This window comes from Acinetobacter sp. PC34, assembly GCF_051789135.1.
Lineage (GTDB): Bacteria > Pseudomonadota > Gammaproteobacteria > Pseudomonadales > Moraxellaceae > Acinetobacter > Acinetobacter johnsonii.
Genome location: NZ_CP196664.1, coordinates 864,763 through 1,326,135 on the forward strand (window position 1 = coordinate 864,763; position 461,373 = coordinate 1,326,135).

A 461,373-nucleotide genomic window follows, 5' to 3' on the forward strand; every position below is an offset into this window, starting at 1 on the left:
GTAGAGATGAAATCAATAATTCGAAGAGATTCTTTTTATTTATATTGAGTTGATACTTCTGTGATTTTAATCCTTGGAAGCTATTTTGGATCTGCATATAGGCAGTACATTATTCTGCAAAAATTTATTTTTTTAGCCTGTAATTTTATTCTTTGTTCAGTTTAGTTGCGCATAGCATTTAGCATTTAGCATTTAGCATTTAGCATTTAGCATTTAGCATTTAGCATTTAGCATTTAGCATTTAGCATTTAGCATTTAGCATTTAGCATTTAGCATTTAGCATTTAGCATTTAGCATTTAGCATTGCAATTTCAAGTTGCTTATATGGTGATCTTTTTGAACATGATATAAGCGTTGTTGGGCTTTGCTGAGCTATGCCATGCATCGTTTTTTGTTACATGTTCTATAAGTGTTGATTGATGATTCATTTGGCAACATTCATGTAAGCGTGATTATAATTGACCAAGGCTGGACTCACGAGCTGGCATGCACTTAGTGCTGTTAAGAGTGTAGTAATAAGCAAGGATTTGATCTGCTTAAGGATAGTTTCCTTTATATATTTAGCTATTGTGCCCGATGTTTTTTACTAAATATGTATTAATTTTAAACATTTAATTATCAGTTGTTTAAATGCTGATCATTGGGATGGGGTAGGGCTTGACGGGTGTTTAATATGTATAGATAATGCCCCCACAGTTTACGGCTATGTAGCTCAGTTGGTTAGAGCACCGCACTCATAATGCGGGGGTCACAAGTTCAAGTCTCGTCATAGCCACCATTTTTAAAGACCAAGCTCTCAGCTTGGTCTCTTTTTTTGTGCGTAAAAAATAGATTTGAATATGTCGATATAAAAAAGCCCAAACATCTGTTTGGGCTTTTTTATTGGAACAGCAGCTTATATGCCAGCTTTCCAGCCATTCATGATTGGGTAACGACGTTCACGGCTAAATGCGCGTGAGCTGATACGCGGACCAATTGCACCTTGGCGACGTTTGTATTCATTGAAATCGACCAAACGAATCACTTTTGCAACCACTTCAGCATCAAAGCCTTTGGCAATGATGTCATCTTGGCTCATATCTTCTTCAATATAAGCATACAAAATGGCATCCAGTACATCATATGGTGGTAAAGAGTCTTGGTCCTTTTGATCTGGACGTAACTCTGCTGAAGGTGGGCGAGTAATCACACGCTCAGGAATCACAGGCTTGTCTGAAATGCTGTTTCGGTATTTCGCAAGTTCAAACACAATGGTTTTATACACATCTTTTAGTACGGAAAAACCACCCACCATGTCACCATAGAGCGTGCAGTAGCCCACAGCCAATTCTGATTTGTTGCCTGTAGACAGGACTAAATTACCAAATTTGTTTGATAAACCCATCAGCAGTGTACCGCGGGCACGCGCTTGTAAGTTTTCTTCAGTTGCATCCGCAGGGCTGTTGCCAAAGAACGGATAAAGCGTTTGCATAAAGCTGTTCACAATCGGGTTGATTTCAGCAATCCCAAAAGTCACCCCCATACTCTTCGCTTGTTCAGCAGCATCTTCTACACTGATTTGGGCGGTATAGGTATATGGCATCATTACGGCTTGGACTTTGTCGGCGCCAATCGCGTCGGCTGCAATGGCAAGGGTTAAAGCAGAGTCGATCCCGCCTGATAAACCCAAAATCACCCCAGGGAAACCTGAGCGCTGTACATAGTCGCGAGTCGCCATCACTAAGCTTTGATAAATCTCTGCCATAGTGTCTAAAGCAGGCGGCAGCGCATTGGCCTTAAAGGCTTGTTGTTCTGCTTCGTATTCAGCGAAATACAGGGATTCTTTAAAGCTTTCAGCTTGAAGTACAACTGAACCATTTTTGGCAATCACGAAGCTTGTACCATCAAAGATCAGGTCGTCTTGACCGCCGACTTGGTTGGCATAAACCAAGTTGAGGTTCATTTGTTTTGCCAGTGCAGACATGGTTTCAACGCGGTGCTGTGGCTTACCGACTTCATATGGTGAAGCATTTAAGACTAAAGCTGTTTCTACATTGAGCTGTGCTAGTTGTTGTACCGTTGAAAGTGACCAAACATCTTCACAAATCAACACACCAAACTTATGCCCCAGATATTCAAAAACAAGGTGTTGATGCCCTTCGGTGAAGTAGCGCTTTTCATCAAACACGCTATAGTTTGGCAAGTTTTGTTTGTTATACACACCCAAAACTTGCCCATCTTTCATGACCGCAGCGGCGTTGTAGCGTTGACCGTCTTCAGTTTGATTGACAAAACCAAAGACCATCACAATGTCTTTTACTGTTTTAAGTTGTTCAAAAACTTGTTGCGTGCGTTTGGTTAGGCTAGGACGTAGAAGTAAATCTTCTGCTGGGTAACCAATGCTCGAAAGTTCTGGAAAAATAATTAAATCAGCATTTTGTTTTTTTGCTTCATTGGCCTGCTCCAACATTTTTTGGGCATTTGCTTCAAGGTTGCCAATGTGCGGAGAGAACTGTGCAAGTGCAATTTTAAAACTTTTCATTTCCAACTAAATCCTATACCTATAGGGATATACACGACGATTGAGTTTGTTATAGCTATAAGTTCTACGTGGTGTAAGTGACGATAAACAAATAGAAGTATTAATCAATAATAAGTGCGAATACTATATACGAAATGCGATTTTTTTTAAGGGATATTCTAAAAAAAATCCGTAAATGTCCTTAAAAAGAACAAATTATTCTAATGTCTTTATGGAGTGTGATTGTGTGGTTTCAAGCGCTTTTACAAAAAATACAGCAAAAGTTTGAACTTAAAAATCGGCCCTTGACTGAAGCGGAGAAAAAGCTCGCCAGCAGCATTTTTGGGAACAGTCTGAACACGGATTCAGTTCGAATTATCGCGCATCGGGCAGTGCTGCCTCATTATGCGATTAGCCCCAATGGACATGTCTATTTTAATATCAAAGACTGGTGCGAAAATTTTGCCGACCAACCGATTCATCAACAAGCTTGGTTGATTCATGAGCTAACACATGTTTGGCAAATTCAGCAGGGACTCGCTGTAGTCCGTAAGGCACTTTTTAACCGTCAATATCGTTATGCATTAAAACAAGGAAAACAGTTTTTAAGCTATGGCATTGAACAGCAGGCGCAAATGGTGCAAGACTACTTTCTCAAAAAACACTATGGCGAAGATTGCTCAGCCTATGAGCAGTGTATTCCCTTTGTGGCACACAAAGCCTCGTTCTGACCCCGATAGATAAATCTGTGGAGTGATTGTTAGACAACAGATTTTAAAGTCATAAATTGCAAATCATTTGAAGAAAAATGCCAGTGGCATAGGGGAAACGGCCTCTTATTTTGAATGCAAAGAGATGGTGAAAATCGTGAGATTGAGCCTGAAAAACGAGCTAAAAATAAGAAGGAATGTCCTATGCGTATCGCTCTTCCATTGAAAGGCAAAGCCAGCCAAATTTTTAAGGGACCCGTATTCGATGCTGAAAAACAGTCTGCGATTATTCCGATTCGGCATATGAAATTTGACTTTGAAGCTGAGAAAATTGATCCCAAATTCTACCTAAATGCGGAGTTGGCCAGTGCTTACTTTGCATCACTCTCGATCTTTCTGACCTATGGTGAAGACTTGGTGATTGATACCGCCCGTTATCACCGCGATTTCCTTAGAGACCCTGTATTAAAACAACGCGTGACGTCTTTGATTGGACAGGAGGCACTGCATTCAAAGCTACATGAAGAATTGAACGATACTTTTAAACAGGTTGATTTACCCGTTGGTATTTTTCGTTATTTAGCTGAAATCGTTTTTGACTACGGTTTTAACCGCTTACCGCAGCCGATGAAATTGTCTTTGATGGCAGGCATTGAACATTTTACCGCAGTGCTGTCTGAATACATGATGAACCATGAAGAGATTTTTTTCGATTCTCAAGACGAAAAGCAACGGGCGATTTGGATGTGGCACATGCTAGAGGAATCTGAGCACAAAGACATTGCATATGATGTGTTTCAATCACTTTCCAATAACTATGCCTTACGTATTACAGGCTTTTTTCCAGCCCTTATCACCATTTTGCTATTGATTTCAGTGGCGTCAGTTTTTGTCCCGTTTTATCGCAAACCGTCTAATTTGGTGAGTCTCAGTTATTGGAAGGATGTACCGCGCAGTTTCAGCCTCTTGTTTGGGCTGAAACGAGGTGTTTATGGCAGTAGTTGGAAGCATATTTTTGATTATTTACGCCCGAGTTTTCACCCGAATGATTATGACACTTCTGCATTTTTAGATTATTACAAAGAGCGTTTACTACATCCTGAAACAGGAGTGTTAACCCCCTATTTCACCAAAGAATTTACTCCAATACTTAAATCATAAGAAGGAGGTTATGACATGGGACTGTTGAGTAAAAAAAATAAACCAAGTCAAAAGGCCTACGCAGTTGTAACGGGCGCAGGTAGCGGAATTGGTCGTAGCTTTGCACTGGAACTGGCAAAGCGCGGTGGTGATGTCATCTGTGCAGATATTGATTTAAGCTCGGCACAGGAGACTGTAGATTTGATTCAGTCGATGACATCTACGTCAGCCTACGCCGTGCATTGTGATGTTGGATTAAAAGAATCTGTACACGCTTTGGCCGAGCAAGCGGAACAGCTTTTGGGACATCCTGTTACTTTGCTCATCAATAATGCGGGAGTGGGGCTAGGTAGTAAGTTTGATGAGGTGTCGCTGGAGGATTGGCGGTGGTGTATGCATGTCAACCTGTGGGGGGTGATTCATGGTTGCCACTACTTTGTACCCAAATTTAAACAGCAAGGCTTTGGTGCCATTATCAATGTGGCATCGGCTGCGGGCTATACCGCAGCCCCTGAGATGACAGCGTACAACGTGACCAAGTCTAGTGTTTTGGCTCTATCAGAAACCTTGGCTTCAGAGCTTCATGCTTATAACATTGCAGTCAATGTGCTGTGTCCGACCTTGGTGCCCACTAATATTATGAAGAATGGTCGCTTGCCAAGTCGCTATTCTGGACTGGCTGACAAACTGCTAATGAACCATGCGTTTACCACCAGTGATGCTGTTGTAAAAAAAACATTAAATCGCTTAGATGCAGGCAAGCTTTATACCATTCCGCAACCCGATGCCAAATTGTTTTGGTGGATGAAGCGGGCATCACCAAGCTTATACGTCAAGCTTTTAGGTTTGGGTTATCCACTGTTTAATCAAATCACAAAATAAGAATAGAGAAAAATGAATATGGAAACGCAATTAGAGACAGAGCAAGCAGATGTGCAAGCACCGTCTGATCAAATGCGAGATCAAACTACGACGCCAAAAAGTACGGAAGCTCAACCTAAGCAAACCCGTAAAAAGGCTGTGCTTCGTCCTAAAGCCGCACATACTTACGATACCATTGTTGTAGGTGCTGGGATTTCGGGCATTGCTGCGGCTTATAAAATGAAACAAGTCGGCTATCAGGACTATCTGGTTTTAGAAAAGGCAGAGAGAGTTGGTGGTACGTGGCGTGATAATAATTACCCCGGCTGTGGCTGTGATGTACCTTCGGCATTGTATTCATTTTCCTTTGCACCTAGTCATCAATGGAGCCATTTATTTGCGAAACAACCTGAAATTTTAAGTTACTTGGAACAGGTGGTTGAGCAGTTTGAATTACAAGACAAAATCCGCTTTCAGCATGAGTTGCTCAGTGCAAAGTGGAATGAAGAGGCGAATATTTGGCAACTTGAAACTTCTCAAGGGGCATATCAAGCACGAACCGTGATCTTTGGCACAGGGCCGATTACAGAACCATCTGTACCTAAGATTAAAGGGATAGAAGGATTTAAAGGAGAAATGTTCCATTCAGCCCGTTGGAAACATGATTATGACTTAACGGGAAAGCGGGTTGCAGTGATTGGAACAGGTGCGTCTGCCATTCAGTTTATTCCACAAATTCAGCCATTGGCGAAAGAGTTGATCGTATTTCAGCGGACTGCGCCGTGGGTTTTGCCCAAAGCGGATATGCAGCTCAATGCTACAGTAAAGTCGCTGGTGGCCAAATTTCCGATGATTCAGCAAGGCTGGAGGAACAGTGTTTCCAGTATTTTAAATGGGATCAACTTTGGGCTGCGTCACCCGTCACTGCTTGAACCAGTCAATATTTTAAGCCGTCAATTATTAAAATTACAAATACAGGATGACTCCTTACGTAAAGCCGTAACGCCTAACTTTTCGATCGGCTGTAAGCGACTTTTATTTGCCAACAATTATTATCCAGCACTGCAACAAGACAATGTCACGCTGTTACCCCAAGGTTTGGTCGAGATTGATGGGCAGAGTGTCATTGCGGCAAATGGGGAACGATTTGAGGTTGATGTCATTATCTGGGGAACTAGTTTTGAAGTGGCACATCCTCCAATTGGCCAACGCGTATGGAATGCCCAAGGTGAGCGACTGGCCGACCTTTGGAAGAGCGGTTCTCCAGAAGCGTACTTGGGTACAAGTTTGGAAAATGTGCCGAATGCATTTTTGGTACTGGGGCCAAATATCTTGGTCTATGACTCGTTTATTGGCATTGCTGAAGCGCAGATTCAGTACATTGTAGATGGTCTACTAAAAATGAAGCAGCAAGGCTTTAAACGTATGATGGTGAAACGAGATGTTCTACGTTATCACAATGCCAAGGTACAAACTCATTTAAAAACCACCGTATTTAACCGAGGCGGCTGCTCAAGCTATTATTTAGATCAAAATGGGCGTAACTTCGCGGCTTGGCCGTGGTCCTTGGCCGAGTTAAAGCAACGTTTATCTACGCTTGAGCTAAAACACTACGATGTTGTTGAAGCTTAAAGTAGTCACATTAAGTATTAAAAAAGCCTGAGTCTGTTCAGGCCTTTTAATACTTTAAGTGTGTCATTCATAAATGGTAGATTTAAAGTTCAACATATAAAAAACCACCCATGCGGGTGGTTTTTTTTGTCTATCAACGCAGACCGAATTAACGGTTGATGTCGCGTTGAACTTCGCCAGTGTAAAGCTGACGAGGACGACCGATCTTGTACGGACCGCTGTGCATTTCTAACCAGTGGCTGATCCAACCAACAGTACGTGCAAGCGCGAAGATCACTGTAAACATTTCTGTCGGGATACCAATCGCTTTAAGGATGATACCTGAGTAGAAGTCTACGTTCGGGTATAAGTTACGTTTGATGAAGTATTCATCAGAAAGCGCGATACGTTCAAGTTCCATAGCAAGAGCAAGCTGTGGATCGTTGATGCCAAGCGCACCAAGAACTTCGTCGCAAGTTTCTTTCATTACTTTCGCACGTGGATCGAAGTTTTTGTACACACGGTGACCGAAGCCCATGAGTTTAACTTCTTTAGTTTTCACTTTTTCCATGAAGTCAGCAACGTTCTCTACAGTGCCGATTTCATCAAGCATCTTAAGAACAGCTTCATTCGCGCCGCCGTGAGCAGGGCCCCAAAGTGCAGAGATACCCGCAGCGATACATGCATATGGGTTCGCGCCAGTAGAACCAGCTAAACGTACTGTAGACGTAGAAGCATTTTGTTCGTGGTCTGCGTGAAGCGTGAAGATACGGTCCATTGCTTTAGCAAGGATAGGATCTACTTTGTAATCACGGTCTGCTGGAGTAGCAAACATCATGTATAAGAAGTTTTCAGCGTAGCTTAAGTCATTACGTGGGTAAACGAATGGTTGACCTACAGTGTACTTGTAGCTCCACGCAGCCAAAGTAGGTACTTTAGCAATTAAGCGGATAGCTGTAATTTCACGGTGATCAACATTTTCGATGTCTAAGTTGTTGTGATAGAACGCAGAAAGCGCACCAACTACACCAACCATGATCGCCATAGGGTGAGCATCGCGACGGAAACCATTGAAGAAGCGGCTAACTTGATCGTGAACCATAGTGTGGTTACGAACTTTAGCATCAAATACTTCTTTTTGTTCAGCTGTTGGAAGCTCGCCATTGAGAAGTAAGTAGCAAGTTTCTAAGTAGTCAGCTTTAGTTGCTAACTGGTCGATTGGGTAGCCACGGTGTAAAAGCACACCTTTGTTACCGTCGATGAAAGTGATTTTAGACTCGCATGCAGCAGTAGCCATAAAACCAGGATCAAAAGTGAAGTGACCTGCGGCCAATACATCCTTAACGTCGATTACATCTGGGCCCAATGTGCCGCTGTAAATTGGTAATTCAATTTCTTTGCCATCAAGCTGTAAAACGGCTTTTTTGCCAGTTGCTTCAGACATTCAATAGATCTCCTGTCCTGGTGAATGATTTATCTGACTCGAAATACTCATCTTTTAATGCACGAATCAGACGGATTAAAAATTTGCTCTAAGAGTAGAGAGTGCTGAAATTTTGTCAATTATACTTATGGATAAAATGATGACTTCCGAAGTTATAGTTAAGATTTAATCCATTAAAATTTGCATAAAATCACAGCACTGACACACTATAATAAGTTAATTCAAGGAGCAAGTGCATAAATAAAAAATGTTGCTGGCGCAATTGTAAGCAGTTTTATATTGAAAAAAGCGCTTGAAAAGAAACAGAATTCAAGTCGTCATATATTTACATTTATTATGATTCTCGTAACTTACGCATCATTTTAAAAAGAAAATGCTGCTTTCGTAGTCATTGTTAAAAACAATAAGTGACTCAAATAAAATGATTTAATTGTATAAAAAATAGCTTATTTGGTATTTCGAAAACGATATATAAGTCACTTTTTTTATTTATATGGATGTGAAAAAATTGTTTTAATTAAAATTTATTACGAGATATTTCAATCTTGTAGGGGATTAATCTGTTGCACCAACATCATGCATATTTATGTCACTATATTAAAATAAAATAATGAACATTTTATATATAAATAAAAAATGATTAAAATAAAGCAGTGAAATTAGCTAGTTTTAAAAACAAGACTTTTTTGTGCATCTTTAGTCTAAAGTCGAATTTTACCGTTTTTGTATAAATTTTAGCGCTTGAATTTGGTGTTTATTTTATAAAAACCAACCATATAGCTGAGATTTGAAGCTAAAGTATTGTAGCGCAAGGCATTTATCTATGTGTTAATGATTCTTATTTAAAGAATTTTTATGCAAAAAGGCCAAGGGCATTGTTTGTATTTTGATAGTTCACGTCTTATAATTCAGTGTCGTTTTAAGTTCAAACGCTATTTAATTTAGAGTTTTAAAGTAGCTGCTGAACAATGCCAGCTTTCCTTCGAATTAATTCCAACAAACTCCGGATGGAGTTTTTACTTACAGGATGCCCGCTGTGAAAAGCAACAGACCTGTCAATTTGTCCATGGGTCAAGTTTTAGAAGTAAACTTAAAATCCCCTGTGGCTATTGCATCAATCTTACACCGTCTATCAGGTGTCATCGTATTTTTACTCGTACCGGTACTTCTATGGATTTTAGACAAGTCATTGTCTTCGCCTGAAGGATTTGCTCAAGTTCAGGCTATTTTTAATAGCTTCATTGTGCGTTTTGTCGTATGGGTATTTGTAGCCGGCTTAATTTTCCACTTTATTGCGGGCGTTAAGCACTTACTTGCAGATATCGGTATTGCTGAAGAACTGCAAAGTGGTCGTATCGCAGCTACTATTTCATTGATCTTGTCTGCAATCGGTATCGTTGCGGCATTTGTATGGATTGTTATCTAATGAAAAGTGCTACTGGTTTAACGGGTTCAGGTTCTCGCGATTGGTTTATCCAACGTGTAAGTGCTGTCGTATTAGCGGTTTATACAGTTGTTGTTTTAGGTTGGATCCTATGCAATGGCGGTTTTAGCTATGAACAGTGGTACGGCTTTATGATGACAGCTCCAATGAAGATTTTATCTTTATTGGCCGTCTTATCTCTTGTTGCACATGCTTGGATTGGTATGTGGCAGGTATTCACGGATTATGTGACTACTCGTCAAATGGGTCCTTCAGCTTCAGGTTTACGCCTTGTACTGACTTCAGCAGTAATTATTGCTGTATTTGCATATGCGATCTGGGCAATCCAGATTTTTTGGGCGAATTGATAGGAATAGATCATGGGCGCTATAACCCCTAAAGAAGATTACACAAATATTCCACACGAAACTTTCGATGCTGTCATCGTTGGTGGTGGTGGTTCTGGTATGCGCGCGTCTTACCAACTTGCTCAAGCTGGTTTGAAAGTTGCTGTTTTAACTAAAGTATTCCCAACTCGTTCGCACACAGTTGCAGCGCAGGGTGGTATTGGTGCATCTCTTGGTAACATGCAAGAAGATAACTGGCACTACCACTTCTATGACACTGTTAAAGGTTCTGACTGGTTAGGCGACCAAGACGCGATCGAGTTTATGACGCGTGAAGCGCCACAAGTGGTTTATGAGTTAGAACACTTGGGTATGCCATTTGACCGTAACGCAGACGGTACGATTTACCAACGTCCATTCGGTGGTCACTCTGCAAACTACGGTGAAAAAGCAGTTCCACGTGCATGTGCTGCTGCTGACCGTACAGGTCACGCACTTCTTCACACGCTTTATCAAAGCAACGTGAAAATGGGTACGCAATTTTTTGTTGAATGGATCGCACTTGACCTGATTCGTAACGAAGCAGGTGATGTACTAGGTGTAACAGCAATTGACCAAGAAACGGGTAAAATTGCAGTATTCCAAGCCAAAGCGACATTGTTTGCTACAGGTGGTGCGGGTCGTGTTTACCGTGCATCAACCAATGCTTATATCAACACTGGTGACGGCCTTGGTATGGCGGCTCGTGCAGGTATTCCATTGCAAGATATGGAATTCTGGCAGTTCCACCCAACGGGTGTTGCTGGTGCAGGCGTATTGTTAACTGAAGGTTGTCGTGGTGAAGGTGCAATCCTTCGTAATGATGCTGGTGAGCCATTCATGGAGCGCTATGCACCAACTTTAAAAGACTTGGCGCCACGTGACTTCGTATCACGTTCTATGGACCAAGAAATTAAAGAAGGTCGTGGTTGTGGTCCGAAGAAAGACTACATCTTGCTTGATATGACGCACTTGGGTGCTGAAACGATCATGAAACGTCTTCCATCTGTTTTTGAGATTGGTAAGAAATTCGCGAACGTTGACATCACCAAAGAACCAATTCCAGTTGTACCAACAATTCACTACCAAATGGGTGGTATTCCAACGAATATCCACGGTCAAGTGGTTGTGCCTGAAGGTTCTGAAACTGAAGCATTTGCAGCACATTATGACAAAGATAGCGATATCTATTCGACTAATGCGGGCGATCGTAACTTTACGAAACCTGTTAAAGGCTTCTATGCAATTGGTGAATGTTCTTGCGTGTCTGTACATGGTGCAAACCGTTTAGGTACGAACTCATTACTTGACTTGGTTGTATTTGGTAAAGCTGCGGGTGAGCACATCATTGACTACGTGACTAAACATCACGGTGATGAATACCAACCGCTTCCTACGACTGTACTTGAGCAAACTGTTGCACGTATCCGTAAATTGGATGACTCAACAACTGGTGAAAATGCTCAAGAGGTTGCAGATGCAATTCGTGACATCGTTCAAGACCATGCTGGTGTATTCCGTACAACTGCACTTCTTGAAGAAGGTGTGAAGCAGATTCTTGCGATTGAACCACGTGTACGTAACATTCACTTGAAAGACAAATCTAAAGTATTTAACACTGCGCGTGTAGAAGCTTTAGAAGTTGAAAACTTGTATGAAGTGGCTAAAGCGACATTGATCTCAGCAGCAGCTCGTAAAGAGTGCCGTGGTGCGCATACGGTTGTAGATTTTGAAGAGTCGCCTGATCACCCAGCTTACCCATATGGCCGTCGTGATGATGAGTGGATGAAGCACACATTATGGTTCTCTAGCGATAACCGTCTTGAGTACAAGCCAGTACGTTACAAGCCATTGTCTGTTGCTGCAATTCCACCTAAACCACGTACATTCTAATTGGGAGAAGTAAGATGAGTAGAGGTACTCGTACATTTAATATCTACCGCTACGATCCTGATAAGGATGCAGCGCCGTACATGCAAACTTTCAAGTTAGAATTGACTGATAAGCACCGTATGTTGCTTGATGCACTTCTTGCATTGAAAGTACAGGATGAATCATTAACATTCCGTCGTTCATGCCGTGAAGGTATTTGTGGTTCGGATGGTGTGAACATCAATGGTAAAAATGGTTTAGCATGTCTTTGGAACCTAAACGACTTACCAGAAGTGATTACAGTTCGTCCTTTACCTGGTTTGCCTGTGGTTAAAGATTTAGTTGTGGATATGAACCAGTTCTACGATCAGTACAACAAAATTCATCCATTCTTGATCAACAACCAACCTGCGCCACCAAAAGAGCGTTTACAGTCTCCTGAAGAGCGTGAACACTTAGATGGTTTATATGAATGTATTCTTTGTGCATGTTGTTCAACTTCATGCCCATCATTCTGGTGGAACCCAGACAAGTTCTTGGGTCCTTCAGCGTTGTTAAATGCATACCGTTTTATCATCGACTCTCGTGATACAGCAACTCAAGAGCGTTTGGCTCGTCTAGACGACCCATTCTCGCTATTCCGTTGTAAAGGTATTATGAACTGTGTATCAGTGTGTCCTAAAGGTTTGAATCCAACTAAAGCAATCGGTCACATCCGTAACATGCTTTTAGATGCTGCGGGTTAATCTGTAGGCTGATCTTCAGTTAGAAAAAGCACACCTTTAGGGTGTGCTTTTTTATTTTATAGCTAGATTTTTGCTGTAGAAATAAAGTTGAGTGAGAGTGTGAGGTTGGCACTATTTTTGTTTGTGATAGGTGGCTTTTTTGGAAATTGCACCAGATTGGTGAAAAGCGCGGCGATTTAAAACAAATGTCATAAATAAGTGCAAGTATGAGTCTGCAAAAAAAGTTATGAAGATGTTAATATGGATGTTGTTGATGGGGAGGGCATATTGAAAGATGATGCTCTCTTTTCGTATGTGTTTTTTGGAGTAGACTTTGGTCTACGTTGAAACTCGGTTTTATTTAAAGCACCATATATTAGATGAAATTTTGATATGTGTATTTCGCCAATTTATGAAAGGTATGTGTCAAAAAAATCAATTGAAATATGGGGAGTATGTTAAAATTTTTGCACGTTTATATTTAAAAAATGCGCGCTAAATATGTACATTAATTCAACATTTAAGCAGCATTAGAGCGAGTATAAATGAAGGGTTAGTCGCTTTAGAAAAAATAATGCATCGCCTTATTTTTTCTAAGTCGATTTGCAAAAAATTGCTCGGTTTTGGCCGGGTATGAATGAGTGATGATGCCGCTGAGGGCGTTATGATTCATTGTCACATTGGGTAATTCTAATGTAGTGATAACGCCTCATGGCATCCGCCTTATGGGGACTAATGTCATGTTACCAATTTGACATTACTAATCATGGGTTCGCTTAAAAAGCATCCTGAAATGTTTTTGCAATAGGAAATGGGTCCACAAATGCAAGAAGTTGCTGACGCATTGCGTCTTGACACTGAACTTTCCGCTGATAGTGCAGCGTATATTGAAGAACTTTATGAGCAGTACTTGGCTGCACCAGACTCAGTAGAAGCTGACTGGCGTGCATACTTCGATAAATACCCGAAAGGTGATCAACCACACAGCAATGTACGTGAGCAATTCTTATTACTAGGTCGTAATTCAAGTCGTGTTCAAGCAGTGGTACAGAGTTCTGTTAGTACAGAACATGAGCGTCGTCAAATTGGCGTACTACAACTGATCGCAGCGTACCGTAACCGCGGTCACCAAAAAGCGAAGCTTGATCCTTTAGGTTTGGCAAAACGTGAAATCGTGCCAGATCTTGACCTTGCTGCACATGGCTTAACCCAATCTGATTTAGACACTGTATTCAATACAGGTAATCTTTTGATTGGTAAAGACGAAGCAACTCTAGGTGAAATGGTTCAAGCCATGGAAGCAACGTACTGTGCTTCAATTGGTGCAGAATACATGCACATTGTTGATACCAAAGAAAAACGTTGGATTCAACAACGCCTTGAAGGTGCACGTGGTCAATTCAACTTCACTGCAGAACAGAAAAAACACGTATTAGAGCGTTTAACTGCGGCTGAAGGCCTAGAAAAATTCCTAGGTAATAAATACGTTGGTGCAAAACGTTTCGGCGTGGAAGGTGGTGAATCTTTCATTCCAATGGTTGATGCTTTAATTCAGCGTGCAGGTTCTGTAGGTTGTAAAGAAGTGGTCATTGGTATGCCACACCGTGGTCGTTTGAACCTTCTTGTAAACATCATGGGTAAAAACCCAGCAGACCTATTTGGTGAGTTCGAAGGTAAGAGCTTACATAAAAAAGGTTCTGGTGACGTTAAGTACCACCAAGGTTTCTCTTCAAACGTAATGACTCCAGGTGGCGAAGTTCACTTGGCATTGGCGTTTAACCCGTCTCACTTAGAAATCGTCGGCCCTGTGGTTGAAGGTTCAGTGCGTGCACGTCAAGTTCGTCGTAAAGACATTGGTGGCGATGACGTATTGCCAGTAATTGTTCACGGTGATGCTGCATTTGCAGGTCAAGGTGTTAACCAAGAAACCTTCCAAATGTCACAAACACGTGGCTATACAGTGGGTGGTACGGTTCATATTGTGGTGAATAACCAAGTCGGTTTCACAACGTCTGATCCACGTGATGCGCGTTCTACAGAATACTGTACGGACATCGCGAAAATGATCCAAGCACCGATCTTCCATGTGAACGGTGATGATCCTGAATCAGTATTGTTTGTTGCGCAATTGGCACATGACTTCCGTCATACTTTCCGTAAAGACGTTGTCATTGATATGTTCTGTTACCGCCGTCGTGGTCACAACGAAGCGGACGAGCCAGCTGCAACTCAGCCAATGATGTATCAAGTCATCAACAAGAAAACGACAACGCGTGCGCTGTATGCAGACCAATTGGTTCAAGAAAGCGTATTAGACCGTGCTAAAGCAGATCAAATGGTTGAAGACTACCGTGCTGATTTAGAAGCAGGTAAGCACGTTGCAAATGCATTGGTACTTGAACCAAATACAAAAATGTTTGTAGATTGGGCACCGTACTTAGGACATGACTATACAGACGTATGGGATACAACATGTTCTGAGGATCGCTTAAAAGAGCTTGGTCGCAAAATGCGCGAGCTTCCTGAAGGCTTCGTGATGCAGCGTCAAGTTGCAAAAGTGATTGATGATCGCTTAAAAATGCAAACTGGCGAAATGCCATTGAACTGGGGTGCTGCAGAAACTTTGGCTTATGCATCTATTTTAGATGATGGCTATTTGGTTCGTTTGACTGGTGAAGACGTTGGTCGTGGTACCTTCTCACACCGTCATGCAAAACTGCATAACCAAGTGGATGGTTCAACGTACATTCCACTTTGCCATATCAAAGAAAATCAACCACGTACTGCTATTTATGACTCATTGTTGTCTGAAATGGCGGTGTTAGGTTTTGAGTATGGTTATGCAACGACTCTGCCTAAGAGTTTGATCATTTGGGAAGCACAATTTGGTGACTTCGCAAACTGTGCACAGGTGGTAATCGATCAGTTCATCGCATCAGGTGAAACCAAGTGGGAGCGTGTGTGTGGTTTAACCTTACTTCTTCCTCACGGTTTTGAAGGTCAAGGTCCAGAGCACTCATCTGCACGTTTAGAGCGTTTCTTGCAGCTATGTGCTGAAGACAACATGCAAGTGATGACACCGACTACGCCTGCACAGATTTTCCATGCTTTACGTCGTCAAGCGATTCGCCCAATTCGTAAGCCAATGATCATCATGTCACCGAAGTCTTTACTTCGTCACAAGCTTGCAACGTCTACTTTAAGTGAACTTGCAAATGGTACATTCCAAACTGTGATTGATGAAATCGACAACATCAACAAAGCAGACGTAACACGTTTAGTGCTTTGTGGTGGTAAGGTTTACTATGACTTGCTTGAGAAACGTCGTGAGCAAGAGTTGAATAACACTGCAATCGTTCGTATTGAACAATTGTATCCATACCCTGAACAACGTATTGCTGAAGTTCTTGCTCAATATCCAAATGTGAAAGACATTGTTTGGACGCAAGAAGAGCCGAAGAACCAAGGTGCTTGGTTATTTATTGCCCCTCGTTTATATGATGATGTAATGAAGTCGGCTAAACCAGTACGTATCAGTTATGCAGGTCGTGAAGCTTCTGCTGCACCGGCTTGTGGTTCACCATATTTGCATGCAAAACAACAAGCTCAGCTCGTAAATGACGCTTTAGCGATCGTAGCTGAATAACAGGAGATTCTTAGTAATGGCAACCGAAATTAAAGCACCGGTATTCCCTGAGTCAGTTGCGGACGGAACAATCGCAACTTGGCACAAACAACCAGGTGAAGCAGTATCACGTGATGAAGTGATCTGTGATATTGAAACAGATAAAGTTGTTTTAGAAGTTGTTGCTCCTGCTGACGGTACAATTGCATCGATCATTAAAGGTGAAGGTGACACTGTTCTTTCAAATGAAGTGATTGCACAGTTTGAAGAAGGTGCTGTATCTGGCGCTGCGCAAACTGAAGCAGTTCAGTCTGAAGCGAAAGTAGAACAAGCGGTTGTTCAAACTGAAGCGGGTGCTGCACCAGTCGTTGAACGTGCTCAAGTTGCTGATCAAGCGCCTGCTGTGCGTAAAGCATTGACTGAGTCTGGTATTCCAGCTGCTGATGTTGCAGGTACAGGCCGTGGTGGTCGTATCACAAAAGAAGATGTGGCAAATCACCAAACTAAACCAGCAGCTCCAGCTGCAGCACCATTAAGTGTTGCTGTGGGTGAGCGTGTTGAGAAGCGTGTTCCTATGACACGTCTTCGTAAGCGTGTTGCTGAGCGTCTGCTTGCTGCAACGCAAGAAACTGCAATGTTGACGACGTTTAACGAAGTGAACATGAAGCCAATCATGGAAATGCGTGCTCAATACAAAGACGCATTTGAGAAGCGTCACGGTGCGCGTCTTGGCTTTATGTCTTTCTTTGTTAAAGCTGCAACTGAAGCGCTTAAACGCTACCCAGCAGTTAACGCTTCAATTGATGGTGATGACATTGTTTACCACGGTTATTATGACATCGGTGTAGCGGTATCTTCTGAGCGTGGTCTAGTTGTACCTGTGCTTCGTGATACAGACCGAATGAACTATGCTGAAGTTGAAAATGGTATCCGTGACTTTGCTTACAAAGCACGTGATGGCAAATTGGGCATCGAAGACATGACTGGCGGTACGTTCACAATCACCAACGGTGGTACTTTCGGTTCATTATTGTCGACTCCGATCTTGAATACACCACAAACTGCGATTTTGGGTATGCATAAAATCCAAGAGCGTCCAATGGCTGTAAACGGTCAAGTAGAAATCTTACCGATGATGTATTTAGCGCTTTCTTATGACCACCGTCTAATCGATGGTAAAGAAGCAGTTGGTTTCCTTGTAACAATCAAAGAATTGTTAGAAGAACCAGCTAAATTGATCCTTGACCTTTAATTCTAAAGAATAAAACATGGGCTTAGAGCGATCCTCTAAGCCCATTTTTGGAGATAAAAATGTCTCAACAATTTGATCTTGTTGTAATTGGCGGTGGCCCAGGTGGCTATGAAGCAGCGATTCGTGCAGCGCAGCTTGGTTTTAAAGTTGCGTGTATTGAAAAACGTATTCACAAAGGCAAACCATCATTAGGTGGGACGTGCTTAAACGTGGGTTGTATTCCGTCTAAAGCATTGCTTGATTCTTCTCACCGCTACGAAGATACAGTGCATCACTTAGCTGATCACGGTATTACAACAGGTGAAGTGAACTTTGATTTGCCTAAACTCCTTGCGCGTAAAGACAAAATCGTTGACCAATTAACTGGCGGTATCGACCAATTACTTAAAGGTAATGGTATCGAGTGGTTAAAAGGTACAGGTAAATTACTTGCAGGCAAAAAAGTCGAGTTTGTATCTCACGAAGGTGAAACTCAAATTTTAGAGCCTAAATATGTGATTCTTGCGACGGGTTCTGTGCCTGTGAACATTCCTGTAGCTCCAGTAGATCAAGACATTATTGTTGACTCTACAGGCGCACTAGAATTCCAAGAAGTACCTAAGCGTTTAGGTGTCATTGGTGCGGGCGTAATCGGTCTAGAGCTTGGTTCAGTATGGCGTCGTCTAGGTGCTGAAGTTGTTGTATTTGAAGCGATGGACGCATTCTTACCAATGGCTGATAAAGCCTTGGCGAAAGACTACCAAAAACTTTTGACGAAACAAGGTCTTGATATCCGTGTTGGTGCTAAAGTTGCTGGCACAGAAGTTAATGGTTCTGAAGTCACTGTTAAATATACTCAAGGCGGCGAAGAAAAAACTCAAGCGTTTGATAAGTTGATCGTTTGTGTAGGCCGTCGTGCATATGCTGAAGGTCTATTGGCTGATGATTGCGGCATCAAACTCACTGAACGCGGTTTAGTTGATGTGAACGATTGGTGTGCGACGTCTGTTGACGGTGTATATGCAATTGGTGACTTGGTCCGTGGCCCAATGCTTGCGCATAAAGCGATGGAAGAAGGTGTAATGGCTGTTGAGCGTATTCACGGTCATGCAGCTCAAGTGAACTATGACACGATCATTTCTGTGATCTACACACATCCAGAAGCAGCATGGGTCGGTTTAACTGAAGAGCAAGCCAAAGAAAAAGGCCATGAAGTTAAAACAGGTCAATTCGGTTTTGCTGTCAATGGTCGTGCTTTAGCAGCTGGTGAAGGTGCTGGTTTCGTGAAGTTTGTTGCTGATGCAAAAACTGATCGTTTACTGGGTATGCACGTGATTGGACCTGCTGCATCTGACATCGTACACCAAGGTATGATTGCACTTGAGTTTGTATCTTCGGTTGAAGATCTACAGTTGATGACTTTCGGTCACCCAACATTCTCAGAAGTGGTTCATGAAGCTGCACTTGCAGTGGATGGTCGAGCGATTCACGCAATCCAGCGTAAACGCAAATAAGACAACGAAAAGAGCGACTACGGTCGCTCTTTTTTGTTTCAGGTGTTGTCTTCTCATGAAGAATCATCTAAAAATAAAGACAAGAAGTTTTAAAAATCCAAAATGGTTACTGTGATAGTAAACAGTTTCGGTGCAACAAAAAGTAAATAAGCAGTAATAAAAAGGTTAGTCGATGAATTTACATGAATATCAAGCTAAAGCGCTATTAAAAAAATATGGTATGCCTGTCCAAGAGGGCGTACTTGCCACCACTCCAGAAGAAGCAGTAAAAGCCTTTGATCAAATAGGCGGAAAATTTGCTGTAATGAAAGCCCAGGTGCATGCGGGTGGTCGTGGTAAGGCGGGTGGCGTAAAAGTTGTAAAGTCAGCAATGGAAGCTGCTGAATATGCAAAAAGCATCATCGGGACCAACCTCGTTACCTATCAAACCGATAGTCATGGCCAACCTGTCAACAGCGTACTTGTCGCGGAAGATGTTTATCCTGTGGAGCGTGAGCTGTATTTAGGTGCAGTGGTTGACCGCTCAAGCCGTCGTGTGACCTTTATGGCTTCGACCGAAGGTGGCGTTGAAATTGAAAAGGTTGCTGAAGAAACCCCTGAAAAAATTATCAAAGTTGAAGTCGATCCTTTGGTTGGCTTATTGCCATTTCAAGCACGCGAAGTTGCATTTAAGTTGAACCTTAAAGATGGTCAAGTGAATCAATTTGTGAAAGTGATGTCTGCTGCGTATCAAGCATTCATCGAGAATGACTTTGCTTTATTTGAGATTAACCCACTATCTGTGCGTGAAAATGGTGACATCCTATGTGTCGATGCCAAAGTGGGGATTGACTCAAACGCGCTGTACCGTTTACCAGAAATTGCTGCGCTGCGCGATAAGTCACAGGAAAATGAACGTGAGTTAAAAGCGTCTGAATTTGACCTCAACTACGTCGCGCTTGAAGGCAACATTGGGTGTATGGTTAATGGTGCAGGCCTTGCGATGGCAACCATGGATATTATTAAACTTTATGGCGGCCAACCTGCGAACTTCCTTGATGTCGGTGGTGGTGCAACTAAAGACCGTGTAATTGAAGCGTTTAAAATTATTCTGGCAGATACCTCTGTACAAGGGGTATTGATTAATATCTTCGGTGGAATTGTACGTTGTGACATGATTGCTGAAGCAATTATTGCAGCGGTTCAAGAAGTAAATGTGACCGTACCTGTAGTTGTTCGTTTAGAAGGGAACAATGCTGAATTGGGTGCCAAATTACTTGACGAATCAGGTTTAAAACTTATTTCTGCAAATGGCTTGTCGGATGCCGCAGAAAAAATTGTTGCTGCAGTAAAAGCGTAAGGAGTATCAATATGAGCGTATTAATTAATAAAGACACCAAAGTATTGGTACAAGGTTTTACAGGTAAAAACGGTACATTCCACTCAGCACAAGCACTAGATTATGGAACTAAAGTCGTTGGCGGGGTAACTCCTGGTAAAGGTGGCACAACCCACCTAGATTTACCTGTATTTAACACCATGAAAGATGCAGTTGCAGGCACAGGCGCAGATGCGACTGTGATTTATGTGCCAGCACCGTTTGTATTAGATTCAATTATTGAAGCAGTGGACTCAGGTGTTGGACTGATTGTGGTCATCACAGAAGGCGTGCCAACTTTAGACATGCTCAAAGCCAAGCGCTATCTTGAAACCAATGGCAATGGTACACGTCTGATTGGTCCAAACTGTCCGGGTATTATTACTCCAGATGAATGTAAGATCGGGATTATGCCGGGTCATATTCACCAACCGGGTAAAATTGGTATTATCTCGCGTTCAGGCACGTTGACTTATGAGGCAGTTGCTCAAACGACGAAACTAGGCTTAGGGCAATCGACCTGTATTGGTATTGGTGGTGATCCAATTCCGGGCATGAACCAAATTGATTGTTTGAAACTGTTCCAAGACGATCCACAAACTGAAGCGATTATCATGATTGGTGAGATTGGTGGTACGGCTGAAGAAGAAGCCGCGGAATATATTCAATCGCATGTGACTAAACCTGTGGTGGGTTATATTGCCGGTGTAACAGCACCGAAAGGCAAGCGTATGGGGCATGCGGGAGCGATTATTTCTGGTGGTAAAGGTACTGCGGAAGAAAAGTTTGCAGCATTTGAAAAGGCTGGGATGGCCTATACGCGTAGCCCAGCAGAACTCGGTTCAACGATGTTCCAACTTTTAAAGGACAAAGGTTTAGTTTAAGCCTTTTATATTTTAAAGGAAAAAGCCGTATGTCTTAATTGCACATACGGCTTTTTTGTGGAGAGCATATTGGTTTGCCCTAATACATTTCTCTGTATAAAAATAATATGGGGGTTAGAGTGTTTAATCTTAGCTGAAAACTATATTTAGCCATATTGGACAAAAAACAAAATGGGTAAATTAGTGCAAGAGTAAGCGTCCGCTGAACCCCATGCCTATTTTTTAATTTGAGTTGGATTTCCAGCGATGTGGCAGTAATTCTTCTATTTGGGTCGCTTTATGTGTCGGCAGCCTTTTCAGCACATCACTTAAATAGGCATACGGATCCAGCCCATTCAGCTTTGCTGACTGGATTAAAGTCATGATATTGGCTGCTCGTTGACCACTGCGCAGCGAACCTGCAAATAGCCAGTTCTTTCGTCCCAAGGCCCAGGGGCGCATTGAGTTCTCTGCCCAGTTATTGTCAATGGGTAGATTGCCATCATCCAGATAGCGGCTTAAAGCTGGCCAACGCTTAAAACTGTAATTGATGGCCTTGGCGGTTGGAGAACTCGATGGCACCGTCAGATAATGTTGGTTGAGCCATTCATACAGTTGTTGCATCACCGGTTGGCTGTGCTGTTGTCGGTATTCGCGGCGGTGTTCTGCTGTACTATCGGTCTTTTTCCTGAGTTCTGCTTCTATCGCATACAGTTTCTGAATCATCAGTAATGCCTGTTCAGCGATCTGACTTTTCCCAGTCACATGTAGCTCATGGAATTTACGACGTGCATGCGCCATGCAGCCCACCTCAATGACCTGGCCTGATTTAAAGCGTGCTTTATAACCACTGTAATCGTCACAGACCAGATGACCCTGCCAGCCATTCAGGAACGCTTCAGCATGCTGACCTGAACGACTATCCTGAAAGTCATAGATCACTGCCTGAACTGGATTGTACTGTGTGGTGGCATAGGCCCAGACATAACCTTTCTTCGGTTTTTTCTCATTCTCACCCATCCGCATAATGGTGACCGGCGTTTCATCGGCATGGATCACCCGCTGTTGCAGCATCACCTGTTTTAAGGCATTGGCCAGAGGTTCCAGTTCTACACCGCAGCGACCAATCCAGTCAGATAACGTGGATCTGGACAGATCAATGCCCGCCCGCTGATAGATCAGGCGCTGACGGTACAGCGGCAAATGATCGGCATACTTCGATACCAGCACATGGCTGAGCAGTTCAGGACTGGCAATACCTTTATCAATCACATAGGCGGGCATCGCTTGCTGAGTCAGGGTGTCACACTGATCACAGACCCATTTGCCACGTACATGCTGTTCCTTATAGAACTGTGCCGGTCTGAAATGCAGTTTTTCACTGATATCTTCGCCGATACGACGTAACTGGCAGCCACAACTGCATTGGGTTGATGCAGGTTCATGCTCAATACGGATGGTGTGTAGATGATCGGGTAGCAGTCGACGTTTAGGTTTGTTGACTGTGGCTTTCTGTGTCGCTGCATCGGTTTTATCTGCATTTAATCGTTCTAATTCTAGATCAACGGCTGCAATATCTTCTTCGACCGCTTCATCCCAGAGATGGATTTGTTTTGCGGTGAGATGTTCGTTTTTACTGCCGAATTTGTGCTTTTTAAACAGCGCCAGTTCATGCTCGTATTTTTGATTGAGAATGGAAAGATGTTGGTTGCATGCTTCAAGATGCTGAACTTTGGTATCTAATTGTTGGTTATCTTCTGCGAGTTGTTGATGCTGCATTGCCAACTGTCTGGTAAATTCCAGCAGTTGTTCATGGGTCAGTTGGCTTAAGTCAGGCAGCGTATTCATGACCGCAGTATGCCTGAGGTCATGACGCAGAGGAAATAGAACGTTTGGAGAATAGCAGAATGTAGCAGCCTGGTTTAGAGCATCGTCACTACCTGCTGTTGTCCAATGCGCTGCCAGGGCAAACCCTGGATCAGTGCCTGTAACTGTTCCGGGCTGAGGGCTACGCTTTCACCCTGGTGAACTTTAGCCCAGTGAAATTTGCCCTGTTCCAGCCGCCGGGCACACAGCCAGATCCCCAGTCCATCATGCACCAGTACTTTCATGCGATGGCCACGTTTATTACAGAACAGGTAAGCACAATGCGGTTTGATGTAGCCAAAGGCTCTCACCACCTGAGCCATGGCCGTATCCATTCCTGCTCGCATGTCCATGGGCTGGGTAGACAACCAGATTTCATCGATACGGATCATGTTGCCAGTGCCTTGAGTAATTCTGCTAAAGCAGATATTTTTGATACTTGCCATTTCAAGCCAATTTCTGCTTTTGAGTGGGGTAAAGTAATTTGAACCGTTAATATGTCAGTAGGAGTAGGATCTAATGGTGCAGAGCAGGATAAGGCAATAAATGCAGGTTTATTCGGTAGTGGTGAGCGATCATTCCCTGGCTTAGCATCAATTAAGCGAATCCATTTGGATACAAGATTTGTATTCAATCCATGTTGCAAAGCGACCGAAGCAATTGAAACGTCCGGTGCTTTACAAGCCTGAACGATCTGCTGTTTAAATTCAGCACTGTATGTTCTTCGTTTTTTCGCAAGAGATGCGATGGATGTCTGGTTATTTGTAGTCATAAATTTTAGTCCCCACTTGTTTTTAAGTGGGGACTAAATTAAGGCTTATAGGATGAATTCATAAGGTGTGTTCAGCGGACGCTTACGTGCAAGATTTGCTATGTACTTAACAATCTGAGAGTTGATAAATATTTGGTGTACACTGTTTATATAGGAGACTATGCTATATTCATAATTAAAATAATTCTTTTGAAGACATAGTATTGCAGATGTTAAAGCCTATTCATTTATTGTTTTGTCGTTGCTTATTCTTGTTCGGGCTAGCGATGAATAGCGCTTATGCTGAAAATGAAGACGTCTACTTGGCTGAGTCTTTGAGTGATGATATTTTCCACTATTATCAGCAGTTAGCGGCACAACATGATGAAGAAGAAAACGATTATACATTGATCAATAACGATTTTTATGAGAATGAATATATTCGTATATTTAACTACTCGGCCTACAACTCGGATGGTTTGAGCCATAAATTAGGGACAGGGGAATTTCACAGTTCAGACTTGGATGTACTCAGTATTTCATTCGGGTATGGTATTGAAATTAAAGTCAACAAAAGAAATAAAGTGGGATATGAGTACCTTTCAAATTTTCCTTATGATCGTGGGCAATTGATTCGTTTCTTTTGGGTGCGTTTGCACTAAATAGCTTAATTCTATTTATTCATTAAAAAGTTTTTTCCGTTACTGTTTAGAATATTTTCACTCAATTGTAGCGTCTAGGATGTTCATATTACTTTTTGGACTTTTCTGATGGTCGGCGAATCTATTATCAAGCTAAAATAACTTAAATTTTTATAATAGATGATGGGCTTACTGCGCTGGGCAAATTCTTAGGTTTATCGTTTTAACAGCTTAAATGTGTATTTTATTGAAAGTTAAATATTAAAGTAGATAAAAAACGCGACAGATCGTCGCGTTTTTTGCTTGTAAGTATAAGTGCTATTGAGTTTTGCTTTGCGGTTTTAAGCTTTGGGTTAAACCATTGATGTCGCCGCCTTGAATCCCTAGTTCATTCATCAAGCTATCAATTAGTGGTGCTTGAGTACGATAGCGTAGCGCACTATTTACCACTTGATCAGACAAAGCAACTTGTGAAGATTCCGCACCATCAACCCCAGATGCTACTGAACCGACATTGCCTAAACCATTGACCTGTAAAATTTTGATGTCATCAATATTTTCCATCGGTTTAACACTTTCACGAATGATTTCAGGTAAGTATTTTAACAAAGCTAGCCGAATTTGCATTTCGACTTGCTCAGGAGATAAGACGTTGTTGGCCTCATTCACCGCACGTGTACCATCCGCGTCGACTTGGTATTGTTTTTCCATTGCTTGAGCCAATAGTATTTTGGCATCTGCTTCACCTTTGGCTTTTAAGCGAGCTTGTTCGGCTTGAGCTTCCGCTGCAATACGAACGGCTTCGGCATCATCGGCAGCGGCTTGTTTGCCTGCTTCAGCTGCAACCGTAATCGCAATCGCATCTTTTTCTGCAGCTTGCTTCGCAGCAACCAACTCAACTGCTTTTTGACGCTCAGCACGCTGGGTTTCACGTACGGTAATCACTTCTTCTTCGGCTTTAACGGCTTCAGCACGGGCACGGTCAGCAGAAGCTTTGGCTTCAGACTCTTCACGCGACTTTTCAGCAATTGCAATGGCACGTGACTGTTCAGCCAGCTCGATGGTTTTCTTTTGTTCAACCTGCGCTTGTTCAATAATTTGTGATTTTTGAATATTTTGGCTTTCCACATCACGTGCTGCACCAATACGCTTTAACTCTACTTCACGCTCAGCTGCAATACGTGCTTCTTCTGCTTCACGTTTTTTCTCTGCTTCTTGAGAGGCAATTTCAGCCAATTGTTCTGCACGGCGAATTGCAATTTCACGCTCTTGCTGTAGTTTGGCGTATTCTTCTTCACGAATGATTTGTAGGCGCGCTTGTTCTGCTTCTAAGTTTTTGGTCTTAATGGCAAGGTCAGCGTCTTGCTCAATGTGATTACGTTTACGACGACGGTCTTCAATTGTTTCGGTCAGCTTGGTTAAACCTTCGGCATCGAATGCATTTTGAGGGTTAAAGTATTTGAAACCTGTTTGGTCTAAACCTGTTAATGACACAGTTTCTAGCTCTAGACCATTTTTATGTAAGTCTTCGGACACGACTTGTTGTACTTTTTGCACGAAATCCACGCGTTTTTCATGCAACTCTTCCATCGCCATTTCAGCTGCTACAGCACGCAAGGAATCGACAAATTTACCTTCTACAAGGTTCTTCAACTCATTTGGAGACATGGTTTTCTGTCCCAAAGTCTGCGCGGCCACTGCAATTGATTCTGCTAGTGGCTTCACACGGACATAGAACTCAGCCATGACATCGACGCGCATACGGTCCCGGGTAATGAGCGCTTGATCATCAGCACGGCGAACCTCTAAACGTAGCGTGTTCATGTTGACAGGGATAATTTCATGTAATACAGGCAGTACAATTGCACCGCCACCTAAAATGACTTTTTCGCCGCCAAAACCGGTACGTACGAAAGAGATTTCTTTGCTGGAACGACGGTACAGACGGGCAATAATAATGCCGATAATAACCAGAGCTGCAAAGATAATCCCTGCAAGAATAAGAATGTTATAGAAATTGTTGCTGAGCATAAGGGTCCCGATTTTATTTAAAGTTATAAGTACAAAATGAAAGAATTAAAGTGAAATGGCTTTAAAGCCAATCTTGGTTTTTTGAGTCAAAATGACTTCTTGACCTTGAGAAAAATGAAGGTCTGTTTCAGGTTCAACCAGCACATAATGCGTTTGCCCAAACTGATCTTGGACTCGTGCTTGAGCAGGTGAGTTGACTTTAGCTTCACCTAAAATAATCAGTGCTGTTCGTCCAATCAGCTCTTCACTGTAAATTGCTGTGGTTTCATCTTGTGGCAAAATTTTAGCAATCAGCATGGCGCTGTAACGAATCATAGGCATCGAAAGTATGAGGCAAAGTGGTGCCATGATCCATGCACTCCAATAGCTTCCCGTCCAAGTTTGAAGAATGGACTGTAGAATAAAGCCACTTAAGCTATATAGAGTGAGGAAGATAATCAGCCAAACCAAGAGAGGAACACGGCCAATAAACAACCAATCCAGCAGGGCGTTGAGCCAACCTTGATCGGCATCTAGTGCAATGTCGACGTCTTTAGTACTGCCTAAGTCATCAGGTAGGAATTGGTCAAGTAGGCCTTGTGAGCCGCCCCCTAACACCAATAGAATCAATTCGAGCAGTCCCAATAAAAACATCAGACTGAGGCAAATACTAAAAATTAAATTGGATGGGTGAGTAAATAATTCCCACATTCTAAAGGTTCTCTATTTTTATGCTGTTATCAGTTAAGTGTAAATTTTTAAAAAGAATTGTATTGAAATTGGGCTTTAGCATAGCATTCAAAAAACAGAATGTCTAAGTTTGTTGGCACGTAATGAGAAAGCGGATTTAATTGTGATTTGACAAATTTTAGGCAAAAAAATACGCAATGATTGGGGTATTCATTGCGTAGAACTACGAATCTGTTGTTACACAGTTTCGGTAAAAAGGAGAAACGTTATATCTCAGGGTTAATCTAAGCTATGGACTTATCATAAGGGCTGTGCATTCTTATTTCATGAGTATTCACGTTAATTACTGTAAATTTAGGTTAACAAACGACACTAAATGTCAGTTTTTGAGATGCATGTGGCTTATTTTTGTTTGTTTAGTGATCAAAAAAGCCTTTCTCAGTGAGAAAGGCTTAAATATGCGCTTTAGTTTAAGAACGGATTAGAAATGAAACACCCCTAAACCCGATTTAACTTCATCTAGAGTCTGTTGAGTAATATCACGACATTTGTCTGTACCAGTCTTCAAAATATCCATGATGTAATCAGGATCTTTCGCAAGTTCCATACGACGTTCACGAATTGGCGTGATCAGCTCTTTCAATACGCCTTCAAGACGTTTTTTCACCGTACCATCGCCTAAACCGCCACGGCGGTAATGTGCTTTCAGTTCTTCAACTTCTTCTTTGTTTGGATCAAACGCATCTAAATACGTAAATACGATATTACCTTCAACCTGACCTGGGTCTTCAACACGCAGGTGGTTCGGGTCGGTGTACATCGCATTAACAGCTTTTTTAATGTCTTTATCGGTTGCATCCAACACAATGGTATTGCCCAAAGATTTCGACATTTTGGCTTTACCATCAAAGCCAGGTAAACGACTCATATTAGAAAGCAGGGCCTTACATTCAGGCAGTAATTCCTGACCAATCTGACGGTTTAAGCGGCGTACGATTTCATTGGTCTGTTCGATCATTGGAATCTGGTCTTCACCCACAGGTACAACCGTTGCTTTAAATGCGGTGATATCTGCTGCTTGTGCAACTGGGTAGCATAAGAAACCCGCTGGAATATCACGTTCGAAACCACGCATCTGAATTTCAGACTTGATGGTTGGGTTACGTTCTAAACGAGACACGGTCACAAAGTTGAGATACAACATGGTGAGTTCATTTAGCGCGGATAAGCTCGACTGCACGCAAATGGTGGTTTTGGTTGGGTCGATCCCGACTGCTAAGTAATCTGTGGCAACTTCAAGAATATTGCGGCGAACTTTTTCAAAGTTATCGGCATTGTCAGTAAAGGCTTGCGCATCGGCCAATAATAAATGCTGATGGTGTGAATCCTGCAACCCCACACGTGAACGTAAAGATCCGACAAAGTGCCCTAAATGAAGTTGTCCCGTTGGACGGTCGCCTGTCAAAATAACAGGACGGTTGTCTTGATTACTCATTATCTATTTCCAAAGTCGTCGTAGCGACATGCTATTTTCAAAGAATGCAGACATTGTACGGCATAATCTTTTTCAATGTCAGTCTTAAAAAAACTGCAGTGAAAAAATTATAAAATCAGTTAAATTTCAAAAAACAAATATTCAAAAGCTTAGATCACAGATTAAAATGTCAGAATTCTCAAGATGGATAAAAATAAATGGCGAGTAGCTTATTAATATTACTAGATGATATTGCCACGATATTAGATGACGTTGCGGTCATGAGTAAAATGGCGGCAAAAAAAACGGCGGGTGTTTTGGGCGATGATTTAGCACTCAATGCTCAACAGGTCAGCGGGGTTCGTACTGACCGTGAGCTGCCTGTGGTTTGGGCTGTGGCAAAAGGCTCTTTTGTTAATAAATTAATTTTAGTCCCTGCGGCGCTGTTGATTAGTGTGGTTGCACCGTGGCTGATCACGCCACTGTTAATGATTGGTGGTTTATTTCTATGCTATGAAGGGGTAGAAAAAGTCCTACATAGTTTGCATCACAAAAAAGCCAAAACCGAAGAAGAAGCCAGCCAAGAATTAACTGCGATTGAAACCGATATGGCGACTTTTGAAAAAGATAAAGTTAAAGGGGCGATTCGTACCGACTTTATTTTGTCGGCAGAAATTGTGGTGATTTCACTGGGGACTGTGGCTGCTGCAACTTTTTCAACCAAAGTCATGGTGTTGTCTGTAATTGCCATTTTAATGACCGTCGGTGTGTATGGTTTTGTGGCGATGATTGTTAAAATTGATGATTTAGGGCTGTATCTAGCTCAGCAAGCCTCTTCATTTAAGCAAACTATTGGCCGTGGTTTATTGGCTTTTGCACCAAAACTAATGAAGACCTTAACCATCGTGGGCACTATCGCGATGTTTTTAGTGGGTGGTGGCATTATTTCCCACGGCGTGCCTTTATTGCATCATTTCACTGAAGGTTCAGTGGATTATGCTGAACATATTCCAACTGTGGGAAGCATTGTGGGGGCATTAACCCCAACACTGATTAACTTAGTGATTGGTTTTGTGGCTGGTTTGATTGTATTGGCTATTGTGAGCTTGATTAAAAAAGTTTGGCCGAGCTCAAAAAAGGCATAAACTGGATCGGGTCAGCATGTATTAGAAGAAGGAAGAGTGCTATGCGTTGGAAGGGACGTCGTGTCAGTAGCAATGTCGAGGATCGCCGCGGTGGTGGCGGTGTCAAGGCGGGTGGCATCAGTATTTTAGGGCTGATCGTAGCCTTTGTGGCATGGAAATTTCTAGGAGTCGATCCGCAGCAAGCCTACCAAGCCACTAAACAAGTGACCGCACAAACTGGAGCGGCAGAAACTCAAGGTTTGGATAACCCAACGCCTGATCAGCAGGAAGCGATGGACTTTGTCGGTACTGTACTGGCCGATACTGAAGACACATGGAGTCAAATTTTCCAACAGCAATTGGGACAACAATATGTTCCGCCCAAGTTGGTGATGTTTTCAGGAGTGATCAATTCGGGTTGTGGTACTGCTCAGTCTGCAATGGGGCCGTTTTACTGTCCAGCAGATCAGAAGGTGTATATCGACACCGCTTTCTTTAAAGACATGCGGACTCAAATGGGTATTGGCGGTGAGCAAAACCAAACGGAGTTGGCGCGCCAAGATCAAGCGGGTGACTTTGCTCAGGCTTATGTTGTGGCACATGAGGTTGGACATCATATTCAGACCATTTTAGGGATTTCTGAACAAGTGCAAAAAGCTCGTGCACAGGGCTCAAAAGCGCAAGGCAATGCTTTATCGGTACGCCAAGAGTTACAGGCTGACTGTTTAGCAGGAGTATGGGCGCATCATAACAATCAACGAACTCAGTTCTTAGAGCAAGGCGATGTTGAAGAAGCGATGGATGCTGCACATAAGATTGGTGATGATTACCTACAAAAGCGGGCAACAGGGCAAGTGGTGCCTGATAGCTTTACCCATGGAACCAGTCAGCAGCGTATGACTTGGTTTGGCACGGGCTTTAAGTCGGGGCAAGTTGAAAGTTGTGATACTTTTAATCAAGCCATTTAAGTCATAAAAAAGAGGTGATTAATCACCTCTTTTTATTTTAACCAATTCATTTCTATCGGTTTAAGAACTGCTTAAAGTTTCGAGCAATACGGACGCTCACATATAACGCAATACAGGCAAATAACAACACCCCAAACACCACATACTTTAAGTTGCTCATATCCGCACGGTAAAACTGCTGAATTTGCTCAGGCGTATAACGCAATGTTTTAACATCTTGTGTACGTGTATCGAGATAACTGACTTGCTGAATGTAATTAAATTGCCCTGCTTTGAGTAGTTCAATTGACTGAATTTGGCGGGTATGTTGTTCGTTGTAGTCATCTACACAAATGTCGGTTAAATAATGATTACAGCTGAGTTTGGCGATATAACCATGATTGGCCACATGCAAATAAATATGATCATCGGGTGCTTTATTGTTTGAAAGTAGAACCAGAGTTTGATCGGGACGAGAGTTCATTTTAAAACTTTGTGCTGAGGCAAAAGTTTGCTCGGCTTGTAAAATTTCTTTGGTTTTTGCAAAGCAGGTCAGAAACAACGCAAAGGTGGTTAGGAAAATAATCAGTGCGAAGAACATCCGAAAGATGGTTTTAAAAGTGAATTGCATAGGAGATCAAACTTGGCCAAAGGGAACGTTCACGCATAAAAAACATGCATATGCGCTATGTTAATTCATCATCAGGAGAAATGTTAAAAAAATTATTTTTTTCGGGCGTTGATGTGAAAAATGATTAAAATATTTCGAGCATCAATGTGTATGAAATGAACTTTTATTCCATAGATAAGCACTGAAAGCCACCGTCTCCCCAACCGCCCAATTTGGAAGTTCAATGGGAAATTATTTTTTTCTACAAGTTTTTACCGTTATTTTTGCATTATCTATTGCAACGACTATTTTTAATAAACGTATTTTAGGTTTTCCTCAAGCCATTGGCGTACCCATCGTTTCTGCCATTTTTGTCTTTATTTTACAGTGGGGCGCGAGCCTGCTGAGTGGTAATCAGTTTATTACCATCAATATTCATAACATTGAAGAAGCGGTTCGTCACATTGATTTTTATGACTTTTTAATCAATGGCGTGATTTGCTTCATTTTGACCTCGTCGGCACTGAAGTTCAAAGTCTCAGATTTACGTAGTTATTGGAAGCCGATCAGCATTTTAGCCAGTATTGCGTTGGTACTGTGCGCCGTGTTCTTTGGGGTGGTGCTCTACGGTTATCAGTTCATTATTGGACAACATGTCGATTTATTGGTGCTTTTGCTGTTGGGGGCTGCATTGGGTGCAACGGACCCGATTGGGATCAAAGGCGTACTTAGTTCGGTACGTGCGCCCCATCATTTAATGGTCAAGCTTGAGGGTGAATCACTGTTTAATGATGCTATGTGTATTGCCTTGTTCATGACGCTCTTAAACGTATTACAAGGTGAAAACTTTACCGTCATGGGCGTGTTGCAAACCTTACTCTATGAAATTTTTGTCGCCGTCATTATTGGTTGGGCCTTTGGTTTAGGGATCTTGCGACTGCTGCGTGGTAAGCACGAAATGGAGTCTCTCATTTTGACCACAGCACTCTTGGCCTGCGGTTCGTACTTGGTTGCACTGTTTGCACATGCTTCAGCACCGATTGCTTGTGTCATCGGTGGTTTGATTGTGGGGAATAAATGGAAAGAAATTTTACAAGAACGCGAAATACGGGAAGTGAACCATTTTTGGCATACGGTTGAAGGAATTATTAACTCGTTCTTATTCACCTTAATTGGTTTGGAACTGTTTATTTTAGATCTCAGCTTTAGGCTAATTTTTGGCGGCATCGTCGCTTTTATTATTCTGCATGCTTCACGTTTTGCAGCGAACTATTTATCTTTTGCCTTTTTTCCCTCTTTCCGTAAGAAAAGTTATAACGGAAGTTTGGCGATTTTGTCATGGGGCGGAGTGCGTGGAGGGATCTCCTTAGCACTGATCTTAGCCGTAGCTAACGTACCTGAGCTAAGTGAATACAGCAGTATCTTGATTGGTTATACTTTTATCACCGTGTTGCTTTCAGGTATGGTCTGCGGTCTAGGATTGCCTGCTGTAATGAATGCGTTCTACTACAACCCGAATGAAGAAAAGACAGGTTTTAAAGGTTGGTATCAACGTCTGTGTAATAAAATGAACCGTAAAGGCTTCAAGTATATTATTGGTGAAGATGCACAGGGCTATGAAACCATTATCGTCTATCAACCTGAAGCATTGATTGATGTTAAAGCAGATGATGGCATTGCTGCGGTGCATAACCCTGAGCGAGTTCAGGAAGTGAAACGTCTGGAAAGTCCTGATAACTTTTAGTGATTTACTCAACTAAAAAGCCCCTGTATTGGGGCTTTTTAGAATGAATGAGCTGGTTTATTTGAATCATATAACGATGTCATTATGGAATAATTAGAACAGGATACCTTTGAAATGGCGGAATCGATAGTCAAAGAACTGGCACCGATGATTTTTCAGGTGATCGCCCAGATTCCTTATGGGCGGGTAGCTAGTTATGGACAAATTGCACGCTTAGCAGGTATTCCCAAACATGCACGTTTAGTAGGCTATGTGCTAAAACATATGGATGCAGACAGTAGTTTACCTTGGTATCGTGTAATCAACTCCCAAGGAAAAATTAGCCTAAGTAAACTGAATGATCAGGGACAAAACATTCAAGCACAGTTACTTCTGGCGGAAGGTATTTTAGTGATTGGGGACAAAGTGAAAATGAAAGAGTTTCAGTGGAATATTTAAAATAGCAAGGCTCTACCTCCGTGGAAGTAGAGCACTCGATGTATTACTGACGAACAACTAAAACAGGAATGTGCGCTTCACCTAAAACACTTTGTGCAACACTGCCTAGGAATAAACGTTTTAAACCTGTACGACCATGAGAGCCGATCACAATCAGGTCTGCTTTAGATGTTTCAGCTTCTTTGATAATTTCACGGTGCACCACCTGACCTTCAAGTAGTTTTGCTTCAACTGGAATGCCCAGATCGCTAAATTTAGCCGCTGCTTCCTCAAGTGTTTTCAAAACTGAAGTACGCGCACGTTCAATTAAGTCATTGGTTTGAGTTGCAGAAATGTATTCGGCAGCAATGTAAGGGTCAAGTGCAAGTACTTGAACGACTGTAATTTTTCCGCCAAATGCTTTAGCAAGTTCAGCCGCTTGCGCAACTGCTGCATATGATGTTTCTGAACCGTCTACAGGGACTAAAATGTTTTGGTATGCCATGGTTGTTTCTCCTTATTATCAACTGATTATACGTGCAGATTTCTGTTTTAAAGTATCACGGGTTAAATACAGCTTATGCCTTGATATTAGCTGTATTTTTTAAAGAATAAAACCTAGTAAATTCATATGGATATTTGCATATGAAATGCTAATTTCTCACTTCTAAATTAGCACAAAAGCGTGTGAATAATAATCAATTTAACACTAAAGTTGAATGTATATGTAGCGTTTAAGAAACATAGGCTTTGTCTAAAAAATAGCTTATATTTATGAATGGCTTACTACTTTATAAATACGATGACAGATACGAATCAACTGAATTGGCAACGAACAAATTTAGAGAATATAGAAACAGCTTGGGAAGGTGACCTTTGGGATCGTAAGCGTTTGGGTATTCAACTAACGAATTATGTTGATCGTTTGCAGTGTGGAGCTGTACTCGCTTTAGATGCTCGTTGGGGGGAGGGTAAAACTTGGTTTGTTCGACACTGGCAAAAACATTTAGAAGATGAAAATCATAATGTGATTTATTTAGATGCATTTGCAAATGACTATTTAGATGATCCATTTTTAGTTGTGACTTCAGAAATTACAAATACTTTAAGTAAAGACAAAAAGACCAAAAGTAAGGTTAAAAAACTAATAGATCTATCAGCATCTGTAGGAACAGCATTGTTGCCATCTTTACCGAAAATTGCATTAACGCTTGGACTTCATCTTGTTGGAGCTGGATTTTTAGGTGGAATCTTGCAGCAAGGTTATGAAAATGCGCAGGATGAAATAGATAAATTATCAGATGAGACGAGTGATCGAATTAAAGAAAGTATTCAAGAGAAAATTGCAGGTCATGAAGCTGAAAAGAAAACTTTAGAAGAATTCAAAAAACATCTAGCTCAAACAGTTGAAAAGTTAGACAAACCACTAGTTTTTATTATTGATGAACTTGATCGTTGTCGTCCTGATTTTGCAATTCGTTTGATTGAGCGTATTAAACACTTTTTTGATATTCCTAAAATTGTTTTTGTTTTGGTGATGAATAAGACTCAGCTTATACAGTCTGTACACACTTTATATGGCTATACTATTGAAACGAATGGTGATTACTTCGAAAAGTTTATTGATTTCACGATTAAATTTCCTCAGTTGGATGCTATAAATAATTATGAAATGCTCTTAAAAGAGCAGCTTTTTAGAATAGGTGAAATTGAAAATAAAGAGCATTTTAGTACTTTTTATTTTTGGGTATTGGCATTGCAATTATATAAAAATTACAATTCGCGAGAGCTTATTAGAAAAGTCAATCAATATGCCCTATTAAGAACAAATAATTTAAATAAGGATATGATTGTAATAGCAATAATATTTGATAGGGATTTCCAAGTTACAGTGCAGTATTTTAGAAGAGTTCTAAAGAGATTATTAGAATATATAACTAATCATACTCATCAACGGGATAATGAAAGTTATATAGCAAGAAACTTAATAAATAATTTAAATCAAAAATATAAGTTAACTAGCTTGGGAATTCTGGAATTAGCTGATCAGTTGGAAAATTTTATGAAACACTACACAACTTCTGGACAGATGGATGAGAAGGAAAGAGCTCTTTTAGATTTATATTCAGATTATTCCGTGACGAAATTGCGTAAATCTGATGATCTTGTCACGAGTTGGAAAAATTATATTGAATCTGGTTTTATTTCAGAAACTCAAGCAGAGAGTTAATATCATCTGTCTGTAACTGCTCACGCATTTTTAAAAACTGCTTTTCATCTAAGTCATAGAGCTTCAGTGCAAGCAGTTTTTCTATATCTGCTTCGGGAAAGCGATACTTAATAATCTTGGCAGGTACTCCACCCACAACGGTATAGGGTGGAACATCCTTGGTCACGACAGCGCCCGTTGCCACCACTGCACCTTCACCGAGTGTTACACCCTGCATAATCATGGCACGTGAACCAATCCAGCATCCATCTCCAATGATGGTATCACCCGCGAGCACAAAACTACGTGTATCAAAAGGAAAGGCCGAAATCCAGTCAGTACGATGCAGTTGGTTACCACCCATCATAATGACGCATTCTGCGCCAAAACAGACGAAGTTGCCGATATAGAGTTGATCAATTGGTTTGTCTATGGTCGAGGGCTTATCATGCAAATAACGCACGACACAACGTTCAAAACCTTGATCCCAATACGCTGAATAGTAAGAGTAATTCCCTTTAATGTGAATATTCGGATTCTTCACCGTTTTAGAGATGAACTCAAACTCACACCAGTGTTTGACAGGAGAATTAATCAGTGGCTCAGACATAAAAAGACAGCGTTGAAGAGTGTGAGAAATTATAACAAATAAAAGTCTTGCTTTGATAAAGAGGGGAAATGAATACCCTAAATCTATCTCATTCTTGGGGTGAAATTTCCCACGTGCATAAGAAGAGGGCTAGGAAGAGCTATTTGGTAAAATACAAAAACAAAAAACCCCTCAATCGAGGGGTTTCTACAGCCGTAAATATCAAAGAAACTTAGATATATGCAACTTTTACAATTTCGTATTCAACTTCACCCTGAGGGGTTTGAATTTTTGCTTCGTCCCCTTCACTTTTGCCCAAAAGGCCGCGCGCGATAGGAGAGTTCACTGAAATTTTATTGATTTTAAAATCAGCTTCGTCGTCACCAACGATCATATAGGTCTTTTGTTCTTCGGTGTCTAAGTTTTCGATAGTGACTGTCACCCCAAAAACCACGCGACCGTTCTGTTCAAGTTCTTTTACATCAATCACTTGAGCCGCACCCAATTTACCTTCGATGTCTTGAACACGACCTTCACAGAAACCTTGTTGCTCACGCGCAGCATGGTATTCCGCATTTTCTTTTAAATCCCCGTGCTCACGTGCTTCAGCAATTGCCGCAATAATACGTGGACGTTCAATACTTTTTAATTGATGTAATTCTTTCTCTAAGGCTAATTTGCCTTGGGGAGTCATAGGATAACGTTGCATTGTTGTCCCTCAAGTCTGTGAGTGTAAAAAATATAGGTTTATAAATGAAAAAAGCCCGCCACCGAGAGGTGACGGGACTTCTCGGTAAACGAATTAACCTACAGTTTGTAAATCTTGCAAACGGTATACATCCATTGGCAATTGAATCGCAAAAGCTTGGCATACAGCATCAGCACCGTTCAAGGTCGTAGTGTTATACACTTTCGCTTGAAGCGCTGAACGACGAATCGAGAACGAATCTTGTTGAGCTTGTTTGCCTTCAGTTGTATTGATAATGAGGTGAACTTCGCCATTTTTCAAGCGGTCCACGATATTAGGACGGCCTTCAGTGACTTTATTTACACGTTCACACTCAATACCTGCAGCTTTAATGAACTCATAAGTACCGCCAGTCGCAAGTACTTTGAAGCCAAAGCCTACCAGTTGCTTCGCAATACCAACAGCACGAGGTTTGTCTGAATCACGCACAGAGATAAATGCATGCTTCACTTCGCCTTCTGTAGGAAGACCTGGTACGCGTTCATTCGAGCCTAACACAGCTTTGTAGAATGCTTCACCAAATGTTTTACCTACACCCATTACTTCGCCTGTAGATTTCATCTCAGGGCCAAGAATAGGGTCAACACCCGGGAACTTGTTGAACGGGAACACCGCTTCTTTTACAGAGAAGTGAGTCGGGATGATTTCTTTAGTGAATCCTTGAGATTCTAAAGACTGACCCGCCATACAACGCGCAGCCACTTTCGCTAAAGACTCACCGATACATTTAGAAACGAATGGCACAGTACGAGACGCACGTGGGTTCACTTCTAGGATGTAAACGTCTTCGCCTTTCACAGCAAACTGTACGTTCATCAAACCAACAACGCCAAGCTCTTTCGCCATAGCAACAGTTTGACGACGCATTTCGTCTTGGATTTCAACTGAGAGTGAGTATGGAGGAATCGAACATGCTGAGTCACCTGAGTGAATCCCTGCTTGTTCAATGTGCTGCATAATACCGCCAATCACAACGTCTTTACCGTCAGATACACAGTCTACGTCAACTTCGATCGCATCATCTAAGAAACGGTCAAGAAGAACTGGCGCTTCATTTGATGCTTGTACCGCATCACGTAAGTAGCGTTTAAGCTCTTCGTCGTTGTATACGATTTCCATCGCACGACCACCGAGTACATAAGAAGGACGCACCACCAGTGGGTAGCCTACTTTCGATGCTTCAGCCATACCTTCTTCAGCAGATTTTACAATGCTGTTGTTTGGCTGGCGAAGTTGAAGACGTTGAATCATTTGTTGGAAACGTTCACGGTCTTCTGCTCGGTCAATCGCATCTGGTGATGTACCGATAATTGGCGCACCTGCTTCTTCTAAAGCACGAGCCAATTTAAGCGGAGTCTGACCACCATACTGAACGATAATGCCTTTTGGCTTTTCAGTACGAACGATTTCAAGTACATCTTCCAATGTGATTGGTTCGAAGTACAAACGATCAGAAGTGTCGTAATCCGTTGAAACTGTTTCAGGGTTACAGTTCACCATGATGGTCTCGTAACCATCTTCACGCATTGCAAGCGCAGCGTGTACACAGCAGTAATCGAATTCGATCCCTTGACCAATACGGTTAGGACCACCACCGATCACCATAATCTTATCTTTATCAGATGGGTTTGATTCACACTCATCATCGTAAGTTGAATACATGTATGCAGTGTCAGATTCGAACTCTGCTGCACAGGTATCCACACGTTTGTAAACTGGCGTTACGCCCAAGTTCCAACGGTGCTTACGGAATTGTTTTTGTGAAATACCCATCAAGTTCGCGATGCGAAGGTCAGATAAACCTTTACGTTTGAACGAACGGATGTTGTCTGCGTTTAGATCACCAAAACCTAAAGTTTTGATTTCATTTTCAGTTTTGATGATGTCTTCGATTTGGATCAAGAACCATTTATCGATTTTCGTCGCTTGGAACACGTCTTCTAAGGTGAAACCATGACGGAATGCGTCAGCCACATACCAAATACGCTCTGGACCCGGAACTTTAAGTTCAACCAAGATCTTTTCTTTCGCGCCTTCAGTTCCTACTGCGATTTTTTCATCAAAACCACACGCACCCACTTCAAGACCACGAAGTGCTTTGTTTACAGACTCTTGGAAGTTACGACCAATGGCCATTACTTCACCCACAGATTTCATCTGTGTGGTCAGTGTTGCATCTGCTTGTGGGAATTTTTCGAAGTTGAAACGTGGAATTTTTGTTACCACGTAGTCAATTGCAGGTTCGAACGAAGCAGGAGTCGTTCCGCCCGTGATGTCATTTTTTAATTCATCAAGGGTATAACCGACAGCCAATTTCGCGGCGATTTTTGCAATCGGGAAACCTGTTGCTTTTGATGCAAGGGCAGATGAGCGCGATACACGCGGGTTCATCTCGATGATCACCATACGGCCAGTATCTGGGCAAATACCGAACTGAACGTTAGAACCACCTGTTTCTACACCAATTTCACGAAGAACTGCTAAAGATGCATTACGCATCAATTGATATTCTTTGTCTGTTAATGTTTGCGCAGGCGCAACAGTGATTGAGTCACCTGTGTGCACGCCCATTGGGTCAAAGTTTTCGATCGCACAAACGATAATACAGTTGTCGTTTTTGTCACGAACAACTTCCATCTCGTATTCTTTCCAGCCAATTAAAGATTCATCAATCAATAATTGTTTGGTTGGAGAAAGATCGAAACCGCGTTCACAGATTTCAAGGAATTCTTCTTTGTTATAAGCGATACCGCCACCTGAACCACCCATCGTGAATGACGGACGGATAATCACAGGGAAGCCGAAGCGCGCTTGAATCTCTAAAGCTTCTTCCATGTTTTCAGCAATCGCAGCTTTTGGACATTCAAGACCAATTTTACGCATTGCTTCATCAAACAGTTTACGGTCTTCAGCTTTTTCAATCGCTTCTTTGGTTGCACCAATCAATTCAACATTGTATTTTTCTAAAATACCGTTGGCATCCAGTGCAAGCGCACAGTTCAATGCTGTTTGACCACCCATTGTTGGAAGGACAGCATCTGGACGCTCTTTTTCAATGATTTGAGCAACAGTCTGCCAAGTGATTGGCTCGATATATGTTGCGTCTGCCATCGCAGGGTCGGTCATAATGGTAGCTGGGTTAGAGTTCACCAAAATAACACGGTAGCCTTCTTCACGAAGAGCTTTACACGCTTGCGCACCTGAGTAGTCAAACTCACATGCCTGTCCGATGACAATCGGACCTGCACCAATAATTAAGATACTTTTAATGTCTGTACGTTTAGCCATGATCGCTTCCTTAATTACTTCTTAGATGCTTCGATAAGTTCGATGAAATGATCGAACAATGGTGCGCAGTCATGCGGACCAGGGCTTGCTTCAGGGTGACCTTGGAAGCTGAACGCTGGTTTGTCTGTACGATGAATCCCTTGAAGAGTTTGATCGAACAAAGACTTGTGCGTAGCTTTCAAGTTTGCAGGAAGTGTTTCTGCATCCACTGCGAAGCCGTGGTTTTGAGAAGTAATCATCACTGTGCCTGTTTCCATGTTTTGAACAGGGTGGTTAGCACCGTGGTGACCATGCGGCATTTTCACTGTTTTTGCACCTGAGGCAAGTGCAAGAATTTGGTGACCCAAGCAAATACCAAAGACGGGTAGGTTGCGAGCGTCTTCTACAATTGTTTTTACAGCTTCAATTGCGTAGTCACATGCAGCTGGATCGCCAGGGCCGTTCGATAAGAACACGCCATCCGGATTCAATGCAAGCACGTCAGCAGCAGGAGTTTGTGCAGGCACGACAGTGAGTTTACAACCGCGGTCTGCAAGCATACGTAAGATGTTGGTTTTGACACCGTAGTCGTATGCAACAACATGGAATTTAAGTTCAGGTTGTGTGAAGCCTTTGCCTAATACCCAAGAACCTTCTGTCCATTCGAAACCAGTTGGGTCACAGCATTCTTTAGCTAGGTCTAAACCATTTAAACCACCAAATGCGCGTGCTTTTTCTAAAGCCTGCTCTTCAGTAATATTTTCACCAGCAAGGATGCAACCATTTTGCGCACCTTTGTCACGCAAAATACGGGTTAATTTACGCGTATCAATATCTGCAATTGCGACAACATTATGTTCTTTTAAGTATTCGCCTAAAGATTGCGTTGATCGGAAGTTGCTATGCAATAAAGGTAGGTCACGAATAATTAATCCGTTGGCCCATACTTTGTGAATTCGACCTGACTCAGCGTCTTCATCATTACAACCTGTGTTACCGATATGAGGGTAAGTTAAAGTCACAAGTTGCTGTGCATAACTCGGGTCAGTCAAAATTTCTTGATAGCCAGTCATGGCAGTGTTGAAAACGACTTCACCAGTCGTACTACCCGATGCACCAATAGACGTTCCTTTAAAGATCGTACCATCGGCAAGGGCTAAAATTGCTGGGGTGCTCAAACCAAAGCTCCTGAAATTTAGGCTGTAAAAAAGCGAGTAGACGAAAAAAAAGGAAGGCTATCTAAAAACCTACCCTCCCTATGTCTGCTCGCTTGAACTTAACATGGCACTATACGCAACTTCACTAACAAAGTCCATGCCAATAAGATGGAATTAGCAAGATAAAGTGCTTTTATTTTGTAGCGGAAGCTGTTTCTAAGTTTTGTAAAGAAAAATGTAACAACAAATAATTGTCTAACAAATCAAAATCTAAATTTTATCGAATCACGCTAAGCTGTCGCTGTGTATATAACAACAGGAATAACATCATGACTGAACAAGACAAAGTGACCAAACCAAAGCCAGCGTTGAAAGAAGTCGTTGCAGAAAGCACTGAAAAGCTTGAGCAAGTGGCGAAAGAAGCAACAGAGCAGGTCACGGAAGCGGTAGTTGAAAGCAAAGAAAAGCTTGAAGCTGAAGCGAAGCAGTTGAATGCCAGTGTGCAAGAGCAACTCCGACAATTTAAACAAGATCTTTTACTGCGCTTAGAAACCATTAAAGGGCAGCTATCGAACTCTCAAAAAGACTTAACTGAACTAAAAGAGTTTGTTAAAACTGAGTTTACGGCCGTTTTAGATGACTTGACCAAACTAGGTAAAGAGTTAAAAGGTGATGTCAGCGAAATTTCAGTAAAACATAAAGATCAGTTGACTGAAACGTTTAAACGTTCAAAAGAACACACCTTAGATGCGTGGAATAAGGTTTCAAGCAAGTAATCTCGCTGTACGAGACTCAAGATTAAGTGCATAAAAAAGTGAGGTCATGGCCTCACTTTTTTATTGCTCGGGTTTATTTGTCTGGATTAAAACTGATGCAACCAATCACGTTTATTGTGAAAGTCAGCTTGTTGACCACTATGCTGCATGGCATAGAACTGTTGACCTTGTGAAGTATTCAACACCGCGGATAAACCCAGATATAGGTCAGCCCATTTCAGTTTGTGTTGTAGCATAAACTCAGTCAGATCAATGCTGACATTTAAACCATAGTGGGTACGCTTCAATTGATTGAGTTCAATATCGTAAGCGACCTGTGGCGGCATATCTTCAGGATACCGATATTCCTCAAACTGATAGGCCTGCCAAGCTTGCGAAGGGGAGAGATTGATTTCGCGATAATAATCTTCGCCTTTTACCCCGATAAAGACTTCAAAACAGGTGTTTTCCCATAAAAAGTCTTGACGAGGATTTGCATTCACGACTTCGGGCCAGTGCATGTACAAATTGGGATCGCGTAACCAAAAGCCGATATTGAGAGCATATGGGCTTTGTTGTTCAATCGCACCAACAAGCGAAATAGCTTGAAAGCGACGATCAAATGCACTGAGTTCGTAACTTGCCATAAAAAACTACAATTATTTTGCTGCGTGAGCGAAACGGACTAAATTAGACAATTTGGCATTTTGTTTCGCCGCTTTTTTGTAAAGCAATGCAATTTTACCAATGGTCTGTACAATTTCTGCACCTGTAGTTGAGGCAATTTCTGCAATGATTGCAGCGCGCTCTTCACGGTCTTCACCCGCGATTTTGACTTTAATCAATTCGTGGTCGTTTAAAGCACGTAAAATTTCTTCAACGACATTTTCAGTCAGACCTGAACCGCCAAGCATTACCACAGGGTTTAAAGCATGACCGATTTGACGCAAACGCTTGCGTTCCTGAATGGATAAAGTCGCCATAAAGATAACCTAATTTTAAAAACGGCTTAGTATAACAAACTGCGAAATTAAACGCTGTATATTCTGTGGAAATAATCGATTTAGATAATAGAAAAAAACAACTAAAACCCAAGATTTGGATACAGATGTATACTGCAAGCCTAGAGAATTTAACGTACAATTAAGTTTAAGAAATTTTAATGTTTTAGAGAGATATGGCAACACGCATTACCAACCAAAAGTTATCCAAAAGTAGCCGTGCGTGGATGAGAGAGCACCTTGATGACCATTTTGTGAAAAAAGCGCAAAAAGAAGGTTATCGAGCACGTGCAGCTTATAAGTTACTTGAAATTCAAGAAAAATATAACATCATTCGTCCTGGCATGACCGTGGTTGACTTGGGTGCTGCACCTGGAAGTTGGTCACAAATTGCAGGAAAGCTGGTCGGTGATCGAGGATTGGTGGTTGCATCTGACATTTTGGAAATGGATGCACTTCCAGATGTGACCTTCTTGCAAGGTGACTTCCGTGAGCAAGAAGTATTCGATAAATTGTTAAATATTTTAGATGGACGTAAAGTAGACGTTGTAATTTCAGATATGGCCCCCAATACTTCAGGTAACAAGGCTGTAGATCAACCTCGCCAGATTTACCTCTGTGAATTGGCCATCGATTTTGCTACGAAAGTGCTCGGTCCAAATGGTCAGTTTGTTGTAAAGGTATTCCAAGGTACAGGCTTTGACGAGTTCCGTAAGCAAGTAGTCGACAACTTTGATGTGTTAAAGACAGTAAAACCTGCTGCATCACGTGCCCGATCTAAGGAAGTATTCTTAGTTGGGCAAGGCCGTAAGAAGGCTTTCAAATAAAGTTTACTTGCCAAGTCGTTAAAAATTGTGCATTTTGTACCTTTTTATTATTTTGCGAAGCTGATCTTCAGCAGAAACTTTAAGGTCACCCGATAGGGCATGATCAAATTAGATTGATATGGGAATAAAGCTTTGAGCGATCTCTTCAAGAATGCCATATTGTGGCTAGTGATACTGGGCGTACTGATCCTTATTTTCAGTAATGTCAGTAGCAATGAAAAGCCGACAGCGATGAATTATTCAGAGTTTGTTGCTGCGGTGAATGCTGGTCAAATTAAGCAAGTGACAATTGATGGCGAACGAATTCATGGCCAAAAATCAAACGGTTCAGAGTTTGAAAGTATTCGTCCTGCGGTTCAAGACCCAGAGCTTATGCCTAATCTGATTAAAAATAACGTTGTCGTTGAAGGTACTGCACCTGCACGTCAAGGTTTATTGATGCAACTTTTGATCGCAAGCTTCCCTGTACTTTTAATCATTTTGTTATTCATGTTCTTTATGCGCAACATGGGTGGCGGAGCAGGTGGTAAGAACGGTCCAATGAGTTTTGGTAAGTCAAAAGCAAAAATGTTGGCAGAAGACCAAATTAAAGTGACTTTTACCGATGTCGCTGGCTGTGATGAAGCAAAGCAAGAAGTTGTAGAAATTGTTGATTTCTTAAAAGACCCTTCAAAATTTAAACGCTTAGGTGCAACAATTCCTAAAGGCGTGCTAATGGTGGGTCCACCGGGTACAGGTAAAACTTTACTTGCAAAAGCAATTGCAGGCGAAGCGAAAGTACCATTTTTTAGTATTTCTGGTTCTGACTTTGTTGAAATGTTCGTGGGTGTGGGTGCGTCTCGTGTCCGTGACATGTTTGAACAAGCGAAACGTCATGCACCATGTATTATCTTTATTGATGAGATTGATGCTGTGGGGCGTCATCGTGGTTCAGGTACAGGTGGTGGTCACGATGAGCGTGAGCAAACCTTGAACCAAATGTTGGTGGAAATGGATGGCTTTGAAGGCAATGAAGGTATTATCGTCATTGCTGCGACAAACCGTGCCGATGTACTGGATAAAGCTTTACTCCGTCCAGGTCGTTTTGACCGCCAAGTAATGGTTGGCTTACCAGACATTAAAGGTCGTGAGCAAATCTTAAATGTTCACATGAAGAAATTGCCTTCAGTGACTGGTGTCGATGTACAAGTGCTTGCACGTGGTACGCCGGGCTTCTCGGGTGCACAATTGGCGAACCTTGTGAACGAAGCTGCATTATTTGCTGCACGTCGTAACAAGAACACTGTCGATATGCATGATTTTGAAGATGCAAAAGACAAGTTGTACATGGGCCCTGAACGTAAGTCGATGGTGATTCGTGAAGAAGAACGTCGTGCAACCGCGTACCATGAAGCTGGTCATGCGATTGTGGCTGAAATTCTACCGGGTACAGACCCTGTACATAAAGTGACCATTATGCCGCGTGGTTGGGCGCTGGGTGTAACTTGGCAGTTACCTGAACATGACCAAACCAGCCACTATAAAGACAAAATGTTGAATGAACTTTCAATTTTGTTTGGTGGTCGTATTGCTGAAGAAATCTTTATCAACCAAATGTCGACAGGTGCTTCAAACGACTTTGAACGTGCAACTAAAATGGCACGTGCGATGGTGACCAAGTACGGTATGTCTGACAAACTGGGTGTAATGGTGTATGAAGATGATTCTCAGCAATCATTCATGGGTAGCATTGGTAGTCGTACGATTTCTGAAGCAACACAGCAACAAGTAGATGCTGAAGTTCGTCGTATCATCGATGAGCAATACCATGTAGCACGCAATATCTTAGAAAACAATAAAGATATTGCTCATGCGATGGTGAAAGCTTTGATGGAATGGGAAACGATTGATCGCGAGCAAATTCGTGACATTATGGAAGGTCGTGAGCCACAACCACCAAAAGTATATGTTGCAGAAAATCCTGTGATGGATGTAACTCCAACGGATGGTCCAAGCACACCACCACCATTACCATCTGCAACTTAATTTTAAAAAGTTAAATAAAAAGCCACCTTCGGGTGGTTTTTTATTGCGCGATTTTACACTTCCGATGAAGAAAAATAAGCGCGTAAAAGTGGGGAACGCGTTAAGATAACGCGAGTTGGACTGGAGAATATCACATGCAATTGATGGCTTTGCCAAAGAAAATCCTACGTTGTGGAGAGCTATCACTGGATCTGTCTGTACCGCATGTGATGGGTATTTTAAATGTGACGCCAGACTCGTTCAGTGATGGCGGCAAACATAATGGCAAAGCACAAGCGCTTGCGCATGCTCAGCAAATGATTGCGGATGGGGCGACAGTCATCGATGTTGGGGGTGAATCTACACGTCCAGGTGCATCTGTAGTTGAGGTTGAAGAAGAGATTCGTCGTGTCGTCCCAGTGGTGGAAGCTTTGGCTGAACTTGATGTAGTCATTTCGATTGATACCTCTCAACCTGAAGTGATTCAAGCTGCAGTCGCAGCAGGCGCACATATCTGGAATGATGTGAGAGCATTAACACGCCCGAATGCTTTAGAGACGGCAGCTAAACTGAATATTCCAGTGATTATCATGCATATGCGTGGTGAACCGACTACCATGAATGGTTTAGATCAATATGATAATGTCACTCTAGATGTCATGACTGAGCTTTCCCAGCGCGTGTCGGATGCACTCAAGGCTGGTGTCAAAGCTGAAAATATCATGATTGATCCGGGTTTTGGCTTTGCTAAAAATGCAAAGCAGAACCTTAAGCTTTTAAAAGAATTCCATCAGCTAAATCAGCTCGGGTATCCTATCTTGTCCGCATTGTCACGAAAGCGCTTTATCGGAGAAGCTTTAGGCGGGGCAGAGGCAGGGCAGCGGGCCGTGGGTTCTGTAGCGGGACATTTGCTGAGTATTCAACAAGGCGCGTGTATGGTGCGCGCCCATGATGTTAAAGCCATGAGTGATGCGATCAAGGTTTGGCAAGCGATGAATATGGCTTAATGGGGCGGCGGAATGCCGAGGTAATGATTTAATTTGAAAATTTGATCTATATCAGATTGTTAGACTGGCAGCATCTTCAGATGCTGCTTTTTTATTTGGTGATTTGTTTGGTTTATGTTATACAGACTCGTTTTTTAAGTTTCTCATTTTGAGTGCCTGTATGTTTGCAGATTTACTTCTCCCTATGTTTGATGATGAATATTATCCCGATATTCTTGTTGCTGAAGTGAAGCAGCATGTCGAGACTTTTGCTAAAAAAATTGTAAAAGCAAAATCTGAGGGTGATATTTATCAATATGCCAATGCCGCAGTGGCTGAAATTAATGAAATGAAGCCGCATTTTGAAGATCTAGATTCATCATTAGATGACTCTGCTGCTGATTTTATTGCTGAAGCGATGATGATGGTGGTACAAGATGCTGGGTTTATGGATATTGAAATGGAAGAATTGGTGGTGAACAGAGAGTGGTGAGCCACTCTCTCATTTCAAGTTCTGTTGGTTTTGCTTTAGAAGCTGAGATTGCTGTTATAACTCATCTAAAAGATCGGTGAGATGACAATTTTGGTTCAAATGTTCATCTTGAATCGTATCGACTGTCATCACATATTCACCTTCGACCATTTCAGCATTTGCACTGAGATTCAGCCAAAATTTTGGATGCTTTTTCATGACCTCACGAATATGTTGCTCATCTTTAGTGTGATTAAAGCTTAATTTAAAATGAGCATCTACTGATTTACACGCATGTAAATAGAGTTGACGGTCTTTTTCAATAATTGTGCCTGCAAACAAGTCATAAAAAGTATCGCTATCTGTTTGCTGTGAGGTGGGGTTTGCATGGCTGATGTTTGAAAAAATTAGGCATAAGATGATAATGAGAGTGTTCTTTTTCATATTGTGATTGTTATGTGCTTCGATGCATAAATTATAGACATAAAAAAACCAGCATATTGCTGGATTTTTTATTGCACCATCTTAATTAGCTTAATAATGGTGCCCGAGGCCAGACTCGAACTGGCACGCTTTGTGGGCGGGGGATTTTAAATCCCCTGTGTCTACCGATTTCACCACTCGGGCATGAGCGCAATAATAGAGGACGAAATAAAAGTTGGCAAGTCTATTTGTGATTATTTGCTTTCTTTTCAAACAATTCAGCGGTTTATGTTTAAAAAATAGCAAAATTATCTGTCTGCACTTGTTCAGGCGTCATAAAAATGTCATCGACTTGAGATATGCATGTCATATTTTTCGCATAAATTTCAAGTCCATATCGTCTTTAGGCAATCCACATGACAAAAAAAATGAACCGCCGAGAACTTATTCAAAAAACTTTGGCAGGATTTGGTGCTTTATCTTTACCTATTTCACTGACCGCTTGTGGTGATGACGCCGATTCAAACACACAGCCCACTACGCAAGTGCAGTTTTTGCATGGGGTTGCCAGTGGTGATCCTTTACAAACTCAAGTTATCATTTGGACACGCGTAACACCATCGGATAGCAGTGCGCGTTTAGAGGTGCTCTGGGAAGTGGCAAAAGATGCAGACTTTAAACACATTACAACAACAGGAAAGGTGCTGACTACAGCTGCACAAGATTTTACTGTGAAAGTGGATGTGACGGGACTTGCTGCGGGGCAAGTTTATTTCTACCGTTTTAAATCGGCGTCGACATATTCAACCACAGGGCAAACCAAAACTTTGGCAACGCAAGTACAGTCGGTACAGTTTGCCGTATGCTCATGTTCAAATTATCCAGCGGGTTATTTCCATGTTTATAAAGAAATTGCAAAACAGGATGTGGATGTTGTGATTCATTTGGGGGATTACATTTACGAATATGGTATGGGCGGATATGCAACGGAAGAGGCTGTAGAGATGGGGCGTGCACTGGCGGATGATAATAGCTTAGAAATTATTCGCTTAGATGACTATCGCAAACGTTATGCTTTATACCGACTAGATGCAGATTTGCAGGCCGCGCATCAACGTCATCCTTTTATTGTGATTTGGGATGACCATGAACTCGCAAATGATACATGGGAAAAGGGTGCTGAAAATCATCAGTCAGATACTGAAGGCGATTTCCTTGAACGTAAACTTGCGGCACTGGCGGCCTATTTTGAGTGGATGCCAATCCGTCCGCTTTCTGAAAAAGATCATTTGAATATTTATCGCCAGTTTAACTTTGGTAATTTAGTGCAGTTAAATATGTTGGATACGCGTATTCTAGCGCGGAGTAAACAGTTAGATTATGCAGATTATTTAACCGCATCGGGTTTGGATGCTGTGCGCTTTACTACAGATATGCAAGACCCAAATCGAACGTTACTGGGGTTGAATCAACGCGCATGGTTAACACAGCAACTTGCGAGCTCTAAAGCCACATGGCAAGTTTTGGGTCAGCAGGTGTTGATGAGCAAAATGCTTGTTCCAGCCGAGATGTTACAAGTGCTCAGTGCAATCAGTAGCGGCGCGGTGACTCCAGATGTTTTGGCGCAGGTGAATCAACTCATTAAAGAATTGGTGGAAATAAAACTTCGTTACTTAAATCATGATCCATCTTTAACAGTAGAGCAGTTGTCTCGTATTAAAACTGTGGTTCCTTACAATTTAGATGCATGGGATGGTTATGCGGTTGAAAGGGAGACGCTGTACGGCACACTGCAGTATTTAAATAAAAAAGTCGTGGTCTTGGCTGGTGATACACATAATGCATGGGCATCGGACTTACACGATTTAACAGGGCAATTTGTGGGTGTGGAGTTAGCGACAAGTTCAGTTTCCTCGCCAGGTATGGAAAAGTATTTGTCTATTCCAATGCAACAACTCCAAGAGTTTGAGTTTGCTTTTACAACCTTGATTGATGAGCTGAGTTATTGCAATTTAAATCAGCGCGGTTATTTGAAAGTCCGTTTTACCGCAGAGCAGGTGCAAGCGGATTGGATTTTCGTAGATAGTATTAAGCACAAAGAATACATCGTTGACGAAACTCGCTCGCATCAAGTGATATTAGACTCGACATTATTGCCAGTCAGTGCATTAAAACAAACGGCATAAAATGACCTTAGAAAAACCGAGCATCATTGCTCGGTTTTTTATAATTTTTCATCGATATAACTGTCGAGATCGATGTGCTTAATCTGCTTACAGTAAGCATGCTCATACTTCAGCAGTTGCACGTATAAATCTGCTTCACGCCCCAGCTGAAGTTTTCGTGCCTGATAATCTTCAGATTGATGGGAGCTAAAGCGTAATTGGAGTCGTGATTTGAGCGTTTGTTTATAGGCCCAAAAGCAGACACGTCTGAGTTGTTGTAACTGGTGATGTTCAACCGACTGGCTGTGGTCTCGAAATAAATTTTCTTTATAGAAGCGCACAAAACCAAAGTTCACACCAAAATAAAACAAGATCCACATCAGCAAACTGCTTTCAAGGAACATTAGATTTAGTCCACTTAAAAGAATCACCGCCGCGAGTTTGATGGGTGTATGGCGTTGCAGTTGATACAAGGAGTTTGATGAATGTTTAATTTGCTTAATGACAAAAGGTAAGACCCACATCAGCACCAATAAAATAGTGATAATGGCGTAACTATGACTTTGGAGAGGATCGATATTCTCCAAGTGAGTTAAGTAAAAATTTTTTAGAATTAAGCTGATTGGAATAAAAATCATCACCGCCAAAACCCACGGAATAACTTCACGCTGGTCATCTAAAATACCGCGTGTTTTGATTTGACTATAAAGCAAGTAATTACGTTTAAATGCGGCAGGGTAGCGGGTCTCTAATTGTTGCAGTAACAGTTGAACTTGTTTGGATTGCATCGTCAAAAAAGAGCGTATGAGAAAAATAGCCTTTACTATAGTAGATTTGGAAGGGGATGGCTCAAAAAAATACGTGAAACAGAATATTCACAGAGAAAAGCACAACAATTTCGCTTTTTCACTCTGAATTATGCGAAAATGTCGGATTCAATTTTTTTGTCTAAGGGCAGTTCATGACTGATCATTCTCCTGAATCTTTAAGTGATATCGAAATTTTAGACATTTTGCAGTCTATGAAAGACGATGAGCTTGATACAGAGGCAAAAGAAGAGATTCTTAAGGGTGGTAAAGCGGGTCGTCAAGAAGCACATAAACTTGCGATTGTGGCTTTGAACCAATCTTTTGAAAGTAAGTTTGTTGAAGCTGTAGCTTTGGCGTTGGGCCTGAATGAAGGTCAAGCCAAAAAAATTCGCTATAAGAAAGACCGCATCCGTATTTTAAAAGTACGTGGGATTGATTACATGGCGATTGATGGTGCGGAAACAGCACAAGTCTTGTCACAAGTTGCGCAAGCAATTGTACGTGAAGATGCGACCGTGACCCATGATTTGCACAACATCTTCCCATTTTGGAAAGAAGGCTGGCCAATGGTTCAGTTTGACAGCGCATATAAAATTTTATCTGAAGATATTACCATTCACTATCAAGCGACTTTAGATACATTACTTGAATTGTATGGTCGTTAAGATCGCAGTATCAAAGGCACCTTCGGGTGCTTTTTTATGGCTTCTATTTAACTATGAAAAATCCAAGCCAGTAATAAGCTGATGGGCCAAATGAACAGTCGCCACCATGTAATCAGTGGATCCCAAGAATACTGTCCAAAAGACAGAGTATCATTAAAGCTTCGTTGCCCACGTTCATAAGCATAAGGTGTAATCCGCCATGCTAAAATCAGCAAAACAATCGCACTTACGATCAGAAGTGTGTGGTTGTATTGGGCAAAATAATAGTAAATCAGATACAGCGCAGAATAAAAGAAAGTACATGCCAACACAGCGGGCAATGAAAAAGACATAATCTTGACTCTATTGTATTGTTATATCAAGGCATTATAAATGAAAATACCCGATGTATCACATCGGGTATTTATCGGTTGTTGAGCTTAAGGTTCGTTATAACTCAGTGTAGGTATTTAATTAGCCCAGCGTTGAGTAAAGTGGGAAAATACCAAAGACCATTGCTGTAACCAGCATCACTAAACAGGTAATCACTGCCCATTTGATGGTAAATTCTTGGTGTTCACCGAAGTTAATTCCTGCCAATCCACAGAGTAAGTAAGTCGATGGAACCAATGGAGACAGCAAGTGTACAGGTTGACCGACAATCGATGCACGAGCCATTTCCACAGGAGTGATACCATAGTGTCCAGCAGCTTCAGAGAGTACAGGCAGTACACCAAAGTAGAAGGCATCATTCGACATAAAGAAGGTCAGTGGCATACTAATTACAGCCGTGATAGGTGCTAAATATGGCCCCATACTTTCTGGAATAATGGCAACCAATTCTTGAGACATAGCTTCAACCATACCTGTGCCCGACAAAATACCAGTAAAAATACCTGCCGCGAAAATAATCCCGACTACAGCTAAGGCACTAGCAGAGTGGTTACCAACCAAACGCTTTTGCATGTCTAAATCAGGATAGTTCACCACCAATGCAATGCACAGCGCCACCATGAACAGAATGGCCGCAGGTAAAACACCCATCACTAAGCAGACCATCAAGACCAAAGTCAGTAGTGCGTTAAACCATCTTAAGTGGGCACGGTTAGCTTCTGGTTCTTGCGAAATTTGAATACTGTCACCATGACTAATATCTAATTCCACAATACCAATGCGCTTACGCTCCATACGGCCATACATAAAGCCGAGGAAGTATAACCAACCAATTGCAACCAGCATTGGTAAAATCATCGGAACAAAGACATCGTTTGGATCGACATGCAATGCCGTTGCAGCACGTGCTGTTGGTCCACCCCATGGGGTTAAGTTCATGATTCCGCTCGCAAGCATCATCAGACAAGCCATAATTAAAGGACTCATACCAATACGTTTATACAACGGTAGCATTGCGGCAACACAGATCATATAAGTGGTTGAACCGTCACCATCCAAGGAAACAATTAAAGTCAGCGTAATGGTGCCGAGGGTCACTTTTAAAGGATCGCCTTTAACCTGCTTTAAAATCCACTTCACTGAAGGGTCGAATAAACCCGTGTCGATCATAATTGCAAAATAAAGGATTGCGAAAAGAAGCATTACGCCCGTAGGAGCGAGCTTTTTAATGCCTTCCATCATCATATTGCCAAGTTCAGCAATATCAAATCCAGCAAGGTTGTCAACAAAGAGACTTAAAACATAAGTAAGTAATGCAAAAATGATAGGGATTAAAGTTAAAGCAACGAGAGCGCTCAGTCGTTTGGACATGATTAAGTACATGAAGCACATAATCATGCCTAAACCTAAAATGGTCAGCATGGATCAATCCTTTGAACGTGTTAAGTCTGTTTATTCATCAAGTGACAGCGATAGTATGCAATTCAGCATGATTTTTAAATGCTCTTAAACATATGTGATTTTTCATTCTATTTTTCTAATAAATAATATATATCTGTAAAGTATGGTTAAGATACTTATTTTGTATAACTTCATATGGTTAAATCTGAAGCAAAAAAAACCTTGCAGTTGCAAGGTTTTAATTTAAGGAGATGTTTCTATTCCTCGACTGTTTGGGTTGCAGGCTGTAGTGTTTCTTCAAGTAAGCGCGTCACTAAAAGTTGGTCAATCTTAAAATGATCGACATCGACCACTTCAAATTTAAAGCCTGCGTATTCTACGGTATCGGCAGGGCGTGGAATTTTGCGCAGACGGTACATCATAAAACCAGCCAAAGTTTCATAATTTTCTTCATCTGGCATTTCATCAATGGCCAGTGCATGCTTCATGTCTTCAATCGGTGTGCTGCCATCAATTAGCCATGAATTATTATCACGTTTAATAATCTGTTGTTCGGCTTCAATCGGAGTCACCCAATCGCCCATCACCGTAATCATAATGTCCGACAGGGTGATGACACCCACGACCAAAGCATATTCGTTAATCACAACGGCAAATTTTTCTTTGGTGGAGCGGAAACGGTCTAATAACTCAGACAAGGTTAATGTGTCTGGAATGGTGAGAACATTACGAATAGTGCTTTCATTGAGTTGTAGTAAAGATTGATTATTCAGAATACGGACCAGAATGTCTTTGGCATCGACATAGCCAATTACATCGTCAATATTTTCACTACACACCAAGAACTTAGAATAAGGATATTCAGCCAATTTTTGACGAATACTGGCTTCGGATTCATTTAAAGTAAAATACACCACATTTTCACGCGTAGTCATACTTGAAGGAACGTTCCGCTCTTCAAGCTCAAATACGTTTTCAATGAAATGATGTTCTTGCTTTTGTAGCACCCCAGCTTGCGCACCCGCATCCATCACTGCAGAAATGTCATCAAAGGTAATGTTGTCATCACGTGTGGTATTCACTTTAAACAGGCGGAATAACAAGTTGGCAAGGGCATTAATAATCCAAGCCAAAGGTTTGCAGACCTTAATAAACACCTGAATGGGGTTAATCACCGCAATAGAGATTTTCTCTGGGGCAATCATGGCCAAACGTTTTGGCATGAGGTCGGCAAACAAAATAAATAGCGAGGTGACTAAAGTGAAAGATAGCGCAAAGCTAATAGTTTCAGACCAGGGGCCAGTATAAAAACGAGAAACAAAGCTCATGAAGTAAGGACGAAAAGCCCCTTCACCTAAAATACCGCCCAAGATCGCCACTGCGTTTAAGCCAATTTGTGAAGCGGCAAAGAAGTCAGCAGAATTTTCTTGTAAATTCAAAACTTTCTGTGCGCGATCATCGCCCGACTCAGCCAAGATTTTCAGCTTGACCTTACGTGCTCCTGCCAGTGCAATTTCTGTCAGAGACAAGAAACCCGCCCCAGCAATCAGGACTAGAATGATAACTATGTTTTGAAAAAGGCTCACGGAATCCACCTGTGATTCATCGTTATTATGAATATTTTTAACACAAAAAAATAAAGACAGTAATCACTTACTGTCTTCTATCATACCTGAGTTATTGGTATGAAAATGAATTATTTAGAGCTTGAGTGCTTAATAATGTGAGAATTGCGAGTTATTGCCTAAAAACTCACGATTTTCTTCCTCAATCATTTGACGTGCCACATACAAAATCAGCTGTCTGAGCCAGCGATGTGCAGGATGGTGATGCAACAGTGGACACCATGCCATTTTCAACTCAAATTCTGGAATATAAAAAGGTGGGTCTTTAATCAAGAGATTTTGACTTTTGGCTTGTAAGCGTGCAATACGGGTCGGTAAAGTCGCGATCAAATCTACATTTGAAGCCAATAGTGCAGGCATTTGATAATGTCGAGTGAAGACCGAAATTTTACGTTTTTGGCCAATACGCTCTAAAGCTTGATCAATCCAACCTAGACCTGCTTGTTTTTCAGGGTTAACGCCGAAACCAACGCCCATACCTGTTTTAGAGACCCAAATATGCTGTGCATCGAGGTAACTTTTTAGGTTTAAGTTGCTGGCAGCAGGGTGTTTACCATTGAGCAAACATGAAAAACTGTCACGCCAGACCAAAACTTGGTGGAAGCTTTGTGGAATTTCATTGAATCGGTTAATGGCTAGATCAACTTTACCTTGTTCCATATCACGATATGACACATCACTTGGGGTTAAGAAGTCTAAAACCACATTGGGTGCTTCTGAACGCAGTGCTTTAACGAGGCGGGGAACTAAGGTGGCTTCGGCATAGTCCGAAGTCATAATACGAAAAACACGATTTGAGGTATAAGGACGGAACTCGGTACGAGGTTCCAAAATCATGGAGAGATCAGAAAGAGCGTCACGTATGCGGGGTTGTAATTCTAAAGCCCGTTCGGTTGGTGTCATACCTTCAGAAGAGCGAATTAGCAGGGGATCATTAAATAAGTTACGAAGACGACGTAGAATATTACTCATTGCTGGTTGGGTGACACCCAATTGTTCAGCTGCTCGGGTTACATTTTTTTCGCGTAAAAGTACGTCCAAGTAAATTAAGAGGTTTAGATCAACCCGCTCCAGATTCATAAAATAAATACCGAGAATAAAATCATGAAATTATTTGCATTATGCCATAAGCCATCGGGCTTGTGTAATAAACTGACGAAAAAAAAAGCATCGGGTTGTATAAAGAATACCCCCTTCATTTTCACAGAAAATGGGTTTTTATGCTTAAAAACGGAGGGCATATTAGTCCTAAGCAATGTTTTAATATGTGTGAATTGAGGCTTAGAGTATCGCCTAGAAAATGGCTTGAGCTGGCCTGTTGTTGGTGGAATAAAAGCGTGATAAATACTCTTTTTGCTGAATATTGAACTTTTGTCATTTGGGTCAAATTAAGTATTGATTTTCGGTTTGAACTCTTTTTTCCAACGGCCGAGACTTAAGTCTAATGAAGAAATATTCGACAAAGGATGTATTTTTCACGGTTTTCTTATTTTATTTAAGTTTAAAAATAACAATTACTTAATTATGTTTTATCGAAATATAATTAGACTTTTATCTATATATTTTTTAAATAAATACTGAAAATTAATGCAGAATATTGGATTAATTTATTCTGTCAATCTAATCTGTATTCATCGCAACGAAGCGCTCTAAATCTAAGCAAAAGCTTGAGGGTCTGATTTTAGCTTTTCGTTGAAGAAAATCCTAATATTATTACAGGAAATATCATGACTACATATCAAACAGCGATTGATGCAATCCGCGAATTAAAAGCAAAATTCGGTAGCACTTGGGCAGACATCAGTCCTGAAGATGCTGCGCGTATGCAAATCCAAAACCGTTTCAAAACTGGTTTAGATATCGCTAAATACACAGCTGCAATTATGCGTCGTGATATGGCTGCTTATGATGCTGACTCTAGCAAATACACTCAGTCTTTGGGTTGCTGGCACGGTTTCATCGCACAACAAAAAATGATTGCGAACAAAAAATACTTCGGTACGACTGAACGTCGTTACATCTACCTTTCTGGTTGGATGGTTGCTGCACTTCGTTCAGAATTCGGTCCACTTCCTGACCAATCTATGCATGAAAAAACTTCAGTACCTGCATTGATCGAAGAAATCTACACTTTCTTACGCCAAGCTGATGCTAAAGAATTAAACGACCTATTCCGTGCGCTTAAAAAAGCTCAAGAAGCTGGTGATACTGCAAAAGCTGCTGAAATCACTGCGCAAATCGACGGTTTCCAAACTCACGTTGTGCCAATTATTGCGGATATCGATGCTGGTTTCGGTAACGAAGAAGCGACTTACTTACTTGCTAAGAAAATGATCGAAGCTGGTGCTTGTGCACTACAAATCGAAAACCAAGTATCTGACGCGAAACAATGTGGTCACCAAGCTGGTAAAGTAACTGTTCCACACGAAGATTTCATCTCTAAAATCCATGCATTACGTTATGCATTCTTAGAAATGGGTCTTGATGACGGTATCATCGTTGCGCGTACTGACTCTGAAGGCGCTGACTTGACTCAAAAAATCCCAGTGGTTAAAGAGCCAGGCGACATCGCTTCTCAATACATCGGTTTCCTAGACACTGTTGAAATTGACATCGCTGATGCTCAAGAAGACGAAATCCTAATCAAGCGTGATGGTAAATTACACCGTCCTAAGCGTTTGGCTTCTGGTTTATACCAATTCCGTCCAGACACTCAAATTGACCGTGTTGTTCTTGACTGTGTATCTAGCCTTCAAAATGGTGCTGACCTTCTTTGGATCGAAACTGCGACTCCAAACGTTGACGAAATCGCGCACATGGTTAACCGTGTTAAAGAAACAGTTCCAAATGCGAAACTTGTTTACAACAACTCTCCATCATTTAACTGGACGTTGAACTTCCGTCAACAAGCTTACGACCGTTGGGTTGCTGAAGGTAAAGACGTTTCTGCTTACGACCGTGCTAAATTAATGAGCGCTGAGTACGATGCAACTGAATTAGCTGCTGATGCTGATGAGAAAGTACGTACGTTCCAAGCAGATGCTTCTCGTGAAGCGGGTGTGTTCCATCACTTGATCACACTTCCGACTTACCACACTGCTGCGCTTTCTACTCATGAGCTTGCACAAGGTTACTTCGGTTCTGAAGGTATGTTGGCTTATGTTGCTGGCGTACAACGTAAAGAAATCCGTGGTGGTATCGCTTGTGTTAAACACCAAGCAATGGCGGGTTCTGACATCGGTGATGATCACAAAGAAATCTTCTCTGGTGACAACGCTCTTAAAGCGCACGATGATGCTAAAAACACAATGAACCAATTCGCTGCTCACTAAGCACTGAACTGATTCAAAAAAAACCCTGCGAAAGCAGGGTTTTTTTTTATGACTTAATTTTGAGCTTGTTGAACAACTTGCGCGTGAAATATTGAACAAAAACATTAAGGCATCAGAATCAGTAGCCAAACAATAAAGATAATACTTAAAGAAACAAACTGTGCAGCACTGCCCATGTCTTTGGCATTTTTTGAAAGCTCATGCCGCTCCAGAGAAATACGGTCTACAATCGCCTCAATCGCTGAATTGAACAATTCAACGATAATTGCAAGTAAACAAACGGCTACCATGAGGGCTTGTTCTGAGCGACTGACATCACAGAAAAAGCTTGTTGGAATCAGAATCAGGTTAATCAACAGGACTTGTCGAAAAGCTGCTTCGTGCGCAAATGCGGCCTTAAAACCTGAAATAGAATAATGAGTTGCATTAAAAATACGTTTAAAACCTGACTTGCCTTTGAGTGGGGAATATTGGTTCATACCATCAACCATTTTAAAATTTCAGCCACAATACATGATCTATATTAAAAGTTACTTAATTATAGTATTCAAAAGGTGCTTAATCTATGTACACCTAAAATAAGAGAAAAGAGATTAAAAAGCCTGCTTTTTAATCTCTATGGTTAAAGGATGGATATGGGTTTGACGTCAACAAGATGCTTTAATGTCTTGTTTACTTTGTGTGACTTATTCTATTTTTTCAAAAAAGCATCGGCGGCTTGACGTCCCAAAGCAGGATCATCGGTAAAAACACCATCCACTCCCGCTTTAAAGAAAATTTCAAACTCTGCCAGCGTGCCTTTTTCGCACTTTTCAGAGGCAATCGCGCTACAGTCTAAATAGTCTGGTAAGAAATTGTTTTCAGGGCGTAGGGTATAAGGATGTACTTTTAAGCCCACTGCGTGTGCATCGTTCACAAAACTGGTCGGGGTCGCTGGCTGAGTATTCGGCACGATATAGGTTTTACTTGGTCCGACACCATGCGCATAGCTTGCGACGTCTTTCAGTCCTTGAGGTGTTGCCATATCACTATAGCGGAGTGTTGATTTGGCAAGCACAGCATCGGCAGGTTGTTCGGACTTGCCACCATAGAGTTGAATAATTTTGGCATGTCGAATCGATTTTAATTGATCTAACTGCTGACGCATTTGTTTTAAGTTGCTGACTTCAAACGACTGAATATAGACCGGTGCAATGTCACGACTATAGGTGTGTTTGGCCAGCGTGGATAATAGGCGTTGCTCCATGGCCAAATTGAGACCTTGGAAATAGCTGGGATGTTTGGTTTCGATATACAGGCCCACAATTTTTCCTGTCTTTTTATAGTGCGCATCTACGAGTTCAATAATTTCATCTAAAGTTGGAAGATCAAATTGATCATTATATTGGGCATTTGCTGGACGAATCTCTGGAATACGTTCTCGTGCCTTCAGTTGCTTCAGCTCGTTTAAAGTAAAGTCTTCAGTAAACCAACCTGTGTAAGTCACACCATCAACGACTTTACTGGTCTTCCGTTCTGCAAACTGCGGTAAGCTGCTGACATTGGTGGTTCCTCCGATTTCATTTTCATGGCGAGCGACTAAATAACCGTCTAGAGTTGGCACCAAATCAGGCTCAATAAAATCCGCACCATCATCAATCGCTTTTTGATAAGCGGCTAAGGTGTGTTCAGGGCGTAGTGCGCTGGCGCCGCGATGTCCAATAATAAGCAATTTAGGCTCAATGTATTCGGCGTTGTTTGATGGTGGCTGGGATGTTGCATTGTCTTTCTCATCATGATGACAGCCCAATAAGCCTAAAAAAATAAAACTCAATAATGTTCTTTTTAACATGTGTTCCTCAACATTTTATTGTGGTGTTGCGGACTCAGTGTTCAATTTTAATATCTCAGATCAATGACAAATTGCGAAAAATTACAGGATGTCATCAATTGGTCAAAAAGCTTTCTTCATAGTTTCTTCATATTTAGCTCTAATGTTCTATTTCATGTTGTTAAGTCTTGTTTTTTAATGATTCGTCATAGAAGATCAAGCATAAAGTGATGCCCAGTTTCTAGATCTAGCCTCAGACCCAAGAGTACCGCAGACCCATGCTGTCTAAATTTTTTATTCATCGTCCAATTTTTGCTGGTGTGCTGGCGATTATCGTGATGGCATTTGGTTTATTTGCCACCTTTCAGTTGCCTGTAGAGCGCTACCCAGATATTGCACCTCCGCGAATTACGGTGAGTGCAACATATACAGGCGCGTCGGCAGAGACGGCGGAGGAGAGCGTTACTCAGGTTTTGGAACAGCAAATTAAAGGGATTGATCATTTGCTGTATTTTAGTTCGAGCAGTGACTCGAATGGCCGTAGTCGAATCAGCATTAGTTTTGAGAATGGAACTGACCCAGATACCGCTCAGGTGCAAGTTCAAAATGCCATCAATGGGGTGATTAACCGTTTACCAGAAGATGTACAGCGTCAAGGGGTCAATGTCTATAAATCGCTTGGTGATACGCATATGGTGATAGGCCTATATGACCAAACAGGCAAAAGCAGCAATATTGCACTCTCTGATTATATGATGACGCATTTGGAGCAAGATTTAGCCCGTATTGATGGAGTTGGTGAGGTTGATGTCTTTGGCGCGCAGTATGCCATGCGCTTATGGCTGAATCCGCACAAATTGCGTCAATATGGACTGATGCCAAGCGATATACGTGCATCGGTTGAAGCGCAAAATACGCAAGTGGCCGCAGGGGCAATTGGCGAGTTACCCAGCCTGTCAGACCAATATTTAAATGCCAAAGTCACCTCCGGTACACGTCTAAAAACCGTTGAAGAATTCGAAAACATCATTGTTAAATCGACCCGCGATGGCAGTTTTATTTATTTAAAAGACGTCGCACGGGTGGAACTAGGCGCGGAAAATTATCAGTCATTTAATACCATCAATGGCTTTCCTTCAGCGGGGATGGGTATTTCATTGTCTTCAGGAGCTAATGCATTAGCAACTTCGGCATTGATCAAACAAGAAGTCAGCCGTTTGTCCTCTAAACTTCCTGAAGGCTATCAAATTGTTTATCCACGTGATAACACGCCTTTTGTGCAAGAGTCGATTAAGGAAGTGGTCAAAACACTGTTTGAAGCAGTGCTTTTGGTGATTGTGGTCATGTTTGTCTTTTTGCAAAATTGGCGTGCAACGCTGATTCCGACCATCACAGTACCTGTTGTAATTTTAGGCACGCTGGCCATTCTGTATGTGCTCGGGATGAGTATCAACACCTTAACCTTATTTGCATTGGTCTTAGCCATTGGGCTTTTGGTGGATGATGCGATTGTGGTGGTGGAAAACGTTGAACGGCTGATGCATGAACAGCAGATGAGTGCTCAACAAGCTTCGATTGCATCAATGCAGGAAATCAGTGGGGCATTGATTGGGATTACGTTGGTGTTAACCGCAGTGTTTATTCCCATGGCATTTTTCGGTGGTTCGACAGGAGTGATCTACCGTCAGTTTTCAATGACCTTAGTTGCTGCCATGGCGCTATCGCTGCTGGTTGCACTGATTCTGACACCTGCACTATGTGCCTTAATTTTAAAACCCAATGATAAATCGGCACGATGGGCAACTTGGTTTAATCTGAAGTTAGATCAGCTAAAGCAGCGTTATTTAAAACTGAGTACGCAGACCATTCAGCACAGTAAAATCATGCTGGTGGTTTTTGTAGCGTTAATTGCCGTCTTTGCATTGTTTTATCGGGCATTACCGACCAGTTTTATTCCCAGTGAAGATCAGGGTATTTTAAGTGTTCAGTTTAAACTGGCCGATGGTGCACCAATGAGTCAAAGCCGTGTGGTGGGAGAAGAAATTCGCCAATACTTTTTAGATAAAGAGCAGGCCAATATCGATTTAGTGATGATCCGCTATGGGCGTAATTTTTCAGGAACAGGACAAAATTTAGGTCAAGGTTTTATTGCGCTGAAACATTGGGATGAACGTAAGGGGAAAGAGAACTCTGCACAGGTGATTCGAGAACGGGCAATTGCTCATTTTAGGTCACATCGAAATGCGCAAATTAATGTAAATATGCCGTCCTCAGTCAGTGGCTTAGGACAAACCGACGGCATGGAGTTTTGGATACGTGATATCAATGGCGAAGGTCGTGCCTATTTAGAAGCACAGTTTAAAACTTTGCAGGAAGCATCCAAGCAGTACTCTAGTTTTAGCAATTTAGATAAACGTTCTAACCCAGATAAAGCCGAGCTCAAAGTGGATGTAAACCAAAAACAAGCTTTGGCCAATGGACTGAGTCAGACCGCCATTAATAGCACCTTATCCAGTGCTTGGGGAGGAAGTTATATCAATGACTTTATTGACCGTGGTCGGATTAAACGGGTAATCATGCAAGGGGATGCCGAGTTTCGTTCAAAACCTGATGATCTTCAAGCATGGACCGTACGTAATGATCTGAACCAAATGATTCCTTTTACAAATTTTGCTCAAGTATCTTGGAGTGGAGGCCCTGAGGTAGTGAATCGCTTTATGGGCTATACCGCACTAGAAATGGAGGCGGATACAGTACAAAATGTTAGTTCTGGACAAGCCATGCAAGACGTACAAAACATGGTACGAGGGCATGATGGTATTGATCTAGCATGGAGCGGGTTATCGTTCGAGGAAAACAAGTCCAATAACCAAGCATTGCTGCTGTATTTGGTCTCCATAGGCTTTATCTTTTTATGCCTTGCTGCACTTTATGAAAGTTGGAGTATTCCAACAGCCGTCATGAGTGCGATTCCACTCGGTATCGGTGGCAATATTCTGTTCAGTTATTTGACGGGTTTTCCGAATGATATTTACTTTCAAATTGCCTTGCTGACCACGATTGGTTTGTCCTGTAAAAATGCGATTTTAATTGTGGAATTTGCTTCATTGGCGCAGCAAAAAGGCCAGACCGCAATTGAAGCAGCGTTGGAAGGAGCAAGCTTACGGTTACGCCCGATTTTAATGACGTCTTTGGCTTTTGGCGCGGGTGTCACACCTCTGGTCTTTGCCTTTGGGGCAGGGGCAGCAAGTCGTCAGGAAATTGGGGTGAGTGTACTCGGTGGCGTGATTTTTGGCACAGTATTGGTGTTGCTGTTTATTCCTTTAATGTATGTCTTGGTTCGCCGTGTGTTTCATGGACGAACACCTCAGGACAAAGTCTAAGATCGAATCTGAATCATTCGTGTGCAGTATGAATAAGCAAAGCGAATCTTTAAGCCATGTAGGCCGAAAGGCCTGACATTTAAAGATCCTTTGCTATACTCGGACAGATAAAGAAAAACAATATTTGAGTGGTGTATGCCAAATCCGTCATTTTCACAGCAAGATTTCCAAGAGCAATTAAATCAGCCCGATAACCATGCTTTTATCCAAAGTTTGAAACAGTACAGCACTGCGGATTTGGCTGATATTTTAATGGGCCTGCCTATAAATGATCAAATTCGGCTATTGGAACAATTACCCCAAGCCAGTTATGTCTTTGAGTTTTTAGCATTAACCGAGCAGCAGCAGCTAGCAGCGCAATTGCCTCAGGCTTTGCTGGTGAAGCTACTGGCTCATATGCATTCGGATGACCGTACTGATTTATTTCAAAGCTTGGCACAAGAGGTTCAAGGTCAGATTTTTCCGCAGCTAGATGCGCATGTTCAAGCCCAGCTGAATGATTTAATGCACTATCCAGCTGAGTCTGCGGGTGCAATTATGAGCACTGAAGTCATTACGGTACATGCCGAAATGACCATGCAACAGTCGATTCAACATATACGACAGCATGCAGCGGAAAGTGAAACTTTATATCTCATCTATGTGACCGATGCCTCGCGTTATTTACACGGGGTGATTTCGCTGCGGCAAATTATTCAGTCTCCGCCTGAGCAATTGATTGGACAGGTTATGACCAGTCATGTCATTACGGGTTTAGTCAGTGAGGATCAGGAAAGTATTGCACAGAAACTGGCTCATTATGATTTTATGGCTTTGCCCATTGTCGATGAGCAGCAGCGTCTATTGGGGATTGTGACTTATGACGATGCAATGGATGTGGTGCAACAAGAAACCACAGAAGATATTCTAAAAAGTAGTGCGGTTGCGGCCAGTCCGCAGATGAGTATTAAAACGGCTCCAATCCTATTACTGTATCAGAAGCGGGTGTTTTGGTTGGTGTTTCTGGTTTTTGGTAGTTTACTCTCGGGACTAGGAATTGCACACTTTGAAGACTTGATTGCGGCACATATCGTTTTGGTATTTTTCCTTCCTTTACTGGTGGGAAGTGGGGGAAATGCGGGGTCACAGTCCGCCACTTTAATGGTACGTGCACTGGCAACTGGCGACGTACATTTTAAAGACTGGTTTTATTTGCTAGGGCGTGAAAGTCTGGTTGCGCTGTGTCTAGGCGGAACTATGGCAACAGCTGTTTCCATTTTGGGCTATTTCCGTGGGGATATTCTGGTCGCTGTAGTATTGGCACTGAGTATGATGGGCATTGTGTTGATGGGTTGTTTGATTGGTATGAGTCTGCCGTTTATCTTAAACCGCATGAAACTCGACCCCGCCAGTGCATCCGCACCTTTGGTCACCTCAATTTGTGATGCGTCAGGCGTGGTGGTATATCTGCTGATTGCATCGCAAATTCTGACCTTGTCTTAAGCTTATAAGCTATTGTTTCAGCACAAAGTTAGCACAGAAAAAAGTCATGAAAAGCAGCATAATTCAGTGGTTTTATGATGTTAATGTGGTTGAAATGATGGAGGTCAGTAACAACATGCCTGAACCCTTAGAACAAAAAAAAATGAGCCAGCAAGATGTCATTCGTTTAGAGCGTGATTTGGCCAAATATGCCAATATGATGGATTCTGTGGTGCGTATCCCGTTCACCAAGCAGGGGGTCGGTGCAGATGCTGCGTTGAGTACTGTTCCGATTGCTGGGGATATCGCAGGTTTTGCCCTAACGTGTTATGCCATTTATAAAGCCAAGCAAATTGGTGTACCGCAAGAGAAATTGAGTCCAGTATTGAAGCTGGCTATGATTGATGCCGTCGTCGGTTTTATCCCTGTTCTAGGGACACTGTTTGATATTTTTATACGTCCGAGTCGTAAAGCACTGGATGTGGTTCATGACCATATTCGGGAAGAATACCAAATCCATTCAGAGCATCATGTGACTCATCCTTTTCTCCATGAAAAATTGGAAAAGAAACAGCAACAGTCCGCATTTTGGCGAAACCCAGTAGTGGCATGGCTTTGGCTACACATCCCCGATTTGTTTGGCCTGATCTTTTTGGTGTGTTTTATGGGCTTATTGTGGTGGGGTGGTAGTGTGATGTGGCATTGGTTACAGGGACTAAACTTAGGATAGCCACTCATGAAATTTGAAGGTCAGATTACGGCAAATTTGCCATCGATTGATTTAGCGCGCACCGCTTCATTTTACCAAGGCTTGGGCTTTAATCTGGTTTATCAGTCCGCAGAGTGGATGATTCTGCGTTTGGGCGAAATGACACTGGAATTTTTCCATCATCCGCATTTAGACCCAAATAGTTCATGGCATAGTGCCTGTATTCGCGTAGCGGAGATTCAACCCTATTATGAATACTGGTCTAAAGTGAATTGGTCGTTGTGGGAAAGAGCTCGTATGACCGATATTCAGGATTTTGACGAGATCCGCCAGTTTTGCATCATTGACCCAAATGGCAGTTTATTACGCTGTATCCAAGTGACGATTGAATAAAAATGTTCTGTTATGCCGAGTCACAAAAAAGCCTCCAAGTGGAGGCTTTTTAAAATCTTGTGAACGAATTATTTATGGACAATCGAGCTGTTGTAAAGCAGCAACACGTTGTTCAATCGTCGGGTGGGTTTGGAACAATGCGGCTAAACTAAAGCCTTGTTCTTGACCTGCCGCGATTGCAAATGCTTTCATTTCTTTAGGCATCGCATCTGGAAGTTGTGACTCCGCTTGTAAGCGTAACAAGGCTGAAATCATTGCTTGTTTGCCTGCAAGACGCGCGCCTGCTTCATCTGCACGATATTCGCGGTAGCGGGAGAACCACATCACGATTGCAGAAGCTAAAATACCAAAGACAATATCAAGTACGATGGTAATGGCAAAATAAGCTAAACCTGGTGCTTCACCGTCTTCACGACCAAAAACATTACGGTCAATAAAATCACCTGCGACACGTGCAAAGAACATCACAAAGGCGTTCACTACACCTTGAACGAGCGCCAAAGTCACCATGTCACCATTGGCGACGTGACCAATTTCGTGAGCCAAAACTGCACGAAGCTCGTCTTTATTCATACGCTCAAGTAAGCCGGTAGAAACTGCAACTAATGCATCGTTCTTGTTCCAACCTGTAGCAAAAGCATTAGATTGGTAAGACGGGAAAATACCGACTTCTGGCATTTTAATACCAGAACGTTGCGCCAATTGAGCGACTTCTTGTAACAACCATGCTTCAGCTTGGTTGCGCGGGGCATTTGGGTCAATTAACTCTGTACCAGTTGTTTTTTTCGCCATCCATTTTGACATGAATAGAGAAATCATTGAGCCAACCATACCAAAGACAAAACAGATAACCAGTAGGTTACCTAGATTTAAGCCACCCGCGCCATGGTAACTACCGACACCGAAGAGTGACAAGATAATGCCAGCTACAACCAGTACCGCGAGGTTGGTTAGCAAGAACAAACCAATCCGCATCATTGAGAAAATCCTCTTATAATAAAAAAATAATCTGATTTATAAATCGAAAATCATTGATCTCAATATGAGGTGAAACTCTTCAAAATTCAAGAAAAAATAATAAAACTGCTATAAAAATTATTCTGAAATTTGAATGCGGGCAGAGGCGGTTGCATTGGCTGTGGCATAGGAACCCGGCGCATCAGTAAAACTGCCATCGGCTGCGAGGATAATTTGACGTGAAGGTGCGCTACGACTCACACTGAGTTGCGTGCTTGGAGAAGAGTCTGCATCGTAATGTGCAGATTGTGCAATGACTTGAGCATTGGCCGGTGTGCTATTTGAGCCTGGAGAAATGTTGATCCCCCCTGCATATAAATTGCTATAACGGCTACTCACCCGGCGAACATAGTCTTGAGTTTCACGGAAGGGTGGAATACCGCCGTACTTTTGTACATTGCCTTCGCCAGCATTGTAGCCTGCAAGCGCAAGACTGGTGTTGCCGTTAAAGCGTTTCATCAGCCAAGCCAAATACTTGGCACCTGCATTTATGTTCTGCTGTGGATCATATGCATTAGAGACATTAAAGCGCCGTGCTGTCGCAGGCATGAGTTGCATAAGCCCCTGAGCCCCAACAGGTGAGCGTGCGTTGACATTAAAGCCTGATTCGGTATGCATAACCGCTTTAATTAAGCCTTCAGAAACGCCATGGGTTTGAGCCGCTTGGCGAATAATGTGGTCAAAAGCATTTTTGTTACGACTATAACTGGGCAACACGGAAGATTCAGAAGCCCCCCAGTTACTATAACTATGGATATTACTGTCTGGATAATAAGTTTTCTTTTCGACTTTTAAGTTGCTATAACGACTTTGTTTATTGGTTAACAAGGTCGTTCCGTTGGAATCTCTCAATTGGTAGATGGTTTGACCCGCGTGACAATCTAGTGCCATGAACGAAATCGTCATACACCCCAAAACGTAAAAACGACTCAAAAGCAGCTTATTTTTCATTATCTATTATTAATCGTAAAAAAATCGATTTCAGTGACTAGAAATGAGTTTAGCAAAAAAAGAACCGTCTGAAACTATTTTAAGTTCAAAAATCCATGTCTTTGTAAAAATCAAGTCAAATTGTTGAGCAAGTAATCAAAAAAAATAATTAATTTATTTTTAATGAGGATTGCTTGACTGGGTTAAGTTATTGAAATTTAATAGTAAATAAATTGATCAAAAAATGATCAATTTAAATAGAAGCCTTAAAGAGTGGGGGGAACACCCTGTCAAGTCGATTAGAATCCACAAAGTTATCCCCAGCTTTTGTGGAAAAATGTGGAAAAGTCCAAAACATAAGCAGTTCAGCTAAAATATGAACGCAATCGTTCAAAGTTAAACCGATTTCAATACATGAATATGACAGCAATGACAATTCATGAGAATTTACATTCTTTAGGTGCGAGATGGCTGTGAATCGGATAAAATTGCGCGGTATTTTTTTTTAGGTTTAACTCGTCTATGTTCTCGCCAGTTGAGTCCAATCAGGGATTTAATTTTAAACCAGAACTACCCACTAGCTCTGCGTATTATCGTTTGTTGAAAAAGTTACGCCGTCAGGTGGGTCATGCTATTCGCGATTTTAAAATGATTGAAGAAGGCGATAAAGTGATGGTCTGCATTTCCGGTGGTAAGGACAGTTATACCTTGCTCGATATTATGTTGCAGTTTAAACGCATTGCACCGATCAATTTTGATGTGGTGGCTGTGAATTTGGACCAGAAGCAACCCGGCTTCCCTGAGGACGTATTACCACGTTATTTAGAAGAGAATAATATTCCCTACTATATCTTAGAAAAAGACACCTACAGCATCACCAAACGTTTAACGCCTGAAGGCAAAACTTACTGTGCAGTTTGTTCACGCTTACGCCGTGGCTCTTTATACGGCTTTGCGCAAGAAATTGGCGCGACCAAAGTGGCGTTGGGCCATCACCGTGATGATATCTTGGCGACTTTCTTCTTGAACTTATTTCATGGCGGCAGCTTAAAGGCGATGCCTCCTAAATTGTTATCGTCAGATAAAAAGAACATCTTGATTCGCCCACTGGCTTATGTGGAAGAAAAAGACATCATTAAATATGCGGAAATGCGTCAGTTCCCGATTATTCCGTGTAACTTGTGTGGTTCTCAGGAAAATCTGCAACGTGCCATGTTAAATGACATGTTGCGTGAGTGGGATAAAGCACATCCAAAGCGTCTACACAGTATTTTTGGTGCCTTGCAAAATGTGTCACCATCGCAGCTGGCGGATCGTGAGCTATTCGACTTTGAAGCGTTAGATAGCGAACGTGAATTCGACTTTAAAGGTGAAAGTTGTTCAACAGAAGATGAACCGGAGAACAAACGTATTAACATGGTTAATCTTGGCTTTGCAGCAGACTAATTTTGTCAGTTAGGCCAATGCAAAACACCAATCAATGATTGGTGTTTTTTTTATGTGGATGATTTTGATAAACTTTGTATAAGAAATATAAAATATGAACGGTACGTACAAAAAACTTTAGGCACATGTAGGATATACATGCTATAACAATCTGCGAGCGTATTTAGCTTCACAATGATGCCGTCTGGATAGGCAGCACACAACGAACAAAGAATTGAGGAAACATCATGCCTGCTTTTTTAACTGATGATTGGTTTTCAACTGTAGAAACATTAACTGCTCAAGCGGGGAATTTGAACCTGCCGCCAGCACTTGCGAATCTTGCAATTAACTTAGTTGTTGCTGACAATGCGGGTAATACCGAATTATCTTTAGATGGTGGCGCAATTAAAAAAGGCTTGTCTTCAAACGCGAAAACAACCTTGAACATGGATGCTGAAACACTACGTAAAGTGTTCCTTGAGTTTGATATGGCTGCAGCAATGCAAGCGTTCATGACGGGTAAAATAAAAGTTCAAGGCGATATGTCACAGTTGATGGCATTGCAAACAGCGAAACCAAGCCAAGAGCAAAAAGATTTATTTAAGAAAGTGCTTGAGCAAACAGCTTAAGTGTTCTGAAATAAAAAAAAGCTTACCTTTATAGGTAAGCTTTTTTTTATGCCGATAGAGATGATCTTTTAGATATTGACCAGCTGCGGCGTGGTTTTAATGTGCTCAAGATAAGCACGGATACGTGTCACATACTGTAGTGCTTGACGGTAACGGCCATTCTTCGCTTGGTTCTGTTGTAAGTAAGCATACAAATTGAGCCAGTTATTTGGGTCTTGACCTTGTGCCTGAATGCGTTTTTGAATCTGATTCACCGCACCCGGTCCCATATTGTACGCAACCAGTGCATACCAGTTCCGGTCAGGAAAGGGGATATCATCATAGCGACTCAGCATTTGGTCGTAGTACTTGGCACCACCTTGAATGCTTTGCGCTGGATCGGTACGGTTACTCACACCCATGGCTTTGGCTGTGCTATTGGTCAACATCATCAAACCACGAACACCCGTGGGAGAAACAGAGTTCGGTTTAAGATAAGACTCTTGATAACCAATCGCTGCCAATAAGTGCCAATCTAAATCGTACTTTTGCGCTGTGCTTTTAAAACTGGCCTTATAGATTGGCATACGCTGACGCAAATCGCGTTGAATCGTATTCCAGTTTTCAGGCTTCACGACATTACGGTTGTAAAAAGAGGCCAATTGACCAATTGAACCAGATTGTTTACCACGGCAGACAAATCCGCTCGCCGTTTGCGTTAATGGATCATTCGCATGTTTAAACACCCAGTTCAGTTCAGTATTGAGGCCATTTTTACGTAAAACGTTTAAATCACCACAAGTTGCAGAAAAGGTTGCGAGACTTTTTTGTTCAATCGTTTGAACACTTGCCGTCGTCATTGCAAAATTTGCTTTGCCCTGTGCTACCCATTTCAGTGCTGTAGCGTTATCGGGGACGGTTTTGAAGTCTAGCTTTACATTTAAGCTGTCTGCATAGTTACGTGCAAGGTCATAACCAAAACCATGCAAATGCTGACCATCTTTAAAAACGGTCGTTGGGTTTTCCACTGAAACGACAGTCAATTTATTATGTTTGACGACGTTATCATACTGGTAGGTCTTACTTGCATTAATACTATGAAATGGAATTAACAAAGTACTTAAAGCAAGGGCTTTCAACGGGAGAGAGAAAGTTAATGAATTAAGGCAAAGCCTCGATCCAGAAGTTGAACTACTGTGCATGTTGTCTCCGCTACAAGTAATTTATGCCCTAGAACGCAAAGGCAAAAACATGCCTTAAAACGAGTTCAAGTTGTCTAAATTCAATAAGAGGTTGGGCATTCATGACGTCATTCAAAATGACATGGGATTAAGAAGATTATGTAGAAAAACTACATAGATTAAAAAATAGGCAACTAATTTAAGATGTGCGCATAATATATAGCAATTTTAAAAGTGTCAAATTTTGTGCAGTATTTTTTAGAAAAATGTAACATAACGATTTAATTTAATTCAGGAATTTATTTTATAAACTTCTGTTGTGGAGAAATAAGGGATAAAATAATCCTTTGTTGTAAATCAATAAGCAGATTTAGACGGCATTCATCATGAAATCAAACTTAATTACACGTGCAGGTCACGACAAATTGGTGGCGGAATTAAAGCAGCTTTGGCATGAAGAACGCCCTGAAATTACCAAGAAAGTAAACTGGGCGGCGAGCCTTGGTGATCGTAGTGAAAACGCGGATTATCAGTACAACAAACAGATCTTACGTAAGATTGATCGACGGGTTCGCTACTTGGGAAAACGCCTCGAAGAACTTCGTATTATCGACTTTTCTGAAGAGCAGGCTGGCAAGATTTATTTTGGCGCTTGGGTCGAAATTGAAAATGACGCAGGGGAACAAAAAACCTTACGCATCGTCGGAGTAGATGAAATTTATGATCATCACCCGCAGCACATCTCTATCGACTCGCCGATGGCACGTGCTTTACTGTCCAAACAAGTCGATGATGAAATTGAAGTGTTGACGCCAACTGGAAAAAAACACTGGTATGTCAATTCAATTCGTTATGACAGACCTGAAAGTTCAGAGAACTAAAAGATTTTGTTTTAATTTTAGCCACTTGGTGTGATTTTTGAAGAAAAGTATTTGCCAAGTAGATTGAATGTTTATATGATGTCGCCCATGGAAGCGTGGCAGAGCGGTTTAATGCACCGGTCTTGAAAACCGACGAGGGTGTGAGTCCTCCGTGAGTTCGAATCTCACCGCTTCCGCCAAATTCAAAAAACCCTGACTAAGTCGGGGTTTTTTTATGCCTTTTTTAAATTAATTTCTAAAAGATGCCAGAGTTATCGCTCATTTTTCCGGGATATGCAGGCTGTAAAGTTAATATCTTATTGAGATTGAACATTTTTTAGCTGAATAGTGGCTTTTTGAAGGCCGTGAGATGAAAAATATTTGCCAAAAAATATTTTTATTTATATGATAGCGCCCATGGAAGCGTGGCAGAGCGGTTTAATGCACCGGTCTTGAAAACCGACGAGGGTGTGAGTCCTCCGTGAGTTCGAATCTCACCGCTTCCGCCAAATTATTTTTAAATACAAATTAAAACGAATCATTAATCGATAACCCAAGTTTAAGTTGGGCCATTACGTCAAGTAGTGTGGGGAACACCACATAAATCGGCAGTGATCAAATTCTAAAAAAAGCAGTCAGACCTTTTCTTGCTGCTTTTTTTATTTAAGGTATTGAAGTCTTCTTTTATAGTATTCAGCTATAGCTTGAGTTGTCCAACTCGATCCTTTTTTAGATTCACTATTCGTTTCAGACAAGCAATTATAGAGACTATGCAGTTGTACTGTGTAGCAGTCATTTTTGTAGATCAGTTTTTTAATTTCATCTGAGCGGTTTTGAGCACGCGTTGTTCAGCCTATATAGCAACTCATTGTATATAAGTTGGAACTACATATGCTGTGTAAAAGTATAGAGCGATTGTTCTGTTTCGCTTTTTATCCACCGCCATTGTAATGGGGTGATTGAAGGGTATTCTCCCGTATTTGATTCATCTGATATTTCCTCCATTAAATAAGCAAAGGTGACTTGTATATTTTTACAGATTCTATAGATTAGGTAGATCGGTCTACTTAGTTGAGTGTGATGAATACCAAAACTGCGAAACAGAAAATTTTAGATGCAGCCGCGATTTTGTTTTATAACGATGGCATCACCAGTACAGGGATTAATAGCATTACCGATAAGGCCAAAGTTGCTAAAATGTCCTTATATAATAATTTCGCGACTAAGGCTGACTTGATCACTTCTTATATAGAAGCACGGCATCAAGAGTGGTTAGATTTGTATGCGCTTCGAAACCAACAAGCCCATACCCCTATTGATAAAATTGTCGCGGTTTTTGAAGCCTATCAAGACCATGCCGAGTTTGCCTATGAAAAAGGCTTTCGGGGCTGTGGTTTGTTGAATGCTGCTGCTGAGTTCCCAGCGCACAGCGCCGAGCGCTTGGCTGTGAAAGCGCACAAGGATGAAATTGAAAACATTATCTCTACACAGCTTGCCCTTATCATTTCGGACGCAGACAAGGTCAAACAAATGGCTTTGTTGTTGTCTTTTATTCTAGAGGGATCGATTGCGCGAGCAGGCTTGGAAAGCTCGAGTGAAAAAGTACAAGCTGCAACAGCGATGGTGAAAATACTTTTAACACAGGAAATCAGTACGTGAATCAGTCTGTTTCTGCGGTACCGAATTATGGTTTTATCACGGTGCTGTTCGCTGCTTTTCTATGGGGAACGACGGGCACAGTGGCATCTTTTGCACCTAATTTGAGTCCTTTGGCTATTGGCGCTGCTGCGATGGGTGGTGGTGGACTGTTACAGGCACTTTTGGCGCGAAAAAGTATTATCTACCATCTGGTACATGTCAAAGCCAATGTTGTGATGCTCGGTGTAGGCGTAATTGCGGTTTTTATTTATCCTTTGGCCTTTTATTCATCGATGCACTATGCAGGCATCACCATTGGTACGGTCGTGTCGATTGGTACGGCGCCTTTATTTACCGCACTTTTAGAAAGGGTATTTGATCGAAAAGAACTTTCGATGACATGGCTGATGAGTTTTGTATTGGGGGTGACGGGCGTTGCGCTACTTTCTCTCGGGGAATCACATGCTGTAGCAACCATGGAGCATTTGTCCCAAAATCGACCAATGTTGGGTATTGCTTTAGGGGCGGTTGCGGGATTGACCTATGCTTTATATTCTTGGGCGGCAAAACGAATGATTGACCAAGGAATGGATGCAAAAGCGTCTATGGGGCTCATCTTCGGACTTGGTTCTTTATTATTACTTCCGACTTTATGGATAACGGGTTCAAACTTGTTTGAAGAAAACATCAACCTTTATGTCGTAGGTTATATGATGTTGATCCCCATGTTTTTAGGCTATGTTTTATTTGGATATGGCTTAAAAACCGTGCCTGCCAGTAAAGCTATTACTTTGACCTTGTTTGAGCCTTTGATTGCCGCTGTATTTGCAATCCTGTTGGTGGGAGAACAACTTGCACCAATCGGCTGGATTGGGATGGTTTTAATTTCAATCTGCTTAGCATTGCAGACTAAAGCAAAGTAAATTTTTTGCTTCAGACATTCGTTGGCGCATAAAGCATAATTGCTGGGTGTCGGGAAATCTGATGCCTAGTTGGACTAAGCATCAATCTTGTTTCAGTGAAATTGGCTATACACCTTAAATCCTTAGAGGTATTTAAGAATGCGAATGTGTTTGTTTTTATGTTTAAAGGCTGAGAATTTCAACATCAACGGATAGAAAGCCACAGTTAAAATAATCGAAATGAGCCAGAGGGTGGAGACATGATCGACGCCGAAGTATTCGCCATGGGTCGTGCCAAACAGTGCGACTGCAATGAGATAGAGGGCTTTCAGCACATATAAGTGTACGATATAGAAAAACATCGGCACGGAACCAAAGACAATCAAGGGCTTGATCCAAGGTTTACTTTCAACCTTTTGAAGTAACACTAACAGGATTAAACCTAGTCCGACATTCCACAAAATAAACAGCAGCGATGGCGGATACTTGGTCAGATTTAAAAAACTCATAACGGTTTCAGTGCTGGTCGGCATGACTGACCATGCTTGGTCGCCATAGAGATTGATCATTCTTAAAACGATAAATAAACTAATACTGGCAAGCCCGAAGCCTAACAAGATTTGATTTCTTTTCGCGACATCATGTGTACTGTTAAATACAGTATGACCGATGCAATAGCCGAGGGTAATCACCCCAATCCAAGGCAGTACTGGGTAGGAGGTTCTAAAGCGAATCAGATCTCCAAATTCGATCCAACCACGTTCATGCAAAATAAACCACAGATTTTGCAGGATAGGTATTTGTGAAAATGACACTTGATCCAGTGCATTATGTCCAAAAATAATGCTGAGACTGATCACCCAGAGCCATTTTTGCGATAGCCCAATCAAGCCTGCTAAAACCACCATACTGAGACCAATGGCCCAAATCACTTGTAAATAGATGACATCGGGCGGGAACTGTCCAGTCCAAGCGAAATTGATAATGATCAGTTCGAGAAAAATTAGAAATAGACCGCGCTTGAGTAAAAATTCACGGGTCATTTGAACACTGTTGTTTTTTGCTTGGTAAAGATAAGCCGATAAGCCTGTTAAAACCACAAAAACAGGGGCACATAAGTGAGCCAAGATCCGGCTAAAGAAAAGGGATTCTTCGGTTCCTGGAATCAGCATCGGGTCGGGGACTTGCTGGTGCAGATAAAAAGTTTCTCTGACATGGTCGACCATCATAATCAGAATAACCAATCCTCTGAGGGCGTCAATCGCTTGTAAACGTTGTGAAGGTGTAGACATAAGATGAATTAAAAACTAATGTTATGGTATAATGTAACATCTATTTCAATCATTTATATCTAAAATTTAATCAGTAAAATTTATATGCAATCCAATGGTTCGAGATGAAGTATCGAAAAGATGCATTATTTTATAGACGACTGGTCTATTATTAATTTATAGTGTGGATATGAAACGATCAGATAAAAGTGAAGCAACACGACTACACATTTTAAATAGCAGTTTTCAACTGGTGTTACATAAAGGTTTTGTCGGAGTGGGCTTACAGGAAATTCTAAAGAATTGTGATGTACCAAAAGGTTCATTCTATTATTACTTTGCTTCGAAAGAGGCTTTCGGCTGTGCGCTACTTCAGCAGTATCTAGCCGACTATAAGGTCAAAATCGATCAGCTGATACAGCAAGAACAGCGAAGCGCCTATGCAAGCCTCGTGGCACTTTGGCAAGCATGGATTGATAACCCATCACATATTGAAAGTGATGTTGAACATCATAGCGATGGGGGATGGGCGGAGAATTGTTTGATCGTCAAATTGGCAGCAGAAGTCTCAGATTTGTCTGAAGATATGCGTCAGATTTTGAACTTCGGGGTGCGTAAGTTAACAGAACGTATTTCGGGTCTAATCCAAGCAGGGCAGCAAGACGGTTCAATTCCAGCGCATATTGACGCTGAAAAAATGGCACAGACGATGTATCAACTGTGGTTGGGGGCAGCTTTATTGGCAAGACTGGCCCGAAATAAGCAGCCCCTTTACCTTGCTTTGGAAACCACCCAACAACTATTACAACCGATAAAGGAATAGCAAATGCAAAGTATTATTCATCACCATTTTGGTGAACCTGTTGAAGTCTTGGAAGCTGCGGATATGCCGCAACCTGAACCGAAAGCGGGTGAAGTGCGTATTAAAATGATTCTATCGCCAATGCATAACCATGATGTGTGGACAGTGCGTGGCAGTTATGGTTATAAACCGACACTGCCTGCAATTGGTGGCAGTGAAGCTGTGGGTGTAATTGATGCGCTTGGTGAGGGTGTACAAGGCATATCGGTAGGGCAGCGTGTAGCGGTTGCAGGAATTCATGGCAGTTGGGCTGAGTATTTTATTGCACCAGCGCATGGTGTCGTGCCTTTAACTGATGCGATTGATGATGAAACGGCAGCTCAGTTGATTGGGATGCCGATCAGTGCACTGATGCTTTTAGATTTTATCGACTTGCCAGCAGATTCTTGGTTGATTCAGAACACTGCCAATGGTGCAGTGGGTAAAACCGTGGCAATGATTGCAAAAGCGCGTGGTCAAAAGGTCATTCATTTGGTTCGCCGTACTGAGGCTGTAGCTGAAATGCAGGCTTTAGGCATTCAAAATGTGGTGGCAACAGACCAAGCCGATTGGAAAGAACAAGTCAAAGCGATTCATGCAGATCAGCCATTGATTGCGGGTGTAGACTCCATTGGTGGTCAGGCCAGTGGTGAAATGTTGGCTTTACTGAGTGAAAATAGTCTATTGGTTTCATTTGGTAGCATGACGGGTGAGACCATGCAGATTTCTTCGGGAGATCTGATTTTTAAACAAGCTACAGTTAAAGGTTTTTGGGCGAGTGTGGTGAATAAGCAATTATCTGCTGAACGCAAAAAGGCGTTAATTGTGGAGTTATTGACGCTTGCTGCACAGAAAAAATTACTGCTGCCTGTTGAAGGTATCTTCAGCTTTGCACAAATTAAAGATGCTGCACTGAAAGCGACGCAAGGCGCACGTCAGGGTAAAGTACTTTTGAAACCTTAACTGTTTTCGACCTAGATCAGCTGTGAAGCTGATCTAGCATCATTCATCAAAAATAAGGATAAAGCGTATGATGGGACAAATTTTGATTGCTTTAATTGCACTGTTGCATGTGTATATTTTAGTTTTAGAGATGTTTTTATGGGATAAGCCCTATGGTTTAAAAGCCTTTGGCAATACGCCTGAAAAAGCACAGCTGACCAAAGTCATGGCGAAAAATCAAGGCTTATATAATGGTTTCTTGGCTGCAGGTCTATTTTGGGCGCTATGTGCACCTGAAACTTACGCACTACCACTGGCCAATTTCTTTTTAGGCTGCGTTTTGGTTGCTGGTATTTATGGTGGCCTGACCGCCAGTAAGAAAATTATCTACATTCAAGCCTTACCTGCTGCTGTAGCATTACTTGCGGTGAATTTTCTCTAAGCCAAGGGAAAAAAGCTGCTTGAGTTTTGTATTAAAAAGCCAACGTCTAGACGCTGGCTTTTTAATATGAGTGATGACTTATTTGCCTTCAGGCAAATCAAACCAAATCACTTGTGCATCTTCCACAGCTTTAACATTGCTTGCTTCTAAGAAAGCAATTGCGTCACCTGCATGAAGAGTATGTTCTGCAATTTGGATTGAGCCTGAAATTACATGCACATAGTTAATATGCTGTGTAGCTTTAACTTCTAGCATTTGATCTTTTTCAATCACAGCTGTTTTGACTTCGGCATTTTGACGAATATGCATTGCAGCATTGTCATTTGGGCCACAAATCGCATGCCATTGATTTGGCTGCTCATGCGGATCAAGACGAATCTGTTGATAGTTTGGCGCTGCATCTCTTTGATTTGGGGTAATCCAAATTTGTACAAATGTACTGGCTCATCACCCTGATTCATTTCGCTGTGCTGCACACCCGTACCTGCACTCATCAGTTGCCATTCACCTGCTGAAATACCACCATGGTTGCCCATGCTGTCTTTATGGGTGATGGTGCCTTTGAGTACACAGGTTAAGATTTCCATATTGTCATGGGGGTGTTGCCCAAAACCTTGATGACCCGCGATCACGTCGTCATTGATGACACGTAAAGCACTTACGCCCATATATTTAGGGTTATACCAACTACCAAAAGAAAAGCTATGTTTCGACTCTAGCCAGCCGATATTGACATGACCACGGTCTTGACTGCGATGAATGAAAGCATCCATTTTGAACTCCAATCTTATTTTTAATCTATGGAGTAATTTTAGCGTTTTATATTTATCGCTAAAATAGTGAATTTGCAATGTTGCGTTTCAATATTGGAATGATTAAACACAACATTGCAGCCTTAGTTTAAATCACAATACCGTACGCGGAAATCTTTCCAGACGTAGTTTTTGCCTTGCGCATATTCAGCTAAAAATTGTTGATGTAGATTCGGCTGCTGTTGCATCCAGTCATTGCCCCATTTCACACCGAGTGGAGCCGCTTTGTCCTTAAAAACAAAATAGTCATCAAGGCAAGTACTGCTTTCAACGGAGAGTGGTACATCTTGATCATCGAGATAATTTTCATAATTAATCGAGTTCGGTGAATTCTTTAAGAACACTTTGTCACTGGCGGTGAGCAGAATTTTTTGTTCAAAGTGCTTCAATTGACCTTGTTTGTATTCATAACGGGTTTCAATGTTATAAGGATGCACGGTTTGGTAGTCGCCCGGGGACTTGGTGCTGTATTCAAGTATTGCATGATTATAATCTGATAAGTCTTCATCCCATTTGGGGCCAAAACTCATTCCATCTTCAATGATTGGAGCCACAAATTGCACGCGGTGGAGCTGTTTGCCCTTCGTGTCGATTTCAATAATTTCATAGCTGTATCGGTAGCGATTGTTGGCATAGGTGGCGTTCATGGCCGCATTGGCTTTTAACTCTGTAGGAGTATAGGCATAGCGAGTACGAAAAATCAGTGCGAGATGCTTCGCGACGGGCATAATCGAAAACAACTCATGATTTTTGACTGTATTGTCGAGTTGAGGCTGTAGGGTGATTTTTTCTCGATTTTCAGCATAAGCCTCGCCTATTGAAAAAACTGCCGAGTGGGGCTGGTTTAAATAAAGTAGTTTAGGCTTTGCTCCTGTTCGAATCGCGTAATAGTGAATCGGAGATTTACCTGCGATGACGTAATAGCGTGCATTCAAAAGAGGCTCTCTGAGACTGTCTTCCTCTGGAATGTATTGGGGATGGCGGATTTTTTCATGATCATTCAGACTGTCAAATGGATAGTCAGATTCCACCGCATAAGCAGAAGCATCCACGCTGGTCACGATTTCTTGATCTAATTCGGCAAAGCTATAAGGTGAGAAAAACAGTAAGCAGGCCACGGGCAGTATTATTTTTAAAGCGTTCATCGTCATTCTATGTTGTTATAATTTAAAAAAGGTGCTCTCAAGAGAGCACCTTTTATAGCGTAAATACCTTAGAAAGCCAATTATTCTAAGAATTTAACCGTAACACCTGACTTCACTTTTTTGCCAAGATCATTGGCATCCCAGTTGGTCAAACGGATACAACCGTGTGATGCTGTTTTAGAAATAGCAGAAGGGTTTGGTGTGCCATGAATACCAAATGATTTTTTGCTTAAACCAATCCAGATATTCCCTACAGGACCATTCGGACCCGGTGGTAGAGAAAGTGGTTTTAAGTTTTTGCCCTGTACAAAGTTACTTGGTGAGTAGCTATACCAAGGATTTGGCGCAACACCAGTGACTTTATAAGTACCCGTTGGAGACGGAGTATCTGAGCTACCAATAGTTGCAGGGAAAGAACCGATCATTTGGTTGCGGCTGTTAAATAAATACAGCTGTTTTGCACCTTTGTGCGCAACGATCAAATGAATGTCTTCTGGCACTTCATTGCGGATATTGGCCACAATAATTTTTTCGCCCGCTTTTTTGAAGGTTGCTTTTGGATTTAACTTCTGCAAGAAGTCTTCATCCATATGGAACTTTTCACCCAACATTTCAGTCACACGGGTGTAATACAAACCTTTCATTTTGGCTTGTAGTGCATAATCGCGTGGAATAGATGCAGCATAAGGACCTTTTAGGTCTGCTTCGGTAATGGTGTATTCAATAAATGCAGGCTTAGAACCTTGGCTTGCAAGTAGAGCATCCCAAGTTTCTTTGGTTAAGGTACCTGTTGCTTTTAAACCGCTCATTTGCTGGAACGAAGCAATGGCTTTGAGGGTATTTTTACCGCTCATGCCATCAATTGCACCTGGAGACGCATGCGCATTATTGAGCATCACGTGAGCACGTGCATAGACAGGAAATTGGCCTTTACCAATATTGTCGAACCATTCTGCACTGTTTAGACCATTTAATGTCCACGATGCTTTAGCCGCAGCAGGATTGGTCGTCGTGGTGGTCGGTGCAGTGGTGGTTTTGCTTGGTGCAGCACCAACGTCAGCGGTTTTATCTTCAGATTGTTCAAGTTGATCTAAAGTTTGCGAAGCTTGGTTTAAGTCTGCTTGTTCTTTTGCTGTAATTTGGCTGTTTGCAACCGCAGTAGAAGCTGAAGCGACATCTGTTGCTAAAGGATCAATAGGGTCTTGAACTGAAGTATCAATGATCTTTTTTGGCGTCAAGGGTTGTTCAGTAGTAGATGCAGCAAACGCTGTACCAGCAAGAATGCAACTTAAACTCATCGCGAGTATTGTGCGAACGAACATGTAATTCAACCTTAAGAATTATTCATTTACAAAGTAAAAACTAGTGAAGTATTACAGAAAAAAGATGGAGATGCAGTATTTGTTTTGTGTAAATATTCGTTTGCATCTTTGTCCTGATCGAATTTTAGTGTTATGAGAAGTTATTAAAAATTCGACCTTTTTGTTATGATGGTGAGCAAATTTAATTGAGATGGGAAAGTAAATGACGACGCTTAAAAATGATCGTTTTCTACGTGCTTTATTACGTGAACCTGTAGATACCACACCCGTCTGGATGATGCGTCAAGCAGGGCGTTATTTACCTGAATATCGTGCAACCCGTGCTCAAGCGGGTGATTTCCTTTCGCTGTGTAAAAATAACGATTTTGCTTGTGAAGTGACTTTACAGCCTTTACGTCGTTATGAACTAGACGCTGCCATTTTATTTTCAGATATTTTAACTGTGCCCGATGCTTTGGGTTTAGGGCTTTATTTTGAAGCTGGGGAAGGGCCTAAATTTCACAAAGCGGTTCGTACTGAACAAGATGTGGCGAATTTACCTCAGTTTAATGCCGCGTCTGATCTTGATTATGTGATGAATGCGGTCAAGACGATTCGTTCAGCACTTGGTGGACAAGTGCCATTAATTGGCTTTTCAGGTAGTCCTTGGACGCTGGCAACTTATATGGTTGAAGGTGGTTCGAGCAAAGATTTCCGTTTCACCAAGCAAATGATGTATGCGCAACCTGAAGTTTTACATGCACTGCTCGATCGTTTGGCTGATGCGGTGATTGACTATCTAAATGCGCAAATTGATGCAGGTGCTCAAGCCATACAGATTTTTGACAGCTGGGGCGGGGCGCTAGCACACCGTGAATATTTAGAATTTTCTTTAAAATACATGCAAAAAATTGTTGCAGGTTTACAACGTGAAAATGAAGGACGTAAAGTGCCTGTGATTTTATTCACCAAAGGTGGCGGTCAATGGTTAGAGCCAATGGTGGCAACAGGGGCGGATGCTTTTGGTCTAGATTGGACGACGCCATTAAATGTGGCTCGCCAAACGGTGGCTGGCCGTGCGGCACTGCAAGGCAACTTAGACCCTGCAACATTATATGGTTCGCATGAGACCATTGTGAAAGCCACCAAGGCCATGCTAGATGACGCTTATGCAGGCGGTGAGAAAACGGGTTATGTTGCAAACTTAGGTCATGGCATTACTCAGTGGGTTGACCCTGAAAACCCGAAAGCCTTTATTGATACTGTGCATGAATACAGTGCCAAATATCTCTAAGTTTCACAGCTTCAATTCAATTAGGGTTCATGCGTGATCACGATTTTAAAATCATGTTTTGAGTTCTCATCCAAGGCAGCTTCGGCTGCCTTATTTGGGATATTACTGTTATTGGCTTTTGCCTTCACAGCCAGTATGGGAAGTCAGGAATATTTCGGCTTTTTCCGTTATGACTATCTATTGTTTTATGCCGTGCTGATTCAAGTTTGTCTGTTGTACTTAAAACTTGAGTCTTGGGCCGAGGCCAAAGTGATTGCATTATTTCATGTGATGGCAATGGTGATGGAAATCTTTTTGACCCATCCGCAAATTGCATCTTGGCAGTATCCGCATCCCGCCGTGTTTAAAATTTTAACAGTGCCTTTGTTTGCAGGTTTTATGTATTCGGCTGTGGGCAGTTTTTTTGCGCGTTCATTACGTCTTTATCATGTTTCTTTTGAACACTTGCCCCGTTTCTCCGCCATGCTGACATTGGCGGTGTTGTCTTATATCAACTTTATGTCCAAATTTTTTGTTCCAGATATTCGTTATCTTTTGTTTGCGTGGAGCATAGTGCTGTTTTGGAAAACCAAGATTGGCTTTGAATTACAGCAACACCGTTTTCAACTGCCGATGTTACCCGTACTTTTACTGTTGGCTTTTATTATTTGGATTGCGGAAAATATCAGTACGTTTTACCAAATCTGGTTGTACCCAAGTCAAGTCGATGCATGGCATATGGTCGGTTGGGGCAAGTTGGGTTCTTGGTATTTATTGCTACTGCTCAGTCTGGTGTTGGTGCTAAAGATTTTAGGGAAACGAGATCTACGTGGCAGTTGGTCCTTATACCGCTAAAGCACATTTTTAAATATTCACTTCACTTTAGTATAAATTGTTTTGCGTTATGCGCTTGTTACCGCTATCTTACAAGGGTGTAGCTCAAAATACACACAATAGGAACAATAAAAATACTCGGAGATAATCGAGTCTGGAGAAACCTTATGTTGAAAAAAATAGCATTGGCTGCGGTTTTGGCTGTTGGTTCTACCGCTACATTTGCAGATAATGACGTCGGTTGTGGTATTGGTTCACAAATTTGGGCTGGCCAGTCTGGTAAAGTCGCTAAAATTTTAGCGGGTACAACCAATGGTCTTTTTGCTAACCAACTTTTCGGTATTACCTTTGGTACTTTAGGTTGTAGCGGTACAGGTACAGTGACTGCTCAGGCAGTAACATTTACCAACGAAAATGCGGAAGCATTGGCGCGTGATATGGCAGTTGGTGACGGCGAAAGTCTAAATGTACTGGCTGAATTACTGAACATCCAGTCTGAAGATAAAGCACGTTTCTTTGAAGTGTCTAAACAAAACTTCGCAAAAATCTATTCAGCTGAAAACCAAGATGCGCTTCAAGTATTAGCATCTTTACAAGCAGTCATGGCAACGGATAGCGTATTAAAAGCATACGTTTAATTGCACCATAAAACCCTGCCATTCAGGCAGGGTTTTTCATATCTAAAAAAGAAGAATAGCTAACACTGCATGAAATCTGTTGTCCTCCTCTTTAGTGTGCTATTCAGCACCAGCATCTTTGCTCAAGCACCTAGCTCAGCAGAGTTTTATATTGAAAAAGCACAGCAGCTTAAGCTTGCCTCAAATGTAACTTGGCAACGTTTGATGTATGCCAATACTTCATCAGGACAAAGTGAAGTCAGTTACCGTCCGTTCTTTTATAGTGCGCACGGACAAACTCAGCTCAAACAAGAGCTTGATGCCAATATTGCAGCACTCTTTATTCCAACCGAAGCTAATCAATCGATTCAATGTCGCTTTCCAGCCCGGTCAAAATGGCTCATAGGACAACTGAATATTGCATCAAACCAACTGCCTAAAGCCTCATGTCCTGAGCTGGATGAGTGGCTTGGGCAAATTAAGCCGTATAAGGCGACTTTAATTTACGCCACGGACTTTATGGGCAATCCCAGTTCGATGTTTGGGCATACCCTGTTAAGGCTCGATCCTAAAGACCAAAAACAGCTGAACTTAGTCTCTTATGCCGTGAATTACGCAGCGACAGTGGCCAATAGCGACAGCTTTTCTTTTGCATGGAAGGGCTTAACCGGGCAGTACCCAGGTGAGTACTCACTCATGCCGTACTATCGAAAAGTGAAAGAATATGGTGATTTGGAAAGCCGCGATTTGTGGGAGTACGAGTTAGCCCTGACGCCAGAAGAAACCAAAACCATGGTTGAGCATATTTGGGAACTCAAGCATGTGCAATTTCCTTACTATTTTATCAGTGATAACTGTGCCTATCGTTTACTGGGTTTAATTGATTTGGTACGGCCAGAGGTCAACCTACAAAAACAATTTAAAACCGCTGCGATTCCTGTTGAGACAATTAAGGCGGTCGATGAAAACCATCTAATTGCGGAAAGTGTTTACCGTCCAGCTTTAGAAACTCAGTTGTTGGCACAAGCCAAACAACACGGACAAGCCTTGGCAGCGGCTGCGCATCAGGTTGCGCAACTTGAACCTGCTCAAATGCAAGACTATTTGAGTCGCTATGCCTTGGTGGATCAGGCACGTATTTTAGAAATGGCCTATGACCATGTGTATTTACAGTTAATTGCACAAAAGATTGCGGCAGAAGACGCCCAACCGCGTATTCGACAACTGCTGGGTTTGCGGAGTCAGATTGACTTGGAAAAGCAACGTCAAGTGGTCGAAGCGCCAAAAGTAGATCCAGTAAAAGGCCACCATGCGCGAACCGTTCAGCTTGAAGCAGGTGAGATACAAGGTGACACTTATTTCCGACTGAGCCATCGTCAGGCCTATCATGACTTGATAGACCCGCAAGGCGGTTTCCGTTTGGGTACACAGCTTAAGTTTCTAGACGGCAGTCTCGAATACCGTGATGATCGACTAAAACTGCAAGAACTAAATGTGCTGGAGGTCAATGCCTACAGTCCATTGACTGCCTTTAAAACACCATTAAGCTGGGGTTTTAACATGGGTTGGCAACAAGAGGCACTAAATCGAGATGGTGCATTTAGTGAACAGGATCAACACGGTGTATTCAATCTATCCAGTCAGTTTGGCTATAGTGTGGCAGATCAAGAGCGTCAACATTTATGCTATGCACAATTGCAAAATCATGTTCAAGCAGGCAAAGCTTTAGACCGAGGTTGGCGCGTGGGACTTGGGCCAACGGTAGGCTGCCAGAACATCTGGAGCGAACATATCAATAGTTTGGTACAGGTCGAGCTGCCATATTGGGAAGATAGCCATCAATGGCAAGTCAGACTGAATACTCAGTTGCAATATTTATTCAATCAGCAAAATGCGTTGAGGCTTCATTGGCAGTATCAACAGCAAAAAGGCAAGGATTGGGATCAGACGGGTTTGAGTTATATCCATTTCTTTTAGTTCGGTCCTCTTTTCAAAGCTCCAATAAAGGGGCTTTTTTTATGAAAGTCATTGCTGTTAAAACAACCAAACGTGAGCCTTACTTTTTATAAAGTGCTGAAAATGAAAGCTGATGGTGAAAATAAGTATTGAAATTTGTTATATTAATCACATAAATGTCTAGTAAGTCTCAAAAATATATAAATAGGTAAGTTTTATGAATGATTAATGCATGGCTAAATTGGCCGAGCAATGGGGGAAAATTTGCCAACATTATTCAGTGAATGATCACGTTAAAGCGCAAAATTTTATTCAGCAGCATTCGTCTGTATTGGTTAATGAATTTTATAGCAATATTGTCTTGGAGCCTGAGGCTGCAGATTTTTTTAAAGATGACATCATTCAACAACGTTTAAAAAACAGTTTAAACCAATGGCTCATTGAAAGTTTCGACGTGGCTGTGAATGAAGCTTATTATGCAGCAGTTGAAAAACAACAAAAAGTTGGGCAGGTACATGCGCGGGTGGGCATTCCTTCTTGGTTGATCATGCGCGGTATTCGCGAGATTGAAAACAAGATCTTGGAACTCTTGGCTGAACTTCCGCTGGAAAATAACCACCACATGCTGAGTTATATGCTGCAAATTATGGGCTTTGCGACAGAAATCATGTGTAGATCCTATGAAGCCAATACAGAGCGAAGCCATGAAGTTAAGCATAGCTATCGTTTATTTTCTGCAATGCAAGATGTCGCAGTACAAAAAGATAAGCAGCGCAGTATTTTGCTTGACTGGGAAAATGAGTTGATGTTCAAAGTCTTCTCCGAGCATCCGCAGTTACAACACATTGCTTTGTCTAAGTCGGAATTTGGTCTATGGTTTGTGCATAAAGCAGCGTATGCCTTTACGGGTGCAGAGCAGGTTGAGACCATTATCAGGCTGATTCAACAGGTCGATACCCTCAATTTTGACGTGCTCGACTGTCAGGATCAGACTCAGAAGGTAGAACGCATTCAAGAAATTCGTGATGTGAATCGACAGATTCAGCATTTGGTCGATCAACTGTTTCAAGTGACCGAATATATAGATTCAGGCAATGACTCGCTGACTCAGCTGTTAAACCGTCGATATTTAAGTACGATTGTGTCGCGTGAAATTAATTTTTCCCGTAAAAATGATGCTGCGTTGAGCTTACTAGCAATTGATGCGGATTATTTCAAACGTATCAACGATAAATATGGGCATACCGCAGGGGACTTGGCACTGCGTTTTATTGCTGAAGTCTTGTTAGATGTTGCGAAGGGTAGTGACTATGCCTTCCGTGTCGGTGGCGAAGAGTTCTTATTGCTGTTGGTCGACAGTGATCTCACACGTGCTTTACAAATTGCTGAAACGATTCGCATGCGGATACAGGAAACCCCAATTCGTACCGCTCATGGGCAAAGTTTTAGTTTTACCGTCAGTATTGGTTGTACGGTTTATAATGGTCATCCTGACTATCAACGCTTTTTAGACACTGCCGATTCGGCACTCTATGCCGCCAAAAATAAAGGGCGTAACTGTATTCATGTGACTGAAAAAGTGCTAAGTGTTTAAATCTCAGACTTAAACACGAGCTGTTCTAAGACGTTTCCAATCGGTTGTTGAGGTACTTATACCTCAACAATCACATAGTATTTTTTAACAGCTTCAACCACTTCAAATGTGCCGATAAAACTCGGTGGAATAATTCCTGCCTGACCGGCCTTGACTTCAATGAAGTCTTGAGTGTGGGCATCATGAATACGGATGCTGCCTTCCATCACTTGAAAGAATTCTTGTTTATTGTCGGCAAATTGAATATTCCATGAACCAACCTCACAGTGCCAAATCCCGCAGCCCATGTGTGGGTGTTCATATAGACTATAGGTCTGGCGCTGTGGATTGCCTTGAACCAAACGGTCTGGACGTGGAAAATCAATACTCTGTTCGCCTTGGGTCAAACCATGACCTGCTAACCAAATTGCTGACATTGCGTATTCCTCTAAACAAAAAATGAATCGTTCAATGATATATGCATAAAAAAAGCCCCAACAGAGGTTGAGGCTTTATGTTTCAATTAATAGCTTTCAGGGACTGCACTTAAAAACTCACGACGCTCTTCTTTATTGGTTTTAAAGTCACCAATAAAGGAAACGGTACGTGTAGTCGATTCTTGCTTGCCGACGCCGCGCATCATCATACACATATGTGCTGAATCAATCATAACAGCCACGCCACGTGCACCTGTCACTTCTGCAACCGCTTCTGCAATCTGCTGCGTCAGGTTTTCTTGAATCTGTAGACGACGTGCAAACATTTCGGTGATGCGTGCAAATTTAGAGAGTCCAAGGACATTGCCTTCAGGTAAATACGCAATATGTACGCGACCATAAAAAGGCAATAAATGGTGTTCACAGAGTGAATAAAACTCGATATTTTTAACCAGTACCATTTCACGGTTGTCCGATGGGAACACCGCATTATTGGTCACTTCTTCTAAGCTTTTGCTATAACCAGACGTTAAATACGAAAAAGCTTTAGCAGCACGCATAGGCGTATCGAGGAGACCTGGACGGGTTAGGTCTTCACCAACGGCAGTTAAGATGTTAGCGTAGGATTGCTGCATAGACATAAGACGTGTTCACTTACACTGATATTGAACAAGGACGGCATTGTAGCAGAAAACTATTCCAATGCCTTATTTTGGACAAAAATCCGATTACTGTTTAAACTTTGGGTTCTTTTCAGCACGTTTTAGCAACACTAAAACTGCACCTGTGCCACCTTGCTTCTCCGGCGCACTGACAAAAGCCAGCACATCGCGGTGTTGACGCAGCCAACCATTCACATAGGTTTTTAAAATGGCTTCCGGACCTTTGCCATGTACAATTTTAATGACATTTTGATTTTCATCTTTGGCCATTTGAATGACTTGTAAAACTGCGACACGGGCTTCTTCAACGGTGCAACCATGCAAGTCGACTGCTTCAAACCAACGAATGTTACCCGCTTTTAAATCTTCAAATACTTTGTGTTGTAGTGTAGCAATGCGATAACTGAGTGCGGCTTGGCTCGCTACAGGGTTGAGCATTGCTTGAGTATCGGACAGCTCAGTTGCATCGGTATGCATTGGGCCTTCAGCCGCTGCACGTTTTGCTAAAGTTTGCGCATCGATTTTTTTCTTTGGATTTTTTTTTATTTTGGCAATGTTCGCGGTCTCCATCTTTTGGACACCTTGCATTTGTTTTTGAAACAACGCGAAATCATCTTCTGGCTCGGGCGGAGCAACTTGAGCTTGGGCCTCAGACTGTTTGATGGCAGTCGAATGCGGATTGGTGATTTGCTTTTTAAAGTCTTTCAGTAAATTAAACTGTTCTTTAGAAAGCGATGAATCATGTTTGCTCATAGTGTCAGAAAAATACGCAAAATAAGGAATTAGGCGATAATTATAGTCTGATTTTCCCTATATTTGAACTGAATTGCATCATGCATAGAGGGTTGTATAAACTGAAAGCAGTGTTGAAGCTTTGATCGGCAGTTCTGGGCTTGAGGCCTTATATAGCTGAATACTTAATTTATTATCACACCTAAAAACATAGAAAATGAGGTTTTACAGATGTTTCCATGTGCTAGTGTTTTTAGAATTTAGCTATAGAAACGTGAAATCCAAATTTTAGAAAAATTAAGCCGTGGCTGTACCGATGCTGAAATATCTGAGTCGATTTTTTTGTCCATCAATACGGTGAAATGGCATCTGCGTAAAATCTATAACAAGTTGCAGGTCCGCTCTCGAATGGAAGCGGTGAATGAAGTCAAGAAGCAGGGTTTCATTGAGTAATTTAAAATTGAACAATTTTTTATATGTTACTGTTTAAGCAGATCTTCAACAGCTTTTTGAAAGTGCAAATCATAAAGTATTCAGGGCAAGAGCATGCCTTACCCTGAATATGCGATTAAAGTGATTTAGGTGTTCCAAATAGCTCAGTAAAGGCGTGATCTGGACGGGGCTGCTTCATAAAGCTTTCACCGACCAAGAAAGCATGAATGTCATGCTCTTGCATCATCGCAACATCCGCTGGGGTCGCAATGCCGCTTTCCGTCACCAGTAGACGAGATGGTTCAAGTAGTTTTTTCAGACGAATCGAAGTGTTTAAGTCCACATCAAAGGTTTTTAAGTTGCGGTTATTGACACCCAATACGCAACGCTCGGGTAGACGCAAAGCACGTTCAAGTTCTGCTTCATCGTGTACTTCAACCAAGACATCTAAATTCTGCTCAAAAGCCGTTTTAGACATTTCTTCGAGTTGTTGATCTGACAAGCATGCCGCAATCAGAAGAATACAGTCGGCATGTAAAGCACGTGCTTCAATCACCCCATAAGGGTCAATCAAAAAGTCTTTGCGTAATGCAGGCAGGGCACAGTGAGAACGTGCAATTTGAATATTCTCATCGGCACCTTGGAAAAAATCGACATCGGTTAAAACCGATAAACATGCTGCACCTGCAGCTTCGTATTGCTGCGCGATTTCAGCAGGATCAAAGTTTTCACGAATGATGCCTTTAGATGGTGATGCTTTCTTAATTTCAGCGATCACACCCGGTTGTTTGCTCAGTAAAGACTTTGCAAAACCACGTACAGGAGTTGCCTCAAGTGCCCATTCTTCAACATCTTTATAGCTACGTTGTTTGAGGCGTGCAGCAAACTCTTCCTGCTTACGATCCACAATTTTGCCTAAAATCGTATTTGCGATATCTACCATGACAAAATCCTGTCTATCAAGCGTCGTATTGTTTAAGGGTTTTGCTGAATTCAGCAAGGATGCTCATCTTTTCTAAGGCTTGTCCGCCGTAGATGATGTCATGTGCTAAAGCCACGCCTTGCTTATAACTGGTACAAAGTCCAGAGACATATAAACCGGCACCTGCATTTAAAGCAATCATATTGGCTGCTTTTTCACCTTTATCGGATTTGTTTTTACCTAAGGCATCTTTAATTAGGCTTAAACTTTCAGCAGAATCTTGAATGATTAAACCTGTTAAAGTTTGCGATTCGATTCCGACATCTTCAGGTTGAATTTCCCACTCGGTGACGTCGCCATTTTTGAGTTCAGCCACATAGGTGCTTGATGCAAGGCTAATTTCATCTAAACCATCTTTCGAATGAACCACCATGACATGTTCTGCGCCCAGTTGTTTCATCACTTCTGCAATAGGACGGCATAATTCAGTCGAAAACACCCCAATCACTAGACGTTTTACTCCAGCCGGATTCGTAAGCGGGCCAAGTAAATTGAAAATACTGCGAATGCCTAATTCACGACGCGGGCCTACCGCATACTTCATCGCTTTATGATGATTTGGAGCAAACAAGAAACCGACACCCATTTCACGAATACAACGTTCAGTTTGTTGCATGTTTAAGTCAAGTTGGATGCCCGCTTGTTCTAACAAGTCCGAGGAACCCGATTTGGTTGAAACACCACGGTTACCATGTTTAGCAATGGTTGCACCTGCCGCTGCAATCACAAAAGCAGATGCAGTCGAGACGTTAAATAAGTTCTGACCATCACCACCTGTACCGACGATGTCGACTAAATAAGGCACATCACTGACATCAATTTTGATGGCAAACTCGCGCATGACACGAGCCGCTGCGGTAATTTCATCAATACTTTCACCTTTTAAGCGAAGACCCATCATCAGCGCACCAATTTGGGCATCTGTTGCTTCACCATTCATGATGGTGCGCATGACGTCTTCCATTTGCGGCTGCGTCAACTCAATATTTTTAGTGATGTTATTTAAAGCTTGTTGCATATTCATTTTTCACTGCACTCATTTATGCGTAAATTTCTAAAAAGTTCTTAAAGATTTGATGGCCATGCTGACTCAAGATTGATTCTGGGTGAAATTGCACGCCTTCAACGGCAAGCGTCTTATGCTTTACACCCATGATTTCTTCAATTGAGCCATCTGCTTCATTGGTCCAGCAGGTCACTTCTAAGCATTCAGGCAAGCTTTCTTGATCAATCACCAGTGAGTGATAACGCGTTGCTGAAAACGGGGAAGGGAGGTTGCTAAAAATGCCTTGATTTGAGTGATGCATGTCAGACAAACGCCCATGCATCACTTTTTTGGCACGAATGATTTCGCCACCAAATGCTTGACCAATGGCCTGATGTCCTAAGCACACCCCTAATAATGGAATTTTTCCAGCAAAATGCTGAATAGCTGGAATAGAAATTCCTGCTTCCGAAGGTGAGCATGGACCGGGGCCAATCACAAGATACTTAGGTTGCCATCGCTCAATATCCTCCAATGTCACGGCATCATTACGTACTACTTTTACTTCTTGATTTAACTCGCCAAAATACTGGACGATGTTGTAGGTAAAAGAGTCATAGTTGTCGATCATTAAAAGCATGAGCTTAACCTATTGAAATTTATGCATATAAATGTGCTTGAAGAGTCCTATGGTATTCGTGCGTTTACATTATAATGCTATAAGTAAATTATTTTTCTCATTCAATGACTTGAATGGAGGCACAAAACCGAAATTATCATAGCAAAAAATACACAGCTAGGGCGCGACATTTTTTTCCGGACCTAAAAATTACAATGGGTTTTGTTACTAACTGATATAGAGTTTATGAATATCTCAGATTCAAATCCTAACGAGAAACCTCGTGGACTATGTGTAAATATCATGAAGTATGTACATTCAAGGAATATAAAAGAATATCTTTTAATGCAGTGAGCCAAAAACTCCCCTAATGTCACCAAAACAGAGCATATTTTTTTGCTTGCTCACATCTGAAATGTCGGCTTTATATTTAGTTTGAAAGGAGAGGTTTTTTGTTTTTTGAAAATCAAATAAAAACAGTTAATTACACCGCTTATATTTGATTTCAGGTATATCGCTCGCCGTGATATGAGGTGTTGAAGTCAAATCAAGGCGAAAATAACAGCTTAAAAAGCACTCTAATTTATAAAAAACGGGTGTAAATCGACCCGTGATATTTAAAAATGCACCATTATGATCCACACTCAAAATCTTTTAGATTAAATGTGAAGAAGCGTGCTTGAATATGGTGCATTTACTTTTTAGCTCAGTATAATAGAGTCAAAGCAAACAGCTTAAAACTGTTATTCTGATAATGAATTCAATATTTTAGCTAAGCTTTTTAAAGTTGGTACGGTAATTGCTTTAGAACAACCAACTACTAACACGCACTAAAGAGTGCAACAAAAATTCATCGGAGCAAAATGAGCATGGCGAACAAGGTCCTACAACTCATCCAAGAAAGTGGCGCAAAATGGGTCGATTTCCGTTTTACGGATACTAAGGGTAAAGAACAACACGTAACTTACCCAGCAGATACTATCGACGAAGATACTTTTGAAGACGGTAAAATGTTTGATGGTTCTTCAATTGCTGGTTGGAAAGGCATTGAAGCATCTGACATGATCTTACGCCCAGATGCTGCAACTGGTTTTATCGACCCGTTCTTCGCTGAGCCTACAGTAGTTGTTACTTGTGACGTTATTGAGCCATCAACAGGTCAAGGTTATGACCGTGACCCGCGTTCGATTGCTCGCCGTGCTGAAGAATACCTAAAATCGACAGGTATTGGTGATACTGCATTCTTTGGTCCAGAACCAGAATTCTTCGTATTTGACGAAGTAAAATGGGAAATTGATATGTCTGGCGCGCGCCATACATTGATTGCTGAAGAAGCTGCTTGGTCAACAAACAAAGATTACGAAGGCGGAAACTCTGGTCACCGTCCACGTGTTAAAGGTGGTTACTTCCCAGTTCCTCCAGTTGATTCTTCACATGACATGCGTGCTGATATGTGTGCGCGTATTGAAGACATCATGGGCCCAGGTCGTGTAGAAGTACACCACCACGAAGTTGCATCTTGCCAATTAGAAATTGGTGTAAGCTTCAACACAATGGTTCGTAAAGCTGACGAAGTACAACAGTTCAAATATGCGGTTTGGAACGTTGCACACCAATATGCTAAAACTGCGACTTTCATGCCTAAGCCAATGGTTGGTGATAATGGTTCTGGTATGCACGTTCACATGTCTATCTCTAAAGATGGCAAGAACTTGTTTGCTGGTGATGAATACGCTGGTCTTTCAGAAATGGCGCTTTACTTCATCGGTGGTGTAATCAAACACGCTCGTGCATTGAACGCAATTACGAACCCTTCTACAAACTCGTACAAGCGTTTAGTTCCACACTTCGAAGCGCCGATTATGTTGGCATACTCAGCACGTAACCGTTCTGCTTCTATCCGTATTCCTTACGTTTCTAGCCCTAAAGGCAAACGTATCGAAGCTCGCTTCCCAGATCCAATGATGAACCCGTACTTAGGTTTCGCAGCATTGTTAATGGCGGGTCTTGATGGTATCCAAAACAAGATTCACCCAGGTGAAGCAGCTGACAAAAACTTATACGACCTTCCTCCTGAAGAAGAAGCGAAAATCCCTACAGTTGCGCACAGCCTAGATATGGCTCTTGAAGCGCTTCAAGCGGATCATGAGTTTCTTCTTAAAGGTGGTGTATTCACTAAAGAAATGCTTGATGCATATATTGAACTTAAAACTGAAGAAGTGCGTCGCTTGAACACGACAACTCACCCAGTTGAATTTGATATGTACTACAGCTTGTAATTCTGAACTGAATTTCACTGTAAAAAACCCGCGCTAGTCGCGGGTTTTTTTGTATCATCTGTTTAACTTGAAAAAAATTGATGAGAGCAATGGCACAGCGTAAGAAGCACACCAGTTTTTATCCTTGGATTGACCCTAAAGATCACGACAAAGGTTTTAAGCTAAATTTTTCGATGGTGACTTATATCGAAGTTGGTCGCACCCCTGAAGGCTACAAGCAGGCAGAATTTGTTGCATTGAAAAGCCCAGAGTTAGCACTGGATTATGATTATCCTCAAAGTTTTTATTTGAGTGCTGAAGGTTTTATTTTGGTGAAAACTCCGCAAGGTAAATTTGAAACCATTGCAAAAACAGATAATTGCTAAAGATTGATCTTAGAATTGAATCAATGACATTCTTCATAACTCAAAAAGCGTTTAAGCGCACAGTAAATCAATGGTACAGGTAGGCTTATGCAGCAGATTCCAGCTGAACTGAAAACATGGTTATATGCTTCAGGTTCACTTACTCAGCAACTGACGGATTTGGCTGATGGAGCGTTTAGGGTTCAACCAACCAAAGAGCATTTTCAGCGTCTTCAGTTTATCGATGCAAAATGGATGGGCATGCCGTTTCAGCATACGTCATGGGTACGAGAAAGTTTTTTATATGGCAGTGATGCAGAGCCTTGGGTTAAAGCTAAAAGCATTTTCCCGATCTTGAGTTTGCAAGGTCGCGCACGGCTTTTTAAACATATTGGTAAAAAACCGATTGGCTGGTTCTTGTTTCAGCGCACCAATCCAGCATGTGAACGTCGTGTGATTTGGCTAGAAGATGGCTGGACTAGACAGAGCTGTTATACTTGGCACGGCTGCAAGTTTATTGTTCAAGAAACTTTTTTAGCGAGTTTTGAGCAATTTTTGCAAAAGCAGAATTCAGCATCTGAAGGACAGTCATGACAACTGCGCATCAAATTACTTGGCGTGAACGTTTAGAAGCCTATTATTATTTATGTCGTTTTGATAAGCCTGTTGGCACAGAATTGGTGTTCTGGCCTACCATGTGGGCACTATGGATTGCAGCAGAGGGCATACCGCCAATTGGTATTCTGATTCCGATGGTACTTGGCACAATATTTATGCGTGCGGCTGGGTGTGCAATTAATGATTTTGCTGATCGTAAGGTCGATGCGCATGTAGAGCGCACTAAAATGCGGCCTTTAGCAACAGGGATTATTACGGCTAAAGAAGCCATTTATGTGTTTTTAGCTTTAGTCTTTGCCAGTGCTTGTATGTTGTTGTTTCTACCGATTGAAACGTTTTATTGTGCTTTAGGTGGGCTTTTTCTCGCATTTATATATCCTTTCATGAAGCGCTATACCCATTTGCCTCAGGTTGTTTTAGGCATGGCTTTTTCGTGGGGAATTCCGATGTCATTTACGGCCATGGGTAAACCATTAGATTTAACCTGTTGGTTGCTGTATTTTGGCAATCTGGCTTGGACTGTGGCGTACGATACTCAATATGCGATTACCGACCGTGAATATGATTTAAAAATTGGGGTGAAGTCTACAGCCATTTTGTTTGGTCGTTTTGATATTCAAATCATTGCACTTTTACAGGCGATGAGTGTGGTTTTGATTGGTATGGCGCTTTACCTTGAAAATTTATTGATGCCATTGGGTTTAATCGCATTGCTGGTAGTCGTGGCTGACTTTATTTATCAATGGTCAAAAACTAAAGACAGAGATCCACAGTATTGTTTTTGGGCATTCCGTCACAATCGTTGGGTGGGATTCATTATTTTTACTGGAATCTTTTTAGAATTAATTATTTAAAGTGATTGTTTGGTTGAAAAGCGTCCTATACAGGGCGCTTTTTTTATGTCTTAATAAAACGGCATGTAGTTTCATGCTTAAAAAAACAACGAATAAAAGGATATTTTATGAAACGCTCGAAAATAGCATTAGCCCTTACAGTTGCCGTTTCAATGCTGTCTTTAACTGCTTGTAATGACGATGATGATTCGCCCGCTTCAAATCAAAAACAGACCTATGTTTCTGAAAGTACCTATTCAGAAGACACATTAACCACTGCAGCTTCTATTAAGGTAATGACGTATAACATGGAAAATGTTCAAGGTCAGACCGCTAAAGCAACGGCGCTGGTGATGTTCCCTAAAGTAGCACCACCTACAGATGGTTATCGCGTAGTGGTTTGGGAGCATGGCACGGTTGGGGTTGGTGATAGTTGTGCGCCAAGTAATAATATGATTCACCCACGTTTTAAAATTTTAGCAGACAGTCTACTGGCTGCTGGTTATGTGGTTGTTGCGCCAGATTATGAAGGTTTGGGCACGCCAGGGATTCATCCATATTTAAACTTATCTAGTGCTGCGAAGTCAGCGCTTTCTGCTGTACAAGCGGCAAAAGATCATTATGGTAAGCAGTTGAATGGTGCGTGGATGTCTGTGGGCCAATCTCAAGGGGGTCATGCCTCATTAGCGACCGCAGAATATGCAAATACAGATGCAACCTATAAAGGTGCTGTGGCGGGTGCACCAGCTTCGAGTTTGGGTAAAATTATTTTAGAGGTTGCACCAGCAGCTTTAGCTGGCATTGAAGAGCAAGAAATTAAACTTGGTGTACCTTTGGCTGCACGTACTTCGGTCGATTCTTATGCAACCTTATTGGCTTATGCAGCATTAACGGGCGTTGGTATTAAAGCTTATGAGCCGCGATTTAATTATCAGGACATTTTCCAATCACGTGCCAAATCTTTGGCTGAGTTTGCAGAAGGTTCAACAGGGGATAATGGTCTGTGTTTAGATAATGATAATGACCCAAGTCTAAGTCTAATTAATAAGTTTAAAGATGATATTATTCAGTTTATGACTGCAAATCCTGATAAAAAAGTCATGGATTATCCTGGTTTAGATACTAGTGTGTTTGCGACCAATGAAACCGTAAAAAACTTCTTAATTAGTAGTCAGCCAGGTACTAAACGAATTGATAAACCAGTTTATGTAATACAAGGCACAGCAGATACAAATGTACCCTATCCAATTACCCAAGCTTTGGTTGCAAACTTGAAAACATTGGGTTCACCAGATGTGACACTTGATCCAGTTATCGGTGCATCTCATACCCAAGCCATAATTTGTCGGAATGCGGAGGCTGTAGACTTTATTCAGACCCATATGTCTGCGGGTACGGGTATTGTACTAACTGATGCACAAAAAGATGCTAGCATCAATGAAAATTGTACAGGTATAGCACCGACATAAAATTAACCATTTAAACTGAAGATAGAGCCTCATGATTGAGGCTCTTTTTTTGTTATAGTATTGGCCCATCAAAATCTAGATATTGGAAATAGGCTGGCTATGACGAAATCAACTCAAAAACTAACGCCAAAAGTGATGTTTTTGGCGAGTCTTGGTATTGTGATTCCATTGCTTATTTTAGGGATTGCTTTTTTAGCGGTAAAAAGCGATGCAAAAAACCAAGCGGAGTATCAGCGTATTAAGGAAGAGCAACAACAGCGTATTCAAGAAAAGTTGGCTACCGAAAAGCAATTCACACAGCAGGAAGCGAGCAGCGCGGTCTCAAAGTAATTTAAGCACGCATTGCAGGCGTGATACCAATGTGTTTGTGCAGTTGGCGAATACTTGGAATTTCTGTAAAACGCAGAACAATGTAACCTGCTTCATTGAGCATGGCATCACGTTCTGCATCTTCTTGTTTTTTGCCGATGTGGGAATGATCATCGAGTTCAATAATCACCACAACCGCTAATTGTTCATCTAATAAAACGAAATCGGTGACTTTGCGGTTAAATTTGGCCCGTATTTTATAGTGGTCACTGGTAATCAGTGAGCTAAATGAAACTTGAGCTAGAACATGATGGCGTGGGAAGGCTTCTTTTAAGCGAATAAACATTTTACGTTCAAACGGCGTAATGACGTGTTTGGCATAAAACTTTTGCTTACGGCGAAACAGGTCAGGGTAGACCGTCATCACTAGTGTAATAGTGGCAAAGCAGCCGATGATAAAAAAGATGATTTGACTCAGATCGAACACAATATTTTCTAGCACAAAGAAAAAACCCACTCGCATGGAGTGGGTTTTTAGAATTTTGGCTCTCCAACCTGGGCTCGAACCAGGGACCTGCGGATTAACAGTCCGTCGCTCTACCGACTGAGCTATTGGAGAATCTGCACGCATTCTATGTGGCAAAGCTCAAAGGGTCAAGTCCTTGGCCTGATATTTTTATATAATCTGCTTTAAATGATTTAAAAATAAACGGTTTAGCTTTTATTGATACGATTTGATTCAATCTTTTTGGTTTTCCATGGAGATATTTGGGAGATTCAAGCTGAGAAGAGCCTGTATGGAAAGCTGCTTTGGAGTGATTTTGAGAGATTGGTTTTACGTATGGGTGAATGTCATTTTTATAGACAGAAAAAAGCCCAAGTCATAATGCTTGGGCTTTTTAAAATTTGGCTCTCCAACCTGGGCTCGAACCAGGGACCTGCGGATTAACAGTCCGTCGCTCTACCGACTGAGCTATTGGAGAATCTGAAATGCAGTATAGAGAAAATTACACATCGGTCAAGTTACAATTCTAAAAAAAGTCGAATTTTAGATTAAATGTTTTTTTTATAAACAATTTGATATGTCATAGCTGTATACCAGAAGGGTATAGGGTGTGGATCAAAACAATGAGTGATAAAAAAGCCCAAGTCACGATGCTTGGGCTTTTTAGAATCTTGGCTCTTCCACCTGGGCTCGAACCAGGGACCTGCGGATTAACAGTCCGTCGCTCTACCGACTGAGCTATGGAAGAATAGTGGCTCTCCAACCTGGGCTCGAACCAGGGACCTGCGGATTAACAGTCCGTCGCTCTACCGACTGAGCTATTGGAGAATCTGATGCGCATTTTAGGGAGGAAAGGAAAATGGGTCAAGCAAAAAATATTGAGAAATGAATTGTTTGCTTTATAAATATGCGTTTAGGCAGCAAAAACAAAAAAACCGCTCAAAAAGAGCGGTTTTTTAAACAAGACGAATCTTATTTTTCAACGCCAGCAGCTTGGCCTGCATATTTCGCGTTTGCATAATCCCAGTTTACAAGACTTTCAAGGAAAGTTTTGATGTAAACAGGACGCGCATTACGGAAGTCGATGTAGTAAGCATGTTCCCAAACGTCTATGGTTAACACTGCAACTTTACCGTGTGCAAGTGGAGTGTCTGCATTTGAAGTTTTAAGGATAGAAAGGTTGCCATTTACTTCGTCAGCAACTAACCAAGCCCAACCTGAACCGAATTGAGTTGTTGCCGCAGCAGCAAATTCTTCAGCGAATTTTTCGTAAGAACCGAACGCTTCATCAATTTTAGCAGCTAAAGCACCTGTTGCTTTACCACCACCGTTTTTAGCCATACAGTTCCAGTAGAATGTGTGGTTCCAAACTTGTGCTGCGTTATTGAAGATACCTGCTTTAGATGCATCACCAGCAGAAGCTGTGATGATTTCTTCTAAAGTTTTACCTTCAAGGTCAGTACCCTTGATTAGGTTGTTTAGGTTAACAACATAAGTATTGTGGTGTTTGTCGTGGTGGAATTCTAAAGTTTCTTTGCTGATGTGCGGAGCAAGATCTTCGTAGCCATATGGAAGTGCAGGTAAAGTAATGGTTGTCATGTTTCATTCCTTGCAGATTTGCTGGGTTTTACTTTAAGTGCATTTATTGTAAATGATTCTATGGACAATAGGGCAGTCTTTTAATACACAAAATATGCAAAAAACTTCGCATGGAGACATATACGATACACAAGATATCGTTAGAGTCTTTCGTGCAGAATATATTCATTTTAAAAGACTCTAAGCTCTAGATGTATTGAGGTGGTGATTAATTTTTAGTCTGCAACGCAGCATGGTAACGGCGATTTACTTCATCCCAATCGACCACATTATAAAAGGCATTGATATATTCAGGACGGCGGTTTTGGTATTTTAGATAATACGCATGTTCCCATACATCTAAACCGAGAATAGGGGTATGACCGTGCATCAGTGGTGAATCCTGATTTGCACTGCTTTCAACAATCAGCTGGTGTTCAGGTGTTACGCTCAGCCATGCCCAACCACTGCCAAAACGGCTAATCGCTGCTTTGGTAAATGCATCTTTAAAAGCATCAAAACCACCGAGTTGCTCATCAATAGCCTTTGCCACAGCCCCAGTCGGTTGCCCACCACCTTGTGGACTCATAACTGTCCAAAACAGTGAGTGGTTGGCATGACCACCTGCATTATTGATCACCATATTTTTAAGATCAGTAGGGACTTCATTGACTTTGGCAACCAAATCTTCCACAGACAGTTTCTCCCATTCTGTGCCTGCAATCGCGCCATTAATGTTATTGATGTAGGTTTGATGGTGTTTACTGTGATGAATTTCCATCGTTTTCGCATCAATATTGGGTTCGAGTGCATCATAGGCATATGGAAGAGCGGGTAAAGAATAAGCCATGTGTTTGATTCCTTTAATCATCAAAGTTTGTTTTATTGGGAGTTTTTAAAGCAGTTTTATTATCCACCTAAAAGTTAATGAGAATCAATATGTTTATTATTTGCATTTTTAGGGTGGAAGGTAGCAAGTTTTATTGTTCATATTGGGTTGGAAGTTCAGTATGTATAACAAGAATGAGATGCAAAGCGTTTTTTTGAAATGATGCTATGTTTTGATTTAAAAAGATGAAAGGCTAGGAATAATATTTTAGAAATTAATAATTTGCTGAAATGGAAGTGATATCGGATGCCATGCGATGTAAGCGCATTGAAAGGACTGGGATGAAAGAAGTCTCATCCCAGTGATTGCTTAAATCGGGTTATTTAGCTCGAAATAAACGTATTCAATATCAAATTGTTCTGAAATGGCTTGACCTAATCGCTGCACACCATAGCGTTCAGTCGCATGATGTCCGCAAGCAAAATAATGTACGCCTAATTCTTTGGCTTCATAGAAGGTACGTTCACTGACTTCGCCTGAAATATAGGCATCACAGTCTTGTTCAGCTGCTTTTACAATAAAATCTTGTGCACCACCGGTACAAAAACCGACTTTTTCAATCATGGTCTTGTCCGCAGGAAGATGGGTGACATCAAACTTTAATTTCTCAGACACAAACTTTTTAAACTCTTCTACAGGCATAGGCTGGTTTAAATAACCAATATTGCCAATAGGATGACGCTCAGATGGGTCAAGCGCTTCAATACGTTCTAGTTCGAGCAAATCTGCAATCGCTGCATTATTTCCAAGACTCGGATGGCTGTCGAGGGGGAGGTGATATGCCAACAAAGAAATGTCATGTTGAATCAGACTCTTGATCCGTTTACCGCGCATACCTGTGATGGGAGAGGCTTCACCTTTCCAAAAATAACCATGATGCACCAGTAAAAGATCTGCATTTTCTTGGATCGCGGCATCTATGGCATCTTGCGATGCTGTCACCGCAGCTAAAATTTTACGTACTTCGGTCTTACCTTCAATTTGAAGGCCATTCGGTGCATAGTCCTTAAACTCAGGTGATTTGAGGGTTTGATCACACCACTGAATAATGTCTTGTAATTTTGCCATATCGACTTAAAAACTCTTTTAAATTGATTACATCGGAACCTATTGTTTATTGTAACTAAAGCATGACAAAACTCTTGCTTATTTTTGTGCTTCGGCTTGAATTTCGCTTTACAATAGGCATAAATTACTTAGTCATCAATGAATTAAAACATTTTAGAGGGTGAAATCGTGCGCAGGACCTTTTCCTGGTTACCTTGGGTATTACTCATTTTAGTCATTGCTGGATTTTTTGCTTGGCAGCAGTATCAAAAGCCAAAAGCGCCTGTGGCGTCCGATGGGATTAAAATGCCTGCTGAAAAGGTGGAGCCTTTAATTAACACCACGCGTACCGGTGGTGTAGTTTCTTATAGCGCTGCAGTGAAAGTGGCTGCACCAGCAGTAGTAAATATTTTTACCACGCAAAAAGTCAAACAGCTTGACCATCCGTTACTCAATGATCCTGCGTTCCGTGAATTTTTTGGCAATCAAATTCCAGATCAGTTTAGCCAAAATAAAAATGAAAACAGTTTGGGTTCAGGTGTTATTGTTCGCCCAGATGGTTATATTTTGACAAACAACCATGTAATTGCTCAAGCTGATCAAATTGTTGTGGCATTGCAAGATGGTCGTCGTGCAGTGGCAAAAGTGATTGGTACCGACCCCGATACCGATTTGGCTGTGATTAAAATTGAGCTGGCAAATCTGCCTGTTTTACCCTTTAAGCTAAGTGGCAACGAAGTGGGTGATGTGGTCTTGGCTATTGGCAACCCATTTGGCGTAGGTCAAACCGTTACGCAGGGTATTATCTCTGCTACAGGACGCTCTGACCTGGGTATTAACACTTATGAAGACTTCATTCAAACCGATGCTGCGATTAATCCCGGCAATTCTGGCGGTGCTTTGATTGATGTCGCGGGGAATTTGATTGGAGTGAATACAGCAATTTTCTCTCAGTCAGGTGGGTCTTTAGGTATTGGTTTTGCCATTCCTGCAAGAATTTGCCAGCAAGTACTGAACTCTATTCTTAAAGACGGCCGTGTGGTACGTGGTTGGCTAGGTATCAGTTTATTGCCTGTTGAACAAGTCAATATTCTAGAGCCTAAAGGGCCAGGTGTGGTTGTCGCGGACGTATTAAAAACGGGACCTGCTGCAAAAGCTGGTTTAAAGAAAGGCGACAAGATTGTGAAAGTGAATGATGAAGTGATTACTTCAACCTCACATTTGATTAATTTTGTGGCTCTACAACCGCCGAATAGCACCATTCAGATTTCACTTGAGCGCGATGGCAAACCTTTAGATGTTGCTGTGGTTGTTGGGGAAAGAAAAGAGCAAAATCAGGACTCTCAATTTATCCCATTACCTGAATAAGACTAAAAAACGTAAATAAAAATGCCTCTTTTATAGAGGCATTTTTTATGTGTAGATGATTTACAGTGTAAATATTAAATGCAGAGCATGATCAGTAGAAAACCTTGTGCATTTTAAATGCCTAAGATTGGTAAATGATGATCTTAGTTTGAGTCGAAAATCAAAGCTCACTTATTTTTACATATTGCCCAATGGCATCAAGCATTCATAACGCGATTAACTTATGTGGAGTGGAAATATAAGTCTAAGTAAAATGAAAGTGTGTGGCTGAGGGTGCATTGTACAGCCTCTCATTACGCTTCTTATTTAACATCGATGATAGTTTTACTTCTAGGAAATGTTGAGCGTAACTTTTAAAAAACCATTGCTGTTATCGTTTTGAATGGTGTTTTTGTTTAAGCGAGGCGCTGATGACTCGGTTGAATCGATCGGAGGATTTATTAAGGCACAAAAAAACAGCAACCGAAGTCGCTGTTTTTATATATCTAGAAATTATGCTTCTTGTTGGATACCCGCAACGAGCCAGTCTTGGGTAGAACCAGCTGGTTTTACAAAGTGCCAAACTTCAGCAAAAGGTTGCGGTAAGCTGTTGAGATCTTCACTTACTGTACCAGTAAAACGTACGCTAACCACGTATTGGCTATTTTCTGTCGCAGAGTCCGCAACCATCGCATTAAGGTTTGAAAACTCAGCTACATCTTGATCTTGATTCGCCATAATGTCTTGATACATAGACTGGTAAAGATCAGGTGTTAAGTAACGCTGAATTTCAGAAATGTTACTTGCAGTGTTCATCGACTGAATATGATTGAAACGTTGACGAGCAATACGTAAGAAAGCCGCAGGTTCTGTACCGTCTGGCAGCTGACTACCACTATTGGTATAGGCAGCGCCAAAAGGTGCGTTGTTTTGTGGTGTAGCAGCTGAACCACCTACAGACTGACCAAAAATATTGCTATTGTCATTTGATGTACGTGGTGCAGCTTGTTGGCCAAACGGTGCTTGAGTTGAACCATTGTTTGGCGCGTATGGATTAGCTGCTACTTTTTTTTTTGCGCCCATTTTACGGAAAATGAAGAAGGCAACAGCAGCGGCAAGAAGAATCCAAATCCAGCTCGGAATACCACCTTTTTCTTCCTGTGCTTGCGCTTGAGAAGCAGAGTTATCATCTGCCAATGCATTTGCAGCAACAGCACCAATTGCAGCACCAGCTACACCAGCCGCAACCATACCGCCGACGCCTGGACCAGATTTAGCTGGAGCCGTAGCAGGCGCGCTAGGTTGTTGAACTGGAGTTGCTTGACGAGGTTGTTGATAAGACTGAGTTGGTGCAGCTTGACGGCTCATGCCGTGGCTTTTACCACCACCTGCACGTTTAGCTTCTGCGGCTAAGGGTGCAACTAAAAGAGCCGCTGTTAAAAAACCAGCAATCAAACCACGCTGTCGAACTTCCATCAAATTTTCCTACTCTATAAAAAATAAATTTTAACTCTACCTTTATGCAGTCTTTCAGCCTAAATTTCAATAAAAAACGTGTTTATTTTATGAGAAATCCAAACGAATGGAATTTAGCTTAGTTGAGTTCGTCACTTAAGCCCATGGCTTCAGTGAGCGCCTCATGTAAGCGCGCCACAGCGATGACCTTCACCCCAGCAATGTCTTTTTGCGGTGCGTTGCCTCGCGGTAGAATAATGTACTTAAAACCATGTTTAATGGCTTCTTTTAAGCGTTCCTGTCCATTGGGGACTGGGCGAATTTCCCCGGAGAGCCCTACTTCACCAAAAACAGCCAGTTGTTGTGGCAGCGCTTTACCTCGCAGGCTAGAGGCACAGGCCAATAAGACAGCCAAGTCAGAGCCTGTTTCCGTGATTTTTAAACCACCGACAACGTTGACATAGACATCTTGTCCAGATGTTTGCACGCCACCATGGCGATGCATTACCGCCAAGAGCATATTTAAACGGTTTTGTTCTAAACCTAAGGCGACTCGGCGCGGTTGACCATGTGCATCATCAACCAAAGCTTGAACCTCAACCAACAGAGGACGTGTGCCTTCACGGCTGATCATCACGATTGAGCCTGCAATGGCTTCATCATAACGACTTAGGAAAATGGCTGAAGGATTCGCCACTTCTCTTAATCCTTTATCGGTCATGCCAAAAACCCCGAGTTCATTGACTGCACCAAAACGATTTTTAACGGCACGAATCATCCGATAACGTGAGTCGGACTGACCTTCAAAGTACAGAACACAGTCCACCATATGTTCAAGCACACGCGGGCCAGCCAGTGCACCTTCTTTGGTGACGTGTCCGACAATGAACAAGGCTGTACCACTATTTTTAGCAAAACGTGTCAGTAAAGCTGCGGACTCGCGAATTTGAGAAACGCCGCCCGGCGCTGACTGGAGTGTTTCGGTATATAGGGTTTGAATGGAATCTAAAATTGCCACGGCGGGACGCTCGTGGGCAAGCATTTCACATATCCGCTCAACACAGGTTTCAGCCATGACTTTGAGTTTATCTGTGGGTAGATCAAGACGATTTGCACGCAAAGCTACTTGAGAAAGTGATTCTTCACCTGTGACATACAATGCCGCACTGTTGGCCGCGGCCATATGCGTTGCTGTTTGCAATAAAATGGTCGATTTCCCAATGCCCGGATCACCGCCAATCAGTACCACGGAACCCGTGACGAGACCACCGCCAAGCACACGATCAAACTCACCAATTCCTGTAGCCAGTCGAGTCTCATGTGAAACTGAAATTTGATTTAAGGTGCTAATAGCAGCAGCTTGACCTGCATAGCCGCCCCCCATTTTGGGCTGCGCACGATGTGTGACTGCAGGTGCAATATTGACTTCAACTAGACTATTCCATTCTCCACATTCAGAACATTGACCCGCCCATTTTGAATGGTCAGCGCCACATTGTTCACAGCGGTAAACACTTTTTGCTTTTGCCATGCTTTATTTGATGCACTATTTGGAGTATTCGATGGTTCAACAGCATACAGAGGATTGCATTTGAAATGAATGCTCTGAATCAAAAAGCCACCCGAAGGTGGCTTAACTATTGAAGATTTTAAAAATGTGCTTTGAAAATAGCCTTAGTACAACTCACCTGATTTACGTTTTTCGACAAAATCACGTGACTCTTTCACAATCACCGTCGACAGCAATAACAAGGCAATTAAGTTTGGAACCGCCATTAAACCATTAAAGGTGTCAGCAAATAGCCAGACTAAATCAAGTGATGCTACACAACCAATAAAGACTGATGCGATGTAAATGAGACGGTACAACAGCACATACTTTTCACCGAGTAAATAAGTACAGCATTTTTCGCCGTAATAGCACCAACCTAAAATGGTGGAATAAGCGAAGAACACAATACCAAAAGTCACGATCCAGCCTCCAACACCCGGCAGTAATTGGTTAAAAGTATGGGTAGTTAATACCGCGCCTGTTTCGCCACCAAAACTATTGCCCGCCATAATAAAGCCCATAACCAAAACGATCCCTGTAATACTACAGACGATAATGGTATCGATAAACGTACCTGTCATTGAGACTAAGCCTTGACGTGCAGGGTGGTCGGTTTTTGCAGCAGCTGCGGCGATCGGCGCCGAACCCATCCCTGCTTCATTTGAGAAGACGCCACGAGCGACACCGTAACGAATGACAGCACCAATTGCGCCACCTGCTACAGCTTCACCCGTAAAGGCATCACGGAAGATCAGTTCAAGTGCAGGCATGACGAGTTCAAGATGGTTGAAGATAATAATGAGGCCACCGAGGACATAGCCAATCGCCATAATCGGAACGATGAAAGAAGCGGCTTTAGAAATAGATTTAATCCCGCCTAAAATAACCAAAGCAGAAAATACCGTAATGACGATACCTGTGATCCATGTTGCAACTCCCGTACTGTTTTCAACAGCGAGCGCAACTGTGTTGGATTGTACTGAACTACCAATCCCAAAAGACGCCAAGGTGCCAAATAGTGCAAAAATCAGTGCTAACCATTTCCATTTTAGGCCGCGTTCAATGTAGTACATTGGACCGCCAGACATTTCACCTTTTTCATTTTTGATTCGGTATTTAACTGCCAGTACGCCTTCACCATATTTGGTTGCCATACCGAACAGGGCTGTCATCCACATCCAAAACACCGCACCTGGGCCACCAAGGACACAAGCGGTTGCAACACCAGCGATATTACCCGTACCAATGGTGGCAGAGAGTGCTGTCATGAGGGATGCAAAGTGGGAAATATCTCCAGTATGAGAATGTGCTTGGTCATGTTTGCCAAATACTTGTTTAAAGGCCAGAGGCAACATGCGGATTTGCCAGAAGAACAAGCGTAATGTGAGGAATATCCCTGTTCCGACAATGAGGACCAACATATAGGGTCCCCAGACCCAACCACTGATGGTTTCCATAAAAGTTTGTAAACTTTGTGTATTCATTTTTCTTTTAGTCCTCTATGTTTTAAAACTTGAAATTTCTAGAAAAATTTTGAGTTTTATTAAGCAATTGATATGCCACAGTCATGCTTCCTGCACGATTTTTTATTGATTTTTAGTCTTGTTGTATTTGTTACACGGAAATTTATTTTTGACAAGTGTTTTGCTGATTTTTTCAACAGGAACTTTTACGTGTCCTTTGTCGTGTTAAATATAAGAAAAATTAATTAACTTTTCAAAAGATGTTGAAAATATAGATTAATACAATTTTATTTTTATTTTTTTGTTCTTTTCGGGTAATTTTGGCGACTGGAAATAAAAGACGACATCAAGAATGAGTTTAGAAAATACAGAATCGACCTCTGAACAAGGTGATTTAAAACGGAGTTTATCCAACCGCCATTTACAACTCATTGCGATTGGCGGTGCGATTGGTACAGGTTTATTTATGGGGTCGGGGAAGACGATTAGTCTCGCTGGGCCATCTATTTTAATCATTTACATGATTATTGGTTTTATGGTGTTTTTGGTCATGCGCGCGCTTGGCGAATTACTGCTGTCTAACTTGAAGTACAAATCGTTTATCGATTTCTCTACCGATTTGATTGGGCCGTGGGCAGGCTATTTCGTTGGCTGGACCTATTGGCTATGTTGGATCACGATTGGTATCGCGGACTTATCAGCCATTATTTATTACCTTCAGTTCTTTAATGGAGGGATGCCGTTCACACCTGGGGAAGGGGTGATGATCAGTGTTGCGGCCATTGTGTTCATCATGGGCTTGAACTTGGTCACGGTGAAACTGTTTGGTGAGCTGGAGTTCTGGTTTGCACTGATTAAGATTATTGCCATTGTGGTGTTGATTGCCGTTGGTCTATGGATGATCTTTACAGGGTTCACTTCAACGACGGGTGAAATTGCATCATTTAGTCATCTTTGGTCACATGGAGGAATGTTCCCAACAGGCGTGACAGGCTTCCTTGCTGGTTTCCAAATTGCGATCTTTGCCTTTGTAGGTGTAGAGCTGGTCGGTACCACGGCTGCTGAAACCAAAGACCCAGAGAAAAATTTGCCTAAAGCGGTGAACTCGATTCCAATTCGTATCATTGTTTTCTATGTACTGTCTTTAGTGATTGTGATGTCAGTGACACCATGGAACGTGATTGATCCAGCGGTTTCGCCTTTTGTGAACTTGTTTAGTCATGCGGGTATTGCAGCAGCAGCAATCATCATGAACTTGGTGGTATTGTCTTCTGTGATGTCATCAATGAACAGTGGTGTGTTTTCAACGTCGCGTATGTTGTTTGGTTTGTCTCGTGAAGATCAAGGGCCAAAAGCATTTAGCCACTTAAACAAGCGTGCTGTTCCTGCAAATGCATTGTACTTTTCAGCCATTTGTTTACTGTTAGGTGCTGCACTACAGTACTTTGTACCAAATACTGTTGAAGCCTTTACTTTGGCAACTACACTGTCGACGATTTTGTTTATCTGCGTCTGGATTATGATTATCTGGAGCTACATTGTGTATTACAAAACACGTCCAGAGTTACATGTAAAATCGACCTTTAAGCTACCGGGTGGTCTGTTTACCTGTTGGTTTGTGATTGTTTTCTTTATTGGTGTGATCTATGTGTTATCACTAGAAGCCGATACCATGAAAGCTTTAATGGTGAGTCCGATTTGGTTCATCATTTTGATTATTGGTTATTTTGGTTTCTACAAACCGAAACATAAATAATCGATGCGATTGAGAAAAACGCCAGTCTTTAACTGGCGTTTTTTTTTAACTCACTATAATCTTTAGCGCTTAGTGGTTTGGTCATGTATGTTGATCAGGTTATACTTCTTCAAAATATCAAATAGGTGATCAGATGCGTTCTGTCATTTGCTGCATCAGTGTCTTGGTGATGAGTACTGCATTCGTCGGTTGTGGTCAGTCTGGTACATTACATATGCCAAATGATCCAAACTACGACAAGCGAGCGAAATATTTGCTTTATAAAGACGCAGCATCTAAGCCGTCTGTACAAAAGGAAGATACAGCGCCCGTTAAGCAAGAGTTTGCTGCACCTTCAGTTGAAACCAATCAGCCTTAATACCTTAAACGCTTCATAGAAAGGATACATTCATGAGTTTTACCCGCAATCATGGGGTTTTGCACGCTGAGCAATGCTCGCTGCAACAGCTTGCGCAGCAATTTGGTACACCACTGTATGTTTATTCAAAAGCGACTTTTGAAAAACACTTTACAGAGATGGATCGTGCTTTTGACTTTATCGATCATCAAATTTGTTTTGCGGTCAAGTCGAACTCAAACATTGCGGTATTGAATGTCCTTGCGAAGCTCGGTGCAGGTTTTGATATTGTGACCGGCGGAGAACTGGCTCGTGTACTAAAAGCGGGTGGCGATGCTTCTAAAATTGTCTTTTCGGGTTTAGGTAAAACTGAGATCGATGTTCAAAAAGCATTAGAAGTGGGTATTGCATGCTTCAATGTCGAGTCTCATGCCGAGCTAGATCGTATTCAAAAAGTTGCAGCGAAGCTCGGCAAAAAAGCACCCATTTCACTGCGAGTCAATCCAGATGTAGATGCGAAAACGCATCCTTATATTTCAACAGGCTTAAAAGAAAATAAATTTGGTATTCCTTCAGATACGGTGTTTGAAACCTATCAATATGCTGCAACGCTGCCGAATTTAGATATTATTGGTATTGACTGCCATATTGGTTCCCAGTTGACCGAAACACAGCCTTTTGTGGATGCGCTAGATCGTGTGATTGTGATGATCGATCAGCTGAAAACCATGGGTATTCAGTTGAAACACATCGATATTGGTGGTGGTTTAGGCGTGACCTATAAAGATGAAGTACCGCCTACCGTTTTTGAATATGCCAATGCAATGAAGCCCGCTTTAGAAAAATTGGGTTTGAAAGTGTATATGGAACCAGGACGTAGTATTTCGGCAAATGCAGGGGTCCTCCTGACCAAAGTTGATTTACTCAAACCGACTATTCACCGTAACTTTGCGATTATTGATGCAGCCATGAACGACTTGATTCGTCCTGCACTGTATGAAGCATGGATGGATATTCAGCTCGTTACCCCGCGTTCAGATGTCGAGGCAAAAGAGTGGGATGTGGTTGGTGCGATTTGTGAAACAGGTGATTTCTTGGGTAAAGAGCGTCTGCTTGCACTCAAAGAAAATGACGTACTGGCGGTATTGGGTGCTGGCGCTTATGGTTTTGTCATGAGTTCAAATTACAACAGTCGCGGTCGTGCCGCTGAAGTAATGGTGGATGGTGAAAACGCACATTTGATTCGTGAGCGTGAAACCATTGAGTCGCTTTGGGACAAAGAACGTTTATTGCCTGAAGGATAATTCAAGATGTTATTAGAATTTACCAAAATGCATGGTCTAGGCAATGACTTTATGGTGGTTGATTTAATCAGCCAAAGAGCATTCCTTGATACTGTTACGATTCAGCGCTTGGCGGATCGTCATTTCGGCATCGGTTTTGATCAGTTATTGATTGTTGAGCCACCCGATTTACCTAATGTCGATTTCAAATACCGAATTTTCAATGCCGATGGTTCTGAAGTTGAACAATGTGGTAATGGCGTGCGTTGCTTTGCACGGTTTGTACATGAGCGCCAGCTCACTACAAAGACCAAGATTAAAGTGCAAACCAAGGCTGGAATTGTAGAACCTGAACTCGGTCAAAATGGCTGGGTACGTGTGAATATGGGTTATCCAAAGTTCTTGCCACAGGAAATTCCATTTATTGCGGATGCACCAGAAGCTTTGTATGACATTGCTTTGACGAACAATGAGCAATTGACCATTGATGTGGTGAATATGGGTAACCCTCATGCAGTTACAATTGTTCCCGACGTAATCACAGCTGATGTTGCACGTCTAGGGCCTCAGGTTGAATCGCATGAGCGTTTTCCGCAGCGTGTGAATGCTGGGTTTATGCAAATCATTGATGAAAAGCATGCGCGCTTACGTGTGTTTGAACGGGGTGTAGGCGAAACCTTGGCCTGTGGAACTGGAGCTTGTGCGGCTGCGATTTCAGGTATGCGCCGTGGTTTACTCGATTCATCTGTTGAGATTGAGCTCGCAGGTGGTAAGTTGCATATTGAATGGCGTGAAGGTGATGTGGTTTGGATGACGGGACCAACCTCAAATGTCTACGAAGGACGTATCGATCTGAGTTACTATCAAAACTAAGTTTAGCGTCACACAAGAAGCACTGATTCATCAGTGCTTTTTTTATGAAAAATGTACATAGGTATAGAAAGAGCTGAGACAGTGCTACTATGCAAAAGAAAATCAATCTTCCACAGAATAGAACTATAGAGGCTGACTTGTGACTTTTGAGCCCATGCAACTGCTCGCGATGTGGTTAAAACAACGAGAAATACAAAATCAGTCTACCCATACTTTGCAGGCTTATGAACGAGATGTGTCTGAATTTCTGCTATTTTGCGAACAGAAAAAGCTTGAGTTGGGCGATGTTGAAGCTACTGATTTGCGAGAATTTATTGCACAAAAAGTTGAATATCAACAGTTGAGCTCTAGTAGTTTACAGCGGATGTTGTCCTCTATTCGTCAGTTTATGAAATGGGCTGAGCAGGGGCAACATTTGGCTTTTAATCCTGCCGATGACTTTCAACTTAAACGTAAACCTCGTCCTTTACCAGGTCTAGTGGATATTGAAACCATCAATCAAATTTTGGATCAGGCCTTGCCTGAGAAAGAAGTCGAACAGCAAATGTGGTATCGAGACAAAGCTTTGCTTGAGCTGCTTTATTCCAGTGGATTACGCTTAGCGGAAGTGCAAGGCTTAAGAATTAAAGATATCGACTTTAACCGACAGTTACTGCGTATTACAGGTAAGGGTAATAAAACTCGGGTTGTGCCTTTTGGTTCTAAAGCCAAAGATGCAGTAATGAAATGGCTGAGCATTTATCCGCTGTGGAATGGTGATTTTGTGCCCGATGCACAAGTTTTTATTACTCAAAAGGGCAATCCTTTGGGGATGCGCCAGATTGAAAATCGGGTCAAGTTTCAGGCACAGCGTGCAGGCGTAAATATCGATCTGCATCCGCATTTACTCCGTCATTGTTTTGCTAGTCACATGCTGTCAAACAGTGGTGATTTGCGCGCAGTGCAGGAAATGTTAGGCCACAGTAACTTAAGTACCACCCAAATTTATACCCATGTCGATTTTGACAGACTGGCTCAAGTGTATGATCAGACACATCCACGAGCACAGCAAAAGGTGAAAAATTAGTTCATTCATACTTTAAAAATAGTGTCACAGAATGCATGCACTATAGCACTGTGTTTTAGGTTATATGCCAAAGGTCAGAACAAACGGCGTAAACACATTAGGGGATATCTATGAAAGCGCTAGGATGGACTGTGAGATTTGGCATTATTCTTGCTTGAATCAACTAGATCAATAAGTAGCAATGATCGCTCACTTTTGTTAGAAAAAGTGTGATTATGAACTTTTGTAGAATAATAAATCGGCAAAAAATAGAGTATAAACTTAAAAGAGGATGGGCTTAATGTTCCAGTTTAATGAAACGGTAGATTTAAGCTTATATTGAAGATGACAAATGTGAAAATAGGTCAGTATATGATTTCAGATATACAAGCAAAGTATGATCAACTCAGCTCCGCGCAAAAAGATATTTTTGCGGGCTATGGTTTGCGTCAGGTCAAACACTTTGTTGAAATTAGTTTAGCCAATATTGAGCCTGTACTGCCTGAAAATGCATTTGTTCAAGGTGTCAATGCAGCAGGTAAAGTTCAGGCTTTTAATGCAGAGACTGGGCAATACTATTTATGGATTTCCGATTTACAGTGGCAAGCGACTGCACAACCCTCAAATAGCATTGATTTAAAAGACGACTTTCTTGAAGTCTGGAAAATTTTTAATCTTGGACAATATGAATTGATTGATTTAAGTCATATTCATCGTGATTTTTTAGAAAGTCAGTTGGCTTAATGGCATAGAGCGTATATCGAAGCAGTGGGCTATTTTGATCAAGTTTAGGATGATTAAAATAGCCCCGATGTTGCATGCCGAGACGTTTCATTACCGCTTCAGAAGCCCTATTTTGAACTGCGGTAAAAGCAACAACCTCATCCAAGTCTAAAACCGAAAAAGCGAAATATAGGCAAGCCCGTGCAGCTTCTGTAGCATAGCCCTGATGCCAAAACTTCGAGTCCAATCGCCAACCGATTTCGACACAGGGTGAAAAATCAAAGCGTTCAGGTTGAGCATGTAAACCTGTAAATCCAATGAATTCCTGACTATGCTTTAGTTCAACTGCCCAGAAGCCCCAACCATTTTGATTGATGAATTGCTGAAACGTTTGCGCAAGGGCATCGCTTTCTGTTTGTGTGAGTGAACTAGGAAAATAACGCATCACTTGAGCATTGGCATTTAACTGTGCAAATGCAGGAAAGTCATCTGCGCGCCAAGCCCTTAGACGTAAACGCGCCGTTTCTATCGCAAACTTTAAATGCGTTGACATTAGATTTCATCAAGTGGGAGTTGGAAACTTTGTTTAATGATTTGACTTGGCAAGTCTGTTTTGACACTGGTAATGCCATTCTTTTTGGTCAAATGTGTGGATTGGAACTCGCGATAACTTTCTAAATCAGGTACTACAACTTTCAGCATTGCATCGCATTCCCCTAAAATAATGTAGCATTCCATGACTTGAGGGAGCTCTTTCATGGCTTCAATAAAGGTGTCGATGGTTTCGGCATCTTGACCGACCAGCCAAATACGTGAGAACAGAATCAGTTGAAGGCCAATTTTTTGTGGATCGACCACTGTGGTATAATTTTGAATAACACCTGCTTCTTCTAATAGTTTGACGCGTCTTAGGCATGAAGACGGTGATAGACCGATTTCTCGTGCTAAGTCATTATTTTGAATACGACCATTGTCTTGTAAGTGGCGAATGATATTTTTATCAATACGGTCAAGTTTTATGCGCACAGACTTTGGTGATTGTTTCATATCTTAGAATATAATTTGAAAAATACGTTTTATTATAGAATAAATTGAAAGCCAATTTTGTATTATTTCGCACATACTAATTTTCACTTTCTAATGGATGAAAGGGGAAAGGAAATGTCTGTATATGTACTCTTTGCACTGACCGTGCTGCCGCTGATTTTTACACCTGGGCCAGATATGTTATTTATTCTGTCTCAAGTTATGGGCAAAGATGCAAAAGCAGGCATGATGGCGACTGTCGGCGTATGTACAGGCTATTTACTACATTCAATTTTAGTGGCTTTGGGTATTGCTGCCATTATTGTGTCTTTCCCGCTTTTATTTGAAACCATCCGCTGGTTAGGCATTGCATATTTGTTGTATTTGGCCTTTGGTTTATTAAAGTCGGTTTTTAGTACTAAAAAATTGCAACTAGACCGAAAAACGGAAAATAACTTGATCAAAAAAGGCTTTTTTACTGCACTATTAAATCCCAAAGGTATGCTTATCTATTTTGCGATCTTGCCGCAATTTATCGACAAATCTGCCAACACTGTCAGTCAAGGTTTGATTTTATCTTTACTTTTTATCGCGATGATTTTTGTGGTCTACTGTAGTTTGAGTCTGGTTTTTGCAAAACTGACACAGAAGTCCCCAATAGATGAACGTAAACAAAAATGGATTGATGGTACTTCAGGTGGTTTGCTGGCATTGGCCGCGACATGGCTGATTGCCAATTAAACTCAGAGAAGCATGTCAAAATGGCATGCTTTTTTTTTGAGGAAGTTTTTTAGAATGGTTAATAAAGCAGCAATATTGTGTCATCGTATATCTAGAATAATGAGTATTTGAATCTAAGGCTGTGTGATCTATCTTAAATGACAGATTTGTGAAGCCTGATAAAGATGTGAACAGACAGTCAATAATCTATTTGATGGTGAATATTAGAGAAAAGAAATCAAATCTTTGAATAATGTAAATCAGATAAAAATATAATAAAAATCATAACTTAATCTGAGTGCGATTTTGTGCAAATATAGTGCGTACAAAAAAGTATGAACGCGTCGTTCAGCTAAATTTACGCATTTTTACAGCTCTTTGGTGAATTGTGACTTGACCGAAATGCCGTACACATTGCAAGATAGGGCACCTAAAAAAATTTAAGTGAAGAGTTAAACTAACTTTTCTCAACATTTACATTTGCTAAAACAGCCGAGGATTACATGAAGGCTCTTGTTGCTGTAAAACGTGTGGTTGATGCCAACGTTAAAGTTCGCGTTAAGCCGGACAACAGTGGTGTTGACTTAACCAACGTTAAAATGTCAATTAACCCATTCTGTGAAATCGCAGTGGAAGAAGCGGTTCGCTTAAAAGAAAAAGGAACTGTTTCAGAAATCATCGTTGTTTCTATTGGTCCTAAAGAAGCGCAAGAGCAAATCCGTTCTGCTATGGCGCTTGGTGCTGACCGCGGTATTTTAGTTGAAGCTGATGACAGCCAACTGGGTGCTTTAGAAATTGCGAAAGTGTTGAAAGGCGTTGTTGACGCTGAACAACCTCAGTTGATTCTTCTTGGTAAGCAAGCAATTGATGATGACTCTAACCAAGTCGGCCAGATGCTTGGTGCGCTTTTAGGTGCAGGTCAAGGTACTTTTGCTTCTGAAGTTAAAGTTGATGGCGACAAAGTACAAGTAACTCGTGAAATCGACGGTGGTTTACAAACTGTTGAACTTGCACTTCCAGCGATCATCACCACTGACTTACGTTTGAACGAGCCACGTTATGCTGCTCTTCCAAACATCATGAAAGCGCGTAAAAAACCGCTGGATACGAAGTCTCCTGCTGATTTTGGTGTTTCTACAACAACTAAACTTAAAACAGTTAAAGTTGAAGCGCCTGCTGAACGTAAAGCTGGCGTACAAGTGAAGTCTGTAGACGAACTTGTAGAAAAACTAAAAAATGAAGCGAAAGTGATCTAATACAGAAGGATAAAATCATGAGTATTTTAGTTATCGCTGAGCACGACAACAAAGCACTAAATGGTGTAACTTTAAACGTTGTTGCTGCAGCTCAAAAAATCGGTGGTGATATCACTGTATTAGTTGCTGGTTCTGGCGCTCAAGCTGTTGCTGATGCTGCTGCAAAAGTTGCGGGTGTAAGCAAAGTATTACTTGCTGACAACGCAGTTTATGCAAACCAATTGGCTGAAAACGTTGCAGCTTTGGTTGCAGATATTGCTAAAGGTGGTTTCAAACACGTATTGGCTGCATCAACTACAACGGGTAAGAATATTCTTCCACGTGTTGCTGCTCTTCTTGACGTGAGCATGATTACAGACATCATTGCTGTTGAATCTGCAAATACGTTCAAGCGTCCAATCTATGCAGGTAACGCGATTGCAACAGTTCAGTCTGATGAAGCAATCATTGTTGGTACTGTACGTGGTACAGCATTTGACCCAGTTGCTGCTGAAGGTGGTTCTGCTGCGGTTGAAGCTGTAAGCGAAGCAAAAGATGCGGGTATCTCTAAGTTTGTTGCTGAAGAGATCGTGAAATCTGAACGCCCAGAATTAACTGCTGCGCGTATTGTGGTTTCAGGTGGTCGTGGTGTGGGTTCAGGTGAGAACTACCATACTGTTCTTGATCCATTGGCTGACAAATTGGGCGCTGCTCAAGGTGCATCACGTGCTGCGGTTGACGCTGGTTTCGTTCCAAACGACATGCAAGTAGGTCAAACAGGTAAAATTGTTGCGCCTGATCTGTATATCGCTGTAGGTATCTCTGGTGCAATCCAGCACTTGGCAGGTATGAAAGACTCTAAAGTGATCGTTGCGATCAACAAAGACGAAGAAGCACCTATCAATGCAGTAGCAGATTACTGGTTAGTAGGTGATTTGAATACCGTTGTTCCAGAGTTAGTATCTAAAATCTAATTCCTGACAACGTTTCAAAAAACGCTTTTGTGCAAGCAGTTTAAGCAATGCTTAGCTGTCATGTGCAGGAGCGTTTTTTTATGTGCGTAAATCAATCTCAATATTATAAAAAATCAAAATCACTCGATATTTATTTTGTTATTTTAAGTCCTTGTATTTTGCAAATAATAATGAAAATTTAAGCATTTCTTAAGATGAGTGTGCATCTGAATATTCAGATTTATGATACTATTTGCCATCCATTTTTAAGCTTAACTTACACAAAACATTTTTTGTTAAGTTGGGAGTTGTAATCTTGCTGATTGATACGCGTGTATCTTGGTCTGTTCTGATCCTTGCTGTTCTGTGTCTAATTTTTCCATTTTTAGCTGATCTGCAGTTTCCACTTTTAGGTGGTGCTGTTGTACGTGGCGTCGAAAATATTCAAGCATTACTTTTATTGATATTTGCTGTATTTAGCTATTTTTACATGCAGCCAATGCGTCTTTCTGATGGTAAAAAGTATTTTTGGATCTGGGCTGTGCTGTGGTGGTTGCTTTTGTTTGGACGTAGCACCAGTTGGGGTAGGGACTATTTCCCTGAAGTCCCAAAAGTATATTTTCGTGGCATCTCGGTGGTTTTGATTGGTTCAGTCGTATTTATGTTGTTGGTTAAACCATTGCGCCATGAGATTGCGATAAAAATGAAGAACATTACGATACCTGCTTGGGCAATGCTGCTCACGGTGTTGGGTTTGATTATTTCTGACGGCATTGAACACAGTCGCATTTATGGTGGAATTTTCTTACATCAGATTGCTTATAAAGACCTGATGGAGGAGCTATATGAGTTTCCTTTAATACTGGGCTTGTTTATGGTGGCATTTCATATTATGCAGCGCGATAAGCAAGGGATTGATCAGTAAGTTCAAAGATAGGCAAGACATGGCTTAAAGCTCTCAAAAATGAGGGCTTTTTTGCATTTTACGCAACGTTAATAGGGAATGTGATCGGCTGTAAATGTGTATCCTATACATGTGTAAAAAATAACCCCTAAATTAAAGAAAATTAACGAGATTAAGTGTTGTGACGTGACACAAAAATCAGAGTGTTTATGCTATAATTTGCGGCTATATTTCAGTTTTTAGTTCAGTATTTTGAACTAATAATTTTGCAAGTTTTACGACATATAAATGCAAGCGGTTTTACGTTTGTAGAATAAGGAGTATGCATGAGCGTATCGGAAATCAGACCGATTGCGATTGAGGATGAACTCAAGAACTCGTATCTTGACTATGCAATGAGCGTGATTGTTTCTCGTGCTTTGCCAGATGTTCGAGATGGTCTAAAACCTGTTCATCGTCGTGTGCTTTATGCAATGCACGAATTGGGTAATGACTACAACAAAGCTTATAAAAAGTCTGCCCGCGTGGTTGGTGATGTGATCGGTAAATATCACCCACACGGTGATTCTGCTGTTTATGAAACCATTGTTCGTATGGCTCAAGACTTTAGCTTGCGTTATCAATTGGTTGATGGTCAGGGGAACTTTGGTTCGGTCGATGGTGATAGCGCAGCTGCGATGCGTTATACCGAAGTTCGTATGCGTAAGTTGACTCATGAAATCCTTGCCGATCTTGAAAAAGATACGGTGGATTGGGAAGACAACTACGACGGCTCTGAACGTATTCCGCAAGTGATGCCAACGCGTATTCCGAACTTACTGATTAACGGTACTACAGGTATTGCTGTGGGTATGGCGACCAATATGGCGCCGCACAACATGACTGAAGTAGTGAACGCTTGTTTGGCCTATGCTGAAAACCCAAATATTTCAATTGAAGGATTGATGGAATATATTTCGGGTCCAGACTTTCCTACAGGTGGCATTATTTACGGTAAAGCGGGCATTGTTGATGCTTACCGTACGGGTAAAGGTCGTTTGCATATTCGTGGTAAATACCACTTTGAAGAAGACCAAAAAACAGGTCGTACCACGATCGTTTTCACAGAAATTCCATATCAAGTCAACAAAGCGAAAACCATTGAACGTATTGCTGAGTTGGTGAAAGAGAAAAAACTGGAAGGCATTTCTGAGCTACGTGATGAATCTGACAAAGACGGGATGCGTATTGCCATTGACTTAAAGCGTGGTGAAAACGCTGAAGTTGTGGTAAATAACTTATTCCAAAACACGCAGTTGGAAAACTCTTTCAGCATTAACATGGTGTGCTTAGACAACGGCCAGCCAAAGTTAATGAACTTGAAAGACATTGTTGCGGCATTTATTCGTCACCGCCAAGAAGTAGTGACGCGTCGTACTATGTTTGAGTTGCGCAAAGCACGTGAGCGCGGCCATATTTTAGAAGGTTTGACGGTAGCATTAGCAAATATTGATGCGATCATTGAAACCATTAAAACTTCTGCAAACCCAGCTGAGGCGCGTGAGCGTTTACAAGCAGGTGAGTGGGCAGCAGGGAATGTGATTGCATTGCTTGAAAAAGCAGGTTCTGTTTCTGTACGTCCCGACGAAATTGAAGGTGAAGATCCAAGTCGTCCGTTTGGTTTAGATGGTCAGATTTATCGTTTATCGCCTGCGCAAGTTGGTGCGATTCTTGAGCTTCGTTTGCACCGTTTAACGGGTCTTGAACAAGACAAGTTACAAGCTGAATATACTGAAATTTTAGGTCAAATTACTGAACTCACAGCGATTTTAAATGACTTCAATTTATTGATGGCAGTGATTAAAGAAGAATTAGCTTTAATTTTGCAACAATACGGCGATGCTCGTCGTACCGCAATTGTTGAGTCTCGTATTGACTTCTCGCGTGAAGATTTAATTCCTGAAGAGCAAGTGGTACTGACTGTTTCAAAAACAGGTTATGCGAAAACTCAACCACTTTCAGACTATGCTGCGCAGCGTCGTGGTGGACGTGGTAAATCTGCGACCTCGATGAAAGAAGATGACTACATCCAGCATCTGATTGTGACCTCTAACCATGCCACAGTGTTGTGCTTTACCAATGTTGGTAAAGTCTATCGCCTGAGAGTGTTTGAAGTGCCTCAAGCATCGCGTGGTTCAAAAGGTCGCCCAATGGTGAACTTATTGCCACTAGATGCCGATGAGACAATCACAGCAATTCTTCCTGTGATTGATGCGCCGAAGAAATTTAAAGAACGCTTAGCTGAGTTCAAAAACTTTGTGCGTAGCAATGTCGCGACATTACGTGAAAATAGTATTATCGACGCGCATTATGAAGCGTTAAAAGCTTCATTCGATGAGTTGGCTGAAGATGCTGATGAACTCTCTGATGCATTACGTAAGCAATTGAAAGAGTTGGGTGTTGAGCTTTCAACAACTGATTTAGACAATGAAACCGTTGTTGAATTTGCTGATCTTGCAGAGAAAATGCGTAAGAATTTCTTTGTATTTATGGCAACAGCATCTGGTACAGTCAAGCGTGTTGAATTAGAGCAATTTAGTAATGTTCGTTCAAACGGTTTACGTGCAATTGAGCTGAAAGAAGAAGATACCTTGATTGGTGTTGCAATCACCGATGGCGAACAGCAAATCATGTTGTTCTCAAATGAAGGTAAAGCAATTCGCTTCTCTGAAACTGATGCACGTGTGATGGGACGTACTGCAAAAGGGGTACGTGGTATGCGCGTCACTTTAGCTGCAGCTCAGGCCGAAGATGATGGTGAAACCGACACAGATTCAGATGATGAAGAATCTTCTGATTTAAGTGTGGCGAGCCGTATTGTTTCATTGGTTGTTGTGCCTGAAACTGGCGAAGTACTGTGTGCTTCTGCAAATGGTTATGGGAAACGTACGCCAGTTGATGACTTCCCAACCAAGAAACGTGGTGGTAAAGGCGTCATTGCAATCAAAACATCTGAACGTAACGGTGAGTTGGTTGGTGCGGTTGCCATTGATGAATCTAAAGAGTTGATGTTGATTTCTGATGGCGGTACTTTAGTTCGTACTCGTGCCTCTGAAGTTGCTAGAACGGGTCGTAATGCACAAGGTGTACGTCTGATTCGTTTAGGTAATGAAGAAATCTTGGTCGGTGTCGTTGCTGTTGAAGCAGTTGAAGTCGAAGATGATATTTTAGATGCTTCTATTGAAACAACTGAAGAAACTGTGGTTGACGAAGTAAATGTAGATGCATTTGAAAATACAACAGATACCAACACATCGAACGAAGACTAACTGAATGAAAAAGAAAAGGGCGCTTCGGCGTCCTTTTTCGTGTTGGCGATGACCGAGTGGTGGATAAGATTTTATGAAAGCAAAATTACTGGTTTTGAGTTGTGCGTTGGCTTTAACAGCGTGTGATAAATTGGGACAACAGGCATTGGATTCGATCCCAAATCCGAGTCCTGCTCAAGAGAAAGCAGCTCAGCAGGCTTATCAAGCCTTTACTCAGGGCGATTTTCCGCAGCTATATACTTATTTTGAGCCAGAGTTACAGCGTAAATTTAAAACTCATGAAAAAGACATGCGCAAATTTGCAAAATCGATTCCTAAACAAGCCATAACGACTCAAAAAATTGTATCGAAACATATTGAAAAATCGACAGAAAAACCAAGTTTGTATGCAGTTACCTATGAGTATGCTTATAGCAATAAAAACCTAGTTCAATATGATGTTGGTTTTGACAAAGCCGGCGGAAGCACAAAAATTCGCAGCTTTGATGTCAAACTTTATGGGGCTTCAACGGATTAAATGGATAGGATTGCTATCAATACGTTCTAAAATTTAGCGATGCTTGAGACGCCAATAAGCAAATGCTGCGCAAACTATACCAAACACAAAGAGATAGAGTAGTTTCGACAGAATAAGTGCAGTTGGTACACCCATTTGGTTCAGTTGAATAAACATTTGAATCCCTTGGGTCGATGGCAAAACATTGCCCAAGTGTTGCATCCAAACCGGCATTGCGGCGTGTGGCCATGCTGTTCCTGAAAGTAGAAATAGCGGAATAGAGGTAAATACAATGACATGTCCTGCACGCTCAGGCATATCGAAAAATGTTGAAATCAACATGCCTAAAGCCACGATACAGCCTATAAAAATCGGCACGGCCAGTAACATGCCACTAAAATTTCCTCCATGTGGGTAGTCATTTAACCAATAAATAAAGCCAAATAAATATAAACAACCGAGCATACCAATGGTCAGAATGGCGCAAAAAATCGCAAAAAATTCTGTCGTCGTTGGTCGCCATTTCTGTTCGCGGTATCCGGCCAATAACATTCCTAAACCGAGCACGATGGTTTGATGAATAATCAGCGGAGCAATGGCGGGGAAAATATAACTGCCATAACCCGACATGGTGTTAAAAAGCGGCGTTTGATGAATGGAAATGGCTGGAGAAAAGTGCGAAATATTGCCAAATTTTTCCACATGCTCACGTACAGTATTTTCAATTGAGGTGGCCAGACCTAGTCCAATTTGCTTGGTTTTTAAAAAGTTTGCCGCGCTGAGATAGAGCCCAATCCCACCGACTTCGCCATGCCGAAGACTATTGGAAAGATTTTCGGGTAAGAGCAAAATACCATCGGCTTGCTGTTGTTTAATCATATTTTCAGCATCGAGGAAATTGCCCGTCACAGCCTTCACTTCAACATTTGGACTGAGCGAAACTTGCTGAATGATGTTATTGGTCACGGTACTTTGTTCTTCATCCACAATCACAATGGGCAAAGCTTCTGCTTGCTGTGCTTTGTAGGCAGTCGGATAGAAAACACTATAGAAAATCACCGAGAGGATGAGCGTGGTTAAAATCGACTGATTGGCGATAATGTCTTTAAATGTCTTGAAGTAATAGTGCAAAAATGACTTCATGATACTGCTCCTTTGATTCTTTTTTTGAGCAGCAGGACAGAGGTCACAACGTAAAAGACCACATAGAGGATAAGTATGAGTAAAGGCAACAGCGATGAACTGATTGGGCTACCAATGACCCATTGTTCGGTTTGTAGTTTGGCATAAGGTGTGTAAGGGATAATATTGGCCCAAAATTTGGTAAATAGTGGTGCGTTATTTAAGGGGAGGGTCACTCCTGCAAAACTGAGTGATGAGCCGCCGTACACAGCAATTAAACCAAAGGTTTTGGATAAGTTATTGGTGGCTAAAACAATGGTACTACTGATCAAGGCATAGGCACTATAAAATAAAAGCTGTGCCAACATGATCAACCAAAGTTGACCTGCAACAAACCAGCCGCGAATCTCAATCAGCCAAAACATCCACGCCCATGTCCATAAGCTAAAAATTAGTACATAGGTCAGATTCTTAGAGAGGATGGCTTTAAAAGCAGATTGGTTGTTTAGCCAATTTTGCGCTGTATGAAACTTAAATTCTTGACCGACTGAAAATGCGACACAGCAGCAGAGTAGTAAATGCAAAATTGCAGGAATCATAAAGGGTTCTAAATAGAACTCATAACTCAAATTTGGGTTGTATAAGGTCGAAATTTTAACGTGTGGTGTAGGTACATCTAAATAAGGGATCGTATTTTCTAAATAGCTTTCACCAGCATAGTCTGCCATTGCTTCAACTGTGCTGAGTAACATGGCTGATGAAATGGTGTTCCCCACACTAAAGTAACTTTGGTTATAGGCGATGCTGATTTCAGCATCTTTAGCTTGAACAAAACGTTGTTCGGCGCCATTGGGAATACTGACGTAACCCCAAACTTTGGTTTGGTTCAGCAACTTTTCAACTTCGGTATTTTGATCACTGACGATGACGACATCTAAAGTATGGTTGAGTTTTAAGTAGCGCTGTATGTTTTGGCTGAGCTCGCTTTGGTCCTGATCAATAATCGCAATAGGCAAATGTTCGGGTTTACCTTGGGCAAACATGCTGGAAAACAGCACGATAATAAACAGTGGGGCAAGCGTGACTAAACATAGATCCCACTTATGCTTCAGTAAATAGTTCAGTTCCCGCAGTAGCCCGCTTAGCATTATTTGATCTCTTTGACTTTAAACAACACACTCATGCCAACTTTTAGGTCTGGAATGGCTTGCGCAGGCGTCAAATGAACTTTAAAGCTACGAATGTCATAGCCTCCTGTTTGGCGTGTGGTCTTAATGGTGGCAAATTCGCCTTCGGCATCAATATTCTTAATATTAAAGTTGGTATGTAGATTTAAGGCTGGAATAAAGCCTTCAATTTGTTTTGCTTGATAGATGTTGGCGTATTGGTCTTCACGAATATTCAGTGATACCCAAAGCTCGCGATCTTGAATAATACTCACAATCGGCACCCCCATCGCTACCAATTCGGAGGGTTTGCCATAAGTTTTAGAGACAGTACCGTCAATGGGTGAGAGTAGTTTGGTTTCAGCTTCAAGCGCATTGACTTCAGCAACAGCTGCTTTTGCAATTTGCACTTGCGCATCTGCTGAACTTTTTTGCTGTGGGGTGCTGCCACGTTCAGCCCGAGCATATTGTTGATATGCTGCTTCTGTCATTTGAGCGGCTGATTGTGCCGCGGCTTGCATTTCATCGCGACGTTGGCGTGAGATGACACCTTGTTGGTACAAGTTTGCACCACGTTGATAGGTGGTTTGTGCCAAAGTTTGCTGTGCTTTCAGTGCTTGCCAGTTGGCGTATAAACTCGCAATATTTTCTTCCTGAGAGCCACGGTCAGCAGTGGACTGGAGTGCTAAAGCAGCCTGTAAGCTGGCCAATGCTTGCTGTTTTTTGGCATCGACTTCAGGGCTATACAGTCGAACGAGTTCTTGGTTTTTACTGATCTTTTGTCCGTCATGTACATAAATTTCATCAATTCGACTGGGCACTTTGGTGCTAACATGGATCGTTTCTGCCTCAACCCGACCTTGGATTTCAACCGTTTTGGGTTGATAGGCCTTCCACAGTCCAAAAGCAATCACGATGAATAGAATGATGAGAGCAAGCCCCCCAATCAGCTTGATTGCTTTGGACTTTTGCTCGGTGTTTGTATTGGCTGATGCTGGCTTAGTCTGTTCGGTCTCAGCTTGTACCTGCTCTTGAGTATCATTTGTGGTTAATTCCTCTGTTGATGGCACCGCTTGATCTTCTTGTTTTTCAGGTTTTTGCGGATCAGATTGGTTTTGATCTTGATTCATTAAATGGCTCTCATCAAAGAATTAACGAATAAATCGCGTATTGGGTTGCAGAAGATAGGTTTGGAACTGATGGATCGAACCATGACTTTGTAGAAACGTCGCCAGTGACATGACATATTTATAGGCATTCAGTGCGGTTTCTGCTTTTAAAGCACTGAGCATATTTTGTGCATCGATCACTTGGGTCGCTGTTCCCATATCTTCTTTAAAGGACAGTTCTTGTATACGTAAATTTTCTTGCGCTGCTTTTATATTTTGCTGTAATAACTGATCACTTTGCTGCGCTGTGGTGGCTTCGCTATACGATTTATAAATCACATTTTCAATTTCTTGTTTAGTCCGTGCTGTCATCAGTTCAGAAGCGTAGCGTTGTAACTCTGCTGCTTGGACATTTTTGTTTTTATCAATGCCTGAGAACAGATTGTACTGTGCGGCTAAGCCAACGATCCAGTTATTTTTATCGTCTAGACTGTATTCACCAAAGGCAAAAATATGTGGTTTCTTGGCGGCGTTTTGTGCGGTGACATTGGCTTGTGCCAGTTGGGTGTCCATTTGCAGTTTTTGTATTAAAGCCGATTGATCTGCATATGACCTGAGTAGGGTATTCAGATCTTGGTTTTGGGTACTGTTAATAAAGAGTGGTGTGGTGAGCTCAGTAATTTGGCTGCTTTGCAAAAGGTTAATCAGTTGAAATAAACTGGCTTTTAAATTGGCCTGACTGGCTTGTTCACTGCGCTGTGCATTGTTTTTTGCCACTTCAAATTGCATGCGCTGGCCTTTACTAATAAAGCCCTGTTGTTCAAGTTTAAGTGCATTGTCATAGTGTTTTTGCATCGCATGCCAATTATATTGGCTAGACGCGAGTAACTGTTTTTGCAGTTGAACATTGAAATAGGCTTGAATCAGTTCAAAGCGTTGTAGGTCTTGCTGTTGTTTTGTATTGAGTTCGCTACGTTTTGCTTTGATTTTGGCGACTTGTTTCGCACTTGAGGTTAATCCGCCTGTATAAAGCGGCATCATTGCAGAAATGGTTGGGCGTATGACTTGATCTTCTAAGGTAATTTGCGAGCTATTCGGAATAAGTCCCACACCTTTGTGGATGGTTTGATCAATACCTTGCTCTAAACCACTTAAATCGCCCAAATTTGGATAGGTGTTTTGCCACTCATCAATTTTCGTGGCTACACCATCAGTCAGTGTGTGTTCTAAATTATTTTTGAGTGCACCCAGAGGCACATCGAGCTCATTATGAAAAGCATAGGCACGTACGTTCAGATCGATACGGGGTAGCCCCAAACCTTTGACAGCTTCAGCTTCTAGTTTTGAGGCTTGTTGTAAGGCTTGGGAGGCCTGTGTGCTAAACGAGTCTTGTAACACACTTTGCTCAGCTTGTTGATAGCTGATTGATGCAGCAAAAGTTGTCGAGCTGATTCCGAGACTGAGACCGAACATGCTTAATGACAAGATTGATGGCAGTGATGTACGCAATAAGTATTTGTTGGCTGGTGTATTAAGCATGTTGAATAGTCTTTGTAGCATGAGCACGACTCTTTTCTATGTTTTTGCACATTATACGCATAATCTAACTGTTCTGAATGCTGACTCAGTTACTGAATTGTTTAATTTGCAAATGTATATCAATAGATTAGCGACATTTTTAAGCAAAGGAAATGCTTTCGTTTGAGCTTAGGTGAATGGGACAGCGCTGCTGTAATTGATTGAGCAGTGCTGAGTTAAAACTGAATCGTTGATCTTGATTGAGTTTTTGACTGTAAAGGTGAGATTACATTGAAATATTTTCAGTTGAATTTACTGCAAGCACTGGCTATCTGTGGTTAAATGCCATCATTTTATTGTGTTTCACTTTGAAAGGAAAAATCATGCGCGCGTACAACTTCTGTGCTGGTCCTGCTGCATTACCTACTGCCGTTTTAGAAAAAGCACAAGCTGAAATGCTTGATTGGCAAGGCAAGGGTCTTTCCATCATGGAAATGAGTCACCGTAGTAAAGACTATGTTGCTGTGGCTGAAAAAGCAGAAGCAGATTTACGTAAACTCATGAACATTCCAGAGAACTATAAAGTCTTGTTCCTTCAAGGTGGTGCTTCACTTCAGTTCTCCGCGATTCCTTTAAATTTGTTGGGTAAAAACAGCAAAGCGGACTATATCCATACTGGAATTTGGTCTGAGAAAGCACTGAAAGAAGCGCAGCGCTATGGCGATATCAACGTCATTGAAGCGGGTACGCAAATTGATGGAAAACTTGCCATTGCAGACTCAAGCACTTGGAACTTATCTCAAGATGCGGCTTATGTGCATTATGTAGACAATGAAACGATTGGTGGTCTTCAGTTTTCGGCTATTCCAGAAACCAATGCGCCATTGGTTGCAGACCTGTCTTCAAGTATTTTGTCTGCACCTGTTGATGTGACTAAATTTGGTATCATTTATGCAGGCGCGCAAAAGAACATTGGCCCAGCGGGTTTAACCTTGGTTATTGTTCGTGAAGATCTGCTAGATCAAGCCAAACCTGAAATTCCAAGCATTTTGAAATACGCTTCGCAAGCGAAGAATGATTCGATGGTCAATACACCGTCGACCTATGCTTGGTACTTATCAGGTTTAGTGTTTGAATGGTTGCTTGAACAAGGTGGTGTTGAGGCGATCCATAAAGTGAACCTTGAAAAGGCAAAACTGCTTTATGGTTATATCGATGCAAGTGATTTTTATGCAAACCCAATTGCTGTGCAAAACCGTTCAATTATGAATGTGCCGTTTACTTTGGCGAATCCAGACTTAGAAAAACTTTTCCTTAAAGAAGCTGAAGAAAACCATTTGTTGAATCTTGCGGGTCACCGCTCAGTTGGTGGGATGCGCGCAAGTATTTATAACGCAGTTCCACTAGAAGGCGTTCAAGCGCTAGTGAATTTTATGGATGATTTTGCGAAACGCAATGCTTAAGTCATAGAAATAAAAAAGCCCATCAAACGATGGGCTTTTTTATTGGTTTTTTAACAGATTATCTAAAACAATCGTGACATTTTGGTGTCATACCAATCAATTATTCATTTTATTTATCGCTTAGTAAGGACGTCCACCTGCAAGACTAATACGTTTGAGTAAGCGACGTTGATCGACAGGAAAGGGACGACGTGAATGTAGTGTCACCTGATTATCCCAAAAGACAATATCTCCAGTTTCCCAGTGATGTTCATAACGAAACTCAGGTTTGAGGATGTGCGCACGGAGGGCAGCAATCAGTTCACTGCCTTCGCTATCATCGACATTGAGTAATTCAACTTCCGAACGGGTATTGAGCCAAAGCGCTTTACGCCCAGATTCTGGATGTGTGCGGACTAAGGGATGAGGATAGGCATGACCTAAAATGGGTTGATCTTTAAAGCGATAATAAGGGCTGTCTCCATAACCCGTATTGCCTGTATTACTTTGCGCACGGACGAATGGGTTATAAGTAATCAGCTGTAGCTGGTCGATCTGCTTTTTGACGTCATCGGGAAGTGCATCATAAGCTTTGATGGTATTGAACCAAGAGGTTTGTCCGCCGTCTTGAGGAAGCTCAAGGGCATAGAGCAGAGAGCCAAAAGAGGGAAGCGGTGTCCACTGGTGATCGGCATGTGGGGTGAGTTCGCCATGGCCGGTGTAGTTGCCTTGACCGACCGCATTGGAAACAGGAACCACATCGGGTGGAACACCAGTGTCAGTCTGGCTAGCCAGCACAGGATTGTCTGCACTTGGGCGGAAAATAGAACCAAAATAGCTGGCAAAGGCTAAATATTGCAGATCATCCAAAGTTTGGTTTTTAAAAATTAAAATCAGATGTTCAGCCAAAGCTTGTTTTAAGCGATAGATGGTCTCTCCTGCTTGGGCTTTACGGGCATCTAAACCAAAAACCATAGCACCTAAGGCTTCTTCCGCCAGTGGGATAATTTGTATTTCTTCTGGGTTTTGAAATTGTTTAGCCTGATGCCAACGCGGAGCATCATAAATCGCTTGTGAAAGTTGGGTTAGTGCGGTCATTTTGATTATTTTCTCTAGATATAGGGTCTAGAGAAAATGTAATCAAAATATGTGTAATCTTAAAATTAAAAGAAGTTCTAAAATTATGAAAAAATTTAAAAAAACAATAATTTATTGATTGTATTGCTTTTCTTTTATAATGAAATATTGAGCTCAAAATATGCAGATTTAATGTGCGCAAAATGCCTGATTAAAATACTCAAACAGATCAGGCGTATTCAGCCAAAGGCTAATTGCCAGAACAAACAAAGCAACGACGCTAATGCCGATACCACACTTGAGCCATAAAAATGAATTAGTCATGGACAACCGCCTTTTCATCGACAAAGAAATGTACCAGTACGCCAAAAACACTCAGAATAATGGAAAACAGCCAAATCAAGTCATAATTACCTGTCACGTCATGGTTCACACCACCCAGCCATCCACCGAAAAATGAACCAACTTGATGGGTAAAGAACACGATGCCACTCAGCATGCTGAGGTATTTAATACCAAACATATTGGCCACAATACCATTGGTTAAAGGCACTGTAGATAACCATAATAAACCCATCACCACACCAAAGCTATAGATGGTGACTGTGCTGAGTGGGAGCATCAAAAAGGCAATAATCGCAATGCCTCTGAGCCCATCAGTAACTTTGGTTTAGAATATTTCCCACCTAGCCAACCCGCAGTGTAAGTGCCAACGATATTAAATAAACCGACCAACGCTAAGAAAACAGTTCCTGTGGTTGCATTAAAACCATGGTCAATCAAATAGCCAGGTAAATGGATACCGATAAAGACCACTTGGAAGCCACAGACTAAAAAACCGAGTGATAGGAACCAAAATGGTTTATGGTTTTTCGCAATCACTAAGATATCTTTAAAACTGAGCTGAACTTGGTTGGTTGAAGCATTCGGTATAACAAAGGCGGGAGCTTTGAGCATCCAAGCCAGCGGAACAATCATCGCAATTAAAAGTGCACTAACGACCAACGCCGCAGACCAGCCAAAGTTTTGTAACAGCAGTAAGGTTGACGGCAGCATAATGAACTGCCCAAAAGAACCCGCTGCACTGGCAATACCCATAGCAAGGCTACGTTTTTCAGGCGGTGCAGCACGACCCACCGCGGATAATAATACAGAGAAAGAGGTCGCAGATAATGCTAGGCCCAAAATAAGACCGACACTTAAGTTGAGTAACCAACCCGTAGAGCTGACTGCCATGAGCAGCAAACCAATGGTATACAACACACCACCGACGGCAACCACAATTTTAGAGCCATATTTATCTGCTAATGCGCCTGTAAAGGGCTGCGCAGCGCCCCAAATCAGGTTTTGCATCGCAATCGCTAGACTAAAAACATTATGTCCCCAGCTAAACTCATCACTCATAGGCACAAGGTAGAGTCCAAAGCCATGTCGGACACCCAGTGATAATGCCAGAATTATTGCACTTCCAATGAGCATATAAATCAGCGGTTTGGAAAAACGAGTTTCTGACATATTTCAACCAAAAAATGAGCTTAGAGTTCGCTATATTAAGTGAATTATTTGCTGAAAGCGATGATAAAAAATTGACTCTTTGATCAATAAAAACAATGAATATTCATGAAAAAAGACGACTTGGTGTCGTCTTTTTGGTAGTTGTTTGAAGCTTAGAACCGGTAGCCGACACCTGCATAAGCCAGAATGGGGTTAATTTCAATATCGGCTGTAGATTTGATTAGTTCACCGTGCGTAGCATCTTTGACGGTGATCGTGGTTTCATTTTTAAGATGAGCATAGGACACGGAACCGACAGCAAACCATTTATCATTAAAGTCATAGGTGAAACCGACGGTTGCAATAGGGGCGAAGGCATCGGTTGCTTCTAGCTTAACTTTGGGATTGGCTGAACTTTTTTTCCCTTCAAGTGATGCGCCAGCATTGCCTTCTTTAATATTGGCAATCATATGGCCTGCTGCAATCAAGTCTTTTTCAGTTTGTGGGTTAATTTCCAGCTCATTAAAGTAGGCATACATCATTCCAACACCGACATACGGACGGAATTTATTCACCCCTGTTTTACCAAAGTGATATTGGAACTCGAAAGCAGGTGTCCATGCACGTGCAGATGCCGCAGGGCCGTGTGCTTCCAAATCGGTAATGAAAATATCATTTTCAAGTTCTAAATTGCCTAAAGCTCCGCCCATAGGTGTTGCAGTTGCTGAAAAAGGCGCATAAATTTTGCCTTTACCTTGTAAGTCGACTTTCGGTGGAATCCCTGCTTTCATTTCAAAAGAAATATTGTCGGTAAAAAAGTAATTAGTCATGATGCCCAATGTGGTGACATCATCGGCTTCTAAACCCGTACCTGGATTATCCCATTGACTGAGTCCACGGATTTCAGCAGTCCCACTTAATGCTGAGGGGACATCAGCATTAATTAAAGCTAGCCCATCAAGAGTAGCTTTTAAGAGAGGATTGACGCTACTTCCTGGCTTGATATTGTCGAGCACCGTTTGTGCTTTGATATCTCCAACTTTTGCAGTTTCACCTTCTTTAACTGATGTGTTAACTCGGAAGGGTTGAGCTTTACCTTGTGGCATGACGTGTAAAGCACCGACCGATACAGAAAAGCGTTTAAATCCATCACCATCTTGTAGACTAAAATAAGGTGAATCTGCATGTGTAAGCATAGGTAAAGCAGTAATAGACGTTGCTACACAAAGCAATGTTTTTTTCATTCTGGGACTCCATGTCCAAATTAGCTATTCGTTTTTATAGAGCGTATTATTAAGGTTGCTGCTACGATAAAGCTGTTGTTTTTGAGGGACATGTGTTTTTGACATTTGTGAATGTCAAAACCCGTTTTGTGTGATCGTGTTACTAGCTTGCAATCTTTGTTACAGATGAATGAATGTAATAGATCGCTACAGTTGAGTGTTTTTTGATTCTATATATTTGTAAAATAAAGAATAAATTTCAAATCCAATATTTGCTTAGTCATAAAAAAGACCACCAGTAGGTGGTCTTTTTGACAGATGGCATCATATTTCATGCCAATGACATTATTTAAGACTGAAAACGTGATAAATCTTCTTCAGGACGTGCAGTTAACACTTCAACCCCGTTTTTAGTGACCAACAACGTATGTTCATACTGTGCAGACAAACTATGGTCTTTGGTCACTACCGTCCATTTATCCCCCAATAATTTAGTTTTCCAGTCACCACCATTGACCATTGGCTCAATGGTAAAGGTCATGCCTTCTTCTAAAATCATGCCTGAGTTTGGCTGACCATAGTGTAAGACTTGAGGTTCGTCATGGAACACAGTCCCAATACCGTGACCACAATATTCACGCACGACACCAAAACGTTCCGATTCGACATATTGTTGAATGGCATGACCAATGTCGCCAATGGTTGAACCCGGCTTCACTGTTGCTATTCCACGGTACATTGCTTCTTGTGCCACTTTACATAAACGATTCGCAAGAATAGAAGTTTCGCCACCCACGATGTACATCATGTTGGTATCGCCGTGGAAACCATCTTTAATGACCGTCACATCAATATTTAAAATATCGCCTTTTTTCAACACTTTTGCATCTGAAGGAATGCCGTGACAGACCACATGGTTTACAGAAGTACAAATCACATGTTGGAAAGCAGGGCGACCCGGTGCTGCACCGTAACCTAAACATGCTGGAATTGCGTCTTGTTTATTGACAATATAATCGTGACAAATCGTATCTAACTCAAGTGTAGTCACACCTGGTTTAATATGTGGCTTGATCATATCCAAGACTTCAGCCGCCAGTCGTCCAGCCACACGCATCTTTTCGATGTCTTCAGCGCTTTTGATGAGTCGACGGGGTGCTTCGTAAGTACTGTTCATGATCTCTAAAAACTTTTGGAAATTTGTGTGTGACTATGGTATAAATAGCCGCCCATTTTATCAAATGCTTTTTCGTGAATAAATTTCACGGGCTTTGTGCGATGGGGCAATAAAATCCGCACATATATCGACACATTTCTCTGGGTGCCCGTTAGGGTGGAGGATGCGGATATATGGAGGCCTAACCCAAACTTTAAGGTAAAGAAAATGGCAGATTACAACGTAAGCATGCGCGACCTTCTTCAAGCAGGCGCACACTTCGGTCACCAAACACGTTTCTGGAACCCAAAGATGCGTCAATACATCTTTGGTGCGCGTAACAAAATCCACATCATCAACCTTGAGCACACTGTTCCTGCGTTAAATGATGCTTTGAACTTTGTTAACAACCTTGCTAGCAAAAAGAATAAAGTATTGTTTGTTGGTACGAAACGTGCTGCTTCTAACATCATCCGTGAACAAGCACAACGTGCTGGTCAACCATATGTTGATCACCGTTGGTTAGGTGGTATGTTGACGAACTGGAAAACACTTCGCCAATCTATCAACCGTCTTAAAGACCTTCAAACTCAATCTCAAGATGGTACTTTCGCTAAGCTTACTAAACGTGAAGCTTTAGAGCGTACTCGTGAGATGGAAAAACTTGAACGCGCTTTAGGCGGCGTTAAGAACATGGGTGGTTTACCTGACGCATTATTCGTAATCGACGTTGATCACGAAGCAATTGCAATTAAAGAAGCTAAAAACCTTGGTATTCCTGTAATCGGTATCGTTGATACAAACTCTAACCCAGATAACGTAGACTACGTTATTCCGGGTAATGACGATGCGATCCGTGCAGTTACTTTGTATGCTTCTGCTATGGCTGATGCGATTCTTGCTGGTAAAGAATATGCTCAATCACAAGCAAATGCACAAGCTAAAGTTGAAGAAGCTAAAGAAGCTCCTGAGGCTTAATGCGTTTGACGTAAGCTTGTCATTTTTGCGACATGTGATGGTGGCAAAGTAAGCGTCATGTATGCAGACGGCCCAAGAGACAGCTCTGGGCCGTTTCTGTTCTAAAAAGAATTCATTTTCTACCGTATTTAGGAGATTGACATGACTGCAGTTACAGCAAGCATGGTTAAAGAATTGCGCGATCGTACTGGTCTTGCAATGATGGAATGTAAAAAAGCATTAACAGAAGCGAATGGTGACATCGAATTAGCGATTGATAACCTTCGTAAATCTGGTCAAGCTAAAGCGGCTAAAAAAGCGGGTAACATTGCAGCTGATGGCGCAATCACTATCGCTCAAGACGGTAACAAAGCTCTTCTTTTAGAAGTAAACTGCCAAACTGACTTCGTTGCTAAAGACGAAAACTTTGCTGGTTTCTCTGCTCAAGTTGCTGCTGCTGCGTTAGCTGCTGGCGAAACTGATGCTGCTAAAATTGCTGAATTGAAACTTGAAGATGGTGCAACTGTAGAAGAAGCGCGTATTGCACTTGTTCAAAAAATCGGTGAAAACATCCAAGTTCGTCGTGCTCAAATCATTGAAGGCGAAAACCTTGCAGTTTACAAACACGGTTTAAAAATCGGTGTTGTTGTATCTTACACAGGTGATGCTGCGACTGGTAAAGGTATTGCAATGCACGTTGCTGCATTCAACCCAGTTGCTATCTCTGCTGAAGGTGTATCTGCTGAACTTATCGCTAAAGAGAAAGAAATTGCTGAAGCTAAAGCAATCGAATCTGGTAAGCCTGCAAACATCGTTGAGAAAATGGTCACTGGTTCAGTTGAGAAATACTTGAACGAAGTTGCTCTTGATCGTCAAATGTACGTAATCGACAACGACAAGAAAGTTGCGGACGTTCTTAAAGCAACTGGTACTACAGTTGTTCAATTCGCTCGCTTTGAAGTGGGTGAAGGTATTGAGAAAAAAGCTGAACTTTCTTTCGCTGAAGAAGTTGCTGCTGCTCAAGCTGCTGCAAAATAATTGAAAAATTATTTTGAGTAAAAAAGCCCCTTTGGGGCTTTTTTTATACAATTAATAAAAATAAAACGAGGAAGTAGATAAGTGGCCAACAAAACCAACCTGAGTATTGGCGCGGTGATCATACTATTGATTGCTGCATATTTCGGAATCGATCTTCAAGAAAATCAATTACAAACATCAACACCATCAGTCGCGGTAGAGCCCTCTACACAGACCAGTAAACCGCAAAATCAAGTATTTGATGGCACAGCAAAAATTGCCCAAGCGTTTCAAAGCCGGAAAAGTAATATTCAAGTTCAATCACAAGGGCGTGTTGTGGCTGTGCTTAAAGATGATAATGACGGTTCTCGTCATCAAAAATTTATTGTAGAACTTCCTAATGCAATGACGGTTTTGATTGCACATAATATTGATTTAGCACCCCGTATTGAACGCTTACAAAAAGGGGATATCGTTGGTTTCAATGGTGAATACGAATATAGTGAAAAAGGCGGGGTGATCCACTGGACACATCACGATCCACAACAGCGCCATGAAGGTGGTTGGTTAAAGCACCAAGGAAAAACCTATCAGTAGTAGAGCAATTTTGTTCTATACGTTTTGCTGAATCGCAGTATGCTGAGTGTTCAGGAGAGGCTAACTCATGCACGAAATCAGACCCAGTGAATTTTTAAATTACCATCATGTTCAAGAACTTGATGGTCTTGAAATGTTAAGAGCCTCCTATCAACATACGCAGTTTTCAAAACATACCCATGAAGGCTACTGTATTGGTTTAATTGATGAAGGTGCGCAGTCTTTTTTACGCACAGGGAATCAGCATATTGCACCGCAAGGCGACATTATTTTAGTGAATGCTGATGAGGTACATACGGGTTCTTCTGCTGTTGAAACTGGTTGGTGTTATCGGGCAATTTATCCGACCCCTGAAATGATTCAAGAGGTGAGCCAAGATTTTTTTCATGAAGCAGTACTATGCCGTGGTTTCCGCAAGCTGTGGTTCATGATGAAGGATTAGCCGAGCAATTGAATTTGCTGTTCGATTTGTTGTTACAGCCAAAAAATACATTGTTTAAACAGAGCTTATATATTTCAACTTTGGCCTATTTATTAAGTCGTTATAATCAATCTAAGAAAATATTAAAAGACTTACCCGAAGCACAGCGTAAAGTGGTCTTGGTACAAGAACTACTTGCTGCAGAACCTGAAAGAGAGCATCAACTGGCTGAGCTAGCTGCTGTCGTCGGGATGAGCCCATGGCATTTACTGCGTCAATTTAAAAAGTTTACTGGACTTCCACCTCATGCATGGTTGGTACAGTTTCGTTTACGTAAATCTTTATATTTACTCAAACAAGGCTGTGAGATTGCGACAGTCGCACAACTCTGTGGTTTCTCCGATCAAAGCCATTACACTCGTCATTTTAAAAAGTCTTTAGGCTGTACGCCTGCGCAATATCTGGCACATAAAATTTAAAATAACAGCAATTTCATACAAGAAAGCCGTCTAAGGTATGCAGCATATTGACTCTAGCGAGTTGAAAAATGGAGTCTGCTGTGCAGTCGCAATTGATCCAACAAAAAAGTTTAGGTTTTTTCCGTGGTGTGCAAGATATGTTGCCGCTTTCAGTCGCCGTTATTCCATGGGGGATATTGGCTGGCTCAGCGGCGATTAATGCGGGTCTGAGTGTCATGCAAGCTGTAGGCATTTCGGCGTTAGTGTTTGCAGGTGCGGCACAATTAGTCAGTTTGAGTATGCTCATGACGGGTGCATCTTTACTGAGTATTCTGATCACCGTGTTTTTTCTAACCAGCCAGCACTTTATTTATGCACTGAGTCTAAGAGAAGAGGTGAAGCCTTGGTCACTCAAAAGAAGATTGAGTATCGGTTTTTTACTGACCGATGAACTCTACGCCACCGCGATGCTAAAGGAAAAGCCGTCTTATGCCTATATGTTGGGTGCAGGATTCAGCTTTTATGTCAGTTGGGTGTTGTTTAGTCTAATGGGTATTTTGCTTGCAAATAAAGTACCTGATCTTTCAACTCTCCACTTAGAATTTTCAATTGTGGTGGTGTTCTTGGTTATGGCGGTGATGTTGATTCAAAATAAGGCCGCAATTTATGGCGTGGTGAGTTCATCGATCATGGTGCTGATTTTGAGTTGGTTAGAAATAGGATCAGCTATTTTGCTGGCTGGATTTAGTGGGATGTGGGTTGCTGCGCTCTTTGATCAAGCGGAGGACTAAAACATGACCTGGTTATTTGTTTTGAGTTTGACCTGTGTCACCTTTTTTAATCGGTATTTATTTTTAGAGCCTAAAACTCAAATTCGGCTGCCTAAATTTGCGACACGCATGCTGAAATATGCGGCGCCTTGTCTGATGGTTTCGATTTGTTTGCCACTGGTTTTTTTCGAAGGCGGGCACTGGAAAGGGATACTTCAAAATAGTTATTTTTATGGGGCAATTTTTACGTTGTTAATCACTCTTTTGACGAGAAAATTATTGCTTAGTATTTTGCTGAGTTTAGGATTTTTTTATGGTCTGAATCTATTATTCGATTTCTAGCATTTCATCAGCAAATAGGCCCATAAAATACCGAAAAAAGGATAAAAAAGTGTGCGAGCCCGATCTTTTTCATTGCTTTTAAATTTGTGTTGCTCTAAATGCTCACCATTTGCGATTTTTTCTATGTCTATCAAATTGGCGTAGCTTTGATTGGGGAACTAAAAAAGTTGAAAATAGAGCAAATGAGGTGGGGTTTGAGAACTTTGAAGAAATAAGAAGGTTTTCTTTTGCGTTTTGGTCCATAGAATTGACTCAATTATATAAAACAAGCAGGGCAATAGTGAATCTAATATCGCAAAAATGGCGCTTAATTTACTAGGTAATTCATAAAATCATTCTAATTTGACGAATGCATAAAACTACAGTTCAGGGTAGGCAGAAAAATTGGCTTTGATCAGATAAGAATGAGCTGAGAAAATATTTAATTCTGCTAGTCTTCCACCGCTGTAAAAATGTGAGCGCACTCACTTCAAAAAATCGGATCGATTAGATTTCGCATCTTATTCAAACTAAGTATCTGAGAGGGATCAAATGATGGAGATCGAGCTGTTTACGATTGTGTAAAACATTAGGCAAAGATAGGACAATAAAAAGCCACATTACTGTGGCCTTGCTGTCAAATGCATGCTGTAGGAAAGAATCTTAAGAGTTTGGTCCATCAATACGTTCAATGCTGACTTTTGCAGTACCTGCATTGGTAATACCCAGTTGCTTAGCAGCACCATAAGAAAGATCAAGCACGCGGTTACCGTGGAATGGGCCGCGGTCATTTACTTTAACCACAACACTTTTACCATTGGTTTTATTCGTTACACGAATAAAGCAGTTTAGTGGCAAGCTACGATGAGCTGCAGTTAATGCATTCATATCGAATGTTTCACCGCTTGCTGTTTTACGACCGTGGAACTGACGACCATACCAAGACGCCATACCCGTTTGACTAAACTTACGGACTGTATTTGATGCAACAGTATTTAACTTTTCAATCACTGAAGGCTCTTCTTCAGGGATCTCAATTTTTGCAGCGATTGTTTCGCGACGAATTTTATCACCTGAACGTTCAGTGATTGAAAGGCTATTTAAATTTGAGAAGTGTGAGTTGAAGCCTTCAGCATCTTTATTCAAGACACGCACAGCTAGGCGAGAGTTATCGTTATCATTGGTAAATGATGACTGAACCATCTCTGCTTGCGATTGGCTCAGCGCGATGGTCGAGGCAATGGCCAGTATATATTTAAGTGAAGACTGCATTTATAAACTCCAAAAGACAATACTTTTTTCTTTAAACTAAGTGGTTGAAAGATAAAAAAACTTGCCTGTTAATTCACTTTTGCAACAACATTTGACGAAATGGATAATATTCATGCAGTCATAAGCATGTCTAGTGTTTAATTAAAATAATGATAAAAACTACATAAACCGAACATTTTTTGATTAAAAAATAACCAATATTGTAACAATGTATGAAAAAAGCCGAAATTTACATCATTTTTAAATATTTTTTTATTGACATCTCAAGATTGAGTAAAAAGCTAGCCCTATCGGCTAGCAATTTCAGCCCCTAATTGCCAAACTGCAGTCGCATACATACGGCTCTTGTTATAGGTCGTAATCACTTGAAAGTTAGGGTAAGTGATGTAATAACTTTGCCCATAATTTTCCTGTAGTTGGATCACATTCACCATATCTAAATCATCGATTTTGACAATCGGATTGGTCGGTTGAATGCCCTGATTTTTTAAAACGCCATAAGGTGTCGGTAAAGTTAAATCTTTAGCAATGACCGCTTCAGGATTTGAGCCACTATAGCGTGCTGCGAATCCAATTGGCTGATTACGTTGCCAACCATGATTTGCTAAATAGTTGGCAATCGAGCCGATGGCATCGACTGCTGAATTTCGTAAATCGACATGACCATTGCCGTCATAATCCACCCCAAACTTTGGAATATTGCTTGGCATAAATTGTGGATAGCCAACCGCACCTGCATACGAACCTACAACCGAGTTGGTTGGCACGCCATCTTTATAGCTCCATGCGATTAAAGCACTGAGTTCGTCTTGGAAATATTGCTTACGACGTTCGTAGCCAAAACCTAGCGTAGCTAGGGCATCACGGCTGATAAAATTACCTTTGTTGCTGCCGAAACCCGTCTCCACTCCTAAAATACCGAGAATGATGGATTGTGGAACACCGAATTGTTGCTCTGCACGGTTTAAGGTGTCTGCATACTGGGCTTTAAAACGGACACCACGTTGAATGGTGCTGGCTGCCATAAAGTTGGTTTTATACTCGTACCAAGGTTTACTTTCACCCGGGCGGTTCATAATGTTGATGATGTTGGGCAAATTTTTAGAACCATTCATGGCCCAATCGACCTGTTCGGAAGATAGGCCATAATTTTGCATGGTTTTTTGTTTAAAGCTAAGATAATCGGGATGAGAAGCGAAATCGTTGGCTTGGCAAAAACTGGTGATCGACAAAGCGCCAATCAATAAAGGTAAACGTTTAACTTTGTTATAAAAGTTTAAATTTAACATAGAAGTCTAATTTCCAGAGTCGTTATTGGCAGTGGAGCAAAGCGAATAGGGGAATGCCCATAGTTCGCGTTTCTGTTATGTCGAAATTCTTGTGAACGGAGTCTAGCGTGAATAGGCTTTAAGATAACATTGTCTGTACTGAAGCGGGCAAATAGGTATACAAAAAAAGACAAACTCAGCCTATATAAAGGACAGATTATTCAAAATGGCGCAGATTTTTGGGCAGAGTATTTACGTGACTATATAAGTCAAGTTTTACTGACTGATATAAAAAAGTCTTCTATATATAGAAACAATTAAAACTGTAGTGTTTAGAGTCTAGTGACAATGACAAAAAGATCTGGTCTCAGCTTATATATCGCCTTTATATAGCTTTATATAAAGACTAAGAAATTACAGCTTAGAAACCAAAATGACCCTACACAAGTAGAGTCATTTTGATCTGAAAAGCATTGAAAGACTTTTAGTACTTAAGCATGAAATAAGGTGTCGTGATATTCAGCTAAAGCTAAAAGTTCATCTTTGGTTAAATTTGGGATGATTTTATTGGCAGCAATATGCACTGCTTTAATGACAGCTGCAGAACCGATATCGGCCGCTTTACGCTTAATCATGCCCAAATCGAGGGTTTTATTAAAGTCATTCATGAAGTGACGTACAGTCGCTTCAGCAAACTGTTTATACAGTTCGGTTAACGCGGCTTTATCTACTTCATTGCCTGCTTTAATTTCAGCATAGTTATATTTGAGGCTGGTCACTAAGCTTGCATCTAACGCTTCACCCACACGGAACTGACCTTCAGCATCTTTAAACAAGCTTTTTTCAGAAAACTGAATCGATGCTTGAACCACATCATTCGATGATTTGCCTAAAAGCTGCTTCAACAAAACCGCAACTGTTGACTTAATATAGCCAGCCAGTTTCTCGGCTGTGTCACGTTTATCACTCGGTGGAAAACGGCGAACTAACTCAGTCAAAATGGCATCAATAATTTCATCATTGATGAGTAGTGCTGTTTTATCTCGAAGTGGATATAAAGGCTCACTTGAGTCTTTCTTCTGCTGAGCAGTTTGAATAGTCTGTAAAAGTTCAGTCGATGGAATAAAACCAAAAAATGGCATCGTGTATTAACCTCAATGTTCTTTATTTTATTGTCGCGCCAATCGAATTGGGCGGGGCATCCATGACACATCTGACACACGACAAGGGTTAATGTCTAAACCACCACGGCGTGTATAAGCTGCGTACACCATCAGCTTTTCAGGTTTCAAATTTTGCCAAATATCGGCAAATATTTGTTCCACACATTGTTCGTGGAAACCGTTGTGCTGACGATAAGAGATAATATAAGCCAGTATGCTGTTATAACAAGGCTTTTTACCTTTATATCGGATAAATACCGTGCCCCAATCAGGTTGTCCAGTGACTGGGCAGTTACTTCTGAGTAAATGTGAGTAAATCTGTACTTCAACATCTTCCGCAGTATCATCTAATGCCAATAGATTTGCATTGGGATGATTTTCCAATTGGGTCGGAGTCAGTTCATCAATACAGATACCTTCAGGTTGACTAATTTCCACATCATCGACATGAAAAAGATCAATATTCACATCTGCGCCAGCCGCTGCCGATAAATCCTGTTCGACTGTTTCTTTAAACGTAGCTTTAGACTCAAACTGAGTAAAGTTCATGCTATTAAAGTAGAGTTTTAATGACTTTGACTCAATGAGGTTGGGCGATGTGGCCGGCAGGCTGATGCGACCAATGGCAACTTGCGGAACACCATGGGTGTTTAACCAAGAAATTTCAAAAACATGCCACCAGTCTTTACCTTGTTGAATACCTTCAACATGTGCATAGTGCTCACGTGCTGTAGCACGGGCTATAGGAAAAAGAATATCGGGTTGATAAGTTGGAGGGTAATTGGTGTCTTTACCCAAAAGAGAATGTTCTACACTCATTATTCACGCATTCCTGAACCACGAGAAAGTAAATAGTAAGCAATGCCATAAAGCACTGCACAGCATATGGTCATAACAGATAGGGAGACGACGACGTTAACATCGCTATGACCTAAGATACCGAAACGAAAAGCATTGACCATATATACAATCGGATTGATCAACGATAAATTTTGCCAAAAAGGGCTGAGTGCTGAAATGGCATAAAATACGCCACCTAAATAAGTTAAAGGCGTCAGCACAAAGGTTGGGATGATGGAGATGTCATCAAAAGATTTGGCATACACCGCATTGATAAAACCACCCAGTGAAAATAAGAACGAGGTGACCAAGACGGTGTAAATGGTAACAAACCAATTGGTAATATAAAGGTCAGTAAAAAATAAACTCATGGCCGTCACAATGATACCGACCAAGACCCCGCGACAGACACCGCCTAAGACAAAGCCCCATAAAATGGCATGCAAAGGTACAGGACTCATGATCAGCTCTTCAATACTTTTTTGAAATTTGGCACTAAAAAAGCTCGAAGAAACGTTAGCATAACTGTTGGTAATCACCGCCATCATAATCAGCCCAGGCACGATGAACTGCATATAGCTAAATCCGCCCATCTCGCCAATACGAGAACCGACCAAATTACCAAAAATTACGAAATACAAACTCATGGTAATGGCAGGCGGAAGCAAGGTTTGTGGCCAGATGCGCATAAAGCGACGAATTTCTTTATGCACCAGAGTATATAAAGCTACGCTAAGTTGATTTAAGTTCATGGCGTAGTTCCTTCGAGATTTTTTTCGACCATCTTCACAAACAGTTCTTCTAAACGGTTGGATTTGTTCCGCATACTACGAACTTGGATCCCTTGCGATTCGAGCAATTGAAATAAGTCATTGAGGGTATGCGCTCTATCCATAGTCACCTCTAAAGTCACGGCGTCGACTAAATGGAAACGAACCCCAATGATGTCGATATGAATCGGTTCAATCGGTGCTGCCAAATCAAAAATAAAGGTTTCCTCATTGAGTTGATTGAGGAAATTTTTCATGCTGGTGTCTTCTTTAATGACACCACGGTCAATAATGGCAATTCGACGACACAGCATTTCTGCTTCTTCTAAATAATGTGTGGTTAAAATGATCGATGTGCCTTTATTGTTCATTTCTGTGAGGAAGTCCCACATCGAACGACGTAGCTCAATATCAACCCCTGCTGTGGGTTCATCTAAAATAAGGAGTTTCGGTTCATGCATCATGGCACGGGCAATCATCAGGCGGCGTTTCATACCGCCTGAAAGCATACGGGCTTGAATGCCGCGTTTTTCCCATAAGCCGAGTTTTTCTAAATATTCTTCGGCACGAACTTCCGCAATTTTTTTAGGAATACCATAATAGCCTGCTTGTGTGACTAAGATATCGAAGGTTTTTTCAAACTGACCGAAGTTAAACTCTTGAGGTACAACCCCTAAGCACTGTTTGGCTTGAGAGGGGTGCGTGTCGAGATTATGTCCAAAAATTTCGACAGTGCCTGAGGTTTTCTTGGTCAATGAGCTGATAATACCAATCGTTGTAGATTTGCCTGCACCATTTGGTCCAAGAAGGGCATAGAACTCGCCTTCAGGAACAGTTAAATCGATGCCTTTTAAAGCCTGAAACCCATTTTTATAGGTTTTGGACAAATCCCTTAACGTCAATGCATCAGTCATGAAATTCTCGAATGATTAATAGTGGCACTATTGTGAGCGATTATGCCTAATAAACCAAGTAATCTACTCGCAATTCTGTGTTGCAGATATGGAACATTGTATAAAGCATAAGCAGGAAAATCACTCTAAGCTAGATAGATGCTTTACCTTGTGATTTTTTTTGATATGATGTGCTCGCGCGCTCATAGCTCAACTGGATAGAGTACAGGTCTCCGAAGCCTGTGGCGTGGGTTCGAGTCCCGCTGAGCGCACCACTTACCTATTTCAATACATACCAAAATAACCTCAAATGCCTATAAATACTGTATTATCTGCCTCTCTTGTTTCAACTTGTTCCATGTTGTACCGCTATAATCCATTTTTTTAGTGGTATATTTAGCAGTACATCAAAACAATAGTCTAAAATCTTTGTAAAAGCTTATTGGCTCATTCATTCGTGTGGCTTTACCACCCGCTAAAATCACTAGTGCTGTTGCTGGGTAGTTTTGCATGCCTTTGATCTAACATTCGTATGTAGGGATAATAATGCTCGTTAAATATTCAAGGGTACGGTCTAAGACAAAGCTGTCCAAGCCTTAGACCGTGTGCAAAAAGCATTTGGTTTGTATCACTATCCAATCGATGTCCTTAGATCGAGATGAAATCGACATAGTCCAATGTTACAGGAACATCAGATCGAGCAGGGATTCGAACAATACTATTGGCTCGATTTAAGTTACTGAGCATGTGGGATTGTTGTTTACCGAGTTTGGAAACGGTTAATTGTCCAAACTCGTTGACATCTAATACCATGCGAACCAGTTGCTCACGGCTGTCTTGTTTAATGCTGTCGTTGAAGCGAGCTTTTTTCCACGCGGGTGCAGGAGACGTAACTCCCTGTAAAGCCGCCAATAGTGTCGATACATGTACAGCAAGACAGGTGAGTACAGCAGCAGGGTTCCCAGGCAAGCCAATCAAATAAGAATGATGATGGTCTGTCTGATATTCAGCAAAATACAATGGTTTACCCGGTTTTTGCGCAACTTGCCAAAAAATCTCTGTTGCACCTACAGCCATTGAAACAGGTCGAATCAAGTCATAATCGCCTACCGAAACACCGCCTGTAGTAATGACTACATCATAATGATTCATGGCATTCGAGAGCGCTTGTGTGAGTATCTTCTCATCATCAATCACATGCTCTAAATGGGCTTCAGCAAAATCGTGTTCTTTGAGCCAAGTACGGATCATTGGGGCATTGGCATCGAACACTTGAGAGTCATTGTCCAGTTGCGTATTGACTTCATCACCAGTAATAAGCACTGCAATTTTAGGTTGGCGATAAACCTCGACATGCGGAACACCCGCCATACTGAGTGCCGCAATTAAACCGCTGCCTAAACGCTGGCCTTGTTGCGCAAGTGTTGTCCCGATGGACAACTCCTCACCTTGATAACGAATGTCTGCGCCTTTGTCCAAAGCTTGGGTTAGAGTCGCTTGATCATGGCTACGCGTGATAATTTCCTGCCGAGCCACAGTATCTGCTGAGTTTGGCAGCTTGCCCCCAGTAAAAATACGAACGGTTTGTCCTGCTTGAATCTCAATATGTTCTTCAATACCTGCACGAATTTCACCAACCAATTCAAAGCGAGTAATTCCTGCTTGCAAGTCTTCAGAGCGCAGCGCATAGCCGTCAACCGCACTTTGGGTAAATAGAGGCAAGGCAACTGTTGATAAAACATCTGCCGCTAAAACATGTCTATGCGCCTGTACTAAAGGCAAAGTAACGACAGGCAATGTTTGGACGGCGCTATAGTGTTCAAGAGCTTGATCGAGTGTAATTAAACCAACGCCAGAGCAACTCATTCATAACCTCCCGGGTGAGGTAGATCACGGCAGACATCAAAAATATGAACCAAAGCAGGTAAAATGGCTGCCATAGATTCACTTGCACCACCACGGCTGCCCGGAAGGGTAATCACCAATGAACGGTCGATAAAACCTGCAACGCCACGTGACATCGCAGCATAAGGGGTACGTTTTTGTCCGAAAGCACGTGCAGCTTCCATTAGTCCATTGAGTTCACGTTCAAGTAAAGGCTCAAGTGTGTCTACTGTAATGTCACGTTTGCCGATGCCTGTTCCGCCTACAGTAATAATGCAGGCATAAGATTGAGTGAGCTCTAAGACCAATCCTTTTAACTGATCGGCTTCGTCAGGTAAAATTTGATAGTGAATGGGATCAAAACCAGCTTCGGTTAAGGTCTCGACGACAGAGCGGCCAGCAGTATCGGGTTTACGCCCTGCGGCAACGGTATCTGATAGAACCAATACTGCCGCAGAAACAGGCTGACGCAAATGACGTTTAAAGTGTGATTTTCCGCCTTTTTTCAGATCGAGTTTACATTGTTGAATGATCAACTCATGCGGTTCGCAATGTGGTTTGAGCATGTCGTAAATGGTGAGAGCTGCAATACTGGCAGCGGTCAACGCTTCCATTTCTACACCTGTCGGCCCAATCGTTTCAACGGTTGCACGAATAACTACACGGTCGACAAGCAGTTCAAAATCGACATCGGCGCGGTAAATAGGCAGGGGGTGGCACAGCGGAATCAGTTCATCGGTACGTTTTGCGGCTAAAATCCCAGCAATGCGGGCTGTTTTGAGGGCATCACCTTTTTCGGTATTGCCGTCAGCAAGAAGTTGTAAACAATGTGCAGGGGCAAGCAGTTCAGAGCTTGCAGTTGCAACGCGATAGCTTTCTGGCTTCATGCCAACGTTTTTCATAAAGTATTCCGAAACATTGAAGTGTTGATCTAAAGTGAAACTGTTCGATCAAGAGAAAAAGTTTATGACGTATTTAGATAACACAAAAATAAAAGCGGATACAGTCGAATGACTGACAAACTCAAAATTAACTAGTTGATTAACCCCCTATGGCATGCATACTGATTTTGCGTGTTGGGGCATGTTGATGTTCAATAAACCCCGCTTTTTTATGCCATACCGCCTTCAGAATCTGAGCTTGTAATAAAGTGGGATCTTTTTGTTGAAGTAAATGACGCAGCGGTGTTCCGGTATTGGCAAATAAACAGGTAAAAAGCTCTCCCGTTGCAGTGATACGTAAACGGTCACAGCTTTGACAGAACGGTTTACTGATGGTGGAAATAATGCCTAATGTGTACTGATCATTAAGCAGATAAATGGTTGCTGGGTCATGTTGTCTGGCTTGTTTCTGAATTTGAAAATGGGGTTCAAGTATTCGGATAATGTTATCTTCAGTGATGACTTTTTTAGGCTGCCAGTGCTCAGGTTGATCTAAAGGCATATATTCAATAAAACGTAATGCGATATTCTGCTGATAAGCCCATTGAGTCAGTTCAAGCACTTCATGATCATTTTGTCCTGCGACTAAAACACAGTTTAATTTTATCGGCAGATTGGCTTGTTGAGCTGCAGCGATGCCTTCGAGGACTGGTGCTATCGGACGCTTGGTCATGTTCATAAAGGTGTCTGCATGAATGCTATCGAGACTGATATTAATATCATCTAGTCCTGCCTCTCTTAGCGCTCGTGCATACTTGTTTAAATAAAAAGCATTACTGGTCGTGGAAATACGTTCTAAACCGTGTGGCTTGAGCCGATTCAAAGTATCAATAAAATTGACCACGCCTTGACGCATTAAAGGCTCGCCACCTGTTAAACGAATGTGCCGAATGCCTAAACTGACCATCATTTCACAAAAGGTTAACAGCTCTTCAAAGCTTAAGATGTCTTTTTTGGCTAACCATTCAGGCGTATCGGGCATGCAATAACTACAACGAAAGTTACAACGATCTGTCAGAGAGATTCGGAGTTTATGTTTATGTCGGCCAAATTGATCGATCAGTTGTGCTGACCTATGTTCTAAGCGTGTAGTAGTCGAACCGTCCATAGTCGCTCCACCTCGTATTTACATACGATTTAGTTTTTATAAACGAGAGTATGAAATGTTTTATTTCAAAGATCAAACGGAGTCTTGAAGTCGCTTAGTTCGTTCATTCATTTTCAAAAATTGAGTTGGTGTTCCTCGAACGCGATCCATTAAGTCTTTGCTCTTTGTAATAATTCATCTATTGAAATTACATGCCAAAAGGGCGATATTTTTGATCAGAAGTGTTTTGGAATGGTGCCAAGAAACGCGGGCATGATGAATAAGAAATAGACAACAAAAAAGAGATGAGAAATCCAAATAGCTTACGAATGCTATGAGCAAAGTGAACAGTGAATTGATCATTGCAGAACTTTTTACCGAAGATAAATATTGAGGGCGGTGAGATGGAAAACACTGAAGATAAAAAGCATGACGATGAAGAAACCAGCTATGCGAGAATAGAGCCTTATACCAACCCTGCGGGTGGATGGGGCGCGTTGTTAAGTGTTGCAAGAAATTTAAAGAGACAGGAAGTTTTCAAAAAAGGTGCGATTACGCTTCTCAATATTAACCAACCCACAGGTTTCGACTGTCCAGGATGTGCATGGCCTGAAAAAAAAGATGCACATGCCTTTAACTTTTGTGAAAACGGTGCGAAAGCCGTTGCCTTTGAAGCCACTTCAAAACGTGTTACACCTGAATTTTTTGCGACCCATACGGTCAGTTGGCTGTCTGAACAAAGTGATTTCTTGCTTGAAGATTCAGGTCGTCTAACCGACCCAATGCGCTATGACAGCGTGACAGATAAATATGTGCCTATCTCATGGGATGATGCTTTTGCCTTAATCGCAAAACATTTACATGCCTTGGATCATCCAGATCAAGCGGCATTTTATACTTCGGGTCGTGCCAGTAATGAAGCAGCATTTCTGTATCAACTTTTTGTCCGCGCTTTTGGTACCAATAATTTTCCAGACTGTTCCAATATGTGCCATGAGACCACCAGTGTTGGCCTACGTGACTCAATTGGTTTGGGTAAGGGAACGGTGACTTTAGACGATTTTGATATCGCCGATGCGATTTTCAGTTTTGGGCATAATCCGGGCACCAACCATCCGCGGATGTTGGGGACTTTACGTGAAGTGTCGCGCCGTGGTGGCAATATCGTAGCCATTAACCCCTTAAAAGAACGTGGTTTAGAACGTTTCCAAGATCCTCAAGCACCTGTTGAGATGATGACCAATGGCAGTACACCTATTAGTCGTTATTATTTCCAACCCAACGTGGGCGGTGACTATGCACTCATGTTCGGGATGCTGAAACATTTACGTGAGTGGGATATTCAAGCACTGGCAGCAGGAAAAAAGAGCGTGTTTAACCGATCTTTTATCGAAATAAATACAGTCGGTTTCGATGCCATGATGGAAGAAATAGATCGTACTGCATGGTCCGATATTCATGCACATACGGGACTTAGCCCTGAGCATTTAGAATCTTTAGCTAAAATGTATTTAGATGCCAAAACGGCCATTTTCTGTTGGGGCATGGGGATTACACAGCATCGAAACGGGACTGCAAATGTACATATGCTCGCGAACTTAATGTTGGCAAGAGGGCATATTGGTCGTCCAGGGGCAGGCTTAGCACCGATTCGCGGGCACAGTAATGTGCAGGGCGATCGAACCATGGGGATCAATGAACGACCAAGCCCAAAATTGCTGGATAGTCTGGACCGAGTATTTGGTATTAAGTCGCCACGTGAACATGGTTTTGGCGTGGTGGATACCATTAAGGCGATGTATGAAGGTGGTGTAAAAGTCTTTATTGGTTTAGGTGGTAATTTTGCTGTTGCCACTCCAGATACACCGTATACACAAGAAGGCTTACGTCGTTGTGATTTGACGGTACAGATTGCAACGAAGTTGAATCGTAGCCATTTGGTTTGTGGTAAAGAGGCATTACTTTTACCCTGTTTGGGGCGTACCGAAATTGATATGCAACAGCATGGGCCACAGGCAGTCAGTGTTGAAGATTCCATGAGTAATGTGCATCTTTCAGCAGGGCGTAATGAGCCTGCTTCTAAGAATTTACTTTCAGAGCCTGACATTGTGGCGCGTATGGCAGCAGCCGTCTTGCCAGACAGTGATATCAAGTGGAAATGGTATGTAGAAAGTTATGACCGTATTCGAGATTCGATTGAAGACGTGTTTGATGAATTCCATGATTTTAATACACGTGTCTATCAGCCGGGTGGTTTTCACTTAGAGCATCCTGCCAATCAGCATGTGTGGAATACGCCTGTAGGCAAGGCACAGTTCTTAATTACGCCGTTGGCTGAAGTGTATGCCGATAAAGAGAATAAATACGCTGAACAATATACTGGGTCAAAAGTCTATACCCTAATGACCACACGCTCTCATGACCAATACAACACAACCTTGTATGGACTCGATGACCGTTATCGTGGGGTATTTGGTCAGCGCCGTGTTTTGTTTATGAATGCAGAAGATATCGCTGCGGCTGGTTTTGTTGCAGATCAATGGGTGGATATCGAAAGTATTTATTCGGATGGTGTTAAACGTGTGGTTCAAAGCTTCCGTATCGTACCGTATAACATTCCACGGGGTAGCCTTGCAGCCTATTATCCGGAGACCAATCCATTGGTTGCACTTAGTAGCCATGATAAATACGCCAAAATACCAGCTTCGAAAAGCGTGCCTGTGATTTTGCATGCAGGCCAAGCGCCTGAACATTTCAACTTGGCACAAGCGGTTGATCCTGAAGATGCCAATCAGATCGTGAATCGAGAGGTTAGTTGATTCAATGCTGAAATGACGCCTGATTTGCAGGTGTCATTTTTTTCATGATTGAAGGGTTTGGTGTTTAGGGAATATTGGAAAATTATTATGGATATTCGGGCGTTGATGTTGAATTCTCTCGGCTATGAAACTGTTAATATTCAGCGTTTAAGTGAAAATAGAGCTGTTGAACAATCTGATTTTGTGGTGCAAGAATACCCTATTGCCTTGGTTTATAATGGGATTTCGCATGCAGTAATGATGGCAACGCCAGCTGATATTGAAGTCTTTGCGAAAGGTTTTAGCTTGTCTGAAGGTATTTTGACGAGTTTGAAAGAGCTTTACTCTTTAGACATATACGAAACGGAATTTGGGATCCAAGTCGAAATGACGATTTCTACCCGCGCCTTTATGGCGCTCAAACAACATCGACGGATGATGGTTGGACGCACGGGTTGTGGTCTCTGTGGGATTGAAAGCTTGCAGCAACTTCATTTGGATTTACCTCAAATTACCACAGCCCTTTGTGAGGGATGGCTAGTTCAAATTCCCCAAGCCATTGCTCAACTCAATACCCGACAGAAAATCACCCAAATGACGGGCGGTGCACATGCGGCTGCATGGGTTGAAGCGGGGGAAATAGTGGCTTTGTTTGAGGATGTAGGCCGACACAATGCTTTAGATAAACTATTGGGTTATAGTGCAGAACATCATTATGATGTAAATCAAGGTTTTGTGGTGATGACCAGCCGAGCTAGTTATGAGTTGATTCGTAAGTGTGCTCAACTGAATATTGCCTTGCTGGCGTGTATTTCAGCTCCAACCAGTATGGCGATTAATATGGCAAAGCAGTCAGGTTTGACCTTAGCGAGTTTTTGTCGCGGCGATGGTTTTGTTTTATATACTTGATATTCAAAATTTTGCTGTATAAAAAGTAAAAGGTTTTTCTTTAGGTCATCTGCTTTGATGACAGGTCTTTATTTGAGTGAATGTATGCAGGACGTCAAATTAAAATTACAGCTCAGAATACTTCTCAATCAAGACATTGCATTTGGGCCGGGTAAGGCAGAATTATTGGAAGAAATTCGACGTACAGGCTCAATTTCTCAAGCTGCAAAAAGTATGAATATGAGTTACCGCCGTGCATGGCAGTTGGTTGAAACCATGAATCATAGCTTTCAGTCAGGATTAGTCGAAACTCAAAAAGGTGGAACGCATGGGGGTGGGGCAAAACTCACGGACTTGGGCGACAGTATTTTAAGTCAATTTAGACAAATGGAAATAAAAGCACGCCTTGCGATTGAACAGGATTTTGCAGAAATAGCTCAACACCTTAAACCATAATCTAGTCAGGTCAGCTAGATTCCTCTCGTATTCATTTATGACATACACGAATAGGCTTCCTCTATTTGATAAAAGCTCTTATTTCTACTGACTAAATAGCAAGAGTAGTATCAGTCACGTGATTAAGATACAAATCCTTTAACTTGAACGATAAATAATCTGTTTCTAGAATTGACGTTGCTTATGTATCCATATATTTTTAAAAACATATCGGTCAATTTATAACGCTTAAGGGGAACATGGTGCTGCTTAATTTTAAGAATAAGTATATGCAATATGCGATGTTATGTTGTGGTTTGACTCTTGGGGTACAGGTACATGCAGAGCAAGCTATTACCGTTTATGCAGCAGCCAGCTTGACCAATGCTATAGCAGATGTCGATGCAATATTTGAACAACAAAAAAGAGTACACGTGAAAACCTCTTATGCAGGGTCGTCGACTTTGGCCAAGCAAATTGAAGCGGGTGCACCTGCGGATGTTTTTATTTCGGCAGATGAACAGTGGATGAATTATCTGCAAAATAAAAAGTTAATTGTGCCGAATAAACGTGTGAATTTATTGGGCAATCGTCTTGTATTGATTTCGCCAAAAGCTAAGCCCGTCAAAATAAAAATGGATAAAAGTTTTGATCCTTCTACTGCCTTTCAGGGCAAGCTTTGTACAGGTGACACCAAAAGTGTCCCAGTCGGAAAATATGGTAAACAGGCACTGACCGCATTGGGATGGTGGTCAAAACTTGAACCAAGATTGGTTGAAACTGAAGATGTCAGAGCTGCGCTCAACTTTGTAGCACGTGGTGAATGTCAGCTTGGCATTGTCTATGCAACCGACGCTGCTATCAGTAAAGATGTCACCGTCGTTGGTGTTTTCCCTATTAATACCCATACCCCGATTGTTTATCCCTTAGCTCTTGTCAAAAATAATCCCGATGCGCTAGCGTTTTATCAGTTTGTACAAAGTAAACAAGCACATGCAGTCTTTAAAAAATATGGCTTTACCGTTTTATCTGCTGCTAAGTGATGATGTTTTCTTTATCGGCTGAAGAGATAGAGGTACTCAAGTTATCCTGCCAAGTGGCTGCAACCTGTTTGGCATTTAGCCTGATCCCTGCGTTGGTAGTGGGTTGGGTTTTGGCACGTAAAGAGTTTTTTGGCAAATCCTTATTTGAAACCTTTATTTTTCTACCGCTGGTGCTGCCGCCTGTGGTGCCGGGATATTTGCTGTTACAGGTTTTTGGAGGAAACGGAATACTGGGTAAGTATCTTGAGCCCTTTGGACTCAATTTTGCATTTAACTGGAAAGGCGCAGTTTTGGCCTCAGCCGTGATGGGCTTTCCACTCTTGGTTCAATCGATTCGTTTGGCCATAGAGTTGGTGGATCAACGGCTAGAAATGGCGGCGAAAACGCTTGGTGCTTCCTCCTTGGGCACTTTTTTTTATGTCACTTTGCCTTTAGCCAGCAGTGGCATATTGGTGGGGGCGATTTTATGTTTTTGTCGCAGTCTGGGCGAGTTTGGCGCAACCATTACCTTTGTCGGTAATATTGCAGGGGAGACCAGAACTTTGCCCTTGGCCATGTATAGCTTGATGCAGCAACCTGACACAGAACAGGCGGTCTGGCGATTGATTATTCTGTCATTAACTGTGGCATTTTTGGCGTTATGGTTTGCCCAGTGGTTCCATCGCTATCAGAAAAACAAACGAGGACATTAAGACGATGATCGACTGTCATATTCAGTTAAATTTAGGCAAATTTAAACTCGATCAGACATTTTCATCTGAACATCCTGTCGTTGGTTTATTTGGGGCTTCAGGTTCAGGAAAAACCAGTATTTTGCATGCCATTGCAGGACTTAATACTCCAGTCAAGGGCTGGATTAAAATCAATCATCAGACATGGTTCGATGCTGAAAATAAGATTAATTTAAATGTACAGCAACGTCATGTTGGTTTGGTTTTTCAGGATGCACAACTGTTTCCACATATGACGGTGATGCAAAATTTATTGTTTGGCTATAAGCGAATTCCGCCTGAAAGCCGACGTTTTGATCCCGATTATATTATTGAACTGCTTAAACTTAATCATTTACTCAGTCGTATGCCGACGAAGCTTTCAGGTGGTGAAAAGCAGCGAGTTGCATTGGGTCGGGCACTGTTGTATTCGCCAAATTTATTATTATTAGATGAACCCTTGTCTGCGTTAGACGCTGCACATAAACAGGAAATCCTTCCTTTTTTTCAAACCGTCCAAAATGAAACCCATATCCCGATGTTGTATGTCAGCCATGATATGGATGAAATTAAGCAGCTGACCGAAACAGTTTGGTTGCTTTAATTAAACACATTTCAACTTCAACTTTTAAAGAGGGAACGAATAAAAACAGAAAAAATGGGCCTCCGTATCAGCTTAGGATCATTCGGTACCATTTTTATAAACAGACGGCGCTTGGCCTGTCCAGCGTTTAAATGCCCGACGAAATTCACGTACTTCTCTAAAACCTAAAGCTTGGCTAATGTCCCCAATGGAGAGATTATTTTCAAGCATCTGTTTCGCTTTTCGTTCTAACACGGTTTGTCGAATTTGCTGAAAACTAATGCCTTCTAGCAATAAGGAGCGTCGAAGATGACGCTCACTCATTTGTAAATAGTCTGATGCGAGTTGCATATCAAAGCGCACAGGAAGATGCTGCTCGATAAGCTGTTCTAATAAATATGCATATTGTGCATCACTGAAAAGAATTGGAGAGTAGGGTTGTAATTGAGCATTCAAGGGGGGATTATCGGTCAAAATAAAGGACTTATTTTATAAATTGAGCCTGTGAGAAATGAATGCTTTGATTGAGCTATTGGCGAGTGTTGATTACTTTTCATTAGAGCAGATGGTGATGCCGTTTAGTGAACGTTGATGCAGCCTAAGTAGATGGCGTGGTTGGATGTAATTAAGGAGTGTCGCTCTTATAGGGATTTTGGGCGAGTAACCTTAACAATAGCAATAATCGTCAGATTTCGATTAAACGACTGCCCTAGAAATAGATAGGACAGTCGCATTTTTATTTACCAGTTTACGCGCTTTAGTAAAATGTCTTTATACATTTTAAAGTCACAAACGAAACTGTAAAAAGGATATGTAAATGTGGCTGGTTTGTTATGTTCAAAAAAGAAATGACCGACCCACGCAAACCCATAACCCACCACAGGCAAAGCCCAGAGTAGTTTTGGATTTTTGGTCATCGCCGCAGCCGCGGTAATCCCGATCACACAGGTGGTTCCCACAAAGTGTAAACGTCGGCAAGTGGGATCTTCATGCTGAGAAAGATAGAAGGGATAGAATTCTTTTAAGGTTTTATAACGGCCATCACTTCCTTTAATTTGCACAGCAGGGCTTGCAACCGGTGTAGCAGAGAGATGGGCGTTATTCACCAAATCTTGCATATTGTTTTTAATTTGGGTTTGGGTATCCTGTAACATGTCCTACTACTTTAGTGTTTACTAGGCGTAGTTTTAAACAGTAAACCAAAGATGGTCTTGAACGAATATGCTATCGCAAAGCAAGGATGCGAGTTTAGGGTTAGCGCTCCAAAGCAAAATTTACACTTGGGATGGTGTCATTTTGTATGTGACTCATGAGCAGTTGAATAATGCCCATGCCCATTTTCCAGCACTTTTACAAATTGGCTTGGGCATACCTTTTGCAATCACTTTAGACGACCACGTACGTCGTTATCACGATATTGTGGTGATGGCACCCAATGTGATGCACAGTACCGATTCAGAACATCAACCTTATCTTGCGCTCATGATTGATCCTGATCATGCACTTTATGGACACTTGTATCCATTGCTGAATGGCGAACAGATTTGTTCTTTACCTGCCGCTTGCCTTGCTACGTTTCATTCACAGTTTCAAAAGTTGATCGCTGGGCAACTCAGTCCTGATGATGCCAAACAATTGGTTTTAACGCTACTGTCGACGTTAAATCCAAATCCGTTGCAGGTATTGCCATGGGATGCCCGCGTTTTACAAGCTTGTCATTATATTCAACAACTTGTACCTCAGCAGATTCCCACAGTAGCTCAAGTCGCGGCATATACGGGACTGTCTGAGTCGAGGCTGATGCACTTGTTTAGTCAGCAACTGGGGATTTCAATGCGGCGCTACATTCTTTGGTTGCGTATTCGCTATGCCATCAAACTCTGGGCCGCAGGTCGGAGTTTGATTGATATTGCCTTGGAAGCAGGTTTTGCCGATCAGGCACATTTCACCCGAACTTTACGTAGCATGGTTGATTTTGCACCCTCGATGCTGAAAGGCAAAACTATCTTCGTGAATGACTCCATTAAAACACCATCGACGTCATAGCGTGTTAAGTTGCTTGATAGCACACGGAAATAGCAGAATCATTCAAGACAGGTTTCGCTATTTTACGAAGAATCAGTTTATGTTGAGAGAAAGACTTAAGCAGGGTTGGGCTTTTTCCTTCAAGCTCAATGTTAACTTTAATGGATAGAGATAATAGGGATAACAAATGACCAGTTTACATGCGATGAAAAGTCTAAAAGATGTCGTGTCCGAAAAAGAATGGGATGCACGTTGTCAGCTTGCGGGGTTGTACCGTCTAATTGCACATTTCCGCATGACCGATTTAATTGATACACATATTAGTCTACGTGTACCCGACGAAGATGGTCATTTTCTGATTAATCAATACGGCATTCCCTTTGAAAAAATGACGGCTTCGCATTTGGTTAAAATTGATTATGCAGGCAATATTATTGCGGATTATGATCAGGGCAAATTGGTCAATACCGCAGGTTTTGTGATTCACTCCGCGATCCATGATGCACGTAAAGATGTGCACTGTGTGATTCATACGCATACCGCAGATGGCATTGCAGTGTCTGCACAAAAACAGGGTTTATTGCCTTTGTCTCAGCATGCTTTGAAGTTTTATAACAAAGTCAGTTATCACGAGTATGAAGGGGTAGCGTTATTGACCGAAGAGCGTGAGCGTCTCGTGAAAGACTTGGGGCAAAACCGAGTCATGATTTTACGTAATCATGGTTTGCTATCGACAGGAGATTCGATTCAACGTGCTTTCCACGAGATCTATTTCCTTGAACGCGCATGCCAAGCGCAGATTAAGGCGATGGCGGGAGGAGCAGAGCTTCATCTTCCGTCTGAAGCTGTACGTCAACATACGGCTCAACAGTTTGAAAGTGAATTGATTGAAATGGTGATGCTGAAAGCATGGAATGCCGCGCTGTCTTTAATTGAGCATCAACGCAACGAGTATTGTTCATAAGCCATTCAACCATTTTAATAAAAGCCTCTATTTCTAAGTAGAGGCTTTTATTATGTTAAGTTTTGCTGTTGAGCTAACACATTTTTGAGCGTTTCGAAAATACGCGGATCTACCGATTGTGCGACATTGAAGCGTAAGAAATTCTGTGCATTTAAGGATTGGCTAAACGCATTTCCTGGTGCTAAAACAACGCCGTGTTTTAAACACTCTCGCGCAATGAGCGCAGCATCGAAACCGTCGGGAAGTTTACACCACAGGAATATGCCCGCTTGTGGGACGAGCCACGGGTGAATATTTAAAGCCCCGAGCTGAGTGATGACTTTTTGCATTTCATGAGCTAGGCGTAAGCGCACCGTTTCCATATGCTTACGATATCCACTGTCTTTTAAGGCAATCAGCACCATATCGGCGGCAAGTCGGCCTCCACCAAAAGAGGTGGCGATCTTTAAATCGATTAGATTTTCAATCCATTCATTTTTGGCCACGATATAGCCACAGCGCAAAGAGGCTGAAATCGTTTTTGAAAAACTACTAACTTGAATGACACGATTGAGTCCATCAAAAGCAGCCAGTCGTGGGGCAGGGGTATGTTCAAAGTCGGCAAAAATATCATCTTCCACAATGACTAAATTGGTTTGATCGACCAATTTAAGTAAGCGATGCGCCGTGACGGGGGAAAGCACTGCACCAGTTGGGTTGTGTATGCCTGAGTTGGTGATATACAGCCGTGGTGAGTGTTCAGCTAAAACAGACTGAAAGATCTCCAAATCTGGGCCATGGGGAGTATACGGCACACTCACAATATTAATGCGATGAGCTTTGAGGAGAGCATGAAAATTAAAATAACAAGGGTCATCGACAATAACAGTATCCCCAGCTTCCAATAAAAAACGACAGATCAAATCAATTGCTTGCGTGCCAGACTCGGTGAGCATGATGTGTTCAGGCGAAGCTTCAATGCCAATGTGAATTAAACGACGAGAAATTAATTGTCGCAGTTCAGGATGTCCTGCTGGTGTTGCATACTCCACCAGTTCTAAGCTATCTGCTTTTGCCATGCTACGCAGAGCACGTCGAACACCTGTCTCATATAACCATTCGGGTGGTAACCAGCCGCAACCTGGTTTGAGTGTGCTGTGATCTGTATCTAAGGCTTGTCGAGAGACCCATAAAGGGTCGACCTCTCTATCGAGCTTAGGCCCTATTTGGGCTAAAGCCAGTGGCGCGACAGGGCCAGACACATAAAAGCCCGATCCGGGTTTAGACAGAATGATGCCTTCGGCCATTAAACGTTCATAGGCTTCGACAACGGTTGAAACAGAGACCTGCAATGTACGTGCTTGTTGGCGTACAGAGGGAAGGCGATGACTGGGGAGATAAGTGCGTGAGCTAATTTTGAGTCTAATTTCATCCATAACTGCATCAATTCGAGTTTGGCTACGCATTCCATTTCTCCTAAACTGTATGGGCTTTTTATACATAACAGTTTTTATTTATTGTATTGGATTGTATCTCGATTCAAACATGCGGTCTATATTCAAATTGAGCGATTAACGATAAGAGAATCACGCCATGAAACAGGCAACCAGCGGCTGGGTAAACGGATTAATCGGTGTCGCTATTTTTGCGGGGTCTTTACCAGCAACACGGGTCGCCGTTGCCGATTTTAACCCCATCTTTTTAACCAGTGCACGGGCCACAATTGCAGCGCTATTAGGATTGTTTTTTCTGGTTTTACTTCGCCAAGCACGCCCGACCATTTCAAACATATCTGCACTTGCAGTCAGTGCATTGGGCGTGGACATCGGATTTCCACTCTTAACTGCTTTGGCCCTACAGCATGTAAGTTCTGCACACTCCATCGTTTTCTTAGGATTATTACCTATTAGTACTGCGATTTTTGCAGTTCTACGCGGGGGTGAACGGCCCAAGCCACTTTTTTGGTTGTTTTCAGTGCTAGGAGCCATTTTTGTAGCAGGTTATGCTGCACTTGGGGAAACGAGTACTGCATGGAAAGGCGACCTATACATGCTGGCAGCAATTATTTTATGTGGGCTGGGCTATGCAGAAGGGGCAAAACTTTCGCGAACACTGGGCGGTTGGCAAGTCATTAGTTGGGCTTTAGTGCTCTCGTTACCAGTGATGTTGCCAATAGCATTATGGAGCATGCCTATTTCATTTCAGCATGTCAGTACAGCCGCATGGATAGGACTGGCTTATGTTTCTGTCTTTAGCATGTTGCTAGGTTTTGTGTTTTGGTATCGAGGATTAGCACAAGGTGGCATTGCATCTGTTGGTCAACTGCAATTATTTCAACCCTTTATGGGTCTTGCACTTGCCGCTCTATTACTACATGAAAGCGTGAGTTGGATGATGTTGGCCGTCACTTTGGCAGCCATTGTTTGTGTGGCTGGGGCGAGAAAATATGCTTGAACATACGACGTCCAATTTTATCTGGATGGAGTAAAAATTACGAATGTCAGTCCTATCATCAAAGGTGTCATTTATCTTTGATGGTGGAATCATACTAAATACAATTTTTAAGTATCTATCTGTTATAAAAATCTGCTCTTGATTATCTTCTGTTCATATGTAGTGATGTGTTTTGTATTCCTCGAATAAAATCTTGCTGTATAGCAACAATGCTGTATATAGTTTTAAACATAGGCTGGTCAAGCGATGCTTAAATTCGCAGTATGTTGAGTGTTGATGGTAAGTCTGCGGACATGCAGAGTGAAAAGATCAGCGCTGAGACATCCTATCCGTACTGACATAGACTTTAGTGAATAAAATTAAAATAGCGTGAAATTGGCATGGATTGCCAACAACCAAGATGAGAACAAAATGAGTGCAGAAGTAGATTCACTAGGACTGGTTGGGCCTGTTGTACTGTTGAGTGCAGCGGTCATTGCCGTCCCTATTTTTAAACGTATTGGTCTAGGTTCGATATTAGGCTACTTAATTGCTGGATTGATTATTGGGCCGTTTGGTTTTGCCTTTTTTAACAATCCCACAGCTATCTTACATATTGCTGAACTCGGCATCGTGATGTACCTCTTTATCATCGGATTGGAGATGCAGCCTTCGCACTTATGGAGTTTGCGGAAAGAGATTTTTGGATTGGGCAGTTTGCAAATCCTTATTTCGGTCATTGCCTTAACGGGTATGGGCATGTTGTTTGGCTTTAGCTGGAAAATAGCGTTCATTGGTGCTGCGGGCTTTGTTCTGACGTCGACTGCGATAGTGATGCAACTGTTAAATGATCGCGGAGAGCTGCATCAACGACGTGGTCAAAAAATCGTTGCGATCTTATTGTTTGAAGACTTATTGATCGTTCCCTTATTAGCATTGGTTGCATTTATGGCACCTAATCAAGCGGCGGAAAGCTCATCTATCGATTTACAAGGGATTGGCATCGGACTGTTGGCCATCGCTGGATTAATTGTTGCAGGGCATTGGTTACTCAATCCATTATTTAAAATTCTAGCTGCTGCCAAAGCGCGTGAAGTGATGACTGCTGCAGCGTTATTGGTAGTACTGGGTGCGGCATTACTGATGCAACTCAGTGGTTTATCCATGGCACTGGGCGCATTTTTAGCGGGAGTGTTACTGTCCGAGTCGACTTTCCGTCACCAAATTGAAGCGGATATTGAACCCTTTCGAAGCCTATTACTGGGCTTATTCTTCTTAGGTGTCGGAATGTCTTTGGACTTGGCAGTGGTCAGGCAAAATTGGCCGCTGATTGTCAGTGGTGTAATTGCATTGATGTTGACCAAAGCACTGATGATTTATGTGGTCGCGCGTTTGACCAAGAGTAATCATCCCGAGGCTTTAGATCGTGCCTTACTGATGGCACAAGGGGGCGAGTTTGCCTTTGTATTGTTTAGTGCTGCGACGACAGCTCAAATTATTGACAATACCATCAAGTCGAATTTAACCGCGATTGTCGTATTGTCTATGGTGTTGACGCCAATCATTGGGGTGTTGTTTAAACGCTTTACCCTTGAGCAGAATGAAAGTTCACTCGATCAGGTCAGGGTTGCCGATGGCTTAACGGGTAAAGTATTGATGATTGGTTTTGGTCGCTTTGGTCAAGTGGCGAGTCAGCTGTTATTGGCGCGTAGTGTGGATGTGACCATTATTGATAATGATGTCAACATGATCCAAAATGCGGAAAAGTTTGGTTTTGATGTCTACTATGGCGATGGATGTCGTTTAGATATTTTACATGCGTCAGGGGCAGATACCGCAGAAGCAATTTTAGTCTGTGTCGACCACAAAGAAACGATTAATAAAATTGTAGAGTTGGTGAATGCTGAATTTCCTTTGGCTAAGCTGATTGTTCGTTCCTATGACCGTGAACACGCGCTGTATTTGTCTAAGAAAAATGTCAGTCTGATGGTTCGAGAAACCTTTGAGTCTGCATTGGCTTTAGGTCAAATGGCCTTGCAGCAACTGGGCGCAAGTCAGGATGAAATTCAGCAGGTGAGTGAGGATATCCGAGCTTTAGATAATCAACGTTTTGAAACCGAAGTTGCAGCTGATGATGTCAAAGCGGGCATAGGTATACAATATACGCAGCGTAACCCACGTCCGACTGCACCCTTGATTAAGCCGCAACATACGGGGCAGTTGTTAAATGATGCAGAACTAGAAAAACCGAGCGAAGTAGATGATAGAACTTAAAAATATAAGTTGAATCATCTTGCATGAAAAGGCCTATTTTAGGCCTTTTCATTTTTGAACAGATGGATCTGAAAAGCACTGCATGATTTGGCCTAATTTTATATTTAATGAAAGTTATATCAGTCCAATGATGTCGAGCGGATACAATTTCGACCATCATTCTTGGCTTGATAGAGTTTTTGATCTGCCAATTTAATCACCTCTTGAATATTTTCTGAGTCTTGAGGCCAAGAGGCGATACCAATTGAAACCGTGATCGTTCCAATTGGGTCAATGTAGCTTTGTGCTACTGTTTTACGAAGTCGTTCAGCCGCTATATAGGCAATTTTCGGATCTTCGTGCACCACAAAGACAATAAATTCTTCTCCACCGACACGGCAGCACACATCATGTTGACGAAAGTTGCTTTTCATATGAGACGCTAACTTTTTCAATACGTTATCACCTTGATCATGCCCATAGTTATCATTCACTGCTTTAAAGTGATCGATGTCCAATGTCAGTACCGAAAAAGGCGTATTGGTTGCTTCTAATTCATTTAAGAATAGTTTCATACCGCGGCGGTTATAAAGTCCCGTCAGCGGATCGGTATTCACGTGTTGTTTAAGCTCTGCAATTTCATCTTTAAAATGTTTGGAGCTAAGCAAGAGAGCGGTGCGAAAGCGTAAAGCCTCAAAATACCAAGGATCGATGTTTTTAATGTCTTGATCAATATTTGGGCGCGTCAACATGCTGGCCATTTGTGCAAGCTTATTGAGTGGTGACGAAATCCAGTAAGAAAGTTTCCACACAAAAATGAACAAGAGTAAATAGAAGCCGAGCATAGCCAGTGTTACTTTAATGATGATCGAGTTGGCTTGGCTTAATAACTCTAACGTCGGTTGTTGTGACACAACAACCCAATTCACACTTGGAATTGACGCAAACCCGGCAAGGTTTTCGATCCCTTTACTATTGACCAGTGCAATCTTTCCAGTGGGGTGGGAGGTAATATATTGCATCCCTGTGTTATTTTTTAATGAATCTCCAATGCGAGCTTTATCTGGATGGAAGATGATCTTATTTTTATTATCAACAACATAAGTATAACTTTTCTTATAAGAATAAGTGGTAGCTAACAGCTCACTCACCAAGTTTTCTTTATTCAAATAAATCGAGCCCGTGACGATACCGAGGAACTCATTTTTACGATTAAAAATAGGCTGAGCAATCAGCACAATTAAATTGTTTGACAAGCCTTTGTATGGAGAGGAAATATAGGTTTTCTTGAGTTTTAATGCTTCGGTAATACCTGGAGTTTTATATTGCTTCTTTTGATTAACATGTAAGGTCTCGGGTGAGTATTCCAAAATAAAAGCATTTTTATCGATAATCGTGATTGAGTTAAATTTTTGTGATTGACCTTTAAGACGTGTAACTTCAGCTTTTAAAACCTGTTGATTAGAAAAATCTTGACCAACAATTTGAGCACTATAGCGGAGCTCACTCAACATACTTTCAAAATATTTGTCGGTACTAAATGCAATTTTTGAGGCATAGCGTTGATTGGCAGCTAAAGAGTTTTCGGTTAACTGCTCTTTGATGACATAGTTCAGAACAAAAATTGAAATTAGAAACAAGCTTGAGACACAACCAATAATTAAAATCAAAATAAGTTTTTGTAAATCTAAACTATGAAAAACAGATTTCTTGATCACTCATGCCCCCAAGACAAGAACAGATTTTTTAAAGTTTTGTTGTGACGCCTGTAGAAGCTCAATTCTCATGACTGAAATCAATCTGGGTGAAAATTGCTCGAATTTGCTTGCTGGTATTTTTCTAAGTATAGAGAAACTTCATATTAATATATATGTAATTTTTATATAAAAATTACATTAGTTTTCATTAAGATAATATGAATAGTACACAATAGCGCATAATCAATCAAAAGCACTATTAAAGTTTAATGAAAACAACATTAAATTGACATGCCTAAACGCAATAATGAGCTCTTTATTATTTCGGTCATTGGAGAACAAACATGAATGTCTTAGGCATCGGATTGATCATTTTATTATCATTAATCGGCTTAGGGGCACTCATTACAGGTTTTGCTGTGGGCGAAACATTCTTTATTGTGATTGGATTACTTATATTTATTATGACCTTTTTGGTTTGGTTAAGCCTTAAAGATAAAGTTTCAAATCCTTTTAAAGACTAAGAATGTTGTAATTGAGTGAATTTTATACCTTTGCTATAAGTGAATATTCATCGAACTTAGATAGGCATTATGTTCTTTGTATCTACTCAGTGTGTATATCATATGAACTACCAGCCCAAAGGCTGGTAGATTTGTAATTTTTGAACCTATGCTTCAATCCAATTATCTTTAATTTCTTGGGCATCTTTGCTTAACATGACCTGATCCTCTCGAATTTCTCTTACCCATGCACTTGGGATAATATGGTGTTTCCCATCGCCATGTTTGGTGAGTTTGATCTCTTTACCTTCTATGTGGTCAACATCTCCAATCTTCGTTCCACATACGGCAATTACACTAGAATGTTCTTTAATGTCTGAAATATTAATCGTGGTCATGATATACCTCTATCTTATTCATAGAACAAAAACGAAGATTTACCCTAAGCTAATTTCTCGTAGTCATGAGCTTTTTAAATACAACAGCAACATATTATGTCTTAAAATTTACGGAGTATAAAAATTGTCAGCCTGTGTTTTATTTATAGAGTGCTAAATTGATTCAATTATGCTGATGTTGTTTTAGTTGCAATTCAGCCAGCGTTTATTTACTGAATTTCCAGCATTATTATAGTGAATGACTTTTGCATAATTACCTACAGCTGTTGCATTATCAGGAATATCTTTGGTGACCACACTACCTGCACCGATGGTGGCATTATCGCCAATTTTAACATGATCGATAATACAGACATTTGGGCCAATATATACATTGTTGCCAATTACAGCGGCCTGATGACCGCCATTGGCACCAATCGTTTAAACTGCGATAGGTTGCATTGTTTCCAAGAACAGTAGTTACGTTGACTATCAAAGGTCTCTCATAACAGATGAACAAGCCATAGCCCATTTTTGTGGTGCAGTGGATATCGATCCCGTATTTTTTCTTATAATAAACAATAGAGTAGGCCAGTTTGCCGATCTGCTGTTTGCAAGCCGAAAGATGTAACCAATGCTAAAGTTCAAAACTGTAATTAAACAAATCAGTTTTGATAAATGAGTTTAGTTTTGTATTGGACAATACCGATATAAATCACTCAAAATGGATTGAACTAAGATGGAAAAGAACTCATAGGTTGAATGCGCGATTTTACTTGATTTGACGCTGAGATGTTATCTCGATTTTACCTTTCAGTAGGGTCTCTTATTTTTAAAAAATATCAACTGGCTTTTATTTGTACAGTTGTTTCGAAATGTCATAGGCTCTTGTCGAGAGTAAAAAATGCTTTTATATTGTACTTACAGTAGGTCGATAACTAAGACGCTACGATGTAGTTGGACGGATCAATGACAGCTCGTTGAGTTTGATACGAAATGTTCAAACAATAAATCAGCACTAGCCTTCCAACATAGAAAAGCTCGCAGCAATGCGAGCTTTTTTTATGTGAAAAAATATGACTATGTATCTCGGTTGTTAAGCATATTTGATTTAAGTTTATGATTTATAGTTATGATTTTGAAAATATTTATATAAATTAACATTGCGATAAATTCTAACAACTCTAAGGGCAGTGTTGGAAAAAACTTGTGCTATAAGATTAAACAGAGCTAAAAAAAGAAAAGGAAAATGACCATGACTCAGCTTGTAGATGTAAAGGTAAAGGACCAATACAGCCAAACGTATAATGTGAAGGCCCAGTTAAGACAAGTACCTGAAAACTCCGAAGCAGAACGTTTGGATTTGTTTAAACGAATTGAACATATCGTTGTTGATGGTGAAGTGATTCTGCCTAGTATTGAACTGTTATTTGAAAGTCGGCAAACGGAAAATATATACCGAGTTGTTGATTAACCCTATTGAAAAAAGCCCATGTTTACATGGGCTTTTTTATGGGCGATCTATATCAAGTTAAGTTATCCCATCGCAGAAGATAAGGGATAAATTTTTTGAGCGATTATATTGAAGATCATAAAGTGAAATTAGGATATCACTTCACACATAGTTCCTATTTATCAAGCTATTTGATGAATGGTTCGAGTAACCATTGTGCCAAAGTCTTAAACAGTCGATGAAAGACGTTAAGATTTATTGCTTGAAGAAAATATAAAACTTGTAGTCTTTAAATCTTAACTAAGACTCAATTATTCGTTGAATTTATTTAAGCTGCCTGCAAACGCAACAGTGAATGATTGATCTGTTGTAAGTGTTGGTTGAGTACTGTGGGTTCTATTCGACTTTCCTGTAACGTCGTAATCCATTGCATTTGGCAGCGTTTGAGACTGTGTAAGTCTGTCGCCGATTGAATTTGAAGAATGAGTTGTTTTGCCATTAAGCCACAATAACATTGTAATAAGCTCATCATCAAATCGCGTGTTTCTTCAAAGCTATAAGCTTTAAGTGGTGGGGCTGGGCTTTGTGTAGGAGCGGGTGGTGCAGGAGTCTGCGCTTTGCTGTCTAAATCTATTGGATTGACGTTATTCTGACTATTTTCGAGTACAGACGTCGATGATTGAGCCTCCGATGACGGTTGTATTGAGCTAGAGACGCGAGATGTTTGTGTGGAATGAATTAAACCCAATTCAATTAATTGTTCGAGGATTTCAGGCGTTGCAATGCGTTGTTTGAACTGATCAGCCAATTGTTCAAAATCTTCTGTACCAATTAAAACCAATAGTCGTCTTTGACGCGCATTGAGTGGGATATGACGTTGTTGTAAAGCATCTAAACCTAATGCTGTTTTTTGATAATGATTCATACCTTAATTTACTCCCCCGAACAAATAAATTAAGGCTGAACATACAGGGTGAAAATTACAACAATATTAAGAATTTATGACAATACATTTTAGAGCGTTTTAATGCTCGTATTCTCTAAAGCTTTACGTAAGTAAGGATCGAGTTCATCTTGACGCATTAACCACTGAATATAGTCAGCAGGGAGTTCGGCAATCGCTGTTCCGCGATGCTTGCCAAAATTAATGACTCGCGGAATACGAGCATCTTCAGAGACAGCAAATAACTGCTCCATGCTGTTTATTTTTAATTGATGAACCACATGCATTAAAATATTGGCTGTTAAAATAATATCCATATCGGCACGATGGGCCTTTTTAATCATTTCACGGGCTTTTTCACTGCCTTTTGAAATCATATAAATGAGTGCTGAAATATTGTGGGCTTCAGCATCAGGCCAGACCAAACGTGCAAGGGCGAGTGTACAAATCGCTTTAATATGAGAAGTATCGACACCACATTTTTCGATAGCACGAATATCATAATCAATATTATGACCAATGATGTATTGCGTTTCGGCGGGTAGTTTAAAGGTCGTATAGAGGGGCTTCCCAACGAGGTCTGACTCTAAAATATGATGCACAGCCATCGCTGCGAATGAGATTGGTTCATCGACGGTATAGAGCTGATCAAATACTTGGCTTTTGTCTAGGCTTAATTTGCCATTTGTAATTTCAATCGGTGCATATGCAATCTCAATGGGTTGACCATTTAGGGTATGGGTTTCTGTGTCGAGAATAATGGCTTGCATGTGCATATCCGAAAATTAAAAGCTGAATAAATTTATCATTTTCAAGACTATCAAGACAGCCTATGACTGCCAGATTTGTGGTTTATTCGCTGATTTTGTGCAGTGATGGTGTTTAAATCATCTGGTGAAGCTAGGTGATTAGAGATCAGGCTTTATTAAGCAAGGGAAAAGTTGGAAGCTACTTATCGATTTATTTAGGCGGGTTGAAAAGGAAAATGATTGCTTAAAATTAAAATAATTCTTTGGGATTCGGTTCAAACAAAGACTAGAGAAGAGCTCACTGCCTGAATTCAGTTGTGGGATCAGGATTTATTTTAAATTCCAATGACCAGTTTTTATAACAATGGTGAGTGTGCATTTGCAGACAATGTTCACTTTGTATCATTCTCGTAACTGGTCTTGCCATGCGTCATTTTGAGGCGTAAATCATTAATCTATTCAAGTGATTTGAATCGTTACAACAAGAAAAAATGTCATTAAGGAATTTTAAGATGAAAAAACATATATTGGCCGTGTTCGTCAGTAGTTCTATGCTTGTTTTAACAGCCTGTGGAGGAGGGGATGGCGATTCAACTTCTGTTGGTGTGGATGATGGGATTCCTAAAAATAATATTGTTAATCCAGTCGTAACTACGCCAACAGCATATACAGCTACAGATATGTCAGCTACGGCTGGTGAAAGTGTGGTCATGACTTATAAAATGCTGGGTCAGGACAATAAAGAAACTCGCGCAACTGCATTGCTTTTTACTCCTAAAACAGTAGCTCCGGCGAAAGGTTGGCCAATAGTGGTGTGGGCACATGGTACTACTGGTGTTGCTGATATTTGCGCGCCAAGTAAATCTTCTATGGATCCTGATGTAAAATCGATGATTAATGAGTTACTTAGCGCGGGATATGTTGTTGTTGCTCCCGATTACGAAGGACTGGGAGAGCCAAGTGGTACAGAAGCCCATCCTTATCTTAATTTAAAAAGTGAAGCTTTTTCGATTACAGATGCAGTAGTTGCAACACGTGACTACTTAACCAAGCAAGGTAAATCGGTTTCAAAAAACTGGGTGACGGTTGGGCATTCACAGGGCGGTCATGCTGCTTTAGGTGCTGGTGAATATCAAAGTCGCGCGCAGTTAGATTATAAAGGGACAGTTGCGATTGCACCTGCGTCTAATTTAAAAACGATCTTTCAAGTGGGGGCTGCAAGTGTTGCAAATTTGCCAGCAACTCAACAGGTTGCTACTTATACTTCACTGAATACCTATGCTGCACTCATCACTGCAGGTATGCAAAATCCACCCAATATAACTTTGTACGGGCAAGTGTTTGAGTCTGAAGCAGCCCGTATTGCACGAACAGCTGAATCGGCATGTTCAGGGACTGTTTCTGTAAATTACTATACGGAAATGTGGGCTTTAGCGACTGGTTATAACACATTAAATGGATATTACCCAAAAACAGGATTTCTAGATTTGCCAGTCATAAAAAACTTTTTAGATAACACATCTCAGCCTTTGAAGGTCAAACAAACAGCGCCAATTATTATTTATCAAGGCACCAATGACACGACTGTTCCAAGAGCGATTACGAATATTTTATATGCTGGAGCTTCTCAAGCTGGAAACAATATTCGTTATGTGACTGATGACAGTGAAACGACGAAATGGACCCATACCACATCGTTTAGTGAAAATATCGATGATATTGTTGACGATGTCAAAACTCTCATGCCAATTCAGTAATTTGCTTTGACCCAAATCGCTCATGGAGTTCTGCTTCGTGAGCGATTTTTTATTTAAAACTGCGTAAAGTTCGTTCTCGAAATTTATAAACTTCATGCTACAATACGCGCCAATCTTAGCACGGCTTAAAAGCCCTAATTTCATAGGACCTCGCTAATGTTTGCCAATATCTCAATTGCTGAATTTGATCCAGAAATCGCGCAAGCAATCACAAATGAAGATGCTCGCCAAGAAGCGCACATCGAACTGATTGCTTCTGAAAACTATTGCTCTCCAGCAGTAATGGAAGCGCAAGGTTCAAAACTTACAAACAAATATGCTGAAGGCTACCCAGGCAAACGCTACTACGGCGGTTGTGAATATGTAGACGTGATTGAACAATTAGCGATTGACCGTGCTAAAGAGCTTTTCGGTGCAGATTACGCAAACGTTCAACCGCATGCAGGTTCACAAGCAAACTCTGCTGTTTACTTAGCCCTTCTTAACCCAGGCGACACTGTTTTGGGTATGAGCTTGGCTCACGGTGGTCACTTGACTCACGGTGCAAAAGTTAGCTTCTCTGGTAAAACATATAACGCAATTCAGTACGGTTTAAACCCTGAAACTGGCGAGATTGATTACGAAGAAGTTGAACGTTTAGCAGTTGAGCACAAGCCACGTATGATCGTAGCTGGTTTCTCTGCTTATAGCCAAATTGTAGATTGGCAGCGTTTCCGTGACATCGCGGATAAAGTTGGCGCTTACCTATTTGTAGATATGGCTCACGTTGCTGGTCTAGTTGCTGCTGGTGTTTACCCAAGCCCAGTTCAAATTGCTGACGTAACAACAACCACTACACACAAAACACTTCGTGGCCCACGTTCAGGTTTAATCCTTGCGAAAGCAAACGAAGAAATTGAGAAAAAATTACAATCAGCTGTATTCCCTGGTAACCAAGGCGGTCCATTGGTTCATGCGGTAGCGGCTAAAGCAATTTGCTTTAAAGAAGCAATGGCTCCTGAATACAAAGTTTACCAACAACAAGTAGTGAAGAATGCTCAAGCAATGGCTGAAGTTCTTATTGCTCGTGGTTATGACATCGTTTCTGGCGGGACAGAAAACCACTTGTTCTTGTTATCTCTTATTAAGCAAGATGTAACAGGTAAAGAAGCAGATGCATGGTTAGGTGCAGCTCACATTACTGTGAACAAAAATGCTGTACCAAATGACCCACGCTCACCATTTGTGACTTCTGGTATCCGTATTGGTACACCGGCTGTGACGACTCGTGGTTTCGGCGAAGCTGAAGTACGTGAACTTGCTGGCTGGATCGCTGATATCTTAGACAGCAAAGGTGACGAAGCTGTGATTAACGCTGTTAAAGCGAAAGTTGAAGCTGTTTGTGCGAAATTTCCTGTTTACGCAAACTAAGTTCTGACTTGAGAAAGCCCCCTCAAGGGGGCTTTTTTTATAGCATTAAAAAATCAAAATCAGTTGAAATGTAATTTAGACTGCATTTCTGATATAACAGAAGTTATAGGCTAATAAATTATTTTTAATAAGAATTTTATTCATACCGTATTCAAATAGGAATGCAGCACATGGCAAACCCAGCAATTATCATTTCTGAGCAGGATCTTCATCGTTTAGAAACGATGTTAGAACATCAGCCTAAACTTACACCGACCATGCAGTTGCTTGAAGAAGAGTTGGCACGCGCCGATGTTGTTGCTCCACAAGATATGCCTGCCAATGTGGTAACGATGAATGCAAAAGTTTTACTGACCATTGCGCCATCTACAGAAGCATCTGAAATTACTTTGGTTTATCCGCATGATTTTAAAGGCGAGAAGGGACAGGTCAATGTTGTAGCCCCAATTGGTGCAGCAATTCTTGGCTTAGCTGAAGGTCAAGAAATTGAATGGCCGCAGCCAGATGGTCAAATGATGAAAGTCAAAATTGAAAAAGTGGTTTATCAACCTGAGCGTGAAGGAGATTATTTATAATTTCGAAACACCCCATTTTAAAGCCATGTTGATCATGGCTTTTTTATGACTTCAAATATGCGTTTTGTTTCATAAAGGATTGTAACTCCACAGAAGATAAAAATAGAGTATGTATTGATTGGATCTTTTATTTCTACTCAATAGGTTTGAGTCCTAGTACGAATAGAGTACTGAATAACAGATATAACCTTCGTGATAATTTCTACGGCACAAAAGATGTCACAGCATTTTTGCAAAAATCTACATGTTATTTGACATAAAAGCTGTACTATAAAAATGATTTTATTCAATTTCTTTATTGGGTTAAAGCACTATGGCACAAATTGACGTTCTTGTTCCTTTAAGGAATATACCAGTCAATTCAGATGAACTTTTAAGTATCCAGCGTAATGATTTGGTTCCGTTGCTGAACGATCAATATCGTCTCAATCATTATGCAGATAGTGTCATTCAAGCACAGTCTGTGCTGTTAAATGGAGTGGACCCGCAGCTCACTTTACAGTTGAGTCAGACCATTGAGCAACTGATACAGTCACTGGCTGACTCAAAAAAATACTTGAAGAAGCGCAAATTTAATGGGCTGCAAAAGTGGCTGGGAATTGATATTGAATATGGTTCAACCCAAGTTGAATACTATAAAAAACTGGATCAGTTGTTGGATCGAGCCAATCATCTCAGCCAAAAATTACAAATTGAAATTCAAAAGTCACAGGCGCGTTATCAGCAGTTAACAGGCTTACGTGAGCAAATGGCCAAATATGTATCTGCGGCTGAAGCATTTTTAATGGAATATCCTAAATTTGTGAAGAATGCACATCCTTTAGATAATTTTGCAGAACGTTTATCCAAGAAAATAAATAGTTTACAAACTTTGCAAAGCAGTAATGATATTGCGATTACACAAATGCAGTTGTCTCAGCAGCTTTCATTGAGTTTGTTAGATCGTTTTAAAGAAGCGCAGCAGGTCTTGATCCCAGCATGGCAATATCATGTCAAACAATCGCAGCAATCAAGCTCGACAATTGAACTGGAAAAGCTCGATAATAGCCGTGAAAAATTGATTCGTACCTTAAAAAAATCACTACAGAAACCAACACTTTAAGAAATAGATTAGGTGAATTATGACCAACTCAGAACAAAACAGTCTTGTGGTAGAGCCAACCACCGAAGTGATTGAACATAAGTTTCAACAGTTAAATTTGCAAGAAATTGGCTTGCAACAAGATGACTTCAATGCGGTCTTGGCAGCACGGAAAGAGTTGGCAGAAATCAACCATAACGCCGTGGCGGAGTATGGTAAAAATATTGCGACACAAACTTCAGGATATACCGATGAATTGTTAAATTTAGTGCAAAACAAGGACCTTGATGAAACAGGGCAAAAGCTGAATCAGGTGGTACAAGTCGCACAACAGCTTAATACCTCAAGTATCTTAAATAAAAAGAAAAATTCAGGTTTCTTCGGTGGCTTGATGAGCAAAATTAAAGGGGCAAAGAATAATATTGATATGCACTTTAATACCACCAAAGAACAAATAGATACTTTGGTGAAAGAAATTGAAAAATCGCAGTCTGGTTTAAAAGCACGCGTTGATACACTCGATCGGATGTTTCATGGTGTACAAAGTGAATATAAACAGCTCGGTGTGTATATCGCAGCGGGTCAGTTGAAACAGGATGAAATTCAGCAGGAAATCTCAACACTGACTGCACAGGCGCAAGACCAAACCACAACGCAGAGAGTTTACGACCTCAATCATTTAGCCAATAATTTGGAAAAACGTGTAAGTGATTTGCAGGTTTTACAACAATCAGCCATGCAAACATTACCGATGATTCGTATTATCCAGTCTAATAATTTGATGTTGGTCGATAAGTTTTATGCGATTAAAAACATCACATTGCCTGCATGGAAAAATCAAATTAGTCTGGCGATTTCTTTAAATGAGCAGAAGAATAGTGTGCAGTTGGCCAATACCATTGACGATGTGACCAATGACTTGTTGAAGCGCAATGCTGATTTGTTACATCAAAACTCAGTAGATACAGCAAAAGCCAATCAACGTTCAGTGATTGATATTGAGACGCTTGAACATGTACAAAACACCCTCATTAAAACAGTAAATGATGTGATTCAAATACAAAAAGAAGGGATGCAGAAACGTGCTGAAGCAACCACACGTTTGCGTAGTTTGCAGGACAATTTGAATCAACTGGTTTTAGACTCAAGTTCTAATCGTACGACACCATCTTAATGCCAAGGTGGGTGGTCGATAGAGGAGAAGTATTTGCCTTCCTTAGATGAGTATGTTGTTCAGCCTCAGCACATTGAACAAGGCGTGGTTGCACTCAAACAACGTCAACGTAAACTGAGTTTATGGTGTATGTTGAGTGCCGCCTTGTTTATTGCCTCCAGCATTAGCTATTTTCTACAACCTGATTTTGTCTATAGCTTTTTTGGACTGAGCGCTGAAATACAGCAACTACATATGCCCATGAGTGTCGATGCAAATTTAGCATCACTTGGACAACAGCCAGATTATTTTCTGAATTTGCTGTCATGGTTTGGTTGGCTTGTAGTCAAGATTATGGTGTCTTTTATTGGAGCATTCATACTGGTGCACTATGCACGGAAAATTCATTTTTTCTATGTACGTTTTCAATCTTTTATACTGAAGTTTGTGGCATGGCTGATTGCCTTTATTCTGCTTTGGTCAGGGCTGACTTATGTGCAATATGATTTAAAAGATGATGAAAGCGAGGCTTTTCAGCAAATCGTACACTACGATAAAAATATTCAGCAAAGTGAAATAGCGCAGTATTTGCAGCAGTCTCAAATTCAAATGCCCGTAAAACATTATTTGCTTGCGCAAACGGCATTGTTACATCAACCTGTCGATAAAAATGCAGCCATTCCGCATGTGCTTGCTCTGGTCCAAGCAGAAAAAAACGATTCACATTTTATTGAATATGGGTTTAAGCCTGAACAGTTATGGACGATGCAGCATCAACTCTATGGCAAAACACTCACACCGATGGCTGCAAGTGTAGAAAAACAAGTTCAGCAAGCAGCGCAGTTCACTAAGGTCATGCAATTCTTCTCGCTTATCTTGATGCTACTGATGGCAGTGCTGAGTCTTGTGTTGTTTGGTCTGACGCGTCAGTTAAAAGCCAGAACTTTAAGAATTGAACAGCGGATGCAGAGTGAATCCTAAGCTTTGACTTCATTTAAAGTCCTGCGTTTAATGGGACTTTTTATGATGAATATCTTTAAATCTATAAAACCGATTATTAAAATAAAAACAAACTGTTTTATCTATTTTTAGATTTACTCTATGATTCTTCTATCAAATAAATTTATAGACTGCTTTGGAGAGCTTAACAATGTTAGATCAAAATACTTCAGCTCAATTAAAAACACTTCTTGAACGCCTAGAAGGTCCGATTGAATTGGTTGCGACTTTGAACGGTTCTGAGAAATCAGACAAAATTAAAGAATTGGTTGAAGAAGTTGCAGCACTGTCTCCACTGGTGACTGCACGTTTTGATGGTCAAAACTCACGTGCACCTAGCTTTGGTGTAGCAAAAGCCGGTGAACAGCCGCGTGTCTTCTTTGCGGGTTTACCAATGGGACATGAGTTTACCTCTTTGATCTTGGCATTGTTACAAACCTCTGGTTATGCACCCAAAGTATCGGATGAAGTTTTGGCTTCAATCAAAGCTTTGGGCATCCAGTCTAACTTTGACGTATTTGTCTCTTTAAGCTGTCATAACTGTCCAGACGTGGTGCAAGCGTTGAACCTGATTGCTATTTACAATCCGGGCACGACAGCAACCATGATTGATGGTGCATTCTTCCAAGATGAAGTTGAAGAACGCAAAATCATGGCTGTACCAATGGTGTTCCAAGACAATAACCATATCGGTCAAGGCCGTATGACCTTGGAAGAGATTGTTGCCAAACTGGATACCAATTCCGCTGCCAAAGAAGCTGAAAAACTCAATGCCAAAGATGCTTTTGATGTTTTAGTGATTGGTGGTGGTCCTGCGGGAAATACCTCAGCCATTTATGCTGCGCGTAAAGGCATTAAAACCGGGATTGTGGCTGAACGTATGGGTGGTCAAGTCATGGATACCATGGACATTGAAAACTACACCTCGATTCAAAAGACCCAAGGGCCGAAGTTTGCTGCTGAAATGGAAGCACATGTACGTGAGTACGGTGTGGACATCATGAACTTACAACGTGTTTCTAACATCAAAGGTGCAGATGAGGCAGCAAATGGCTTGGTTGAAGTCACCTTAGAAAATGGTGCGAAGCTTGAATCTAAAACGGTAATCCTTTCAACAGGCGCACGTTGGAGAGAAATGAATGTGCCGGGTGAAGCAGAATACCGTACTCGTGGTGTTGCCTACTGCCCACACTGTGATGGTCCACTGTTTAAAGGCAAACGTGTAGCAGTAATTGGCGGGGGGAACTCCGGTGTCGAAGCTGCGATTGATCTTGCGGGGATTGTAGAACATGTGACTTTGGTTGAGTTTGATACCAAACTACGTGCTGACCAAGTGTTACAAGACAAGTTACATAGCTTGCCTAATACCACAGTGATCCTAAATGCACTCTCGACTGAAGTTGTGGGTGATGGTTCACAAGTGACGGCATTGAAATATAAAGACCGTGCAACTGATGTAGAACATACGGTTGAGCTTGCAGGAATCTTTGTGCAAATTGGTTTATTACCAAACACTGATTTCTTAAAAGAGACTGCTGTTGAGCTTTCAAACCGTAATGAGATTATGATTAACGATCGCAACGAAACCAATGTCAAAGGTGTATTTGCCGCAGGTGACTGTACGACTGTGCCATACAAGCAAATCATCATTGCCACAGGTGAAGGCGCGAAAGCATCTCTATCTGCTTTTGATTATATTATTCGTTCTGGGCTGTAAGTGTGAAATGAAAAAGCCAACGCTCTCCCAAAATATACGTTGGCTTTTTCCCTTTATGTTGTATCGCTGATCTTTGGTTTTACCCTTGATAGGAACTGAGTCGCTAACAGCTCAGTTCCTTTTTTTTCGTTTAAAGCAAATATTTTGTACAAAGAAAAAGCCAAAGTGCTCCCCAGTCACTTTGGCTTTTTCATTTAGTTTTTGTTTATTGTTATTCTTTGCCCAGTTTTTGTTTTGAAACTCTGAGTGTGGTCAGTACTCGGTTTCTTTTCTACTTTCCCCAAGGTTAGATGTTAAATAATTTCAATCCTTTAAATTTTTCTAACAATTGTTGCTGTGTTTCAACGTGTTCTGGATGTTGCTCGATACAAGCAATTGGGCAAACATCCACACAGGTTTGGGTATCATAAAAACCAACACACTCGGTGCAGCGGTTGACGTCTATTTCATAAATTTTATCACCTTCAAAAATAGCGGTATTGGGACATTCAGGAAGACACATATCGCAGTTAATACATGCATCCGTTATTCGTAGTGCCATGGCATTAACCCCAGTCAGCTTGCAACATAAGCCAAGGCAGGCGCTGAAATGTCGGTACTTGAATGCGGTAAGTTGCGAATGAGCAGGGCATAGTGCATGTCGACATCAGCAGGAACTGGGATTTCAACCACATGACCTGAGCCTTTCGCTTCAAGTATTGGATTCCCTTTTTTATCGAGGATTTCTGTTAGTTCAAAAGTGATGTTGCCTGAAGTGGTCATGAGTTCGAGCACATCACCCACTACAAAACGGTTTTTGACATCGACTTTCAGATAATCGCCATTGCGCTCCAAAATTTCACCGCAGTATTGTTGATGGTCAAAACTGGATGAACCATTTTCATAATTTTGATATTCGCTATGCACGTGGCGACGTAAAAAACCTTCGGTATAACCACGGTTGGCCAGACCTTCGAGTTGTGTCAGGAGTGAGGAATCGAAAGGTTTACCGGCGAGCGCATCATCTATGGCTTTGCGATAAATTTGTGCTGTACGCGCACAGTAAAAATAAGACTTGGTACGTCCTTCAATTTTTAAAGAATGTATCCCCATTTGGGTTAAGCGCTCAACATGCTGCACCGCGCGCAAGTCTTTTGAGTTCATAAAGTAAGTGCCATGTTCGTCTTCTTCAGCAGCAAACATGTCTTCTTCATTACGTTGTAGTAATACGGGTTCATCGAACTGATGCTGTGCTTGCATATGCAGTTCATCAGCATCAGGGCTTGAACAGCAATTGGAGTCTGTATTCAGATTTTGGACTGGGATCACATCACCATTTTCATCTTGCGTAGTCTCATGAACTTTATATTCCCAACGGCAAGCATTGGTACATGCCCCTTGATTGGCATCACGCTTATTCATATAGCCTGAAAGCATGCAACGTCCTGAGTACGCCATGCATAACGCACCATGCACAAAAACCTCAATTTCCATGTCAGGCACTTGTTGCTTAATTTCTTCAATTTCATCAATGGATAATTCACGGGACAAAATGACACGAGTCAGTCCCATATTTTTCCAAAACTTCACAGTAGCCCAGTTGACTGGATTGGCCTGAACGGAAAGATGCACATCCATGTCTGGAAAATGCTCGCGTACCATCATAATCAGGCCTGGATCCGACATGATCAGGGCATCGGGTTGCATCGCAACCACAGGTGTGAGGTCGCGAATAAAGTTTTTGAGTTTCGAGTTATGCGGTTGAATGTTGACGACCACATAAAACTTTTTTCCTAAGTCATGCGCTTCTTGAATGCCGATAGCCAGATTGTCATGATCAAATTCATTATTGCGCACACGTAAACTGTAACGAGGTTGTCCGGCATAGACTGCATCTGCACCATAGGCAAATGCATAACGCATATTTTTAAGCGAACCTGCAGGAGAAAGAAGTTCAGTAACGTGATGAATGCTCATGATTAAACTAAGGCATAAAAAAAATATGGGTTTATTGTAGGGCTTTAAAAAATAGATTCAACCTAGTAAACAACTCGGAATTTAAACGGTTATAGACGCGAAAATTACATGTTCAAACGCTGGATTTGAGTGCTTAATGATAAATATCTAGATCTATGGTTTTATGTGGCTAAGGATAGAAGTAAATTTAAATATCCTTGTTTTATAAAGTAAAAGATCGGTTATATAAAAATTACCTGAGGCGCTAATCATCAAAAAGCTAGAGTTCTTTGCGGCCTTTTATCCGAAATAATTAGGGATTATTTTATTAGATTTGATGTGAAGCTAGATTCTTTTATTTGTGAATTTATAAAAAAATTAAATAAAATAAGGATAAAAATCCTGCATTGCCCACGAATGGTTCAAGTAAATAGGTAGCAAAACTGAGTAATACCCATATTCTAAATTCTACGTTGATGTGTTTTATGCATCTGTAAGTCCTGCTTCAAGATGTCTTAGAATTTGACAATCATCAATGGTTGATTGAGTTGAGCAGGACTGTCGAAGCTGTTGTAGCTGTATCTGGAATTTTTGCAATTCAATGATTTTTCGTTCGACTTGTTTTAAATGTTCATCGATCAGTTGATTGACCGCACTACAGTCTTGTTGAGGCTTTTGTTCCAGTTCAATCAGGTATTCAATTTCTTTGAGTGAGATATCTAGCGCGCGGCAACGTTTGATAAAAATGAGTCGTTTAAGTGCATCATCTTGATAATAGCGATAGTTATTGTCCCCGCGAAAAGAAGGCTCTAATAAATGCTTTTTTTCATAAAAACGAATGGTATCGGCACTTAATCCTGTTTTATGGACTAAGTCTTTCATCAAATAAACAGGAGATGAGTTTTGTTGATTCATTTTGCTTGACCTTAGAGCGACTCCATAGTTTTTAATCATAATAGAAAATGATTAGGTCTGGATAGAGGTTGTGTATATGGCATGTTCTTCTTGCAGTTGTGCACCCGCACCGCAAAAGCCAAATAGTAAGTTTAGAACGGTATTGTGGATTGCCTTATTGATCAATTTAGCCATGTTTGTGGTGGAGCTTATTGGTGGAGCTTATGCACATTCATCATCCTTATGGGCCGATTCTTTAGATTTCTTTGGTGATGCAGTCAACTATGGTATTTCACTTGCGGTGCTTGGTGCGAGTTTGTATTGGCGGGCGACAGTGGCACTGCTCAAAGGCATGACCATGGCGTTGTTTGGCTTGGTGGTGATTGGTAAAGTGATCTATGCCTATGCTTTGGGAATTCCACCTGAAGCTATGACCATGGGGGTGATTGGTGTGATTGCTTTGCTTGCGAATGTGGTTTGTGCCGTCATTTTATATGCCTTTAGAGAAGGTGACTCTAATATGCAATCGGTCTGGCTCTGTAGCCGAAATGATGCGATTGGAAATGTTGCGGTTATTTTTGCTGCAATAGGTGTGTTTGGTACAGGTAGTTTGTGGCCAGACATAATCGTGGCAGGCATTATGGCGACTTTAGGTATGACTGCAGGTTATCAAGTGGTGAGCAAAGCATTATCTGAGCGTAGATTACAGCTCGAGAATTAAGAAAAACGCTAAATTTCTTAATCAAAGTGAAATTATTTTCCATAAAAATGCTCCGCAGTTGCTCGGAGCATTATGTTGTTTACATAATAAGAATAAAACTCTGCTCATTTGTCGGATTGATCTGGCTATAATGGCGCCTAATTTATGATCGCTGTTTGCGATCAATGATGACTGAAACTTACTTTTTAAAAATATAGACGATGATAAATACAATCACTCAAGTGCTTGAGCAATTGGGGTTAAGCGCACAAAAACGTGCCATTCATGCACAATTTTCACATGCTGCATTAAATCATGACACCTTTTTGCAGCATATTGAAGGCACACATGCATTAAACCAAGGTTTAAACGTTGAATTGATCTGCCTCTCAACCAATGCCCTGATTCCACTCAAACAATTTATCGGGGTACAAGTCGCGGTCGATCAGGTCACAGACCAAGGCACATTATTTCGCAGTACAGGGATCATCACCCACGCCGAACAAGGACAAAGTGATGGTGCACTGACCCTGTACAAACTTCGCTTAGAAGACGCAACGGCACTTTGGCATAAACGTCGCAACAGCCGAGTGTTTATGAATAAAAGTGTGCGAGATGTCAGTGAAATACTCTTTAAGGAATGGCAGAGCAAAAGTCCGCTATTTGCTGCTAGCCTCAGTCTTGATCTTTCTGGTTTAAATACAGAGACCGATGTTCGTCCCTTCATCATGCAGTCAAATGAAACCGATTATGACTTTCTAACACGGCTCTGGCGCAGTGAAGGCATCAACTGGCTGATTGATGAAGCTGAACTCTATGTACCTCATACTCGTCATCCGATTCAAGCCCAAAAACTTAGACTCTTGGATGACAACAGTCAGTTTCAAGCCTTAAAGCGTCGACAGATTCGTTTTCATCGTTCTAGTGCTACCGAACAACAGGATAGCATCATCAGTCTGAGTGCACAGCGCAGCCTGCAACCCACTGCAGTCCATATCCAACGTTGGCAAGCCGATCACCTGAGTCAAGAAGAAGGCGCAGGTTCAGTCCAAAGCCAACATCAACACAGTACACAGCAAGACAATGCTAGCCTCAGCTTAGAACAAGCGTGGCATATTAGCCCTGCATGGATGCAAGATTTAAATGGAGAAGATCAGGCGACAGCAGCATCAAACAGCCAAATTGAAAAACTCAATCAAACCCTGAGTAATGTCTACAACCAACAGGCGAAACAATTCACTGCACAGAGCACCGTACGTGATGCCCAAGTGGGGTATTGGTTTGAGTTACATGAACATCCTGAACTTGATCAACACAGTGACGCAGACAAAGAATTTCTGATCACGACCAAGACTTTCTATAATCAAAACAACTTGCCCAAAGATCTGAGTGAGCAAATTCAGCATTTACTGAAACAAAGCCAATGGTCACTCAAAACCAGCGCAGTGCCAAGCGAACGCCAAGCCAACCACCTAAGTTTACAGCGTCGTCACATCACGACCGTTCCAGTTTATAACCCGATAGAGCACCGACCAGCCACACACCCACAGCGTGCCAAAGTCGTGGGACCAAGTGGCGAAGAAATTCATGTGGATGAATGGGGACGGATCAAAGTTCGCTTCCTCTTTACCCGCAACGATGACCACAGCCATGATGGCGGTGCAGGCGCCAATGACAATGATACAGACTCGGCATGGGTTGATGTCTTGACCCCATGGGCGGGTGAGGGCTATGGCGCACGCTTTTTACCACGCATTGGTGAAATCGTGGTGATTGATTTCTTTGATGGCAATCTTGACCGTCCCTTTGTGGTTGGACGGATTCATGAAGCGCAGCGCAGCCCAACGAAATTTGATCAGAAAGGTCAATTGCCAGAGACCAAGAAACTGGCAGGGATTCGCTCTAAAGAAATAGGGGGTGAAGGCTATAACCAACTCCGCTTCGATGACACCACAGGTCAAATCTCGACTCAACTACAAAGTAGTCATGGGGCAACTCAGCTAAACCTCGGTAACCTCAGCCACCCCAAAGAAACGGAGACAAGTGAAGGACGAGGAGAAGGCTTCGAGCTTCGAACTGATCAATGGGGCGCGATTCGAGCAGGCGAGGGATTACTGCTCAGTAGCCATAAACAAGATCAAGCTGCAGGTACACATCTGAATGCTCAACCTGCCAAACAACAACTTGAAAGAACTTTAAACAATAGCCAAGCTTTAAGTGAAGTGGCGAAGAATCAACAGACAGATCCACTAGAAGTTTTAGAGAACTTAAAAGGCTTCTTAGAACAGATTGAACAACATGATCAAAACAAGGCAGATGCATTTAAACAAGCCATCATGATTCTCTCTGCACCGAACTCAGTTGCTGTCAGCAGTAATGAAGACCTTTATCTCTCAGCTGATGGTCAAATCAGCCAAAGTGCAGGGGAGAGTATTAACCTTTCTACACAGAAATCGTTGATTGCACATGCCAGTGAGAAAATCAGTCTCTTTGCAGCACAGGACGGGCTAAGAGCCTATGCAGGCAAGGGTAAGGTTGAGATACAGGCTCAAGGTGATGCACTCGATGTCATTGCGCGGAAAGACATTCAAATTATTTCCACGGAAGAACAAATTGAAATTAAGGCCAATAAGAAAATCGTGCTAACTGCTGGTGGTAGTCAAATTGAGATTAGTGGTGCAGGGGTATTACCGACCACTGCTGGAAAGTTTGAGGTCAAAGCAGGGCAACATCAGTTTTTGGATGGGGAAAGTGTTCATGCAACCATTCCCTTAATACCTAAATCGGGGTTACACAAAATACAATTTGAATTGAGGGATACTGAAACCCAAGAGTTGCTGCCTTTCACTTTTTACATGTTAATGAATGATGATGGACATATAAGCTATGGAAAAACAGATGCAAATGGTTTGACACAGGCATTTGTCACTGACAAGCAAGAGAATTACTATCTACATGCAATCAATAACAAAATAAAGAAATTGGATAACTAAGATGGCAAAGTATCCTCAACCTAAGATTATACAAGCTGCATTAACGAATGTTCCAAAACATATTGCTTTGCCACGTTTGAAATATGTGATTACAGCTAAAACATCAGAAGCCAAATCTACCTATGTATCTAAGCTGACATATTTCAATAAGTTTATGAAAACCCATAAAATTGAGGTTAACTATGATACTGCGGTTGTTCAAGTTGATATTTTCTTAGATGGTAAATGGTATCAGGGGGCAATCCTCCCACACTTAGCACAATCTGAAAGCGGAAAATTTACAGAGGTCAAGTTTAAGTACCATCAAGCAAAAAGTTCCCCTATTGATGAAAATAAAATCCAAAAAGTTTATATAAAAGAAGGTGCCGAAGTTGGGTGGAAGCTGATAAAGAAAGAACAAACGTTTGATGAGTTGTTAAGAGAAATTTATAAAAAAGTACCAAATCATACTGAACGGGATATTTTCAGGCATGCTAATGCTCACCTTAGTGATCTACAAGATTTAAATTTGAGTAAAAAAATTAAACCTGGTCAGATTGTTCTTATTACAAATAAAAAGAGTTCACCTGAACTAACAGAGTATAAAAAGTTAGCATTAGAGGCTGAAAGAGTATTTCAATTTCTATGTACGCAGAATGGATTTGATCCTAAATTCTTTGCAAATAATTTTGAACTTTTAATGGATTATATAGCTTTAGCTCAGCAAGTTCAGATTGCTAGAGTTGACTATCTTAAAACTGTGGAAGGACATAAAGAAAGCTATTGTGGTGATGTAGCCCTGAATCAAAAAGTTGAATCTGCTAATGCTGCTGCTATTTATTCTGATCAAACTAAACATAAGATGGATGATCATAAGCTGCAACGGCTGAATCAAGAACTATTAGCTAAATTAAATAATGATATAACTGCCCTTCAAAGAGCTTATAGTACTGAAGCACAAGGAAAGACCAAACTTGGCAATCCAAAGCATAATGCTGATTTTAAAAGAAAAAATTATCATTTGTATCAACGTATTGAACAAACGATTGCTGGTAATTTTGTTCGATTACAAGATAATAAAGAGTTTGCAAAAACCCTAAAAAATATTGTGAGAGACACATCAGGCGTAAAAGCCCCAGATTTCATGGGGGGATTAAAGCTCAATGTTAAAATGATGGAGACGATTGGACGGGCAACCATAAGCCTTAAACTTGGTATGAAGTTAGTATTGTATTTTTATATCGCAGAGTCCGCAGTGAAGGTTTATGGAGCATCACAGACAGGGGATACAGCCTATACGATTAAAGTAGCGACAGTAGAGACAGCAAATATAGGAGGAGGAATCTTAATGGGAGGGCTAGGTGCTACTGGTGGTGCAAAGCTCGGTGCGTTGGCGGGAGCAGAGATTGGCTTGATATTAGCACCTGTAACAGGGGGAACATCTATCGGTATAGGTGGAGTTATCGGGGCAGGTATCGGTGCTGTAATTGGGGGAGTTGGTCTAGGTTTTGCTGGTAATTATGTAGGTACAACTGTTGCAAGAAATATTACAGGTGTATGTAATTAGGAATATAAGTTATGTTTGAAGATTTAAAAAATATTAGAATTAGAGATATTATAGTTACTGATGATATATTTCTTATTTGTGTTTTTTTAATTATTCCTTTTGGTCTTTTATTGCTGTTATTTACATATATGTATAATAAAGTCTATATAAAGAATAATAAGAGAGATTTTTTGGTTTTTTTCTTTGGAGAGAGAGGTGGAGAAGAGTTTTCTAGAGTTGGAGGAGATCTGGTTGTAGTTGCTTATTGGTTTTTAATATATTACTCAAATTATAAAACTTTGTCTGTAAAGTTACACTTTCCATCTATAAATGATGAAAAAAATAAACCAATACCAATTATTCCAAATACATATAGAGAAAATTTGAAAGTCTTTGAAGAAAAACATAAGGGGTGGCTATTAATTAATCTTTCATCTATGTATCTAGGATTTATTCTTGGGATTATATTCTTGGTATATGGTTTTTTTATGGAAAGTTAAATTTAGCTAACCTAAAAATTTATTTATTTTAATATGTTTATGTCAAAAATGGGTGGTCGATGAGCCTGTTAAGGCAGTTGCTAAAAAGAATAATCGTATTTACATTTGGAAAGTGGTTTTATTTATACGGCTAAAGTAGAATTTTTTTTAGTGTCTTGAAAGTCAATTTTAAAGTGAGAAGATCATTTATTACTTTGAACCGTGTTTGAGTATCGTAAGCTTATTGAAAGTGCTCCCTATCCAGAAAATTATATAGAGCAAAAAGAACGGAATGTATAACTAACTAGAAATTAAAAGGTTATTTAAGGTAAATTATTTGAAACTAAATTTAAAGCTTGTTCAAGGCCCGATCCATTCTTTAGAAAAAGTCAAGTCCAAAATACCAGTAAATCAAAATGTAGGAGGAATCGCAACTGGCACCGCTTTTGCAGGTGTACTGGCTGAAAGTAGTTCTTTGCTTACCAGTGCTCCCATACTAGTGATGGCAGGTAAAGCTAAAGATGGCATCACGTTTACTGGTGAAATAGAAGGATATTCCTTGCTAGGACAATTTACGACGACACGTTTTAAAGAAAATGATGAACTTATTGCTGTAATTAGTGAAAAACCTGTAGATGGACGTCATCAAGTTTATGCCATTCTGGATCCTAAATCTGGTTTGCTTTATATGATCTATGAAATGGGCCGTTCAATAAAAATGGGTTATAAGGCTATTATGATACAAACTTATTACTTCACCTTAATTACATGGGGAGTAATAGCAATTTTAATGCTACTGTTTTATATATTTAAGTTTTCTTATTCTTGGGATTCTTTTTTACGCCTAATTATATGGACATTTTGGGGGATTTTTGGAGTGGGTACCTTAATGGGATTTGTAAACTATTTTGGCTATAAGAAGTCATATGAAAATTTTGGAACATTATCAGAGCAAATATTTAAAAAACTTGGTTTTGAATGTCCAGAAGAACAGGATTTTTATAATGATTTTTTAACTGATGATGGTGTTCAGATTAGTGTAATGAAATATCGTAATAAGTTAAAAGGACAAGACCCTTATCCAGAAGATTATTTTGATAAAAAAAGAACGGTTGAAACTTTGAATTAAGCGTTGAGAAGACTTTTCACACAATGTTATTGACTACAATACTTATTCCAGCATGGCTTTTCATGTATGAATTGAATGATTTTTCCAAGCTTTAATATACCATTTTGGACTAAATTTAGATTTAAGTTTAGCTTAATACCAAATTCATCTTGCTCCAAAAATTATTCCATAGACTTAAATATTCAGTTTGAAGTTGCTGGAAATACAGAGCCTGTTCAGGTTTATAGCATTGTGTGAATAGCACCCAAATATCGTCTTCATGATTGTCATCGTTAGCAAGGGTTGTATCACATGTTTCTGCAAGGCCATGACATGCATAGTAGCCTTGGGTAAATAAAGGATGATAGGCTGCGAGATTAGTTCTGAGTGCTTCACTAAACTTAATCACTTGTAGTTCAGTACAAGCCAAAATGAGTAGCAAGTCTGCATAAGAATGAATATGTTCTTGAATAAATTGTGCGATTGCAAATGCTTCAGGCTCGGTCTGTTTTTGATCGGTGACATTGAGTTCAAGTTGCTGCATCAGTTGAAGGAAATAGACCAAATGCGATTTAGAGGGTGAGCTTTTCTCAAGTTGGTGGGTATTAAAACCCAATTCATCTAGAAGATTTAGCGACAACAAATAACGTGCATATATCTTGGCTGCAATGCGGTCTTGCTCCACGATATTACTGTCGTGCTCAAGTTGCAGCGCTTGATACATAACCATACTCAAAGCATCAGTGAAAATTTTAACAATGGCTGTAAAATAATTCAGATGAATAAATTTCAGCTGTTCAAGGCTCAGTTGGCATTGATGCAGCCGTGTCAGTATCGGATGTTGAAATAAAACATGTTCGGTTGTCATTTGCTTTAAATGGCTGATCGCTTGAGTGTTGGTTGCCCATGACGCTGAGTTTAAGGATTGTTCAATAAAGCGCAAAACTTCTGCGCGGGTATGTTCAGACTGGGTGAAGGAGAGAGCATTCATATACGAGGTAAATTTTAATTGTCATCATTTTTATCATAGTGAAAAAGACTCGATTCTTCTAGTGTTTTATTTATCTTAAAAGCCATATATTTCAAATGCTTATTTTAATATTGATATTGTTTCTTATAAAAAAACGGTGTTGGTCTAAATTTGATATATAATATCGTCTTCAATCGATGTATTTCGTTTTCATGTGCTGTTCTTTTGGGTTAATGGCTTAATTTTAAAGTTTTGTGCATCAGGTAAAATAAATGTCAAAAAAAGAAGACATCATTAACACAGCGCTTAATCTCTTTAACTCACATAGTTATAATTCTATCGGTGTGGATCGGATTATTAGCGAGTCTGGCGTTGCTAAAATGACGTTTTACAAATACTTCCCATCTAAAGCTAAATTAATTGAAGAATGCTTAGTGACAAGAAACCAAAATTTACAGCAGTCGCTTGAAGCGACGATTGCTGCATGTGACCCAAGTGATTATCTCTCCCATATTCGTGCAATTTTTGAATGGTACCATGCTTGGTTTCATAGCGCGGATTTTAATGGTTGTATGTTCCAAAAGGCAGTTGAAGAAATTTCAAAAATTTATCCTTCTTCGCTACAGCCTGCAATTGATTATAAAGAATGGTTAAAAGGCAAGTTATGTCAGGCTTTGAATCGTCTAGGTGTGAAGCAGGATGAACAGTTGGCGGCTTTTTTATCCAGTATTTTGGATGGCATGACCATACAGGCGCAAATCGATCCGAACCAAGTGCATTTGGAAGATTATTGGAAGCGTGTGAATACTTTAATCCAAATGGAACTTTCAGCTGTCTAATGTATAAAATTTCATCTTAAACTTAACCCAATACACATTATATTGCTGGCTTAAATGAGTTTAAAATAAATCAAGTACAAATAAATAAGCGCGATAACGGTTAAGTTATCGCGCTTTGCTGATAATGATTATGTTCCATATCGCACATTATTTGACAATAATGCATGATATGAATATGAGCAACTTAATGTGCCTTCTTATATTTTTTGTACCCTCTGAATGTTTTCGGTCATTCAGTATTTCAGCAAAAATAGACAGACTTGTCTGTTTTGTTGAATTATAGAGACTTTGTGGAGAAAAACAACCAATCTCTCATTATTTTGGCTGAAATTTATTCATTATGCTTAATATTCCTTAAAATATGTAGGGTATTTATTATTTGTTGCGTTATTTACCCAAATGATTTAAGCACTTTGGGGGTAAATAAATGGTAAATTCATTGATTGGTTCAATCAGAACACTATAGGGCTTGAGCTGATCTTCATAGCATACAAGATTGAGCTTTGCTAAAAGTTCAAAGCGAGCGTAATGCAGCGTTGCAGGTTTCGGATTTAAGCGACCATGCCACACACGATAGCTGCCGAGTTTTCCATCGCGGCGATGGTAAAATCCTGCCAAAGGATGAGTCAATAAGACCTGATAACTTTCTAAATTGGGAAAGCCTTCAAAATGCCATCTCTCATGTTCGGACTGAGACAAATGCACATCTGCAGTGGCCCATGCCGATTGGGTACGCATTTTATATTGTGTATATCGACCCTCTGCATCTTGCTGACAATCAAATTCAATCTGTGCAGGATGCCACGGTAGTTGCCAAACATAACGAGGAACGATCAGTGTCCAAGAGTCCAAGGTCGTTCCTAAAAACCAAACGCAACGTTCCTGTGTCTCCTGATCAATCACGTAGACCCGATAATTGGTTTGTCCCATCGTGAATTTTGGAAAAGGATAAACCGCAGAGCTGAAATCGACATCGATGAAGGGTACTACCGACATCAGTGCGTGTTGTTTGCCTTGGTACTGGACCGTGTCTAACTTAAACCGTGCTGGAATGATCTCTTTAAGCCGCGCTGGGTCGACGGCATAAGTAATGAGGGCAAAATGCTGGAGTTTACACTGTACATCGAGGCCGCTGGGCTTGGGTTTCGGATGTAAATAGTCTTTAAATTTGAGTTCTGGAAAGGTCATTGGTTTAAATTCTAGATTTTGTTATTTTTTAATATTAGATAAAGCTATACGTAGAGTAAATAAAAAACCGAAGCCTAAGCTTCGGTTTTTTAATATCTTTATATGATCTTATTTTTCAACGAATGCACGTTCAATCACGTAGTCACCAAGTACACCCATACGTGGCGATTCTTTTAAACCATGTTGGTCTAGAAGTGCAGCAACGTCATCGAGGAATGCAGGGCTACCGCAAAGCATTGCACGGTCTGTTTCTGGGTTGAAACGTGGTAAACCGATCTTCTCAAAAATCTCGCCAGTTTCAATCACAGTTGTGACACGACCTTGGTTTGGATACTCTTCACGAGTAACCGTTGGGTAGTAAACCAATTTGTCTTTAATGCCTAATTCTTCAAAGAACTCATTGTTCGGAAGTTCGTCTAAAATGAGGTCTTGGTAAGCCAACTCAGAAATGAAGCGTGTACCATGAACCACAATCACTTTCTCAAAACGTTCATAGGTTTCAGGGTCACGAATGGTTGCCAAGAACGGCGCAAGACCTGTACCAGAAGAAAGCAGGTATAAGTTTTTACCAGGGTTTAAGTCATCAAGCACTAAAGTTCCAGTTGGTTTTTTAGATACCAAAATTTCGTCGCCCACTTTAACTTTTTGTAAAATAGAGGTTAACGGGCCATCAGGAACTTTAATTGAGAAAAACTCAAGTTCTTCTTCGTAGTTTGCACTAGCGATAGAATAAGCACGCATTAACGGTTTGCCATTTACTTCAAGGCCGATCATCACAAATTGACCGTTTTTAAAACGTAGAGCAGTGTCGCGCGTCGTTTTAAAAGAGAATAAAGTATCATTCCAATGGTGGACGTGAGTAATCTTTTCGACGTTGAAAGCAGCCATTAAAGGTCTCAATAAATTATCAAATTAGAACAGGTTGCTATTCTAATCTAAAATCATTCTCGATAAACTGAATATATTTAATTGAGCTTATTAGAAAAAGTGATGATGACTGAGTTAACCTTGCCGATTATTGGCTATATGCACTCTTCTTATAAGGAAAAGTTTGGTATTCCTCGTCAGCCTAATTTGGTTCAAGTGGAATCGTATATTGAAATGTCAGCACCCTATAATGATGTTCTAGCCTTTGAAGGGATTGAGGCATTTAGTCATTTATGGTTGGTGTGGCAGTTTCATGACAATAAAAATCCAGAGAAAACCCAGTTTCGGCCACAAGTTCGTCCGCCACGCTTAGGAGGGAATAAAAAAATAGGGGTGTTTGCTACGCGCAGCATGTATCGTCCTTCACGAATTGGTCTATCGGTGGTAAGGCTCAAGTGTGTCAAAAAAGAAGGGAGGTCGGTTCGAGTGTATGTCACAGGAAGTGATTTGCTAGATGGCACCCCGATTGTCGATATTAAACCTTATATACACTACTCAGATGCAGTTATAGATGCGGAAAGTGGCTATGCGCAAGATGAACCTAAACGTAAATCGGTGATATGGTCGGATCGGGCAAGTGAGCAGAAGCAGCAGCTTTTGATGAGGGAAAAACTTTCACTACAGACCGTACAAGAGCTTGAAGCCGTTTTATCTTTAGATCCCAGACCGGCGTATCAGGATGATGAAGCACGGGTATATAAAATGAAATTTGCTGCTGTTGATATCGCTTTTACAGTGGGTGAAACTACAGTGAATATCACGGCCGTAGAATGAGAGACTTAAAGAGAGAAGCTCCAATACAATAGCCCAATCAATACCAGCATATGCAAAATCTGAATCGGGGCAAAAGCAATAAAGTACTGCTTACCACCTGTTAAGGCGGCATTAATGGATTTGGCAACAGCGTGTGCAGCTAAACCTAAGATAAATGCAGACATTGCTGCCGTGTCTGCTGGTGCTCCTTGCATGACCACTGTTGCCATCGCTGCATGAATCTCAAACAAAGAAGCCAGTAAAGTCCCAGCGATTAAACCTGCATCTCCCAGCCAAAGGTTAAGTCCATACACACCCGCTTGGATGAACGTCAAAGTCAGGGCAATAATGCCAGCCTCTTTTAAGCTAAACATGCGTGAATCAGTGGGTTGATGTTGTTCTTGTGCATGGGCAGATCGTACCAACGCATAAGCACAGATCCCTAAAAGGACACTTGCTACAAGGGTCGGAAGCAGTATGGTTTTGAGCCAAAGTATACTCACACCTGCGACTATAATCAGCAGTTGTAATAAAGTTGCAATACAGGACATGAGCGCTGCACCTGCATTGGGTTTGGCGAGTGCTCGGCCTGCACGTACTTCCATGCCTAAGCTAGCAACAGTCGCTGTACTGGATACAAAACCTGAGGCGATTGCCGATAAAATCATGGCATTTTTAGTGTTCAGCAGTCGTTTGGCAATATGTGCAAGCGCTTGAACAGCAAGAATGAGTGTAACTAATTTTAAAATAATATAGGGATTCAACACAGCACCCCATAAAGGCGTATTCGGCGTTAAGGGCAGGGCAATTAAAATCAGCGCTAGGAGAAAGATACCGTCTTTAAACTCAGCCTCAGTAATCCATTTCCCCGCAATGCTGTGCATCGGATGTTTGGTCATTAAAATAATGGTCAGGAGCACGGCTAAACCTGCTGCTAGAGGTGTATTCCATAAGCACATCGCCCCGATAAAATAAGTCATGACAAAGGCAAGTTCAGTGGTTGAACCCAAATCTTCTGTTTGGTTTTTCATTGAGAATATAACGATGCCGCCGATGATCAACGCACCGACTATGCCAATACTGACACCAAATAAAAAACAAATAGCACCGAGGAGTGCACAAATGGCAAAGGAGCGTAGTCCTGCAAAGCTCTGTTGGTTTTCACGTTGCTTGCTTCTTTCACGTTCTAGACCAATCAACAGGCCACAGCCCAATGCCGAAGCCAAGGTGATGAGGACCTCAGATAAAGCCAAGTTGTTGATGGAAATTGCGCTGAAGTCCAAGCCTACCTCACAAAATTTAATGACCTGTCTAAAATATAGGCGAATGCTGAAGGTGGATTCAAGTTAAAAGAGCAAGATTTGTGAGTAAATTCGTGATTCTATTGATGAGCTTGGCTACTTCTCGATATTTGTAGGATTTGCTTATGCTTTGTGCGAATGAATACAGAAAATCTTGCTATAGTGGGGTTATGTTTGGGGACGTATAACAATGAATTTTAATTTTGAAATTGATACCACTTGGTGCTTAGATCAACTGTTTAAAGATGGGAGAATTACTGAAAAAGAAAAAAATCTAGTACAAACCTCGCACCGTCAACGCGATCAATTGAAGTGGCATCCATTACAGTGGATTGCTCATTTTAATCTGGTAGATCAGTCGCATCCACAGTCGAGACTGACATTAAATCGGCTTTGTCAGTGGTTAGCTGAAAAGACCCAATTACCGTTTTATGTGATTGATCCACTCAAAGCCGATGTGCAAGCTTTGACTTCGGTGATGTCTCAAGAATTTGCCTTCCGCAATAAAATCTTGGCTGTTGAAGTTCAGGCAAATCAAGTGTTGATTGCAACAGATCAGCCGTATATGAAAGATTGGATCGCAAATTTGGAGCACAATGTTGCGCCGAAAAAAATCCAGCGTGTATTACTCAGCCCTGAACAATTACAGCGCTATATGGTCGAGTATTATCAGGTGAGCCGTGCTGTCAGTAACTCTCAGAAGTCTGGGAGTTACGAGCGAGATAATAAAGGTGTTGAAGCACTTTTACAGTTGGGGGATAGTCAAAACCCTGATGCCAATGACCAACACATTGTTAAATTAGTCGACTGGGTTTTACAGTTTGCTTTTGAGCAAGGTGCCAGTGATATTCACTTAGAACCACGTAAAGACAACGGCAAAGTGCGTTTCCGTATTGATGGAGTGCTGCATACCATTTATAACATGCCTGCCAATACTTTAACCGCGGTGATTTCGCGGATTAAAATTTTAGGTCGAATGAATGTGGCGGAAAAACGTAAACCACAAGATGGGCGGTTAAAAACACGGACACCGAAAGGACAAGAAACAGAACTGCGTCTTTCGACTTTACCGACTGCTTTTGGTGAGAAGTTGGTGATGCGTATTTTTGACCCTGAAGTTTTAGTGCGCAGCTTTCAGCAGTTGGGTTTTGAAGGGCATTTGCTGAGTGATTGGCAAGCGCTGACGTCGCATAGTCACGGCATTATTTTAGTGACAGGACCAACGGGTTCAGGCAAAACCACCACGCTTTATTCTTCTTTGAAACAATTGGCTACCGAACAGGTGAACGTCTGTACCATTGAAGACCCGATTGAAATGTTAGAGCCGAGTTTTAACCAAATGCAGGTGAATACAGGTATTGATCTTGGTTTTGCTGATGGTGTTCGTGCACTGATGCGTCAAGACCCTGACATTATTATGGTGGGGGAGATTCGTGACCATGATACGGCCAATATGGCGATTCAAGCAGCACTTACAGGACATTTAGTGCTGTCAACTCTGCACACCAATGATGCACCTTCCAGTCTGACGCGTTTGCATGATTTAGGCGTACAGCCGTTCTTAACCGCGGCAACCATTTTAGGGGTATTGGCACAGCGTCTCGTACGCCACTTATGTCCACATTGTAAAGTTGAAAAGCAAATCAACAGCCAAGAATGGGAGCATCTGACTTTTGATTACATTATGGAAATGCCTGAAAAAGTCTTTACCGCAGTAGGTTGTGACGAGTGTCGTCAAACGGGCTACAAAGGACGAGTCGGTATTTATGAGTTTATGCCTGTGAGTTTAGAGGCCAAGCAACTGATTGGTGCCAATGGTGACTTGACTGCACTGCGTCAACAAGCCAAAAAAGAAGGCATTGAGCCTTTAAGAATTGCGGGTGCACGTAAAGTTTTAGAAGGTGTCACCACGCTAGAAGAAGTGTTACGTGTTGTCCCACTCAACTAAGCGTTTAATGCGTTACTTGAAGCTTTCTTAAGATTCAGCTCATCTAGCTTTGGTTTAATGACTTCATCGAATAGATGAACAATTAAATAGAGGTGCTGGATATGAATATGATGATGAAAGCGTTATTGGTTGCTGGTGTTATTGGTTCAACCACTGTAACTGTAGCAAACACTGCAGTGAACCAAGCGGCTGTTGCTGCTTCAACACCAACTACAGTTAAGCATGCCTTAACATTAAAAGATGACAGCCACGTCCAGTTAAAAGGTTATGTGGTCAAAGCCATTGGGGATGAGAAGTATGAATTCCGTGACCAAACTGGTTCAATTACTGTCGACATTGATGATGAGTTATGGGGTGGCAAAGCAATTTCGGCTAAAACACCTGTAACCATTATCGGTGAAGTAGATATTGACTACAAACCAGCAAAACGCGTTGAAATTGACGTAGATCAAGTGAAATTCTAAACACACTTGCCCAAGTTCAATTCAATTTTGATTGGGCATTCTTAAAAAAACCACAGGGCTTTGAATGGATATTAGCCCTGTGGTTTTTTGTATTTTGAGCCATTTCACGGCATGATCTAAACAATAGTGATTAGGCAGGTTAAGCAGTGCGGATATTATTAGCAGAAGATGATGCCTCTCAAGCTGAGAGTATTAAAACTTGGCTTGAAATGGATGGCTACAGTGTCGACTGGGTGGAACGGGGCGACCATGCCATTTTAGCCATTGAACAGCATCAGTATGACTGTGTGCTTTTAGATCGTGGTTTGCCACATGCCACAGGTGATGACATTTTGCTGAAAGTCCGTGGCAAGAACCTATCGACTCCTGTGATTTTTTTAACAGCGCGTGACAGTATTCGAGATCGAGTCGAAGGGCTAGACTTGGGCGCCAATGATTATTTGGTCAAACCTTTTAGTCTAGAGGAATTATCCGCTCGAATTCGTTTACAACTTCGACAGCAACAGCATAGTAGCTCGCAGGTATTGAGCTATGCCAATATCCAACTCGACCCACAGGCCAAAAGTGTGACTCAAAATGGTCAAGCTGTTAATTTAACCGCCAAAGAGTTTCAAATTTTGCATAAATTGATGCTCAAACCCGAATATGTCGTTACGCGGGAACAACTCGAAGAAAGTCTTTATGCATGGGGTGATGAAATCGAAAGCAATGCAATTGAGGTCTTTATTTATCAATTACGAAAAAAACTCGGTAGTCAGTGTATTAAAACCATTCGTGGTTTGGGCTACAGAATGAATCAGGACACATAATGGCTCAGCCAATTTCACTGCAGCGTCAGCTCGTTAAAAGTTCGCTCCTCAGTTCGATACTGGCGGGGCTTTTGGCATTGCTGATGTTTATGGGGGTGTCGGTTTATCAGACTATGTCTATGCAAGATGAAATCATGGATGAAATGGCCGATATGTTGCTGGCAGATGATTTAACGGTCAGCAATGGTCAAGCCTTGGCAGAGCTTAGTGATGAGTTTGATATTCGCTATCGACTCGATAATGCACAGCAACTTTTGACTGCATCCGAAGATGTGCCTGAAAAAATTACCGTGGATCATTTGAGTTTGGTTTCAGATGCACCTTATGGTTTTTATTGGTCAGAGCATAAACTGTGGCGTATTTATACTGCACAGGATAATCACGGTTTGCAGGTTCAAGTGACCCAGTCGATGTCCGAACGTTTCCATGCCTTTTGGCAAAGCATCCTAGTTTTCAGTGGTGTGTTGTTTTTAGTCTGGTGTGTACAGTGGTTGTTGATGCATTTTGCCATTCGACGTAAATTTCGGGTGATACACCAAGTTTCAGAGCAAATTTCAAATAAATCGGTCAATGATTTAGCACCTATTTCTATGCCAGAACCTGAGCTGATTGAGTTACAACCGATGCTATCGCAGCTGAATGCTTTATTGGAGCGTTTAGACCAAGCTTTAGTGGCAGAGCAGCGCTTTACCGCGGATGCTTCACATGAGTTACGTTCTCCACTGTCTGCGATACAAATGCGACTTCAGGTGCTCAAGCGCAAGTTTCCTGAACTTGAAAGTGAGTTCAAACAGATCCAACAAGATGTCAGTCGTGGGGTGCAGGTGTTGGATAATTTGTTGTTGCTGGCACGTCTAGACCCTGAGCAAAAGGAAAGCTTAGCGAAGACTAAGTTTGACTTCAGTCTGCTAATGCCGGACGTGATTAAAGCTTTACAGCCGTTTGCGGACTCAAAACAGATTAAAATTAACGTGGTGCTTGCAGAGCAAGCCTGTGTCTTGGCCAATGAGCAGCTCTTATTTAGCGCACTTCGCAATTTGCTCGACAATGCCATTCGCTATAGCCCCGAGCAGGCACAAGTTTTTGTCAATCTCACGATCGAAAAACAGCAGCTCAGACTGAGGATTGAAAATAGTGGAAATGGGGTCGATACAGCGGTTATCCAGCGTTTGGGTGAACGCTTCTATCGGGCTTTAGGTACAAAAACACAAGGTTCAGGTTTGGGCTTATCGATTTGTCAGAAAATTGTCGATTTACACGCAGGGCAGTTGTTATTTAGTTCATCCGACTTAGGCGGTTTAAAAGTGGAACTGCTGTTAAATAGGGTTGAGGCTTAGATATGCAGATTGTGATCTGTGATAAAAACAGCATAAATGATCAAACTTAAAGACATTAAAAAGCAGTACGCGCTGACATACTGCTTGTTTCCACGATTATTGTTATTGGGTTTTTATAGTTCTTATTTGGTAAGAATGAGTCGATTATTGCGAGTGAGTCGTAGACGATACTCTTCTCCAGCATGCATAATGCGAATTTCACGGCCTAGGGCAAATAAGTTGTTTGAGTGTAGCATTGGTAGTGAAAGGGCTGTTTCGTTACGAGTAAATAAGCTAAATGGTGCGTTCATTCTGGCGACTCCGTGGTATATGTTGAACGATTTAAATGATAATCATTATCGAATGAGGCTGTCAACATTTTCTCGCTGAAAATATAAAAAACTTCAATATCGTTACATGCAGTCACTCAATACACCACACATCTGAAATGGAATCTGATTATGTCAAAACCTTTGGTTCAAGTCGCTATAGCCATCCTTTTACATCAAGGCAAAGTGTTGGTGGGTTGGCGGCAGGCGGAACAGCATCAGGGCAATAAGCACGAATTTCCTGGAGGGAAGGTGGAAGCAGGTGAAACGCCTGAACAAGCCTGTCGCCGTGAAGTCTTAGAGGAAGTTGGAGTTGATATACAAGATTGGCATGCTTTTGACTGTATTCAGTTTGAATATGACGATGTGATTGTCAATTTGCATTTATTTCATACCACAGTATCAAATCATCTATTGGCAGACATTCACTCACCATGGGCGTGGTTCAAGCGTGCCGAATTACAAGATCTTAACTTTCCAAAAGCTAATCAGGCCATTTTGAAGCGACTTTATATTGCACCCGTGATTAAAATTTCAGATCAAATCGATCTGTTGAAGGGTTTGCCTGAACAACAAGTGCTGTATTGGCGAGTGCCTGCGACTCCTGAACATATTTTAAAAATTGCAGAACTGAGTGTAGAGCAATTGGCACGGGTGATTGTAAATATAGAACTATGGAAAGGTTTAAATCCACTACAACAGCAGGCAGTTGCGGCCATACACCTGAAACAATCTCAACTGATGCAATTGAGTAAAGGGGAGCTAAATGTTGGGCAGCGTTATATAGCGGCCTGTCATGACCGTAGCAGTGCTGAACATGCACAAGAAATTGGCTGTGATGCTCTTTTACTCAGCCCTGTACTTGAAACACTCAGCCACCCCAATAGTGAAACTTTGGGTTGGGAGAAGTTAAGCTTGATTGCAGAAGAGATTCATATCCCGATTTTTGCTCTCGGCGGCTTACATTTAGCCGATTTAGCCAAGGCAAACAGTTATGGTGCTTATGGTATAGCAGGGCAGCGCTCCATCTAACGGAGCGTGCTTTTAAGACAGACTTTTGATTGCTGTTTGGGCTTGTTGAATGGTTTTCTGATTCTTCTGCATTTGACCTGCTTTTAAGATAACGCTCCAAAGCTGCTTTTTCATGGCATTGCTTTGGGCATAACTCAAACCGCGACGTGCAAGCGATTCCGCATTTGCAGGTTGTTTTTGTTGATTAGCAATTAAAGCCAAATACAAAAAGGTCTCACTCGACTGTGGTGCTAAACGCTGTGCTTGCATGGCGTAGCTTTGTGCTTGACTCCACTGGCCTTGGCGATAGGCCGTTTGTGTTTTTTGCATCAGACTTTTAAAAGCAGGAAGCTGTCGCCCATCATCAAACTGTTGTTTGCTTTTCTGCTCAGGAATCACAATCTTCTGACGTTGAATTTCTTCGCGGTCATAAGGGTGAATTGTAACTCCTGAGGGTGTTTTCTGCTCTTTATCCGCCTGTGTCGGCTTTTCAGGTATCTTTTTTTCAGATGGCTGTGGGAGGCTTTGACAGCCTGCCACAGTCACGATGGTTGCTAAGATACTTAAACGTTTAAACCACATCAAAATTTAAATCCGTCCTATTTATTCAGGTTGATAGCTACCACTCGAAATGACTTGCGTCTCATCTTCTAAGTTACGCTGCATGTTCGATTCACTTTCACGAATATAGTTGTCTATGCTGTCGCCTTGTTCAGGTGTAGCTTGGTAACCATCTGTTTCAGGATTGTAAGTGGGTTCAACTTGATAATGCGGTAAGCCACATGTGGTTGCTTTGCGTGGTACGGTGTTTCGCAAGAGGGGAATATACATTGCACCCTCACAACCTTGCGCGGCAAGATAACCCGTGCCACGATCAATCCAATGCCATTGCACATCATCCGGTTGGCGTAAGTTGACTGGTTTTTGACGCAGCTGGCTCATTACACTTGTCCACACTGGCAACGCACCTGAAGAACCTGTTAAGCCAGTTTGTTTATTGTCATCTAAACCTAGCCAAACCACAGAAACATAATTGCCCGAGTAACCTGCAAACCATGAGTCACGGGTGTCATTGGTGGTTCCAGATTTGCCTGCAAGCTGAAGCGAGTTCGGTAGAGTGTTATAAGCTGAACGACCTGTACCTGAGGTCATCACTTGTTGTAGACCATAGTTCAGGACATAGGCAGAAGCAGGGTCAATGGTTTGTTGGACATTTAAACCATAACGGGTCAGCAAGCGACCATTTTGATCGACAACAGTACGAATGGATTTAGTCGGATACTTAAAACCGCCTGTGGCAAAGTTGCCATAAATGCTGAGCATTTCCATCGGAGACATGTCTACCGCACCCAAGAAAATGGATGGATAGGTTGGGATGTTACTGGTCACACCAAAACGTTTTAGGTGGTTACTAAACGTCGATAAACCAAACTCTTGACCAAGGCGAACTGCTGACAAGTTATATGAATTAGACAGTGCCTGTACCATTGGTACAACGCCGTGTTCGCCACCACTATAGTTCTTGGGTGTCCATGCTTTACCATTGGCTTGAATACTAATGCTACTGTCTTCAATTGGGCTGGCCCAGTTGTAACGTCCCGACTGAATCGCACTGAGGTAAATCACCGGTTTAAGTAGTGAACCGACTTGACGTTTGGCATCGAGTGCACGGTTAAAACCAGTAAAGTCTTGGGTTGAACCAACAGCTGCAACCAATTCACCATTTTCAGGATGAGCAACCAACACCGCACCTTGCAGCTCTTTTAGACGACTTGAACCACGGCTTAAGCGACCAACAGTCGATTTAAACGCATCTTGAATTTTGGTTTGTGCAATTGGATCGAGCGTTGTAAAGATGCGTAGACCTTGGTTGGTCAAATCACCTTCTTGGTATTCGGTACGTAACTGACGGCGTACAATGTCTAAGAAATCTGGGAAACGTGAAGGGCCGAGAGTCGGTTTGGCAATCACATTTAAAGGGCGAGCTGTTTCAGTTTCATATTGTTCTTGGGTCAGATAGCCCATGACCAACATATTGTTTAAAACAATATTACGGCGCTTTTTCGCAGCTTCTGGGTTACGCCAAGGGTTATATAAGGTTGGACCTTGTACCAAACCCACCAAATAAGCTTGTTGCGCAATATTTAGCTCACGCAAAGGCATGCCGAAGTAAAACTGTGAAGCCAAACCATAACCATTAATAGAATAGTTGCCGTTTTGCCCGAGGTTCACTTCATTGAGATAGGCTTCTAAAATTTCATCTTTGTCATAGTGAAACTCAACCAATAATGCCATAAATGCTTCATTGACTTTACGCTTAATGGTTTTTTCAGGGGTGAGGTAGAAGTTTTTCACCAACTGTTGGGTCAGTGTTGAACCACCTTGACGTTTTCCACCCGTTACATTACTCACAATCGCACGTGCCGTACCACGAATTGAAACGCCGTGGTGACTATAGAAATTACGATCTTCTGTTGCAATTAAAGCCTCAATTAAAGGCTTAGGGACTTTGTCGAGTTTAATCAGGACACGGTCTTCATTATGCTGCGGATAAATCCCGCCAATCAGCATCGGCTCTAAACGTGCAATCCCTGTAGATGAGGGTTTAGTTGCACTGACTTCAGCCACTTGCTCATTGGCAAAGGTGACTTTAAGCACTTGTTCAGGCTCGACACTATCACCGAAGTCAAAGCCACGGGTATGTACATATAGCTCATTGCCAGAACTGACAAAGTTCCCTGATTTGGTATAGTTTTCCGAGGACTTATAGCCCAAAAGTTTTAACTCTTGAGTGAAGTCAGCCTGATTGACAGGGGCATTGGTATACACTTCGAGTGGGCGTGCGAATACCTTCGCAGGAATGTCCCAGCGCTTGCCTTCAAACTTGTCACGTACAACGGAGTCGAGTCTTATTAAATAAATACTAAACACCAAGAATGCTGCAATGACTAAGATGCAGAAGATCAGTGCAATTAAACCTATGCCACGTTCTGACTTCATAAATACGAATAAGATCCTGAGAAATTGTGCTAATCATGCGAAGCTTTTCGCTAATTTGCAATAATTAAACTGTGAACAAACTGAAATATAGACAATTCCGCGAGTAGGAGCAGTCACTTTAGTTTTTGAATCAATTTAAATAAATAATGTTATGATAGGCGGGAATCGTAGCGGAGCGATGTTGCAGGTGCAAATTTCACATAAAACATTTCGAAACATAGGCTTAATTGGACGTCCAGATAAGTCTTCAGTCGTCGAAACCTTATGTCTTATTCATGATCATCTACTCAGCTTAGGGTTACATCCCGTTTTTGATGCGCAAACCGCTGAACTGGTTCCTTATAAAAATACACAAACGGTGAGTCGTGCACTTCTGGGTGAAGTGGTCGATTTGGTGATTGTGGTGGGCGGGGATGGCTCACTTCTGCATGCTGCACGTGCCTTGGTTAAATTTAATACTCCTGTAATGGGTGTAAACCGAGGGCGTTTGGGTTTTTTAACCGACATCAAGCCGACTGAAGTGATTTTTAAGCTCGATCAAGTTTTAAAAGGTGAGTTTCAGTTAGATCGTCGTTTCTTATTGGAAATGGAAATTCGCTCAAAGGGCGAGACGATTTATGATGCGATTGCCCTAAACGATGTGGTACTACACTCGGGTAAGTCGGTGCATATGATTGACTTCGAACTGAATATCGATGGTCAATATGTCTACCGTCAACACAGTGATGGTTTGATTGTATCGACGCCTACGGGTTCAACAGCCTATTCGTTGTCAGGTGGTGGCCCAATCGTGCATCCGGGGATGGATGCGATTGCTTTGGTACCGATGCATCCACATACCTTGTCTTCACGCCCGATTGTGGTGGGTGGACACAGTGAAATTAAGCTTCTGATTCGTGAAAACCGTGTCTTGCCGATGGTCAGTGCCGATGGTCAACACAGTGTTTCACTCAATGTGGGTGATAGCTTACATATTCGTAAGCACCCCTTTAAACTGAATTTATTACATCCACCGGGTTATGATTTTTATATGTCATGCCGAACTAAACTTGGGTGGAACCAAGATTTTGACTCTTTTCAACAGGATTAAATCATGAATATTGAACAGATGCTTTCTATTTTAGATGCCGATATTGTTGAGCGTTTAAAAACAGCTGTAGAAATTGGTAAATGGCCAAATGGCGTTGCGTTGACTGCTGAACAACGTCAAACTTGTATGCAAGCCGTTATTGCTTGGGAGCATCAGAATACTCCTGAAAAAGAACGTACGGGTTATATCGATAAAGGGCATAAAGAAGAAGGAGAGGAGTGTGATTCTCATGAGCCTGAACCAGAATTTAAACCTATTCGTTTTATTTAATTGATTAAAATACGTTGAATCGCTCAGCAACAGATGCTTGGTGATTCAACAACTCAATTTAAAAGAATAACCTTCAAAACTGTTTCAATCATTATGCTTATAAAAATAATAAAGCTCACTCGACTCAGTTTGTTCTTCATTACTGTAATTTCGAGCAATGTATTTGCAGAGCCAATAAGTGATGCAAGCAAAATTGAATGTTTATTAGATGTTTTTGTTTTACCGAGTCAAAATTTTCAAAATCCCGTCACACAATACACATCAATGAAAAATGATGGTTATCCGATGTTATTGATTGGAATAAAGATCCATAACGCCTATGCAGGCGAAGCATCGAAAAAGATAAAAAGACATCAACTCTATTGTTCAAGCCTCATTGGACAACAAAAAGATGTTTATTTATCTGGCCATCATGAATCTCAAAAAATCGACATTCATATTGGTGATCAGTTGAATCTCAGAAATATTCATTCTTTAGGAAAGCATTATCCTTACTGGGCCGACTTTTACTGGGTCGAAAAGCGTGACGAATAACGTTCACGCTTTTGTTTGTCCTCTCAGCTTAGAAACGGGTGTGCCAAAGCTGCTTGGCTTGTTGCATGGCATCGCCATACGTATCGCACACTCCCATGGTATAGAGCGCAATGCCAATGGTTTCAGTCACTGCCATTTCACCATATTCATGCTGTTTTTCACCCAGCCAAACTGCTTTAAACTCAGCCAAATCTAACTCTTCTTCAATTGGGCTTCGGTTGTCGGTGAGTTTAGGTAGCTCATGTTCGTAGAGTTCACCATTTTTAATGCCGCAGATCAGTGTTTTGGCATCTGGGTTACGTTCAAATTCGCCGCCTTCACCTTTAATGACCGCACTATTTTGATAGCCCAGTTTAAATGCTGCTTGCTGATGCGAACCACGATAGGCAGGGTGGAAAATAGCTTGCAAGGTCGCTTTAGCATTAAATGGATTGATCAAGCGCGCAAGTGTATGAATGGGTGAACGAAGACCCATAACATTTCGTAGTGAAATTAAGTCACTTAAAATCGGGGAGATGGCGTGCAGCGGTAAATACGCAAAATTACACTTCGCTAATTCCTGTTCCACATCTGCTTGAGTTTGGCAAATATTAAAATCGAGATATTCTAATACCTGTTCAGTATAAATACGGTTAATGGTATGACCTGATGCTCCGTGCATCACGACCTTATAACCTGCTTTAGCTAAAGTCAGTGCCGCTAAGAGAAACCATGGATAGTGTTTACGCTTGCCTGCATAAGAAGACCAGTCTAAATCGACCTCTAAAGGCGTGAACGGCAGTTGATCTCGTGTGGCTTGAACAAAGCCTGCCAGTTCATCTACAGACTCTTCCTTAACTCGTAGTAGCATCAGAAATGCACCGAGCTGTACATCTAACACTTGATTTTTCAAGATCATATCAAAGGCTTGGTAAGCTTCTTCATAACTGAGTGAGCGTGCCCCATTTTTCCCTTTGCCAATAATGCGAACAAACTGGGCAAAAGGGTGCTCAGCATCTTTATAAATATTTCTTTTGTTGTTCATGGAAAAACCAAAGTAAGTGAAGGCTGTGTTGTGCTATTTTAGTGGAACAATCAAAAAAAACAGCACTTTTAATTTTAAATAAATTTTCCACTATTAGACTAAAGTATAAGTCATATTGTTTAGATTTTATACATTATGATTGAAATCAGTTTACTTTGATTAAAGAATGTTAGGTAAAATTTACCCAATAATTGTGACTCGCTAGTTTTTAGTCTCTCCCATTGCAGTAAATGTGAATGAACTGTGATTTTTGTCACAGTGCTGTTGTTTGTACACCATGATTTTTTACCCGGTGTTTGGATGCGGTCCAAACTGTGGGCTTTTTTGTGTTTATCAGAAAGCCAACTACCTATGAGGAAGTATAGGTATACCGATTTTTTTCAGTCTTTTGATTTACAGAAGTATTCGTTATGACTAAGAAACCAATCTATAAGTCACTATATTTTCAAGTTATTGTCGCGATTATTGCGGGTATCTTAGTAGGACATTTTTTCCCTAGTGGTACGCAAGTTATCAATGGCGTTGAAAAATATGTACCTGGCTGGGGCGAGCTTTTTTATCCTCTAGGTCAAGGCTTTATTAAGCTGATCAAGATGATTATTGCGCCAGTAATTTTCTGTACCGTCGTGAGTGGTATCGCGGGTATGGAAAGTATGAAGTCTGTGGGTAAAACAGGCGGTGTTGCGCTACTTTACTTTGAAATTGTATCGACGATTGCACTATTGATCGGTTTACTGGTCATTAACATCTGGAAGCCAGGTGTGGGCATGAACGTTGACCCTTCAACATTAGATACTTCTGGTATCTCAAAGTTTGTTGAATCTGGTCAGCAGCAATCGACTGTCGATTTCTTTATGCATATTATTCCAAACACCGTAGTTGGTGCATTTGCTGAAGGTGAAATCCTGCAAGTGCTACTTTTTGCCTTGATGTTTGGTTTTGCATTACATAAGTTGGGTGATGCAGGTAAACCTGTACTGAAGTTCATCGATCAAATTTCTCATGTGTTCTTTAACATTGTAAACATGATCATGAAACTTGCTCCAATTGGTGCTTTTGGTGCAATGGCATATACCATTGGTAAATATGGTATTGGTAGCTTGGCGCAACTTGCTCAGTTGATCATCTGTTTCTACATTACCTGTTTACTTTTCATTTTCTTGGTTTTAGGCACAATTTCACGTCTTTGTGGCTTCAGTATTTTGAAAATGATTCGTATGATTCGCGAAGAGTTGTTGATCGTACTGGGTACCTCATCTTCAGAGTCGGTTTTACCGCGTATGCTGAAAAAGCTTGAAATTGCAGGTTGTGAAAAGTCAGTGGTTGGTTTGGTTATTCCAACAGGTTATTCATTTAACTTAGACGGTACCTCAATCTACCTGACAATGGCTGCAATTTTCATTGCACAAGCGACCAATACTCAGCTGGATCTTATGCACCAAGTGACTTTATTGGGTGTGTTATTGATTTCATCGAAAGGTGCTGCAGGTGTAACAGGTTCGGGCTTTATTGTGATGGCAGCGACTTTGTCAGCCGTTGGCCATATTCCAGTGGCGGGTCTTGCGCTCATTTTAGGTATTGATCGTTTCATGTCTGAAGCACGTGCCTTAACCAACTTGGTGGGTAACTCATTGGCAACGATTGTTGTTGCGAAATGGGTCGGTCAGTTAGACCAAGAAAAATTAAACTTCGCACTTGCAAATCCAGAAGAAGTAGACCGCTTGATGGCTGTTGAAGAAAATGCTCACGCATAATTTCAGTTCATCTTAAAAAGGAAGCCCAAGGGCCACTGCTGTCCCATAGTTTGCTTTAAATAAAAAAACCTGAGTCCTAACAGTTAAAATATGAGTGCAAACAAACACTTTAACGACCAGGATTCAGGTTTTGTCACATCAGAATACCGTATTTCATGAGCTAATTAAACCTGTTGTGCGACAGGATTTTGAACAACTTGCTAAAGTACACCATGTTGGACAGAAATTTAGAGCGGCTTCCCGGTGGAATCAGTTTATTGCCATATTGATGTCTCAATTCTCTTGTAGGCAAAGTCTGAGAGATATTCAATCCAATTTGGAGTGCCAACAGGAAAAGCTAAGTCATCTCGGAGCAAAGTCTATTCCCCGAAGCACGCTGGCACGAATCAATGAGCAGCAGCCTGCTGCCTTGTATCAACAGCTATTTTACAAGTTGCTTAAATACTATGAACACTCAAAAGTAGCTCATAAATTTCGCTTTAAGAATCCCTTGTATTCCTTGGATGCCAGTCATATTGACCTGTCGCTTTCCCTATGTGAATGGGCCAAAGTTCACGACTCAAAAGCCAGCATGAAACTCAGTATAGGATTGAATCACAGCAATGATATTCCTGAGTTTGTTGCAGTTGAAAATGGCAAAGAAATGACATGGTACAAGGCCGCAAATTCCAGTTTCCTACTGGCAGCATTGTAGTTTTTGATAAAGGCTATGTCGATTACCAATGGTATGCAAATCTGACTGCTCAAAACATTGGATTTGTCACACGTTTTAGGCCTAAATCTGTGTATCAGGTGATCCAGCAACATCCAGTGCTTGAATCCAAAGGTATTCTAAAAGATGAAACCATTCAGCTGAATAGCGCACATGCCCTAAAAAGAAAAGCCCCAGTGTTAAGAAGAATTGAATATAGAGATCAGCAAAGTGGCAAGCACTTTAGCTTTCTCAGCAATAACTTTCATTTAGCCGCCTCCACCATTGCGGCGATTTATAAAGATCGTTGGAAAGTTGAGCTGTTCTTTAAGGCGATTAAGCAGAATCTCAAATTAAAAGCGTTTCTAGGCCGCAGCAGGAACGCAATTCAGACACAAATCTGGATTGCGATGATCGCCTATTTATTGGTGAGTTTCGCTCAACATTTAGGAAAAACAGGTTGGACAGTTCAACGTTTACTCAGAATAATTCAAGTGAATTTGTTTGAAAGAAGAACTTTAAAAGCTTTATTTTCACCCGATAAAATACCCATAAAACAAGAGGAAGCTCATTTGAGCTTCCTCTTGTGAAAAATTGTGGGACAGCAATGGCCCAAGGGCTTCCTTTTTTATTGGAATATAAAATGGCCTGATGCGTTCATGACAGTTGCCTTAAAAATGGCTAGCATGTGAGCTGAATAATAAAATAACGTCACTACAAGGAAGAAGCATGTTGAATTACGATGCAGACCTAGAACTATTTCGCGATAACTTTCGCCGTTTTATGAATGAACACATTGCTCCACACTATGAACAGTGGGAACTAGAAGGCTTAATGCCGCGCTCAGTCTGGAATGCCTTGGGTGAAAATGGTTTCTTATGTGTCGATGTACCTGAGGAATATGGCGGTTATGGTGTTCCAACGCATTATTCACTGATGTTGGTGGAAGAGTCGGCACGTGCGGGTTTTAGTGCTTTATCGACAGGTATTTCTTGTCACTCTGAAATTGCTGCGCCTTATATTTTGCACATTGGAACGGAAGCGCAGAAGCAGTACTGGTTACCTAAAATGGTGTCAGGTGAAGTGGTCGGTGCGATTGGAATGACGGAACCGGGTGCGGGTTCAGATTTGCAAGCCATGCGAAGTAATGCCATTTTGCAAGGGGAGCATTATATTTTAAATGGCTCTAAAACTTTTATTTCCAATGGGCAGCATGCCGACCTTGTGGTGTTGGCGGTAAAAACTGATCCGCAAGCCCGCGCAAAGGGTGTTTCGCTGATGTTGGTCGATACCCATTTGGATGGGTTTAAAAAAGGCACCAACCTCGACAAAATTGGGCTGCATTCACAAGATACTTCTGAGTTGTTTTATGACAATGTGAAAGTCCCGAAAGATCAATTATTGGGACAAGCAGGTCAAGGTTTTGCTTATTTGATGCAAGAGCTACCACGAGAGCGTACAGCAATTGCAGCAACGGCTATAGGTGCAATTCGCGGTTCGATAGATGTCACTATCCAATACGTCAAAGAGCGTCAAGCCTTTGGTCAACATATTTCGCAGTTTCAAAATACACGCTTTGTTTTGGCTCAAGCTAAGATTGATGAACAAGCTACAGCTGCTTTTTATAATCAAAACGTTGAGCTTTATATGCAAGGTAAGCTGGATGTCGAAACCGCAGCTGCGCTAAAAAGTTTTTCAACAGATATGCAAATGAAGGTGGCAGATAATTTATTGCAGCTCTTTGGGGGCTATGGCTATATGAGTGAATATCCAATTTCACGTTTCTTTGTCGATGCACGTATTCAACGCATCTACGGCGGGACCAATGAAATTATGAAAGAAATTGTCGCACGTAGCTTACTTGGCCGCTAAGCCTTAGGTGTTGATATAAACATGTGTCTAAAAAGAGCCTCAAGTAGGCTCTTTTTTATCGGTTCAGTACCAATAAACTTTCTTGTATAAAGGCGGGTAGGTCATATTGGGTTTGCGATGAAATGTATAAATTATTGTCATTCATAACACCTGTGTCATACAGCACGGCACCTGCATCTTTTAAGTCTTGATGAAGGTGATGGATACACGTCATGCGTCTACCTTTCACAACTCCAGCATGCATTAAAATTTTGGGTGCATCAGCACTGCATAAAATAGGTTTTTGCGTGTTTGCAAAGTGCCTGACAAATAAGATATAGCGTTCATCTTGGCACAGGTTGTCTGGCGAAAAACCGCCTGGAATGAGTAAGGCATCGAAGTCATGTACGGAGGCGTCATCGATACTTTGGTCGATGGTGACAAAGGCTCTACGCTTTTTGCCATAAATGATTTTGCCAGCCTGACTTTCAAGGTTAATAATACTATGCCGAGCTGCTCGAAATGCTTCTACGGGTTCAGCATATTCGGCATCCTCAAAGTCATAGGTGACCAAGACTGCAATTTTTTTGTGCATGACAGTACCTACAGTTCATTATTGTTTTGTTTTATTGAGACTATAGAGCAATCGCTGCTGCTGCATACTCTCTTTGTTATGAATACGTCAACTTAAGTAAAGCATATTTTAAAAGATATTCTAACGCACTGAAATACGGATGAATGGTGATTTTTGTGAAGGTGTAGCAAAAATTTTCAAAATCTAGATACAGCTTTAAAAGCGTTGAGTTAAGACCCAAATACCATCGTCTTAGTGTTTTGCTTGAGTGTTGTTCTATGCATAACAGCAAGAAGAAAATAGGCAGGGCTCAGTGGTTTTATTGATGTCTATTATTGGGGCAGTTTATTGATAAACTTGATGATTAAATCAACTGTATGTTTTTAGCACTGAAACATGCAAAGTCTTATTGCGCAAGATTTCAAAGCTAACTATTGTTATACTGTTTGCACAATGTATATGAAGGGCGACATAACAATGATCCAAGACGATCAAAACACAACGACTTCTCTTGACCTCAACCAAATCCGTCAGGATATCGACTCTGTTGATCAACAGATTCAACAACTTATTAACCGTCGAGCGAAACTGGCGGAAGCTGTTGCAAAAGCAAAATTTGCTTCTGAAGAGAATCCAATGTTTTACCGTCCAGAACGTGAAGCGCAAGTTTTACGGAATGTTATGGAGCGTAATGAAGGCCCTTTATCTGATGTGACCATGGCACGTTTGTTCCGTGAAATCATGTCTGCATGTTTGGCTCTAGAAGCACCGCAAAGTATTGCATTTTTAGGTCCTGTTGGTACTTATACGCACTCTGCGGTGTTGAAGCATTTTGGACATGATGCTGTAGTTCGTCCTTTACCGACCATTGATGAAGTGTTCCGTGAAGTGGAAGCAGGCAGTGCCCACTATGGTTTGGTGCCGGTAGAAAACTCGTCAGAAGGTGTGGTCAACCATACTTTAGATTGTTTTAAAGCCTCACACTTAAATGTGATTGGTGAAGTTGAATTGCGTATTCATCACCAGTTTCTTGTGTCTGAAAACACGCGTAAAGACAGTATTAAACAAATTTATGCACATCAGCAAACTTTGGCGCAGTGCCGTGCATGGTTGGACGCACACTATCCAGGTGTGGAACGTGTTGCTTTAAGCTCGAATGCTGAAGCGGCACGTCGTATTAGTACTGAATGGCATTCGGCTGCTATTGCATCTGATGTTGCAGCAAGTATTTATGACTTAGAAATTTTACACAGCAATATTGAAGATAATCCTGAGAACACTACACGTTTCTTGGTGATTGGTCGTGAAAGAATCCCGCAAAGCGGTAATGATAAAACGTCATTGCTGATTTCTGCACATGATCGTGCAGGTGCATTATTGGAAATCCTTGCACCATTTGCAAAGCACAACATTAGTTTGACCAGTATCGAAACGCGTCCTGCATTGCCTGAAAAATGGGCTTATGTCTTCTTCATCGACTTAGAAGGTCATGTGGAACAAGACAATGTTAAAGCGGCGATTGAAGAGATTCGTCCACTTGTGAAAGAAGTTCGAGTATTGGGTTCATACCCGATTGCAGTACTGTAATCTCTAAGGTGGTTGGGTTTGTTCCAAACTCAACCATGTACACCACTTGTAAGAATGGAAAGGTCACATGTCGTTTGCTCCAGCCAATGAAGGTATTGCGAAGTTAAAACCATATCAACCAGGTAAGCCAATCAGCGAATTAGAGCGTGAATTGGGAATGACCGATATTGTTAAGCTTGCTTCAAATGAAAACCCTTTGGGTTGTTCGGACAAAGTAAAAGAAGCAGTTGCTGCTGAATTGGCGGAAATTGGACGATATCCAGACGGTGGTGGTTTTATTTTGAAGGATCAAATTCATGCGCAGTTTGGTGTAGCACATGATTGTATTACTTTAGGCAATGGTTCAAACGATCTACTTAAAATTTTTGCCCGTGCATTTGTTTCAGATAAAGACTCGGTGGTGTATAGCCAACACGCATTTGCAGTTTATGCTCTGGTCACGCAAGCCATCAACGCTGAAGCGATTGAGGTACCTGCTCAAGGTTTTTCGCATGACCTTGACGCGATGGCGGCGGCAATTAAAGACAATACCAAATTGGTGTTTATTGCGAATCCCAATAATCCGACAGGAACTTGGTTTGAAGAGGCTGAATTTGAGCGCTTCATGCAAAAAGTACCGAGTCATGTGATCGTGGTTTTGGATGAGGCTTATGTGGAATATTTCCCAGAAAACTTTAATAGCTTAAAGTTTTTAGCACAGTATCCGAACCTGATTGTTAGCCGTACCATGTCAAAGTGCTTTGGTTTAGCGGCATTACGTGTTGGCTTTGCTTTAGCATCGGCAGAAGTGACAGATTTCTTAAATCGTATTCGTCAGCCGTTTAACGTCAACCATTTAGCCATGGTGGCAGCAGTTGCTGCACTAAAAGATGAAGATTTCATTGAGAAATCACGTGTGGTCAATAAAGCGGGCATGGTGCAACTTGAAACAGGTTTTAAAGCGCTAGGCCTAAACTATGAGCCTTCTCGTGCCAACTTTATTTTGGTCGATATACAAGCCGATCCTGCACAAACTTTTAATGCTTTATTAAAAGAAGGGGTGATTGTTCGTCCTGTGGGCATCGCCAATCATTTACGAGTATCGATTGGAACTGAAGCTGAAAATACGAAATTTCTAACGGCTTTGGCCAACGTACTAGGTTTAGAGGCGAACGTTTAAATTATGTCTGTGCCACTATTTGAAAAAGTTGCATTTATTGGTCTTGGACTGATTGGTTCAAGTCTTGCACGGGTGATGATTGCTGAAGGTTTAACCCAAAATATTGTAGCCTCTACACGTTCGGAAAAAACCTTACAGGATGCCAAAGCTTTGGGATTAATCCAACAGGGGTATAGCGATCCTGTACAGGCGGTTCAAGGTGCGGACTTGGTGGTTTTAGCTTTGCCTGTTCGTGCAACGCAAAAAGTATTGGAAACCATCAAACCATATTTGCAAGAACATACGATTATTACCGATGTGGGCAGTACCAAAGGCAATGTGGTCGACGCGGCCAAAGCCGTGTACGGCGAAGCATTACCTGCTGGCTTTGTACCGGGGCATCCAATTGCGGGTGCAGAACATACAGGTGTGTATGCAGGTAAGGTCGATTTATTTGCAAATCATAAAGTGATTTTGACACCGTTACCAACCAGTGCTGATTGGGCTGTAGAGAAACTGATCCAACTGTGGCAAGCTGCGAAAGCAGAAGTGATTTGTATGGATGTGGCCAAGCATGATGAAGTCTTGGCACATACCAGTCATCTTCCGCATTTGATGGCTTTTAACTTAGTTGAACAACTGGCAAACCGTGAAGATAATTTAGACATTTTCCGCTATGCTGCGGGGGGATTCCGCGATTTTTCTCGAATTGCGGCAAGTGACCCACAAATGTGGCATGACATCTTTTTTGCCAATAAAAAAGCCATTTTAAATGCCGTAGATGGTTTTGAAAACCAACTGGCTACGATTCGTAAACTCATTGAAGATGAAGATTCACATGCTTTAATGGGCTTGCTTGGACATGCGCAAGCAGCACGCCAGCATTTTAACCATATGCTGGCTCAAAAACCTTTCATGGAGAGCAATAAAGTGACGACACAGCAATTCACCATATTACCGGGTAAAAAGAGTTTCCAAGGTAAGTTTAGCGTGCCAGGCGATAAATCTGTGTCACACCGTTCAATCATGTTTGGTGCAATTGCGGAAGGAACGACGCATGTGACAGGTTTCTTGGAAGGTGAAGACGCGTTAGCAACCTTACAAGCCTTCCGTGATATGGGCGTCAGCATTGAAGGTCCTAAAAATGGTGAAGTGACGATTCATGGTGTGGGCGTAAATGGCCTAAAAGCGCCAGCAAGTGCGCTTTACATGGGTAACTCAGGGACTTCAATGCGTCTGCTTTCAGGGATGCTTTCTGCACAAAAATTTGACTCTGTCATGACGGGTGATGCATCACTGTCGAAGCGTCCAATGGAACGTATTGCTAAACCGTTACGCGAAATGGGCGCACAGATTCAAACCACAGGTGAGCGTGGTACACCTCCTGTTTCGATCACTGGAAACCAAGCTTTGCAAGGCATTCACTATGATTTGCCAATGGCATCTGCGCAGGTGAAATCTGGGATTTTATTGGCAGGTTTGTGGGCAGCAGGTGAAACATCTGTTACCGAACCAGAACCTACGCGTGATCATACTGAACGTATGCTACGTGCATTTGGTTATGACGTGAAAACAGAAGGCAACCGTATTTCACTGCAAGGTGGCGGTAAGTTAGTTGGTACAGAGATTCAAGTGCCATCAGATATTTCATCGGCTGCTTTCTTTATGGTGGGTGCTGCGATTACTGAAGGTTCAGACGTCACTTTAGAAGCAGTGGGCATTAACCCAACGCGTACAGGTGTGATCGAGATTTTGAAACAAATGGGTGCAGACATTACGGTTGAAAATGAACGTATTGCAGGCGGTGAGCCGATTGCAGACATTCGTATTCAAGGCACACGTACACTCAAAGGTATTCATATGCCTGAAGATCAAGTGCCATTGGCGATTGATGAATTCCCTGCATTATTCATTGCTGCGGCATGTGCTGAAGGGCAAACAGTATTAACGGGTGCTGCTGAGCTGCGTGTGAAAGAATCAGACCGTATTCAAGTGATGGCAGATGGTTTAAAAACCATGGGTATCGATTGTACGCCGACTGACGATGGCATCATCATTGAAGGTAAAGGTCATTCGGGTGAATGGGGTGCGATTTTCACCGGTGGCGAAATTGAATCACATCATGATCACCGTATTGCGATGAGTTTCTCAATGGCCGGCTTACGCACCTCTGGTGAAATTAAAATCATTGGCACTGAAACGGTTGCCACGAGTTTCCCGACCTTCACGCAATTAAGTAATCAAGCTGGTTTAGCGATCCAAGTCACTGAATAAGACTAAAGCTTAGAGATTTTGTGTGAAAACAGCCAAGCTTTTGCTTGGCTGTTTTGTGTTAAGTCATTATGCTAAACCCATATAACAAAAAAGCCTTTGGAATGATCAATGAGAAAATTACAATTTACAGCACAGCATGGACAGCAGCAGGATGTAAATGAAAGCGGTGTAGTACAGAAGCAAGTACAAGACTTGCTGGTTCAAAAGTTAGGTCAATTTGGTTTTGAAACTTTGCCACAAAGTGGTGATCAGGTGGCTGTGAGTGTTGATAATCATACTTTGCCCCTGTCTATTACGTGCCAAGGTCATGACAGCGAAGGAAATCTGGTGTGCGAAATTGCGTCTTATCCAGATGAAGAGCAAGACTGGTTAGACCGAATTGCTGAACGAAGCTTGTTAAATCAATTGGCACAAGCGGTTGAAACCACACTAAAAACAGATAAAAGTTTTACTGAGTTTGAGTGGAAAGGCCAATTGAATAGATAAAAAATGCTGAATTGGTTTTTCCTAATTCAGCATTTTTTTAGAACAGAACACGTTTAATATTTTGATGGATCAACGCGCTTATAACTGGATGTGCTATAAGACTTATTCCACACGTAACCAAGTTTGGCTACGTCCCACAGCAGAAACGCCTAAATATCCTCTTAAGAATAGCTTTTTCCCATTTGGGCTAATTTTACCTTTTAGGCTATACAGCTTGCCTGAAACGGGATCAATGATTTTGCCATGTGTATAATTAATATTGTTTTCGGTCTTTAAACCGGTAATCACTTGCATACCAATAATAGGCTTATCGGTGTAGGGTGCAGGGCAGTTGGTGCAGAATTCTTTAGCTGTATAGCCTGGACGAGGAGTTGCTTTTAGTGCAGTTCCAGCATAAGTCCCATTGGCTTGCTTTTCAATTTTCACCAGACCTTTGGGTTCTCCAGTTTTATCATCGATATAACGCCAAGTCCCTATAATGTCCTGAGCACAGGCTGACGTGGTGGCTATAGTGACTAAAACTGCCCCGAGAATTGTTTTCATAAAATCCCTGAATATTTTAAAAATTATTTAAATGAATAGCTCTCACGAGCTAAGATGTTGATTGTATAATTTATTATTTGAATAATGATGTGCAGAATATATCAAGTTCAAGCGTAGATTGTTGCATAAAGTACCATTAGCAGGATTAAATCCTTACTTATTTTTAAAACAGGTATTTGATGGAGGTAGTGCTGATTGAGTTTAGCGCTCAAAAGGAAACTTAAAATTATTTTGGGAACAGAAGATATATAAGGGACGACTAATGAAGCTGCTGGAAATGGCGTATTAAGCGTTGGAATAGAAAAAGAGATACATCTAGATTAAAAATAAAAAGTTCAAGAAAGAAAGGGACTAATGTTAGACAGCCATTTCTTTCCTGAACTGAGTGATGCGTTAAATCCACAAGAAACGTGTAATCGCAATACGTAACTGTTTTAAGTAACCGGTAAAGAAATGGTTTGCACCAGGTAATACAGTCACTAAATGGCGCTGCGGTTTAGCCCACGTAATCATGTCAGACAGTAAGGTTACTTCATCGGCTTCGCCATGAATGAATAAGATGTCACCTTTAAGCTGTGGTGTTACATAGTGGCGTACACCAGCGACCGTTGCCGTTGGTAGACCACATAAAATGGTTTGTTTTGGTCGAATTTCTTCTTGTAAAGCGTCATAGCATTTCGCCATGACATGCGCACCGAAACTAAAGCCACCTGCATAGAAGGGTAAAGTTGTATGTGCTGCACGAGCATGCTTAATCACTTCAAGAACATCATCAGTTTCGCCATGACCTTCGTCGTGTAGACCAACACTTTGACCTGAGCCACGGAAACTCGGACGGTACACAATACAACCGCGTTCTAAGAACATTTGCGCAAGCAATGCTGGAACCTTGTGTTGAGGTGTACCACCTTGGAGTGGATGGGGGTGAGTAACTACCGCGAATCCTTTCACTTCACCCTGTGGATAATCTACAAAAACTTCAATTTGCCCAACTGGACCTTGAATGAACATCTGCTCAGACATAGAGAATCGATACATATAACAGGAGAATGGGCTAGTTTAACCGTTTATGCTTATTAAAAACACAGATTGGTAATAAAATAAGTCTACTGATATAGTCTGTTTAATTGTTTTTTAATCAGGTTATCTATGCTTGCCCTTGTTTCTCCTGCCAAAACTTTAGATTACCAAACTGCTTTACCTACCGATACGTATACACAACCCAGATTGCTGCAACATTCCCAAGAATTGATCGAAGTTACTCGCAAACTGTCAGCAAGTGAAATTGCAAGCTTAATGAGCGTCAGTGAAAAAATTGCCACCTTAAATGTCGATCGTTTTCGCGATTGGCAGCCAGAATTCAACTTTGCCAATGCGCGACAAGCCATGTTTGCTTTTAAGGGCGATGTCTATACTGGTTTAGATGCTTATCATTTGTCAGAGTCGAACATTGAATATGCACAGCAACATTTAAGAATGCTCTCAGGTTTATATGGTTTGCTACGTCCATTGGACTTGATGATGCCGTATCGTTTAGAGATGGGAACCAAGCTGGCTAACCCACGCGGACATAATCTGTATGAGTTTTGGGGCAATCACATTACCGATTTAATTAACCAAGATTTAGAACAGGCAGGTTCGAAAATTTTGCTGAATATTGCTTCGGATGAATACTATAAGTCTGTGAAAGAGAGCAAAATCCAAGCAGAGATTATTAAACCTGTGTTTTTAGATCAGAAAAATGGCAAATATAAAGTCATTAGTTTCTATGCTAAAAAAGCGCGTGGTTTGATGGCGCGTTATATGATTGAAAACCAAATTGATCAAATTGAAGGGTTAAAATCATTCCAGACAGATGGTTATTATTTTGATGCTGACAGCTCATTAAAAGGTGAGTTGGTCTTTAAACGAGACGAACAGGCCGCATAATGCATGGGCATTCCAATGGTGCAATATACAAAACAGTTTCAGGACTATTGGGCGCTCACCGCAAGGCAATTGAGTTTAGATGACGATACCACTCAAAAGTTCCATGCCATGCTATATGATGCCTATAGTGAAGTACAGCGGCATTATCATAGCATTCAACATATTGTTGAATGTTTAGAGCATTTTCATCAGATCAAAACCTACTTAGACGATACTTTATCTGTTGAGTTGGTCATTTGGTTTCATGATGTCATTTATAACCCGCAAGCACATGACAATGAGCAGCAAAGCGCTGATTATATGCAACGGATGCTTAAAAATGTGCTTGGAGCTGAGCAAATTGCAAAGATCTATGCATGGATTTTGGCAACCCAAGCACATGCACCGACAGCTGATACTGATTTGGCTTATCTATTGGATATTGATCTGGCTATTTTAGCCAGCGATCCTATGCGTTTTGCTGAATATGAACGCCAAATTCAGCAAGAATATGCTTGGGTTGAGCCCTCACTTTATGTGCAGAAGCGTCAACAAGTGTTAAGGCACTTTTTAGAAATGCACCCTCTGTACCAGACGCCACTTTTCCAAAAGCGCTATGAGCCTCTGGCTAAGCAGAACTTAACCCAAACTTTAGGTATTTAAAGCCCTTTAAATGCTTCGATGGCACGAATACGACTGGATTTTAAATCGACGATTGGTTTGGGGTAGTCCAAATCCATATTCGGCTGCTTCGCATAAGGCTCATGAATGCTTTTGGCATCTAAATGTGCAAGCTCTGGCAGCCACTGTCGAATATAGTCACCATTGCTATCAAATTTCTGAGATTGGCTCACAGGGTTAAAGACTCGGAAGTAAGGTACAGCATCGGTGCCCGTGGAGGCACACCACTGCCATCCGCCATTATTGGCAGCTAAGTCACCATCAGCCAAATGTTGCATAAACCATTGCTCGCCCAAACGCCAATCAATCAACAAGTTTTTAGTTAAGAACATTGCAACAATCATACGGACACGATTGTGCATCCAACCAGTCGCAAGGAGTTGCCGCATACCTGCATCTACAATTGGAATACCAGTACGACCTTTTTGCCATGCGTTTAAATCTTCAGGCGAATCTCGCCATACAATACGCTGCGTGCTGGCTTTAAAGGGCAGGTGTTTAGAGACATGTGGAAAATCAAATAAAATATGCTGATAAAACTCTCGCCAAAGTAATTCATCTAACCAAGTCTGCTGGCCTGTGTTATCAATCATAAATTGACCGTGTTGAGCACGAAACAGGGCATTGAGACACTGGCGAATCGACACGATCCCGAGATTTAAATAGGTTGAAAGTTGGCTGGTGCTATTTAAAAATGGAAAGTCTCTCTCTTTTTGATAGTCACTAACTTTGTGATCAATAAAATCATCGAGCACTGAAAGTGCATATATTTCCGTTTCAGGCCAATAGGCTTTAATTTGATTTAATTCATTCGTATTCACATCAATCAGTGATTCAATGTGTGGAATGGTTGTATTTAAATCGGCAGGAAGCTGTATAGGTTGCTGTGCAGAAGGGAGAGGATAGCACTGCGGTAAGCCAATATTTAAGCGTTCATAACAGGTTTTTTTAAAAGCACCAAAGACTTGATAGGGCTTATCAGATTGGTTACGAATACTGTTTAAGGGAAAGAGGGTTCGATCCTGGAAGAGCGTAAATTCAATGTGTTGCTGATTTAAGCATTGTTGAACTTCGGCATCGCGCTTAAGCTCATTCACGCCCATTTCGATATTTGCAAAAATCTGTTGTACTTGCAGTGTATGACACAAAGATGAAAGCCGACGTGGAATATCTTGCCACAGCGGAATATTTAGAATGAGCAAAGGAATATTCAGCTGAGCAAGGCTCTGTTTTAAATCGTGCAATTGTCTGACATATAAATCAATTTTTACAGCTGCATCATGATGTAATAGCCACTGTTGTGGGGATAGGATCACTAAAGCCAGCATAGGTCCATGTTGGCTTGCATGCCAAAGTGCGGCATGGTCGTGTATGCGAAGATCTTGTCTAAACCAAATTATGTTCATAAAAGGTTAATCAACTGTAATTTTTTGAAATATAAAATATTACAAAATTGAGCACTTTGATCATATTTTTTTCTCACTCATTTAATTTAATCTTATGTTATTGAAATAATTAAATCAGAAAAAACTATAAAGTGTGAAGATACTTTTTATCTGATAAATGTGTGGCCCTTTGTATTATTTGTTATGATTTGTAATCATGCTAAAGCAGTTGTGGATATTGTGAATGTCATGAAAAAAATTCTAATCCCTATTTTTGTGGCTGCTGTTTGTTTGCTTGGGTTTGTTGTTTTTCAGGATACAGAAACGAAAAAACAGCAACAGTTGAATCAACTCATGAACAGTACTGAGCCTAAAGTGCAAAAGTTGAGTCCTCTCTCAAAGGCAAACGTCGTGCCTGAAAAAGTCAATAGCTCGTTTTCAAAGTGATGCTGAAGCAATAATCGATCAGGTCTCCATTAAAGTAATTTGAAGCTTAAGATAGAATAAAATCATGTATAAATGACTTATCGTGTTGAATTTTAATTAAAAATAAATTTAAAACAATTAAAAATCAGTGTGTTATAATTCGCGCCAAGATATATTGAATTTTAGACTTTGAGTCTAAAATGACGTTTTTGTTGAAAGCTGCATACGGTTTATGCGGCTTTTTTGTTTAGGTATATATGGTTCGACCATACGTTTGAATCATTCATGGCTAAATAAACTTTTCCTGAATTGAGGAAATTTGGCATATTCATTGCTTTAACTTCCAGAAATTTAATCAGATTTTCATCGTACTGAGTGTCGAAATTTTTTGGCAGTTATACAGTTTTAAAAGTTTATTTACAGGGGCTAGGTCATGACGACTCCTAATCCATCTTCAGAAAATATGCTCGAGCGTATGTTCAAACTGAGTGAAAATAAAACCAGTTTTCGTACAGAGCTTCTTGCAGGTGTAACCACATTCTTAACCATGTGTTACATCATTATTGTGAATCCAATGATTTTATCCGAAACGGGGATGGATCATGGTGCTGTCTTTGTAGCGACTTGTCTTGCAGCCGCAATTGGCTGTTTGGTTATGGGTATTGTTGCAAATTATCCAATTGCATTAGCACCGGGTATGGGCTTAAACGCTTACTTTACCTATTCGGTGTGTATGGGTATGGGTGTGCCTTGGCAGACTGCTTTAGCTGCAGTGTTTGTATCAGGTTTGGTGTTCATTGCGATCAGTATGTTTAAGATCCGTGAAGCCATTGTGAATGCAATCCCAATGTCGCTTAAGCTTGCGATTGGCGGCGGAATTGGTTTATTCCTTGCGCTGATTGCTTTAAAAAATGCAGGCGTTATTGTGGACAATCCAGCGACTTTGGTTGGATTGGGCGACTTAAAGCAACCGACGGTTCTTTTGGCTTTATTTGGCTTCTTGATGGTGGTTGTACTGCATCACTTTAAAGTGCGTGGTGCTATTATTATCAGCATCTTGGCTTTAACTGCAATTTCAACAGCAATGGGCTTAAGCGAGTTTAAAGGTGTTGTTGGTGAGATTCCATCAATTGCTCCAACTTTCATGCAAATGGACTTTGAAGGTCTATTTACGGCAAGCTTAGTGGGTGTCATCTTTGTATTTTTCTTGGTCGATTTATTTGACTCAACAGGTACATTGGTTGGCGTGTCACACCGTGCAGGCTTACTGAAAGATGGCAAGCTTCCACGTTTGAAAAAAGCATTATTTGCAGACTCAACCGCAATTGTTGCTGGTGCAGCATTAGGTACATCTTCGACGACACCATATATTGAGTCGTCTGCGGGTGTTGCTGCTGGTGGCCGTACAGGTTTAACCGCAGTTGTGGTCGGTGTGTTATTTATCTTATGTTTGTTTTTAGCACCTCTAGCTCAATCTGTACCTGGTTTTGCAACAGCTCCAGCATTGTTATTTGTTGGTGTGTTGATGATTCAGGGGATTACCCATATTGATTGGGATGATATTACTGAAGCTGTACCTGCGTTCTTAACCATTGTATTTATGCCATTTACCTACTCAATTGCAGATGGTATTGCGATGGGCTTTATTAGCTATGCATTGGTTAAATTGTTCACCGGTAAAGCGGCGACTGTACCTTACATGGTGTGGATCGTGGCTGTGCTTTGGGCATTAAAATTCGCGTTATTTGGTGGCTAATTCATCAAATAGTGATAAGGGTGTAAACTCAGTTTACGCCCTTTTTTATTTTTAAAGAGGAAAAGATATGAGTCAATTGGAGCTCATTCGTGCTTTACCAAAAGCTGAATTGCATGTGCATATTGAAGGGACATTTGAGCCAGAACTCATGTTTGCAATCGCACAGCGTAATCAAATAGACATTCCTTATATGTCGGTTGAAGAAGTGAAACAGGCTTATAATTTTCACAATCTACAATCATTTTTAGACATTTATTATGCAGGTGCAAATGTACTGATTCATGAGCAAGACTTTTATGACTTGGCTTGGGCATACTTTGAAAAATGTGCCGAAGATCGTGTAGTGCATACCGAAATGTTCTTTGATCCACAAACGCATACTGACCGCGGTATTGCTTTTGAAACAGTGATTAATGGTCTGCAACGCGCATGTGATGATGCCAAGGCAAAATTTGGCATTAGTTCGCATTTGATTATGTGTTTCTTGCGTCATTTAAGTGAAGAAGCAGCCCTTGAAACTTTAGCACAGGCATTGCCGTATAAAGATCAAATCATTGGTGTAGGCTTGGACTCAAGCGAAGTTGGGCATCCTCCTTCAAAGTTTGAACGTGTCTTTGCTAAAGCACGTGAAGCAGGCTTTTTAGTGGTTGCGCATGCGGGTGAAGAAGGTCCAGCAGAATATGTGTGGGAAGCTTTAGATTTGCTTAAAGTGAATCGTATTGACCACGGTGTGCGTTCTGAAGAAGATCCTGTATTAATGCAGCGTTTGATCGCAGAGAAAATGCCACTGACCGTTTGTCCGCTCAGTAACTTAAAGTTATGTGTCGTTGACGATATGGCACAGCACAATATCCGCCGTTTGTTGCAACAAGGTGTGCAAGTAACAGTAAATTCAGACGATCCATCGTACTTTGGTGGTTATATGAATGATAACTTTATTGCCATTACAGATGCGTTAGACTTAACAGCAGCTGAGCTAAAACAATTGGCGTTGAACTCTTTTGAAGCGTCGTTTATTTCGGCAGAAGAGAAGCAAAAATGGGCGGCTGAAATTGTAGCCATTGCTTAATCTAATGTCCTTTTAAAGACAGAGTTCGCTCTGTCTTTTTTATGTGAGGTCGATATGAAAAAAATCATTGCATTGCTTGTGGTTATTTTTGTGCTCTTTGCAGTTTATTTGCTCAAAACGGATATTGGGTTAACGCAAAAACTACTAAAGCCAGTGGTGGTGTATCAGTGCGGTGTCGAGCTTGAAGCGACAAGGCTGTGGAAAGTCAGTACAGCATTGCTTGGTGAAGAGAAAAAGAATCAGCTCCAAACGCAAATCTGTGGTTGCGTGGGTGAAAATGCGTTAAAGGATATTCCAGCAATAACTTTGTTGCGCGCAGTGGTTGATGAACAAGTCAAAAAACAGGTGGTCCAACAGGGTGTGTTGAATACGCTGAAAGGATGTGTGGTGGATGAAGTCCTAAAAGCAACAGATTGATGCTTTTAGGCTAATTCAACTTGGTCTTACTTTGCTTGTTTGGTCATGCTATTTAACACATTATCTTTATCAATAAAGTGGTGTTTCAGTGCTGCTGCAATATGACCCACTAACAGCAATCCTGCAGCCCATGAAATCCAGATATGTAAAGGTTTTACGATTGCGAGTAATTCAGGGGTGTCTTGTACTAAACGGGGAATTTCAAAAAGGTACAATACAGGCGCAGGGTGCCCAGCACTCCAGCTAAATAAACAGCCAGTAATTGGCAAAGCCAACAAAATGAAATATAAAGCCAAATGACCGAGGTGTGCCATTTTTTGCATGAACGGTGACATACTGTCTGGAAGTTTGGGTGCAGGGTGGGTATAGCGCCAAAAGATACGAATCACCACCAGAAAAATAATCGTGGTTGCAATGTTCTTATGTAAGGTAATGACATCCCCTTTAAAGCTACCATCAGCATCATAGCTGAGGAAGTTTCCGCTATAAAAACCAATCAGCCAAGCAGCAATAAAGATAATTGCCATGAGCCAATGCAGGATTTGAGCAGTACGCGTGTAATGGGTATTTGCCAAGTTCATTAGATTCACATCCATTTTTATGTTGCGCTATTTTATAGAGCTATAGATATGTCAAAAATGTAGTAGATGCAACATAGCGTTGATATTCTGCAACGCTGCACAGACCAATGGCGCATGACTGATCTAAAACTGTGTAATAAGCGAAAGATATTAAAATGGTATGGAAATAGTGTTTCCGTAAATAGCAAAGATTCGGCAAAATACGCGCACTTTAACTGTTATAAATGGATATATCCGTGAAAAAAATGATTGCAGTGCTTGCTCCTTTGGCTTTGATCCTTTCGGCTTGTACAACGACTGATATGGCAACGACCAATACGACGACCACCACGCAACAACTGGGTACAGCAGCGCTTAAAATTGCCATTAATGCAAAATGTACGACTGAGTTGAATAATCTACCAGCATGGAAAACAGCAACCAAATTTATGACGGCTGACCAAAAAACCGATATTCAAACCGAAATTTGTGGTTGTGTCAGTGAGAAAGCCCCACAAAATATTACGGCTGTCGACCTGGCAACAGCGGCCATTGACCCTGCGGCGCGTACAACTATTATTAGCAATGCTGTGACGAAAACTATCAATGCATGTGTGGCTGAAGCGGTGAATTAAGTTGTGATATATCAAAGAAGTGGGGGACATGCTTCGCTTCTTTGCGGTTTTTTTGTACTTTTTGGTGTTTATCTTTTATATTGATGTGAATAATAACAATTTAAGCCTGATTTCTTTTACAACAAAGGGTGTATCTGTATGAAAAATGATAAGTTAATTCTCTGTTTGTTTGGCTCGCTTATGCTTTCCGCGTGTGTGTCGAATCCTTTATCTAGCTCAGATGATGATGGAATCTCGGCTATTAAAATGGCCTCACATGCAAAATGTATGGATGAAATCGAAACTAATCCGACATGGATCATGGGCAGTAAGCTGTTATCAGAAGACCAAAAACAAAAGAAAAAACGTGAAGTATGTAACTGTGTAGGTGATAACTCTCCCAAAGTATTGTCTAAAGAGCAGTTGGCTTTGGCGGCAATTGATCCCAAAGCAAAGGCAACCTATGGTACTTTAGCCGCAACAAAAACAACAGCCACATGCGCCTCCGAAATGCTAAACTAAGCCGAATAAATTGTTAAATTTTTAGAATGGCTGTTATCAGCCATTTTTTATGAGAGTAGAAAATGCAAATTGCAGGTGCAGATGAGGCAGGGCGCGGCCCTTTGGTGGGTTCAGTGGTCGCTGCTGCGGTAATTCTAGACCCCAATAACCCAATACAAGGGTTGAATGATTCCAAAAAATTGACTGAAAAAAAACGTGAAAAACTTTTTGTCGAAATTCAGGAAAAAGCATTAGCATGGGCGATTGCTGAGGCGAGTGCTGCTGAAATTGATGAGATCAACATTTTACAAGCATCTTTGCTTGCGATGCGCCGCGCGGTTGAACAGCTTGCAATACAGCCTGAACATGTCTTGGTTGATGGTAATAAAATTCCACAAGGCTTGAGTATGAGCTGTGAGGCAATTGTGGGCGGGGATGCTTTACATGCTGAAATCTCAGCGGCGAGTATTTTGGCCAAAGTGACACGTGACCATCAAATGATTGAGATGGACCGAAAATATCCTCAGTTTGGTTTTGCCAAACACAAAGGTTATCCAACCAAAGCGCATTTTGAGGCGATTGCTGAACATGGGGTCATTGACGAGCATCGTCGTAGTTTTGGGCCTGTAAAGAAAGTAATTGAGGCATTTGAGCAAAAAGAGACTGTATAAAAATTTAAAGCGGCCAATCGGGCCGCTTTATATCTGAATGTTTCAATCTTAACGATTGAAATTATTCTGCTGTGCACCTTCATCTTCAAATGCAGGCTGGTAGTCCTGATCAAGATGTTGAAGATGTTCATGCATTGCACGTTCATGCTGAATGCGTTGATAAATCTCTTCACGATGTACAGATACTTCTTTGGGAGCATTGACACCAATACGAACTTGGTTGCCTTTGACACCAAGTACAGTAACACTTACTTGATCCCCAATCATTAATGTTTCACCGACGCGTCGGGTCAAAATCAGCATGTTTATCTCCTTGCAAAACGCTAAACCTGCAGTTGTACTAAAGTAAAATACATAATTTTTTGTATTTAAAAAAATTTAAACAAATGTTTAATACAACCGCATGACACTTGAATTTTTAGATATCTAGTGACATTAGGTATAACATTCATCTAAATTTAAGAAAGCCTCGGGCTTAATATAACAGAGCCACTATAGAAAAAACTATAGTGGCCCCTGATTTTTGTAGTCTTTTGCAAAAACTGTCAGACAATGACAAGTTTTTCGCAAGATTGCTTAAGCACGTGCGCTTGATTCACCATGTTCACGGTCTAAACCGAAAGCAGTGTGTAAAGAACGTACAGCAAGTTCTAAGTAGTTTTCTTCAATAATCACAGAAATTTTGATTTCTGAAGTTGAGATCATCAAAATGTTGATGCCTTCATCAGCCAAGGCAGTAAACATTTTACTTGCAACACCTGCATGTGAGCGCATACCTACACCTACGATTGAGACTTTAACAATGTCGTCACGTGTAGCAACTTCGCGCGCACCAATAGCTTGAGCAGTTTCTTGAAGAATTTTTGTTGCTTTTGCAAGTTCGCCACGGTTTACCGTGAAAGTGAAGTCAGTTGTACCATCTTCTTCAACATTTTGGATAATCATATCCACTTCAATGTTGGCATTACCAATAGGCGATAAAATTTTAGATGCAATACCTGGTTCATCAGGAACACCTAGAATCGTAAGTTTAGCTTCGTCACGGTTAAATGCGATACCAGAGATAATTGGTTGTTCCATGTTGTCTTCCGCCTCAGTGGTGATTAGTGTTCCGACGTTCTTTTTAAAGTCTTCGTCGAATGCGCCATCATCGTCATTATCAAAACTTGATAATACGCGTAAAGGCACTTGGTATTTTCCTGCAAATTCAACCGAACGAATTTGTAGAACTTTAGAACCAAGTGATGCCATTTCCAGCATTTCTTCAAATGAAATACGGTCTACTTTTTTCGCTTTTGGTGCAACGCGTGGGTCAGTGGTATAAACGCCATCTACATCTGTATAGATTTGGCATTCATCTGCTTTTAATGCTGCAGCAAGTGCTACACCAGAAGTATCTGAACCGCCACGGCCGAGGGTGGTGGTGTTACCATCGGCATCGAAGCCTTGGAAACCAGCAACCACGATCACACGACCAGCATCTAAATGCGCAGTCATGGTGTCAGTATCAATCGACTCGATACGTGCTTTGGTAAACGCATTGTCTGTTTTGATACCGACTTGGCGACCCGTAAGTGACTTAGCTTCAACGCCAATAGAATTGAGCGCCATTGCTAACATTGAAATCGTTACCTGTTCACCCGTAGAAACCATTTGGTCTAATTCTCGTGGGTCAGGGGTTTCGGTAATGGCTTTCGCTAAAGCAAGTAGACGATTGGTTTCGCCACTCATTGCTGATACAACCACTACAACCTTGTGGCCGTGGTCATGCCAACGCTTTACACGACGAGCAACATTTAAAATGCGCTCTGGAGTACCCATAGAGGTACCGCCATATTTTTGAACGATTAATGCCATAGTTGTTCCATATAAACCATGACCCTGAATGCATCATTCAGGGTCAGTTACACAAAAGGTGAAGTTTTATTTCGCTTCAAGCCAAGCAGTTAAATCTGCCATCACTGTTGCAAACTTCTCGTTTAGTGGCGCGCCACCTTGTGCTAAGTCAGGTTTGCCACCACCTTTACCACCAAGCTCAGTTGCTAGATGTTTGATGATGTCACCTGCTTTAATAGAAGCAGTAAAGTCTTTTGCTACAGATGCAATCAGGCTAACTTTGTCACCTTCAACACCAGCAAGTACGATGACTGCATTTTCTAATTTTGATTTCACACCGTCATGTAGGTTACGAAGTGATTTCGCATCCATGTTTTGAACAGTCGTGATCAGCGTTTGACGACCCGCAAGCGTTTGAACTTGGCTAAGAAGTTCAGCAGCTTGGAAGCTGGCAAGTTTTTGATTGAGTTGCTCAATCTGTTTTTGCAAGCTTGATGCTGTGTCGACTAAGGCTTCAACTTTTTCTAAAGTTTGGTCTTTTTGAGCTTTCAATAAACCATTGATGGTGTTGATATCACGGTCAGCTTTTTGAGCAACTTCAATGGCTTTGGTACCTGTTACCGCTTCAATACGACGCACACCTGCAGCTACACCACCTTCAGAAGTGATTTTGAACAAGCCGATGTCGCCCGTGCGTTTAACGTGAATACCACCACACAGCTCAATTGAGAAGTTCTTTTCTTCAATGATTGAACCCATTGAAAGTACACGAACTTCATCGCCATATTTTTCACCGAACAACATCATCGCGCCTTTTGCTTTCGCAGATTCGATGTCTAAAAGCTCAGTAGAAACTGCAGTGTTGGCAATTACTTCAGCGTTTACAAGACGTTCAATTTCTTGAAGCTGTTCAAATGACACAGGTTGATCGTTGGCAAAGTCAAAACGTAAGATGTCTGACGCAACCAATGAGCCTTTTTGTTGTACGTGTTCGCCTAAAATTTGACGTAGTGCAGCATGCAAAAGGTGAGTTGCAGAGTGGTTGCGTGCAGTTGCAGCGCGGATGTCTGCTTTGACTGTTGCTTCAACATTTTGAGCAACCTTAATGCTACCTACAGTAACAATCCCTTGGTGGACAAAAGCACCGCCCGATTTCTTGGTGTCTTGGACTTCAAAAATACCCGTGTCGTTTTTGAAAATACCCGTGTCACCAATTTGACCGCCGCTTTCTGCATAGAACGGAGTTTGGTTCAGTACGATGAGGGCTTCGTCACCTTCAACCACTTCATCAACTTGTTCTCCATCTTTGTAGATTGCGATAATTTGACCTTCGCCAACCGTTGCATCATAGCCATCAAACTGAGTTTCGCCTTCAACTTTAACAACAGAGTTGTAGTCAATCGCGAATTTACCTGCATCACGTGCACGTTGACGTTGCGCAGCCATTTCAACTTCAAAGCCTGCTTCATCAATGGTTAAATCACGTTCACGTGCGATGTCAGCAGTCAGGTCAGTTGGGAAACCGTAAGTATCATACAGTTTAAACACCACTTCACCTGGAATCACTGAACCTTTCAGTTGAGCCAATTCACCTTCAAGCAATTTCAAACCTTGCTCTAGAGTTTTAGCAAATTGTTCTTCTTCTTTCAGCAATTGCGCTTCAATACGTACTTTCTGTGCTTCAAGTTCTGGGTAAGCTTGACCCATCACTTCAATTAAAGGTTGCAACATTTTATGGAAGAATGAACCTGTTGCACCTAGCTTGTTACCATGACGAACTGCACGACGGATAATACGACGTAGTACATAACCACGACCTTCATTGGATGGGTTTACACCATCAGCAATCAGGAATGAACATGAACGTGCGTGATCCGCAACCACTTTAAGTGATGCAGGATATTGAACTGGTGTACCTTTTTCGCGAGCTTCTGCTTCAAGTGCAGCGGTATCTAAACCAATAATTTCAGCGGCTGCTTTGAGTAAGTGTTGGAACAGGTCAATTTCGTAATTTGAGTTAACATGTTGTAAAACAGCAGAAATACGCTCTAAGCCCATACCTGTATCAACAGAAGGCGCCGGAAGAGGGTGTAATACGCCATCCGCAGTACGGTTAAACTGCATGAAAACGTTGTTCCAAATTTCAATGAAACGGTCGCCGTCTTCTTCAGGTGTGCCTGGTAAGCCACCCCAAATATGGTCGCCATGGTCAAAGAAGATTTCAGAACATGGACCACAAGGACCTGTATCACCCATTGCCCAGAAGTTATCTGATGCGTATTGACCACCTTTGTTGTCGCCAATACGAATAATACGGCTAGCATCTAAACCAATTTCTTTGTTCCAGATGTCAAATGCTTCGTCGTCAGTGTGGTAAACCGTTGCGTAGAGTTTGTCTTTAGGCAGTGCTAACCAAGCTTCACCAGTGAGGAAATCCCATGCAAATTTGATCGCATCACGTTTGAAGTAGTCGCCAAATGAGAAGTTACCTAACATTTCAAAGAAGGTATGGTGACGTGCGGTATAACCGACATTGTCTAAGTCGTTGTGTTTACCACCTGCGCGGACACATTTTTGTGAAGACACTGCACGTACATAATCACGTTTTTCTAGGCCTAAGAAACAATCTTTAAATTGGTTCATACCCGCGTTGGTAAACAACAAAGTAGGGTCGTTGGCGGGAACTAGAGAACTCGACGCGACACGTGTATGCCCTTGCGATTCAAAGTAGCTTAAAAAAGCTTCGCGAATTTCAGCTGATGTCATAAAACGAGTACTCACAACCAAGTCACTCCATAATTTCGATTTGGCTAATAGTAGCTGAAGAAAGTCTTATTCTAAATACGCTGACTTCAGATACTGGCTTAAAAATTTTAAAACGCCAAATTATAACGGAAAAAGGATGTTGCACCAATCACTTTAAGGCGAATTGATGACATTTCTATGTATTCGATAGTTCTAAGATTTTGCTTGTTATTGTTGGATATTTATATCATTTCGTGGAAATGAGTTGATTAGTGCGAGGTGGTCAGGCCGGTCAATTTATCACTTAAGGGTTCATATTCATCATCTTCACTGATGGATGATAGAAAAAGAAAGCTTAACCAAATCTGTATAAATCCATTAATATAAGCCTGCTTTATCTTTCATCATTTTATACATAAGGGCAAGTCATGCAACGAGTGGCGATAAATGGATTTGGTCGAATCGGACGTAATGTACTTCGCGCTTGGTTTGAAAATCCAAAGAACTTTCAGTTTGAAATCGTCGCGGTAAATGATGTAGCAGATGTAGAAACCTTATTGCATTTATTTAAATATGACACCACGCATGGGCGCTTTCCCGGAAAAGTCGATTTAAGTTATGAAAATGAAAGGATTTATTTACATCTTTCTAAAGATCAATCGCAGCTCAAGGTTGAAGTATTGTGTCAGGCAAACCCGCAGAATTTACCTTGGTCAAGTCTCCATGTAGACGTGGTTCTAGAGTGCACAGGTTTATTTCGCTCGCGTGAAGCAGCAACAGGGCATATCAGTGCCGGTGCAAAGCGGGTCATTATCGGTGCGGCACCTTTTGACTCGGTTGATGCCGCAATTGTGTATGGGGTGAATCACCATGAGGTCAAAGTCAGTGACCAAATCATTTCCAGTGTGTCATGTACTACGCAGGCCTTAGTGCCTTTGGTTAAAATCATTGATGATGCTTTTGGGATTGATACTGCACTCATGACGGAAATTCATGCAGTGACTGCCGATCAGTCTGTATTGGATCATGCGCATCGTGATTTAAGACGTGCTCGTGCTTCAGGTCAAAACATTATCCCAACGACATCGTCTGCTTTAGGTGCTTTAAAACAAGTCATGCCGAAAATGGCCGATCGTATCGATGGTTATTCGATTCGTGTGCCAACGATTAATGTGGCGGCAATTGATTTAACTTTTATTTCGCAAACACCAATTACCGACCATAAAATTAATGAAGTACTGATTCAGGCGGCGAAGTCAGACTACCGTGAAATTATGGATGTGACGGATGAACCTTTGGTGTCTTCAGATTTTAATCATTCACCCTATTCACTTATTGTTGATTTAACGCAAACCATGGTGGTGGGGCATCAAGCTAAAGTCTTTGCGTGGTATGACAATGAGTGGGGCTATGCAAACCGCTTATTAGATTTGTGTGAATCTTTTAGTGCGTCAACTACCTAAAGGTTTTTATTTTTAAGCATCTTTTACTCTGAAAACAAGATGATAGGCATAGACCGAATACAGACTTGTGGTTATCATGAATTTATAAACGAAAATAATGTAGAGCGGTGCTTATGTTGATCTTAATTTGGGGATTTATTTTGTTGTTGGCGGTCGCTGTCATTTTTTTAATTTGGTTTCAATTTAAAAATCAGGCAGATAAAACCGATCCAAGCGTAGAGCAAAATCAGCTGCAAGAAAAAGTACATCATCTTGAAGAAAATTTAAAAAAGACCTTGGAAATTATGCAAGATCTTGCAAAAAAAATGCATGTGCAACAGGAAGTGATCGAACAGACTACGTCTAAGTTGCAAAAAGTTGAGTTACAAAACGCTGAATTGGTGAATATTCTCGCTAAAGCTGTACAGCCTGAACGCTAAAAATTCAGTTTAGATGAGCACGGTACGTAATAATGCCGCGCTCAGCATACTAATCACAACGGTTGGTAAAAGTGAAAAGCGTGAAGCTGCAATCAATGTGATGGCAATGGCGAGTAGATCTGCGACATTGTCTTTGACAAAATAAGGTGCAATTACTGAAATAAGTACGCAGCCTGGAACAACTTCCAAAATCTTTCGTTGTTTGTTGCTTAAAGCTTTATTTTTCAGCAAAACATAGCCCAATATACGCGTCAGATAAGTGGTTGCTGCGACCAATAAAATTGCGCCAAGTGTAGTGCTGTGGATCATAGCTCATCCTCCTGAATAAATAAGAAGGCAGAGGCGATGCCACAGATTGCCCCAATAGGCACATACCAACCCGTCGGTAAATATAAATAAGCAATGGCCGCACTGATTAGACTGATAAGCCAAGGGCGTGCGGCGCTAAAGCCTTTCCACATACCACGCAGTAAAACCAAAAATACTGCAGCAAAGGCCATATTAAATCCATAACGGTGAACATCGCCTAGCAAAGGACCAAGAATGGCACCTAAGCTGGTAAAACTGACCCACATCAAGTACAGAGCAAAACAGATGCCTGCGTAGTAGGGCATGCTAAAGGCCTGTTGTAGCCCAAATCTTTTCTTCTTTTCTGCATCGGCAAGAGCTGCGGCCCAACTTTCATCACACATGAAAAACAGGGCAGGGAAAACCTGTCGATTAGGCAAATGGCGTAAATAGGGCACGAGACTTGCACCCATGAGCAAATGACGGCTATTGACTAAAAAAGTAATGAAAATTAAAACGAGAAAATTTGGTGGATTGGTCCAGACCTCGAGCACGGCAAACTCGGAACCGCCCGCAAAGTTTAGGCCAGTAAATAATGGAACTTCTAAATGGCTAAAGCCTTTTTGAGTGGCTTGTGAACCGTACCGGGTTTGTCGGAGAGTCAATATTCTGAGAGACTACCCCGATGACAAAATTAAAATATACCCCTGAAATCAGAGAAAGAGCGGTTCAATTATTGATTGAATCTGAAAAAGATTATCCTTCTACTTGGGCTGCAATCACAGCAATTGCGCCTAAGATTGGTTGTACTCCTGAAACACTTCGTGCCTGGCATCAAAAGCATTTAGATCAGCAAAATCCTATTAGAGTACAACAGATATCTGATCAAGAAAAAATGAAGCAAATGGAACGTGAAATTAAAGAATTAAAGCGTGCCAATGAAATTCTACGTAAAGCAGCCGCTTTTTTCGCCCAGGCGGAGCTCGACCGCCCACACAAATAATGGTGGATTTCATCCATAACAATAAAGACTTATATGGTGTTGATGCGATTTGTAGAATTTTACCGATCGCACCTTCAACCTATTACCGGACTCTAGATCTCTGCGATGAGAAGCATTGCTTCGCAAGGGAACATCGAGCAAAGCGAGATTTACATGACTTGCATCATGCTGAGGAGATTAAACGAATTTGGAAGGAAAGTTCAGGTCGATATGGTGTACGTAAAGTCTGGCAAAAATTAAAACGTGAAGGCTATATTATTGCACGCTGTACTGTTGCTCGATTAATGAAAAAACTAGGTATACAAGGTGTTTGGCGAGGTAAGAACAAACAAACCACCCGTAGCCGAGATGACCAAAAACGAGCACCTGACTTGGTGAAACGGAATTTTAGAGCTGATCAGCCTAATCACTTGTGGGTTGCTGACTTTAGTGTGCCGCAGCAAGCGGCGTAAGAGATGAGGGTATGGCCCCTCGCTATCGGCTTGCAGGAGCAGGTAGCAAACCACCATAAGCGGCTTGGATCAAAAGTCCCGGTCGTGAGCGTTATGGAAAAGGCATCGTAGAGATGTCAGGTAAGAATTAGGAAGGCGAACAACAGTGAACTGCCGTTCAAGTGTCGAAAGTACTCAAATGACATCAAAACCGGGGATGGAAGTTACCCCGCGATTAGTTTGGCCGTTACCTGCTTACGGGCCATTCGGTGTCCGGCGTAGAGGCAGCGCGATCCTAATTCAGGCTCTTACGTTGAACTGCGGGAACCTTCGGTGGCGATGTCAAGCGAAAGGCACAAGCTCAAAAGGCAAGGCTGATAATAGCAATGCGTCACCAAGGGGCGGAGCAACTCGTAGTAGTGTTGAAGTTACTGTAATGGTAATGGAGCGAAGGGGTTGCATTATCCAGGTCTACGGATTTGTCAACTGTGCAAGCAGGAGGAGCAAAACTTTATGACCAAACCATTTAACATTCCTAAAGCGTTAATCTGGGAGGCATTTAAAAAAGTCAAAGAGAATGGTGGCGCTCCAGGCGTTGATCATGAATCTATTGAGCAATTCGAAAAGCATTTAAAGAACAACCTATACAAACTATGGAATCGACTTTGTTCTGGCAGTTATTTTCCACCGCCAGTTAAGGCTGTTCCGATTCCAAAGAAGTCAGGTGGCGTGCGTATACTAGGTATTCCAACAGTTGCAGATCGAGTCGCGCAAACAGCAGTTAAGCTCTTATTAGAGCCGAAAATTGATACATTATTTCATCCAAACTCATATGGATATCGTCCGGGGCGTTCTGCCCATGATGCAATTGCGATAGTGAGGAGACGAAGTTGGGATTATGACTGGGTTGTGGAATTTGATATCAAAGGTCTCTTTGATAACATCGACCATGATTTACTCATGCGTGCACTCAAGAAACACTGTGAAATTCCATGGATTCTTTTATATGTGCAACGTTGGTTAAAAGCACCAATGCAACACATAAATGGCCATCTTTTAGAAAGGAATCGCGGCACACCACAAGGTGGTGTTGTGAGTCCTTTATTGGCGAATTTATTTATGCATTATGCTTTTGATATGTGGATTACGAAACATCTTCAAAGTGTACGGTTCTGCCGTTATGCAGATGATGGCGTAATTCATTGTCGGAGTTTATCTCAAGCCAAACTTGTTTTACAAAAGATCGATGCACGATTTCGTGAATGTGGTCTCGAATTGCATCCAGACAAGACAAAGATTGTTTATTGCCAAGATATTAATCGTCGTAAAGCATATCCCGATGTTCAATTTACTTTTCTCGGGTACACGTTTAGGCCCCGTAAGGCTGTGGACAAGTATAAAAGAGTTTATGTAAATTTCTCTCCTGCAGTCAGTCGTGATGCACTTAAAGCAATGCGACAGACTATTCGGAAATGGCATCTACATCTGATGTGTAATCGCGAATTAAGTGATTTATCTGCAATATTCAATCCAATTCTTCAAGGTTGGCAGCAATACTATGGTCGATTCCATGGTTCAGCAATGTCAGCGATCTGGCAACACATGAATGCTTATCTTATACGCTGGATGAGGCGTAAGTATAAAAACTTGGCCCGTCATAAAAGACGGGCTAGATATGCCTTAGGGCGACTTGCGCGTGATTTTCCAAATGCCTTTGTGCACTGGAAAATGGGATGTTTACCATCGGTTGGATAATGGGAGCCGGATGAGCTGAGAGGTTCATGTCCGGTTCTGCGAGGGGCTAAGGGTGAAATTCCCTTGGTCTACTCACCCCTATATTCAAACAAATTAAGGCTGGGTCTATACCGCCTTTATTATTGATGTGTTCTCACGAGCAATTGTTGGATGGAAAGTATCTACACGGATGAATACAGATATGGTGCTCGATGCACTTGAGCAAGCATTGCACGATCGAGGCATGCCAAAGAATGTGATTCATCATTCCGACAGAGGTGTGCAATATCTTTCCATTCGCTATACCAATCGTTTAGAAGCAGCAAATTTACGAGCATCAGTCGGTACGACTGGTGATTCATACGATAATGCTCTGGCTGAAACGGTGAATGGCTTATACAAAACAGAGGTGATTGAATATTTAAAAGCAGATTGGCAAGGTTTAGCAGATGTACAACTTGCGACACTAAACTGGGTAGATTGGTTCAATAAAAAGCGTGTACACAGTGCACTGGGTTATGTATCGCCTTTTGAGTTTGAAGCAATGTACTATGATAAGATTAACCCGTTAGGTCAGGTGGCCTAACTTAAATAAAAAAATCTCCGACAAACCCGGTACGGTTCATTGTGTTCCTAGGACCAAAGCAAAAGGAATAATGCCCAGCAGCATGGGGATAGATGTTTTAATACCACGTTTAAACTCGACGTAATCTGTAGAGTCATTGAGTTCTTGAGTCGTATTTCTAAGGGAGAACATTTTAAATCGCCTATGCGTGCTAGGTTTTGGTGCAGTAGGTGAATAAGTTTAGGCTTTTTCCGAAGATATTTTTTGCTTTATTTAGCTTAATATAGGGCTTGTTTGGAATAATATGCTGTAATTGGTTAAATATGAGCAAAATTATGCTTTAGGAGGTGAAATTTATGGATCAAACCGATAAACGTATATTGCAAGTGCTACAAGTTGATGGAAAACTTCAAAATAATGAGTTGGCTCAGCGTATCGGACTGTCTGCCTCACCGTGTTTAAGGCGAGTAAAACAGCTAGAAGAAGACGGGATTATTCGGGCTTATGTGGCTTTGGTTGATCCTGCTAAGGTGAATCTGCGTTTGACCGTGTTTGCACGCATTTGGCTAAAAAGTCAGGATCCGCAAACTGTGAACCAATTTGTTGAATCGATTCGTGAAGTTTCTGAAGTGGTCGAGTGTCATTTAATGGCAGGGGATTGTGATTTCTTTTTACGTATTGTGGTTGCAGACTTAGACGCCTATCGACAGTTTCAAATCCATCGCTTGAATAAAATCCCCAATATACAAAGTATTAAAACAGAAATTCCTTTGCAAAATATCAAACAAACCACAGAACTGCCGATTTGGTAGCTCAAAAGTTGATAACAAAATCGCCCGTGAATGTGACAGCATGACTCAAAGTGATAGACTTGCACTCTAGTCATGCTGCTTAGGATGTTATGACTCTTCGTTTAAAAAGCCTTCTTTAATTTCTTTAGGTAGATCTGCGTGCCACCATGCATAAATACTGGCTTTAATTTCTTCATCTTCTTCAGGATCATTTAGGGGTTCATCATCTTCACGAACCAGTTCATCACCTTCAAATTTGAACCAAAACTCCCAAGGATCATCATCACCGCAACCCCATGCTTGCGCATGGATGTCTGGAAGCAAGGCTTTCAGGAAGAACAAAATCGCTTCCATGAACTCATCACCTGATGAACCATGGACAAAGTGTGCGATGGAATAACCCGCGAGGGAGTATAGCGATTCAGGACCTAAGTCAAACTCGATATTATCGACGGTATTTAAAATATCTTCGGCCAGTTCAGCGCCATGGTCTGGATTAATGTCACAGACTAAAGCTGTAAATTGACTCGCATCGCCGCGATGTTCTTGAAATAATCGGTCTAATTTTGACATGATTTGAGCATCTGGATGCTTGTAATATAAGTTGCTGTGCATTTCCATCGAATTTTCCCCAAGTAAAAACGGTGTGATTAAAAGTGTTATCTGTATAACGCCGTTGTATTTATTGTTGCTGTTAAATTGAGCTGAAGTATAAAATAATGTGTCTTTTGTGCAAGCATAGGTATAATTGGAAATAAAAGATAAAACAAAGTCTTATATGAATTTTTCCAATCTGTACAGAGCACTAGGATGAGTTAATATTATTTATTCTGATACTTGGGCATTGTCTAAAGCCATGTTTTGAATGACTCGCTCAAAATCGGTAAGAATTTATAAAGTTGTTAACGATGACATCGAAACGATAAATTAAATTTTCCGAAATTGTCTAATGCACAGCACATTGTATCGTGATAGACTAAGAGAAATCGGGTGTGCCCCGATTTTTTTATGCGGATTCGTTCCGCGCAGACAAGATTTTAGGTTTACAACATGCCCATTTCAGAGACATGGTTATTACCTGATGGTGTAGCTGATGTACTACCAGAACAGGCGCAAGTGATTGAAACTTTGCGTCGTCAAGCATTAGATTTCCTCGCAACTCGAGGTTATCAGTTGGTGTACACGCCATTCATTGAATACATCGAATCGTTATCTTCTCTTTCAGAATCGAATCAAGATTTAGACTTAGCCACTTTTAAAGTGATTGATCAGCTTTCTGGTCGTTTGCTTGGTGTACGTGCAGATATGACACCACAAGTGGCTCGTATTGATGCGCATGTACATCCAGTTGAAGGCGTTGCTCGTTATTGCTATGCAGGAACAGTCCTACATACCAAACCACAAGGCTTTAATACCACGCGTACACCTTTGCAGTTAGGTGCTGAGCTATTCGGTTCAGACAGCATCGATGCCGATGTTGAACTGATTGATGTGATGATCAGCCTGCTTGAAAAAACAGGTTTTGCAGACGGTATCCATTTGGATTTAGGCCATGTGGGCTTATTTCGTAGTATGGTGAAGGTTGCAGGTTTAAACAAAGCGACTGAACGTCAACTCTCTGATTTATACCAACGTAAAGCTCTACCAGAATTGGCAGAATTTACCCAAGATTTAAACTTTGGTGCTGACTTTTATACTTTAGGTCGTTATGCCAGTGACTTAGATGCCTTGCAAACGCATTTAAGTGCAGAAGTTATTGCCGATGCAGAATTTAAGCACGCTTTTGATGCATTAAAAACCACACAATCTGAGATTCAAGCACGTTGGCCAAATCTTCAGATGGGTATTGATGTGGTTGAGCTACGTTCGTATCACTACCATACGGGCTTAATGTATGCTGTTTATGCACCAAACCGTGCTGCGCCATTGGCACAAGGTGGACGCTATGACGGAATTGGTGAGCACTTTGGGCGTGCACGCCCAGCAACAGGCTTTAGTTGTGACTTATATGCACTTAGTGCAGGTCGTTTTCAGCAAAACAGTCTTGTGGTTGCACCCAAAGGTACCCAAACAGATTTGATCCAAGCGATTGAACACACGCGTGCTCAAGGCATGAGTGTGATTCAACTTTTGGGGCAGGATGATTTAACTACGCTTCCATATGCAACGCACCAGTTGGTGAATGTTGCAGGTCAATGGACTGTAGAACAAATTTAATCACTTCTTCAGGTAAGTTAAAACCTGAGAAGTTCTTCAATTTTAACAGCATGATGCAATGAGGCTATTATGGGCAAGAATGTTGTGGTACTCGGTACCCAATGGGGCGACGAAGGTAAAGGTAAAATCGTCGACCTGCTCACAGATCAAGCGGCTGCGGTCGTTCGTTATCAAGGCGGACATAACGCAGGTCATACACTTGTCGTTGGTGGTAAGAAAACTGTATTACACCTCATTCCATCTGGTATTTTACGTGAAAACGTACTGTGCTTAATTGGTAATGGTGTGGTGCTTTCTCCTGAGGCGCTCATCAAAGAGATGGACATTCTTGAAAAAGAAGGTGTGCCAGTTAAAGAACGTCTACGTATTTCTCCGAACTGTCCACTGATTTTGCCAAACCATATTGCACTTGACCAAGCGCGTGAAATCAAGCGCGGTAATGCGAAAATTGGTACCACTGGTCGTGGTATTGGCCCTGCGTATGAAGACAAAGTCGCACGCCGTGCAATTCGTGTTGCAGACTTGGTTCGTGGTGGCGAGCATCTTAAAGCTCAATTAACTGAACTTCTTGAATATCATAACTTCCAATTAACACAATTTTACGGCGTAGAAGCAGTTAAATTAGAAGATGTACTTGCGCTGTGTGATCAATGGCGTGAAGTGGTTGCACCACTTGTGATTGATGTCACTACAGAGCTGCATAATTACCGTAAAAACGGTGATAACATCATGTTTGAAGGTGCTCAAGGTTCACTTCTAGATGTTGACCATGGTACATATCCGTATGTAACGTCTTCAAACACGACTGCTGGTGGCGTAAGCTCAGGTTCTGGTTTGGGTCCATTACATCTTGACTATGTCTTGGGTATTACCAAAGCGTATACAACACGTGTAGGTGCAGGTCCGTTCCCAACTGAGTTGGTTTATGACGCTGCAAATGACGTAGGTGATGCTATTGGTAAGCATTTAGGGACTGTAGGTTCTGAATTTGGCGCTTCTACGGGTCGTCAACGTCGTTGTGGTTGGTTCGATGCTGAAATCCTTCGTCGTTCTGTAGATGTAAACTCACTTTCAGGTATTTGCTTAACTAAACTTGACGTTCTTGATGGTTTAGAAGAAGTGAAAATCTGTGTAGGTTACGAAGCTGCTGATTCTGGTTGTGTTGGTTCTTCTGATGCGCTTGCATTTGAAACTTTAAAACCAATTTACGAAACGATGCCAGGTTGGTCTGAGTCTACCTTTGGTGCGAAATCAATGGATCAATTGCCACAAGCAGCGATCAACTATGTAAAGCGCATTGAACAATTAATCGAATGCCCAATCGATATCATTTCTACAGGTCCAGACCGTGAAGAAACGATTGTTTTACGTCATCCATTTGACGCTTAAGCGATAAAGCATTGAGTGAAAACCCTGCCTCGTACAGGGTTTTTTTTATTTGTGCGATAGATCTGTACATGAGCTTGACAGATATTGATTTAAGCTACTGAGCTGGAATGATTTTCCCGACTAAAGTTGCATGAATAAGCACGACATAATGTATACGTGCTTGATAGAATAAAATGCACAATAAACAGATGAGCAGGCAGGATGCAAAAGAATATCGCGGGAACTATTTTTTACTCACTACTTTTTGCTATGGGTGGTGCGCCAACAATCGCGATGATGATTATTCAAGGGCAAACCACCGATCCAGACGTGATTTATAGTGCGCTCATTGGATTGTCTGTGATTATTGCTTGTATCTTGGTGCCAATCATATTGCTCCAAAATGCATTTCTGTTTGCGAAGCGTAAAAGTGCGACCCTTGAGGAAAAAATTGAACCTTTAAGCCATCTTTATTTGGGTTTAAATATCCTGTGTTTGGTTTATTGGCTTTTGATTCAGTTTATGTAAGTGGGTTTAAGGGGGCGGAGATATCGCTCTAGCGCGGAAATTTGGCTTATTGTGCTTAATTGTGAAGATATTTTTACATAATTGCTATGATAAAACGTGGTGATGATATTTAACACTTTAAATCTATTTAATATAATTCAGCACATTATGTAAAATGCTTTGAGATGGATGGAGTTAAGCAATAATGAAAAATAAAATATTAATGAGTTTGTGTGCAGCGAGTGTGGTTACAATTTCAGGTTGTGCAACTTTTGCGGAAGTGGCAGGTGCAGATACTGCAACATTAAATGCAGCAGCAACCCAAGGCTTCAACAAAACAGTGAATGAAGCACGAAGCACAAAGACCTTAGATACCTCATCAACAACGTATAAGCGTATTTATGGTGTATTCAATCGCTTGAAGCCATATGCTGATCAAATGAATCAAACTGGAACGAAATTTGACTGGCAGTTGGCAGTACTTAAGTCAAATCAGGTCAACGCCTATGTTGCACCTGGTGGTAAGGTGGTGTTCTACACAGGTATTGTAGATAAATTGAACCTAACTGATGCTGAAATTGCAGCGGTGATGGGACATGAAATGGTGCATGCTTTAGAAGAGCACTCAAAGAGTAAGGTTGGTGCGCAGGCATTAACGGATTTGGCTTTGGGGATTGGTCTAAGTGCGGCAGGTGTAGGTCAAACGGGTTCAGCAGCAGCGCAGTTAGGTAGTCAAATTGGTATTGGTTTGCCTTACTCACGTAGCCTAGAAAGTCGTGCAGACCAAGGTGGTTTAATGTTGATGGCTAAAGCAGGCTATAACCCTCAAGCCGCAATTAGTCTGTGGGAAAAAATGAATAAGCTCGATGGAGCAGGCGGTTCTTCATTCCTGTCGACTCACCCGTCAAACAGCCAACGTATTGAAGCAATGCGTAAGAACTTAGCCGCTGCTCAAGCGGTTTATAATCAAAGACGTTAATTTATTTTGAATAAAAAAGGACGCAAAGGCGTCCTTTTTTAATGTCATCTTATGATTTTGAAAATCATAAATGATTTGTGACAGGTGAAGTCGTGTTTCACCTGAACAGCTAACTAAGAAATATCTATGGCGCAGGATTAGGTTGTTGCTGATGAATAGCTTGAATACCCTGTAAAACATCTTCGGATAAATCAATCTCAAAGGCTTGAATATTTTCTTTCAACTGGTCTAAGTTGGTCGCCCCAATAATCGTACTGGTCACAAAAAATTGCTGCTTGATAAAGGCTAAAGCCAGTTGTGTCGGCATTAAACCATGACGTTCAGCCAGTTGTGCATACTGTTCTGTTGCCCATTCACTCTCTAGGTTGCTGTAACGACTAAAGCGGCTGAAAAGTGTCACGCGAGCATTCGCTGGGCGTGCACCATTACGGAATTTACCTGTGAGATAGCCAAAAGCGAGTGGGGAGTAAGCGAGTAAACCAACGCCTTCATATTTCGCAATTTCTGACATACCAATTTCATAAGTACGGTTCAATAGGCTATATGGGTTCTGCACACTGACAAATTTAGATAGACCAAGCTGTTCTGCAATCTGCAGGAATTTCATGGTGCCCCATGGTGTTTCATTAGATAAGCCAATATAACGAATACGCCCTTTTTGAATCTCTGCTTCTAATGCTTGTAGTGTTTCTTGCAAAGAGGTCAAGGTTTGCGTGCTCTGGACTTCACTGTTTTCATAGCCTAATTTGCCGAAAAAGTTGGTTGGGCGCTGTGGCCAGTGTAGCTGATATAAATCGATATAATCGGTCTGTAAACGCTTTAGGTTGCCATCTAGGGCAGAAGAAATATCGGTTGCATTAAAACGAGTCTGTCCATCACGAATATGACTACCACCTTGCGATGGCCCCGCAATTTTAGAGGCTAGAAATAGCTTGTCTCGACCGCCGCGCTGGGCAATCCATTGGCCAATAATACTTTCGGTTGCACCTTGGGTTTCAGGTTTTGGAGGAACAGGGTACATTTCAGCAGTGTCCCAAAAGTTAATGCCTTGCGCTAAGGCATAATCAAGTTGTTCAAAGGCTTGAGCTTGAGTGTTTTGTTCACCAAAGGTCATGGTACCGAGACAAATTTCAGGAACCAAAATGCCTGTATTGGCTAAGGGTTTAAATTGCATTCAACATTTCCTTTTATGGACTGCGTTTTTTCGGTCGAATTAGGTTACACAGTTATGCCCAGTAGGTTAAATCACTATTTTTACAAAGTTTGTCATGATTTTGTCAAAGTAGGATTTTGTGAAAATAGCAATAGATTTAAAGACATAAAAAAAGCAAATCCTAAGATTTGCTTTTGGCTGTATCAGCTACGAAGAAAAGTCTTATTCTTCGTCTTCATAGTCATCAGCATTCGCTTTTGACTCTTCTAAAGAGGCATCAAAAATTAAGATGGCTTTACCATCAGTTTCGATCATGCCTTGCTCTTCGAGTGTTTTCAAAACACGACCAACCATTTCACGTGAACAACCGACAATACGTCCAATCTCTTGACGTGTAATACGAATTTGGCGGCCATTTGGTAAAATCATCGCTTCAGGTTGCGACGATAAGTCGATTAGGCAACGTGCAATACGACCTGAAACATCGATAAATGCAAGGTCAGTCACTTTACGTGTGGTATTTTTTAGACGGCGTACCAGCTGTGCAAATACTGCATAGCTTAGGTCAGGGTATTGCTTGCTGAGTTCATGGAAGTTTTCATAAGTTACTTCAGCAATTTCGCAGACATCACGGGTACGCACTTCAGCAGTGCGTTGTGAGTTTGCTTCGAATAGCCCCATTTCCCCAAAAAAATCACCCGCATTTAAATAAGCGACCACGATTTCACGTTCATCGTCTTCACGCAGAATAATGGAGACCGAACCTTTTAAAATCAAATATAAAGATTTAGATTCTGAGCCTGCATCTACGATGGTGGTACGCTTAGGATAACGATTAATATATGCGCGTTTTAATAATGCTTTGACTGACTCGGGGAGTTGACCTGGAGACAGCGCATCAGTGCTTAATTGTGAAAAGCTTGAAGTCATGCTAACGGTTCCGAAAATGGATAAAATATAGATCGCACAGACCTAGGGTGAACTTGTCACACAGTCAGAGCTGAAATTCCTTATCAACTCAATTTATGTTAGTGTACAGTCACTTCGTCAATCTATAGCTTTTTTTAGGTACTTGCAATGCAAACAACTGTTCATTGGTTAGAGAATGTTGCTTTCGAAGCAAAAACTCAAAGTGGTCACAGTGTTATCATGGATGGATCGCCAGAATATGGTGGTGAAAACCGTGGTCCAAGACCAATGGAATTGATCCTGACGGGACTGGGTGGTTGTGCCTCTTTTGACATCGTGACCATACTTAAAAAATCACGCCAAGAAATTACCGATGTACGCTGTGAACTCAAGGCAGAGCGGGCAGATAGCATCCCTGCAGTGTTCACAAAAATCCACTTACATTTCGTGATTACGGGTCATGCGGTGAAGGAAAAACAAGTCGCAAAAGCTGTGGAATTATCGGCAGAAAAGTACTGTTCTGCGAGCAAAATGTTGATGGATGGTGGGGTTGAAATCACCCATGATTTTGAGATTATTGAAGCAAATTAAACGCTGACTTTTAAGTCATTTGAGGCTGATCTAGTGATCGGCCTTTTTCATGTTTCACGCTTTTGTTTTGATTCCGTAAACTGGGACACAATTCATCACACGAATAAATAGAAAAATGCGTTGCTTGTTTGAATAATAATTGATCAAATGATTTTGGTTGTCACGGATTGATAGGTCGTCGTGGTCTTTAATACATAAATAATCTAGGTTGGCGCTTGAAAATAAGGCGGGTAAGACCCATCTTATAACCGAGTCTTATGAATTTATTGTTAATATAAGCTAATGAAAAATAAGTTAAAATGTAGAAAAATTAATTAAATTTGAATTGAATTTTGAGCAATTGTTCCCATATATCCATCAAGTTCGAAATTTGTTGTGAGGAAAACAAGAATGCGATTTGAAAAATTCACAAACCGCTTACAGCAAGCTCTCTCAGATGCTCAATCACTTGCAGTGGGGAAAGACCATACCGCAATTGAAGGTATTCATATCTTATCAACATTGTTAGAAGAAACCTCTAATCTGAGTTTGTTGCAACAAGCGGGTGCCAATTTACCTGCTTTACAAAGCAAATTAAAACAAGCACTAGCTGATGCACCAACACTGACTAATCCCACAGGAGACGTCAACTTAAGTTCAGAGGCAGTCAAAGCGCTGAATTTGGCAGATAGCTTCGCGCAAAAAGCAGGTGATGAGTTTTTGTCTACCGATTGGGTGATGCAAGCCTTGGCCGAAGTGGGGGCAACTAAAACGCTACTCAACAGTGTGGGCGTGCAAGCAGAAAGCTTACGCAAAGTCATTTTAAAAATTCGAGGTGATGAGAAAGTCATGAGCAACAATCATGAAGATCAACGTGATTCTCTAAATAAATACACCATTGATTTAACAGAACGCGCACTTGCAGGTAAGTTAGATCCTGTGATTGGGCGTGATGATGAAATTCGTCGTACCATTCAAGTTTTGTCGCGTCGTACCAAAAATAACCCAGTGTTGATTGGTGAACCAGGGGTGGGTAAAACAGCCATTGTTGAGGGCTTAGCACAGCGGATTATTAACCGTGAAGTGCCTGAAAGCTTACAAGGTAAACGTGTTTTATCCTTAGATTTAGGTTCATTGCTTGCAGGTGCTAAATACCGCGGCGAGTTTGAAGAGCGCTTAAAAGCAGTACTGAAAGATTTGTCTAAACAAGATGGTGAAGTCATTTTGTTTATCGATGAATTACACACGCTGGTGGGCGCAGGTAAAGGCGATGGTGCGATGGATGCAGGTAATATGCTCAAACCTGCTCTGGCACGTGGTGAGTTACGCTGTGTCGGTGCAACCACATTAGATGAATATCGCCAATTCATTGAGAAAGATGCTGCGCTAGAGCGTCGCTTCCAAAAAGTGTTGGTCGATGAGCCAAGTGTGGAAGACACCATTGCGATTTTACGTGGTCTGAAAGAGCGTTACGAAGTGCACCATGGTGTGAAAATTTTAGACTCTGCCATTATTGCAGCAGCGAAAATGTCACATCGCTATATCACCGACCGTCAATTGCCTGATAAAGCGATTGATTTGATTGATGAAGCGGCTTCTCGTATCAAAATGGAGCTGGACTCTAAGCCAGAAGCTTTGGATAAACTTGAACGTCGTTTGATTCAATTGAAACTGCAACTTGAAGCAGTGAAAAAGGATGAAGATGCCGGTAGTCGTGCGGAAGTCGCTCATCTTGAAAAGCAAATTAGCGAAGTTCAACACGAATACAATGATCTAGAAGAGGTTTGGAAAGCTGAAAAAACCTTAGTTGAAGGCACCAAACAAGTTCAAGCTGAATTGGATCAGGCTCGTATTGCGCTGCAAAAAGCGCAGCGTGAAAACGACTTGGGTGAAATGTCGCGTCTTCAGTATGGTGTGATTCCAGAGCTGGAAAAACGTCTCAATGAAGAAGAAGTCGTTGAGGAAAAAGAAGAGCCAAAACTACTGCGCAACAAAGTCACTGACAATGAAATTGCAGAAGTCGTTAGTGCTGCTACGGGCATTCCAGTGGCTAAAATGATGCAAGGTGAACGTGAGAAACTTCTCCATATGGAAGAGTTCTTACATAACCGTGTCGTCGGGCAGGATGATGCTGTGGTTGCAGTATCTAATGCGGTTCGTCGTTCGCGTGCTGGCTTATCCGATCCGAACCGACCAAGCGGCTCGTTCTTATTCTTGGGCCCAACTGGTGTTGGTAAAACAGAGTTGACCAAAGCACTGGCAAACTTCTTGTTTGATAGTGACGATGCCATGATTCGTATCGACATGTCCGAGTTTATGGAAAAACACTCTGTCAGCCGTTTGGTGGGTGCACCTCCTGGTTATGTTGGCTACGAAGAAGGTGGTGTATTAACCGAAGCTGTACGTCGTAAACCGTATAGTGTCGTGCTATTCGATGAAGTGGAAAAAGCACATCCTGATGTGTTTAACATCTTGCTCCAAGTATTGGATGATGGTCGTCTAACGGATTCACAAGGTCGCGTGGTTGACTTTAAAAATACCGTGATCGTCATGACATCGAATTTAGGTTCGAGTGATGTGCGTGAGTTGGGTGACAATCCTTTGGATGAAGAAGTGCGAGCAGTGGTGATGAATGCCGTGACGCAACATTTCCGTCCAGAGTTTATCAACCGTATTGATGAGTTAGTGGTTTTCCATTCACTCAAAAAGGCGCAAATTCGTGGTATTGCGAATATTCAATTGGATCGTTTACGTGATCGTTTGGTTGAAAAAGATATGCGCTTAACGGTGGATGATCAAGCCTTTGACTTATTGATTGACGCTGGTTTTGACCCTGTATACGGTGCACGTCCATTGAAACGTGCCATCCAGCAACAGGTTGAAAACAACTTAGCGCAAAAAATATTGTCTGGTTACTATGTGGCTGGAGACAATATCATGATCACTGCACATGATGGTCAGTTGAGCTTTGATAAAGTGAAAATGAGTTAATCATTTACATGGTTCATTGAAACTAAAAAACCCAGCTTCGGCTGGGTTTTTTATTGCGGGACAGAAATGTTAAAAGATGACATTTTTAAGCCAAAATGTGACGTAAGTTTTCATATTTATGTGATGGGTGTGGCATCTAAGTGGTTTATTCGCAAAACAATTATCTTTATTTGAAGATTCTCTTTATAATTTATATTAATAAAAAACAAACAACTTGAGATAGAAGAAATGACTCAATTGAAGTGGGGTATTGGAGGCGTACTTACGCTTGCTGTGGTCGCAGTAGGGGGTAATCTTTATGCAGATAAAAGTTTGAAGGCTTATTATCAACACAGCACCAAACAGTCGAATGATTTAAATTTGCAATATCAACAATTTCAAATGGGGGCTTTAAATGGCAGTGCGAACTGGACCGCTGAATTAGTACTAGACCCATGTAAACCGAAAGAAGTGATCCAATTGAAGGGGCAGGATCATATTCAACGGAGTTGGAATGGATATGCGATTCGTTCAGATATTAATATTACGCAAGCACCTGGCGCACTTCAGTCTTTGTTGAAGGAACCACTTAAAGTACAAAGCAAAGTGAATTGGTTGGGTACTTTGAATAGTACCTTGACTACGCCAGTGATTACCCGCAATGAGGCTCAACTCCAGTCTAGATTAGACCCGATGACATTAAAGTTTCGGGCAAAACCGATCGAACAACAGCTTAAGATACTGGATTTACAGCTTGAAATTCCGAATCTAACAGTCACCGATCCAAATATACATTTGCAAATGGTGGGGCTAAAGCTAGAAAGTAACCAAGGGCTCAATGGTGAATATCTTGAGGCGGGTGAAACCAAAATTCAGATGGATTTGTTGAAAATGTCAGATCGTGATATCAATAAACCTACCAATGCCGAACTGAAGAATTTTAGTATAGAAACGCAAAGTGAACTGACAGACCGAGTTGTAAACACTGAAATGTTGTTGCGTCTAGATGAAATGAAAATGCCTTCAGCACCCGCAGTCCAAAACGTGCAGTTTAATTTTAATGTGCTCGATGTAAACCGACAAAAATTACAGACGCTGTTTGATATTTTGGCGAAAAGTGAAAACAGTTGTTTGGCAAAAGAGGCAATGGAAAAAGATATGGAGCCTGCTTTATTGGCAGTGATCAATGAAGGTTTCCGTTTTGAATCCAAAGAGAACCAATTTGCTATTGGGGAAGGGGTTGCACAAGCGAATGTGACGGGACGTATTATGCCGAGCCATCAATCGACGCTGATGAGTATGGTGAAAATGATGCCGAGTTTAATGGAATACAGAGCAGATATTCAGTTTGATAAAAATATGATCTCGCGCATCATGAATAATTATCTGCAAAAAGGAGGCATCAGCATGTCTGATCAAGAGATCGAAAGCATGCTTTCGACGATGCAGAGTTCAGGGCAGGTGAAACGTGAAGGGAATGTCATGAAAATGTCAGTTGATTACAAATATGGGCAAACCAATTTCCTGACTGAATAATGTAAAAGATAATGATCTAACATAATAAAAGGGACGTATTTCGTCCCTTTTTTATATCTGAACATTGTCTAATACATAATTTAGTGAAGATGAAATGCCAGCGGGTATTTCATCTTCAGTGCATTAGTTTTTTGGATGGGTAATTTTCCACGCACGATGGATTTTTTGATTGCGCTTGAAATCTGGCCCAATGGTTTCACTGGTAATTTCTTCGACATCAAAGAACGCTAAAATTTCTTCGTCCATTTCAAAACCACGGTAGTTGTTCGAGAAGTACAAGGTACCATCCGTAGTTAAACGGTTCATTGCACGTTTCAGCAAGGATAAATGGTCGCGTTGTACATCAAAGGTACCGTAGAACTTCTTCGAGTTTGAGAAGGTTGGTGGGTCAATAAAGATCAGCTCATATTGCTCATGACCTTCTTTTAACCACTCAAAACAGTCGCTGGCAAAGAACTGATGTTGTTCATCGGCATGATCGACCGTTAAGCCGTTCAAGACGAAGTTCTCTTTAGACCAGTTCAAATAAGTATTTGAAAGATCGACGCTGGTGGTACTTGCTGCACCGCCTAAAGCTGCATGTAAGCTGGCTGTAGAGGTATAGCTATACAAGTTCAAGAAGTGCTTACCACGCGCTTCTTGTGCGATGCGTAGACGGATTTGACGGTGGTCTAAGAACAAGCCAGTATCTAAGTAATCAGTTAAGTTCACTAAGATTTTTGCTTTGCCTTCTTGCACGATAAAACGCTTAGAAGCAGTACTTTGCTTGGTATATTGAGTTTTACCTTCTTGGCGAGCACGTGTTTTGATAAAGATCGCATCACGGCCTAAACCTGTCACCGCACGAATGGCCTGTAAAGCAAGATTGAAGCGTTTCTTGGCTTTTTCAGGATCGATTTTTTTCGGTGGCGCATATTCTTGGACATGTAAGCGTTCGCCATATAAATCGACTGCAACGTTAAAGTCTGGAAGATCGGCATCATATAAACGTAAACAGTGAATGTTTTCTTTCACTGCCCATTTCTTTAAGGTCTGCATGTTCTTTTGTAAACGGTTAGCAAAGTCTTCAGCGCCTTCAATTGCTTCAAACTGTTGCGGTTGCCATGTTTCCAAGAACGGCTTGATCACTGCAACAGGTTTAACTGAACCTGAACGCACGTAAATTGGCAGTTTACCATTCATCAAACGCATGGTTTGTGGGTCATTCAGCGCCAATACATCAGCTTGCTCAACGGCTGCAGCGATAACTGCTGCGGTTTGATTTGGGAAGTTCTTTTGCAGTAAAGCAGATAAGCCTAAATATAAAGCACGGTTTGAGGCTTTATCACCCAAACGCTCACCATAAGGTGGGTTGGTCACAATAAAGGCTGTTTTTCCTTCGGCTTCAAAGTTCGGCCAGTCGGCTAAAGTCCGTTCTTCGATTTGGATCTGGTCAAGTACACGTTCAAAACCAGCAGCAATAATATTTTGCTTGGTGGCTTTTACTGCTTCCCAGTCTGCATCAAATGCGTAGAACTTAGGAAGGGGTTGTTCCAAGGCTGTTTGATGGCGTTCAGCTGCTTCCGCTTTAATGCTCATCCACAGATCATGGTCATGGCCATTCCAGCCATTGAAACCGAAACGACGAACTAAACCAGGTGCGCGGTCAGTCAGCATCATTAATGCTTCAATAATGAACGTCCCAGAACCACACATTGGGTCAAGGAAAATATCGGGTCTTTTTGTAAGGAGCTTGGCTTTTTGTAAAATCGCAGCAGCTAAATTTTCTTTAATTGGGGCATCGGTCATATAACGACGGTAGCCACGTTTATGCAATGAATCACCAGATAAGTCTAAACAGTATGTGTGTTCAGTTTTTCCTGCGAGTGCATAAATGGTAATTTCAGGTTGCTTAATATCAATACTTGGACGTTTACCGACAGCTTCCATGAATGAATCGACGATACCGTCTTTTACGCGTAGAGTTGCAAACTGGCTGTTCACCTTAATTTCACGTTCAATATGTAAACGAACGGCGAAGGTGCTTTGTGGTGCAAAAATTAGCGACCAATCAAAGTTCATTGCACCTTCGTAGAGCTCTTCAGCGACATCACGTGCATCATGGCTAAATTCCAGCTCATGGACATGAATTGGTGTGAGTACACGCGAAGCAAGACGCGACCACATACAAATGCGATAGGCATGTTCCAGTGTACCTTTGAAAACTAAACGCCCAGGAAAACGTTCAATGTTTTGAACACCTAAACCTTCTAATTCTTCTTGGAGTAAGGTTTCTAAGCCATCGGCACACGTAACCCAATAGCTGCTTAAACGCGAAGCGGTTTTCATAAATTTGAGAGACCAAAATAAAACAAAATAAACTCGCTAAAGTTTAACGTATTTTGCCTCTGAATGGTTTTTTAAATATGCTTCTACTCAGCGGAAATATTAAAATAAATGAATCACCATGTGAACAATAACGTTTTTGGTACGTATTTTGCTAAATCTTTGCAAGTTTAATTTACTGACTGATTTTTGATAGATCGTCAGTAAATATTTTTCACTTGAAAGGGGATGAATATGTCGACCAAGTTAGATCGCGGTGTTGTAAGTCATGCTGATGCTTTTTCAATTGCAACTTTACTTTATGCACGTTTGCGCCGTGTATCGGGGCGTGTAATTGATGTGATGTATTTGGTGGAAAACCCAAGTTATGCACGTCAAATGGCAGAGCTTGCTTTAAGTACAGAAGATGCTGAACTGATTCGATTGGTGAGTCGTTTAGACAGTGTCATGGATGTTTTTAACTATGAAGAAACAGCCGTGATCGAAAAACCTAAACAGGTCGACACGAAACGACATGAGTTGGAAGCCACTGAAGAAGAAATCTACCGTGCCCAAGTGTCACATCACTATATTGGCGCTTTACGATAAGAATCGCTGAAGTTGGATCGCTCTCGCAAGAGAGCTTTTTAAAATGTCCGCTTGGATAAATGGGATAAGAAACTCTATGGAATTGATATTTATAGCAATTTGATGAACTCTGAATTTGGCTAATTTAGCCTTTGATGGTTTAATTTAACTGGTTGAAATAATAGATAAGAATTTCATAATCTTAGTTTTGAAGCCGATGATAATTAAGGCAATTGTTTTAAACTGAGGTCCAAATCAAAAAGAAAATCTGTATAATGCGTTAACTTAACGTACAAGGAATCTCTCATGCACTTGGCAGCATTGCATACTCCGAGTCAGATTCAACTCAACCAAGATGGTCATCTCAAACACTTCCTCACCATCGAAGGTCTTTCTAAAGAAACTCTTACAAAAATATTGGACACCGCGCAGTCCTTTTTTAATGACCAAAATCAGCTGATTACCAACAACCTCTTAGAAGGTCGAACGGTAATGAACCTTTTCTTTGAAAACTCAACCCGTACTCGTACCACTTTTGAAGCAGCGGCAAAACGCCTTTCTGCAAATGTATTAAATATTGATATCGCACGTTCAAGTACTTCCAAAGGGGAGACGCTCAGAGACACTTTATGGAACTTAGAAGCGATGGCTGCGGATATTTTTGTGGTACGTCATTCTTCGTCGGGTGCGGCACATTTTATTGCCCAAACCGTTTGTCCACAGGTTGCAATTATCAATGCAGGTGATGGCCGTCATGCGCATCCAACACAAGCTATGTTGGACATGCTGACCATTCGCCGTGAAACCAAAAAGAAATTTGAAGATATTTCAATTGCCATCATTGGTGATATTAAACATTCACGTGTGGCGCGTTCAGATGTTGCTGCATTACAAACACTGGGGTGTAAAGACATTCGTGTAATTGCACCAAACACGCTGCTGCCATACGGCTTTGATGAATATGGTGAAGGTGTACGTCTATTTAATAACATGGAAGCAGGGATTCAAGACTGCGACGTGATTATTACCTTACGTATTCAAAATGAACGTATTGATTCGCCTGCGCTGTCATCTCAAGCTGAATTCTACAAAATGTACGGTTTAAACAAAGAACGTCTTGCGATGGCAAAACCTGATTGCATCGTGATGCATCCGGGGCCAATGAACCGTGGTGTAGAGATTGATTCCAGTATTGCCGATGGTCCACAGTCTGTGATTTTAAATCAGGTGACCAACGGAATTGCTGTACGTATGGCAGTTTTGGCGCTTGCAATGCAAGGTCAACTGCAAGAGCAAGGTTTGTTAGACGCGATTGCGGGATAAGGAATAAGTCATGACTGTTGTAAAAATTGAAAATGTACGTGTTCTTGACCCAATTCATCGAACAGATGCGGTTCAAACGGTATATATCGAAAATGGCAAGTTGGTTGCTGAAACAGCCAATGTCACTGAAACGATTGATGGTCAAGGCAAGTGGTTGATGCCAACCATGGTGGACTTATGTGCACGCCTACGTGAGCCGGGTCAGCAGCAGCATGGGACATTAAAATCAGAAGGTCGTGCTGCGCGTGAAAATGGTATTTTGCATGTGTTTACACCGCCAGACTCCAAACCGATTGTGCAAGACAATGGTGCATTGATTCATGGTCTGATGGAAAAAGCGATGCTGGATGGTGGTATTTATCTTGAAGTGATTGGTGCTCAAACCCAAGGCTTACAAGGTAAGCAACCTGCAAATATGGCGGGTCTCAAAAAGGGCGGTTGTTCAGCCGTTTCAAATGCCAATGCGCCTTTCGCAGATGACGATGTGGTGCTGCGCACTTTAGAATACGCAGCTGGCCTTGGTATGACGGTGGTGTTTTATGCCGAAGAACCGCAAATTGCCAAAGATGGCTGTGTCCATGAGGGCTTTGTGGCATCGCGTCAGGGCTTACCAACCATCCCTGCGATTGCCGAAACCATTGCGATTGCCAAGTATTTGCTAATGATTGAAGCGACGGGTGTTCGTGCTCACTTTGGCTTATTGTCTACAGGTGCTTCTGTCGATTTGATTAAAATCGCTAAAGATAAAGGTCTACCAGTCACATGCGATGTGGCGATGCATCAGCTGCATTTAACAGATCAGCTGATTGATGGCTTCAACTCACTTGCACATGTCCGTCCGCCTTTACGTGCTGAGTCGGATAAAGAGCTTCTTCGCCAAGGTGTGAAAAGTGGAGTGATCGATGCGATTTGTACGCATCACGAACCGCTGAGCAGCTCTGCAAAGCTAGCACCATTTGCTGAAACACAGCCAGGTATTACCGCTTTTGATACCTATGTAGCTTTCGGTGTGCAATTGGTGCGCGAAGGTTTATTCAGTCCTTTGGAATGGGTTGAAAAAGTCACGACTGCACCAGCAACTGTGGCCAATATGCTTGAACGTTGGACTGCTGAAGCAGGCTGGGTATTGGTTGATCCTGAGTTAGACTGGATTGTGAATAAAGACAATATTTTGTCACAAGGTAAAAATACACCTTTGATCAATCAAGTGGTGAAAGGAAAAGTTCTAAAAACTTTTGCAGCTTAAATATTGCCTTAAACGTGGATTAAAAAGTCAGCTTCGGCTGGCTTTTTTATTGGGCCTAGATAAAACTGATGCAAATACAATATTTTACAAAGTATAAAAAATGAACAGATAAACTGAAAAATGACGATGAAAACAATGAGAAAAAGTGGGGTAAGACTTCATGAATGTCGATTTTATGGATTTACTAAAACAAAATGTCTCTGCAATTGTTTTAGAGGGTGATACACAAAATTTACTTGAAAAAAATCAAGCAATTCAATCCTTTTTACCAATTTTACTGTCTATATTAAAGTCAAAATCTGAACTGATTCCTGCATTTCAGCAGCAGTTGAATCCACGTCTTAATGATGCTTTTGCATCGAATGTCAGTCTCAAGCAACAGTTCTTGGAGCATGTCCGCGGGGCAGTATCGGCAGATGAAATTGAAAGTACCTTGAGCCGTTCAATTACACCTGCATTAGCATTTTTAGCCACAGAGGCAGGCTCTTCAGAACCTGAAGCGATTTCCCATTTACTACAGGTCAACACAGATTCTATTAGTCGTGCGTTACCTGAGTGGGCAGGTGCATTACTGGCCGGATTAGGGGCAAATACCTTACAAGGACAAGCTACACATGTTGCACCTGCAAGCGTACATGCTACAAAAGTAGATGAAAAACGGTCATTTTTACTGCCAGTTTTGGCTTTAATTATTTTTGCGGCATTGTTTGCTTTTATCTTTAGGGCTTGTACCGACAAAATCACGACTGAAACAGTACCTGCTGCAAATGTGAATGCCAGCCAACCCGCTAAATTTCAAATCACCACAGGGGCAACAGGAGACTTGGTCACTTGCCAAATTTTCTCAGCCAATGCGGCTTATGTTGAAATTTTACAAAAAGAAGTAAAGCAAATTTTTAATAACAGCATCGGTTGTGGTGCAGATATGCAGAGTATGTATCACACTGAATTTATCGACCAAGATGCGATACCCAGTGTCATCAGTGCATTGAAAGGTGTGCCAAATATAAATTTAACATGGTTTGGCAATCAGTTATCGATTCAATCACAAGATCCAGCCAATGCACTTAAAGTGGCAGATCAAATTAAACCTTTACTGCGTAATATGACAGTTGTGACTCAGCAACCACTGGATGTCAACCGTGCCGTGGATACCAGTATTAGTGATGCTGAGCGTGCGCTGGCAGAAATTAATCCTGAGCAAATTCGAGCACTAGACGTTGCTACGGCATTGAATTTGCAAATTATTAACTTTGATACAGCTTCATTGGCGATACCTGATGTCAATAAGTCGATTTTGGATCAGGCCGCGGCGCTGATGCAAAAAGCACCTCAAGTCAAACTGACCGTGATGGGGCATACAGATGCAACGGGAGATGCGGCAGTCAATAAAACCTTGTCACAAAATCGAGCACAAGCGGTGGTGGATTATTTAATTTTTAAAGGCGTCGATCCTGCGCAGTTGAGAGCGATTGGTTATGGGCAAGAAAAGCCAATAGCAGACAATCAAACCGATGAAGGTAAATTTAAAAACCGCCGTATCGAGTTTGAGGTTTTAAATACAGACTCTGGTGTGGTGCGTGAAGTGGATGATCGTGGTGTTGAAAAGGTCAACTAAGCGATGTTTTAACCCTGCTACGGCAGGGTTCTTTTATATAGCTACTCGCATAAAAGCTTATTTTTTGGTTAAATACGCTGCGAAAAACAACAGCCTTATGGTTTTATAACAATGATGAAGAAAACAATTTTTGCCAGTCTAATCTTGAGCAGTTTATTTTTAAGTGCTTGTAACCGAACAGAGAATAAAACAGAAACGGTTGCTGAACCGCAAGAAATGTCAGATTGGAGTTGTACGGCTCCTGCCAATGTCGAACAAATTCAAGCGCATTTAAAAGCTGAATACTTAAAAGCCCTAGACCGCCGTTTGCGTGATAGCCGTGAATATGAGGCCGATGAAAAATTATTAACGCAGATTAATAACGGTATTCGCTTTGAAATTAAAGGGATTTCAACGACCACAGAAAAGCCTGATACAGCGAAGCAATTGGACTGCGAAAGCCAGTTGGTGGTGATTTTCCCGAAAGGGTTACAGAAACGTGCTGAAAATGCGTTTTTAGCGCGTCCATGTGAAGAGTGTGAGGACGGTTATCAAAGTACTTTGCGTGATGTCTTAGAAGAGGGTGAATATTCACTCAACTTAGACAATGATCAGCTACAAGGTGCATTTAGCTATAACATCATTAAAACGGATAAAGAAGGCATTAGCCTGAATGTACCCAATCAAAATGGCGTGATTGATGGTGTAGTGTTGGTGACGCAGCATGCGGTTCAGTTTGCGGCATATGAAAAAGAAAATGCAGAAATACAAAAGAATATAAAACAATATAATGAGCAAGAAGTTGCGCAGATGGAACTGGCACAAAAAGCCATGAATATTCGTAAGAAGGAATTGGACGCTGACCAAGTCAAAGTGGTGGAACGTCTGAACCAAACTTGGGACAATTTCACTGAGGAGCAAAAACAGCAGCTACAACAAGACCAAACGGATTGGTTTGAAAAACGTGATGTGGACTGTAAAGTGATTTCTCAAAAAAGTGTCTACCAAATGACGGATAGTGAAAAAGAAACCTATCAAAAGCAGTCACAATATTGGGATGATGCTTTACGTGCCCAAGATCAACAATTGCAATATACCAAGTGCTTTAATCAAAAAACTAATGAGCGCATTGTGTATTTAAATAATGTGTTTAATTAGTTGGGCTACATTGAAAATATGCTTTATAGAATGAGAAAAGGACGAATATGATTCGTCCTTTTTTATTTAGATTGTGTTTTTTGTCCTTGTTTAGAAGGTAGGTGGCATATAGGTCAGGCTGCGGCCTAAAATCCAAAGCAGGAACAGCACCAAAGGCAGATGGAAAACCAATTGAGTGACGGTAAAGCCGATTACATCTTTGGCTTTTAATTTGAGAATGCCGAGCATGGGCAGCATAAAAAATGGGTTGATTAAATTCGGCAAGGCTTCAGCAGCATTATAGATTTGCACCGACCAGCCTAAATGCACTTTCAAATCATGTGCAGCTTGCATGACATAGGGTGCTTCAATAATCCATTTACCGCCGCCAGAAGGAATGAAAAAGCCTAAAATGGCAGAATATAGGCCCATCACAATGGCAAAGGTTTCTTTGGAGGCAATCGAAACAAAAAACTCAGCAATATAATGTGATAGTGATAAATCATGACTGTTCAAGGCTTGCGTCATCATAAAGGCGATACTGCCATACAGAGGAAACTGAATAAGAACACCTGAGACCGCTGGCACGGCTTTAGTGACAGCATTGAGGAAATTTCGTGGCGTACCATGCAGTGCAATACCCAGCATCAGGAAAATAAAGTTGTAGGTATTTAGGCTTGAAATGGCCAAGATCGGATTACTTTTGCTGAACTCATTGAACATCCAAACTAGACCCAAGAGCACAATCAATATACTCAATAAAGGTGAGTTCTCTAACCAGTCTCCTGGGCGTTTTGTGGTTGGTGTTGGTTTAGCTTCTTCCTCAAACTGGATGGAGAATTGATCAATGGTTTTAATGTCTTGCCCTTTGGGTGCAGACCAAAATGCAATAGCAATCGATGCAATAATCAACACAGCCGTCATGATCATCGACTGAGGTAAGAAAATGGTTTCGGTGAAGGGAATCACGCCGGTTAGATTGTAAATTGATTCGGGCAGGCTGGCTTTGTTGGCTTGCAGTTGTGCCGCAGAAGAACTAATACCTAAGGCCCACGTCGCTCCCATACCAATAATCGCGGCGGCAGCGGCAGCACGATAGTCCATATTGAGTTCTTTGCGTTTAGCTAAAGCAATCACCAGCAGGGCAGTCAGTACTGTACTCATGGCCCAGTTAATCAGCGAAATTAATAAACTGACCGTCGCAACAAGTACAATCGCACCACGTCCACTATGGGGAATTCGAGCCATTTTTTGAATCAGCAGCTCTACAGGCTTTGAAACAGAAACCACATAACCAACCACAATCAGCATACACATTTGTAAGGTAAAAGGAATCAGACTCCAAAAACCATCACCAAAGGACACTGCGACATCTTTGGCAGGTGCGCCAATGCTGATGGAAGCAATTGCGACGATCACGACACCCAATAGGGCAAAAATATAAGAGTCTGGAAACCATTTCTCCGACCAATCACTGACACTTAGTGCAAAACGTTGCAAAATATTTTGAGAGTTTTCCATGCATTGATTCCATTTTTATCTATAAGGTATGAATTTTTGATTCAGCCTATCCGTGCTGATAGAAATGCCTTTAAAACAGGATCGCTGCTTTAAAGACATTGGATTATTTTTCTATTGTATAAATGATGTCGAATTAGCGGATGAGGGGAACACCTGTCACTTTTTGAATATCTTCAAAACTGACATCTTTCGCCAGTTCAACTAATTTCACACCTTCCTGCGTAATGTCCATGACACCGAGGTCAGTAATCACGCGATGTACGACATTTTTACCTGTCAGAGGCAGGCTACACTGCTCGACAATTTTCGGTGTACCATCTTTTGCAGAGTGTTCCATGAGCACCACCACTTTTTGTACTCCAGCAACCAAATCCATTGCACCTCCCATACCTTTGACTTTTTTACCCGGAATCATCCAGTTGGCCAAATCGCCATTTTGTGAGACTTCCATTGCCCCTAAAATGGCGATATTGACATGACCTCCACGGATCATGGCAAAAGAATCTGCACTAGAGAAAAATGCGGCGCCCTGACGTGCAGTAACAGTTTGTTTCCCAGCATTGATTAAATCGGCATCGACTGTTTCGGCTGTTGGAAACTCGCCAATACCTAACAATCCATTTTCAGACTGCAACCAGACGTTGACGTTTTCAGGAATATAGTTGGCCACCAGTGTGGGTAAGCCAATGCCTAAATTGACATAAAAACCATCTTCCAGCTCAAGCGCTGCACGTTGTGCCATTTCATTACGAGACCAAGCCATGGGTTAAGCCTCCTCTTTTAATGTGAGTTGTTCGATACGTTTTTCAGGGTTTGCATTCAGCACAATGCGATTGACATAAATACCTGGCAGGTGAATCTGGTCTGGATCTAAAGCGCCAATTTCAACAATTTCCTCAACTTCGACAATGCAGACTTTTCCAGCCATCGCACATACAGGGTTAAAGTTTTGTGCGGTTTTACGGAAAATTAAGTTACCTGCAGTATCGGCCTTGTAAGCCTTCACGAGTGCAATGTCAGCGGTGAGCGAGTTTTCTAGAATATAAGGTTTGCCATTAAACTCACGCTCTTCTTTGCCTTCGGCAATGAGTGTGCCGACACCTGTTGCGGTAAAGAAGGCAGGGATACCCGCACCTCCAGCACGGAGTTTTTCTGCCAGTGTACCTTGAGGGGTGAGCTCCACTTCAAGCTCACCACTTAAAAACTGACGTTCAAATTCTTTGTTTTCACCTACATAGGAAGCAATCATTTTTTTGATTTGTTTACTTTCTAATAAGAGCCCTAAGCCGAAACCATCGACGCCTGCATTATTTGAAATACAGGTGAGGTTTTTCACGCCCGTTTGTTTTAAGGCCGCAATCAGACTTTCTGGAATACCGCATAAACCAAAGCCACCAACCGCTAGGGTTTGACCATCTTGAACCACATCTTGCAGTGCATCCTTTGCACTTGAATAAACTTTATTGACCATAGTGTTCTCGTTATCAATTGAATGGCTTAGGCACAGCGCTTTTGCCAGTAGGCATTGGCATAATTAGATGGATTGGTGCGTTGTAGTATCTGGCTGATGTTTTGGCTGGCAATCATCAGTGCATCAAGATCAATCCCTGTGATATAACCCATGTTGGAGAGTAGGTAGTAAAGGTCTTCTGTGGAGACATTGCCCGATGCGCCTTTGGCATAAGGGCAGCCGCCTAAACCTGCAATGGACGAATCAAATACACGAATGCCTTGTTCTAAAGACTGATAAATATTGGCAATCGCCATGCCATAGGTATTATGAAAATGTCCTGCTAGACTCGCAGCATCCATTTCCGCTAAACACGCCTGCCAGACTTTTTTCACACGGTCTGGTGTCGCCGTGCCAATCGTTTCACCTAAGGACACTTCATAACAGCCCATGTCCAGCAAACGTTGACTGACGTGTGCAACTTTGCTCGGTGCAATTGCACCTTCATAGGGGCAGTCGACAATACAAGACACATAACCACGCACTTTGATGTTATGGGCTTTCGCCGCAGCCATGATGTCTGCAAATTTTTCAAAGCTTTCGTCAATGGAGCAATTGATGTTCTTTTGGGTAAAGCTTTCGGAAGCTGCGGTAAAAACGGCAACCTCCTGACAGCCAACTGCCAAAGCAGACTCAAACCCTTTCAAGTTCGGAGTCAGTAAACTAAAACTGATATTCGGATCTTTGGGTAAGCTGGCAAAGAGTTCATCACTCTGTGCCATTTGTGGAACCCACTTTGCAGAGACGCAAGAACCCACTTCAATGGCACTGAGTCCTGTTTGCATTAAATCTAAAATCAGTTTGCGACGGTCATCCAAAGTGAGCGGTGTCTTTTCATTTTGCAAACCATCTCGCGGCCCGACTTCGACAATTTTGACAAATTCATTCATGCGGCACCTTCCAAGCTTGAAAACTCAACCAATTCATCACCCGCTTTGACCTGATCACCGACTTGGAAGTAAGCCGCAGAGACAATGCCATCATGTGGAGCACGAATTGAATATTCAATTTTCATCGCTTCAAGCGTGAGGAGGACATCATCTTTTTTCACTGCGCTGTTGTTTTGTACCAAGACTTGTGTGATCACACCTGGCATTGGTGCTTTTAAGTTGTTGGCATCAGAAGCATCATCTTCAGTATTAAAGTTAGGCTGAATATGTGAAAATTTATAGCTTTGACCATCTGCATACAGGGTTAGGCCCTGCGCATTTGAACTATAAGCATAGGTCTTTTTGTTTGTTGCACATTCAATTTTAGCTAAATGTGCTTCTAACAATTCACCCTGAATGAAAACGCTATGTTCATTGTACTTTGCTGTAAAGCCTTTTGCCGCTGGACTGAAATAGACTTTATGTTCTTTATCGTTTAGTGCAAGTTTAATGGCATAGCTGGCATTAAGATTTAAACGCCATAGAGACTTGGCTTGCCATACAGGATTTACAGCGGCTTTATTGCTGGCAAAGCGAGACAAGAGTTCAATCAATGCCGCCGTGATGATGAGTTCTGAAGAGGCTGTTTCATTGTGTTGCAGTAAAAATGCTTCTTCACGTTGAATTAAGTTGGTGTCGAGGTTGGCGGTTTTGAACGATTCTGAACGGACCAAACGGTCTAAGAATGCTATGTTATTGCCCAAGCCATCGACATGAAATTGACTCAGTGCGTGGTGCATTTGGGTGAGTGCGGCTTCACGATTCTTTGCCCAAACAATTAATTTGGCAATCATTGGGTCGTAAAAGGTCGTGATTTCATCCCCTTCAACAATGCCACTGTCTACGCGGACATGCTCATTTTGCTGAGGGTAGTGCAGGTAGTGGATTTTACCAATTGCAGGTAAGAAACCTTTTTCAGGCTCTTCAGCATAGACACGCGCTTCTAATGCATGACCATGAATACTGAGCTCATGTTGTTGTTTAGGCAGCGGTTCACCAAAAGCTACACGTAGTTGCCATTCCACCAAATCCTGCCCTGTAATCATCTCTGTTACAGGATGCTCAACTTGCAGGCGAGTATTCATTTCCATGAAATACGCCGTGCCGTCTTGTTCCACAATAAACTCAACTGTCCCTGCACCGACATAATCCACTGCACGTGCTGCATCAATAGCGGCTTGGCGCATGGCTTCGAGTTTTGGTTCTGCCATTTGGGGTGCAGGTGCTTCTTCTAGTACTTTTTGATGGCGACGTTGTACCGAACAATCGCGTTCAAAGAGGTGCACATAGTTACCATGTGTATCACCAAAAACTTGTACTTCAATATGGCGCGGTTGTACCACATAGCGTTCAACCAAAACATCGTCATTGCCAAAGCTTGAACGCGCCTCACTTTTACATGAAGCTAGATGGCTTAAAAAGTCTTCGCCGCGATCAACTAAGCGCATGCCTTTACCACCACCGCCAGCACTGGCTTTAATCAGCACAGGGTAGCCAATGGTATCGGCTTGTTGTTTTAAAAAATCAGGATCTTGGTTGGTGCCATGGTAGCCCGGTGTCAGCGGTACACCTGCTTTCTCCATTAAGGATTTAGAAGTGGCTTTGAGGCCCATAGCTAAAATGGCATCTACAGGTGGACCAATAAAGACAATGTTGTTTTTTTGGCAGGCATTGGCAAATTGGTCATTTTCAGATAAAAAGCCATAACCTGGATGAATTGCTTCAGCACCTGTGTCTAAGGCAGCTTGAATAATACGTTCAATTTGTAGGTAGCTTTGTGCAGCAGGGGATTCGCCGATATAAATGGCTTCGTTGGCTTGTTGCACGTGCTGCGCCTGAGCGTCAGCATCTGAATAGACTGCAACGGTGGCAATGCCCATTTTTTTTGCAGTTCGGATCACACGACAAGCAATTTCACCACGGTTCGCAATTAAGATTTTATTAAACATATCGATATCCTTTCTTGTTGTTATGCCGTCGTCTTGATCCAGACTGGACTGTGTTTATTTAAAAAAGCATTTAAGCCACTTTTCGCCTCTGATCCTTGGCGTACATGGGCAATATGTTGTGCTGTTTGCAACAATAATGCTTCGGTTAACACTTGCTGGTCGACCATTTGGATGAGTTGTTTTGAAGACGTTTGTGCTTCTGGCCCACCCAAAAGTAAGGCATCGACCATTTCTGCGACTTTTTCATCTAACTGTTCAGCATCGGCCACTACATGCGCCAGACCAATGTGTAGGGCTTGCTCCGCAGAAATACGCTCTGCGGTTAAAAAGTAGCGTGAAGCCTGACGTGCACCAATCGCACGAATCACATAAGGGCTAATGGTTGAAGGGGCTAAACCTAAGCGCACTTCAGAGGTTGCAAACTTAGCATCACTGCTTGCGACACAAATATCACAGGCAGAAGCCAGGCCCATCCCACCACCAAAAGCAATGCCTTGCACACGGGCAATGGTTGGTTGTTTTAATGTTGCTAAACTTTGTAGCATTTTCGCCAGTTTTAATGCATCGGCTTCATTTTCAGCCTGTGAGGCTTGTCCTGCTTCTTTCATCCAGTTCAGGTCAGCACCCGCTGAGAAGCTTTTGCCACGTCCAGCTAAAATCACCACACGTACATCATCACGTGTGTTGAGTTCGCTAAAGCAGCGGTGCAGTTCTTCAATCACTTGAGTATTGAAGGCATTATGCATTTCTGCACGATTAATCCATACCGTTGCCACTTGGTCGCGTTGTTCGAGTTGTAAATATTGAAAGCTCATCACTCATCTCCTACATGCGGAACACGCCGAATTTGGTCGGTTGGATGGGTGCATTTAAGGCTGCGGCTAAACTTAAACCGAGCACCTGACGGCTTTGTGCAGGATCAATCACACCGTCATCCCACAAACGCGCCGATGCATAATATGGATGGCCTTGGCGTTCAAATTGGTCACGGAAGGGCTGTTTAAAATCATCTTCTTCTGCCGCAGACCAAGACTCGCCACGTTTTTCGATTTGATCACGCTTTAAGGTCGACAATACACTTGCCGCTTGTTCACCACCCATAACCGAAATACGCGAGTTCGGCCATGTCCACATGAAGCGTGGAGAATAGGCACGACCACACATACCGTAGTTGCCTGCACCAAATGAACCACCAATCACAAGGGTAAGTTTCGGGACATTTGCGGTTGCAACAGCCATGACCAGTTTGGCGCCATTTTTGGCAATGCCTTCATTTTCGTATTGGCGACCGACCATAAAGCCAGTAATGTTTTGAAGGAACAGTAGGGGAATATTGCGCTGCGTACAGAGCTCAATAAAGTGAGCCCCTTTTTGTGCAGACTCTGAAAATAAAATACCGTTGTTGGCAATAATGCCAACGGGCATGCCATATATTTTGGCAAAACCTGTGACTAAGGTGGTGCCAAAGCGAGCTTTGAATTCATCAAAACGTGAACCATCGACAATGCGCGCAATCACTTCACGAATATCGAATGGCTTGCGTGCATCACTTGGCACAACACCATATAGTTCTGTTGCATCAAATAACGGTTCTTCAATCTCTGTTGCACGCGTATGTGGTGCTTTATTCAGGTTGGCTACGATGTTACGAGCAATGGCAATGGCATGTTCGTCGTTCTCAGCCAAATGATCCGCCACACCAGACAGGCGAGTATGCACATCACCACCACCTAAGTCTTCACTGCTAACCACTTCACCCGTTGCTGCTTTCACCAATGGTGGGCCACCTAAGAAAATCGTCCCTTGATTACGCACAATAATGGTTTCATCAGACATGGCAGGTACGTAAGCACCCCCAGCTGTACAGCTCCCCATGACCACCGCAATTTGGGCAATTCCCATGCTTGACATGCGTGCTTGGTTATAGAAAATACGGCCAAAGTGATCACGGTCAGGGAAAACTTCATCCTGCATCGGCAAATATGCACCGCCTGAGTCCACCAAATAAATACAGGGCAGATGGTTTTGCTCCGCAATTTCTTGAGCACGTAAGTGTTTTTTCACCGTCAATGGGTAGTACGTGCCGCCTTTCACTGTCGCATCGTTGGCGACGATCATGCAGGTCACACCATTGACCTGACCTACACCAGCAACGACACCAGCCGCAGGCACATCGTCTGCATAGACGTTTTGTGCTGCCAACTGACCAATTTCAAGGAATGCGGTGCCTACATCAATTAACTGATCAATACGATCACGTGCTAATAGTTTTCCGCGTGCCAAATGTTTTTGTCGCGCCGCTTCACCACCGCCTAAAGCAATTTGTTCTGCTTTTTGCTTTAAGTCATCGACCAAGCTTTGCATCGCGGTTTGGTTAGTTTTGAAGTCTTCACTTCGAATATTGATCTTGCTATGTAATTGATTCATCACGAACATCCTTGTCATTTTTATTGTTGTGGAGGGTTAAGCTGTTTCATTAAACAGTTCACGGCCAATCAACATACGGCGAATTTCAGAAGTTCCCGCGCCAATTTCATAGAGTTTTGCATCGCGCCATAGACGGCCTGCAGAAAATTCATTGATATAACCATTTCCACCTAAGGTCTGAATGGTTTCACCTGCCATCCATGTGGCTTTTTCCGCGGCATATAAAATTGCACTGGCTGCATCTTTACGTAGGCTACGGCTATGGTCAGCCTTGTCGCACTCAGCACCCACAGCATAAACCAACGCTTTACATGCCAACCAAGTCGAATACATATCGGCAATTTTGCCTTGCATCAACTGGAACTCACCGAGCGCTTGTCCGAATTGTTTACGGTCATGGATATACGGAATCACGGTGTCCATGCAGGCATCCATAATGCCTAAAGGACCTGCGCTTAAAACCGCACGCTCATAGTCCAAACCACTCATGAGCACTTTCGTGCCGTTTCCTACACCGCCCATCACGTTTTCTTTTGGCACTTTCACGTTGTCAAAGAACAGGGGGTAAGTGTTCGAACCGCGCATACCTAACTTGTCTAAATGTGTGCCGTGGCTAAAACCTTCCATGCCTTTTTCTACAAGGAAAGCCGTCATGCCTTTAGCACCTGCATGCAGATCAGTTTTGGCATACACCACAAGTACATCAGCATCACCACCATTGGTGATCCACATTTTTGAACCATTTAACAGGAAGTGATCGCCACAATCTTCAGCTTTGAGTTTCATGCTGACTACGTCTGAGCCTGCGTTTGGTTCAGACATGGCAAGTGCACCGACATATTCACCTGAAATCAGCTTAGGTAAATAGCGCTGCTTTTGTTCTTCGCTGCCATTTCGGTTAATTTGATTCACACATAGGTTAGAATGTGCACCATAAGAAAGACCTATCGAAGCTGAAGCACGTGAGATTTCCTGCATGGCAATGATATGCGCTAAATAACCTAGGCCTGTACCGCCATATTCTTCACTGACGGTTAGACCGAGTAAGCCCATATCGCCAAATTTTTTCCACAACTGAGCCGGAAATTCGTTGTTCTGATCGACTTGTTGAGCAATAGGAGTAATTTCTTTGGCACAAAAAGCCGCAACGGAATCACGCAGTGCAATGAGTGTTTCATCTAAACCGAAATTTAAGCTTTGTAGGGTCATTTCTTCATTCGTCCTATGAGTGTATTTATTGTTCCTGATAAAGCATTTTTGTTGTGCTTGATTTTTACAATACATCGAATTTTTAAAAAAGTGAACTAAAATTCACAAATTGATTTACAATTCATTTTATCTGGTTGAGAATAGAATTATGAGTTATAAAAGATCATCGTTGATGCAAGAGCGAATGGAACAAAATCGTGAAGCGATTTTGCAATCCGCTCGTGAACTTATTGCTCAAGGGGGGATTAAAGACGCGCAAATTCAAGCAATTGCTGAACGCGCGGGTGTTTCGAGTGGTTTGGTGTATCGATACTTCGATAACAAAAGCCAAGTGTTAATTGAGGTTTTGTCTGAGGCCATTCAGCATGAGGTGAAAATTTTAAATCACATTGCTGAAAGTGAGCTTACGTCAAAACAGAAATTGGACAAGGCGGTAACCACGTTTGTGAAACGTGCCATGAATAGCCCCCAACTTGCGTATTCACTCATGTTTGAGCCAGTCGATGCTGAGTTAGAACATGAACGTTTTCGCAGTAAACAGCTGATTAAACAGAGCATCAAAGAAATACTGGCCGCAGGGAAAATTAACGGTGAGTTTGGATTTGAAGATTTAAATACCGCAGCACTTTGTGTGGTCGGCGCCATGACTTTTGTGGTGATTGAGCCTTTAAATCCGTCTCGAAATGTGATGTTTGATCAAAACTATAAAGACTACTTTGTGAAACAAATTGCCGAATTTTGTGTCAATGCAGTTCAGGTTCAGGAGGAAAAATAGTAGCAGGTGTGAACACAAAGGCTTGGTGTTTGAAGGGAAGTAGTCATAGAACAATTAAAGTTGAATAACAAGATTACAATGAATCAAGGAGATCGATTCGATGACACAAGAACGGTTAAGTTATGCCTATGGAACGAGCAGTCAGCCCCTATTAGGCATGACAATTGGTGAGAAATTTGATCAGGCTTGTCAGCAGTATGCGGAACAAGATGCTGTTGTCAGCCTGCATCAAAATGTCAGACTCACGTATAAGGAATTACAAGCTCAGGTCAATGCGTTTGCCTGTAGTTTACTAAAACTGGGCTTGAAGAAAGGCGATCGACTTGCGATTTGGTCACCGAACTGTGTGGAATGGACGATCACCCAGTTTGCTGCGTTTAAAGCGGGTATCATTTTAGTCAACTTGAACCCTGCCTATAAAAGTAATGAGCTCGAATATGTGTTGAATAAAGTTTCTTGTAAGGGCTTGGTCATTGCATCGCAATTTAAAAGCACGAATTATCAAGATATTCTAATGAAAATTGCACCTGAAATTAAAGGTGCTGAAAATAAAGTGTTAAAGGCAGAACGACTGCCACATTTGAAATATATTATTAAAATTGATGAAGAAGAGCATACGGGTTTGCATCGTTTTAGCGATTTGCTCACTCCCCCCAGCAAGAGACAGCTCAATCAATTAGAGCTCGTTGCAAGCGAATCGCAGTTTGATGAAACCATCAATATCCAGTTTACTTCGGGCACCACAGGTAACCCGAAAGGCACAATGCTGACACATAATAATATTTTAAATAATGGTTATTTTGTTGGTGAAGCCATTCACTTAAGTCCTGCCGATCGAGTCTGTATTTCTGTACCGCTCTTTCACTGTTTCGGTATGGTGATGGGTAATTTGGCCTGCATTACGCATGGTTCAACCATGGTCTATCCATCGGCGGTGTTTAATCCTTTAGAAACGTTAAAAGCCATTCAGCAAGAAAAATGTACGGCCGCATACGGTGTACCGACCATGTTCATTGCCATTTTAGAGCATGAACAGTTTGATGATTTTGATCTTTCTAGTTTACGTACAGGCATTATGGCGGGTAGTTCGTGCCCACGTGAAATTATGCAACGTGTTATTGATCGGATGCATATGTCTGAAATTACCATTTGCTATGGTATGACTGAAACAGCACCTGTCAGTGCACAAAGTTCAACTTCAGATTCAGTTGAACAACGAGTCGGAACCGTTGGGCGCGTCCATCCACATCTTGAAATTAAAATTGTAGATGAACAAGGCAAAGTTGTGCCGCGCGGCCAGTTGGGTGAACTGTGTGTTCGTGGCTATTCGGTAATGTTGGGGTATTGGGAAGACCATGAAAAATCGCAAGAAGTGATTGATTCAGCACGCTGGATGCATACAGGTGACATCGCAGAAATGGACGAAGCAGGCTTTGTGAAAATTAAAGGCCGAATTAAGGATGTGGTCATACGTGGTGGAGAAAACCTATTCCCGAAAGAAATCGAAGACTTTTTATATACCCATCCTGATGTCAGCGATGTCCAAGTCATAGGTCTGCCAGATGCGCGTTATGGTGAAGAATTGTGTGCTTGTATTATTTTACATGAGCATCATGAAATTACTGAAGAGTCGATCCGTCAGTACTGTGCTGAACATATTTCACACAATAAAGTTCCACGTTATGTCCGGTTTTTTAATGAGTTCCCAATGACGGCTTCGGGCAAAGCGCAGAAGTTTAAATTGCAGGAATTTATGCGTAATGAACTGGATTTGAAAGAAATCGCATAAGGTTGAAGACGGACTTTCCTTTGCTGGGTTAAAGCCAAAGGAAAGTCCGAAGTGAAAAGCAAAAGGAATAGCATATGCACCTGAGAAATGATTGGACTCGCGCTGAAATACAAGCACTCTACCAACAGCCTTTTTTAGATTTGGTCTTTCAAGCACAGCAAATTCATCGTCAGTACTTTGAAGCGAATGCGATTCAAGTCAGTACTTTACTATCGATCAAAACAGGCAAATGCCCTGAAGACTGCAAATACTGTTCACAGTCTGCGCGTTATGACTCAAAGCTCGAAGCTGAAAAAAGAATTGCGGTTGAAAAGGTCATTAGTGAAGCACAGCAGGCGAAAGCCTCAGGTTCTACTCGGTTTTGTATGGGCGCAGCATGGCGAAATCCACATGAACGCGATATGCCTTATGTCTTGGATATGGTGCGTGAAGTCAAAGCATTGGGTTTAGAAACCTGTATGACCCTAGGCATGCTGAATATCTCCCAAGCCGAACGTTTAAAAGGTGCAGGACTCGATTATTACAACCATAACTTAGACACGTCTCGTGAGTACTATCCAAATGTGATTAGTACCCGCAGCTTTGACGATCGTCTAGATACCTTAAGTCATGTTCGAGAAGCAGGCTTAAAAGTGTGTAGTGGCGGGATTGTTGGCCTAGGTGAAGAGACCAAAGATCGAATTGGATTACTGTTTGAATTGGCGACTTTACCGATACATCCTGAGTCTGTGCCGATCAACATGTTGGTTCCAATGCAAGGTACGCCTTTGGCAGAAGTTGAAAAGTTAGATGTGACCGAGTGGATTCGCACTATTGCAGTAGCGCGCATCATTATGCCGAAAAGCTATATTCGTCTGTCCGCGGGACGTGAATCGTTGTCCGATGCCGACCAAGCTTTGGCTTTTATGGCAGGTGCAAATTCGCTGTTTTCTGGTGAGAAATTGCTGACTACGCCAAATACAGCACAAGGCAAGGATCAACAACTCTTTCAAAAACTGGGTTTACATGCAGAAAAAGCCAAACCGCAACTTGCTGAGTTAACGGTCGATGCTATGGCTGTGGCTTAAGTGCTAGAACATGCGGTGATGAACGTGTAGATTTAGGGCGGTGAATAAAAGTAGATGAGTGAACAATAAAATGGCGAAAGACTTTCAGAGTCAAACTGTAGTGGATGGTTATGATCAACATATTCGTAAGCTCATTCCAGGTTATGAGTTGGTTCATCTGCAAATTCAAGCCATTTTAAAAACACATCTACCAAAACATGCGCACGTATTGATTGTGGGGTGTGGTACAGGTTATGAGCTTTCATATTTGTTGGCGCAGCATCCAACTTGGAGTTTTACCGCGGTTGACCCATCTTTGACCATGATTGAAAAAGCGCAGCAGTTATTGAACACGACCCATGGTGATTTAACACGGGTTCGCTTTGTGCATGGCGATACAACCGCATTACCGGAAAATGCACAGTTTGATGCAGCTTTGGCTATATTGGTGGCGCACTTTATACCACTGCCAGAAAAGACCTTTTTCTTTGCCGATATTTTGCGCTGTTTGAAAACGCAAGCGATATTACTCAGCTATGATCTTATGCATTCAAGCCATGAAACTGAACTCGTGGTTCTACAAAACCTGTGTCAGCGCATTGGACTGACAGTAGTACAAAGTGAAAAGATGCTCGAGCGCCTGCAACAAGATTTTTATTTGGTTTCGGCCAGCCAGATGCGAGAGCTTCTGACTAAAGTTGGATTTAATGAAGTGCGAATTTATAGTCAACTGTTGAATTATTATGGTTTTTTTTCACAAAAGTAAAAACCAATGGCAGTAAAAAGATACATTTTAAAGATAAGAGTGAAGGAATATACATGGCAGCCTATTATCAACTTTTAAATCGTGAACAGCACAGTGATGGGAGCTGTACGGCGTCTTATCTGTCCAATATTCATGCACAAGGCGCATGGAATCCGCATGAACAGCACATGGCACCTGCAACAGGGGTTTTGTGTGCGGAGTTAGAGCAGTTTCAAACACGCCATGAGATGCGCATTGGACGCGTGAGTTTAGATATTTTTGGACTGATCGCTTTTGGTGAGTTTACCGTGCATACCCGTGTCATTCGTGCTGGAAAAACCATTGAACTGATCGAGGCGGAAATGAAAGCAAACGGGAAGACTTGTATTGTGGCCCGTGCTTGGAAAATGATGAAGCAAGATACCAGTGCAATTGCAGGGCTGGAAGATCAACCGATTGTAGATCCTGAAACTTTGCCAGTATGGGATGGGATGAAATGTTGGCCGGGTGGTTATATCCAGAGTATTGAGACACGTGCAGCAGAAGGGCACCGTGCGGGTAAAGGCATTGTTTGGTTACATAATGATTTGGACATGGTGGAAGGTCAGGACACATCGAGTTTTGTGCGCTTATTGGGCATGGTCGATACAGCCAACGGTATTGTCCCACGTCAAAATCCAGCATCTGGATGGGGCTTTCCCAATTTAGACCTACAACTGCATTTATACCGTTTACCCCAAGGGAAATGGTTAGGTTTGGAAGCGACGCAGCAATATGGTGATGATGGTATCGGTTTAACCAGTGCGGTTTTGCACGATGAGCAAGGGCCATTTGGTCGTAGTGAACAGATTTTGACCCTGCGTAAGTTTTAGTGGGTCAGTGTTAATTTAATAAAAAAGGATGAATTGCTTCATCCTTTTTTTATTGGCATGCTGTAGGCACTTTAAAATAGTGAAATGAAGATGCGGATCAGTTTAATTGGAGCGGGACGGGTGGCTCATCATTTGGCCAAAGCCCTGATGTCTCAGCATGAAATCATCAATATTTATAGCCGAAGCTTCGACAAAGCTGCGGATTTAGCGCAAGTCGCACATGCAAAGGCGGTCAGTCATTTTAAGCAGTTAAATGTTGATGTGGATTTGGTGATGATTGCAGTAAGTGATCAGTCTATTCCGAATGTGATTTCGGCATTGACTGAATATCTGCCGAATGTGTTGATTGTACATACTTCAGGGAGTACAGCTCTTTCAGTTTTGTCGACGAAACATGCACGTGCAGGAGTTTTTTATCCCTTACAGACCTTTAGCTTAGAACGTGAAATTGATTGGTCAAATACACCGTTGTTTGTAGAAGCCACTGAAAATACGGATCTTCAAAGACTACATACACTGGCAGAAAGCCTGAGCCAACGCGTGTATAGCTACAGCTCTGCACAGCGTCTAAGTTTGCATTTAGCGGCTGTCTTTGCCTGTAATTTTAGTAATTATTGTTATGACATGGCGAAACAAGTGGTGGATGCAGAGCAGGTCGATTTTAGTCTGTTATACCCCTTGATTTTAGAAACCGCGCAGAAAGTCACACAGAATGACCCGAAGCAGATGCAAACTGGCCCTGCGATGCGTCAGGATCAGAATATTCTACAGATGCATCAACAGATGCTTGCACAAGTTCAACGAGAAAATCTTGCCGAAGTGTATGCCTTAATGAGTCAGCAAATCAGTCAACGTCACAGTTAACATTTAAAATAAGAAACGATGATGCAAGCCACAAAGAACAAGCAAAGCCACTGAAAACGTGGCTTTTTTTATGTCCTAAGATTCGGTACAGTATTGCTTAAAATAAATACAAACAAATAGAGGGCGTATGCGTTCACATTCATTATTAGAACAAGTGCAGTGGAAAGATCTCGTACAGTTAGGCCGTACCGATGTTGTCAGTGAGTTATTTATTTCTTTACCGTGGTTGATTGTCTCTTTCATTTTTGCAAGTTTACAGTGGTATGTCTTGGCGCTGTTTTGCTCGTTTATGTTTTTCTTAACAGGACTCAGACAGGTGCATAACGCTTTTCATTTTGCCCTAGGTATTAGCCGTCCTGCGACTCATTGGGTCATGTTTTTTTTGAGCATCGTCATGCTCGGCTCGATGCATGCTGTACAAATTAATCACCTGCGTCACCATCAGCATTGCATGCAGGAAGAAGATATTGAAGCGAAAAGTGCAACCATGAAGTGGTGGCAAGCTTTGCTTTTTGGCCCAGTTTTTCCATGGATGTTGCATAAAAAAGCCTTTGAGGTTGGGACTAAAACCCAGAAAAAATGGATGTCTGCTGAACTGGTTGCCAACGTCATTGTATTGTTTTTGGTTTTTGTGATCTTGGATATCAGTATTTTAAAATATCATGTCAGTGCCATGTTAATTGGGCAATGTATGACGGCGTTTTTTGCGGTGTGGACGGTACATCATGATACAGAAGATCATGTGTATATGGCGCGTACAGTGCGTAATGAGTTTAAACGGGTCGTGACCTATAACATGTTTTATCATGTGGAGCATCATTTGTTTCCCGCAGTGCCGACACGACGTTTACATATTTTGGCAAAACGCTTGGATGAACATGATCCAACGGTTGAAATTCGACATGTGTTTTAATCATTTCAAAATAAAAAATAGGGCACTAAGCCCTATTTTTTTAAACACAAAACTTATTTAATTTTCTTAAATAAGAAGTCGTTGATCTTATGACCCTCTTCGAGTCCACGACGTTCAAATTTAGTTTGTGGACGCCAGTCTGGACGTGGGTAGCTGTTGCCTTTACCTGCCATATTTTCAAGATTTGGACGGTTATCGAGTACATCAATCATCCACTCTGCATACGGCTCCCAGTCAGTTGCTGCGTGGAATGTGCCACCCATTTCCAACTTTTGCTCAACCAGTGGCATACGGTCATGTGACACGAAGCGACGTTTGAAGTGACGTTTTTTCTGCCATGGGTCTGGGAAGTACAGTTGCACAGCATTGATGCTGTTGTCTGGCATTTCACGTAAGACTTGAATAGCATCTGCATCTAAAAGACGAAGATTGGTTAAGCCTGCAATTCCAGCTTCATACACACATTGCGCGATCCCTGGAACATGCACTTCAATCCCGACGTAGTTACGTTCAGGGTTGGCCTGCGCCATCAAGACCAATGAACGTCCCATACCAAAGCCAATTTCAACCGTGAGCGGACGCTCTGGATGTTCAAACTGCTGGCGTAGGTCACCTACAGGGTATTCCAAAATCATGTGACCATATTGTTCAAGCGCAGTACGTTGCGAGGTATTCAGCGGAGATGAACGACGCATAAATGTCACAATTTCGCGGTGTTCATTTAAGTTGTCTAGCTCGACGACTTGCTGGTCTAATTGATCATTCGTCATAATTTTGGCAGATGTAGAAATTCGAAAGCGGTATTGTAAGTCCTGAGCAGGACAAGTCAAATTTTTTACTCAGAATTTATTAAATTCAGCACCACCATGTTTGCGCAGCCTAGAAATTGTCATCATTTATTAATCATGATGTAACGAATAAAAATTAACCTGCCAGCTGATTTAACCAACTGATAAAAAAATGATGAAAAATTTTAAGCCACAGATATTAAGCCTGAGCCTGATTTTGGCGGGTTGTTCCTTTCCTGCCTATGCACAGTTATTGTTTAGTCAGTATGTAGATGGAACTTCAAATAAGAAAGGATTGGAAATTTATAATCCAGATCCGACGACGGTCAACTTGGCAGAATATCAGATCAAGCAATACGCAAATGGCAGTAACAGTGCAAATTTGACGGTGAGTTTGACAGGGCAATTGGCAGCAAAGGGGCATTATCTAGTCGGGCATTCTGCTTTAAAAGAAGCTCTAGGCGATACGGTGCAACAGCAGGCGAACTTAGCTTTCAATGGTGACGATGCTTTGGTGCTTTATCATAATGGCGTTGCGATTGACCGCTTTGGCACAGTGGGTGAAAGACCAAGCACTGGATGGGGTAGTGTTGCAACAGCGAATAGTTTTAAACGCACACTATTAAGTAATAATGTATCCAGTGCAGGGATTGACGTTAGCGCACCGTTTGATTTGGCATCGGCATGGGAAAAATGGTCAGACCGAAATGCATTTTCCAGTTATCTTGCTGGAAATACGGCACCCCCTCTAAGCTCCGTGAGCTGTAGTACGACAGCGACCCCAATTGCGACATTGCAAAGTGCAGCGCAAGAGGAGGAATATGTGGTGAAAGGCGTAATTACGGCAGATTATCGTTATAACAATGGTTTCTCAGGTTTCTTTGTCCAAACCCCAGATGCTCAAGCCAAAGCCAATAGCAGTAATGCGGTGTTTGTCTATGTTCCTTCTTCAAGTAGTGTGACAGGTGGTCAAGTGGGGCAGGAAGTCATTTTCAAAGGCAAGTTAAAAACCTATCAAAACCAATTACAGCTTCAAGATTTAAGTAGCGATATTAATGTCTGTAATCCTTCGGCAAGTGATTGGGTTAAACCAACGGCGATCAATTTGCCTTTTGATAGTTTGACTGAAATGTCAGGTCATGCACCAAAACGCTATCAGGGCATGTTGGTGAACATCCCTCAAACGCTCACGGTCAGTGAAAACTATAACTATGGGCGTTTTGGAGAACTGGCTTTAAGCCCTGCGCGTTTATATATTCCAACCAATTTATATCCTGCCCATTCAACCGAAGCCAAAGCACTGGCACAACAGAATTTGCGTTCTAAACTTATTTTGGATGATGGCTATAACAATCAGAACAGAACGCCGTGGTTGCCAACTTCCTTTAGTGCTAAAAACACCCTACGTACAGGTGCACAACTGCAAAATGTACAAGGCATTTTAGAATACCGCTATAACCAATGGCGAATTCAACCTGTGCTTGGTGCAACAGCGCCACAAGTCTTAGACGCGACAAACCCACGTGCAAGCGTTCCAGCAAAGGCTACACAGCAAGTTCGTGTTGCAGCATTTAATGTACTGAATTATGACAATGGTTTGGCACAAGGTTTTCCAACTGAACGTGGTGCAAGTTCCGAAGCTGAGTTTAAAAAGCAACATCAGAAAATTGTCAGTGCATTAAAAGCGATTGATGCGGATGTTTATGGTCTGATGGAAATTGCCAACAATGGTTATGGCGAGCGTAGTGCAGTTGCTTATTTAGCCCAAGCGCTGGGGAGTGACTGGAAATATGTAACGCCTCCGAATGCTGACAAACTTGGAACCGATGCGATTGCTGTTGCCATTATTTATAACGCTAAGCGCGTCAAACCAATCAATGTTGCAGCGGTCTTTGATGACCAGAGTCAGAAAAATCGAGTCACGATGGCGCAAACCTTTCAAGCCTTATCAGGCGGGAAGACTTTTACGGTTATTCCCAACCATTTGAAGTCTAAAGGTAGCTGTCCAGATGATAAAACCTCAATAGAGGCAGATCAGGGCGATGGTCAAGGTTGCTGGAATCCAACCCGCGTTAAAGCGGTACAAGCGTTAATGCAGTGGGTCGCGAAGAATCCAACACAGGTGAGTAAACCGAATGTCTTACTGTTAGGTGATCTGAACAGTTATGCCAAAGAAGATCCCATTTTGGCGCTTGAACAAGCCAACTATAAAGTATTGTTGAATGATGAAAAAATTGGTCAGGGGAAAGCAGCTTATAGCTATGTTTTCGGCGTAGCCAGTAATGCTCAAGGTTATGGTGGTGCAGGCAATTTAGATCATGCGATTGCTGATGTAGCACTTTATCCTTTGGTGAAAAAAGCATTTGCATGGCATATCAATGCGGATGAGCCGACCGCATTAGACTATAACGAAGAATATAAAACGGAGGAGCAAATTGCTGCATTCTATGCAGACGATGCTTACCGCTCTTCTGACCATGACCCTGTGATTGTGGATTTAGACTTAAACGATGCAGTGGTTAACGATGATGATAAAACCCATGCCGGAAGTACAGGGCTGTGGTCTGCATTAGGGTTAATTGGTTTGGCCTTGTATGGCAGTCTAAGACGTCGCAAGAATCAGTCTTAACTCGCTTTATGGATAATAGTAAAAGGGCGTCATCGCCCTTTTGTTTTGTCTATGGTTTGAACTTTATGAGCTGATACGGTCAATGAGGGTGCTGCTGGCTTCATTTAAGCCTAACACCTCGACCACTACACCGTGGGCTTCAAACTTTTCAATTACAGCATTTAACATTTGGACTGAAGTCATATCCCAAATATGTGCATGGCTGAGTTCAATTTCAACCTTCTGAATATGTTCATTAAAGTCAAAAAACTGAAAGAATTTCTCTGAACTACTAAAGAAAATTTGACCGCTTACTAGATAGCGACGGGTATGGTTATGTAGTTCCGACTGGACATGAACCGTACTTTCCAGCTTGTTAATGAAAAATAATGCAGACAGTAAAACTCCGACAAAGACACCTAAGGCAAGATTATGTGTGGCTAAGACAATGATCACGACACTGAGCATCACTACATTACTTTGTAGCGGGTGTTTAGCGATGTTTTTAACTGAGTCCCATTGGAAGGTTGTAAATGCCACCATGATCATGATTGCAACCAGCGCCGCAATTGGAATATAGGACAGCCAGTCTTTAAAAAACACCACCAAACACAGTAAAAACACACCAGCCACTAAGGTTGAAAGTCGAGTACGTGCACCTGAGCTGACATTAATCACAGACTGTCCAATCATGGCACAGCCTGCCATACCGCCCATAAAACCGCTCACAATATTGGCCATACCTTGTCCGCGACATTCTTGATGACGGTCACCTTCAGTGCCTGTAACTTCATTTACCACCGTGGTGGTCATCATTGTTTCAAGCAAACCGACGGTCGCTAATGTGATGGCGTAAGGGAAGACAATTTGCAGCGTTTCAAGGGTTAGTGGAATATCAGGAAGTAGAAAAATAGGTAAAGTATCGGGAAAATGCCCTAAGTCACTGACCATACGCATATCCGTGCCTAAAAACAGCGCCAAAGCAGTCAGGACAAGAATACAAATAAGTGGTGAGGGAATGTTTTTTCCCACTTTAGGTAGATAGGGAAACAGATAAATTACCGTGAGGCCAAGAGCGACAAATGCATAGCCCCAGTAATTCATTTGGCTGAGCTCTGGAAGTTGTGCCACGAAGATTAAAATCGCTAGCGCATTTAAAAAACCATACACCACTGACTGCGACACAAAACGCATCAGTTTGGCAACTTTAAAATAACCCGCAACGATCTGAATGACACCTGTGAGAATGGTTGCCGCCAGTAAATACTGTAGGCCATGCTCTTTGACCAGTGTGATCATGAGTAGGGCCATCGCACCTGTTGCTGCTGAAATCATGGCTGGACGACCGCCAAAAAAAGCAATGCTCACTGCGATACAAAAGGAGGCATACAGTCCGACTTGAGGGTCTACACCTGCAATTGCTGAAAAAGCAATAGATTCGGGAATCAGGGCAAGTCCTACCACTAAACCTGCTAGAACATCGGTACGAATGTTAGAAAACCATTCATCTTTTTTAAGGCTAATCACAGATCAAATTCATTTTAGGGTCAAGGGGGCTATGTTAAAACAACTCTGTTGCAAATTGCAGTGTTGTTGTACTTGAAAAAAAATGTGAATTAGACAATATTCAATAGGCGAACGAATGATTTTTCGTTTACGCTTTTTTGCAATTTACAGGTTTTGATCACTTGAAAGTTTGTTAGAAGCCATTTAAAACAGAGAATAGAGTTATAACAAGGATCAGATATGAAGCTTTATTATGCACCGGGTGCGTGCTCGCTTGCGGCGCACATTATCCTCAATGAAATTAATGTTGACTTTGATTTAGTCCGAGTAGATTTAAAAACACATAAAACAGAAAAAGGTGCTGATTATTACGAAATTAATCCAAAAGGATATGTACCCGCTTTAGAAATTAATCCAGGTTTGATTCTGACTGAAAATGTAGCCATTTTGCCATTTTTAGCACAACATGATCCAAAACAAGATCTTATTCCGCCATCGGGTTTGGGGCGTGCCAAAGTTTTAGAATGGTTAGGTTATTTAAACTCTGAATTGCACGATGCTTATGCCGTTTTCTTTGGTGCGCCATTAGATACAGCTGCCAAAGAAAAAGCTTATGCAGAGATTGATCGTTTACTCAGTTATATCGATAAACAAATTGGTGAGTCGGATCATGACTATTTGGTCGATGATAATTTTGGCCCTGCGGATGCATATTTATTTGTCCTCACCAATTGGTCAAATGGCATCGAACATGATTTATCACCGTATAAAAATATTATCTTTATTCGTAATAAAGTGGCTGAACGTCAGTCAGTACAAATTGCAATGCGAGATGAAGGTCTAATTCCTTAATTTTGATGCATTGAAGAAGCGCCGAAAGGCGCTTTTTTTATACTTTAAAGTTTATTGTTGATAATTAGTCAATAATATTTTGCAAATTCACTACTTTTTAGCGCTGAACAGAGTCTCTATAGTGCGTGCATAGATTTTGGCTTTTAGGCTCTTCCCATGAAAAATATTTTATTAATTAATGGTGCGAAAACTTTTGCACACTCAAATGGTCAGTTGAACGATACCTTAACTGAACTTGCACAAGAGGTGTTGTCAGACTTAGGACATCAGGTTCAAGTGACACGCGCCGACAGCGAATATGATGCAAAAGTTGAAGTGGAGAAATTTCTGTGGGCAGACACCGTGATTTACCAAATGCCGGGTTGGTGGATGGGTGCGCCGTGGACTGTGAAAAAGTATATCGATGATGTCTTTACCGAAGGGCACGGTAGTCTGTATGCCAATGATGGTCGCTCACGTGCAGATGCTTCAAAAAAGTATGGTTCAGGCGGTCTGATTCACGATAAAAACTATATGCTGTCGTTGACGTGGAATGCGCCGATGGATGCATTTAACGACGCTGAACAATTTTTTCATGGGGTTGGGGTCGACGGGGTTTATTTACCTTTTCACAAAGCCAATCAATTTTTAGGGATGCAAACCTTACCGACTTTTATTGTCAATGATGTGATTAAAGCACCTGAAGTTGAAGCCTATATGGCACAGTACCGTGACCATTTGACGCAAGTTTTTGCTTAATTGGGAGATGCGAGTATGTTAACTGTCATTGCTGAAATTATTTGTCATTCAGAGCAAGATTTTAAAACGGTTCTTGATTCATTCAACAACATCCGTGAGCAAGTATTACAAGAGCCCGGTTGCCATCTCTATGATGTGTATATCGACCATCCTGCTGTTGAGAGTGCATTACAAACCAAAGTACCGTTTTCAATCATGATGTATGAAAAATGGGAAAGCATGAAGCATTTAGAAACACATATGCACAGTGTCAATATGCAGCAACATGCTCAAGCAACCGAAGGTGCAGTTGCTCATGTACAAATTCGTATTTTAGAAGCGCAATAAGTGATGCATATGAGTTTGACAGCGCTTTTCTTCGCTCTGTTTATTTAAACTCCAGTGGCTCATTGAACTGAACCTGTTCGAGTTTCAATGTGTAGCGCTGTTTGAGTGTTGTCCATTGAACTTTGACAGGTTGAGTGCTTTCAGCAAACTCATTTTGGCCTGTCGTACTTTTTACTTTGCCTGTCATAAAGTTGATACTTCGCACCGTGATGTCGCCTGATGCACGGTGGAAATCATCGACATCATAACCAATCAGTTTAAATGCACGGTCTTGGTATCGGAAGGTATACGTGTGATTGGTCACATACCACGAACCACAGCTTAACCAGTAGTGCAGATGAATTTTGAGCACACCTTTTTGAATGCTTAACGCTTCAGTCTCACCGAGTGGATCAGCGAGGCAAGGGGACTCTATGTCACCTTCTGTCGGCAAAGTAGTATTAGTCGCCGCAAGTTGATAACCATGCGTTTGCTTCAATAAAACCAAAAGCTTTCGTTCATTGATATTGAGGACATCACTCCCTAAACGATCATTTTTAACAATATGTTCAGGATTGGTGTCTTCAATAATCAGGGCAATATCCGCTTGACCATCTTGGTTTAAATCGCCTTGGACTTTTTCTAAAATCTTCCAGTTTTTTGGCACAAAAGATTGGTAGCTTGTTTTGAGAGTCGGTTTTTCCTCTACTTTGGCCCAAGCATTGCTTGTGAGTGTTATGAAAAATAGGGTGTTGAGTATGAGTGTTGGTCTGATCCATTTTTGCATGGGCATCGTTTCCTCTCATTTTTATATGGTTATAGATATTTGAAGATGGATATTATTGAGTGTATCAAAGAGTATGGCGGAATGTCCCTACAAGCTAAGTCAGCATAAAATACTGACTTTATATTGAAATAAATAAAAAAGGACTCCGAAGAATCCTTTTTATCGCTTAAAACAGATTAAGAGATTATTTAAAGAAATAACCTGTTTCTGGTGAGCTTGCATTGGCCATACGTTTGCGAGGCATACGACCTGCGAGGAACGCTTCTCGACCCGCTTCAACTGCTTTTTTCATAGCAGAAGCCATTAAAATTGGCTGCTGAGCGACAGCAATCGCGGTATTCATCAACACGCCATCACAGCCGAGTTCCATGGCAATGGCTGCATCGCTTGCCGTTCCCACACCAGCATCCACCAATACTGGTACTTTGGCATTTTCTTTAATAATAGAAATCGTGTGTGGATTCAAAATTCCTAGACCAGAACCAATCAAACTGCCTAAAGGCATGATGGCAACGCAGCCCATGCTTTCAAGTTCTTGTGCCACAATTGGGTCATCCGAGGTATAGACCATGATTTCAAAACCATCGTCAATCAAGGTACGTGCCGCTTTCAATGTTTCGGTAATGTTTGGATATAGCGTTTTTTCATCGCCTAATACTTCAAGCTTGACCAAGTTATGACCGTCTAATAATTCACGCGCCAACATACAGGTACGCACGGCACTATTGGCATCAAAGCAGCCTGCTGTATTCGGGAGAATGGTGTATTTTTCAGGTGGGACCACGGACAATAAGTTTGGTTCGTCGGGGTGTTGACCAATATTGACGCGACGAATCGCAACCGTCACGATTTCTGCGCCACTGGCTTGGATGGCTAAATCGGTTTCTTGCAGGTCTTTATATTTACCTGTGCCCACCAGTAGACGAGATTGAAATGATCTAGAACCAATGATGAGAGGGCTGTCTTGCATGTGAACTCCGTATTAACCGCCACCGACGGCATGAATAATTTCAATTCGATCCATTGCACAAATTGGGGTGTATTCCAATTTACTTTTACTAATAATGTTTTCATTTTGCTCAACAGCAAAACGTTTGCCTTCAAGTGCAAAGGTTTGCACCAGTTCAAGCAGGTTTTTACATTCGGTGTGCTGTAGTTCGCCGTTTAAATAAATCTGCATCGTGCTCATCCCTAGTTGTTTACTTGGCATATTTCATGGCATTCCATGCCAGAATCAACCAACCTGCAATCATCAATGCCCCACCAATCGGGGTAATCGCACCTAGGCCACGCGGTAAGCCCAATGCCATAACATAGAGGGAACCACAGAAAAAGAAGATGCCGACTTGAATCACTAAAAAGCTGGTTTTGATGGGAAGTTGCGGGATGACTTTGGCCAAAATACCAAGCGCCAGTAAACCAAGCGCATGATAAAAAAAGTAATCAGTTGCAGTTTGCCACCAAGCCAATTGGGCTTCAGTAGCACGTGCTTTGAGACCATGTGCACCAAAGGCACCTAATATAACGGCAAACGCTAAATTCAGAGCTGAAATCGCAATCCACATATGCAATGCTTTACTTATATCACTGTGCGCAACAAAATAGCATATTTTGAAGAAAGGTTAAAAGACAAAAAGCCTCATTTATTGGTAAAAAGAAAAGGGCATTTCGCCCTTTTCTGTATTGGTATCATCTTAGTTCGATGACATCGCCACTTTAATTTTTTCCATGGCATTTTTTTCAAGCTGACGAATACGTTCGGCCGAAACATTATATTCAGCAGCCAGTTCGTGCAGCGTCGATTTTTCATCATCTAACCAACGGCGCTGTAAAATATTACGCGAACGGTCATCAAGCTGTTCCATCGCATCATGCAAAGCATTGGTGCTCTGTTCTTCGTAATCTTCTTCTTCAGCCAAACGCGCTGGGTCGTAGCGGTTATCTTCAAGGTAAAGCGCAGGTGCAACATGGGTTGAACCTTCATCGTCATCATCGCCCTGAGCTTCAAACGCTGCATCATAAGCAGTTAAACGACCTTCCATTTCTAACACCTGTTCAGGTGTCACATTGAGGTCATTTGCAATCGATTGAGCTTCTTTTAGAGTGAGCTTTTTAGACGATTTTTTTAGACTACGTAAATTAAAGAACAGTTTACGCTGTGCTTTAGTCGTCGCAATTTTGACAATACGCCAGTTACGAATCACATATTCGTGAATTTCTGCTTTAATCCAGTGCACCGCAAAAGAAACCAAGCGTACGCCCATGTTTGGGTCGAAGCGTTTAACGGCTTTCATTAAGCCCAAGTTACCTTCTTGAATGAGGTCACCTTGAGGTAAGCCGTAGCCTGCATAACTGCGGGCAATATGAACCACAAAACGCAGATGCGACATGACTAAAAGTTTAGCGGCATCGAGGTCTTGGTCATAATAGTAGCGTTCAGCTAACTCTTTTTCTTGTTCCGCTGTCAAAATCGGGATTTGGTTGACAGTACTAATATAAGCGCCCAAGTTTACACCTGGTGCCGATAATGACAGGGGCATCAATTGATTGCTGCTGTCACTCATGTGTTCTCCTTAGGGATTTCATTTTTACCCAACAATTGAATTTATCTTAATCCAATCTTCCACTGAATAACGGAAAATTGGGTATAGAAATGTAAACTTTTATGCAAATGTGAATAGACTTAGTGTAATTGAAAAGAATTAAGATTCAATGAAGTAGTGAAATTCATGCTCATTAATTTGTTTCAAAACGCAAGTTAAATGATGGATTTCGCAATAACGCGTGATATCGATCTGACTGTGCGGATCAGACGATTTTAATAGAAAATGCTGCGCCGGACTCTTCTTAAGTGCGCGTTTAAGCAACAACAGAGGCATAGGACATGGTTGCCCCATTGCATCAATAATGTTGGTATTTTGTTCGATATCACTCATATAGCTTAGTAAGGCTTCACAACATTTAGGTGGGTAGAAATATTAGCAAATTCAGTGCCAAAACCCAAATATTTCATGTGTTATAGGCCTATAGTCGCTATATCCAAAATTACAAATAACTAGTTAAAAAATATGCTGAATTAAAAAGACGATTAATCAAAAAAAAGGGTATGAATTGTTTTTAACCCATGTTAAGCTCGTCGCGTACTGGGATTTAACACAACCATAAATTGTTTTAAATCCTATTTTACAAATGGATGTAACCGGGATTTTGTTAATAGTTATACAGAATGATTACAAGCTTAGAAATAATAAATATTTTTAAACCTTGTTTGGTCTGCTGTTTGCAACACCGGGTGGTCCTTCTTTTAGATACAATGAGGATTAACTTATGACAGCTCGTGAACAAGGCGTAGTTAAATGGTTCAACGACACTAAAGGCTTCGGCTTTATCCAACGCAATGGCGGCGACGATGTATTCGTTCACTTCCGTGCAATCCAAGGCGACGGCCACCGTTCACTACGTGACGGCCAACGCGTTGAATTCAGCGTTGTAAAAGGTCAAAAAGGCTTCCAAGCTGAAGAAGTACAACCTTTAGACTAATTGTCTGAACGTACTTTAAAACGCCCCAATGTAAATTGGGGCGTTTTTGTTTATACTACAGATCAATTTTCGTGATTTTTCGTCAGAGCGCACTTATATGTCATCAGGTTTTGAAACCTTAAATTTACATCCTCAACTTAAACGAGCTATTGATGCTTTAGGTTTTAAGGATATGACGCCTATTCAGCAAAAGGTTTTAAAATTCACTTTGGCGGGACACGATGCAATTGGTCGTGCGCAAACAGGGACTGGTAAAACAGCGGCATTTTTGGTGAGCGTGATTAACGACTTGCTGAACAACCCAATTCAAGAGCAGCGCTACCGCGGTGAACCTCGCGCCTTGATTTTAGCACCGACTCGAGAACTTGCAATGCAAATTGAAAGCGATGCGAAAGAACTCACAAAATTCTCAGATTTACATGTCGTGACGCTTTTAGGCGGCGTTGACTTTGATAAACAAAAAGCACAACTCGATAAAAAACCTGTCGATATTATGGTGGCGACGCCAGGTCGTCTGATTGACTTTGTTGAGCAAAAAGAAGTTTGGCTCGACCAGATTGAGTTTTTAGTGATTGATGAAGCCGATCGCTTATTGGATATGGGCTTTATTCCTTCAGTCAAACGCATTGTTCGTTTCTCACCGCGTAAGGAACAGCGTCAAACTCTGATGTTCTCTGCAACGTTTAGTTACGATGTTTTAAACCTTGCGCAGCAGTGGTTGTTTGAACCTGTAACTGTTGAAATTGAGCCAGAGAAGAAGACCAATGCGGACGTTGAACAACGTGTCTACATGGTCGCAAAGTCTGATAAATATAAATTGCTACAAGACATTCTGCGTGATGAGCCCATTGAAAAAGTGATGATTTTCGCAAATCGTCGCGATCAAGTGCGTAAACTCTATGACAACTTAAAGCGTGATGGCTATAAAGTGGTGATGTTGTCAGGTGAAATCGCACAAGACAAACGTTTGAAAATGCTGGATCAATTTAAAAATGGTCAACATAACATCATGATTGCAACCGATGTTGCAGGTCGTGGTATCCATGTGGATGGTGTATCGCATGTGGTGAATTTCACCTTACCTGAACAGTCGGATGACTATGTACACCGTATTGGTCGTACAGGTCGTGCAGGTACGCGTGGTGTGAGTATTAGTTTCTTATCTGAAGATGATGCATTCTATCTACCAGAAATTGAAAAAGCCATTGGGCAAAAACTACCACTGACACGTTTAGAAGGTTATTGCTAATCGTTTGACGTGATTGGTGTAAAAAAAACCGCTCAGATGAGCGGTTTTTTTGATGGTATCTTTATTTTGCTTTACACGAAAAAGTCAGGATTGTTTGATAGTCACTGTCTTGGTTAATGCCTGAGTTTGTACCCGAAATAGAACCCAGTACTGAAGCAGCTGCTTGGATCATTTTTCCAGTTTCATCGCTCACCACGCCTTTTAAAGCGCCTTGATATTCGGTTTTTTCATCACTCACAATCGCCGTTGCTTTAGAGCCACACGTTTTAGCTGCTGCTTCAATGGCGTTGTTTTTTGCAATCAATGCAGTTTTACCAATACCCGTAACTTCGTATTGATTGTCAGCTTTTTGGATCGCTAAAGAGTTGCTTGGTGTCGATGCGCAAGCGCTTAGAAGTAGTGTTAGTGCTGCTGCTCCAGCAATAGCGATATTCTTTTTCATTTCATACCCCAGTCATGTTTTATTAAATCATTGTTTATTGGAACATAGCTTGTAGGATGAATCATGTAAGAAATGTATGAAAAATGCAGTCTTATCGAACAGTTTGAAAAGTGCTCAAAATTTTAAAATTAGTTTTGCCGAAACTCGGTATTTCATACTGAAGCCCTAGAGCAAACTTTTCAGAGTGTGCTACTCTAAAACGTATTGTTTAATTTGAAAGATTAAGAGCCTAATGACGGAACTCGCGGTAGATATCGTTCACCAGAATATGCATCAACGTCAATCGATTGGCCATTTGGTCGAGCCTGCTCCCAATGCAGAACAATTAGAGCGGGCATTTCAAGCCGCATTGACTGCACCAGATCATCATCGTTTAAAGCCGACACGTTTTATCGTAATTGCTGAAGATCAACGTGAGGCATTTGGTGAGTTATTATCACAAGCCTTGGCTGATTTGGGCGAAACGGAATCAGCACAATTAGAGCGTGTTAAAAATCATCCTTTTCGTGCCCCATTACTGGTTTTGGCACTGACTAAATTTCAATCGCATCCGAAAGTCCCTAATTTTGAGCAGACTTTAAGTAGTGGGGCGGCTATTCAGAATTTTATTTTGTCCTTACAAGCTCAAGGTTTTTCGAGTATGTGGCGTAGTGGGGCAGTGGTGGAATCGGTGCATTTCAAACAGGTTCTAGGCCTCAGCGCAGATGATTTGATCTCAGGTATTTTATATATTGGTACGGCAGTTAAAGCGATTCCGCCACGTGCTGAAATTCAAACCCAAGATTATGTAAGTTATTGGAATCAATAGTTCCATTTTAGGATATAAAAATAATGTCAGAGTTAAAGTTTTCAGATTTGGTTGAACCTGTAGCAGTAGATCAAAAAACGGCACTACGTATTACAGTTTTGGGTGGTGGTAGTTTTGGGACGGCCATGGCGAATACCGCGGTTCGTAATGGCTGCGATACCATGATTTGGATTCGTGATGAAGCCGTTGCAGCTGATATCAATGCGACGCACGTAAATAAACGCTATTTGCCCGATTTTAAACTTGAAGATGGTTTACGTGCAGTTTCAAATATAGAAGAGGCTGTTCGTGATCGCGACATTATTTTGGTGGCGATTCCGAGTCATTCTTTCCGTGATGTCCTTAAACAAATCAAACCGTTTATTACTTCGCAAGCAGTGGTGTCTTTGACCAAGGGTATTGAAGCGAATACTTTTAGTTTTATGAGTGACATTATTCGCTCAGAGCTACCAGAAGTGCCTTATGGCGTGTTATCTGGGCCAAACTTGGCCAAGGAAATTGTGGCAGGACAACCAGCTGGGACGGTCATTGCAAGCCAGTCTGACTTGGTGCGTTATGCGGTACAGCAAGCTTTGCATAGTGCCTTGTTCCGTGTTTTCGCCAGTGATGACGTGCATGGTGTAGAACTCGGCGGTGCGCTTAAAAACATTTATGCGGTTGCGATGGGAATGGCTGCTGCATACAAAGTCGGTGAAAATACCAAGAGTATGATTTTGACTCGTGCTTTGGCGGAAATGAGTCGTTTTGCTGTGAAGTTGGGAGCAAATCCACTGACCTTCTTAGGTTTGTCTGGTGTCGGTGATTTATTTGCAACGTGTAGCAGTCCACTGAGTCGCAACTATCAAGTCGGTTTTGCACTGGGGCAAGGCAAGAGTTTGGAACAGGCGACCACTGAATTGGGACAAACAGCAGAAGGCATTAACACCATTGTACAAGTCAAAGCACGTTCTGAAGAGCTAGATGTGTATATGCCGATTACCAGTGCTTTATACAGTGTTATTTTTGAAAATGCGCCACCAATGACAATTGCATTATCCTTAATGAAAAATGGACACCGCAGTGATGTGGAGTTTGTCTTGCCGCATCATGAGGTTTAAAGTCACTTAAAAACCGAAATAAGATGAGCGTTTAAGTGGATAGAGTGACTGAATTGTCATAAAAATTAATTAAAATAATCAGGATTTGAATAAGGATTTTTTATGCAACTGACTTTGGTACGTCATGGTGAAGCTGCGCCACCGATCATGGGGAATGACACTAAACGCCCACTCACCGAACGTGGGCATGCACAAGCGGAGCAAACTGCTGACTTTTTAAAGTCGCGTATCCAACCAGATGTCTTTGTGGTTAGCCCATTGCTGCGTGCGCAGGAAACATTGGCACACATCAAACAGCACTTTGCGGATGTACCTGTTGTAATCTGTAATACCATTAAGCCAGATGATGATGCAAAAGCGGCTGTGGAATGGTTATCACATTTGCCGTATGAGTCTATTGTGGTGGTGTGCCATATGAATGTGGTGGCGCATATGGCTTCGATTTTGGTGACAGAATCTTTCAATCCTTATGCTTTGGCTGAAGCGCGGATTTATGAGCAAGCAGTTATCGCGGAAGGCTTGTCGACACAAACAAAAGCATTTATACCTAGCATATAAAAACCAATTAAAACGGCAGAATATAATACATGTTGCAAATTTGGATGCCCGAAGCCGATGGAACATGGCACTGGTCTATAGGGGAAAGATGGCAATCTGCTCATACACTTGAGCAATTGATCCAAGATATACAAGCGCATCATGGTGAGGAAGCAACTGTTTTCTTTCCAAGCCGTGATGTGCAAATTATTCAGCAAAATATGCCTAAGGCCCAATACAAGCAGTTGGGGGCTGAAGGTGTGAAGTATTTGCTCGAAGAATATGTATTGAGCTCAATCGAACAGATGAAAGTATTACATCACTTTCAAGTGCCTGAGCAACTCACTGTTTTGGGTATTTCAAAGCATCGTTTAGAGACTTTGCAGCATGCCTTGAGTTTGATTCCTGTGAAGCTGGTCAGTCTATTGCCTGATTTTCTGATTTTGCCTGTGCCTGACGCAGAACAGGTAATCTTGGGCTATGTTGAAGAGCGACTTCTGTTTCGCGCTAATACTTGGTTGGGCGGATCAATTGATGATCTTGCTGTATTTTTAGATTATCAAGCAGTCAACCAAAAATATAAGATTTGTAACTTTAGTGCTTCACACATGCATAGCTTAAACGCCAGTGTGACGCAGGAGCAGCTTGAGTCTTTCCATTATGAATGGGCGGCATTGCCAAGAGCAAAACAACATCCATGGAATCTTTTGCCGAAGGTGAAAGAGCAACATGTTTCAACGGGCTATTGGAAAGCCTGTGCAGCGGTATTGGCTACATTGATTGTGACGCAACTGACCTACGATGCGACCCGTTGGTATCAAAATCAGAAGCTTGCAGAGCAAGTGGCTGCTCAGGCGGTCGACCAATTTAAATATTGGTTTGGTGCGAATTATCCTGTGAGCGAGCAAACCCTGCGCAGCCAGTTTGAATATCAACTGAATATGAATAAACAAGCGGATGCTCAAGCTTTGTCTTTATTGAGTCGCGTTGGGCCTGTGCTCATGCAACAGCAAATTGTGGCGAATCAGGTGGTGTATGAAGCGAATAGCCTAAATATGCAACTTAAAGCCAACTCGGCAGAGGCTTTACAGACACTCACTCAGCAGCTTAATCAACAGGGTTTTCAGGTTGAATTAGGCAATATTCAGCCGACCACGGGTGGGGCAATTGGAATGGTGAAAATACAATAATGAAAGCCATGCAAAATTTACAAACTGTTTTGGATCAGCGTTTAGAGCTGATCAGTGCTTATTTTGATCGTCTTACACCGCGCGACCGTGTATTAGCCATCTTCTTGGTCATTTTTGTCTTGGTGACCTCGATAGGGACTGCGCTTTGGTATACCCATGCTGCGGCAGAGAAACAGCAAAAACGCGTGAACCAGCTCAAAGAAACCATGACATGGATGCAGAGCAATGCAGTCACCATGAAATCGAGCTCAGATGGGCAACTGACTCCGATGGAGCAGATCCAACGTATTGCACAGCAGCAAGGTTTGTCGGTTGCTTCGCAGCAGAATGCTGAACAAATTCAGTTGGTGGTAAGCCACGCAAACTATGTGGTGTTGGCCAACTTTTTGACCCAACTGACGCAAAATGGTTTGAGTATTGAAAAAATGGAGTTGGTCCCAGATGCAGGGCAGATTAAATTATCGGCTAGCGTTAAATAATCGCTAAAAATAAAGCCAGACGAAGCATGGTGTTTTAGCGAGGCTATGCCTATAATATGGCGACTTAAAAAGCAGTAGACTTTTACAGATATGTTGTATTCTCTTGCCCGCCCTTTGTTGTTTACTTTAGCACCAGAGCGTGCACATGAGCTAACACTATCGCTATTGAAATCAACGCATAAGCTAGGCTTAATGCGTCAAAATATAGCGGCTAAACCGGTGACATGTATGGGCATCGAGTTCCCCAATCCTGTAGGTTTGGCTGCTGGTCTAGATAAAAATGGTGCTTATATTGACGCACTGGCAGGTCTAGGGTTTGGTTTTATTGAAATTGGAACCATTACTCCGCGTCCACAGCAGGGCAATCCTTTACCGCGTTTATTCCGTATCCCACAAGCTAAAGCCATTATTAACCGTATGGGTTTTAACAACGCTGGTGTGGATCAATTGATTGAAAATGTCAAAGCGGCAAAATTTAAAGGTGTTTTGGGGATTAATATCGGCAAAAATGCGGATACCCCAGTCGAAAAAGCAGTAGATGACTATCTCATTTGTTTAGAAAAAGTCTATAACTATGCGTCTTATATTACCGTTAACATTTCTTCTCCAAATACTAAAAACCTGCGTAGTTTGCAAAGTGGTGATGCTTTAACCGAGCTGCTAGAGACGCTGAAAAAACGTCAGTTAGAGTTGGCTGAAGAGCAGCAGCACTATGTACCCTTGGTGCTGAAAGTTGCACCAGATTTGGAAGCGGAAGATATTCAATTTATTGCGAAACAACTGCTTCAGTTTAAAATTGATGGTCTGATTGTGACCAATACGACTTTGTCTCGTGAAGGGGTGGAAAACTTACCTTTTGGTGATGAAGCGGGTGGTTTATCTGGTGCGCCTGTGTTTGAGAAAAGTACAGCGTGTTTAAAAGCCTTTGCTGAGGTTTTAAATGGTCAGATTCCTTTGATTGGTGTGGGTGGGATTTTGTCGGGTGAGCAGGCGCTTGCAAAACAAAATGCAGGGGCAAACCTTGTACAAGTTTATAGTGGCCTCATCTATACAGGACCAACCTTAATTCAAGACTGCGTCTCTGCAATGAAAACAACATGAATGCCATTGATATCTTCATATTGATTGTATTGCTCATTGGAGGGCTCAACGGTTTGCGTCAAGGATTTGTTAAAGCCTTTGCGAACTTGATAGGATGGATTTTAGCGCTAATTGTTGGTGCTAAATTTGCAAGTGTCCTAGCACCTTCGATGGTCTCACTCAGTGAAGATCCAGTGGTTCAAAAAATTGCAGCTTTTGCATTTATTGTATTGGTTATTGTGGTTTTGACGTGGATAGTCACGGCATTACTGAATAACATATTGAAGAGTTTAAAACTCGGGCCTTTGAATCGATTAGCCGGAGGTGCTTTTGGTTCATTAAAAGGGTTGTTAATTGTTCTGATTACGATGCAAGGTGTCGGGTCTTGGGTTGAAAGCTCTCCATATTGGAGACAATCCAAATTTGTCCAAACACTTTTGCCTTACGCGCCTTGGGCGATGGAGCTTTCTAAAGAGGCTGCAAGCGAGGCGATGTCACATATCAAGTCTAAAGATACACATGTATCTTCAGATTCTTCACCGAAAATTTCCTCGAAAAATGCTGAGGGACAGGGTGAGTCAACAAATAATCCTTTTTATTAATCCTAGCTTGTCTGCGAGGTTGCTATGTGTGGAGTAGTTGGTATAGCTGGTAAATCAGCTGTTAACCAAATGTTGTTTGATGCATTAACGATGTTACAACATCGTGGGCAAGATGCAGCTGGGATAGTAACCTGCCACGAAGGTCGTTTATTCTTACGTAAAGACAATGGCATGGTTCGTGATGTGTTCCACACTCGCCATATGCGTGCATTACAAGGTAACTATGGTATTGGGCATGTGCGTTATCCTACTGCGGGTTCATCGAGCAGCGCTGAAGCGCAGCCCTTTTATGTGAACTCACCTTACGGGATCACGTTGGCGCATAATGGTAACTTAACCAATGCTGAAGAAATTCATGACGATCTGTTTAAAACAGACTTACGTCATATGAATACGGATTCAGACTCAGAAGTACTTTTAAACGTGTTTGCGCATGAGTTGCAAAAACGCGGCAAATTGATGCCTACAGCAGACGACATTTTTCATGTCGTTAGTAAAGTACATGAACGCTGTAAAGGTGGTTATGCTGTAGTTGCAATGCTTACTGGGTATGGCTTAGTCGGCTTCCGTGATCCAAATGGTATTCGTCCACTGATTTACGGTTCGCGTGAAACTGATGCTGGTATGGAATATATCATTGCATCTGAGTCTGTCGCTATTACGGCACTCGGCTTTAAAGTTGAGCGTGATATTGCGCCGGGTGAAGCGATCTTTATCGACTCACAAGGGCAGATGTTTACCAAGCAGTGTGCTGAAGCGCCTGAATACCGCCCATGTATTTTTGAATATGTTTACTTTGCGCGTCCAGATGCGATTATTGATGGCATTTCAGTCTACAAAGCACGTTTAAAAATGGGCGAAAAGCTTGCGCAGAAAATCCTGACGGAGTGGAGTGAAGAGCACGATATTGATGTCGTGATCCCAATTCCAGATACATCGCGTACCTCTGCACTTGAACTGGCAAATATGTTGGGCGTGAAGTTCCGTGAAGGCTTTATGAAGAACCGCTACATTGGCCGTACCTTCATTATGCCGGGTCAGCAATTGCGTAAAAAATCAGTACGTCAAAAGTTGAACCCTGTTGAACTTGAGTTCCAAGGTAAAAATGTACTTTTGGTGGATGACTCGATTGTACGTGGTACTACGTGTAACGAAATTATCCAAATGGCACGTGATGCGGGTGCGAAAAAAGTCTTCTTTGCTTCTGCTGCGCCGATGGTGAAATATCCAAATGTGTATGGCATTGATATGCCAGCAAAAGAAGAGCTGATTGCATCTGAGCGTACAGTTGAAGAAATTCGTGAAATTATTGGTGCAGATCGTCTAATTTTCCAAGATTTGGAAGACTTAAAAGCAGCTGTGCGTACCAGCAAAGTGCCAGATTTACAAGAGTTTGATTGCTCGGTATTTGATGGTAAATATGTTGCTGGTGGTATCGATGAAGCTTATTTAGATGAATTACAAGCGAAACGTCGTGAAACATCGAAAAAGAAAGACAGCTATATTGATGTCAATATTGATGCAGCTTCCGTTGATTTGACAGGTGTGAAAGAAGTCTAATTGATTTAGATTTGAGAAAAGCGGGAGTTTCCCGCTTTTTTCATTTATGATGGTTTGATTCAAACAATGTAAGAAAAGGGATTTACATTGAAGGGTGTAAGTTATTCAATCATAAAGAATAAAAACATGTTGTGGTCTGCCAGTATCTGCTTGCTGGCGGTACTTTTGTCGCTATTTATTTTAAATACTGTGGCTGGGCTGCTGGTTTTTTATTTTGATTCGAGTCAAAGCATTTTTTGGCACAGCTTGAGTATTTATATCATTGGTTTATTGCTCTTGGTGATGAGTTATTCCGTGGTATATGAGTTGTATGTGTTCCGTTCGGGTGGACACAGTCTTGCCAAGCAACTGCGTGCACGACGTTTAAGTTTGATTGAAAGTACACCAGAAGAAAGTATTGCACTGAAAATTACAGAAAAACTAGCTGATACTTTTTTAATTGAAACGCCTGCTGTGTACGTTTTGCCCGATGAAGTGGGGGTGAATGCATTAACCGCTGGTTTTTATCCCAAAGATATTGCGATTATTTTAACGTGGGGCGCCCTGCAAAATCTTGATGAGCTTGAGCTGACGGGGTTATTGAATCATGAGTTTAATCAAATTTTATCAGGTGAGACCGCTGAAAACACACGGTTAAAAATTCTATATAGTGCTCTCACCACCTTTAGTCAGTGGGGCAGTAAAATTGCTAAATTGGGATTTTCAACTCATCATAAAAAATCGCAAAGTTTTGAAACCACTTTTGTCGCAACAGGTGGTGTGATTTGGCTGATTGGTAGTTTGGGGGTGCTGGTTACCCGCTGCATTAAGTTTCTGACGTTGGGGGGGCGTACTTTAAAAAATGATATGAAAACACGTCGCCTGATGCAAAATGATGCCAATATTCAAACCTTGATGCGTATCTATGTGCATCACGCAGGTTCGCAAATTCACAGTGAATATTCTGAGTCGATTGCACACATGTGTTTTGCCAACTCATTAAGTGCACAAAGTTGGATGAATATTCATCCAAGTATTGAAGAACGTATTTATGAAATGAATCCGAATTTGGTTCAAGAGATACAGTTGGAAAATCTACAAAAACTGCGCAACCGTCCGTTATTTGGTTTGTTTCGTTCCTTAGAAGAGCAGTACGCGGATTTTCAAGCCCCTTGGACTTCACCGCAGCCTTTGCCCTTATTACGACTGTCTCCGATTAGTTTTGCCATTAAAGATGCAATTAAACCGCTTAACCCTGAAGTACGTGCGCATATTGAACGTCCAGAGCTAATTCAGCGTGCTTTACAGACCGCAACAGGTTCACGCGAGCTGATGGTCGCGATTTTGATGATTCGGCAATTCCGTGAGTTTATTCCTGCTGAGGCTGAAGTCAGCCGTGCCATTGTTGATTCATTGTTAAACTTAGATGGTCGTGTTCATATTTCAATTTTCCATGAGGCATGCCGAAATATTGGTGGCATGCCAGCGACAATTGCACGCCAGTTTTTATTAAAGTTGGCGAGGATTATTCAAGAAGACGGTGAAATTGGACTGTTGGATGCACTGCTACTTGAACGGGTCAAGTTTGAGTTGAATTTGTTGCCTGTACATACACCTGCGGCCCTAGATGAAGTTAAACCGCAGATTGTGCGTTTAATTGATGCTTTGTTGCATGTGCAACAAATCAATAGTGAAACACAGCTGGAAGTACGAGAGAAAATCTTGCGTCGAGTTTTAACTGTGCAAGAGTTGGAGCAGTATGCGGAAATTTCAGATGAGCCGATTGATTTGGCTGAAATTTTAAATGATATGGCAGGGTTGCTGCTGCGAGATCGTTTGAGTATTTTGGGAGTGGCTGAAATTTGTTTATGGAATGACCGCATTATTACTCAAGATGAGCAGGATGTTCTGGAGTTGCTCTATTGGCGTCTCGGTTTTGACAGTGAAGAGATTGTTGAACAAATGCAAAAGAAGAATCGCTTGATGATTGTTTAATTGAGGGTTTAATGCGTTCTTAGTATTTGCATACTGTCTATGCGAATATAATGTGAAAAGAACAGCATCTCTAGGCATTTCTCGATAGAATATGCACTGAATTAAGTGTGAAGGTATAAGATGATCGGGCATCAGCGTGAGGTTTTGGCGAGTTTAGGAATTGATTTGTGGGTTCCTGATTTTTTGCCGTCTCAACAAAATGTAGCCACATCGATCTGGCGAGATCAAAACGCGACTGAGATTATTTCTGAAATTGTGCGACCTCAGTCTCAGCCCGAAGCCAAAAGCATTCCTGAACATCCACCTGTAAAGAATAAGCTTCCACATCCAGCGCCTCTTGCTGAAATTGCAACACAACCGATTGAACAAGAAACTGTTACAGCATTAAAAGAAGAGATTGTCCGAGAGGCCATCCATGTTGAGGCTTTTCAGTTGCAAGCTGTTGCCTTGGAGCACTGCGCCTTGGTCATTGAAGCGACACAATTGAGCTTGGAGCAGCAGCAGCTGTGGCAAAATATTGTGCAAGCCTTACCAGCGCAAAAGTATGCGCTGACTTGGCCTTTTCCTTTGTTGAACTTACAAGATGGGCGCGGTGTCCAGAGTTATATTCAAGGTTTCTTTGATGGTTTAAGTCAGGGTAAAACTGTTATTGCATTGGGCTCTATACCAAATGCTAATGGTATAAAAGTCACACAAGCAGCAAGCTTACAAGAAATGCTTGATCAGCCATTACTTAAAAAAGCCCTGTGGCACATGATGCGAGCAAAACAACAAAATATGGAATAGGTATGAAGCAGAAAGTCGTTGTTTTTAGTCAAATAGATGCAGAAGTATTACAGCGCCTAGAGCAGCGTTATCACGTGGTGGTCATCAACCCGAAAGCAGGTGATGTAAATACGCAAATCCGCGAGCAAGTTGCGGATGCGGATGCCATGATTGGTGCAGGGCGTTTACTGAATCAAAACAACCTAGAAACGGCGAAACAGCTCAAAATTATATCTAGTGTCAGTGTTGGCTATGACAACTATGATTTGAACTACTTAAACCAAGCAAAAATTTGGCTCAGTCACACCCCTCATGTGCTAACTGAAACGACTGCCGATTTGGCCTTTACTTTGTTGATGAGTGCGGCACGTCAAGTGCCTTATTTAGATCAATGGACCAAAACAGGTCAGTGGTCGCGTACTGTCGGGCAGGCACAATTTGGTCAGGAAATATTTGGTCAAACATTGGGTATTATAGGCTTAGGAAATATTGGTGCGGCAATTGCGCGACGGGGTTTTCATGGTTTCAATATGAATATTTTGTATCACGGGCGCCGAGAAAAATTAGAATTGGCACAACCCCTAAATGCACGTTTTTGCGAATTAGATGAGCTGTTACAGCAATCGGACTTCATTGTTGTGGCGGTTGATCTAAACGCGCATACGCAGCATTTGATTGATGCAGAAGCCTTTAAGAAAATGCAATCTCATGCTGTTTTTGTAAATATTTCGCGTGGTGCCGTGGTGGATGAGCAGGCACTTATTCAGGCCCTGGAGCAAAAGCAAATTTTTGCAGCTGGGCTGGATGTTTATGAGAAAGAACCCTTGCAAGATTCAGTGCTGTTTCAGCTGCATAATGTGGTGACGTTGCCGCATATTGGTTCTGCAACGTCTGTAACACGTAAAAAAATGGCTGAGTTGGCTTACCAAAACTTGGTGAAAGCATTGGAAGGTGGTCAACCTCAATATGTGGTGAATCCTGAATTTAGATAAAAATTTGATAACACTTCATTGCATTTTCATTCAATTATCAATGTTATATTCATTCGATTCCTTTAAATAAAGTCGGGGTGAGGGTTGAAGCGTTTTCTGTGTGCGTGCAGTTTAAGTCTTATTTCGACTGTTGGTTTTGCAGAAGGTCAATTTCTTACGAATGCCCCACAGTTTAATGTGCCTGAGATTGGTTCGGGTATAGGTTTTATTGATCAATATAACGAGCGCTATATTGGTGAAAAAGTTTATCGTGAAGTACAGCGTCAGCTACCTGTTACGCAAAATCCGTGGCTAGAAGATCAACTGATGAATGCTTTTTCAAGCATTTTGAGTCAAACCCAACTTGGTCAACCCATAGGTCTGGTGGTCATTAATGACCCGCAAATTAATGCCTTTGCAGTTCCGGGTGGTTTGTTTGCATTAAACGCTGGTTTGATTACCAATGCCAGTAATATGGATGAAGTTGCTGGTGTAATGGCGCACGAAATTGCGCACGTCACACAGCGCCACTACAGTCGTTCGCAAGAGGCGTTTAAGGGGCAGGGGTTACTCGCGCTGGCTGGGATTTTGGTTGGTGCTTTGGTTGCGTCTCAAGCCGATGGTGATGTCGGTTCAGCGGTCATGGTTGGTACGCAAGCCGCACTCATGGACAAGCAGCTGTCTTATAGTCGTAACCAAGAGCGTGAAGCTGACCGTATAGGGATGCAGTATATGTATAGCGCTGGTTATAACCCGCAAAGTATGGCTGATTTTTTTGAAGTGATGCACCGTGCAACCAGTCGAGTGAGTTTTTTACCCGACTTTTGGTTCACACACCCACTCACGACTGAGCGGATGAGTGAGGCAAGACTTAGAGCGAATCAGTTGCCTAAAGTGAAATCTACTTGGCGTGATGAAGACTTTGAAATCTTGAAGCTGTATACCATGGTGATCTCGAATCAGGCGACAGAACAGCAACTACAGATGCTGGTGAGTCGTAACAGTTATGCAGCACAACTGGCTTTGGCCAGTTTTTACCTTAAACAAGGTGACTATAAACTTGCTCAACAAGTCTTAGATCAGGCCAAGTCACATCAGAAATTACATAACCTACAAACCTTGATTCAAACTGATATTTTACTTGGACAAAATCGGGTGAATGAAGCTCTTACCGTGATTCAATCACCTGCGAGCATCATGCCTGAAAATCGGGCTTTAAATTATAAATTGGCTGAAGTTTACATTCGTCAGAATCGACCTGAGCTTGCGCAGCCTGTACTCAATCGGTTTTTGAAAAATAATCCGCGTGATATGAATGCGTGGAGACTGATGCAGCAAGCTGCGAGTTTAGATAAAAAGTCGCCAATGCATACCATTAATGTTTTGCGCTATCGGGCTGAAGTGCAGTTCTGGTCGGGCTTTGAAGAAGAAGCGATTAAATCTTTGTTGCATGCTCAGCGTTTAGCGAAAGATAATGAATCAATGTCAGCGACCATTAAAACGCGTTTAACCCAAATGCAAAAGGATCGACAATTTAGAGCTTAGAAAAGTGGTATTGCAAATAGAGGGATAAAACAGAGATGAGTCGGAAGCTGTTTTGAAGCTGAGAATAAATAGATAAAATAAAAAGAATAATAATTTTTATATAAAGTAAAACTTTGAACTGCCTTTTTTAAGGTCAGTTCAACGTAATCGATTTAAAGATTTTTAAATTAAGCCAGTTTTGCTTTAATTTTTGCTGAAACTTGAGAAGGATCGGCGCGCCCGGCTATGAGCGGACGCAGAGAATTCATCACCTTACCCATATCTTTCATGCTAGTAGCTTCTTGCGCTGCAATCGTTTGCGCAATCATGGAATCAAGTTCTTCCTCAGTCATAGCTTCTGGTAGAAATTGAGATAAAACCTCAAGTTCGGCTTGTTCCTTACTAGCTAAATCTTCTCGACCAGCGCCTTCAAAGGCTTTGATCGATTCTTTACGTTGTTTAATTTGTTTTTCAATGACCGCAAGAACTTGAGCGTCGTCAAGTTCTTTGCGCTCATCGACTTCGATTTGCTTAATTGCTGCCTGTAGACCACGAATTACCGTTAACTTATCCATTTCTTTAGCACGCATAGTGGCTTTCAAAACTTCAGTTATTTGGCTTTTTAAAGTAGTCATTATTTAGTCCAGGCAGTCAATCACAAATTAATCTTAGTAAAGGCGAGTAGTACGTACTGATTCACGCGCCAATTTCTTTTGGTAGCGTTTAACAGCAGCAGCTTTTTTGCGCTTACGTTCTTGAGTTGGTTTCTCGTAGAATTCGCGCTTACGAACGTCAGCTAAAACGCCCGCTTTTTCGCATGAACGTTTGAAACGACGGATAGCTACGTCTACTGGTTCGCCTTCTTTCAATTTAACTTGTGGCATGAAGAATCCTCATTAAGTTATGGATAAGATCTGGGCGACATTGCCCTGATCACAAGTGAAGGTCAGTATTTTACTCATTTACATCTCATACCACAAGTCTATAATGGTTCACGCAATAGATTTGATACAGGTTATAGGCAGTTTAATGATCGTTTTAGGCTTAGAAACATCTTGTGATGAAACAGGACTTGCCCTTTATGACAGCGAGTCGGGTTTGCGTGGGCAAGTGCTGTACAGCCAAATTAAACTGCATGCAGAGTATGGTGGTGTGGTGCCGGAGTTGGCATCGCGTGACCATGTGCGTAAGCTGATTCCTTTAATGAATCAACTGTTTGAAGAAAGTGGTGTAAAAAAATCTGAAATTGATGCCGTGGCATATACGCGTGGCCCTGGTCTGATGGGTGCGCTGATGACAGGCGCGCTGTTTGGTCGAACTTTGGCCTTTGCTTTAAATAAACCTGCAATTGGTGTGCATCATATGGAAGGGCATATGTTGGCACCACTTTTATCGGAAACGCCGCCAGAATTTCCTTTTGTAGCACTTTTGGTCTCAGGCGGACATTCTCAATTGATGGCTGCCTATGGGATTGGACAGTATGAATTGTTGGGGGAGTCGATTGATGATGCTGCAGGTGAAGCCTTTGATAAGGTTGCGAAAATGATGGGATTACCGTATCCAGGTGGCCCAAATATTTCAAAACTGGCTGAGCAAGGTGATCCGAATGCCTTTGCTTTCCCACGCCCAATGCTGCATCAAGGTTTGGAGTTTTCATTCAGTGGGTTAAAAACAGCCGTATCTGTGCAAATGAAAAAACTCGGTGACGAAAACCGTGATGCGGATATTGCAGCGAGTTTCCAAGAAGCCATCGTGGATACCTTAGTTAAAAAATCTGTGAAAGCGTTGAAGCAAACAGGTTTGAAACGTTTAGTGATTGCAGGTGGTGTTAGTGCAAATAAACGTTTACGTGAGCGTTTGGAAGCAGATTTAACCAAGATTCGTGCTCAGGTTTACTATGCCGAACCTGCACTTTGTACGGACAATGGCGCTATGATTGCTTTTGCTGGTTATCAGCGCTTAAAAGCAGGGCAGCATGACGGTTTGGCTGTAACGACAACACCTCGCTGGCCAATGACTGAGTTGACCAATCCCAGTGAAGTCTAAGACTTTCATTTGATAAGCCTAAAGCCCGACGAAATGTTGGGCTTTTTACATTTAGGTCTTACCAAAGGGATGTTAAAAATGCTCTGCTTAGACTCTAAGAATATTTTTTTGACTCATTTAAATGTAGCTTAGCATCAAGTTAAAAGTATTTACCCATAGGTTTATCCATAGAAATTGGGGATAAGTATGCCTAGCGTAGTTTTTGATTGATCTCAAAAGATTAAAACTTTGAGTATTTTGACTTCAATTGAAATTCTATTTTATATGGTTTTAAGATATTGATTAATATTGAGAATTTATATTTTTCTTAAGTTTTTATTTCTATACGGGGATAAAACTCAAAGCCACGAAGGCCAATTACAACACGTAACATGATTTAGCTTCCTGAGCTTAAGGATATTCTTTAGTTTATATGAAATGCAGATGTAGATTTCGTTAAAAATATCTTGGTCGTATAAATCACAAAGCTATGACGGTCTGTCTTAGGAACTTTCATTACAACAATGGAAGTACATAATTAGAAGAAAATTTTAGAGGTGTTACCCATGGCGGCTACTAATGGAATGCTAGACCCTGATGATTCGATAATTCTACTGATTGATCATCAAAGTGGACTTTTTAATACCGTACGCGATGTACCTGTACCCGACTTACGCAATTATGTGATTGCAATTGCAAAAGCGGCAACTTTATTAAATATACCTGTAATTACTACGGCTTCTGTACCTGATGGCCCCAATGGCCCTTTAATTCCTGAAATTCACCACTTTGCTCCGCATGCAGTTTATGTACCACGGACTGGACAAATTAATACTTGGGACAATCCATTATTTGTAGATGAAGTTAAAAAAACGGGCAGAAAGACACTGATTATTGCTGGAACGCTGACCAGTGTATGTATGACTTTCCCTGCTGTAAGCGCTCGTAAAGAAGGTTATAACGTCTATTGTGTTGTGGATGCATCAGGTAACTGGAGTAAATTAGCCACAGATACATCAATTGCTCGTGTGACCCAAGCGGGCGCAATTCCAACCGATACTTTTGCGATTGTGGCCGAGTTAATGCGTACTTGGAACCGTCCTGAAGGCTCCCGTTTTGCCGAAATTCTTTCAGATCATGTCTGCCCAGAATATAAATGCTTAATGGAGAGTTATGCAAAAGCGCAAGCTGTGGTCAAAGATGGGCCAGAAACAAACTTAGATAAATATCAATAATCAGATCAAACCTATTTGAACTGATATTCATCCCTCATTTTTTCAAAGAAATAACCCAAATTCTAATGCGGAATTTGGGTTATTTCTTTGATTAGACTGAACTGTTAGTCGTAAAAAATTAGATAAAATATATACTTAAGTTCCTATTAGTATTTTTATACTAAAGTTGCTTTAATTGTTGTGAACCGACCCAGTGTTTAGAAAATTGATACGCGGCACGTCCAGAGCGTTGTCCACGTGCTTGACACCAACGAAGCGCTTCGGCTCGTACCATATCGTCCATGGCGATTTGAGCTTTTGCTAAGTAGTGCTGCACAATGTCCAAATATAAGTTTTGATCCATTGGATAAAAAGAGAGCCATAATCCAAAACGATCGGAGAGTGAAATTTTTTCTTCAATCGCTTCTTGTGGATGTAGTTCAGTGTACTGCGGTACGTCGACTCGAGTCACAGGCGTGTTTTCATGCATAAACTCAGGCAGCAAATGACGACGGTTACTGGTGGCATAAATAATAAAATTACTTGAACCTGACTGCAAAGACCCATCTAGCACACTTTTTAAACTGCGATAGTTTTCATCTTCGGCGTTAAAAGCCAAGTCATCACAATACACAATAAACTTTTCAGGGCGCTCTGCAATTAGCTTTTGAATTTCAGGCAGTTCGGATAAATCATCACGTTCAATTTCAATCAGCCTTAAGCCTTGCTCTGCGTATTCCGTTAATAAAGCACGCACAATAGAGGACTTGCCTGTCCCGCGAGAGCCAGTAAGCAGGACGTCATTGGCAGGTAAACCATTGAGAAACTGTTCTGTGTTTTGCAGTACTTTTTCTTTTTGACGCTCAATGCCTTTTAAGTCATTTAATTCGATTCGTTTGAGTTGATGAATGGCTTTTAACTCGCCATTTTCCCATTTAAAGGCAATCGCTGAAAAATCAGGTGCTTGTTTAACTTCTGGTAGGCTTTGCTGTAGTTGTTGGAGTACAGTCGATAGTGCTTCTAAGATATTGTTCGGTAGGTCAATGGTCGCCATGATTAATCAGCTTATAATTACACTTGTCGTCGATCTTAACATCCGATTTAGTCGCATCAAACCCTTAACGTGGAGTAGATTTGCCAATTTTAGGGTTGAAATGGCAATTGTAATGCTCACATAATTTGCACATAGTCAGTTAGACTGACGGTTGAACGTGTCAGTGAAATTTTAGGAAAACAAAAAAAGTGGGTGAGGATGAATATGTTGTTTAAAGATTTCACACGGGAAATCAACCCGCACCAAGCCTATCGAATCAAAAAACTGAAAAACCAATTGGCTCAGGCAGACAACTATACTGAGTGGAAAAGCATTGCACTTAGAATTGATGAAGAGTCAGGGGCGCAAGAGTGGAAGTATGACAACTGTTCACCTTATTTCGATGCAGAAGTGATTACCCATCGTTTGGGTTTGTTGAAGCGTTATCGCCAACAAAAGCGTACGACTGATTTGATGTACCTGCTACGAGAAGGTTTGAGTTACGACATTGCCAATATTGCTCATCCCATGTTGTTTACCGCAACCTATGTCGGCACCAAAAAAATTATTGAAGACTATATTGAAGAAGTCAGTTTGGGTTTAGCATTTGTAGCATCTACGGATTGCCAATGTTTAGATAAACAGCAAAAAATTGAATTTTTTCAGCACTGCCAAAAGGCCTTTGGCCAACCGGCCATGATGTTTTCAGGTGGTGCAACATTAGGACTGTTTCATACAGGTGTGTGCAAGGCTTTGCTTGAGCAAGACCTGATGCCGAAAGTACTGTCTGGTTCAAGTGCGGGTGCCATTATGACAGCGATGCTGGGGCGAGCAACGCCTGCAGAAATGCTGAGCATCTTAAATGGTGAAAACTTTTTCACCGACGCATTTCAGTTTCGAGGCTTTCGTGAGGTCTTAAAGGGCAATGGCGGCTTAGCGGATGTAAAGCATTTAAAAAACTTTTTAATTGCAAATTTGGGTGACGTTACCTTTGAAGAGGCATTTAAGCAGTCAGGCTTGTATAACAATGTCGCGGTTGCGCCTTATGATGCCTCACAAAATCCACGCATTATGAATACCTTTACTTCACCTGACTTATTGGTATGGAGTGCGGTACTCGCGTCTTGTGCAGTGCCGATTCTATTTCCGCCAGTCAAGCTCACCAGTAAACGACATGATGGCTTATATACCCCCTATATGTCTTCTACTCGCTGGGTTGATGGCAGCGTGCGTAGCGATTTTCCGCAGGAAAAAATGGCGCGTTTATACAATTTAAACTACACCATTGCCAGTCAAGTGAACCCGCATGTGGTGCCGTTTATGCAGTCAGATGAAGCGCGGTTTCGGAAAGACATGTTGAGCTGGCCTGAACGGATTGTACGCAGACAGGGTAAAGTGATTAGTAAAGGGGTGATGGACTTTGCCCGTGAGCGTGTGGGTATGATTCCACCGATTCGTCGTTTACTGGATCATGGCTATGGCGTGGTCGATCAGCGTTATTATGGCGATGTAAACATTGTAGGGAAATATGGCCTGCGCCATTATAGCTATATGCTGCAAAATCCAAGACCACACTTATTTAAACTCTTACAACGTGAAGGCGAACGTGCAACTTGGCCAAAAATCTCAATGATTGAAACACATGCTCGTGTCGGGAAAACTATACAACATTGTTTAGAGGTCTTAACTGCATTGGATACGGCAGAGATGAATGAATCCGAATTCTTGGCAGTTTAATCGTCAAGAATTAAATGCTCTCGCGATGTCGCTTCATACTCCGACTCAGCGTTTGGGCTGGGGGCGAAGGCTTTATCGCTTTGAAGTTGCAGGGCAGGGGTATTGGTTAAAGTATCAGTCGCTATCAGAGCATGTGGCGCTAATTAACGGCTTTGACACTGAACTTAGTTTTTATCAACATGCACTTGCGATGCTGCAACTGCCGAAGTTCTTGCCTGAAGTGCAAATCCTTGAAAATTTTGAGCTTCACTCAGAGCAGGTGAAAGTCGCACTCATCTTAAAAGATGTTCCATCATTACTTATGGCGAATCCCCATCAGTTAAGTCGTGATCATGTCATTCATATCATTTTTAAAATGCTGAATGCAGTTGAAGAATTACATCAGATGGGGTGGATTCATGCTGATTTAAAAGCTTCGCATTTTTTGTTAGACGGTTCTACATGTAAATTAATTGATTTTGAGCAGAGCCAAAGAATTGGTGAAATAAGCTGTCAAAAGGCTCTAACGGCGACACCGCGCTATATGGCACCAGAATTATTTCATGGTAAAGCAAAGACCGTACAAACCGACCTGTATGCACTCGGGATCATTCTACTTGAGTGGTTGACTGATCAACGTTTGCAGGCATCAAGCTACCAAGATTGGGCGTATTTACACTGTCAGTTTTTGAAGATAGCACTTCCAGAACCTTTTCAGGGTTTTAGTCCATTATTACATGGACTTTTAGCTAAGCAAAAAAGCCAAAGATGGCAAAATACCATGGCTGCAAAACGATGCTTAATGACTGAAATTGAATGAGAAAAAGCCAAGTATAAAGTTTTTGTTTCTTATTTAATCAAATGAGTGTGTTTTTCTTAAAAATTGCTTGTCATGCGAAAATGATCCCTATAGTATACACAGCCATTGGGGACGTGGCGAAATTGGTAGACGCACTGGATTTAGGTTCCAGCGCCGCAAGGTGTGAGAGTTCGAGTCTCTCCGTCCCCACCATAAATCATTTGAATTAAGATGGTTTATAAGGCAATAGAGGATTGGTGTAATGGTAGCATGACGGTCTCCAAAACCGTTCGTCAAGGTTCGAATCCTTGATCCTCTGCCAACTTAAAGTCTAACGCAAAGTTAGCACCCTGATGGGGACGTGGCGAAATTGGTAGACGCACTGGATTTAGGTTCCAGCGCCGCAAGGTGTGAGAGTTCGAGTCTCTCCGTCCCCACCATCAGTAATGAAGCAAGGTATAAAACCTTGCTTTTTTATTGCCTAAAATTTAGTGAAGAGCTGAATAGCCTTTTTATATAGATCGAGCATAAAAATAGATTCAACTGCCGATTTTATGACAGAAAAGCGGGTGATTGCTTATAAAAGCGCTTGTCATATAGTGTCTATCGCTATAATATACACAGCCATTGGGGACGTGGCGAAATTGGTAGACGCACTGGATTTAGGTTCCAGCGCCGCAAGGTGTGAGAGTTCGAGCCTCTCCGTCCCCACCATAAATCATTTGAATTAAGATGGTTTATAAGGCAATAGAGGATTGGTGTAATGGTAGCATGACGGTCTCCAAAACCGTTCGTCAAGGTTCGAATCCTTGATCCTCTGCCAACTTAAAGTCTAACGCAAAGTTAGCACCCTGATGGGGACGTGGCGAAATTGGTAGACGCACTGGATTTAGGTTCCAGCGCCGCAAGGTGTGAGAGTTCGAGTCTCTCCGTCCCCACCATCAGTAATGAAGCAAGGTATAAAACCTTGCTTTTTTATTGCCTAAAATTTAATAGATGATTCATATATAAAAAAAGCCCCTTTAAGGGGCTAAATTTTGATTCATCACGCGAAGTAAGTATGGAGCAATTTTAGGCTTTCAAATGGTCTTCGAATTCTTCACCGAGCTGCATGGCTAAGTTATTGCCCGCTAGGTCGCAAGTCACCAGTCCATATTCTTTTTTAAAGCTAAAAGTAAAGCCACGGTTGTCTGCTAAAGTTTTAACTGAATAACCTAATTTCTCTAGCCAAATACGAAAGGCGATGAGGTTTTTTGCTTTCACTACTTTTTTCACGAGGATATTCCTTTTTCACTGATAAATTATTAATAGGGATATTTCACGCTTTTTTAAAGGGGATTTTTTTATATATTTTTGTTTTTGTCTCTTTTTAAAGCAATCTAAACTAAGGCGAAAACGTATAGAAAGCATAAACGAGAGTCTTTCATTGTTTAAAATAATTTTATCATGATGAAAATAATAATATTTTGAGATGAGTCTCAATACAATAGAATTATGTGCGTTCGTGATAGAGAAGTATTTTGTCATAAATAGAAATGTAATGATTTTTTTCAAAGGCTGGGTTTTTTGTGACAGTATTTTCAAACAGCCTTGCTCGTGATCATTCGATTCAGGCATCGTGTGGCTTGAAACTGCGTAGGTTGAAATTTTGAGAGCTCAAAGGTTAAGGGTGGGAGCCCAAACTGATCGTTATAACTCAATAGAAGCATACATACATAATAGGAGACTGCGTTAGTCAGCAGTCTCTAGAAGGCGGAGACCAATTAAAATTGATCCTTCAGATCACGCAGTCGTTTAAACTCTTCAACATTTTCTGTACGTAAAAAAGGATTGGTTTCGAGTTCGATCTCAATACTGCTTGGAAGGGTACATTGCCCCAAATAACGCATGGTTTCGACACGGTCTAAACGTTCTTGAATGGCGATATTGTCTGGTTCAACATGGATGGCAAACTTCGCGTTAGAGAGCGTGTATTCGTGCGTACAATAGACTTTGGTTTCGGCAGGTAAAGCCGCTAAACGATTGAGCGAATGGTACATCTGCTCATGTGTACCTTCAAACACTCGCCCACAGCCCATAGCAAACAGGGTGTCACCGCAAAATAAAGTCTGGATGGATTCGATAAAGTACACAATATGGCCTAGTGTGTGGCCAGGAACTGCTAAAACGTCGACATGTAAATCATGAAATGAGAAATAGTCATCATCCATCAATGCATGGGTGATGAATGGAATTTTAGATAATTCCTCACGTGGCCCATACACAGGAATATTCCGACTCGCAATCAGGTCGGAGACACCGCCAATATGGTCTTTATGCCAATGAGTCAGCCAAATTTGAGCAATGTTTAAGCCATGTTCAGTGCAATAATCTTCAACTAATCCAGCCTCAGTTGGATCAACCACCACGACTTGTTTTGATGAGCTGTGTTCCAGCAGCCAAATATAGTTTTGGAGTTGGTTTTTCACATCAATCATATGAACTTGATAAGTCATCTTTCTTCTTCAAAGAGCTGCATGTATTCATTCTACTGTAGCGGGTACACGCACTGAATTCCAGTCATGAATCATTTACAGCGCATAGAGGACAGGTGTTTATTGTTCTGTATTTTTCTCTTTCTTGTCATATTGTACTGTTATCTTGGACATAAAAAACCACGCTAAAAAGCGTGGTTTTTTATGTGTTCAATCTAATTTAGATTAGATTTTACCTACTAGGTCGATTGAAGGAGCAAGAGTTGCTTCGCCTTCTTTCCATTTAGCTGGGCAAACTTCACCTGGGTGAGCGTGAACGTATTGAGCTGCTTTAACTTTACGAAGTAATTCTTGAGCATCACGACCAATACCACCAGCGTTGATTTCAACGATCTGGATTTTACCTTCTGGATCGATTACGAAAGTACCACGGTCAGCAAGACCAGCAGCTTCGATTAGAACGTCGAAGTTTTTAGAAAGAGTCCACGTTGGGTCGCCGATTAATGGGTATTGGATTTTACCAATAACTTCAGAAGTGTCGTGCCAAGCTTTGTGAGTGAAGTGAGTGTCAGTAGAAACACCGTAGATTTCCACGCCTAATTTTTGGAATTCAGCGTAGTTGTCAGCAAGGTCACCAAGTTCAGTTGGGCAAACGAAAGTGAAGTCAGCTGGGTAGAAGAATACTACAGACCATTTGCCTTTAAGATCTGCTTCAGTTACGTCAACAAATTGACCGTTGTGATATGCAGTAGCTGCGAATGGTTTTACTTCAGTATTAATCAAGCTCATCATTGTCTCCATGATTGGGGTTTGTATTTAATGTTGAATAGGGTATCGAAATTTTTGTTATTGCTGAAACAGTATTTTTACATTACAAGAATCGGAAAAACCGAATCTTGCTCCAGACTATTTCAGCGAATGTGATCATTCTGTTCATTTAGCATGATAAATATGATGACCAAATGACAAAATCATCTATTCCGCAACTCGTCTACAGACATGATGCCCCTAGGCTTAAAATTCAAGGGGATATTTGAAAAAAAGTTAAAATTAAAAAATTATGCTGTACTTTCGCTTCGCTGTATTACCACGTAAACTAAGCGATTGATGTTTTTGATGTAGGTATTTTTTCTGTGCAGCGTCCTTTAAATATAGAGCAATTGGTGATGGTCAAAGACCGTCATCGTTTAAACCGACTCAAAAAAGGAAAAGATGCCAACGAAAAGCAATATCAAGCATTATTTGAACAGTCGCATTTAAAAGTTCTAGAGCGTATTGAACGCATTCCGAATATTAAACTGAATCAAGACCTGCCTGTTACGCAGTATGCAGATAAGTTAATTGATGCCATTCAAGAGCATCAAGTGATTATCGTTGCAGGGGAGACGGGTTCGGGTAAAACCACACAGCTACCGCAAATTGCAATGTTGGCGGGTCGTGGTTTAACCGGTCTGATTGGTCACACACAGCCACGTCGTTTGGCTGCACGTAGTGTGTCTCAGCGTATTTCGGAAGAAGTTGGTGAAAAACTTGGTGAGTCAATTTCTTTTAAAGTTCGTTTTAATGAACAAGGGTCGCAGGATTCGATCGTCCGTTTAATGACGGATGGTATTTTGCTGGCAGAGCTGGCCAATGACCGTTATCTCAATAAATACGACACCATTATTATCGATGAAGCGCATGAGCGTTCGCTCAATATCGACTTTATCATGGGGTATCTCAAACAGCTTTTGCCTCGCCGTAAAGATTTAAAAGTCATCATTACCTCCGCAACTTTAGATGTAAACCGTTTTAGTCAGTACTTTAATAATGCACCTATTTTTGAAGTAGAAGGTCGTAGCTTTCCAGTCGAACTACGTTATCGCCCTGTATCTGAGATGAGCATTGTCGGTAGTGATGATGATGAGTTTGATGACTTTGAAGAAAATCTACCTCGTGCTGTCGTGCAAGCTGTAGAGGAATGTTTTCGGGATGCACAAGAAAAAGGCCATCCTGAATATGCCGATACTTTAATTTTTGCCAGTACCGAACAAGAGATCCGTGAGTTACAAGAAACTTTGCAAAAGCATGGGCCGCGACATACAGAAATTTTACCTTTGTATGCGCGCTTGGCCTTGGCTGAACAACAAAAAATCTTTAATCCATCGGGTGGTGGGCGACGCATTATTATCGCCACCAACGTTGCAGAAACAGCGTTGACTGTACCCAATATTCGTTATGTGATTGACAGTGGTTTTGCGCGTATTTCTCGCTATAACTATCGTTCACGCGTACAGCGTTTACCGATTGAAGCGGTTTCGCAAGCAGCGGCAAATCAGCGTAAAGGCCGTTGTGGTCGTATTGCCCCAGGTGTATGTATTCGTTTGTATTCTGAGGAAGACTTTCAAAGCCGCCCAGAGTTTACTGAACCCGAAATTAAGCGAACGAACTTAGCTTCAGTTATTTTGCAGATGCAAAGTTTAGGGCTAGGTGCTTTAGAAGATTTTGATTTTATTGAGCCGCCAGATCATCGTTTAGTCAACGATGGTCGTAAGTTGTTGGTTGAACTTGGGGCTATGACGGAGAAAAGTAAAGCCCCTCTTTTGCAAAGAGGGGGTGGGGGAGATTCATCTGAAGTCAATCCCCCTCAGTCCCCCTTTTCCAAAGGGGGAAGTAAAGGAGATTTAACCAAAATTGGTCAACAAATGGCCAAAATGCCAATTGACCCACGTTTGGCCCGTATGATTTTGGGTGGAGCACATTTTGGTGTGTTGAATGAAGTCTTGGTGATTGTTGCTGCTTTAGCCGTACAAGACCCACGTGAACGCCCTGCGGATAAACAAATGCAGGCAGATCAAAAACATGCGTTGTTCCGTGAAGCCGATTCTGACTTTTTATTTTATATCAAACTTTGGGAAGCGCTGGTTGCCAACCGAGACATGAGTGAAAACAAACGCCGTACTTTTGCGCGTAATCACTTTTTAAGTTGGTTGCGTCTACGTGAGTGGAAGAAAACTCATGAGCAATTGGTTGATTTGGCAAAAGGCTTAAAGCTGTCTTTTAATGAGAAAAAAGCCAGTTATGAAAATTTACACCGTGCACTTTTAACAGGTTTGTTGTCTTTTATTGCCAATAAAACCGATGAACGCAATGTGTTTATGGCGGTGCGTCAGCAAAAGGCCCGCATTTTTCCAGCATCTACCTTACATAAGACCAATACGCCTTGGGTCATGGCTTTTGAGATGGTAGAAACCTCACAGGTCTACATTCGTACACTGGCAAAAATTGAACCTGAGTGGATTTTGCTTGCAGCAGGTGATTTGCTGAAGCACCACTATTTTGAGCCACACTGGTCGAAAAAAGCAGGTGTGGTCAATGCCTATGACCAAATTTCACTATTTGGCTTAATTATTGAGCCGAAACGTCAAATCAACTATGAAAAAGTCGACCATGTTGCAGCACATGAAATTTTCCTTCGAGATGCACTGACGACAGGGCATTTGGGCCTTACGCCACCATTTTTAAAACACAACCTGCTTAAACTTGAAGAAGTAGAGCGGGTCGAAGATAAGCTACGCCGCCGTGATTTGGTGGTAGATGAAGAAACCATTTACCAGTTTTATGCGGCTAAAGTTCCTGAAGAGGTCGCAAGCCGTCGTAGTTTTGAAGACTGGCGTGCAACGGTTGAACCGCAAAACCCACGTTATTTATTTATCGATGATGATGCGCTGTGGATGAATGACCGTCCAACCACGCAGCAGTTTCCTGATTTTTTACGCAATGGCGAACTGCGCCTTGCGGCCAGTTACCGTTTTGATCCAAGCCATGACGAAGATGGTGCAACAGTAAAAATTCCGTTGCAAGCTTTGCCTCAGGTGGATGAAAACTTGTGGTCTTGGGGTATTCCCGGTTGGCGTCAGGATTTAATGGAGGCGTTACTCAAGGCGCTGCCTAAAGATAAACGACGTCATTTGGTGCCTATCCCTGATACGGCTGCAAAGCTAATGGCGAAAGTAGATGCGATGCATTTGCAGCAGCATATTTTTAGTTTTTTAGCCTTCCAGCTACGTGGTGAACAAATCACTGAGAAAGACTTTAGCTTTGATCGGGTTGAACAATATTTATTGCCGCTGATTAAAGTCATTGATGACAAAGGCCGTGTGATTGAACAAGGTCGTGACTTGTCTGAGTTAAAAGCGCGCTGCCGAACGGAAACCCATAGTCCAGTCAAACAGCTCAAAGGAGAGTTTCAAGCTTTTCCTGAAAATTTTGTGTTTGAAGCATCACAAAAAGTGACGGGCGTGGTGGTGAAGCAGTATCAAGCTTTAGTCCCGACCAAGGCCTTTGCAGTATTGGAACAAAAGGATGAGTCCGGTGTCGTGATTCAGACTTTTAATGATCAAGCTGAGGCGATTAAACAGCACCGCGAGGGTGTACTTCGTTTGGTGCATATACAACTAGGGGATTTGGTCCGTCAGTTGAAAAAGCAAATTTCCAAACCGTTGGCATTGGCGTATTCACCTTTGGGCGATAAGGCGCAGCTGGAGCAAATGTTAGTTTATGCCACACTGCAAATGTCGATTCATGAACTGCCTGTTAATGCACAAGAATTTGAAAACTTAGTTACAAATGTCAAAAAAACTTTTCTGACCCATGGGCAAAAAGCACTGGCAGATGTGACAGAGATCTATATTCAATGGCAGGATATACGTCGAAAGTTGTTGGTCTTAGATGATGCAGTGTTTGGGAAAAATATTGATGATGTTGAAGATCAGCTAGATTTGATGTGCTTATCAAACTTTGTTTATGTGAAATCTTCCGACATCTGGCTTGAATTTCCTCGATATTTGAAAGCATTGGTCTTGCGTTTGGAGCGCCTGCCCAATAACCTACAGAGGGATAATTCTGCCATTGATCAAGTTGACCCGTGGATGGAAAAATTATTTAAGTTTAAAAATGACACTCGCCTTAAAGAATTGTATTTCATGGTTGAGGAGTTTCGGATTTCTTTATTCTCTCAACCGATGAAGACAAAGATGCCCATTTCTCCGACTCGCTTGCAAAAAGTATGGGAAAAACTTGGAATCAGTTAAGATATAGGTAATTTAAAGAAGGAGTTTTACATGGGCATCCGCATTACAGGTACGGGTCTTTATCATCCTGAAGACATCATTACCAATGAAGAGTTAGTTGAAAGTTTAAATGCTTATGTGGAACAGTATAACCTAGACAATGCTGACAAAATTGCTTCGGGCGAGTTGGAAGCCCGTCGTGGGTCAAGCGCAGAGTTTATTGAAAAAGCATCTGGTGTAAAACGTCGTTATGTGGTTGAGAAAACAGGGATCTTAGATCCGAAGCGTTTACGTCCATTGTTACATGAGCGTTCAAATGATGAACTCTCGATTCAAGCCGAATGGGGCGTAATCGCTGCAAAACAAGCGATGGAAAATGCAGGCGTGACTGCAGAAGATATCGATGTCGTAATTTTATCGTGTTCTAATTTACAGCGTGCTTATCCTGCTGTTGCAATTGAAATCCAAACAGCATTGGGTATTCAAGGCTATGCCTACGACATGAACGTGGCATGTTCAGCCGCAACCTTTGGCATTAAACAAGCGTATGATGCGATTAAAGCGGGCGGACGCCGTGTATTATTGGTGAATGTAGAAATCACCTCTGGTCATACCGACTACCGTTCACGTGATTGCCACTTTATCTTTGGTGATGTTGCAACGGCTTCAATCATTGAAGAAACCGACAGCAAAACTGGTTTTGAAATTGAAGACATTAACTTATTTACCCAGTTCTCAAACAACATCCGCAATAACTTTGGTTTCCTAAACTTAAGTGAAGTCGATGCAGACATTGAAAATAATCGTTTCGCTCAAGACGGTCGTAAAGTGTTCAAAGAGGTTTGCCCACTGGTTGCCAAAATGATTACAGCGCAACTTGAGAAAAACAACATTGCACCGACTGATGTGAAGCGTTTCTGGTTACACCAAGCCAATGCCAGCATGAATGAGCTGATTTTGAAATTGGTTGTGGGCAAAGAAAATGCTCAGCCTGATTTAGTACCGATCATTTTAGATGAGTTTGCAAATACCTCTTCAGCAGGTGTCATTATTGCGTTGCACCGCACAGCAGACCAAGTCAATGATGGTGAATACGGTGTCTTGTGTTCATTCGGTGCAGGTTACTCTGTTGGTGCTGTGCTTGTGAAAAAACACGTCGCATAAGCCCGTATGTTGCAGGTTGAGCATGATGCAAAATGGATTAAACGCCTGAGTGCTTTATCCAAAGTTTATTTCACACCGACATTTATCGGTGCTGAACAGTTAGATGCATCTCAACCTGCAATGTATGTAGGAAATCATTCTATGTATGGTGTGCTTGATTCACCTATGTTGATTGATTATCTCTACAATGAGCATCAAGTGGCTGTGGTCAGTATTGCTGATCATAGCCATTTTTATTTGCCACTGTGGCGCAGTGTGGTGAAAAAATTTGGTGCGGTCGATGGCGTTCCAGCCTATGTGCGTGAAGCCATGCAACAAGGCTATTCTATTTTGGTTTTTCCTGGTGGCGGACGCGAAGTTCTAAAACGTGAGGGCGAACAGTATCAACTGATTTGGAAACAGCGCTACGGCTTTTTAAAGCTCGCTCAAGAATTTGGCTATGACATCGTGCCGTTTGCCGCGTTAGGCGGAGATGAAGTCTTTGATATTGGTTTTGATGCAAATAAAGTGGTTCAGCACCAATATTTTCAAAAGTTGCTACAAGTGCCGCAGTTAAGTCGCTTGCTGCGTAAAGGGGAGGTGATCCCATCTTTACCGAAACATTTGATTCCGAAACGATTGCCTTTTTATTTTAAGTTTATGCCCAGACAACGTTTGATGCATATTGAAAACCTAGAACACTTACAGCAGTTCCGAGACCTGATTGCAGCAGAAATTTATACTGGGCTTAAAGACTTAAGAGTATTGCGTCAACAGCAGCATGGTGACCGATTTGATTGAGCATTTACATGCGTAAAATCTGCTTAGTCTTCCTGTAAATCTTTCAACAAATGTGCAATTTTTAAAGTATGGGTCTTATTCCCTTTGACTTCCATAACCTTATTTTCCACCCACCATAAATATTCAAAAATTTCAGTTTCACTGGCTTGTTCACAAATGAACCGAAATAAACTGGGTAAGTATTCCTCATATTCATCTTGTAGTGCAGGATTACGATAGATCCGCAGGGGATCCCAGTCTTTAATCAGTATTTTGTTAATCGCATGTAATAAAGAAACATGTCGATTTTCCTCGGTAAACATAATACACCCCGCTGTCCTTGGGTTGGTTTGACGTTTAAAAAGAAGTTGTGATGAAGATTATTTATCTATTGTTTTCATGTTTTAAAAGATATTAGCGTGCTTTTCGCATGAGTAAATAGTGCGCTCAGATAAATGGAAGCTAAAGAAAAATGCCCAATAAAGTGGCAGTAAAGTTAGATCGCAGATTTACTTCAAAATATTATTCAGAATAAATGTTTCAAAATAGTGCGTAATTACGTCTTAAGTAACATGTAGTAATAATTTAAAAAATCAAGTCTTTGTTTGAATGACGCAATTTTCACTAATACCGTGAATTTCATCACTCTCTAAATTTACATCATCCCATTTTTGCATTTGCTGTGTGAGCCAAACAAAATCCGAAACTTGCGGCTGGGCTTGTTTGGGAATAAAACCACGAATGATGTTCTGAATCAGGTGATATTTTTCGACGTGAACACTTGCTGAACATGCAAAGCGAATGATGTTGTAATCGACCAAGACTTGCCAAACAGGCTCAAGATCTTGCATTTGTTTAAGTTCAACTTGTGCTTTTTGGATGGCTTGGACGAGGGCTGCAAGCGTATTGGGATTGGAGATAGCCCATTCTTGAGTCACAGCCAGTACTTTGTCTGCGACGCGAGGAATAATGTCTGAGCCAGTCGCAATGATTTGGCTATAGCCTTGAATTTCCGCTTGTGTGTTCCAAGGTTCCCCAACACAAAAACCATCGATCAATTGATTTGAAATGGCTTCCACCATATAGGGCGGCGGTAAAGTGCGTAAATGTACGCGTTTGGCAAACTCAGGATTGGCCAACGCCAACCACTCGCGTAAACAATAATGATGAATAGACTGCTTAAACACATGGGCAATCGGAAGATACTGTTCATGCTGCATGGCACTAAAGAATTTCTGTGCAGTGGTGGCTGCATCGTCAGTTTTTTTGATATCAAGCGCGTAGCATAGTTTTTGGCTTAAGCTGATAAAAGCACTGTTGTAGCTTAAGACGAGAGGGGTTTGTAGCGGAATACCTAGTTGATCTTGAGCGAGTGCGGCAGTAGGCAACATAGCAGATAAGCAATGTGCTGCGTCTAGGAAACCAAAAGCCAAACGATCTCTTAAACTTGCCCAAGATGCTTCTTTGACTAAGCTCACGTCTAAGCCCACTTCTTCAAAAAAACCGCGTTGTTTAGCCCACAGTAAAGCAACACAGTCTAAAAGTGGAATATAGCCCAGATGAAGTTGCGACTTTTCGAGTTGAGCCATGACTTAGTCCTTGAGTTGAGATTGTAAAAGCTGTTGAGCATCCAACAGACGTCTTGCCATTTCACCGATGGTCATACGGTGGCTCATGGCATTTTTACGCAGCAATTGAAAGGCATCATCTTCAGATAGTCCATGTAATTGCATCAGCAAGACTTTCGCACGCTCCACATCTTTACGGTCAGCCAGTTTATTTTTAGTGTCTTGTAAGTCTGTGAGCAATTTTTTGTGTTTACGAAACTGTTCGATCGAGATTTCTAAAATATTTTCTAATTTTGAAGGATCGATCCCATCCACAATATAAGCTGTCACCCCAGCATCTATGGCACTTTTAATGGTGTCTTTATGGCTATTTTTAGTAAATAAAACAGTGGGCAGATTAAATTGGCTTACACAGCTTTCAATGATGTCACGTTGCGGGTGGTCCATATCTAACAAAATGACGTCAGCACTTAATTGTTCAAGACGGCTAATATTGATGTGATCGATAATCAGGCAGGCAACTACATCGAAATCATGTTCGATGAGGGAATTTCGAATATATTGTGCACGTTCTTGATTGTCATCAATCAATGCAATTTTCAGTTTAGGCATACTGTACAGTGCTCAGGAAAACCTGAAAATGAGATCTAAAAGTATACAAGCAATTTAAATGCCAAACTTAACAAATGCCAGCTTTATCTCGAATCAGGCAGTCAATCTTTATGGTCGCGATTACAGACCAAGTATGCATGTTGGCATGAAGACGATTGCGGATATGGGTTTAGTAAATCGAAGTGTTGATGTTCTCAGTCGATTTGTACATCTAAGGGCGAATTTCTAGATGTCGTGCTTAGAACAAAGCAATGTCGTTTATTTGAGAAAACAGATGCTCATCGATAATGCAAAATGCACCAAGAGGTAGCAGTGTTTTAAAAAGTCGGAAAAACTAGCTGTTGTGCTTTAAAAAAAAAGAGCTGATTATATCGAATTATAAGATTTTATTTTAAATAAATCATTAAAAAACAAAATATTAAAATTAAATTATAAATATTGGCACACTCGTTGCATTATCCCTAATGAGTCAAAGACGACTCTAAATCAAATTTGTAAGACGGCCAACGACGTCCGTTCTGATCGCTTCTACATCCCAAGTGTTTGTGCTGTAGAAAAACTATACGCTCAGTTCAGTCTGGAGAAGGTTATGTCTTCAAATTTACATGCTAAAAAAGCAACAAAAATAAGTCTTTTCAGTTTTAACGGCGCAGCAATGAGAGCCTTCCACATGAGTTGGCTCGCCTTTTTTGTTTGCTTCTTTGCTTGGTTCGCTTGTGCTCCGCTGATGCCAGTGATTGCGGGTGAATTTCATTTAACCAAAGATCAAATTGCCAATATCAATATTGCAGCTGTCGCGATCACCATTTTAGTTCGTCTTATTGTGGGGCCATTGTGTGATAAATACGGCCCGCGTAAAACCTATACCGCACTTCTTGTACTCGGCAGCATTCCAGTCTTTGGAGTAGCGTCTGCAAATAGCTATGAATCCTTCTTGTTCTTCCGTCTATTGATTGGTGCGATTGGGGCAAGCTTTGTCATCACTCAGTATCACACCAGCATTATGTTTGCGCCAAACGTAGTCGGGACTGCAAACGCAGCGACAGCAGGCTGGGGTAATGCAGGCGGTGGTGCAACACAAGTACTCATGCCATTGATGCTTGGTGCCTTAGTGATGTTTGGTGTAGAGCAAGCGATGGGCTGGAGAATTGCACTGATTGTTCCGGGTGTACTGATGCTGATCGTGGGGTTGATGTATTGGAAATTTACCCAAGACTGCCCACAAGGCAACTTCAAAGAACTTCGTGCAGAGGGTGTCAGTGTTGGTTCAGATAAAAAAGGTGGTGTAGCGATTCTGATGCATGCTGCGAAAAACTACCGTGTTTGGATTTTATTTGGTGCCTATGCCGCGTGTTTCGGGATTGAAATTTTTATTCATAACATTGTCGCGATGTACTACGTTGACCACTTTAGCTTTGGTTTAAAAGAAGCCGGGATGGCGGCTGGTATTTTCGGTTTACTGGCACTGTTTGCTCGTGCTCTGGGCGGCATTGTGTCAGACAAAGTCGCAACTAAAAAAGGGCTTGATGGTCGTACTAAAGTGTTGTTTGGCATGATTCTGCTGGAAGGTATCTTCCTCGTCTTATTCTCTCAAATGAATACCCCTATCTTTGCGATACTCGCAATGACAGTCTTCGCATTGTTCACCCACATGGCATGTGGTGCAACTTATGCTTTGGTACCTTTTATTGATCGTGATGCTTTGGGCGGTGTGGCAGGCATTATTGGCGCAGGGGGTAACGTGGGTGCAGTGGCAGCAGGTTTCCTACTCAAAGGTATGTTGGATATTCAAACCACACTGATGATTTTAGGTGGCTTGGTGGTCATCGCTGCAAGTTTTGTCCTTATGATTCGGTTCTCTGTTGAGCATAAAGAAAAGGAACAGCGCTTATTCGAACAAGCAGTACATGATCGTAGCATTGCTGAAGCGCAAAACTAAATAAAGAGATTAAACCCAAGCCTCAAGGCTCAGGCAGAACAAATGAAATATTGCGGAGAAAGAATATGAAAATCATCATGATTGGTCATGGCATGGTTGGCCACAAATTTATCGAATCAGTACTCGAACATGTGGGTGATGATGTTGAAATTACCATCTTGGCCGAAGAACCGCGCTTGGCTTATGACCGCGTACATTTGACTGAGTATTTCAGTGGTAAATCAGCAAAGGATTTAACCCTTTGTCGTGCAGATTTTGCTGATGCTTATGGCATAGATTTACGTTTGAATACCAAAGCGGTTGCAATTGATCAAAGCCATAAAACGGTGACGACGAATCATGGTGATGTTCTTAGTTTTGACAAATTAATCTTGGCAACAGGTTCATATGCTTTTGTTCCGCCTATTTCGGGTAATGACCGTGAAAACTGCTTTGTTTACCGAACCATTGAAGACTTAGATGCGATTCGTGCTGCAAGTCTCAATGCGAAATCAGGTGTGGTAATTGGCGGCGGTTTATTGGGCCTAGAAGCCGCTAAGGCGCTACGTGATTTGAACTTGGAAACCCATGTCGTTGAGTTTGCACCGCGTCTTATGGCGGTTCAAATTGATGACTTGGGCGGAAAGGTTCTACGTGCAAAAATTGAAAACTTAGGCGTAAAAGTCCATACCCAAAAAGCGACTTCATCAATTGAGGAAGGTGCAACGACGAAGCATGTGATGAAATTTGGTGATGGTTCTGAGCTTGAAACAGACATTATTTTGTTCTCAGCGGGTATTCGCCCACGTGATGAGTTGGCACGTCAAAGTGGTTTAGCCCTTGGAGAGCGTGGCGGGATCATGATTAATGATTATTGCCAAACGTCAAATCCAGATATTTATGCCATTGGTGAATGTGCGCTGTGGCAAAACAAAATTTATGGTCTGGTGGCACCGGGCTATGACATGGCACGTATTGCAGCAAAACATGTCACTGAACAAACTTGTGCTGAGTTTGCGGGTGCAGACATGAGCACCAAATTGAAACTGATGGGCGTTGATGTGGCTTCTGTCGGTGATGCACATGCGATGACACCGAATGCACTCAGTTATTTCTATGCCGATGAAGATACACAAGTTTATAAAAAAATCGTGGTGAACGGCGAAAAAACCAAGTTACTTGGCGCGGTTTTAGTGGGCTGTGCAAAAGAGTACAACGACTTACTACAAATGATGCTGAATGGTTTAGCGCTTCCAGAAAATCCTGAAAGTTTAATCATGCCGGGTTATGCACAATCTTCCGCTAAATCTGGCGGTAGTGGCGTCGATTTACTGCCAGACAGTGCAACCATTTGCTCATGTAATAACGTCTCTAAAGCCGATATTTGCAGTGCAATCGCCGAGGGCTCAACGTCTCTAGGGGCCCTAAAAAAATGTACCAAAGCAGCTACTGCATGTGGTGGATGTGCACCATTAGTGACCCAAGTTTTAAAATCTGAATTACAACGCCAAGGCGTGACCGTGAATAACCATATTTGTGAGCACTTTGCCTACTCACGTCAAGAGTTGTATCACTTGGTACGGGTTAATGAAATCAAAACTTTTGATGACCTGATTCAACAACATGGTCATGGTTTGGGCTGCGATATTTGTAAGCCAACTGCAGCCAATATTTTAGCGTCGTGTTGGAATGACTTTGTTTTGAAACCAAGCCATGCAGGTCTACAAGACAGTAACGACTACTACCTAGGAAATATTCAAAAAGATGGTTCTTATTCTGTCGTCCCACGGATGGCAGGCGGTGAAGTGACGCCTGACGGCTTAATTGCTGTGGGGCAAATTGCTAAAGAATATGGCTTATATACCAAGCTCACTGGTGGGCAACGTGTCGATATGTTTGGCGCGCAAATTCACCAACTTCCTGAAATTTGGGAAAAGCTCATCGCTGCCGGCTTTGAGTCAGGCCATGCGTATGGGAAATCGTTGCGTACAGTGAAGTCTTGTGTCGGCAGTACATGGTGTCGCTACGGTGTGGATGACTCGGTGGGTTTAGCTATTTTCCTAGAAAACCGCTACAAAGGACTGCGCTCACCGCACAAATTAAAAATGGCTGTTTCAGGCTGTACCCGTGAATGTGCCGAAGCACAAAGTAAAGATGTCGGTGTGATTGCCACTGAAAAAGGCTGGAATCTGTATGTCTGCGGTAATGGCGGGATGAAGCCTCGCCATGCCGAGTTATTGGCTTCGGATCTCGATACCCAAACTCTAATTAAATACATCGACCGATTCTTTATGTTCTATGTGCAAACCGCAGACCGTTTACAACGAACTTCGGTATGGCGCGACAACATGGAAGGTGGTTTAGATTATCTCAAAGATGTGGTTGTGCATGATTCTTTAGGTCTAGCGGCTGAACTGGAACGTCGTATGAGCTATGTGGTGGGGACTTATCAAGATGAATGGCGTACGGCTGTTGAAGACCCAGAAGTACGTAAACGCTTCGTGACTTTCATCAATGCCAAAGCTGAGCAACAACAAGATCCGCATATTCAGTTTGCAGAAGTTCGTGGCCAGATTCGTCCTAAAACTGAGGCTGAACGAGATCGTAGCCGTATTCCAGTGGTTGAAGCTTAACAAATTAGGGTATTCAAACTTCTTTCTTCAGCACTCTCTCAAAAGCAAAGATAGAGGGAATAAATGAATGAATAAGTTTAAAAAGGATCAAGATGATGACAATTTTAAAAGAAATGAATGAGCTAAATTGGGTTGATGTCTGTGCGTTAGATGATGTAACGCCAAACACTGGCGTAGGTGCACTTATTGAACATCAGCAAATTGCTATTTTTCGTGTCGGTGCTGAAAAGCGGGTATATGCCTTGAGCAATCAAGACCCATTTAGCCAAGCTTTTGTAATGTCGCGCGGCATTATTGGTGATTTGCAAGGTGAGCGTGTGGTGGCATCGCCCATTTATAAACAGCATTTTAGCTTGGCGACAGGACGTTGTTTGGAAGATAAAGATCAGAAACTGTTGGTTTTTCCAAGTAAAATTGAAAATGGCCGAGTGTGGATTAGTCCGACACCACAAAAAACCTACATCACAAACACAGGTGCATCTCAGGAAAAAATGAAGTTGGTGCTGGTTGGTAATGGCCTAGCGGGGATGCGTTGTTTGGAAGATTTGCTCGATATGGCACCAGATCGTTATGAAGTGACCGTAATTGGTGAAGAGCCTTGGGGAAACTACAACCGTATTATGTTATCGCCTGTATTGTCAGGCGATAAAACCATTGACGACATCATGTTACATCCACATGCATGGTATAGCGACAAAGGGATTCGTTTCATTGCGGGTGACCCTGCGGTACGTATAGACCGTCCTCGTAAGCAGGTCTATACCGAAAAAGGTGAAGTGGTTGATTATGATCGTTTAATTTTAGCGACAGGCTCGAAACCATTTATTCCTCCAATTGCTGGATCGGATTTGAAAGGTGTCATTAGTTTCCGAGATATCTACGACATCAACACCATGCTGGATTACTGCAAGACCAAGAAAAATGCCGTGGTAATCGGTGGTGGACTGTTGGGACTTGAAGCTGCATATGGCCTCAAACAACGCGGGATGAATGTCACGGTTTTACATCTGATGGATCGTATTATGGAGCGCCAATTAGACAGTAAAGCCAGCCAAATGCTACGCCATAGTATTGAACAAAAGGGTATCTCCATTATTACTGAGGCCAATACTGAAGCATTGGTGGGTGTAGATGGTCATGTCACTCAAATTCGCTTGAAAGACGGTACAGTCTTAGAGGCGGATCTTGTGGTTTTTGCAGTTGGTATTCGTCCGAACATGGCACTTGCACAAAGTGCAGGACTGCGCTGTAACCGTGGTGTGTTGGTGAATGACACCATGCAGACTTTTGACCCAAGTATTTACGCCGTGGGAGAGTGTATTGAACATCGTAGCCAGACTTTTGGCTTGGTTGAGCCACTTTGGGGGCAGGCGTTCATTTGTGCCTCACATTTGGCGGAGCATGGCAGCTTAACGTTCAAAGCACCAACTGTTCCAACACAGTTAAAGGTAAGTGGTTGTGATGTGTTCTCAGCGGGTAATTTTGAACCGAAGGATGACTTTGAAGACATTATTTTAAATGATGAAAAACGTCAGATTTATAAACGTATTATTATTCAAAAGGATAAGGTCGTTGGTGCGGTGTTGTTTGGGGATACCGAAGATGGTGTTTGGTATGCAGAACTTATTTCGGATCAAACCCCAATTTCTTCAATTCGAAATAAATTGTTATTTGGTAAAGATTTTGCATTAAAAAAAGCAGGGTAAAACCTTCCACTAACCCCTTCTAAAAAGGAGGGGTGATTTTAAGTATTTGCCATAGATAAAGGAGCGAAGCAGAAATGAATAGTATCCCTGTAATGGAACTGCATAGCTCCACAGAAAAAATGATTACAACTACACAAACCACCTGCCCATATTGTGGGGTGGGATGTGGGGTAACAGCAACTGTTGAAGAAACGGCTTTAGGGCAAAAAGTCTCTGTGGAGGGTGATGCTCAGCATCCTTCTAATTTTGGAAAGTTGTGCATTAAAGGCAGTAATTTAGCCGATACCGTAGGTTTAGAAACACGTGTCTTACATCCCATGTTAGGGCGTAAACCGCAACGTGAGGTAAGTTCATGGGATACCGCAACAAATTTAATCGCCAATAAATTTCAACATTATATCGATCAATATGGGCCTGAAAGTATTGCTTTTTATGTGTCAGGTCAGCTGCTGACTGAAGATTATTATGTGGTCAATAAATTTGTTAAAGGCTACTTAGGTACGGCCAATATCGACACCAATTCACGGTTGTGTATGTCTTCAGCCGTTGCTGCGCATAAACGCGCTTTTGGTGAAGACTTAGTTCCAGCCAGTTATAGTGATTTTGAACATACCGATATGGTGGTTTTGGTGGGTTCAAATACTGCATGGTGTCATCCTGTGCTGTATCAACGCATCATGAAAGCTAAAGAGGAGCGAGATATTTTCGTCGTCGTGATTGACCCGCGTTTTACTGCCACCTGTGAGGCGGCTGATTTACACTTACCGATTTTACCGGGTCAAGATGTCGCGCTGTTCAATGGTTTATTACAGTATTTAGCAAACAATCATTGTACCGATACCGATTTTATTGCAAAGCATACTCAAGGCTTAGAACAAGCGTTGGCAAGTAGTGCATCGGAAGCATCAATAGCGAGTGTGAGCGAACGGACGGGGATTTCTGTTGAAAAATTAGCACTCTTTTTTGAAAAATTTGCTCAAACAGAAAAAGTGATGAGCTTATTTTCAATGGGGGTGAATCAGTCTTCACGTGGGGTAGACAAAGCCAATAGCATTACCAACTGTCATTTGTTAACTGGCAAAATTGGAAAATTAGGCGCTGCGCCTTTTTCCATGACGGGCCAGCCGAATGCGATGGGCGGGCGTGAAGTAGGTGGACTTGCCAATATGTTGGCTGCCCATATGGATTTGGATAATCCAAAGCATCAACAATTGGTACAGCAGTTTTGGCACAGTCCAACCATTGCAAAGCAAGTGGGTTTAAAAGCCGTCGACCTTTTTGAAGCGGTCGAAGCCGGAAAAATTAAAGCCATTTGGATTATGGCGACCAATCCTGTGGTGAGTTTGCCCAATGCCGATCAGGTGAAACGTGCACTAGAGAAATGTGAGTTTGTGGTGGTGTCAGACATTTGTCTGGATACCGATACCACTCAATATGCCGATGTGTTACTGCCTGCATTGGGTTGGGGTGAAAAAGACGGCACGGTGACTAATTCTGAACGCCGGATTTCTAGACAGCGTGCCTTTCTAGAACGCCCAGCCCAAGCACAAGCGGATTGGTGGTCAGTTTCACAAGTTGCTAAAAAATTAGGATTTCAGGGTTTTGACTTTGAAAGTAGTCATGACATTTTCAAAGAACATGCACAACTTTCAGCTTATCAAAATGCAGAAATCGATTTACGTTCATCGACTGAAACATTTCGCTATTTCAATTTGGCAGGTCTGACGAATCTTTCATTTGATGACTACCAAGAGCTTGAACCGACGCAATGGCCTGTGCTCGTACCTTTGAAAAACGGCCAAACCAAACCAAACATTTTTGCCCAATTATTTAAAGATGGTCAGTTTAGTCATCCAGATGGTAAAGCCAAGTTTATTGCAACAACGGCAGTTGGTGCGGTGAATCCAATTAGCAGTGAGTATCCATTGGTGCTGAATACAGGACGCATCCGCGATCAATGGCATACCATGACACGTACAGGTTTATCAGCTAATTTAAGCACACATAAAGCAGAACCCTATTGTGAGATTCACCCAAATGATGCCCTGAAATATGGTTTAAAAGATGGCGAACTGGTGGAGATCAAATCGGCTTGGGGAAATTGCGTACTGCGAGCTACAGTCAGTGACAATATCCGCCGTGGACAGATTTTTGCACCGATTCACTGGAGTGATCAATTCGCATCTGATGCACGGATTGGAAAAGTGGTGAATCCTGTGGTGGATGCGATTTCAGGAGAACCTGAGTTCAAACATACCCCTGTGATGATTCATCCGTTTTATACGCAATGGCAGGGCGTATTTTATGTCAGAACGGGCTTTGAACATTTGGTACAACAAAGTATTGAACAAAGCATTTGGTGGACCAAAATCAAAACGTCCAAAGCTATTCGTTATGAGCTGGCAGACCGTCGACGTTTTACGGAAACGACGGAACAACTCAAAGCTTTATTGCCTTTTGATGATGAAAGTTTTGAATGGCTCAATGTAGAAGATCAAACCGCCCATATCAGTCATAGTGTGGTGTTACAAGATGGACACCTCATTGCGAGTCTGTATATTGCACCTAAAGCGTTATTGCCAGATCGAGACTGGGTGGCAAGTCTGTTTAAGCGCGAACGCTTAAGCGCGATGCATCGGAAGGCTTTATTAGCAGGGCAAGCCATGTCAATGACTAATAGCGATGGCCCACTGGTCTGTAGCTGTTTTAAAGTTGGGAAAAATCGTATTATCGATGTCATTAAAGAAAAAAATATCACCCATGAAAAACAAGTCACTGCATGCTTAAAGGCAGGAGGCAATTGCGGTTCTTGCTTACCTGAAATTCGAGGTCTGATCAAAGCGTGTCAAACGGAGGAGGTAGAATGAAAAGAAAAATACTCAAACCCGTGAGCTACCCAGAAACTGAAGTTGTTATTTTGGCGGGTGGTCAGGCGCGCCGTATGAATGGCATTAATAAACTCTTGCAAAAATTTGATGATGAAATTCAACTTATCAAAATTCATCAGCAGTTAAAGTCACGTGCAACCAAGTTATGGGTCAACAGCCATCGCGATCATTCCATTTATGAGCGGTTGATTCCGTCGATTGGCTTTTTTGAAGATGAGGCAACAGGCTTTCAAGGGCCCTTGATGGGGATGAAAAGTGCATGGACACATGTGCAATCAGACTATGTGCTGTTCGTGCCCTGTGATGTAACTTTTATTCCGAAAAAAGTGTTTTCACGGTTACATCAAGCGATGCAACAAGATCCGAACTGTGGTGTCGTTATTGTAGAAATCAATGACCGTGCACTGTATCCGTTTTGTTTGTTAAAACGGAGCAGTTTACCGACATTGATTCAGCACCTTGAGCAAAATCAGCGCAGTTTAAGGCAGTGTTTTGCAGATTTGCACCCACAAGTGGCACGATTTAAAAATCATGCACTGTTTTTTCACAGCATTAACTCGTTGGATGAGTTACAACAGCATCGGCAACTCAATTTTTTATAAATACCTCAGATATTGAAGAGAGGAGGTGTGTTGAGAGCAAAAGATGTTGCCATAAACCGATTTGACTGTTTAAATAAAAATCTATAAAAGAACCAAATAAGTATTCGTGTTTATATTAAATTTATTATAAAACAAAAAATTAGAATATATTTATGGGAGTCGTTATTTTATTTAGATTATAAACGTATGTAGCAGTGATCACTCATTACGGCGGTGAACTGAAAATACTCAAAATGTAAAAAGTGCACAAAGTTGGAACAGTTATTGCAATTTATACTTTAGAAAATAGGGCGTGAAATATGAACTGCACCGACACCGCTCAAAGGACGCATAGGTAAGACAGATGAACAGCATGACCCATGTATCCGCAGTTAGAGTATTCCAAGATCAGTTTGGACGTGAAAAGCGCAAACTACGAATCTCTGTGACGGATCGTTGTAATTTTAAATGCGTCTATTGCATGCCCGAACATCCCGAATGGATGAAAAAGCACGACTTGCTCAGCTTTGAAGAACTCTACCATTTTTGCAAATTTATGGTGCAGCATGGCATTGAGCAAATTCGTATCACGGGCGGTGAACCGTTAATGCGCCAAGGTGTGGTGCATTTTATCGAACAGCTACAAAGCCTAAAAAAACAGGGGCTGAAGCGTATTTCCATGACCACCAATGGTCACTATTTAAAACAATATGCCGCTGCTTTAAAGCAAGCAGGGCTGGATGATTTAAATATTAGTCTAGACAGTCTAGATGCCGAACAATTTCAACACCTCACTAAAAAACAATTACATACAGTGCTGGAAGGAATTCAGGTCGCACAGCAGGTTGGTTTTAACATCAAAATCAATACCGTGCTGATGAAAGGCATCAATGACGATCAAATTGTTCCTTTGGTTCAGTGGGCAAAGCTGCAAAAGGTAGAACTGCGTTTTATTGAGTTTATGCCTTTGGATGGCGATCAAAATTGGTCGCAAGCCGATGTCGTCACTGAACAAGAGATTTTGTCCCAACTCAGCTCGCAATTTACGGTGCAAGTGCTTGAAGGACAAGGTGCCAATCCTGCACGTAGTTATCGGGTAGATGGTGAGAAGGTTGGGATTATTTCTACCATTAGCAACTCATTTTGTGGGGAGTGTGATCGACTACGGTTGAATGCGCAAGGTGAGTTTTATAATTGTCTTTTTGCCAAGCAAGGCTTAAATTTAAAGTCAGATATTCAGCAACTTGCCCAGCTCAATCAGCATGAACCCTTTGTTTTAGAAAGTAAACTTTCAACTTATGTTTGGCATAAAGAGCAAGGCTTTCATGCTATTCAAAAACAGCAGTTGCATCAGCCCGTGCGAAAAATCAGTATGCATATGATTGGAGGTTAGGATGACTCAGGAATTAAACAACGTGATTAAAGTGAAGATTGAAGCTTTTGGTGCGATTGAACGCCAGTTACCCCCTAATTTAATGCTGCAATGCGAGCCTGATTCATCGGTTACGGTGGTTTTAAAGGATCTCGTTACTCAGTACCCAGATGTCCACACAGTATTGGAGCGCTGTGCCTGTGCAATCGGTGAAGACATTATTCCAAGGCAGACTATTTTAAGTCGAGATTGTACTTTGGTGTTGTTGTCCCCTGTGGCAGGAGGTTGAGATGGAATTAAAACAATTTCCACGGATTCAAACCGTGACTTTTAGCCAAAATGACTTTGATGGCATCCAGCATTTTCCTGAGTGCGGCGGCATAGGCATATTCATTGGTACGGTGCGAAATCACCATCAAGGTAAAGCTGTAAAAGCATTGAAATATACCGCTTATGCACCTGTCGCTGAAAAAATGATTCGTCAAATTGAACAAGAGATCCAATTAAAATATGGCGTGTCTTATGTTCGGGTGGTGCATCGCATTGGCGCTTTAGATATTGGCGATACTGCCATTATTGCGATGGCTTATGCCGCGCACCGCCGTGAAGCCTTCCAAGCCTGCGAGGAAGCGGTGGAACGGGTGAAACATGAAGTTCCTGTATGGAAAGAGGAATTTTATATGGACGGTACCAGTCAGTATGTCGAGGGTTGCTGTATTCGAACAGATCATGAAGCGCCAAAACCTCATAGCCATGAGCATTGCGAGCATGTACATGTTCATCCCTAGTAAATGCATCATGCAATGCCAATATTTACCAGTAACCCGTTTAAGATTTGGATAATGGAAATTTGGAAATAGTTGCGTATAAATGAAAAGCGGCGAGATAATTGAAAGAAAAATCTTCTGAAAACTTTATGAAAAATAATGCTTAGGTTAAGATGATCCATTCTTATATTTGAAGTCTTTTGAATCGCTATGCAACCATTTGTTCTATATAACTCAGAGCAACGCAAAAAAGTAGAATTCGTACCTCGTGTTGAGGGGCATATTGATATGTATGTTTGCGGTATGACGGTATATGACTACTGTCATATTGGACATGCGCGCGTGATGGTTGCATTTGACTATATTATTCGCTTCCTGCGTAGCCAAGGTTGGAGCGTTAAATATGTACGTAACATTACCGACATTGACGACAAAATCATTAAACGTGCCAATGAAAATGGCGAGTCGATTACGCAGCTGACAGACCGCTTTATTCAAGCGATGAATGAAGATGCTGAAAATCTAGGGTGCCTACATCCAGATGAAGCACCGCGTGCGACGGATTATATTGATCAAATGCAAAGCATGATTGGTAATCTGGTTGAAAAGGGTACAGCTTATCCATCTGCCAATGGTGATGTGTATTTCCAAGTGGAAAAATTCGCTAAATATGGTCGTCTTTCAGGACGTAAATTGGAAGATATGCAAGCGGGTGCATCTGAACGTGTTGATGTTGAAGTTGAGAAAAAACATCCCTTTGACTTTGTACTTTGGAAACATGCCAAAGAAAATGAACCTGCATGGGCTTCGCCATGGGGCAAAGGTCGTCCGGGTTGGCACATTGAATGTTCTGCCATGTCGACTTGCTGCCTAGGGAACCATTTTGACATTCATGGTGGTGGTTCGGACCTCATGTTCCCGCACCATGAAAATGAAATTGCACAGTCTGAGGCTTCAACTGGCGAGCAGTATGTCAACTATTGGATGCATGTCGGTTTTATCAACGTTGATGGTGAGAAAATGTCGAAGTCATTGGGCAATTTCTTTACCATTCGTGATGTGATGGATAAGTTCCACCCTGAAGTGATTCGTTACTTCATTGTGTCATCACACTATCGTAGCCCTGTGAATTTCTCTGATGTTGCTTTAAAAGAAGCAAAAACAGCGCTGTCACGTTTCTATCATTCATTCAAAGCTTATCAACAAGCCTATGGCGATACACAAGTCGATACCTTAGATGAAACATTGCTTGAGCGTTTCAATAGTGCCATGCGTGATGACTTCAATACCGCTGAAGCCATTGCGGTATTGTTTGAAGTAAACAAAGAATTGAACCGTGCCGTAAAAGAGCAACAAACTGAGCAAGCTGCGATTTACTATGCAACTTTGCGTCATTTAACCAATATTCTAGGTTTGGTTCAGCACAATGTTGAAGAATTCCTGAAGTCTGATATTGGGCAAGAGGCTTTGGCTTTGTCTGAAGAGCAAATTGAAGATTTGATTCAACAACGTCAAGATGCGAAAAAAGCCAAAGAATTTGCCAAAGCGGATGAAATTCGTCAGTCTTTGTTGGATCAAGGTGTGGTTTTGGAAGACACTCGCCAAGGGACAATCTGGCGCCGCGCTGATTAATTCAGCAATTGCATTATAGAGTGTTGACAGTTTGATGAAACTCTCTATAATGCACATCCATATTGCGGGAATAGCTCAGTTGGTAGAGCACAACCTTGCCAAGGTTGGGGTCGCGAGTTCGAGTCTCGTTTCCCGCTCCAAAATTTAAAAAGCCTCAAGTTCAACTTGGGGTTTTTTTATGTCTGTAATTTGAGTGTATTGAAAATAATTCATTTAAATGTGAAATTATCTCGGCGTTTCAGCCCATAATTTTGACAAAAATATGCTTAAATCATTCATCTTCATTTGTGAATAAAATTGTGTTTCTTCAACCCAATAGTACTGTAGTACCGACCGAAGCTCGAGACTATCCTGAATGGCATTTGGGACGAGAACGCTATGCACTTTGGTATATTGAAGTGGATGATCCCGTTTTGATCAGCTATTTAACAAAGCTTCGTGAGCAGTTTTCAGATTTGCTTTATCAATCAAATCAACGGCAGTTTCATATCACTTTATTTGTTGCAGGTTTTTGGGTAGAACAGGCAACACAGTCGGATGACTTTAGTCGAGTGCAACTGAATCAGCAGCTTGAACGCCTTAAAAAATTAAAGCTAGAATCTTTTCAGTTACAGATAGGTGGATTAAATAGTTTTGAAAGTGCCTTATTTTTAAAAGTGGATGATAGCGCAGGCGTATTGGATAAAATTAGAAAAACATTGCTGCAAACCTCGCAGGAAGTCGCAGCATTAAGTTATTGTCCACATATTACATTAGGTCTATACCGTGAAGCAGTGGGTAGTGATCATGTATTGGAACGTATGGCTGAAATTGAAGATATTAGGTATAGCTTAAATGTCTCAAAGCTCACGTTTGGTTTTTATCAGTCCCATGTCCTACAAGGGGCATTGTTTTCACAGACACAAATTGAGTTGGGGAATGCGCAATGCAACTGATTTTAGGTGGTGCACGTTCGGGGAAAAGTCGCTTGGCGGAGCAGATTGCCCAACAGCTGGCGCAGCCTGTGATCTATGTCGCCACAGCACAAGCCTTGGATGGGGAGATGCAAGCGCGTATTCAACACCATCAGCAACAACGACCCGAAGATTGGGGGCTGTGTGAAGAACCCATTTATCTTGCAGAGCAGTTGCTCAAATTAGATCGCCCAAACCAAACCATTTTGGTTGATTGCCTGACCTTATGGATGAGTAATTTACTGATGCATGCTGACCCAGATTTGCAAGTTCAAGAATGCCAGAAGTTGTTAGATGTTGTCGGAAATTTACAGTCCGAGCTGATTTTAGTGAGCAATGAAACAGGCTTAGGTGTGGTTCCAATGGGACAAATCAGCCGACGTTTTGTTGATGAAACAGGGCGATTGCATCAGCAGTTAGGTCAAATTGCAACAAAAGTGGTGTTCTGCGTAGCAGGATTTCCAATGATTTTAAAAGGAGAGCAAGTGTGAGTTGGTGGTTAGAAGCATGTCAAAGTCCGAGTGAGTCTGTATTGCCTCAAGCCCTAGCACGCCAGTCACAGTTGACCAAACCGACAGGCTCGTTGTCGGAGCTTGAATCGGTTGCAGTGACCTTAGCTAGTTTGCAAAACACTGTAAAACCCAAGATTGACCGCCCATGGATTACAATTTTTGCAGGTGATCATGGGGTGATGGAAGAAAATATTTCTGCCTACCCACAAGCGGTGACACGTCAAATGTTGCAGAACTTCGCAACTGGCGGGGCGTGTATTAGTGTGATTGCCAAAGAGTATCAAGCCAAGTTACAAGTCATCGACTGTGGTTCAGTCGGTGAAGCGTATGAATATGTCGGGGTTGAACGCCACTGCATCCGCGCGGGGACGGCTAACTTTGCTCAAACCCAAGCCATGACTGAAGCTGAATGTGAAGCAGCTTTTGCTTTGGGGCAAAAAAGTGTGGAAGATGCCATCGCTTATGGGGCAGATATCTATGTCGCGGGTGAGATGGGCATTGGAAATACCTGTTCAGCCTCAGCCGTGGCTTGTTTTTTATTGGCTGAACCTGCTGAAAAGCTCACGGGTGTTGGAACAGGTATCCGTACTGAACAATTAATACATAAAAAACAAGTGATTGATCAAGCACTTGCATTGCATACCCAATATGTCGATAACGATCCGTTTAAAGCCTTATGTGCAGTGGGTGGACTTGAAATTGCAGCCATGACAGGCGCGTATATTCGCTGTGCACAACTGAGGCTGCCAATGGTGGTAGATGGGTTTATCAGTACCGTTTCGGCATTGCTCGCAGTACGCTTAAATCCACAGGTTCGTGCTTGGATGCTCTTTGGGCATCAGTCGGCTGAATATGGTCATGTCCGTTTATTAGAAGAACTTAAAGCGATGCCTTTATTGAAGCTGAACCTACGTTTGGGTGAAGGCAGTGGAGCAGGAGCTGCACTGGGGTTGATCAAACTCGCCTGTCGCTTACACAATGAGATGGCAACATTTGCTGAAGCAGCCGTGATTGGTGAGAAAGTTTAAGGATGTTGTATTTAGATTTCCTACGCCACGGCGAAACTAATTTAAGCCATACTCTACGGGGTAGAACGGATGATGCTTTGACTGCGAAAGGATGGGCGCAAATGCGATCTACCATAACACAGTCTGAGCAGACTGGTCAGGCGTGGGATGTCATTTATAGCTCACCATTACAGCGCTGCCGTCTATTTTCAGAGCAGTGGGCGGAGCAAAAACAGCTTCCTTTGTATATAGAACCGAATTTGCAAGAAATGGATTTTGGGGAATGGGAGGCTCAGTCGACTGAGCGACTCTATCAACTCTACCCAGATGAATTGGCTCAATTTTGGCAAACACCGTTAAGCTTTACCCCGCCTCAGGCGGAAAGTTTATTGACATTTAAAAGTCGTGTTCTAGAGTCAGTAGAGACCTTGACTCAGCAAATGTATGCGCAGGGCTGGACACGCGCATTGATTATTTCCCATGGTGGAGTGATTAAACTCTTAAAATGCCAAGCGCTGAAACAGCATGATAATGATCTTTTAAAAATGTCAGCAGAGTTAGGGCAGTTGAACTGCTTTGTATTCGATCAAGGGCAGCTTCAGTTTATTCAAAGTGAGGACGTGTAATGACACCGTTTTGGATTGCATTACAGTTTTTAACGACCTTTCCAGTTCGCCTAAGCGTAATGCCAACGCCTCAGCAAAATGCGCAGGCATTGTTGTTTTATCCTGTAGTGGGTTTGCTTATGGGAGGAATTCTATATGGGATCGCCCTGTTATTGCATGCTTTGCCACTTGTGCTGTTAAGCAGTGTGATTCTGGTGTTATGGATTTGGTTGACGGGTGGTTTGCATCTGGATGGTTTAGCCGACACTGCCGATGCTTGGATCGGTGGTTTTGGTGATAAAGCACGCACACTTGAGATCATGAAAGATCCGAGTTGTGGGCCGATAGGTGTACTCAGTCTTATTGTGGTATGCATATTAAAGTGGTCTGCACTGTGTGTGTTATTGCAGCAGCAGTGTTATAGCGCACTCATTTTATTTCCTGTCTTAGGACGTCTCGTACCGCTATTCTTCTTTTTAAGTACAGACTATGTGCGCGATAAAGGACTCGGCAGTCAGTTGAGCCAACATTTAGCACGACCAATTGCAATGGCACTTTTACTGCTGATGCCTTTGGTGGCTTTGTATTGGGCATGGGTTGGTACTGTGGTGATTGCCACTTTTTATCTGGTACTGTGGTATTTGCGGTATAAATTTATACAGCGTATTGGCGGTGTGACGGGAGATACCATTGGTGCCAGTATTGAAATGATTGAATTAGCGACACTCTTTAGTTTTGTGATGGCTACTTTTTATTTCACTTAAGTTAGGGGATATATAAGAGCCTCTCAGTGTGAAAGTTGTGCAGTCATGCGTTGCCGAAAGAAAAAAGAATAAAAAGGTAGCGAGCTATATGCATTTGAAACAAAGGTCTTTCATCATCAGCAAAACACATTTGTAGATATGTTGTGAAAATCCAAAGATTTCCGCGCTAGTTGTCTACAGAGATATGATAAAATTGCGAAAATTATTTTTTATGTGCTGACGTTTCATTTCGTCACACGGTTCAGGTAAAACAACGTTGAATTCTGAAAATATGTCAAATCCCATTGATTTCCAAAAAGTTGCTTTAGAAACACTAGAGATAGAGCGTCAGGCACTCTCGGTACTTGCTCAGCAAATCGATGATCGTTTTAGCCGTGCTTGTGAAATTATCTTAAAGTGCAAAGGTCGCTTAGTCATTACTGGTATGGGTAAATCAGGGCATATTGGCCGAAAAATGGCAGCCACATTTGCCTCTACAGGTACGCCATCATTCTTTATGCACCCAGGTGAAGCGGGGCATGGTGATTTGGGGATGTTGGTTGCAGGTGATGTGTTGATTGCGATTTCAAACTCAGGCAAGAGTGATGAAATCATGATGCTGATGCCTTTGATCAAATATTTGGGTGTGCCTTTAATTACCATCAGTGGGGATGACCGTGGGCCGATGCCACAGAATGCTGATGTGGCGCTGACGTTGGGCAATATTCAAGAAGCTTGTCCATTAGGTCTAGCACCAACATCGAGTACAACGGCGACTTTAGCCTTGGGTGATGCATTGGCTGTTGCACTGTTAGATGCACGCGGGTTTACTTCAGATGACTTTGCACGCTCGCATCCTGCGGGTGCTTTGGGTAAACGCTTGTTATTACATGTGAAGCATTTAATGCACACTGGAGACGAACTACCGAAAGTGTCTCCAGATACAGCAATGAACAAAGTTCTGTATGAAATCTCTAATAAACGCCTAGGTTTAACCACAATTGTAGATGAAAATGACCGTCTATTAGGAATTTTTACCGATGGTGACTTACGCCGTTTGATTGATAAACAGCAAGGTTTTGATGTGAACTTGGCGGTGTCTGATGTGATGATTAAGAGCCCGCTGACGATTTCACCGGAAGCACGTGCTGTTGAAGCCTTAGAGCGAATGAATGAAAAGAAAATTAACCAATTTGTCGTTGTTGATGAGAGCAATAAAGTCATTGGTGTTTTGAGTATGCATGACCTGATTCAAGCTGGGGTAAATTAAAAAATGGCTTCTTATATTTTGTTAGAACAAGCGCGTTATGTAGAAGCTCTAGTTTTGGATGTTGATGGTATTTTAAGTGATGGTTTTGTGACTTTGACTAACTCGGGAGACGAAATCAAATCTTTCGATATCCGTGATGGCTTAGGTATGAAACTGGTTCAGCAAGCTGGTGTGAAAGTGATTATTATCACAGGACGTAAAAGTCAGATCGTAGAAAAACGGATGTCTGATTTGGGCGTGGACCTTGTTTATCAAGGCCGTGAAGACAAAGGTGTTGCATTGCGCGAGGCTTGTGCAAAATTTGGTATTTCACCCGAAGATTGTTTATACATGGGTGATGATTGGCCTGACCTATCTGCATTTGCCATTGCAGGCATGAAAGTGACCGTGCCAAATGGTCATTTAGAAGTACGTCGCCGTGCCGATTTGGTAACTCAAGCGATGGGTGGACGTGGCGCGGTACGTGAAATCTGCGATATGATTTTACAAGCCAAAGGTGTATACGAAACTTTACTTGAAAAGTACACCGCAGTCCCGCATTAATCTGTATGCATGCATGAGAGTTTAGTTAACATTTATGGATACTAAAGTTTTATATATCACTGCTGTAGCCATTGCGGCTATCAGTAGTGGTTATTACTATTACAGCGGAAAAGGGCAAAAGCTCGAGGTCGATGGTGCGCAAAGCATGACCTATTCTGCTGAGCAGATCCAACTGACTCAAACAGATGAGGAGGGTAATTTATACGTCCGCGCAAAAGTAGATCGTCTTGAGCAGGACATGCAAAAGAAGACCTCTAAGTTAGAGAACTTAAATGCTGAGATGTATAAAGATGGAAAAGTGGATGCGACTTTCTATGCCAAGCAAGCCAATGGCATCAACGACAACGAAAAAGTCGTTCTGACAAACCAAGTGGTTGCAAAGAAAATGTTGGATCAAGGTCAGATGCAGTTTGAGACCGCAGAATTGACTGCGTTTCCACAGACGCGTGAACTTGAATCTCAGCATCAAGTGGTTGTTACGACACCACAAGCCGAATTTGTTAGTCAGGGCTTAAAAGCGAATTTAAATACGGGTCAATATGACTTTTTCCATATTCGAGGGAAGTATGAACCATAATCCAAAATTTTCTATTTCTAAAACTTTCCTCAAGCAAACACTTGCACTGAGTTTAGGTGTGGCTGTTTCAACTTTTGCTTTAGCACTACCAAGTGACCGTAGTAAAGCGATTTCGTTGGTGGCAGATCGAGCAACGTTTAATGAAAAAACTGGTGTTACGACGTACACAGGCAATGTCATCATTGAACAGGGTACGATGAAACTACAAGCAGATTCAATTGTTGCCAATTTAAATCAAACCCGTCAAATTAGCACCATTACGGCCAATGGTAAGCCTGCACGTTTCCAGCAGCAAGTCAGTACCAATAAAGGTATTGCCAAAGGTCAGGCGCAAAAAATTATTTATAATGCAGAAACAGGCATTATTACCTTATCGGGCAGTGCACTTCTAGAACAAGATGGTGCCAGTATTCGCGGTAATACATTGCGTTATAGTATGAACAAAGGTGACATCGAAGCGATTGGTACACCAAATAACAGTGGTTCGTCGAGTGGTCGTGTTCAAATTGTGATTCCACCTTCAAGTTCTCAATCCTTCCCAGGAGCGCGTGACTAATGGAGCAAACTCTCAATCAGCCACAAACCCTATGTATTAAGCATCTTGCGAAAAACTACAGTAAGCGTTGGGTAGTGAAAGATGTATCGTTTAGCATGCAAAGCGGACAAATCGTAGGTTTACTTGGCCCTAATGGTGCAGGGAAAACTACCAGTTTCTATATGGTGGTTGGACTGGTGCGTATGGACAAAGGTGAAATTCATCTTGATGACCTAGACATGTCTGATTTGGCCATGCATGAACGTGCGCGTAAAGGCATTGGTTACTTACCTCAAGAAGCATCAATTTTTAGAAAACTCACCATTTCTGAAAATATTATGTCGATTTTGGAAACGCGTAAAGACCTGAACAAAGAACAACGTAAACAGCGTCTGCATGAATTGCTGGCCGATTTCAAAATTAGCCATATTAAAGATTCATTGGGTATGAGTGTATCTGGTGGTGAACGTCGTCGTGCTGAAATTGCACGTGCACTTGCAGCCGATCCAAAATTTATGTTACTCGATGAGCCTTTTGCTGGGGTTGACCCAATTTCAGTGGGTGACATTAAAGATATTATTCGTACTCTAAAAGACCGTGGTATTGGCGTTCTAATTACAGATCATAACGTTCGTGAGACTTTGGCGATTTGTGAACGTGCTTATATCGTGAGTGAGGGTGCGGTGATTGCTGAAGGCTCTCCAGATGAAATCTTAGCCAATGAAACCGTGCGTCAAGTTTATCTTGGTGATGATTTCACTGTATAAGATTATTCTGCGCCAATGAAAATAATTGGCGCAGATTTCCCTCTCATATTTTTAATCCATCGCTTTGTATTGAATTAAGAATAGGGCATTCCCTTTCTATCATCCTTTTGAAATCACTTCTTTCAGCATGCTACATAGGATGCATATCTATTTATTTTGTGTGGGCTTAAAGCGAAAAGCCATTTTCATACGATAGCTGATTGAAAATACGTTATAATTTTTTGTGAAATTTTTAAAAATTACGCTATGCCATTTACCATCTCTAGTTTAGTGAGCTATGAAGAAGACATTAAAAAAAGTCGTTTTCAAGCTTTTGCTGTGCCTGTAGAAAATGAACAAGCTGTTAAAGATTTTCTAGAGCAATATAAAGATATCGGTACCACGCATCAGTGCTGGGCATGGAAAATTGGCCACAATGTTCGTTTTAATGATGACGGTGAACCCTCAGGTACTGCAGGTCGTCCTATTTTAGCGACCATTGAAGGCAATGAACTAACCAATATTTTGGTTTTAGTCAATCGTTGGTATGGTGGTGTCAAGTTAGGTACAGGCGGGCTGGTACGTGCTTATGGTGGAACAGCAGGACAGTGTTTACTGTTGGCTGAAAAAATAGAGCTTATTGAGAAGAAAAAAGTGTATTTTGCCTGCCAATTTAATGAATGGGCGATTTTCCAGTACGAGCTGAATAGCCAGCAGATTGAATTTAATGAGCAATATACTGCGGATGGCGTGCTTGTAGAGGCATTATTACAAGTGCATCAGATTGAAGCGCTCGCACTTAAAATACAAGATGTAACCCGTGGACGTGAAGCGTTAAAAATTGTGGATGACCATCATGACTGATCCCTTATTAAAATATCGTGAGCAGCATAAGCACCGCTTAAACTATATGCCCTGGTTGTATTGGTCGCTCAAGCCTAAAAACCGCGTGTGGGCGGAAGAGTGGCAGCAAGAATACCAAGCTTATCTAATGGAAATGGAAACCGTTGAAATTGGTCAAAACTGTTTTATTTCTCCATTGGCACACATATTTGCAGAGCCTGGTCGAAAAATTGTCATTGGGGACAACACGTTTATTGCTGCCGATTGTACTTTGCATGGGCCTTTAGATATTGGCAGCGAAGTCGCGATCAACCACCATTGTATTTTAGATGGTGGTCGTGTGGGGATTAAGTTACATGATCAAGTGCGTATTGCGGCTTATTGTCACTTATATGCCTTTGATCATGGCATGGCACTCAGTAATCCGATTTATCAACAACCTGTGCGTTCACAAGGGATAGAAATTGGACGGGATGTTTGGTTGGGTGCGCATGTGGGCGTGAAAGATGGAGTGAAAATTGGTGCACATGCAGTGGTGGGAATGAATAGTATGGTAACCAAAGATATCGCGGAGCAATCGATTGTTGCTGGCAATCCTGCTCAGTTTATTCGTTTACGTGATTAAGATATCAAAGAATATTGAACATTTATCAATACTTAATTACATAAAAACCTGCCATCAAAAAAAAAGATATGCTAAGTTTAGAACAACAATGAGACCTTATACCAAATGCGGTGTAATGAGAGGCGATAATGAAACGAGTCATTGCATGTATCGATTCTTCCCCTTGTATCAATGCCCTAGCAGAAGCTGCGGCGTGGATCGCAAAGCAGACTGGGCGGGAATTGGTCCTTTTACAAGTTTTGGATTATTATCCTGCAAGTTATCACTTAGGTGAAATTAGCGGGGTAATTGGATTTGAAAGCAATGCAATGTTGCTCAAAGAGCTGGCTGAATTAGAGCAAAAACAAAGTGAACTTGCGCTCAGTTATAGCAATAATTTACTCGATCATATTTCGAAACTCATTCTCGAAACGCATGGCCTACATACAACGCATATTCAAGAAAAGGGTGACTTTCTAGAGCAAAGTTTTAACTTATTGCACGAAGATGACATTGTGGTGATTGGCCGTGTGGGTGAGAAATCGGCTGAACGCAATAAACCATTGGGCAGTAATGTTGAAAACTTTATCCGTGGTGCAAATTGTACCGTCATGACGGTAGGTGATAGCTTTAAGCCACCTACGCGCTTTATCTTTGCCTACGAGTATTCACCGACGTGTGTGAAGATGATGAAGCGGATTGCGCAAAGTGATCTACTGCACCTCTTACAATGCCATTTGGTCTATGTCGGTGACCACCCTGAAATTTTAAGAGAACCTGAACAGTATTTGAAAGATGCGAATTTGGATGTGATTACAGAATATCGTTATGGTGACGTGGCTGAAAATATTCTGGAATACCAAAATGAGCATGGCATACAACTGATTGTGCTCGGTGCGTTCAGCCACAGTAAAATTCATCAGTTCTTCTTGGGCAGCATTGCAACCACTATTTTTAGGAATGCCAAAGTTCCTTTACTGGTTGCCCGTTAATTTAGAGTGATTTCTCTGAATTGGAACTGTTTTATCCATAGTTATCCTCATTAATTGTGGATAACTATATGGACAGTAAATGTAAGTTTATAATTTATATAAGCTTAAATTAATCGATTGTTTTTTAATCTAAGTTTTGGCTTATTTTACAATGGCTAAGGCAAATCCATCATGTCCTTTGCTACCGACCGTTTGAAGTGCGGTGCACGACAAAATTTTCGGATGGTTTTGCATCGCTTTGAACATATCTCGAATCCCTTCAATACTTGGTTTATGATTTTCAGGATTGATAATATCGCCTGCACGAATTACGTTATCGAGGAAAATCAAAGTACCTGAATGAGATAGGTTCAGGCTTAATTCCAAATACTCTGGGTAGCTTTGTTTATCGGCATCAATAAAAATAAAGTCGAAAGGTTCAATGTCTGCAGGCAGTGATTTAAGGATATCTGCTGCACGTCCACATTTGAGTTCAATGGTTTGTTTAAGCTGAGCTTTGTCAATATTTTCTTGACCCATCGCGGCATGCGTATCACGCCCTTCAATCGTTAAAATATAGCCGTCTTCAGGTAAAGCACGCGCTAACCACATGGTGCTATAGGCAGCAAAAGTGCCGAGTTCTAGCACACGTTTACACTGATTCATTTGAATCAACATCTGTAAAAGCATACCTTGGTTGGGTGCAACAGCTAAGTGATCTGGAAAACCATGCTTCTCTGTATTTTCTAAAGTTTGCAGTAGAATGGGGTCTTCAGGAATTAAATGTGCATCGATATAGTTATCAATCTCTGTCCACATTTGTTGCATAGCATGTTCACCTTGGTTGCGATGTGGAGCATTTTAAACTTTTATTTTCAGAGTGCAATTTTTCCGACCATATTTGTTGAAATCAATGCTCAAAAAAAGAGGTCATATTGACCTCTTTTAATTTTTAAAAACTAGTAACTACACATCGAAGAATTGCGACTGAGGTCTGGGCCCCATGTACGATATCCTTGGGTATCAATGTGAATCTGACCAGAAGCATATAAACCTAAGCCCATGTTCAAGCTCTGACCATGTTGGGTCCAAAATTGGCATAGACGATATTTTGTATTTTCAATATAAGCATAATCTTCGGGTTGCGGGTTTTCAGACCCAATTCGAAAATCGATGGCAGAATTGAATAAGTGGCGGGATGAGTTTGCACCGCCAGCACATTGGTTTAAAGGTAGATCACGATAAACTGAAGTGACTTCAAAATCAGTCAGTACTTTGGCTGCAACTAAATATTTAAATACTTTTAAGGTCGCAATTTGGTTTTTCCAAAGTTCACGGTTCGGGATCATGTATTGTGAACGACCACATTTTTGCCAGTCACGTGCTGTTCTGAGCAGTTCAAAGCTTGGGATGATATTTCCCACGCCATTGCGTTCAAGAAAAACTTCATACTCACGTACGCGTGCTAGCGTGTCACCGACAGACATCCAAGCATTGTAGGTATAAGGAATAATTTTAGGTGGAGCAGGGCGGTCAAAACTAATTTTCTCTTGTGGGATAAAAATACGTTTTCCATCAGGAGTTGTGATGGTCTGGCCTTTGTGGGATGAAGTCGTACAGCCAATCATCACCAAGGGGATTATGCTAACCGCAAATAATCCCTTTAAAAATTTCTTCATTATAGAAATCAAATATTTAAAAAATACGCCTATTATTTTAATCCAAATTTGTGAGGAAAAATTGGAAATATTGCAATCAAATGTGTGTTTTAGGTATAAAAAAAGATCAGCTTATGCTGATCTTTTTCTGGCTTACTTTTCTAAATATTGTAACTTATCTGTTTTACCGTTCCATTCTTCACGGTCAGCAGGTTGGTCACCAATCTGGGTAATGTTCGGCCAAGTTTGTGATAACTCAGCATTTAGTTCAATAAATACTTCTTGACCTTCTGGCAGTTCATCTTCAGAGAAAATTGCATTTGCTGGACATTCAGGTTCACACAGTGCGCAATCGATACATTCATCAGGATTGATCACTAGAAAGTTTGGACCTTCATAGAAACAGTCTACTGGACAAACTTCTACGCAGTCTTGATATTTACATTTAATACAATTTTCAGTGACAACAAAGGTCATGGCGAAGGCTACCTAAAAATATGGTTCTAATAACTAATGTGTATTTTAGGCAAAAACAGCACCAACTAACAATTGCTTTTATTGATATTTGTTATATGCACGGCTGTTAAATTTGATAAAAACTGAACATTCTGCTGAAAATTGCTTTTTACAATAAAAAAGACCGTCATTTTGACGGTCTAGACGGTTTACAAAAATAGAAAACTACTATGAATGTAGCTGATCTTTCAATGCATAAAGCTGCTGTAAGGCTTCACGTGGACTTAAGTTATCGACATCAATGCTCTTGAGTAGTTCAAGTGCGGCAGAAGGCTTCTCAATTTCGACCACACGTTCAATGATTTCAAGTTCAGGTGTTTCTATCGCGGCAAACAAATCATTTTGAACGACTTTAGGTTTTTGCAGCTGTTGCTTCTCTAAAATTTTCAGACGATTTTGTGCTTCTTTGATCACACTGGCAGGAATACCCGCCAATTTTGCTACCTGTAAGCCGTGACTTTGGCTCGCTGGCCCATGTTGGACTTTATGTAACAAAATGAGGTTGCCATTGAGTTCTTTTGCGGTGACATGGTAGTTATCAATAGCAGTTTCTTTGGCTAGCTCGGTTAGTTCAAAGTAATGTGTGGCAAATAAACATAAGCATTTAATGCGTTTGGTTAAGTCAAGTACGCAAGCCCATGCCAAGGATAAACCATCATAGGTACTGGTGCCACGACCAACTTCATCCATCAGAACCAGCGACTGATTGGTTGCATGATGTAGGATTTGCGAGGTCTCAGTCATTTCCACCATAAAGGTCGATTTGCCTGTAGATAGGTCGTCCGCAGAACCAATACGGGTAAAGATTCGATCAATAGGACCTAAGACTGCTGATTGGGCTGGTACATATGAGCCACAATAGGCCAATAGGCTAATTAAAGCCGTTTGACGCATAAAGGTTGATTTACCGCCCATGTTAGGACCCGTAATAATGGCCATGCGGTGGTTAAAATCAAGTGTCGTGTCATTCGGTGTAAATGAGGCTTTGTTCAAAGCCTCAACCACTGGATGACGTCCCGCAATAATTTTAACCCCAATTTCTGGACTATACTCAGGACGTGACCAATTGCGTAAGCGAGCCTGATGTGCAAAGTTGGCTAAGAGGTCGATCTGCGCAATAGCGCTGCTCATCATTTGTAAATGCCCAATCTCGGCGCGCAGTTCATCTAAAAGCATTTCGAACAGCATTTTTTCGCGAGCTAATGCACGGGATTCACTCGAAAGCACTTTGTCTTCAAATGTTTTTAGCTCAGGGGTGATATAACGCTCAGCATTTTTCAAGGTTTGACGACGAATGTAGTGATCAGGTGCTTGCTCGGCTTGTGCACGGGTCAGTTCAATATAATACCCACTGACACGGTTATAACCAATTTTTAAGGTCGAAATTCCAGTATTTTGACGTTCTTGAATTTCAAGGTCGATCAAGTACTGTCCTGCATGATCGCGGATTTTACGGAGTTCATCGAGTTCATGATCAAAACCTTCCGCTATCACATTTCCATCTCGTAAAAGCACAGGTGGATGTTCAACGATGGCAGACATTAAACGTTGATGTAAGCCATGGAAATCACCCAATTCCTCATTCAATTGGGTAATGAGTGCGGACTGTTTACTTTGAATCACGGGTTGAATGGCATGACGTAAATAAGGGACTTGCGCACAGGCTTGGCGCAGTTGCACTAAGTCACGCGGACGGGCGCTACCTAAAGCCACCCGACTGAGGACACGTTCGATGTCTCCAATCTCTTTTAATACTAAACGGACTGGTGATTCATGGTAACCATCCACAAGACTCTTAGTGGCATCTAAACGTGCGTCTAAGAGCTTGGTATCACGTAACGGTTGCATCAGTGTACGACTAAGTAAACGTCCACCCATTGCCGTTTGACAGTCATTGATGAGTTGAAATAATGACGTGCCGTGTTCAAACAGAGGCTCAACTAGCTCTAAGTTTCTACGTGTCACAGGGTCAAGCGCAATGAAATCACTGCTTTGTTCAAGCTGAATAGAGCGAATATGCGGTAAGGCTGTTTTTTGCGTTTCTTTGGCATAATGAATCAGCGATGCTGCTGCTGCTTTGGCAAGCGGCAAATGGTCAATACCGAAACCAGCTAAAGTCGATACAGCAAACTGATCACATAAAGTTTTTTGTGCATTGTTTAAATTAAAGTCGACATTGGGACGGCGTGTTACAGGGCAGTCGAGCAGTTTTTTAATGTGTTCAATGATATTGGGGTCGACAATATTTTCATCGACCAAAATTTCACTTGGCATCAGACGAGACAGTTCAATACCGAGTTGCTCAAGCTGAAACTCTTGTTGCTGAACTTTGAATAAACCTGCACTTAAATCTAACAGCGCAATACCAATTTCGTTTTGTTGTACGCAAAGCGCGACAAGATTTGAACTTTGATGTGCAGTCAGTAAGGCATCATCTGTCAGTGTACCTGGGGTAATAATCCGGACAACGCCACGTTCAACAGGGGCCTTACCTGTGACTTCACCAATTTGCTCGCAAATAACGACGGTTTCGCCTTTTTTCACCAAGCGAGCAAGGTAGCCTTCAGCTGCATGGTAAGGAACACCTGCCATAGGGATGGGTTCACCATTGGCTTTGCCACGATGGGTCAGGGTAATCCCGAGAAGTTTAGCGGCCTTGTGTGCATCTTCAAAGAACAGCTCGTAGAAGTCACCCATACGATAGAACATCAAAGAGTGCGGATGTTGCATTTTGACGCCCATGTACTGTTGCATCATGGGTGTGAGTGTGGACAAATCAGTTATGATTCCCGAATTGCTCATGTAGGTGAAATCCTTAAATCTTTGAAAATGCACAATATAAAAATAGACCGAGCGACACCGCTTACCGTGTGTATTTATGCGCTATGAACAGCTATTGTATGAATGGCAATATCTTAGCAAAATTGAAAACGACTAAACAATAAATCATCTATAAAGCGAACAGTTGTTAAACAGCCAAGTGATTATTGCTGTAGGCATTAGGTGTAAAGCAAAAATAAAAAAGCCTAAACATCTGTTTAGGCTTTTTAAGATTTAAGGCTTATACAGACCGAGTTCAGTCAGCTGCAACCGTAGGATACGACGTATCTCAAGAACAGCTTCAGGCGTTTCTTGAATAGAATGTCCACCTTTAATAATCTTCTCAGACAATGCACCATCTAGATGGGCACTCGTATAAGGCACGACATCGTCTGTAATGATATTGATGTCATCACTTTTGGTCGCATTCCCCATGATGCTGTGGAATTTCATGCCTTTGTATGGAACGACGTTTTTAGTTAACCGAGTGAAGTTAGAGTTCTTGCTGAGATCACTTGGCCCATTTTGTATGAGTCCATTATCTACATCTTTAATAAATTCTTGTAGGTCAGGGTCACTACTTTGTATAACATCGGTCAGTGCCCCCAAAAATGCACCTGGTAGACGAATGACTTTACGCGCCGCGAGGGTAAACCAGCGGTCAGCAAACTCTGTCCCACGATGTGGCGCTGCTAAGAAAATGGCCCGACTGAAATTTGGAATCGGTTGAATGTCGAGGCGCGATTTAAACAGAGGATCATTTTTAAATTGTTGCACACGTCGATTGGGTAGCAGTTTCATTGCCGCAGGGGTTAAGTCAGCATCGCTTACCAAAAGCCGCGCAATAATACCGCCCATACTATGACCCACTAGCACGGCATCCTTTTTGGCAGGCGCTTTGCTATCGACCAAATTAAAACTTTGTTGAATGATTGCATAGATTTGGAAACGACTTTCCAAAATTGGCATATTGGTCGAGTAGAACACTTGCCAGACTTGATAGTGTTCACGTAGCACGGGATCGCCCATGACATCATTCGTCAAACGAATCCATGCCTCTGGACTACTGGCTAGTCCGTGAACGAGCACCACCACTTTTTTATTTGGGTTGTACGGCTCAAGCATGTATAGGTGCGGCATAGTGAGGCGTGCATCACGATCAATCAGTGATAAATACGCGGCTTTACCTAAATTGTTTTGTGCCAACCATAAGCCATAAGGCGCAGAAAAGTTTGCAGCAAGAGGGTAACTTTTGCCTGCAATTTTCGCAGATTCAAACTTATAGGGATCATAAGCTGAGATTTCAAACTCAGGGTTGTTTAAGATCTCATCGATATTGGATGCAGAGCGTGGTTGTGCGGTAATAGTCGCTGCTAAATAACGGGCATTGTGAATGTTAGGATTACGACCATTGGTGTACTGATAATGCAGTGGATCGACAATATATTTGGCTTTTTCAGGTGAGGTATCGTTATGCTCAGGTGGGAGAACAATCAGAAACTCTGAACCAAAACCATCGCGACGCGTGATAGAGCGGAGGCCTGAGAAGTTCATATTGTAAGTTGACATTAGTTGTTCAACTTGACGGTTTTTTAAAAGTGGGTAGTTATCGTAATTTATGCGGTAAATACTTTGTCCCACTTTGATTTGATTACCGACTTCAGATGGTTCATGGCGTAGTCCATAACTATGTACAAGTTTAGCGATAGCTTGGTTATAAAAGTCACGCAGTTGGACTTGTCGGTTATCAAAAATACGATCTTGGGGACCACGTTTGGTGTTAAACATGTAGGCATAACTATAGCGAATACTTTTATCCAACATGCCGAGTTGCTCATCTAGGCAGCTTTGGTAGTTTTGTTTTTGTAGCGCTTTTTTTTCTTCGGACTGAGTCTTGGCTAAAATACTCACTTTACAGGTAGATGATTTTTCTAAGGAAATTGCTTTAGCGAGATACAGTTCGCTGGCAGTAGAGAGGAGTTGTTCATCCTGAATTTGTGGAATTTGTCTGAGTTCGCTGACACATTCTTCAGGTTGCTCTGAACAGATTTTGGCTTCTCGACCTGTCATGGACAACACGTTTAGACTCGCTTCACTGAGCTTATCTCGCGTTAAAATACTCTCACGCTCATTGGTAATCGTGACGTTCAGTGATTGATTTTTCACACTGACCACTTGGCAACCACTCAAGAGCGAAAATAGAGCAGTTACTATCAAGGTGCTACGGATGTATTTAGGCATAAAAAGCATCGACTACCGTTTATTCTTTTGAATTTTTTAAATCATACGATAATTTTCGGATTTATCAATTCGCCTAAAATAAAAATAGACCGAAAATTCGGTCTATTTTTTAGGTACATCAGAAGTGATGGAATTATTTTGCAGTATTTAGAACTTGCCAAACATTCCAACGACCTTGTTTTTCAATTTCATTAATCAAGCGATCCGCAACTTCAGCTTCTTGTGGATATTTCAATTTGTAGTTTTTCAAGGTTTGCACCGCATTTTTCTTTTGTTCCATCGCGATGTAGTTATTTGCTGTCGCTAAATATGCTTCTTGAACACCAGCTTTCATTGCTTTATCGAGGTATGGCATTGCTTCGCGTTGACCACCACCTTCAGACAAAGCAAAACCGAACCAGAAGTTTGCTTCAGGGTCTTCTTGGTTAATTTTTAAAATACGCTGTGCATAAGCCAAAGACTTGGTGGTATAGACTGAACCAAGGTCTAAATTACGTGCCATAACGCTGGCTTTGAATGCACGGACCAGTACATCAAATGAAGCATTGTCTTTTGATGCTAACGTATCAAGCTGTTGTGTCACTTCTTTTAGTTTTAACTCAAAACCTTTACGTTCTTGGCGTTCTGTAAAACGTGGTGGGTAGTGACGGGCTTTGCCTTCAGCCAACTGTAAGAAGTCATCAATTTCAGTAATGTCGACTTCATTGTCGCCTGCCAGTACGGCAAACTTTAATTGACGGTCTTTGCTGTTTATGGTTGGAATAATCAGTTTATTGGTGTCTAAAACCATTTTTTTAGATGGATCGTCAGAGCGAGTCACTTCCATTTTTGTTACAGGCTGAGCCGCTGCTTTTTTTAAGTTAATTTCAAATGGAGGTGGCGCATCATAATTAAATGGATTGAGTGCATAAAATGGTGCAGTTAATTCAGGCTCTGTAAAAACGATGGTATCGTTGTTATTCTTCGTTGGGTTTGAGCTACACGCTGTTAAAAACGAGACAGCAAGAACAGCAACCGCTAAGGGTTTAAGCATCATAAGGTTCTTCCATTCATTATTTTAAGAAGTGGTATAAAAGGCATGTTCGTCAGTCTAAAAAAACTCTGATGAACATGCAAGGTTTGCTATAGGCAGGTTTTCAAAAACTAACACTTTTCATGTTTAGTCATTGGATGGCAGGCTTTGAGCTTCACATTCGCGGCGTACATCTTCCAAAATTTTCAATTCTTCAGCACTAAAGGGTTGTTCATTTTGTTGTTGCTTTTTAAAGGTTGGATCAAGCAAAGACAAACGTTGGCATAAGGTGTTCATCCGTTTTTCATTGAGCTGAATGCGGTCAAGTAGAACACGCATACCTTCAAGAATTGGATCAGACTGGTCTTGTGTTGCAGCATAAGGTTGGAAACCAATACTTTCTGCATAATCACGACGACGTGTTTCTGCCTCATCTTTCGGTTTATCTTTAGAAATAAAGCGTGCAGGGTTACCAACTGCGGTCGTGTCGGCTGGAACTGCTTTGGTGACGACTGCATTTGAGCCGACTTTCGCATTTTTACCGACAGTAAAAGGGCCTAAAATTTTAGCACCAGCACCAACCACTACGCCGTCTTCTAAGGTCGGGTGACGTTTGCCTTTATTCCATGTAGTTCCACCTAAAGTGACACCGTGATATAAGGTCACATCGTCGCCAATTTCAGCGGTTTCACCAATCACGACGCCCATGCCATGGTCAATAAAAAAACGACGACCAATTTTAGCACCCGGGTGAATTTCAATACCTGTTGCAAAACGGCTAAAAGAAGACAATAAACGTGCTGAGCCTTTACATTCTTTTTTCCATAACTCATGCGCCATACGGTGCATGATCAAGGCATGAATGCCTGGATATGTGGTTAGAACTTCTAAAGTGTTTCGTGCCGCAGGATCGCGCGCGAATACAGCTTGTATATCTTCTTTGAGCTGTTTAAGCATTAGATTGATCCTCTGTTTGATCCGTATTTGACTTTTTCCATGTGCCATTGTTTAAGGCTTGTACACGACTAAAAATACCACGAAGTAAATGATATTCCATACGATCTAATTGTATACGTCCAAAAAGACGACGCAAGCGTAAAGGCAGTAATCGTGGATTTTTGGGGTCTAAAAATTCAATCTCGGCCAACATTTTTTCAATGTGCGGGTAGAACTGTTCCATTTGCTCATGGGTGACCAAAGGCTCATCCCATTGCATAGACTCTGTATCTGTGACAGGCATGGTTGCAGCTTCATCTTCACCGCTTTCCACAGCAGCCAGTGTGGCCATACGCATTTCATAACAAATCACTTGAATGGCTTGAGCCACATTTAGTACACCATAGTCTGTATTTACAGGAATGGTGACATGATAGTTAGCCATGGCCAGTTCTTCGTTGGTCAGTCCGCGGTCTTCACGGCCAAATACAACAGCAACGTCTTGCTGATCATTCACCACTGCTGAAATTGATTTTTCAGCCGCAGGGCGTGCGTCAAGCAAAGGCCAAGGAATGGTACGACTACGCGCACTCGTGCCAAACACTAAATGGCAGTCTTTGATGGCATCGGCAAGGGTTTCAACGATTTCAATCTGCTCAATTAAATCAGTTGCACCCGCAGCCAAAGCATCAATATCGGGATGTGGATAGGTTTTTGGCGCAACCAACACCAGCTTTGAGAGTCCCATTGTTTTCATGGCGCGCAGTGCGCTACCAATGTTCGCAGGGAGTGTGGTATTGACCATGACAATACGCACATGGGAGAGATGCGCTGAAACAGCGGCATTGTCAAATTGGCTCATGATTTTTCCAATGAATCTTTAAAATTTAAATAATTAAGAGAACTGACCGACTTCAGCTTGATATAAGTCAATGGCATCATCCATGCTCATATCCGCAGGGGGCGGTGGTACATCTACAGGTTTGGCTTCTTCATAGCTCACCGCTTTGGCTGCTTTGGATTTGACTTGATATTCCACATGAAGATTTTCTTTACCAAAATAGTCACGCAGTTTAGAAAGTAGTTCATCCAGCGGTGCCACTTTCCAATTGATCCCTAAGTGCAATTCAGCCGTGGCATACGGGTAGTCCAATAGCAATTGCAGCGGGATGTGATTACACATATCGACATTACAAAAGGGTGCAAGTATATTTTTTAAATCTTGACTCAGTGTTTTTGTACTATGTGTTGGGTCGAGACGAATTTGAATACAGTTGGCGCGTTTTTGACGAATTTCATTCAGAGTAAATGCTTTGGTTAAGCGTCCCATTGGACGGTCAAAACCTTCACGCTCGTAAATTTCGCCTTCAATTACCACGACTTTTTCATTTTGAATGATGTCTTTAAAACGCATAAAGCGTTCATGATTCGCAGAGACTTCAATTCGTGAGGTACCATCATCCAACGTCACCATCATTCGGTTCGGGAAGTTGGCTACATCGACCACGAGACCTGCAAAAACCGTAGTAACACCACGACGGGTTGGGGTAAGTTCATTGATTTTGTTCGGAATAAACGCTTTCAACTCAGTGCGATAGACATCAATTGGGTGGCCGGTTAAATACAACCCTAGAGTATCTTTTTCACCTTTGAGACGGACTTCATCTGACCAAGGTTTAACGGGTTTAGCGGGTTTACGTTGTACTTCTTCAACTTCACCAAACAAGTCCATGATACCTGTTTCACGGTTTGAGCGAGCTTGTTCAGCCGCTTGTACCGCTTCAGGTAGTTGCGCCATTAGACTTGAGCGTTCAATGCCGAGGCAGTCTAAAGCACCTGATCGAATCAACGCTTCTAAAGTCCGTTTATTAATTTTTTTCAGATCAATACGGTGGCAGAAATCAAACAAATCACGATATGGCCCATCTTGAATACGTGAGTCAATGACTGACTGCATCGCCGCTTCACCGACGCCTTTAATCGCACCGAGCCCATAGACGATTGTTTTATCGTCCGAAGCATGGAATTGATAGATAGACATATTGACCGAAGGCGGCAATACCTCTATATCGTTGTGTCGACAGTCATCAATCAAGAACACCACGTTATCGGTGTTTTGCATTTCCGATGACATCACCGCTGCTAAGAATTCAGCTGGATAATGCGCTTTGAGCCATGCCGTTTGATAGGCCACTAAGGCATAAGCTGCGGCATGCGATTTGTTAAAGCCATAACCTGCGAACTTTTCCATATAGTCAAAAATATGGTTGGCAGTGGCTTCATCAATGTCTTTTTTCGCTGCACCTTCCGTGAAAATTTGGCGCTGTTTGACCATTTCTTCGGGCTTTTTCTTACCCATTGCACGACGAAGTAAGTCCGCACCACCCAAGCTATAGCCCGCACAATACTGTGCTGCCTGCATTACCTGTTCTTGGTAAACCATAATGCCGTAAGTCGGCTCAAGTACACCTTCAAGTAGGGGGTGAAGATATTCAAACTCGCCACCATGCATACGGTGGATAAAGTCTGGAATCAGGTCCATCGGACCCGGACGGTAAAGGGATACGAAGGCGATAATTTCTTCAAATTTGCTTGGACGTGCTTCCTTGAGCATTTTTTTCATGCCCACGGATTCAAACTGGAAGACCGCTGTGGTGTTGGCATTGGCAAAGATAAGGTATGCATCTTTGTCATCAAGCGGAATGAACGCAATGTCTAAAGGCACATCTAACTGAATGCGCTTATTGATATTCTTCACGGCATCTTCAATGACCGTTAAGTTACGTAGACCCAAGAAGTCGAACTTCACCAGACCTGCAGATTCAACGTCGTCTTTATCGTACTGCGCAACACGGCCTGTACCATCTGCGTCACATAGAACGGCAGAAAAGTCGGTAATTTTAGTTGGGGAAATGACCACGCCACCTGCGTGTTTACCTGTGTTACGGGTAATGCCTTCGAGTTTTAATGCCATTTCCCAAATTTCAGCGGCATCGTCATTGTCTGGGTTAGATGGGTTGGTGACAATGTCTTTAAGTTGTGGCTCTGCTTCAATGGATTCTTCGAGGCTTAAACCTAAAGGTTTAGTCGGAATCATTTTTGAGATTCGGTCTGCCAAACCATAGGATTTACCCAAGACACGTGCCACATCACGAATAGCACCTTTGGCTGCCATGGTGCCGAAAGTGGCAATTTGTGATACTGCATCGCGTCCGTATGTACGCGCAACATAGTCAATCACACGATCACGACCAGCAATACAGAAATCGACGTCGAAATCGGGCATTGAAACACGTTCTGGGTTTAAGAAGCGTTCGAACAGTAGTCCGTATGGGAGAGGATCAAGATCCGTAATTTTTAAGCTGTATGCAACAAGTGAACCTGCACCTGAACCACGACCTGGACCAACGGGAACGCCATTACCTTTGGACCATTGGATGAAGTCCATGACAATCAAGAAGTAGCCTGGGAAACCCATTTTAAGAATGGTCCCGATTTCATACTCTAAACGATCATCGTATTCTTTACGTTTTTGAGGCCAGTATTCATCACGCGTTTCTGGTGGATATAAAAAGTCTAAACGCTCTTCTAAACCTTCTTTGGATAAATGTGCAAAGTAGGTGTCAATGGTATGGCCTTCAGGAATAGGGTAGTCAGGCAGGAAGTATTTACCTAATTGCAGAGTGACGTTACAACGCTTCGCGATCTGATAAGTATTTTCAATTGCAGAGGGAATGTCTGCAAATAACTCCGCCATTTGTTGGCCAGATTTAAAATATTGCTCTGGAGAGTAATTTTTTGGTCGGCGGTTATCCCCTAATACATAACCATCGGCAATACAGACTCGGGCTTCGTGTGCTTCAAAGTCTATTTCTTTCATGAAGTGCACATCGTTGTGCGCAACTACACCAATATTGTATTTTTTAGCCAGTTTTAGGGCTTCATAGTTGAAGTCATCTTCACCTGAACGCTCTGTTCGACATAAAGCCAAATAAACACGATTGCCAAACTTTGCAATCCATTCTTCGAGTAAAGGTTCGGCTTTTTGCGGATTCGATGTACAGAGCATTTTGCCGACATCAGATCGCATGCCAAGTAGCGCAATCAGGTCATGGTTTTGTTCTAAAATCCAGTCTTTTGCAACGCAAGGAATATCAAGCTGTTGACCTCGGATAAAACCTTCTGAAACCAGTTCGGTTAGATTACGCCAGCCAACATTGCTCATCGCCAATAATGTCACGCGATGTTCAGCATCGTTCAAGCGAACTTCTGAACCCATAATCGGTTTGATACCATTATCTAAGCATTTACCATAAAATTTTACAGCAGCATGTAAGTTAGATAAGTCAGTAATGGCAAGGGCTGGCATACCTTCTGCCTTAGCAGCTTTGACTAAATCAGGTATACGTACAATTGATTCTGTGATTGAAAATTCTGTATGAATACCAAGATGTACAAAGTGCATAAGTGAGTCCCTGCAAAAACCGCTGAATAGTTTAACATGCTCTGCCTTCATTCTGAGTGCGATTCAAATGAATTGGCAAAATTTAATAGGCTACAGTGTTTGGACTGTTTATTTTATTGTCAGTAAGTTCTAAACGACTTAAAAAAGCCAATGTCAGTCGCATTGTTTCTTGGAATAAAAGCCTTTATCAGGCCACTGCTTGCTGAAGGGCAAAATTACTTAACCGTCCATTTTTAAAACCAAAGTTGAGATAAGCTGTGTAGGGTGGGGCAAAGTCTTGGGGTTTTTTTAGAAAGGCTTTGATTTCATTGGGCTGCAAGAGCAAAACTTGGGCTTCACCTGATGCTGCCATACCTTGTGCACTGTATTTAAAGTCTTGTTTAAACTGCTGCAAAGTATAATTCGGTGTGATCTGAGTATTTTGCACGCGTATATTTTCGCCCATCGCTTGAGTGCTTTTCCAGTCAAGCCAAACACGGCCTTTGGTTTGACCGAGTTGTTTTAAACTCGCTTTGTCTTTATAGAATTTTTCAGCCTGAATCTTGGGATTATCTTCGCTAAAAATCTCAAATTTTAGGGTTTTGGGTTGGGTACTGGTAATACTGTATTCATAGTTGCCTGTACATTCGGCATATTGTTTGCTGGTTTTTCCATTCGGAGGAGCGAGTAATTGACTGACTTGATGTGCTGTCACAGGTGCATTGAGTTCAACCTGATTCACTTTTACACTGGTGACGTAGTTATAGGGATTTGAAGCTGCATGGCTGAGCATCGGCAAAAGACTTAGACTGATCAATAGAGTTGTTATTTTCATCGTTATAGCTTTTAAAAGTGTTGTTTGCCAGATTATATAAAACTTAGACCTGAAAAAAAGCTCCCAATATTGAGAGCTTAATTTTGTTAGCGTAGTTTAGACAGCCAATCGCCAACGGATTGTACAATTTGCACCATGATCAACAGCACAATCACCGTGAGGATCACGACACTGGTGTCAAAACGTTGATAACCATAAGAAATAGCAAGGTCGCCAATACCGCCTGCACCCACTGCACCAGCCATCGCTGTGGCACCAATTAAGCTAATCGTGGCTGTGGTTAAGTTTAAAATCAGTGAACTGCGTGCTTCAGGTAAAATAAACTTAAAGATGATTTGTAGCGGAGTTGCACCCATGGCTTGTGCAGATTCGATAATCCCTTCATTCACTTCAAGTAATGAAGTTTCCACCAAACGACCAATGTAAGGTCCAACATAAATGGTGAGCGGAACAATTGCAGCCCAAGTGCCAATCGATGTACCGACGATGAGTTTGGTTAAAGGTAAAACCGCAATCAGCAAAATAATAAAGGGCAGAGAGCGCAGGGCATTCACAATCGGGTTGAGGCTGTGATAAATCGCTTTATTTGGCAAAATACCATCAGGACGTGTGACCAATAAAATGATAGCTTGAATAAAGCCCCAAATACAGCCAAACAGCATTGCAAAAAACACCATATGAAATGTTTCTTGCAAAGCGGTAATAAACTGATCAATCGATAAAGAGCTTTTCCAAAAAGGTGCTGTGATTTGAGTTAACCACTGGACAATTAAATCTCTCATGCCAGCTCTCCTGATTGTTCAACAGCCACACCATGTTGTTTTAAAAACTCAACTGCTTCAGCGATCAGGCTTTCATCGCCCAAGAGCTGAACAAACATTTGTCCAATCACATTGCCATCAATTTCAATCATGTTGGCAAATAGGATATTCAGACTAATATCAAACTGCTTAATTAAGTTTTGAATTACGGTTTCGTGGGCAGAGTTACCCAGAAATTGTAAGCGGTAAATACTATGATGATGCTTATGTTCGAGGTTATTCAGAAGCTTAATAGGTAGTTGTTGATGCAAAATCGTTTGAATAAAATTCTGTGTCGTTGCATGTTGTGGACGACTAAACAGGTCCACTGTTTTTCCAGTTTCAACCACTTTACCGAGTTCCATCACGGCTACATGTGAGCAGATGCTTTGGATCACATCCATTTCATGCGTCACCATGACGATGGTAATACCTTGCTCTTGATTGATTTTTTTGAGCAAGTCTAAAACTGACTTGGTGGTTTGTGGGTCTAGTGCAGAAGTCGCTTCGTCACAAAGTAATATTTTAGGATGGTTGGCAAGCGCACGTGCAATACCGACACGTTGTTTTTGACCACCCGAGAGCTCGTCTGGATAAGCTTCTTTTTTGTGTTTGAGATCAATAAACTCAAGTAGCTCATTCAAACGTTTTTCACGTTCAGCTTTGCTATAACCTAAAAGTTTCATTGGCATTTCAATATTGGCTGCAACGGTTTTGGTTTGCAGTAAATTAAAATGCTGGAAAATCATGCCAATATTTGCACGTTCTTGACGTAATGCTTTTGCATCTAATGCAGTAAAGTCTTTCTGATTGATAATTACTTGGCCTTCGGTTGGACGTTCAAGTAAATTGATCAAACGAATGAGGGTACTTTTACCTGCACCACTATAGCCAATAACGCCAAAAATACTACCTTCTGGAATATCCAAATTGATTTGGTCCAGTGCAAGAATGGTTTGGCCTTTCAGCTGATAGTGCTTTGAAATGTTTTTAAATTGAATCATATCGTCAAAAACTACACAAAAATGAAAAAACAGGCAAAGAGACTTTGCCTGTTTCGTTGATTTGATTATATTACTATTTAGCTTGAGTAAGGTAGCTTACTGGCTTGTTCACATCAATTTTTGTGCCGCCAAAATGTTCTTGAACATATTTGCCTACTGCAGCGACATGGTAAAGCTCACCAACTTTTTTCAGTACAGGGTCGTTTTGACGCGCTTCAGCCACAGCAAGAACGTTGACGTTCATTTTCGTGGTTTGGTCGATTGGCTCATAATAAATCGCATCTTTCAATACGTTTAGACCACCTTCCATTGCAAGGGTATTACCCAAAACAATTGCATCAACTTCGTCTTTCACACGTACAGCTGTTGCCATTTGAATTGGCTTGATGACGAGAGCTTTGTTGTTTTCAACAATGTCTTTCGAAGTGCCTTTCACGAAGTCAAAGTCATTTTTTAACTTCACTAGACCCGCAGATTGTAATAATAACAATGCACGTGATTCGTTCGCACCATCATTTGGAATTGCAATCGTAGCACCATTTTTAAATTCAGCCAGAGTTTTTACTTTGCTTGAATAGATGCCCATTGGCTCTAGGTAGGTCGTTGAAAGTGGAGCAATCTTCGCTGTGTTCGCTTCGTTATATGCTACAAGGTAAGCATAAGATTGGAATGCATTGACATCGACTTCATTGTTTGCAACAGCAGTGTTCATTGCAACATAGTCAGTGAAGTTTTTAATGTCTAGCTTTAAGCCAGCTGCTTTAGTTTCTGGCAAAGTTGCAATATAGCGCCAAATGTCTGCATCAGACCCAGTCGATGCGATGGTTACTGTTTGCTCAGCTGCTGCAGTATCCGTTTTAGCCGCATCTGCTACAGGTGCTTCAGGTTTGCTACAACCCGTTAAAACAACAGATAAACCCAGCGCAATTCCTAGAATTTTTTTCATTTTTTCTTCCCGAGTAAGCACCCAAACGAGGCTTAACTTAGCTGAACAATAGAGAGATCGATTGATTTTAAATCAGGTATTCCTGATTTGATGCATATGACTGTAATGTGAGTTTTGCAAGTGTGCAATTCGATATCAGTCGAATATGTACTTTCACTTTGGAAAAGATTAACTTTTTCAACTCACTAGAAACATCTTTGCTCAATCGTTAAATTTTGCACATCATATCAACAAAGTAATATTCGATATAGAGTATAAAAGTTCAATACTTATCTTATTTAAAGATTAGTAATTTGAATTTTGTTTATAATTTTATAATGAAAACAATATATTATTTTTAATTAATCTATTTAAAAAATAATAATTTGCATAAATTTTGTTCTTTATAAGATTTTATCTAAACTAAATACAAAAAATAGATATAACGAGTATAAAGTGCAAAAAGTATGTCTCAGAATACAGGATGAATATAGCTACATCTGTAGAACTTGATTTATATTCATACGGATATATTAAAAAAAATTCGCAGCGGTTTGCAATAAAAAAACCCGCATTTAGCGGGTTTTTACGGTATGAATGTTTTTAAGTATTTTCACGCGCAATCGCACGATAACCAATATCTGTACGGTATTGCATACCCGTAAATGTGACTTGACCACAAACCTCTAAAGCATTGACTTGCGCTTCAAGTACGGTATCACCAAGAGCTGTCACACATAAAACACGACCACCTGCAGTCAAGATGCGACCGTCGGCACTCATTGTAGTGCCCGCATGGAAGATTTTTGTGTTTTCAGGAGATTGACCAAGACCAGAGATGACGTCACCTTGACGAACGGTTTCTGGGTAACCTTCTGCTGCTAGGACAATACCAATTGATTTGCGTTCATCCCATTCAGCTTCTGCTGGAAGATTACCTGCAATACCAGCTTCAACCAGATCAACCAAAGAAGATTTTAAACGCATCATAATCGGCTGAGTTTCAGGGTCACCAAAACGACAGTTGAACTCGATCACTTTTGGTTGACCTTTGTCATCAATCATCAAGCCTGCATATAAGAAACCTGTATAAACGTGACCGTCTTTTTTTATACCTTCAACGGTAGGACGCATCACTTCATTCATGGTTTTTTCAAATACGTCTGCAGTCACCACAGGAGCAGGAGAGTAAGCACCCATACCACCCGTGTTTGGACCTTGGTCGCCTTCAAAAATACGCTTATGGTCTTGAGATGTTGCCATTGGTAAGATGTTGTCGCCATCAATCATACAAATGAAAGACGCTTCTTCACCAGCAAGGAATTCTTCGATCACAACACGAGAACCAGCATCACCAAACTTGTTGCCCGCCAACATGTCATCAATCGCATCAAAAGCTTCTTGATTAGTCATGGCTACAATTACGCCTTTACCCGCAGCAAGACCATCGGCCTTGATCACGATTGGCGCGCCATTTTTTTCAACAAATGCTTTCGCTGCATCGACTTCAGTAAATACATCGTAGAACGCAGTAGGAATGTTGTGGCGTTTTAAGAAGTGCTTAGCAAAGGCTTTTGAGCCTTCTAACTGGGCAGCAAATTGAGTTGGCCCCCAAATTTGAAGCTCTGCCGCGCGGCAAGCATCCACTACACCATTTACAAGCGGTGCTTCTGGACCCACAATAATCAAATCTACTGCATTATTTTTTGCAAAGTCGATAATTGCAGCATTGTCTAAAATGTTGAGTGCAACATTTTCACATTTGTTTTCTGTTGCAGTTCCTGCATTACCTGGTGCAACAAAAACTTTTGCAACTTTTTCATCTTGCGCGATTTTCCATGCCAACGCATGTTCACGACCGCCATTACCCAAAACTAAAATGTTCATCTTACTATCCTTTTTTAATCCCTCCCAACCTCCCTTTGAAAAGGGAGGGGCATCACGAATTTAAAGAGTCCTTTAATTCATGACAAGTCCCCCTTTAAAAAGGGGGATTTAGGGGGATTTTTGAATATGAATTATTGTAAATTAATGACGGAAGTGGCGCATGCCCGTGAAGACCATTGCAATACCTGCTTCATCTGCAGCAGCAATGGTTTCTTCGTCACGCATAGAACCGCCTGGTTGGATAATACATTTAATGCCTGCTTTCGCTGCATTATCAATACCATCGCGGAATGGGAAGAATGCATCAGATGCCATTACAGCACCTTCAACCACTAAGCCTGCGTGCTCCGCTTTAATCGCAGCAATACGCGCTGAGTTAACACGGCTCATTTGACCTGCGCCTACACCAATGGTTTGACGACCTTTAGCATAAACAATGGCATTTGATTTTACGTATTTCGCAACTTTCCATGCAAAGATCAAATCATCAATCTCAGCATCCGTTGGTGCGCGTTTCGTCACGACTTTTAAATCATCTTTGGTGATCATGCCTAAGTCTTGGTCTTGAACCAATAAACCGCCATTTACGCGTTTATAGTCAAGTTGTGGCGCACGTTCATCAAGTGCCGGTAATTCACCACAAACGAGAACACGAACATTTTTCTTCGCGCCAGTGACTTCAAGTACGCCTTCAGCAATGCTTGGTGCAATGATCACTTCCACAAACTGGCGGTCAACAATCGCTTGTGCAGTTGCAACATCTAATTCACGGTTGAATGCAATGATACCGCCAAAAGCTGATTCAGGATCTGTCGCATAAGCCAAGTCATATGCCGCTTGAATACCATCTAAAGACACAGCAACGCCACATGGGTTTGCGTGTTTAACGATGACACAAGCAGGTTTTGCAAATGATTTCACACATTCAAGTGCGGCATCTGTGTCTGCAATGTTGTTATAAGAAAGTTCTTTACCTTGAAGTTGTTTCGCTGTTGAAACAGATGCTTCAGTTGCTGTACTTTCTACATAGAATGCTGCTGACTGATGCGGGTTTTCACCATAACGCAAGTCTTGAGCTTTATTTAATTGTGTATTAAAGGTACGTGCGAACTTGTCTGCTTGACCTTCTTCTTTGCCTACGCGAGCGCCTAGGTAAGAAGCAATCATGCCATCATATTGTGCTGTATGTTCAAATGCTTTAACGGCTAAGTCAAAACGAGTTTCGTAAGACAAAGCACCATTTGCTTTTAGCTCAGCAATAACAGTGTCATAGTCTGTAGCATTGACCACAATACCGACAGAAGCATGGTTTTTCGCAGCAGCACGCACCATGGTTGGGCCGCCGATGTCGATATTTTCAATCGCATCTGCAAGTGAGCAGTTCGGTTTAGCGACAGTTGCAGCAAATGGATAAAGGTTCACAACCACAAGATCGATCGCATCAATATTGTGTTCAGCCATCACAGCTTCGTCTAGACCGCGACGAGCTAAGATACCACCATGAATTTTCGGGTGTAGCGTTTTTACACGACCATCCATCATTTCTGGGAAACCCGTATGCTCTGAAACTTCAACTACAGCGATATTGTTGTCTTTTAACAACTTATATGTACCGCCAGTAGATAAAATTTCTACCCCTAGAGCAACAAGGTTTTGAGCGAACTCTACAATGCCAGTTTTATCGGAAACAGAGATTAAAGCGCGTTTAATGGTCATGATCTTCGTCACAGTTATCAAGAATTAAAACAAAAAGTCAAAAATAGCAGGTAAAAAAAATGCCCGCGGAAGCCGCAAGCATTTTATCATTTATTCACTCATTAAACCGTGAGCTTTTAACTTTTTACGTAAAGTTCCACGGTTAAGTCCTAGAATCTCCGCAGCACGTGTTTGGTTACCGCGGGTATATTCTAAAACTACAGATAGAAGAGGTTTCTCCATTTCTGCCAGCACCATGTCGTAGACCTGAGATGGTTGCTCGCCTTGCAGTTGTGCAAAATAGTGGCGAACTGCGCGATCTACGTGAATACGAAGAGCGACATCAGACTGTGCAGTAAAAATAGGAGATTTGCTATTCATGCGAAGTAATCCGAAAAATCTAAATATCACTTGGGTAAAGTGACATATATAAAGTGGTCTAAAATTAAAATGAACTTCGTTTTAGATCCTAAAACGACTAGTTCTAAAACTGTACATTTAGCATGCCACAATATCGCTAAGTTGGTCGAAATATAAGCGTAACAATAGTTAAATATTTGTTACCGACCTTTTTTTAACAAAAAAATCTGCTCAATACGCGATATTTCGATAACGCGCATTTTTGCTGATGTTCTATTTGTATTAAAAGACTGAGGAGATTGCAGCACTAAGCTTTTGTGGCGCGTATCATACCATTGTCTAAGAAAAAGTGAGCAAGAAAACTGCATTTTTTTTCACTTTTTTTACATTTTTTTTAAATTTTAGGGCTGGACTATTTCTAAACTGTAATGATTGAAGCTTTTACGGCTAACTGGCAGGCTAAATTTGAATTTGAACGGACTATTTTTAGGAATTCGTTTGATTCCAACGAGACTATCAATCAAATATTCATTTGCATGTAGTTGATAGGTTGAATCGACTTCACCATCCACTTTTAAAATGACCTTAAGATCTGGTAGGGGAAGACTGGTGTCATGATAATTGATCAGTTCACCTGAAAATTGAGTTTTCTGTGCGTCTACACGTTTTACTTTTAATTTATTAATGCTGATCAGACTGTAACGTTCTTGTAGGCTGCTACAGTTCAGTACGAGACAAATTTTATTATAGGTTGCACCTAATGCGGGGCTGTTATTGAGGATATGTGGGTTAAACCATAAGTATTGGAAACACAATAAAGCCAATAAGCTGAAGTTAATCATACCCCAAAGCATATAGTACATCGGGCTTTTTTGCGGTTTCGCTGGATTGTTGTCTGCCAAATTCATGGCAGGATAGTTACCAATCGGGTCGGTACTAAAATAGTTTAAATTGTTTAAATAAGTTTTGAGGTCAATGTTGGAGTGCTCAACTTTCAGGTTGAAAATATCAAGCAAATTTGATGTCGACATTGAAAGTGCAGCAGATTGTGATAAATCAAAATGAATGCTGTCTATACGAGGAGAGGAAAATGCTGAATTTGAAGACATGCTCATGTCATTCTGATTCGACGATCTTTCCTCACCTGTGTCAAAAGTATGACCCGTGGTTAAATGCGAGAGCGCATTAAAGGTCATCGAACACTTTGGGCAACAAACCATACCTTGCGCAACAGTGAGTTGTGCAACACTTACTTTGTAGATGGTTAGGCATTTAGGGCAAGAGGTTTGTTTGTCGCTCATAGTGTATTAAGAGTTCATTTAAAGGGTGTGGCGTTTACCCGAGATTCGGCACCAGTTTTCATCACGTTTCTCGACCTCTAATATATCAAAAAACTCAGAATAAACACTAGAAACATCAGAAACTTGCTCTTCAATTACACCTGCAAGTGCGAACTCTCCCTCAGATTTGACCAAAGTTGCGAATTCTGGCGCTAACATCATAAGCGGGCCTGCCAAAATATTTGCAACAAAGACATCTGCTTTTTGGTCAGCCAGCTCTAAATTGAACTCGTCTGGTAAGCCGACATAAAGGTTCTCAGCCACGCCATTGAGTGCCGCATTTTGTTCAGTGGCTAAAATTGCTTGTGGATCAATATCTGTCGCATAGACTTTTTTTGCACCTAGGAGTAGAGCAGCAACCCCTAAAATACCTGAACCGCAACCATAGTCGATCACGATTTTATCTTTAACATCAGTTTTACCTAACCACTGCAGGCAAAGAAAAGTAGATGCATGGTTCCCCGTACCAAACGCTAAGCCTGGATCAAGTTTAATGTTCACTGCATCCGGTTCTGGTGCTTCCATCCATTCAGGAACGATCCAGTATTTGTCTGCAATTTGAATTGGTTCGTAGGCATCCATCCATGTGCGTTCCCATTCTTGGTCTTCAAGAAATTCGCTACGCATCGGTGCATCAGGCATTTGAGTGCGAATAAACGTTTCTAATGCATTGACATCAATTTCTTCGTCGTCTTCTTGCGCATAGATACCTGTCACAATGACTTTATTCCAAAGTGGCGTTTCACCTGGAAGTGGTTCAAGTAAGTCTTGGTTTTCTGCATCATCTAATGTGACACTGACTGCACCCAAAGATTCTAAAAGGGTTTCAGTAAAATCGACTTGCGCTTGATCAACCGTAATATGAATTTGTAACCACTTCACAGGAATAACCTAATATTTATGTATAAATAAATATTGTAGCGGAACAGGGGGCAGTTCGACAGCATTCCTCAAAATAAAAAAGGATGCCGAAGCATCCTTAGATCTACACCTGTTCTAGGCTTGTTCTGTACTGGTTTGAACCGATGGGGCAAAACGGTTGAGTAATGTCCCAAAGATGGCAGCAAAGATATACATAAAAATAGAATAGACCGCTGCAGGCATGGCAATGGTGGTACTGGCCATCACGGTGAGTGCAATGGTCATGGCAAGGGTGCTGTTATGAATGCCAATTTCAAAGGCACAAGCCCGTGCTTGAGCACTGTTGATCCCCAGTAGTCTCGGTACAAAATAACCAATCATTAAACTACAAATACAGAAAATGACGGTGGCTAAACCGACCTGAGTCAGATACTCCAGAATATGTGCGCGTTCTTTGGCTATTGCTCCAACAATGATTAAGACCAAAAATACAACAGAAAAAATACGCAATGGCTTATTCAGCTTCTTGGTAAAAGAAGGTGCATAGTGGCGAATCAACATACCAATACAGACGGGGATAAGAATAATCGAGAATACCTGCAAGATTTTACTAAACTGCATACTGACGTGTTGTCCATCCTGCATAAAGTACTGAATGGCAAAGTTGACAATTAGCGGCAAGGTAAACGCTGCAATAACGGAGTTAATTGCGGTTAAAGTAATATTGAGCGCAATATCACCTTTAAACAAATAGCTAAATAAGTTTGCAGTACTACCACCTGGAGAAGCTGCTAAGAGCATTAAGCCGACGGCAAGCAGTGGCGGTAAGTTGAGTACTTTGCAAATTACAAAGGCAATCCCAACAAGAAGTACCAACTGACAAAATAAAGCAACCAATACTGCTTTGGGATGTTTGCTGACGCGTGCAAAATCCTTCGGGGTTAACTCTAAGCCCAAACCAATCATGATGATGGCAAGAGCTAGGGGTAACATAATCGTTATAATTCCTGAATCCATAGGTGTATATTCTCCTTAAAATTATATAAATCATGACCGTGAAATTATTCAGCTGCGGTCTCTTTCTTCAAAAATAAACTGTCATTTCTTCGCGAGATTAATAGGCCCAATAACGCAGCAAATACAAACATGAAAATAGAATAAATACCGGCAGGAATAGCCATGGCGGTGTTGCCTAAGACTGACAGGGCAACCGTAATGGCAAGTGCGGTGTTGTGAATGGTGATCTCAAAAGAGCAGGTTAAGGCTTGTTTTTCTGGAATATTGGCAAGATGTGGCACAAAAAAACCAATAAACATGCTACAGAAGCAGAATAAGGCTACGGCAGGCCCAATCTCAAACACATATTCAACAAAATTATGTCGCTCTAAGTACAGTGCGAGAAAAAAGATAAAAAGAAGACAGCTTGCAGACAAAATACGCATTGGGCGGTTTAATTTGTCGGCAAGTTTTGGAAAGTAATAACGTAAAAACATGCCCATACTGACTGGAAGTAGAGTGATGAAAAATACCTTCATCATTTTCATGGCCGGCATGTCAACGGGTTGTGATGTTTGTAGAAAGTACATCAGTGAAAAATTAATAATAAAAGGAAGGGTCAGTGTTGAAATGATGGAGTTCGTGGCTGTAAGAGTAATGTTGAGCGCAACATCACCTTTAAATAAATAGGTCAATAGATTTGACGTTGGTCCGCCCGGTGAGGCTGCAACGAGCATCAAACCAATCGCGAAAATAGGCGCTAAATTTAAAAATTGACAAATCAGGAACGCAATGCCCACCAGCAGTACCAACTGTGAAAATAACGCGATGAAAATGACTTTGGGGTGTAGTGTGAGGCGATAAAAATCAGCTGGGCGTAGGTGTAAACCAAGACCCATCATCATTAATGCCAAAGTCAAAGGCAAAAAAACTGTAAACAATTCCGAATCCATGGAATACCTTTTTTATTCGTTTTTATCTTTTGTGTTTTTGAGTGTATACAGAATTCAATAATTTACAAGGTAGAAAAAAGGGCAAAAAATGGACTATTTTTTACCCTCAATACAGCATGAACTTTAAGTTGTTTTGCTTACATTCTTGGTTTAGGTGCTACAAAACCAAGGGCACATTTGCCTTTGATTTCTTTACCTTCGATATTGATTGATGTCGCTTTTGAGTCGCCTTGGCAAATGCTGGCTAACTCAGCTTCATCACCATGAATATTGGCATTTTTTGAGCTTGGGAAAAATTGAGGTTCACAGGTACCATTCCAAATAATGCCTCGATAGGCAAAACTAACCGCTGTTCCTTGTGACTTACCTTTACAGACTTGTTGATAACGTTGACTATCATAGACCTTTTCAACTTTGTCGTTGGCTGATACAAAAGGCGAAAAAAATAAACCGCAGAGAATGGATGAAAAAAGAATCTTCTTATTCATAATGCTTACCTTTGGTTGTTGTATGATCAACTTATAGGATAAAAAATGATCAAATTAATACAAGGCTTTTCAGGTAACAAAACGCATCCTTTGTTGAGTTTTTGCTACTACTCTGCAAGTAAAATTACATAAACCTAGCGCTGGCGCAGTAAGCACAGCACCGTATATACAATAAATTCCACGGAATCTGTCAACTTACAATCGAAAATTTGCTATAATCTTTCGTTATCATTTTTTAATCTCCTTTACCACTATGCATTATCCTAAAGTTTACGATGTCATTGTTATCGGCGGCGGTCACGCAGGTACAGAAGCAGCATTGGCTGCGGCACGTATGGGGCGACAGACTTTACTCTTAACTCATAATATTGAGACTTTAGGGCAGATGAGCTGTAATCCAGCAATTGGTGGTATTGGTAAATCGCATTTGGTGCGTGAAATTGATGCCTTGGGCGGTGCAATGGCATTGGCTGCCGATAAAGGTGGTATTCAGTTCCGTATCCTAAACTCACGTAAAGGTGCAGCCGTTCGTGCAACACGTGCACAGGCAGACCGTATTCGCTATAAAGCCGCGATTCGTGACACTTTAGAAAACCAAGCAAATCTCGATATTTTCCAACAAGCCGCAGACGACCTGATTGTTGAGGGTGATACTGTAAAGGGCGTTGTAACTCAAACGGGTATTCGCTTTGATGCGAAAACAGTTGTACTCACCGCAGGGACGTTCTTGGGTGGTGTAATCCACGTTGGTCTTGAAAAATCAAGTGGCGGCCGTGCAGGTGATCCACCTTCAATTTCACTGGCACACCGTTTACGTGAATTGAATTTGCCAGTGGGTCGTTTAAAGACAGGTACGCCACCACGTATTGATGCGCGTTCGGTTGATTTTTCTGTGATGATTCCACAGCCGGGTGACTTCCCATCACCGACTATGTCATTCATGGGTGATGCATCTATGCACCCTGAACAAGTGAATTGTTATATTACCCATACCAATGAAAAAACCCATGACATCATCCGCGGCGGTTTAGACCGTTCACCGATGTACACTGGTGTTATTGAAGGTGTGGGGCCACGTTACTGCCCATCCATTGAAGACAAAATTCACCGTTTTGCAGATAAAGACTCACACCAAGTATTCTTAGAGCCTGAAGGTCTAGATACACATGAGCTTTATCCAAATGGTATTTCAACTTCACTTCCGTTTGATGTGCAGTTTGAGCTGGTTCGTTCAATTCGCGGGATGGAAAATGCGCACATTTTACGTCCGGGCTATGCTATCGAGTACGATTATTTCAACCCGCAAGCATTGAAGTTTACTTTAGAAACCAAAGCCATTAATAACTTGTACTTTGCTGGTCAAATTAATGGTACGACAGGTTATGAAGAGGCAGGTGCACAAGGCTTGCTTGCAGGCTTAAACGCTGCGCGTCGTGCGTGGGATCAAGAGCAATGGACACCAAAACGTGATGAAGCCTATATGGGTGTATTGGTAGATGACTTGATTACGCTCGGTACGAAAGAACCGTACCGTATGTTTACTTCACGTGCCGAATATCGTTTGATGCTACGTGAAGACAATGCGGATCAACGTTTAACGCCAGTGGGTCGTGAAATGGGCTTGGTGGATGATGTGCGTTGGGCAGCTTACTGTGAAAAAATGGAAGCCGTTGAACAAGAAACTGGTCGCTTACAACACCTTTGGGCTGCACCAAATAACCCGATGGGTAAAAAGTTTGTCGAAATGACAGGTGCGGATTTATCGAAAGAGTGTTCTGCGATTGATTTGTTAAAACGTCCGAATATTTCATTTGCTCAAATTGCGGAACTCACAGGTTCAGAAGTGTCTGCACAAGTGGGCGATCAAATTGAAATCGCGGTGAAATATGCAGGTTATATTAACCGTCAGCATGAAGACGTTGCGCAAATGAAGCGTTTGGAAGAAACTAAAATTCCAGCCGATTTTAATTATGATGTGGTTTCAGGTTTATCTCGTGAAATTACTTTAAAATTGAAAGATGTACGTCCTGAGACATTGGCTCAAGCAAATCGTATTCCGGGGGTAACACCTGCAGCAGTGCAATTGATCATGATTACGATCCGTAAAAATACACAAGCGAAAAAATCTGCTTAATCTTTGAAAGTTATTGAAAAAGTCCGCTTTATGCGGGCTTTTTTTTTGGGTAAAATCTGCGCAGGGGTAATATACAATAAAAAATAAGGTGAATTATGTCATTACATTATAAAAGCGGAGAAGAGATTCGCGCGGGTGATGTGGTTATCTGGCTCAATCAAAGTGGTGAGTTTTATCAATTTGATCAAGCCATTATGAAAGTTTGGGAGGTTGCTAAAACCAATAATGGTGAGGTGGTTGGAGTGAATTTAATGCCACCACAAGCTGAATCTCCTATGCAGATGCTGAGAGCTTTAGTCCGACCCGAAGATCCTGAGCCATCTTCTGACATTGTGAAAATGCAAGATGTTCCGGGACTCTATACCATTACACGATGGTTTCTACCCTTGGAGCAAGTGTCTAAAAGTTTGGGATTGATTGAACGAATTGAGTATTTCTCTGAGCATGAAACTGGACATGGAGCGTTAATCCTTCAATTAATTAGAGGTAAAGCCGAGCAATATCGGGGTATTTATCAATATTATTTGGCAGATCAAGCCTACCAAGAGCGTGAGTTTCAGCTCTATATTGATTTCCTACGTCAATCCGCTCAGTCGGGTTATACCCCTGCGATGTGTCAGTTAGCACAGTAATTATTCATTGGTGGAATTTTACAAAAAAGTCTGGAAGGAAGTTTTAACTGGTATCGAGAAGCCGCATCCAAAATGGATAGCATTGCGCTATATCAGTTGGCGGGATGTTATGCACGAGGTCAAGGCACTGAACAAGATTTACAAAAAAGTTTGCAGCTCTTGGAGCAGTCCTCCGAACAGGGTTGTTGGGCAGCCACATTGGGGTTGGCGGCTAATTATCGTTTTGGTTGGTTAACCTGTTTCTTGGTAAATTCAGTTTATCCAAATTATGGTGTTGTGAGCGAACATGTGATTCACTCGGCACGAGCATTCTATTTGTATCATCGAATCTCATCACAAGCGCCTGAAACTGAAAAAGCTGTTTTAGCAAATGCTTATTATCATTTAGGCTGGATGTATCAAGATGGTATCGGGACAAAGCGAGACTACGAACAATGTGTCTATTGGTATCAAAAATCTGCTGATCTGGGTAATCCCGTTGCGATCAATAATTTAGCGGATAAGTATGAGCAAGGTTTAGGTGTACCGCTGGACCTAGATATGGCAATTGGACTGTATCAACAAGTAGTAGGTCAGGTCATAGCGGCAGATTTAAGTTTGGGCCGTATGTATTTAGAGGGGCGAGGTGTTGAGCAAGACTTCGAATTGGCTCGAAAACATTTAAATGTCGTACTGGATGCGCGTATCAGTGGGATAGATGAGATGCAGGCAGAAGCAATGCAATTAATCGCATCCTTTACCGAAGAAAGTCCACTGCAACAGGCTCAACATGTTCTCAAAAATGCACGGGACTACTCAATTGATCAGATTAATGAACAAATCCGAAAGATTGATTCATTTCTGCATATGGATGAAGCCAAACAACTATTCTTCAAACTATTTTTACTGAATGCCCAAAAAGGTGAGGCATCTTCACAATATCAAGTGGGATATTGGTATTTAAATGGCTTGTACACTGAGAAAAGTTTGGAAGAAGCCGTATATTGGATTCAAAAAGCGGCTGATCAGAAAGACCAACATGCGGAATGTAAAATTGGCTATTTGTATGAAAAAGGGCTCTATTTTAATGCCGATTTAGACGTTGCACAAAAATGGTATGAGCGCTCATTACGAAAACCTTGTACATCGTATACGCCTGAATATATCGGAGAGCAGTTGAATCCTGAATATTTAAAAATGTATGACAGAATCAATAATGAAGCACTCAAGGGATTGGTGCGTATTGAAGAAAAGCGGCCTAAACGTAGCAAGTGGCAATTTTGGAAGAAATAAAAGCGGATGATTTGTAACGATTACTGCCGAAAGGTTCTTGCAATCCATATTGGAAATGCAAGGGTCTAATCATAAGCCTGCTGACCATAAGGCTGGCTTTTTGTTTTGAAAGATAAACAAAGCAAAAGAGTTGTTTAAGATAAAAACAGATAAAAATAGCCAATCATGTTATTTCACAAAAGTATCGCCATATTTTAAATTGATTCTACGTTCTTAACATGAGGTCAACACTATGACGATGAAATCGATCCGTTTTAACAGTGGAGAGCTTGCATGCCAATGCTAGTTTGTATCAATCACCAAAAACAGCACACTTATCTTGGTTTAGGGGAGGCATTAAACCAAGATGAGCAATGAAAACGACAAACCCAAGCAATTCAAATATCTAATACCAAAAAGACTGTAAAGCCCCGAATACTTGGGGCTTTTTTTATTTTAGTCGGTGATGGTCTGATTAACTGCATCACGAACTTCTTTGGGTTCAATGTGGCTAATCTTATGACCAAAACTACGTAACCACCACACCAGTTGATTGGTAAAAGGGACGGTCGCATGAACCAAGATTTGCCCATTTCCAAGCGGTTCTAAAACCTGATTGGTACTGAGTTTGGTTTCTTCCAAATACAGCGCATCTATTTCATTCATGGTCAGGGTAAGTGCAACGGTTTCTGTAGGTTTTGAAAAATCTACACGGAAACCTAATGCACCTGATTCGATGTATTCATCGATATCAAAATTGACTGGGTGTAAGGCACGAGTGTTTAAAACCGTCGCTGATTTGAAACGGTGCAGTGCAAAGGTTTGAATATCAGTTTTGTCGTGGCGGGTACAAATCAGATAAATAATTGCACCTTTTTGAACCAGTGCCAGAGGGTTGAGGGTATAGGTTTTTGCTTCAGCCGCTTGGTTTAAGCCTTGATAAACGCATTCCAGCTGTTTGTCTTGGAGTAGTCCTTCATAGATGGCTTGTTGTGCTGTTTTCTCCACAATCGGGGGAATCAGCGGTTGTGTCGCAGGGACAATGCGTACGCGGTTAATCCATTGGCGCACATTATTTTGGGTAGAGAGGCTACGACGTGCTAAGTCAAACCATGGATTCATTTCTTCAATTAAGCTTGGAGGAAGAAGATGTTTAAGGTGTTCTTCAACCATCATAAACGTCACCGCTTGAGAGCTGGTCATGTGCGGTAAGCTTTGAATTGGAGCATCAGAACGCCAACGCCAACCTTGAGGCACAGCCCCATTGTTTTCAATCGGGAAGCGTTGAGAGATTTGGTTTAAATCACGTTGAATGGTTCGCAAAGTAATATCGATGCCTTCACGTTGTAAAATCTCTTGCAGCTCTCGAGTCCCCATCCATTTTCCAGTGGAAAGGCGAGACAAAATTTGCCATTGGCGATAGAGACTATTGGACGTTTCTTTTTCTTGTATAGACATAGTTTAATAAAATATAGGAGTCGAAATTACTTACTTGAATGTGAACACAATAAGAAAACTCATTCGTTTAAGCAAGCTTTGCTTGAAATTTTTCAGTTATATTTTTTGACACAACTTAATGCGAAATAGAATTGAAGCAATGCGTTTTTTATCGATTAATAAACAAAGCATCTTTAGAAATCCATGGCATAGATATTGCTACGTATGGGTTACATATCGATAACAATTGAGAGGTTTGTATGTTTAAAGAAGATAAAGATACAAATGTAAATACGATGTTGGACGGATATAAGCTTAACTCTCCTGTATTAAATCCGATTCACTCTCATGATCGTCTATCGAGCCAGTCTGCTGGATTGTTTCATCAAATGACCTCGAATTTCTTTAATGAAATGACAGATGACCAAGCGATGTCTGGTGAGGCTTGTACGCGTATTGAGCACTGGTTGTCACAGCATAGTGTAGAAGAACTCGAAGAACTGAACCAAATTGCCAAACAGCATTTTTTATATGAAGGTATTACGTTTACTGTATATGGTGAATCTGAGGGCATTGAGCGCACCATTCCTTATGATTTAATTCCACGTGTGATCGCCAAACAACAATGGAATAAAATCTCCCTTGGCTCTGCACAACGTGTGCGAGCTTTAAATCTATTTTTACATGATATTTACCATCAACAAGACATTCTCAAAGCGAAAATTATTCCAGAACTGCAAGTGTTGACGCATGAGGCTTATCAACCGCATATGTATGAGCACCGTTTAAAAGGTCAGATTTATAGCCAAATTAGTGGAATTGATATTATCCGTGATGGGCAGGGTGAGTTTTATGTACTCGAAGATAATTTAAGAACGCCATCGGGCGTATCTTATATGCTTGAAAGTCGTAAGATTAGTGAAAAACTTATGCCTGATTTGATGCAGAAGAACCATATTTTAGGCATAGAACAATACCCACAATTACTAAAAGAAATCTTGGCTGAAAATGCTTATGTCGATCAGCCTTTCATCGTGGTGTTGACACCGGGACGTTTTAATAGTGCCTATTATGAACATGCTTTTTTAGCCCGTGAAATGGATGTGCCTTTGGTGACATCACGCGATTTATTTGTAGAACATGATAAGGTCTATGTCAAAACCATTCGTGGCCGTCAACGAGTAGATGTAATTTACCGCCGTTTGGATGATGCATACCTTGACCCGCTGTGCTTTATGCCGAATAGCACTTTAGGTGTCGCAGGGTTGATGTCGGCTTATTTGAGTCATAACGTGGTTATTGCGAATGCACCAGGCACAGGGGTTGCGGATGATAAATCGATTTATCCTTATGTCGATAAAATGATTCAGTTTTATTTAGGTGAAAAACCTATCTTAAAAAATGTTCCGACATATCAATGCCGTAACAAGCAAGATTTGGCTTATGTACTGGAGAACCTTGAGCAGTTAGTGGTCAAAGAGGCGCAAGGTTCGGGTGGGTATGGTATGCTGATTGGACCGCAAGCCTGTAAAAGCCAAATTGAGCAATTTAGAGATAAGCTCATGGCGACGCCGCATTTATATATTGCCCAGCCCACATTAGAACTTTCTGTCAGTCCAACCATGACTGAATCGGGTGTGTCTGAGCGTCATATTGACCTTAGACCGTTTGTGCTCAGTTCACCGTATCGTACCGAAATTGTCCCTGGCGGTTTAACACGTGTTGCGATGAAAGAAGGTTCGTTGGTGGTCAACTCATCCCAAGGAGGAGGAATTAAAGACACTTGGGTCGTGGAAAACTTACATTCATAAAATAAACAAATATGAGGGTAGAACTATGATTTTATTAAGCACCAATGCTGAAAATATTTTTTGGTTAGGGCGTTATTTAACACGTACTCAATATTTGTGTGCTCAGTTTCCTTTTACCCAAGACCAGCCTGCAATGGATTATGCGCATGCATTTTGTTTGCCTGCTTTTGATGCGTGCTCACTGAATGAGCTGATTTTAAACCCAAACAACCCTGCTTCATTTAACCAGCAATTTCAAAGTGCTAAGAGTAATGTACAAGACTTGCGCGGGATTTTATCTGCAAAGGCCTACGCGGAACTGAATCAATTTATCAAAAATGCCACTGAAAACACCGCCTATATTTGTGATGTGGTTGGAGAGTGTCAGGATGTACTTGAGTCTGAAGCCAGTGATGTCTTTTTATTCTTTAGTTTGGGGCAAATGATTGAGCAGCTCGACCGTCAAATCCGCCTGAAACAAGATGCACAAAATACTTTAGTTGAAATAGAAAACATCGTTATGTTGTTAAAAGAAATGGGCTGGCTAAATTTGGCACAAGCTTGGCTAGAGCTCAAATCACAACCTGATGCGATGAGTTTTTATCATTTTAGTGATTATATTCAACAATTGTTTGAGGTTGATGTATGAAACTTATGATCAATCACCAAACGCATTATCAATATAGTGAATTGGCCCTGAACAGCATTCAATATATCAAAATGACACCCACGAATAATTCGCACCAAAAGGTATGTCACTGGCATGTGAGTGTGCCAGGAGAGCGTGAAGAAAAACGGGATGCCTTCCAAAATATTTGGATTACTAGTTCGCAACGTGAAGCCTATCAACAGCTGACCATAATGGCACAGGGCATTGTTGAAATTAATAGCTTGGCAGAACATGGTATACAAGATCGGCTGAATCCCAATTTATTTTTACAGCCGACGCTCAATACCCAGTGCAATGCTGAAATGAAGGCATTTGCACATCAGTATGTGCCTGAGTTGAATCGGGAAAATTTGATGAAACTGTCAGAAGCAGTTTTAGTGCATATTCCTTATGTACCTGCCGAAACTTCGGTGTTAACTTCGGCAATTGATGCATTCAATGGGCAACAAGGTGTATGTCAGGACCATAGTCATGTTTTTATTGCTATGTGCAAGCATCTGGGCTTACCGGTACGTTATGTATCGGGGTATTTGCATGTGCCTGAAACTTCACACCTCGCCAGTCACGCGTGGGCCGAGGTATATATTGATGATGCATGGTATTGTTTTGATACCAGTAATCAATTATTCAAACCACAGTCACATATCTATGTAGCTATTGGGCGCGATTATTGGGATGTGGCTCCCGTTCGTGGCGTACGTGAAAAAGGTGGGGTGGAATCGATGCATTCCATGGTACAAGTTTTAAGTTGTTAAGGTTTAGCTGAAAAAGGATGTTCTATGACCTATTGTTGTGCACTTCGTCTGCAAGATGGTTTGGTTTTTATAAGTGATACACGTACGAACGCAGGTGTAGACCATATATCCGTGTTTAGGAAACTGTATACCTTCGGTGTGGAGGGTGAACGCTTTATTGCGATTCAAACCTCAGGAAATTTAGCAACGACCCAAGCGGTGATTGGACATTTAAAAAATCATCTGGAGTTAAGCCAAGAACCGAATTTATATAGTGTCAATACCATGTTCGAAGCGGCTGAGTTGGTTGGACATACTTTGAAAAAAGTCTTGGCGGATATGGCGCCGGACACGCAGGAACAGAGTAATTACTACTGTAGCTTATTGGTCGGTGGACAAATTAAAGGGGCAGAAATGCAACTTTATAATATTTATCCGCAGGGGAATTTTATTTGTGCGACCAAAGATACGCCGTATTTTCAAATTGGTGAAAGTAAATATGGCAAGCCGATTCTAGATCGTGCATTACGGTATGACATGCCCTTAGACGAAGCGGTGAAGTGTAGTTTGATTTCTTTTGACTCAACTTTACGTTCCAATGTTTCTGTAGGTTTGCCTTTAGATGCTTTGGTGTATACAAGAGATAGTTTACATATTCCAGTGGGTAAGCGGATTGATGAAGAGGATCCGTATTTTTCAAGCATTAGCAAGCAATGGTCAGATACCTTAAGAAAAGGATTGCAAGAATTGGCAAAGCCGACGGATGACTATTTAGTATAAACGTGCTAAATGCTAAAAATAATGAAATCAATAAATTGGGGAAGTCTATGCAGCAAATTTGCTATGCAAGTACTTCAACTTTGGATCATGTACAGCTTCTTCAAGATGTTCGAGACATTTTAAAGGAAGCACGTGATTTTAATGCATTGCATAATATTTCAGGCATTCTTTATTATGCAGATCAGCATTATTTCCAGTGCTTAGAAGGGGGTGAAGAGGTTTTAGAATTATTAATGTCGAAATTATTGAAAGACCCTAGACATAAAGATATCAAAGTCTTTGAGGTGAAAACGATTAACGCGGCACATTTTAGAGCTTGGGGGATGAAGTATGTGCAACGTATGAGTAGCGTACATACCAAAATGCGTGAAATGGGTTTTGCAACATTTGAACCGCAGATCATGAGTCAACAACAAATTGATCAACTATTGCAAGACCTTTATGATGCCCAGTCTGATGAGAGTCTAGGTTGAAAAAAGCCCAAGTATAACTTGGGCTTTTTTGTTTAAATTTGCTTACGTGTAGGGCGATTGCTTAACCGACAAAGTAGCTCATAACCAATAGTTCCATTGGCTTCCGCAACATCGTCAACTAAGCGGTTTTTACCCCAGAGTTCAACCTTTGTACCGAGTTTGGCGTTTAAACCCGTCACATCGATCGCAATCATGTCCATTGCTACTCGGCCCACAACAGCTGCAGCCTGACCATTTATAGCAACATGGTTTTGTTTTGGAAATGCACGTGGGTAGCCATCTCCATAACCAATCGCAACAATCGCCAATTCAGTTTCTTGGTTCGCGACAAAATGCGAACCATAACCCACACCTTCACCTGCTTGAATGGTATTTAATGCAATAATTTCCGCCGTGAAGGTCATAACGGGCTTTAAGTCTAAGTCATGTGCATTTTTATCGGCAAAAGGGGATGCACCGTACAGCATGATACCGGGGCGGACAAAATCAAAATTAAGTTCTGGCCATTTAAATATAGCAGCTGAGTTACAACATGAGGCTAGGATGGGTGAACAGGCTTCTTTGATGTGTAGGAATTGCGCACGTTGCTGCTCATTGAGTGGGTGATCCGCATCGGCGTTGGCAAAGTGCATTGCTAGGACACATGTAAAGCCTTCTGCTTTCAATGTGTTGATGACAGCAATGATTTCAGCAATTTTAAAGCCTAAACGGTTCATACCGCTGTTGAGTTTGACCCACACTTTGAGCTTTTGTGCGATATATGCGGTTTTATGTGCGATCAACCAATCGACTTGCTGTTGCTGATGAATCACGCACTCGATATTTTGCTCAATGACGGTTTGCATTTCATCTGCTGAGAAAACACCTTCAATCAGGGTAATAGGCTGTTTAAAGCCGAGTGCACGAATCTCTAATGCTTCTTCTAAACAGGCGACGCCAAAGGCATCGGTTTCACTTAAGGCTGCTAAACAGTCTTTGACTCCGTGTCCATAAGCATTGGCTTTGACCATGCTGACGATTTTCGCGTTTGGGGCAAGTTGTTTGACACGGTTTAAATTATATTGCAGCGCTTGGCTATCAATATAAACTGTTGCTTGACGCACCCTAATTACTCCTACAGGGTCATGGAAGGGCGACGATGAGTTTTTAATTATTCCTCATCATCGTACTGAGCATAAAACTCAGGGGATAAGTTACTAAAGCGGGTATATTGGCCTTCAAAAGCAAGTCGAACGGTACCAATAGGGCCGTTACGTTGTTTACCAATAATAATTTCGGCAGTGCCTGCTTCTTTGGATTCTTTGTTATAGACTTCATCACGGTAAATAAACATGATCAAGTCGGCGTCCTGCTCGATTGCACCAGATTCACGTAAGTCTGACATCACGGGACGCTTGTTGGGACGGTTCTCGAGGGAACGGTTAAGCTGCGATAGTGCAATCACAGGACACATCATTTCTTTGGCAAGAGCTTTTAAGCTTCGTGAAATTTCCGAAATCTCACCGACACGGTTATCACCCATGCCTGGTACTTTCATTAGCTGTAAGTAATCGACCATGATGCAGCCGAGTTTACCATCGTGCTGTTTGGCAATACGACGTGCGCGAGCACGAACTTCTGTAGGTGGAAGAGCAGAGGAGTCGTCGATATAGAGCTTTTTCTCTTGCAGTTGCAAAATGGTGCCGGTCACTTTTGACCATTCATCACCATCGAGTTTACCTGAACGTAAATGTCCCTGATGGACTTTCCCGTAAGATGAAATTAAACGCATGGCGATGGAGTCGGCTGGCATCTCCATGGAGTAAACCAAGGCAGGTAAGTCATTATTAAACAGCACGCTTTCCACTAAATTCATGGCAAAAGTGGTTTTACCCATCGATGGACGCGCTGCAACAATAATCAAATCACCTGCTTGCATGCCCGAGGTTTTATTGTCGAGTTCAAGAAAGCCTGTAGTTAAGCCTGTAATGCTGCCTTCCATTTGCGACAGCTCATTAAGCTTATCAAATACATCAGCTACAACTGTATTGATGGCTTTAGGCCCTTGAGCTTTGGCATTGTTATTGTGTTGTTCAGCCAAAGAGAAAATATTAGTTTCGGCCAAATCTAAAATTTCACTGACGTTACGACCTTTGGTGTCATAGGCATTTTGTAAAATTTCAGAACTAACCTTGATCATGCTGCGCAAAGTCGAAAATTCTTTGATCTTGGTGGCATAAGTTTCCATGTTATAGAAACTAGACGGGGAGTCTGCCATCAATTGCATCAGGTACTCTTCACCACCAACTGCATCGAGTAGGTTTTGTGTAGTGAGCCAGTCATGCACTAAAACCGCATCATAGGGTGAGCTGTCTTTGGAGAGTTGTGCAATCGCGCGAAAAATATATTTATGGCGCGTCGCATAAAAGTCATTTTCAGTGAGTACATCGCCAACTTGTTCAAAGGATTCAGCAACCGTCATTAAAGCGGCAAGTACGGCTTGTTCCAATGCTAAGTTATGCGGAGGTGTACGGAATTCTTTCAGTTGCCCTGACTCATTCGGTTTATTGTCTTGTTTCGATGAGCTCTTTTGAGCAGTGGCATTCGCCTGTGACATATAACGCCCTGATTTTTAATACAGTAAGAGGGATAACTTAAGATAAATTTCACTGTAAATTTGGGAAAAAATACAGTCATTTAACTCTATGCACTTTATCAAAAAATGCAGCTGCTGTGTGCTGAATTCAAGGCTTATGGATAAAACCCATAATATTCAAATTTGGCATTTTGTGGGGCAGACTGATGAAGTTTTAAGCTGAGCAATGAAACTACTTTTTCATAGAGATAAAAAAAAGAGCATGCAAAAGCATGCTCTTTTTTTTGCAAGAAATTACTCAGATACGATAGTAACGAGAACTTCAGCAACAACATCATGGTGCAATTGGATTGCGATGTTGAATTCGCCAGTGTGACGAAGTGCACCGTTCGGTAAACGAACTTCTGCACGGTCAACTTCAAGACCAGCATTTGTTAACGCGTCAGCGATATCACGAGTACCGATAGAACCGAATAGTTTACCTTCGTCACCAGCTTTCGCAGTGATTACGATGTTAACTTCGTCTAATTGGCTAGCACGTGCTTGAGCAGCAGCTAAAACATCAGCTTCAGCTTTCTCAAGTTCAGCGCGACGAGCTTCAAAAGCAGCAGTGTTAGCTTCAGTAGCAGCTACTGCTTGACCTTGAGGGATAAGGTAGTTGCGGCCGTAACCAGCTTTAACTGAAACTTTATCGCCTAATTTACCAAGGTTTTTAATGCGTTGTAATAAGATAATATCCACAGCTCAACCTCACTTATGATTGTCAGTGTAAGGGATCAAAGACAAGTAGCGAGCTTGTTTAATAGCAAGCGCTAATTGACGTTGGTAACGAGCTTTAGTACCTGTAATACGGCTAGGAACAATCTTGCCGTTTTCAGTGATGTACTGTTTTAAAGTGTCGATATCTTTGTAGTCGATGTACGTAACGTTCTCAGCTGTAAAGCGGCAGAACTTGCGACGACGGTAAAAACGTGCCATTGATGTTCTCCTTATGCTTCAGCAGAGTCTTGAGCTTGTTGTGCTTCTTCACGTTGAGCTTTACGCGCACGTTTTTCTTCAGCACTCTTAGCCAATAGTGACTCTTCAGTGATAGCGTTCTCACGACGGATGATAAGGCTACGAATAATTGCATCGTTGTAACGGAACAATTCTTCTAACTCATCAAGAGTAGTTTGACCACACTCAACATTCATAAGAATGTAGTGAGCTTTGTGGATCTTGTTGATTGGGTAAGCCAATTGACGACGGCCCCAGTCTTCAAGACGGTGAATTTGACCTTCAGCTTCTTTGATGTGAGTTAGGTAGCGTTCTACCATACCAACGACTTGATCGCTTTGATCAGGGTGTACTAAAAGTACGATTTCGTAATGACGCATTGTCAGCTCCTTACGGTTTAAACAGCCCCTAACAAAAAGTTGTTAGAAGCAAGGAGTCACAACCTAGGTTGTGTCGCATTAGATGCGAAGGGGGAATTTTAGAGACTTTGCTCGCCAAATTCAAGAACTTCTCTTAAAAAGCCCTAATTATTTTGAGGTTTTGAGCGTAAAAGGAAGACAACATAGCCTTTAAAGTTCGTATCATTTTCAAGCTTTGGCGGTCTATGCCACTCACCGTATTGAACGATGCCAATTTTATAAGGCAGTTTCAGTGCTGAAACTTTTTTTAGATAAGCTGCATAGTTGGGTATGGTGGTTGAACCTTGATAAGTTTGAATGACCAACTCGTCGATGGTGTTATTCAGGAGGTTTAAAGTCTCCTGATTTGTGACATTGGTCCAGTCCATTAAGCCCGTGATACTGAGTTGATAGTGTTGAGGCAATTGTTTTCTTAATTGACTTAAAAATAGGGCATATTGGTGAATGTGTTTGGTTTTGGCATCGAAATCAATTTGTATGCCTTGAATATGATTCCCTGCATTTTCCCATTGCTGAACGCGTTTTAGAATGTGTGTAAGCTCTTGGCCATTCCAGTTTAAATGATAATTACGAAAAACCAGCCACACCTTTTGCTGAGGAATCGTTAAAACGCTTACACCTTGCGGTATGAGCTTAGAGTGATGTGTTTGGGAATCTAAACGGATCTCACCTTGTAAAACATAAATTTCTTTAGCCGCATTTAGATAAGGGGCAGATGAAATATTGCCCCAAATCCAAAATGCATCATAGTCTTCGGCATTTACCCGACTAGATGTTGAAGCTGACTGACTCGGCTGACAAGATATGATGCTCAGCATACAGATCAGCGTCATAACAACGGAAAAAATCTGCTTCAACATATAGTCTTACCAGTAATACTTTAAAGATTGTGCCCAAGAGGTACTTGGATAGTCGCGTTTAATGTGGTCGAACCATTGTTTCCGGGTGGATTTTTCAACTTCTGCATCCTGACAGTCATTCATCCCGCTTGGTGAATAACACATGATTGAGCGATAAAGAGCATATGCTTTTAAATCTGGTACAGAACTGGATTTGATGATGTCTTTATACACTTGGCCACGGGTAAAAATTGCACCTTGGAAGCTAGCAGTTTCTTTTTCTAAAGTGGTGACATAGCTTATGTTATAACCTTGAGGCGAGCGCGCATATTAACCCAAACAAAGTCGGAGTTTTGAATCTTGAGGTGAATTTTCAAGTTTCTGAGTCAGACTGAATAAGTCAGGGCATTGAATCTGTGACGTAATTTGCGTTCCTGCCCAAATGAAATCACTAAGGGGCGGTTGATTTTTATAGTTTTGATATGTTTCTGAGTCATATTTATACTTTGCGGCATCTTGTGGTAGCAGTACAAAGGCTTGATTAAACAGTTTAAAGTTCTGATGTACCAATGACTTTTGCAAAGTTTTATATAAAGCTAAATTTTTTTGATCTGTACTTGATGCTTTGCTCTGTACAATTTGCATTAAGCTTTTTTCATTGGCTTGATTTTCAATAAAGCTTTTTTGCAATGAAGCTTGTTTGATTTTAGCATTTGAACCGATGAATAGGTTTGCACTTTGCTGCTGAGCATAATGTGGATACAGCATCAGCTCAAATAAGCCACGCTGTTCAATGGATTTTGATTGACTCAGCCAGCCTTCCCAATACTGCTGCGCATTTTGAGTTTGTCTCAGTTTTTCTAAAATACGCCCTTTTAACAATATTTGACTGAGTTGAAGGTAACTATTAATTGAATTAGAGGAATGTTCTGGCAAATATTTTAAAGCTTCAGTTGGTTTGTTCTGTACAAAGAATAAGTGATTGGCTTGTAGGTATTGGAACAGTTCTGGCTGACTCTTAAATAGTGTTTTTTGGTTGTTGAGTTCAGACCAACTTAAGACTTTATCTTCTGCCGATGTTACCTGACGCATTTGCATTAAACCTGAAATGGTCAGAAAGAAGGGATCTTTTAGATTTTTTGCATTGAATGAGCGGCTTTGAAAAACATGGCGATCCATTTCGAAGGCTAGATTATCGAGCTCTAAATTATAGTATTTGGAATCAGGATGATTGATTTGCCATGCGAGTTCGTTGGTCAGGAGTTCGGTATTTCCACTCAGCCAATAACAACGACGTAGTAAACCGCGTGCACTTGCAGCATATTTTCCCTCAGGAAAGCGTTTGAAGTAGGTAGTAATATGCTCATAGGTGTTTTTGAGTAAAGTCTGATCTACTTTATCTATTTTTAAGTCGCCATATTTACCTACACCCGACTGATAGCTTTCATTGAGGCTGCTACGAATCAACATATATTGTGATGTTTCTTTGATCCAAGGCTGATCAACCGTAGTTAATACTGAGTAAATTTTAGTAGCTATGGAAAAGTTACTATTATAAAAGGCAATGGTTGCATTTAAATAAGACGCATACTGACGTGCTTGTATAGACCAGTTCGGATTGACTTGGATGAGGGCAAGATCACGGTCGCAGGCCGAGATATTTTGTCTTTCTTGAATTAGTAAATCTTTTTCCGCTTTGCTGAGATTTTTGTCGGCTTTCACCTGCTGGGTAAATTGATCCGCACCATTGTCTAGGCTACTACAATGTTCTTGGTAAGGCGTCTTTTCATTGTTCGGTTTTAATCGGGCATTCGGTCGTTTATTGGTTACGCCTTCAAACAATGTTTTAGCCGCAAATGGTACGTTGCTATATTCAGTTTCCCAAAGCGGATTATTTGGCTGATTAAAATTCAATTTGGCCAAACCCATGTCGCTCAGAAGTAAGAGCATATTGGTTTGATTGTCATTGGCGGGTGTGAGTGCAGGCAAATTGTCACAGGCTGTATAGGCATTGGTTTGAATGTTGGTCGATGGGTAGCAAGAAACATCGAAACCAGAAAAACTGTGCGTGCTATAAGCAAGAGTGATAGGGAACAGACTAATAAAAATAGATTTTTTAAAAAATTGTGATGGCATTTTCATTGCAGAGCATGAGTTATTATTGTGTCTGCTATGGTAACAACTTAAAGACTAGACTTAAATATTGAATAAGTTGAAATAAAAAAGATAGAGAGAACTCTATCTTTTTTAAAACAGCGGCAAATGTGGAGCAGGTGAGACATAGCTAAAACTAAAACTAAAACTTAATGCAGTAATTAAAATCACTGAATATAAGAAATAGCGTTTTGCCCAAACCTGATCATTTTCAGCTTTAAAACCAATGATTGATAAATATACCCAATAAGCACAGAGTGCGTTAAAGGTGATAAGAAAAAACATATTGGTATAGCCAAAACAATACAAACCATTTAACACCGCAGCAAACAGCAAGACATAAATCAAGCTTTCAACTTTCGTGCGGAAAATTGAACGTGCTACAGGTAAAATTGGAATGCCTGCATTTTTATAGTCATCAAAGCGGTATACCGCAATTCCCCATGAATGAGGCATTTGCCAAAGTGCATATGCTAAGAAAAGCAACAATGCGGCAACATCAAATTCATTGGTCACAGCTGTATAGCCGATCACTGGTGGACTAGCACCAGAAATACTTCCAATCACGGTTTGGTGAATGGATGTGCGTTTGCTCCATAGACTATAAAAAATCACATAAACCACAAAACCAAGTACAGCAAAGCCAAAGGCATAAGCATTAACAAAGAACCAGAGTAGGGCGAAACCTAATATTCCAAGCGCAGCAGAAAATGCCAAAGCTACGGAAGGACTGATGGTTTTTTTAACTAATGCACGGTTCATCGTCCGTTCCATCTTTTGATCAATATCTTGATCAATGACGTTATTGACGACACAGCCAGAAGCAACAACCAGTGTTGTACCGAGTAGAGTGATGAGAAGAAGGAGGAAATCTACAGACCCCTGAGCGGCTAAAAAGAAGCCGCCCAGAGTGGTAACGAAGTTACCAAAGAGAATTCCTGGTTTAGTCAGGAATAAATACTTTTTCAACATGACGATCAGTTTAGATCATCATGTTGTAGTGTAAGTAGTTCATAATCCATACAGAGCCGACTAGAAGTACAGCAATACAAAGTACTGTATAGATAAATGCAATCACGTTCCAACGTTGCTCTGAAGATGAGTTCATGTGCAAGAAGTAAACTAATTGAACTAGAACCTGAGCAACCGCTGTAATTGCGATAACTGCCATAACAATACCGCGACCAAAACCACCAGCCATTACCATACCGAATGGAATTACGGTCAGGATAACTGAAAGGATAAAGCCGATCGTGTATTGCTTGGTGTTACCGTGTGAAGCACCAGCTGAGTTATGATCGTGACTCATTATAGAACTCCCATCAAGTAAACTACGCTGAATACACAGATCCAAACGATGTCAAGGAAGTGCCAGAACAAGCTTAGGCAAGCAAGACGACGAGTGTTTGGAAGAGTCAAACCATTTTTCTTGATCTGAATCATCAAAATGATCATCCATACCAAACCTGAAGTTACGTGAATACCGTGCGTACCTACTAAAGTAAAGAACGACGATAAAAACGCACTTACGCTTGGACCGTGGCCAGCATGAACTAAGTGATTAAACTCATATAGTTCCATGCCGATGAATGAAGCACCGAATAACCAAGTGATCGCTAACCAAGTTAAAACTTGGTTGACGTTCTTTTTGTATGCAGCAAGAACCGCAAAACCAAAAGTTACAGAAGAGATCAAGAGAGCGAAAGTTTCAGTTAAAACGAAACCTAAAGACTCACCGAATAATTCTTTTGCACTTGGTGTGCCCATAGGCACATGGCTACTTAAAACAGCGAATGCAATGAAGAGTGTACCGAATAGAATCAAGTCACTCATCAAATAAGTCCAAAAACCAAAGACGGTGATGTCAGTATCATCGTGGTGATGATGCTCATCGTGTCCGTGGTTTTCGTGATGAAGTACGTCAGCCATTGTCTTAGTCCTTCTTCAAATGTTTTTCAAGAATCGCGTAACGTTCATTTTCAATACGCTCAACTTCAGCAGCAGGAACATAGTAGTCCACTTTCTTCGTAAACGAAGATGCGATGAAGCTGATAATAGCAGCGATGAACATCACAACAACTAACCACCAGATATGCCAGATTAAACCAAAGCCCATAACAGTAATGAACATGGCAATCACAACACCAGCAGCACGATTCGTTGGCATATGAATGTCTTCGTATGAAGTAGGTTTCGCATACGCTACGCCATTCTCTTTGTCATTCCAGAACGTATCAATACCATTGATTGTTGGAAGGTGAGCAAAGTTGTAGAACGGAGCAGGAGACGAAGTCGCCCATTCAAGTGTACGACCATCCCATGGATCGCCTGTAAGGTCGAGGTTGTCGTTGCGTTGTAAGTAACCAACAACAATCTGCATAACGAAACATGCAATACCAATCGCGACTAACACAGAACCGAAGAATGCAATAGCAATGTACGGATCCCATTCAGGGTTGTCATATGTATTCAAACGACGAGTCATACCCATGAAACCAAGGATATAAAGTGGCATGAATGCAAAGTAGAAACCGAAGAACCAGAACCAGAACGCAGCTTTACCCCATGCTTCATTGAGCTTCCAACCAAACATTTTCGGCCAGTAGAAAATGATGCCGGCAAACATACCAAACACCACACCACCGATAATTACGTTATGGAAGTGAGCAATCAAGAACAATGAGTTGTGTACAAGGAAGTCCGCAGGTGGAACCGCCATTAATACACCAGTTAAACCGCCAATACCGAATGTTACAAGGAAGCCAAGCGTCCATAACATAGGAGTAGTGAAGGTGATACGACCCTTATACATTGTGAATAACCAAGAGAAGATTTTCACACCAGTAGGAATCGCAATAACCATGGTCATGATACCGAAGAACGCATTCACGTTCGCACCAGCACCCATGGTGAAGAAGTGGTGAAGCCATACTACGAACGCAAGTACTGTGATCGCAATTGTTGCATACACCATTGATTTGTAACCGAACAACGTTTTACGAGAGAACGTTGATACAACTTCAGAGTAAATACCAAATGCTGGTAATACTAAGATGTAAACTTCTGGGTGACCCCATGTCCAAATCAAGTTTACATACAACATTGGGCTACCACCCATGTCATTTGTAAAGAAGTGGAAACCGAAGTAACGGTCAAGCGTTAACATCGCAATTGTTGCTGTTAACACTGGGAATGACGCAATGATCAATACAGCTGTACACAAAGATGTCCAAGTAAAGATCGGCATGTCCATAAGTGACATACCAGGCGCGCGCATTTTAATGATGGTAACGAAGAAGTTAACACCCGTTAATAGCGTACCTAAACCTGAAATCTGAAGTGCCCAGATATAGTAATCCACCCCCACGCCTGGAGAGTATTCGATACCTGAAAGAGGAGGATAAGCCATCCAACCTGTTGCAGCGAATTCACCAATTGCAAGAGATGCCATCATTAAGCCTGCAGCACCAGCAAATAACCAGAAGCTTAGAGAGTTTAATAATGGGAAGGCAACATCACGTGCACCAATTTGAAGTGGTACAGAGATGTTCATTAAGCCAACAACTAGACCCATTGCTACGAAGAAGATCATGATTACACCGTGTGCGGTGAAGATCTGATCGTAGTGTTCTGGGTGTAAATAACCTTCACCGCCACCTTTTGCAAGGAACAGTTGAAGACGCATCATAATCGCATCGGCGAAACCACGCAAAAGCATGATGATCGATACGAAAAGATACATGATACCAATTTTTTTATGGTCGACTGATGTGAACCATTCGTTCCACAAGTAGCCCCATTTTTTAAAGTAGGTAATACCAGCAACAACTGCGATACCACCTAAGATCATCATTGCAACTGTGACCAGTACAATTGGATCGTGCGGAATAACGTCCGGACCTAACTTACCTAAGAAGCTCATGTCTTATTCCCCTACAACTGATGAAGCAGGTTCAACAGCGGCATGTGCTTCAGATGAAGCAGCCCCGTGAGCACCCGCAGTCGCTGAGTGATCAGCACCGTGATAGTTGCTCATATATTTGCTGATGACTGACTTAAACAAGCCTTCCTCTACAGAAGAGTAGTAAGTCACAGGGTGTGGCTTAGTTGGATAAGGCTTCATTGCCTCAGCAGCAGCCTTCTCTTCAGGAGTTTTTGCTTTTGAAATCAAAACTTCAATTTGGTGTTTACCACGGTTACCGTCACGTAAAGACTCAAATTCAGCTTGATCTAAAATTGTTTTTTGTACAGCTTTAGGATTAATGCTTGTACCGTTACCTGCTTTAACTGCAGCAACCCATTCAGCGAATTGAGCGTCAGTTACAGAGTGAGCACGGAAGCGCATTTGCGAGAAGCCGTAGCCTGAATAGTTCGAAGAGAAACCGCGGTAGCCTTCAGCTGGGCTAGTTCCATCTGCTAACAAATTCAAGTGCGTTTGCATACCTGCCATTGCATAAATTTGACCACCTAACGCAGGGATGAAGAACGAGTTCATCGTGAAGTTAGAGGTAATTTTAAGTGCAACTGGAGTTTTTTCAGGGAAACGAATTTCGTTAACCGTCGCAATGTTAAGATCAGGGTAAATGAAGATCCATTTAAACTGTTCTGCAATGACTTGAATATTTACAGGTGCTTTATCAGATTCGAGCGGGCGGTAAGGGTCATACTTGTGTGAACCCCACCAAGTTAACCAAGCCAGAATACCAATAATAATGACAGGAATACCCCAAACTACAATTTCAATTGCAGTAGAGTGTGCCCATGTAGGTTTATAGTCTGCATCTTTATTCGACGCGCGATATTTCCAACCAAACCATAATGCCATTACGACTGATGGAATAACCACCAATAGCATTAAATAGATCGCAGTCATCATTAAGTCAGATTGACCTTGTGCAACTGGACCTTTTGAGTTTAGAAGTACCATATCACCACCACACCCAGTTAAGAGCGCGGCGATCGCAGATAAAGACAATACAGCTAAAATCGTTTGTCTCATTTTACAACCTCGGTGAAGAGTCCCATTCCCTAATAAAATTGGGATAGCGATTAAAGTGTCGCATGGTTGAAAAGTTTCTTTTTAAGTCTAAAACACTTCTCAATCATAAGACACCGCTACGTTGTAGGGCATTATGCCTCATATCGACAAACTAAGCTATACGTAAAGGTGCTTTAAATAACTGTTATAAAAACCGATTTTTTCACTCGGAATTTTATAAATTATTTAGGGATTTATTTTGAATATCAATAAACTGCAGAAAACTGAGGTGAGCCAAACCTCAGCTTAAATATGCTCAAATTAGTGCTTAATGACCTTAGTTTTCGCCAGCTTATCGTGCAAAGTTTGACGCTTTGCAGTTAAACCAAAGACGTGATCGGCGATGGTAATAAACGGCATGAACAGCATATTGAGTACAATAAAGACAACACTGCGTAATGTGAATACACGTAAAAGGCTGACTTTTTCGTTGGTTTCAACGTCTACAATTTTAATTTTGGTGATTTTTTTACCAATACTTTGACCATTTTTTGCTAAGAAAAAGGCCTGTATACCGAGCATAATCAGCAGGTAAATGCCCATGGTGGTCCATGCTTCAGTTGGAATCAAACTGAACAGTTGTGCTTGCAGTTCACTGGCCTGTGTTGCTGTGGTGGCAGCTTGCATTTTTTGCTGAATTTCAGTGAGTTCACCAAATTTATCTGCTTGTAAAAAGAACGAGGGAATCGCAGCGGCAGGGAGCCAAAGAAGTAAATCAATGACTTTGGCTAAGACACGTGTGCCTATTGATGCCAGTTCAGGTTGAGCAACTTTCGCCGCTGTGTGGTTTGGCTGTGAAAATTGATTTGGCGTATGTATTGGCTCAGGAATAGGGGGCTGAGGTAGATAACCTACAGGTTCATACGCCAGTTTTCCTTGGGTGAGTTCACCTAAAGCTTTCCATTCAGGCATACCCTGATGCCAAACTAAATCCGTCAATAAAACTTGTTGGCTTGCGAGCATCTGATTCAATTGCTCTAAGGTATATGGACCGGCTTGTTGATTATTTCGTGCCAAGTAAATCTGCATATAAACTTAATCTCAAAATATAAATTGGGATATTAAAATAATAAATGTATTTGTTTTTAGATTAAAAACAAATAAAAAATCTATGATAAAACATGCGGATAGTCTAGAGAATTTCAAGCTAAAATTAACCAAAACTACACAAAATGCAGGACAGTGTAGCAAGGATTATGCTGCTTCTTCTAGCTTTATCGCAATGCGATCTCTTCTCAATCAAGATGTTGGTGCATGAATGCCAGACTTAGTCTAAGTTTTTGTATAAAAACGTTTGTTTCAATGCGAATGCGTTGAAAGAGTGGATATAAAAAAAGACCCTTGAAAGGGTCTTTTTTATCGGATCAAAAAGTTAAGCTTTTTGAACTTTCTCTTCAGCAAGGAAGAACCAAGTGTCTAATACTGAGTCAGGGTTAAGTGATACAGATTCGATACCTTGTTCCATCAGCCATTGCGCAAGATCTGGGTGATCTGATGGGCCTTGACCACAGATACCCACATATTTACCTGCTTTACGGCATGCATGAATTGCCATAGAAAGAAGCGCTTTTACTGCTGGATCACGCTCATCAAATAGGTGAGACACAATACCAGAGTCGCGGTCTAGACCAAGTGTTAACTGGGTTAAATCGTTCGAACCGATAGAGAAGCCATCAAAGTGTTCCAGGAACTGTTCAGCCAATAATGCGTTTGTTGGTAACTCACACATCATGATCACTTTCAGACCATTTTCACCACGTTTCAGTCCGTTTAACGCCAATAATTCAATTACACGTTTCGCTTCATGTACAGTACGTACGAAAGGAATCATGATTTGAATATTGGTTAAGCCCATTTCGTCACGTGCTTTTTTCAACGCGCGGCATTCTAATTCGAAGCAGTCACGGAAGTTGTCAGACACATAACGGCTTGCACCACGGAAGCCCAACATTGGGTTTTCTTCTTCAGGTTCGTATAACTTACCACCGATCAAGTTTGCGTATTCATTTGACTTAAAATCAGACATACGAACGATCACAGGTTTGTCTGCAAATGCTGCAGCAAGGGTAGAAATACCTTCAACCAGTTTTTCAACATAGAACTCGATTGGCGATGCATAACCCGCTGTACGTGCCATCACCGCAGCACGAGTTTCACGTGGCAAGCTGTCAATGTTCAACAATGCTTTAGGGTGGACACCGATCATACGGTTAATGATGAACTCAAGACGTGCAAGACCAATCCCTTCATTTGGAATTTGTGCAAAGTCAAATGCGCGGTCAGGGTTACCGACGTTCATCATAACTTTGAACGGAAGCTCTGGCATCGATTCGATAGAGTTGGTTTGAATCTCGAAATCTAAAGAGCCTTCGTAGATGAAACCTGTATCACCTTCTGCACATGAAACAGTCACTTCCTGACCGTCTACTAGAACTTCAGTTGCATTACCGCAACCAACGATTGCTGGAACACCCAATTCACGCGCAATAATCGCTGCGTGACAAGTACGACCACCACGGTTAGTGACAATTGCAGCGGCACGCTTCATTACTGGTTCCCAGTCTGGGTCAGTCATGTCAGATACAAGCACGTCACCATCTTGTACTTTGTCCATTTCTTTAATAGATGTAACAATACGGACTTTACCAGAACCGATACGTTGACCGATTGAACGACCTTCACAAATCACAGTACCTTTTTGTTTTAAAAGGTAGCGTTCCATGGTGCCGACATTTTCACGGCTCTTCACAGTTTCAGGGCGCGCTTGAACGATATAAATTTGACCGTCATCGCCATCTTTTGCCCACTCGATGTCCATTGGAGAACCATAATGGTTTTCAATGATCAGCGCTTGTTTTGCAAGTTCTTGTAGTTCGTGGTCGTTTAATGCGAATTGTTGACGCTCTTGTTTTTCAACATCAACCACAACAACTGATTTACCTGCAGATGCTTCTTCACCATAAATCATTTTTTGGTGTTTAGAACCCAGATTACGGCGGAGTACAGCGTGCTTGCCTGCATTTAAAAGAGGTTTAGAAAGGTAGAATTCGTCAGGGTTTACAGCACCTTGAACAACCATTTCACCCAAACCATAAGATGCAGTGATGAAGACTACGTCACGGAAACCTGATTCAGTGTCGAGTGTAAACATTACACCTGCTGCACCAGTTTCAGAGCGAACCATACGCTGAATACCAGCAGATAAAGCCACAACATCATGCGCAAAGTTTTGGTGTACGCGGTAAGAAATTGCACGGTCGTTATACAGTGATGCAAATACTTCTTTGATCGCGATCAATACGTTGTCGATACCGCGAATGTTTAAGAAGGTTTCTTGTTGCCCTGCAAAAGAAGCATCTGGTAAATCTTCTGCTGTCGCAGAAGAACGAACGGCAACCGCGATGTCTGGGTTGCCGTTTGAAAGCTCTGCAAATGCTTTACGAACTTCTTGTTCGAGTTCTGCCGTAAGTGGAGTATCTACAATCCATTGGCGAATTTTCGCGCCTGTTTCAGCAAGAGCATTTACATCATCAACATTGAGGACTTTTAACTCTGCATTGATTTTAGCGTTTAGGCCACTTTGCTCGAGAAATTCACGATATGCTTGAGCTGTAGTAGCAAAGCCACCTGGTACAGATACACCTGCATTTGATAGGTGGCTGATCATTTCACCTAAAGATGAGTTTTTCCCACCTACAAGTTCAACGTCGTGTTTCCCTAATTTTTCTAGACCAATTACGCGCGCTTCCAAAGTTGTTACTCCACTTTTGCAGTATTTAATCACTATCTTGGCATCAGATTATAACAAATCTACTTAGCTTTTTGATTTTACTAAGCGACAGTCATGTAAGATCGGTTTACTATAAAGATTATATAGCACTAAGACAAATTTTTGAGGAGAATTTTAATGTCAGGAAGTAAACAATTTAAGCGGAGCGTTTTTTTTGTATCTGATGGTACTGCAATTACCGCTGAAACCCTTGGGCACTCGCTATTGGCGCAGTTTCCAAATGTTGACTTTGACATTCATATTATTCCTTATATTAGCTCTGAAGAAGCTGCTACAAATGTGGTTGCTGAGATCAATTTAAGGGCACAACAAGACGGACAAAAGCCACTGGTTTTTGACACTTTAGTTGACCCGTACGTGCGTGACATTATTAATACTGCAAATGCTATAAATCTTGATGTATTTGAAGGGCTTATTAGTAAATTGTCTGAGGAGCTGGGAACACCGCCTACAACTTTAGTCGGACAGACCCATGCGGTGACCGATTCGGAGTCTTATAAAGCACGTATTGATGCGGTGCATTTTGCTTTAGATAACGATGACGGTGCACGTACACGCCACTATGACAAGGCCGATCTGATTCTGATTGGGGTGTCACGTTCGGGTAAAACACCGACGTCAATTTATTTGTCATTACAGTTTGGGATTCGTGTTGCAAACTATCCATTGACTGAAGAAGACTTGGATGACAACCGTTTACCTGCGGTACTTCGCGCGCATAAACAGAAGCTTTTTGGTTTGATGATTGATGCTGAACGTCTTGTTGCTATTCGCTCTGAACGTAAAGCCAATAGCCGTTATGCAAGCTTCAGCCAGTGCCAAATGGAGCTTCGTGCAATTGAAGGGATTTATATCTCTGAAGGGATTAAATACTTAAATGTCTCGGAAATGTCGATTGAAGAAATTTCAACTCGTGTACTCCAAATGACGGGTTTAAAACGTCGCATTGGTTGATATTGTCATTACATTATAAAGCGTCATATTGATGATGCTTTATAATGTTGATCAATATAAAAATACAGATTAGATCAAATGAAAATAATATCAAAATGCCTATTAGGTGTATTTTGTTTTGCTCATTTTAATATGGCTGTATATGCGCAAAATATATCAATTCAGCAGGCTGAGCAGGTGATTGATCAAAAATATGCAGCGCTAGATTTTTATGCAGTGAATCAACAGATCGAAAGTGATGTGGTTGATTTAATCCGTGAAAATGCAGAAAGTTATGCTTATTCTTTCCCCAAATTGACTGAGAATCTTAGACTAAAGATTAATGCCTCACCGGACCAACTGCTTAAATTCTATACCTTTGATGTAGGTGGTGGCGGTACCATGGGTGAATTTTCATCCTATGTGCAGATGAAATCGAGCAATTCCACTAAACTTCAGCCTTTAGAAACAGGCTATATTTTAAAGATTGATCAAGTGAAATGGGGTGCACAGCCGATTTATCTGATTCAAAGTTATTACAAAGGCGATAGTTGTCACGGTCTCTATCAAATTCAAGCCTTTAAAATGCATGCCCAAGCTTTGACAGCAACACCAGTTTTTCAGACCAAAAAACAGCAGTTAAGTTCAATTGAAGTAGATTATGACTGTCATTGTGACGAAGAGCAGCGCGGTTCATATATTCGTGTTTCAAAAGACTTAAACAAGCTTGATATCACTTTATTGGATCAAAACAGTCGACCGACTGGAAAGTACTTACGTTATCAGCGTTCAAATACAGGCTATCGGTATACAGGTGTGACGAAATAAACAACGGGTAAGTAGGGAAACTTACCCTATATGGTTAATGGCTATAGGTGGTAATGATCACATCGACGGGATATTCAGCTCCATCTAAACTTTGAATATCATGTTCTCGAATTTTGACGATCGGCCAAGTGATTAGCTTACAGTTGTCGCGCTGTAAGGCATGATAATAATGATCGGACTTAAAAAATTTAAGTTTATCGGCAGCGGAGTTAGGTTTGAGTTGGTGTCTAAGCCATGGGTCTTGAACTTGGGTTTCTAAGAAGCGTAAAGCCAGTAGGCATTTGATACGTGTGTTAAATAGGCGTCGGTTCTTAATAACCAGTGGATGTTGAATTAAGCGCTGAATTCCACGCTCTGTTTTTGGCAAGATAAATTGTGGCGCATTTTGAAAAACATAGACCGATTGAGCGACCTGACAAATCGATTCAAGGGCAGTTACTGTATGCTGGTTGGTACCAATAATTGCGACACGTTGTTCAGTAAAAGCATGTTGTTTAATTTCTGAAGCAGTAATCAATTGCCCTTTAAAATGCTGAAAATATTCGGGATGGTTTTGAAATAAACCAGATACGTTGTCAGTTGAATGCAAATTGACCATGCTTGATCCTTAATTGTTTTTTATCGTCTTTCCTTAATTTATTATTTTTAGTGCTTTTGCTCTAAAAAAGCAAAGTGATAAATTGTCTGAGCAGTCACGCTAACTTTAGTCTAGACATAGCAGCAGTTTTGCAGGGCTTTAAGGATTTTTTAAGTATCGGCTAAGATTTTGGTTATTCATTTATGCACGTCGCCTTATGGGTATGCATTAATACGCATAAGGCGATTCACTTCATTTGTACTTAGTTATTTTTGATCTGCATGAGACGTTCAAAGTTTTCTAAACGCTTGTCCGTGTCATAGATGTCACAGGTGAAAATAAATTCATCGACATCATATTCTAAAAGAAGCTGTTTTAAGCCTTCTTTCACCGTGCCATTGGAACCGATTTGGGCCATGGCATAAAAACTGTCTACTGACATTTTTTCCGCAGGTGACCATAGACCGTCCATACTGGCAATCGGTGCTTTTAACTTTAAACTTTGACCGCGCATGAGACCTAAAACACGTTGGTAGGCACTAGTCGCTAGATATTCAGCTTCAGCATCGGTTTCAGCAACGACCGTCGGGACACCCATAGATACATAAGGTTTCGATAAGTATTCGGAGGGTTCAAAGTTTTCACGATAGAGCTGAATCGCTTGTTTCAGCATACGCGGTGCAAAGTGTGATGCAAAAGAGTAGGGAAGACCGAGTTTTGCAGCCAGTTGTGCACTAAATAAACTTGAACCGAGTAGCCATACAGGCACATGTGTCCCTTGCCCTGGAGTTGCAATGATGCGCTGATTCGGCTCAGCGTCTTTAAAGTAATGCAGAATTTCTAAGACATCTTGTGGGAACTGATCTTCAGTTTCTTGACGGCCACGGCGAAGTGCTCGCATGGTCACTTGGTCTGTACCTGGTGCTCGACCTAAACCTAATTCGATCCGGTTTGGATAGAGTGTCGCAAGCGTACCGAATTGCTCCGCTACGATCAGCGGGGCATGGTTCGGGAGCATGATGCCGCCTGAACCCACTTTTAAGGTTGAGGTATTCGCGAGTAAATAGCCAAGTAGTACCGCAGTTGCAGAGCTGGCAATACCATCCATATTATGATGTTCTGCAAGCCAAAGACGGCTATAGCCTAAATGCTCAGCTTGTTGAGCCAATTTTAAGCTATGTTGTAGAGTGAGTTGTACAGTTTGATCTTCGCGGACAGGAGCTAATTCTAAAATAGAAAATTGAGTCTCGGACAACGTGCGCATTCTAGTTCTCAGTTTCGTTTCATATATCGAAATAATACGATATAACTGCTATTTTGTATATCGATTTTATTCGATATTGTAGTTGTTTTATATAAGGTGTTGATTTAAAAATGAAACTAAATATCTATTCAATATCGTTGAACCGCACTAGCCACATATGCATTTAAAACAAAAAAAGGGGATTACTGTATTTAGCATAACAATGTAGTATTTTTTTGAGTGTAGTTGTCAGATAAATAAAAAGCACCCGAAGGTGCTCTTTTATTTGAAAATGTTTTATGCGGTGCTTAACGTTTCCCGTTTTTGTACCAGCCCAAGTGACGGCCATTGTCACCACGGTAGTTGCGACCATTATATTTATAATTGCTATTACGGTAGCCACGGCTGTCATAACGACGATCATAACGGTCGTCGTAACGGCGGTCATATTCGTCATCATAACGACGGTCTTCAGAGACTTTTTTACCCAGAACTGCACCACCCGCTGAACCTAGACCTGCGCCAATATACCCACCATTGGTACCGCCCATGTTTTTACCTACGGTATAACCACCAGCACCACCGAGTGCTCCACCAATGATTGCACCATTACGGTCACGTTTGTTGGCTGAAGCAGCTGCACCTGCACCACCACCAATGGCAGAACCAATCATCGCGCCTGTTTGTCCACCCATTTGGTTACCAATCGCGGCACCGACAACACCACCTAATGCAGATGTTAGTGCAGTATTGGTTGTATTACCTGCATATGTTGTGGTCATCGTTAATGCTGAAGCTGCAATTACGGTACTCATTAAAATTGATTTAATTTTCATTTTTAAACTCCTAAGAGCATGTCTATTTTGTCTTGATTTCACTTTAGCGAAACAAGTGGGAAGAATAATGAAGAGAAATTTTATCGAAACCGTTGCTTTGGTAAGTGCTGTGTAACGACTCTTCGTATTTTCTACCAGTTTGGCTGATGTGTTGTTGCGTCTAAATCTGTGCCATAAAAAAGCACCCGAAGGTGCTTTCAATGACATCTTTACGATGCAGCTAATTAATGGTGTTTATGTTTTTTCTTCCATTTTTTACCATGGTAAGAGTCATACTGTTTATCTTTTGAGATTTTGTTGCCGAGTGCTGCACCGCCCGCTGCACCTAATGCAGAACCCACGTAGCCACCATTGGTTCCGCCCATGCTTTTACCTACGGTATAGCCCGCACCACCACCGATCGCACCGCCAATAGCAGATTCAGTACGATGACGTTTGTCACTTGCAACTGCTGCACCACCTGCACCACCAAGTGCTGCGCCAATAGTTGCACCAGTTGTGCCGCCCATGTTTTTACCAATTGCTGTCCCTGCAACACTACCTAAAGCACTGGCTGCTGCAACGCGAGTTGTGCTGTCTGCATACGCAGTTGCAGTAAACATAGATGCCGTTGCTAATGTTGCTGAAATTAAGAGTGTATTAAGTTTCATGTGTTTCTCCATGTCCAACATTGGTTGAACTGTCTTACTTTTTTCGATGTGGCTAATGTAACAAAAAGATTCCAGTTAATTGTGGAGAGTTAAAACTAAATTGAAACCCGTTGGTTTCTTGTTTGTATCAGTTTTATTACAAATGTGAATAAGCAGAATGAAATTTATCCAAAACCGTGCAAATGTGGATAAACCTAGGAGTGATGCAGTTCACACTCTGAATTTTGAGCTGAAATGACCTATTTAAAAAATGTATATGAAATAAGCTGTTTTGCATTTTTTAAGCGTTAGTAAGTGCATAAACACGCTTTAAAAGTGTATCAATCTACTGAGGCGTATAAAGTAAACGTCGCTCAGGATTGAATAAAGATGTTCTTTGCGTGATAGAGCCGTTAAACTAAGCGCAAATTTTTTGGTGCTGTGAAACTGTATTGCAGCCTTTATATTGAGATATTTTCCTAATGAAAGAATCGTTACGTTTACGATTAGATCAACTTTCTGACCGTCACGAAGAATTAACAGCATTACTTGCAGATGTAGAAGTCATTTCGGATAACAAACGCTTTCGTCAGTTGTCACGTGAACATAGTGATTTAAGTGAAATCGCAGAAGTGTGGACCAAGTACAAACAAGCAGAAGCTGATATTGAAACGGCTGAAGCGATGCTGTCAGATCCTGATTTTAAGGAAATGGCTGTTGAAGAAATTAAAGAAAATAAAGCTATTATTGCGTCTTTAGAAGCTGATTTAAATATCTTAATGATTCCGAAAGATCCAAATGATGCGAACTCTGCATATTTGGAAATTCGAGCGGGAACAGGTGGTGATGAAGCCGCTATTTTCTCGGGTGACTTATACCGCATGTATAGTAAGTACGCTGAATCACAAGGCTGGCGTATTGAAGTGTTGTCTGAAAATGAAGGCGAACACGGTGGTTATAAAGAAATCATTTGCTTGGTGAATGGTGAAGGCGTTTACGGCCGCTTGAAGTTTGAAAGTGGCGCGCATCGTGTACAACGTGTACCTGCAACAGAGTCTCAAGGTCGTGTGCATACTTCGGCGTGTACCGTTGCGATTTTGCCTGAAATTGATGTCGATACAACGGTCGAGATTAATGCATCAGACTTACGTATTGATACCTACCGTGCCTCAGGTGCGGGTGGTCAGCACATCAACAAAACCGATTCGGCTGTGCGTATTACCCACATTCCAACAGGAACCGTGGTGGAATGTCAGGAAGAACGTTCACAACATAAGAACAAAGCCAAAGCGATGGCTTTACTTGCTTCACGCTTGGAAAGTGCAAAACGTGCAGCAGCTGATGCAGCAACTTCTGAAATGCGCCGTGACTTGGTTGGCTCGGGCGATCGTTCAGAACGTATCCGTACCTATAACTACCCGCAAGGTCGTATGACCGATCACCGTATTAACTTAACTTTATACAAGTTAGACGCAGTTATGGAAGGCGATTTAACTGAACTATTAGATAGCTTACATCGTGAATATCAAGCAGATCAGCTTGCGATGCTTGCACAGCAGAATGGTGGATAATGAATATTGCCCAAGCTTTGGCTTTACGTGGTGAAGCCGAGAGTTACGAACGTCAAGAGAACGCATGGTTGTTGGAACACATTACCAAAATTGATTCTTTCGATTTGGTTATGAAAAAAGATCAAGTGCTGACCGATGAACAAGAGCAAGCATATGTTACTGCTTTGGCACGAATCGAAGCAGGTGAACCTTTGGCCTATGTGACAGGTTCACAGCCGTTTTGGACATTGGATCTGATTGTCACTCCTGACACTTTAGTACCACGTCCAGATACCGAGGTACTGGTAGAAACTGTATTACGTTTAGACTTACCTGAAGATGCCCGAATTGTCGATTTAGGTACGGGGACGGGTGCGGTTGCGCTTTCGTTGGCCTGTGAACGGGACACATGGGACATCACGGCGACCGATATTTATGAGCCAACTTTAGCCGTTGCGCAGCAAAATGCAGAAAAGCATGACTTAAATGATGTGACTTTTGTGTGTGGCAGTTGGTTTGCACCGCTAAATCGAAAGTTTTTTGATGTGATTGTCTCGAACCCGCCGTACATCGATGCCGATGATGCTCACATGCAAGACTTAGCAACTGAGCCTGAACGTGCTCTAGTTGCTGCGGATCATGGTTTGGCTGATTTAAAAGTCATTATCCAGCAAGGCAAAAAGCATTTAACCCTCGATGGTTGGGTGGTGCTTGAGCATGGTTATGATCAAGCTGACGCTGTACAGAAAATCTTTAAAGAGGCGGGCTATAAACAAGTCCGGACTGTGAAAGATTATGGTGGGAATGACCGCGTTACATTAGGGCAGTGGACACAATAATTTCATTGTTCCCTCCAAAATAAAAGCGCATTCGATGCGCTTTTATTTTTTCTACCTTATGTTCCAAATACGTCACGCCAACGCAGGAGCCAAGTCTCAATGGCCTTCATGATGCTATCACTGAGTTTTCCGAGCACGGCTAGAAGAATAATTGCTAAGATCACAATATCGGGGCGTGAAGTTTCTCGGCCATCACTCAGTAAGTAGCCAATGCCTTGTGTTGCTGCAATGAGCTCTGCGGCAATCATAAACATCCATGCCAAACTTAAACTGTTGCGCAGTCCCGTTAAGATCCCCGGAGACGCTGCAGGCAAAATAATCTGTTGTACTTGCTGCCAGTATTTCAGCCGATAGACTTGTGCAACTTCGATGAGCTTACGATCGACACCTTTAATAGCCGCGACCGTGTTGGTATAAGTCGGAAAAAATGCGCCAATCGCAATCAAGGTAATCTTCGATGCTTCATCAATTCCCAGCCACAGTAAAAGTAGAGGAATCCAAGCTAAACTCGGGATGGATTTAATCGCTGAAAAACTGGGTTCTAAAAACGCTTCAACCTGTTTATTGAGTCCCACCAAAATCGCAAATATTAAAGCCAGGGCACTCCCAATAAAAAAGCCTAAAAACACTCTCCATGTACTGGTCCAGACATGCATCCATAAATCTGCCTGCCATAAATCTAGAAAGGTTTGCCATAGACTACTGGGGGCAGGCAATAAATAAGGTTCAATAAAACCTGCACGGACCAGATATTCACAAGCAATCAGTAAGAGCACTGGAAGGGTGATCGCTTTGAGAACACTCTTCAATTTCAACTGAAATGAGGAACTCTTTTTCACTACAATAGGGCTGAAAGAGCTCGCGACTGACTTGGTCATTATTTGCTTACAACCTTTTGTGCATATTGTGGTTTAAACAACTGAGTCACGATTTGATTAACATTGGTGCCTTTACGGACTAAGTCTTCTTCATTTAAAATGCCGCCAGACTTTTGTAATTCGGCAATCTGTTTGGCTGACGGAATGTTTTGATCAAAGTTGGTACGGCTTAATTGTAATTTTGCGACATTCAACGGAAGTTTGGACTCACGTGCCAGTAACTCCGCCAATTTCTCTGGATTAGCTTTGGCCCATTTACGTGCTTGCTCATAAGCTTTAATCACTGCTTCAATGGCTTCGGGACTTTGCTGAGTAAAAGACTCTTTGACACTGAGTACGCTATAGCTGTTAAACCCAATATTTCGATACAACAGTTTTGCGCCAGATTGCACTTGTGCCGATGCCATCAATGGATCTAAGCCTGCCCAAGCATCGACTTGACCACGTTCTAAAGCTGTTTTTCCATCTGGATGTTGTAAATGAACCAGTTGAACATCACGTTTATTTAGACCCACTGTATCCAGCGCTTGTAAGGTAAATAGAAATGGATCTGTGCCTTTGGTTGCGGCAATTTTTTTCCTTTTAAGTCTTTTAGGCTTTTAATTTGGGAGTTTTTAGCAACCACCAAAGCAGTCCATTCAGGTTGGCTTTGGATATAAACGGTCTTGATTGGACTGCCGTTGGCACGACTGAGTACGGCTGCAAGTCCAGCGGTTGAAGCAAAATCGACACTGCCGCTATTTAAATATTCCAGCGAGCGGTTACTGCCTTGGCTAAACACCCATTTAATTTCAGTTTTAGGTAAGGCTTTTTCTAACAGTTTTTGTTCTTTCACCACAAGGCTGGTTGGTGCGTAGTAGGCATAATCGAGTTTGAGCGTGTTTGGAACAGCGGCATGGGTATAAGTGCCGATCAAACCTAAAATCAGTGAAGTGCTCAGTAGTTTAAAGTTTTTCATTTTGCATCATTTAAATAAGTTCATTTGTGAGTTCTTTTAACCTGATGTATGCGAAAAATAAAAAAAGAAAAATGGATAACAAAATACTAAATTGAAATAAGTAGATAATCTTGATTTAAGTGTCTGAATTTTAATAAGTATGTTGAGCTTTGTGTAGTTTTTGGAGTATAGAATAACTTTAAAAAAGCATAGAATAATTTCTTCTTATATGAAGATTGCATAACTAAATCATTCATTTTGAATGTAAAAAAGCGACTGTAATAGTCGCTTTTTTAAGGGCTTGCAAGTTTACATAGGATAGTCTTGTAAGCTGTCAAACACTTCAACTTGCTCTAAAGCATCTGTTTCAAGTGCAAGACAAAGTGTCACAATTTTCTTTAGATCAGCTAAATATTGTTCATCTTTAAACGATGCACCTAACTGCAGGGCTTGAATACGGTCAGCGCTAATATCCAACGCTTGAGCAGCTTCAATCGCATTAACTTCATTAAAAAATGCAGTAACAGCATGATTTAATTCAAGGTCTGATGCATTGAGAATACCTTGATCCAGTTGCTCTTCAAATTGTGGGGTAGGAGACTGCAAAGCTTGAGTAAAGTTTTGCACCAGACGTTGATCGAGAACATCAATCATTTTAAGCATGTCATAACCTTTAAAAGAAATAAGGTGATTAAACAGGGGGAGTACAGCCAGAAAATAAGCATTAAAGAATGCTTTAAAATTGGTTGAAAAATAATCCATTTTGGAACTTTTTGCAAATAGATTCCGATAAATGAAAGATGGATTTGTTAAGTAAATGAAAAGATTAAATTTATTAAATTGAGAGCATGTTTACATTTTACACTACTGTTGCAATGGTCTCGGATCGATCAAAAGAAGTATTCAATGCGGACTATCGAGGGACTTCAATTGAAAAGTTATTGGAATTATTTTTAAAGTATTGAAAAGTAATAACTTGTTAATATCTTTGTTGCAATGGTCTTTATTTTACGCATCACTGATGCGAACTCAAAACATTGTGGAATTGCAATTTATAAGGACATGCTAAAGCAACATGAGGTATATCACCTTGCTTTAGCTGTCTTTGTTTGATGTGGAGAATGATGAACGTTTAAGCCACTAGTTAAAGTGCTTTTGCCTCAGTTGTTCTAGACGGAGTTGATATTGCTGCTGCCATGCAATTTCAGCTAAGTTTTGTTTTTGCTGGTTCATTTCTTGGTTGAGAGCAGCAAGTTCAGATTGATAACTGGCGATCTGTTGTTGTTGTCGAGCGACTTGTTGTTCGCGTTCAGCCAACTGCGCCGCTTCTTTGCCTGAAAAGTAGCTGTTACGAATTTGTTGGGTAATTTCTTGCTGTTGTATTGGGTCGGTGACGCCAATTAAAGCCAATTTAAGGGCTTTATCATAACTACCACTTTGACCATCAATATTTTTGCTCGGGTTTTTATATTGTTGCTGTAGTTGTGAAAGTTCACTCAGCCGTTGTTGTAAGGTCATGTGTAGTGCGCGGCTCAAGAGCTCACCATAAGCAAACTGATAGCTGGCAAACTCTTTTTCTTCAGCAAAGCCGAGTTGTGTTTCTTGCTTACCTAAAGTCTGTTCGCGTAAGTTCCAAATCTCCTGATAACGCTGTTGCGGTGTCATTTGTGTGGACATGGTTTTAGCTTGCATTTCTTTTTCGTACAGTGGTAGGCGTTCTATCAATTGTTTTAAAGTCTGGGCAAACTGTTGATCTGGATATTCGGCCAGTACCTGTTTTAATAACGCCTGACAGTTGGTATCAGGGCAGTTTTGCTGTAACTGGTTTAAGAATTGTGTGATATTGCCCGGATTTTTTTGAAAATGTTGAATGATTTGTTGGATGGATTCTTGTTGCTGTTGTTGCTGCATTTTTGACTCGTCATTGTTTGCAGCGGCAAGCTTCTCTTGCAAACTGCTGGGTTGAGCAGTCTCTGTAAGGGACGGTGAGGATGCCTGAGTTTGACCCGATGTGGCATATGATGAGCCAAGGCCCAACCATATCACCACACCGATCACCAATACACTCAGCACCAAAGCGATAAGCCCAAAGCGCTTCATTGTTCTTCCTTATGGGTTGTATTGGAATTGACCCATTACTGGGAAGTGGTCAGATAAGTCCCAAGTCATAAATACAGGGTCGGCAGCCGAGCGAAGAATGCGGACATCATTACGTGCTTGCATAGGCTGACGGTGGTTATTGGATGACACCACGTAGTCTAAATACTCTACGGTAGAGCCACCCGTGAGTCCTGCACCTGCGAGTTTATTCACTCGTGGATCGAAGGTCGATGCGGTATATCCTGTGCTGACTGGTACTGTACAATTCAAGTTAATTTGCATTTGCGCATAATCTTGCGGCCACAGGAGTTTGTTGACATTAAAGTCACCGCCCATGAGCACTGCATCAAATGATGGAATATTTTGCTTATCGACCAAAGCGCGGATTTGCTTAAATTGTTGCTGGCACATATCACGTGCCGCGTCGGTATCAAACGATGCGGTATGTGTGGAGGTCACATGATAGGCTTTGCCATTCTTGAGAATTTCAGCATAAATCACGCCTTTATCGGCAAAACAGTCAATCCCTGTACAGCTCGGGTAAATAAAATGATCCGTTTTTACAATTGGATGGCGACTTGCAACCAATATGCCGCTGTCATAGATATTGAAACCTGAACCGATTGGAATATAGGTTTGGTACGGATATTCCTGCGCTAATTTGGCCAACATGGCGGTACGACCAGAAGCAAAGGTTTCTTGGAATAAGATCGCGTCGTAGCCTTTTAGGTTTTGCGGCAGTTGCTCTAAACGCGAATCAATTTTACTTCCTACTAAAGGAAGCGCATAAATATTGTAGGTTAAAACTTTAAACTCATCAGCACTGCTGGCGACGGGTTCTGGCACGGTATTTTGATGGATAGTGTAGTGGAAGTCGTCATAACCACCAGTGTACTCAGCTTTAAACGCAGTCTGTGCCGTTTTTCCTGCATAATTGGTGTTGAAGCGCTGAATGTTACGGTCGTTAAACCATGGTGCAGAAAAATCACTGCCAGATGCAGAGTGTTTAATATCACTGCCAGACCAAGTGCCGGTCATGGATTGCTTCAGGGTGACGCTTGAACCACCGCCTGTAATCACGGTATCAAAATTATAAGTCTGACCTGACTTTACCCCTGTATAACGGTTAAAACGCAGTACACGTTTGGTTTCATAAGGTGCAATTTGGGTGGCTTCTTGGGCCCATTGACTCCCTTGCGTTAAGGTGCGTGTACCGTGATGGTTAACATTAACGGAGACTGTTTCAGGGGTGGTATTGGTCACATAAACGTATGAGTCGGCTATCACTGGCTGACTGCACAGCAATAATAATAACCATCCGATATTTTTCATTAAGTTTTTATTTAATTGGGTGCTCATGTGTTCCCTCCATGATGTTTTTATTCAATATTGTGTAAAACAATATGACGAGATCACTATGGCAGGTAATTTTTTTAAGTCAGTGACAAAGTGCGACAGCGCCCTGATTTTCCGATGAATGAGCATCAAAAAATCAATTTAATTTATAAGCCCTGTTGACATTTTATTTGGAAAATCAAAACCAAAGCTAGAACAATAGAATGATAAGGTTTTACTTTAACGAGAGAATTTTATGGGTCGGTTATTTGTTATGTAGAAAGAGCAAGAGCGTTTCGTAGTTGCTTATACCAATCGACTGAAGTTAAGTATCCTTATTTTGACGATAAGCGCCAGGGCTGACCCCAGTCCACTTTTTAAAAGCACGATGAAAAGCACTCGGATCATGAAAATTGAGTTCAGTGCTAATGTCTTGTAATGATACTTGGCTGTTACTGAGCAGCTCAATCGCCATATCACGGCGTATATCATTTTTGAGCTGTTGATAACTGAAACCCTCACTTTTCAGTCGACGCTGAATAGTTGCCTCAGACATATTGAAATGATGGGCAATTTCAGACAGTTCAAGCCACTGTATCGGGGGGTCTTGCATTAAATAGCGACGAATTTGGGCACTGGTTGAATGTGGGTTTTTATAACGGGTCAGTAAAATATGTGGGGTTTGCTGAATAAATTGATACCACGATTTACTGTACTGTTTTATGGGCATTTTTAAATAATTGGCATCGAACTGAATATAGTTTTCAGCCATTTGATACTGGATATTTTCACAAAAACGAACTTTGTAGTCGATGTCATCTGTAGGTGCATCACATTTGAGTTGAATTTGATTCAAAATCACCCGTTGACCCACTAGCCAACACATTAGGGCATGAATCAGCATGATGTAAGTTGCGTAACTAAACATACGCTTGGGCTGTTGTCGTTCATAAATCACAATATAGGCATAATGCTCTTGCACCATGAGTTGACTGCTAAAGTCGTCTAGTACCAGATTCATAAACTGCAAAATATGCTGAATGGCTTGGTCCAACTGGGTGGTGTGTAATAGTGATTTAGATAAAAACTGAAAACTGCCACGGCGCATAGCATGGCGATCCATCCCAAAGAACTCATCATTCATCACATTGGCCAGTTCAGTCCAGAGCTGTGCATATTGATTGACTGAGACTCGTGCTTTTGTCGCACTTAACAATTCGCTATTGATGCCTGCATTTTTCAAAATATCAGCAACTGCATATCCCTGCTTTTCAGCTTCAAACAATGCTTCGTGTACCAAAGCAATTGAAATGGAATCTTTCTGGGCGTTTGCATGTTCCGATGCAGTCATAGTGGCTTCCATATTTTTATTGTGCATTTTGAGCATTGTCCAAAACCATCATGGAAGATGCAATATTTGGAAATTGTACTCAAGTGCTTCTGTGTTTACATTTCTTCTTAAGTCGTAGCATTCAATCATACAAGGAAAAATAAATGAAGATTCAAGGGAAGGTTTTTGTCGTCACGGGTGGAGCATCGGGTTTAGGTGCAGCAACAGCACGTCATTTGATTGAACAAGGTGCGAAAGTCATTTTGGTGGATATGAACCAAGCTTTAGGTGAAGAGCTACAGCGTGAGTTGGGTGAAAATGCTCAGTTTAAAAGCCTCGATGTTACTGATGAGCACGCTGTGCAAAGTTTCTTCCAAGAAGTCGAGGCTGAATATGGGCAATTGAATGGTTTGGTGAACTGCGCAGGTGTAGCGCCTTCAGCCAAAGTGTTGGGTCGTGATGGTATTCATGAGCTGGCGTTATTCCAAAAAGTATTAAACATCAATGTCTCAGGTACTTTTAATATGCTGCGTTTTGCTGCGCAGTTAATCGCGAAATATGAACCTCAAGCCGGTGAAGAAGAACGCGGAGTGATTGTGAATACAGCTTCGGTTGCAGCCTATGACGGACAAATTGGCCAGACCGCTTATGCAGCCTCTAAGGGCGCTGTGGTTTCAATGACTTTACCGCTGGCACGTGAACTAGCACGTGAGAAAATTCGAGTGATGACCATTGCTCCAGGCATTATGGAAACGCCAATGTTGAAGGCGATGCCGCAAAATGTACAAGATGCGTTGGGTGAAATGGTGCCATTTCCGAAGCGGTTGGCAAAACCTCAAGAGTTTGCTCAGCTTGTGGGGCATATTTTTGAAAATAGCTATTTGAATGGTGAAGTGATTCGTTTAGATGGCGCGATTCGTATGCAGCCTAAATAATCTATTTTGACTTGTGATCTTTGAGTTTATGACGGAGTCTTTGCTTCGATAAGTAAGGGCTTCTTATAACCTTCGGTTCGACCTACTTTTCTTTCGGGAAAAGTAGGCAAAACCATCTCCATTCGCAAAACCTGTTTTATTAAATTTACAGACTACTTTCTCGCAGAAACATTATCTTTTGAAAGGCTTTCAGGTTGCGAATGGGTCGCCGTGTATCAAATATTTATTAAATTTAATAACCTGAATAGAGAAGGGATACTCCATGCTTTTAAATGAAGAACAAAAAATGGTTCAGGATATGCTGCGTAGTTATTCGCAGGAAAAACTGAAACCAACTGCAGCTGAACGTGACAAAACCGCACAGTTTCCTGCGCAAGAACTTAAAGAGCTGGGTGAGTTAGGTGCTTTGGGTATAACTGTTTCACCTGAGTGGGGTGGTGCAGGCTTAGATTATATTTCACTGGTGGTGGCACTTGAGGAAATTGCAGCAGGTGATGGTGCTATTTCGACCATTGTCAGTGTGCAAAACTCACTGCCGTGTGGCATTACCCAGCGTTATGGAACTGATGAGCAAAAGCAGAAATATTTAAGCAAGCTTGCCACAGGTGAGTGGTTAGGGTGCTTTTGTCTCACTGAACCACAAGCAGGCTCAGATGCTGGAGCGTTGGAATGCAAGGCCGTTCGTGAGGGCGATGAATGGGTGCTGAATGGAACTAAACAATTCATTACCACAGGTAAGCATGCTCAAGTCGCTTTGGTTTTCGCAGTCACAGACAAAGCTGCGGGGAAGAAAGGCATTTCTTGCTTTTTAGTCCCAACCGATACCGAAGGCTATATTGTCTCTCGTATAGAAGAAAAGATGGGGCAGCACTGTTCGGATACGGCAACCATTGTTTTGGAGAACTGCCGCATTCCTGCTGATCATTTGCTAGGTGCTGAAGGCGAAGGTTATAAAATTGCGCTTTCAAATTTGGAGTCGGGACGCATTGGTATTGCTGCGCAATCAGTGGGCATGGCTCGCGCCGCTTTAGATGCTGCGGTTGAATATGCCAATGACCGTAAAGCCTTTGGTGTTGAAATTGTACAACATCAGGCAGTTGCTTTTCGTTTAGCCGATATGGCGACGCAAATTGAAGCTGCACGTCAGTTAATTTTCCATGCAGCCACTTTGAAGGATGCAGGATTGCCGTGTTTAAAAGAAGCCTCTATGGCCAAACTGTTTGCCTCAACCATGGCGGAGCGTGTTTGTTCTGATGCGATTCAAATTCATGGTGGCTATGGCTATGTTTCAGATTTTCCTGTTGAACGAATTTATCGGGACGTCCGTGTGAGCCAGATTTATGAAGGAGCGTCTGATATCCAGCGTCTTGTCATTGCACGTGAAGTCACCAAGGTTTAAGTCGACTTAGTTTTAGACCTTGGTCGATGTTCAAAGCCTGCATTTTCATTGAGGGATTTGGAAATTGTAGGCGCATTTAAAACATGGTTATCTAGGTACAGCGGTTAAGTACAGTCATTAAATAGAGCAACTGAACCGCTCTAAGTTTTCAAATAATATGGGACTGACAATGAGGTCAGTTCAATGCTTAAAACGATAAAGAATATGGACGGCCAAAGTGGATTTGGTCTTAAAAAATGGATAATGCGAGGTTGTCGTGATGAAGACATTAGAACAAGCCCATCAAGAATTTAACTATGATCAACTGGTTCAAGAACAACTGGTAGGCCAACCCAATGCAGTGAATGCTTATATTGAGTGCTGTCAGCGCTATGTCGGGCTGCAAAAAACAGCACTCATTTGGGAAGGAAAAAATGGCGAGTCAGAGCAATGGAGTTTTGAACAGCTCGATGTTGCCTCAGCTCAGTTGGCAAATTATTTTAAAAGTAGTGGGATTCAAGTGGGTGACTGTATCGCAGGGCTGTTACCGCGTACGCCTGAGCTGTTGATTACGATTTTAGCCACATGGCGGATCGGTGCGATTTATCAGCCTTTGTTTACTGCTTTTGAGTCGAAGGCGATTGAACATCGAGTGTTAACTGCAAACACCAAATTGATTGTAACCAATGCAGAGCAACGTCCAAAGCTAAATCATGTTGAAGTCAAACATATCCTGACTGTGAATGCAGGAACAAACTTAACTAGCAATGAAGCTGATTTTTGGCAGGAAGCAGAACAACATTCCGATCAATGTGAAGCTGTTTTACGTAGCTTTGATGATGATTTCCTGATGATGTTTACCTCAGGCACCACCGGTTTGGCGAAATCCGTGCCTGTTCCTTTAAAAGCAGTTTTGGCTTTTAAGGGCTATATGCAACATGCAGTCGATTTAAGAGAAGACGATTCATTTTGGAATTTAGCTGATCCGGGTTGGGCTTATGGGTTGTACTATGGCATTACAGGACCGCTCAGCTTGGGGCATAGCATCATTATGGATGAGCGCGCATTTAGCGTCGATCATGCGGTTGAAGTCATTAAAAAGTATCGCATCAGTAATTTAACAGGTTCGCCTACAGCTTTTCGGATGTTCTTTGGTTTTAAAGAAAAGTTTGATCCTTCCATTAAAACCCACCTACGTGCTGTTAGTAGTGCGGGTGAGCCTTTGACCCCAGAAGTGATTCATTGGTTCAATAATGATCTGAATGTCAACATTTATGACCAATATGGACAAACTGAGTTGGGCATGGTGATTGCCAACCATCATGCACTGGAGCATGAGAAAAAAGTCGGCTCGGCAGGCTTTGCTAACCCCGGACACCGCTTTGCTGTACTTGATGCGAACCACCAAGAAGTGAAGTACGGCGAAATTGGAACGTTGGCGATAGACTTTAGACAGTCACCACTGACATGGTTTAAGGGCTATGGTGGCAATAATCGTAAGTCCTTTGTGGGGCAGTATTATTTAACAGGTGATACGGTCAAGCTGAATGAAATTGGAGGTATCGACTTTATAGGTCGTGCTGACGATGTCATTACAACGTCAGGCTATCGAGTCGGGCCTTTTGATGTCGAAAGTACCTTACTTGAGTGTGCGGAAGTACTCGAGTCAGCTGTGATTGGTAAGCCTGATCCAGAGCGCACTGAAGTGGTGAAAGCTTTTGTGGTACTAAAGCCACAGTACCAAGCCTCTAAAGAGTTGGATAGCAAACTCCAAGCCTATGTGCGTTCACGTTTATCTAAACATGCGTATCCGAAAGAAATTGAGTTTGTTGAAAGCTTGCCAAAAACGTCGAGTGGAAAAATTCAACGTAATTTGCTGAAACAGCAAGAAGTGGCAAAGATGCAAACTTTACAAGCTGCCATTTAATTTACAAATAAAAGGGTCTTAAAGAAAAAGCCAGTCAGTTCTAAATAGACTGGCTTTTTCTTTTAACCGTTTATAGTGGTATGTGATTTGTGGAACACCGCTCGAAATATAGCTAGAGATATAAATAGCCTAAGTAAATTAAAATAGGCAACTAGTATGATTCAATCTCCATTACTTAAAAATGATAAAGTTGAGTCATCTAAAGCACATAGCATTTATTGAATTTGTGCATAGCTAACCTTGGTTTCATGGGTATAATTCGCCATCAACATTTTCTTTAGCAAAAGGCTGAATCATGGACGAGTTAGATGAAAGTCTAGAACTCAGTAATGCTGAAATGCATCTCTATAGCCGCCAAATTTTATTGGACGGATGGGATATAGAGGCACAAGAAAAACTCAAGTTGGCCAACGTCCTCATTGTGGGTTGTGGAGGCATCGGTTGTTTGACTGCGGAGTTACTGGCACGTGCTGGCGTAGGGAAAATCACTCTGATTGATGCAGATACGATCGAAGTAAGCAATCTACAAAGACAGATTGCCTATGTAGAAAACAATGTCGGTTTCTATAAAGCAGAGGTTTTGGCCCAGCGTTTAAAGCAGATCAATCCCTATATTCAAGTCCATACGCATACTGTAAAACTTGATACAGCCAATGCAGCCAGTTTAATTGCAGGTCAAGACTTAGTCCTTGATGGTTGTGATAATTTTACGACACGGTATTTGGTCAATCAGCAGTGTAAAGTGAGCAATGTTCCACTCATCAGTGCATCTGCCATTGGTTTTCAAGGGCAACTGTTTATGGTGGAAGGTGAGTCTGCTTGTTATGAATGTCTGTTCCCGAAAGAAGAACATGCGAATGAAAGCCTACGCTGTGCAGATTCGGGCGTTTTAGCTACCACCCCAAATGTAATGGCCAGTCTTCAAGCGCATCATACACTTTTATATTTGGGTTTAAATGTGACTGCACTCAAACAACGCTTGTTACTTTGGGATGGCTTAAGTATGAAACAACGTTTGCTTGCTTTCGAAAAAGATACAGATTGTCCCGTTTGTCAGGCAAGATAAGCCTACAATTTTTTCATTCTTTGATACACTCAATACAATTTATTTTTGACCGATATTATGAAAAACAATATCTTTTTAGATGGACTGCGTTCTGTTGCCCGCGTTGGGGAAACAGCAGTCATTGCAGCGCGTGCGGGTATTAAGTACGCCACTGAAAAACCAAGTAATGCCAAATTGATGCGTGAAACCTTTGAGTCTCTGGGCTCAACCTATATCAAGTTGGGTCAGTTTATTGCGAGTACACCTTCACTTTTTCCACGTGAATATGTTGAAGAGTTTCAGGGCTGTTTAGACCAAACTCCATCTTTACCGTTTAGTTATGTACAGGGGGTTTTGGCGTCTGAGTTTGAAGGCCGAAACCTGTCTGAGATTTTTGCATCGATTGATGAAACACCTTTAGCTTCAGCGTCTATTGCCCAAGTCCATGCTGCAAAGCTGGTGACGGGTGAAGATGTAGTGATTAAAGTACAAAAGCCGGGTGTAGAAACCATTCTCTATACCGACTTAAATGTTTTGCACTGGGCAACCAAGGTTTTAGAAAAAGCAGTGCCTAAAGTCAAATTTGCATCGCTTGCAGACATTGTGGAAGAAATTAAAACCCGCATGGTTCGAGAAGTCGATTTTATTGAAGAAGCCAGTAATCTGGATGACTTTGTGAACTATCTCAATATCACGCAAAACCATAAGGCGATGGCACCTAAAGTTTATCATCAATATTCGACTCGCCGTGTGCTCACCATGCAGCGTCTTTACGGCGTGCCATTAACTGATTTTGAAGTGGTTAAAAAGCGCTGTAAAGATCCTTCACAAGTCCTGATAACTGCCATGAATACATGGTTTGGTAGTCTAATGATGTGTAATAGCTTCCATGCTGACTTACATGCTGGAAACCTAATGCTGCTTGATGATGGTCGTGTGGGTTTTATTGATTTCGGCATTGTGGGACAGTTGAAACCTGAAGTATGGACAGCTTGTATCGCCTTTATGGATGCCTTACAAAAAACGGATTATGCACTCATGGCGGAAAACATGCTGAAAATGGGCATGACCGCAGTGCAGATTGATACTCAGGTGTTGGCCGCAGATCTTGAGCGTTTATTTAGTGGTGTGTTGTTGGCAGATCCGCAAGAATTGCTGAGTTCAAATCCAGCAGATTTGAATGACATCATGATGGATATGGTTGCAGTAGGTGAGCGTCACGGTATTCGCTTCCCACGTGATTTTGCCCTGTTATTTAAACAGATGCTGTATTTCGATCGTTTCATGCGCATCCTTGCACCGTATACCGACATCTATGCTGACCAGCGTTTGCAAATGGTGCAAACTATGGATCCAAATGTGTTGTTAAAAAACTAAGTTCTTTGGAAGCACACTCACCAAAAAAACCTTTCAGTCCTTCTTTTAAAAGAGGGACTGAAAAACGCTTTCCTGTTTAAGCGGTGAGAAACATGGTTTCGCAAGGCAGGGATTAAAAGTCAAAATCTGTTAAAGGTAATAATGTGGACGCAATTATCATTGAAGGCTTAAAAGTTGAAACAGTGGTTGGCTGTTTTAACTGGGAACGTCAGATTATTCAGCCTTTAATGTTGGATATGATTATTCAAACAGATTTGGAACAAGCTTCAAACTCAGATGACTTAGACCATACCTTAAATTATGCTGAAATTTGTGAAATTGCAGCAAAGGTCATTCAAGATGCTAAGCCTGAGCTGATTGAACATGCGGCAAAATTGGTCATCAACGCACTTTTTTCTACCTTTCATGCGATTGAATCGATTAATATTACCATCCGTAAGCCTGCCATTATCGCGCAAGCAAATTCTGTAGGAATTCGTCTTGAACGCCACCGAAACAATTTTCGCCCTAGCTCTGGCGAGTAATAATAATCCCAAGCAACATTTTTTATATGCCTCTGAGCAACTTGCTAAAATTGGGCAACTACATTTTTCGAATATTTATTTAATTCCATGCCGCGATGGGGTTGGGGCAGATTATTGGAATGCAGCCTGTTTGCTGAAATCGTCTTTGTCGGTTGCCGATATTTCGGTATTGCTGAAAAATATGGAAGCCACATCTGGGCGTATTCGCCCATCGCATCAGATTTCACTAGATGTCGATTTGATTGCATGGGGGAGTGACTTAGAACATATGCAGTTCAATCCCAAAAAATTACCTTTAGCTTTAGACGTTAAAATTCCAATGTTTGATGTGTGGAAGGATGCTGCATTTCAGCATCAAACACATGCATTTCCAACGGTGAGCTGCTTGGAAGCCAAGTAACATATCGAAGTGTGATTGACACTTGAACTGGCTTAACATACTTATAAAATATAATTCGCAGAGAGCTATTTTCATGAAAATACAAATTTTGAGTGCTCTTTCTTTAGCAGTGTTTTTAGCGGGCTGTCATTCAACTCCGTCCAAAACGACAGCGACACCTGCTATGGATATAACGAGTGTATCTCAAACGACTGAAAAACAAGGGTTAAAACTAGCTGTTCATGCCTATACCCAAGATCAATCGGATTATCAAACTAGCCTATATGATTTAAATCAAGATGGTATCGATGATGCCGTGGTGTTGTTAAGTGGGATGGAGTGGTGTGGTTCAGGTGGCTGTACGTTGTTGGTCTTTAAAGGTCTTGCAAATGGAAGTTTTCAACCGCATAGCAAAATGACTGTGTCATCTACACCGATTTATGCCTTAAGTACCCAAACCCAAGGTTGGCGTGATTTGTCGGTTTATACCCGTGGTTTAGGACAGGTCATACTGAAGTACAATGGGAAAAGCTATCCATCTAACCCATCACTGGCGTCAAAATATACGGCGAATTTAAAGCAAGCGGGTAATACCTTATTACTGCCGATAGCAGCGGAATAAGCAAATTGGAGTAAATAAAAAAGCAGTGGTTATTCCACTGCTTTTTTATTGGGCTACATCATGTTTGTTTAAATAAAATAACTGGTCTTGGTCATGAGTTTTGAAATAGCCGTCATGGTGATTTTGACAGGAATCGGTAAATCGACACCGCCAGCATTCAGTGCTGTATCACGGTGGTGTAATTCATCTTCATTCATTTGCACAAGGATATTACGTGAACGGTCATCTTGAGCTGGGAGTTGGCTGATGTGATGCTGTAAATGTAGGCTCACTTGGCGTTCAGTTTCTGCAACAAAACCTAAGCTATATTTATCACCTGCAATGCCTGCAATTGCACCCATACCAAAGGATAAGCCGTACCAAATTGGATTGAGCAGACTGGTATGGCTGTCTAGCTCTTTTAAGCGGTCTTCACACCATGCAAGATGGTCTTGTTCTTCAATCGCAGCTTGTTCCATTTCACGGCGTACATTTGGCAGTTTTGCTGTTAAAGCTTGCCCATGATAAAGCGCTTGCGCGCACACTTCACCACTATGGTTGACCCGCATTAAACCTGCAACATGACGCGCTTCACTCACGGCGAGTCGGGTTTCGACCGCCTTGCCTGGGTTTTCACGTTGAGCAGACGTTGTGCCCGGAACTAAGCTACGCAGGGCTTGATCAAAAGAATTGATAAATTTATCGATGCCAGTGTAATGACGCATAACTTTAGTCCTCTAACTCAGGTTGTACAGTTTTTAGCATGGGTTTGAGTCGATATAACAACCACAGCGTAAAGCCCGCACTTAATACAGCAGTAATGCTGAAAAGTATTTTAATATCAATCTTCAAAACACTTAAAATGATAATCGAAAATATAGCAGAAGACACCATAAACACCGCATTTAATATATTGTTTGCGGCAACCACACGTGCACGGTGTGAACGCGGTGAATAGGCTTGCATCATGGCGTATAGCGGCACAATATAAAAACCGCCACTGATGCCGAGCAAGGTCACCGCAAGCATGACATGGTAGTAAATTGCACCGTGGTTAAACATATCCGCAACATTCATCATCGCGCCTGTACGTTCAGGTACAAAAGCTAGACTCAAAGCCAAGTAAAAGGCAAATAGGGTGAGTCCAATCGCACCGATTGGCACCATTTTAATATTCACTTCAGAGCCACCAATTCTACGACATAGCAGTGAGCCGACCCCAATCCCGACAGAAAAGAACGTGAGTAAAAGACTGACGACATTTTCTGATGCATGTAAGTTTTGTTGAGTCAGCTGTGGAATTTGGGTGAGATAGGTTGCACCGTAAAACCAATACCACGAATTCCCCAGTAAAATCATAAAGATGAGGGGGAGGCTTTTGGCATATTTGAGTGTTTGAAAACTGGTTCTAAAGAAATTCCAATCAATTTTTAAGTCGGGTGAGCTGACTTGCTGTTTTAAGATAAATCGGCTGGAGAGATAACCCAAAATGGCAATGATAACGACAGTCAGGCTGATCCAAATAAGATTGCCTTGAGAAACCGAAATGACTGCGCCACCCAAAATCATCCCGATTAAAATAGCAATGGAGGTACCCGACTGAAATAGTGCATTACCTGACATGAGTTCATTCGGTTTTAGAATCTCAGGTAAAATGGCGTATTTAATGGGGCCAAAGAAGGTGGAGTGTGTGCCCATCATAAATAGAGCCAAGAGCAGTAGCCATAAATTGCCCAACAAGAAACCCGCGGAACCGATGAGCATAATCACAATTTCTAGAACTTTGATGCCACGAATAAGTTGTGAGCGCTCAAACTTATCGGCAATTTGTCCTGCGGTTGCAGAAAAAATGAAGTAAGGCAAAATAAATAACAGTGCGGCTAAATTATTTAAGGTACTTACATCTGCAGCTTGTTGATTAATCCATCCATAAGTAATGACTAAAAGCAAAGCTTGTTTATAGACATTGTCGTTTAAAGCACCAAAAAATTGGGTAATAAACATGGGAAGAAAACGACGGGTACTTAATAGATGTTCATTGTTTTTCATGCTTTTTGCGCTGTATTAAGTTTTATTAAGAAATGTGACTAATTGCTCAAACGTTCAATAAAATCATGTAAGATATTTAAAACCTGAAATTGGGTAAAATAATCAATAGATTTCAGTTCTTTTGTGACAATTCATTAGAGCAAATCCATAACGATTAAATAAATTTAGAGTTTTCTATGCTTGCCAAAACACAATTTAAAAAGTCGACTCTTTCATTGAGTATGAATTCTTTCATACCGTGGCATCATAACAATAAATATTTGTGTCTGAGTATCTTTTTAACGCTTTTGTCACAAGCGGCTTTGGCTGAAACCCCCGTTGCGATTGAACCAAGTAACGTACAAGTCGAGCCACAAAATTCTACAGAATTCACTGAAGACATTAAAAAAGAAGCGATTCGTCAAGGTATGGGTAGCGCGGACGAATTAAAAAAAGTTGAAAATTCTGTAGTTCAGCCCACGGTTCCAGACAGTATGCAAATGTTGCAACAGCAACAGACGGCTTTAAAAAATTTACCTGAATTTGCACCGATTGAGTTTGATGATCTTGAGGACTTGCCAACTGTACAAGTTGATCAAGGCATGGCCAATGATATTTATCAGGTGGCTGAGCAAGCGAAAGCAGAAGCTCAAGCTTACCGAAGTGGTCAAACGACAGAGTTGGTGCTAAGCGATGCAACTCAACAGGAAATGGCGGAAATTAATCAAGCTCCAGTCAATGTTGATCAACTGATGCAAAGCATTCAAGCAGACAGTAAAATTTCAGTAGAAGCCAACACTGAAGGGAATACCTTAGATTTTGGCATGAGTGCTGAAGAGCAAATTGCCAAAGAACCCAATTTCTTTAAGCGCATGCTTTATAAAATTCGACCACCAAGAGCATTAGATACTGCAAAAGTGCCGCGAATCAATGCAGATGTTGAAATCATCAATGCGAAATATGAAGGCGAGATATCCAATAAAGCGTATCAGGCTGCTTTGGTCAATTTAAAAGAAAATATTGAAGGCAAGGTTTCGAGCTTTACTGAAGAATCTTTTGAAGACTTTCCTTCAGCACTGCCACAGTTGCGGACACTTTCCAACCAAGCTGCTCAAGCCGTCGGGTTTTATAATGCTGAGTTTAAGTTTGAAAAAACCAGCAGTAATCGTGTGCGCATTCAAGTGGTACCGAATAACCCTGTGCGGATTGAAGAACAAAACATCGAGTTTAGTGGTGCAGGTCAGTACTTACCGCAGTTCCAAGTGATTAAAGTCTTACCAGAGCAAGATGTCGGTGATGTATTACACCATGGTTTATATGAGTCGACCAAAGCACGAATTAATGAAGCTGCTAGCAATAATGGTTTCTTTGATAGTTACTGGCGTTTACATGATGTGAAAGTTGAACAGCCGCAAAATACGGCAGACATTAACTTACGTTATGAAACAGGTGAACGTTATAAACTCGGCGGTGTTGAGTTTGTGATGAGCGACCCAAGCAAACCACTGCCTATTGATTTAGATGTTTTACAAAGTTTAGTGACTTGGGAGCCTGGGGCGGATTATACTTTTTGGCGTGTTAATGGTTTGGCTAATAATTTGACCAACTCACGTTACTTTAACTACAGCTTGGTAGATGCTGTTCGACCTGATCCTGTAGAAAGGGTTCGTGAGTTACCCCCTGATTTACAGCAGTTGGTCGATGACCAACAACTTTCTCGTCAGGATGTTCTGGTTCAAGAAAAACAGGAAGTTGTTTCAAGCCGTGAAGTGACGCAGTCTGTGGTAAGTGAAGCACAGTTTGCTGGTGTCAATGATGCCGAGCAAAATCAAGCACAATTAGAGCTTCGCAGCGCACAAGAAACCAAAAAAAGTGAAGAAGAACGTTTAAAACTTGAAGCTCGAGAAACAAAAGTGATCCCTGTCAAAGTCACTTTAAACGCGGACCAGTTAAATAGTGTAGAAGTCGGTGCTGGTTATGGTAGTGACTCAGGTGCACGCTTACGTACACAGTATCGCCGTGCGATTGTGAATCAACGTGGTCACTCTTTTGATGCCAACTTAGAACTTTCAGAAATTCGACAGGCTATTGATGGTCGCTATAATATTCCCTATAAGCATCCACTAAATGATTATATCAGTCTCGTAGGTGGCTATGAGCGTGAAGAACGAGATGACATCGGACAAGGCGTAAACTTACTCACGGAGTCTGCTGTTGCCGGGGCTGATCGTGTTATTAAAAACCCAATGGGAAATTGGCAACATACTTATGGTGTACGTTACCGTTTAGATCGATTGACGCAAAAGGGTTCAGCGAATGTAGATGATTTGCCGGATGCATTTATTGCAAATAATGACCCTGAGCAAGAGTCGCTTTTATTGGGTTATGAAATTTCTAGAATCGATAGCGATAAACGTGTAAACCCAAGTAAGGGAATTAAACAAACTTATAAAATTGAACTTGGAAGCGAAAGCCTACTTTCAGATGCAGATATGGCCATCGTAAATGCGGGTTGGCGCTTTATCTATTCATTGGGTGAAAATGACAACCATCAGTTTGTCGGACGTGGTGATCTCGGTTATATCTTTACTGAAGACTTTAATAAAGTTCCTTATAACTTACGTTATTTCACGGGTGGAGACCAAGGCATTCGTGGTTTTGACTACAAGAGTTTGTCACCTGTGGTCGATGGTTTTAAAGTGGGTGGTCAGGCCTTGGCTGTTGGCTCCATGGAATACAATTACCAATTTAAAGAAGGCTGGCGTGCGGCAGTATTCAGCGACTTTGGTAATGCTTATGATACAGATTTTAGCAATGACACCGAATACAGTGTCGGTCTTGGTGTGCGCTGGGCATCGCCGATAGGCCCGATTCGTATAGATGTAGCTTCAGGAATTTCTGATGATAGTCATCCGATACGTGTGCATTTCTTTATTGGCTCATTATTATAAAATTTAACACTTTTTGGGAAGACTATGGCTGAAGTAGAACAGCAGCAAGAACCAACACCACCTACGCCGCTTGCCAAACAGCGACGTATTTTTAGAAGTGTCCTTTTGACGCTGTTGTTGACGCTCATCTTGTTGGTGATATCGCTTGCAGTCATGTTTTCTACCGATAAAGGCAGTAAGTTCTTACTTGACCAAGTTTTACAACGCCAGCAGATTATCCAATATGAATATGAAGGCGGTAATCTGTGGAAAGGCATTATCCTTAAAAATGTGGTGGTCACCTTAAAACCTGTTGATGTCAAAATTGACCGTGCCGATGTGGTTTTAGGCTGGCGCGCCATCTTAGATAAAGAGATTCATCTACGTGAAGCTGATGTGCGCAATTTGCGCATCATTACCAAAGGTGAACCGAGTGATGAACCCTTTAAGTTCAGCGAAATTAAATTACCCTTTGTTTTACGTTTAGATACAGCAGATGTTGATCATTTAAATATCCGTACCGCATCCGATGCCCAAGTAGATTTTTATGATGTGCATTTAAATAATGCCCTCTGGTCGGGGACAGAACTTGAGTTTGAAGACTCTCGTATGGACATGGGCTATTTAGCAGTTCGTAATGCAACTGGGAAAATGAAATTCTCAGGGAAATATCCACTTGAGGCGACTGCTATAGCCAACCTACCGGCACTGCGTGATAGTTTAAATGTGCATGATATTGCTGTACATGCAACAGGAACACTGGACACCATCCAAGCGGGTTTTGCAACGCGGACGCCTGACCTGTTGACAGGTTGGGCCATTTTGCACCCTGTACGTAAGCATGTACCGATGCAAGGTCAGCTTAAATTTAATCATTACAACTTACCACTCCTGACCGATTACAAACTCTATGCTGAAAAAGGCGTTGCTAAATTTTCAGGTGATATCGAACGTTTAAATATTGACTTAAATACAGATCTGAGTGGTAAAGATATTCCAAAAGGTCAATATACTGCTTTGATGCATACCGATTTGGTTCATCAACTTGATATTGATAACCTAAATGCTCAGTTAATGAAAGGTTCGGTCAATCTGGGTGGTGTGGTGAGTTGGGAAGATCATGTCACATGGGATGTACAAGGTCGTTTAGATAAAATCAATCCTAAAGATGATGTACTGCCACAAGTGGTTTCTGACTTTCTACCGCCAAGTTTGGATGCAAAAATTGCATCTAAAGGCACGCTTGAAAAAGGCTTATACTTAACCGCAAATTTAGACTTTGATCGTTATGAAGCATGGCATCTCGCACTAGACCAAAACCCAGAGAAAAATAACAAAGTCCAGCCAATGTTGATGGATGTCTCTTGGAAAAATATTGACCGCGCCATGCCTTATATCGGTTGGTTAAGTAGTGCTTCAGGGGATGTAAAACTGGCGTTGGTTGAAGGTCAGCAAGATATTCATGTTGCTACTGTTGTGAGTAAACACGAAAACGCAACTTTACCTGCGGGTAATTACCTCGCACAGTTAAATTTTAAAAATAATAATTTAAATGTGCCGAGTTTTAGTTATGTAGCAGGTAAGGGAAGCTTAAGTGGTAATGCTGTGGTTGAGCTGCCAGATGAGAAACGTCAACTGAAGTGGAAAGCCGCTTTAAATGCGAAAGATTTTAACCCGCAAATGGTTGCCGAAGCTTCACCAGTTAATCTATTGAATGGAAAGCTCCAAGCAAGTGGCTATGCCAAACCGAATCAGCAAATCATTCAGCTACAGGGCATTGATCTGACTGGAAAACTGGTGGGCAATAATGAAACGGTTCACTTAACTGGTCAGTCAACCGCGGCACTCCTGTTTAATGATGAAAAAGCTGGTGGTGCTTTCAAAGGCTATGCAGTGAACTACGATGGCGCTTTAAAAGCCAGCCAGTTTGAAGCCAGTCAGGGTGCGTTAAACCTAAAACTTTCAGGAACGCCTGAGTTTATTAAAGTAACTGAGCTGAAACACAATGGTGTGGCAGGTCAAATTAATGCCAGTGGTTTGGTACATTTTATTCACGGTATCACTTGGGATGTGAATGCAGCATTCATTCGTTTTAAACCACAATATTTTGCATCTAGTGTTAAAGGCGAATTGTCTGGTGTAGTGAAAACCAAAGGCACATGGTCGGATGCTTTAAAACGCATTAACATTGAAAGCTTAAACCTAGCGGGTACACTGAACAATAAGCCAGTCCGTGGTACAGGTAATTTAGCTTTGGTGCTCAACTCCAGTGAAAAGGGCTTTTTACCGCAACAGTTTGAAGCGAATAACCTACTGTTGGCTTATGCCAAAAACCAAGTGCAAGCAACGGGTAATGCACAAAACCTAAGACTGAATATTAATGCGCCTGCACTGTATGAAATTTATGCGGGCTTACGTGGCCGTGCTTACGGCTATTTAAATATCCAATCTCAACCGCGTTTAAGGGCTACCGCAAACTTAGCAGTGGATAATTTTGGCTTTAAAGATCTGATTGATATGCGTAAATTACGCATTGTCGGGCAATTGCCGACATCGGAAACAACGCCGTCATTATTGACTGCAAAAATGGAAAGCTTAAGAAGTGGTAATCGTGAAATTCAACAAGGTGAAATTTCACTGGCAGGTATTCGTAAAGCCCATTTATTAAAAGTTTCTGCACAAAACGAAAAGTCGAAATTTTATGTGCAATTGGCAGGTGGTTTTAATGCGCAAAATGATTGGTTAGGCCAGATCCAAAAAGGTGATTTTGACTCTTTGCGTGCACGGTTGGTACAGCGCCAAAGTGCAGCCGTGGTCTATAACAGTGCCAAAGCAGATTTGTTGATTGGTGCGCATTGTTGGATGAGTCAACAAAGTCAGTTGTGTTTTGACCAGCCGATTCGAGTCAGTAAAACACGTGGCAATATTTCATTCTTGACTCAAAACCTCGACCTAAACGACTTTGCTGCCTTTATGCCTGAAGGGTTAGCAATTACAGGTAAGTTAAATGGTCATGCTAAAGCGGTTTGGGCACAAGGGTCTAAACCGAAAATTGATGCACGTTTAGTTACTCGAAATGGTGTGATTGGCTTGGCGGCTGATGACCCACAAGACATGGGTTCAACCTTAAAATACGAACAAGTGGCTTTGGTTGCCAAAAGCATCGCAGAAGGGTTACAAATTCGTTTGGATGTCAAAACGCCTGAAATTGGCGTGGGCTATGCCAATGTCGTTATTGATCCGTATCGAGACAACATGCCTATGCGTGGTGAAATTGCATTTGATCAGGTGCAACTCAAAGTCTTTAAACCGTTCATTGCTGATGTACGTTCGATGGGCGGAACACTTTCATATGCAGGTAAAATTAATGGAACGCTAAAAGCACCACTACTTACAGGCGATGTTCGTCTGAAAGACGGTTCAATTAGTATGATCTCACTGCCAGTCAATTTGACCAATATTCAGTTGTATTCCGCTATACGCCAAGACCAAGCCACCATTAATGGTGCTTTTAACAGTGGTCGTGGTGTAGGCACACTTACAGGGGTAGTAGATTGGAAAAATGATCCACGCATTCAGCTTCAGTTGAATGGAGAAAATTTACTGATTCGCCAAGCACCATTAATTACCGCGCTAGTGACACCAAAAATCACACTGGATGTTTTACCATTGAGTAAGAAGTTGACCTTAAACGGTGAAATTCAAGTTCCTCGTGCCTTGATTTCGATGCCTGAAGCATCTGTACCTGTGGTGAATGTATCATCTGATGTACGCGTGGTCAGAGAAGGTCAAAACCAATTAGCGATTTTAAATAGCGCAAAACCTTGGGATATTCGTGCCGATGTGATGGTCGGATTAGGTAATCAAGTTTTCTTCCAAGGGTTTAATAGCCGTATTCCATTGTTAGGGCGTTTATATCTATCGCAGCGTGGTGCTGAAACCGCAATGCGTGCCAATGGTGCAATTGGGGTAAGTCAGAAAGTTAAAATTGAAGCTTATGGACAGAGTTTGGATTTAAACCGTGCCATTGCACGTTTTAACGGTGTGTTGAGCAACCCAACACTGGATGTTGATGCAAATAAAAATGTACAAGGCAGTACGGTGGGTTTCCGTGTAACGGGTACAGCAACATCACCCAATATTCAAGTCTATAACGATGCAGGGCTTTCTGAGCAAGAGGCTTTGAATGCATTAATTACAGGTCGTATTAACGAAGGTACAACGGGTTTAAGTCAAACGGAAGGCTTTAAGTCAGATGTCAACAACACCATTGCTGCCGCAGGGATCAGTTTAGGTTTAGGCGGTACACGCGCTTTTACGAACCAAATTGGACGTACTTTTGGCTTAAGTGGTTTGGCGTTGGATGCGCAAGGTACAGGGGATGACACACAAGTCAGTCTGACGGGGTATATTACACCTGACTTATATATTCGTTATGGTGTGGGTGTCTTTACACCAGTCAATAAACTGACTCTGCGTTATCAAATGAACAAACGTATGTACTTAGAGGCGAGTCAGTCATTAGAGCGTGCCATCGACGTCTTTTATAACTGGAAGTTCTAAAGCCAGCCTCCTGCTAAATAAAGCCTCCATCATGTAGGCTTTATTTTTAGGGGTTAAAAAAAGCTTAATCTGCCATTTGATAAAACTCTTTATTTGATAGATGAAGAAAACCTATGAATAACAGACACTAGATACTTAAAATCAATTAAACCATAATGAAAGTAGGTGTATAGTAAATGGACTTGCTAAATTTAGAGTGATGATCCTTATGCCGATCAATTTTGTAATACGCTTTGCAGCGATTTTATTTTCAGTTTTAATTTTAGTGGCGCTTGCTATTCGGTTCTTCTTTGATCCGCACTATACCGTGGTCTTTTGGATCTTTGCCATGCCGTTTATTTTAGGTACTCCAATTTTAGCATCTGTAGTTTTAGCGAAAAATGAAGAGCTTGATATTCACTCAGTCAATTAAAAATGACGTAAAAATACAGCTTTTCAATATAAAAAAGCCCGTCAAGTGATGGGCTTTTTTATGCAATCTTAAATTTTGCAAAACTCGCACAGTTTTTTAAAAATATATTTGCTATGTTGATCTTTTATTTAAAGAAATATTTTTTATGAAAAAAATCTTAATGCTTGGATTAATGGTTGCTGCTATTTCGGGTTGTAGTACTGTGCAAAAGAATGAAACTGAAAAGCCAACTTTGGGGATGGCTAATCCTGCCAGTACGTACTGTGTTGAACAGGGTGGTAAATTAGAGATTCGAAAAGAGGCCAATGGTGAAGTAGGCTATTGCCATTTACCGAATGGTCAAATCATTGAAGAATGGGCACTTTTCCGTGCTAGTCAAAGCAAATGTGTTGCTGAGCAAGCAACATCCTTGATTGGTCAGTCAAATTTAACTGAAGCACAGATTAAGCAAAAAACCAGTGCGAAGATGGTCCGCTTAGTACAACCAGGGCAGCCTGTGACTATGGATTATCGCGAAGACCGTGTGACAGTAACAGTCGATCCGAAAACCAATAAAGTGGTTCAAGCAAGCTGCGGTTAATTTTTCTAAGAATAAAAGCCCGAATTTGGGCTTTTATTCTATTTAAAGTGGGTAATGGTTCTTCATTTGAAAAAGTTTGATTATGATAGGGCGAATAGGAGAGTTGTAATGAAAAAGTTATTCGCTTTGGCTGCTGTGATTGCACTGGTGGGTTGTGCTGAAAAAAAACCGCTAACACCAGAAGAGCAATGGCATGGCTATTGTAAAAGTATTGGTAATGCGGCACGTTCAATTATGTTAGACCGCCAAAATGCCATTGAAAAAGAGAAAGCGATTGAGCATGCCAATAAAGTTGAAGACGAAATGACCAAGGCATTTGCGTTAGAAATTATTGAAGATGTTTATGCTTTACCTGAGGCTGAAATTAAATCCGATATTGAAGGTGCGCGTGAAAAAATTCGTGTGAAATATACTGAAAAATGTATTGCAACACCGCATACCGAAATGCCAGATTACAAACCGTTCTAAGGAACGGTTTTTTTATTTTTTGGATGGAACTTTTTGTGACAAAACTCTAAATCATATATATAGCAAAGCATATAAAAATAAAGAATAATGAACATAGAATAAAAAATGAGAGGAGCAGAAAATGGAAGTTGTTGGCTATTTAAATCACGCTGATTTACTCTTGGAAGATGAAAATGGTGTGGCCGTAATTGGCGGTGGTCATTATGTCCTTAGCTTGGGTGACCATGTATACTTCAAACACGCACTTGACCATGAACCTACACGAATTTCAGTACAAATTTCTTTTGCAAGCTCTGCACATCAAAATTTGCATGAGGATGAAATTCAGATGAAATTTGAAGGCTGTCGTGAAAGTTTCAAACAATATATTCAAGCCACAACAGTACACTAAGGTTGAATATTGATATTGCGTAAAAAGAGGCAACATAGGTTGCCTTTTTTGTTTTTAAATGGCAGTTCAAAGTTAATGTGAAACAATTCCAAACGATCTGACTATATTGCTGTTTTTATGTCCAATCGATATGAACATCATTTAGTTAGAAAATAATGGGCATCACGAAGAAACACTTGTAGCGCATTAACTTTTAACTGGAATTTTAGTAAAATTAAGCAGTCCATATTATTTACGTAGCTTTATTTAAAGCAGGAATACGTAAATAATTTTTTAAAAAAGAGGAATAACACCGTGCTAGAAGCTTACCGCCAACACGTTGCAGAACGTGCCGCACTCGGAGTCCCACCGAAGCCACTTGACGATGCTCAAACAGCTGCATTAGTTGAATTATTAAAAAACCCACCAGCTGGCGAAGAAGCATTTTTAGTTGATTTACTAGAAAACCGTGTTCCAGCGGGTGTTGACCAAGCTGCATATGTTAAAGCTGCATTCTTAGCTGCTTTGGCTAAAGGCGAGGCGACTTCACCATTAGTTTCTAAAGAACGTGCGGTTTACTTACTAGGCACTATGCTTGGTGGTTATAACGTTGCTCCTTTAGTTGCTCTTCTTGATGATGCTGCACTTGCTGAATTAGCGGCTGAAGCATTGAAGAAAACGCTTCTTGTATTTGATGCGTTCCATGACGTTGCAGATAAAGCAAAAGCGGGTAACGCGAATGCACAAGCGGTTATGCAATCTTGGGCTGATGCTGAATGGTTCACTAGCCGTAAAGATGTTCCAACTGAAATCAAACTGACTGTTTTCAAAGTAACTGGCGAAACCAACACTGATGACTTGTCACCTGCACAAGACGCATGGAGCCGTCCAGACATTCCATTGCACGCAAATGCAATGTTGAAAAACGTACGTGACGGTATCAACCCAGAAGTTCCTGGTGAAGTTGGTCCATTAAACCAAATCAAAGACTTAATCGCGAAAGGCAACCAAGTTGCTTACGTAGGTGACGTTGTTGGTACAGGTTCAAGCCGTAAATCAGCAACTAACTCTGTACTTTGGTTCTTCGGTGACGAAATTGCTCACATCCCGAACAAAAAAGACGGTGGTTACTGCTTAGGTTCTAAAATTGCTCCGATTTTCTTCAACACAATGGAAGATGCTGGCGCGTTGCCAATCGAGATTGATGTTGCAAACATGAACATGGGCGATGAAATCGTTCTTAACATTGATCATGCTGCTGCAAAAGTTACTGCAACTAAAGACGGCGCAGTCATTGCTGAAGCTGAACTTAAAACTCCAGTGCTTCTAGACGAAGTACGTGCGGGTGGTCGTATCAACTTAATCGTTGGTCGTGGTTTGACGACTAAAGCGCGTGAAGCTCTTGGTCTTGCTCCATCGACTTTATTCCGTGCTCCAGTTCAACCTGCTGCTACTGGCAAAGGTTTTACTCAAGCACAGAAAATGGTTGGTCGCGCATGTGGTCTTCCTGAAGGTCAAGGCGTACTTCCAGGTACTTACTGTGAACCTAAAATGACGACTGTTGGTTCGCAAGATACCACTGGTCCAATGACGCGTGACGAATTGAAAGACTTGGCTTGCCTAGGTTTCTCTGCTGACCTTGTTATGCAATCTTTCTGTCACACAGCTGCGTATCCAAAACCAGTTGACGTTCAAATGCAACACTCGCTTCCTGATTTCATCATGAACCGTGGCGGTGTGTCTTTACGTCCAGGTGACGGTATTATTCACTCTTGGTTAAACCGTATGCTTCTTCCAGATACAGTTGGTACTGGTGGTGACTCACATACGCGTTTCCCAATTGGTATTTCATTCCCAGCAGGTTCTGGTCTTGTAGCCTTCGCTGCTGCGACTGGTGTTATGCCATTAGACATGCCTGAATCTGTACTTGTTAAGTTCAAAGGTAAAATGCAACCTGGTATCACACTACGTGACCTTGTACATGCAATTCCTTACGTTGCGATTCAGCAAGGTGACTTAACTGTAGAGAAGAAAGGTAAGAAAAACATCTTCTCTGGTCGTATCCTTGAGATCGACTTAACAGAAATGGAAACAGACCTTACTGTTGAGCAAGCATTCGAACTTTCTGATGCATCTGCTGAACGTTCTGCTGCGGGTTGTTCTATTACGCTTTCTGAAGAGAAAGTTGCTGAATACCTCAAATCAAACATCACAATGTTGAAGTGGATGATTTCTGAAGGTTATGGCGATGCGCGTACTATGGCTCGTCGTGTTGAGAACATGGAAAAATGGTTAGCGAACCCATCACTTCTTAAAGCTGATGCTGATGCTGAATACACGAAAGTGTATGAAATTGACCTTGCGACAATTACTGAACCAGTTCTTTGCTGCCCGAATGACCCAGATGATGCGAAATTGCTTTCTGATGTTCAAGGCGTGAAAATTGACGAAGTATTCGTTGGTTCATGTATGACAAACATCGGTCACTTCCGCGCAACTGGTAAGTTGCTTGAGAAAGTTCCTGGTGGCGTACTTTCAACTCGTTTGTGGATTGCTCCACCTACGCGTATGGACGAACGTCAATTGATGGAAGAAGGTTTCTACAATACTTATGGTAAAGCTGGCGCACGTACTGAAATGCCAGGTTGTTCATTATGTATGGGTAACCAAGCACGTGTAGCTCCGAACACTACTTGTGTATCGACTTCTACTCGTAACTTCCCGAACCGTTTAGGTCAAGGTGCGAACGTTTACTTAGCTTCTGCTGAACTTGCTTCTGTTGCTGCTGTACTTGGTAAATTACCAACTCCAGAAGAATATCAACAGTATGCAGCTCAAATTGATAGCATGTCTGCTGACATCTACCAATACTTAAGCTTCGACAAAATGGGCGACTATACTGACGCTGCTGCGAATGTTGATACCAAGAAAATTGCTGCTGCTCAATTGACTTAATTGATTGATAATTAAGTTTAAATGAGTTAAAAATAAGGGCTGATTTATCAGCCCTTATTTTTTGGATTATAAAATGGATAAACCAAATATTTTTAAATATGCTACAAAAGAATTATCGCAAGATGCTTTTATTTTTTGGCTATTAGATCATGCAAATCCTAAATATGAGAATGTAAATCAAGCTTTAAAAAATTGTGCTTTGAGTTTAATATCAGAATTTTTTAAATTGGAAAATAAAAAAATACCTGAAAAAATTGAACAGTTCAGTCTTTCCAAACAATACAAAAATATTGATATCTTACTTAAAATAAACAATTTTTCTATTATTATTGAAGATAAAACTGGAACCCAATCACATGGAGATCAGCTAACTAGATATCGAAATATTATTGCCTCAGAGGTAGGTGAGGAAAATGTTTTAGCTATATTTTTTAAAACACACGATCAATCTAATTATAAAAAAGAAATAGACGATGGGTTTAAGATTTTTTCTAGAGATAAATTAATTTCAGTTTTAAATATTTATGAGAATGTGCTCAGTGATATTTTTAATGATTTTAAAGACTATATAAATTCAATTGAAAATGAAGTTAACGCATTTGTTCATAAAGAGAAATGGAATCATAAAAATTGGATCGGATTTTTCAAGTATTTGCAAAAAGAGTTGAATCGAGGTAATTGGGGATATGTTCCTAATCAAAATGGTGGGTTCATGGGGTATTGGTGGGCATTTCAAAAAAATGAATTTTGTACACAGTATTTGCAAATTCAAGAAGAAGATCTAGTGTTAAAAATTAATAGTAACAAAGAAGAAAATGACAAAAAATTTAGAAATATTTGTTACAAGCATTATTTAGCTAAAGCTAAGGAGGATGGTTTAAGTTTTGAAAAACCAACCCGATTTGGTAAAGGTGAAACAATGACGATTTTAACAACTAAGTATCTTATTAGAGATGAAAGTTCAGAATTAATAGATATCGAAAGTACTCTTGAGAAACTGAAGAGGTACACTCAATTTATTGAAACTAATTCTTTAAGTCCTGCACAGTTTGTTGATTAAATGAAATAGGCATCTCTTGATATTACAACATGAGGTCATTTGTGTATTGCTTATGACTTCAATCTTTCAGTTGAATATTCACTTTGATAGATTGATATTTCTTTTTATAGATATTGTTTGTTCCACTTTACAGTCCATCTAATAAATCGTTTAATCCACGAATTGTTAAATGATTTAAAAAGTTGAAGTACACAAATGGCTAAACAATCCCGATTTCTCTGTATAGGTGGTTTCCTCAATGGGACACAAGTCAAAGACCAAGGCGATAGCTTTATCTGTGTGGAAAATGGTAAACAAGTGACCTATCGAAAAATGGAAATTTTCCATCAAGACTCGTGGGATCAAGACTACTACGTGTGTGAAACGACAACAGACCAACAAGCCAAAAATTGGGTCTATGACATCGAGTAAGTCGTCGATAAGACCATGAGTTAAAAATAGACCAAAATACACTTGGTCTATTTTTTTGTTGTCATATTTATAATTATAAAAAATTAGAGCATTATAAATAGCGATTGTTTGTTTTTCACTCAGTTTTTCTGTGAAAAGGAACGTATATCGGCAATACAAATATCTTAAATCTAAATTAAAGATGTATTTGCTAATGATAATTAGTATCACTTGCGTTATTTTTTGTTTATAATTTTTCGAAATGGATTGATATGTAATGACTCAAACCACTGAGATGTTCGAAAAGGATTTTACGAATCTTAGTACTTGTGATGCTACAAAGGTGCTTGTTTTACTTAAGCATAGTAGGTAGGTGCGCACTTTAAAATTATCAATTCATTGTCTTATTTTTTCTCATTAGCTGTGAATGTCCTGATATGTTTAAACGTCCTCTGTCTACACAAAAGCCACTCTATTTGGCGATGCAAATCATTTTCCTGTCTTCAACTGCCATGCTGTCTATAACACACGCAAACACCGTGGAAGAGGAGGAGTCAAATACAACGTCTCAGCCAAATGCACAGTTGGCGACCATTACCCTTACAGCCCAAGATAAAACAGCCGTCACAGAAAATACAGGTAGCTATACGACCAGCAGCACAAATACCGCAACCAAGTTAAATTTATCCCTACGTGAAACCCCACAAACAGTCAAAGTCTATACCCGTGAATATTTAGATGACCGTAATATCGAATCTTTTCAAGATTTACTCAATAACATTACTGGTGTTTCTACAGTTCGTACTGATGAGCGTCAAAGTGCATTTGCGCGTGGTTTCCAAATTGATTATTACTTAGTAGATGGTTTACCAAGTACGTTAACTTTGGGTGCGGGGGACCCTGACCTCAGTATTTATGACCGTGTCGAAGTGGTAAAAGGCGCGAACGGGTTAATGACAGGTGCAGGTAACCCAGCCATGGGCTTAAACATGATTCGTAAGCATGCCAATGCCAAAGAATTTACAGGTAAGGTAGATGCTTCTGTTGGCTCATGGGATAGTTATTCAAGCTCGGCAGATTTGTCAGCACCTTTAAACAGTGATGGTTCACTTCGTGGGCGCGTTTTTGTAAAACATTCTGATGAACATTCGTACATGGATTTTTATGAGAAAGAACGTAATGTGGCTTATGGTGCAATCGACTACGACTTAAGTGATAAAACCGCATTATCGTTTGGGGCGACCTATCAAGAATTAAATCGGGATGGTGTACGTTGGGGCGGGTTACCAGCATTTTACACCGATGGCACACGTACCAATTTTGATCGTTCTCTCACGGTGAGTTCTGATTGGACATATTGGGATGTCACCTCTGCTGCATTCTTTGCAAGTTTGAAGCAAAATCTATTTAAGAATGTTGATTTGAATGTAGCTTATTCTTATCGTCGTGATGATACTGATAGCTTTATTTTCTACACTTCAGGACAAGTTGATAAAGCAACCAATACCATCGGTATTGAAAATGCATCAGTTTATAAAGATCATAAACAAAATGATGAAAACAATGTTGATGTGTATATTTCTGCACCTTTTACCGTTGCAGGAAGGAATCAGGAAATTGTCATTGGTGGTTCGTGGAATAAAGCCGAGCTGAAAAAGAATACCTATGGTCAAACCTTTGTTTCAAATAATCCAGCGCTAACTAAACAGAATAATATTGATTTATTAGGACAGGATGTTATTGATTTTAATAACATGAATACCCATTTGGTTGGTTCCTTGGAAATGGATAAGACCAATCCGCTGAATGAAACCACGCAAACTTCGGGTTATATCTCAGGGAAATTCCATATTCTAGACCCATTAAAAGCAGTTGCTGGCTTACGCGTATCGAGTTGGGAATATGAGTCCGAAAATGGTGCAGGTAATCGTAAATTTGAAAATGAGTTAACGCCATATGCAGGTATTATTTTTGACTTTGCTAAAGACTATTCATGGTATGCAAGCTATACCAGTATTTTTAAACCGCAGAGCAGAAAAGAACAATCAGGTGATTATTTAGACCCGATTGAAGGTAAAAGTTACGAGACAGGTTTTAAAGGCGAGCTGTTTGATGGCCGTTTGAATGCTGGATTGGCAATATTCCGTATTGAACAAGATAATGCTGCGGCGCTTTTACTTAATGAAAAAGGTGAAAATATTAAAGTAGATGGCTTAGCTGAAAATGCTTATTACGGTACTGATGGTGTTGTGAGTAAAGGGGTTGAGTTGAATGTTGATGGTGAAATCAATGATAACTGGGGTGTGAGCTTTGGTGTGGCTAATTTTGATGCTGAAGATGCCGAAGGAAATGATTACAACACGACCAGTTCACGGAACACAGCAGATCTATTTGTAAAATATAAAAATGAAGCATGGTATGCAGGTGCAGGTGTAAATTACCTAAGCAAAATTTATACAGGTACTGGTGCAACTCGTATCGACCGCGGTGATTTATATCTTGCCAATGCAATGCTCGGTTATAAGTTTGATAAAAACTTTAGTACGCAAGTTAACGTGAATAATATCTTCGACAAAAAATATTATGAAGGCATTGGTACGAGTGCAATGGCGTGGGGTGCTCCGCGTAATGCAACACTTAGCTTTAATTATAAATTCTAATTTTAAAGTAACGCTGCTATAAAAATAAAAAGACCCAATGGGGTCTTTTTATTTTACGATGATGAATTCCTATAATACTGAGCTCAGTTTTAAAACATCATGTAATCTAAAGCATAGAAATTGTACATTGAGAAACTTTAGCCTGTTCATCACTGACTTATCTGTTTTAGAATTAATGCAATAAGCATCATTGGATATCTCATGAACTATCAATTCGATGCATTTATGACAATTGTTGCAGCAGTTGCTGTGCTATTGGTCGGTTATGTATTTGTGAATAAAGTCAGTATTTTAAAAAAATATAACATTCCCGAACCTGTTGCGGGTGGGTTGGTTGCAGCTGTTATCACTTATATCTTATTTAAAGGTTCAAACATAACTGTCAACTTTGATACCAATATTCAGCAAATTTTTATGCTGATGTTCTTCACCTCTGTGGGGTTAAGTGCAAGCTTAGTTAAGCTCAAAGAAGGTGGGAAGTCGCTGCTTATATTTTTAGTCTGCGTTATTGTATTTGTCCTGTTGCAAAATGTGGTTGGTATTAGTCTTGCCAAAGTTTTAGGTCTAGACCCGCTGATTGGTTTAATTACAGGCTCGGTCACACTCACAGGTGGTCATGGGACAGCAGGTGCATGGGGCACGATATTTGAACAAGAACATGGTGTGCATGGTGCGATTGTGCTGGGTATGGCAAGTGCAACATTTGGTTTAATCATTGGTGGGGTAATAGGTGGACCTATCGCTAAATTTCTGATACGTCGCTACCAGTTGGCTGAAGAAATTCCAGCAGCAACAGGGCGTAATGAAGCGCCACCTTCAGCACAAACGGCTCCATTTGAATTTCCTGAAAAAACACGTCTAATTACGGCAGATGATGCGGTCAAAACCATGGGGATGTTTGCCATTTGCATCAGCTTTGCATACTTCATGACAGGGGTAGCTAAAGGGCAGTGGTTTGAGCTACCAAGTTTTGTTTGGGCGCTAATGTGTGGTGTGGTTTTACGTAATATTTTAGAGCATGGTTTGAAAGTTCAGGTCTTTGACCGCTGCATCGATGTATTTGGCAATGCTTCACTGGCACTGTTTTTAGCCATGGCGTTGATGTCCTTACAGCTTTGGTTGTTGGCAGATTTGGCTGGTCCACTGGTGATTATCCTGATTGTTCAAACTATATTTTTAGCACTTTATTTGTACTTTGTAACTTTCCGTGTAATGGGCAAGAACTATGATGCTGCAGTACTGTGTGCAGGTCAATGTGGTGTCAATTTAGGTGCGACACCGACAGCAATTGCCAATATTCAAGCGGTAACCAATACCTATGGACCATCCCATAAAGCCTTTTTGATCATTCCGCTGACGGGCGCATTCTTTGTCGATATTGTGAATGCTTTTGTGATTCAGCTCTCAATTGGTATTTTGGGTTAATATTTTTAGAGATGATATCGTTAATAAAAAAGCACCTTGGGGTGCTTTTTTATTGGCTACCATTTTGTATTTGAATAATGTGTACTATTTAAAATATCAGTATTCTAAAACGTATAGACATTAAAAAGCCCCATGGTTAGGGGCTAGTCGTATGCACATCTAAGGCACATACTGTAAGAGGCTCATCTCATACTGAGTGTATTAAACCACATTTACACAATATTTGCAGCAATCACTCAATCATAATGAGGTCTGATTTATTTTCGAGCTTCAAAGGGCGTAAGGCAAAAATGGAGCGTGTATGTCGTACACCTTTCATTGAGTATAAGTTCTTACGTAAAAAGCGTTCATAGTGTTCCGCATTTTTCACTGCAACTTTGAGTAAGTAGTCGTAATCGCCAGTCACTAAATGTGCTTCAACCACTTCAGGCATGTAAGCCAGTGCTTCACTAAATTGTTCTAAGATTTCATCATCATGGCGTTCAAGCGTAATTTCAATAAAAAACAGCTCATTAATACCAATGGCTTTTGAATTAATCTTTGCTGTATAGCCTTCAATGATGTTGAGATTTTCTAGGCGTTTTACACGTGTCCAGCAAGGAGAAGAGGACAGCCCAACTTTCTCCGCCAACTGGGTAACGGTCAGACGGCCATCTTGGCGAAGTTCAGACAAAATACGACGGTCAATTTTATCTAAAACGTAGTGAGCGTCATTCATAACGTATTCCTGCGTATAATTTTCTTTATAAACTATTTTATGTGAAAATATTTCTCAATAAATACTCAAAATAAGCAAATAAAAGAGAAACACTCTGCATCGGTCATGACTACAATAAAGTGATTCAATCAAAGTCATTTGGGAGATTGGCTTTGATTTGCAAACAGCGCCCTTAAAGGGAAGGGTGCCTTTTAACGGCGCTGTTTGCTGACTTATTTATTGTACTTTTTGTGTTTTTGATCTTTGTTTAAACCAGTAAGTTAGGGTTAAGCAGCCAATCCAAAGTGGAATCAGCATCACTGCAATTCGCATATCAGGTGTGAGCCACATCACCACTAAAATACCAAGCATAAATACAATACAGATATAGTTGCTGATGGGGTAAATCAAAGTTGGAAACAAGGTTGATTTTTTCAATGCCAGCATACGTTGCTTGAATTTTAAGTGGGTCAATGCCAACATCATCCAGTTAATTACAATGGCTGAAACCACAAGACTCATCAGTAGTTTAAAGGCTTTTTCTGGAAAGATATAATTCAAGACGACACACAGTAGGGTCACCAATGCAGAGCATAAAATGGCTGCATAAGGAATGCCACGCTGGTTAATTTTCTTTAAAAACTGTGGGGCATTGCCTTGTTCTGCCAGACCTAGCAGCATACGACTCGTGCCATAGCTGGTACCGTTATACACCGATATAGCTGCGGTTAAGACCACAAAATTCAGCACAGTTGCAACGCCTTGACTACCTAAGGAGTCAAAAATCAAAACAAAAGGACTACCGCCTTCTGCGATTTGATTCCATGGAAACAATGAGAGCAGAACGATGATCGTAAGCACGTAAAACAGCAACACACGATAGACAATTTGATTGACTGCTTTAGGAATAGTTGTAGTCGGATTTTTGGTTTCCGCAGCAGCAATACCAACGAGTTCAATCCCGCCAAAGGAAAACATAATGATGGCCATCGCCATGATTAGGCCAGAAATCCCGTTGGGAAAGAAACCGCCTAGAGCCCAGAGGTTGGAAATAGAGGCATGTGCACCACCATGACCACTTGCCAGTAACCAAGCGCCATATCCAATCATGCCAATGATCGCGAGAATTTTAATCATGGAGAATAAAAATTCTGTTTCACCAAAGACTTTGACATGTAACAGATTGATGGCATTGATCAGTACAAAGAAACCAAGTGCTGAAATCCATGTGGGAATTTCAGGCCACCAATACTGGACATAGAGGCCTATGGCACTTAGTTCCGCCATGCAGACCAAGACATTGAGCACCCAATAGTTCCAACCCGACATAAAGCCGGCAAAAGGGCTCCAAAACTTATAGGCAAAATAACTAAAAGAGCCACTCACGGGTTCTTCAACCACCATTTCACCCAACTGGCGCATCATGAAAAATGCAATTAAGCCCGCCAGTGCGTAGCCTAAAATAACGGAAGGGCCAGCCAGTTTAATGGTTTGCGAAATGCCTAAAAATAGGCCTGTACCAATAGAGCCGCCTAAAGCAATCAGCTGAATATGACGGTTGCTCAGCCCATGCTTAAGCTGGGGTTGCTGTTGTGCAGACATGATTCATCCATCTCTAGCACATGCGATAGACATCACATGAACTATGACTTAATAAAAATTCGTGGTGGAAATATAATATTTATTTATCGATTAATGAAATTAAATTTATCAATAGCGTTGGTTTTTATCTGAAAGCTGCAATTTTGCGGTGAAAATAAAGCCAGTCAAGCAAGTGCTGCTTAAACTGGCGGATAGGCTTGGCTTGATATGTGCCGCCTTAAGATGAAAGCTGTGCTGCAATTTCAGGCCATATGTTTTGATGGGAACGCTTAAACATCGCCATATGACCAATGGCTTTGTGGCCATAAGCCTGTGGTTTGAGTTCAATTTGATCTGTTTGTGCATTTGGGTAAAGGCTGAGTAAGCTTTTGACATTCACTTGCGTGGCAATTTCATCATCCGAGGCCCAAATGGCTGTGATTGGACAGCGAATATCACGGTGGAAGTCATCTTGTACTGTTTTGCCTAAGGCATTAATTACATAACCTGGTTTGCTGCAAAACTGTGCCCAATCACGCGCCACATCTTTGGGTAGGTTTTCGCCCATGCCAATGGCATTGGTCGGCCCATAACCTAAGGTATAACGTGCAATAGGAAAGATCAGTTTAAACATCACAGGAGCCAAGAGTTTGGTACGACCTTTCAAATCTTTTACGTGGCCTGTTGATCCTGCAACAGCAACGACTTTTGCGACTTTTTCATAGTTTGGGTTAATGCCTAAAAGTTGCCCGCCTGCACTATGACCTAGCAAAATCACTTGTTTCGCTTGGGTCTTATTCAATAATACCTCCATCGCCGCTGGGATATCCAATTGCCCCCATTGCACGATGCTGGCTTTCGACTTTTTCAGTGGTTCATGCAAAGACTCACCAATGCCGCGAAAGTCAAAAACCAAAACGGCATAGCCTTGTTCTGTAAGCCATGATGCAAAATGGTGGTAAAACTGCTGGGTAATACCTGTGGCAGGGCAGATTAAAACAGGTAGGGCTTGTTGTGTACCTTGGGCTGCATAAAAGCGTCCACTGAGTGAATAATGGTCAGAGCAGGTAATAGCTAAAGTTTCGTAATTTTGCATAATCGGTTAAGCATTGAATTTTTTTCTACTCTATCTAAGTTCCAAAAAGAAACTGGTCTAATCTATGACTTTGAAGTCAAGTAGATCTGTATAGAATAGGGTGAAAATAAAAAAGGAAAACACATGCAGTTTGTTGAATTAGATATGTCGGTAAAATTTGCACTTTTATTTAGTGGGATTTTTCTATTTGTTGGGATGCTGACAGGGGTATGGAAATATGCACAAATACGCCATTCACCGCAGTTTCGCGCGCACTATTATGTTGATATCGCCCACCGCAGCAGTTTGTTATATGCACTTGCAAGTTTAATTATTGCGTTAATGGCCGCAATTTCAGTCTGGACAGAGCCTGTGAACATACTGTTTGTGGGAATCAATTTATTCTTTTTTAGCTTCTCTATACTGAGCTATATTGTGCATGGGTTATTGCAAGACACCAATAACCAGTTCCGTAGTCCGCATGTTTTAGGCAAATGGACTTTACCCAAATCAATTATGCTAATGGCAATGATGGCATTGGTTGTGGGGGAAATTGTGGCGACGTTAGGCTTGTTGTGGGGAATGTTTTTAGGTTTATTTTAAGTTGTTCTTATAGTTTTTTTAATTTTTATACTTTTACAAAGGTGGATGACTAATCATCCACCTGTTTGCTAGTCAATTGACTGTGTGGCCTTTCGGAATTTTTGATCGACGACTGCCCATAAATAAAAGGCAAATGATACGACGATAGCGTAAGCAAAATATTCAGCTTTAAGGTTACCTTGAATTAAGCCATGCATGATCATAATGACCATTAGGGCAATGGTGGTACTTAAATACGTCACCATATTCTTGTTTGCCTTCAGAGCGTTAATGAAGACTTGCTTGTTGAAATGTAATGATAACATCTCCATCCCTCCTTGAGTTTTTGACTAAAAACCAATGTGTTTAGTCGGATTAGTTCTTAATGTTGTACTGCTAAAACTTGCGTTGATCAAGAGCAAAAACAACTATTTTCAGAGAAATTATGCTATACCAATCAGAAAATATGTGTGTAGCATTTTTTTAGTGAATAAATAGTATTTCGTTACCGTATAAGGTGACAAATGAATGATGCATGTAAGCTTATACATAGATTGTATAAAGCAATATTGATGCCATGAATGGCTTGCTAGGACAGGCTTTAAAGAATTTTTTATTTTCTAATATTAAATTTATAAGAGATATGAAGGTGTTGATATACGACTTTAGCGGTGTATATGAAATGTGTCAGTATGTACAAAACTGATGTATAAAGAAATGAAACAATATGTGTCCATTTGGATAAAATGTGACAAATATTGATCATGCTTAAAATCAGGTTTGGGTAAAACCAGACTTTAACAACATCAGTTTTTGCTTACTTTTTCACTTTGTCGATTACAACGGCAATTGCAAAAACCACTAATGATGGAATAAGCCATGCAAGGTTTTGTTCTGCAAGAGGTAAGTGAGTCAGTGCATAAGGTAGTTCAAAGTTTGCAACTTTTAAACCGTCTAGAATACCAAAGACCAAAGACACTGCGGTAACAGGTGCAATCACTCGTCGAGGATGATTAAAGAATTTCCAGCCAAAGCTCAGCATAATCACCACAATTGCAGGTGGATAAATTGCACTTAAAACAGGCACTGAAAAGGCGATGAGTTTGGTTAAACCTAAGTTTGAAATAATGAAAGAGAAACCAATCAGAATGAAAACCCAAACTTTATAGCCAATTTTAGTGATCGAACTGAAATATTCAGCACAAGCACAGGTCAGGCCAATCGCAGTGACCATACACGCAATAAAAATCATGGCAGAAAGGAAAATAGAACCTAAGTCACCAAATGCATGTTGAACATATGCATGCAGGATCACTGCACCATTGCTCGCATTTGCTGCGACTTCATGGCTTCCAAGGCCAAGTTTAAATAAGCTGAGATAAACTACAGTTAAACCAATACCAGAAATGATACTCGCAATAACCGCATAACGCGTGATCAGTTTAGGGTTGCTGACACCGCGTGAACGAATGGCTTGAATAATCACAATACCAAAAACCAAAGCGCCTAAAGTGTCCATGGTTAAATAACCATTTACAAAACCTTCAGAAACAGGGCTGTCGACATAATTATTGATGGCTGGCGGAACGAAACCCGTTGGAATCATCATCGCCGCAATGCCAAGGATGGCTAAAGATAAAATCTTCAGTGGCGAGAGTACATAACCAACCGTGTCTAAAATCTTGTTTGGATACAGTGAAATGAGGGTGACTACACTAAAGTAGATTGCACTGTAGATCAGCAAGCTACTGCTTGATGTTCCAAGATAAGATGAAAAACCAATTTCATAAGAAACGGTTGCAGTACGTGGTGTCGCAAAGAGTGGCCCGACAGTTAGGTAACACGTAATGGTTAAAATCAGGCTGGCTATTTTACCCAAAGGTGAACTTAAAATTTGAATCGAACCTTCGACACGTGACAGCGCAATAATGGTGATTACAGGTAAGCCCACAGCAGTGATTAAGAAACCAAAAGCTGCTAGCCATACATGCTCACCCGCTTGTTGAGCCACAATCGGTGGAAAGATAATGTTGCCCGCACCAATGAAGAGTGCGAAAGTCATAAAACCCAAAGCAACAATATCCCGAGTACGCAGACTTGTCATAAAAGGGAGATCGAGTTGAACAAAGGGGACGATTTTAGTGCATAAGTGTTTTTTTGGCTAATTTATTTCATGGGTAGTATTAAATTTTTTTATAAGATGAAAAGTGAATATATCAACTTGTAAAAAATAGGTTGATATATGTGATTGATTATCCATTTTAAAATAGAAAAATTATAAATATTAAAAGCTTGAGGCGCTATTTTTCCTAAATTAAAAGTTGTAGTGCAAATGCTTTAAAATTACACAAATTTTTTAAAGGCCGGTTGTTGGAGGCTACCCTAAGATTTAAGTTTGAACAAAAATATTGAGAAAAGGTCTATACTTGCGACTTCATAATTGAGGATATTTCAATGCGTGGCTTAAATGTGAGCATAAAAACTGAACAAGATGTAGAAAAACTTCGTATATCTGGTCGTTTGGCTGCCGAAGTTTTAGCGATGATTGGTGAACATGTAAGGCCGGGTGTTACGACTGAATATCTGGATGATATTTGTCATGACTTCATTGTAAATACCTTAAAAGTGACGCCTGCCAATATTGGTTATCATGGCTATACCAAAACCACCTGTATTTCTCCAAATGAAGTGGTCTGTCACGGTATTCCATCGCCGAATGTTGTACTCAAAGATGGCGATATTATTAATATTGATGTGGCGATTATTAAAGATGGCTACTTTGGTGATACCAGTCGTATGTATTACGTGGGTACAGTGAAACCAGAAGCCAAAAAGCTAGTCGATACGACTTATGAGGCGATGGTTGCAGGTATTCATGCTGTGAAGCAAGGTGCAACGCTTGGTGATATTGGTTATGCCATTCAAACAGTTGCGCACCGTGAAGGTTATAGTGTGGTACGCGAGTATTGTGGTCATGGTATTGGCAAGGTTTATCACGAACAGCCAAGCGTATTGCACTATGGTCAACCAGGTAAGGGGATGCAGCTTAAAGCGGGCATGGTGTTCACGATTGAACCGATGATTAATATGGGCAAAGCGCATGTCAAAGAACTTAAGGATGGTTGGACAGTCGTGACTGCAGATAAGTCTTTAACTGCGCAATGGGAGCATATGGTACTCGTGACTGAAACAGGTTTTGAGTTACTATCACCTTGGCCTGAAGGTACGGGCAGTTATCCAGAAATTTAAGTTGATGTTTTGTAGGTGATTAAATTTTAGACTTTGGTCTAGTTTTGTGGCTTAAAAACTAAATTAAGTCTTAAAATCAATAACTGATATTTTTGAAACCATTTATTTATCGGGTTTTTGATATTATATGATTAAAACTTATACATGTAAGCTATTGGCCTAGACTTTATTTTGTCACTAAAATTGTTTCCAAGATACTCGCTGTAGTTTCTTATTTTGAAAGTTTATGAGCTTATCCACCTCGGTTAAGCTCTTTTTTTTTGCCTCATGGATTGGCTCAATGTCATTGAGCATGAGTAGGGTTTAAAGTGATTTATTTGAGCTAAGGTGTTCAATTAAATAGTCAATAAACACACGGACAGCAGGCAGTAAACCACGACGTGAAGGATACACAGCATGAAAAATACCGTGTGGTGCTTTCCAGTCGGGTAGGACACGAACCAGCTCACCACTTTTCACCATATCTTGTACGATGCTGTCTGGAAGTAAGGCAATGCCGCAGTTTTTACGGACCAGTTGAGCCAACATGCTCAAATCAGAGCCCATCACTACAGGATTGACGCGTATTTTCTTTTGTTGCTGTGCATCATTATGCACGATGATATGTTGATCTAAATGCTCATCAACCATACTCAGTATATGATGTTGGCTTAAATCTTCAGGTTGTTTCAGTTCGCCAAATTCATTTAAGTAAGCTTGGCTGGCAAATAAATGCTGCTCGATATTTTCAAATTTACGAATTACCAAACTTGGATCATCGTCTAGATTGGAGCGAACCCGCAGCGCGATATCAAAACCTTCGTTAATAATATCCACACGGCGATTGGTCACCATCATTTGCACTTTAATTTCGGGATAGGTTTTTAAGAAGTTAGGTAAAATACGTGCAATTTCGTTTTGTGCAATCGATACAGGCAAGCTGAGTTTAATGACACCACGCGGTTGTAAACTGAGATGATCGACCAAGTCGTGTGCGGCTTGTGCAGCATTCATCATCACTTGCGCATGACGGTAAATGTTCATGCCAATATCGGTCACTGCGAAGTGTCGAGAGCTGCGTTGAATTAGGCGTACACCCAATCGTTCTTCGAGGTTATACACGCGTCGACTGAGCTTGGATTTAGGAATATCTGTTGCGCGTTCGGCTGCGCTAAAACCACCATGTTCAACCACTTGAGCAAAACAATAAAAATCATCTAAATCGCTTAACATTCACCATGTCCATTTGTGCAACGATAGGCTTAATTAAAAAGTGATCGTTGCAGTTTGTCAATTTTGAAATTGTAGAGATTTAATTGAAAATACTCAGTTATTTTAAGGGTTTCACTGAGTTTTCGCTTGTTTGAGTATTTCAAGCACCTCTTTATATTCTTCAAGTCGTGCAAAGTCGCGTGCTGTTGGGTTGTTTATGCGCGAAAGGTTCATATTATCGAGTACATCGACATATTTTACTTGGGTTGCAAGAGGGTTTAATGTAGTGCGCTTAGCTGCTTCCAAACGTGATTCACCTGTTTGTTTGGTCAGTGCTTGTATGGATTTAATGATCTCGGCACTAAAGCCAAGCGCTTCTAAGTCTTCAGCAGTCGTTGCGGTGTCTTCCAAAATGTCATGCAACACCGCAATGATTTGTAGGGTAGGATTGGAAAATTGCAACATGAGGCGTAATGGATGCAAGATGTAAGGTTGTCCGCCCTTATCGAGTTGCCCCGCATGTTGGGTTGCAGCCAGTGCAATGGCTTTTTCTAAAGTCGACATGATTATTCTAGGCACTTTATCCTATGCTAAACTTCGCAGCATCTTTGTTTAAAAGCTAAATTATGACTTATCAATTGATCCCACTAGACTGTGAAGCGACAGATCCTGTAGCGTGCCCACACTGCCAACAACAGGTAATTGATTGGTCTCAGGAACAATACGTTCAGCCTTGTGAACATACCTTATTTATTGCAATGGACATTGGTTTCGAATATATCACAGATGAATTTGAAGCGACCATGCAGCGCAGTGTTGATGATCTCCATGCGCATGATGATCAAGTGATTATGTTTGAAGAGTTAACCCAAGCCAGTTACCCAAAATTTATCATGTTAAAAGCACCACTTGGTGTTGAAGGCTATTCACGTTATTTGGGTTTTACGGCTTAATAAATAAAAGCGCCATTGCGGCGCTTTTAATTTGAGTTGGCTATCACGTAGAATCTGCTTTTAGTTTTCTAAAACTTCTTCTTCACTTTCATCATCCGCTGTATCCATACCTAGTTCTTTGAGTTTACGTGTAAGGGTGTTGCGCCCCCAACCGAGTAACTCAGCCGCATGCCGTTTACGGCCACGGGTTTGTTGCAGCGCAGCAATGATCAATGTACGTTCGAACATTGGGGTGGCGATATCGAGAATTTTCATCTCGCCATTTTTTAGTTTCTGCACAGCCCATTGACCCAACAACTCATCCCAATGGTGGACTGCAATCCGATCTAAGTTTTGCGCGGCTTGCGCATCTTCACCTGAGCGGGTAATTGGAATTTGCTTCAGCTCTGACGGTAGGTCTTCAGGGTAAACTTCACGTCCTGTAATCATGACCGTTAACCAGCGGCAGGTGTTCTCGAGCTGACGTACGTTGCCTTGCCAAGGCAACTGTTGCATATATTCTTGCGTTTCAGGGCGAAGGATTTTAGGGCTGACGCCTAATTCTTTGCCTGCACGTGCCAAGAAGTGTTGCGCTAACATTGGGATGTCTTCGCTACGATGCGCCAGTTTTGGAATGTGAATGCGAATCACGTTCAGACGGTGATATAAGTCTTCACGGAAGCGACCATCATGTACCAATTTTTCTAAGTCTTGGTGCGTTGCCGCGACAATACGTACATCCACTTTTACCGGGATATGCCCACCGACGCGATAGAACTCGCCATCAGCCAGCACACGCAGTAAACGTGTTTGCGTTTCGAAAGGCATATCGCCAATTTCATCTAAAAACAGTGTTCCGCCATTGGCTTGTTCAAAGCGACCTTGGCGTTGGGTATTTGCCCCTGTAAAGGCACCTTTCTCATGACCAAAAAGCTCTGTTTCAATTAGGTCTTTGGGAATCGCGGCCATGTTGAGCGCAATAAAAGGTTTACTGCTCCGTGGTGAGTGGCGGTGTAAAGCATGCGCAACCAACTCTTTACCTGTGCCAGATTCACCATTAATCAGCACTGTAATGTGCGATTGAGACAAACGACCAATTGCGCGGAAGACTTCCTGCATAGCAGGAGACTCGCCAATGATTTCGGTTGATTGAATCGGTGGTACAGTTTTTGCCGATTCTTGCTGCTGCATTTTGGTAATGTGCAAAATCGCACGATTCACTAAAGCTAAGGCTTCATCAATGTCAAAAGGCTTGGGTAAATACTCAAATGCGCCTGTTTGATAACTTGAAACAGCAGACTCTAAGTCGGAGTGGGCCGTCATAATAATGACAGGTAGGTCAGGATAGTTAGCTTTAACTTTTGCTAAGAAAGTTAAGCCATCAATGCCGGGCATACGAATATCAGTCAAAATTACATCGGGTGCATCTAAACTGAGCTGGTCTAAAGCAGATTGAGCTTCTTCAAAACTTGTGACGTCGAAACCTTCTTCTTTGAATGTTTTTTCCAGCACCCAGCGCATGGCGCGATCGTCATCAATTACCCATATTTTATTTCGCGACATGGTTTAACTCCCAAGGTATATATAAGCTAAAAGTTGTTTTTCCGGGAACAGATTGGCATTCAATCATTCCGTTATGTTGATGCATAATATTTTGCGCAATACTTAAACCTAGTCCTGTGCCTTTAGCACGACCCGTGACCAGCGGGTAAAACACAGATTCTAAAATTTCTTCTGGAACGCCTGGACCATTGTCTTCGATATCAATCCGCACTACGGAGCGTTGCAGGACACCATTAATGGTCACTAAACGTTGAATACGGGTACGTAACATTAGCTCAGGTTGATGGTCGACAAAGAACTCTTTATTTTCAGTCATGGCTTGCACTGCATTAACGCTAATGTTCAACATGACTTGGATCAGTTGATCACGATCAGCCATCACTTCAGGTAACGACAAATCATAATCACGGGTGATCTTAATTTTCTTTTTGGTTTGATTGGTAATGAGTGAGCGGACACGCTCTAAAGGTTCATGTACATTGACCAACTCATAACTTGGGAGCTGACGAGAACCAAGCATGGTGTCTGCTAAATTACGTAAGCGATCGACTTCACTGATAATAATGTCGGTGAACTCGCTATATTGCGGATCATTGAGGCTACGCGCTAACAGTTGTGTAGCGCCGCGAATTCCGCCCAACGGATTTTTAATTTCATGTGCAACACCACGAATCAGTTGGCGTGCAACCTGATGTTGTTGTAAGAAGTTTTCTTCCTTGGAAATTTTGAGCATCCGATCAATCGGATTGATCTCAATTAAAAGCAAAGGATGGTAGGGTTTATTTGAATTTAGCTGTGACACGGTATAGTCAACATGAATATCTTTAAAGTTGACCTTAATGATGGCTTCACGGCGGGTGTAGTGTTGTCCCGAGTTTAAAGTATTGAGAAGAGCTTCTTCTGTATTGAACTCATCATTGGGTGCATGGAGTAAATTAAGCGCTGGTTGGCCAGAGGCACGTAAAAGACTGATATCAAATAATGCTTCGCAAGAGGAATTTAAGTAAAAAATATTTAATTTACTGTCGACCAATAAAATCGCAGTGGTCAAATTGTCCACTAAAAGGCGATAGTCGATAGAAATAGGGTGATCCATTAGCGAATGTATCCTGTATTAAAATAGCGCAATGGCATCTTGATAAAGCATTAATCGTTCCAAATAGCGGACTGAATTGATGCAAATAAAGCAAAATGCACGCCAACTTTGATTTTGTATAGTGAAATGAGCACACTTTTTTTGCGGAATGCGCTGTAAATGAACGATTAGCTAAAGATATAGCGGATTCTAAAAATCAAGTAAACTGAAAGTGACTTAAAATGGTGCGTTACGTTGATTCTACTACAGTGTTGGTTTTATTTTGGTGCATTAAACAAAGAGTGTGGAATCGATCTGTTTTTATAAACAGAAAAGACATACAATACGCGCATTCTAGTGGAGCGCAGATTCATGAAATCCCCCAAAGTCGGTTTTGTTTCTTTAGGTTGTCCTAAGGCATTGGTTGATTCCGAACGAATTTTAACTCAGTTGAAGACTGAAGGTTATGATGTAGCATCAGATTATGATGGTGCGGATTTAGTTGTTGTAAATACCTGTGGTTTTATTGAATCTGCAGTGCAAGAGTCTTTAGATGCCATTGGCGAAGCCATGAGTGCGAACGGTCGTGTAATTGTTACGGGCTGCCTAGGTAAAGACGAAGACAAAATTCGCCAAATGCACCCAAATGTCTTAAAAGTGACAGGGGCGGCTGCATATCAAGAAGTGATGGAAGCCGTGCACCAATACGTGCCTGAGCCACCAAAACACAACCCATTTATTGACCTTGTTCCAGAACAAGGGATTCGTTTAACGCCGAAGCATTATGCGTACTTAAAAATCTCAGAAGGGTGCAACCATCGTTGTACCTTCTGCATTATTCCAAGTATGCGTGGTGACTTAGTGTCTCGCCCAGTCGGTTCTGTTTTAGAAGAAGCGGCTGCGCTTAAACGTGCCGGTGTAAAAGAAGTACTCGTTATCTCCCAAGATACTTCTGCTTACGGCCTCGATACCAAATACAAATTAGACTTTTGGAATGGTCAACCTGTTAAGACAAAGTTCTATGACATGTGTGAGGCCTTAGGTCAACTCGGTATTTGGGTACGTTTGCACTATGTCTATCCATATCCACATGTGGATGCAGTGATTGACTTGATGGCACAAGGCAAAATTTTGCCTTATTTGGATATTCCATTCCAACATGCAAGTCCAAAAGTTCTAAAACTGATGAAACGACCTGCGCATAGTGAAAATACACTTGAGCGTTTAAAGCTGTGGCGTGAAAAATGTCCTGACTTAGTAATTCGTTCAACCTTCGTTGTGGGTTTCCCTGGCGAAACTGAAGAAGATTTTGAAATCTTACTTGAGTGGTTGAAAGAAGCACAACTTGATCGCGTAGGCTGCTTCACCTATTCACCTGTTGAAGGTGCAACAGCAAACGACTTGCCAGATCACGTGCCAGAAGAGATTAAGCAACAGCGTTATGAACGCTTTATGGAAGTGCAACAGGCGATTTCTGCTGCAAAACTTCAAAAGCGTGTTGGTCAGAAAATGACGGTGCTGGTCGATGAGCTGGATGAAGAATTTCCAGTTGCGATTGCACGTTCATACGCAGATGCTCCTGAAATTGATGGCAATGTCTTTGTGGAAGATATTGATAAAAGCCAGATTAAATCAGGCGATTTGTTAGAAGTCGAAATTACCGATGCAGATGAATATGATCTGTATGCACAATTGATTTCGATTAAATCGAATTAAGACACAAATAAAATTTTAAAATTTAGATATTGGAGTTATTGCGATGTTGGATTCTAAAAAACCACGTTTTGAACGCATCTTACTGAAACTTTCTGGCGAAGCATTGGCTGGAAATAAAGATATGGGTATTGATGCTCAAGTACTTGATCAAATGTCTTTGGCAATTGCGCACTTGGTGGGTTTGGGTGTGCAAGTCGGGATTGTTGTGGGTGGTGGTAATTTATATCGCGGTAGTCAATTACAAAAAGATGGTTTGGTTGGTCGTGTAACGGGTGATCAAATGGGTATGCTTGCAACCGTGATGAATGGTTTGGCATTACGTGATGCTTTGGTACGTCGTAATATCAAAACCCGTTTGATGTCAGCATTGCCAATTGGTGCTGTGGTTGAATCATACTCAAGTCGTGATGCGATTCGTCACCTAACACAAGGTGAAGTTTGTGTGTTTGTCGCAGGTACAGGTAACCCGTTCTTTACCACAGATACAGCAGCATGCTTACGTGGTATCGAGATTGAAGCCAACCTGATCCTAAAAGCAACGAAAGTTGATGGTGTCTACAACAAAGACCCAAGCAAATACGATGATGCCGTTAAATATGACACCTTAACTTTTGACCAAGTGTTAGATGAGAAATTGGGTGTGATGGATTTAACCGCGATTTGCTTGTGTCGTGACCACAATGTGCCGCTTCAAGTCTTTGACATGAACAAAGCTGGTTCATTGCTTTCAGTGGTTATGGGCGAAAAAGAGGGTACTCACGTAACGAACTAATGTACGTGACCTCGAAAGCTCTTTATACTACACGCTATTTTAGAATTTATATCTTTTCGAATTAAGTAAGGAAGATCACATGATTAACGATCTTAAAAAAGACGCAGAAGACCGTATGAACAAGTCACTTGACTCGTTAGAACACGGTTTTGCCAAGGTTCGTACAGGACGTGCGCATCCATCTATCTTAAACGGGGTAATGGTTCCTTACTATGGCTCAGATGTGCCATTAAACCAAGTGGCAAACGTGGGTGTTGAAGACTCGCGTACATTGTTGATTCAGCCATTTGAGCGCACGATGGTTGCAGCAATTGATAAAGCCATCCGTGAATCAGATTTGGGCTTAAACCCAATTACAGCTGATGCGATTCGTGTTCCAATGGCTGCATTGACGGAAGAAACACGTCGTGACATGCAAAAAGTTGCGCGTAACGAAGCTGAAAATGCAAAAGTTGCAGTACGTAATATTCGCCGTGATGTACTGGGCGACATCAAAGCATTGTTGAAAGAAAAAGAAATTTCTGAAGATGATGAGCGTCGTGCATCTGATGATATTCAAAAAATCACAGATAAGTTTGTTGCTGAAATCGACAAACGTCTTGCGAATAAAGAAGCTGAGTTGTTGAAGGTCTAACTTGTATAATGACCGATTCAGAAGATAAGCTTACTCTTCCAAAACATGTTGCCATCATCATGGATGGCAACAATCGTTTTGCCAAAAAAAATGCAATGCAAAAGGGCGATGGTCACCGTGAAGGAAAAAATGTCCTTGACCCGATTGTAGAGCATTGTCGAAAAAGAAATATTCAAGCATTAACCGTTTTTGCTTTTTCGAGTGAAAATTGGAAGCGCCCTCAAGCTGAAGTTGATTTGCTCATGAAACTGTTGGAAGACACGATTCATGAACAGCTGCCTCGTATGCATCAATATCAAATGTCCTTACGTTTTATTGGTGATCGTTATAAATTATCTCCGCAATTGCGTGACTTAATGTTGCATGCCGAACAAGACACTGCTAATTTCGACAAGATGACTTTGACCATCGCAATTAGTTACGGTGGGATGTGGGATATGGCGAATGCGGCTAAGCAGATTGCACTTGCTGTTCAATCTCACGCGTTAGATCCTGAGCAAATTGATGAACATGTTTTTGGCCAATACGTAAGTTTGAGTGATTTACCCGCTGTAGATCTATTGATTCGTACAGGTGGGGATTTTCGTTTATCGAACTTTATGTTGTGGCAAGCAGCTTATGCAGAGCTTTACTTCACTCCGACTCTTTGGCCAGAGTTTAGTGTAGAAGAGTTTGATGACGCCTTGGCTGTATTTGGTGGGCGTGAACGTCGTTTCGGAAAAACGACGGAACAAATTCTACAAGATAAAATTGAGAACTAATAAATGTTAGAGCGGATTATAACCGCATTGGTTTTGGTGGCCGTTGTACTGAGTTGTATGTTTGCAACCCAGTCACACTATCCAATGTTTGTGCTGATGATTATTGCGGCAGGGGTTGCAGGCTATGAGTGGTTTAAACTCATGCCCCGTACAACAAAAAATGTTAATAAACCTCTAGCATGGGGTTTTGGTTTACTAAGTGCTGGCCTTGCTACACTTGCCTTATACTTTAATGATATTGCACTTCTACTTTGGGCTGCCTCTATTCTATGCTGGTTGCTCAGTCTGTATTGGGTTAAATCCTATCCAAATTATGATGCTTGGTATAATTCAACCCTTAAAGTGGTTGGGATTGTTCTGATATCTTCGGCTGTGACTGCTATTTTTGCACTCTGGAAGATGTCTCCATGGTGGCTGATGTACCTGTTTTTATTGGTATGGGGTGCTGACAGCGGGGCATACTTTGTTGGGCGTAAACTGGGTAAGCGTAAACTTGCACCTGAAGTGAGTCCAAATAAATCGTTGGAAGGTCTCTATGGTGGTGTGATTACGGCCATGATCATTGTGGTCGCTGTTGAAATCCTCTATTTAGACCTAACGTACGCACAGCATTTATTATTTCTTATTTTATCTGTAGTGACTGTATTTAGCTCGGTGCTCGGTGATTTGTTTGAGTCTATGATTAAACGTCGTGCTGGAATTAAAGACTCAGGTCGTATTTTGCCAGGGCATGGTGGGGTATTGGATCGTATTGACTCGCTACTGGCTGCGGCACCTATCTTTGCTGCGGGTGTATATGTGTTAAAACTTATTGGCGTAGATTTGTAAATGTCTCAATCTGTTTGTATTTTGGGTGTTACCGGTTCGATTGGGCAGAGCACCTTAAAAATATTGCAACAACATGCTGAACACTACACTGTGTTTGCTGTTACGGCACATAGTCGGATGCAAGAACTTGTCGATATTTGTCAGCAGTTTCAACCTGAAATTGCAGTTGTACCTCAAGCCAAAGTAGATGAACTGCGCCAGCTTCTAGTCGCAGCTAATTTACAAAACATTGAAATTTTGGCGGATGAGGCAGGCCTCATCGCAGTTGCTGAACATCCAGAAGTGGATGTGGTAATGGCGGCGATTGTTGGTGCGGCAGGTTTAATGCCGACGCTAGCAGCGGTAAAAGCAGGAAAGCGTGTCCTTTTGGCAAATAAAGAAGCGCTGGTGATGTCGGGTGACATCATGATGCAAGCTGCTCATGACCATCAGGCTCTTTTACTTCCTGTAGATTCTGAACATAATGCAATCTTTCAATGCTTGCCCCAGACCTATTTACAAGCTGAGCGTCACGGAAAGCCGAAACTTGGAGTGTCTGGTATCCTTCTGACTGCATCCGGCGGGCCATTTCTAAAACATAGTTTAGATGAATTACACAATGTAACGCCTGCACAGGCGTGCAAACACCCGAATTGGTCCATGGGGCAGAAAATTTCGGTTGATTCGGCGACCCTCATGAACAAAGGGTTAGAGCTAATTGAAGCTTGTCATCTTTTTTCAATCGAAGAACATTTTGTTACAGTAGTTGTGCATCCGCAGAGTATTATTCATTCCATGGTGCAATATGTGGATGGTTCAACATTGGCGCAAATGGGAAATCCTGATATGTGTACGCCGATTGCACATGCGTTGGCATGGCCTGAGCGTATTCAAACCCATGTTCCAGCTTTAGATTTATTTAAAAATCATCAGTTGGATTTTCAAGCGCCAGATACGCATCGATTCCCTGCATTAAGCTTGGCACGTCAAGCGATGAAAACTGGGGGCACAGCCCCAGCGATTTTAAATGCAGCCAATGAAATTGCGGTTGCTGCATTTTTAAATCAACAGGTGGGGTTTATGGGTATTCCTGCTATTGTTGAACACACTTTGAATACCATCCCACATCAAGCAGCAACACAACTTGATGTTATTTTAGAAGCCGATCAAAACGCACGTCATGTTGCTCAGCAATATGTGGTGAATATAGGAATTTAAGCATGAGCGCCTTGTTTATGATTGTTGCGGCAATTTTGCTTTTAGGCCCACTTATTGCAATACATGAGTTTGGGCACTATTTTGTTGCGCGTAAATTGGGCGTAAAAGTTTTAGTTTATTCCATTGGTTTTGGGCCAACGGTTTTAAAGTGGACTTCTAAAAAGTCAGGTATTCAATATCAGCTTTCGGCATTGCCCTTGGGTGGTTATGTCAAAATGCTGGATGAGCGTGAAGGTGATGTTGCTGAAGAGGATGCGCCCAAAGCATTTAATCGTCAGTCACCTTGGAAGCGTATCGCAATTGTTGCAGCCGGCCCATTGATTAACTTGGTATTTGCAATCTTTCTGTTTTGGATTTTGTTTTTGCCTGCACAAGAGCAGTTGAATACACGTGTGGGTAAAGTGCTACCTAATACACCTGCAGCACAAGTTCAAATGCAAGTGGGCGATAAAATTACCGCTGTTGATGGCTTAACGACACCCACTTGGGAAAAGTTGAATTTTGCCTTGGTTGATCGTGTAGGTGAAACGGGATCAATCCAAATTCAGGCCGAACGTGCGGGACAAGTTAAGACATTTAGTTTGCCTATTCAAAACTTCTTGAAAGATCAAACACAGTCTCCGCTTGATGTTCTGGGTTTTACGCCTTATCGACCTAAAATTCCTGCGGTCGTGACTAAGTTGAGCGAAGATGGTGCAGCCATTCGTCAGGGTATGCAACAAGGTGACAAAATTGTCGCGATTGATGGCATTAAGATGAATGATTGGTTTGATGTGGTTCAAGTGGTTCAAGCTTCACCTGAGAAATTGTTAAAAATTGATGTGCTTCGCCAAAATCAATTGGTACAAGTTGAAGTGATGCCACAAGGTAAACGCGACAATATGGGCAAGGTTTCTGGTGTCTTAGGTGTACAAAGTGACCCTGGGAAAATCAGTATTCCTACAGAATATAAACAAACGATACAATATAATCCTGCCGAAGCCTTCATGATGGCGGTAGATAAAACCGGTCAACTGTCGAGTATGATTTTGAACTCGATTGTAAAAATGGTGCGCGGTTTGATTGGTCTAGACAACCTATCAGGACCGATCACGATTGCCAAAGTCGCAGGACAAAGTGCGGAAATGGGTTGGCAAACTTTTATCTCATTTATGGCATTGATGAGTGTAAGTTTAGGGATATTAAATTTATTGCCTATTCCTATGCTTGATGGTGGACATTTGGTCTATTATTTTATAGAACTAATACGTGGTAAACCTGTTTCTGAACAAATACAATTGGTTGGTTTAAAAATTGGTATGGTATTGCTCGGAAGTATGATGCTTTTGGCACTATTCAATGATTTTATGCGTTTGTAAAAAAGCGTAGATACGGAATTAAATTTTACATCGGAAAAAACTGGCATGCAGCACACACATTTATTTATGCCTTTGGCGCTCATCAGTGCTATGGCAACAGTACAACAAGTATATGCAGCAGAAGATTATATAGTACGTGATATTAAGGTTGATGGACTTGTTCGTTTAACGCCAGCAAATGTCTATGGAATGATTCCGTTGAATAGTGGGGATCGTGTGAGCGATGCAGCACTTGCCAATGCCATTCGTAGTTTATATGCAACAGGTTTGTTTGATGACATTAAAACAGAAAAGCAGGGTGATACGCTGGTTTTCAAAGTTGTCGAACGCCCACTGATTTCTAAAGTTGAATTTAAAGGTAATAAACTCATTCCTAAAGAGGCCTTGGAAGAAGGCTTGAAGAAGATGGGGATTACCGAAGGTGAAGTGCTGAAAAAATCAGCGCTACAGACGGTTGAGTCTGAGCTTGAACAACAGTACATGCAGCAAGGTCGTTATGATGCTGATGTAAAAGTTGTGACAACAGCGAAGCCGAATAACCGTGTAGACCTCACTATCGAGTTTGTTGAAGGTAAGGCTGCAAAAGTTGTAGATATCAATATTATTGGTAATACCGTATTTAAAGAAAGCGAAATTGAACAAGCGTTTGCAGTAAAAGAGAGTGGTTGGACGTCCATTATTTCACGTAATGACCGTTATGCACGTGAAAAGATGGCTGCAAGTTTAGAGTCTTTACGTGCACTTTATTTAAACAAAGGCTATATCAACTTTAATATCAATCACTCAAGCTTAAATTTAAGTGAAGATAAAAAGAATATTTTTGTTGAAGTTTCAGTGGATGAAGGCGAACAGTTTAAATTTGGCGAAACCAAATTTTTGGGCGATGCTTTATACACCCCAGCAGAGCTGAAAGCTTTACAAATATATAAAGATGGCGATATCTATTCGCAAGAAAAAGTGAATGCGGTTAAACAGTTGCTTCTACGTAAATACGGTAATGCAGGTTATTACTATGCAGAAGTGAACGTCGTACCTCAGATCGATAAAGAAACTCATCTGGTGGATTTAAATTATTATGTGAATCCAGGTCAGCAAGTAACTGTGCGTCGTATTAACTTTACCGGCAACACGAAAACTGCGGATGAAGTATTACGTCGTGAAATGCGCCAAATGGAGGGTGCACTTGCAAGTAATGAGAAAATTGATTTATCTAAAGTTCGTTTAGAGCGTACAGGCTTCTTTAAGACTGTAGATATCAAGCCTGCACGTGTTCCGAACACAGCCGACCAAGTTGATTTAAATATTAATGTTGAAGAACAGCACTCAGGTACCAGTACTTTAGCAGTTGGTTTCTCGCAAAGCGGCGGTATAACCTTCCAAGCGGGTCTAAGTCAAACTAATTTCATGGGTACAGGTAACTCTGTTGCTATTGATTTATCACGCTCAGAAACACAAGATTACTACAACCTAAGTGTGACCGATCCGTACTTTACGATTGATGGTGTACGTCGTGGTTATAACATGTACTACCGTAAAACCAAGTTGGATGAAGACTATAACGTCAACAACTATGTGACGGATAGTTTTGGTGGTGGTATCAATTTCGGTTATCCAATTGATGAAAACCAAAGCATCAGTGCAGGTTTAAACATTGACCAAACTGAAGTGACTACAGGTCCGTATGTATCGACCTATGTACGTGATTATTTATTGGCAAATGGTGGAAAGGCAACGGGTAGTAAAGGGTCATATTGTCCAGATGCGAATTGGGATGAGACAACTAGTGAGTGTTCTGCAACAGAATCATTTGATAACGAGTTTAAGGGTGATTTCTTAACGTATAACTTAAACTTAGGTTGGTCATATAACACCTTAAACCGTCCAGTATTCCCTACATCTGGTATGTCGCATCGTGTAAATGGTGAAATTGCCTTACCAGGTAGTGATGTTGAATATCAAAAACTGACTTATGATGCTCAGGCGTACTTCCCATTAGGCAAAGACTTCGTACTTCGCGGTTATGGTAAGTTAGGCTATGGTAATGACTTACCATTCTATAAAAACTTCTATGCAGGTGGTTTTGGTTCAGTCCGTGGTTATGACAACAGCACATTAGGTCCAAAGTATCCAGGTGTAACGTACAGTGAATCTGATGATGTTGATTATGACCCTGAAGAAGTCGGTGGTAATGCGCTGATTCAATTTGGTACAGAATTGGCTTTGCCTTTACCATTTAAAGGGGATTGGACACGTCAAGTCCGTCCAGTGCTGTTTGCTGAAGGTGCACAAGTTTTTGATACTCAATGTAATGTATCGAGTTCAACCATTTATGTGAATGGTGCCGATGTAGACTCTAAGCAATATTGTAAAGACAACTTCGGTTTCGATGTTGATAACATGCGTTATAGCGTGGGCGTTGGCTTTACTTGGATTACCATGATTGGTCCATTGTCTCTCAGCTATGCATATCCATTGAATGATAAAGAAGGCGACGAAACAAAGAACATTCAATTTGAAATCGGTCGTACCTTCTAAAGTCGATCTTTTCTCTCCATGAAAGATATAAATATGAAAAAACTTCTTACAGCTTTAACACTTACAGCGCTAACCTCTACAGTGGTGAATGCTGCTGGCTATGGTGTTGTGGATCTTGAGCGTGTTGTTGAAAATAGCATCTATTTAAAACAGCAAAATTCGAGTTTTCAACAGAAAATTCAACCGCAGAGTACGAAGCTTGATCAACTTAGTAAAGAGCTTCAAGACTTACAACAGCGTTTACAAACAGGTGATAAGCTGAGCGCTACGGATAAGCAAAAAATGGTGACTCAGTATCAAACCAAAATGAACGAGTTCAATACTTTGCAGCAAACCATGCAAAGCAGTGTGCAAAGCTCTATTCAGCAAGTACGTAGTGTATTTGATGGTCGAGTGAAGCAAGTTGCTGAACAATTGCGTAAAGAAAATCAATTAGATGTTGTTTTGAATAAAAACTCAGCACTTGCCTATGACGCTAAGTATGATTTAACTGATAAAATGATTCAAAAGGTTAACGCAATTAAGTAATCAATGAATCCTCAACAGTATCGCTTAGAAGATCTTGCTCGTTTAGTCCAAGGTGAGTGTGTAGGTCAAGCTGATTTAATCCTTAAGGGATTAGCAAGTCTAGATTCAGCAGAATCTAGACATCTTGCATTTGTAAATGGTGAAAAGTACTTAGAGCAAGCACAGCAGTCTAAAGCTGGAGCATTTATTGTTACAGCTGATCTGAAGGATCACTTGGTTGAACATCAAAACTTTATTGTTGTTGCCAATCCTTATTTAGCCTTTGCCATTTTAACCCATGCTTTTGAGGTTAAACACACTGAGCAGGGTATAGAAAGCACTGCACAGATACATCCATCAGCAATCATCTCAGATACTGCTTATATTGGTCATTATGTGGTCATCGGTGAAAATTGCGTTGTTGGCGATGACACGATTATCCATTCACATGTCAGCATACATGATGGGGTTGAAATTGGCCGCGGTGGTTTAATTGAATCGCATGTAAATTTGATGTCATGCAAAATTGGTGATCGTGTCCGTATTCATGCCAATACTGTGATTGGTAGTGAGGGTTTTGGTTTTGCCCCTTATCAAGGGAAATGGCATCGAATTGCTCAATTGGGTTCAGTCATCATTGGAAATGATGTACGGATTGGTTCAAATTGTAGTATTGATCGCGGTGCATTGGATGACACAATTTTGGAAGATGGTGTCATTATTGATAACCTTGTGCAAATCGCCCATAACGCTAAAATTGGTGCCAATTCAGCTTTTGCTGCCAATACGGCAATTGCGGGTAGTACAACTATTGGCAAAAATTGCATCGTAGGTGGTGGGTCTGCAATTGCAGGGCACCTAAATATTGTTGATAATGTCACTTTAACTGGAATGTCAATGGTCACAAATAATATTTCTGTGGCTGGAACATATTCTTCAGGAATTGGACTGTTTGAAAATCAAAAGTGGAAACGCACCGTTGTTCGTTTAAGACAATTAGCAGATGTGCCATTGACCCAATTGGTAAAAAAACTTGATCATATGCAGGCTCAAATTGAGTCCCTTGAATCAACAATTAAATTGCGTAAATAGAAATATGATGACTGAGTCGAATTCTACTAGTTTCACGAAACCTGAATTGCCAATGACGATTCAAACTATTCGTGAGTACTTACCACACCGCTATCCTTTTTTATTGGTCGATCGTGTTGTTGATGTGACTGAAAATGGAATTGTGGCGTATAAAAATGTGTCTATTAATGAAGAATTTCTTCAAGGCCATTTCCCTAATTATCCAATTATGCCTGGTGTTTTGATTGTCGAAGCATTAGCGCAAGTTTCAGGTATTCTTGGTTTCATCATGAACAATGAGAAACCAAGTGAAGGTTCTTTGTTCTTGTTCGCAGGGGCAGAGAAAGTTCGCTTTAAAAAGCAAGTCGTTGCAGGTGACCAATTGGTGTTAAAATCAGAATTGGTTATGCAGAAACGTGGTATTTACAAATATAATTGTATTGCCACCGTTGACGGTGTAGTAGCAGCATCTGCGGAAATTATGGTTTCGCATCAGAAAATAGAGCAATCATGAGCAATAACGAATTTATTCACCCAACAGCAATCATCGATGCATCTGCCGTGATTGCAGCAGATGCAAAGATTGGACCGTATTGTATTATTGGTCCAAATGTCACTATTGGTGCAGGTACGCAGTTACATTCGCACGTAGTGGTCGGTGGTTATACGCGTATTGGAGAACACAATGAAATTTTCCAATTCGCAAGCGTGGGAGAGGTCTGCCAAGATCTAAAATATGCAGGTGAAGAAACCTGGTTAGAAATTGGTGACCATAATAAAATTCGTGAACATTGTAGTTTACACCGTGGCACGGTTCAGGATCACGGTATAACCAAGATTGGTAGCCATAATTTATTGATGGTAAATACGCATATTGCGCACGACTGTGTGGTCGGTGATCATAATATTTTTGCAAACAACGTCGGCGTGGCTGGCCATGTTCACGTAGGTGACTATGTGATTGTCGGCGGTAACTCGGGTATACACCAATTCTGTAAGATTGATTCTTATAGCATGATTGGTGGTGCATCATTGATTGTGAAAGATGTACCTGCTTATGTGATGGTTTCTGGTAATCCTGCACATGCTTTTGCGATGAATGTTGAAGGTATGCGTCGTAAAGGTTGGTCTAAAAATGTGATTCAAGGTTTACGTACAGCATTTAAACTGATCTATAAAGAAGGTTTGACGACAGAGCAGGCTTTAGAACGTATCCGTGCAGAAATTTTGCCTGAAGTCGCTGAGGTACAATTGCTCATTGACTCCTTAGAACAGTCAGAGCGTGGCATTGTGCGTTAAGTTTAATCCAAAGATAAAAAAAGACACTTCGCGTGTCTTTTTTTATATCTGTAGGAAAATTATTTTTTAAAGAAAGAGGCTTCTTCAGACTTGGGATATTGCTTAAGAAGTTTGGCTTTGTATTGGTTGGCCTGAGTCGAGTTTTTATCCACTTCTTTGGTAATATTATAGAGTTGATAGACGGCTCGAGGTGCGCGCGAAGAGTTTGGGTATTGGTTTGCCACAATCCCGTAGTTCTTTTTCGCTTCTGCATAGTTGGTAGGTTCAATCGCTAAATTAAATTCCGCTAACCAGAAATATGCATTGCTGATGTAAACACTGTTGGGATTGTTTTTAATAAAATTTTGCATGGGTGCAATCGCTTTCTTCGCACCACCTTGCTTATAGGCATCCAATGCGACAGTATACGCGGCTTTTTCTAGCTCAGATGGCTCTGATGTGTTTTGTGTACTGACCACTACAGGTGCTTTGTTTACTGCGGCTGCGGTTGTGTTACTGCTGGGGTTGGTGATTGTGGTGTTACTGGGAGGAGTATCCTGTTGGTTATCCTCCGTTGTGGTACTCGCTTCAGGGTCTACTTTTTGCTGAAGTAACTCTAAGCGTTGATCTAGGTCAGCGTAACGATTTTCCAACTCATGTTTGAGTTGAGCGATCTCGTTGTCTTGCTCTTCAAGTTTACCGCGTAAGCTACGCAAATCACTTTCTAATTGTTGGTTCTTTTGCATGATTTGCCAATTAATATTGGTTGCTGTTGCACTCGCACCTGTGTCTACTGCGACGCTGGTTGGATTGACACTATTGTTCGTTGCTTGGCTTAAGCCGCGAGATTCAATTGGAATATTGGCGAAAACAGGCGTTGTGCAAAGTAGGGTGAGGGCACATAGGCTATGCTTCTTTAGCATCATAAAATATCCGTGTTATAAGGCTTTGATGGGGGACACATCAAACAAAATTCATTTCCCTCATTAAAAACGGCAACGTTATGAATTGCAATAACCTTTTACATTGTTGTCGTATATTTAGGTAAATGAATGTAGCCTAGTCGTTACCAAAAAATGAGCGATTTTTCTTGATTTTGTTTTATAAATAGTCAATTGAATGAAATACTTATTGAAAAGTCGTTTATAGGCTTGCAACTTAGGGAAAAATCTCTATACTCTGTTCTTGCAATGGTAGCCCTGCCGGTTACTTCGCAATTGTACTCTACGAACCCCGCCAGGACCGGAAGGTAGCAACGGTAGTAGAAATATGATGTGCCGAAGGCTTGCTGGTAGGGTTGCCACCATATTTATAAATATATAAGAATAAAAATGAAAGATTACTATGGCATTGATGCAGGTCTAGTCGTAAGTATTGAATCCTCTGAGAAAGTGAAAAGTATTCTTCTATTTTTTGCAATTACCATTATTTTTATCTATTTCTCAAATCTATATTTTATTTCAAATGGATTCTCAAATTATATTGTCGTAGGTATTTTTCTATCTTGCTTGTGTGTTTTATTCTGTATTTTTTATTTGTTGTTGGAAAGTATAAATACCGAAATTGTTTTTAATGAAGACCATCTTCTCTATCGTAAAGTTTTTTCAGTCAAAAAAGTACTCTATAGTGAAATAAAAGGCTACCAAATCTTACATTTTAAAAAAGAAGTCGTCTATTGTTGGTCGATCAGCATCATCAAGTTGTCAATATTAGTTCAGATTTTGAGTCATATAAAAGAATTTGTAATATGTTTATGGCGCATTTTGAAGATATTGAGGCCGTCAATAAGCGAGAGCAAGAACAAAATTTTATACAAGAACATACAAAAAATATTTCCAGTGAACAGCAACAAAAATATTTAAAATATGCATTAAGAATTAGAAAAATTTTAGATTCATTGACGGTTATTATTTTCTTTTTAGCTACTATATTTGATTGGTCAGATTTTTTATTTCATGGTATGGCATTGGTTTATCTATATCTTAGTTATCCAAAGCATCGTAATTTTTATATTGTTTATATGCAAAAGGCTAAAATCTCTACCGAGATGCTGGCTTTTCTAATTATGCTTGCATGCAATATTTTATTTTTACGGGATATTATCCAGCACCACGATTTAGCTTTTTTATTTTATTCATTGATATGTATGAGCTTTTTGCTATCA

The 461,373-nt window shown here is 41.5% G+C and carries 410 protein-coding genes, 16 tRNA genes, 1 other RNA gene, 13 pseudogenes and 1 other annotated feature (1 of these 441 only partly in view); of the genes and pseudogenes, 253 read left to right on the plus strand and 187 right to left on the minus strand.

The window, feature by feature from the left end; genetic code table 11:
• Positions 1-701: 701 nt before the first annotated feature.
• Positions 702-778: transfer RNA gene (locus tag ACSC9N_RS04255), tRNA-Met, on the plus strand.
• A gap of 117 nt (positions 779-895) precedes the next feature.
• On the opposite strand, the gene ACSC9N_RS04260 is transcribed toward ACSC9N_RS04255, so the two are convergent.
• Positions 896-2,521: an NAD+ synthase gene (locus tag ACSC9N_RS04260; RefSeq protein WP_010327297.1), complete on the minus strand. Its 1,626-nt coding sequence runs from the start codon at positions 2,519-2,521 to the stop codon at positions 896-898.
• Positions 2,522-2,724: 203 nt separating this feature from the next.
• Between ACSC9N_RS04260 and ACSC9N_RS04265 the strand changes: the two genes are divergently transcribed.
• The 4 genes from ACSC9N_RS04265 (at position 2,725) to ACSC9N_RS04280 (ending at position 6,843) form a co-directional block, all read left to right on the plus strand.
• Positions 2,725-3,231, plus strand: a complete 507-nt coding sequence (locus tag ACSC9N_RS04265) for a hypothetical protein (protein WP_010327296.1) — start codon at positions 2,725-2,727, stop codon at positions 3,229-3,231.
• A 183-nt stretch (positions 3,232-3,414) separates the two neighbouring features.
• Positions 3,415-4,371: a metal-dependent hydrolase gene (locus ACSC9N_RS04270; RefSeq protein ID WP_058952503.1), complete on the plus strand. Its 957-nt coding sequence runs from the start codon at positions 3,415-3,417 to the stop codon at positions 4,369-4,371.
• A gap of 15 nt (positions 4,372-4,386) precedes the next feature.
• Positions 4,387-5,232, plus strand: a complete 846-nt coding sequence (locus tag ACSC9N_RS04275) for an SDR family NAD(P)-dependent oxidoreductase (protein WP_010327294.1) — start codon at positions 4,387-4,389, stop codon at positions 5,230-5,232.
• An 18-nt stretch (positions 5,233-5,250) separates the two neighbouring features.
• Complete coding sequence (locus tag ACSC9N_RS04280) at positions 5,251-6,843, plus strand: flavin-containing monooxygenase (RefSeq protein WP_439036116.1); 1,593 nt, start codon at positions 5,251-5,253, stop codon at positions 6,841-6,843.
• Positions 6,844-6,991: 148 nt separating this feature from the next.
• On the opposite strand, the gene gltA is transcribed toward ACSC9N_RS04280, so the two are convergent.
• On the minus strand, positions 6,992-8,266 hold the full coding sequence (gene gltA, locus ACSC9N_RS04285; protein ID WP_004695551.1) for a citrate synthase: 1,275 nt from the start codon (positions 8,264-8,266) through the stop codon (positions 6,992-6,994).
• Positions 8,267-9,293: 1,027 nt separating this feature from the next.
• Between gltA and sdhC the strand changes: the two genes are divergently transcribed.
• The 9 genes from sdhC to sucD all read left to right on the plus strand — a co-directional run bounded on the left by sdhC (position 9,294) and on the right by sucD (position 21,283).
• Positions 9,294-9,692: a succinate dehydrogenase, cytochrome b556 subunit gene (gene sdhC, locus ACSC9N_RS04290; protein ID WP_005400408.1), complete on the plus strand. Its 399-nt coding sequence runs from the start codon at positions 9,294-9,296 to the stop codon at positions 9,690-9,692.
• Complete coding sequence (sdhD, locus tag ACSC9N_RS04295) at positions 9,692-10,057, plus strand: succinate dehydrogenase, hydrophobic membrane anchor protein (RefSeq protein ID WP_004695554.1); 366 nt, start codon at positions 9,692-9,694, stop codon at positions 10,055-10,057. The genes sdhC and sdhD overlap by 1 nt, the downstream gene beginning before the upstream one ends.
• A 12-nt stretch (positions 10,058-10,069) precedes the next feature.
• Positions 10,070-11,968 (plus strand): FAD-binding protein, encoded by a 1,899-nt coding sequence (locus ACSC9N_RS04300; protein ID WP_010327291.1) that lies wholly within the window; start codon positions 10,070-10,072, stop codon positions 11,966-11,968.
• A gap of 14 nt (positions 11,969-11,982) precedes the next feature.
• Positions 11,983-12,693: a succinate dehydrogenase iron-sulfur subunit gene (locus ACSC9N_RS04305; RefSeq protein WP_004982744.1), complete on the plus strand. Its 711-nt coding sequence runs from the start codon at positions 11,983-11,985 to the stop codon at positions 12,691-12,693.
• An 802-nt stretch (positions 12,694-13,495) separates the two neighbouring features.
• On the plus strand, positions 13,496-16,318 hold the full coding sequence (locus tag ACSC9N_RS04310; protein WP_010327290.1) for a 2-oxoglutarate dehydrogenase E1 component: 2,823 nt from the start codon (positions 13,496-13,498) through the stop codon (positions 16,316-16,318).
• A 16-nt stretch (positions 16,319-16,334) separates the two neighbouring features.
• Positions 16,335-17,549 (plus strand): 2-oxoglutarate dehydrogenase complex dihydrolipoyllysine-residue succinyltransferase, encoded by a 1,215-nt coding sequence (gene odhB / locus ACSC9N_RS04315; protein WP_004695562.1) that lies wholly within the window; start codon positions 16,335-16,337, stop codon positions 17,547-17,549.
• 59 nt (positions 17,550-17,608) lie between these two features.
• On the plus strand, positions 17,609-19,042 hold the full coding sequence (gene lpdA, locus ACSC9N_RS04320) for a dihydrolipoyl dehydrogenase (protein WP_010327289.1): 1,434 nt from the start codon (positions 17,609-17,611) through the stop codon (positions 19,040-19,042).
• Positions 19,043-19,214: 172 nt separating this feature from the next.
• Positions 19,215-20,381: an ADP-forming succinate--CoA ligase subunit beta gene (gene sucC / locus ACSC9N_RS04325; protein ID WP_010327288.1), complete on the plus strand. Its 1,167-nt coding sequence runs from the start codon at positions 19,215-19,217 to the stop codon at positions 20,379-20,381.
• 11 nt (positions 20,382-20,392) lie between these two features.
• Entirely contained in the window at positions 20,393-21,283 is an 891-nt protein-coding gene (sucD, locus tag ACSC9N_RS04330) for a succinate--CoA ligase subunit alpha (RefSeq protein WP_010327286.1), read from the plus strand.
• 222 nt (positions 21,284-21,505) lie between these two features.
• Here sucD and tnpC read toward each other — a convergent pair whose 3' ends face one another.
• From tnpC to tnpA, 3 genes are all read right to left on the minus strand, one after another.
• Positions 21,506-23,110 carry an IS66 family transposase gene (tnpC, locus tag ACSC9N_RS04335; protein WP_004835366.1) on the minus strand — a complete coding sequence of 535 codons (1,605 nt, stop codon included), beginning with the start codon at positions 23,108-23,110 and terminating at the stop codon, positions 21,506-21,508.
• A 74-nt stretch (positions 23,111-23,184) separates the two neighbouring features.
• Positions 23,185-23,520: an IS66 family insertion sequence element accessory protein TnpB gene (gene tnpB / locus ACSC9N_RS04340; protein WP_004282310.1), complete on the minus strand. Its 336-nt coding sequence runs from the start codon at positions 23,518-23,520 to the stop codon at positions 23,185-23,187.
• Positions 23,517-23,900 carry an IS66-like element accessory protein TnpA gene (gene tnpA, locus ACSC9N_RS04345; protein WP_098733097.1) on the minus strand — a complete coding sequence of 128 codons (384 nt, stop codon included), beginning with the start codon at positions 23,898-23,900 and terminating at the stop codon, positions 23,517-23,519. Before tnpA ends, tnpB begins: the two co-directional genes overlap by 4 nt.
• 266 nt (positions 23,901-24,166) lie before the next feature.
• Here tnpA and ACSC9N_RS04350 point away from each other — a divergent pair, with 266 nt between their 5' ends.
• Positions 24,167-24,541: a hypothetical protein gene (locus tag ACSC9N_RS04350; RefSeq protein WP_010327283.1), complete on the plus strand. Its 375-nt coding sequence runs from the start codon at positions 24,167-24,169 to the stop codon at positions 24,539-24,541.
• A gap of 297 nt (positions 24,542-24,838) precedes the next feature.
• Here the strand turns inward: ACSC9N_RS04350 and ACSC9N_RS04355 are convergent, their stop codons facing one another.
• The 3 genes from ACSC9N_RS04355 to trpS form a co-directional block, all read right to left on the minus strand.
• A complete protein-coding gene (locus tag ACSC9N_RS04355) occupies positions 24,839-26,551 on the minus strand; it encodes a flotillin family protein (RefSeq protein WP_005400417.1) in 1,713 nt (570 codons plus the stop codon).
• A 45-nt stretch (positions 26,552-26,596) separates the two neighbouring features.
• Complete coding sequence (locus ACSC9N_RS04360; RefSeq protein WP_010327282.1) at positions 26,597-27,241, minus strand: YqiJ family protein; 645 nt, start codon at positions 27,239-27,241, stop codon at positions 26,597-26,599.
• Positions 27,242-27,701: 460 nt separating this feature from the next.
• A complete protein-coding gene (trpS, locus tag ACSC9N_RS04365; RefSeq protein WP_395475089.1) occupies positions 27,702-28,715 on the minus strand; it encodes a tryptophan--tRNA ligase in 1,014 nt (337 codons plus the stop codon).
• A 197-nt stretch (positions 28,716-28,912) separates the two neighbouring features.
• On the opposite strand from trpS, the gene ACSC9N_RS04370 reads away from it, so the two are divergent.
• Positions 28,913-29,839: a DUF808 domain-containing protein gene (locus ACSC9N_RS04370; RefSeq protein ID WP_010327281.1), complete on the plus strand. Its 927-nt coding sequence runs from the start codon at positions 28,913-28,915 to the stop codon at positions 29,837-29,839.
• Positions 29,840-29,880: 41 nt separating this feature from the next.
• A complete protein-coding gene (gene ypfJ / locus ACSC9N_RS04375) occupies positions 29,881-30,786 on the plus strand; it encodes a KPN_02809 family neutral zinc metallopeptidase (RefSeq protein ID WP_004695581.1) in 906 nt (301 codons plus the stop codon).
• Between the two features lie 52 nt (positions 30,787-30,838).
• On the opposite strand, the gene ACSC9N_RS04380 is transcribed toward ypfJ, so the two are convergent.
• Positions 30,839-31,396: a hypothetical protein gene (locus tag ACSC9N_RS04380; RefSeq protein WP_010327279.1), complete on the minus strand. Its 558-nt coding sequence runs from the start codon at positions 31,394-31,396 to the stop codon at positions 30,839-30,841.
• Between the two features lie 223 nt (positions 31,397-31,619).
• On the opposite strand from ACSC9N_RS04380, the gene ACSC9N_RS04385 reads away from it, so the two are divergent.
• Together ACSC9N_RS04385 and ACSC9N_RS04390 are read left to right on the plus strand one after the other, a co-directional pair.
• Positions 31,620-33,119 carry a cation:proton antiporter gene (locus tag ACSC9N_RS04385; protein ID WP_439036117.1) on the plus strand — a complete coding sequence of 500 codons (1,500 nt, stop codon included), beginning with the start codon at positions 31,620-31,622 and terminating at the stop codon, positions 33,117-33,119.
• A gap of 114 nt (positions 33,120-33,233) precedes the next feature.
• Positions 33,234-33,557 carry an MGMT family protein gene (locus ACSC9N_RS04390; RefSeq protein WP_010327277.1) on the plus strand — a complete coding sequence of 108 codons (324 nt, stop codon included), beginning with the start codon at positions 33,234-33,236 and terminating at the stop codon, positions 33,555-33,557.
• 43 nt (positions 33,558-33,600) lie between these two features.
• Here the strand turns inward: ACSC9N_RS04390 and ACSC9N_RS04395 are convergent, their stop codons facing one another.
• Entirely contained in the window at positions 33,601-34,041 is a 441-nt protein-coding gene (locus tag ACSC9N_RS04395; protein WP_004695589.1) for a universal stress protein, read from the minus strand.
• Positions 34,042-34,338: 297 nt separating this feature from the next.
• Here ACSC9N_RS04395 and ACSC9N_RS04400 point away from each other — a divergent pair, with 297 nt between their 5' ends.
• Positions 34,339-35,766 carry a KAP family P-loop NTPase fold protein gene (locus ACSC9N_RS04400; RefSeq protein WP_029575085.1) on the plus strand — a complete coding sequence of 476 codons (1,428 nt, stop codon included), beginning with the start codon at positions 34,339-34,341 and terminating at the stop codon, positions 35,764-35,766.
• On the opposite strand, the gene ACSC9N_RS04405 is transcribed toward ACSC9N_RS04400, so the two are convergent.
• The 4 genes from ACSC9N_RS04405 to carA form a co-directional block, all read right to left on the minus strand.
• Positions 35,738-36,355: a CatB-related O-acetyltransferase gene (locus ACSC9N_RS04405; RefSeq protein ID WP_010327275.1), complete on the minus strand. Its 618-nt coding sequence runs from the start codon at positions 36,353-36,355 to the stop codon at positions 35,738-35,740. The genes ACSC9N_RS04400 and ACSC9N_RS04405 overlap by 29 nt on opposite strands.
• A gap of 211 nt (positions 36,356-36,566) precedes the next feature.
• On the minus strand, positions 36,567-37,043 hold the full coding sequence (greA, locus tag ACSC9N_RS04410) for a transcription elongation factor GreA (protein ID WP_005400425.1): 477 nt from the start codon (positions 37,041-37,043) through the stop codon (positions 36,567-36,569).
• Between the two features lie 93 nt (positions 37,044-37,136).
• Positions 37,137-40,370, minus strand: coding sequence for a carbamoyl-phosphate synthase large subunit (gene carB / locus ACSC9N_RS04415; protein WP_010327274.1), 3,234 nt, complete (start codon positions 40,368-40,370; stop codon positions 37,137-37,139).
• Between the two features lie 14 nt (positions 40,371-40,384).
• The gene (gene carA / locus ACSC9N_RS04420) at positions 40,385-41,527 is read right to left on the minus strand and encodes a glutamine-hydrolyzing carbamoyl-phosphate synthase small subunit (RefSeq protein ID WP_004695603.1); all 1,143 of its coding nucleotides are present in this window, start codon (positions 41,525-41,527) and stop codon (positions 40,385-40,387) included.
• 308 nt (positions 41,528-41,835) lie between these two features.
• Between carA and ACSC9N_RS04425 the strand changes: the two genes are divergently transcribed.
• Positions 41,836-42,282: a hypothetical protein gene (locus ACSC9N_RS04425; protein WP_010327273.1), complete on the plus strand. Its 447-nt coding sequence runs from the start codon at positions 41,836-41,838 to the stop codon at positions 42,280-42,282.
• 86 nt (positions 42,283-42,368) lie between these two features.
• Here ACSC9N_RS04425 and ACSC9N_RS04430 read toward each other — a convergent pair whose 3' ends face one another.
• A complete protein-coding gene (locus tag ACSC9N_RS04430) occupies positions 42,369-42,908 on the minus strand; it encodes a DOMON-like domain-containing protein (protein WP_004695605.1) in 540 nt (179 codons plus the stop codon).
• Positions 42,909-42,920: 12 nt separating this feature from the next.
• Entirely contained in the window at positions 42,921-43,244 is a 324-nt protein-coding gene (gene yhbY / locus ACSC9N_RS04435; RefSeq protein ID WP_004982701.1) for a ribosome assembly RNA-binding protein YhbY, read from the minus strand.
• A gap of 194 nt (positions 43,245-43,438) precedes the next feature.
• On the opposite strand from yhbY, the gene rlmE reads away from it, so the two are divergent.
• The 4 genes from rlmE (at position 43,439) to ACSC9N_RS04455 (ending at position 47,572) form a co-directional block, all read left to right on the plus strand.
• Positions 43,439-44,089 (plus strand): 23S rRNA (uridine(2552)-2'-O)-methyltransferase RlmE, encoded by a 651-nt coding sequence (gene rlmE / locus ACSC9N_RS04440; RefSeq protein ID WP_004695608.1) that lies wholly within the window; start codon positions 43,439-43,441, stop codon positions 44,087-44,089.
• A 132-nt stretch (positions 44,090-44,221) separates the two neighbouring features.
• Positions 44,222-46,114, plus strand: coding sequence for an ATP-dependent zinc metalloprotease FtsH (gene ftsH / locus ACSC9N_RS04445; protein WP_004695609.1), 1,893 nt, complete (start codon positions 44,222-44,224; stop codon positions 46,112-46,114).
• Between the two features lie 134 nt (positions 46,115-46,248).
• Positions 46,249-47,100 (plus strand): dihydropteroate synthase, encoded by an 852-nt coding sequence (folP, locus tag ACSC9N_RS04450; protein WP_010327272.1) that lies wholly within the window; start codon positions 46,249-46,251, stop codon positions 47,098-47,100.
• A gap of 160 nt (positions 47,101-47,260) precedes the next feature.
• A complete protein-coding gene (locus ACSC9N_RS04455) occupies positions 47,261-47,572 on the plus strand; it encodes a DUF5713 family protein (protein WP_010327271.1) in 312 nt (103 codons plus the stop codon).
• 54 nt (positions 47,573-47,626) lie between these two features.
• On the opposite strand, the gene ACSC9N_RS04460 is transcribed toward ACSC9N_RS04455, so the two are convergent.
• Together ACSC9N_RS04460 and ACSC9N_RS04465 are read right to left on the minus strand one after the other, a co-directional pair.
• Positions 47,627-47,995: a hypothetical protein gene (locus ACSC9N_RS04460; RefSeq protein WP_010327270.1), complete on the minus strand. Its 369-nt coding sequence runs from the start codon at positions 47,993-47,995 to the stop codon at positions 47,627-47,629.
• Between the two features lie 97 nt (positions 47,996-48,092).
• A tRNA-Leu gene (locus ACSC9N_RS04465) sits at positions 48,093-48,178 on the minus strand.
• Positions 48,179-48,390: 212 nt separating this feature from the next.
• Between ACSC9N_RS04465 and ACSC9N_RS04470 the strand changes: the two genes are divergently transcribed.
• Positions 48,391-50,160 (plus strand): alkaline phosphatase D family protein, encoded by a 1,770-nt coding sequence (locus tag ACSC9N_RS04470; protein ID WP_395475092.1) that lies wholly within the window; start codon positions 48,391-48,393, stop codon positions 50,158-50,160.
• Positions 50,161-50,198: 38 nt separating this feature from the next.
• On the opposite strand, the gene ACSC9N_RS04475 is transcribed toward ACSC9N_RS04470, so the two are convergent.
• On the minus strand, positions 50,199-50,927 hold the full coding sequence (locus tag ACSC9N_RS04475) for a hypothetical protein (protein WP_010327268.1): 729 nt from the start codon (positions 50,925-50,927) through the stop codon (positions 50,199-50,201).
• Between the two features lie 173 nt (positions 50,928-51,100).
• Here ACSC9N_RS04475 and ACSC9N_RS04480 point away from each other — a divergent pair, with 173 nt between their 5' ends.
• Entirely contained in the window at positions 51,101-51,613 is a 513-nt protein-coding gene (locus tag ACSC9N_RS04480; RefSeq protein ID WP_010327267.1) for a hypothetical protein, read from the plus strand.
• A 47-nt stretch (positions 51,614-51,660) separates the two neighbouring features.
• Here ACSC9N_RS04480 and ACSC9N_RS04485 read toward each other — a convergent pair whose 3' ends face one another.
• The 4 genes from ACSC9N_RS04485 to ACSC9N_RS04500 all read right to left on the minus strand — a co-directional run bounded on the left by ACSC9N_RS04485 (position 51,661) and on the right by ACSC9N_RS04500 (position 56,091).
• Entirely contained in the window at positions 51,661-51,945 is a 285-nt protein-coding gene (locus ACSC9N_RS04485) for a hypothetical protein (protein ID WP_010327266.1), read from the minus strand.
• A gap of 121 nt (positions 51,946-52,066) precedes the next feature.
• Positions 52,067-53,407 (minus strand): CitMHS family transporter, encoded by a 1,341-nt coding sequence (locus ACSC9N_RS04490; protein WP_005400436.1) that lies wholly within the window; start codon positions 53,405-53,407, stop codon positions 52,067-52,069.
• Between the two features lie 236 nt (positions 53,408-53,643).
• On the minus strand, positions 53,644-54,972 hold the full coding sequence (locus ACSC9N_RS04495) for a hemolysin family protein (protein WP_010327265.1): 1,329 nt from the start codon (positions 54,970-54,972) through the stop codon (positions 53,644-53,646).
• A gap of 129 nt (positions 54,973-55,101) precedes the next feature.
• The gene (locus tag ACSC9N_RS04500; protein ID WP_004982677.1) at positions 55,102-56,091 is read right to left on the minus strand and encodes a LysR family transcriptional regulator; all 990 of its coding nucleotides are present in this window, start codon (positions 56,089-56,091) and stop codon (positions 55,102-55,104) included.
• A gap of 647 nt (positions 56,092-56,738) precedes the next feature.
• On the opposite strand from ACSC9N_RS04500, the gene ACSC9N_RS04505 reads away from it, so the two are divergent.
• Positions 56,739-58,343: an isocitrate lyase gene (locus ACSC9N_RS04505; RefSeq protein ID WP_010327264.1), complete on the plus strand. Its 1,605-nt coding sequence runs from the start codon at positions 56,739-56,741 to the stop codon at positions 58,341-58,343.
• A gap of 104 nt (positions 58,344-58,447) precedes the next feature.
• On the opposite strand, the gene ACSC9N_RS04510 is transcribed toward ACSC9N_RS04505, so the two are convergent.
• Together ACSC9N_RS04510 and ACSC9N_RS04515 are read right to left on the minus strand one after the other, a co-directional pair.
• The gene (locus ACSC9N_RS04510) at positions 58,448-58,822 is read right to left on the minus strand and encodes a diacylglycerol kinase (protein WP_005400440.1); all 375 of its coding nucleotides are present in this window, start codon (positions 58,820-58,822) and stop codon (positions 58,448-58,450) included.
• Positions 58,823-59,034: 212 nt separating this feature from the next.
• Complete coding sequence (locus tag ACSC9N_RS04515; RefSeq protein WP_010327263.1) at positions 59,035-60,174, minus strand: glycerophosphodiester phosphodiesterase; 1,140 nt, start codon at positions 60,172-60,174, stop codon at positions 59,035-59,037.
• 257 nt (positions 60,175-60,431) lie between these two features.
• Here ACSC9N_RS04515 and ACSC9N_RS04520 point away from each other — a divergent pair, with 257 nt between their 5' ends.
• The 4 genes from ACSC9N_RS04520 (at position 60,432) to ACSC9N_RS04535 (ending at position 66,099) form a co-directional block, all read left to right on the plus strand.
• Positions 60,432-63,536, plus strand: a complete 3,105-nt coding sequence (locus ACSC9N_RS04520; protein ID WP_010327262.1) for a multidrug efflux RND transporter permease subunit — start codon at positions 60,432-60,434, stop codon at positions 63,534-63,536.
• A 135-nt stretch (positions 63,537-63,671) separates the two neighbouring features.
• Complete coding sequence (gene mgtE / locus ACSC9N_RS04525; protein ID WP_010327261.1) at positions 63,672-65,018, plus strand: magnesium transporter; 1,347 nt, start codon at positions 63,672-63,674, stop codon at positions 65,016-65,018.
• A gap of 115 nt (positions 65,019-65,133) precedes the next feature.
• Positions 65,134-65,727 carry a DUF4112 domain-containing protein gene (locus ACSC9N_RS04530; RefSeq protein ID WP_005400444.1) on the plus strand — a complete coding sequence of 198 codons (594 nt, stop codon included), beginning with the start codon at positions 65,134-65,136 and terminating at the stop codon, positions 65,725-65,727.
• Between the two features lie 6 nt (positions 65,728-65,733).
• Entirely contained in the window at positions 65,734-66,099 is a 366-nt protein-coding gene (locus tag ACSC9N_RS04535) for a glyoxalase/bleomycin resistance/extradiol dioxygenase family protein (RefSeq protein WP_010327259.1), read from the plus strand.
• Positions 66,100-66,171: 72 nt separating this feature from the next.
• On the opposite strand, the gene htpX is transcribed toward ACSC9N_RS04535, so the two are convergent.
• Together htpX and ACSC9N_RS04545 are read right to left on the minus strand one after the other, a co-directional pair.
• Complete coding sequence (htpX, locus tag ACSC9N_RS04540; RefSeq protein ID WP_004695643.1) at positions 66,172-67,077, minus strand: protease HtpX; 906 nt, start codon at positions 67,075-67,077, stop codon at positions 66,172-66,174.
• A 117-nt stretch (positions 67,078-67,194) separates the two neighbouring features.
• Positions 67,195-68,067, minus strand: a complete 873-nt coding sequence (locus tag ACSC9N_RS04545; protein WP_029575084.1) for a lytic transglycosylase domain-containing protein — start codon at positions 68,065-68,067, stop codon at positions 67,195-67,197.
• 501 nt (positions 68,068-68,568) lie between these two features.
• Between ACSC9N_RS04545 and ttcA the strand changes: the two genes are divergently transcribed.
• Together ttcA and ACSC9N_RS04555 are read left to right on the plus strand one after the other, a co-directional pair.
• Positions 68,569-69,492 (plus strand): tRNA 2-thiocytidine(32) synthetase TtcA, encoded by a 924-nt coding sequence (ttcA, locus tag ACSC9N_RS04550; RefSeq protein WP_004695645.1) that lies wholly within the window; start codon positions 68,569-68,571, stop codon positions 69,490-69,492.
• Between the two features lie 227 nt (positions 69,493-69,719).
• A complete protein-coding gene (locus ACSC9N_RS04555; RefSeq protein WP_004695646.1) occupies positions 69,720-70,103 on the plus strand; it encodes an SCP2 sterol-binding domain-containing protein in 384 nt (127 codons plus the stop codon).
• Between the two features lie 68 nt (positions 70,104-70,171).
• Here the strand turns inward: ACSC9N_RS04555 and ACSC9N_RS04560 are convergent, their stop codons facing one another.
• Positions 70,172-71,284, minus strand: a complete 1,113-nt coding sequence (locus ACSC9N_RS04560) for a transglycosylase SLT domain-containing protein (protein ID WP_395475094.1) — start codon at positions 71,282-71,284, stop codon at positions 70,172-70,174.
• Positions 71,285-71,649: 365 nt separating this feature from the next.
• Between ACSC9N_RS04560 and greB the strand changes: the two genes are divergently transcribed.
• The 5 genes from greB (at position 71,650) to ACSC9N_RS04585 (ending at position 74,684) form a co-directional block, all read left to right on the plus strand.
• Entirely contained in the window at positions 71,650-72,144 is a 495-nt protein-coding gene (greB, locus tag ACSC9N_RS04565; protein WP_004695648.1) for a transcription elongation factor GreB, read from the plus strand.
• 89 nt (positions 72,145-72,233) lie between these two features.
• A tRNA-Ser gene (locus ACSC9N_RS04570) sits at positions 72,234-72,323 on the plus strand.
• 219 nt (positions 72,324-72,542) lie between these two features.
• A tRNA-Ser gene (locus tag ACSC9N_RS04575) sits at positions 72,543-72,632 on the plus strand.
• A gap of 571 nt (positions 72,633-73,203) precedes the next feature.
• Positions 73,204-73,782, plus strand: a complete 579-nt coding sequence (locus ACSC9N_RS04580) for a TetR/AcrR family transcriptional regulator (protein ID WP_010327255.1) — start codon at positions 73,204-73,206, stop codon at positions 73,780-73,782.
• Complete coding sequence (locus ACSC9N_RS04585) at positions 73,779-74,684, plus strand: DMT family transporter (protein ID WP_010327254.1); 906 nt, start codon at positions 73,779-73,781, stop codon at positions 74,682-74,684. Before ACSC9N_RS04580 ends, ACSC9N_RS04585 begins: the two co-directional genes overlap by 4 nt.
• A 122-nt stretch (positions 74,685-74,806) precedes the next feature.
• On the opposite strand, the gene ACSC9N_RS04590 is transcribed toward ACSC9N_RS04585, so the two are convergent.
• Positions 74,807-75,955 (minus strand): DUF1624 domain-containing protein, encoded by a 1,149-nt coding sequence (locus ACSC9N_RS04590; RefSeq protein ID WP_058951683.1) that lies wholly within the window; start codon positions 75,953-75,955, stop codon positions 74,807-74,809.
• Positions 75,956-76,124: 169 nt separating this feature from the next.
• On the opposite strand from ACSC9N_RS04590, the gene ACSC9N_RS04595 reads away from it, so the two are divergent.
• The 3 genes from ACSC9N_RS04595 (at position 76,125) to ACSC9N_RS04605 (ending at position 78,159) form a co-directional block, all read left to right on the plus strand.
• Positions 76,125-76,757 (plus strand): TetR/AcrR family transcriptional regulator, encoded by a 633-nt coding sequence (locus tag ACSC9N_RS04595; RefSeq protein WP_010327252.1) that lies wholly within the window; start codon positions 76,125-76,127, stop codon positions 76,755-76,757.
• Positions 76,758-76,760: 3 nt separating this feature from the next.
• Positions 76,761-77,738, plus strand: a complete 978-nt coding sequence (locus ACSC9N_RS04600; protein ID WP_010327251.1) for a zinc-binding dehydrogenase — start codon at positions 76,761-76,763, stop codon at positions 77,736-77,738.
• Positions 77,739-77,805: 67 nt separating this feature from the next.
• Positions 77,806-78,159 carry a DUF1304 domain-containing protein gene (locus ACSC9N_RS04605; protein WP_010327250.1) on the plus strand — a complete coding sequence of 118 codons (354 nt, stop codon included), beginning with the start codon at positions 77,806-77,808 and terminating at the stop codon, positions 78,157-78,159.
• Between the two features lie 78 nt (positions 78,160-78,237).
• Here the strand turns inward: ACSC9N_RS04605 and ACSC9N_RS04610 are convergent.
• The 3 genes and pseudogenes from ACSC9N_RS04610 to ACSC9N_RS04620 all read right to left on the minus strand — a co-directional run bounded on the left by ACSC9N_RS04610 (position 78,238) and on the right by ACSC9N_RS04620 (position 81,438).
• Positions 78,238-78,932, minus strand: a pseudogene (locus ACSC9N_RS04610) (pirin family protein).
• Between the two features lie 122 nt (positions 78,933-79,054).
• On the minus strand, positions 79,055-80,116 hold the full coding sequence (locus ACSC9N_RS04615; protein ID WP_224216365.1) for a hypothetical protein: 1,062 nt from the start codon (positions 80,114-80,116) through the stop codon (positions 79,055-79,057).
• Positions 80,117-80,196: 80 nt separating this feature from the next.
• The gene (locus tag ACSC9N_RS04620) at positions 80,197-81,438 is read right to left on the minus strand and encodes a L,D-transpeptidase family protein (protein WP_010327247.1); all 1,242 of its coding nucleotides are present in this window, start codon (positions 81,436-81,438) and stop codon (positions 80,197-80,199) included.
• A 202-nt stretch (positions 81,439-81,640) separates the two neighbouring features.
• Between ACSC9N_RS04620 and hemE the strand changes: the two genes are divergently transcribed.
• The 5 genes from hemE (at position 81,641) to ACSC9N_RS04645 (ending at position 87,691) form a co-directional block, all read left to right on the plus strand.
• Positions 81,641-82,711, plus strand: coding sequence for a uroporphyrinogen decarboxylase (gene hemE, locus ACSC9N_RS04625; protein ID WP_005400469.1), 1,071 nt, complete (start codon positions 81,641-81,643; stop codon positions 82,709-82,711).
• Positions 82,712-82,747: 36 nt separating this feature from the next.
• Positions 82,748-83,545, plus strand: coding sequence for a DUF817 family protein (locus ACSC9N_RS04630; RefSeq protein ID WP_171054236.1), 798 nt, complete (start codon positions 82,748-82,750; stop codon positions 83,543-83,545).
• A gap of 146 nt (positions 83,546-83,691) precedes the next feature.
• Positions 83,692-84,162, plus strand: coding sequence for a DUF3015 family protein (locus ACSC9N_RS04635; protein WP_005400471.1), 471 nt, complete (start codon positions 83,692-83,694; stop codon positions 84,160-84,162).
• 69 nt (positions 84,163-84,231) lie between these two features.
• Positions 84,232-86,118 (plus strand): Lnb N-terminal periplasmic domain-containing protein, encoded by a 1,887-nt coding sequence (locus tag ACSC9N_RS04640; protein WP_010327246.1) that lies wholly within the window; start codon positions 84,232-84,234, stop codon positions 86,116-86,118.
• A gap of 211 nt (positions 86,119-86,329) precedes the next feature.
• Positions 86,330-87,691: a diguanylate cyclase gene (locus ACSC9N_RS04645; protein ID WP_395475095.1), complete on the plus strand. Its 1,362-nt coding sequence runs from the start codon at positions 86,330-86,332 to the stop codon at positions 87,689-87,691.
• A 56-nt stretch (positions 87,692-87,747) separates the two neighbouring features.
• Here the strand turns inward: ACSC9N_RS04645 and ACSC9N_RS04650 are convergent, their stop codons facing one another.
• From ACSC9N_RS04650 to ACSC9N_RS04660, 3 genes are all read right to left on the minus strand, one after another.
• Complete coding sequence (locus ACSC9N_RS04650; protein WP_010327244.1) at positions 87,748-88,107, minus strand: cupin domain-containing protein; 360 nt, start codon at positions 88,105-88,107, stop codon at positions 87,748-87,750.
• 86 nt (positions 88,108-88,193) lie between these two features.
• Positions 88,194-88,742, minus strand: a complete 549-nt coding sequence (folE, locus tag ACSC9N_RS04655; protein WP_171054237.1) for a GTP cyclohydrolase I FolE — start codon at positions 88,740-88,742, stop codon at positions 88,194-88,196.
• Positions 88,743-88,835: 93 nt separating this feature from the next.
• Positions 88,836-89,522 (minus strand): Smr/MutS family protein, encoded by a 687-nt coding sequence (locus ACSC9N_RS04660; protein ID WP_010327243.1) that lies wholly within the window; start codon positions 89,520-89,522, stop codon positions 88,836-88,838.
• Between the two features lie 258 nt (positions 89,523-89,780).
• Between ACSC9N_RS04660 and ACSC9N_RS04665 the strand changes: the two genes are divergently transcribed.
• On the plus strand, positions 89,781-89,954 hold the full coding sequence (locus tag ACSC9N_RS04665) for a helix-turn-helix transcriptional regulator (protein ID WP_224216374.1): 174 nt from the start codon (positions 89,781-89,783) through the stop codon (positions 89,952-89,954).
• Positions 89,955-90,069: 115 nt separating this feature from the next.
• Here ACSC9N_RS04665 and trpC read toward each other — a convergent pair whose 3' ends face one another.
• From trpC to ACSC9N_RS04680, 3 genes are read right to left on the minus strand one after another with little or no spacing between them, the layout of a single operon-like run.
• Positions 90,070-90,876: an indole-3-glycerol phosphate synthase TrpC gene (gene trpC / locus ACSC9N_RS04670; RefSeq protein ID WP_010327242.1), complete on the minus strand. Its 807-nt coding sequence runs from the start codon at positions 90,874-90,876 to the stop codon at positions 90,070-90,072.
• Between the two features lie 16 nt (positions 90,877-90,892).
• Entirely contained in the window at positions 90,893-91,939 is a 1,047-nt protein-coding gene (gene trpD, locus ACSC9N_RS04675) for an anthranilate phosphoribosyltransferase (RefSeq protein WP_004695696.1), read from the minus strand.
• A gap of 16 nt (positions 91,940-91,955) precedes the next feature.
• The gene (locus ACSC9N_RS04680) at positions 91,956-92,540 is read right to left on the minus strand and encodes an anthranilate synthase component II (RefSeq protein WP_010327241.1); all 585 of its coding nucleotides are present in this window, start codon (positions 92,538-92,540) and stop codon (positions 91,956-91,958) included.
• A gap of 842 nt (positions 92,541-93,382) precedes the next feature.
• Here ACSC9N_RS04680 and glnA point away from each other — a divergent pair.
• The 6 genes from glnA (at position 93,383) to ACSC9N_RS04710 (ending at position 98,392) form a co-directional block, all read left to right on the plus strand.
• Positions 93,383-94,798 (plus strand): type I glutamate--ammonia ligase, encoded by a 1,416-nt coding sequence (gene glnA, locus ACSC9N_RS04685; RefSeq protein ID WP_005400480.1) that lies wholly within the window; start codon positions 93,383-93,385, stop codon positions 94,796-94,798.
• 89 nt (positions 94,799-94,887) lie between these two features.
• Positions 94,888-95,163: a hypothetical protein gene (locus ACSC9N_RS04690; protein WP_004982609.1), complete on the plus strand. Its 276-nt coding sequence runs from the start codon at positions 94,888-94,890 to the stop codon at positions 95,161-95,163.
• An 87-nt stretch (positions 95,164-95,250) separates the two neighbouring features.
• The gene (locus tag ACSC9N_RS04695; protein WP_010327240.1) at positions 95,251-95,736 is read left to right on the plus strand and encodes a chorismate--pyruvate lyase family protein; all 486 of its coding nucleotides are present in this window, start codon (positions 95,251-95,253) and stop codon (positions 95,734-95,736) included.
• Complete coding sequence (gene ubiA / locus ACSC9N_RS04700; RefSeq protein ID WP_010327239.1) at positions 95,733-96,614, plus strand: 4-hydroxybenzoate octaprenyltransferase; 882 nt, start codon at positions 95,733-95,735, stop codon at positions 96,612-96,614. The genes ACSC9N_RS04695 and ubiA overlap by 4 nt, the downstream gene beginning before the upstream one ends.
• A gap of 107 nt (positions 96,615-96,721) precedes the next feature.
• Entirely contained in the window at positions 96,722-98,062 is a 1,341-nt protein-coding gene (locus ACSC9N_RS04705) for an alpha/beta hydrolase family protein (protein WP_010327238.1), read from the plus strand.
• 99 nt (positions 98,063-98,161) lie between these two features.
• Complete coding sequence (locus tag ACSC9N_RS04710) at positions 98,162-98,392, plus strand: hypothetical protein (protein ID WP_004695712.1); 231 nt, start codon at positions 98,162-98,164, stop codon at positions 98,390-98,392.
• 1 nt (position 98,393) lies between these two features.
• Here the strand turns inward: ACSC9N_RS04710 and ACSC9N_RS04715 are convergent, their stop codons facing one another.
• The 8 genes from ACSC9N_RS04715 to ACSC9N_RS04750 all read right to left on the minus strand — a co-directional run bounded on the left by ACSC9N_RS04715 (position 98,394) and on the right by ACSC9N_RS04750 (position 102,411).
• Positions 98,394-98,873 carry a DUF2726 domain-containing protein gene (locus ACSC9N_RS04715; RefSeq protein ID WP_159151465.1) on the minus strand — a complete coding sequence of 160 codons (480 nt, stop codon included), beginning with the start codon at positions 98,871-98,873 and terminating at the stop codon, positions 98,394-98,396.
• A 41-nt stretch (positions 98,874-98,914) separates the two neighbouring features.
• A tRNA-Asn gene (locus ACSC9N_RS04720) sits at positions 98,915-98,990 on the minus strand.
• Between the two features lie 288 nt (positions 98,991-99,278).
• Positions 99,279-99,354, minus strand: a tRNA-Asn gene (locus ACSC9N_RS04725).
• Positions 99,355-99,548: 194 nt separating this feature from the next.
• Positions 99,549-99,624: transfer RNA gene (locus ACSC9N_RS04730), tRNA-Asn, on the minus strand.
• Between the two features lie 4 nt (positions 99,625-99,628).
• A tRNA-Asn gene (locus tag ACSC9N_RS04735) sits at positions 99,629-99,704 on the minus strand.
• A 144-nt stretch (positions 99,705-99,848) separates the two neighbouring features.
• Positions 99,849-100,475 (minus strand): superoxide dismutase, encoded by a 627-nt coding sequence (locus ACSC9N_RS04740; RefSeq protein ID WP_010327236.1) that lies wholly within the window; start codon positions 100,473-100,475, stop codon positions 99,849-99,851.
• A 208-nt stretch (positions 100,476-100,683) separates the two neighbouring features.
• The gene (locus ACSC9N_RS04745) at positions 100,684-101,304 is read right to left on the minus strand and encodes a superoxide dismutase (protein WP_010327235.1); all 621 of its coding nucleotides are present in this window, start codon (positions 101,302-101,304) and stop codon (positions 100,684-100,686) included.
• A gap of 348 nt (positions 101,305-101,652) precedes the next feature.
• Positions 101,653-102,411: a Nif3-like dinuclear metal center hexameric protein gene (locus tag ACSC9N_RS04750; RefSeq protein WP_010327234.1), complete on the minus strand. Its 759-nt coding sequence runs from the start codon at positions 102,409-102,411 to the stop codon at positions 101,653-101,655.
• Positions 102,412-102,579: 168 nt separating this feature from the next.
• Here ACSC9N_RS04750 and ACSC9N_RS04755 point away from each other — a divergent pair, with 168 nt between their 5' ends.
• Entirely contained in the window at positions 102,580-103,758 is a 1,179-nt protein-coding gene (locus ACSC9N_RS04755) for a S1C family serine protease (protein WP_010327233.1), read from the plus strand.
• A 492-nt stretch (positions 103,759-104,250) separates the two neighbouring features.
• Here the strand turns inward: ACSC9N_RS04755 and ACSC9N_RS04760 are convergent, their stop codons facing one another.
• The 3 genes from ACSC9N_RS04760 to ACSC9N_RS04770 form a co-directional block, all read right to left on the minus strand.
• Positions 104,251-105,213 (minus strand): Tim44 domain-containing protein, encoded by a 963-nt coding sequence (locus tag ACSC9N_RS04760; protein ID WP_010327232.1) that lies wholly within the window; start codon positions 105,211-105,213, stop codon positions 104,251-104,253.
• Between the two features lie 118 nt (positions 105,214-105,331).
• Positions 105,332-106,723, minus strand: a complete 1,392-nt coding sequence (radA, locus tag ACSC9N_RS04765; protein ID WP_004982587.1) for a DNA repair protein RadA — start codon at positions 106,721-106,723, stop codon at positions 105,332-105,334.
• A gap of 143 nt (positions 106,724-106,866) precedes the next feature.
• Complete coding sequence (locus ACSC9N_RS04770; RefSeq protein ID WP_005400491.1) at positions 106,867-108,228, minus strand: alanine/glycine:cation symporter family protein; 1,362 nt, start codon at positions 108,226-108,228, stop codon at positions 106,867-106,869.
• 331 nt (positions 108,229-108,559) lie between these two features.
• Between ACSC9N_RS04770 and ACSC9N_RS04775 the strand changes: the two genes are divergently transcribed.
• From ACSC9N_RS04775 to ACSC9N_RS04800, 6 genes are all read left to right on the plus strand, one after another.
• Positions 108,560-109,963 (plus strand): amino acid permease, encoded by a 1,404-nt coding sequence (locus ACSC9N_RS04775; RefSeq protein ID WP_395475097.1) that lies wholly within the window; start codon positions 108,560-108,562, stop codon positions 109,961-109,963.
• Positions 109,964-110,096: 133 nt separating this feature from the next.
• On the plus strand, positions 110,097-110,321 hold the full coding sequence (locus tag ACSC9N_RS04780; protein WP_010327230.1) for a hypothetical protein: 225 nt from the start codon (positions 110,097-110,099) through the stop codon (positions 110,319-110,321).
• Positions 110,322-110,353: 32 nt separating this feature from the next.
• Positions 110,354-111,604: a diaminopimelate decarboxylase gene (gene lysA, locus ACSC9N_RS04785; RefSeq protein WP_010327229.1), complete on the plus strand. Its 1,251-nt coding sequence runs from the start codon at positions 110,354-110,356 to the stop codon at positions 111,602-111,604.
• A 6-nt stretch (positions 111,605-111,610) separates the two neighbouring features.
• Positions 111,611-112,456, plus strand: coding sequence for a diaminopimelate epimerase (gene dapF / locus ACSC9N_RS04790; protein ID WP_010327228.1), 846 nt, complete (start codon positions 111,611-111,613; stop codon positions 112,454-112,456).
• Between the two features lie 154 nt (positions 112,457-112,610).
• The gene (locus tag ACSC9N_RS04795) at positions 112,611-113,522 is read left to right on the plus strand and encodes a tyrosine recombinase XerC (protein ID WP_035330499.1); all 912 of its coding nucleotides are present in this window, start codon (positions 112,611-112,613) and stop codon (positions 113,520-113,522) included.
• Between the two features lie 324 nt (positions 113,523-113,846).
• Positions 113,847-114,245: a hypothetical protein gene (locus ACSC9N_RS04800; RefSeq protein WP_010327226.1), complete on the plus strand. Its 399-nt coding sequence runs from the start codon at positions 113,847-113,849 to the stop codon at positions 114,243-114,245.
• On the opposite strand, the gene ACSC9N_RS04805 is transcribed toward ACSC9N_RS04800, so the two are convergent.
• Together ACSC9N_RS04805 and ACSC9N_RS04810 are read right to left on the minus strand one after the other, a co-directional pair.
• The gene (locus ACSC9N_RS04805; protein WP_010327225.1) at positions 114,172-114,777 is read right to left on the minus strand and encodes a GNAT family N-acetyltransferase; all 606 of its coding nucleotides are present in this window, start codon (positions 114,775-114,777) and stop codon (positions 114,172-114,174) included. The two genes, ACSC9N_RS04800 and ACSC9N_RS04805, sit on opposite strands and share 74 nt — an antisense overlap.
• Entirely contained in the window at positions 114,777-115,271 is a 495-nt protein-coding gene (locus ACSC9N_RS04810; protein WP_004695793.1) for an Lrp/AsnC family transcriptional regulator, read from the minus strand. The genes ACSC9N_RS04805 and ACSC9N_RS04810 overlap by 1 nt, the downstream gene beginning before the upstream one ends.
• Positions 115,272-115,385: 114 nt before the next feature.
• Here ACSC9N_RS04810 and ACSC9N_RS04815 point away from each other — a divergent pair, with 114 nt between their 5' ends.
• The 6 genes from ACSC9N_RS04815 to ACSC9N_RS04840 all read left to right on the plus strand — a co-directional run bounded on the left by ACSC9N_RS04815 (position 115,386) and on the right by ACSC9N_RS04840 (position 122,887).
• The gene (locus tag ACSC9N_RS04815) at positions 115,386-115,991 is read left to right on the plus strand and encodes a LysE family translocator (protein WP_010327224.1); all 606 of its coding nucleotides are present in this window, start codon (positions 115,386-115,388) and stop codon (positions 115,989-115,991) included.
• Positions 115,992-116,473: 482 nt separating this feature from the next.
• On the plus strand, positions 116,474-117,226 hold the full coding sequence (locus ACSC9N_RS04820; protein WP_005400499.1) for an electron transfer flavoprotein subunit beta/FixA family protein: 753 nt from the start codon (positions 116,474-116,476) through the stop codon (positions 117,224-117,226).
• A gap of 17 nt (positions 117,227-117,243) precedes the next feature.
• Positions 117,244-118,179 (plus strand): FAD-binding protein, encoded by a 936-nt coding sequence (locus ACSC9N_RS04825; protein ID WP_010327223.1) that lies wholly within the window; start codon positions 117,244-117,246, stop codon positions 118,177-118,179.
• A gap of 295 nt (positions 118,180-118,474) precedes the next feature.
• Positions 118,475-119,083 (plus strand): hypothetical protein, encoded by a 609-nt coding sequence (locus tag ACSC9N_RS04830; RefSeq protein WP_010327222.1) that lies wholly within the window; start codon positions 118,475-118,477, stop codon positions 119,081-119,083.
• A gap of 305 nt (positions 119,084-119,388) precedes the next feature.
• Positions 119,389-122,370, plus strand: a complete 2,982-nt coding sequence (gyrA, locus tag ACSC9N_RS04835; protein WP_094148339.1) for a DNA gyrase subunit A — start codon at positions 119,389-119,391, stop codon at positions 122,368-122,370.
• A gap of 73 nt (positions 122,371-122,443) precedes the next feature.
• A complete protein-coding gene (locus tag ACSC9N_RS04840; protein ID WP_004982555.1) occupies positions 122,444-122,887 on the plus strand; it encodes a hypothetical protein in 444 nt (147 codons plus the stop codon).
• Between the two features lie 33 nt (positions 122,888-122,920).
• Here ACSC9N_RS04840 and ACSC9N_RS04845 read toward each other — a convergent pair whose 3' ends face one another.
• Genes ACSC9N_RS04845 through ACSC9N_RS04860 form a run of 4 tightly spaced genes read right to left on the minus strand, consistent with a single transcriptional unit; the run spans position 122,921 to position 127,802 of the window.
• Positions 122,921-124,009, minus strand: coding sequence for an ABC transporter permease (locus ACSC9N_RS04845; RefSeq protein ID WP_010327220.1), 1,089 nt, complete (start codon positions 124,007-124,009; stop codon positions 122,921-122,923).
• The gene (locus ACSC9N_RS04850; protein ID WP_010327219.1) at positions 124,006-125,136 is read right to left on the minus strand and encodes an ABC transporter permease; all 1,131 of its coding nucleotides are present in this window, start codon (positions 125,134-125,136) and stop codon (positions 124,006-124,008) included. Before ACSC9N_RS04850 ends, ACSC9N_RS04845 begins: the two co-directional genes overlap by 4 nt.
• Entirely contained in the window at positions 125,136-126,284 is a 1,149-nt protein-coding gene (locus ACSC9N_RS04855) for an HlyD family secretion protein (protein ID WP_010327218.1), read from the minus strand. The genes ACSC9N_RS04850 and ACSC9N_RS04855 overlap by 1 nt, the downstream gene beginning before the upstream one ends.
• 21 nt (positions 126,285-126,305) lie before the next feature.
• The gene (locus tag ACSC9N_RS04860; RefSeq protein ID WP_439036118.1) at positions 126,306-127,802 is read right to left on the minus strand and encodes a TolC family protein; all 1,497 of its coding nucleotides are present in this window, start codon (positions 127,800-127,802) and stop codon (positions 126,306-126,308) included.
• A 362-nt stretch (positions 127,803-128,164) separates the two neighbouring features.
• On the opposite strand from ACSC9N_RS04860, the gene serC reads away from it, so the two are divergent.
• On the plus strand, positions 128,165-129,244 hold the full coding sequence (gene serC / locus ACSC9N_RS04865) for a 3-phosphoserine/phosphohydroxythreonine transaminase (protein ID WP_010327215.1): 1,080 nt from the start codon (positions 128,165-128,167) through the stop codon (positions 129,242-129,244).
• A 120-nt stretch (positions 129,245-129,364) separates the two neighbouring features.
• Here serC and ACSC9N_RS04870 read toward each other — a convergent pair whose 3' ends face one another.
• The 5 genes and pseudogenes from ACSC9N_RS04870 to map (ACSC9N_RS04890) form a co-directional block, all read right to left on the minus strand.
• Positions 129,365-130,321, minus strand: a complete 957-nt coding sequence (locus ACSC9N_RS04870; protein WP_010327214.1) for a TauD/TfdA dioxygenase family protein — start codon at positions 130,319-130,321, stop codon at positions 129,365-129,367.
• 168 nt (positions 130,322-130,489) lie between these two features.
• Complete coding sequence (locus ACSC9N_RS04875) at positions 130,490-130,624, minus strand: hypothetical protein (protein ID WP_029575080.1); 135 nt, start codon at positions 130,622-130,624, stop codon at positions 130,490-130,492.
• A pseudogene (locus ACSC9N_RS04880) lies at positions 130,617-131,815 on the minus strand (MFS transporter). Before ACSC9N_RS04880 ends, ACSC9N_RS04875 begins: the two are co-directional and overlap by 8 nt.
• A gap of 152 nt (positions 131,816-131,967) precedes the next feature.
• Complete coding sequence (locus ACSC9N_RS04885) at positions 131,968-133,038, minus strand: OmpW/AlkL family protein (RefSeq protein ID WP_010327212.1); 1,071 nt, start codon at positions 133,036-133,038, stop codon at positions 131,968-131,970.
• A 328-nt stretch (positions 133,039-133,366) separates the two neighbouring features.
• Complete coding sequence (map, locus tag ACSC9N_RS04890) at positions 133,367-134,194, minus strand: type I methionyl aminopeptidase (protein ID WP_004695821.1); 828 nt, start codon at positions 134,192-134,194, stop codon at positions 133,367-133,369.
• Positions 134,195-134,401: 207 nt separating this feature from the next.
• Between map (ACSC9N_RS04890) and rpsB the strand changes: the two genes are divergently transcribed.
• From rpsB to ACSC9N_RS04920, 6 genes and pseudogenes are all read left to right on the plus strand, one after another.
• Entirely contained in the window at positions 134,402-135,151 is a 750-nt protein-coding gene (rpsB, locus tag ACSC9N_RS04895; RefSeq protein WP_004982536.1) for a 30S ribosomal protein S2, read from the plus strand.
• Between the two features lie 141 nt (positions 135,152-135,292).
• Complete coding sequence (gene tsf, locus ACSC9N_RS04900; protein WP_004695824.1) at positions 135,293-136,168, plus strand: translation elongation factor Ts; 876 nt, start codon at positions 135,293-135,295, stop codon at positions 136,166-136,168.
• A gap of 81 nt (positions 136,169-136,249) precedes the next feature.
• Entirely contained in the window at positions 136,250-136,744 is a 495-nt protein-coding gene (locus tag ACSC9N_RS04905) for a DUF3465 domain-containing protein (protein WP_010327210.1), read from the plus strand.
• A 67-nt stretch (positions 136,745-136,811) separates the two neighbouring features.
• Positions 136,812-137,644: pseudogene (locus tag ACSC9N_RS04910) on the plus strand (AraC family transcriptional regulator).
• Positions 137,645-137,712: 68 nt separating this feature from the next.
• Positions 137,713-138,414: an AzlC family ABC transporter permease gene (locus tag ACSC9N_RS04915; protein ID WP_010327209.1), complete on the plus strand. Its 702-nt coding sequence runs from the start codon at positions 137,713-137,715 to the stop codon at positions 138,412-138,414.
• Between the two features lie 3 nt (positions 138,415-138,417).
• A complete protein-coding gene (locus ACSC9N_RS04920) occupies positions 138,418-138,735 on the plus strand; it encodes an AzlD domain-containing protein (protein WP_010327208.1) in 318 nt (105 codons plus the stop codon).
• 642 nt (positions 138,736-139,377) lie between these two features.
• Here the strand turns inward: ACSC9N_RS04920 and ACSC9N_RS04925 are convergent.
• The 6 genes from ACSC9N_RS04925 to ACSC9N_RS04950 all read right to left on the minus strand — a co-directional run bounded on the left by ACSC9N_RS04925 (position 139,378) and on the right by ACSC9N_RS04950 (position 144,941).
• Positions 139,378-139,986: a septal ring lytic transglycosylase RlpA family protein gene (locus ACSC9N_RS04925; RefSeq protein WP_058951689.1), complete on the minus strand. Its 609-nt coding sequence runs from the start codon at positions 139,984-139,986 to the stop codon at positions 139,378-139,380.
• Between the two features lie 287 nt (positions 139,987-140,273).
• Positions 140,274-141,275, minus strand: coding sequence for a lytic murein transglycosylase B (gene mltB / locus ACSC9N_RS04930; protein WP_010327207.1), 1,002 nt, complete (start codon positions 141,273-141,275; stop codon positions 140,274-140,276).
• 470 nt (positions 141,276-141,745) lie between these two features.
• The gene (locus ACSC9N_RS04935; protein WP_004695843.1) at positions 141,746-142,396 is read right to left on the minus strand and encodes a hypothetical protein; all 651 of its coding nucleotides are present in this window, start codon (positions 142,394-142,396) and stop codon (positions 141,746-141,748) included.
• 27 nt (positions 142,397-142,423) lie between these two features.
• Positions 142,424-143,236 (minus strand): NADPH-dependent 7-cyano-7-deazaguanine reductase QueF, encoded by an 813-nt coding sequence (gene queF / locus ACSC9N_RS04940; protein ID WP_010327206.1) that lies wholly within the window; start codon positions 143,234-143,236, stop codon positions 142,424-142,426.
• Entirely contained in the window at positions 143,236-144,009 is a 774-nt protein-coding gene (locus ACSC9N_RS04945; RefSeq protein ID WP_004982514.1) for an ABC transporter permease, read from the minus strand. Before ACSC9N_RS04945 ends, queF begins: the two co-directional genes overlap by 1 nt.
• The gene (locus tag ACSC9N_RS04950; RefSeq protein WP_058951690.1) at positions 144,006-144,941 is read right to left on the minus strand and encodes an ABC transporter ATP-binding protein; all 936 of its coding nucleotides are present in this window, start codon (positions 144,939-144,941) and stop codon (positions 144,006-144,008) included. The genes ACSC9N_RS04945 and ACSC9N_RS04950 overlap by 4 nt, the downstream gene beginning before the upstream one ends.
• Before the next feature lie 178 nt (positions 144,942-145,119).
• On the opposite strand from ACSC9N_RS04950, the gene ACSC9N_RS04955 reads away from it, so the two are divergent.
• Positions 145,120-145,195 (plus strand) — tRNA-Arg (locus ACSC9N_RS04955).
• Positions 145,196-145,568: 373 nt separating this feature from the next.
• On the opposite strand, the gene ACSC9N_RS04960 is transcribed toward ACSC9N_RS04955, so the two are convergent.
• The 3 genes from ACSC9N_RS04960 to moaA (ACSC9N_RS04970) form a co-directional block, all read right to left on the minus strand.
• Positions 145,569-146,786, minus strand: a complete 1,218-nt coding sequence (locus ACSC9N_RS04960) for a molybdopterin molybdotransferase MoeA (protein ID WP_058951691.1) — start codon at positions 146,784-146,786, stop codon at positions 145,569-145,571.
• Positions 146,783-147,706 (minus strand): bifunctional molybdenum cofactor biosynthesis protein MoaC/MoaB, encoded by a 924-nt coding sequence (gene moaCB / locus ACSC9N_RS04965; protein WP_058951692.1) that lies wholly within the window; start codon positions 147,704-147,706, stop codon positions 146,783-146,785. The genes ACSC9N_RS04960 and moaCB overlap by 4 nt, the downstream gene beginning before the upstream one ends.
• A 139-nt stretch (positions 147,707-147,845) precedes the next feature.
• Entirely contained in the window at positions 147,846-148,853 is a 1,008-nt protein-coding gene (gene moaA, locus ACSC9N_RS04970) for a GTP 3',8-cyclase MoaA (RefSeq protein ID WP_029575079.1), read from the minus strand.
• A 383-nt stretch (positions 148,854-149,236) separates the two neighbouring features.
• On the opposite strand from moaA (ACSC9N_RS04970), the gene ACSC9N_RS04975 reads away from it, so the two are divergent.
• From ACSC9N_RS04975 to ACSC9N_RS05000, 6 genes are all read left to right on the plus strand, one after another.
• Positions 149,237-151,651, plus strand: a complete 2,415-nt coding sequence (locus tag ACSC9N_RS04975; protein ID WP_395475100.1) for an FdhF/YdeP family oxidoreductase — start codon at positions 149,237-149,239, stop codon at positions 151,649-151,651.
• Between the two features lie 87 nt (positions 151,652-151,738).
• On the plus strand, positions 151,739-152,539 hold the full coding sequence (gene fdhD, locus ACSC9N_RS04980; RefSeq protein ID WP_010327201.1) for a formate dehydrogenase accessory sulfurtransferase FdhD: 801 nt from the start codon (positions 151,739-151,741) through the stop codon (positions 152,537-152,539).
• A gap of 84 nt (positions 152,540-152,623) precedes the next feature.
• Positions 152,624-152,974: a winged helix-turn-helix domain-containing protein gene (locus ACSC9N_RS04985; protein WP_010327200.1), complete on the plus strand. Its 351-nt coding sequence runs from the start codon at positions 152,624-152,626 to the stop codon at positions 152,972-152,974.
• Positions 152,975-153,243: 269 nt separating this feature from the next.
• Positions 153,244-153,996: a molybdate ABC transporter substrate-binding protein gene (gene modA, locus ACSC9N_RS04990; protein ID WP_010327199.1), complete on the plus strand. Its 753-nt coding sequence runs from the start codon at positions 153,244-153,246 to the stop codon at positions 153,994-153,996.
• The gene (gene modB / locus ACSC9N_RS04995; protein WP_010327198.1) at positions 153,996-154,688 is read left to right on the plus strand and encodes a molybdate ABC transporter permease subunit; all 693 of its coding nucleotides are present in this window, start codon (positions 153,996-153,998) and stop codon (positions 154,686-154,688) included. The genes modA and modB overlap by 1 nt, the downstream gene beginning before the upstream one ends.
• A gap of 4 nt (positions 154,689-154,692) precedes the next feature.
• Positions 154,693-155,310: an ATP-binding cassette domain-containing protein gene (locus tag ACSC9N_RS05000; protein WP_010327197.1), complete on the plus strand. Its 618-nt coding sequence runs from the start codon at positions 154,693-154,695 to the stop codon at positions 155,308-155,310.
• Between the two features lie 78 nt (positions 155,311-155,388).
• On the opposite strand, the pseudogene ACSC9N_RS05005 reads toward ACSC9N_RS05000, so the two are convergent.
• Positions 155,389-155,694: pseudogene (locus ACSC9N_RS05005) on the minus strand (helix-turn-helix transcriptional regulator); the annotation flags it as partial.
• A 335-nt stretch (positions 155,695-156,029) separates the two neighbouring features.
• Positions 156,030-156,443 (minus strand): DUF962 domain-containing protein, encoded by a 414-nt coding sequence (locus ACSC9N_RS05010; RefSeq protein WP_010327195.1) that lies wholly within the window; start codon positions 156,441-156,443, stop codon positions 156,030-156,032.
• 67 nt (positions 156,444-156,510) lie between these two features.
• Here ACSC9N_RS05010 and ACSC9N_RS05015 point away from each other — a divergent pair, with 67 nt between their 5' ends.
• Positions 156,511-157,335 carry a helix-turn-helix transcriptional regulator gene (locus ACSC9N_RS05015; RefSeq protein WP_010327194.1) on the plus strand — a complete coding sequence of 275 codons (825 nt, stop codon included), beginning with the start codon at positions 156,511-156,513 and terminating at the stop codon, positions 157,333-157,335.
• Between the two features lie 166 nt (positions 157,336-157,501).
• Positions 157,502-158,278 (plus strand): class II aldolase/adducin family protein, encoded by a 777-nt coding sequence (locus ACSC9N_RS05020; RefSeq protein ID WP_010327193.1) that lies wholly within the window; start codon positions 157,502-157,504, stop codon positions 158,276-158,278.
• Positions 158,279-158,328: 50 nt separating this feature from the next.
• On the opposite strand, the gene ACSC9N_RS05025 is transcribed toward ACSC9N_RS05020, so the two are convergent.
• Entirely contained in the window at positions 158,329-159,723 is a 1,395-nt protein-coding gene (locus ACSC9N_RS05025; protein WP_010327192.1) for a PLP-dependent aminotransferase family protein, read from the minus strand.
• Between the two features lie 127 nt (positions 159,724-159,850).
• Here ACSC9N_RS05025 and ACSC9N_RS05030 point away from each other — a divergent pair, with 127 nt between their 5' ends.
• Positions 159,851-160,711 (plus strand): DMT family transporter, encoded by an 861-nt coding sequence (locus ACSC9N_RS05030; RefSeq protein ID WP_010327191.1) that lies wholly within the window; start codon positions 159,851-159,853, stop codon positions 160,709-160,711.
• 411 nt (positions 160,712-161,122) lie between these two features.
• On the plus strand, positions 161,123-162,964 hold the full coding sequence (locus ACSC9N_RS05035) for a monovalent cation:proton antiporter-2 (CPA2) family protein (protein WP_010327190.1): 1,842 nt from the start codon (positions 161,123-161,125) through the stop codon (positions 162,962-162,964).
• 119 nt (positions 162,965-163,083) lie between these two features.
• On the opposite strand, the gene ACSC9N_RS05040 is transcribed toward ACSC9N_RS05035, so the two are convergent.
• A complete protein-coding gene (locus ACSC9N_RS05040) occupies positions 163,084-164,661 on the minus strand; it encodes a sensor domain-containing diguanylate cyclase (RefSeq protein WP_010327189.1) in 1,578 nt (525 codons plus the stop codon).
• 323 nt (positions 164,662-164,984) lie between these two features.
• Here ACSC9N_RS05040 and ACSC9N_RS05045 point away from each other — a divergent pair, with 323 nt between their 5' ends.
• Complete coding sequence (locus tag ACSC9N_RS05045) at positions 164,985-165,164, plus strand: hypothetical protein (protein ID WP_029575077.1); 180 nt, start codon at positions 164,985-164,987, stop codon at positions 165,162-165,164.
• A 146-nt stretch (positions 165,165-165,310) separates the two neighbouring features.
• Here the strand turns inward: ACSC9N_RS05045 and ACSC9N_RS05050 are convergent, their stop codons facing one another.
• Positions 165,311-165,541 (minus strand): DUF2171 domain-containing protein, encoded by a 231-nt coding sequence (locus tag ACSC9N_RS05050; RefSeq protein WP_010327186.1) that lies wholly within the window; start codon positions 165,539-165,541, stop codon positions 165,311-165,313.
• Between the two features lie 183 nt (positions 165,542-165,724).
• Positions 165,725-166,261: pseudogene (locus ACSC9N_RS05055) on the minus strand (serine acetyltransferase).
• A 514-nt stretch (positions 166,262-166,775) separates the two neighbouring features.
• Here ACSC9N_RS05055 and ACSC9N_RS05060 point away from each other — a divergent pair.
• Positions 166,776-166,994 (plus strand): hypothetical protein, encoded by a 219-nt coding sequence (locus ACSC9N_RS05060; RefSeq protein ID WP_004696033.1) that lies wholly within the window; start codon positions 166,776-166,778, stop codon positions 166,992-166,994.
• Between the two features lie 307 nt (positions 166,995-167,301).
• Here ACSC9N_RS05060 and ACSC9N_RS05065 read toward each other — a convergent pair whose 3' ends face one another.
• Together ACSC9N_RS05065 and ACSC9N_RS05070 are read right to left on the minus strand one after the other, a co-directional pair.
• Positions 167,302-167,898 carry a hypothetical protein gene (locus tag ACSC9N_RS05065; protein WP_010327184.1) on the minus strand — a complete coding sequence of 199 codons (597 nt, stop codon included), beginning with the start codon at positions 167,896-167,898 and terminating at the stop codon, positions 167,302-167,304.
• A gap of 89 nt (positions 167,899-167,987) precedes the next feature.
• On the minus strand, positions 167,988-168,686 hold the full coding sequence (locus tag ACSC9N_RS05070; protein WP_010327183.1) for an exonuclease domain-containing protein: 699 nt from the start codon (positions 168,684-168,686) through the stop codon (positions 167,988-167,990).
• Positions 168,687-169,177: 491 nt separating this feature from the next.
• On the opposite strand from ACSC9N_RS05070, the gene ACSC9N_RS05075 reads away from it, so the two are divergent.
• The 7 genes from ACSC9N_RS05075 to ahpF all read left to right on the plus strand — a co-directional run bounded on the left by ACSC9N_RS05075 (position 169,178) and on the right by ahpF (position 177,357).
• Positions 169,178-170,422 carry an alpha/beta hydrolase gene (locus ACSC9N_RS05075; protein ID WP_010327182.1) on the plus strand — a complete coding sequence of 415 codons (1,245 nt, stop codon included), beginning with the start codon at positions 169,178-169,180 and terminating at the stop codon, positions 170,420-170,422.
• A 156-nt stretch (positions 170,423-170,578) separates the two neighbouring features.
• Positions 170,579-171,832: a serine hydroxymethyltransferase gene (gene glyA / locus ACSC9N_RS05080; RefSeq protein WP_004982454.1), complete on the plus strand. Its 1,254-nt coding sequence runs from the start codon at positions 170,579-170,581 to the stop codon at positions 171,830-171,832.
• 170 nt (positions 171,833-172,002) lie between these two features.
• Positions 172,003-172,407 (plus strand): nucleoside diphosphate kinase regulator, encoded by a 405-nt coding sequence (gene rnk, locus ACSC9N_RS05085; RefSeq protein ID WP_004696044.1) that lies wholly within the window; start codon positions 172,003-172,005, stop codon positions 172,405-172,407.
• A gap of 313 nt (positions 172,408-172,720) precedes the next feature.
• A complete protein-coding gene (locus tag ACSC9N_RS05090; protein WP_010327180.1) occupies positions 172,721-173,509 on the plus strand; it encodes a hypothetical protein in 789 nt (262 codons plus the stop codon).
• Positions 173,510-173,528: 19 nt separating this feature from the next.
• Positions 173,529-174,662, plus strand: a complete 1,134-nt coding sequence (locus ACSC9N_RS05095) for a toxic anion resistance protein (RefSeq protein WP_010327179.1) — start codon at positions 173,529-173,531, stop codon at positions 174,660-174,662.
• A 33-nt stretch (positions 174,663-174,695) separates the two neighbouring features.
• Positions 174,696-175,622, plus strand: a complete 927-nt coding sequence (locus ACSC9N_RS05100; RefSeq protein WP_010327178.1) for a hypothetical protein — start codon at positions 174,696-174,698, stop codon at positions 175,620-175,622.
• A 169-nt stretch (positions 175,623-175,791) separates the two neighbouring features.
• Positions 175,792-177,357, plus strand: coding sequence for an alkyl hydroperoxide reductase subunit F (gene ahpF, locus ACSC9N_RS05105; RefSeq protein WP_010327177.1), 1,566 nt, complete (start codon positions 175,792-175,794; stop codon positions 177,355-177,357).
• Positions 177,358-177,643: 286 nt separating this feature from the next.
• On the opposite strand, the gene ACSC9N_RS05110 is transcribed toward ahpF, so the two are convergent.
• From ACSC9N_RS05110 to ACSC9N_RS05120, 3 genes are all read right to left on the minus strand, one after another.
• The gene (locus tag ACSC9N_RS05110; protein WP_010327176.1) at positions 177,644-177,898 is read right to left on the minus strand and encodes a YfhL family 4Fe-4S dicluster ferredoxin; all 255 of its coding nucleotides are present in this window, start codon (positions 177,896-177,898) and stop codon (positions 177,644-177,646) included.
• Positions 177,899-177,912: 14 nt separating this feature from the next.
• Positions 177,913-179,313 carry a prephenate-dependent tRNA uridine(34) hydroxylase TrhP gene (trhP, locus tag ACSC9N_RS05115; protein WP_029575076.1) on the minus strand — a complete coding sequence of 467 codons (1,401 nt, stop codon included), beginning with the start codon at positions 179,311-179,313 and terminating at the stop codon, positions 177,913-177,915.
• 462 nt (positions 179,314-179,775) lie between these two features.
• Positions 179,776-180,207 carry a Cd(II)/Pb(II)-responsive transcriptional regulator gene (locus tag ACSC9N_RS05120; protein ID WP_010327174.1) on the minus strand — a complete coding sequence of 144 codons (432 nt, stop codon included), beginning with the start codon at positions 180,205-180,207 and terminating at the stop codon, positions 179,776-179,778.
• A 76-nt stretch (positions 180,208-180,283) separates the two neighbouring features.
• On the opposite strand from ACSC9N_RS05120, the gene ACSC9N_RS05125 reads away from it, so the two are divergent.
• From ACSC9N_RS05125 to ACSC9N_RS05150, 6 genes and pseudogenes are all read left to right on the plus strand, one after another.
• The gene (locus ACSC9N_RS05125) at positions 180,284-180,907 is read left to right on the plus strand and encodes a cation transporter (protein WP_010327173.1); all 624 of its coding nucleotides are present in this window, start codon (positions 180,284-180,286) and stop codon (positions 180,905-180,907) included.
• A 200-nt stretch (positions 180,908-181,107) separates the two neighbouring features.
• On the plus strand, positions 181,108-183,879 hold the full coding sequence (locus tag ACSC9N_RS05130) for a type VI secretion system Vgr family protein (protein WP_395475101.1): 2,772 nt from the start codon (positions 181,108-181,110) through the stop codon (positions 183,877-183,879).
• Between the two features lies 1 nt (position 183,880).
• Positions 183,881-185,425: a hypothetical protein gene (locus tag ACSC9N_RS05135; RefSeq protein ID WP_010327171.1), complete on the plus strand. Its 1,545-nt coding sequence runs from the start codon at positions 183,881-183,883 to the stop codon at positions 185,423-185,425.
• Between the two features lie 11 nt (positions 185,426-185,436).
• The gene (locus tag ACSC9N_RS05140; protein WP_010327170.1) at positions 185,437-185,904 is read left to right on the plus strand and encodes a hypothetical protein; all 468 of its coding nucleotides are present in this window, start codon (positions 185,437-185,439) and stop codon (positions 185,902-185,904) included.
• Between the two features lie 177 nt (positions 185,905-186,081).
• Positions 186,082-186,183: pseudogene (locus tag ACSC9N_RS05145) on the plus strand (putative type VI secretion system effector); the annotation flags it as partial.
• 37 nt (positions 186,184-186,220) lie between these two features.
• Positions 186,221-187,012 (plus strand): putative type VI secretion system effector, encoded by a 792-nt coding sequence (locus tag ACSC9N_RS05150; RefSeq protein WP_010327169.1) that lies wholly within the window; start codon positions 186,221-186,223, stop codon positions 187,010-187,012.
• Positions 187,013-187,139: 127 nt separating this feature from the next.
• Here ACSC9N_RS05150 and ACSC9N_RS05155 read toward each other — a convergent pair whose 3' ends face one another.
• Positions 187,140-187,982, minus strand: coding sequence for a hypothetical protein (locus ACSC9N_RS05155; protein WP_010327168.1), 843 nt, complete (start codon positions 187,980-187,982; stop codon positions 187,140-187,142).
• A 251-nt stretch (positions 187,983-188,233) separates the two neighbouring features.
• Between ACSC9N_RS05155 and ACSC9N_RS05160 the strand changes: the two genes are divergently transcribed.
• Positions 188,234-188,800, plus strand: a complete 567-nt coding sequence (locus ACSC9N_RS05160; protein ID WP_010327167.1) for a TetR/AcrR family transcriptional regulator — start codon at positions 188,234-188,236, stop codon at positions 188,798-188,800.
• Between the two features lie 387 nt (positions 188,801-189,187).
• Here ACSC9N_RS05160 and ACSC9N_RS05165 read toward each other — a convergent pair whose 3' ends face one another.
• Complete coding sequence (locus tag ACSC9N_RS05165; RefSeq protein WP_010327166.1) at positions 189,188-189,988, minus strand: DUF2071 domain-containing protein; 801 nt, start codon at positions 189,986-189,988, stop codon at positions 189,188-189,190.
• A 108-nt stretch (positions 189,989-190,096) separates the two neighbouring features.
• Positions 190,097-190,876 (minus strand): ferredoxin--NADP reductase, encoded by a 780-nt coding sequence (locus ACSC9N_RS05170; protein ID WP_004696086.1) that lies wholly within the window; start codon positions 190,874-190,876, stop codon positions 190,097-190,099.
• Between the two features lie 102 nt (positions 190,877-190,978).
• On the opposite strand from ACSC9N_RS05170, the gene tsaA reads away from it, so the two are divergent.
• Positions 190,979-191,689 carry a tRNA (N6-threonylcarbamoyladenosine(37)-N6)-methyltransferase TrmO gene (tsaA, locus tag ACSC9N_RS05175; RefSeq protein ID WP_058951695.1) on the plus strand — a complete coding sequence of 237 codons (711 nt, stop codon included), beginning with the start codon at positions 190,979-190,981 and terminating at the stop codon, positions 191,687-191,689.
• Between the two features lie 5 nt (positions 191,690-191,694).
• Here tsaA and ACSC9N_RS05180 read toward each other — a convergent pair whose 3' ends face one another.
• Positions 191,695-192,951, minus strand: coding sequence for an MgtC/SapB family protein (locus tag ACSC9N_RS05180; protein ID WP_010327164.1), 1,257 nt, complete (start codon positions 192,949-192,951; stop codon positions 191,695-191,697).
• A 208-nt stretch (positions 192,952-193,159) separates the two neighbouring features.
• On the opposite strand from ACSC9N_RS05180, the gene ACSC9N_RS05185 reads away from it, so the two are divergent.
• The 4 genes from ACSC9N_RS05185 to ACSC9N_RS05200 all read left to right on the plus strand — a co-directional run bounded on the left by ACSC9N_RS05185 (position 193,160) and on the right by ACSC9N_RS05200 (position 197,527).
• Positions 193,160-194,917, plus strand: coding sequence for a GspE/PulE family protein (locus ACSC9N_RS05185; RefSeq protein WP_010327163.1), 1,758 nt, complete (start codon positions 193,160-193,162; stop codon positions 194,915-194,917).
• Positions 194,918-195,018: 101 nt separating this feature from the next.
• Positions 195,019-195,381 (plus strand): NirD/YgiW/YdeI family stress tolerance protein, encoded by a 363-nt coding sequence (locus ACSC9N_RS05190; RefSeq protein WP_010327162.1) that lies wholly within the window; start codon positions 195,019-195,021, stop codon positions 195,379-195,381.
• 146 nt (positions 195,382-195,527) lie between these two features.
• Positions 195,528-196,190 carry a response regulator transcription factor gene (locus tag ACSC9N_RS05195; protein WP_010327161.1) on the plus strand — a complete coding sequence of 221 codons (663 nt, stop codon included), beginning with the start codon at positions 195,528-195,530 and terminating at the stop codon, positions 196,188-196,190.
• Positions 196,190-197,527, plus strand: a complete 1,338-nt coding sequence (locus tag ACSC9N_RS05200) for a sensor histidine kinase (protein ID WP_010327160.1) — start codon at positions 196,190-196,192, stop codon at positions 197,525-197,527. The genes ACSC9N_RS05195 and ACSC9N_RS05200 overlap by 1 nt, the downstream gene beginning before the upstream one ends.
• A gap of 122 nt (positions 197,528-197,649) precedes the next feature.
• Here the strand turns inward: ACSC9N_RS05200 and hemP are convergent, their stop codons facing one another.
• A complete protein-coding gene (gene hemP / locus ACSC9N_RS05205) occupies positions 197,650-197,817 on the minus strand; it encodes a hemin uptake protein HemP (protein ID WP_029575074.1) in 168 nt (55 codons plus the stop codon).
• A 150-nt stretch (positions 197,818-197,967) separates the two neighbouring features.
• Between hemP and ACSC9N_RS05210 the strand changes: the two genes are divergently transcribed.
• Positions 197,968-198,867: an NUDIX domain-containing protein gene (locus ACSC9N_RS05210; protein WP_010327158.1), complete on the plus strand. Its 900-nt coding sequence runs from the start codon at positions 197,968-197,970 to the stop codon at positions 198,865-198,867.
• A 12-nt stretch (positions 198,868-198,879) separates the two neighbouring features.
• On the opposite strand, the gene ACSC9N_RS05215 is transcribed toward ACSC9N_RS05210, so the two are convergent.
• Together ACSC9N_RS05215 and mrcB are read right to left on the minus strand one after the other, a co-directional pair.
• A complete protein-coding gene (locus ACSC9N_RS05215) occupies positions 198,880-199,428 on the minus strand; it encodes a tetratricopeptide repeat protein (protein WP_010327157.1) in 549 nt (182 codons plus the stop codon).
• A 21-nt stretch (positions 199,429-199,449) separates the two neighbouring features.
• Positions 199,450-201,846, minus strand: a complete 2,397-nt coding sequence (gene mrcB, locus ACSC9N_RS05220; RefSeq protein ID WP_010327156.1) for a penicillin-binding protein 1B — start codon at positions 201,844-201,846, stop codon at positions 199,450-199,452.
• 151 nt (positions 201,847-201,997) lie between these two features.
• On the opposite strand from mrcB, the gene ACSC9N_RS05225 reads away from it, so the two are divergent.
• From ACSC9N_RS05225 to ACSC9N_RS05235, 3 genes are all read left to right on the plus strand, one after another.
• Entirely contained in the window at positions 201,998-202,936 is a 939-nt protein-coding gene (locus ACSC9N_RS05225) for an NAD(+) kinase (protein ID WP_004696112.1), read from the plus strand.
• 3 nt (positions 202,937-202,939) lie between these two features.
• Positions 202,940-203,206 (plus strand): YeaC family protein, encoded by a 267-nt coding sequence (locus ACSC9N_RS05230; protein ID WP_010327154.1) that lies wholly within the window; start codon positions 202,940-202,942, stop codon positions 203,204-203,206.
• A 93-nt stretch (positions 203,207-203,299) separates the two neighbouring features.
• Positions 203,300-203,740, plus strand: a complete 441-nt coding sequence (locus ACSC9N_RS05235) for a hypothetical protein (RefSeq protein WP_035330667.1) — start codon at positions 203,300-203,302, stop codon at positions 203,738-203,740.
• 28 nt (positions 203,741-203,768) lie between these two features.
• On the opposite strand, the gene ACSC9N_RS05240 is transcribed toward ACSC9N_RS05235, so the two are convergent.
• On the minus strand, positions 203,769-204,764 hold the full coding sequence (locus ACSC9N_RS05240; RefSeq protein ID WP_010327152.1) for a glycosyl transferase family protein: 996 nt from the start codon (positions 204,762-204,764) through the stop codon (positions 203,769-203,771).
• 410 nt (positions 204,765-205,174) lie between these two features.
• Here ACSC9N_RS05240 and ACSC9N_RS05245 point away from each other — a divergent pair, with 410 nt between their 5' ends.
• The 3 genes and pseudogenes from ACSC9N_RS05245 (at position 205,175) to ACSC9N_RS05255 (ending at position 209,081) form a co-directional block, all read left to right on the plus strand.
• Entirely contained in the window at positions 205,175-206,518 is a 1,344-nt protein-coding gene (locus tag ACSC9N_RS05245; protein WP_004696118.1) for a dicarboxylate/amino acid:cation symporter, read from the plus strand.
• 130 nt (positions 206,519-206,648) lie between these two features.
• Positions 206,649-207,799, plus strand: a pseudogene (locus ACSC9N_RS05250) (IS4-like element ISAbe18 family transposase).
• A gap of 139 nt (positions 207,800-207,938) precedes the next feature.
• Positions 207,939-209,081 (plus strand): acyl-CoA dehydrogenase family protein, encoded by a 1,143-nt coding sequence (locus ACSC9N_RS05255; protein ID WP_010327151.1) that lies wholly within the window; start codon positions 207,939-207,941, stop codon positions 209,079-209,081.
• A gap of 55 nt (positions 209,082-209,136) precedes the next feature.
• Here the strand turns inward: ACSC9N_RS05255 and ACSC9N_RS05260 are convergent, their stop codons facing one another.
• Positions 209,137-209,655: a DJ-1/PfpI family protein gene (locus ACSC9N_RS05260; protein WP_010327150.1), complete on the minus strand. Its 519-nt coding sequence runs from the start codon at positions 209,653-209,655 to the stop codon at positions 209,137-209,139.
• 456 nt (positions 209,656-210,111) lie between these two features.
• On the opposite strand from ACSC9N_RS05260, the gene pheA reads away from it, so the two are divergent.
• From pheA to ACSC9N_RS05280, 4 genes are all read left to right on the plus strand, one after another.
• The gene (gene pheA / locus ACSC9N_RS05265) at positions 210,112-211,221 is read left to right on the plus strand and encodes a prephenate dehydratase (RefSeq protein WP_439036119.1); all 1,110 of its coding nucleotides are present in this window, start codon (positions 210,112-210,114) and stop codon (positions 211,219-211,221) included.
• 67 nt (positions 211,222-211,288) lie between these two features.
• Complete coding sequence (gene hisC / locus ACSC9N_RS05270) at positions 211,289-212,380, plus strand: histidinol-phosphate transaminase (protein WP_395475105.1); 1,092 nt, start codon at positions 211,289-211,291, stop codon at positions 212,378-212,380.
• 3 nt (positions 212,381-212,383) lie between these two features.
• On the plus strand, positions 212,384-214,633 hold the full coding sequence (locus ACSC9N_RS05275; protein ID WP_010327148.1) for a bifunctional prephenate dehydrogenase/3-phosphoshikimate 1-carboxyvinyltransferase: 2,250 nt from the start codon (positions 212,384-212,386) through the stop codon (positions 214,631-214,633).
• A gap of 108 nt (positions 214,634-214,741) precedes the next feature.
• A complete protein-coding gene (locus ACSC9N_RS05280; RefSeq protein ID WP_010327147.1) occupies positions 214,742-215,119 on the plus strand; it encodes a hypothetical protein in 378 nt (125 codons plus the stop codon).
• A gap of 102 nt (positions 215,120-215,221) precedes the next feature.
• Here the strand turns inward: ACSC9N_RS05280 and ACSC9N_RS05285 are convergent, their stop codons facing one another.
• Both ACSC9N_RS05285 and ACSC9N_RS05290 read right to left on the minus strand, forming a co-directional pair.
• Positions 215,222-215,662, minus strand: coding sequence for a DUF2147 domain-containing protein (locus ACSC9N_RS05285; protein WP_010327146.1), 441 nt, complete (start codon positions 215,660-215,662; stop codon positions 215,222-215,224).
• A 393-nt stretch (positions 215,663-216,055) separates the two neighbouring features.
• Positions 216,056-216,685, minus strand: coding sequence for an alpha/beta hydrolase (locus ACSC9N_RS05290; RefSeq protein WP_010327145.1), 630 nt, complete (start codon positions 216,683-216,685; stop codon positions 216,056-216,058).
• Positions 216,686-216,811: 126 nt separating this feature from the next.
• Between ACSC9N_RS05290 and yaaA the strand changes: the two genes are divergently transcribed.
• Together yaaA and ACSC9N_RS05300 are read left to right on the plus strand one after the other, a co-directional pair.
• Complete coding sequence (gene yaaA / locus ACSC9N_RS05295) at positions 216,812-217,591, plus strand: peroxide stress protein YaaA (protein WP_058951696.1); 780 nt, start codon at positions 216,812-216,814, stop codon at positions 217,589-217,591.
• A gap of 15 nt (positions 217,592-217,606) precedes the next feature.
• Entirely contained in the window at positions 217,607-218,233 is a 627-nt protein-coding gene (locus ACSC9N_RS05300; protein WP_029575072.1) for an HD domain-containing protein, read from the plus strand.
• Here ACSC9N_RS05300 and ACSC9N_RS05305 read toward each other — a convergent pair.
• A complete protein-coding gene (locus ACSC9N_RS05305) occupies positions 218,230-219,657 on the minus strand; it encodes a cryptochrome/photolyase family protein (protein WP_029575071.1) in 1,428 nt (475 codons plus the stop codon). The genes ACSC9N_RS05300 and ACSC9N_RS05305 overlap by 4 nt on opposite strands.
• A gap of 228 nt (positions 219,658-219,885) precedes the next feature.
• On the opposite strand from ACSC9N_RS05305, the gene ACSC9N_RS05310 reads away from it, so the two are divergent.
• From ACSC9N_RS05310 to ACSC9N_RS05325, 4 genes are all read left to right on the plus strand, one after another.
• On the plus strand, positions 219,886-220,083 hold the full coding sequence (locus ACSC9N_RS05310; protein WP_224216868.1) for a hypothetical protein: 198 nt from the start codon (positions 219,886-219,888) through the stop codon (positions 220,081-220,083).
• A gap of 412 nt (positions 220,084-220,495) precedes the next feature.
• Positions 220,496-221,818: an NCS2 family permease gene (locus tag ACSC9N_RS05315; protein ID WP_004696144.1), complete on the plus strand. Its 1,323-nt coding sequence runs from the start codon at positions 220,496-220,498 to the stop codon at positions 221,816-221,818.
• A gap of 67 nt (positions 221,819-221,885) precedes the next feature.
• Entirely contained in the window at positions 221,886-222,887 is a 1,002-nt protein-coding gene (locus ACSC9N_RS05320) for an adenosine deaminase (protein ID WP_010327140.1), read from the plus strand.
• 54 nt (positions 222,888-222,941) lie between these two features.
• On the plus strand, positions 222,942-223,304 hold the full coding sequence (locus ACSC9N_RS05325) for a hypothetical protein (RefSeq protein ID WP_010327139.1): 363 nt from the start codon (positions 222,942-222,944) through the stop codon (positions 223,302-223,304).
• A 26-nt stretch (positions 223,305-223,330) separates the two neighbouring features.
• On the opposite strand, the gene ACSC9N_RS05330 is transcribed toward ACSC9N_RS05325, so the two are convergent.
• Entirely contained in the window at positions 223,331-223,885 is a 555-nt protein-coding gene (locus ACSC9N_RS05330; protein WP_010327138.1) for a cytochrome b, read from the minus strand.
• 236 nt (positions 223,886-224,121) lie between these two features.
• On the opposite strand from ACSC9N_RS05330, the gene ACSC9N_RS05335 reads away from it, so the two are divergent.
• The 3 genes from ACSC9N_RS05335 to rnhB all read left to right on the plus strand — a co-directional run bounded on the left by ACSC9N_RS05335 (position 224,122) and on the right by rnhB (position 225,650).
• Positions 224,122-224,499: a hypothetical protein gene (locus ACSC9N_RS05335; protein WP_010327137.1), complete on the plus strand. Its 378-nt coding sequence runs from the start codon at positions 224,122-224,124 to the stop codon at positions 224,497-224,499.
• 138 nt (positions 224,500-224,637) lie between these two features.
• Entirely contained in the window at positions 224,638-225,000 is a 363-nt protein-coding gene (locus tag ACSC9N_RS05340; RefSeq protein WP_010327136.1) for a hypothetical protein, read from the plus strand.
• Between the two features lie 62 nt (positions 225,001-225,062).
• A complete protein-coding gene (rnhB, locus tag ACSC9N_RS05345; RefSeq protein ID WP_010327135.1) occupies positions 225,063-225,650 on the plus strand; it encodes a ribonuclease HII in 588 nt (195 codons plus the stop codon).
• Between the two features lie 48 nt (positions 225,651-225,698).
• On the opposite strand, the gene csrA is transcribed toward rnhB, so the two are convergent.
• From csrA to alaS, 3 genes are all read right to left on the minus strand, one after another.
• Positions 225,699-225,953, minus strand: a complete 255-nt coding sequence (csrA, locus tag ACSC9N_RS05350; RefSeq protein WP_004982340.1) for a carbon storage regulator CsrA — start codon at positions 225,951-225,953, stop codon at positions 225,699-225,701.
• Positions 225,954-226,226: 273 nt separating this feature from the next.
• Complete coding sequence (locus tag ACSC9N_RS05355) at positions 226,227-227,507, minus strand: aspartate kinase (RefSeq protein WP_010327134.1); 1,281 nt, start codon at positions 227,505-227,507, stop codon at positions 226,227-226,229.
• Positions 227,508-227,573: 66 nt separating this feature from the next.
• Entirely contained in the window at positions 227,574-230,267 is a 2,694-nt protein-coding gene (gene alaS / locus ACSC9N_RS05360; protein WP_279043043.1) for an alanine--tRNA ligase, read from the minus strand.
• Positions 230,268-230,659: 392 nt separating this feature from the next.
• Here alaS and ACSC9N_RS05365 point away from each other — a divergent pair, with 392 nt between their 5' ends.
• Positions 230,660-231,694, plus strand: coding sequence for a type I glyceraldehyde-3-phosphate dehydrogenase (locus ACSC9N_RS05365; RefSeq protein WP_279043041.1), 1,035 nt, complete (start codon positions 230,660-230,662; stop codon positions 231,692-231,694).
• 113 nt (positions 231,695-231,807) lie between these two features.
• Positions 231,808-232,113 carry a hypothetical protein gene (locus tag ACSC9N_RS05370; RefSeq protein ID WP_126037229.1) on the plus strand — a complete coding sequence of 102 codons (306 nt, stop codon included), beginning with the start codon at positions 231,808-231,810 and terminating at the stop codon, positions 232,111-232,113.
• A gap of 9 nt (positions 232,114-232,122) precedes the next feature.
• Here ACSC9N_RS05370 and ACSC9N_RS05375 read toward each other — a convergent pair whose 3' ends face one another.
• Entirely contained in the window at positions 232,123-232,422 is a 300-nt protein-coding gene (locus ACSC9N_RS05375) for an AzlD family protein (protein ID WP_126037227.1), read from the minus strand.
• Positions 232,419-233,042: pseudogene (locus tag ACSC9N_RS05380) on the minus strand (AzlC family ABC transporter permease); the annotation flags it as partial. The pseudogene ACSC9N_RS05380 and the gene ACSC9N_RS05375, both read right to left, overlap by 4 nt.
• Positions 233,043-233,086: 44 nt before the next feature.
• Between ACSC9N_RS05380 and ACSC9N_RS05385 the strand changes: the two are divergent.
• The 3 genes and pseudogenes from ACSC9N_RS05385 to ACSC9N_RS05395 form a co-directional block, all read left to right on the plus strand.
• Positions 233,087-233,844, plus strand: a pseudogene (locus ACSC9N_RS05385) (IS3 family transposase); the annotation flags it as partial.
• Positions 233,362-233,478 (plus strand) — a sequence feature (AL1L pseudoknot). It overlaps the preceding pseudogene by 117 nt.
• 504 nt (positions 233,845-234,348) lie before the next feature.
• A complete protein-coding gene (gene ltrA / locus ACSC9N_RS05390; protein ID WP_439036120.1) occupies positions 234,349-235,590 on the plus strand; it encodes a group II intron reverse transcriptase/maturase in 1,242 nt (413 codons plus the stop codon).
• 97 nt (positions 235,591-235,687) lie between these two features.
• Positions 235,688-236,155: pseudogene (locus tag ACSC9N_RS05395) on the plus strand (IS3 family transposase); the annotation flags it as partial.
• A 39-nt stretch (positions 236,156-236,194) separates the two neighbouring features.
• Here the strand turns inward: ACSC9N_RS05395 and ACSC9N_RS05400 are convergent.
• Positions 236,195-236,326 (minus strand): annotated as a pseudogene (locus tag ACSC9N_RS05400) (AzlC family ABC transporter permease); the annotation flags it as partial.
• Between the two features lie 164 nt (positions 236,327-236,490).
• Here ACSC9N_RS05400 and ACSC9N_RS05405 point away from each other — a divergent pair.
• Entirely contained in the window at positions 236,491-236,946 is a 456-nt protein-coding gene (locus ACSC9N_RS05405) for an Lrp/AsnC family transcriptional regulator (protein ID WP_126037223.1), read from the plus strand.
• Between the two features lie 87 nt (positions 236,947-237,033).
• Here the strand turns inward: ACSC9N_RS05405 and ACSC9N_RS05410 are convergent, their stop codons facing one another.
• Positions 237,034-237,546 (minus strand): hypothetical protein, encoded by a 513-nt coding sequence (locus ACSC9N_RS05410; protein WP_279043036.1) that lies wholly within the window; start codon positions 237,544-237,546, stop codon positions 237,034-237,036.
• 429 nt (positions 237,547-237,975) lie between these two features.
• On the opposite strand from ACSC9N_RS05410, the gene ACSC9N_RS05415 reads away from it, so the two are divergent.
• The 4 genes from ACSC9N_RS05415 to ACSC9N_RS05430 all read left to right on the plus strand — a co-directional run bounded on the left by ACSC9N_RS05415 (position 237,976) and on the right by ACSC9N_RS05430 (position 241,996).
• A complete protein-coding gene (locus ACSC9N_RS05415; RefSeq protein ID WP_062033757.1) occupies positions 237,976-239,142 on the plus strand; it encodes an ATP phosphoribosyltransferase regulatory subunit in 1,167 nt (388 codons plus the stop codon).
• A 69-nt stretch (positions 239,143-239,211) separates the two neighbouring features.
• A complete protein-coding gene (locus ACSC9N_RS05420; RefSeq protein WP_004696178.1) occupies positions 239,212-240,531 on the plus strand; it encodes an adenylosuccinate synthase in 1,320 nt (439 codons plus the stop codon).
• A gap of 201 nt (positions 240,532-240,732) precedes the next feature.
• Positions 240,733-241,038, plus strand: coding sequence for a hypothetical protein (locus ACSC9N_RS05425; protein WP_004696180.1), 306 nt, complete (start codon positions 240,733-240,735; stop codon positions 241,036-241,038).
• A gap of 184 nt (positions 241,039-241,222) precedes the next feature.
• A complete protein-coding gene (locus ACSC9N_RS05430) occupies positions 241,223-241,996 on the plus strand; it encodes a M48 family metallopeptidase (protein ID WP_004982314.1) in 774 nt (257 codons plus the stop codon).
• A 124-nt stretch (positions 241,997-242,120) separates the two neighbouring features.
• On the opposite strand, the gene ACSC9N_RS05435 is transcribed toward ACSC9N_RS05430, so the two are convergent.
• Both ACSC9N_RS05435 and crp read right to left on the minus strand, forming a co-directional pair.
• Complete coding sequence (locus tag ACSC9N_RS05435; RefSeq protein ID WP_348959650.1) at positions 242,121-243,170, minus strand: NADP(H)-dependent aldo-keto reductase; 1,050 nt, start codon at positions 243,168-243,170, stop codon at positions 242,121-242,123.
• A gap of 201 nt (positions 243,171-243,371) precedes the next feature.
• A complete protein-coding gene (crp, locus tag ACSC9N_RS05440; protein ID WP_004696183.1) occupies positions 243,372-244,079 on the minus strand; it encodes a cAMP-activated global transcriptional regulator CRP in 708 nt (235 codons plus the stop codon).
• Positions 244,080-244,226: 147 nt separating this feature from the next.
• On the opposite strand from crp, the gene ACSC9N_RS05445 reads away from it, so the two are divergent.
• From ACSC9N_RS05445 to ACSC9N_RS05455, 3 genes are all read left to right on the plus strand, one after another.
• A complete protein-coding gene (locus ACSC9N_RS05445; protein ID WP_004982311.1) occupies positions 244,227-244,649 on the plus strand; it encodes an OsmC family protein in 423 nt (140 codons plus the stop codon).
• Positions 244,650-245,039: 390 nt separating this feature from the next.
• Complete coding sequence (gene clpB, locus ACSC9N_RS05450; protein WP_126037215.1) at positions 245,040-247,619, plus strand: ATP-dependent chaperone ClpB; 2,580 nt, start codon at positions 245,040-245,042, stop codon at positions 247,617-247,619.
• A 228-nt stretch (positions 247,620-247,847) separates the two neighbouring features.
• Positions 247,848-249,134 carry a DUF945 family protein gene (locus tag ACSC9N_RS05455; RefSeq protein ID WP_279043026.1) on the plus strand — a complete coding sequence of 429 codons (1,287 nt, stop codon included), beginning with the start codon at positions 247,848-247,850 and terminating at the stop codon, positions 249,132-249,134.
• A gap of 123 nt (positions 249,135-249,257) precedes the next feature.
• Here the strand turns inward: ACSC9N_RS05455 and rlmKL are convergent, their stop codons facing one another.
• Complete coding sequence (rlmKL, locus tag ACSC9N_RS05460; RefSeq protein ID WP_087012145.1) at positions 249,258-251,462, minus strand: bifunctional 23S rRNA (guanine(2069)-N(7))-methyltransferase RlmK/23S rRNA (guanine(2445)-N(2))-methyltransferase RlmL; 2,205 nt, start codon at positions 251,460-251,462, stop codon at positions 249,258-249,260.
• A gap of 231 nt (positions 251,463-251,693) precedes the next feature.
• Between rlmKL and ACSC9N_RS05465 the strand changes: the two genes are divergently transcribed.
• The 5 genes from ACSC9N_RS05465 (at position 251,694) to ACSC9N_RS05485 (ending at position 257,350) form a co-directional block, all read left to right on the plus strand.
• The gene (locus ACSC9N_RS05465; protein ID WP_151836400.1) at positions 251,694-252,047 is read left to right on the plus strand and encodes a hypothetical protein; all 354 of its coding nucleotides are present in this window, start codon (positions 251,694-251,696) and stop codon (positions 252,045-252,047) included.
• A gap of 285 nt (positions 252,048-252,332) precedes the next feature.
• The gene (locus ACSC9N_RS05470) at positions 252,333-253,349 is read left to right on the plus strand and encodes an aspartate carbamoyltransferase catalytic subunit (RefSeq protein ID WP_078426232.1); all 1,017 of its coding nucleotides are present in this window, start codon (positions 252,333-252,335) and stop codon (positions 253,347-253,349) included.
• 10 nt (positions 253,350-253,359) lie between these two features.
• Positions 253,360-254,595 (plus strand): dihydroorotase, encoded by a 1,236-nt coding sequence (locus tag ACSC9N_RS05475; protein ID WP_236769309.1) that lies wholly within the window; start codon positions 253,360-253,362, stop codon positions 254,593-254,595.
• Positions 254,596-254,755: 160 nt separating this feature from the next.
• On the plus strand, positions 254,756-256,213 hold the full coding sequence (locus ACSC9N_RS05480) for an OmpA family protein (RefSeq protein ID WP_279732362.1): 1,458 nt from the start codon (positions 254,756-254,758) through the stop codon (positions 256,211-256,213).
• 114 nt (positions 256,214-256,327) lie between these two features.
• A complete protein-coding gene (locus ACSC9N_RS05485; RefSeq protein WP_236769329.1) occupies positions 256,328-257,350 on the plus strand; it encodes a DUF1311 domain-containing protein in 1,023 nt (340 codons plus the stop codon).
• 90 nt (positions 257,351-257,440) lie between these two features.
• On the opposite strand, the gene ACSC9N_RS05490 is transcribed toward ACSC9N_RS05485, so the two are convergent.
• The 8 genes from ACSC9N_RS05490 to ACSC9N_RS05525 all read right to left on the minus strand — a co-directional run bounded on the left by ACSC9N_RS05490 (position 257,441) and on the right by ACSC9N_RS05525 (position 266,874).
• Complete coding sequence (locus ACSC9N_RS05490) at positions 257,441-258,850, minus strand: short-chain fatty acid transporter (RefSeq protein WP_010327117.1); 1,410 nt, start codon at positions 258,848-258,850, stop codon at positions 257,441-257,443.
• A 133-nt stretch (positions 258,851-258,983) separates the two neighbouring features.
• On the minus strand, positions 258,984-259,613 hold the full coding sequence (locus ACSC9N_RS05495; RefSeq protein ID WP_010327116.1) for a CoA transferase subunit B: 630 nt from the start codon (positions 259,611-259,613) through the stop codon (positions 258,984-258,986).
• A gap of 3 nt (positions 259,614-259,616) precedes the next feature.
• The gene (locus tag ACSC9N_RS05500) at positions 259,617-260,321 is read right to left on the minus strand and encodes a CoA transferase subunit A (protein WP_004982282.1); all 705 of its coding nucleotides are present in this window, start codon (positions 260,319-260,321) and stop codon (positions 259,617-259,619) included.
• A gap of 26 nt (positions 260,322-260,347) precedes the next feature.
• Positions 260,348-261,250 (minus strand): hydroxymethylglutaryl-CoA lyase, encoded by a 903-nt coding sequence (locus ACSC9N_RS05505; protein WP_010327115.1) that lies wholly within the window; start codon positions 261,248-261,250, stop codon positions 260,348-260,350.
• Positions 261,247-263,238 carry an acetyl/propionyl/methylcrotonyl-CoA carboxylase subunit alpha gene (locus ACSC9N_RS05510; RefSeq protein WP_010327114.1) on the minus strand — a complete coding sequence of 664 codons (1,992 nt, stop codon included), beginning with the start codon at positions 263,236-263,238 and terminating at the stop codon, positions 261,247-261,249. The genes ACSC9N_RS05505 and ACSC9N_RS05510 overlap by 4 nt, the downstream gene beginning before the upstream one ends.
• A 20-nt stretch (positions 263,239-263,258) precedes the next feature.
• On the minus strand, positions 263,259-264,053 hold the full coding sequence (locus ACSC9N_RS05515; protein WP_010327113.1) for an enoyl-CoA hydratase/isomerase family protein: 795 nt from the start codon (positions 264,051-264,053) through the stop codon (positions 263,259-263,261).
• Between the two features lie 10 nt (positions 264,054-264,063).
• The gene (locus tag ACSC9N_RS05520) at positions 264,064-265,665 is read right to left on the minus strand and encodes a carboxyl transferase domain-containing protein (protein WP_010327112.1); all 1,602 of its coding nucleotides are present in this window, start codon (positions 265,663-265,665) and stop codon (positions 264,064-264,066) included.
• A gap of 36 nt (positions 265,666-265,701) precedes the next feature.
• Positions 265,702-266,874, minus strand: coding sequence for an isovaleryl-CoA dehydrogenase (locus ACSC9N_RS05525; protein WP_005400596.1), 1,173 nt, complete (start codon positions 266,872-266,874; stop codon positions 265,702-265,704).
• Positions 266,875-267,022: 148 nt separating this feature from the next.
• Here ACSC9N_RS05525 and ACSC9N_RS05530 point away from each other — a divergent pair, with 148 nt between their 5' ends.
• From ACSC9N_RS05530 to ACSC9N_RS05560, 7 genes are all read left to right on the plus strand, one after another.
• The gene (locus tag ACSC9N_RS05530; RefSeq protein ID WP_029575068.1) at positions 267,023-267,649 is read left to right on the plus strand and encodes a TetR/AcrR family transcriptional regulator; all 627 of its coding nucleotides are present in this window, start codon (positions 267,023-267,025) and stop codon (positions 267,647-267,649) included.
• Between the two features lie 100 nt (positions 267,650-267,749).
• A complete protein-coding gene (locus tag ACSC9N_RS05535; protein ID WP_395475108.1) occupies positions 267,750-269,438 on the plus strand; it encodes an AMP-binding protein in 1,689 nt (562 codons plus the stop codon).
• A 74-nt stretch (positions 269,439-269,512) separates the two neighbouring features.
• The gene (bioB, locus tag ACSC9N_RS05540; protein WP_010327109.1) at positions 269,513-270,505 is read left to right on the plus strand and encodes a biotin synthase BioB; all 993 of its coding nucleotides are present in this window, start codon (positions 269,513-269,515) and stop codon (positions 270,503-270,505) included.
• A 70-nt stretch (positions 270,506-270,575) separates the two neighbouring features.
• On the plus strand, positions 270,576-271,250 hold the full coding sequence (locus ACSC9N_RS05545; protein WP_010327108.1) for a class I SAM-dependent methyltransferase: 675 nt from the start codon (positions 270,576-270,578) through the stop codon (positions 271,248-271,250).
• Positions 271,251-271,303: 53 nt separating this feature from the next.
• Positions 271,304-272,101, plus strand: coding sequence for a thioesterase family protein (locus ACSC9N_RS05550; protein WP_010327107.1), 798 nt, complete (start codon positions 271,304-271,306; stop codon positions 272,099-272,101).
• A gap of 90 nt (positions 272,102-272,191) precedes the next feature.
• Entirely contained in the window at positions 272,192-272,965 is a 774-nt protein-coding gene (locus ACSC9N_RS05555) for a Rossmann-like and DUF2520 domain-containing protein (RefSeq protein ID WP_010327106.1), read from the plus strand.
• A gap of 127 nt (positions 272,966-273,092) precedes the next feature.
• A complete protein-coding gene (locus tag ACSC9N_RS05560) occupies positions 273,093-273,878 on the plus strand; it encodes a fatty acid desaturase family protein (RefSeq protein ID WP_010327105.1) in 786 nt (261 codons plus the stop codon).
• A 53-nt stretch (positions 273,879-273,931) separates the two neighbouring features.
• Here ACSC9N_RS05560 and trmB read toward each other — a convergent pair whose 3' ends face one another.
• The gene (gene trmB, locus ACSC9N_RS05565; RefSeq protein ID WP_005400603.1) at positions 273,932-274,648 is read right to left on the minus strand and encodes a tRNA (guanosine(46)-N7)-methyltransferase TrmB; all 717 of its coding nucleotides are present in this window, start codon (positions 274,646-274,648) and stop codon (positions 273,932-273,934) included.
• Between the two features lie 193 nt (positions 274,649-274,841).
• On the opposite strand from trmB, the gene ACSC9N_RS05570 reads away from it, so the two are divergent.
• Complete coding sequence (locus ACSC9N_RS05570; RefSeq protein WP_010327104.1) at positions 274,842-277,295, plus strand: ExeM/NucH family extracellular endonuclease; 2,454 nt, start codon at positions 274,842-274,844, stop codon at positions 277,293-277,295.
• Between the two features lie 63 nt (positions 277,296-277,358).
• Here the strand turns inward: ACSC9N_RS05570 and ACSC9N_RS05575 are convergent, their stop codons facing one another.
• Entirely contained in the window at positions 277,359-278,801 is a 1,443-nt protein-coding gene (locus ACSC9N_RS05575; protein ID WP_010327103.1) for a SulP family inorganic anion transporter, read from the minus strand.
• A 219-nt stretch (positions 278,802-279,020) separates the two neighbouring features.
• On the opposite strand from ACSC9N_RS05575, the gene ACSC9N_RS05580 reads away from it, so the two are divergent.
• The 3 genes from ACSC9N_RS05580 (at position 279,021) to ACSC9N_RS05590 (ending at position 280,697) form a co-directional block, all read left to right on the plus strand.
• On the plus strand, positions 279,021-279,632 hold the full coding sequence (locus tag ACSC9N_RS05580; RefSeq protein ID WP_004982251.1) for a glutathione binding-like protein: 612 nt from the start codon (positions 279,021-279,023) through the stop codon (positions 279,630-279,632).
• A gap of 156 nt (positions 279,633-279,788) precedes the next feature.
• Positions 279,789-280,370: an NAD(P)H-dependent oxidoreductase gene (locus ACSC9N_RS05585; protein WP_010327102.1), complete on the plus strand. Its 582-nt coding sequence runs from the start codon at positions 279,789-279,791 to the stop codon at positions 280,368-280,370.
• A 15-nt stretch (positions 280,371-280,385) separates the two neighbouring features.
• Positions 280,386-280,697, plus strand: a complete 312-nt coding sequence (locus ACSC9N_RS05590; RefSeq protein WP_010327101.1) for a putative quinol monooxygenase — start codon at positions 280,386-280,388, stop codon at positions 280,695-280,697.
• 40 nt (positions 280,698-280,737) lie between these two features.
• Here ACSC9N_RS05590 and ACSC9N_RS05595 read toward each other — a convergent pair whose 3' ends face one another.
• The 6 genes from ACSC9N_RS05595 to ACSC9N_RS05620 all read right to left on the minus strand — a co-directional run bounded on the left by ACSC9N_RS05595 (position 280,738) and on the right by ACSC9N_RS05620 (position 284,399).
• Positions 280,738-281,463 carry a hypothetical protein gene (locus ACSC9N_RS05595; protein WP_029575067.1) on the minus strand — a complete coding sequence of 242 codons (726 nt, stop codon included), beginning with the start codon at positions 281,461-281,463 and terminating at the stop codon, positions 280,738-280,740.
• 184 nt (positions 281,464-281,647) lie between these two features.
• Positions 281,648-282,433 carry a thiazole synthase gene (locus tag ACSC9N_RS05600; protein ID WP_010327099.1) on the minus strand — a complete coding sequence of 262 codons (786 nt, stop codon included), beginning with the start codon at positions 282,431-282,433 and terminating at the stop codon, positions 281,648-281,650.
• A gap of 12 nt (positions 282,434-282,445) precedes the next feature.
• Positions 282,446-282,643, minus strand: coding sequence for a sulfur carrier protein ThiS (gene thiS, locus ACSC9N_RS05605; RefSeq protein WP_005400611.1), 198 nt, complete (start codon positions 282,641-282,643; stop codon positions 282,446-282,448).
• Positions 282,644-282,662: 19 nt separating this feature from the next.
• Positions 282,663-283,028 carry a DUF423 domain-containing protein gene (locus ACSC9N_RS05610; RefSeq protein WP_010327098.1) on the minus strand — a complete coding sequence of 122 codons (366 nt, stop codon included), beginning with the start codon at positions 283,026-283,028 and terminating at the stop codon, positions 282,663-282,665.
• A 129-nt stretch (positions 283,029-283,157) separates the two neighbouring features.
• The gene (gene rpoH, locus ACSC9N_RS05615) at positions 283,158-284,027 is read right to left on the minus strand and encodes an RNA polymerase sigma factor RpoH (protein ID WP_004982243.1); all 870 of its coding nucleotides are present in this window, start codon (positions 284,025-284,027) and stop codon (positions 283,158-283,160) included.
• Positions 284,028-284,165: 138 nt separating this feature from the next.
• Positions 284,166-284,399, minus strand: a complete 234-nt coding sequence (locus tag ACSC9N_RS05620; RefSeq protein ID WP_004696251.1) for a sulfurtransferase TusA family protein — start codon at positions 284,397-284,399, stop codon at positions 284,166-284,168.
• Between the two features lie 391 nt (positions 284,400-284,790).
• Between ACSC9N_RS05620 and ACSC9N_RS05625 the strand changes: the two genes are divergently transcribed.
• Complete coding sequence (locus tag ACSC9N_RS05625; protein WP_004648643.1) at positions 284,791-285,003, plus strand: cold-shock protein; 213 nt, start codon at positions 284,791-284,793, stop codon at positions 285,001-285,003.
• 97 nt (positions 285,004-285,100) lie between these two features.
• Positions 285,101-286,252 (plus strand): ATP-dependent RNA helicase RhlB, encoded by a 1,152-nt coding sequence (rhlB, locus tag ACSC9N_RS05630; RefSeq protein ID WP_439036121.1) that lies wholly within the window; start codon positions 285,101-285,103, stop codon positions 286,250-286,252.
• Positions 286,253-286,313: 61 nt separating this feature from the next.
• Here rhlB and ACSC9N_RS05635 read toward each other — a convergent pair whose 3' ends face one another.
• Entirely contained in the window at positions 286,314-286,694 is a 381-nt protein-coding gene (locus ACSC9N_RS05635; protein WP_004982234.1) for a hypothetical protein, read from the minus strand.
• 232 nt (positions 286,695-286,926) lie between these two features.
• On the opposite strand from ACSC9N_RS05635, the gene ACSC9N_RS05640 reads away from it, so the two are divergent.
• The 12 genes from ACSC9N_RS05640 to ACSC9N_RS05695 all read left to right on the plus strand — a co-directional run bounded on the left by ACSC9N_RS05640 (position 286,927) and on the right by ACSC9N_RS05695 (position 299,302).
• Positions 286,927-287,502 (plus strand): nitroreductase family protein, encoded by a 576-nt coding sequence (locus ACSC9N_RS05640; protein ID WP_005400613.1) that lies wholly within the window; start codon positions 286,927-286,929, stop codon positions 287,500-287,502.
• Between the two features lie 23 nt (positions 287,503-287,525).
• Positions 287,526-288,599 carry an NAD(P)H-dependent glycerol-3-phosphate dehydrogenase gene (locus ACSC9N_RS05645; protein ID WP_004982230.1) on the plus strand — a complete coding sequence of 358 codons (1,074 nt, stop codon included), beginning with the start codon at positions 287,526-287,528 and terminating at the stop codon, positions 288,597-288,599.
• Positions 288,600-288,701: 102 nt separating this feature from the next.
• The gene (locus ACSC9N_RS05650; RefSeq protein WP_005400615.1) at positions 288,702-289,157 is read left to right on the plus strand and encodes a phosphoglycerate mutase family protein; all 456 of its coding nucleotides are present in this window, start codon (positions 288,702-288,704) and stop codon (positions 289,155-289,157) included.
• A 29-nt stretch (positions 289,158-289,186) separates the two neighbouring features.
• On the plus strand, positions 289,187-290,326 hold the full coding sequence (gene gspL, locus ACSC9N_RS05655; protein ID WP_010327097.1) for a type II secretion system protein GspL: 1,140 nt from the start codon (positions 289,187-289,189) through the stop codon (positions 290,324-290,326).
• Positions 290,326-290,805, plus strand: a complete 480-nt coding sequence (gene gspM, locus ACSC9N_RS05660; RefSeq protein WP_010327096.1) for a type II secretion system protein GspM — start codon at positions 290,326-290,328, stop codon at positions 290,803-290,805. The genes gspL and gspM overlap by 1 nt, the downstream gene beginning before the upstream one ends.
• 90 nt (positions 290,806-290,895) lie before the next feature.
• Positions 290,896-291,906 carry a quinone-dependent dihydroorotate dehydrogenase gene (locus ACSC9N_RS05665; protein ID WP_010327095.1) on the plus strand — a complete coding sequence of 337 codons (1,011 nt, stop codon included), beginning with the start codon at positions 290,896-290,898 and terminating at the stop codon, positions 291,904-291,906.
• A complete protein-coding gene (locus tag ACSC9N_RS05670) occupies positions 291,903-292,487 on the plus strand; it encodes a CvpA family protein (protein WP_004696270.1) in 585 nt (194 codons plus the stop codon). The genes ACSC9N_RS05665 and ACSC9N_RS05670 overlap by 4 nt, the downstream gene beginning before the upstream one ends.
• 24 nt (positions 292,488-292,511) lie before the next feature.
• Positions 292,512-294,047 carry an amidophosphoribosyltransferase gene (purF, locus tag ACSC9N_RS05675; RefSeq protein WP_010327094.1) on the plus strand — a complete coding sequence of 512 codons (1,536 nt, stop codon included), beginning with the start codon at positions 292,512-292,514 and terminating at the stop codon, positions 294,045-294,047.
• A gap of 87 nt (positions 294,048-294,134) precedes the next feature.
• Positions 294,135-296,021, plus strand: coding sequence for a M48 family metalloprotease (locus ACSC9N_RS05680; RefSeq protein WP_029575066.1), 1,887 nt, complete (start codon positions 294,135-294,137; stop codon positions 296,019-296,021).
• Positions 296,022-296,141: 120 nt separating this feature from the next.
• Positions 296,142-296,807 carry a hypothetical protein gene (locus ACSC9N_RS05685; protein WP_005400621.1) on the plus strand — a complete coding sequence of 222 codons (666 nt, stop codon included), beginning with the start codon at positions 296,142-296,144 and terminating at the stop codon, positions 296,805-296,807.
• A gap of 2 nt (positions 296,808-296,809) precedes the next feature.
• Complete coding sequence (locus ACSC9N_RS05690) at positions 296,810-297,778, plus strand: 2-hydroxyacid dehydrogenase (RefSeq protein WP_005400622.1); 969 nt, start codon at positions 296,810-296,812, stop codon at positions 297,776-297,778.
• Positions 297,779-297,862: 84 nt separating this feature from the next.
• Positions 297,863-299,302 carry a M48 family metalloprotease gene (locus tag ACSC9N_RS05695; protein ID WP_010327092.1) on the plus strand — a complete coding sequence of 480 codons (1,440 nt, stop codon included), beginning with the start codon at positions 297,863-297,865 and terminating at the stop codon, positions 299,300-299,302.
• A 167-nt stretch (positions 299,303-299,469) separates the two neighbouring features.
• Here the strand turns inward: ACSC9N_RS05695 and ACSC9N_RS05700 are convergent, their stop codons facing one another.
• Together ACSC9N_RS05700 and rpsU are read right to left on the minus strand one after the other, a co-directional pair.
• A complete protein-coding gene (locus tag ACSC9N_RS05700; protein ID WP_004982206.1) occupies positions 299,470-299,916 on the minus strand; it encodes a GatB/YqeY domain-containing protein in 447 nt (148 codons plus the stop codon).
• A 33-nt stretch (positions 299,917-299,949) separates the two neighbouring features.
• Entirely contained in the window at positions 299,950-300,165 is a 216-nt protein-coding gene (gene rpsU, locus ACSC9N_RS05705) for a 30S ribosomal protein S21 (protein ID WP_001136722.1), read from the minus strand.
• A gap of 145 nt (positions 300,166-300,310) precedes the next feature.
• On the opposite strand from rpsU, the gene tsaD reads away from it, so the two are divergent.
• Positions 300,311-301,327 carry a tRNA (adenosine(37)-N6)-threonylcarbamoyltransferase complex transferase subunit TsaD gene (gene tsaD, locus ACSC9N_RS05710; RefSeq protein ID WP_010327091.1) on the plus strand — a complete coding sequence of 339 codons (1,017 nt, stop codon included), beginning with the start codon at positions 300,311-300,313 and terminating at the stop codon, positions 301,325-301,327.
• A 545-nt stretch (positions 301,328-301,872) separates the two neighbouring features.
• Entirely contained in the window at positions 301,873-302,541 is a 669-nt protein-coding gene (locus ACSC9N_RS05715) for an isochorismatase family protein (protein ID WP_010327090.1), read from the plus strand.
• A gap of 160 nt (positions 302,542-302,701) precedes the next feature.
• On the opposite strand, the gene ACSC9N_RS05720 is transcribed toward ACSC9N_RS05715, so the two are convergent.
• Positions 302,702-303,574, minus strand: a complete 873-nt coding sequence (locus ACSC9N_RS05720; protein ID WP_010327089.1) for an ATP-binding protein — start codon at positions 303,572-303,574, stop codon at positions 302,702-302,704.
• Positions 303,575-303,778: 204 nt separating this feature from the next.
• Here ACSC9N_RS05720 and ACSC9N_RS05725 point away from each other — a divergent pair, with 204 nt between their 5' ends.
• From ACSC9N_RS05725 to ACSC9N_RS05760, 8 genes are all read left to right on the plus strand, one after another.
• Positions 303,779-305,290 (plus strand): DUF3336 domain-containing protein, encoded by a 1,512-nt coding sequence (locus tag ACSC9N_RS05725; RefSeq protein WP_029575065.1) that lies wholly within the window; start codon positions 303,779-303,781, stop codon positions 305,288-305,290.
• Positions 305,265-306,089, plus strand: a complete 825-nt coding sequence (locus tag ACSC9N_RS05730) for a protein kinase domain-containing protein (protein WP_005400628.1) — start codon at positions 305,265-305,267, stop codon at positions 306,087-306,089. Before ACSC9N_RS05725 ends, ACSC9N_RS05730 begins: the two co-directional genes overlap by 26 nt.
• Positions 306,090-306,196: 107 nt before the next feature.
• Positions 306,197-306,281: transfer RNA gene (locus ACSC9N_RS05735), tRNA-Leu, on the plus strand.
• 35 nt (positions 306,282-306,316) lie between these two features.
• Positions 306,317-306,390: transfer RNA gene (locus ACSC9N_RS05740), tRNA-Trp, on the plus strand.
• Between the two features lie 33 nt (positions 306,391-306,423).
• Positions 306,424-306,508, plus strand: a tRNA-Leu gene (locus ACSC9N_RS05745).
• Positions 306,509-306,697: 189 nt separating this feature from the next.
• Positions 306,698-306,782, plus strand: a tRNA-Leu gene (locus ACSC9N_RS05750).
• Positions 306,783-306,817: 35 nt separating this feature from the next.
• A tRNA-Trp gene (locus tag ACSC9N_RS05755) sits at positions 306,818-306,891 on the plus strand.
• A 33-nt stretch (positions 306,892-306,924) separates the two neighbouring features.
• Positions 306,925-307,009: transfer RNA gene (locus tag ACSC9N_RS05760), tRNA-Leu, on the plus strand.
• Positions 307,010-307,139: 130 nt separating this feature from the next.
• On the opposite strand, the gene ACSC9N_RS05765 is transcribed toward ACSC9N_RS05760, so the two are convergent.
• The 3 genes from ACSC9N_RS05765 to ahpC all read right to left on the minus strand — a co-directional run bounded on the left by ACSC9N_RS05765 (position 307,140) and on the right by ahpC (position 309,331).
• Positions 307,140-307,343 (minus strand): hypothetical protein, encoded by a 204-nt coding sequence (locus tag ACSC9N_RS05765; protein WP_004696295.1) that lies wholly within the window; start codon positions 307,341-307,343, stop codon positions 307,140-307,142.
• 488 nt (positions 307,344-307,831) lie between these two features.
• Positions 307,832-308,563, minus strand: coding sequence for a hydroxyacylglutathione hydrolase (gene gloB / locus ACSC9N_RS05770; protein WP_010327086.1), 732 nt, complete (start codon positions 308,561-308,563; stop codon positions 307,832-307,834).
• Between the two features lie 204 nt (positions 308,564-308,767).
• On the minus strand, positions 308,768-309,331 hold the full coding sequence (gene ahpC / locus ACSC9N_RS05775; protein ID WP_004982189.1) for an alkyl hydroperoxide reductase subunit C: 564 nt from the start codon (positions 309,329-309,331) through the stop codon (positions 308,768-308,770).
• Positions 309,332-309,675: 344 nt separating this feature from the next.
• On the opposite strand from ahpC, the gene hrpA reads away from it, so the two are divergent.
• From hrpA to ACSC9N_RS05790, 3 genes are read left to right on the plus strand one after another with little or no spacing between them, the layout of a single operon-like run.
• Positions 309,676-313,614 (plus strand): ATP-dependent RNA helicase HrpA, encoded by a 3,939-nt coding sequence (gene hrpA / locus ACSC9N_RS05780; RefSeq protein ID WP_010327085.1) that lies wholly within the window; start codon positions 309,676-309,678, stop codon positions 313,612-313,614.
• Positions 313,615-313,644: 30 nt separating this feature from the next.
• Positions 313,645-314,757, plus strand: coding sequence for a beta-ketoacyl-ACP synthase III (locus ACSC9N_RS05785; RefSeq protein WP_004696303.1), 1,113 nt, complete (start codon positions 313,645-313,647; stop codon positions 314,755-314,757).
• 6 nt (positions 314,758-314,763) lie between these two features.
• The gene (locus tag ACSC9N_RS05790) at positions 314,764-315,537 is read left to right on the plus strand and encodes a 1-acyl-sn-glycerol-3-phosphate acyltransferase (protein WP_010327084.1); all 774 of its coding nucleotides are present in this window, start codon (positions 314,764-314,766) and stop codon (positions 315,535-315,537) included.
• A 23-nt stretch (positions 315,538-315,560) separates the two neighbouring features.
• Here the strand turns inward: ACSC9N_RS05790 and ACSC9N_RS05795 are convergent, their stop codons facing one another.
• The 3 genes from ACSC9N_RS05795 to ACSC9N_RS05805 form a co-directional block, all read right to left on the minus strand.
• Complete coding sequence (locus ACSC9N_RS05795; RefSeq protein WP_004696307.1) at positions 315,561-315,839, minus strand: hypothetical protein; 279 nt, start codon at positions 315,837-315,839, stop codon at positions 315,561-315,563.
• Positions 315,840-316,109: 270 nt separating this feature from the next.
• Complete coding sequence (locus ACSC9N_RS05800; RefSeq protein WP_010327083.1) at positions 316,110-317,105, minus strand: ABC transporter substrate-binding protein; 996 nt, start codon at positions 317,103-317,105, stop codon at positions 316,110-316,112.
• Positions 317,106-317,108: 3 nt separating this feature from the next.
• Positions 317,109-317,696: an ANTAR domain-containing response regulator gene (locus ACSC9N_RS05805; RefSeq protein ID WP_004982170.1), complete on the minus strand. Its 588-nt coding sequence runs from the start codon at positions 317,694-317,696 to the stop codon at positions 317,109-317,111.
• Positions 317,697-318,285: 589 nt separating this feature from the next.
• On the opposite strand from ACSC9N_RS05805, the gene ACSC9N_RS05810 reads away from it, so the two are divergent.
• From ACSC9N_RS05810 to ACSC9N_RS05920, 23 genes are all read left to right on the plus strand, one after another.
• A complete protein-coding gene (locus tag ACSC9N_RS05810; protein WP_029575062.1) occupies positions 318,286-319,635 on the plus strand; it encodes an MFS transporter in 1,350 nt (449 codons plus the stop codon).
• Between the two features lie 65 nt (positions 319,636-319,700).
• Entirely contained in the window at positions 319,701-322,247 is a 2,547-nt protein-coding gene (nirB, locus tag ACSC9N_RS05815; protein WP_010327081.1) for a nitrite reductase large subunit NirB, read from the plus strand.
• Between the two features lie 95 nt (positions 322,248-322,342).
• Positions 322,343-323,953 (plus strand): nitrite reductase small subunit NirD, encoded by a 1,611-nt coding sequence (gene nirD, locus ACSC9N_RS05820; RefSeq protein ID WP_010327080.1) that lies wholly within the window; start codon positions 322,343-322,345, stop codon positions 323,951-323,953.
• A gap of 74 nt (positions 323,954-324,027) precedes the next feature.
• On the plus strand, positions 324,028-326,820 hold the full coding sequence (locus tag ACSC9N_RS05825; protein WP_010327079.1) for a nitrate reductase: 2,793 nt from the start codon (positions 324,028-324,030) through the stop codon (positions 326,818-326,820).
• Entirely contained in the window at positions 326,817-327,443 is a 627-nt protein-coding gene (mobA, locus tag ACSC9N_RS05830; RefSeq protein ID WP_010327078.1) for a molybdenum cofactor guanylyltransferase, read from the plus strand. Before ACSC9N_RS05825 ends, mobA begins: the two co-directional genes overlap by 4 nt.
• 343 nt (positions 327,444-327,786) lie before the next feature.
• The gene (gene moaA / locus ACSC9N_RS05835) at positions 327,787-328,815 is read left to right on the plus strand and encodes a GTP 3',8-cyclase MoaA (RefSeq protein WP_029575061.1); all 1,029 of its coding nucleotides are present in this window, start codon (positions 327,787-327,789) and stop codon (positions 328,813-328,815) included.
• Between the two features lies 1 nt (position 328,816).
• A complete protein-coding gene (locus ACSC9N_RS05840; RefSeq protein WP_010327076.1) occupies positions 328,817-329,083 on the plus strand; it encodes a MoaD/ThiS family protein in 267 nt (88 codons plus the stop codon).
• A 1-nt stretch (position 329,084) separates the two neighbouring features.
• The gene (locus ACSC9N_RS05845; RefSeq protein WP_010327075.1) at positions 329,085-329,582 is read left to right on the plus strand and encodes a molybdenum cofactor biosynthesis protein MoaE; all 498 of its coding nucleotides are present in this window, start codon (positions 329,085-329,087) and stop codon (positions 329,580-329,582) included.
• Between the two features lie 189 nt (positions 329,583-329,771).
• The gene (cysS, locus tag ACSC9N_RS05850; RefSeq protein ID WP_010327074.1) at positions 329,772-331,193 is read left to right on the plus strand and encodes a cysteine--tRNA ligase; all 1,422 of its coding nucleotides are present in this window, start codon (positions 329,772-329,774) and stop codon (positions 331,191-331,193) included.
• Positions 331,194-331,257: 64 nt separating this feature from the next.
• Positions 331,258-331,333: transfer RNA gene (locus tag ACSC9N_RS05855), tRNA-Gly, on the plus strand.
• A 147-nt stretch (positions 331,334-331,480) separates the two neighbouring features.
• Positions 331,481-332,128: a 2'-5' RNA ligase family protein gene (locus ACSC9N_RS05860; RefSeq protein ID WP_029575060.1), complete on the plus strand. Its 648-nt coding sequence runs from the start codon at positions 331,481-331,483 to the stop codon at positions 332,126-332,128.
• Complete coding sequence (cobU, locus tag ACSC9N_RS05865) at positions 332,119-332,637, plus strand: bifunctional adenosylcobinamide kinase/adenosylcobinamide-phosphate guanylyltransferase (protein ID WP_010327072.1); 519 nt, start codon at positions 332,119-332,121, stop codon at positions 332,635-332,637. The genes ACSC9N_RS05860 and cobU overlap by 10 nt, the downstream gene beginning before the upstream one ends.
• Positions 332,634-333,686, plus strand: coding sequence for a nicotinate-nucleotide--dimethylbenzimidazole phosphoribosyltransferase (gene cobT, locus ACSC9N_RS05870; RefSeq protein WP_010327071.1), 1,053 nt, complete (start codon positions 332,634-332,636; stop codon positions 333,684-333,686). The genes cobU and cobT overlap by 4 nt, the downstream gene beginning before the upstream one ends.
• A 2-nt stretch (positions 333,687-333,688) precedes the next feature.
• On the plus strand, positions 333,689-334,291 hold the full coding sequence (locus ACSC9N_RS05875) for a histidine phosphatase family protein (protein ID WP_010327070.1): 603 nt from the start codon (positions 333,689-333,691) through the stop codon (positions 334,289-334,291).
• Positions 334,291-335,034, plus strand: coding sequence for an adenosylcobinamide-GDP ribazoletransferase (locus ACSC9N_RS05880; protein WP_010327069.1), 744 nt, complete (start codon positions 334,291-334,293; stop codon positions 335,032-335,034). The genes ACSC9N_RS05875 and ACSC9N_RS05880 overlap by 1 nt, the downstream gene beginning before the upstream one ends.
• A gap of 271 nt (positions 335,035-335,305) precedes the next feature.
• A complete protein-coding gene (locus ACSC9N_RS05885; protein WP_010327068.1) occupies positions 335,306-336,283 on the plus strand; it encodes a KpsF/GutQ family sugar-phosphate isomerase in 978 nt (325 codons plus the stop codon).
• Between the two features lie 3 nt (positions 336,284-336,286).
• Complete coding sequence (locus ACSC9N_RS05890) at positions 336,287-336,826, plus strand: KdsC family phosphatase (RefSeq protein WP_004982122.1); 540 nt, start codon at positions 336,287-336,289, stop codon at positions 336,824-336,826.
• Between the two features lie 34 nt (positions 336,827-336,860).
• Positions 336,861-337,403, plus strand: a complete 543-nt coding sequence (gene lptC, locus ACSC9N_RS05895; RefSeq protein WP_005400648.1) for an LPS export ABC transporter periplasmic protein LptC — start codon at positions 336,861-336,863, stop codon at positions 337,401-337,403.
• Positions 337,393-337,959: a lipopolysaccharide transport periplasmic protein LptA gene (gene lptA, locus ACSC9N_RS05900; protein ID WP_010327067.1), complete on the plus strand. Its 567-nt coding sequence runs from the start codon at positions 337,393-337,395 to the stop codon at positions 337,957-337,959. The genes lptC and lptA overlap by 11 nt, the downstream gene beginning before the upstream one ends.
• On the plus strand, positions 337,959-338,705 hold the full coding sequence (lptB, locus tag ACSC9N_RS05905) for an LPS export ABC transporter ATP-binding protein (protein ID WP_004696348.1): 747 nt from the start codon (positions 337,959-337,961) through the stop codon (positions 338,703-338,705). Before lptA ends, lptB begins: the two co-directional genes overlap by 1 nt.
• 246 nt (positions 338,706-338,951) lie before the next feature.
• A complete protein-coding gene (locus ACSC9N_RS05910; RefSeq protein WP_010327065.1) occupies positions 338,952-339,548 on the plus strand; it encodes an IMPACT family protein in 597 nt (198 codons plus the stop codon).
• Positions 339,541-340,152, plus strand: a complete 612-nt coding sequence (locus ACSC9N_RS05915) for an acyltransferase (protein ID WP_004982112.1) — start codon at positions 339,541-339,543, stop codon at positions 340,150-340,152. The genes ACSC9N_RS05910 and ACSC9N_RS05915 overlap by 8 nt, the downstream gene beginning before the upstream one ends.
• Positions 340,153-340,280: 128 nt before the next feature.
• Positions 340,281-341,123, plus strand: a complete 843-nt coding sequence (locus ACSC9N_RS05920) for a universal stress protein (RefSeq protein WP_010327064.1) — start codon at positions 340,281-340,283, stop codon at positions 341,121-341,123.
• 141 nt (positions 341,124-341,264) lie between these two features.
• On the opposite strand, the gene ACSC9N_RS05925 is transcribed toward ACSC9N_RS05920, so the two are convergent.
• The 21 genes from ACSC9N_RS05925 to ACSC9N_RS06025 form a co-directional block, all read right to left on the minus strand.
• A complete protein-coding gene (locus tag ACSC9N_RS05925; protein WP_010327063.1) occupies positions 341,265-341,930 on the minus strand; it encodes an O-methyltransferase in 666 nt (221 codons plus the stop codon).
• A 131-nt stretch (positions 341,931-342,061) separates the two neighbouring features.
• Positions 342,062-342,781, minus strand: a complete 720-nt coding sequence (locus tag ACSC9N_RS05930) for a D-Ala-D-Ala carboxypeptidase family metallohydrolase (RefSeq protein ID WP_004982106.1) — start codon at positions 342,779-342,781, stop codon at positions 342,062-342,064.
• Positions 342,782-342,913: 132 nt separating this feature from the next.
• Entirely contained in the window at positions 342,914-343,237 is a 324-nt protein-coding gene (gene fdxA / locus ACSC9N_RS05935) for a ferredoxin FdxA (RefSeq protein ID WP_010327061.1), read from the minus strand.
• Positions 343,238-343,444: 207 nt separating this feature from the next.
• On the minus strand, positions 343,445-346,078 hold the full coding sequence (gene mutS, locus ACSC9N_RS05940; RefSeq protein ID WP_010327060.1) for a DNA mismatch repair protein MutS: 2,634 nt from the start codon (positions 346,076-346,078) through the stop codon (positions 343,445-343,447).
• 252 nt (positions 346,079-346,330) lie between these two features.
• Positions 346,331-348,337 (minus strand): esterase/lipase family protein, encoded by a 2,007-nt coding sequence (locus ACSC9N_RS05945; RefSeq protein WP_029575059.1) that lies wholly within the window; start codon positions 348,335-348,337, stop codon positions 346,331-346,333.
• A 133-nt stretch (positions 348,338-348,470) separates the two neighbouring features.
• Positions 348,471-349,373, minus strand: coding sequence for an ABUW_2363 family tetratricopeptide repeat lipoprotein (locus ACSC9N_RS05950; protein WP_029575058.1), 903 nt, complete (start codon positions 349,371-349,373; stop codon positions 348,471-348,473).
• Positions 349,374-349,496: 123 nt separating this feature from the next.
• Positions 349,497-350,306: a serine O-acetyltransferase gene (gene cysE / locus ACSC9N_RS05955; protein WP_004696365.1), complete on the minus strand. Its 810-nt coding sequence runs from the start codon at positions 350,304-350,306 to the stop codon at positions 349,497-349,499.
• Positions 350,299-351,147 carry an RNA methyltransferase gene (locus tag ACSC9N_RS05960; RefSeq protein WP_010327057.1) on the minus strand — a complete coding sequence of 283 codons (849 nt, stop codon included), beginning with the start codon at positions 351,145-351,147 and terminating at the stop codon, positions 350,299-350,301. Before ACSC9N_RS05960 ends, cysE begins: the two co-directional genes overlap by 8 nt.
• Positions 351,148-351,180: 33 nt before the next feature.
• Positions 351,181-354,750: a DNA polymerase III subunit alpha gene (gene dnaE, locus ACSC9N_RS05965; protein WP_010327056.1), complete on the minus strand. Its 3,570-nt coding sequence runs from the start codon at positions 354,748-354,750 to the stop codon at positions 351,181-351,183.
• A gap of 187 nt (positions 354,751-354,937) precedes the next feature.
• Positions 354,938-355,564 carry a hypothetical protein gene (locus ACSC9N_RS05970; RefSeq protein WP_029575057.1) on the minus strand — a complete coding sequence of 209 codons (627 nt, stop codon included), beginning with the start codon at positions 355,562-355,564 and terminating at the stop codon, positions 354,938-354,940.
• 86 nt (positions 355,565-355,650) lie between these two features.
• Positions 355,651-356,346 (minus strand): methionine ABC transporter permease, encoded by a 696-nt coding sequence (locus tag ACSC9N_RS05975; protein ID WP_004696373.1) that lies wholly within the window; start codon positions 356,344-356,346, stop codon positions 355,651-355,653.
• Positions 356,343-357,368, minus strand: coding sequence for a methionine ABC transporter ATP-binding protein (locus ACSC9N_RS05980; protein ID WP_010327054.1), 1,026 nt, complete (start codon positions 357,366-357,368; stop codon positions 356,343-356,345). Before ACSC9N_RS05980 ends, ACSC9N_RS05975 begins: the two co-directional genes overlap by 4 nt.
• Before the next feature lie 73 nt (positions 357,369-357,441).
• Positions 357,442-358,314, minus strand: coding sequence for a MetQ/NlpA family ABC transporter substrate-binding protein (locus tag ACSC9N_RS05985; RefSeq protein WP_010327053.1), 873 nt, complete (start codon positions 358,312-358,314; stop codon positions 357,442-357,444).
• A gap of 582 nt (positions 358,315-358,896) precedes the next feature.
• On the minus strand, positions 358,897-360,180 hold the full coding sequence (purD, locus tag ACSC9N_RS05990; protein ID WP_010327052.1) for a phosphoribosylamine--glycine ligase: 1,284 nt from the start codon (positions 360,178-360,180) through the stop codon (positions 358,897-358,899).
• A gap of 141 nt (positions 360,181-360,321) precedes the next feature.
• Positions 360,322-361,896 carry a bifunctional phosphoribosylaminoimidazolecarboxamide formyltransferase/IMP cyclohydrolase gene (purH, locus tag ACSC9N_RS05995; RefSeq protein WP_029575056.1) on the minus strand — a complete coding sequence of 525 codons (1,575 nt, stop codon included), beginning with the start codon at positions 361,894-361,896 and terminating at the stop codon, positions 360,322-360,324.
• Between the two features lie 90 nt (positions 361,897-361,986).
• Entirely contained in the window at positions 361,987-362,256 is a 270-nt protein-coding gene (gene fis / locus ACSC9N_RS06000) for a DNA-binding transcriptional regulator Fis (protein WP_001086304.1), read from the minus strand.
• A 380-nt stretch (positions 362,257-362,636) separates the two neighbouring features.
• Entirely contained in the window at positions 362,637-363,536 is a 900-nt protein-coding gene (locus ACSC9N_RS06005; protein ID WP_010327050.1) for a DUF3426 domain-containing protein, read from the minus strand.
• Between the two features lie 18 nt (positions 363,537-363,554).
• Positions 363,555-364,457 (minus strand): 50S ribosomal protein L11 methyltransferase, encoded by a 903-nt coding sequence (gene prmA / locus ACSC9N_RS06010; RefSeq protein WP_004696394.1) that lies wholly within the window; start codon positions 364,455-364,457, stop codon positions 363,555-363,557.
• 114 nt (positions 364,458-364,571) lie between these two features.
• Positions 364,572-365,453: a bile acid:sodium symporter family protein gene (locus ACSC9N_RS06015; RefSeq protein ID WP_010327049.1), complete on the minus strand. Its 882-nt coding sequence runs from the start codon at positions 365,451-365,453 to the stop codon at positions 364,572-364,574.
• Positions 365,454-365,497: 44 nt separating this feature from the next.
• Positions 365,498-366,385 carry a bile acid:sodium symporter family protein gene (locus tag ACSC9N_RS06020; RefSeq protein ID WP_010327048.1) on the minus strand — a complete coding sequence of 296 codons (888 nt, stop codon included), beginning with the start codon at positions 366,383-366,385 and terminating at the stop codon, positions 365,498-365,500.
• A gap of 137 nt (positions 366,386-366,522) precedes the next feature.
• Entirely contained in the window at positions 366,523-366,873 is a 351-nt protein-coding gene (locus ACSC9N_RS06025) for a hypothetical protein (protein ID WP_004696401.1), read from the minus strand.
• 253 nt (positions 366,874-367,126) lie between these two features.
• On the opposite strand from ACSC9N_RS06025, the gene mnmG reads away from it, so the two are divergent.
• The 3 genes from mnmG to ACSC9N_RS06040 all read left to right on the plus strand — a co-directional run bounded on the left by mnmG (position 367,127) and on the right by ACSC9N_RS06040 (position 370,911).
• Positions 367,127-369,007 carry a tRNA uridine-5-carboxymethylaminomethyl(34) synthesis enzyme MnmG gene (gene mnmG / locus ACSC9N_RS06030; RefSeq protein WP_010327047.1) on the plus strand — a complete coding sequence of 627 codons (1,881 nt, stop codon included), beginning with the start codon at positions 367,127-367,129 and terminating at the stop codon, positions 369,005-369,007.
• A gap of 95 nt (positions 369,008-369,102) precedes the next feature.
• Positions 369,103-369,639 (plus strand): hypothetical protein, encoded by a 537-nt coding sequence (locus ACSC9N_RS06035; RefSeq protein WP_010327046.1) that lies wholly within the window; start codon positions 369,103-369,105, stop codon positions 369,637-369,639.
• Between the two features lie 72 nt (positions 369,640-369,711).
• Entirely contained in the window at positions 369,712-370,911 is a 1,200-nt protein-coding gene (locus ACSC9N_RS06040; RefSeq protein WP_010327045.1) for a tetratricopeptide repeat protein, read from the plus strand.
• A 435-nt stretch (positions 370,912-371,346) separates the two neighbouring features.
• Here the strand turns inward: ACSC9N_RS06040 and ACSC9N_RS06045 are convergent, their stop codons facing one another.
• Entirely contained in the window at positions 371,347-372,348 is a 1,002-nt protein-coding gene (locus ACSC9N_RS06045; RefSeq protein ID WP_029575055.1) for a helix-turn-helix transcriptional regulator, read from the minus strand.
• A gap of 239 nt (positions 372,349-372,587) precedes the next feature.
• Between ACSC9N_RS06045 and ACSC9N_RS06050 the strand changes: the two genes are divergently transcribed.
• The 5 genes from ACSC9N_RS06050 to ACSC9N_RS06070 are packed head-to-tail and all read left to right on the plus strand — an operon-like array spanning position 372,588 to position 376,774.
• Positions 372,588-374,138, plus strand: coding sequence for a circularly permuted type 2 ATP-grasp protein (locus tag ACSC9N_RS06050; RefSeq protein ID WP_010327043.1), 1,551 nt, complete (start codon positions 372,588-372,590; stop codon positions 374,136-374,138).
• Positions 374,139-374,163: 25 nt separating this feature from the next.
• Positions 374,164-374,766 (plus strand): alpha-E domain-containing protein, encoded by a 603-nt coding sequence (locus ACSC9N_RS06055; RefSeq protein ID WP_010327042.1) that lies wholly within the window; start codon positions 374,164-374,166, stop codon positions 374,764-374,766.
• The gene (locus ACSC9N_RS06060) at positions 374,763-375,542 is read left to right on the plus strand and encodes a transglutaminase family protein (RefSeq protein WP_010327041.1); all 780 of its coding nucleotides are present in this window, start codon (positions 374,763-374,765) and stop codon (positions 375,540-375,542) included. The genes ACSC9N_RS06055 and ACSC9N_RS06060 overlap by 4 nt, the downstream gene beginning before the upstream one ends.
• Positions 375,543-375,566: 24 nt before the next feature.
• On the plus strand, positions 375,567-376,301 hold the full coding sequence (locus ACSC9N_RS06065) for a proteasome-type protease (RefSeq protein ID WP_004696423.1): 735 nt from the start codon (positions 375,567-375,569) through the stop codon (positions 376,299-376,301).
• A gap of 47 nt (positions 376,302-376,348) precedes the next feature.
• Positions 376,349-376,774 carry a BLUF domain-containing protein gene (locus ACSC9N_RS06070; RefSeq protein WP_010327040.1) on the plus strand — a complete coding sequence of 142 codons (426 nt, stop codon included), beginning with the start codon at positions 376,349-376,351 and terminating at the stop codon, positions 376,772-376,774.
• Positions 376,775-376,806: 32 nt separating this feature from the next.
• On the opposite strand, the gene alr is transcribed toward ACSC9N_RS06070, so the two are convergent.
• From alr to ppsA, 14 genes and pseudogenes are all read right to left on the minus strand, one after another.
• A complete protein-coding gene (alr, locus tag ACSC9N_RS06075; RefSeq protein WP_010327039.1) occupies positions 376,807-377,877 on the minus strand; it encodes an alanine racemase in 1,071 nt (356 codons plus the stop codon).
• A gap of 47 nt (positions 377,878-377,924) precedes the next feature.
• Positions 377,925-379,370 carry a replicative DNA helicase gene (gene dnaB, locus ACSC9N_RS06080; protein WP_004696432.1) on the minus strand — a complete coding sequence of 482 codons (1,446 nt, stop codon included), beginning with the start codon at positions 379,368-379,370 and terminating at the stop codon, positions 377,925-377,927.
• 273 nt (positions 379,371-379,643) lie between these two features.
• Positions 379,644-380,090 carry a 50S ribosomal protein L9 gene (gene rplI / locus ACSC9N_RS06085; RefSeq protein ID WP_004696433.1) on the minus strand — a complete coding sequence of 149 codons (447 nt, stop codon included), beginning with the start codon at positions 380,088-380,090 and terminating at the stop codon, positions 379,644-379,646.
• Positions 380,091-380,099: 9 nt separating this feature from the next.
• Complete coding sequence (gene rpsR / locus ACSC9N_RS06090; protein ID WP_004278792.1) at positions 380,100-380,327, minus strand: 30S ribosomal protein S18; 228 nt, start codon at positions 380,325-380,327, stop codon at positions 380,100-380,102.
• 11 nt (positions 380,328-380,338) lie between these two features.
• Positions 380,339-380,725: a 30S ribosomal protein S6 gene (gene rpsF / locus ACSC9N_RS06095; protein ID WP_004696436.1), complete on the minus strand. Its 387-nt coding sequence runs from the start codon at positions 380,723-380,725 to the stop codon at positions 380,339-380,341.
• 143 nt (positions 380,726-380,868) lie between these two features.
• Complete coding sequence (locus ACSC9N_RS06100; RefSeq protein ID WP_029575054.1) at positions 380,869-381,624, minus strand: DUF3142 domain-containing protein; 756 nt, start codon at positions 381,622-381,624, stop codon at positions 380,869-380,871.
• Between the two features lie 6 nt (positions 381,625-381,630).
• Positions 381,631-383,745: pseudogene (locus ACSC9N_RS06105) on the minus strand (hypothetical protein).
• Positions 383,746-383,850: 105 nt separating this feature from the next.
• Complete coding sequence (gene cyoE, locus ACSC9N_RS06110) at positions 383,851-384,729, minus strand: heme o synthase (protein ID WP_004982036.1); 879 nt, start codon at positions 384,727-384,729, stop codon at positions 383,851-383,853.
• Positions 384,730-384,739: 10 nt separating this feature from the next.
• A complete protein-coding gene (locus ACSC9N_RS06115) occupies positions 384,740-385,069 on the minus strand; it encodes a cytochrome o ubiquinol oxidase subunit IV (RefSeq protein ID WP_026056475.1) in 330 nt (109 codons plus the stop codon).
• Positions 385,066-385,686 (minus strand): cytochrome o ubiquinol oxidase subunit III, encoded by a 621-nt coding sequence (cyoC, locus tag ACSC9N_RS06120; protein ID WP_004696446.1) that lies wholly within the window; start codon positions 385,684-385,686, stop codon positions 385,066-385,068. Before cyoC ends, ACSC9N_RS06115 begins: the two co-directional genes overlap by 4 nt.
• Before the next feature lie 4 nt (positions 385,687-385,690).
• Positions 385,691-387,679, minus strand: coding sequence for a cytochrome o ubiquinol oxidase subunit I (cyoB, locus tag ACSC9N_RS06125; RefSeq protein ID WP_004982033.1), 1,989 nt, complete (start codon positions 387,677-387,679; stop codon positions 385,691-385,693).
• 3 nt (positions 387,680-387,682) lie between these two features.
• A complete protein-coding gene (gene cyoA / locus ACSC9N_RS06130) occupies positions 387,683-388,756 on the minus strand; it encodes a ubiquinol oxidase subunit II (protein WP_004696450.1) in 1,074 nt (357 codons plus the stop codon).
• A 300-nt stretch (positions 388,757-389,056) separates the two neighbouring features.
• Positions 389,057-389,824 carry an RDD family protein gene (locus ACSC9N_RS06135; RefSeq protein WP_010327034.1) on the minus strand — a complete coding sequence of 256 codons (768 nt, stop codon included), beginning with the start codon at positions 389,822-389,824 and terminating at the stop codon, positions 389,057-389,059.
• A 343-nt stretch (positions 389,825-390,167) separates the two neighbouring features.
• Positions 390,168-392,546, minus strand: a complete 2,379-nt coding sequence (ppsA, locus tag ACSC9N_RS06140) for a phosphoenolpyruvate synthase (RefSeq protein WP_004982030.1) — start codon at positions 392,544-392,546, stop codon at positions 390,168-390,170.
• Positions 392,547-392,702: 156 nt separating this feature from the next.
• On the opposite strand from ppsA, the gene ppsR reads away from it, so the two are divergent.
• Together ppsR and ACSC9N_RS06150 are read left to right on the plus strand one after the other, a co-directional pair.
• The gene (ppsR, locus tag ACSC9N_RS06145; RefSeq protein WP_005400687.1) at positions 392,703-393,539 is read left to right on the plus strand and encodes a posphoenolpyruvate synthetase regulatory kinase/phosphorylase PpsR; all 837 of its coding nucleotides are present in this window, start codon (positions 392,703-392,705) and stop codon (positions 393,537-393,539) included.
• A 132-nt stretch (positions 393,540-393,671) separates the two neighbouring features.
• On the plus strand, positions 393,672-394,346 hold the full coding sequence (locus ACSC9N_RS06150; RefSeq protein ID WP_010327033.1) for a hypothetical protein: 675 nt from the start codon (positions 393,672-393,674) through the stop codon (positions 394,344-394,346).
• A 34-nt stretch (positions 394,347-394,380) separates the two neighbouring features.
• Here the strand turns inward: ACSC9N_RS06150 and ACSC9N_RS06155 are convergent, their stop codons facing one another.
• The 4 genes from ACSC9N_RS06155 to ACSC9N_RS06170 all read right to left on the minus strand — a co-directional run bounded on the left by ACSC9N_RS06155 (position 394,381) and on the right by ACSC9N_RS06170 (position 397,652).
• Entirely contained in the window at positions 394,381-394,944 is a 564-nt protein-coding gene (locus tag ACSC9N_RS06155; protein WP_010327032.1) for a hypothetical protein, read from the minus strand.
• A gap of 241 nt (positions 394,945-395,185) precedes the next feature.
• Entirely contained in the window at positions 395,186-396,187 is a 1,002-nt protein-coding gene (locus ACSC9N_RS06160; protein ID WP_010327031.1) for an LLM class flavin-dependent oxidoreductase, read from the minus strand.
• Between the two features lie 287 nt (positions 396,188-396,474).
• Positions 396,475-397,002: a hypothetical protein gene (locus tag ACSC9N_RS06165; protein ID WP_010327030.1), complete on the minus strand. Its 528-nt coding sequence runs from the start codon at positions 397,000-397,002 to the stop codon at positions 396,475-396,477.
• Between the two features lie 224 nt (positions 397,003-397,226).
• Positions 397,227-397,652, minus strand: a complete 426-nt coding sequence (locus tag ACSC9N_RS06170) for a glycine zipper domain-containing protein (RefSeq protein ID WP_010327029.1) — start codon at positions 397,650-397,652, stop codon at positions 397,227-397,229.
• Positions 397,653-398,113: 461 nt separating this feature from the next.
• Here ACSC9N_RS06170 and prfA point away from each other — a divergent pair, with 461 nt between their 5' ends.
• A complete protein-coding gene (prfA, locus tag ACSC9N_RS06175) occupies positions 398,114-399,202 on the plus strand; it encodes a peptide chain release factor 1 (protein WP_010327028.1) in 1,089 nt (362 codons plus the stop codon).
• Complete coding sequence (gene prmC, locus ACSC9N_RS06180; RefSeq protein ID WP_010327027.1) at positions 399,202-400,020, plus strand: peptide chain release factor N(5)-glutamine methyltransferase; 819 nt, start codon at positions 399,202-399,204, stop codon at positions 400,018-400,020. The genes prfA and prmC overlap by 1 nt, the downstream gene beginning before the upstream one ends.
• Positions 400,021-400,076: 56 nt before the next feature.
• Here prmC and ACSC9N_RS06185 read toward each other — a convergent pair whose 3' ends face one another.
• The 6 genes and pseudogenes from ACSC9N_RS06185 to ACSC9N_RS06210 all read right to left on the minus strand — a co-directional run bounded on the left by ACSC9N_RS06185 (position 400,077) and on the right by ACSC9N_RS06210 (position 406,621).
• Positions 400,077-400,898 (minus strand): ABC transporter permease, encoded by an 822-nt coding sequence (locus tag ACSC9N_RS06185; RefSeq protein ID WP_010327026.1) that lies wholly within the window; start codon positions 400,896-400,898, stop codon positions 400,077-400,079.
• Positions 400,898-401,856, minus strand: a pseudogene (locus tag ACSC9N_RS06190) (aliphatic sulfonate ABC transporter substrate-binding protein). Before ACSC9N_RS06190 ends, ACSC9N_RS06185 begins: the two are co-directional and overlap by 1 nt.
• 288 nt (positions 401,857-402,144) lie before the next feature.
• The gene (locus ACSC9N_RS06195; RefSeq protein ID WP_029575052.1) at positions 402,145-402,498 is read right to left on the minus strand and encodes a hypothetical protein; all 354 of its coding nucleotides are present in this window, start codon (positions 402,496-402,498) and stop codon (positions 402,145-402,147) included.
• A 477-nt stretch (positions 402,499-402,975) separates the two neighbouring features.
• The gene (locus ACSC9N_RS06200) at positions 402,976-403,935 is read right to left on the minus strand and encodes a hypothetical protein (protein ID WP_010327023.1); all 960 of its coding nucleotides are present in this window, start codon (positions 403,933-403,935) and stop codon (positions 402,976-402,978) included.
• Between the two features lie 9 nt (positions 403,936-403,944).
• Complete coding sequence (locus tag ACSC9N_RS06205) at positions 403,945-405,267, minus strand: sphingomyelin phosphodiesterase (RefSeq protein WP_439036136.1); 1,323 nt, start codon at positions 405,265-405,267, stop codon at positions 403,945-403,947.
• A 328-nt stretch (positions 405,268-405,595) separates the two neighbouring features.
• Positions 405,596-406,621: an AraC family transcriptional regulator gene (locus ACSC9N_RS06210; RefSeq protein ID WP_029575051.1), complete on the minus strand. Its 1,026-nt coding sequence runs from the start codon at positions 406,619-406,621 to the stop codon at positions 405,596-405,598.
• A 143-nt stretch (positions 406,622-406,764) separates the two neighbouring features.
• Here ACSC9N_RS06210 and ACSC9N_RS06215 point away from each other — a divergent pair, with 143 nt between their 5' ends.
• The 8 genes from ACSC9N_RS06215 to ACSC9N_RS06250 all read left to right on the plus strand — a co-directional run bounded on the left by ACSC9N_RS06215 (position 406,765) and on the right by ACSC9N_RS06250 (position 414,787).
• The gene (locus tag ACSC9N_RS06215) at positions 406,765-407,535 is read left to right on the plus strand and encodes a 3-hydroxyacyl-CoA dehydrogenase (protein ID WP_010327020.1); all 771 of its coding nucleotides are present in this window, start codon (positions 406,765-406,767) and stop codon (positions 407,533-407,535) included.
• 262 nt (positions 407,536-407,797) lie between these two features.
• Complete coding sequence (locus ACSC9N_RS06220; protein ID WP_010327019.1) at positions 407,798-408,934, plus strand: acyl-CoA dehydrogenase family protein; 1,137 nt, start codon at positions 407,798-407,800, stop codon at positions 408,932-408,934.
• Positions 408,935-409,193: 259 nt separating this feature from the next.
• A complete protein-coding gene (locus ACSC9N_RS06225; RefSeq protein ID WP_010327018.1) occupies positions 409,194-410,840 on the plus strand; it encodes an AMP-binding protein in 1,647 nt (548 codons plus the stop codon).
• 295 nt (positions 410,841-411,135) lie between these two features.
• A complete protein-coding gene (locus ACSC9N_RS06230; RefSeq protein WP_010327017.1) occupies positions 411,136-411,906 on the plus strand; it encodes a HesA/MoeB/ThiF family protein in 771 nt (256 codons plus the stop codon).
• Positions 411,907-411,963: 57 nt separating this feature from the next.
• Positions 411,964-413,262: an ABC1 kinase family protein gene (locus tag ACSC9N_RS06235; RefSeq protein WP_005400705.1), complete on the plus strand. Its 1,299-nt coding sequence runs from the start codon at positions 411,964-411,966 to the stop codon at positions 413,260-413,262.
• 143 nt (positions 413,263-413,405) lie between these two features.
• Positions 413,406-413,786 carry a dihydroneopterin aldolase gene (folB, locus tag ACSC9N_RS06240; RefSeq protein WP_005400706.1) on the plus strand — a complete coding sequence of 127 codons (381 nt, stop codon included), beginning with the start codon at positions 413,406-413,408 and terminating at the stop codon, positions 413,784-413,786.
• Positions 413,743-414,186, plus strand: a complete 444-nt coding sequence (locus ACSC9N_RS06245) for a 2-amino-4-hydroxy-6-hydroxymethyldihydropteridine diphosphokinase (RefSeq protein WP_062033036.1) — start codon at positions 413,743-413,745, stop codon at positions 414,184-414,186. The genes folB and ACSC9N_RS06245 overlap by 44 nt, the downstream gene beginning before the upstream one ends.
• Before the next feature lie 163 nt (positions 414,187-414,349).
• On the plus strand, positions 414,350-414,787 hold the full coding sequence (locus ACSC9N_RS06250; RefSeq protein ID WP_094148206.1) for a hypothetical protein: 438 nt from the start codon (positions 414,350-414,352) through the stop codon (positions 414,785-414,787).
• A 68-nt stretch (positions 414,788-414,855) separates the two neighbouring features.
• Here ACSC9N_RS06250 and coq7 read toward each other — a convergent pair whose 3' ends face one another.
• Together coq7 and ACSC9N_RS06260 are read right to left on the minus strand one after the other, a co-directional pair.
• Positions 414,856-415,491, minus strand: coding sequence for a 2-polyprenyl-3-methyl-6-methoxy-1,4-benzoquinone monooxygenase (gene coq7 / locus ACSC9N_RS06255; protein ID WP_094148159.1), 636 nt, complete (start codon positions 415,489-415,491; stop codon positions 414,856-414,858).
• A 4-nt stretch (positions 415,492-415,495) separates the two neighbouring features.
• Positions 415,496-416,815 (minus strand): MFS transporter, encoded by a 1,320-nt coding sequence (locus ACSC9N_RS06260; RefSeq protein WP_094148160.1) that lies wholly within the window; start codon positions 416,813-416,815, stop codon positions 415,496-415,498.
• A 176-nt stretch (positions 416,816-416,991) separates the two neighbouring features.
• Here ACSC9N_RS06260 and ACSC9N_RS06265 point away from each other — a divergent pair, with 176 nt between their 5' ends.
• The 11 genes from ACSC9N_RS06265 (at position 416,992) to gltS (ending at position 434,607) form a co-directional block, all read left to right on the plus strand.
• Positions 416,992-419,745: an autotransporter assembly complex protein TamA gene (locus tag ACSC9N_RS06265; protein ID WP_094148161.1), complete on the plus strand. Its 2,754-nt coding sequence runs from the start codon at positions 416,992-416,994 to the stop codon at positions 419,743-419,745.
• A gap of 24 nt (positions 419,746-419,769) precedes the next feature.
• On the plus strand, positions 419,770-424,287 hold the full coding sequence (locus tag ACSC9N_RS06270) for a translocation/assembly module TamB domain-containing protein (protein ID WP_094148162.1): 4,518 nt from the start codon (positions 419,770-419,772) through the stop codon (positions 424,285-424,287).
• Between the two features lie 208 nt (positions 424,288-424,495).
• Entirely contained in the window at positions 424,496-424,699 is a 204-nt protein-coding gene (locus ACSC9N_RS06275; RefSeq protein WP_094148163.1) for a hypothetical protein, read from the plus strand.
• Positions 424,700-424,844: 145 nt separating this feature from the next.
• Positions 424,845-425,279, plus strand: a complete 435-nt coding sequence (locus tag ACSC9N_RS06280; protein ID WP_094148164.1) for an I78 family peptidase inhibitor — start codon at positions 424,845-424,847, stop codon at positions 425,277-425,279.
• Positions 425,280-425,387: 108 nt separating this feature from the next.
• A complete protein-coding gene (locus tag ACSC9N_RS06285) occupies positions 425,388-425,747 on the plus strand; it encodes a hypothetical protein (RefSeq protein ID WP_094148165.1) in 360 nt (119 codons plus the stop codon).
• Between the two features lie 121 nt (positions 425,748-425,868).
• On the plus strand, positions 425,869-426,138 hold the full coding sequence (locus ACSC9N_RS06290; protein WP_004696516.1) for a hypothetical protein: 270 nt from the start codon (positions 425,869-425,871) through the stop codon (positions 426,136-426,138).
• A 294-nt stretch (positions 426,139-426,432) separates the two neighbouring features.
• Positions 426,433-429,072 (plus strand): bifunctional aconitate hydratase 2/2-methylisocitrate dehydratase, encoded by a 2,640-nt coding sequence (locus ACSC9N_RS06295; protein WP_094148166.1) that lies wholly within the window; start codon positions 426,433-426,435, stop codon positions 429,070-429,072.
• 73 nt (positions 429,073-429,145) lie between these two features.
• Positions 429,146-430,132, plus strand: coding sequence for a PD-(D/E)XK nuclease family protein (locus ACSC9N_RS06300; protein WP_094148167.1), 987 nt, complete (start codon positions 429,146-429,148; stop codon positions 430,130-430,132).
• 195 nt (positions 430,133-430,327) lie between these two features.
• Positions 430,328-430,543 (plus strand): hypothetical protein, encoded by a 216-nt coding sequence (locus ACSC9N_RS06305; protein ID WP_094148168.1) that lies wholly within the window; start codon positions 430,328-430,330, stop codon positions 430,541-430,543.
• Between the two features lie 416 nt (positions 430,544-430,959).
• Positions 430,960-433,182, plus strand: a complete 2,223-nt coding sequence (locus ACSC9N_RS06310) for a TonB-dependent siderophore receptor (protein ID WP_094148169.1) — start codon at positions 430,960-430,962, stop codon at positions 433,180-433,182.
• 201 nt (positions 433,183-433,383) lie between these two features.
• Positions 433,384-434,607, plus strand: coding sequence for a sodium/glutamate symporter (gene gltS / locus ACSC9N_RS06315; RefSeq protein WP_094148170.1), 1,224 nt, complete (start codon positions 433,384-433,386; stop codon positions 434,605-434,607).
• 232 nt (positions 434,608-434,839) lie between these two features.
• On the opposite strand, the gene ACSC9N_RS06320 is transcribed toward gltS, so the two are convergent.
• The 3 genes from ACSC9N_RS06320 to ACSC9N_RS06330 form a co-directional block, all read right to left on the minus strand.
• A complete protein-coding gene (locus ACSC9N_RS06320) occupies positions 434,840-435,325 on the minus strand; it encodes an Lrp/AsnC family transcriptional regulator (RefSeq protein ID WP_004696532.1) in 486 nt (161 codons plus the stop codon).
• Positions 435,326-435,541: 216 nt separating this feature from the next.
• Entirely contained in the window at positions 435,542-436,906 is a 1,365-nt protein-coding gene (locus tag ACSC9N_RS06325; RefSeq protein ID WP_010327000.1) for an amino acid permease, read from the minus strand.
• Positions 436,907-437,123: 217 nt separating this feature from the next.
• Positions 437,124-437,981, minus strand: coding sequence for an alpha/beta hydrolase family protein (locus ACSC9N_RS06330; RefSeq protein ID WP_010326999.1), 858 nt, complete (start codon positions 437,979-437,981; stop codon positions 437,124-437,126).
• A 123-nt stretch (positions 437,982-438,104) separates the two neighbouring features.
• Here ACSC9N_RS06330 and ACSC9N_RS06335 point away from each other — a divergent pair, with 123 nt between their 5' ends.
• Positions 438,105-438,563, plus strand: coding sequence for a hypothetical protein (locus ACSC9N_RS06335; RefSeq protein ID WP_439036122.1), 459 nt, complete (start codon positions 438,105-438,107; stop codon positions 438,561-438,563).
• 68 nt (positions 438,564-438,631) lie between these two features.
• Here the strand turns inward: ACSC9N_RS06335 and ACSC9N_RS06340 are convergent, their stop codons facing one another.
• Together ACSC9N_RS06340 and brnQ are read right to left on the minus strand one after the other, a co-directional pair.
• Complete coding sequence (locus ACSC9N_RS06340; protein ID WP_004696541.1) at positions 438,632-438,868, minus strand: hypothetical protein; 237 nt, start codon at positions 438,866-438,868, stop codon at positions 438,632-438,634.
• Positions 438,869-439,359: 491 nt separating this feature from the next.
• On the minus strand, positions 439,360-440,646 hold the full coding sequence (gene brnQ / locus ACSC9N_RS06345) for a branched-chain amino acid transport system II carrier protein (RefSeq protein ID WP_058951725.1): 1,287 nt from the start codon (positions 440,644-440,646) through the stop codon (positions 439,360-439,362).
• Between the two features lie 350 nt (positions 440,647-440,996).
• Here brnQ and map (ACSC9N_RS06350) point away from each other — a divergent pair, with 350 nt between their 5' ends.
• Entirely contained in the window at positions 440,997-441,791 is a 795-nt protein-coding gene (gene map / locus ACSC9N_RS06350; protein WP_094148171.1) for a type I methionyl aminopeptidase, read from the plus strand.
• Between the two features lie 303 nt (positions 441,792-442,094).
• Here map (ACSC9N_RS06350) and ACSC9N_RS06355 read toward each other — a convergent pair whose 3' ends face one another.
• Both ACSC9N_RS06355 and ACSC9N_RS06360 read right to left on the minus strand, forming a co-directional pair.
• A complete protein-coding gene (locus ACSC9N_RS06355) occupies positions 442,095-443,003 on the minus strand; it encodes a LysR family transcriptional regulator (protein ID WP_094148172.1) in 909 nt (302 codons plus the stop codon).
• A 111-nt stretch (positions 443,004-443,114) separates the two neighbouring features.
• Positions 443,115-443,546 carry an HD domain-containing protein gene (locus ACSC9N_RS06360; protein ID WP_094148173.1) on the minus strand — a complete coding sequence of 144 codons (432 nt, stop codon included), beginning with the start codon at positions 443,544-443,546 and terminating at the stop codon, positions 443,115-443,117.
• 62 nt (positions 443,547-443,608) lie between these two features.
• On the opposite strand from ACSC9N_RS06360, the gene ACSC9N_RS06365 reads away from it, so the two are divergent.
• A complete protein-coding gene (locus ACSC9N_RS06365) occupies positions 443,609-443,935 on the plus strand; it encodes a hypothetical protein (protein ID WP_004696551.1) in 327 nt (108 codons plus the stop codon).
• Positions 443,936-443,995: 60 nt separating this feature from the next.
• On the opposite strand, the gene glnG is transcribed toward ACSC9N_RS06365, so the two are convergent.
• Positions 443,996-445,477, minus strand: a complete 1,482-nt coding sequence (glnG, locus tag ACSC9N_RS06370; protein ID WP_062033089.1) for a nitrogen regulation protein NR(I) — start codon at positions 445,475-445,477, stop codon at positions 443,996-443,998.
• Positions 445,464-446,573, minus strand: a complete 1,110-nt coding sequence (gene glnL, locus ACSC9N_RS06375; protein ID WP_004696555.1) for a nitrogen regulation protein NR(II) — start codon at positions 446,571-446,573, stop codon at positions 445,464-445,466. The genes glnG and glnL overlap by 14 nt, the downstream gene beginning before the upstream one ends.
• A 351-nt stretch (positions 446,574-446,924) precedes the next feature.
• Here glnL and rimO point away from each other — a divergent pair, with 351 nt between their 5' ends.
• The 12 genes from rimO to lpxA all read left to right on the plus strand — a co-directional run bounded on the left by rimO (position 446,925) and on the right by lpxA (position 459,230).
• Complete coding sequence (gene rimO / locus ACSC9N_RS06380; RefSeq protein ID WP_004696556.1) at positions 446,925-448,268, plus strand: 30S ribosomal protein S12 methylthiotransferase RimO; 1,344 nt, start codon at positions 446,925-446,927, stop codon at positions 448,266-448,268.
• 43 nt (positions 448,269-448,311) lie between these two features.
• A complete protein-coding gene (pyrH, locus tag ACSC9N_RS06385; protein WP_004696558.1) occupies positions 448,312-449,040 on the plus strand; it encodes a UMP kinase in 729 nt (242 codons plus the stop codon).
• A 79-nt stretch (positions 449,041-449,119) separates the two neighbouring features.
• Positions 449,120-449,674 carry a ribosome recycling factor gene (frr, locus tag ACSC9N_RS06390; protein WP_004981941.1) on the plus strand — a complete coding sequence of 185 codons (555 nt, stop codon included), beginning with the start codon at positions 449,120-449,122 and terminating at the stop codon, positions 449,672-449,674.
• A gap of 8 nt (positions 449,675-449,682) precedes the next feature.
• On the plus strand, positions 449,683-450,435 hold the full coding sequence (gene uppS, locus ACSC9N_RS06395) for a polyprenyl diphosphate synthase (RefSeq protein ID WP_094148174.1): 753 nt from the start codon (positions 449,683-449,685) through the stop codon (positions 450,433-450,435).
• A 3-nt stretch (positions 450,436-450,438) separates the two neighbouring features.
• Positions 450,439-451,263 carry a phosphatidate cytidylyltransferase gene (locus ACSC9N_RS06400; protein WP_004981939.1) on the plus strand — a complete coding sequence of 275 codons (825 nt, stop codon included), beginning with the start codon at positions 450,439-450,441 and terminating at the stop codon, positions 451,261-451,263.
• Positions 451,264-452,460, plus strand: a complete 1,197-nt coding sequence (gene ispC, locus ACSC9N_RS06405) for a 1-deoxy-D-xylulose-5-phosphate reductoisomerase (protein ID WP_094148175.1) — start codon at positions 451,264-451,266, stop codon at positions 452,458-452,460.
• A 2-nt stretch (positions 452,461-452,462) separates the two neighbouring features.
• Entirely contained in the window at positions 452,463-453,818 is a 1,356-nt protein-coding gene (gene rseP / locus ACSC9N_RS06410; protein ID WP_094148176.1) for an RIP metalloprotease RseP, read from the plus strand.
• Between the two features lie 45 nt (positions 453,819-453,863).
• The gene (gene bamA, locus ACSC9N_RS06415; protein ID WP_094148177.1) at positions 453,864-456,353 is read left to right on the plus strand and encodes an outer membrane protein assembly factor BamA; all 2,490 of its coding nucleotides are present in this window, start codon (positions 453,864-453,866) and stop codon (positions 456,351-456,353) included.
• Between the two features lie 33 nt (positions 456,354-456,386).
• Entirely contained in the window at positions 456,387-456,881 is a 495-nt protein-coding gene (locus ACSC9N_RS06420) for an OmpH family outer membrane protein (RefSeq protein WP_094148178.1), read from the plus strand.
• 3 nt (positions 456,882-456,884) lie between these two features.
• Positions 456,885-457,952: a UDP-3-O-(3-hydroxymyristoyl)glucosamine N-acyltransferase gene (gene lpxD, locus ACSC9N_RS06425; RefSeq protein WP_094148179.1), complete on the plus strand. Its 1,068-nt coding sequence runs from the start codon at positions 456,885-456,887 to the stop codon at positions 457,950-457,952.
• Positions 457,953-457,959: 7 nt separating this feature from the next.
• Entirely contained in the window at positions 457,960-458,445 is a 486-nt protein-coding gene (gene fabZ, locus ACSC9N_RS06430; RefSeq protein ID WP_010326983.1) for a 3-hydroxyacyl-ACP dehydratase FabZ, read from the plus strand.
• Complete coding sequence (gene lpxA, locus ACSC9N_RS06435; protein ID WP_010326982.1) at positions 458,442-459,230, plus strand: acyl-ACP--UDP-N-acetylglucosamine O-acyltransferase; 789 nt, start codon at positions 458,442-458,444, stop codon at positions 459,228-459,230. Before fabZ ends, lpxA begins: the two co-directional genes overlap by 4 nt.
• Before the next feature lie 59 nt (positions 459,231-459,289).
• Here the strand turns inward: lpxA and ACSC9N_RS06440 are convergent, their stop codons facing one another.
• Positions 459,290-460,135: a YbgF trimerization domain-containing protein gene (locus tag ACSC9N_RS06440; protein ID WP_094148180.1), complete on the minus strand. Its 846-nt coding sequence runs from the start codon at positions 460,133-460,135 to the stop codon at positions 459,290-459,292.
• Positions 460,136-460,409: 274 nt separating this feature from the next.
• Here ACSC9N_RS06440 and ffs point away from each other — a divergent pair.
• Positions 460,410-460,506: signal recognition particle sRNA small type (ffs, locus tag ACSC9N_RS06445), an RNA gene on the plus strand.
• Positions 460,507-460,956: 450 nt separating this feature from the next.
• Positions 460,957-461,373, plus strand: partial view of a hypothetical protein gene (locus ACSC9N_RS06450; RefSeq protein WP_228149533.1) — the 5' portion only. Its footprint extends 156 nt past the window's final position; 417 of the gene's 573 nt are visible here — the first part of the coding sequence; the start codon lies at positions 460,957-460,959; its stop codon lies off the right edge, out of view.

Bases quoted from the DNA above. Each gene is read 5' to 3' on its own strand.
- ACSC9N_RS04260 (WP_010327297.1), bottom strand. From the start codon at position 2,521: ATGAAAAGTTTTAAAATTGCACTTGCACAGTTCTCTCCGCACATTGGC.
- ACSC9N_RS04265 (WP_010327296.1), top strand. From the start codon at position 2,725: ATGTCTTTATGGAGTGTGATTGTGTGGTTTCAAGCGCTTTTACAAAAA.
- ACSC9N_RS04270 (WP_058952503.1), top strand. From the start codon at position 3,415: ATGCGTATCGCTCTTCCATTGAAAGGCAAAGCCAGCCAAATTTTTAAG.
- ACSC9N_RS04275 (WP_010327294.1), top strand. From the start codon at position 4,387: ATGGGACTGTTGAGTAAAAAAAATAAACCAAGTCAAAAGGCCTACGCA.
- ACSC9N_RS04280 (WP_439036116.1), top strand. From the start codon at position 5,251: ATGGAAACGCAATTAGAGACAGAGCAAGCAGATGTGCAAGCACCGTCT.
- gltA (WP_004695551.1), bottom strand. From the start codon at position 8,266: ATGTCTGAAGCAACTGGCAAAAAAGCCGTTTTACAGCTTGATGGCAAA.
- sdhC (WP_005400408.1), top strand. From the start codon at position 9,294: ATGCCCGCTGTGAAAAGCAACAGACCTGTCAATTTGTCCATGGGTCAA.
- sdhD (WP_004695554.1), top strand. From the start codon at position 9,692: ATGAAAAGTGCTACTGGTTTAACGGGTTCAGGTTCTCGCGATTGGTTT.
- ACSC9N_RS04300 (WP_010327291.1), top strand. From the start codon at position 10,070: ATGGGCGCTATAACCCCTAAAGAAGATTACACAAATATTCCACACGAA.
- ACSC9N_RS04305 (WP_004982744.1), top strand. From the start codon at position 11,983: ATGAGTAGAGGTACTCGTACATTTAATATCTACCGCTACGATCCTGAT.
- ACSC9N_RS04310 (WP_010327290.1), top strand. From the start codon at position 13,496: ATGCAAGAAGTTGCTGACGCATTGCGTCTTGACACTGAACTTTCCGCT.
- odhB (WP_004695562.1), top strand. From the start codon at position 16,335: ATGGCAACCGAAATTAAAGCACCGGTATTCCCTGAGTCAGTTGCGGAC.
- lpdA (WP_010327289.1), top strand. From the start codon at position 17,609: ATGTCTCAACAATTTGATCTTGTTGTAATTGGCGGTGGCCCAGGTGGC.
- sucC (WP_010327288.1), top strand. From the start codon at position 19,215: ATGAATTTACATGAATATCAAGCTAAAGCGCTATTAAAAAAATATGGT.
- sucD (WP_010327286.1), top strand. From the start codon at position 20,393: ATGAGCGTATTAATTAATAAAGACACCAAAGTATTGGTACAAGGTTTT.
- tnpC (WP_004835366.1), bottom strand. From the start codon at position 23,110: ATGAATACGCTGCCTGACTTAAGCCAACTGACCCATGAACAACTGCTG.
- tnpB (WP_004282310.1), bottom strand. From the start codon at position 23,520: ATGATCCGTATCGATGAAATCTGGTTGTCTACCCAGCCCATGGACATG.
- tnpA (WP_098733097.1), bottom strand. From the start codon at position 23,900: ATGACTACAAATAACCAGACATCCATCGCATCTCTTGCGAAAAAACGA.
- ACSC9N_RS04350 (WP_010327283.1), top strand. From the start codon at position 24,167: ATGAATAGCGCTTATGCTGAAAATGAAGACGTCTACTTGGCTGAGTCT.
- ACSC9N_RS04355 (WP_005400417.1), bottom strand. From the start codon at position 26,551: ATGCTCAGCAACAATTTCTATAACATTCTTATTCTTGCAGGGATTATC.
- ACSC9N_RS04360 (WP_010327282.1), bottom strand. From the start codon at position 27,241: ATGTGGGAATTATTTACTCACCCATCCAATTTAATTTTTAGTATTTGC.
- trpS (WP_395475089.1), bottom strand. From the start codon at position 28,715: ATGAGTAATCAAGACAACCGTCCTGTTATTTTGACAGGCGACCGTCCA.
- ACSC9N_RS04370 (WP_010327281.1), top strand. From the start codon at position 28,913: ATGGCGAGTAGCTTATTAATATTACTAGATGATATTGCCACGATATTA.
- ypfJ (WP_004695581.1), top strand. From the start codon at position 29,881: ATGCGTTGGAAGGGACGTCGTGTCAGTAGCAATGTCGAGGATCGCCGC.
- ACSC9N_RS04380 (WP_010327279.1), bottom strand. From the start codon at position 31,396: ATGCAATTCACTTTTAAAACCATCTTTCGGATGTTCTTCGCACTGATT.
- ACSC9N_RS04385 (WP_439036117.1), top strand. From the start codon at position 31,620: ATGGGAAATTATTTTTTTCTACAAGTTTTTACCGTTATTTTTGCATTA.
- ACSC9N_RS04390 (WP_010327277.1), top strand. From the start codon at position 33,234: ATGGCGGAATCGATAGTCAAAGAACTGGCACCGATGATTTTTCAGGTG.
- ACSC9N_RS04395 (WP_004695589.1), bottom strand. From the start codon at position 34,041: ATGGCATACCAAAACATTTTAGTCCCTGTAGACGGTTCAGAAACATCA.
- ACSC9N_RS04400 (WP_029575085.1), top strand. From the start codon at position 34,339: ATGACAGATACGAATCAACTGAATTGGCAACGAACAAATTTAGAGAAT.
- ACSC9N_RS04405 (WP_010327275.1), bottom strand. From the start codon at position 36,355: ATGTCTGAGCCACTGATTAATTCTCCTGTCAAACACTGGTGTGAGTTT.
- greA (WP_005400425.1), bottom strand. From the start codon at position 37,043: ATGCAACGTTATCCTATGACTCCCCAAGGCAAATTAGCCTTAGAGAAA.
- carB (WP_010327274.1), bottom strand. From the start codon at position 40,370: ATGGCTAAACGTACAGACATTAAAAGTATCTTAATTATTGGTGCAGGT.
- ACSC9N_RS04425 (WP_010327273.1), top strand. From the start codon at position 41,836: ATGACTGAACAAGACAAAGTGACCAAACCAAAGCCAGCGTTGAAAGAA.
- ACSC9N_RS04430 (WP_004695605.1), bottom strand. From the start codon at position 42,908: ATGGCAAGTTACGAACTCAGTGCATTTGATCGTCGCTTTCAAGCTATT.
- yhbY (WP_004982701.1), bottom strand. From the start codon at position 43,244: ATGGCGACTTTATCCATTCAGGAACGCAAGCGTTTGCGTCAAATCGGT.
- rlmE (WP_004695608.1), top strand. From the start codon at position 43,439: ATGGCAACACGCATTACCAACCAAAAGTTATCCAAAAGTAGCCGTGCG.
- folP (WP_010327272.1), top strand. From the start codon at position 46,249: ATGCAATTGATGGCTTTGCCAAAGAAAATCCTACGTTGTGGAGAGCTA.
- ACSC9N_RS04455 (WP_010327271.1), top strand. From the start codon at position 47,261: ATGTTTGCAGATTTACTTCTCCCTATGTTTGATGATGAATATTATCCC.
- ACSC9N_RS04460 (WP_010327270.1), bottom strand. From the start codon at position 47,995: ATGAAAAAGAACACTCTCATTATCATCTTATGCCTAATTTTTTCAAAC.
- ACSC9N_RS04470 (WP_395475092.1), top strand. From the start codon at position 48,391: ATGACAAAAAAAATGAACCGCCGAGAACTTATTCAAAAAACTTTGGCA.
- ACSC9N_RS04475 (WP_010327268.1), bottom strand. From the start codon at position 50,927: ATGCAATCCAAACAAGTTCAACTGTTACTGCAACAATTAGAGACCCGC.
- ACSC9N_RS04480 (WP_010327267.1), top strand. From the start codon at position 51,101: ATGACTGATCATTCTCCTGAATCTTTAAGTGATATCGAAATTTTAGAC.
- ACSC9N_RS04485 (WP_010327266.1), bottom strand. From the start codon at position 51,945: ATGTCTTTTTCATTGCCCGCTGTGTTGGCATGTACTTTCTTTTATTCT.
- ACSC9N_RS04490 (WP_005400436.1), bottom strand. From the start codon at position 53,407: ATGCTGACCATTTTAGGTTTAGGCATGATTATGTGCTTCATGTACTTA.
- ACSC9N_RS04500 (WP_004982677.1), bottom strand. From the start codon at position 56,091: ATGAATCTGGAGCGGGTTGATCTAAACCTCTTAATTTACTTGGACGTA.
- ACSC9N_RS04505 (WP_010327264.1), top strand. From the start codon at position 56,739: ATGACTACATATCAAACAGCGATTGATGCAATCCGCGAATTAAAAGCA.
- ACSC9N_RS04510 (WP_005400440.1), bottom strand. From the start codon at position 58,822: ATGAACCAATATTCCCCACTCAAAGGCAAGTCAGGTTTTAAACGTATT.
- ACSC9N_RS04515 (WP_010327263.1), bottom strand. From the start codon at position 60,174: ATGTTAAAAAGAACATTATTGAGTTTTATTTTTTTAGGCTTATTGGGC.
- ACSC9N_RS04520 (WP_010327262.1), top strand. From the start codon at position 60,432: ATGCTGTCTAAATTTTTTATTCATCGTCCAATTTTTGCTGGTGTGCTG.
- mgtE (WP_010327261.1), top strand. From the start codon at position 63,672: ATGCCAAATCCGTCATTTTCACAGCAAGATTTCCAAGAGCAATTAAAT.
- ACSC9N_RS04530 (WP_005400444.1), top strand. From the start codon at position 65,134: ATGCCTGAACCCTTAGAACAAAAAAAAATGAGCCAGCAAGATGTCATT.
- ACSC9N_RS04535 (WP_010327259.1), top strand. From the start codon at position 65,734: ATGAAATTTGAAGGTCAGATTACGGCAAATTTGCCATCGATTGATTTA.
- htpX (WP_004695643.1), bottom strand. From the start codon at position 67,077: ATGATGCGGATTGGTTTGTTCTTGCTAACCAACCTCGCGGTACTGGTT.
- ACSC9N_RS04545 (WP_029575084.1), bottom strand. From the start codon at position 68,067: ATGAAAAATAAGCTGCTTTTGAGTCGTTTTTACGTTTTGGGGTGTATG.
- ttcA (WP_004695645.1), top strand. From the start codon at position 68,569: ATGTTCTCGCCAGTTGAGTCCAATCAGGGATTTAATTTTAAACCAGAA.
- ACSC9N_RS04555 (WP_004695646.1), top strand. From the start codon at position 69,720: ATGCCTGCTTTTTTAACTGATGATTGGTTTTCAACTGTAGAAACATTA.
- ACSC9N_RS04560 (WP_395475094.1), bottom strand. From the start codon at position 71,284: ATGCACAGTAGTTCAACTTCTGGATCGAGGCTTTGCCTTAATTCATTA.
- greB (WP_004695648.1), top strand. From the start codon at position 71,650: ATGAAATCAAACTTAATTACACGTGCAGGTCACGACAAATTGGTGGCG.
- ACSC9N_RS04580 (WP_010327255.1), top strand. From the start codon at position 73,204: ATGAATACCAAAACTGCGAAACAGAAAATTTTAGATGCAGCCGCGATT.
- ACSC9N_RS04590 (WP_058951683.1), bottom strand. From the start codon at position 75,955: ATGTCTACACCTTCACAACGTTTACAAGCGATTGACGCCCTCAGAGGA.
- ACSC9N_RS04595 (WP_010327252.1), top strand. From the start codon at position 76,125: ATGAAACGATCAGATAAAAGTGAAGCAACACGACTACACATTTTAAAT.
- ACSC9N_RS04600 (WP_010327251.1), top strand. From the start codon at position 76,761: ATGCAAAGTATTATTCATCACCATTTTGGTGAACCTGTTGAAGTCTTG.
- ACSC9N_RS04605 (WP_010327250.1), top strand. From the start codon at position 77,806: ATGATGGGACAAATTTTGATTGCTTTAATTGCACTGTTGCATGTGTAT.
- ACSC9N_RS04615 (WP_224216365.1), bottom strand. From the start codon at position 80,116: ATGAACGCTTTAAAAATAATACTGCCCGTGGCCTGCTTACTGTTTTTC.
- ACSC9N_RS04620 (WP_010327247.1), bottom strand. From the start codon at position 81,438: ATGTTCGTTCGCACAATACTCGCGATGAGTTTAAGTTGCATTCTTGCT.
- hemE (WP_005400469.1), top strand. From the start codon at position 81,641: ATGACGACGCTTAAAAATGATCGTTTTCTACGTGCTTTATTACGTGAA.
- ACSC9N_RS04635 (WP_005400471.1), top strand. From the start codon at position 83,692: ATGTTGAAAAAAATAGCATTGGCTGCGGTTTTGGCTGTTGGTTCTACC.
- ACSC9N_RS04640 (WP_010327246.1), top strand. From the start codon at position 84,232: ATGAAATCTGTTGTCCTCCTCTTTAGTGTGCTATTCAGCACCAGCATC.
- ACSC9N_RS04645 (WP_395475095.1), top strand. From the start codon at position 86,330: ATGGCTAAATTGGCCGAGCAATGGGGGAAAATTTGCCAACATTATTCA.
- ACSC9N_RS04650 (WP_010327244.1), bottom strand. From the start codon at position 88,107: ATGTCAGCAATTTGGTTAGCAGGTCATGGTTTGACCCAAGGCGAACAG.
- folE (WP_171054237.1), bottom strand. From the start codon at position 88,742: ATGCAGCAATCCTACGCTAACATCTTAACTGCCGTTGGTGAAGACCTA.
- ACSC9N_RS04660 (WP_010327243.1), bottom strand. From the start codon at position 89,522: ATGAGCAAACATGATTCATCGCTTTCTAAAGAACAGTTTAATTTACTG.
- trpC (WP_010327242.1), bottom strand. From the start codon at position 90,876: ATGGTAGATATCGCAAATACGATTTTAGGCAAAATTGTGGATCGTAAG.
- trpD (WP_004695696.1), bottom strand. From the start codon at position 91,939: ATGAATATGCAACAAGCTTTAAATAACATCACTAAAAATATTGAGTTG.
- ACSC9N_RS04680 (WP_010327241.1), bottom strand. From the start codon at position 92,540: ATGCTTTTAATGATCGACAACTATGACTCTTTTACCTACAACATCGTC.
- glnA (WP_005400480.1), top strand. From the start codon at position 93,383: ATGAGCATGGCGAACAAGGTCCTACAACTCATCCAAGAAAGTGGCGCA.
- ACSC9N_RS04690 (WP_004982609.1), top strand. From the start codon at position 94,888: ATGGCACAGCGTAAGAAGCACACCAGTTTTTATCCTTGGATTGACCCT.
- ACSC9N_RS04695 (WP_010327240.1), top strand. From the start codon at position 95,251: ATGCAGCAGATTCCAGCTGAACTGAAAACATGGTTATATGCTTCAGGT.
- ubiA (WP_010327239.1), top strand. From the start codon at position 95,733: ATGACAACTGCGCATCAAATTACTTGGCGTGAACGTTTAGAAGCCTAT.
- ACSC9N_RS04705 (WP_010327238.1), top strand. From the start codon at position 96,722: ATGAAACGCTCGAAAATAGCATTAGCCCTTACAGTTGCCGTTTCAATG.
- ACSC9N_RS04710 (WP_004695712.1), top strand. From the start codon at position 98,162: ATGACGAAATCAACTCAAAAACTAACGCCAAAAGTGATGTTTTTGGCG.
- ACSC9N_RS04740 (WP_010327236.1), bottom strand. From the start codon at position 100,475: ATGACAACCATTACTTTACCTGCACTTCCATATGGCTACGAAGATCTT.
- ACSC9N_RS04745 (WP_010327235.1), bottom strand. From the start codon at position 101,304: ATGGCTTATTCTTTACCCGCTCTTCCATATGCCTATGATGCACTCGAA.
- ACSC9N_RS04750 (WP_010327234.1), bottom strand. From the start codon at position 102,411: ATGGCAAAATTACAAGACATTATTCAGTGGTGTGATCAAACCCTCAAA.
- ACSC9N_RS04760 (WP_010327232.1), bottom strand. From the start codon at position 105,213: ATGGAAGTTCGACAGCGTGGTTTGATTGCTGGTTTTTTAACAGCGGCT.
- radA (WP_004982587.1), bottom strand. From the start codon at position 106,723: ATGGCAAAAGCAAAAAGTGTTTACCGCTGTGAACAATGTGGCGCTGAC.
- ACSC9N_RS04770 (WP_005400491.1), bottom strand. From the start codon at position 108,228: ATGAATACACAAAGTTTACAAACTTTTATGGAAACCATCAGTGGTTGG.
- ACSC9N_RS04775 (WP_395475097.1), top strand. From the start codon at position 108,560: ATGAGTTTAGAAAATACAGAATCGACCTCTGAACAAGGTGATTTAAAA.
- ACSC9N_RS04780 (WP_010327230.1), top strand. From the start codon at position 110,097: ATGCGTTCTGTCATTTGCTGCATCAGTGTCTTGGTGATGAGTACTGCA.
- lysA (WP_010327229.1), top strand. From the start codon at position 110,354: ATGAGTTTTACCCGCAATCATGGGGTTTTGCACGCTGAGCAATGCTCG.
- dapF (WP_010327228.1), top strand. From the start codon at position 111,611: ATGTTATTAGAATTTACCAAAATGCATGGTCTAGGCAATGACTTTATG.
- ACSC9N_RS04795 (WP_035330499.1), top strand. From the start codon at position 112,611: ATGCAACTGCTCGCGATGTGGTTAAAACAACGAGAAATACAAAATCAG.
- ACSC9N_RS04800 (WP_010327226.1), top strand. From the start codon at position 113,847: ATGACAAATGTGAAAATAGGTCAGTATATGATTTCAGATATACAAGCA.
- ACSC9N_RS04805 (WP_010327225.1), bottom strand. From the start codon at position 114,777: ATGTCAACGCATTTAAAGTTTGCGATAGAAACGGCGCGTTTACGTCTA.
- ACSC9N_RS04810 (WP_004695793.1), bottom strand. From the start codon at position 115,271: ATGAAACAATCACCAAAGTCTGTGCGCATAAAACTTGACCGTATTGAT.
- ACSC9N_RS04815 (WP_010327224.1), top strand. From the start codon at position 115,386: ATGTCTGTATATGTACTCTTTGCACTGACCGTGCTGCCGCTGATTTTT.
- ACSC9N_RS04820 (WP_005400499.1), top strand. From the start codon at position 116,474: ATGAAGGCTCTTGTTGCTGTAAAACGTGTGGTTGATGCCAACGTTAAA.
- ACSC9N_RS04825 (WP_010327223.1), top strand. From the start codon at position 117,244: ATGAGTATTTTAGTTATCGCTGAGCACGACAACAAAGCACTAAATGGT.
- gyrA (WP_094148339.1), top strand. From the start codon at position 119,389: ATGAGCGTATCGGAAATCAGACCGATTGCGATTGAGGATGAACTCAAG.
- ACSC9N_RS04840 (WP_004982555.1), top strand. From the start codon at position 122,444: ATGAAAGCAAAATTACTGGTTTTGAGTTGTGCGTTGGCTTTAACAGCG.
- ACSC9N_RS04845 (WP_010327220.1), bottom strand. From the start codon at position 124,009: ATGAAGTCATTTTTGCACTATTACTTCAAGACATTTAAAGACATTATC.
- ACSC9N_RS04850 (WP_010327219.1), bottom strand. From the start codon at position 125,136: ATGCTAAGCGGGCTACTGCGGGAACTGAACTATTTACTGAAGCATAAG.
- ACSC9N_RS04855 (WP_010327218.1), bottom strand. From the start codon at position 126,284: ATGAATCAAGATCAAAACCAATCTGATCCGCAAAAACCTGAAAAACAA.
- ACSC9N_RS04860 (WP_439036118.1), bottom strand. From the start codon at position 127,802: ATGCTTAATACACCAGCCAACAAATACTTATTGCGTACATCACTGCCA.
- serC (WP_010327215.1), top strand. From the start codon at position 128,165: ATGCGCGCGTACAACTTCTGTGCTGGTCCTGCTGCATTACCTACTGCC.
- ACSC9N_RS04870 (WP_010327214.1), bottom strand. From the start codon at position 130,321: ATGACCGCACTAACCCAACTTTCACAAGCGATTTATGATGCTCCGCGT.
- ACSC9N_RS04875 (WP_029575080.1), bottom strand. From the start codon at position 130,624: ATGACTAATTCATTTTTATGGCTCAAGTGTGGTATCGGCATTAGCGTC.
- ACSC9N_RS04885 (WP_010327212.1), bottom strand. From the start codon at position 133,038: ATGAAAAAAACATTGCTTTGTGTAGCAACGTCTATTACTGCTTTACCT.
- map (WP_004695821.1), bottom strand. From the start codon at position 134,194: ATGAACAGTACTTACGAAGCACCCCGTCGACTCATCAAAAGCGCTGAA.
- rpsB (WP_004982536.1), top strand. From the start codon at position 134,402: ATGGCAGATTACAACGTAAGCATGCGCGACCTTCTTCAAGCAGGCGCA.
- tsf (WP_004695824.1), top strand. From the start codon at position 135,293: ATGACTGCAGTTACAGCAAGCATGGTTAAAGAATTGCGCGATCGTACT.
- ACSC9N_RS04915 (WP_010327209.1), top strand. From the start codon at position 137,713: ATGGAGTCTGCTGTGCAGTCGCAATTGATCCAACAAAAAAGTTTAGGT.
- ACSC9N_RS04920 (WP_010327208.1), top strand. From the start codon at position 138,418: ATGACCTGGTTATTTGTTTTGAGTTTGACCTGTGTCACCTTTTTTAAT.
- ACSC9N_RS04925 (WP_058951689.1), bottom strand. From the start codon at position 139,986: ATGCAGTCTTCACTTAAATATATACTGGCCATTGCCTCGACCATCGCG.
- mltB (WP_010327207.1), bottom strand. From the start codon at position 141,275: ATGTTAAATTTAAACTTTTATAACAAAGTTAAACGTTTACCTTTATTG.
- ACSC9N_RS04935 (WP_004695843.1), bottom strand. From the start codon at position 142,396: ATGCCATTTTTTGGTTTTATTCCATCGACTGAACTTTTACAGACTATT.
- queF (WP_010327206.1), bottom strand. From the start codon at position 143,236: ATGAGTGTAGAACATTCTCTTTTGGGTAAAGACACCAATTACCCTCCA.
- ACSC9N_RS04945 (WP_004982514.1), bottom strand. From the start codon at position 144,009: ATGAACTTAAATCAACTTAGCGTAGCTTTATATACTCTGGTGCATAAA.
- ACSC9N_RS04950 (WP_058951690.1), bottom strand. From the start codon at position 144,941: ATGACTGATGCATTGACGTTAAGGGATTTGTCCAAAACCTATAAAAAT.
- ACSC9N_RS04960 (WP_058951691.1), bottom strand. From the start codon at position 146,786: ATGAGTTGCTCTGGCGTTGGTTTAATTACACTCGATCAAGCTCTTGAA.
- moaCB (WP_058951692.1), bottom strand. From the start codon at position 147,706: ATGAAAAACGTTGGCATGAAGCCAGAAAGCTATCGCGTTGCAACTGCA.
- moaA (WP_029575079.1), bottom strand. From the start codon at position 148,853: ATGGACGGTTCGACTACTACACGCTTAGAACATAGGTCAGCACAACTG.
- ACSC9N_RS04975 (WP_395475100.1), top strand. From the start codon at position 149,237: ATGGAAAACACTGAAGATAAAAAGCATGACGATGAAGAAACCAGCTAT.
- fdhD (WP_010327201.1), top strand. From the start codon at position 151,739: ATGGATATTCGGGCGTTGATGTTGAATTCTCTCGGCTATGAAACTGTT.
- ACSC9N_RS04985 (WP_010327200.1), top strand. From the start codon at position 152,624: ATGCAGGACGTCAAATTAAAATTACAGCTCAGAATACTTCTCAATCAA.
- modA (WP_010327199.1), top strand. From the start codon at position 153,244: ATGCAATATGCGATGTTATGTTGTGGTTTGACTCTTGGGGTACAGGTA.
- modB (WP_010327198.1), top strand. From the start codon at position 153,996: ATGATGTTTTCTTTATCGGCTGAAGAGATAGAGGTACTCAAGTTATCC.
- ACSC9N_RS05000 (WP_010327197.1), top strand. From the start codon at position 154,693: ATGATCGACTGTCATATTCAGTTAAATTTAGGCAAATTTAAACTCGAT.
- ACSC9N_RS05010 (WP_010327195.1), bottom strand. From the start codon at position 156,443: ATGTTACAGGATACCCAAACCCAAATTAAAAACAATATGCAAGATTTG.
- ACSC9N_RS05015 (WP_010327194.1), top strand. From the start codon at position 156,511: ATGCTATCGCAAAGCAAGGATGCGAGTTTAGGGTTAGCGCTCCAAAGC.
- ACSC9N_RS05020 (WP_010327193.1), top strand. From the start codon at position 157,502: ATGACCAGTTTACATGCGATGAAAAGTCTAAAAGATGTCGTGTCCGAA.
- ACSC9N_RS05025 (WP_010327192.1), bottom strand. From the start codon at position 159,723: ATGCGTAGCCAAACTCGAATTGATGCAGTTATGGATGAAATTAGACTC.
- ACSC9N_RS05030 (WP_010327191.1), top strand. From the start codon at position 159,851: ATGAAACAGGCAACCAGCGGCTGGGTAAACGGATTAATCGGTGTCGCT.
- ACSC9N_RS05035 (WP_010327190.1), top strand. From the start codon at position 161,123: ATGAGTGCAGAAGTAGATTCACTAGGACTGGTTGGGCCTGTTGTACTG.
- ACSC9N_RS05045 (WP_029575077.1), top strand. From the start codon at position 164,985: ATGAATGTCTTAGGCATCGGATTGATCATTTTATTATCATTAATCGGC.
- ACSC9N_RS05050 (WP_010327186.1), bottom strand. From the start codon at position 165,541: ATGACCACGATTAATATTTCAGACATTAAAGAACATTCTAGTGTAATT.
- ACSC9N_RS05060 (WP_004696033.1), top strand. From the start codon at position 166,776: ATGACTCAGCTTGTAGATGTAAAGGTAAAGGACCAATACAGCCAAACG.
- ACSC9N_RS05065 (WP_010327184.1), bottom strand. From the start codon at position 167,898: ATGAATCATTATCAAAAAACAGCATTAGGTTTAGATGCTTTACAACAA.
- ACSC9N_RS05070 (WP_010327183.1), bottom strand. From the start codon at position 168,686: ATGCAAGCCATTATTCTCGACACAGAAACCCATACCCTAAATGGTCAA.
- ACSC9N_RS05075 (WP_010327182.1), top strand. From the start codon at position 169,178: ATGAAAAAACATATATTGGCCGTGTTCGTCAGTAGTTCTATGCTTGTT.
- glyA (WP_004982454.1), top strand. From the start codon at position 170,579: ATGTTTGCCAATATCTCAATTGCTGAATTTGATCCAGAAATCGCGCAA.
- rnk (WP_004696044.1), top strand. From the start codon at position 172,003: ATGGCAAACCCAGCAATTATCATTTCTGAGCAGGATCTTCATCGTTTA.
- ACSC9N_RS05090 (WP_010327180.1), top strand. From the start codon at position 172,721: ATGGCACAAATTGACGTTCTTGTTCCTTTAAGGAATATACCAGTCAAT.
- ACSC9N_RS05095 (WP_010327179.1), top strand. From the start codon at position 173,529: ATGACCAACTCAGAACAAAACAGTCTTGTGGTAGAGCCAACCACCGAA.
- ahpF (WP_010327177.1), top strand. From the start codon at position 175,792: ATGTTAGATCAAAATACTTCAGCTCAATTAAAAACACTTCTTGAACGC.
- ACSC9N_RS05110 (WP_010327176.1), bottom strand. From the start codon at position 177,898: ATGGCACTACGAATAACGGATGCATGTATTAACTGCGATATGTGTCTT.
- trhP (WP_029575076.1), bottom strand. From the start codon at position 179,313: ATGAGCATTCATCACGTTACTGAACTTCTTTCTCCTGCAGGTTCGCTT.
- ACSC9N_RS05120 (WP_010327174.1), bottom strand. From the start codon at position 180,207: ATGAATCAACAAAACTCATCTCCTGTTTATTTGATGAAAGACTTAGTC.
- ACSC9N_RS05125 (WP_010327173.1), top strand. From the start codon at position 180,284: ATGGCATGTTCTTCTTGCAGTTGTGCACCCGCACCGCAAAAGCCAAAT.
- ACSC9N_RS05130 (WP_395475101.1), top strand. From the start codon at position 181,108: ATGATAAATACAATCACTCAAGTGCTTGAGCAATTGGGGTTAAGCGCA.
- ACSC9N_RS05135 (WP_010327171.1), top strand. From the start codon at position 183,881: ATGGCAAAGTATCCTCAACCTAAGATTATACAAGCTGCATTAACGAAT.
- ACSC9N_RS05140 (WP_010327170.1), top strand. From the start codon at position 185,437: ATGTTTGAAGATTTAAAAAATATTAGAATTAGAGATATTATAGTTACT.
- ACSC9N_RS05155 (WP_010327168.1), bottom strand. From the start codon at position 187,982: ATGAATGCTCTCTCCTTCACCCAGTCTGAACATACCCGCGCAGAAGTT.
- ACSC9N_RS05160 (WP_010327167.1), top strand. From the start codon at position 188,234: ATGTCAAAAAAAGAAGACATCATTAACACAGCGCTTAATCTCTTTAAC.
- ACSC9N_RS05165 (WP_010327166.1), bottom strand. From the start codon at position 189,988: ATGACCTTTCCAGAACTCAAATTTAAAGACTATTTACATCCGAAACCC.
- ACSC9N_RS05170 (WP_004696086.1), bottom strand. From the start codon at position 190,876: ATGGCTGCTTTCAACGTCGAAAAGATTACTCACGTCCACCATTGGAAT.
- tsaA (WP_058951695.1), top strand. From the start codon at position 190,979: ATGATGACTGAGTTAACCTTGCCGATTATTGGCTATATGCACTCTTCT.
- ACSC9N_RS05185 (WP_010327163.1), top strand. From the start codon at position 193,160: ATGAATTTTAATTTTGAAATTGATACCACTTGGTGCTTAGATCAACTG.
- ACSC9N_RS05190 (WP_010327162.1), top strand. From the start codon at position 195,019: ATGAATATGATGATGAAAGCGTTATTGGTTGCTGGTGTTATTGGTTCA.
- ACSC9N_RS05200 (WP_010327160.1), top strand. From the start codon at position 196,190: ATGGCTCAGCCAATTTCACTGCAGCGTCAGCTCGTTAAAAGTTCGCTC.
- hemP (WP_029575074.1), bottom strand. From the start codon at position 197,817: ATGAACGCACCATTTAGCTTATTTACTCGTAACGAAACAGCCCTTTCA.
- ACSC9N_RS05210 (WP_010327158.1), top strand. From the start codon at position 197,968: ATGTCAAAACCTTTGGTTCAAGTCGCTATAGCCATCCTTTTACATCAA.
- ACSC9N_RS05215 (WP_010327157.1), bottom strand. From the start codon at position 199,428: ATGTGGTTTAAACGTTTAAGTATCTTAGCAACCATCGTGACTGTGGCA.
- mrcB (WP_010327156.1), bottom strand. From the start codon at position 201,846: ATGAAGTCAGAACGTGGCATAGGTTTAATTGCACTGATCTTCTGCATC.
- ACSC9N_RS05225 (WP_004696112.1), top strand. From the start codon at position 201,998: ATGATAGGCGGGAATCGTAGCGGAGCGATGTTGCAGGTGCAAATTTCA.
- ACSC9N_RS05230 (WP_010327154.1), top strand. From the start codon at position 202,940: ATGAATATTGAACAGATGCTTTCTATTTTAGATGCCGATATTGTTGAG.
- ACSC9N_RS05235 (WP_035330667.1), top strand. From the start codon at position 203,300: ATGCTTATAAAAATAATAAAGCTCACTCGACTCAGTTTGTTCTTCATT.
- ACSC9N_RS05240 (WP_010327152.1), bottom strand. From the start codon at position 204,764: ATGAACAACAAAAGAAATATTTATAAAGATGCTGAGCACCCTTTTGCC.
- ACSC9N_RS05245 (WP_004696118.1), top strand. From the start codon at position 205,175: ATGACTAAGAAACCAATCTATAAGTCACTATATTTTCAAGTTATTGTC.
- ACSC9N_RS05255 (WP_010327151.1), top strand. From the start codon at position 207,939: ATGTTGAATTACGATGCAGACCTAGAACTATTTCGCGATAACTTTCGC.
- ACSC9N_RS05260 (WP_010327150.1), bottom strand. From the start codon at position 209,655: ATGCACAAAAAAATTGCAGTCTTGGTCACCTATGACTTTGAGGATGCC.
- pheA (WP_439036119.1), top strand. From the start codon at position 210,112: ATGATCCAAGACGATCAAAACACAACGACTTCTCTTGACCTCAACCAA.
- hisC (WP_395475105.1), top strand. From the start codon at position 211,289: ATGTCGTTTGCTCCAGCCAATGAAGGTATTGCGAAGTTAAAACCATAT.
- ACSC9N_RS05275 (WP_010327148.1), top strand. From the start codon at position 212,384: ATGTCTGTGCCACTATTTGAAAAAGTTGCATTTATTGGTCTTGGACTG.
- ACSC9N_RS05280 (WP_010327147.1), top strand. From the start codon at position 214,742: ATGAGAAAATTACAATTTACAGCACAGCATGGACAGCAGCAGGATGTA.
- ACSC9N_RS05285 (WP_010327146.1), bottom strand. From the start codon at position 215,662: ATGAAAACAATTCTCGGGGCAGTTTTAGTCACTATAGCCACCACGTCA.
- ACSC9N_RS05290 (WP_010327145.1), bottom strand. From the start codon at position 216,685: ATGTCTGAGCAGATGTTCATTCAAGGTCCAGTTGGGCAAATTGAAGTT.
- yaaA (WP_058951696.1), top strand. From the start codon at position 216,812: ATGCTTGCCCTTGTTTCTCCTGCCAAAACTTTAGATTACCAAACTGCT.
- ACSC9N_RS05300 (WP_029575072.1), top strand. From the start codon at position 217,607: ATGGTGCAATATACAAAACAGTTTCAGGACTATTGGGCGCTCACCGCA.
- ACSC9N_RS05305 (WP_029575071.1), bottom strand. From the start codon at position 219,657: ATGAACATAATTTGGTTTAGACAAGATCTTCGCATACACGACCATGCC.
- ACSC9N_RS05310 (WP_224216868.1), top strand. From the start codon at position 219,886: ATGAAAAAAATTCTAATCCCTATTTTTGTGGCTGCTGTTTGTTTGCTT.
- ACSC9N_RS05315 (WP_004696144.1), top strand. From the start codon at position 220,496: ATGACGACTCCTAATCCATCTTCAGAAAATATGCTCGAGCGTATGTTC.
- ACSC9N_RS05320 (WP_010327140.1), top strand. From the start codon at position 221,886: ATGAGTCAATTGGAGCTCATTCGTGCTTTACCAAAAGCTGAATTGCAT.
- ACSC9N_RS05325 (WP_010327139.1), top strand. From the start codon at position 222,942: ATGAAAAAAATCATTGCATTGCTTGTGGTTATTTTTGTGCTCTTTGCA.
- ACSC9N_RS05330 (WP_010327138.1), bottom strand. From the start codon at position 223,885: ATGAACTTGGCAAATACCCATTACACGCGTACTGCTCAAATCCTGCAT.
- ACSC9N_RS05340 (WP_010327136.1), top strand. From the start codon at position 224,638: ATGAAAAATGATAAGTTAATTCTCTGTTTGTTTGGCTCGCTTATGCTT.
- rnhB (WP_010327135.1), top strand. From the start codon at position 225,063: ATGCAAATTGCAGGTGCAGATGAGGCAGGGCGCGGCCCTTTGGTGGGT.
- csrA (WP_004982340.1), bottom strand. From the start codon at position 225,953: ATGCTGATTTTGACCCGACGCGTCGGTGAAACATTAATGATTGGGGAT.
- ACSC9N_RS05355 (WP_010327134.1), bottom strand. From the start codon at position 227,507: ATGGCATTAATCGTTCAAAAATATGGCGGTACCTCTATGGGTACTCCA.
- ACSC9N_RS05365 (WP_279043041.1), top strand. From the start codon at position 230,660: ATGCAACGAGTGGCGATAAATGGATTTGGTCGAATCGGACGTAATGTA.
- ACSC9N_RS05370 (WP_126037229.1), top strand. From the start codon at position 231,808: ATGTTGATCTTAATTTGGGGATTTATTTTGTTGTTGGCGGTCGCTGTC.
- ACSC9N_RS05375 (WP_126037227.1), bottom strand. From the start codon at position 232,422: ATGATCCACAGCACTACACTTGGCGCAATTTTATTGGTCGCAGCAACC.
- ltrA (WP_439036120.1), top strand. From the start codon at position 234,349: ATGACCAAACCATTTAACATTCCTAAAGCGTTAATCTGGGAGGCATTT.
- ACSC9N_RS05405 (WP_126037223.1), top strand. From the start codon at position 236,491: ATGGATCAAACCGATAAACGTATATTGCAAGTGCTACAAGTTGATGGA.
- ACSC9N_RS05410 (WP_279043036.1), bottom strand. From the start codon at position 237,546: ATGGAAATGCACAGCAACTTATATTACAAGCATCCAGATGCTCAAATC.
- ACSC9N_RS05415 (WP_062033757.1), top strand. From the start codon at position 237,976: ATGCCCATTTCAGAGACATGGTTATTACCTGATGGTGTAGCTGATGTA.
- ACSC9N_RS05420 (WP_004696178.1), top strand. From the start codon at position 239,212: ATGGGCAAGAATGTTGTGGTACTCGGTACCCAATGGGGCGACGAAGGT.
- ACSC9N_RS05425 (WP_004696180.1), top strand. From the start codon at position 240,733: ATGCAAAAGAATATCGCGGGAACTATTTTTTACTCACTACTTTTTGCT.
- ACSC9N_RS05430 (WP_004982314.1), top strand. From the start codon at position 241,223: ATGAAAAATAAAATATTAATGAGTTTGTGTGCAGCGAGTGTGGTTACA.
- ACSC9N_RS05435 (WP_348959650.1), bottom strand. From the start codon at position 243,170: ATGCAATTTAAACCCTTAGCCAATACAGGCATTTTGGTTCCTGAAATT.
- crp (WP_004696183.1), bottom strand. From the start codon at position 244,079: ATGACTTCAAGCTTTTCACAATTAAGCACTGATGCGCTGTCTCCAGGT.
- ACSC9N_RS05445 (WP_004982311.1), top strand. From the start codon at position 244,227: ATGCAAACAACTGTTCATTGGTTAGAGAATGTTGCTTTCGAAGCAAAA.
- clpB (WP_126037215.1), top strand. From the start codon at position 245,040: ATGCGATTTGAAAAATTCACAAACCGCTTACAGCAAGCTCTCTCAGAT.
- ACSC9N_RS05455 (WP_279043026.1), top strand. From the start codon at position 247,848: ATGACTCAATTGAAGTGGGGTATTGGAGGCGTACTTACGCTTGCTGTG.
- rlmKL (WP_087012145.1), bottom strand. From the start codon at position 251,462: ATGAAAACCGCTTCGCGTTTAAGCAGCTATTGGGTTACGTGTGCCGAT.
- ACSC9N_RS05465 (WP_151836400.1), top strand. From the start codon at position 251,694: ATGTCGACCAAGTTAGATCGCGGTGTTGTAAGTCATGCTGATGCTTTT.
- ACSC9N_RS05470 (WP_078426232.1), top strand. From the start codon at position 252,333: ATGCACTTGGCAGCATTGCATACTCCGAGTCAGATTCAACTCAACCAA.
- ACSC9N_RS05475 (WP_236769309.1), top strand. From the start codon at position 253,360: ATGACTGTTGTAAAAATTGAAAATGTACGTGTTCTTGACCCAATTCAT.
- ACSC9N_RS05480 (WP_279732362.1), top strand. From the start codon at position 254,756: ATGAATGTCGATTTTATGGATTTACTAAAACAAAATGTCTCTGCAATT.
- ACSC9N_RS05485 (WP_236769329.1), top strand. From the start codon at position 256,328: ATGAAGAAAACAATTTTTGCCAGTCTAATCTTGAGCAGTTTATTTTTA.
- ACSC9N_RS05490 (WP_010327117.1), bottom strand. From the start codon at position 258,850: ATGGAAAACTCTCAAAATATTTTGCAACGTTTTGCACTAAGTGTCAGT.
- ACSC9N_RS05495 (WP_010327116.1), bottom strand. From the start codon at position 259,613: ATGGCTTGGTCTCGTAATGAAATGGCACAACGTGCAGCGCTTGAGCTG.
- ACSC9N_RS05500 (WP_004982282.1), bottom strand. From the start codon at position 260,321: ATGGTCAATAAAGTTTATTCAAGTGCAAAGGATGCACTGCAAGATGTG.
- ACSC9N_RS05505 (WP_010327115.1), bottom strand. From the start codon at position 261,250: ATGAATGAATTTGTCAAAATTGTCGAAGTCGGGCCGCGAGATGGTTTG.
- ACSC9N_RS05510 (WP_010327114.1), bottom strand. From the start codon at position 263,238: ATGTTTAATAAAATCTTAATTGCGAACCGTGGTGAAATTGCTTGTCGT.
- ACSC9N_RS05515 (WP_010327113.1), bottom strand. From the start codon at position 264,053: ATGAGCTTTCAATATTTACAACTCGAACAACGCGACCAAGTGGCAACG.
- ACSC9N_RS05520 (WP_010327112.1), bottom strand. From the start codon at position 265,665: ATGAATCAATTACATAGCAAGATCAATATTCGAAGTGAAGACTTCAAA.
- ACSC9N_RS05525 (WP_005400596.1), bottom strand. From the start codon at position 266,874: ATGACCCTACAAAGCTTAAATTTCGGTTTAGATGAAACACTCATTGCA.
- ACSC9N_RS05530 (WP_029575068.1), top strand. From the start codon at position 267,023: ATGAGTTATAAAAGATCATCGTTGATGCAAGAGCGAATGGAACAAAAT.
- ACSC9N_RS05535 (WP_395475108.1), top strand. From the start codon at position 267,750: ATGACACAAGAACGGTTAAGTTATGCCTATGGAACGAGCAGTCAGCCC.
- bioB (WP_010327109.1), top strand. From the start codon at position 269,513: ATGCACCTGAGAAATGATTGGACTCGCGCTGAAATACAAGCACTCTAC.
- ACSC9N_RS05545 (WP_010327108.1), top strand. From the start codon at position 270,576: ATGGCGAAAGACTTTCAGAGTCAAACTGTAGTGGATGGTTATGATCAA.
- ACSC9N_RS05550 (WP_010327107.1), top strand. From the start codon at position 271,304: ATGGCAGCCTATTATCAACTTTTAAATCGTGAACAGCACAGTGATGGG.
- ACSC9N_RS05555 (WP_010327106.1), top strand. From the start codon at position 272,192: ATGCGGATCAGTTTAATTGGAGCGGGACGGGTGGCTCATCATTTGGCC.
- ACSC9N_RS05560 (WP_010327105.1), top strand. From the start codon at position 273,093: ATGCGTTCACATTCATTATTAGAACAAGTGCAGTGGAAAGATCTCGTA.
- trmB (WP_005400603.1), bottom strand. From the start codon at position 274,648: ATGACGAATGATCAATTAGACCAGCAAGTCGTCGAGCTAGACAACTTA.
- ACSC9N_RS05570 (WP_010327104.1), top strand. From the start codon at position 274,842: ATGAAAAATTTTAAGCCACAGATATTAAGCCTGAGCCTGATTTTGGCG.
- ACSC9N_RS05580 (WP_004982251.1), top strand. From the start codon at position 279,021: ATGAAGCTTTATTATGCACCGGGTGCGTGCTCGCTTGCGGCGCACATT.
- ACSC9N_RS05585 (WP_010327102.1), top strand. From the start codon at position 279,789: ATGAAAAATATTTTATTAATTAATGGTGCGAAAACTTTTGCACACTCA.
- ACSC9N_RS05590 (WP_010327101.1), top strand. From the start codon at position 280,386: ATGTTAACTGTCATTGCTGAAATTATTTGTCATTCAGAGCAAGATTTT.
- ACSC9N_RS05595 (WP_029575067.1), bottom strand. From the start codon at position 281,463: ATGCAAAAATGGATCAGACCAACACTCATACTCAACACCCTATTTTTC.
- ACSC9N_RS05600 (WP_010327099.1), bottom strand. From the start codon at position 282,433: ATGCAAGACAGCCCTCTCATCATTGGTTCTAGATCATTTCAATCTCGT.
- thiS (WP_005400611.1), bottom strand. From the start codon at position 282,643: ATGCAGATTTATTTAAACGGCGAACTACAGCACACCGAATGTAAAAAC.
- ACSC9N_RS05610 (WP_010327098.1), bottom strand. From the start codon at position 283,028: ATGTGGATTGCGATTTCAGCTCTGAATTTAGCGTTTGCCGTTATATTA.
- rpoH (WP_004982243.1), bottom strand. From the start codon at position 284,027: ATGAGTGACAGCAGCAATCAATTGATGCCCCTGTCATTATCGGCACCA.
- ACSC9N_RS05620 (WP_004696251.1), bottom strand. From the start codon at position 284,399: ATGAGTGATATCGAACAAAATACCAACATTATTGATGCAATGGGGCAA.
- ACSC9N_RS05625 (WP_004648643.1), top strand. From the start codon at position 284,791: ATGACAGCTCGTGAACAAGGCGTAGTTAAATGGTTCAACGACACTAAA.
- rhlB (WP_439036121.1), top strand. From the start codon at position 285,101: ATGTCATCAGGTTTTGAAACCTTAAATTTACATCCTCAACTTAAACGA.
- ACSC9N_RS05635 (WP_004982234.1), bottom strand. From the start codon at position 286,694: ATGAAAAAGAATATCGCTATTGCTGGAGCAGCAGCACTAACACTACTT.
- ACSC9N_RS05640 (WP_005400613.1), top strand. From the start codon at position 286,927: ATGACGGAACTCGCGGTAGATATCGTTCACCAGAATATGCATCAACGT.
- ACSC9N_RS05645 (WP_004982230.1), top strand. From the start codon at position 287,526: ATGTCAGAGTTAAAGTTTTCAGATTTGGTTGAACCTGTAGCAGTAGAT.
- ACSC9N_RS05650 (WP_005400615.1), top strand. From the start codon at position 288,702: ATGCAACTGACTTTGGTACGTCATGGTGAAGCTGCGCCACCGATCATG.
- gspL (WP_010327097.1), top strand. From the start codon at position 289,187: ATGTTGCAAATTTGGATGCCCGAAGCCGATGGAACATGGCACTGGTCT.
- gspM (WP_010327096.1), top strand. From the start codon at position 290,326: ATGAAAGCCATGCAAAATTTACAAACTGTTTTGGATCAGCGTTTAGAG.
- ACSC9N_RS05665 (WP_010327095.1), top strand. From the start codon at position 290,896: ATGTTGTATTCTCTTGCCCGCCCTTTGTTGTTTACTTTAGCACCAGAG.
- ACSC9N_RS05670 (WP_004696270.1), top strand. From the start codon at position 291,903: ATGAATGCCATTGATATCTTCATATTGATTGTATTGCTCATTGGAGGG.
- purF (WP_010327094.1), top strand. From the start codon at position 292,512: ATGTGTGGAGTAGTTGGTATAGCTGGTAAATCAGCTGTTAACCAAATG.
- ACSC9N_RS05685 (WP_005400621.1), top strand. From the start codon at position 296,142: ATGATCGGGCATCAGCGTGAGGTTTTGGCGAGTTTAGGAATTGATTTG.
- ACSC9N_RS05690 (WP_005400622.1), top strand. From the start codon at position 296,810: ATGAAGCAGAAAGTCGTTGTTTTTAGTCAAATAGATGCAGAAGTATTA.
- ACSC9N_RS05700 (WP_004982206.1), bottom strand. From the start codon at position 299,916: ATGACTACTTTAAAAAGCCAAATAACTGAAGTTTTGAAAGCCACTATG.
- rpsU (WP_001136722.1), bottom strand. From the start codon at position 300,165: ATGCCACAAGTTAAATTGAAAGAAGGCGAACCAGTAGACGTAGCTATC.
- tsaD (WP_010327091.1), top strand. From the start codon at position 300,311: ATGATCGTTTTAGGCTTAGAAACATCTTGTGATGAAACAGGACTTGCC.
- ACSC9N_RS05715 (WP_010327090.1), top strand. From the start codon at position 301,873: ATGGCGGCTACTAATGGAATGCTAGACCCTGATGATTCGATAATTCTA.
- ACSC9N_RS05720 (WP_010327089.1), bottom strand. From the start codon at position 303,574: ATGGCGACCATTGACCTACCGAACAATATCTTAGAAGCACTATCGACT.
- ACSC9N_RS05725 (WP_029575065.1), top strand. From the start codon at position 303,779: ATGTTGTTTAAAGATTTCACACGGGAAATCAACCCGCACCAAGCCTAT.
- ACSC9N_RS05730 (WP_005400628.1), top strand. From the start codon at position 305,265: ATGAATCCGAATTCTTGGCAGTTTAATCGTCAAGAATTAAATGCTCTC.
- gloB (WP_010327086.1), bottom strand. From the start codon at position 308,563: ATGACTTATCAAGTTCATATGATTGATGTGAAAAACCAACTCCAAAAC.
- ahpC (WP_004982189.1), bottom strand. From the start codon at position 309,331: ATGAGCTTGATTAATACTGAAGTAAAACCATTCGCAGCTACTGCATAT.
- ACSC9N_RS05785 (WP_004696303.1), top strand. From the start codon at position 313,645: ATGGGCATCCGCATTACAGGTACGGGTCTTTATCATCCTGAAGACATC.
- ACSC9N_RS05790 (WP_010327084.1), top strand. From the start codon at position 314,764: ATGTTGCAGGTTGAGCATGATGCAAAATGGATTAAACGCCTGAGTGCT.
- ACSC9N_RS05795 (WP_004696307.1), bottom strand. From the start codon at position 315,839: ATGTTTACCGAGGAAAATCGACATGTTTCTTTATTACATGCGATTAAC.
- ACSC9N_RS05800 (WP_010327083.1), bottom strand. From the start codon at position 317,105: ATGGCTCAACTCGAAAAGTCGCAACTTCATCTGGGCTATATTCCACTT.
- ACSC9N_RS05805 (WP_004982170.1), bottom strand. From the start codon at position 317,696: ATGCCTAAACTGAAAATTGCATTGATTGATGACAATCAAGAACGTGCA.
- ACSC9N_RS05810 (WP_029575062.1), top strand. From the start codon at position 318,286: ATGTCTTCAAATTTACATGCTAAAAAAGCAACAAAAATAAGTCTTTTC.
- nirB (WP_010327081.1), top strand. From the start codon at position 319,701: ATGAAAATCATCATGATTGGTCATGGCATGGTTGGCCACAAATTTATC.
- nirD (WP_010327080.1), top strand. From the start codon at position 322,343: ATGACAATTTTAAAAGAAATGAATGAGCTAAATTGGGTTGATGTCTGT.
- ACSC9N_RS05825 (WP_010327079.1), top strand. From the start codon at position 324,028: ATGAATAGTATCCCTGTAATGGAACTGCATAGCTCCACAGAAAAAATG.
- mobA (WP_010327078.1), top strand. From the start codon at position 326,817: ATGAAAAGAAAAATACTCAAACCCGTGAGCTACCCAGAAACTGAAGTT.
- moaA (WP_029575061.1), top strand. From the start codon at position 327,787: ATGAACAGCATGACCCATGTATCCGCAGTTAGAGTATTCCAAGATCAG.
- ACSC9N_RS05840 (WP_010327076.1), top strand. From the start codon at position 328,817: ATGACTCAGGAATTAAACAACGTGATTAAAGTGAAGATTGAAGCTTTT.
- ACSC9N_RS05845 (WP_010327075.1), top strand. From the start codon at position 329,085: ATGGAATTAAAACAATTTCCACGGATTCAAACCGTGACTTTTAGCCAA.
- cysS (WP_010327074.1), top strand. From the start codon at position 329,772: ATGCAACCATTTGTTCTATATAACTCAGAGCAACGCAAAAAAGTAGAA.
- cobU (WP_010327072.1), top strand. From the start codon at position 332,119: ATGCAACTGATTTTAGGTGGTGCACGTTCGGGGAAAAGTCGCTTGGCG.
- ACSC9N_RS05875 (WP_010327070.1), top strand. From the start codon at position 333,689: ATGTTGTATTTAGATTTCCTACGCCACGGCGAAACTAATTTAAGCCAT.
- ACSC9N_RS05880 (WP_010327069.1), top strand. From the start codon at position 334,291: ATGACACCGTTTTGGATTGCATTACAGTTTTTAACGACCTTTCCAGTT.
- ACSC9N_RS05885 (WP_010327068.1), top strand. From the start codon at position 335,306: ATGTCAAATCCCATTGATTTCCAAAAAGTTGCTTTAGAAACACTAGAG.
- ACSC9N_RS05890 (WP_004982122.1), top strand. From the start codon at position 336,287: ATGGCTTCTTATATTTTGTTAGAACAAGCGCGTTATGTAGAAGCTCTA.
- lptC (WP_005400648.1), top strand. From the start codon at position 336,861: ATGGATACTAAAGTTTTATATATCACTGCTGTAGCCATTGCGGCTATC.
- lptA (WP_010327067.1), top strand. From the start codon at position 337,393: ATGAACCATAATCCAAAATTTTCTATTTCTAAAACTTTCCTCAAGCAA.
- lptB (WP_004696348.1), top strand. From the start codon at position 337,959: ATGGAGCAAACTCTCAATCAGCCACAAACCCTATGTATTAAGCATCTT.
- ACSC9N_RS05910 (WP_010327065.1), top strand. From the start codon at position 338,952: ATGCCATTTACCATCTCTAGTTTAGTGAGCTATGAAGAAGACATTAAA.
- ACSC9N_RS05915 (WP_004982112.1), top strand. From the start codon at position 339,541: ATGACTGATCCCTTATTAAAATATCGTGAGCAGCATAAGCACCGCTTA.
- ACSC9N_RS05920 (WP_010327064.1), top strand. From the start codon at position 340,281: ATGAAACGAGTCATTGCATGTATCGATTCTTCCCCTTGTATCAATGCC.
- ACSC9N_RS05925 (WP_010327063.1), bottom strand. From the start codon at position 341,930: ATGCAACAAATGTGGACAGAGATTGATAACTATATCGATGCACATTTA.
- ACSC9N_RS05930 (WP_004982106.1), bottom strand. From the start codon at position 342,781: ATGAAGAAATTTTTAAAGGGATTATTTGCGGTTAGCATAATCCCCTTG.
- fdxA (WP_010327061.1), bottom strand. From the start codon at position 343,237: ATGACCTTTGTTGTCACTGAAAATTGTATTAAATGTAAATATCAAGAC.
- mutS (WP_010327060.1), bottom strand. From the start codon at position 346,078: ATGAGCAATTCGGGAATCATAACTGATTTGTCCACACTCACACCCATG.
- ACSC9N_RS05945 (WP_029575059.1), bottom strand. From the start codon at position 348,337: ATGCCTAAATACATCCGTAGCACCTTGATAGTAACTGCTCTATTTTCG.
- ACSC9N_RS05950 (WP_029575058.1), bottom strand. From the start codon at position 349,373: ATGATGCTTAAACCCTTAGCGGTTGCTGTTCTTGCTGTCTCGTTTTTA.
- cysE (WP_004696365.1), bottom strand. From the start codon at position 350,306: ATGCTTAAACAGCTCAAAGAAGATATACAAGCTGTATTCGCGCGCGAT.
- ACSC9N_RS05960 (WP_010327057.1), bottom strand. From the start codon at position 351,147: ATGAGCCAATTTGACAATGCCGCTGTTTCAGCGCATCTCTCCCATGTG.
- dnaE (WP_010327056.1), bottom strand. From the start codon at position 354,750: ATGCACTTTGTACATCTTGGTATTCATACAGAATTTTCAATCACAGAA.
- ACSC9N_RS05970 (WP_029575057.1), bottom strand. From the start codon at position 355,564: ATGAAAATAACAACTCTATTGATCAGTCTAAGTCTTTTGCCGATGCTC.
- ACSC9N_RS05975 (WP_004696373.1), bottom strand. From the start codon at position 356,346: ATGAGAGATTTAATTGTCCAGTGGTTAACTCAAATCACAGCACCTTTT.
- ACSC9N_RS05980 (WP_010327054.1), bottom strand. From the start codon at position 357,368: ATGATTCAATTTAAAAACATTTCAAAGCACTATCAGCTGAAAGGCCAA.
- ACSC9N_RS05985 (WP_010327053.1), bottom strand. From the start codon at position 358,314: ATGAAAAAAATTCTAGGAATTGCGCTGGGTTTATCTGTTGTTTTAACG.
- purD (WP_010327052.1), bottom strand. From the start codon at position 360,180: ATGAACATTTTAGTTTTGGGTAATGGCGGTCGTGAACATGCGTTGGCA.
- purH (WP_029575056.1), bottom strand. From the start codon at position 361,896: ATGACCATTAAACGCGCTTTAATCTCTGTTTCCGATAAAACTGGCATT.
- fis (WP_001086304.1), bottom strand. From the start codon at position 362,256: ATGAATAGCAAATCTCCTATTTTTACTGCACAGTCTGATGTCGCTCTT.
- ACSC9N_RS06005 (WP_010327050.1), bottom strand. From the start codon at position 363,536: ATGAGCGACAAACAAACCTCTTGCCCTAAATGCCTAACCATCTACAAA.
- ACSC9N_RS06015 (WP_010327049.1), bottom strand. From the start codon at position 365,453: ATGGATTCAGGAATTATAACGATTATGTTACCCCTAGCTCTTGCCATC.
- ACSC9N_RS06020 (WP_010327048.1), bottom strand. From the start codon at position 366,385: ATGGATTCGGAATTGTTTACAGTTTTTTTGCCTTTGACTTTGGCATTA.
- ACSC9N_RS06025 (WP_004696401.1), bottom strand. From the start codon at position 366,873: ATGAATAAGAAGATTCTTTTTTCATCCATTCTCTGCGGTTTATTTTTT.
- mnmG (WP_010327047.1), top strand. From the start codon at position 367,127: ATGCATTATCCTAAAGTTTACGATGTCATTGTTATCGGCGGCGGTCAC.
- ACSC9N_RS06035 (WP_010327046.1), top strand. From the start codon at position 369,103: ATGTCATTACATTATAAAAGCGGAGAAGAGATTCGCGCGGGTGATGTG.
- ACSC9N_RS06040 (WP_010327045.1), top strand. From the start codon at position 369,712: ATGGATAGCATTGCGCTATATCAGTTGGCGGGATGTTATGCACGAGGT.
- ACSC9N_RS06045 (WP_029575055.1), bottom strand. From the start codon at position 372,348: ATGTCTATACAAGAAAAAGAAACGTCCAATAGTCTCTATCGCCAATGG.
- ACSC9N_RS06050 (WP_010327043.1), top strand. From the start codon at position 372,588: ATGTTTAAAGAAGATAAAGATACAAATGTAAATACGATGTTGGACGGA.
- ACSC9N_RS06055 (WP_010327042.1), top strand. From the start codon at position 374,164: ATGATTTTATTAAGCACCAATGCTGAAAATATTTTTTGGTTAGGGCGT.
- ACSC9N_RS06060 (WP_010327041.1), top strand. From the start codon at position 374,763: ATGAAACTTATGATCAATCACCAAACGCATTATCAATATAGTGAATTG.
- ACSC9N_RS06065 (WP_004696423.1), top strand. From the start codon at position 375,567: ATGACCTATTGTTGTGCACTTCGTCTGCAAGATGGTTTGGTTTTTATA.
- ACSC9N_RS06070 (WP_010327040.1), top strand. From the start codon at position 376,349: ATGCAGCAAATTTGCTATGCAAGTACTTCAACTTTGGATCATGTACAG.
- dnaB (WP_004696432.1), bottom strand. From the start codon at position 379,370: ATGTCACAGGCGAATGCCACTGCTCAAAAGAGCTCATCGAAACAAGAC.
- rpsR (WP_004278792.1), bottom strand. From the start codon at position 380,327: ATGGCACGTTTTTACCGTCGTCGCAAGTTCTGCCGCTTTACAGCTGAG.
- rpsF (WP_004696436.1), bottom strand. From the start codon at position 380,725: ATGCGTCATTACGAAATCGTACTTTTAGTACACCCTGATCAAAGCGAT.
- ACSC9N_RS06100 (WP_029575054.1), bottom strand. From the start codon at position 381,624: ATGTTGAAGCAGATTTTTTCCGTTGTTATGACGCTGATCTGTATGCTG.
- cyoE (WP_004982036.1), bottom strand. From the start codon at position 384,729: ATGTTGAAAAAGTATTTATTCCTGACTAAACCAGGAATTCTCTTTGGT.
- cyoC (WP_004696446.1), bottom strand. From the start codon at position 385,686: ATGGCTGACGTACTTCATCACGAAAACCACGGACACGATGAGCATCAT.
- cyoB (WP_004982033.1), bottom strand. From the start codon at position 387,679: ATGAGCTTCTTAGGTAAGTTAGGTCCGGACGTTATTCCGCACGATCCA.
- cyoA (WP_004696450.1), bottom strand. From the start codon at position 388,756: ATGAGACAAACGATTTTAGCTGTATTGTCTTTATCTGCGATCGCCGCG.
- ACSC9N_RS06135 (WP_010327034.1), bottom strand. From the start codon at position 389,824: ATGCAGATTTACTTGGCACGAAATAATCAACAAGCCGGTCCATATACC.
- ppsR (WP_005400687.1), top strand. From the start codon at position 392,703: ATGTCAGGAAGTAAACAATTTAAGCGGAGCGTTTTTTTTGTATCTGAT.
- ACSC9N_RS06150 (WP_010327033.1), top strand. From the start codon at position 393,672: ATGGCTGTATATGCGCAAAATATATCAATTCAGCAGGCTGAGCAGGTG.
- ACSC9N_RS06155 (WP_010327032.1), bottom strand. From the start codon at position 394,944: ATGGTCAATTTGCATTCAACTGACAACGTATCTGGTTTATTTCAAAAC.
- ACSC9N_RS06160 (WP_010327031.1), bottom strand. From the start codon at position 396,187: ATGCGCACGTTGTCCGAGACTCAATTTTCTATTTTAGAATTAGCTCCT.
- ACSC9N_RS06165 (WP_010327030.1), bottom strand. From the start codon at position 397,002: ATGAAAATTAAATCAATTTTAATGAGTACCGTAATTGCAGCTTCAGCA.
- ACSC9N_RS06170 (WP_010327029.1), bottom strand. From the start codon at position 397,652: ATGAAACTTAATACACTCTTAATTTCAGCAACATTAGCAACGGCATCT.
- prfA (WP_010327028.1), top strand. From the start codon at position 398,114: ATGAAAGAATCGTTACGTTTACGATTAGATCAACTTTCTGACCGTCAC.
- prmC (WP_010327027.1), top strand. From the start codon at position 399,202: ATGAATATTGCCCAAGCTTTGGCTTTACGTGGTGAAGCCGAGAGTTAC.
- ACSC9N_RS06185 (WP_010327026.1), bottom strand. From the start codon at position 400,898: ATGACCAAGTCAGTCGCGAGCTCTTTCAGCCCTATTGTAGTGAAAAAG.
- ACSC9N_RS06195 (WP_029575052.1), bottom strand. From the start codon at position 402,498: ATGCTTAAAATGATTGATGTTCTCGATCAACGTCTGGTGCAAAACTTT.
- ACSC9N_RS06200 (WP_010327023.1), bottom strand. From the start codon at position 403,935: ATGAAGCGCTTTGGGCTTATCGCTTTGGTGCTGAGTGTATTGGTGATC.
- ACSC9N_RS06205 (WP_439036136.1), bottom strand. From the start codon at position 405,267: ATGAAAAATATCGGATGGTTATTATTATTGCTGTGCAGTCAGCCAGTG.
- ACSC9N_RS06210 (WP_029575051.1), bottom strand. From the start codon at position 406,621: ATGACTGCATCGGAACATGCAAACGCCCAGAAAGATTCCATTTCAATT.
- ACSC9N_RS06215 (WP_010327020.1), top strand. From the start codon at position 406,765: ATGAAGATTCAAGGGAAGGTTTTTGTCGTCACGGGTGGAGCATCGGGT.
- ACSC9N_RS06220 (WP_010327019.1), top strand. From the start codon at position 407,798: ATGCTTTTAAATGAAGAACAAAAAATGGTTCAGGATATGCTGCGTAGT.
- ACSC9N_RS06225 (WP_010327018.1), top strand. From the start codon at position 409,194: ATGAAGACATTAGAACAAGCCCATCAAGAATTTAACTATGATCAACTG.
- ACSC9N_RS06230 (WP_010327017.1), top strand. From the start codon at position 411,136: ATGGACGAGTTAGATGAAAGTCTAGAACTCAGTAATGCTGAAATGCAT.
- ACSC9N_RS06235 (WP_005400705.1), top strand. From the start codon at position 411,964: ATGAAAAACAATATCTTTTTAGATGGACTGCGTTCTGTTGCCCGCGTT.
- ACSC9N_RS06250 (WP_094148206.1), top strand. From the start codon at position 414,350: ATGGATATAACGAGTGTATCTCAAACGACTGAAAAACAAGGGTTAAAA.
- coq7 (WP_094148159.1), bottom strand. From the start codon at position 415,491: ATGCGTCATTACACTGGCATCGATAAATTTATCAATTCTTTTGATCAA.
- ACSC9N_RS06260 (WP_094148160.1), bottom strand. From the start codon at position 416,815: ATGAAAAACAATGAACATCTATTAAGTACCCGTCGTTTTCTTCCCATG.
- ACSC9N_RS06265 (WP_094148161.1), top strand. From the start codon at position 416,992: ATGCTTGCCAAAACACAATTTAAAAAGTCGACTCTTTCATTGAGTATG.
- ACSC9N_RS06270 (WP_094148162.1), top strand. From the start codon at position 419,770: ATGGCTGAAGTAGAACAGCAGCAAGAACCAACACCACCTACGCCGCTT.
- ACSC9N_RS06275 (WP_094148163.1), top strand. From the start codon at position 424,496: ATGCCGATCAATTTTGTAATACGCTTTGCAGCGATTTTATTTTCAGTT.
- ACSC9N_RS06280 (WP_094148164.1), top strand. From the start codon at position 424,845: ATGAAAAAAATCTTAATGCTTGGATTAATGGTTGCTGCTATTTCGGGT.
- ACSC9N_RS06285 (WP_094148165.1), top strand. From the start codon at position 425,388: ATGAAAAAGTTATTCGCTTTGGCTGCTGTGATTGCACTGGTGGGTTGT.
- ACSC9N_RS06290 (WP_004696516.1), top strand. From the start codon at position 425,869: ATGGAAGTTGTTGGCTATTTAAATCACGCTGATTTACTCTTGGAAGAT.
- ACSC9N_RS06300 (WP_094148167.1), top strand. From the start codon at position 429,146: ATGGATAAACCAAATATTTTTAAATATGCTACAAAAGAATTATCGCAA.
- ACSC9N_RS06305 (WP_094148168.1), top strand. From the start codon at position 430,328: ATGGCTAAACAATCCCGATTTCTCTGTATAGGTGGTTTCCTCAATGGG.
- ACSC9N_RS06310 (WP_094148169.1), top strand. From the start codon at position 430,960: ATGTTTAAACGTCCTCTGTCTACACAAAAGCCACTCTATTTGGCGATG.
- gltS (WP_094148170.1), top strand. From the start codon at position 433,384: ATGAACTATCAATTCGATGCATTTATGACAATTGTTGCAGCAGTTGCT.
- ACSC9N_RS06320 (WP_004696532.1), bottom strand. From the start codon at position 435,325: ATGAATGACGCTCACTACGTTTTAGATAAAATTGACCGTCGTATTTTG.
- ACSC9N_RS06325 (WP_010327000.1), bottom strand. From the start codon at position 436,906: ATGTCTGCACAACAGCAACCCCAGCTTAAGCATGGGCTGAGCAACCGT.
- ACSC9N_RS06330 (WP_010326999.1), bottom strand. From the start codon at position 437,981: ATGCAAAATTACGAAACTTTAGCTATTACCTGCTCTGACCATTATTCA.
- ACSC9N_RS06335 (WP_439036122.1), top strand. From the start codon at position 438,105: ATGCAGTTTGTTGAATTAGATATGTCGGTAAAATTTGCACTTTTATTT.
- ACSC9N_RS06340 (WP_004696541.1), bottom strand. From the start codon at position 438,868: ATGTTATCATTACATTTCAACAAGCAAGTCTTCATTAACGCTCTGAAG.
- brnQ (WP_058951725.1), bottom strand. From the start codon at position 440,646: ATGACAAGTCTGCGTACTCGGGATATTGTTGCTTTGGGTTTTATGACT.
- map (WP_094148171.1), top strand. From the start codon at position 440,997: ATGCGTGGCTTAAATGTGAGCATAAAAACTGAACAAGATGTAGAAAAA.
- ACSC9N_RS06355 (WP_094148172.1), bottom strand. From the start codon at position 443,003: ATGTTAAGCGATTTAGATGATTTTTATTGTTTTGCTCAAGTGGTTGAA.
- ACSC9N_RS06360 (WP_094148173.1), bottom strand. From the start codon at position 443,546: ATGTCGACTTTAGAAAAAGCCATTGCACTGGCTGCAACCCAACATGCG.
- ACSC9N_RS06365 (WP_004696551.1), top strand. From the start codon at position 443,609: ATGACTTATCAATTGATCCCACTAGACTGTGAAGCGACAGATCCTGTA.
- glnG (WP_062033089.1), bottom strand. From the start codon at position 445,477: ATGTCGCGAAATAAAATATGGGTAATTGATGACGATCGCGCCATGCGC.
- glnL (WP_004696555.1), bottom strand. From the start codon at position 446,573: ATGGATCACCCTATTTCTATCGACTATCGCCTTTTAGTGGACAATTTG.
- rimO (WP_004696556.1), top strand. From the start codon at position 446,925: ATGAAATCCCCCAAAGTCGGTTTTGTTTCTTTAGGTTGTCCTAAGGCA.
- pyrH (WP_004696558.1), top strand. From the start codon at position 448,312: ATGTTGGATTCTAAAAAACCACGTTTTGAACGCATCTTACTGAAACTT.
- frr (WP_004981941.1), top strand. From the start codon at position 449,120: ATGATTAACGATCTTAAAAAAGACGCAGAAGACCGTATGAACAAGTCA.
- uppS (WP_094148174.1), top strand. From the start codon at position 449,683: ATGACCGATTCAGAAGATAAGCTTACTCTTCCAAAACATGTTGCCATC.
- ACSC9N_RS06400 (WP_004981939.1), top strand. From the start codon at position 450,439: ATGTTAGAGCGGATTATAACCGCATTGGTTTTGGTGGCCGTTGTACTG.
- ispC (WP_094148175.1), top strand. From the start codon at position 451,264: ATGTCTCAATCTGTTTGTATTTTGGGTGTTACCGGTTCGATTGGGCAG.
- rseP (WP_094148176.1), top strand. From the start codon at position 452,463: ATGAGCGCCTTGTTTATGATTGTTGCGGCAATTTTGCTTTTAGGCCCA.
- bamA (WP_094148177.1), top strand. From the start codon at position 453,864: ATGCAGCACACACATTTATTTATGCCTTTGGCGCTCATCAGTGCTATG.
- ACSC9N_RS06420 (WP_094148178.1), top strand. From the start codon at position 456,387: ATGAAAAAACTTCTTACAGCTTTAACACTTACAGCGCTAACCTCTACA.
- lpxD (WP_094148179.1), top strand. From the start codon at position 456,885: ATGAATCCTCAACAGTATCGCTTAGAAGATCTTGCTCGTTTAGTCCAA.
- fabZ (WP_010326983.1), top strand. From the start codon at position 457,960: ATGACTGAGTCGAATTCTACTAGTTTCACGAAACCTGAATTGCCAATG.
- lpxA (WP_010326982.1), top strand. From the start codon at position 458,442: ATGAGCAATAACGAATTTATTCACCCAACAGCAATCATCGATGCATCT.
- ACSC9N_RS06440 (WP_094148180.1), bottom strand. From the start codon at position 460,135: ATGATGCTAAAGAAGCATAGCCTATGTGCCCTCACCCTACTTTGCACA.